The sequence below is a fragment of the Allorhizobium ampelinum S4 genome (genome assembly GCF_000016285.1).
In the GTDB taxonomy this organism is placed as follows: domain Bacteria; phylum Pseudomonadota; class Alphaproteobacteria; order Rhizobiales; family Rhizobiaceae; genus Allorhizobium; species Allorhizobium ampelinum.
Window position 1 is genome coordinate 922,146 of the sequence record NC_011989.1, and the last position, 458,515, is coordinate 1,380,660.

General features: G+C 58.1%; 422 protein-coding genes, 3 tRNA genes, 2 pseudogenes and 1 riboswitch (1 of these 428 running past the window's edge). Of the genes and pseudogenes, 208 read left to right on the plus strand and 219 right to left on the minus strand.

The window, feature by feature from the left end:
* The 6 genes from AVI_RS04355 to mhpT form a co-directional block, all read left to right on the plus strand.
* A protein-coding gene (locus AVI_RS04355) for a DUF721 domain-containing protein (RefSeq protein WP_015915202.1) crosses the window boundary here: on the plus strand, window positions 1-395 show its 3' portion. 154 nt of this gene lie to the left of the window's left edge; only the last 395 of its 549 coding nucleotides appear in the window; its start codon lies off the left edge, out of view; it ends in the stop codon at window positions 393-395.
* A gap of 198 nt (window positions 396-593) precedes the next feature.
* Entirely contained in the window at window positions 594-1,277 is a 684-nt protein-coding gene (locus AVI_RS04360; protein WP_015915204.1) for a DsbA family protein, read from the plus strand.
* Between the two features lie 333 nt (window positions 1,278-1,610).
* Window positions 1,611-5,072: an AAA family ATPase gene (locus tag AVI_RS04365; RefSeq protein WP_015915205.1), complete on the plus strand. Its 3,462-nt coding sequence runs from the start codon at window positions 1,611-1,613 to the stop codon at window positions 5,070-5,072.
* 66 nt (window positions 5,073-5,138) lie between these two features.
* Window positions 5,139-5,435 (plus strand): hypothetical protein, encoded by a 297-nt coding sequence (locus AVI_RS04370; RefSeq protein WP_234895239.1) that lies wholly within the window; start codon window positions 5,139-5,141, stop codon window positions 5,433-5,435.
* Window positions 5,436-5,522: 87 nt separating this feature from the next.
* Entirely contained in the window at window positions 5,523-5,939 is a 417-nt protein-coding gene (locus AVI_RS04375; RefSeq protein ID WP_015915207.1) for an Ivy family c-type lysozyme inhibitor, read from the plus strand.
* A 286-nt stretch (window positions 5,940-6,225) separates the two neighbouring features.
* Entirely contained in the window at window positions 6,226-7,476 is a 1,251-nt protein-coding gene (gene mhpT, locus AVI_RS04380) for a 3-(3-hydroxy-phenyl)propionate transporter MhpT (protein WP_139192420.1), read from the plus strand.
* A 51-nt stretch (window positions 7,477-7,527) separates the two neighbouring features.
* On the opposite strand, the gene AVI_RS04385 is transcribed toward mhpT, so the two are convergent.
* Window positions 7,528-8,085, minus strand: a complete 558-nt coding sequence (locus AVI_RS04385) for an SH3 domain-containing protein (RefSeq protein WP_041697624.1) — start codon at window positions 8,083-8,085, stop codon at window positions 7,528-7,530.
* Between the two features lie 179 nt (window positions 8,086-8,264).
* Window positions 8,265-8,768 (minus strand): invasion associated locus B family protein, encoded by a 504-nt coding sequence (locus tag AVI_RS04390; protein WP_015915210.1) that lies wholly within the window; start codon window positions 8,766-8,768, stop codon window positions 8,265-8,267.
* 534 nt (window positions 8,769-9,302) lie between these two features.
* On the opposite strand from AVI_RS04390, the gene ppdK reads away from it, so the two are divergent.
* From ppdK to AVI_RS28965, 3 genes are all read left to right on the plus strand, one after another.
* Window positions 9,303-11,987, plus strand: coding sequence for a pyruvate, phosphate dikinase (ppdK, locus tag AVI_RS04395; RefSeq protein WP_015915211.1), 2,685 nt, complete (start codon window positions 9,303-9,305; stop codon window positions 11,985-11,987).
* 165 nt (window positions 11,988-12,152) lie between these two features.
* Window positions 12,153-13,604: a pilus assembly protein TadG-related protein gene (locus AVI_RS04400; protein ID WP_015915212.1), complete on the plus strand. Its 1,452-nt coding sequence runs from the start codon at window positions 12,153-12,155 to the stop codon at window positions 13,602-13,604.
* A gap of 97 nt (window positions 13,605-13,701) precedes the next feature.
* Window positions 13,702-14,745 (plus strand): acetyltransferase domain-containing protein, encoded by a 1,044-nt coding sequence (locus AVI_RS28965; protein WP_015915213.1) that lies wholly within the window; start codon window positions 13,702-13,704, stop codon window positions 14,743-14,745.
* Window positions 14,746-14,751: 6 nt separating this feature from the next.
* Here AVI_RS28965 and AVI_RS04410 read toward each other — a convergent pair whose 3' ends face one another.
* Window positions 14,752-15,702 carry a LysR family transcriptional regulator gene (locus AVI_RS04410; RefSeq protein WP_139192421.1) on the minus strand — a complete coding sequence of 317 codons (951 nt, stop codon included), beginning with the start codon at window positions 15,700-15,702 and terminating at the stop codon, window positions 14,752-14,754.
* A 114-nt stretch (window positions 15,703-15,816) separates the two neighbouring features.
* On the opposite strand from AVI_RS04410, the gene AVI_RS04415 reads away from it, so the two are divergent.
* The 3 genes from AVI_RS04415 to thrH are packed head-to-tail and all read left to right on the plus strand — an operon-like array spanning window position 15,817 to window position 17,933.
* Window positions 15,817-16,575 carry a 2OG-Fe dioxygenase family protein gene (locus AVI_RS04415; RefSeq protein ID WP_015915215.1) on the plus strand — a complete coding sequence of 253 codons (759 nt, stop codon included), beginning with the start codon at window positions 15,817-15,819 and terminating at the stop codon, window positions 16,573-16,575.
* A 60-nt stretch (window positions 16,576-16,635) separates the two neighbouring features.
* Window positions 16,636-17,265, plus strand: coding sequence for a LysE family translocator (locus AVI_RS04420; RefSeq protein WP_015915216.1), 630 nt, complete (start codon window positions 16,636-16,638; stop codon window positions 17,263-17,265).
* On the plus strand, window positions 17,262-17,933 hold the full coding sequence (gene thrH, locus AVI_RS04425; protein WP_015915217.1) for a bifunctional phosphoserine phosphatase/homoserine phosphotransferase ThrH: 672 nt from the start codon (window positions 17,262-17,264) through the stop codon (window positions 17,931-17,933). Before AVI_RS04420 ends, thrH begins: the two co-directional genes overlap by 4 nt.
* Window positions 17,934-18,070: 137 nt before the next feature.
* Here the strand turns inward: thrH and AVI_RS04430 are convergent, their stop codons facing one another.
* The 3 genes from AVI_RS04430 to AVI_RS04440 form a co-directional block, all read right to left on the minus strand.
* Window positions 18,071-19,459, minus strand: a complete 1,389-nt coding sequence (locus AVI_RS04430) for an HlyD family type I secretion periplasmic adaptor subunit (RefSeq protein WP_015915218.1) — start codon at window positions 19,457-19,459, stop codon at window positions 18,071-18,073.
* 10 nt (window positions 19,460-19,469) lie between these two features.
* A complete protein-coding gene (locus tag AVI_RS04435) occupies window positions 19,470-21,266 on the minus strand; it encodes a type I secretion system permease/ATPase (RefSeq protein WP_015915219.1) in 1,797 nt (598 codons plus the stop codon).
* A gap of 422 nt (window positions 21,267-21,688) precedes the next feature.
* Window positions 21,689-21,765: transfer RNA gene (locus AVI_RS04440), tRNA-Pro, on the minus strand.
* 359 nt (window positions 21,766-22,124) lie between these two features.
* Between AVI_RS04440 and AVI_RS04445 the strand changes: the two genes are divergently transcribed.
* From AVI_RS04445 to cysN, 5 genes are all read left to right on the plus strand, one after another.
* Window positions 22,125-22,541, plus strand: coding sequence for a hypothetical protein (locus AVI_RS04445; protein WP_015915220.1), 417 nt, complete (start codon window positions 22,125-22,127; stop codon window positions 22,539-22,541).
* 505 nt (window positions 22,542-23,046) lie between these two features.
* Window positions 23,047-25,020 carry a methyl-accepting chemotaxis protein gene (locus AVI_RS04450; protein ID WP_015915221.1) on the plus strand — a complete coding sequence of 658 codons (1,974 nt, stop codon included), beginning with the start codon at window positions 23,047-23,049 and terminating at the stop codon, window positions 25,018-25,020.
* Between the two features lie 443 nt (window positions 25,021-25,463).
* Window positions 25,464-26,213, plus strand: a complete 750-nt coding sequence (locus AVI_RS04455; protein WP_015915222.1) for a phosphoadenylyl-sulfate reductase — start codon at window positions 25,464-25,466, stop codon at window positions 26,211-26,213.
* A 157-nt stretch (window positions 26,214-26,370) separates the two neighbouring features.
* Window positions 26,371-27,327 carry a sulfate adenylyltransferase subunit CysD gene (gene cysD, locus AVI_RS04460; protein ID WP_041696300.1) on the plus strand — a complete coding sequence of 319 codons (957 nt, stop codon included), beginning with the start codon at window positions 26,371-26,373 and terminating at the stop codon, window positions 27,325-27,327.
* Between the two features lies 1 nt (window position 27,328).
* Window positions 27,329-28,867 (plus strand): sulfate adenylyltransferase subunit CysN, encoded by a 1,539-nt coding sequence (cysN, locus tag AVI_RS04465; RefSeq protein ID WP_015915224.1) that lies wholly within the window; start codon window positions 27,329-27,331, stop codon window positions 28,865-28,867.
* A 172-nt stretch (window positions 28,868-29,039) separates the two neighbouring features.
* Here the strand turns inward: cysN and AVI_RS04470 are convergent, their stop codons facing one another.
* Both AVI_RS04470 and AVI_RS04475 read right to left on the minus strand, forming a co-directional pair.
* The gene (locus tag AVI_RS04470) at window positions 29,040-30,029 is read right to left on the minus strand and encodes a carbon-nitrogen hydrolase family protein (protein ID WP_015915225.1); all 990 of its coding nucleotides are present in this window, start codon (window positions 30,027-30,029) and stop codon (window positions 29,040-29,042) included.
* 365 nt (window positions 30,030-30,394) lie between these two features.
* On the minus strand, window positions 30,395-31,426 hold the full coding sequence (locus AVI_RS04475) for a LacI family DNA-binding transcriptional regulator (protein WP_015915226.1): 1,032 nt from the start codon (window positions 31,424-31,426) through the stop codon (window positions 30,395-30,397).
* Between the two features lie 872 nt (window positions 31,427-32,298).
* Here AVI_RS04475 and AVI_RS04480 point away from each other — a divergent pair.
* Entirely contained in the window at window positions 32,299-33,198 is a 900-nt protein-coding gene (locus tag AVI_RS04480) for a DUF1499 domain-containing protein (protein ID WP_015915227.1), read from the plus strand.
* A 40-nt stretch (window positions 33,199-33,238) separates the two neighbouring features.
* On the opposite strand, the gene AVI_RS04485 is transcribed toward AVI_RS04480, so the two are convergent.
* The 3 genes from AVI_RS04485 to AVI_RS04495 form a co-directional block, all read right to left on the minus strand.
* Window positions 33,239-34,147 (minus strand): MBL fold metallo-hydrolase, encoded by a 909-nt coding sequence (locus AVI_RS04485; protein WP_041697644.1) that lies wholly within the window; start codon window positions 34,145-34,147, stop codon window positions 33,239-33,241.
* Between the two features lie 71 nt (window positions 34,148-34,218).
* Complete coding sequence (locus AVI_RS04490; protein WP_015915229.1) at window positions 34,219-34,515, minus strand: cupin domain-containing protein; 297 nt, start codon at window positions 34,513-34,515, stop codon at window positions 34,219-34,221.
* 141 nt (window positions 34,516-34,656) lie between these two features.
* The gene (locus AVI_RS04495; protein WP_015915230.1) at window positions 34,657-35,217 is read right to left on the minus strand and encodes a type 1 glutamine amidotransferase domain-containing protein; all 561 of its coding nucleotides are present in this window, start codon (window positions 35,215-35,217) and stop codon (window positions 34,657-34,659) included.
* Window positions 35,218-35,421: 204 nt separating this feature from the next.
* Between AVI_RS04495 and AVI_RS04500 the strand changes: the two genes are divergently transcribed.
* Window positions 35,422-35,495, plus strand: a tRNA-Gln gene (locus AVI_RS04500).
* 132 nt (window positions 35,496-35,627) lie between these two features.
* On the opposite strand, the gene AVI_RS31935 is transcribed toward AVI_RS04500, so the two are convergent.
* Window positions 35,628-35,714 carry a small membrane protein YohP gene (locus AVI_RS31935; RefSeq protein ID WP_444875226.1) on the minus strand — a complete coding sequence of 29 codons (87 nt, stop codon included), beginning with the start codon at window positions 35,712-35,714 and terminating at the stop codon, window positions 35,628-35,630.
* Between the two features lie 235 nt (window positions 35,715-35,949).
* On the opposite strand from AVI_RS31935, the gene AVI_RS04505 reads away from it, so the two are divergent.
* A complete protein-coding gene (locus tag AVI_RS04505; RefSeq protein WP_041696302.1) occupies window positions 35,950-36,807 on the plus strand; it encodes an alpha/beta hydrolase in 858 nt (285 codons plus the stop codon).
* 27 nt (window positions 36,808-36,834) lie between these two features.
* Here the strand turns inward: AVI_RS04505 and AVI_RS04510 are convergent, their stop codons facing one another.
* Both AVI_RS04510 and AVI_RS04515 read right to left on the minus strand, forming a co-directional pair.
* The gene (locus AVI_RS04510) at window positions 36,835-37,245 is read right to left on the minus strand and encodes an ester cyclase (RefSeq protein WP_015915232.1); all 411 of its coding nucleotides are present in this window, start codon (window positions 37,243-37,245) and stop codon (window positions 36,835-36,837) included.
* Complete coding sequence (locus AVI_RS04515; RefSeq protein ID WP_015915233.1) at window positions 37,236-38,684, minus strand: voltage-gated chloride channel family protein; 1,449 nt, start codon at window positions 38,682-38,684, stop codon at window positions 37,236-37,238. Before AVI_RS04515 ends, AVI_RS04510 begins: the two co-directional genes overlap by 10 nt.
* A gap of 82 nt (window positions 38,685-38,766) precedes the next feature.
* Window positions 38,767-38,843: riboswitch (Fluoride riboswitch) on the minus strand.
* Between the two features lie 476 nt (window positions 38,844-39,319).
* Between AVI_RS04515 and AVI_RS04520 the strand changes: the two genes are divergently transcribed.
* Window positions 39,320-40,285: a flagellin N-terminal helical domain-containing protein gene (locus AVI_RS04520; protein ID WP_015915234.1), complete on the plus strand. Its 966-nt coding sequence runs from the start codon at window positions 39,320-39,322 to the stop codon at window positions 40,283-40,285.
* A gap of 3 nt (window positions 40,286-40,288) precedes the next feature.
* Here AVI_RS04520 and AVI_RS04525 read toward each other — a convergent pair whose 3' ends face one another.
* Window positions 40,289-41,635 (minus strand): chloride channel protein, encoded by a 1,347-nt coding sequence (locus tag AVI_RS04525; protein WP_041696304.1) that lies wholly within the window; start codon window positions 41,633-41,635, stop codon window positions 40,289-40,291.
* 285 nt (window positions 41,636-41,920) lie between these two features.
* Between AVI_RS04525 and AVI_RS04530 the strand changes: the two genes are divergently transcribed.
* From AVI_RS04530 to AVI_RS04540, 3 genes are all read left to right on the plus strand, one after another.
* On the plus strand, window positions 41,921-43,210 hold the full coding sequence (locus AVI_RS04530) for a phosphatidylglycerol lysyltransferase domain-containing protein (protein ID WP_015915236.1): 1,290 nt from the start codon (window positions 41,921-41,923) through the stop codon (window positions 43,208-43,210).
* Window positions 43,211-43,282: 72 nt separating this feature from the next.
* Window positions 43,283-43,495, plus strand: a complete 213-nt coding sequence (locus AVI_RS04535; protein ID WP_015915237.1) for a ribbon-helix-helix domain-containing protein — start codon at window positions 43,283-43,285, stop codon at window positions 43,493-43,495.
* On the plus strand, window positions 43,489-43,854 hold the full coding sequence (locus AVI_RS04540) for a type II toxin-antitoxin system VapC family toxin (protein WP_015915238.1): 366 nt from the start codon (window positions 43,489-43,491) through the stop codon (window positions 43,852-43,854). The genes AVI_RS04535 and AVI_RS04540 overlap by 7 nt, the downstream gene beginning before the upstream one ends.
* Before the next feature lie 4 nt (window positions 43,855-43,858).
* Here AVI_RS04540 and betA read toward each other — a convergent pair whose 3' ends face one another.
* The 6 genes from betA to betI all read right to left on the minus strand — a co-directional run bounded on the left by betA (window position 43,859) and on the right by betI (window position 50,170).
* Window positions 43,859-45,514 (minus strand): choline dehydrogenase, encoded by a 1,656-nt coding sequence (betA, locus tag AVI_RS04545; protein WP_015915239.1) that lies wholly within the window; start codon window positions 45,512-45,514, stop codon window positions 43,859-43,861.
* 2 nt (window positions 45,515-45,516) lie between these two features.
* Window positions 45,517-45,831 carry a hypothetical protein gene (locus tag AVI_RS04550; protein ID WP_041696305.1) on the minus strand — a complete coding sequence of 105 codons (315 nt, stop codon included), beginning with the start codon at window positions 45,829-45,831 and terminating at the stop codon, window positions 45,517-45,519.
* A gap of 115 nt (window positions 45,832-45,946) precedes the next feature.
* The gene (gene betB, locus AVI_RS04555; RefSeq protein ID WP_041697651.1) at window positions 45,947-47,410 is read right to left on the minus strand and encodes a betaine-aldehyde dehydrogenase; all 1,464 of its coding nucleotides are present in this window, start codon (window positions 47,408-47,410) and stop codon (window positions 45,947-45,949) included.
* Complete coding sequence (locus AVI_RS04560; protein ID WP_015915242.1) at window positions 47,410-48,051, minus strand: glutathione S-transferase family protein; 642 nt, start codon at window positions 48,049-48,051, stop codon at window positions 47,410-47,412. Before AVI_RS04560 ends, betB begins: the two co-directional genes overlap by 1 nt.
* 2 nt (window positions 48,052-48,053) lie before the next feature.
* Window positions 48,054-49,571: a choline-sulfatase gene (gene betC / locus AVI_RS04565; RefSeq protein ID WP_080516958.1), complete on the minus strand. Its 1,518-nt coding sequence runs from the start codon at window positions 49,569-49,571 to the stop codon at window positions 48,054-48,056.
* The gene (gene betI, locus AVI_RS04570) at window positions 49,568-50,170 is read right to left on the minus strand and encodes a transcriptional regulator BetI (RefSeq protein WP_041696306.1); all 603 of its coding nucleotides are present in this window, start codon (window positions 50,168-50,170) and stop codon (window positions 49,568-49,570) included. The genes betC and betI overlap by 4 nt, the downstream gene beginning before the upstream one ends.
* 233 nt (window positions 50,171-50,403) lie before the next feature.
* Between betI and AVI_RS04575 the strand changes: the two genes are divergently transcribed.
* Window positions 50,404-52,215, plus strand: coding sequence for a GGDEF domain-containing protein (locus tag AVI_RS04575; RefSeq protein ID WP_015915245.1), 1,812 nt, complete (start codon window positions 50,404-50,406; stop codon window positions 52,213-52,215).
* A gap of 13 nt (window positions 52,216-52,228) precedes the next feature.
* On the opposite strand, the gene AVI_RS04580 is transcribed toward AVI_RS04575, so the two are convergent.
* Window positions 52,229-53,359: a DUF1963 domain-containing protein gene (locus tag AVI_RS04580; protein WP_041696308.1), complete on the minus strand. Its 1,131-nt coding sequence runs from the start codon at window positions 53,357-53,359 to the stop codon at window positions 52,229-52,231.
* 144 nt (window positions 53,360-53,503) lie between these two features.
* Between AVI_RS04580 and AVI_RS04585 the strand changes: the two genes are divergently transcribed.
* From AVI_RS04585 to AVI_RS04620, 7 genes are all read left to right on the plus strand, one after another.
* Window positions 53,504-54,502 carry an NAD(P)H-quinone oxidoreductase gene (locus AVI_RS04585; RefSeq protein ID WP_041696310.1) on the plus strand — a complete coding sequence of 333 codons (999 nt, stop codon included), beginning with the start codon at window positions 53,504-53,506 and terminating at the stop codon, window positions 54,500-54,502.
* A gap of 123 nt (window positions 54,503-54,625) precedes the next feature.
* Window positions 54,626-55,389 (plus strand): IS5-like element IS869 family transposase gene (locus AVI_RS29500; RefSeq protein WP_139192301.1). Its coding sequence is split into 2 segments (ribosomal slippage): window positions 54,626-54,941 and window positions 54,941-55,389, totalling 765 coding nucleotides; the frame shifts between segments, so codons are not numbered across the junction.
* 221 nt (window positions 55,390-55,610) lie between these two features.
* A complete protein-coding gene (locus tag AVI_RS04600; RefSeq protein WP_015915249.1) occupies window positions 55,611-57,626 on the plus strand; it encodes a methyl-accepting chemotaxis protein in 2,016 nt (671 codons plus the stop codon).
* A 490-nt stretch (window positions 57,627-58,116) separates the two neighbouring features.
* Entirely contained in the window at window positions 58,117-60,054 is a 1,938-nt protein-coding gene (locus AVI_RS28970; protein ID WP_049777139.1) for an O-linked N-acetylglucosamine transferase, SPINDLY family protein, read from the plus strand.
* Window positions 60,041-61,954 (plus strand): O-linked N-acetylglucosamine transferase, SPINDLY family protein, encoded by a 1,914-nt coding sequence (locus tag AVI_RS04610; protein ID WP_015915251.1) that lies wholly within the window; start codon window positions 60,041-60,043, stop codon window positions 61,952-61,954. The genes AVI_RS28970 and AVI_RS04610 overlap by 14 nt, the downstream gene beginning before the upstream one ends.
* 116 nt (window positions 61,955-62,070) lie before the next feature.
* Complete coding sequence (locus AVI_RS04615) at window positions 62,071-63,984, plus strand: O-linked N-acetylglucosamine transferase, SPINDLY family protein (protein WP_049777140.1); 1,914 nt, start codon at window positions 62,071-62,073, stop codon at window positions 63,982-63,984.
* A 104-nt stretch (window positions 63,985-64,088) separates the two neighbouring features.
* Complete coding sequence (locus AVI_RS04620) at window positions 64,089-65,096, plus strand: asparaginase (RefSeq protein WP_015915253.1); 1,008 nt, start codon at window positions 64,089-64,091, stop codon at window positions 65,094-65,096.
* A gap of 30 nt (window positions 65,097-65,126) precedes the next feature.
* Here AVI_RS04620 and AVI_RS04625 read toward each other — a convergent pair whose 3' ends face one another.
* Window positions 65,127-65,882 carry a DeoR/GlpR family DNA-binding transcription regulator gene (locus AVI_RS04625; RefSeq protein ID WP_015915254.1) on the minus strand — a complete coding sequence of 252 codons (756 nt, stop codon included), beginning with the start codon at window positions 65,880-65,882 and terminating at the stop codon, window positions 65,127-65,129.
* 113 nt (window positions 65,883-65,995) lie between these two features.
* Here AVI_RS04625 and AVI_RS04630 point away from each other — a divergent pair, with 113 nt between their 5' ends.
* The gene (locus tag AVI_RS04630) at window positions 65,996-66,355 is read left to right on the plus strand and encodes a hypothetical protein (RefSeq protein WP_041696312.1); all 360 of its coding nucleotides are present in this window, start codon (window positions 65,996-65,998) and stop codon (window positions 66,353-66,355) included.
* 632 nt (window positions 66,356-66,987) lie between these two features.
* On the opposite strand, the gene AVI_RS04640 is transcribed toward AVI_RS04630, so the two are convergent.
* From AVI_RS04640 to AVI_RS04655, 4 genes are all read right to left on the minus strand, one after another.
* Window positions 66,988-67,602, minus strand: a complete 615-nt coding sequence (locus tag AVI_RS04640) for a hypothetical protein (RefSeq protein ID WP_041696316.1) — start codon at window positions 67,600-67,602, stop codon at window positions 66,988-66,990.
* A gap of 126 nt (window positions 67,603-67,728) precedes the next feature.
* Window positions 67,729-69,402 carry a phosphoethanolamine transferase gene (locus AVI_RS04645; RefSeq protein WP_015915257.1) on the minus strand — a complete coding sequence of 558 codons (1,674 nt, stop codon included), beginning with the start codon at window positions 69,400-69,402 and terminating at the stop codon, window positions 67,729-67,731.
* A gap of 203 nt (window positions 69,403-69,605) precedes the next feature.
* Window positions 69,606-70,106, minus strand: a complete 501-nt coding sequence (locus tag AVI_RS04650) for a GNAT family N-acetyltransferase (RefSeq protein ID WP_015915258.1) — start codon at window positions 70,104-70,106, stop codon at window positions 69,606-69,608.
* Window positions 70,107-70,109: 3 nt separating this feature from the next.
* Window positions 70,110-70,763, minus strand: a complete 654-nt coding sequence (locus AVI_RS04655) for a glutathione S-transferase family protein (protein WP_015915259.1) — start codon at window positions 70,761-70,763, stop codon at window positions 70,110-70,112.
* A gap of 360 nt (window positions 70,764-71,123) precedes the next feature.
* On the opposite strand from AVI_RS04655, the gene AVI_RS04660 reads away from it, so the two are divergent.
* Window positions 71,124-71,648 (plus strand): DUF2087 domain-containing protein, encoded by a 525-nt coding sequence (locus tag AVI_RS04660; protein ID WP_015915260.1) that lies wholly within the window; start codon window positions 71,124-71,126, stop codon window positions 71,646-71,648.
* A 138-nt stretch (window positions 71,649-71,786) separates the two neighbouring features.
* Here the strand turns inward: AVI_RS04660 and ggt are convergent, their stop codons facing one another.
* Entirely contained in the window at window positions 71,787-73,475 is a 1,689-nt protein-coding gene (ggt, locus tag AVI_RS04665) for a gamma-glutamyltransferase (protein ID WP_234895325.1), read from the minus strand.
* A gap of 330 nt (window positions 73,476-73,805) precedes the next feature.
* On the minus strand, window positions 73,806-74,375 hold the full coding sequence (locus tag AVI_RS04670) for a MarR family winged helix-turn-helix transcriptional regulator (protein ID WP_139192288.1): 570 nt from the start codon (window positions 74,373-74,375) through the stop codon (window positions 73,806-73,808).
* Window positions 74,376-74,578: 203 nt separating this feature from the next.
* Here AVI_RS04670 and AVI_RS04675 point away from each other — a divergent pair, with 203 nt between their 5' ends.
* Complete coding sequence (locus AVI_RS04675; RefSeq protein ID WP_015915263.1) at window positions 74,579-76,141, plus strand: MDR family MFS transporter; 1,563 nt, start codon at window positions 74,579-74,581, stop codon at window positions 76,139-76,141.
* A 63-nt stretch (window positions 76,142-76,204) separates the two neighbouring features.
* Window positions 76,205-77,230 carry a hypothetical protein gene (locus AVI_RS04680; RefSeq protein WP_041696318.1) on the plus strand — a complete coding sequence of 342 codons (1,026 nt, stop codon included), beginning with the start codon at window positions 76,205-76,207 and terminating at the stop codon, window positions 77,228-77,230.
* Window positions 77,231-77,258: 28 nt separating this feature from the next.
* Here the strand turns inward: AVI_RS04680 and AVI_RS04685 are convergent, their stop codons facing one another.
* The 5 genes from AVI_RS04685 to AVI_RS04705 form a co-directional block, all read right to left on the minus strand.
* Complete coding sequence (locus AVI_RS04685; protein ID WP_015915265.1) at window positions 77,259-77,891, minus strand: NAD(P)H-dependent oxidoreductase; 633 nt, start codon at window positions 77,889-77,891, stop codon at window positions 77,259-77,261.
* A gap of 165 nt (window positions 77,892-78,056) precedes the next feature.
* Window positions 78,057-78,947: a thermonuclease family protein gene (locus AVI_RS04690; RefSeq protein WP_015915266.1), complete on the minus strand. Its 891-nt coding sequence runs from the start codon at window positions 78,945-78,947 to the stop codon at window positions 78,057-78,059.
* A 79-nt stretch (window positions 78,948-79,026) separates the two neighbouring features.
* Window positions 79,027-79,671: a hypothetical protein gene (locus AVI_RS04695; RefSeq protein ID WP_041696319.1), complete on the minus strand. Its 645-nt coding sequence runs from the start codon at window positions 79,669-79,671 to the stop codon at window positions 79,027-79,029.
* Between the two features lie 58 nt (window positions 79,672-79,729).
* Window positions 79,730-80,311 (minus strand): hypothetical protein, encoded by a 582-nt coding sequence (locus AVI_RS04700; RefSeq protein WP_015915267.1) that lies wholly within the window; start codon window positions 80,309-80,311, stop codon window positions 79,730-79,732.
* A gap of 58 nt (window positions 80,312-80,369) precedes the next feature.
* Window positions 80,370-80,924, minus strand: a complete 555-nt coding sequence (locus tag AVI_RS04705; RefSeq protein ID WP_015915268.1) for a hypothetical protein — start codon at window positions 80,922-80,924, stop codon at window positions 80,370-80,372.
* Between the two features lie 209 nt (window positions 80,925-81,133).
* Here AVI_RS04705 and AVI_RS04710 point away from each other — a divergent pair, with 209 nt between their 5' ends.
* Together AVI_RS04710 and AVI_RS04715 are read left to right on the plus strand one after the other, a co-directional pair.
* Complete coding sequence (locus tag AVI_RS04710; protein ID WP_041696320.1) at window positions 81,134-81,967, plus strand: L,D-transpeptidase; 834 nt, start codon at window positions 81,134-81,136, stop codon at window positions 81,965-81,967.
* Between the two features lie 193 nt (window positions 81,968-82,160).
* Complete coding sequence (locus tag AVI_RS04715; RefSeq protein WP_041696321.1) at window positions 82,161-82,874, plus strand: L,D-transpeptidase; 714 nt, start codon at window positions 82,161-82,163, stop codon at window positions 82,872-82,874.
* A 94-nt stretch (window positions 82,875-82,968) separates the two neighbouring features.
* On the opposite strand, the gene AVI_RS04720 is transcribed toward AVI_RS04715, so the two are convergent.
* Window positions 82,969-83,412 carry a MarR family winged helix-turn-helix transcriptional regulator gene (locus tag AVI_RS04720; protein ID WP_139192287.1) on the minus strand — a complete coding sequence of 148 codons (444 nt, stop codon included), beginning with the start codon at window positions 83,410-83,412 and terminating at the stop codon, window positions 82,969-82,971.
* A 184-nt stretch (window positions 83,413-83,596) separates the two neighbouring features.
* Between AVI_RS04720 and AVI_RS04725 the strand changes: the two genes are divergently transcribed.
* Entirely contained in the window at window positions 83,597-84,019 is a 423-nt protein-coding gene (locus tag AVI_RS04725; RefSeq protein WP_015915272.1) for an organic hydroperoxide resistance protein, read from the plus strand.
* A 231-nt stretch (window positions 84,020-84,250) separates the two neighbouring features.
* Here the strand turns inward: AVI_RS04725 and AVI_RS04730 are convergent, their stop codons facing one another.
* Complete coding sequence (locus AVI_RS04730; protein ID WP_041697669.1) at window positions 84,251-85,417, minus strand: MFS transporter; 1,167 nt, start codon at window positions 85,415-85,417, stop codon at window positions 84,251-84,253.
* Window positions 85,418-85,821: 404 nt separating this feature from the next.
* Here AVI_RS04730 and AVI_RS04735 point away from each other — a divergent pair, with 404 nt between their 5' ends.
* On the plus strand, window positions 85,822-86,874 hold the full coding sequence (locus AVI_RS04735; protein ID WP_041696322.1) for a sensor histidine kinase: 1,053 nt from the start codon (window positions 85,822-85,824) through the stop codon (window positions 86,872-86,874).
* Between the two features lie 170 nt (window positions 86,875-87,044).
* Entirely contained in the window at window positions 87,045-87,437 is a 393-nt protein-coding gene (locus AVI_RS04740) for a response regulator (protein WP_015915275.1), read from the plus strand.
* On the opposite strand, the gene AVI_RS04745 is transcribed toward AVI_RS04740, so the two are convergent.
* The 5 genes from AVI_RS04745 to AVI_RS04765 all read right to left on the minus strand — a co-directional run bounded on the left by AVI_RS04745 (window position 87,430) and on the right by AVI_RS04765 (window position 94,038).
* The gene (locus tag AVI_RS04745) at window positions 87,430-87,963 is read right to left on the minus strand and encodes an AAA family ATPase (protein WP_015915276.1); all 534 of its coding nucleotides are present in this window, start codon (window positions 87,961-87,963) and stop codon (window positions 87,430-87,432) included. The genes AVI_RS04740 and AVI_RS04745 overlap by 8 nt on opposite strands.
* A gap of 191 nt (window positions 87,964-88,154) precedes the next feature.
* Entirely contained in the window at window positions 88,155-88,691 is a 537-nt protein-coding gene (pyrE, locus tag AVI_RS04750; RefSeq protein ID WP_015915277.1) for an orotate phosphoribosyltransferase, read from the minus strand.
* Window positions 88,692-88,856: 165 nt separating this feature from the next.
* Entirely contained in the window at window positions 88,857-91,007 is a 2,151-nt protein-coding gene (locus AVI_RS04755) for a methyl-accepting chemotaxis protein (RefSeq protein ID WP_234895323.1), read from the minus strand.
* Window positions 91,008-91,251: 244 nt separating this feature from the next.
* Complete coding sequence (locus tag AVI_RS04760) at window positions 91,252-93,438, minus strand: methyl-accepting chemotaxis protein (RefSeq protein ID WP_015915279.1); 2,187 nt, start codon at window positions 93,436-93,438, stop codon at window positions 91,252-91,254.
* A gap of 210 nt (window positions 93,439-93,648) precedes the next feature.
* Complete coding sequence (locus AVI_RS04765; protein WP_015915280.1) at window positions 93,649-94,038, minus strand: hypothetical protein; 390 nt, start codon at window positions 94,036-94,038, stop codon at window positions 93,649-93,651.
* Window positions 94,039-94,327: 289 nt separating this feature from the next.
* Here AVI_RS04765 and AVI_RS04770 point away from each other — a divergent pair, with 289 nt between their 5' ends.
* The 4 genes from AVI_RS04770 to AVI_RS04785 all read left to right on the plus strand — a co-directional run bounded on the left by AVI_RS04770 (window position 94,328) and on the right by AVI_RS04785 (window position 100,105).
* Window positions 94,328-95,911, plus strand: coding sequence for a helicase HerA-like C-terminal domain-containing protein (locus tag AVI_RS04770; protein ID WP_015915281.1), 1,584 nt, complete (start codon window positions 94,328-94,330; stop codon window positions 95,909-95,911).
* A 547-nt stretch (window positions 95,912-96,458) separates the two neighbouring features.
* Complete coding sequence (locus AVI_RS04775) at window positions 96,459-97,736, plus strand: cation:proton antiporter (RefSeq protein ID WP_015915282.1); 1,278 nt, start codon at window positions 96,459-96,461, stop codon at window positions 97,734-97,736.
* 33 nt (window positions 97,737-97,769) lie between these two features.
* Window positions 97,770-99,173: a pyruvate kinase gene (pyk, locus tag AVI_RS04780; RefSeq protein WP_015915283.1), complete on the plus strand. Its 1,404-nt coding sequence runs from the start codon at window positions 97,770-97,772 to the stop codon at window positions 99,171-99,173.
* Between the two features lie 17 nt (window positions 99,174-99,190).
* The gene (locus AVI_RS04785) at window positions 99,191-100,105 is read left to right on the plus strand and encodes an AEC family transporter (RefSeq protein ID WP_139192286.1); all 915 of its coding nucleotides are present in this window, start codon (window positions 99,191-99,193) and stop codon (window positions 100,103-100,105) included.
* Between the two features lie 25 nt (window positions 100,106-100,130).
* On the opposite strand, the gene AVI_RS04790 is transcribed toward AVI_RS04785, so the two are convergent.
* Window positions 100,131-101,945, minus strand: a complete 1,815-nt coding sequence (locus AVI_RS04790) for a HAMP domain-containing methyl-accepting chemotaxis protein (RefSeq protein WP_015915285.1) — start codon at window positions 101,943-101,945, stop codon at window positions 100,131-100,133.
* A 341-nt stretch (window positions 101,946-102,286) separates the two neighbouring features.
* Here AVI_RS04790 and AVI_RS04795 point away from each other — a divergent pair, with 341 nt between their 5' ends.
* Entirely contained in the window at window positions 102,287-103,159 is an 873-nt protein-coding gene (locus AVI_RS04795; protein ID WP_015915286.1) for an undecaprenyl-diphosphate phosphatase, read from the plus strand.
* A 25-nt stretch (window positions 103,160-103,184) separates the two neighbouring features.
* Here AVI_RS04795 and AVI_RS04800 read toward each other — a convergent pair whose 3' ends face one another.
* The 3 genes from AVI_RS04800 to xylF form a co-directional block, all read right to left on the minus strand.
* Window positions 103,185-103,970, minus strand: coding sequence for an ATP-binding cassette domain-containing protein (locus AVI_RS04800; RefSeq protein WP_015915287.1), 786 nt, complete (start codon window positions 103,968-103,970; stop codon window positions 103,185-103,187).
* A gap of 17 nt (window positions 103,971-103,987) precedes the next feature.
* Window positions 103,988-105,301 carry a sugar ABC transporter permease gene (locus tag AVI_RS04805; protein WP_015915288.1) on the minus strand — a complete coding sequence of 438 codons (1,314 nt, stop codon included), beginning with the start codon at window positions 105,299-105,301 and terminating at the stop codon, window positions 103,988-103,990.
* Between the two features lie 451 nt (window positions 105,302-105,752).
* Window positions 105,753-106,793, minus strand: coding sequence for a D-xylose ABC transporter substrate-binding protein (xylF, locus tag AVI_RS04810; RefSeq protein ID WP_015915289.1), 1,041 nt, complete (start codon window positions 106,791-106,793; stop codon window positions 105,753-105,755).
* Window positions 106,794-107,192: 399 nt separating this feature from the next.
* Between xylF and AVI_RS04815 the strand changes: the two genes are divergently transcribed.
* The gene (locus AVI_RS04815) at window positions 107,193-108,395 is read left to right on the plus strand and encodes an ROK family transcriptional regulator (RefSeq protein WP_015915290.1); all 1,203 of its coding nucleotides are present in this window, start codon (window positions 107,193-107,195) and stop codon (window positions 108,393-108,395) included.
* A gap of 31 nt (window positions 108,396-108,426) precedes the next feature.
* Here AVI_RS04815 and AVI_RS04820 read toward each other — a convergent pair whose 3' ends face one another.
* The 7 genes from AVI_RS04820 to AVI_RS04850 all read right to left on the minus strand — a co-directional run bounded on the left by AVI_RS04820 (window position 108,427) and on the right by AVI_RS04850 (window position 114,242).
* Entirely contained in the window at window positions 108,427-108,855 is a 429-nt protein-coding gene (locus AVI_RS04820; protein ID WP_139192285.1) for a hypothetical protein, read from the minus strand.
* Entirely contained in the window at window positions 108,852-109,106 is a 255-nt protein-coding gene (locus AVI_RS04825; protein ID WP_041696325.1) for a type II toxin-antitoxin system Phd/YefM family antitoxin, read from the minus strand. The genes AVI_RS04820 and AVI_RS04825 overlap by 4 nt, the downstream gene beginning before the upstream one ends.
* Window positions 109,107-109,274: 168 nt before the next feature.
* Window positions 109,275-109,766: a hypothetical protein gene (locus AVI_RS04830; RefSeq protein WP_015915292.1), complete on the minus strand. Its 492-nt coding sequence runs from the start codon at window positions 109,764-109,766 to the stop codon at window positions 109,275-109,277.
* A 193-nt stretch (window positions 109,767-109,959) separates the two neighbouring features.
* Window positions 109,960-110,715 carry an ABC transporter ATP-binding protein gene (locus AVI_RS04835; RefSeq protein ID WP_015915293.1) on the minus strand — a complete coding sequence of 252 codons (756 nt, stop codon included), beginning with the start codon at window positions 110,713-110,715 and terminating at the stop codon, window positions 109,960-109,962.
* Window positions 110,709-111,788 carry a FecCD family ABC transporter permease gene (locus AVI_RS04840; protein WP_041696327.1) on the minus strand — a complete coding sequence of 360 codons (1,080 nt, stop codon included), beginning with the start codon at window positions 111,786-111,788 and terminating at the stop codon, window positions 110,709-110,711. Before AVI_RS04840 ends, AVI_RS04835 begins: the two co-directional genes overlap by 7 nt.
* Window positions 111,788-112,939, minus strand: coding sequence for an ABC transporter substrate-binding protein (locus AVI_RS04845; protein WP_015915295.1), 1,152 nt, complete (start codon window positions 112,937-112,939; stop codon window positions 111,788-111,790). The genes AVI_RS04840 and AVI_RS04845 overlap by 1 nt, the downstream gene beginning before the upstream one ends.
* Before the next feature lie 163 nt (window positions 112,940-113,102).
* Window positions 113,103-114,242, minus strand: coding sequence for an ABC transporter substrate-binding protein (locus tag AVI_RS04850; protein WP_041697671.1), 1,140 nt, complete (start codon window positions 114,240-114,242; stop codon window positions 113,103-113,105).
* A gap of 175 nt (window positions 114,243-114,417) precedes the next feature.
* On the opposite strand from AVI_RS04850, the gene AVI_RS04855 reads away from it, so the two are divergent.
* A complete protein-coding gene (locus tag AVI_RS04855; RefSeq protein WP_015915297.1) occupies window positions 114,418-115,236 on the plus strand; it encodes a class I SAM-dependent methyltransferase in 819 nt (272 codons plus the stop codon).
* A gap of 153 nt (window positions 115,237-115,389) precedes the next feature.
* Complete coding sequence (locus AVI_RS04860) at window positions 115,390-116,304, plus strand: LysR family transcriptional regulator (protein WP_015915298.1); 915 nt, start codon at window positions 115,390-115,392, stop codon at window positions 116,302-116,304.
* Window positions 116,305-116,324: 20 nt separating this feature from the next.
* On the opposite strand, the gene AVI_RS04865 is transcribed toward AVI_RS04860, so the two are convergent.
* Window positions 116,325-117,512 (minus strand): MFS transporter, encoded by a 1,188-nt coding sequence (locus AVI_RS04865; protein WP_041696331.1) that lies wholly within the window; start codon window positions 117,510-117,512, stop codon window positions 116,325-116,327.
* Window positions 117,513-117,561: 49 nt separating this feature from the next.
* Window positions 117,562-118,710 (minus strand): thioester reductase domain-containing protein, encoded by a 1,149-nt coding sequence (locus AVI_RS04870; protein ID WP_015915300.1) that lies wholly within the window; start codon window positions 118,708-118,710, stop codon window positions 117,562-117,564.
* Window positions 118,711-119,153: 443 nt separating this feature from the next.
* Here AVI_RS04870 and AVI_RS04875 point away from each other — a divergent pair, with 443 nt between their 5' ends.
* The 5 genes from AVI_RS04875 to AVI_RS04900 all read left to right on the plus strand — a co-directional run bounded on the left by AVI_RS04875 (window position 119,154) and on the right by AVI_RS04900 (window position 121,878).
* Window positions 119,154-119,642 carry a GNAT family N-acetyltransferase gene (locus AVI_RS04875; RefSeq protein WP_041696333.1) on the plus strand — a complete coding sequence of 163 codons (489 nt, stop codon included), beginning with the start codon at window positions 119,154-119,156 and terminating at the stop codon, window positions 119,640-119,642.
* 101 nt (window positions 119,643-119,743) lie between these two features.
* Window positions 119,744-120,016 (plus strand): hypothetical protein, encoded by a 273-nt coding sequence (locus tag AVI_RS04880; protein WP_234617704.1) that lies wholly within the window; start codon window positions 119,744-119,746, stop codon window positions 120,014-120,016.
* Window positions 120,017-120,220: 204 nt separating this feature from the next.
* Window positions 120,221-120,616 (plus strand): type II toxin-antitoxin system RelE/ParE family toxin, encoded by a 396-nt coding sequence (locus AVI_RS04885; RefSeq protein ID WP_234688955.1) that lies wholly within the window; start codon window positions 120,221-120,223, stop codon window positions 120,614-120,616.
* On the plus strand, window positions 120,588-120,890 hold the full coding sequence (locus AVI_RS04890) for a helix-turn-helix domain-containing protein (RefSeq protein ID WP_015915303.1): 303 nt from the start codon (window positions 120,588-120,590) through the stop codon (window positions 120,888-120,890). The genes AVI_RS04885 and AVI_RS04890 overlap by 29 nt, the downstream gene beginning before the upstream one ends.
* Before the next feature lie 496 nt (window positions 120,891-121,386).
* Complete coding sequence (locus tag AVI_RS04900; protein WP_015915304.1) at window positions 121,387-121,878, plus strand: hypothetical protein; 492 nt, start codon at window positions 121,387-121,389, stop codon at window positions 121,876-121,878.
* Window positions 121,879-121,923: 45 nt separating this feature from the next.
* Here the strand turns inward: AVI_RS04900 and AVI_RS04905 are convergent, their stop codons facing one another.
* Both AVI_RS04905 and AVI_RS04910 read right to left on the minus strand, forming a co-directional pair.
* Window positions 121,924-122,838, minus strand: a complete 915-nt coding sequence (locus tag AVI_RS04905) for a c-type cytochrome (RefSeq protein WP_015915305.1) — start codon at window positions 122,836-122,838, stop codon at window positions 121,924-121,926.
* 70 nt (window positions 122,839-122,908) lie between these two features.
* The gene (locus AVI_RS04910; protein WP_041696339.1) at window positions 122,909-123,358 is read right to left on the minus strand and encodes a c-type cytochrome; all 450 of its coding nucleotides are present in this window, start codon (window positions 123,356-123,358) and stop codon (window positions 122,909-122,911) included.
* Between AVI_RS04910 and AVI_RS30980 the strand changes: the two genes are divergently transcribed.
* The gene (locus tag AVI_RS30980) at window positions 123,330-123,494 is read left to right on the plus strand and encodes a hypothetical protein (protein WP_187152392.1); all 165 of its coding nucleotides are present in this window, start codon (window positions 123,330-123,332) and stop codon (window positions 123,492-123,494) included. The genes AVI_RS04910 and AVI_RS30980 overlap by 29 nt on opposite strands.
* A 61-nt stretch (window positions 123,495-123,555) precedes the next feature.
* Here AVI_RS30980 and AVI_RS04915 read toward each other — a convergent pair whose 3' ends face one another.
* Complete coding sequence (locus tag AVI_RS04915) at window positions 123,556-124,389, minus strand: metallophosphoesterase (protein WP_234617705.1); 834 nt, start codon at window positions 124,387-124,389, stop codon at window positions 123,556-123,558.
* A 131-nt stretch (window positions 124,390-124,520) separates the two neighbouring features.
* Between AVI_RS04915 and AVI_RS04920 the strand changes: the two genes are divergently transcribed.
* The 3 genes from AVI_RS04920 to AVI_RS30460 all read left to right on the plus strand — a co-directional run bounded on the left by AVI_RS04920 (window position 124,521) and on the right by AVI_RS30460 (window position 125,943).
* Window positions 124,521-125,036, plus strand: a complete 516-nt coding sequence (locus AVI_RS04920; RefSeq protein WP_015915308.1) for a GNAT family N-acetyltransferase — start codon at window positions 124,521-124,523, stop codon at window positions 125,034-125,036.
* A 125-nt stretch (window positions 125,037-125,161) separates the two neighbouring features.
* Window positions 125,162-125,557: a hypothetical protein gene (locus AVI_RS04925; RefSeq protein ID WP_139192284.1), complete on the plus strand. Its 396-nt coding sequence runs from the start codon at window positions 125,162-125,164 to the stop codon at window positions 125,555-125,557.
* Between the two features lie 11 nt (window positions 125,558-125,568).
* A complete protein-coding gene (locus AVI_RS30460) occupies window positions 125,569-125,943 on the plus strand; it encodes a hypothetical protein (protein ID WP_139192283.1) in 375 nt (124 codons plus the stop codon).
* Between the two features lie 105 nt (window positions 125,944-126,048).
* Here AVI_RS30460 and AVI_RS04930 read toward each other — a convergent pair whose 3' ends face one another.
* The gene (locus AVI_RS04930; protein ID WP_041697683.1) at window positions 126,049-126,663 is read right to left on the minus strand and encodes an FMN-dependent NADH-azoreductase; all 615 of its coding nucleotides are present in this window, start codon (window positions 126,661-126,663) and stop codon (window positions 126,049-126,051) included.
* A gap of 82 nt (window positions 126,664-126,745) precedes the next feature.
* Between AVI_RS04930 and AVI_RS04935 the strand changes: the two genes are divergently transcribed.
* On the plus strand, window positions 126,746-127,189 hold the full coding sequence (locus AVI_RS04935) for a winged helix-turn-helix transcriptional regulator (RefSeq protein ID WP_411910262.1): 444 nt from the start codon (window positions 126,746-126,748) through the stop codon (window positions 127,187-127,189).
* Here AVI_RS04935 and AVI_RS04940 read toward each other — a convergent pair.
* The 3 genes from AVI_RS04940 to AVI_RS04950 all read right to left on the minus strand — a co-directional run bounded on the left by AVI_RS04940 (window position 127,176) and on the right by AVI_RS04950 (window position 128,960).
* Window positions 127,176-127,646, minus strand: coding sequence for a GNAT family N-acetyltransferase (locus AVI_RS04940; protein ID WP_041696348.1), 471 nt, complete (start codon window positions 127,644-127,646; stop codon window positions 127,176-127,178). The genes AVI_RS04935 and AVI_RS04940 overlap by 14 nt on opposite strands.
* A 94-nt stretch (window positions 127,647-127,740) precedes the next feature.
* Complete coding sequence (locus AVI_RS04945) at window positions 127,741-128,343, minus strand: superoxide dismutase (protein ID WP_015915312.1); 603 nt, start codon at window positions 128,341-128,343, stop codon at window positions 127,741-127,743.
* A 263-nt stretch (window positions 128,344-128,606) separates the two neighbouring features.
* Window positions 128,607-128,960, minus strand: a complete 354-nt coding sequence (locus AVI_RS04950; RefSeq protein ID WP_015915313.1) for a YkgJ family cysteine cluster protein — start codon at window positions 128,958-128,960, stop codon at window positions 128,607-128,609.
* Window positions 128,961-129,201: 241 nt separating this feature from the next.
* Between AVI_RS04950 and AVI_RS04955 the strand changes: the two genes are divergently transcribed.
* Window positions 129,202-129,906: a DUF3592 domain-containing protein gene (locus AVI_RS04955; protein WP_041696354.1), complete on the plus strand. Its 705-nt coding sequence runs from the start codon at window positions 129,202-129,204 to the stop codon at window positions 129,904-129,906.
* Window positions 129,907-130,076: 170 nt separating this feature from the next.
* Window positions 130,077-131,012, plus strand: coding sequence for a GGDEF domain-containing protein (locus AVI_RS04960; RefSeq protein ID WP_015915315.1), 936 nt, complete (start codon window positions 130,077-130,079; stop codon window positions 131,010-131,012).
* A gap of 25 nt (window positions 131,013-131,037) precedes the next feature.
* On the opposite strand, the gene AVI_RS04965 is transcribed toward AVI_RS04960, so the two are convergent.
* Complete coding sequence (locus AVI_RS04965) at window positions 131,038-131,919, minus strand: branched-chain amino acid aminotransferase (protein WP_015915316.1); 882 nt, start codon at window positions 131,917-131,919, stop codon at window positions 131,038-131,040.
* Between the two features lie 295 nt (window positions 131,920-132,214).
* Here AVI_RS04965 and AVI_RS04970 point away from each other — a divergent pair, with 295 nt between their 5' ends.
* From AVI_RS04970 to AVI_RS04980, 3 genes are all read left to right on the plus strand, one after another.
* On the plus strand, window positions 132,215-134,392 hold the full coding sequence (locus AVI_RS04970; protein ID WP_015915317.1) for a multicopper oxidase family protein: 2,178 nt from the start codon (window positions 132,215-132,217) through the stop codon (window positions 134,390-134,392).
* 430 nt (window positions 134,393-134,822) lie between these two features.
* On the plus strand, window positions 134,823-135,137 hold the full coding sequence (locus AVI_RS30985; protein WP_015915318.1) for a VirK family protein: 315 nt from the start codon (window positions 134,823-134,825) through the stop codon (window positions 135,135-135,137).
* Window positions 135,138-135,345: 208 nt separating this feature from the next.
* Complete coding sequence (locus AVI_RS04980; protein WP_015915319.1) at window positions 135,346-135,819, plus strand: fascin domain-containing protein; 474 nt, start codon at window positions 135,346-135,348, stop codon at window positions 135,817-135,819.
* Between the two features lie 106 nt (window positions 135,820-135,925).
* On the opposite strand, the gene AVI_RS04985 is transcribed toward AVI_RS04980, so the two are convergent.
* On the minus strand, window positions 135,926-138,088 hold the full coding sequence (locus AVI_RS04985; RefSeq protein WP_049777142.1) for a S9 family peptidase: 2,163 nt from the start codon (window positions 138,086-138,088) through the stop codon (window positions 135,926-135,928).
* A 189-nt stretch (window positions 138,089-138,277) separates the two neighbouring features.
* On the opposite strand from AVI_RS04985, the gene AVI_RS04990 reads away from it, so the two are divergent.
* Window positions 138,278-138,667: a DUF930 domain-containing protein gene (locus AVI_RS04990; RefSeq protein ID WP_015915321.1), complete on the plus strand. Its 390-nt coding sequence runs from the start codon at window positions 138,278-138,280 to the stop codon at window positions 138,665-138,667.
* Between the two features lie 45 nt (window positions 138,668-138,712).
* Here AVI_RS04990 and AVI_RS04995 read toward each other — a convergent pair whose 3' ends face one another.
* Window positions 138,713-139,813, minus strand: a complete 1,101-nt coding sequence (locus tag AVI_RS04995) for an AI-2E family transporter (RefSeq protein ID WP_015915322.1) — start codon at window positions 139,811-139,813, stop codon at window positions 138,713-138,715.
* Window positions 139,814-140,475: 662 nt separating this feature from the next.
* Here AVI_RS04995 and AVI_RS05005 point away from each other — a divergent pair.
* Both AVI_RS05005 and AVI_RS05010 read left to right on the plus strand, forming a co-directional pair.
* Window positions 140,476-142,248, plus strand: coding sequence for an FAD-dependent oxidoreductase (locus AVI_RS05005; protein WP_187152377.1), 1,773 nt, complete (start codon window positions 140,476-140,478; stop codon window positions 142,246-142,248).
* Window positions 142,249-142,411: 163 nt separating this feature from the next.
* Entirely contained in the window at window positions 142,412-143,191 is a 780-nt protein-coding gene (locus tag AVI_RS05010) for a polysaccharide deacetylase family protein (protein ID WP_015915324.1), read from the plus strand.
* Between the two features lie 3 nt (window positions 143,192-143,194).
* Here AVI_RS05010 and AVI_RS05015 read toward each other — a convergent pair whose 3' ends face one another.
* The gene (locus AVI_RS05015; protein ID WP_015915325.1) at window positions 143,195-144,079 is read right to left on the minus strand and encodes a VOC family protein; all 885 of its coding nucleotides are present in this window, start codon (window positions 144,077-144,079) and stop codon (window positions 143,195-143,197) included.
* A gap of 256 nt (window positions 144,080-144,335) precedes the next feature.
* Between AVI_RS05015 and AVI_RS05020 the strand changes: the two genes are divergently transcribed.
* Together AVI_RS05020 and AVI_RS05025 are read left to right on the plus strand one after the other, a co-directional pair.
* Window positions 144,336-144,746, plus strand: coding sequence for a universal stress protein (locus tag AVI_RS05020; RefSeq protein WP_015915326.1), 411 nt, complete (start codon window positions 144,336-144,338; stop codon window positions 144,744-144,746).
* Between the two features lie 40 nt (window positions 144,747-144,786).
* Window positions 144,787-145,104 carry a TraR/DksA family transcriptional regulator gene (locus tag AVI_RS05025; protein ID WP_015915327.1) on the plus strand — a complete coding sequence of 106 codons (318 nt, stop codon included), beginning with the start codon at window positions 144,787-144,789 and terminating at the stop codon, window positions 145,102-145,104.
* A 27-nt stretch (window positions 145,105-145,131) separates the two neighbouring features.
* Here the strand turns inward: AVI_RS05025 and AVI_RS05030 are convergent, their stop codons facing one another.
* Complete coding sequence (locus AVI_RS05030) at window positions 145,132-145,509, minus strand: MAPEG family protein (RefSeq protein ID WP_015915328.1); 378 nt, start codon at window positions 145,507-145,509, stop codon at window positions 145,132-145,134.
* Between the two features lie 371 nt (window positions 145,510-145,880).
* Between AVI_RS05030 and trhA the strand changes: the two genes are divergently transcribed.
* Window positions 145,881-146,531: a PAQR family membrane homeostasis protein TrhA gene (trhA, locus tag AVI_RS05035; RefSeq protein ID WP_015915329.1), complete on the plus strand. Its 651-nt coding sequence runs from the start codon at window positions 145,881-145,883 to the stop codon at window positions 146,529-146,531.
* Between the two features lie 100 nt (window positions 146,532-146,631).
* On the opposite strand, the gene AVI_RS05040 is transcribed toward trhA, so the two are convergent.
* Window positions 146,632-147,363 carry a Crp/Fnr family transcriptional regulator gene (locus AVI_RS05040; RefSeq protein ID WP_015915330.1) on the minus strand — a complete coding sequence of 244 codons (732 nt, stop codon included), beginning with the start codon at window positions 147,361-147,363 and terminating at the stop codon, window positions 146,632-146,634.
* 575 nt (window positions 147,364-147,938) lie between these two features.
* Between AVI_RS05040 and AVI_RS05045 the strand changes: the two genes are divergently transcribed.
* Window positions 147,939-148,445, plus strand: a complete 507-nt coding sequence (locus tag AVI_RS05045; RefSeq protein WP_015915331.1) for a GNAT family N-acetyltransferase — start codon at window positions 147,939-147,941, stop codon at window positions 148,443-148,445.
* On the opposite strand, the gene AVI_RS05050 is transcribed toward AVI_RS05045, so the two are convergent.
* Window positions 148,446-149,183, minus strand: coding sequence for a hypothetical protein (locus AVI_RS05050; protein ID WP_015915332.1), 738 nt, complete (start codon window positions 149,181-149,183; stop codon window positions 148,446-148,448). It lies immediately after the preceding gene.
* Between the two features lie 90 nt (window positions 149,184-149,273).
* On the opposite strand from AVI_RS05050, the gene AVI_RS05055 reads away from it, so the two are divergent.
* A complete protein-coding gene (locus AVI_RS05055; protein ID WP_015915333.1) occupies window positions 149,274-150,416 on the plus strand; it encodes an AraC family transcriptional regulator in 1,143 nt (380 codons plus the stop codon).
* 242 nt (window positions 150,417-150,658) lie between these two features.
* Here AVI_RS05055 and AVI_RS05060 read toward each other — a convergent pair whose 3' ends face one another.
* From AVI_RS05060 to AVI_RS05095, 8 genes are all read right to left on the minus strand, one after another.
* Window positions 150,659-151,090 carry a Ros/MucR family transcriptional regulator gene (locus tag AVI_RS05060; RefSeq protein ID WP_015915334.1) on the minus strand — a complete coding sequence of 144 codons (432 nt, stop codon included), beginning with the start codon at window positions 151,088-151,090 and terminating at the stop codon, window positions 150,659-150,661.
* Window positions 151,091-151,503: 413 nt separating this feature from the next.
* The gene (gene mnhG, locus AVI_RS05065) at window positions 151,504-151,869 is read right to left on the minus strand and encodes a monovalent cation/H(+) antiporter subunit G (RefSeq protein ID WP_015915335.1); all 366 of its coding nucleotides are present in this window, start codon (window positions 151,867-151,869) and stop codon (window positions 151,504-151,506) included.
* A complete protein-coding gene (locus AVI_RS05070) occupies window positions 151,869-152,297 on the minus strand; it encodes a cation:proton antiporter (RefSeq protein WP_234895302.1) in 429 nt (142 codons plus the stop codon). Before AVI_RS05070 ends, mnhG begins: the two co-directional genes overlap by 1 nt.
* Window positions 152,294-152,767 carry a Na+/H+ antiporter subunit E gene (locus tag AVI_RS05075; protein WP_015915337.1) on the minus strand — a complete coding sequence of 158 codons (474 nt, stop codon included), beginning with the start codon at window positions 152,765-152,767 and terminating at the stop codon, window positions 152,294-152,296. Before AVI_RS05075 ends, AVI_RS05070 begins: the two co-directional genes overlap by 4 nt.
* Window positions 152,764-154,368 carry a Na+/H+ antiporter subunit D gene (locus AVI_RS05080; protein WP_015915338.1) on the minus strand — a complete coding sequence of 535 codons (1,605 nt, stop codon included), beginning with the start codon at window positions 154,366-154,368 and terminating at the stop codon, window positions 152,764-152,766. The genes AVI_RS05075 and AVI_RS05080 overlap by 4 nt, the downstream gene beginning before the upstream one ends.
* Window positions 154,369-154,418: 50 nt before the next feature.
* Window positions 154,419-154,796 carry a Na+/H+ antiporter subunit C gene (locus AVI_RS05085; protein ID WP_015915339.1) on the minus strand — a complete coding sequence of 126 codons (378 nt, stop codon included), beginning with the start codon at window positions 154,794-154,796 and terminating at the stop codon, window positions 154,419-154,421.
* Window positions 154,796-155,215 carry a Na+/H+ antiporter subunit B gene (locus AVI_RS05090; RefSeq protein WP_015915340.1) on the minus strand — a complete coding sequence of 140 codons (420 nt, stop codon included), beginning with the start codon at window positions 155,213-155,215 and terminating at the stop codon, window positions 154,796-154,798. The genes AVI_RS05085 and AVI_RS05090 overlap by 1 nt, the downstream gene beginning before the upstream one ends.
* A complete protein-coding gene (locus AVI_RS05095) occupies window positions 155,212-157,590 on the minus strand; it encodes a putative monovalent cation/H+ antiporter subunit A (protein ID WP_015915341.1) in 2,379 nt (792 codons plus the stop codon). Before AVI_RS05095 ends, AVI_RS05090 begins: the two co-directional genes overlap by 4 nt.
* A gap of 425 nt (window positions 157,591-158,015) precedes the next feature.
* Here AVI_RS05095 and msrB point away from each other — a divergent pair, with 425 nt between their 5' ends.
* The 3 genes from msrB (at window position 158,016) to AVI_RS05110 (ending at window position 159,964) form a co-directional block, all read left to right on the plus strand.
* The gene (gene msrB, locus AVI_RS05100) at window positions 158,016-158,441 is read left to right on the plus strand and encodes a peptide-methionine (R)-S-oxide reductase MsrB (protein WP_015915342.1); all 426 of its coding nucleotides are present in this window, start codon (window positions 158,016-158,018) and stop codon (window positions 158,439-158,441) included.
* A gap of 322 nt (window positions 158,442-158,763) precedes the next feature.
* Window positions 158,764-159,129: a helix-turn-helix domain-containing protein gene (locus AVI_RS28975; RefSeq protein WP_015915343.1), complete on the plus strand. Its 366-nt coding sequence runs from the start codon at window positions 158,764-158,766 to the stop codon at window positions 159,127-159,129.
* Entirely contained in the window at window positions 159,122-159,964 is an 843-nt protein-coding gene (locus AVI_RS05110) for a DUF6456 domain-containing protein (RefSeq protein ID WP_041697707.1), read from the plus strand. Before AVI_RS28975 ends, AVI_RS05110 begins: the two co-directional genes overlap by 8 nt.
* Window positions 159,965-160,048: 84 nt before the next feature.
* On the opposite strand, the gene AVI_RS05115 is transcribed toward AVI_RS05110, so the two are convergent.
* The gene (locus tag AVI_RS05115) at window positions 160,049-160,711 is read right to left on the minus strand and encodes a hypothetical protein (RefSeq protein WP_015915345.1); all 663 of its coding nucleotides are present in this window, start codon (window positions 160,709-160,711) and stop codon (window positions 160,049-160,051) included.
* Window positions 160,712-161,501: 790 nt separating this feature from the next.
* On the opposite strand from AVI_RS05115, the gene AVI_RS05125 reads away from it, so the two are divergent.
* Window positions 161,502-162,719, plus strand: a complete 1,218-nt coding sequence (locus AVI_RS05125) for an efflux RND transporter periplasmic adaptor subunit (protein WP_015915346.1) — start codon at window positions 161,502-161,504, stop codon at window positions 162,717-162,719.
* Window positions 162,720-162,722: 3 nt separating this feature from the next.
* Window positions 162,723-164,666 (plus strand): MacB family efflux pump subunit, encoded by a 1,944-nt coding sequence (locus AVI_RS05130; RefSeq protein ID WP_015915347.1) that lies wholly within the window; start codon window positions 162,723-162,725, stop codon window positions 164,664-164,666.
* 100 nt (window positions 164,667-164,766) lie between these two features.
* On the opposite strand, the gene AVI_RS05135 is transcribed toward AVI_RS05130, so the two are convergent.
* A complete protein-coding gene (locus AVI_RS05135; RefSeq protein WP_049777144.1) occupies window positions 164,767-166,479 on the minus strand; it encodes a CocE/NonD family hydrolase in 1,713 nt (570 codons plus the stop codon).
* Between the two features lie 288 nt (window positions 166,480-166,767).
* On the opposite strand from AVI_RS05135, the gene AVI_RS05140 reads away from it, so the two are divergent.
* Entirely contained in the window at window positions 166,768-167,469 is a 702-nt protein-coding gene (locus AVI_RS05140; protein ID WP_187152378.1) for a TetR/AcrR family transcriptional regulator, read from the plus strand.
* Between the two features lie 483 nt (window positions 167,470-167,952).
* Here the strand turns inward: AVI_RS05140 and AVI_RS05145 are convergent, their stop codons facing one another.
* Complete coding sequence (locus AVI_RS05145; protein ID WP_015915350.1) at window positions 167,953-169,461, minus strand: jacalin-like lectin; 1,509 nt, start codon at window positions 169,459-169,461, stop codon at window positions 167,953-167,955.
* Between the two features lie 212 nt (window positions 169,462-169,673).
* Here AVI_RS05145 and AVI_RS30465 point away from each other — a divergent pair, with 212 nt between their 5' ends.
* Window positions 169,674-169,898: a hypothetical protein gene (locus AVI_RS30465; RefSeq protein WP_139192281.1), complete on the plus strand. Its 225-nt coding sequence runs from the start codon at window positions 169,674-169,676 to the stop codon at window positions 169,896-169,898.
* Window positions 169,899-169,943: 45 nt separating this feature from the next.
* Here the strand turns inward: AVI_RS30465 and AVI_RS05150 are convergent, their stop codons facing one another.
* Window positions 169,944-170,363: a SufE family protein gene (locus AVI_RS05150; RefSeq protein WP_015915351.1), complete on the minus strand. Its 420-nt coding sequence runs from the start codon at window positions 170,361-170,363 to the stop codon at window positions 169,944-169,946.
* A 124-nt stretch (window positions 170,364-170,487) separates the two neighbouring features.
* Window positions 170,488-170,952, minus strand: coding sequence for a DUF5330 domain-containing protein (locus AVI_RS05155; protein WP_015915352.1), 465 nt, complete (start codon window positions 170,950-170,952; stop codon window positions 170,488-170,490).
* Between the two features lie 470 nt (window positions 170,953-171,422).
* Here AVI_RS05155 and AVI_RS05160 point away from each other — a divergent pair, with 470 nt between their 5' ends.
* Together AVI_RS05160 and AVI_RS05165 are read left to right on the plus strand one after the other, a co-directional pair.
* Complete coding sequence (locus tag AVI_RS05160) at window positions 171,423-173,183, plus strand: ATP-binding protein (RefSeq protein WP_139192280.1); 1,761 nt, start codon at window positions 171,423-171,425, stop codon at window positions 173,181-173,183.
* Between the two features lie 37 nt (window positions 173,184-173,220).
* Complete coding sequence (locus AVI_RS05165) at window positions 173,221-174,279, plus strand: peptidoglycan-binding domain-containing protein (protein WP_234688936.1); 1,059 nt, start codon at window positions 173,221-173,223, stop codon at window positions 174,277-174,279.
* A gap of 66 nt (window positions 174,280-174,345) precedes the next feature.
* On the opposite strand, the gene AVI_RS05170 is transcribed toward AVI_RS05165, so the two are convergent.
* From AVI_RS05170 to AVI_RS05185, 4 genes are read right to left on the minus strand one after another with little or no spacing between them, the layout of a single operon-like run.
* A complete protein-coding gene (locus tag AVI_RS05170) occupies window positions 174,346-175,677 on the minus strand; it encodes an alpha/beta hydrolase (protein ID WP_015915355.1) in 1,332 nt (443 codons plus the stop codon).
* A 1-nt stretch (window position 175,678) separates the two neighbouring features.
* Window positions 175,679-178,789: an efflux RND transporter permease subunit gene (locus tag AVI_RS05175; protein ID WP_015915356.1), complete on the minus strand. Its 3,111-nt coding sequence runs from the start codon at window positions 178,787-178,789 to the stop codon at window positions 175,679-175,681.
* The gene (locus tag AVI_RS05180; RefSeq protein ID WP_015915357.1) at window positions 178,786-179,880 is read right to left on the minus strand and encodes an efflux RND transporter periplasmic adaptor subunit; all 1,095 of its coding nucleotides are present in this window, start codon (window positions 179,878-179,880) and stop codon (window positions 178,786-178,788) included. The genes AVI_RS05175 and AVI_RS05180 overlap by 4 nt, the downstream gene beginning before the upstream one ends.
* Before the next feature lies 1 nt (window position 179,881).
* Window positions 179,882-180,955, minus strand: a complete 1,074-nt coding sequence (locus tag AVI_RS05185; protein ID WP_015915358.1) for an efflux RND transporter periplasmic adaptor subunit — start codon at window positions 180,953-180,955, stop codon at window positions 179,882-179,884.
* A gap of 179 nt (window positions 180,956-181,134) precedes the next feature.
* On the opposite strand from AVI_RS05185, the gene AVI_RS05190 reads away from it, so the two are divergent.
* Both AVI_RS05190 and AVI_RS05195 read left to right on the plus strand, forming a co-directional pair.
* Window positions 181,135-181,770 (plus strand): TetR/AcrR family transcriptional regulator, encoded by a 636-nt coding sequence (locus tag AVI_RS05190; protein WP_041696364.1) that lies wholly within the window; start codon window positions 181,135-181,137, stop codon window positions 181,768-181,770.
* Between the two features lie 58 nt (window positions 181,771-181,828).
* On the plus strand, window positions 181,829-182,185 hold the full coding sequence (locus AVI_RS05195) for a DUF1491 family protein (protein WP_015915360.1): 357 nt from the start codon (window positions 181,829-181,831) through the stop codon (window positions 182,183-182,185).
* 71 nt (window positions 182,186-182,256) lie between these two features.
* On the opposite strand, the gene AVI_RS05200 is transcribed toward AVI_RS05195, so the two are convergent.
* Window positions 182,257-183,366, minus strand: coding sequence for a DUF2336 domain-containing protein (locus AVI_RS05200; RefSeq protein ID WP_080516960.1), 1,110 nt, complete (start codon window positions 183,364-183,366; stop codon window positions 182,257-182,259).
* Window positions 183,367-183,728: 362 nt separating this feature from the next.
* Here AVI_RS05200 and AVI_RS30470 point away from each other — a divergent pair, with 362 nt between their 5' ends.
* Entirely contained in the window at window positions 183,729-183,917 is a 189-nt protein-coding gene (locus AVI_RS30470; protein WP_071203930.1) for a hypothetical protein, read from the plus strand.
* 641 nt (window positions 183,918-184,558) lie between these two features.
* A complete protein-coding gene (locus tag AVI_RS28980; RefSeq protein WP_015915363.1) occupies window positions 184,559-184,984 on the plus strand; it encodes an exopolysaccharide production repressor protein in 426 nt (141 codons plus the stop codon).
* Between the two features lie 141 nt (window positions 184,985-185,125).
* On the opposite strand, the gene AVI_RS05215 is transcribed toward AVI_RS28980, so the two are convergent.
* From AVI_RS05215 to AVI_RS05230, 4 genes are all read right to left on the minus strand, one after another.
* Window positions 185,126-186,223: a helix-turn-helix transcriptional regulator gene (locus tag AVI_RS05215; protein WP_015915364.1), complete on the minus strand. Its 1,098-nt coding sequence runs from the start codon at window positions 186,221-186,223 to the stop codon at window positions 185,126-185,128.
* A gap of 227 nt (window positions 186,224-186,450) precedes the next feature.
* Window positions 186,451-187,002 (minus strand): DUF1254 domain-containing protein, encoded by a 552-nt coding sequence (locus AVI_RS05220; RefSeq protein WP_015915365.1) that lies wholly within the window; start codon window positions 187,000-187,002, stop codon window positions 186,451-186,453.
* A complete protein-coding gene (locus tag AVI_RS05225; RefSeq protein WP_041696366.1) occupies window positions 186,995-187,585 on the minus strand; it encodes a DUF1214 domain-containing protein in 591 nt (196 codons plus the stop codon). The genes AVI_RS05220 and AVI_RS05225 overlap by 8 nt, the downstream gene beginning before the upstream one ends.
* A 106-nt stretch (window positions 187,586-187,691) precedes the next feature.
* The gene (locus tag AVI_RS05230) at window positions 187,692-189,815 is read right to left on the minus strand and encodes a transglycosylase domain-containing protein (RefSeq protein ID WP_015915367.1); all 2,124 of its coding nucleotides are present in this window, start codon (window positions 189,813-189,815) and stop codon (window positions 187,692-187,694) included.
* Between the two features lie 241 nt (window positions 189,816-190,056).
* Here AVI_RS05230 and AVI_RS05235 point away from each other — a divergent pair, with 241 nt between their 5' ends.
* Entirely contained in the window at window positions 190,057-190,536 is a 480-nt protein-coding gene (locus tag AVI_RS05235) for a YcgN family cysteine cluster protein (RefSeq protein WP_015915368.1), read from the plus strand.
* Window positions 190,537-190,774: 238 nt separating this feature from the next.
* On the opposite strand, the gene AVI_RS05240 is transcribed toward AVI_RS05235, so the two are convergent.
* The gene (locus AVI_RS05240; RefSeq protein WP_015915369.1) at window positions 190,775-191,872 is read right to left on the minus strand and encodes a hypothetical protein; all 1,098 of its coding nucleotides are present in this window, start codon (window positions 191,870-191,872) and stop codon (window positions 190,775-190,777) included.
* A gap of 231 nt (window positions 191,873-192,103) precedes the next feature.
* Here AVI_RS05240 and AVI_RS31940 point away from each other — a divergent pair.
* The 5 genes and pseudogenes from AVI_RS31940 to AVI_RS05260 form a co-directional block, all read left to right on the plus strand.
* Window positions 192,104-192,274 (plus strand): annotated as a pseudogene (locus AVI_RS31940) (YcgN family cysteine cluster protein); the annotation flags it as partial.
* A 96-nt stretch (window positions 192,275-192,370) separates the two neighbouring features.
* Complete coding sequence (locus tag AVI_RS05245; RefSeq protein WP_015915370.1) at window positions 192,371-193,423, plus strand: hypothetical protein; 1,053 nt, start codon at window positions 192,371-192,373, stop codon at window positions 193,421-193,423.
* A 415-nt stretch (window positions 193,424-193,838) separates the two neighbouring features.
* The gene (gene cueR / locus AVI_RS05250) at window positions 193,839-194,267 is read left to right on the plus strand and encodes a Cu(I)-responsive transcriptional regulator (protein ID WP_015915371.1); all 429 of its coding nucleotides are present in this window, start codon (window positions 193,839-193,841) and stop codon (window positions 194,265-194,267) included.
* Window positions 194,268-194,934: 667 nt separating this feature from the next.
* Window positions 194,935-195,477, plus strand: coding sequence for a hypothetical protein (locus tag AVI_RS28985; RefSeq protein ID WP_015915372.1), 543 nt, complete (start codon window positions 194,935-194,937; stop codon window positions 195,475-195,477).
* A 243-nt stretch (window positions 195,478-195,720) separates the two neighbouring features.
* Window positions 195,721-196,968 (plus strand): DNA-packaging protein, encoded by a 1,248-nt coding sequence (locus AVI_RS05260; RefSeq protein ID WP_041697733.1) that lies wholly within the window; start codon window positions 195,721-195,723, stop codon window positions 196,966-196,968.
* On the opposite strand, the gene AVI_RS30990 is transcribed toward AVI_RS05260, so the two are convergent.
* Window positions 196,969-197,112, minus strand: a complete 144-nt coding sequence (locus tag AVI_RS30990; RefSeq protein WP_174089652.1) for a hypothetical protein — start codon at window positions 197,110-197,112, stop codon at window positions 196,969-196,971.
* A gap of 239 nt (window positions 197,113-197,351) precedes the next feature.
* Here AVI_RS30990 and AVI_RS05265 point away from each other — a divergent pair, with 239 nt between their 5' ends.
* The 9 genes from AVI_RS05265 (at window position 197,352) to AVI_RS05300 (ending at window position 203,440) form a co-directional block, all read left to right on the plus strand.
* Complete coding sequence (locus AVI_RS05265; RefSeq protein WP_015915374.1) at window positions 197,352-197,960, plus strand: glycoside hydrolase family 19 protein; 609 nt, start codon at window positions 197,352-197,354, stop codon at window positions 197,958-197,960.
* A 314-nt stretch (window positions 197,961-198,274) separates the two neighbouring features.
* Entirely contained in the window at window positions 198,275-199,477 is a 1,203-nt protein-coding gene (locus AVI_RS05270) for a phage portal protein (RefSeq protein WP_015915375.1), read from the plus strand.
* 189 nt (window positions 199,478-199,666) lie between these two features.
* On the plus strand, window positions 199,667-199,984 hold the full coding sequence (locus AVI_RS05275; RefSeq protein WP_015915376.1) for a DUF6107 family protein: 318 nt from the start codon (window positions 199,667-199,669) through the stop codon (window positions 199,982-199,984).
* 48 nt (window positions 199,985-200,032) lie between these two features.
* Window positions 200,033-200,602: an HK97 family phage prohead protease gene (locus AVI_RS05280; RefSeq protein ID WP_015915377.1), complete on the plus strand. Its 570-nt coding sequence runs from the start codon at window positions 200,033-200,035 to the stop codon at window positions 200,600-200,602.
* Between the two features lie 11 nt (window positions 200,603-200,613).
* Window positions 200,614-201,876 carry a phage major capsid protein gene (locus AVI_RS05285; protein WP_015915378.1) on the plus strand — a complete coding sequence of 421 codons (1,263 nt, stop codon included), beginning with the start codon at window positions 200,614-200,616 and terminating at the stop codon, window positions 201,874-201,876.
* Window positions 201,877-201,980: 104 nt separating this feature from the next.
* Window positions 201,981-202,550 (plus strand): head-tail connector protein, encoded by a 570-nt coding sequence (locus AVI_RS05290; RefSeq protein ID WP_015915379.1) that lies wholly within the window; start codon window positions 201,981-201,983, stop codon window positions 202,548-202,550.
* On the plus strand, window positions 202,550-202,888 hold the full coding sequence (locus AVI_RS05295) for a phage head closure protein (RefSeq protein ID WP_234617712.1): 339 nt from the start codon (window positions 202,550-202,552) through the stop codon (window positions 202,886-202,888). The genes AVI_RS05290 and AVI_RS05295 overlap by 1 nt, the downstream gene beginning before the upstream one ends.
* Entirely contained in the window at window positions 202,885-203,061 is a 177-nt protein-coding gene (locus tag AVI_RS30995) for a hypothetical protein (RefSeq protein WP_156597767.1), read from the plus strand. The genes AVI_RS05295 and AVI_RS30995 overlap by 4 nt, the downstream gene beginning before the upstream one ends.
* On the plus strand, window positions 203,042-203,440 hold the full coding sequence (locus AVI_RS05300) for a DUF3168 domain-containing protein (protein ID WP_015915381.1): 399 nt from the start codon (window positions 203,042-203,044) through the stop codon (window positions 203,438-203,440). Before AVI_RS30995 ends, AVI_RS05300 begins: the two co-directional genes overlap by 20 nt.
* Here the strand turns inward: AVI_RS05300 and AVI_RS05305 are convergent.
* The gene (locus tag AVI_RS05305) at window positions 203,430-204,674 is read right to left on the minus strand and encodes an MFS transporter (RefSeq protein ID WP_015915382.1); all 1,245 of its coding nucleotides are present in this window, start codon (window positions 204,672-204,674) and stop codon (window positions 203,430-203,432) included. The genes AVI_RS05300 and AVI_RS05305 overlap by 11 nt on opposite strands.
* A 352-nt stretch (window positions 204,675-205,026) precedes the next feature.
* On the opposite strand from AVI_RS05305, the gene AVI_RS05310 reads away from it, so the two are divergent.
* From AVI_RS05310 to AVI_RS05390, 17 genes and pseudogenes are all read left to right on the plus strand, one after another.
* Window positions 205,027-205,437 (plus strand): phage major tail protein, TP901-1 family, encoded by a 411-nt coding sequence (locus tag AVI_RS05310; RefSeq protein ID WP_015915383.1) that lies wholly within the window; start codon window positions 205,027-205,029, stop codon window positions 205,435-205,437.
* Complete coding sequence (locus tag AVI_RS05315) at window positions 205,434-205,853, plus strand: gene transfer agent family protein (protein ID WP_015915384.1); 420 nt, start codon at window positions 205,434-205,436, stop codon at window positions 205,851-205,853. Before AVI_RS05310 ends, AVI_RS05315 begins: the two co-directional genes overlap by 4 nt.
* Window positions 205,850-206,101 carry a rcc01693 family protein gene (locus AVI_RS05320; RefSeq protein ID WP_080516961.1) on the plus strand — a complete coding sequence of 84 codons (252 nt, stop codon included), beginning with the start codon at window positions 205,850-205,852 and terminating at the stop codon, window positions 206,099-206,101. Before AVI_RS05315 ends, AVI_RS05320 begins: the two co-directional genes overlap by 4 nt.
* A gap of 10 nt (window positions 206,102-206,111) precedes the next feature.
* Entirely contained in the window at window positions 206,112-206,711 is a 600-nt protein-coding gene (locus AVI_RS05325; RefSeq protein WP_015915386.1) for a phage tail tape measure protein, read from the plus strand.
* Between the two features lie 9 nt (window positions 206,712-206,720).
* On the plus strand, window positions 206,721-207,356 hold the full coding sequence (locus tag AVI_RS05330) for a DUF2460 domain-containing protein (RefSeq protein ID WP_015915387.1): 636 nt from the start codon (window positions 206,721-206,723) through the stop codon (window positions 207,354-207,356).
* Window positions 207,353-208,243, plus strand: coding sequence for a DUF2163 domain-containing protein (locus tag AVI_RS05335; protein WP_015915388.1), 891 nt, complete (start codon window positions 207,353-207,355; stop codon window positions 208,241-208,243). Before AVI_RS05330 ends, AVI_RS05335 begins: the two co-directional genes overlap by 4 nt.
* A gap of 10 nt (window positions 208,244-208,253) precedes the next feature.
* Window positions 208,254-208,688, plus strand: a pseudogene (locus AVI_RS05340) (NlpC/P60 family protein).
* A gap of 3 nt (window positions 208,689-208,691) precedes the next feature.
* Window positions 208,692-212,549, plus strand: a complete 3,858-nt coding sequence (locus AVI_RS05345; protein ID WP_041696369.1) for a baseplate multidomain protein megatron — start codon at window positions 208,692-208,694, stop codon at window positions 212,547-212,549.
* A gap of 43 nt (window positions 212,550-212,592) precedes the next feature.
* The gene (locus AVI_RS05350) at window positions 212,593-212,832 is read left to right on the plus strand and encodes a hypothetical protein (RefSeq protein ID WP_015915391.1); all 240 of its coding nucleotides are present in this window, start codon (window positions 212,593-212,595) and stop codon (window positions 212,830-212,832) included.
* 179 nt (window positions 212,833-213,011) lie between these two features.
* Window positions 213,012-213,380, plus strand: a complete 369-nt coding sequence (locus tag AVI_RS05355; RefSeq protein ID WP_015915392.1) for a hypothetical protein — start codon at window positions 213,012-213,014, stop codon at window positions 213,378-213,380.
* A gap of 133 nt (window positions 213,381-213,513) precedes the next feature.
* A complete protein-coding gene (locus AVI_RS05360; protein WP_015915393.1) occupies window positions 213,514-214,188 on the plus strand; it encodes a response regulator transcription factor in 675 nt (224 codons plus the stop codon).
* Complete coding sequence (locus AVI_RS05365; protein WP_015915394.1) at window positions 214,189-215,604, plus strand: sensor histidine kinase; 1,416 nt, start codon at window positions 214,189-214,191, stop codon at window positions 215,602-215,604.
* A 231-nt stretch (window positions 215,605-215,835) separates the two neighbouring features.
* Window positions 215,836-216,255 carry a lipoic acid synthetase gene (locus AVI_RS05370; protein WP_015915395.1) on the plus strand — a complete coding sequence of 140 codons (420 nt, stop codon included), beginning with the start codon at window positions 215,836-215,838 and terminating at the stop codon, window positions 216,253-216,255.
* Between the two features lie 237 nt (window positions 216,256-216,492).
* Window positions 216,493-217,641 carry a c-type cytochrome biogenesis protein CcmI gene (ccmI, locus tag AVI_RS05375; protein WP_015915396.1) on the plus strand — a complete coding sequence of 383 codons (1,149 nt, stop codon included), beginning with the start codon at window positions 216,493-216,495 and terminating at the stop codon, window positions 217,639-217,641.
* A complete protein-coding gene (gene ccmE / locus AVI_RS05380) occupies window positions 217,638-218,087 on the plus strand; it encodes a cytochrome c maturation protein CcmE (RefSeq protein WP_015915397.1) in 450 nt (149 codons plus the stop codon). The genes ccmI and ccmE overlap by 4 nt, the downstream gene beginning before the upstream one ends.
* Window positions 218,084-220,087, plus strand: coding sequence for a heme lyase CcmF/NrfE family subunit (locus AVI_RS05385; RefSeq protein ID WP_015915398.1), 2,004 nt, complete (start codon window positions 218,084-218,086; stop codon window positions 220,085-220,087). Before ccmE ends, AVI_RS05385 begins: the two co-directional genes overlap by 4 nt.
* Entirely contained in the window at window positions 220,084-220,542 is a 459-nt protein-coding gene (locus tag AVI_RS05390) for a cytochrome c-type biogenesis protein (RefSeq protein ID WP_015915399.1), read from the plus strand. Before AVI_RS05385 ends, AVI_RS05390 begins: the two co-directional genes overlap by 4 nt.
* Before the next feature lie 58 nt (window positions 220,543-220,600).
* Here the strand turns inward: AVI_RS05390 and AVI_RS30475 are convergent, their stop codons facing one another.
* The gene (locus AVI_RS30475) at window positions 220,601-220,891 is read right to left on the minus strand and encodes a hypothetical protein (RefSeq protein ID WP_071207991.1); all 291 of its coding nucleotides are present in this window, start codon (window positions 220,889-220,891) and stop codon (window positions 220,601-220,603) included.
* Between the two features lie 240 nt (window positions 220,892-221,131).
* On the opposite strand from AVI_RS30475, the gene AVI_RS05395 reads away from it, so the two are divergent.
* The 4 genes from AVI_RS05395 to AVI_RS05410 all read left to right on the plus strand — a co-directional run bounded on the left by AVI_RS05395 (window position 221,132) and on the right by AVI_RS05410 (window position 228,025).
* Complete coding sequence (locus tag AVI_RS05395; RefSeq protein WP_041696372.1) at window positions 221,132-222,682, plus strand: Do family serine endopeptidase; 1,551 nt, start codon at window positions 221,132-221,134, stop codon at window positions 222,680-222,682.
* Between the two features lie 113 nt (window positions 222,683-222,795).
* A complete protein-coding gene (locus AVI_RS05400; protein ID WP_085946615.1) occupies window positions 222,796-223,530 on the plus strand; it encodes a response regulator transcription factor in 735 nt (244 codons plus the stop codon).
* A gap of 9 nt (window positions 223,531-223,539) precedes the next feature.
* Complete coding sequence (locus AVI_RS05405; protein WP_015915402.1) at window positions 223,540-224,946, plus strand: sensor histidine kinase; 1,407 nt, start codon at window positions 223,540-223,542, stop codon at window positions 224,944-224,946.
* Between the two features lie 67 nt (window positions 224,947-225,013).
* Window positions 225,014-228,025, plus strand: a complete 3,012-nt coding sequence (locus AVI_RS05410) for a bifunctional [glutamine synthetase] adenylyltransferase/[glutamine synthetase]-adenylyl-L-tyrosine phosphorylase (RefSeq protein ID WP_015915403.1) — start codon at window positions 225,014-225,016, stop codon at window positions 228,023-228,025.
* On the opposite strand, the gene AVI_RS05415 is transcribed toward AVI_RS05410, so the two are convergent.
* From AVI_RS05415 to AVI_RS05425, 3 genes are all read right to left on the minus strand, one after another.
* Window positions 227,998-230,370, minus strand: a complete 2,373-nt coding sequence (locus tag AVI_RS05415; RefSeq protein ID WP_015915404.1) for a PAS domain-containing sensor histidine kinase — start codon at window positions 230,368-230,370, stop codon at window positions 227,998-228,000. The two genes, AVI_RS05410 and AVI_RS05415, sit on opposite strands and share 28 nt — an antisense overlap.
* Window positions 230,371-230,655: 285 nt before the next feature.
* Window positions 230,656-233,334 (minus strand): aminopeptidase N, encoded by a 2,679-nt coding sequence (pepN, locus tag AVI_RS05420; RefSeq protein WP_015915405.1) that lies wholly within the window; start codon window positions 233,332-233,334, stop codon window positions 230,656-230,658.
* A 324-nt stretch (window positions 233,335-233,658) separates the two neighbouring features.
* Entirely contained in the window at window positions 233,659-234,771 is a 1,113-nt protein-coding gene (locus AVI_RS05425; protein WP_015915406.1) for a methyl-accepting chemotaxis protein, read from the minus strand.
* 424 nt (window positions 234,772-235,195) lie between these two features.
* Between AVI_RS05425 and AVI_RS05430 the strand changes: the two genes are divergently transcribed.
* Window positions 235,196-236,149 carry a DMT family transporter gene (locus AVI_RS05430; RefSeq protein WP_015915407.1) on the plus strand — a complete coding sequence of 318 codons (954 nt, stop codon included), beginning with the start codon at window positions 235,196-235,198 and terminating at the stop codon, window positions 236,147-236,149.
* Window positions 236,150-236,160: 11 nt separating this feature from the next.
* Here the strand turns inward: AVI_RS05430 and AVI_RS05435 are convergent, their stop codons facing one another.
* Window positions 236,161-237,393, minus strand: a complete 1,233-nt coding sequence (locus AVI_RS05435) for an MFS transporter (RefSeq protein WP_015915408.1) — start codon at window positions 237,391-237,393, stop codon at window positions 236,161-236,163.
* A 638-nt stretch (window positions 237,394-238,031) separates the two neighbouring features.
* Between AVI_RS05435 and AVI_RS05440 the strand changes: the two genes are divergently transcribed.
* Window positions 238,032-238,961, plus strand: coding sequence for a hypothetical protein (locus AVI_RS05440; protein WP_015915409.1), 930 nt, complete (start codon window positions 238,032-238,034; stop codon window positions 238,959-238,961).
* Window positions 238,962-239,042: 81 nt separating this feature from the next.
* On the opposite strand, the gene AVI_RS31000 is transcribed toward AVI_RS05440, so the two are convergent.
* The 8 genes from AVI_RS31000 to AVI_RS05470 form a co-directional block, all read right to left on the minus strand.
* Entirely contained in the window at window positions 239,043-239,204 is a 162-nt protein-coding gene (locus AVI_RS31000) for a hypothetical protein (RefSeq protein WP_156582633.1), read from the minus strand.
* Window positions 239,201-239,365 (minus strand): hypothetical protein, encoded by a 165-nt coding sequence (locus AVI_RS31005; RefSeq protein WP_156535192.1) that lies wholly within the window; start codon window positions 239,363-239,365, stop codon window positions 239,201-239,203. Before AVI_RS31005 ends, AVI_RS31000 begins: the two co-directional genes overlap by 4 nt.
* Window positions 239,366-239,562: 197 nt before the next feature.
* A complete protein-coding gene (locus AVI_RS05445; RefSeq protein WP_015915410.1) occupies window positions 239,563-240,471 on the minus strand; it encodes a uracil-DNA glycosylase in 909 nt (302 codons plus the stop codon).
* Window positions 240,472-240,529: 58 nt separating this feature from the next.
* Entirely contained in the window at window positions 240,530-241,822 is a 1,293-nt protein-coding gene (locus AVI_RS05450) for an Hsp70 family protein (protein ID WP_015915411.1), read from the minus strand.
* A gap of 234 nt (window positions 241,823-242,056) precedes the next feature.
* The gene (locus AVI_RS05455) at window positions 242,057-242,260 is read right to left on the minus strand and encodes a hypothetical protein (protein ID WP_015915412.1); all 204 of its coding nucleotides are present in this window, start codon (window positions 242,258-242,260) and stop codon (window positions 242,057-242,059) included.
* A gap of 14 nt (window positions 242,261-242,274) precedes the next feature.
* Window positions 242,275-245,406, minus strand: coding sequence for an efflux RND transporter permease subunit (locus tag AVI_RS05460; protein WP_015915413.1), 3,132 nt, complete (start codon window positions 245,404-245,406; stop codon window positions 242,275-242,277).
* On the minus strand, window positions 245,403-246,710 hold the full coding sequence (locus AVI_RS05465; RefSeq protein ID WP_015915414.1) for an efflux RND transporter periplasmic adaptor subunit: 1,308 nt from the start codon (window positions 246,708-246,710) through the stop codon (window positions 245,403-245,405). Before AVI_RS05465 ends, AVI_RS05460 begins: the two co-directional genes overlap by 4 nt.
* Window positions 246,711-246,900: 190 nt before the next feature.
* A complete protein-coding gene (locus tag AVI_RS05470) occupies window positions 246,901-247,686 on the minus strand; it encodes an SDR family oxidoreductase (RefSeq protein ID WP_015915415.1) in 786 nt (261 codons plus the stop codon).
* A 283-nt stretch (window positions 247,687-247,969) separates the two neighbouring features.
* Between AVI_RS05470 and AVI_RS05475 the strand changes: the two genes are divergently transcribed.
* The 3 genes from AVI_RS05475 to AVI_RS05485 all read left to right on the plus strand — a co-directional run bounded on the left by AVI_RS05475 (window position 247,970) and on the right by AVI_RS05485 (window position 252,795).
* Complete coding sequence (locus AVI_RS05475; protein WP_015915416.1) at window positions 247,970-249,631, plus strand: electron transfer flavoprotein-ubiquinone oxidoreductase; 1,662 nt, start codon at window positions 247,970-247,972, stop codon at window positions 249,629-249,631.
* Between the two features lie 470 nt (window positions 249,632-250,101).
* Window positions 250,102-251,205 carry a branched-chain amino acid aminotransferase gene (locus AVI_RS05480; protein WP_015915417.1) on the plus strand — a complete coding sequence of 368 codons (1,104 nt, stop codon included), beginning with the start codon at window positions 250,102-250,104 and terminating at the stop codon, window positions 251,203-251,205.
* 297 nt (window positions 251,206-251,502) lie between these two features.
* Window positions 251,503-252,795 (plus strand): SAM-dependent methyltransferase, encoded by a 1,293-nt coding sequence (locus AVI_RS05485; RefSeq protein WP_015915418.1) that lies wholly within the window; start codon window positions 251,503-251,505, stop codon window positions 252,793-252,795.
* Between the two features lie 12 nt (window positions 252,796-252,807).
* Here AVI_RS05485 and AVI_RS05490 read toward each other — a convergent pair whose 3' ends face one another.
* From AVI_RS05490 to AVI_RS31010, 5 genes are all read right to left on the minus strand, one after another.
* Window positions 252,808-253,128 carry a contact-dependent growth inhibition system immunity protein gene (locus AVI_RS05490; RefSeq protein ID WP_041696375.1) on the minus strand — a complete coding sequence of 107 codons (321 nt, stop codon included), beginning with the start codon at window positions 253,126-253,128 and terminating at the stop codon, window positions 252,808-252,810.
* Between the two features lie 24 nt (window positions 253,129-253,152).
* Window positions 253,153-254,022 (minus strand): RNase A-like domain-containing protein, encoded by an 870-nt coding sequence (locus AVI_RS05495; protein ID WP_015915420.1) that lies wholly within the window; start codon window positions 254,020-254,022, stop codon window positions 253,153-253,155.
* 341 nt (window positions 254,023-254,363) lie between these two features.
* Entirely contained in the window at window positions 254,364-255,740 is a 1,377-nt protein-coding gene (gene mgtE / locus AVI_RS05500; protein ID WP_015915421.1) for a magnesium transporter, read from the minus strand.
* 499 nt (window positions 255,741-256,239) lie between these two features.
* The gene (locus tag AVI_RS05505) at window positions 256,240-257,469 is read right to left on the minus strand and encodes an MFS transporter (protein WP_080516962.1); all 1,230 of its coding nucleotides are present in this window, start codon (window positions 257,467-257,469) and stop codon (window positions 256,240-256,242) included.
* 203 nt (window positions 257,470-257,672) lie between these two features.
* Window positions 257,673-257,870, minus strand: a complete 198-nt coding sequence (locus AVI_RS31010; protein ID WP_143245059.1) for a hypothetical protein — start codon at window positions 257,868-257,870, stop codon at window positions 257,673-257,675.
* Between AVI_RS31010 and AVI_RS05510 the strand changes: the two genes are divergently transcribed.
* Window positions 257,860-258,768 (plus strand): diacylglycerol/lipid kinase family protein, encoded by a 909-nt coding sequence (locus AVI_RS05510; RefSeq protein WP_041696377.1) that lies wholly within the window; start codon window positions 257,860-257,862, stop codon window positions 258,766-258,768. The genes AVI_RS31010 and AVI_RS05510 overlap by 11 nt on opposite strands.
* A 63-nt stretch (window positions 258,769-258,831) precedes the next feature.
* Here AVI_RS05510 and AVI_RS05515 read toward each other — a convergent pair whose 3' ends face one another.
* The 5 genes from AVI_RS05515 to AVI_RS05535 all read right to left on the minus strand — a co-directional run bounded on the left by AVI_RS05515 (window position 258,832) and on the right by AVI_RS05535 (window position 265,798).
* Window positions 258,832-260,436 carry an ABC transporter ATP-binding protein gene (locus AVI_RS05515; protein WP_015915424.1) on the minus strand — a complete coding sequence of 535 codons (1,605 nt, stop codon included), beginning with the start codon at window positions 260,434-260,436 and terminating at the stop codon, window positions 258,832-258,834.
* 2 nt (window positions 260,437-260,438) lie between these two features.
* On the minus strand, window positions 260,439-261,560 hold the full coding sequence (locus AVI_RS05520; protein ID WP_015915425.1) for an ABC transporter permease: 1,122 nt from the start codon (window positions 261,558-261,560) through the stop codon (window positions 260,439-260,441).
* Window positions 261,553-262,476, minus strand: a complete 924-nt coding sequence (gene oppB, locus AVI_RS05525) for an oligopeptide ABC transporter permease OppB (protein ID WP_015915426.1) — start codon at window positions 262,474-262,476, stop codon at window positions 261,553-261,555. Before oppB ends, AVI_RS05520 begins: the two co-directional genes overlap by 8 nt.
* Window positions 262,477-262,539: 63 nt before the next feature.
* Window positions 262,540-264,138 carry a peptide ABC transporter substrate-binding protein gene (locus tag AVI_RS05530; protein WP_015915427.1) on the minus strand — a complete coding sequence of 533 codons (1,599 nt, stop codon included), beginning with the start codon at window positions 264,136-264,138 and terminating at the stop codon, window positions 262,540-262,542.
* Window positions 264,139-264,442: 304 nt separating this feature from the next.
* A complete protein-coding gene (locus AVI_RS05535) occupies window positions 264,443-265,798 on the minus strand; it encodes a glutamine synthetase family protein (protein ID WP_015915428.1) in 1,356 nt (451 codons plus the stop codon).
* A 125-nt stretch (window positions 265,799-265,923) separates the two neighbouring features.
* Here AVI_RS05535 and AVI_RS05540 point away from each other — a divergent pair, with 125 nt between their 5' ends.
* Window positions 265,924-267,294: an aspartate aminotransferase family protein gene (locus AVI_RS05540; protein WP_015915429.1), complete on the plus strand. Its 1,371-nt coding sequence runs from the start codon at window positions 265,924-265,926 to the stop codon at window positions 267,292-267,294.
* A gap of 7 nt (window positions 267,295-267,301) precedes the next feature.
* On the opposite strand, the gene AVI_RS05545 is transcribed toward AVI_RS05540, so the two are convergent.
* The 4 genes from AVI_RS05545 to AVI_RS05560 form a co-directional block, all read right to left on the minus strand.
* Window positions 267,302-267,589 (minus strand): DUF2218 domain-containing protein, encoded by a 288-nt coding sequence (locus AVI_RS05545; protein WP_015915430.1) that lies wholly within the window; start codon window positions 267,587-267,589, stop codon window positions 267,302-267,304.
* Window positions 267,590-267,591: 2 nt separating this feature from the next.
* Window positions 267,592-268,206 carry a PadR family transcriptional regulator gene (locus tag AVI_RS05550; RefSeq protein ID WP_015915431.1) on the minus strand — a complete coding sequence of 205 codons (615 nt, stop codon included), beginning with the start codon at window positions 268,204-268,206 and terminating at the stop codon, window positions 267,592-267,594.
* A gap of 92 nt (window positions 268,207-268,298) precedes the next feature.
* On the minus strand, window positions 268,299-269,825 hold the full coding sequence (locus AVI_RS05555; RefSeq protein WP_015915432.1) for a glycosyltransferase family 39 protein: 1,527 nt from the start codon (window positions 269,823-269,825) through the stop codon (window positions 268,299-268,301).
* Window position 269,826: 1 nt separating this feature from the next.
* Entirely contained in the window at window positions 269,827-270,789 is a 963-nt protein-coding gene (locus AVI_RS05560; protein WP_417883604.1) for a glycosyltransferase family 2 protein, read from the minus strand.
* Window positions 270,790-270,938: 149 nt separating this feature from the next.
* On the opposite strand from AVI_RS05560, the gene AVI_RS05565 reads away from it, so the two are divergent.
* A complete protein-coding gene (locus AVI_RS05565; protein ID WP_015915434.1) occupies window positions 270,939-271,910 on the plus strand; it encodes a lysylphosphatidylglycerol synthase domain-containing protein in 972 nt (323 codons plus the stop codon).
* A gap of 23 nt (window positions 271,911-271,933) precedes the next feature.
* On the opposite strand, the gene AVI_RS05570 is transcribed toward AVI_RS05565, so the two are convergent.
* Together AVI_RS05570 and AVI_RS05575 are read right to left on the minus strand one after the other, a co-directional pair.
* Complete coding sequence (locus tag AVI_RS05570) at window positions 271,934-273,448, minus strand: AMP nucleosidase (RefSeq protein ID WP_015915435.1); 1,515 nt, start codon at window positions 273,446-273,448, stop codon at window positions 271,934-271,936.
* A 59-nt stretch (window positions 273,449-273,507) separates the two neighbouring features.
* Entirely contained in the window at window positions 273,508-273,702 is a 195-nt protein-coding gene (locus AVI_RS05575; protein ID WP_041696379.1) for a hypothetical protein, read from the minus strand.
* Window positions 273,703-273,862: 160 nt separating this feature from the next.
* Between AVI_RS05575 and AVI_RS05580 the strand changes: the two genes are divergently transcribed.
* The gene (locus AVI_RS05580; protein ID WP_015915436.1) at window positions 273,863-274,555 is read left to right on the plus strand and encodes a glutathione S-transferase family protein; all 693 of its coding nucleotides are present in this window, start codon (window positions 273,863-273,865) and stop codon (window positions 274,553-274,555) included.
* Window positions 274,556-274,612: 57 nt separating this feature from the next.
* Here the strand turns inward: AVI_RS05580 and AVI_RS05585 are convergent, their stop codons facing one another.
* Window positions 274,613-274,951, minus strand: a complete 339-nt coding sequence (locus AVI_RS05585) for a DUF2147 domain-containing protein (RefSeq protein ID WP_015915437.1) — start codon at window positions 274,949-274,951, stop codon at window positions 274,613-274,615.
* Between the two features lie 529 nt (window positions 274,952-275,480).
* Between AVI_RS05585 and AVI_RS05590 the strand changes: the two genes are divergently transcribed.
* Entirely contained in the window at window positions 275,481-275,747 is a 267-nt protein-coding gene (locus tag AVI_RS05590; protein WP_015915438.1) for an SEL1-like repeat protein, read from the plus strand.
* 115 nt (window positions 275,748-275,862) lie between these two features.
* Here AVI_RS05590 and AVI_RS05595 read toward each other — a convergent pair whose 3' ends face one another.
* The 3 genes from AVI_RS05595 to AVI_RS05605 all read right to left on the minus strand — a co-directional run bounded on the left by AVI_RS05595 (window position 275,863) and on the right by AVI_RS05605 (window position 278,070).
* Window positions 275,863-276,975, minus strand: coding sequence for a pyridoxal phosphate-dependent aminotransferase (locus tag AVI_RS05595; protein WP_041696381.1), 1,113 nt, complete (start codon window positions 276,973-276,975; stop codon window positions 275,863-275,865).
* 157 nt (window positions 276,976-277,132) lie between these two features.
* On the minus strand, window positions 277,133-277,546 hold the full coding sequence (locus tag AVI_RS05600; RefSeq protein WP_015915440.1) for a PilZ domain-containing protein: 414 nt from the start codon (window positions 277,544-277,546) through the stop codon (window positions 277,133-277,135).
* 170 nt (window positions 277,547-277,716) lie between these two features.
* Window positions 277,717-278,070 carry a hypothetical protein gene (locus AVI_RS05605; protein ID WP_015915441.1) on the minus strand — a complete coding sequence of 118 codons (354 nt, stop codon included), beginning with the start codon at window positions 278,068-278,070 and terminating at the stop codon, window positions 277,717-277,719.
* Between the two features lie 287 nt (window positions 278,071-278,357).
* Between AVI_RS05605 and AVI_RS05610 the strand changes: the two genes are divergently transcribed.
* On the plus strand, window positions 278,358-279,575 hold the full coding sequence (locus AVI_RS05610; protein ID WP_015915442.1) for an NAD(P)/FAD-dependent oxidoreductase: 1,218 nt from the start codon (window positions 278,358-278,360) through the stop codon (window positions 279,573-279,575).
* A gap of 395 nt (window positions 279,576-279,970) precedes the next feature.
* Here the strand turns inward: AVI_RS05610 and AVI_RS05615 are convergent, their stop codons facing one another.
* Together AVI_RS05615 and AVI_RS05620 are read right to left on the minus strand one after the other, a co-directional pair.
* Complete coding sequence (locus AVI_RS05615; protein ID WP_015915443.1) at window positions 279,971-281,005, minus strand: porin; 1,035 nt, start codon at window positions 281,003-281,005, stop codon at window positions 279,971-279,973.
* Window positions 281,006-281,141: 136 nt separating this feature from the next.
* Complete coding sequence (locus AVI_RS05620; protein WP_015915444.1) at window positions 281,142-282,188, minus strand: porin; 1,047 nt, start codon at window positions 282,186-282,188, stop codon at window positions 281,142-281,144.
* Between the two features lie 775 nt (window positions 282,189-282,963).
* Between AVI_RS05620 and AVI_RS05625 the strand changes: the two genes are divergently transcribed.
* A tRNA-Ser gene (locus tag AVI_RS05625) sits at window positions 282,964-283,053 on the plus strand.
* 73 nt (window positions 283,054-283,126) lie between these two features.
* Here the strand turns inward: AVI_RS05625 and AVI_RS05630 are convergent.
* Together AVI_RS05630 and AVI_RS05635 are read right to left on the minus strand one after the other, a co-directional pair.
* Entirely contained in the window at window positions 283,127-284,014 is an 888-nt protein-coding gene (locus AVI_RS05630) for an alpha/beta fold hydrolase (protein ID WP_015915445.1), read from the minus strand.
* A 42-nt stretch (window positions 284,015-284,056) separates the two neighbouring features.
* Window positions 284,057-286,150 carry a lytic transglycosylase domain-containing protein gene (locus AVI_RS05635; RefSeq protein WP_041697759.1) on the minus strand — a complete coding sequence of 698 codons (2,094 nt, stop codon included), beginning with the start codon at window positions 286,148-286,150 and terminating at the stop codon, window positions 284,057-284,059.
* 223 nt (window positions 286,151-286,373) lie between these two features.
* Here AVI_RS05635 and dapA point away from each other — a divergent pair, with 223 nt between their 5' ends.
* Together dapA and smpB are read left to right on the plus strand one after the other, a co-directional pair.
* Window positions 286,374-287,258 carry a 4-hydroxy-tetrahydrodipicolinate synthase gene (gene dapA / locus AVI_RS05640; RefSeq protein WP_015915447.1) on the plus strand — a complete coding sequence of 295 codons (885 nt, stop codon included), beginning with the start codon at window positions 286,374-286,376 and terminating at the stop codon, window positions 287,256-287,258.
* A 152-nt stretch (window positions 287,259-287,410) separates the two neighbouring features.
* Window positions 287,411-287,887 carry an SsrA-binding protein SmpB gene (gene smpB, locus AVI_RS05645; protein WP_015915448.1) on the plus strand — a complete coding sequence of 159 codons (477 nt, stop codon included), beginning with the start codon at window positions 287,411-287,413 and terminating at the stop codon, window positions 287,885-287,887.
* Window positions 287,888-288,049: 162 nt separating this feature from the next.
* On the opposite strand, the gene AVI_RS05650 is transcribed toward smpB, so the two are convergent.
* The 4 genes from AVI_RS05650 to AVI_RS05665 form a co-directional block, all read right to left on the minus strand.
* Entirely contained in the window at window positions 288,050-288,328 is a 279-nt protein-coding gene (locus AVI_RS05650; protein WP_041696383.1) for a hypothetical protein, read from the minus strand.
* 232 nt (window positions 288,329-288,560) lie between these two features.
* Window positions 288,561-289,634, minus strand: a complete 1,074-nt coding sequence (locus tag AVI_RS05655; protein ID WP_015915449.1) for a bifunctional transcriptional activator/DNA repair enzyme AdaA — start codon at window positions 289,632-289,634, stop codon at window positions 288,561-288,563.
* Window positions 289,635-289,744: 110 nt separating this feature from the next.
* Complete coding sequence (locus AVI_RS05660) at window positions 289,745-291,259, minus strand: methyl-accepting chemotaxis protein (protein ID WP_015915450.1); 1,515 nt, start codon at window positions 291,257-291,259, stop codon at window positions 289,745-289,747.
* 652 nt (window positions 291,260-291,911) lie between these two features.
* Window positions 291,912-292,490 (minus strand): LabA-like NYN domain-containing protein, encoded by a 579-nt coding sequence (locus AVI_RS05665; RefSeq protein ID WP_015915451.1) that lies wholly within the window; start codon window positions 292,488-292,490, stop codon window positions 291,912-291,914.
* A 311-nt stretch (window positions 292,491-292,801) separates the two neighbouring features.
* Here AVI_RS05665 and rpoZ point away from each other — a divergent pair, with 311 nt between their 5' ends.
* From rpoZ to era, 6 genes are all read left to right on the plus strand, one after another.
* Window positions 292,802-293,200, plus strand: a complete 399-nt coding sequence (rpoZ, locus tag AVI_RS05670; RefSeq protein WP_015915452.1) for a DNA-directed RNA polymerase subunit omega — start codon at window positions 292,802-292,804, stop codon at window positions 293,198-293,200.
* 158 nt (window positions 293,201-293,358) lie between these two features.
* Window positions 293,359-295,599: a RelA/SpoT family protein gene (locus tag AVI_RS05675; RefSeq protein WP_015915453.1), complete on the plus strand. Its 2,241-nt coding sequence runs from the start codon at window positions 293,359-293,361 to the stop codon at window positions 295,597-295,599.
* A 301-nt stretch (window positions 295,600-295,900) separates the two neighbouring features.
* Window positions 295,901-296,053: a DUF3563 family protein gene (locus tag AVI_RS29510; RefSeq protein ID WP_015915454.1), complete on the plus strand. Its 153-nt coding sequence runs from the start codon at window positions 295,901-295,903 to the stop codon at window positions 296,051-296,053.
* Between the two features lie 535 nt (window positions 296,054-296,588).
* Window positions 296,589-297,332, plus strand: coding sequence for a signal peptidase I (lepB, locus tag AVI_RS05680; protein ID WP_015915455.1), 744 nt, complete (start codon window positions 296,589-296,591; stop codon window positions 297,330-297,332).
* Window positions 297,329-298,048 (plus strand): ribonuclease III, encoded by a 720-nt coding sequence (rnc, locus tag AVI_RS05685; protein ID WP_015915456.1) that lies wholly within the window; start codon window positions 297,329-297,331, stop codon window positions 298,046-298,048. The genes lepB and rnc overlap by 4 nt, the downstream gene beginning before the upstream one ends.
* Before the next feature lie 10 nt (window positions 298,049-298,058).
* Window positions 298,059-299,042 carry a GTPase Era gene (gene era, locus AVI_RS05690; protein WP_015915457.1) on the plus strand — a complete coding sequence of 328 codons (984 nt, stop codon included), beginning with the start codon at window positions 298,059-298,061 and terminating at the stop codon, window positions 299,040-299,042.
* Window positions 299,043-299,054: 12 nt separating this feature from the next.
* Here era and AVI_RS05695 read toward each other — a convergent pair whose 3' ends face one another.
* A complete protein-coding gene (locus tag AVI_RS05695; protein WP_244427785.1) occupies window positions 299,055-300,155 on the minus strand; it encodes an AbrB family transcriptional regulator in 1,101 nt (366 codons plus the stop codon).
* A gap of 246 nt (window positions 300,156-300,401) precedes the next feature.
* Between AVI_RS05695 and recO the strand changes: the two genes are divergently transcribed.
* Window positions 300,402-301,196 (plus strand): DNA repair protein RecO, encoded by a 795-nt coding sequence (recO, locus tag AVI_RS05700; protein ID WP_015915459.1) that lies wholly within the window; start codon window positions 300,402-300,404, stop codon window positions 301,194-301,196.
* Here the strand turns inward: recO and AVI_RS29515 are convergent.
* The 3 genes from AVI_RS29515 to AVI_RS05715 all read right to left on the minus strand — a co-directional run bounded on the left by AVI_RS29515 (window position 301,115) and on the right by AVI_RS05715 (window position 303,409).
* Window positions 301,115-301,378, minus strand: a complete 264-nt coding sequence (locus tag AVI_RS29515) for a hypothetical protein (RefSeq protein WP_070167428.1) — start codon at window positions 301,376-301,378, stop codon at window positions 301,115-301,117. The genes recO and AVI_RS29515 overlap by 82 nt on opposite strands.
* A 530-nt stretch (window positions 301,379-301,908) precedes the next feature.
* On the minus strand, window positions 301,909-302,760 hold the full coding sequence (locus AVI_RS05710; RefSeq protein ID WP_015915461.1) for an MOSC domain-containing protein: 852 nt from the start codon (window positions 302,758-302,760) through the stop codon (window positions 301,909-301,911).
* A 4-nt stretch (window positions 302,761-302,764) separates the two neighbouring features.
* A complete protein-coding gene (locus AVI_RS05715; RefSeq protein WP_041697764.1) occupies window positions 302,765-303,409 on the minus strand; it encodes an HD domain-containing protein in 645 nt (214 codons plus the stop codon).
* 360 nt (window positions 303,410-303,769) lie between these two features.
* On the opposite strand from AVI_RS05715, the gene AVI_RS05720 reads away from it, so the two are divergent.
* Window positions 303,770-304,390, plus strand: a complete 621-nt coding sequence (locus AVI_RS05720) for an EF-hand domain-containing protein (protein WP_015915463.1) — start codon at window positions 303,770-303,772, stop codon at window positions 304,388-304,390.
* 215 nt (window positions 304,391-304,605) lie between these two features.
* On the opposite strand, the gene AVI_RS05725 is transcribed toward AVI_RS05720, so the two are convergent.
* From AVI_RS05725 to AVI_RS05755, 7 genes are all read right to left on the minus strand, one after another.
* On the minus strand, window positions 304,606-305,142 hold the full coding sequence (locus AVI_RS05725) for a tyrosine phosphatase family protein (protein WP_015915464.1): 537 nt from the start codon (window positions 305,140-305,142) through the stop codon (window positions 304,606-304,608).
* The gene (locus tag AVI_RS05730; protein ID WP_015915465.1) at window positions 305,139-305,786 is read right to left on the minus strand and encodes a YfbR-like 5'-deoxynucleotidase; all 648 of its coding nucleotides are present in this window, start codon (window positions 305,784-305,786) and stop codon (window positions 305,139-305,141) included. The genes AVI_RS05725 and AVI_RS05730 overlap by 4 nt, the downstream gene beginning before the upstream one ends.
* A 1-nt stretch (window position 305,787) precedes the next feature.
* Window positions 305,788-306,627 (minus strand): CAF17-like 4Fe-4S cluster assembly/insertion protein YgfZ, encoded by an 840-nt coding sequence (ygfZ, locus tag AVI_RS05735; protein ID WP_015915466.1) that lies wholly within the window; start codon window positions 306,625-306,627, stop codon window positions 305,788-305,790.
* Window positions 306,628-306,804: 177 nt separating this feature from the next.
* A complete protein-coding gene (locus tag AVI_RS05740; RefSeq protein WP_015915467.1) occupies window positions 306,805-307,581 on the minus strand; it encodes a hypothetical protein in 777 nt (258 codons plus the stop codon).
* 17 nt (window positions 307,582-307,598) lie between these two features.
* Window positions 307,599-307,856 carry a hypothetical protein gene (locus AVI_RS05745; RefSeq protein ID WP_015915468.1) on the minus strand — a complete coding sequence of 86 codons (258 nt, stop codon included), beginning with the start codon at window positions 307,854-307,856 and terminating at the stop codon, window positions 307,599-307,601.
* A 99-nt stretch (window positions 307,857-307,955) separates the two neighbouring features.
* Window positions 307,956-308,390 (minus strand): TIGR02301 family protein, encoded by a 435-nt coding sequence (locus tag AVI_RS05750; RefSeq protein WP_071204353.1) that lies wholly within the window; start codon window positions 308,388-308,390, stop codon window positions 307,956-307,958.
* Between the two features lie 69 nt (window positions 308,391-308,459).
* Window positions 308,460-308,900: an NUDIX hydrolase gene (locus AVI_RS05755; RefSeq protein ID WP_015915470.1), complete on the minus strand. Its 441-nt coding sequence runs from the start codon at window positions 308,898-308,900 to the stop codon at window positions 308,460-308,462.
* 90 nt (window positions 308,901-308,990) lie between these two features.
* On the opposite strand from AVI_RS05755, the gene AVI_RS05760 reads away from it, so the two are divergent.
* Complete coding sequence (locus AVI_RS05760) at window positions 308,991-309,746, plus strand: SOS response-associated peptidase (protein WP_015915471.1); 756 nt, start codon at window positions 308,991-308,993, stop codon at window positions 309,744-309,746.
* Between the two features lie 23 nt (window positions 309,747-309,769).
* On the opposite strand, the gene AVI_RS31015 is transcribed toward AVI_RS05760, so the two are convergent.
* The 5 genes from AVI_RS31015 to AVI_RS05780 all read right to left on the minus strand — a co-directional run bounded on the left by AVI_RS31015 (window position 309,770) and on the right by AVI_RS05780 (window position 316,009).
* Window positions 309,770-309,928: a hypothetical protein gene (locus tag AVI_RS31015; RefSeq protein ID WP_174089654.1), complete on the minus strand. Its 159-nt coding sequence runs from the start codon at window positions 309,926-309,928 to the stop codon at window positions 309,770-309,772.
* A 258-nt stretch (window positions 309,929-310,186) separates the two neighbouring features.
* A complete protein-coding gene (locus AVI_RS05765; protein ID WP_015915473.1) occupies window positions 310,187-311,095 on the minus strand; it encodes a CDP-alcohol phosphatidyltransferase family protein in 909 nt (302 codons plus the stop codon).
* 37 nt (window positions 311,096-311,132) lie between these two features.
* The gene (locus tag AVI_RS05770; protein WP_015915474.1) at window positions 311,133-311,831 is read right to left on the minus strand and encodes a phosphatidylserine decarboxylase; all 699 of its coding nucleotides are present in this window, start codon (window positions 311,829-311,831) and stop codon (window positions 311,133-311,135) included.
* Window positions 311,832-311,952: 121 nt separating this feature from the next.
* Window positions 311,953-313,839 (minus strand): ABCB family ABC transporter ATP-binding protein/permease, encoded by a 1,887-nt coding sequence (locus AVI_RS05775; RefSeq protein WP_015915475.1) that lies wholly within the window; start codon window positions 313,837-313,839, stop codon window positions 311,953-311,955.
* A gap of 178 nt (window positions 313,840-314,017) precedes the next feature.
* Window positions 314,018-316,009, minus strand: coding sequence for an Ig-like domain-containing protein (locus AVI_RS05780; RefSeq protein ID WP_015915476.1), 1,992 nt, complete (start codon window positions 316,007-316,009; stop codon window positions 314,018-314,020).
* A gap of 348 nt (window positions 316,010-316,357) precedes the next feature.
* Here AVI_RS05780 and AVI_RS05790 point away from each other — a divergent pair, with 348 nt between their 5' ends.
* Entirely contained in the window at window positions 316,358-316,978 is a 621-nt protein-coding gene (locus AVI_RS05790) for an LOG family protein (RefSeq protein ID WP_015915477.1), read from the plus strand.
* Here the strand turns inward: AVI_RS05790 and rarD are convergent.
* The 10 genes from rarD to cysS form a co-directional block, all read right to left on the minus strand.
* Window positions 316,967-317,890, minus strand: a complete 924-nt coding sequence (gene rarD / locus AVI_RS05795; RefSeq protein WP_015915478.1) for an EamA family transporter RarD — start codon at window positions 317,888-317,890, stop codon at window positions 316,967-316,969. The genes AVI_RS05790 and rarD overlap by 12 nt on opposite strands.
* Window positions 317,891-318,036: 146 nt before the next feature.
* Window positions 318,037-319,653 (minus strand): citramalate synthase, encoded by a 1,617-nt coding sequence (gene cimA / locus AVI_RS05800; RefSeq protein WP_015915479.1) that lies wholly within the window; start codon window positions 319,651-319,653, stop codon window positions 318,037-318,039.
* Between the two features lie 23 nt (window positions 319,654-319,676).
* The gene (gene pip, locus AVI_RS05805; RefSeq protein WP_015915480.1) at window positions 319,677-320,642 is read right to left on the minus strand and encodes a prolyl aminopeptidase; all 966 of its coding nucleotides are present in this window, start codon (window positions 320,640-320,642) and stop codon (window positions 319,677-319,679) included.
* A complete protein-coding gene (locus AVI_RS05810) occupies window positions 320,635-321,129 on the minus strand; it encodes a GFA family protein (RefSeq protein WP_015915481.1) in 495 nt (164 codons plus the stop codon). Before AVI_RS05810 ends, pip begins: the two co-directional genes overlap by 8 nt.
* Window positions 321,126-321,593: a GFA family protein gene (locus AVI_RS05815; protein WP_015915482.1), complete on the minus strand. Its 468-nt coding sequence runs from the start codon at window positions 321,591-321,593 to the stop codon at window positions 321,126-321,128. Before AVI_RS05815 ends, AVI_RS05810 begins: the two co-directional genes overlap by 4 nt.
* Entirely contained in the window at window positions 321,590-322,078 is a 489-nt protein-coding gene (locus AVI_RS05820) for a GFA family protein (protein ID WP_015915483.1), read from the minus strand. The genes AVI_RS05815 and AVI_RS05820 overlap by 4 nt, the downstream gene beginning before the upstream one ends.
* Before the next feature lie 3 nt (window positions 322,079-322,081).
* The gene (locus AVI_RS05825) at window positions 322,082-322,507 is read right to left on the minus strand and encodes a type II toxin-antitoxin system VapC family toxin (RefSeq protein WP_015915484.1); all 426 of its coding nucleotides are present in this window, start codon (window positions 322,505-322,507) and stop codon (window positions 322,082-322,084) included.
* Window positions 322,504-322,755, minus strand: a complete 252-nt coding sequence (locus AVI_RS05830; RefSeq protein ID WP_322790773.1) for an antitoxin — start codon at window positions 322,753-322,755, stop codon at window positions 322,504-322,506. Before AVI_RS05830 ends, AVI_RS05825 begins: the two co-directional genes overlap by 4 nt.
* An 84-nt stretch (window positions 322,756-322,839) precedes the next feature.
* Entirely contained in the window at window positions 322,840-323,229 is a 390-nt protein-coding gene (locus AVI_RS05835) for a VOC family protein (RefSeq protein ID WP_015915486.1), read from the minus strand.
* Window positions 323,230-323,358: 129 nt separating this feature from the next.
* On the minus strand, window positions 323,359-324,999 hold the full coding sequence (cysS, locus tag AVI_RS05840) for a cysteine--tRNA ligase (protein WP_041696391.1): 1,641 nt from the start codon (window positions 324,997-324,999) through the stop codon (window positions 323,359-323,361).
* Between the two features lie 345 nt (window positions 325,000-325,344).
* Here cysS and AVI_RS05845 point away from each other — a divergent pair, with 345 nt between their 5' ends.
* The 7 genes from AVI_RS05845 to AVI_RS05875 all read left to right on the plus strand — a co-directional run bounded on the left by AVI_RS05845 (window position 325,345) and on the right by AVI_RS05875 (window position 333,940).
* Window positions 325,345-326,979 carry a glycoside hydrolase family 28 protein gene (locus AVI_RS05845; protein WP_015915488.1) on the plus strand — a complete coding sequence of 545 codons (1,635 nt, stop codon included), beginning with the start codon at window positions 325,345-325,347 and terminating at the stop codon, window positions 326,977-326,979.
* A gap of 183 nt (window positions 326,980-327,162) precedes the next feature.
* The gene (gene rfbC / locus AVI_RS05850) at window positions 327,163-327,726 is read left to right on the plus strand and encodes a dTDP-4-dehydrorhamnose 3,5-epimerase (protein ID WP_015915489.1); all 564 of its coding nucleotides are present in this window, start codon (window positions 327,163-327,165) and stop codon (window positions 327,724-327,726) included.
* Window positions 327,727-327,780: 54 nt separating this feature from the next.
* Window positions 327,781-328,839 (plus strand): dTDP-glucose 4,6-dehydratase, encoded by a 1,059-nt coding sequence (gene rfbB, locus AVI_RS05855; protein WP_015915490.1) that lies wholly within the window; start codon window positions 327,781-327,783, stop codon window positions 328,837-328,839.
* The gene (gene rfbD, locus AVI_RS05860; RefSeq protein ID WP_015915491.1) at window positions 328,836-329,741 is read left to right on the plus strand and encodes a dTDP-4-dehydrorhamnose reductase; all 906 of its coding nucleotides are present in this window, start codon (window positions 328,836-328,838) and stop codon (window positions 329,739-329,741) included. Before rfbB ends, rfbD begins: the two co-directional genes overlap by 4 nt.
* 77 nt (window positions 329,742-329,818) lie before the next feature.
* Complete coding sequence (gene rfbA / locus AVI_RS05865) at window positions 329,819-330,682, plus strand: glucose-1-phosphate thymidylyltransferase RfbA (protein WP_015915492.1); 864 nt, start codon at window positions 329,819-329,821, stop codon at window positions 330,680-330,682.
* Between the two features lie 253 nt (window positions 330,683-330,935).
* Complete coding sequence (locus AVI_RS28990; protein ID WP_049777148.1) at window positions 330,936-332,861, plus strand: glycosyltransferase family 2 protein; 1,926 nt, start codon at window positions 330,936-330,938, stop codon at window positions 332,859-332,861.
* Window positions 332,858-333,940 carry a glycosyltransferase family protein gene (locus AVI_RS05875; RefSeq protein ID WP_015915494.1) on the plus strand — a complete coding sequence of 361 codons (1,083 nt, stop codon included), beginning with the start codon at window positions 332,858-332,860 and terminating at the stop codon, window positions 333,938-333,940. The genes AVI_RS28990 and AVI_RS05875 overlap by 4 nt, the downstream gene beginning before the upstream one ends.
* A gap of 56 nt (window positions 333,941-333,996) precedes the next feature.
* Here the strand turns inward: AVI_RS05875 and AVI_RS05880 are convergent, their stop codons facing one another.
* The 8 genes from AVI_RS05880 to alr form a co-directional block, all read right to left on the minus strand.
* Window positions 333,997-334,737, minus strand: coding sequence for an SDR family NAD(P)-dependent oxidoreductase (locus tag AVI_RS05880; RefSeq protein WP_015915495.1), 741 nt, complete (start codon window positions 334,735-334,737; stop codon window positions 333,997-333,999).
* Between the two features lie 44 nt (window positions 334,738-334,781).
* Window positions 334,782-336,275, minus strand: a complete 1,494-nt coding sequence (gene purF, locus AVI_RS05885) for an amidophosphoribosyltransferase (protein ID WP_041696393.1) — start codon at window positions 336,273-336,275, stop codon at window positions 334,782-334,784.
* A 216-nt stretch (window positions 336,276-336,491) separates the two neighbouring features.
* A complete protein-coding gene (locus AVI_RS05890) occupies window positions 336,492-337,091 on the minus strand; it encodes a CvpA family protein (protein ID WP_015915497.1) in 600 nt (199 codons plus the stop codon).
* 190 nt (window positions 337,092-337,281) lie between these two features.
* A complete protein-coding gene (locus AVI_RS05895; protein WP_015915498.1) occupies window positions 337,282-338,598 on the minus strand; it encodes a UDP-glucose dehydrogenase family protein in 1,317 nt (438 codons plus the stop codon).
* Between the two features lie 112 nt (window positions 338,599-338,710).
* Window positions 338,711-339,685 (minus strand): UDP-glucose 4-epimerase GalE, encoded by a 975-nt coding sequence (gene galE, locus AVI_RS05900; RefSeq protein WP_015915499.1) that lies wholly within the window; start codon window positions 339,683-339,685, stop codon window positions 338,711-338,713.
* A complete protein-coding gene (locus AVI_RS05905) occupies window positions 339,682-340,677 on the minus strand; it encodes a UDP-glucuronic acid decarboxylase family protein (protein WP_015915500.1) in 996 nt (331 codons plus the stop codon). Before AVI_RS05905 ends, galE begins: the two co-directional genes overlap by 4 nt.
* Before the next feature lie 137 nt (window positions 340,678-340,814).
* Window positions 340,815-342,215 carry a DNA repair protein RadA gene (gene radA / locus AVI_RS05910; protein WP_015915501.1) on the minus strand — a complete coding sequence of 467 codons (1,401 nt, stop codon included), beginning with the start codon at window positions 342,213-342,215 and terminating at the stop codon, window positions 340,815-340,817.
* A gap of 127 nt (window positions 342,216-342,342) precedes the next feature.
* Window positions 342,343-343,506, minus strand: coding sequence for an alanine racemase (alr, locus tag AVI_RS05915; protein ID WP_015915502.1), 1,164 nt, complete (start codon window positions 343,504-343,506; stop codon window positions 342,343-342,345).
* Window positions 343,507-343,592: 86 nt separating this feature from the next.
* Here alr and AVI_RS05920 point away from each other — a divergent pair, with 86 nt between their 5' ends.
* Complete coding sequence (locus AVI_RS05920; protein WP_015915503.1) at window positions 343,593-344,447, plus strand: AraC family transcriptional regulator; 855 nt, start codon at window positions 343,593-343,595, stop codon at window positions 344,445-344,447.
* A gap of 10 nt (window positions 344,448-344,457) precedes the next feature.
* Here AVI_RS05920 and AVI_RS05925 read toward each other — a convergent pair whose 3' ends face one another.
* From AVI_RS05925 to AVI_RS05980, 12 genes are all read right to left on the minus strand, one after another.
* Window positions 344,458-345,117: an amino acid ABC transporter permease gene (locus AVI_RS05925; protein ID WP_015915504.1), complete on the minus strand. Its 660-nt coding sequence runs from the start codon at window positions 345,115-345,117 to the stop codon at window positions 344,458-344,460.
* Entirely contained in the window at window positions 345,114-345,785 is a 672-nt protein-coding gene (locus tag AVI_RS05930; protein WP_015915505.1) for an amino acid ABC transporter permease, read from the minus strand. Before AVI_RS05930 ends, AVI_RS05925 begins: the two co-directional genes overlap by 4 nt.
* A gap of 120 nt (window positions 345,786-345,905) precedes the next feature.
* Complete coding sequence (locus tag AVI_RS05935) at window positions 345,906-346,688, minus strand: transporter substrate-binding domain-containing protein (RefSeq protein ID WP_015915506.1); 783 nt, start codon at window positions 346,686-346,688, stop codon at window positions 345,906-345,908.
* Window positions 346,689-346,836: 148 nt separating this feature from the next.
* Window positions 346,837-348,333 carry a replicative DNA helicase gene (locus tag AVI_RS05940; protein ID WP_015915507.1) on the minus strand — a complete coding sequence of 499 codons (1,497 nt, stop codon included), beginning with the start codon at window positions 348,331-348,333 and terminating at the stop codon, window positions 346,837-346,839.
* Between the two features lie 253 nt (window positions 348,334-348,586).
* Entirely contained in the window at window positions 348,587-349,162 is a 576-nt protein-coding gene (gene rplI, locus AVI_RS05945; protein WP_015915508.1) for a 50S ribosomal protein L9, read from the minus strand.
* Window positions 349,163-349,221: 59 nt separating this feature from the next.
* Window positions 349,222-350,223 (minus strand): DUF2232 domain-containing protein, encoded by a 1,002-nt coding sequence (locus tag AVI_RS05950; protein ID WP_015915509.1) that lies wholly within the window; start codon window positions 350,221-350,223, stop codon window positions 349,222-349,224.
* Window positions 350,224-350,368: 145 nt separating this feature from the next.
* Window positions 350,369-350,617 (minus strand): 30S ribosomal protein S18, encoded by a 249-nt coding sequence (gene rpsR, locus AVI_RS05955; protein ID WP_015915510.1) that lies wholly within the window; start codon window positions 350,615-350,617, stop codon window positions 350,369-350,371.
* 12 nt (window positions 350,618-350,629) lie between these two features.
* Window positions 350,630-351,091: a 30S ribosomal protein S6 gene (rpsF, locus tag AVI_RS05960; protein WP_015915511.1), complete on the minus strand. Its 462-nt coding sequence runs from the start codon at window positions 351,089-351,091 to the stop codon at window positions 350,630-350,632.
* A 305-nt stretch (window positions 351,092-351,396) separates the two neighbouring features.
* Window positions 351,397-351,681, minus strand: coding sequence for a protealysin inhibitor emfourin (locus AVI_RS05965; protein WP_041696395.1), 285 nt, complete (start codon window positions 351,679-351,681; stop codon window positions 351,397-351,399).
* 54 nt (window positions 351,682-351,735) lie between these two features.
* On the minus strand, window positions 351,736-352,779 hold the full coding sequence (locus AVI_RS05970) for a M4 family metallopeptidase (RefSeq protein WP_041697781.1): 1,044 nt from the start codon (window positions 352,777-352,779) through the stop codon (window positions 351,736-351,738).
* Window positions 352,780-352,933: 154 nt separating this feature from the next.
* The gene (locus tag AVI_RS05975; protein WP_015915513.1) at window positions 352,934-353,839 is read right to left on the minus strand and encodes a hypothetical protein; all 906 of its coding nucleotides are present in this window, start codon (window positions 353,837-353,839) and stop codon (window positions 352,934-352,936) included.
* 168 nt (window positions 353,840-354,007) lie between these two features.
* Window positions 354,008-355,051 carry an aldo/keto reductase gene (locus tag AVI_RS05980; protein ID WP_015915514.1) on the minus strand — a complete coding sequence of 348 codons (1,044 nt, stop codon included), beginning with the start codon at window positions 355,049-355,051 and terminating at the stop codon, window positions 354,008-354,010.
* 206 nt (window positions 355,052-355,257) lie between these two features.
* Between AVI_RS05980 and fabD the strand changes: the two genes are divergently transcribed.
* The 8 genes from fabD to AVI_RS06020 all read left to right on the plus strand — a co-directional run bounded on the left by fabD (window position 355,258) and on the right by AVI_RS06020 (window position 363,048).
* Window positions 355,258-356,202, plus strand: coding sequence for an ACP S-malonyltransferase (gene fabD, locus AVI_RS05985; protein WP_015915515.1), 945 nt, complete (start codon window positions 355,258-355,260; stop codon window positions 356,200-356,202).
* Between the two features lie 131 nt (window positions 356,203-356,333).
* On the plus strand, window positions 356,334-357,071 hold the full coding sequence (gene fabG / locus AVI_RS05990; protein WP_015915516.1) for a 3-oxoacyl-[acyl-carrier-protein] reductase: 738 nt from the start codon (window positions 356,334-356,336) through the stop codon (window positions 357,069-357,071).
* Between the two features lie 295 nt (window positions 357,072-357,366).
* Entirely contained in the window at window positions 357,367-357,603 is a 237-nt protein-coding gene (locus AVI_RS05995) for an acyl carrier protein (protein WP_015915517.1), read from the plus strand.
* Window positions 357,604-357,846: 243 nt separating this feature from the next.
* Window positions 357,847-359,109 carry a beta-ketoacyl-ACP synthase II gene (gene fabF / locus AVI_RS06000; RefSeq protein WP_015915518.1) on the plus strand — a complete coding sequence of 421 codons (1,263 nt, stop codon included), beginning with the start codon at window positions 357,847-357,849 and terminating at the stop codon, window positions 359,107-359,109.
* A 333-nt stretch (window positions 359,110-359,442) separates the two neighbouring features.
* Window positions 359,443-360,687: an endolytic transglycosylase MltG gene (mltG, locus tag AVI_RS06005; RefSeq protein ID WP_015915519.1), complete on the plus strand. Its 1,245-nt coding sequence runs from the start codon at window positions 359,443-359,445 to the stop codon at window positions 360,685-360,687.
* A gap of 55 nt (window positions 360,688-360,742) precedes the next feature.
* On the plus strand, window positions 360,743-361,633 hold the full coding sequence (locus AVI_RS06010) for a YicC/YloC family endoribonuclease (protein ID WP_015915520.1): 891 nt from the start codon (window positions 360,743-360,745) through the stop codon (window positions 361,631-361,633).
* A 3-nt stretch (window positions 361,634-361,636) separates the two neighbouring features.
* Window positions 361,637-362,299, plus strand: a complete 663-nt coding sequence (gene gmk / locus AVI_RS06015) for a guanylate kinase (protein ID WP_015915521.1) — start codon at window positions 361,637-361,639, stop codon at window positions 362,297-362,299.
* A gap of 68 nt (window positions 362,300-362,367) precedes the next feature.
* On the plus strand, window positions 362,368-363,048 hold the full coding sequence (locus AVI_RS06020) for a class I SAM-dependent methyltransferase (protein WP_041696398.1): 681 nt from the start codon (window positions 362,368-362,370) through the stop codon (window positions 363,046-363,048).
* A gap of 28 nt (window positions 363,049-363,076) precedes the next feature.
* Here the strand turns inward: AVI_RS06020 and rsmA are convergent, their stop codons facing one another.
* From rsmA to AVI_RS06035, 3 genes are read right to left on the minus strand one after another with little or no spacing between them, the layout of a single operon-like run.
* The gene (gene rsmA / locus AVI_RS06025) at window positions 363,077-363,904 is read right to left on the minus strand and encodes a 16S rRNA (adenine(1518)-N(6)/adenine(1519)-N(6))-dimethyltransferase RsmA (RefSeq protein ID WP_015915523.1); all 828 of its coding nucleotides are present in this window, start codon (window positions 363,902-363,904) and stop codon (window positions 363,077-363,079) included.
* A complete protein-coding gene (gene pdxA, locus AVI_RS06030; protein WP_015915524.1) occupies window positions 363,904-364,944 on the minus strand; it encodes a 4-hydroxythreonine-4-phosphate dehydrogenase PdxA in 1,041 nt (346 codons plus the stop codon). Before pdxA ends, rsmA begins: the two co-directional genes overlap by 1 nt.
* A gap of 8 nt (window positions 364,945-364,952) precedes the next feature.
* Window positions 364,953-365,900 (minus strand): SurA N-terminal domain-containing protein, encoded by a 948-nt coding sequence (locus tag AVI_RS06035; RefSeq protein WP_015915525.1) that lies wholly within the window; start codon window positions 365,898-365,900, stop codon window positions 364,953-364,955.
* 149 nt (window positions 365,901-366,049) lie between these two features.
* Between AVI_RS06035 and AVI_RS31020 the strand changes: the two genes are divergently transcribed.
* Entirely contained in the window at window positions 366,050-366,220 is a 171-nt protein-coding gene (locus AVI_RS31020; RefSeq protein ID WP_156538201.1) for a hypothetical protein, read from the plus strand.
* 232 nt (window positions 366,221-366,452) lie between these two features.
* Here AVI_RS31020 and AVI_RS06040 read toward each other — a convergent pair whose 3' ends face one another.
* The 4 genes from AVI_RS06040 to AVI_RS06055 form a co-directional block, all read right to left on the minus strand.
* Window positions 366,453-368,786 (minus strand): LPS-assembly protein LptD, encoded by a 2,334-nt coding sequence (locus AVI_RS06040; RefSeq protein WP_015915526.1) that lies wholly within the window; start codon window positions 368,784-368,786, stop codon window positions 366,453-366,455.
* Window positions 368,786-369,874 carry an LPS export ABC transporter permease LptG gene (gene lptG, locus AVI_RS06045; RefSeq protein WP_015915527.1) on the minus strand — a complete coding sequence of 363 codons (1,089 nt, stop codon included), beginning with the start codon at window positions 369,872-369,874 and terminating at the stop codon, window positions 368,786-368,788. The genes AVI_RS06040 and lptG overlap by 1 nt, the downstream gene beginning before the upstream one ends.
* A complete protein-coding gene (gene lptF / locus AVI_RS06050) occupies window positions 369,871-371,055 on the minus strand; it encodes an LPS export ABC transporter permease LptF (protein WP_041696400.1) in 1,185 nt (394 codons plus the stop codon). The genes lptG and lptF overlap by 4 nt, the downstream gene beginning before the upstream one ends.
* 126 nt (window positions 371,056-371,181) lie before the next feature.
* Window positions 371,182-371,988, minus strand: a complete 807-nt coding sequence (locus AVI_RS06055) for a phosphatase PAP2 family protein (RefSeq protein WP_049777150.1) — start codon at window positions 371,986-371,988, stop codon at window positions 371,182-371,184.
* Window positions 371,989-372,357: 369 nt separating this feature from the next.
* On the opposite strand from AVI_RS06055, the gene AVI_RS06060 reads away from it, so the two are divergent.
* Together AVI_RS06060 and AVI_RS06065 are read left to right on the plus strand one after the other, a co-directional pair.
* Window positions 372,358-373,851 carry a leucyl aminopeptidase gene (locus tag AVI_RS06060; protein ID WP_015915530.1) on the plus strand — a complete coding sequence of 498 codons (1,494 nt, stop codon included), beginning with the start codon at window positions 372,358-372,360 and terminating at the stop codon, window positions 373,849-373,851.
* A 14-nt stretch (window positions 373,852-373,865) separates the two neighbouring features.
* Window positions 373,866-374,315: a DNA polymerase III subunit chi gene (locus AVI_RS06065; protein WP_015915531.1), complete on the plus strand. Its 450-nt coding sequence runs from the start codon at window positions 373,866-373,868 to the stop codon at window positions 374,313-374,315.
* Between the two features lie 145 nt (window positions 374,316-374,460).
* Here AVI_RS06065 and AVI_RS06070 read toward each other — a convergent pair whose 3' ends face one another.
* Together AVI_RS06070 and AVI_RS06075 are read right to left on the minus strand one after the other, a co-directional pair.
* Window positions 374,461-376,368, minus strand: coding sequence for a HAMP domain-containing methyl-accepting chemotaxis protein (locus AVI_RS06070; RefSeq protein ID WP_015915532.1), 1,908 nt, complete (start codon window positions 376,366-376,368; stop codon window positions 374,461-374,463).
* A 613-nt stretch (window positions 376,369-376,981) separates the two neighbouring features.
* Window positions 376,982-378,865, minus strand: coding sequence for an ABC-F family ATP-binding cassette domain-containing protein (locus AVI_RS06075; RefSeq protein ID WP_041696402.1), 1,884 nt, complete (start codon window positions 378,863-378,865; stop codon window positions 376,982-376,984).
* Window positions 378,866-379,024: 159 nt separating this feature from the next.
* Between AVI_RS06075 and AVI_RS06080 the strand changes: the two genes are divergently transcribed.
* Window positions 379,025-379,705, plus strand: a complete 681-nt coding sequence (locus tag AVI_RS06080; RefSeq protein WP_015915534.1) for a glutathione S-transferase family protein — start codon at window positions 379,025-379,027, stop codon at window positions 379,703-379,705.
* 106 nt (window positions 379,706-379,811) lie between these two features.
* On the plus strand, window positions 379,812-380,234 hold the full coding sequence (ndk, locus tag AVI_RS06085; RefSeq protein WP_041696404.1) for a nucleoside-diphosphate kinase: 423 nt from the start codon (window positions 379,812-379,814) through the stop codon (window positions 380,232-380,234).
* A gap of 167 nt (window positions 380,235-380,401) precedes the next feature.
* On the opposite strand, the gene AVI_RS06090 is transcribed toward ndk, so the two are convergent.
* From AVI_RS06090 to AVI_RS06110, 5 genes are all read right to left on the minus strand, one after another.
* Complete coding sequence (locus AVI_RS06090) at window positions 380,402-380,860, minus strand: molybdenum cofactor biosynthesis protein MoaE (RefSeq protein ID WP_015915536.1); 459 nt, start codon at window positions 380,858-380,860, stop codon at window positions 380,402-380,404.
* 4 nt (window positions 380,861-380,864) lie between these two features.
* Window positions 380,865-381,122: a molybdopterin converting factor subunit 1 gene (moaD, locus tag AVI_RS06095; RefSeq protein ID WP_015915537.1), complete on the minus strand. Its 258-nt coding sequence runs from the start codon at window positions 381,120-381,122 to the stop codon at window positions 380,865-380,867.
* On the minus strand, window positions 381,119-381,709 hold the full coding sequence (gene pgsA / locus AVI_RS06100) for a CDP-diacylglycerol--glycerol-3-phosphate 3-phosphatidyltransferase (protein ID WP_015915538.1): 591 nt from the start codon (window positions 381,707-381,709) through the stop codon (window positions 381,119-381,121). The genes moaD and pgsA overlap by 4 nt, the downstream gene beginning before the upstream one ends.
* A gap of 112 nt (window positions 381,710-381,821) precedes the next feature.
* Window positions 381,822-383,894: an excinuclease ABC subunit UvrC gene (gene uvrC, locus AVI_RS06105; RefSeq protein WP_015915539.1), complete on the minus strand. Its 2,073-nt coding sequence runs from the start codon at window positions 383,892-383,894 to the stop codon at window positions 381,822-381,824.
* Complete coding sequence (locus AVI_RS06110; protein ID WP_015915540.1) at window positions 383,891-384,670, minus strand: SDR family oxidoreductase; 780 nt, start codon at window positions 384,668-384,670, stop codon at window positions 383,891-383,893. The genes uvrC and AVI_RS06110 overlap by 4 nt, the downstream gene beginning before the upstream one ends.
* Window positions 384,671-385,082: 412 nt before the next feature.
* On the opposite strand from AVI_RS06110, the gene AVI_RS06115 reads away from it, so the two are divergent.
* A complete protein-coding gene (locus tag AVI_RS06115) occupies window positions 385,083-385,721 on the plus strand; it encodes an outer membrane protein (RefSeq protein ID WP_015915541.1) in 639 nt (212 codons plus the stop codon).
* Between the two features lie 87 nt (window positions 385,722-385,808).
* Here the strand turns inward: AVI_RS06115 and AVI_RS06120 are convergent, their stop codons facing one another.
* Complete coding sequence (locus tag AVI_RS06120) at window positions 385,809-386,405, minus strand: glutathione S-transferase family protein (protein ID WP_015915542.1); 597 nt, start codon at window positions 386,403-386,405, stop codon at window positions 385,809-385,811.
* A 32-nt stretch (window positions 386,406-386,437) separates the two neighbouring features.
* Window positions 386,438-387,289, minus strand: a complete 852-nt coding sequence (locus AVI_RS06125) for a 23S rRNA (adenine(2030)-N(6))-methyltransferase RlmJ (protein ID WP_015915543.1) — start codon at window positions 387,287-387,289, stop codon at window positions 386,438-386,440.
* A 75-nt stretch (window positions 387,290-387,364) separates the two neighbouring features.
* On the opposite strand from AVI_RS06125, the gene AVI_RS06130 reads away from it, so the two are divergent.
* The 7 genes from AVI_RS06130 to AVI_RS06160 all read left to right on the plus strand — a co-directional run bounded on the left by AVI_RS06130 (window position 387,365) and on the right by AVI_RS06160 (window position 393,447).
* Complete coding sequence (locus AVI_RS06130; protein WP_015915544.1) at window positions 387,365-389,479, plus strand: molybdopterin-containing oxidoreductase family protein; 2,115 nt, start codon at window positions 387,365-387,367, stop codon at window positions 389,477-389,479.
* Window positions 389,476-390,060, plus strand: coding sequence for an NUDIX domain-containing protein (locus tag AVI_RS06135; RefSeq protein ID WP_015915545.1), 585 nt, complete (start codon window positions 389,476-389,478; stop codon window positions 390,058-390,060). The genes AVI_RS06130 and AVI_RS06135 overlap by 4 nt, the downstream gene beginning before the upstream one ends.
* A 148-nt stretch (window positions 390,061-390,208) precedes the next feature.
* Complete coding sequence (gene blh / locus AVI_RS06140; RefSeq protein ID WP_041696407.1) at window positions 390,209-391,495, plus strand: bifunctional sulfur transferase/dioxygenase Blh; 1,287 nt, start codon at window positions 390,209-390,211, stop codon at window positions 391,493-391,495.
* Window positions 391,489-391,833 carry a sulfite-sensing transcriptional repressor BigR gene (gene bigR / locus AVI_RS06145; RefSeq protein WP_015915547.1) on the plus strand — a complete coding sequence of 115 codons (345 nt, stop codon included), beginning with the start codon at window positions 391,489-391,491 and terminating at the stop codon, window positions 391,831-391,833. The genes blh and bigR overlap by 7 nt, the downstream gene beginning before the upstream one ends.
* Window positions 391,833-392,240, plus strand: a complete 408-nt coding sequence (locus AVI_RS06150) for a YeeE/YedE family protein (RefSeq protein ID WP_041697793.1) — start codon at window positions 391,833-391,835, stop codon at window positions 392,238-392,240. The genes bigR and AVI_RS06150 overlap by 1 nt, the downstream gene beginning before the upstream one ends.
* Window positions 392,237-392,671, plus strand: coding sequence for a YeeE/YedE family protein (locus AVI_RS06155; RefSeq protein WP_015915549.1), 435 nt, complete (start codon window positions 392,237-392,239; stop codon window positions 392,669-392,671). The genes AVI_RS06150 and AVI_RS06155 overlap by 4 nt, the downstream gene beginning before the upstream one ends.
* Complete coding sequence (locus AVI_RS06160; RefSeq protein WP_015915550.1) at window positions 392,668-393,447, plus strand: sulfite exporter TauE/SafE family protein; 780 nt, start codon at window positions 392,668-392,670, stop codon at window positions 393,445-393,447. The genes AVI_RS06155 and AVI_RS06160 overlap by 4 nt, the downstream gene beginning before the upstream one ends.
* Here AVI_RS06160 and purN read toward each other — a convergent pair.
* Together purN and purM are read right to left on the minus strand one after the other, a co-directional pair.
* The gene (gene purN / locus AVI_RS06165; protein WP_015915551.1) at window positions 393,437-394,126 is read right to left on the minus strand and encodes a phosphoribosylglycinamide formyltransferase; all 690 of its coding nucleotides are present in this window, start codon (window positions 394,124-394,126) and stop codon (window positions 393,437-393,439) included. The two genes, AVI_RS06160 and purN, sit on opposite strands and share 11 nt — an antisense overlap.
* Window positions 394,123-395,196, minus strand: coding sequence for a phosphoribosylformylglycinamidine cyclo-ligase (purM, locus tag AVI_RS06170; protein ID WP_015915552.1), 1,074 nt, complete (start codon window positions 395,194-395,196; stop codon window positions 394,123-394,125). Before purM ends, purN begins: the two co-directional genes overlap by 4 nt.
* Before the next feature lie 270 nt (window positions 395,197-395,466).
* Here purM and AVI_RS06175 point away from each other — a divergent pair, with 270 nt between their 5' ends.
* The 4 genes from AVI_RS06175 (at window position 395,467) to ppx (ending at window position 401,395) form a co-directional block, all read left to right on the plus strand.
* Complete coding sequence (locus tag AVI_RS06175; RefSeq protein ID WP_015915553.1) at window positions 395,467-396,606, plus strand: AI-2E family transporter; 1,140 nt, start codon at window positions 395,467-395,469, stop codon at window positions 396,604-396,606.
* Window positions 396,607-397,329, plus strand: a complete 723-nt coding sequence (gene hdaA / locus AVI_RS06180; protein WP_015915554.1) for a DnaA regulatory inactivator HdaA — start codon at window positions 396,607-396,609, stop codon at window positions 397,327-397,329.
* A 164-nt stretch (window positions 397,330-397,493) separates the two neighbouring features.
* Window positions 397,494-399,698: an RNA degradosome polyphosphate kinase gene (locus AVI_RS06185; RefSeq protein ID WP_041696409.1), complete on the plus strand. Its 2,205-nt coding sequence runs from the start codon at window positions 397,494-397,496 to the stop codon at window positions 399,696-399,698.
* A gap of 176 nt (window positions 399,699-399,874) precedes the next feature.
* Window positions 399,875-401,395 (plus strand): exopolyphosphatase, encoded by a 1,521-nt coding sequence (gene ppx / locus AVI_RS06190; protein WP_015915556.1) that lies wholly within the window; start codon window positions 399,875-399,877, stop codon window positions 401,393-401,395.
* Between the two features lie 20 nt (window positions 401,396-401,415).
* Here ppx and mntR read toward each other — a convergent pair whose 3' ends face one another.
* Window positions 401,416-401,949: a manganese-binding transcriptional regulator MntR gene (gene mntR / locus AVI_RS06195; RefSeq protein WP_080516964.1), complete on the minus strand. Its 534-nt coding sequence runs from the start codon at window positions 401,947-401,949 to the stop codon at window positions 401,416-401,418.
* A gap of 235 nt (window positions 401,950-402,184) precedes the next feature.
* Between mntR and AVI_RS06200 the strand changes: the two genes are divergently transcribed.
* Window positions 402,185-403,546: an Nramp family divalent metal transporter gene (locus AVI_RS06200; protein ID WP_015915558.1), complete on the plus strand. Its 1,362-nt coding sequence runs from the start codon at window positions 402,185-402,187 to the stop codon at window positions 403,544-403,546.
* Here AVI_RS06200 and AVI_RS06205 read toward each other — a convergent pair.
* The 6 genes from AVI_RS06205 to AVI_RS06230 form a co-directional block, all read right to left on the minus strand.
* The gene (locus AVI_RS06205; protein ID WP_015915559.1) at window positions 403,530-404,549 is read right to left on the minus strand and encodes a DUF2891 domain-containing protein; all 1,020 of its coding nucleotides are present in this window, start codon (window positions 404,547-404,549) and stop codon (window positions 403,530-403,532) included. The two genes, AVI_RS06200 and AVI_RS06205, sit on opposite strands and share 17 nt — an antisense overlap.
* The gene (locus AVI_RS06210; protein ID WP_015915560.1) at window positions 404,549-405,526 is read right to left on the minus strand and encodes a small ribosomal subunit Rsm22 family protein; all 978 of its coding nucleotides are present in this window, start codon (window positions 405,524-405,526) and stop codon (window positions 404,549-404,551) included. Before AVI_RS06210 ends, AVI_RS06205 begins: the two co-directional genes overlap by 1 nt.
* A gap of 55 nt (window positions 405,527-405,581) precedes the next feature.
* Window positions 405,582-406,034 carry a GNAT family N-acetyltransferase gene (locus AVI_RS06215; protein ID WP_015915561.1) on the minus strand — a complete coding sequence of 151 codons (453 nt, stop codon included), beginning with the start codon at window positions 406,032-406,034 and terminating at the stop codon, window positions 405,582-405,584.
* A gap of 41 nt (window positions 406,035-406,075) precedes the next feature.
* Window positions 406,076-407,230 (minus strand): ribonuclease D, encoded by a 1,155-nt coding sequence (rnd, locus tag AVI_RS06220; RefSeq protein ID WP_015915562.1) that lies wholly within the window; start codon window positions 407,228-407,230, stop codon window positions 406,076-406,078.
* A gap of 235 nt (window positions 407,231-407,465) precedes the next feature.
* Window positions 407,466-408,878, minus strand: a complete 1,413-nt coding sequence (locus AVI_RS06225; protein ID WP_015915563.1) for a multicopper oxidase family protein — start codon at window positions 408,876-408,878, stop codon at window positions 407,466-407,468.
* 87 nt (window positions 408,879-408,965) lie between these two features.
* The gene (locus AVI_RS06230; RefSeq protein ID WP_015915564.1) at window positions 408,966-410,201 is read right to left on the minus strand and encodes an MFS transporter; all 1,236 of its coding nucleotides are present in this window, start codon (window positions 410,199-410,201) and stop codon (window positions 408,966-408,968) included.
* A gap of 219 nt (window positions 410,202-410,420) precedes the next feature.
* Between AVI_RS06230 and aspS the strand changes: the two genes are divergently transcribed.
* Entirely contained in the window at window positions 410,421-412,226 is a 1,806-nt protein-coding gene (aspS, locus tag AVI_RS06235; protein WP_015915565.1) for an aspartate--tRNA ligase, read from the plus strand.
* Between the two features lie 4 nt (window positions 412,227-412,230).
* Window positions 412,231-412,761 (plus strand): FUSC family protein, encoded by a 531-nt coding sequence (locus tag AVI_RS06240; protein ID WP_015915566.1) that lies wholly within the window; start codon window positions 412,231-412,233, stop codon window positions 412,759-412,761.
* Between the two features lie 80 nt (window positions 412,762-412,841).
* Here AVI_RS06240 and AVI_RS06245 read toward each other — a convergent pair whose 3' ends face one another.
* The gene (locus tag AVI_RS06245; protein ID WP_015915567.1) at window positions 412,842-414,065 is read right to left on the minus strand and encodes an AsmA family protein; all 1,224 of its coding nucleotides are present in this window, start codon (window positions 414,063-414,065) and stop codon (window positions 412,842-412,844) included.
* Between the two features lie 199 nt (window positions 414,066-414,264).
* Between AVI_RS06245 and parC the strand changes: the two genes are divergently transcribed.
* Complete coding sequence (gene parC / locus AVI_RS06250; protein ID WP_015915568.1) at window positions 414,265-416,541, plus strand: DNA topoisomerase IV subunit A; 2,277 nt, start codon at window positions 414,265-414,267, stop codon at window positions 416,539-416,541.
* Window positions 416,542-416,751: 210 nt separating this feature from the next.
* Here the strand turns inward: parC and AVI_RS06255 are convergent, their stop codons facing one another.
* Entirely contained in the window at window positions 416,752-418,776 is a 2,025-nt protein-coding gene (locus AVI_RS06255; protein WP_015915569.1) for a putative bifunctional diguanylate cyclase/phosphodiesterase, read from the minus strand.
* Between the two features lie 310 nt (window positions 418,777-419,086).
* Between AVI_RS06255 and AVI_RS06260 the strand changes: the two genes are divergently transcribed.
* Together AVI_RS06260 and AVI_RS06265 are read left to right on the plus strand one after the other, a co-directional pair.
* Window positions 419,087-420,133 (plus strand): class I SAM-dependent methyltransferase, encoded by a 1,047-nt coding sequence (locus AVI_RS06260; RefSeq protein ID WP_015915570.1) that lies wholly within the window; start codon window positions 419,087-419,089, stop codon window positions 420,131-420,133.
* 469 nt (window positions 420,134-420,602) lie between these two features.
* Window positions 420,603-422,387, plus strand: coding sequence for a sensor domain-containing phosphodiesterase (locus AVI_RS06265; protein ID WP_015915571.1), 1,785 nt, complete (start codon window positions 420,603-420,605; stop codon window positions 422,385-422,387).
* 83 nt (window positions 422,388-422,470) lie between these two features.
* Here the strand turns inward: AVI_RS06265 and AVI_RS06270 are convergent, their stop codons facing one another.
* The 3 genes from AVI_RS06270 to hemB form a co-directional block, all read right to left on the minus strand.
* Window positions 422,471-423,232 carry an arginyltransferase gene (locus tag AVI_RS06270; RefSeq protein ID WP_015915572.1) on the minus strand — a complete coding sequence of 254 codons (762 nt, stop codon included), beginning with the start codon at window positions 423,230-423,232 and terminating at the stop codon, window positions 422,471-422,473.
* A 335-nt stretch (window positions 423,233-423,567) separates the two neighbouring features.
* Window positions 423,568-424,026, minus strand: a complete 459-nt coding sequence (locus AVI_RS06275) for an RDD family protein (protein WP_015915573.1) — start codon at window positions 424,024-424,026, stop codon at window positions 423,568-423,570.
* 122 nt (window positions 424,027-424,148) lie between these two features.
* Window positions 424,149-425,162: a porphobilinogen synthase gene (hemB, locus tag AVI_RS06280; RefSeq protein WP_015915574.1), complete on the minus strand. Its 1,014-nt coding sequence runs from the start codon at window positions 425,160-425,162 to the stop codon at window positions 424,149-424,151.
* A gap of 200 nt (window positions 425,163-425,362) precedes the next feature.
* Here hemB and AVI_RS06285 point away from each other — a divergent pair, with 200 nt between their 5' ends.
* From AVI_RS06285 to AVI_RS06315, 7 genes are all read left to right on the plus strand, one after another.
* Window positions 425,363-425,782: a DUF6163 family protein gene (locus AVI_RS06285; protein WP_041696413.1), complete on the plus strand. Its 420-nt coding sequence runs from the start codon at window positions 425,363-425,365 to the stop codon at window positions 425,780-425,782.
* 148 nt (window positions 425,783-425,930) lie between these two features.
* A complete protein-coding gene (gene ldtR / locus AVI_RS06290) occupies window positions 425,931-426,443 on the plus strand; it encodes a transcriptional regulator LdtR (RefSeq protein ID WP_015915576.1) in 513 nt (170 codons plus the stop codon).
* A gap of 414 nt (window positions 426,444-426,857) precedes the next feature.
* Complete coding sequence (locus AVI_RS06295) at window positions 426,858-428,183, plus strand: L,D-transpeptidase family protein (RefSeq protein WP_041696415.1); 1,326 nt, start codon at window positions 426,858-426,860, stop codon at window positions 428,181-428,183.
* A gap of 202 nt (window positions 428,184-428,385) precedes the next feature.
* Window positions 428,386-429,675 (plus strand): serine hydroxymethyltransferase, encoded by a 1,290-nt coding sequence (gene glyA, locus AVI_RS06300; protein WP_015915578.1) that lies wholly within the window; start codon window positions 428,386-428,388, stop codon window positions 429,673-429,675.
* Between the two features lie 9 nt (window positions 429,676-429,684).
* Window positions 429,685-430,161, plus strand: a complete 477-nt coding sequence (gene nrdR / locus AVI_RS06305; protein WP_015915579.1) for a transcriptional regulator NrdR — start codon at window positions 429,685-429,687, stop codon at window positions 430,159-430,161.
* Between the two features lie 2 nt (window positions 430,162-430,163).
* Complete coding sequence (gene ribD, locus AVI_RS06310) at window positions 430,164-431,264, plus strand: bifunctional diaminohydroxyphosphoribosylaminopyrimidine deaminase/5-amino-6-(5-phosphoribosylamino)uracil reductase RibD (protein ID WP_015915580.1); 1,101 nt, start codon at window positions 430,164-430,166, stop codon at window positions 431,262-431,264.
* The gene (locus tag AVI_RS06315) at window positions 431,264-431,875 is read left to right on the plus strand and encodes a riboflavin synthase (RefSeq protein WP_041696417.1); all 612 of its coding nucleotides are present in this window, start codon (window positions 431,264-431,266) and stop codon (window positions 431,873-431,875) included. The genes ribD and AVI_RS06315 overlap by 1 nt, the downstream gene beginning before the upstream one ends.
* A 61-nt stretch (window positions 431,876-431,936) precedes the next feature.
* Here AVI_RS06315 and AVI_RS06320 read toward each other — a convergent pair whose 3' ends face one another.
* A complete protein-coding gene (locus AVI_RS06320; RefSeq protein ID WP_015915582.1) occupies window positions 431,937-432,314 on the minus strand; it encodes a hypothetical protein in 378 nt (125 codons plus the stop codon).
* Window positions 432,315-432,844: 530 nt separating this feature from the next.
* Between AVI_RS06320 and ribH the strand changes: the two genes are divergently transcribed.
* The 4 genes from ribH to AVI_RS06340 all read left to right on the plus strand — a co-directional run bounded on the left by ribH (window position 432,845) and on the right by AVI_RS06340 (window position 437,520).
* A complete protein-coding gene (gene ribH, locus AVI_RS06325) occupies window positions 432,845-433,303 on the plus strand; it encodes a 6,7-dimethyl-8-ribityllumazine synthase (protein ID WP_015915583.1) in 459 nt (152 codons plus the stop codon).
* Between the two features lie 4 nt (window positions 433,304-433,307).
* The gene (gene nusB, locus AVI_RS06330) at window positions 433,308-433,790 is read left to right on the plus strand and encodes a transcription antitermination factor NusB (RefSeq protein WP_015915584.1); all 483 of its coding nucleotides are present in this window, start codon (window positions 433,308-433,310) and stop codon (window positions 433,788-433,790) included.
* 26 nt (window positions 433,791-433,816) lie between these two features.
* A complete protein-coding gene (locus AVI_RS06335) occupies window positions 433,817-435,043 on the plus strand; it encodes an MFS transporter (RefSeq protein ID WP_015915585.1) in 1,227 nt (408 codons plus the stop codon).
* A gap of 338 nt (window positions 435,044-435,381) precedes the next feature.
* Window positions 435,382-437,520 carry a sodium-translocating pyrophosphatase gene (locus AVI_RS06340; protein ID WP_015915586.1) on the plus strand — a complete coding sequence of 713 codons (2,139 nt, stop codon included), beginning with the start codon at window positions 435,382-435,384 and terminating at the stop codon, window positions 437,518-437,520.
* A 78-nt stretch (window positions 437,521-437,598) separates the two neighbouring features.
* Here AVI_RS06340 and AVI_RS06345 read toward each other — a convergent pair whose 3' ends face one another.
* Entirely contained in the window at window positions 437,599-438,108 is a 510-nt protein-coding gene (locus tag AVI_RS06345) for an outer membrane protein assembly factor BamE (RefSeq protein ID WP_234626767.1), read from the minus strand.
* 331 nt (window positions 438,109-438,439) lie between these two features.
* On the opposite strand from AVI_RS06345, the gene AVI_RS06350 reads away from it, so the two are divergent.
* From AVI_RS06350 to AVI_RS06375, 6 genes are all read left to right on the plus strand, one after another.
* Entirely contained in the window at window positions 438,440-438,994 is a 555-nt protein-coding gene (locus tag AVI_RS06350) for a ubiquinol-cytochrome C chaperone family protein (RefSeq protein WP_015915588.1), read from the plus strand.
* A complete protein-coding gene (locus AVI_RS06355; RefSeq protein WP_015915589.1) occupies window positions 438,991-439,554 on the plus strand; it encodes a YceD family protein in 564 nt (187 codons plus the stop codon). The genes AVI_RS06350 and AVI_RS06355 overlap by 4 nt, the downstream gene beginning before the upstream one ends.
* A gap of 110 nt (window positions 439,555-439,664) precedes the next feature.
* Window positions 439,665-440,732 carry a phosphate acyltransferase PlsX gene (gene plsX, locus AVI_RS06360; protein ID WP_041696419.1) on the plus strand — a complete coding sequence of 356 codons (1,068 nt, stop codon included), beginning with the start codon at window positions 439,665-439,667 and terminating at the stop codon, window positions 440,730-440,732.
* A 19-nt stretch (window positions 440,733-440,751) separates the two neighbouring features.
* Entirely contained in the window at window positions 440,752-441,723 is a 972-nt protein-coding gene (locus tag AVI_RS06365; protein ID WP_015915591.1) for a beta-ketoacyl-ACP synthase III, read from the plus strand.
* Window positions 441,724-441,820: 97 nt separating this feature from the next.
* Window positions 441,821-442,159 carry an integration host factor subunit alpha gene (locus AVI_RS06370; RefSeq protein WP_015915592.1) on the plus strand — a complete coding sequence of 113 codons (339 nt, stop codon included), beginning with the start codon at window positions 441,821-441,823 and terminating at the stop codon, window positions 442,157-442,159.
* A 193-nt stretch (window positions 442,160-442,352) separates the two neighbouring features.
* On the plus strand, window positions 442,353-442,898 hold the full coding sequence (locus AVI_RS06375) for a MerR family transcriptional regulator (protein ID WP_015915593.1): 546 nt from the start codon (window positions 442,353-442,355) through the stop codon (window positions 442,896-442,898).
* A 112-nt stretch (window positions 442,899-443,010) separates the two neighbouring features.
* Here AVI_RS06375 and AVI_RS06380 read toward each other — a convergent pair whose 3' ends face one another.
* Window positions 443,011-443,274 (minus strand): DUF982 domain-containing protein, encoded by a 264-nt coding sequence (locus AVI_RS06380; protein ID WP_041696421.1) that lies wholly within the window; start codon window positions 443,272-443,274, stop codon window positions 443,011-443,013.
* A 298-nt stretch (window positions 443,275-443,572) separates the two neighbouring features.
* Between AVI_RS06380 and AVI_RS06385 the strand changes: the two genes are divergently transcribed.
* Together AVI_RS06385 and AVI_RS06390 are read left to right on the plus strand one after the other, a co-directional pair.
* A complete protein-coding gene (locus AVI_RS06385; RefSeq protein WP_015915595.1) occupies window positions 443,573-444,364 on the plus strand; it encodes a PRC-barrel domain-containing protein in 792 nt (263 codons plus the stop codon).
* A gap of 232 nt (window positions 444,365-444,596) precedes the next feature.
* Window positions 444,597-445,973, plus strand: coding sequence for a sensor histidine kinase (locus AVI_RS06390; protein WP_041696422.1), 1,377 nt, complete (start codon window positions 444,597-444,599; stop codon window positions 445,971-445,973).
* 153 nt (window positions 445,974-446,126) lie between these two features.
* Here AVI_RS06390 and AVI_RS06395 read toward each other — a convergent pair whose 3' ends face one another.
* From AVI_RS06395 to AVI_RS06420, 6 genes are all read right to left on the minus strand, one after another.
* Window positions 446,127-446,792 carry a site-specific integrase gene (locus AVI_RS06395; RefSeq protein WP_049777151.1) on the minus strand — a complete coding sequence of 222 codons (666 nt, stop codon included), beginning with the start codon at window positions 446,790-446,792 and terminating at the stop codon, window positions 446,127-446,129.
* Window positions 446,793-446,864: 72 nt separating this feature from the next.
* Entirely contained in the window at window positions 446,865-447,659 is a 795-nt protein-coding gene (gene istB / locus AVI_RS06400; RefSeq protein ID WP_015915598.1) for an IS21-like element helper ATPase IstB, read from the minus strand.
* The gene (istA, locus tag AVI_RS06405) at window positions 447,649-449,166 is read right to left on the minus strand and encodes an IS21 family transposase (protein WP_015914912.1); all 1,518 of its coding nucleotides are present in this window, start codon (window positions 449,164-449,166) and stop codon (window positions 447,649-447,651) included. The genes istB and istA overlap by 11 nt, the downstream gene beginning before the upstream one ends.
* Before the next feature lie 55 nt (window positions 449,167-449,221).
* Window positions 449,222-450,934, minus strand: coding sequence for a S8 family serine peptidase (locus tag AVI_RS28995; protein ID WP_015915599.1), 1,713 nt, complete (start codon window positions 450,932-450,934; stop codon window positions 449,222-449,224).
* A gap of 12 nt (window positions 450,935-450,946) precedes the next feature.
* On the minus strand, window positions 450,947-451,873 hold the full coding sequence (locus AVI_RS06415; RefSeq protein WP_015915600.1) for an AAA family ATPase: 927 nt from the start codon (window positions 451,871-451,873) through the stop codon (window positions 450,947-450,949).
* Window positions 451,874-452,447: 574 nt separating this feature from the next.
* On the minus strand, window positions 452,448-453,110 hold the full coding sequence (locus AVI_RS06420) for a DJ-1/PfpI family protein (protein WP_015915601.1): 663 nt from the start codon (window positions 453,108-453,110) through the stop codon (window positions 452,448-452,450).
* An 87-nt stretch (window positions 453,111-453,197) separates the two neighbouring features.
* Between AVI_RS06420 and AVI_RS06425 the strand changes: the two genes are divergently transcribed.
* From AVI_RS06425 to AVI_RS06445, 5 genes are all read left to right on the plus strand, one after another.
* Window positions 453,198-454,181 carry a GlxA family transcriptional regulator gene (locus tag AVI_RS06425; RefSeq protein ID WP_015915602.1) on the plus strand — a complete coding sequence of 328 codons (984 nt, stop codon included), beginning with the start codon at window positions 453,198-453,200 and terminating at the stop codon, window positions 454,179-454,181.
* Window positions 454,182-454,550: 369 nt separating this feature from the next.
* Window positions 454,551-456,953, plus strand: coding sequence for a type VI secretion system tip protein TssI/VgrG (gene tssI, locus AVI_RS06430; protein ID WP_015915603.1), 2,403 nt, complete (start codon window positions 454,551-454,553; stop codon window positions 456,951-456,953).
* A gap of 3 nt (window positions 456,954-456,956) precedes the next feature.
* Window positions 456,957-457,688 carry a DUF4123 domain-containing protein gene (locus tag AVI_RS06435; protein ID WP_015915604.1) on the plus strand — a complete coding sequence of 244 codons (732 nt, stop codon included), beginning with the start codon at window positions 456,957-456,959 and terminating at the stop codon, window positions 457,686-457,688.
* Between the two features lie 29 nt (window positions 457,689-457,717).
* Window positions 457,718-457,960, plus strand: a complete 243-nt coding sequence (locus AVI_RS06440; protein ID WP_041696424.1) for a hypothetical protein — start codon at window positions 457,718-457,720, stop codon at window positions 457,958-457,960.
* Window positions 457,960-458,508, plus strand: coding sequence for a hypothetical protein (locus AVI_RS06445; RefSeq protein ID WP_041696426.1), 549 nt, complete (start codon window positions 457,960-457,962; stop codon window positions 458,506-458,508). The genes AVI_RS06440 and AVI_RS06445 overlap by 1 nt, the downstream gene beginning before the upstream one ends.
* The last annotated feature ends 7 nt before the right edge of the window (window positions 458,509-458,515 follow it).

The following is a 458,515-nucleotide window of genomic DNA, read 5'->3' on the forward strand; positions in this document are numbered from 1 at the left end:
AAAAGATCGTCTGGCCGAGGCGCGACTATGCCGGACAGGATTCGGGCCAGAAATCCGGCCCGAAGTCGAGTGCGCCTGCCGGTCAATCCGGCAGCTATAAGGCGGGCGTCCTGACCATTGCCTGCGAAGGGGCGCGGGCGCTGTTTCTCAACCATGCGCAGGGCGAGTTGATTGCCCGCATCAACGGGTTTTTCGGCTATCCGGCCATCGGGCAGATTCGCATCGTGCAAAAACCGGTGTCGAATACCGCCAAGCACCGGCGCGGGCCGGGCCGTCTGGACGCGGTGCAGGCGAAAAAGCTCTCGGAAATGACTGAGGGGATTGAGAGCGACAAGCTCAAAAAAGCAGTCGAGCGGCTGGGCCGGGCGGTATTGTCGCAAAAAAAGCCGAAATGACAGCTTTGTAATTTGAATTGGCAGGCCAAAACCCTCACATACAGTCTAATCCGTGCTGTGGGGCGGTGGTGTGCCTGTATCGCGACAACTCAGTCTTGCGAGCGATGTCTTGCCAGATGATGTATTGTCAGGGTGTGTGAGACAGGTATAACCGGGCGCAGGTTTACAGCACGATCGTTACTCTATGCGGGTGAAATAATGTCGAATTCAGAACTGACCCTGACCAAGCGCCATCTCCTGGCCGGTATCGCCACGGCGGCCACAGGCCTCGCCGTCTCCGGTATGGTGAGCCCGGCCTTTGCCGCCGCCGAAATGCCCAAGCCCGACAATGATGTCGATATGGCAGAGGTGATGAAACCCGGCCCGCTGCCGGACATGGCACTCGGCAAGCCCGACGCGCCAGTCAAGATCGTTGAATATTTCTCGATGACTTGCCCGCATTGCGCCCATTTCCACGCCACGACCTTCGATACGATCAAGGAAAAATACATCGATACCGGCAAGGTCTATTTCGTGTTCCGCGAGTTTCCTTTCGATCCCGCCGCCACCGCCGCCTTCATGCTGGCGCGTTGTGCCCCGAAGGATCAATATTATCCCTTCATCACCATGTTCCTGAAGCAGCAGCGCTCCTGGGCCGCGCCTGACAACGGCGATGTGCGTGGTGCTATGCTGCAAATGTCGAAAATGGCCGGTTTCACACAGGAAAGCTTCCAGGCTTGCTTGACGAACACCAAGCTTGCCGGTGATGTAACCGCAATGCGGGACCTTGGCGCCAAGCAATTCGGCGTCAACGCAACCCCGACCTTCCTGATCAACGGCAAAAGCTATTCTGGAGATATGTCGGTTGAATCCATGTCGGCGCTCATCGACAGTCTTCTCTGACACTGCGCATCCGATCAAGACGGGCGGTGGCGAAAGCCATGCGCCCGTTTTTTTGTGGTCGGTTTTAGATTTTTGGCGTGATGAGCGTGGGGTCTACCCCCCTCTGTCCTGCCGGACATCTCCCCCTCGCGGGGGGAGATCGGCAAGAGACGCTGCCGTCGTTCCCAGCTATTGTCCGCCCGGATCTGCGCAAGCCCGCCGAAATGAGGGAGCGAGACCCATCATCACCCGATCTCCCCCCTTGAGGGGGAGATGGCTGGCAAGCCAGAGGGGGGTATCCTTGGCCGAAGCGTTTCCTGCATCTCATCAGACCCGTCCCCAAGAGGCCCGCCCATGAAGTTCACCAAGCTTCGGGTCGTCGGCTTCAAATCCTTCGTTGAGCCCACCGAATTCATCATCGAGCGCGGATTAACCGGCGTGGTCGGGCCGAACGGCTGCGGCAAGTCCAATCTGGTCGAGGCGCTGCGCTGGGTGATGGGGGAAAACTCATATAAGAACATGCGCGCTTCCGGCATGGATGACGTGATTTTTTCCGGCTCCGGCAATCGCCCCGCCCGCAATTCGGCGGAGGTTGGGCTTTATCTCGACAATTCCGACCGCACCGCGCCTGCTGCCTTTAACGACAGCGACGAAATTCAGGTCAGCCGCCGTATCGAGCGGGAAAACGGCTCGGTCTATCGCATCAATGGCAAGGAAGCCCGCGCCAAGGATGTGCAATTGCTGTTTGCCGATGCCTCGACTGGGGCGCGCTCGCCGTCGATGGTCGGCCAGGGGCGGATTGGCGAACTCATCCAGGCCAAACCGCAGGCACGCCGACAATTGCTGGAAGAGGCCGCTGGCATTTCCGGACTGCATTCGCGCCGCCATGAGGCGGAACTGCGGTTGCGCGCCGCCGAAACCAATCTGGAGCGGCTGGAGGATATTGTCGCCCAGCTGGAAAGCCAGATCGAGAGCCTGAAGCGCCAGGCCCGGCAGGCCAATCGCTTCAAGATGCTGTCCGCTGATATCCGCGCCCGCGATGCCATGCTGCTGCATATCCGCTGGACGGAAGCGCGGCAGGCCGAGGCTGAGGCGGAAGCCTCGCTCAACGAAACGACCTCGCTGGTGGCCGAACGGGCGCAGGCGCAGATGGAAGCGGCCAAGGCCCAAGCCATTGCCAGCCTGCAATTGCCTGCGTTGCGTGACGAAGAGGTCAAGGCCGCAGCCAGCCTGCAACGCTTGCAGATTGCCCGCAGCCAGCTGGAGGAAGATGCCGGACGGCTGTTCAAGCGCCGCGACGAACTGACCCGCCGGCTGTTGCAGCTTGAAGAGGACATTGCCCGCGAGCAACGGCTGGTCGATGACAATGCCGAAATTCTCGAGCGGCTCGCTGCCGAGGAAGCCGAACTGGAAGACGTGCTGACGGAAAGCGGTCAGGAGGCCGACGATCTGCGCATTGCTTTCGAGGAAGCATCGGCAACCCTTGCTGACAGCGAAGCCCGCTTTTCCGCCGCCACTGCTGACCGCGCCGAGGCGGCAGCCGGGCGCAACCAGCTGGAACGGGCGCTGCGCGACCTCGCCGACAAGCGGCTGCGGCTGGAGCGTCAGGCCGACGAGGCAGGCCGTGAACTGGATGCCGTGGCCGAAAAGCTCTCTGCCCTGCCGGACCCGGAGGAAAAGCGCGAGGCGGTGGAAGCCGGTGAATATGCGGTGGAAGAGGCCGAAAGCACGGTTGCGCAAGCGGAAGAGGCTTTAAGCGCCGCGCGCCTGGCCGAGGCACTGGCCCGTGGCCCGGTGGAAGCCGCCCGCTCTGCATTGGCGGCGCTGGAAACCGAGGCAAAAACCATTGCCAAAATGCTGGCCTCTTCGGCCAGCGCCGGAGAATTTTCGCCGGTGGCCGATGCACTGACGGTGGAGCGCGGTTTTGAAACCGCGCTGGGTGCCGCCCTTGGCGACGATCTGGAAAGCCCGCTCGACGCACAGGCTCCCGCCCATTGGGCCATGCCCGGGCCGGATGGTGATGATCCCGCTTTGCCCGCTGGCATCGTGGCGCTTGCAGCCCATGTTTCCGCGCCGCAAGCGTTGTCCCGTCGCCTGAAACAGATCGGCATCACCGATGCGGATACCGCGCAACGCCTGCAACCGGATCTGAAAACCGGCCAGCGGCTGGTGACGCGCGAAGGGGCCGTCTATCGCTGGGATGGCCATGTCACCGGCTCCGAAGCGCCGAGTGCGGCGGCCCTTCGTCTTGCCCAGAAGAACCGTCTGAAGGCGCTGGAGGAAGAGGTTGACGAGGCCCGCATCGGGCTGGAAGACGCTGAAGAACAATTGACGGCAGCGCGTGAGGCGGTGATGTCGAGCGAAGCGCGTCTTGGCGAAGGGCGTGAGCGCCAAAGGTTGATCCTGCGTCAGCTGTCGGAAGCCCGCGAGGCGTTAAGCGCTGCCGAGCGGGCCAGCGGCGATCTGCTACGCCGCCGCGCTGTGGTGGAAGAGGCGGTCAACGGTCTTCGCGCCCAGATCGAAGAGGCTGAAAGCCTGGCCGAAGAAGCGCAGATTGCCCTTGCCGATCAGGCCGACCTGACGGCGCTGGACGAACAATTGCGGCAATTACAGATGGAGGTTGCCACCGGTCGCGGATTGGTGGCCGAAGCCCGCGCCCGCCATGAAGGGTTTGCCCGTGAAAACGACCAGCGCCAGCGCCGGATCATGGCGATCCGTCAGGAGCGGCAAAGCTGGGCGCAGCGTGCTGCAAGTGCTGCCCAACATATCGCCACGCTGAGGGAGCGCGAGGCGGAAGCCCGCGACGAAATGGCCGAGCTGGACGCTGCCCCCGACGAATTCGACGAAAAGCGCCGCCTGCTGATGAGCGAGCTGGACAAGGCCGAGAGCGCCCGCCGCGCCGCAGCAGACCGGTTGGTGGAAGCCGAAGCTCGCCAGCGTCAGGCCGATCAGGTCGCCGCGAGCGCCTTGTCGGCGCTGGCCGAAGCCCGCGAGCGCCGGGGCCGGGCGGAAGAACGGTTGCTGTCTGGACGCGAGCGGCGCAAGGATGCCGAGGCCCGTATTCAGGAAGCGCTCAATGTTGGCCCGCATGAGGCCTTCCGCCTGACCGGGCTGAAAACCGATGACGCGATCCCTGATCTGCGCGAGGTCGAGCGCGATCTGGACCGCCTGAAAATCGAGCGCGAACGGCTGGGTGCCGTCAACCTGCGCGCCGATGAAGAGCAGAAGGAATTGTCCGACAAGCTCGCCGCCCTGATCAAGGAGCGCGACGACGTGATCGACGCGATCCGCAAGCTGCGGGGCGCGATCCAGAGCCTGAACCGCGAGGGCCGGGAACGGCTGGTGGCGGCTTTCGACGTGGTCAATGCGCAATTCCAGCGGCTGTTCACCCACTTGTTTAACGGCGGCACGGCGGAATTGCAGCTGATCGAAAGCGACGATCCGCTGGATGCCGGCCTCGAAATCCTCGCCCGTCCGCCTGGCAAGAAGCCGCAGACCATGACACTGCTATCGGGCGGCGAGCAGGCTTTGACGGCGATGGCGCTGATTTTCGCGGTCTTCCTCACCAATCCGGCTCCGATCTGCGTGCTTGACGAAGTGGACGCCCCGCTCGACGACCACAATGTCGAGCGCTATTGCAACCTGATGGACGAAATGGCCGCCTCGACCCAGACCCGTTTCGTGATCATCACCCACAACCCGATCACTATGGCCCGCATGAACCGGCTGTTCGGCGTCACCATGGCCGAACAGGGCGTCTCCCAGCTGGTGTCCGTGGACTTGCAGACGGCGGAGCAATTGCGCGAGGCTGTGTGAGGGTTCACAAGGCCGATTGGAATGCTCTACGGGAGCAAGTCCGGCCTAGATACAGAGGAAAGCGTAGTGTACAATTTCAATCAGCTTGAGCGGCGTGCCAAGGACCTCATCAAAGCGGGCCGGAGCGCGGATGCGATCAAGATCTATCTGTTCATGGCCGATGGCGATCAGTCTCTCGATGGTGGATATCTTGGGGAGCGACTCGGGATCTGTTACGAGGCAATCGGCGATCTGCATGCCGCCAAATACTGGTACGGACGAGCGGTCGAAGAAAATCCGGACGTAAGGCTGGCATCTGCTGAAGCTCGTGTGCGGCTTGGCGAGGTCAGCATCCATGACATCGTCGATTTGGCAGGCAAATAGAGCATTGGTCCGAAAGGAACACCGAGGAAGGGACAGTCTGGCTGGTTCACCGTGAACCTGTCGGGCAGGCATAAACAGGAGATTTGCATGCCCCGTTGGATACTGCTGCTGACCGCTCTTGCCTGCCTTTTTGCGATTCCGGCAGCAGCTGAAAATCTTTCCGGCAATTTCCTTGCGCAGACCGTGAAAACCTCCAAGCCGCATCGCGATGCGCTGACGGGGCTGGTGCGCGGGCGGCAGGGCATTCCGCTCTGGGTGCTGAACATGGTCCGCAAGGATGATTATATCGGGCTGGCTTCGGTCGAAATGCCTGTTGACGCCAAGCCCATGCAATTATTCTACGCCTGCCAACCAAAACGATGCGAGCAAAGCGCCGTTCGTGTGCTGTTTTCCGCCGATGGCAAGCATGCGGTGATGCGTATTCAGGACCAGGCGGAAGGCGAGATCTTCCTCGGTACGCCAAGCGAGGCGGAAAAGACTGCATTGGCGCGCGCTCCCGGCTGATACTCTGAGAAATAGCGATTTTAAATCATGCTGCCTGCAACGGATGAAAAATCGCAATCCTTTGTATTGAAATAGAAAATAGAGGTTTTCCTTTTTGCGGAGGTATTTTCTCCTCGCTGGCAAGCCACGATTGCTAAATGCCAATTCCAATAGTATGCTCAACATACTTTACAGCATCTTGCCGCGCCTATGGCGTGGTCATGATCGCTGTAGGATTATCCAAAAGGTCTGACCGTAAGCGAGGAGGCGAGCGGTTGAGCCGTTATCGGCATCAATGGGAGGCATTATGCTGTCGACAACATCGCGACCGGGCTCGTCCCGGATCATTTTTCTGGTTTTTCTGGCGGCGATGATTGAAGGTTTCGACCTTCAGGCTGCGGGCGTGGCGGCGCCGAAATTGGCGCCGGTCTTCGGGCTGACACCCGCCCAGATGGGGCTGTTCTTTTCTTCTGCCACCTTCGGCCTGATCTTTGGCGCCGTTTCCGGCGGCATGATCTCCGACCGGTTCGGACGCCGCTTGGGTCTTAGCCTGGCGCTTTTCATCTTCGGGATCTTCTCGCTCGCCACGGCAGCAGTCACATCCGTGGAAGGGCTGATCGCCATGCGTTTCCTCACCGGCGTCGGCCTGGGCGGGGCGTTGCCGAACCTGGTGGCCATAGCTGTCGAATCGACCACGCCGGAGCGCCGCGGCCGGGCGGTGTCAATCATGTATGCTGGTATTCCGTTTGGTGGGGCGATTGCCAGCGTGGTGGCCATGGCTGGCCTGCATGACGACTGGCGCACCATTTTCATTGCCGGCGGTATCATGCCGATGCTGCTCGTGCTGCCGCTGTTTATGATGCTGCCGCAGCTCAAGGTCGAAAAGTCAGAAAAGACCAAGAAGGAGGGTGCTTGGCGTCAGGTGTTCTCCCCCGATACGGCGCTGCGCAGCATCCTGCTCTGGACGGGTTTCTTCTTTGGCATCATGGTGCTCTATCTGCTTCTCAACTGGTTGCCGACCCTTCTGGTGACGCGCGGGCTGGATCGCCAGCAGGCCGGTCTCATCCAGGTGATCTTCAATATCGCCGGGGCCGTGGGTGGCTTGACGGGTGGATGGTTCCTTGATGGGAAGCGCAAGGTTCTCAACGGTTCGCTCTGCTTCCTTCTTTTGGTGGTCTCTCTTGTGCTGCTGGGACTGGCACCGGCCAATTTTGCCGCCAATGCCATTGCCGGTGCGTTGATCGGGGTGAGCGTCATGGCGGCCCAGTCACTGCTCTACGGCATTGCGCCGCAATGCTACGCGCCCGATGTTCGTGGCACCGGCGTGGGACTTGCCGTCGCGGTCGGACGCTTCGGTTCGGTGGTCGGGCCGCTGTTTGCCGGTGGTTTGATTGCTGCTGGACGCTCGCCGACCGAGGTGTTGATGGCGATCGTGCCGGTGGCTGTTATCGCTGGTATCGCAACCGTTCTGCTGTTGTCACGGCTGCGCGACCTGCCGCAGGATAGCACTGCGAAGGGTGTGCCAGGCCATGCAACGCCCTCCATGGTCAAGCCTTGACCGTCTGCGGATCTTGCTTGGGAAGCCGTCCGGCATTCTGGTTGTAAAACCTCAATTGCCGATGGTTTCTCCGGGATAAACGCCCCAGACCAGGCCCTGCCGGACAAAGCCGGAAGGGCCACCTCGTTCTACCGAGACGGAACACCAATGCCCATCGCAGCCGCCGATTTTCAGCCGTACCCGTGGCTGGAGTTGGGCGGTGATGGCAGCCGTGGCAAGGGGGCGGGTGCGCAGCATGACGAGATCGCCTTTTGAGCCGCGCCAGGGGGCGACAAGGCCGGTGCGCGCGCCGCTGAGCATGACAGCCGACATCCAGCCGCTGGTGCCGTCGCTGTCGCGAACCTGCCGCCAATTGTCATATTCCTCGATGATTTCCACCGGTAGCCCCCGTGCCTCGTAGATAAAGCGGACCGGGTAATCGGTGGAAGGGCCAGCCCGCATCCGCACCCTGTCGGCCTTCAACGAGGCAAATCGCGGTAGCGGATAGCCGGTGACGCGACCCGTCTGCCGCAGCATCGGCATGGCCGCAGCCGTGCCGGGCGCAAGCAGGCTTGCCGCCCCGATCAACGGGGTCAGCAACAGGGTGGCCAGCAGGGCGCGGCGGTTCACACGGGGAGCCACTGAACATGACGGACCGTATTCCCTTTTCAAATGTCTCAAGGCCTCGATACATTTGAGATCGTCGAAATCTGTTGAAAACGAGAATGCGTCGTCATCTTGGAGCCTGTATGTGAAACCGCCTTTGGCAGTCAGGGGGCGTTTCTCAGGCATTGTCGGTTTTGGACATGTCAGCGGCAGGCCTGGGCCTGTTTCAGCGCCGCCGAAACGCCCTGGAGCGAATAGGTATAGGTGGTGTGGGTGCCGCGCTTCGAGGTGGTTTTCACGGTCATCCGGCGACCTTGCTTCATGGCGGCAATCACCTTGGCGTCCTCTGCTTCCAGCCGGGTCCAGCCGACATTGGCTTTCGGCACCATCTGGAACGTCTTGTCATCGACGTTCACATCGATGGTCGAGCCCTGAGCGACGTTGTAGCCCATGACGGCCTGGGGGTAATAATTGACGCCGCCGGTCTTTTTCGGGGCGATCAGGAAGAAATTCTTGCCATGGTCGATGCCCACAGGATCTTCCTTTGAAGGCACGGACAGCACATAGCAAACGGTCTTGCCGCCATCCTTGTAGGAAAACAGCCCCCAGTGATCGAACTGCTTGACCATCCGAGGGGCTGCCGATGCAAAGCTCGCCGAAAACCCAAGAATGGCAAGCATTAATGCAACGGTTTGTAGTGATGACATATCTGGCAATCTCCTTTGGTTGAGTGGGTCGCGGTTCGTTCTCTACCCCAATCCGCCAGCCATGAGGTTACCGAGACGTTAATTTCTCTTCACAATTGGTTGAGCCAATTTGCGACATTCCGTCGCAAATTCGTGAAATATCAATGGATTGACCAAGAAAATTACCATCGAAACAGATGTAGGCCGCGTTCCGGTATCAGCCATCGCTCAATACCGCGTCGAGCCTCGACACACGGATCTTTCGCGCGGGATGCCGCAATTATGCTGCAATGCGGGATACGATTGATATTATGAGATTTTCAACGGATCACGAATGCGCTAAGTCTTTTGAGGGATACAAGCATCGGACCGAAAAGTGGAAACCGGTTTTCGGATCATCCGATGCGGAGATAAAAAGCATCGGACCGAAAAGTGGAAACCGGTTTTCGGATCATCCGATGCGGAGATAAAAAGCATCGGACCGAAAAGTGGAAACCGGTTTTCGGATCATCCGATGCGAAAACAAGAACAGTCGGGCGGAGAAAGAAAACGACCATGGGGAAGTGGGTCTACAGCTTCGGCGGCGGCAAGGCTGAGGGCGGTGCTGGCGATGTTGAACATTTGGGTGGTAAAGGTGCCAATCTCGCTGAAATGGCGGGCCTTGGCCTGCCCGTGCCGCCGGGTCTGACGATTGTCACGGATGCGTGCACGCATTTCTACGCCCATGGTCGCAGTCTGGCCGACGACATGAAGGCAGAGGTGCTGGCCGGTATCGACCTGATCGAAGCCGAGACCGGACGCACGTTCGGCAACGCCAAAAATCCCCTGCTTCTGTCGGTGCGCTCGGGTGCGCGCACCTCCATGCCGGGCATGATGGATACGGTGCTCAATCTCGGCCTGAACGATGAGACGGTGGTCGGTCTTGCCCATCGCGCCGGAGACGCTCGCTTTGCCTGGGACAGTTACCGCCGCTTCATTCAGATGTATGGCGATGTCGTTCTGGGGCTGGATCATGAAGTGTTCGAGGAAATCCTTGAGCATGAGAAGGGCCGGTTTGGCCATGAACTCGACACCGAACTGAGCGCCGATGAATGGCAGCATGTGACTGACCTCTACAAGCAATTGATCGAGGATGAGCTGGGCGAACCCTTTCCGCAGGACCCTGAGGTTCAGCTCTGGGGGGCGGTGGCCGCGGTGTTTGCCAGCTGGATGAACGCCCGCGCCATCACCTATCGGCAGTTGCACAATATTCCCGGCCATTGGGGCACGGCGGTCAATATCCAGGCCATGGTGTTTGGCAATCTCGGCTCCAGTTCGGCCACAGGGGTGGCATTTACCCGCAACCCGTCGACGGGCGAAAACCAGCTTTACGGCGAGTTTCTGGTCAATGCCCAGGGTGAGGACGTGGTAGCGGGTATCCGCACCCCGCAATCCCTGAGTGAGCGGGCGCGGCTGGAAAGCGGTTCCGACAAGCCGTCGATGGAAAAGCTGATGCCCAAGGCCTTTGCCGAGTTTACGGCGGTCTGCGCGCAGCTTGAAACCCATTACCGCGACATGCAGGATGTGGAATTCACCATTGAGCGCGGCAAGCTGTGGATGTTGCAGACCCGCTCCGGCAAGCGCACCACCAAGGCGGCCATGAAGATCGCTGTCGATATGGTGGCGGAAGGGCTGATCGATGAGGACGAGGCGGTGTCGCGCATCGAGCCGGCGTCGCTGGACCAGCTTTTGCATCCCACCATCGATCCGCGCGTGGCGCGGGATGTGATCGGCTCCGGCCTGCCAGCGTCTCCGGGCGCGGCTACCGGCGAGATCGTCTTTACCGCCGAAGACGCGGTCAGTGCCAAGGAAGAAGGCCGCAAGGTTATTCTGGTGCGCATGGAAACCAGCCCGGAAGACATTCACGGCATGCATGCCGCCGAAGCCATCCTGACCACCCGTGGTGGCATGACCAGCCATGCGGCGGTGGTGGCGCGCGGCATGGGCATTCCCTGCGTGGCCGGTGCCGGCAGCATGCGGGTCGATATCCGCAATGGCGTGCTGCTGGGCGTCGGCGTCAAGCTGAAGAAGGGTGATATCATCACCATAGATGGTTCATCCGGCCAGGTTTTGCAGGGTGCCGTGCCGATGCTGCAACCGGAATTGTCGGGGGATTTTGCCCAGCTGATGCAATGGGCGGACCGCACGCGTCGCATGACGGTGCGCACCAATGCCGACACGCCGGGCGATGCGCGGGCCGCCCGCTCTTTCGGCGCTGAGGGTATCGGACTTTGCCGCACCGAACATATGTTTTTCGAAGGTGAGCGCATCCATGTGATGCGCGAAATGATTCTCGCTGAAAACGAAGCGGGTCGCCGGGCTGCCCTCGACAAGCTGTTGCCAATGCAGCGCTCGGACTTTACCGAGCTGTTCACCATCATGCATGGCCTGCCGGTGACGATCCGCCTGCTCGATCCGCCGCTGCACGAATTCCTGCCGAAGACGGCCAAGGAAATTACCGAGGTGGCCGTGGCGATGGGCATGGAGCCGCGCGCTCTGGCGCAGCGAGTCGAGGCTTTGCACGAGTTCAACCCCATGCTCGGCCATCGCGGCTGCCGGTTGGCGATTTCCTATCCTGAAATTGCCGAGATGCAGGCGCGGGCGATTTTCGAAGCCGCCGTTGCCGCAGGCCTTGAGACCGGTGCACCGGTCGTACCTGAGATCATGGTGCCGCTGGTCGGGCTGCGCTCCGAGCTGGATTATGTGAAGGGCGTGATCGACCGGATTGCCTCTGAAGTGATGCGGGAAGGCAAGCTGGAAATCTCCTATCTGGTCGGCACGATGATCGAGCTGCCGCGTGCCGCCATCCGCGCCCATGTGATTGCCGAGGCCGCCGAATTTTTCTCCTTCGGCACCAACGACCTGACCCAGACGACGTTCGGCATGTCACGCGACGACGCAGCCGCCTTCCTTCCGACCTATCAGCGCAAGGGGATTATCGAGCGCGATCCATTCATCTCGCTGGATTTCGACGGGGTCGGCGAGTTGATCCGCATGGCCGCCGAGCGCGGTCGCCAGACCCGTCCCGATATGAAGCTCGGTATTTGCGGCGAACATGGCGGCGACCCGGCCTCGATCCATTTCTGCGAGGATGTCGGGCTGGATTATGTCTCCTGCTCACCCTTCCGGGTGCCGATTGCCCGGCTGTCCGCCGCCCAGGCAAGTATCAAGCAAAGGCGCCTCATGGCGAAGGAAGTTTGAAGCCACCTAATGTTTATTCGCCGTTTCGGCACAAAATGCCCTGTTCAGTTGCATTTTATCAATTGAATTTCGGCTTTGTTTCAAATGGTTTTATAAAACAGCAACCCAACAAGGATTGAAGAACAGGACTGGTGTCCCGGACGCTTCAGCACATGGTTGGGTAAAATGCGCTTTAAAGACCTGCTTTCAAAATTCATCGCTGATGACAATGGCAATTTTGCCATCATGTCGGCCATTCTGCTGATGCCGTTGCTTTTGGCCGTCGGTGCGGCGGTGGACTACAGTTCAGCGCGGGATCATCGCAACGATATTCAGGTAACCGCCGATTCGGCTATCCTGGCTGCGGCGTCGAGCTATTCCTCGTCTTCCGGCGTTGATTCCCTGGCAGCTGGGATCGACAGCTATCTTGATTCCAAATTGACGGATCAGGGTTCCAATGACGTCGATACCGCCGCAGTGCCCAAGCGGTTAAGTGGGCCGACCTTGTCGGCGGATGGCAAGGAAATCTGCATTGTCGTTGGCGAAGGCGTTCCGACCAGTTTCATGCAACTGGCCGGGGTCAAGACCGTAGACGTCTCCGCCAAATCCTGTGCAGCGCTGCCGGGCAATATTGATCTCGAAGTGTCCCTGGTGCTCGACGTCTCCAGCTCGATGATCGAGGAAGGTCGTTTTGTGCCGATGCAGACGGCAGTGAAGAGCTTTTTGACCTCTTTTGCCAATGATGCCACGGTTGCCAAACGCAGCAAGATTGCCATCGCGCCGTTTTCCAGCCGTTTCAACATTGGCCTCACCCATAAGGACTGGTTGAAGGCTTATGGTGGCAATGATGCCGTTCCTAGCCGTTGGACCGATCCCAAGTCCTATTATAAGGACTCGAAATATAGTTTCAGCCAGTGGATCGATAATGTCACGACGCTGGCCTATACCTCCAGTAATTATTACTGGATTGGCTGCGTCGAGCCGCGCGCCGACGTGGAAATGAAGGATAATGGTGCCATCGGTACCTACGGCCTGAGCGATGCGCCACCCAGCACCGAGGCTTTCGTGGCGCAGGATTACAACACCGGCTCTTCCACCAGCTTCTGCCCGCCGCCCATCGTTCCCCTGACATCGAGCTTTAGTACGTTGCAAAGCGCTATCGCGGACATGACATCAGAAGGCTCCACCCGGCTCGATGCCGGGATGCTGGCGGGCTGGTATACGCTGTCGCCCAAATGGCGTTCGGCATGGGGTGGTGGGACCGCGCCCGCCGACTATTCCGAGAAGGTCAAGAAGGTCATTGTTTTCATGACCGATGGTGAGATGAATGTGAAATTTGGTTCCACGGACCCTGCCAAGAGCAGTACCGAAAAGCTGGACTGGATTTGTGATAAAAACCGCACAAAATCCTGCAATGACACTGCCACCAATGCGCTTCTGACAACTTGCGACTCGATCAAATCCAACAATATCGAGATTTACGCGATTTCCTATAGTTCGGAAGCCGATGTCCAGAATTTGCAGACCTGTTCCAGCGGCACCAAATATTACTTCAGCGCCTCCACCACCAATATCAAGGATGTCTATACGGCGATCTCCAAGAACATTATCGGCAGTACGGTGCGGCTGACGCAGTGAACAGGACGGCGACAGACGGGATGAATAGCAGTACGGGTGACAAATTGCCTTGATTATGAGATAGGCCGGGTCGTCACACTCGCAAAGGCCAGGCTCGATGAACGACACGCACCGGACATCCTCCACGGCGCCCACCTCCCGCAAACGCCGTCAGAAGGGCCGCGACACCCCGCCGCCCGGCTTACAATCTGGCAAGCAGCAGCGCGAGGGGCAGGGCAAGGCCGTTCCTGCGGCTGCGTCCGGTAATGACAAATGGGCGCAGGCCCGCCGCGTTATGAAGACGGATCGTTTTCGCGCCAGTGCGCTTCTGGCCGGTTTCGGCCTGTTTCTGTTGGCCGTGTCGCAAAGCCTGCCGCATGATTATGGTTTCACCGAGCTTGGCGCGCTGTTCACCTTCTCGGTGTATGACCTGGTTCTGGCCATGCTAGGCATCGCGGTCGCCTGTGCGATGATGCCCAGCGCCCGACAATTCGCCATTACCATCGGCGTGTTTCTCGGCGTCTTATCGGTCATGCTGCTATTTTTCGACCCGATTTTCGTCGCCATCCGCGAAAGCGCGCTGGGGCAGGTGCTTTACCTGATCGCGCCGCTGGCCGTCGCCATCACCGGTGCCAGTCTCTGGCTTTCGGGGCGCTGGCGGGATCGGGCCATGCTGGCATCCGCTGCTGTTGTCGGTTTTTCCTTCTCGTTGTTTCTTGGCCTGGACGATTTCGGCGTCGGCATTCCGTCTTTTGCGATTGCCTCTGTGCTTTCGGCCCTGTGGATCATTCTCACCCCGGCCTTTCTGCTACGCTGCTTCAAGGGCCCCTGGCTGAACATTCCCTCGCGTATCCTCGGCAGCTGGCTACTGGTCATTGCCATTATCGTCACCGTCTCGCTCTATGTGCCGCTGCCAATCAAGACCCAGCCGCCCGTCGATCTCGGCCAGCCGGACCTGTCAATCGATGGCGAGGACCCCGGTACAGCTCCGACCGACCCCTCTGCCTTGCAGGACCCCTCTGCCTTGCAAGATAAGGGCGCCTACGGCTCGATGAATTCCAACGGCACGCAGGTGCCTGATTTCCTGGAAGAGGAGCCAAAGCCCGACCCCAATGCCCCCTCCGTGTTCGAGGGGTTGAAAACGCCAAAGATTGGTGGATGAGAATGCTTATGGCAGATGCCTTGTTTCTGCGGTCGGGCGCGCAGTGGATGCCTGCGCCAGATGGGCTCGCATGCGTTGCGACAGCCAGTCGGTGAATACCAGCCGTCGTTCATCGGCGGCAAAATCGCTATTGGAGACGGCGAGATAATGGGTGCCATCCTGATGAAACGCACCGAGTGCGGCCAGTCGTCCGGCTGCCATATCCGTCGTCACCATATGGATCGATGCCAGCGCGACACCCTGGCCAGCCATCGCCGCCTCGAGGGCCAGATAGAAATGCTCGTAAAAAATGTCCGAGTTGAACTTGCGGGTTCCCGGCTGGGTCTTGCGCCAGTTCAGCCAGGCATCGGGACGCGAGCGGGTATGCAGGGCCGGTACGCTGGGGCGAGGTACGTTGTTGAGATCAGCCGCCACCTGCGGCGTGCAAACCATTCCCATCGCTTCCGGCGCCAGTTCCCTCACATGCAGGCGGGGGTCGATGGCAAAATCGTTGCGCCGCACGGCAAGGTCGACGTGATCGCGGCGAAAATCGATTTTCCCGCCTGCGGCGAGAACCTTGACATCCAGACCGGTCCTTTCTTTCAGATCACCAAGGTTTGGTATGAGGAATTTCAGGCAGAGCGTCGGTTCGCAGGAGACGATCAGGGGTTGCGCATAGGCATTGCTGCGAAAATCCGTTACGACATTTTCCAGATCCTGGAACACGGAGGCAAGCCTGGCCGCCAGTTGACGACCGCGCTCCGTCAGGAAGACCGCCCGGTTGCGACGCAGGAACAGCGGCTCGCCCAGACTTTCCTCCAGATTTTTGACCTGCTTGCTGATCGCCCCGTGTGTGACGTGCAATTCCTGGGCCGCCAACACAAAACTTTCATACCGTGCTGCCACCGAAAAGGCCTTCAAAGCCCCCAATTGTGGCAGGCGCGCCATCCTGGATCGGAATTCGGAACTGTCGGTCATATGTGTGAATTTACCTCACGCTTTTGCTCGAAAATATATCGGTTTTCACGAAACACAACATATGATTGATAATCGGTGTCGGCGGGTTACGCCGATTAAATCGGAGCCATTTTAATGCAAGGCAATATTTCAGTTTTAAAGCACAGCGATCCGGCCAATGTGACCAATATCGATGTCTGCCAACAGTTGCATGACTTCGATTTTGTGTTTCTTGAAGGCAACAATTTTCTCGATGTCATTCATCAAAGCCATTTTAGCAGCCAGGACATTGCTGATTTTCAGGCGTCCTGGGATGATCTTAAGCCGGATACCTATATGGCCGACGGTGGCAAATATCGCCTTCGCCGGCACGCAACCCTGACGGGCGCGCCCAAGGGCGGGCCCGTCACTCTCGAAAAGCATCAGCCGCATTTCCAGACGACATCCTACAACCCTCTGAATGGCGGCATTGAGCGCCATTTCGAGCCGGTATTGGCATCGACCATTGAAAATCCGGTGATGCAGGCGATTTTCTCTTTTGCATCCAGCACATTTGGCGCTCTTTCGCCGTTTTCGACCTGGCACATGGAGTTGCATCAGTTCCGCATTGAGGCTGTGCAGACCGGTGGAAAGCCAACACCTGAAGGCGTTCACCGCGACGGTGTGGATTTCGTGCTGATGGTTCTCATCAATCGGCAGAATATTGTTGGTGGCGAAACCTCCATCCTGGATCGGGACGGCGTCAAGCTGGCGGAATTTACGCTGACGGACCCCTTCGATGCTGCAATTGTCAATGATGAACGCGTTGCCCATGGCGTAACGCCGATCACCAAGCTCGATCCCGACCAGCAGGGCCTGCGCGATGTTCTGGTCCTGACCTTCCGCCGCAAATAAATGCAGATGTCAGCCGCGCGGAACCGCGCGGCTGTTGTCGGATCCGGAGCCCACATATTTATGGAACAAATACTTCTGATTGCTTCGATAACCTGGCTGGCCGTTCTCAGCCCCGGCGCGGATTTTGCCATGGTGTCGCGCAATAGTTTTCTCTATGGCCGCAAATCCGGGCTGGCGGCCTCGATGGGCATTGCCATCGCCTGCTGGTTTCATGTGATCTATGCCATGTTCGGCATTGCGATCATCCAGCATATTTTCCCCAATATTCTGGATATCATCAAATTCGTCGGCGCGGCCTATCTGGTCTATGCGGGCCTGGCCACGGCCTTCAGCAAGATACGCGATGTCGAAGGCAGTCTGGTTCCCAGCGACAGATCCATGGGCCGGGAAATGATGACGGGTATTCTGACCAATGGTCTCAATCCGAAGACGTCGATTTTCGTGATCAGTCTCTACACGCAATTCATCGGCAAGGACACGCCGCTGTCCCACCAATTGCTTTGGGGCCTGTTCATCTCCCTGTCGCATTTGCTGTGGTTCGCATCCGTTTCGACCTTTCTGTCCAACCCGGCCATTCGAACCGTTGTGCTGCGTCGCCAGCGCCTGTTCAATATCCTGATCGGGGTCGTGCTCGCCTCGCTGGGGGCCATTCTGTTCACCGCGGGCACTTTGGGGAGTGGCGCGCAATGACCGCATCCATCTGTTCCTTCATCGATCTCGAAGGCGTTCTCGTTCCGGAAATGTGGCCGCATATCGCCAAGTCGTTCGGAATTCCCGAACTCCAGGCGACCACGCGGGAAATTCCCGATTACCGTCAATTGCTGGATCAGCGGATAAAACACCTGTCCGATCACCACGTTACCCTGGCCGAAATCTGCGCCAGTGTCGCGGAACTCGATCTGTTCAATGGGGCGGTGGAATTCCTCGCAGCGCTCAAGCTGCGTGGGCGTGTGGTGATCGTCTCGGATTCCTTCAGCCCGATGAACCGGCATTTTATCGAGCAGATCGCTGCTGATCAGGTCCTCTGTCACAGTTTTCAGACCAATGACGAGGATATCGTCACCGGCTTCGACTTCTGGAATGGGCTGGCTGGAAAACATCTCTGTTTCGACGCCGTCGATACCGAGGGCTGCGCCCATTTTGCAATGGGCGACGCGTTGAACGACATTTCAATGATCCGTGCGGCGACCTATGGCGTGCTGTTTCAGCCCTCGATGGCGACGCTGCTGGCCGCGCCGGATCTGCGGGCTACATCATCCTATAGTGAAGTCCTCGATATCCTCGATGAAGCCATTTATATCAATAGCAGATCGGCCTCAAAGAGGGCCACGACTTTCCTGGGGAGCGCTTTCGGCTGACAGCATATACGACCACGTATCATGCTAGAGTTTCCTTACAGCACCGTGCGTTTTATAAAACGCACGGTGCTGTAACGTTTTAAATCTGCTGCATAATTCCTTAAATCGACTCCGATTTAAGGAATTATGCATCAGCGTCACCGCTCCCGGAATGCCTTGTTGAAATAACTGGCCAGCGGTTTTGTGAGATAGGTGAAGGGTGAGCGTTCCGTGGTCTGGATAAAGGTTTCAACCGGCATCCCCGGCAGGACCTGGACATCGCCCAGCCGGGCAATTTCCTGTTCATCGGGCTTTATCTTCGCCTTATAGAAGCTGTTTCCAGTCTTTTCATCATTGAACACGTCGGCGGAGACCTCAATCACCGTGCCGTGGATATCCGGCGTCTGGCGGCGGTCGAAAGCGGCAAACACCAGATCGGCCTTCTGGCCGACATGCACCTGATCGATTTCATTGGGCGGCAAATTGGTGGTGATCACCAGCCCGACATTCTGCGGTATGATATAGAGGATCGGTTCTGCCGCTTTGACCACGGTGCGCAACGCATGCACGGTCAGGCCGAACACCACGCCGCCGGTTGGCGCGGTCACTTCGGTGCGGCCAAGGGTTTCCAGGGAGGAGACCCGTTTCTGACGCAATTCGGCAATCTGCGCTTCGGCATTGCGCAGATCGGTGATCGATTGTTCACGCAGTTCGCCACTAACATTCAGAATAGCGATTTCGATCTCGGCGATTTTGGCGCGACTTTCGGCAATGCTGGCCATGGACGAGGCGATCTCGCCGTCTGCCTCGACCTCGGACCGTTGCAGCGTCATGACCTTACTGGTCTGGGTCAGGCCGTCGCGCAGCAATTTCTGCTGCACGGCCAGTTCCTCGCTGATCAACTGCCTTTGCTGGCGCAGCGCATTGAGCTTGGCGTTTAGGCCCTCGATTTGCTGGGCGGTCTGGTGCTTGCGCTCCTGCAATTGCCCGACCTGTTTGTCACGGTTTTCCTGTCGCGCCTGCAACAGGTTGCGCTGGCCCTCGATAATCTCGCGCACATGGCTGTCGGTCTTTGCCCGTTCGACAAGTTCGGGGTCGAAGCTGATCTCGCTCTTGCCATCCTGTTCGGCGGTCAGCCGCCCGGCATTGCCGAGCAGCGAAAACAACTGGTTTTCAATAATCGTCAGCTCGGATTGGTCGAGCTTTTCATCCATTCTGAGCAGAACCTGGCCGGGCTGGACGACATCGCCCTCCTTGACCAGCAAGTCCTGCACGATGCCACCGGCCTGGTGCTGGACCACCTGACGGTTGGTTTCCACCTCCACCGTGCCGCTGCCGACCACGGCGCCCTGGATGGTGGTCAGTGCGCTCCAGGCACCCAGCCCCAACACTAAGACCGCCAGCGCGCCATAGCCGAGTGCCGTGTGACCTTGGGCCTGCCAGACGTGGCTTTCAGGGGTGGACGACACCCGGTTTGGCACAGGGGATGCGGGCAGGCTTGCCGGGGAAGAGGAGGCTGACGCCGATGTCTGGGAAAACAGGCTCATCGTCTCTCTCCTATGGCTTGCGCGGGGCGCCGGGTACGAAACCGGTCATGGTGGTTTCCTGTTTGGCATTCCCCCATGACGTATTTGTCTTCGTACCCACCACTTGCTGGGCATTGCGCAGATGGGCGCGCAGCACCTCGTCGCGCGGGCCAAAAGCGGTGCGGGCGCCATGGTCCATGATCAGCACCAGGTCGCATTCCTCAATCGCCGCCGGGCGATGCGCCATGATCACGGCAGCGCCGCCACTGGCCTTGAGGGCGCGGATGGCCATGTTCAGCGCCACGGAGCCTTCGGCATCCAGATTGGAATTCGGCTCGTCCAGAATGAGCAGGACCGGATCGCCGTAGAGCGCGCGGGCAAGGCCGATGCGCTGCTTCTGCCCACCGGAAAGCCGCTGGCCGGTGGCGGGCAGGGGGGTGTCGTAACCCTGTGGCAGTTTCAGGATCATCTCATGGGCCGCAGCCTTGCGGGCGGCGGCAATCACCTTGTCCGGGTCGGGATCGGCGGTGAGGCGGGCGATGTTTTCGGCAATCGTCCCTTCAAACAGCACCACGTCCTGCGGCAGATAGCCGACATGGTCGGCCAGCCCGTCTGGGCCGTATTGGTCCAGAGCGGCGCCGTCCAGCCGGATCTTGCCCGCCATCGGCTGCCAGACACCGGTCAGCAGCCGGGCAAGGGTCGATTTGCCGGAACCACTGGGGCCGATCACGCCCAGCGCATGGCCAGGGCCAAGCTCGAAACTCATCATCCGCAGCGTCGCCACGCTTTCGCCGGGCGGTACGGCGGTAACCTGCTGAACCTGCAAAATGGCACGGGGCCTCGGCAGGGTGGTGCGGCTGTCTTCCTCGGGAATCTGCTCCAGCAGGGTTGAGAGATTGCGCCAGCCTTCCTGCGCCCGCTGCATTAGTCCCCATTGGGAAATGGCCGTCTCAATCGGTGCCAGCGCCCGGCCGATCAGGATTGATCCGGCAATCATCGCGCCAGCCTTGATTTCGCCGCGCAGCACCAGCCAGGCACCCAGCGCCAGAATGGCCGATTGCAGGAAGATCCGGAAGGTTTTGGACACGGCTGTGTAAAAGCCATTGGCATCCGAATAGGCAATGCTGGCGGCGAGCGCCGTGTGGCGCGTCGCCTGCCAGCGGGTCGCCGCACTCTTGCGCATGCCCAAGGCCTTGACCGTTTCGGCGTCACGAGCCAGCGCCATGGTCATCTCGTCGCTGATCCGGCTGGCATCCGCAGCTTTTGCCTGGATGCGCTTGGTGCCGCGCTGGTTCAGCAGTGTCAGCGCGATCAGCACCAGCCCACCCGCCAGCGCCAGATAGCCCATCCAGGGATGGAAAACGAAGATCACGAACAGGAAAACCGGCGTCCATGGAATGTCAAAAACCGCAAAAATCGCCGAGGACGCCAGCATTTTTTGCAGGGCGTCCAGATCGCGCATGCCGCGTGGACCGGCAACGCCCTTCGATGCCAGTGCGGATCGATCGAGCAGGGCACGAAACACCCTGATGTCGAATTCGCTCTGGAGCCGTGCCCCGATCCGGGCGGCGATGCGTGACCGGACGTGGTCGAGAATGCCCATGATCGCATAGAGCAGAATGACCAGCAGAAACAGGACCAGAAGCGTCGCCTCAGAGCGCGCCGCCAGCACCCGGTCATAGACCTGAAGCATGAACAAGGGTCCGGTCAGGACCAGAAGGTTGACGAAGAAACTGAACAGGGCAATGGACAGGAAGCCCGCCTTGCTGCGCGCCAGGGCTGCCTGTAACTCCTCGACGCCGCCGCGCGTGGTCTTACTCCGGCTCATGAATAGTTCTTGATCATTGAAAACCCCTGAATCGGAGCCCGACAGAATAGCCACCCCTGGCTGAGACCTGTCCGGCCTCTTTACCGACCCCCTTAAATGGGAGTGGTTTTAGAAATAATGCAGAAAAAACATATTATTATGACGACAGTTGGTAACCCTTCTGAGGTCACGGTCTGCAACTCAGCCTTTTAGGTCTTTATGGCAATCTTCTCGTTAAGGTACAATTCCCTCCACCATGCAGGATTTAAAAAAATCCTGCATATTACAATTTTTTCGGCCAGTCCCGGATACAGGAACTTCGGGCCCTTGACTGCGCAGCCAGTTAAAAACGGTCATGAAATAACATCGTATAGGATGATACCACGAGAAGCAGGGGCTTTAAATATTGAGGAGGAAACAGCCTTCGGGAAAAGCCTTTGACCTGGTCGGAGTGGAGTGATTCGAACACTCGACCCCCACGTCCCGAACGTGGTGCGCTACCAGACTGCGCTACACTCCGTGACCAGTGGCGCTCGTATAAACCAGGGTTTCACAATAGACAAGCGGGCGGCTTCAAAAAAATCATGGCTTTTCAACAGGGGCAAGAATGCCGCAAGCAGAGGGTGCCGCGTGCCTTGAATGGCTGCAGTAAGATTGAGTTAATACATTGTATTTAAATAATAATATTATCTTGTGTCAATTTCGGCTCGTGGTGTTTCAATGTTGCCGTTTTGAAACAAGTTGACGTGAGCGAGAAACTTGGTGATTTCCAATTTCAGGTTTTGGGGATAAAGGCGAAAGACAAAGTGGCACAGGGATGGCCGGGGCAGGGCTCTGCCCGGCCGGGCCGCTTGAAGCGGGTTACCAAGGGACAGAATTATGAATTTTCGGATCATGCTGACGGCTGGCTTGGCGCTGGCGCTGGCTGGATGTACCACGACATCGGGTGTCATGCCTGTACAGAAGAAAAACCTGGTGGAAGAGCGCTGGGTCGGCCAACCGGCGGGCGCCTTCTTTGCCAAGTTCGGACCACCGATCAACGACGAACAGGCTGGCGGTGCCACCGTCTATAGCTGGCGCGGCGGCTTCAGAACCCGCACGGTCGCTCCGACCTATGCACAAACGCCCGATGGCAAGCGCGGCAAGGTCACCAAGGCCGGGCGCACCGAGTATCTGCGCTGTGAAGTGCGCGTCACGGTCTCTCCGGATTATGTCATCCGTGCGATCAAGCCTGTTATCGACAGGCCTGTCGAAAGCGGCAAGACCTGGTGCGAAGAGTTTCTGGGCGGCGCATAATGCGGTGATCCACGTGATGAGGGGCCGCGCAAACGTCAGTTGACGGTGCTCGGTTTTCGAAACCGTGTCTTCTAAAGCGCACGAAGATGGATGAAGGCGAGGTTGTCAGGCGACCTCGCCTTTTTTGGTGGGGGCGGCGTGTAGAGATTCGTGTTTTCACGCACAGACCTGCTCAAAATGGGTTTCTTTGGAAATCTGGCCTTGCGCCGGCGGCAAAACTGCGTCCCAGCGACCGGTTTTCAATACCTGTTAGTCGAATATTTCCACGGTCTGGGTGAGGCGGGATTTTTCGTTGCGGGTATGACTTCGACCTTTCGAATTTACCCAACCTATTTTAGGGAAATATTAAATCTTAATTGTGCTATATGAAATCTATCGTTAAAACACCCATGATGGGTGGCCTGTCGCACTCTTGCCAAGCCAAGAAAGCAGCGTCAGGTTCGTGAGAGCTTGCCTCTCCCTCTGTTCCTTCCCCACCCCCATCAGTTTTAAGAGGCGAGGCATAATGTCTTTTTTAGCCAATGCGAGCATTCGCACGAAAATTCTGTCGCTCATTGTCCCGGCCTGCATGATCGGCGTCGGCGGGCTGGGCTACGCGGCCAGTAGTTATAAGTCCACGGATACCGAATATTCTGATTTCATCGCAACCGACAGTATCGCGGCAAGCCAGATGTATCGGACAACGACCTCTCTGCTGGCGATGGGATACGGCGCCTATCAGCTTATCGCATACGACGTTGGTTCACTCGATGTGGCTACCGTCAAGGCAGCCTATGCAGATGCGGTTTCGACCGTATTCAAGCGTCTGGATGCTGCCAAGGCGCTTGTGCCCGAGCTGTCAGGTGATATCGACCAGTTTGCCAGCCGCGCCCGCGATATTCAGGCCCTGACCGACAAGGCGGTTCAATTGGTTGCCGATGGAAAGCGCGATGAAGCCAGAGCTCTTCTCGTCAAGGCGGATCCATTGATTGCCAAATGGCGTGACGATCTTCGCGACTGGAATAACACCAATACGACGGCCCTCCTGAAAAAAAGTGATGCACTGACCGACCAGACGAATTCAACCATCCTGACGTCATTGACCATTGTCGGCAGCGTTATGCTTATGGCCATCATCCTGGCTCTGTTCGTCACCTCGCGTGGCATTATCGGTCCGATCGATAAGCTTCGCAGCCGGATGATAGCGCTGGCAAACGGTGAAACGCAGCAGGAAATACCAGGCCTGGCGCGCAAGGATGAGGTTGGTCAGATGGCTGCCGCTGTCGGCGTGTTCCGCGACAATGCCGTCGAGCGCGCCCGTCTGGAGCAGGAAACCGCGGCCAATCGCAGCCTCTCGGAAAAAGAGCGTCTGGAGCGCGAGGAGCAAAAGGCCAGGGAAGCGGCGGATATCCAATTTGCGGTCGACAATCTGGCAAACGGGCTTTCGCATCTGTCCGATGGCGACGTCTCCTATCGGATCGGCCAGCCTTTCGTCGCCCATCTGGATGGCGTGCGCGCCAGCTTCAACAGCTCGGCTGAAAAATTGCAGGAAGCGCTGACCCATGTCGCCCAGAATGCTAGCGCTATCGATGCGGGTGCCAATGAAATAAAGTCGGCAGCTGATGATCTGGCCAAGCGGACTGAACAGCAGGCAGCTTCCGTCGAGGAAACGGCCGCAGCCCTGGAACAAATCACCACCACGGTGAAGGATTCGACCCGTCGTGCCCAGGAAGCGGGAACCCTGGTTTCGCGCACCAAGGCCGGCGCAGAGCAATCCGGTGAAGTGGTGCGCCGTGCCGTGATCGCCATGGAACAGATCGAAAAGTCATCGGCTGAGATTTCCAACATCATCAGCGTCATCGATGAAATCGCCTTCCAGACCAATCTTCTGGCGCTGAATGCCGGTGTCGAGGCAGCGCGTGCCGGTGAAGCTGGCAAGGGCTTCGCAGTCGTTGCCCAGGAAGTGCGCGAGCTTGCCCAGCGTTCCGCCAATGCGGCAAAGGACATCAAGGCGCTGATCACCACCTCCAACAGCCAGGTCCAGTCCGGTGTGCAGCTGGTGGGTGAAACTGGTACCGCACTGCAAACCATGGTGGCCGAAGTGCAGGAAATTAACCGGCATGTCAGCGCTATCGTCGAGGCGGCCCACGAACAGTCTTCCGGTCTCCAGCAGATCAATACCGCTGTGAACCAGATGGACCAGGATACCCAGAAGAACGCGGCAATGGTGGAGGAATCCACGGCTGCAAGCCACGGCCTGGCAAGAGAAGTCGCCTCGCTGAACCAGTTGCTGTCGCAATTCAAGCTGTCTGGCGGCGGGCAAAGTGGGTTTAATTCTGGATCGGCCTATGCCGCCCCGGTTCGTCCCGCCCCCATTCATCCCGCACAGGCTCCGGTGGCTTCACCCGCCCGTGCGCTTGGCCGCAAGATCGCCAGTGCCTTTTCCGGCAAATCGTCAGCGACGGCTGCTGCTTCCGATCAGTCCTGGGAAGAGTTCTGAGGCTATGGTTTGCCAGACTGCTGAGCAGTTGCAGGCGCAGTAACTGCAACGCTTAAAGGGGAGATTCCCTTGTTATCAAGGATATTACGCCGGGAAGCCTTGCTTTCCGGCGTTTTAGTTTGGCCGACATTTTAGTTTGGAATGAGCCGGAGCGGCAGCCACAAAGGCAAGAGAGGAACGGGGCAGGGGTACAATGAAGAGGCGGCAGGAATTGCGCCATATCTTTGGCTTTGAGTGATATTTGCTCCGCATTGGCGGCAGCATAAAAGGCAATTCCTGTCTTTTAGCGATAAAAACATCGATACTTGGCCAAATGACAGGCTTATGCCGGGTGCAGCCAGGATATGCCAAGCGCAGCCGTTGGGAGTGGGCCTTGGTCGGACATTCAGTAGGCCCGCTAGGAAATTACCCTCTGGGAAATCGCCCTCTAGGAATTAGAACGAATGACATCGCAATCCAATCCTCAGGCCGTTGCCACCCTGGACGCGGCTCTCGCTGATCTTGATCTCACCGCCCGTCTGCGTCTTGTTCAGGAGCTTGGTGGCCGGTCGGTGTTCACCACGAGCCTCGGTCTTGAGGATCAGGTGATTACGGCGGCAATCGGCCTTGCCGGTCTTTCCATTGAGGTTGCAACCTTGCAGACCGGTCGCCTGTTCAAGGAAACCCTTGATCTGATCGCCGAGACTGAAGAGCGTTTCGGCCTTTCCATCACGCAATATGCGCCCGATCAGGACGATATTGACGCGTATGCGGCAAAATATGGCTTGAACGGCTTTTACGAAAGCGTCGAAGCGCGTCATGCCTGCTGTCATGTGCGCAAGCTTGTTCCTCTGGCGCGGGCGCTGCAAGGTGCTTCTGTCTGGGTTACGGGCCTGCGCCGCAGCCAGTCCGGCAATCGCGCCACCACGCCGTTCGCCGAATATGATGCGGAGCGCAACCTGATCAAGATCAACCCGCTGGCCGATTGGTCGCTGGACGATATCAACGCCTATGTGGAAAAGCAGGTCGTGCCGATCAATCCGCTGCATGCGCGTGGCTATCCCTCGATTGGCTGTGAACCCTGCACCCGTGCGATCAAGCCGGGCGAGCCCGAGCGGGCCGGCCGCTGGTGGTGGGAAAACGACGAGAAGCGCGAATGCGGCCTGCATGTGCCGGACGCTGCCATCCCATCGCTGAATTCCAGTTCCCTTTAACAGCCGCTTTCTGGGTTTTTGGCGAGGTTTTTCCCGTTCAAGGCTAGCCAAGACCAGTCATCGGCAACTAGGAATATGTTTTATGTCCGTACAGAGCCTGCCCCCGCAGCCGTCCTCGCAGCCCGCATCTGGGCCGCACGCATCTGGAAATCAAGTCATGCATCTGCACCAGTCCGAGTTTGATCCGCATTCCAAGGAGGTCGTGGCGCGTGCGCCGCTCGATCCGCATTTGAAGGCGCTGGAAAACGAGGCGATCCATATTTTCCGCGAAGTGGCCGGCGAGTTCGACAATCCGGTGATGCTCTATTCGATCGGCAAGGATTCCTCCGTGCTGCTGCACTTGGCGCGCAAGGCCTTCTATCCGGGCCGGGTGCCGTTTCCGCTGCTGCATATCGATACTGGCTGGAAGTTCAAGGAAATGATCGCCTTCCGCGACGAGATGGCGAAGCGCTATGATCTGGATCTGGTCGTCCATACCAATCCGCGTGGCAAGACCGAAGGTGTCACACCCTTTTCCCATGGTTCGGCGCTCTATACCGACATCATGAAGACCGAGGCGCTGCGCCAGGCGCTGGACGCCGGTAAATATGACGCTGCCTTCGGTGGTGCACGTCGCGATGAGGAAGCCTCGCGGGCCAAGGAGCGGATCTATTCCTTCCGCACGCCTGACCATAAATGGGACCCGCGCAATCAGCGTCCGGAACTGTGGAATGTCTATAATGGCATGATCCGCCGGGGTGAAAGCGTGCGGGCCTTCCCGCTGTCCAACTGGACGGAAGTCGATATCTGGCGCTATATTCAGGCGGAAAACATTCCGCTGGTGCCGCTGTATTTCGCCGAAAAGCGGCCCTTCATTGAGCGCGATGGCATGATGATCCTGGCCGAAGACGAGCGGCTGGAACTGCTGCCGGGCGAAAAGGTGCAGCATGGATCGATCCGCTTCCGCACGCTCGGCTGCTTCCCGCTGACCGGCGCGCTCCGATCCGAGGCCCGGACCTTGGATGACGTGATTGCCGAACTGGAAATTGCGACCGTCTCCGAGCGTCAGGGTCGCGCTATCGACCGTGACCAGTCCGGATCGATGGAAAAGAAGAAACGCGAAGGATATTTCTGAGATGACCGCAAGCGCAACCGCACTCGCCGCCAATCTGGCGTCCACATCGGATTTTTCCTCCAAAGAATCGTCGCAGGGGCTTTCCTTGGCAAATGCTGTTCCTCAGTCCGAAGCGGCCTATACCGGTCGTGATTCCCGGCCCTTGCGCTTGATCACCTGTGGTTCGGTCGATGACGGCAAATCGACGCTGATCGGTCGGTTGCTGTGGGATACCAAGGCGGTCAAGGAAGACCAGGCGGCAACGCTGCGACGCGATAGCGGCAAGCAGAACGATCTTGGCCTGCCGGATTTCGCATTGCTGCTCGACGGTCTTCAGGCGGAACGCGAACAGGGCATCACCATCGATGTCGCCTATCGTTATTTCGCCACCGACAAGCGCTCCTTCATCGTCGCCGACACGCCCGGCCATGAGCAATATACCCGCAATATGGCAACCGGTGCCTCGACTGCCGATCTCGCCGTGCTGCTGGTCGATGCCCGCGCCGGTATTCTGGAGCAGACCCGTCGCCATGCGACGATTGCATCCTTGATGGGCATCAAGCAATTCGTGCTGGCCGTCAACAAGATCGACCTGACCAATTACGACAAGGCTGGTTTCGACGCCATCGTCCAGGAATTCAAGGACATCGCCTTGACGCTCGGCGTGCGCCAGACCACCGCCATTCCGATGTCGGCGCTGAAGGGCGAAAATGTCGTCTATTCCGGCCAGGAGCCAATGCCCTGGTATGACGGCCCGACGCTGGTGGAAGCGCTGGAACGCGCCACCTCGCGCTCGGCACAATCGACAGGCTTCCGCCTGCCGGTGCAGCGTGTTTCGCGTCCGGGTGAAAGCTTTCGCGGCTATCAGGGGACGGTGGCCGGTGGCGCGGTCAAGCCGGGCGATAGCGTCGCCATCCTGCCTTCGGGTGCCATTGCCAATGTCAAGCAGATCGTCACCTTCGATCTGGTGCGCAACGCGGCTGTGGCTGGCGATGCCATTACCCTGGTGCTCGACCGGCAGGTGGATGTGTCGCGCGGTGACATGATCGTCTCGCTCGATGCCGAGCCACAGGTTGGCCTCGCCTTCGATGCGCAATTGGTGGCTTTGCAGCCGGACGGCATCCTGCCCAACAAGCGCTACTGGCTGAAAAGCGGCTCGCGCCGCCAGCGCGTCCAGGTCAAGCCAGTTCAGCAACTGGATCTGAAAAACGGCAAATGGGGTCCGGCGGAAAGCCTGGCCATGAACGCCATCGGCAAGGTGCATCTGGCCTTCGACGAAAAGGCGGTGTTTGACCCCTATGAGCAGAACCGCTCGACCGGCGCCTTCATCCTGATCGACCCAGACACCAACAACACGGTGGCTGGTGGTATGATCACCGCCAAGCGCTCGGATGTCGATGGCCTGAACTCCGGCGAAGCCCGCGTGCTGCTGTCGCTGCCCGCCGACCTCGCCGACCAACTCATGGCCACCGAACTGCTGGCCGCCCGCCGCGACGAAGTGGAACTGCGCCGCGTGACGACCGCCAAGGCGCGGGACTTGCTGGACGGGATTGAAGGGTAATTCTCATCGGCTGTGATTGGCTGGTGACCCGATGAATTGAAGCCGTCATGCGTTTCAACGCATGACGGCTTTTGTTTTTGGTTCGAGACTTTCATCGACCGTGACGTAAAATCATGATTTCGCGATACGAATATGTGATCGGGGCCGAAGGCCGGCCCCGATCATTCATTCCCTAAAATAGGTTTCTACTATCACTTCTCGGGTCACCTTCTATGTGAAGAGGTGTGTAAAGGCCGCTGCGAGCCTTTCTTCGCCACGGCCGTGCAAGACTTTCTGGATTCGTTTTGATGTCCGCGATAGCGATAGCGGGTAAACCGTTTGTCGCGCACTGCACGATCCACTCCCCGTCCGGCGCCGCTATACCTGAGGGAACAGCGGTGCTCTGAGGCGCAAGGGTAGAATAGCTGACCCAATAAGTATTGCTTGCGGAATGCCCCAAAACTTCGGCGCCAAATGCCGGAGCACCAGATGGGCTGTCTCCTGCCGTCGAGAACAGGACGCAATCAACATCGAGCTTCTCGTATTCTATGAATATCTCGGGATAGTGCGCTTCCATGCCGACCGCGCAGCCGAAACGGAGACCATCCACTTCGAAAGTCACGGCGAGCTTTCCCGGAGAGTACATAAACGAGATTTTGGTATTCGATAGCAGACGCTCATCGTAGCGCGTCACCAGTTCACCGTGATCGGAGACGACATAAAGGCTGTTATGTGGCCGGTGCGGTAACGTCAGTTGATGCACGGAACCGAAAACCGTCCAAAGTTTTAGCTGTTTCGCACATCTTTGAATCGCTTCCAGTTCTTGTCGCAAAACGCCCCATTCGAAGCGGGTCCAATCGGAAGGGCCGATTTCTTTCGGTCCGATTTCGGACATGATTCGCTTGTTAGGCCAGCAAGTGGCGCCTTCCGGGAAGTGTATCAGGCGAGCACCTGCTTTATGGGCCTCCCCCATGAGGCCGCGTATTTCTACCCCTCTGGCATGAAGGGCCGAAATGTCACGCGGATCGCTGCACAATGATGTTTGCGCTACAGCAAGCCGCACTGACCGGATAATGGATTCGTTCGGTGACTGGCGGACATGTTGAAGAGCTGCGGTGTAGGATTCGCCGGTTTTGGCTGCGCGAGCACGTACACGGCGTTTAAAATTTCCGTTTTGCGTCATTGGTCAGGCCTTTCACGTCGCGGACGCAGCTCCCCAGCAACCCGCCCGAAACGGATCGGACCAAGACAACGGCCTGAGACAGAAGTCCCTTTGCCTCCGTTTAAGACCACGCTGGGGAAGGTCTGAGAGGTTAGGCGCAGGCCACGCCAAAGCAAGACTGCCGACCATGTGTCGATTCGTCAAGCTGTGGCAAATTTTCCAATTGAAAACCAAAGGAACGGCCACGTGATCTCGTGGCAGCAGCGTGACGTCAATCGGCCGCCCGACCCCGTTCTATAGATAACGGCGGTCGCGTTCGGGGTCTGTCTACAGGTTTTGGGCTGATATTCAAGCCCCGGTTGGTGGCTGGTGAGCCACCGTATGGTTCATGGTTTGGGACGGCGGGTGGAGCCTCGGGCGATCAGCTCGAAACCGAGATCCGTCGTGTGTTTCTGGCGGCTCTTGTCCTGGCTGCGGATGATCATGTCGGTGGCGCGGTAGCCGAGCTGATAGAGCGGGGTGCGCACCGTCGTCAGGCCAGGCACGGTGTGGGCGCAATAATCGAGGTCGGTGAAACTGCACAGTCCGAGTCGGTCGGGAATACTGATGCCGCGCCGCTGGCATTCGAACAGCAGGCCAAGCGCCAGGTCGTCGTGACAACATAGGACGGCATCGACCTCGGGATCGGCGGCAAACAATGTGTCGAGGGTCTTGCCCGCTGATCCGAAGCAATCGTTCGCGTCCACATTGACTTCGAGATCAGGATTGTAAAGCCCTGCTTCCCTCAGTCTGTTGCGATAGCTCTCCAGCCGCATCCGCACCGGAATATCGGTACCGGTCGAGCAGAATGCGATCCGGTGATAGCCCACATCCAGCAGATGCCGGATGGCGACATCGGCGGCGGCGGCATTGTTGATGCCGATGGCCATATCGACCGGCGGATAGCTGATATCGATAAACTGTACGACAGGGCAGGGCGCATCATGCAGCATTTCCGTCACCCGCGGATCGACCTGCACGCCACCAATGATGATGCCTGTCGGCTTCTGCGCGAAAAACTGTCTGAGCTGGTAAAGCTCTTCATCGGGATCGTAGCGCGTATTGACATATTGGATGCGCAGGCCCGTGCCCCGGGCCCGATCCTCGATGCCTTTCATGACCCTGGGGAAAATATTGGTACCCAGCAACGAGGACAGGACGCCGATCGTATTGCTGTTTCTGCTCGCCAAGGCCCTTGCGGCGTAGTCGGGCACATAGCCGAGTTCCTCGACGATTTTCAGAATCGTTTCGCGCAGTCCTGGAGAGACTTTTTCCGGCTTGTTCAGCGCCCTTGAAATGGTAATCGGGCTAACGCCGACTTTCTCCGCAACTTCGTTCAATGTCAGGCGATTGCCCGACGCCCTGATTTTTTTCCCCACTCTGCCCCCGGTCTTTGCTTGCGCATTCATTTGCTGGCACTGCGGATATTCACCTGGATAAACGATCCGCCTATCGGGATCGGCAAAGATCATGCATGCCGTTATCGCCGATTGTGTCCTCCGCTTTTGATTTCCTGTCGGAAATCATTGAAAACGAGCCATGTTCGTTACTTTGAAGATATCTGAAGCCATTGATTCTGATGGGATTTTAAATCCTCTGAAATCTGCCGAATGTCTGGATACCTTTAAGCAAAAGGCTTTTATGTCGGTTCATGTCATGCACCCCTCCCAAGGCTCCCACCCACCGGTTTTTTCCAAGAAATAGACCGGATAAATATTGACACATTCTAATAAGCACTTCAGAACAAGACAACCTGAACTTAAGAGTAAAGCAACTAAAAATTGCTGAATTCCTCGTCCTTTACATTAAAGGCGTGGACACGGCAGTCAGAAAAGATCGGTAAGCTAGCTTGGCCGTACTGTGTTTCCATGAGAGTGTTGCTCGGTTCCGGTTGGCGCTACGGATGAAATTATACAACAGAAATAAGCTATTATAGCGAATATTCATACAACATATATGCAGCAAGTCCTCGCAAAGCGCCTTGCGTTTTATCAAGTGCGCGAAGGATGTTTTGCGGCAACTTTCCTGAAATCGATTCCGACCGGAGAATTTATGCGGTATGGGGTGAGAGAGACTACGGTTTCCAGCTGCAAGGCTGTACATGCATTGAAAACTGACACTGCCAGGTCATCGACCGGGGTTTTTGATGCCTTTGAGATCGTGGAAATTTTGATACCTGCTGCACAATTTCAGAACTCGCCATTGGTTTCAGACATTGTTCAGCAGAAGATCTGGAGACGGCGCATTCCGCATGACCATCCGTTTCATTCGTCCCGTTTCAATCGCCGCCCGCTGGGCCTGGCGGCTGGCGTTTTTGTCCCTGCTGTTGCTGGTGGTGGCCTGGCTTGGGTTCCGTTTCGGCCCGCTGTCCATGCCGAGCTTCGTGCTTGTGGTTCTGCTCTGTGGCGGGTTGGCGGCGCTTTCGGTGCCGTTTGCTCTGTGGGGCCTGTGGCGGCTCTGGTCGATCGGCGCAAAGGGCGGCTTGGCTGCCAGCCGGGCGTTGGTCATTGCGGCTCTGCCGCTTTCGGTGCTGGGGCTGGCCGCTGAGCGCTACCAGACCCGGCCGGAGCTTTATGAAGTGGTCAGCGACCTCACCGATCCGCCCGGCTGGATCTTGTCCCCAGCGTCGAAATCCAGCTGGCTGCCGCGCCCACTGAGCGATGCCGTTGTTCAAGCTCGTCTACAGGCCGAGGCCTATCCAACCCTGACCGTGCGCCGCTATGACGGGGCGTTGGACCGGGTCTATCAGGCGGTGCGCAAAGTGGCGTCCGACCAGCGCTGGAGCGTAACGGCGACGCGCGGGGCCGCTTATGCCCGCCCGGATTTTCAGGCCCCGGCAACAGTCTCCGGGACACAAACCGGGCCTGCACCCGTGCCGGTGCCAACCCCGCGTCCACAGCCGCAGGCCCAGGATCTTATTCCCGATAACGAGCCGCCCGGGGTGATCCGCATCCAGGCCACCACCCGCAATTTCATTCTTGGCTTCCCCTTCGATATTCTCATTCGGCTGCGGGAAGAAGAGGAAACGGTACTCGTCGATATCAGGGTTTCCAGCCGCTATGGTCCCCACGATCTCGGTTTTGCCGCCGCCATCGCCAATGGCTACCTGACCGCGCTGGATGGCGAATTGCTGGGTATCGCCAGCCAGTGATCGCTGATCGGACCGGTGATATCTTCAGCTCTTGTGCTGATCAAGCCGGGTGAAACCGGCTGTCGGCCAAGGCTGGCCCTTCGCATTGGACAGCGCCCCTTGCCACCAGATCTTCCAGATGCGCCAGAATAGACAAGGCAGCGGGCTTATAGAGATCGGGACTGATATTGTGGTAAATGGCGGCCAACATCTCGTCTATCGTCCTGTCTCCGGCCTGAACGCGGCCAAGAATGGTCTCTTCGCGGTTCAGTCGATGGCCTTTCAGCCGGGAGACGTGGTCGAGGGGAGACAGAACCGGCCCGCCATGCCCGGGCAAATAGGCAAGGTCGTCGCGCGCCAGCAGAACATCCAGCGAGGCCATGTAATCGCGCATCGATCCGTCGGGTGGCGCAATCACCGTTGACGCCCAGGCCATGACATGATCGCCGGAAAACAGGATGCCGGTTCCAGCAAGCGCGAAGGCGGCATGGTTGGCGGCATGGCCGGGGGTCAGCACGGTTTCCAGTGTCCAGCCGTCTCCCTCCAGCCGCTCGGTGTCGCCAAGGGTGAGGTCGGGGGTGAAATCGCGGTCGCCGCTTTCGGTAAAGGCTGCCGCCTCACCGGGGTGCAAGGGGCGCGCCAGCCGGTGTCGGCCCTCCGCCACCAGCTTTGCGCCGGTCAGGTCTTGCAGCCGCAGGGCAAGGCCGGAATGGTCGCGATGGGTATGGGTGACGATGATGTGGCTAACCTCACGACCGCGCAGCGCCAATTGCAAAGCATGGAAATGCGCAGGGTTATCGGGGCCGGGATCGATCACACAAACTGATTTTTCGCCGATGATATAGGTGTTCGTGCCCATATAGGTCATGGCGGAAGGATTATTGGCGGTAACCCGTTCGACGCCATTGATAATGGGCACGCGGCGTCCATGGTCGGCACGATAATCGGTGCTTATTTGTGGCTGGCTGATATGGGGCTGGCTTGTCATGATCTATCAAAACTCAAGGGCGAACGGTGCCAGGAACAGACATGGCAGGCCCCTCATTTATATTCGATTTCAATAAAGCTCATCGGCCGCGTGCCGCCATTGACGACATTGTGCTCCACGCCCGCCTCGCGCCGGTAAGCCTCGCCAGCCCGGCTGGTGACGCGTCGTTCGCCGGCTGTGTCCTCGATCAGGAAGTCGCAATCCGTCATTGGCACCACGACATAGCCAAGTCCATGGACATGATGGCCGGTGGCGGCCCCCGGCTCGAAATCCCAGCGCGTCACCCGCACCACGGCATCATCGATCAAAAGCGTGGAAATGGCAGGCGGGCGAGCGGAATATCCGGGCATGTCGAAATCCTTGTCACACAAGCGTGTCTCGAAAAAATCCTATGATAAGCATGCTGGTTGCGGAGTAAAGCTGTTGACGCGCCAAAAGAAAGCACCCCGTTCCAGGGAAGGGGTGCTCCATTTTTCAGATGGGAAAAGAGATCAGGCGGCGCGCCGCTCATGACGGCCTTCTTCGACTTCCTCGACGATTTTCGCGACGAACGCATCGAGATCGCCTGGATTTCGCGAGGTGATAATGCCCTGATCGGCAACCACGGTCTGGTCAACCCAGCGGGCACCGGCATTTTTCACATCGGTGCGGATCGATGCATAGGACGTTGCCTGACGGCCGCGCAATGCATCAGCTTCAACCAGCAGCCAAGGCCCATGGCAGACAGCAGCGACGACTTTGCCGGAGGCGACGAAATCGCGCACCAGTTGGACGGCCTTGGCATCGGCCCGCAGGATATCCGGATTGATCTGGCCACCGGGAATAACCAGCGCATCGTAATTGCTGGCAGAAGCCTCTTCGACAGTGAGGTCGACATCGACCGTGTCACCCCAGTTCTTGTCGTCCCAGCTTTTGATCGGCTGCTTTTTCAAGGAGGCGATGGTCACGGACGCGCCCTTGGCCTTCAACTGATCCAGCGGAACCCGCAATTCCGAACGCTCATAGCCATCAGTGGCAAGAATAAGGATCTTTGCTTCATTAATCTTTGTCATCTCTAAGTCCTTTTCTGTTTCGTGGTGGTTCATCATCACAACAGATGGGGCGGGGGATCGTTCCGAAATTTATTAACCTTTGAAAGACGATACTCCTCGACGCTTTCCACGAAAAATATCAAATCAGCGATTGCAGCCCGTGCGCGCTTTTGCTAATGACCGGCATGCCAAACGCGCGGCATCATTGATCCGCGTGCATTGTGATGGGGCGTAGCCAAGCGGTAAGGCAGTGGTTTTTGGTACCGCCATCCCTGGTTCGAATCCAGGCGCCCCAGCCACTCCTCCGATGCCACATCGTTGAAATCGACGTCAGAAGGCTGATGGTCGAAAACAAACGTGGATTGCCTTCGAAAACGGGTGAGACTTTTGCTGGACGAACGCCTGAAACGGGCTTTTGAAAGCCCGCCCTCTCAAAAAATAAGCTTGAGCAGCAAGACAACGACGATCAGACCGATCAGGAAAATGGCCCCGATCGTGCCACCAATGAATTTCAGCATTTTTCTACTCCTTCGATTGTCAGCAGCCGATAGAAGATGCGATCCGCGACTGACTGTTTCAGGTCTTTCAACGATCTAGGCTGACTTGAGTTCCAATCCCGACCAGGCGATGACGTTTCTGGACCATTGCCGCTGCCTGGTAAATTCAATGAGAGATCGCTGTTTCATGGTTTGCCAATGCATGCCAGATCGATTACCTATGCCGCCGAAAAGCATACTTTGAAGGTTGTGGGCCGTGAATGTAGATTTTCAGGATAGTGTCGGGCATGGCATATCCTTCAAATATTCCCCGACATCGTTATCTGCCCTGACGCTGGATGAGCTGCGGCATCTCATTTCCGAACTCAATATGTTTTCCGAACAGTTGGGCTGCGTGGTCTTCGAGGGAGACGGATCGAGCAAGACCGATCTGGTGATCTTCGGCGGAAATCTTGAGCGGTTTTCGATGCTGTCGGTGGCCCGTAGTCTGGGGTCGAGGGTTTTTTATTTCCAAGATACGGTCAGCTGGTGGTATGGCGGGTCGAACTTGCTGCCGGATATCGATGGCATTGCGTCCTTTTTACGTCGCTATATCGGGCGCCAATTTATCGGGAGCCGGCCCTGTCTGGTGTTTGGCCAGTCTTCCGGCGGCTATGCGGCGCTTGCGCTTGGTGCCATGTGCCCCCATTACGACGTGCTTGCCTGTTCACCGCAAACCTTTGCCGATGCGGAGTTGAAGCGCCGTTTGCAAATATCACCCTCGCTGGCGGTGCAGCATACGCCAGATTACCTGCTCGATATCGAGGATTTGTATAGGGTTTCCACCCGGACGGGCATGGCCGCAGCAATTTTTTCAGCCTCGGAATTTACCAATCCGTATTATAATCATTTCTGGATGGACCATTTGCACATGGCTAAGATCGCGCATGTGGCATCGATTGACGTATTTCTGGCTGCCTCGTCCAACCACTCGATTGTCTTTCAAAGAGCGCGGCTGTTTTCGGAGTTCCTGAAAGAGCTTCTGGAAGCGGGAGGAAAGAAGGCCCGCGTCAAGCAAGAGATCGTCCAAAGACTGGTACATGCCATCCAGCCCTCGGACGCGCCGGACGAGTAAGATCATACTCTGTCGAAAATAGCCTGTTCAAGGCTTGGTGCCAGATGGCGACCGAAGTTGAGCCTCGATGGCGACCTTGTCTATGACCGACCAGACATTGGCGATTTTCGATCCGTTGAAGTCATAGAAGACGTTTTCGGTAAAAGCCACCCGGCGCCCATTGACGGGCACTCCCAGAAGCAGGCTTTTGGGAGAGCAATCGAAGGAGAGGCGCGCGGCAATCTGCGGTGGTTCGCAGACGATCCGTTGAATGTCGAACCGCAGGTCCGGTATATCGATAAAGTCTTGAACCAACATGTCGCGGTAGCCATGAAGCTTGAGCAAGCGGTCGTTGTGGCGAACCTCGGCATCGACAAAGAGGCCCAATTCGTCCCAGGCCTGACGGTTGAGGCAATCGATATAGGCACGGTACTGGTCCACAAGCTGTTTTACCGGCATTTTGGCTCTCCTTTTTGGTGATCATCGGAACATGCCTGACCCAGGGATTTGCTGCTGCGGCTTTTGTCGTTGTCTTCCTGGCTTGGCGCAGACCTCGTTACGCGCAGATGGCGCACTGCGATACCTGCGGGGATGTGACCGGCGGCATGCTTTGGCACGCCGATGCGCTGCGAAAGGTAGATGCTGGAATGGCCGCTGGTGAGATAGGCGGTGAAACAGGCGACAGCGAGATAGACGGCATGGGTGGCGCCGAACAGCTCAAGGCCCATGATCATGCAGGCAAGCGGTGTATTGGTGGCCCCGGCAAACACGGCGACGAAGCCGAGGCCGGCAAACAGGTCTGTCGGCGCGCCGGTCAGGCCCGCCAATGCATTGCCAAGTCCCGCCCCGATGAAGAACAGTGGCGTGACTTCACCGCCCTTGAAACCGGCACTGAGGGTAACGACGGTAAACAGCGCCTTCCAGGCCCAGCTCCATGCATCCACATGATCCGGGCGGAAAAAGCTGAGAATGGTGACATCGCCCGGATGGGGTGACCAGACGCCCAGCCCCAGATAATCGCGGGTGCCGAGCAGCCAGACCAAGGCAAGCAGAATGGCGCTGGCCAGCACCGGACGCAGGGGTGCAGAGGGAAGCAAGGCTTTGTAAGCAGCACCTGCCAGATGCGAAATCTCGGCAAAACCATGCGCCGCCAGCCCAAATACGGCTCCGGCAAACACCACCTTGAGCATGATCAGTGCATCGAGGTGAAACCCGCCGCTATCCGGCATGTTCTTGAGATAGGCGATGACGTAATGCGTATGGCTCGCCCCCCAGGCCTGGCAGGTCCAGTCGGCCACCACGGCAGCCAGGAGAGCCGGGAGCAGGGCCTCATATTGCATCCGGCCAATGGTCAGCACTTCCAGGGCAAACACCGCGCCAGCAATCGGCGTGCCGAACACGGCGCCGAAGCCTGCGGCAATCCCGGCCATCAGCAGGATGCGGACATCGCCTTGTGCCAGCCGGAAGAGCTTTGCAAAGGCGCTGGCAAGGCTACCGCCGAGCTGCACCGCCGTGCCTTCCCGTCCGGCCGAGCCGCCGACCAGATGGGTCAGCACCGTGCTGACCAGAATGAATGGTGCCATGCGCAACGGCACGCCGCCGCCCGGCTCGTGGATCTGCTCAACGATCAGGTTATTGCCGCCTTCTGCCGCTTTACCAAAGCGCTGATAGGCCCAGACCATGGCAAACCCGGCAATTGGCATGGCATAGATCAGATCGGGATAGGCAAACCGCAGCCGCGTTGCCTCATCCAGGCTCCACAGAAACAGGGCGACGAGTGAGCCAACCATGGCGGCCATCGGCACCGTGACGGCGATCCATTTTGTCAGGCTGCGGATCTGGTGCAAACGAAAACCAATAAATAAACGAAGGTCAGGAAATGCTGGGATCGTCCTCATTTTGACGCTCCCGAAACGGTAAATTCAATTGGAAAAAACACCATGGAAATTCTGGACATGACTCTACTCCTTCGCCTTGGCGTGTTGAGTAGGAGTCATCGGCTTCATCAAGGAAGCGGTTCGGCGTCGTGCCCGGCAGAATCCATTGCCGTTACCGTGGAATATCTATTCACACCCATGAAAGTCAATGGGGGCAGGACGGAGGGCGCGGTTTTTTCATCGTTGATAGCATCGTTCTGTTTCGGTTTTGCCGCACGATGCTCTCGTCGCAGCGGTGTCTGCAACCAAGGGCAAAATCCAGAAAGTTAATCGCAAAAGCGCGTTGTTTATCCTCCGTTCACCATCTTCCTTGGGCAGGACTTAACCTTAACGGCCCTATAAATCATCCATCCGCTTTTACGAAATTCGGTCTTTTGGGAACGTCTGGCGGGGGCGTCTGTTTGGGGAAATTCTGACTTTGGAGCCGTTGAACGTGGTTGCCTGCGCATCCACGAACCGTTTCCTGTTGTCGTCGGGTGACTGGATGTTTGCAGCCCTCGCGACAGCGAGGTGACATGCTGTCCAGTATTGCGGACGGCTTGTGTTTCGCCTGTTTTGTATTGAGCCCGTTTTGTACTGAGTATGTGAGTGAGCGTATGACGAGTAAAAACACCAATGTTGCGGCGTATACCGCGCTTCAAAGCCTGCGCCATACAGTGTCCAGCCGCGATGATAGTCAGGCGCGGGTCACGACCGGTTACCGGGTCGCCACCGCGGCTGATGATGCCGCCTATTGGTCGATTGCCACGACGATGCGCTCCGACAATCGATCCTTGTCTGCCGTGCAGGACGCCTTGTCCATGGCCGCTGGCGTGCTGGACACGGCTGAAAGTGGCATGAGTACATCGACCGATCTGATGATGGATGTGAAGGCGCGTCTGGTGCTGGCGCGTGAAGGCGGCACCTCACGCGACAAGATCAATACCGAACTGGACGAGATCCGCGATCAATTCCGCTCCATCGCCGAATCCTCCTCCTTTTCCAAGGAAAACTGGCTATTGCGCTCTTCCACGAGCGACAAGGACAATCGCAATCTGGTCGGCTCCTTCGTGCGTGATGGCGAAGGCCGGATCAGCATCAACACGATTGATTATAATGTCGGCGGCGATCCGGGCACGTCCGAGGTCAATTACCTGATCGACGATCTGGATGGGGAAGGGGGTATTCTCACCGGGTCCGGCTTTGCGACGGAGCTTGGCACGGCCAAGACCTGGGTGATGTTCAATGGCTCCAAGGCCTCTACGACCCATGACGAGATCAGGCTGGAAGACAGCACCACGAATGCCGATATCGATGACATGATCAAGGTGGTCGATGCGATGGCCGAACGGATGAATGGCGTGGCGAGTACGCTGGGTGCGATGAGCAACCGGGTGGAGATGCAGTATGAATTTTCCAAGGACCTGCAAGGCTCGATCAGCAAGGGCGTCGGCAATATGGTCGATACCGACATGAACCTGGAATCGAGCCGCCTGAAAGCCCTCCAGGCCAAGGAGCAACTCGGCATCAAATCCCTGTCTATCGTCAATACCAGTGTGCAATCCCTCTCGCAGTTGTTGTAACGGTCAGCTTTGGCTGCGCTCCGCCGCCCGGCTGGCGCGGATCGCTTCGGCGAGGAATGGGCGCGACAGGCCGTGATAGAGCGGTTCGCGTGACAGAAGCCGCGACGTCGCATAGCCCAGCATGGCTGCGGTCATGATGGCGATGGCGCTATCATGGCTGGCGGTCATTTCCATGATGATCACGAAGGCGGTCATTGGCGCCTGCACCACACCAGCGAAATAGCCGGCCATGCCGAGAATGGCGCCAAGCGCAATGCTGGAGCCGGTCAGGCTGGCGGCGGTGCTGCCGAGCCCCGCCCCCACTGACAGGGAAGGCGCGAAAATTCCACCCGGAATGCCGGAAATCATCGTCAGGAACGAGGCCGCCAGCTTTTGCGCAAAAAACAGCAGCGGCAGGGCCTGGCCCTCCACCGCGCCGCGCGCCTGTTCATAGCCGGTGCCGTAGGTGGCGCCTCCAGTCAGGATGCCGATCAGCGCCACGCCCAGTCCGCAAACGGCGGCGAGCAGCACGGCGCGCCGCAATGGCATGGCCGATAGCTGGGTCCAGCGGCGTATCCGGCGCATCAAGGTCAGCGCCCCCGCACTGAACAGCGCGCCGAAGGCGCCGCCGCCAATGCCGCACAGGCCGACCAGCATCCAATCGCGCAAGCCGGAGACGGTGGGATTGGCGGTGCCGAAATAGGTATAGCTGCCAACGAGACCGAGGGCTGCAAGGCCGGAAACGATCACCGCGATCAGAACCAGGCTGTTGACGCGGGAGTGATAGGTCTTGCTCATTTCCTCGATGGCAAAGACGATCCCGGCCAGCGGCGTATTGAACGCAGCGGCAATGCCCGCCGCCGATCCGGCCAGGATCAGCCCATCTGCCCGCGCCATCCCGCCAATGCGGGCGCAAAACAGCATGATCGAAGCCCCGACCTGCACGGTCGGTCCCTCGCGCCCGATCGATCCGCCGCAGAGCAGACCGATTGCGGTCAAAAGCACCTTGCCGATAGCGATCCGCATTGACAGCAACCGGCTGCGCCCAGCCGGATCATCGATATGACGGGCGGCAATCGCCTGGGGAATGCCGGAGCCTTGTGATGCGGGAAAAACCTTGGCCGCCAGAAGCGCGCAAAGCGCAAAGCCTGCCGGCGTCAACAGAAGCGGAAGGAGAAAGGTCCATTGCGTGGCGTGGGTGATCGTGTGAAACAGCCCTTGGGCGCGGTCTGCCAGCCAGGCAAAGCCGACGCTAACGACGCCGATGGCACCAGCACCGGCCCAGAAGACCAGCCGCATTTTCCACATCCGCCAGGAACCGCTGAGCGCGCGCGAGCGCCGCAGCATTTTCGAGGGCGTGGAACGCGGCATGAGGCAACTCCCAGATGGCTACTGCATCACTCCTTAAATCGAAATCGATGAAATCCCAAGAGATTTAGAAGGTTGGGGATTTAGCGATTTGGGACCAACATTGGCGACAGGTTTTCAAAAATCGTTACTTGACCATAAGGGCGGCAATGGCCTTTGCGCCTGCACGGGTCTGGTATTTTACCGATTGTTCATGTATCCGCTTCACGACATGTTTACCGGGCGCTGCCATAAGCATGGCGGAGTGAATAATCCCTAATATTTCTCGGGCGAAGGACGTCGGGGCTGATGGTGAATGCATTGGAAACCGACGTTTCAATCAAGCCCGGACGATTTTTCCTGGTTGCCGGGATAGGTCTTGGCTGGCATGCGGCCAGCAAGCTCTTGCGCCTTGTGTTGGCGCTTGGCCTTGCGGCTTTGTCGCTGCTGTCGATTGAATTCCTGCTGGAGCCCCTGGCGGAGCTTGGCCTCGTTTACAAACTGCATCAGGATATTGGCGGCGCGAGCTTAGCGACGCTGTCATTGCTGGGTGCCATCGCGGCTGGCCGTGTTGTTCAGCAGCAGATCAGGCCGGTTCGGGCGGGTGCATCACCTGCTCATACACAATTGGCTGGGCGCATCGTGCGGGAAAATTCCCGGGCGGCGGCAGGCCTGGTGGCGCTCGGCGATAAGCAGGTGCTGTTTTCCAATGAGGGTGATGCTTTCCTGATGTATGCACGCCGCGGTCGTCGGTTCGTCGTGCTGTTCGACCCGGTCGGACCACGGGCTGCCTGGCCGCAGCTGGTGACGAAATTGCTGAAAGAGGCAAAGGCTTGCGGCTGCCGCGTTGCCTTCTACCAGGTCTCCCCGGACTTTCTGCCTGTTGCGGCGGATGCGGGCCTGCGGCTGTTCAAGCTGGGCGATCAGGCGATTGTCGATCTGCACCGTTTCGACCTGAAGGGTGGCGACTGGCTGAAACTGCGCCGCTCGATCAACCGCGCCGAGCGCGACGGACTGGAATTTGCCATTGTGCCGCCAGCCGAAGTAGCGGGATTGCTGGATGAACTGGCTTACGTTTCGGATGTCTGGCTGGCCCATCACAAGGCCGGAGAAAAGGGCTTTTCGCTCGGCACCTTCCAGCGCTGTTATCTCTGCGCCCATCCGGTTGCCATCATTCGCCTTGAAGGCCGGATTGTCGCCTTTGCCAATATTCTGACCACCGAGACAAAACAGGACGCCTTCATCGACCTGATGCGGCATCTGCCCGGCACGCATCGCGGCATGATGGACCTGCTGTTCGTGAAGATCATGCTGCATCTGAAAGCGGAAGGCTATCGCCAGCTTGACATGGGCATGGCGCCGCTGTCCGGCCTGTCGGACCGAGCGTCCGCCCCGCTTTGGCACCGCCTTGGCCGTCTTGTCTATGAGAATGGCGAGCGGCTCTATAATTTCAAAGGCGTCCACGCCTTCAAGGCTAAGTTCGATCCCGACTGGCAACCCCGCTACCTCGCCGTCAGCGACCGGCGTCAAGCATTGCCCGCCGTGGTCGATACCGCGCTGCTGATCAGCGGCGGGATCAAAAAACTGGTGCGGCGATAGCGGTGTCTCGCGCCTGCTTGATCGTAACCATGGGTCGATGTATATCATATAGCGATATATGATAGGTGCGCTATGAGAACATTGATCGACCTTGATGACGATGCCGTGGTGAAACTGGACCGGATTGCCCGCCAGGAAAAAATTTCCCGGGCAGCGTTGATCCGGCAGGCCGTGGCATCGTTGCTGGAAGAACGGCAGAAGCCTGATTTGGATCACGGCTTTGGTCTCTGGAAAAACCAACCGGATGGCCTTGCCTATCAGCAGGCCCTGCGCGACGAATGGTAAAAGCGCTGTTCGATACCAATATCCTGATCGATTTTCTGAACGGCAAGGAACCAGCCAGGCAGGAGCTTTCGCTTTACGAGGAAAAGGCGATCAGCATGGTGACCTGGATGGAGGTCATGGTTGGCGCATCCGATGAGAACGGGCAAGCGACCGCTGCTTTTCTTCGCAGTTTTCGCTGCATTGCTATCGATCAGACCGTGGCCGAGCGTGCAGTTGCGTTGAGGCGTGCGCATCGGCTGAAACTGCCTGACGCGATTGTCTGGGCAAGTGCTCTGGCCCATGACATGCTGCTGGTAACCCGGGATACCAAGGATTTGCCGGGCAATCATCCCGGCATCCGCATTCCCTATCGGCTGTGACGTCTTACCGATCACTTAACTGCCAATCTGGATTAATCCAGGGCTCCTGATTGCTGCGGGGCAATGGATCACGACCAAGAATATGATCGGACGCTTTTTCGCCGGTCATGATCGAGGGGCCGTTGAGATTGCCATAGGTGACATGCGGGAAAATCGATGAATCCGCCACCCGTAGGCCTTCGACGCCAATCACCTTGCAAGTGGGATCGACCACGGCCATTGGATCATCTTTACTGCCCATTTTGGCTGTGCCGCAGGGGTGATAGGCGCCTTCCAGATGTTCGCGCAGGAAGGCGTCGATCTCGTCATTGGTTTGCACTTTCGATCCCGGTGCGATTTCGGATTCCCGATAGGGATCAAAGGCTTTTTGCGCGAAAATATCGCGGGTGATCCGCACGGCATGGCGGAATTTCACCCAGTCTTCCGCATCGCTCATATAGTTGAAGCGCAATACGGGAGCGTCTTTGACATCCGGTGAGCGCAAGGTCACAGAGCCACGCGATTTCGACATGTTATAGCCGACATGGGCCTGAAAACCATGGCCCTCCACTGACGATTTGCCATCATAGGACACGGCAATCGGCAGGAAGTGGTATTGCAGGTCGGGCCATTTTACGCCCGCGCTTGAGCGGATAAAGGCGGCGGCCTCGAACTGGTTGGAGGTGCCAAGGCCTTTCTTGAACAACAGCCATTGCGCGCCGACCACGCCTTTCCAGAACCAGTTGTTTTTGGAATGCAGGGTGATGGGCAGTTTCGATTTGAACTGGTGGTAATATTCCAGATGATCTTGCAGGTTCTGGCCAACACCGGGCCGATCCGCCACCACATCAATGCCCATCTCGCGCAAATGTGCCGCCGGGCCAATGCCAGACAGCAGCAGCAGTTTGGGCGAGTTAAAGGCGGAGGCGGCAACAATCACCTCGCGGTTGGCGCGGATCACCTCGATCTTGCCGCCAATCTCCACTTCCACGCCCACAGCGCGGCGGCCGTCCAGCACAATCTTGCGGGCAAAACAGCGGATCAGGCGGCAATTGTCGCGCTTCAGCGCCGGTTTCAGATAGGCATTGGCGGTGGACCAGCGGCGGCCTTGCCAGCTGGTCTGTTCCATCAGGCCAAAGCCTTCCTGTTGGCGGCCATTGTAATCTTCAGTGACGGGGAATCCGGCCTGCTGACCTGCATCAATAAAAGCCTGATACAGCGGATTTTTCACCTCGCCCCGGCGTACATGCAGGGGACCATCGGTGCCGCGCCAGCCCTCTTCACCGCCATGAGAATGCTCCATGCGCTTGAAGTAAGGCAGCACATCGGCATAGGACCAACCAGTCGCTCCGAGCTCGTCCCAACGGTTAAAATCCTCCGCATGGCCGCGCACATAGACCATGCCGTTGATGGAGGATGAGCCACCCACCACCTTGCCACGCGGCGCAATCATGCGGCGATTGTTGAGGTGTGGTTCCGGCTCGGTGACATAGCCCCAATTGTAGCGGTCCATATTCATCGGAAAGGCGAGGGCGGCAGGCATTTGCACAAAGGGGCCAATGTCTGATCCGCCAAATTCCAGCACGATCACTGTATGCTTGCCATCCTCCGACAGGCGGTAAGCCATGGCCGCGCCTGCCGAGCCGGAACCGATGATGATGAAATCTGCCTGGTTTTCCATTTTTAATCCTGCAAAAGACCGGAGCGCCGGTTATTGAAGTCTTGACTGACTGACGCTATAAATTTGCCGAAAAGGGTGGGGTGATGGGCGATCAACAAACACGGGAGACCCGGTCTCCACCGGATGACAAAAAGCATTCGCTTGAGCGCGATTGCCGTGATTGCTACGGCGAAAACAACAAGTCCAAGCGCAAAGCCATTCCTCTTTTCAAAGCTCGCTCCAATCGACGTGGCCGTCACGCTGCCAAGGTTGCCATCGTCTCTCTCCTTGATGATGACTCCGTCGATGAAATGAACAAACTTGCGATCGCTGAGCATTTTGCATTGCATCCTCAGAAAAGGAAAAGTTCAGACAGGCCCTTGTTAGAGTTCTTTAATCATCAGCGCGTACGGCAGTCATGGCGATCGACGCGGAACAAAGACTAAATTCACCTCAATACGGCGCTTCACACTTGCCCATGCCCACATAAACCGTCTTCAACTCCGAATAATGCTCCAGCGCCGCCAGCGAATTCTCGCGGCCAAAACCGGATTGTTTGGAGCCACCAAACGGCATTTCCACCGGGCAGAGATTATAAGTGTTGATCCACAGCGTTCCGGCTTCCAACTGATCCACCACGCGGTGGGCGCGGGTGATGTCGGCGGTAAACACGCCGCCCGCGAGGCCAAATTCGGATGCATTGGCGCGGGCAATCACGTCAGCCTCGTCGTCAAAATCCAGCACGCACATCACGGGGCCAAAAATCTCTTCGCGGGCGATGGTCATGCTATCAGTCACATCGGCAAACACCGTGGGCTGAATAAACGCACCAGTGCCCGACGCGCTGTTGGGAATGCCGCCGCCCGTGATCAGTGTCGCGCCCTCGGCCTTGCCCTTGTCGATATAGGACAGCACTTTTTCCCGCTGCGCCATCGACACCAAAGGCCCCATCTGGGTGGCCTCATCTTGCGGATCACCAATCACAATCGCTTCCGTGCGGGCCTTCAAGCGCTCAAGGAAGACCTGCTTGATGGCTGTGTGAACAAACACCCGCGTGCCGTTGGAGCAAACCTGTCCCGTGGAGTAAAAATTCGCCAGCATCGCCCCGGAAATGGCGCTGTCCACATCCGCATCATCAAACACGATCAGAGGCGATTTGCCGCCAAGTTCCATGGTGACGTGCTTCAAATGCCCTGCCGCCGCCGCCGCAACTTTCCGCCCCGTTGGCACTGAGCCAGTCAAAGACACCTTGGCCACATCGGGATGATTGACCAGCAATGGCCCTGTCTCCCGATCGCCCTGAATGACGTTGAACACGCCCTTGGGCGCACCTGCCTCGATCAAAATCTCGGCAATCTTCAAAGCCCCCAGCGGCGTCATTTCTGATGGCTTGAACACCATGGCATTGCCAGCGGCAAGCGCCGGGGCCGATTTCCAGCAGGCGATCTGCTGCGGATAGTTCCACGCGCCAATGCCAACACAGACGCCAAGGGGAACCCGTTTGGTATAGGCAAAATCATTGCCCAGCGGAATGTGGCTGCCGTTGAGTCCAGCGGCGGCAATTCCGCCAAAAAACTCAAAACTATCCGCGCCCGATGTTGGGTCCGCCACAATGGTTTCTTGAATCGGTTTGCCCGTGTCCATCGTTTCCAGTTCCGACAGTTCGCGGTTGCGCTCCCGCATGATCTCGGCGGCCTTTTTCAGCACCCGGCCACGGGCAGTGGGGCTAAGAGCTGCCCATTCCTTCTGCGCCCGCTTGGCCGCTGCAATGGCCCGCTCCACAATCGCAGGCGTTGCGGCGTGCAGCCGGGCAATCACCTCGCCCGTTGCGGGGTAGATGCTGTCAATCACGGTGCCGCTTGCGTCTTCAACGTATTCGCCATCAATGAAGTGGGAGGCTTTGGGTTGGGCTTTCATCATAGAACTCGCAATTCTTCGTAAGACACCATCACATGCTCGCGAAATGCGGGGCGCGTGGTCAGGTTTTGATAATAGCGGTGAAGGGCGGAGCGCTCTGGGCGCGTGATGTCGATATCGAAATAGCGAAACAGCACATGGCCGAATTGAATATCGGCCAAGGTTAGCGCATCACCCGCCAGATAGGCGTGCTTTGCCAGTCGTTGTTCTGCAATATCCAGCTTTGCGCCCAGCACACCCATGGCTTTTGCAATGGCGGCGGGATCACGATCTTTTGGCGCAGTGCGCACCACGCGCCAGAATATGGGATAGGTAAACTCTTGCGCAATATTGATTTTCGACCATTCAGCCCACATGTCCACACGGGTGCGACCCGCCAGATCATCTGGCCAGAATAGGGACGATGCATAACGGCTGGCGAGATAGCGAAGGATCGCTCCCGTCTCAAACAGAGGCTCACCATTACCGTCTTGCAAAACCGGCACGGTGCCATTCGGGTTCATGGCCAGAAATTCAGGCGTGTCATTGCCACCATAGCGATGGCCAACATCATGGCGCACATAATCAAGACCAAGTTCGCCAACGCACCACATCAGCGCCTGCACATTCGAGGAGGATTTTCGGCCCCAGATCGTCAGCATCGTCACTCTCCCCTCGGATAGCGTTTGCTTTCTTCCAGCACATTCAGGTCCATATGGTTGCGCATGTAGCGCTCCGATGCCTTTTGCAGCGGTTGGTGGTCCCATGGGTAATAGGAGCCGTTGCGAAGCGCCTCATAGACCACCCAGCGGCGGGCTTGGCTTTCGCGCACCGCCGCATCAAAGCGGGCCATGTCCCAGCGGGCCTCGCGCTTGGCGGTGAAATCGGCCAGAACATCGGCATAAGCCGGATCAGCGGCCAGATTGGTCAGCTCTTGCGGATCGTTTTCAAGGTCAAACAATTGGTCGGGATCGAGCGCACAATGCACATATTTCCACTGGCCTTCACGGATACACACCATCGGCGCATAGGAGCCTTCGGCGGCATATTCCATCAGCACAGGTGCTGCGCGGGCCTCGCCACCGATCATGCCCTTGAGGCTCATGCCATCGGTCCAGGGCATGATCTCATCCATGGAAATTCCGGCCAGATCACACAGCGTTGGCGTCACATCCAGATTGGAGGTTGGGGCCAGATGCAGACCGGGGGCAATGCCGGGGCCAGCCACCATCAGCGGCACACGGGCAGAGCCTTCAAAGAAATTCATCTTGAACCACAGACCACGCTCGCCCAGCATATCGCCGTGGTCGGAGCAGAACAGGATGGTGGTGTTGTCCAGCATTCTTGTGCGGGTCAGCGTGTCGATCAACTCGCCCACCTTGTCATCAATATAGGAAATATTGGCAAAATAGGCGCGGCGCGAGCGGCGGATGTCTTCTTCGGTCACATTGAAATTGTCATAATCACAAGCATGGATCAGCCGTTTGGAATGCGGGTCTTGATCCGCCAGCGCACCCACGTCTGGCAGAAGATGATTGCTGTCCTCATACAGATCCCAGTATTGTTTGCGGGCCACGTAAGGGTCATGCGGGTGGGTGAAGGACACCGTCAGGCACCACGGGCGACGAGCCGCATCATCGTTTTCGCGGCTCAGATGATAGAGCTTCTGATTGGCCAGAAAGGCCACTTCATCATCATATTCCATCTGGTTGGTAATTTCGGCCACGCCAGCCCCGGTCACCGAGCCGAGATTGTGATACCACCAGTCAATCCGCTCTCCGGGTTTGCGATAATCCGGCGTCCAGCCGAAATCGGCGGGGTATATGTCGGTGGTCAGCCGTTCTTCAAAGCCGTGCAATTGATCCGGCCCCACGAAATGCATCTTGCCCGAAAGCGCCGTGTAATAGCCTGCGCGGCGTAGATGATGCGCATAGGTGGGAATGGACGACACATATTCCGCCGCATTGTCATAGACCTGCGTGCGGCTGGGAAGTTGACCGGCCATGAAAGAGGCGCGGGCCGGGGCACAGAGCGGCGAAGATGTGTAGTTGTTTTGAAAGCGGGCGGAACGGGCTGCCAGCGCTTTCAAATGCGGCGCATGCACCCAGTCTGCCGGGCCATCGGGAAACAGCGTGCCGTTGAGCTGATCGACCATGATGATGAGAATATTGGCTCTGGTCACGGTCTGGGCTCTCCAAGGTTGATGGCATGTAACTGGCCGCTGACATAGTCCTCCACCAGTGTGACAGAGGCATCAATGGACAGCGGCGCTGCCCGCAGGCTTTGGCGAATGTAAAGCCCGTCGATCATTGCTGCCGTGCCTTCGGCAATACGCTCGGCGTCGGACCGGCTGGCCAGAGGCAATAGGGCGTTGACCAGATTGGAGCGCAACCGCCGGGCATAGATCACCAGCAGGCGGCGGGTCGCTTCCGAGCGTTGCGCTTCGGAATAGAAGGCAAGCCAGGCCGCCACGGTATCGGGCGCAAACTGGTCGGCCTGGAAGCTGATACGGATCACGGCGCTAATCCGTTGGCGCGGGGTGGTTGCCGCGGTCAGCGCGCTGGCGGCATCGGCTTGCAATTGTCTCAACAGCGAGCGGATCGTTTCGATCAGCAATTGCTGTTTGGAGCCGAAATAATGATGGGCCAAAGCGGGAGAAACCCCGGCGGTACGGGCAATTTCAGACATGGTGACAGCCAGCGAGCCATGCGTGCCGATGGCTTTCAAAGCTGCATCGACAAGGGCTTTTCGTCTGACCGGCTCCATTCCCAGTTTTGGCATGGCCTATCCTTTCTGATGATCATCAATCTATTCTTGATTGACTGATCAATCAATAAAAATCAGCCAGCGGGATGGCGGTCCGAGGTCCAGATGATTGTCGAGCGTGGGCTGACACCCGACTGACTTAGCCATTCCGGGGCTGTCACAAAACTTTCATCCCCGGTAAAGATTTCCTTCAGGCTTTGCCGTCACCGTGCCGTAAACTTAAACAATTTGGGCGCAGGGATATTTCAATGGTGGCGATTGCGACGGAACGCGGAGTATTACGCCGCTATGCCAGCGATCAATTGCTGACGCTGGCGAAAGTCGTAATGGAAAATGCCATGCAGCCGATTGTCGAGGTTCAGACCGGGGCGGTCTTCGGCTATGAAACGTTGATGCGCGGTCAGGAACGGATCGGTTTCGAGACCCCGCTGGATATTCTCGATCAGGCCCATGAGACGGGGCAGTTGCTGGCGCTGGAGCAGATGGTGGCAAGCAGGGCGCTGGCCAAATTTGCCAGCCTGCCCGATCATGCGGCCTATACGCTGTTTCTCAATCTCGATGTGCGGCTGATTGCACAAGGAGAGACAATTATCGACGGGCTTTTGGCGCATCTGCGCGCCGCCGGGATTGCGCCGTCGTCCGTGTGTTTTGAATTATCGGAGCGGTTCAACAATACCGAAGTGCCGGAATTTGCCGGTCTTATGCTGCGGCTGCGCAGCGCCGGCTTCAAGATTGCCATTGACGATTTCGGCGTTGGCCATGCCGAGATGAAGCTACTCTGTGATTTTCCCATCGACTATCTGAAAATCGACCGGCATTTCATCTCCGGCCTGGACGGTCATTCGCGCAAACGCCATCTGGTGAAAAACATCGTCCAGACCGCCCATGTGCTTGGTGTGCGGGTCATTGCCGAGGGTATCGAGACGGAAGGTGAGTTCATCGCCTGTCGCGAGCTTGGCGTGGATCTCGTCCAGGGCTGGTATATTGCGAGGCCTACCACCCATCTGGCCGAGCTGAAATCCCACTATCGGCATCTGAAGGATATCGGTCAGTCACGGCGCTCCAGCCAGTCACTGGATGAAATCCTGATCCGCAAGCAGATCGAGCGCCTGCCGACGGTCTATGAAAATGACAGTGTGGATAGCGTGTTCGACCTGTTTCGCCGCAATCCGCGCCAGTCGTTCTTTCCGGTTCTGAACGCCAATGGCGAGCCGCGTGGCATCATCCACGAAGTGCATTTGAAGGAATATATCTATCAGCCCTTCGGGCGCGATCTTCTGAAGAACAAGGTCTATGAGCGGACCATCTCGCAATTCGTCGATCACGCTCCAGTCGTGGGGCTCGATGCCGATGCCGACCGGCTGATGGCGATCTTCTCCAATACCGAGGGCAGCGATTGCGTGCTGCTGACCGAAAATCTGCGCTATGCGGGCGTGGTCTCGGCGGCGTCGCTGGTACGCATCATCAATGAAAAACAGTTGAAGACCGCCCAGGAACAGAACCCACTGACCGGCCTGCCGGGCAATCGCGCCATTCGTGATTTCATGCAGGACAGCGGTCGTGATAGCGATGACCTGCGCCATTTCTGCTATTGTGATTTCGACAGTTTCAAACCCTTCAACGATCACTACGGCTTTCACCTGGGCGACCACGCCATTTCGCTGTTTGCCGCGCTGATGCGCCGTTATTTCTTCGCCGATGGCGTGTTTCTCGGCCATGTCGGCGGCGACGATTTCTTCATCGGCCTGATCGGTTGGACGGGCGAGGAAGTCGTCGAGATTCTCGACCGGCTGCTCTCGGATTTCCACGGCGATGTCGCCGCTCTCTATTCACCGGAAGACCGGGCGCAAGGCCGTATTCGTGGCACGGACCGTCATGGTATCGACCGCGATTTTCCGCTGATGCGCTGCTCCATCGGCGTTCTGGAATTACCGCAGGGGCTGGTTGTCGATGATGTCAGCCGCCTGTCGTCGGAAATCGCCAGCGTCAAGAAAAGCGCCAAGGATAGCGATAGCGGCCTTTTTGTCTCCGGCATCCGTTCGCCGCAGCCGATCGGGTGAGGTGGGTTTCGGCTCAATCGGTCTGATAAACAATGACCGCCTTTGAAAAATCCTTGTTGCGCAGATCCGTGCGGCGGATCATGACATAATAACCGCCGTTGAAATCGACGCCGTCGCTGGCATAGCCGGTGATCGTCAGCAGGGGAATCCAGTTTTCGATGGGGCCCGCAAGACCCCTTATGGTGCGGATGTAATCGTCATTGCGCGGCAGATCGAATTTCACGTCTTCGGCACCGAGATCGATGGCGGGGTCGGATTGAACGAAGTTCGGCCAACCGTAGAGTTGGCAACCGTCGCCGGGGCCGCTGGTCAGCGCATCCAGCCAGGCCCGATGCGGCGGCTCCTGCGGATGGGGATAGCGGGTCAGCATCGGATAGGACCCATCGCCTGGCAGAGTATAGGAAAATGTCGGATCGATCCGGGCGGATGGCAATCGCATCGCCTGTTCGTCGGTGTCTCCCTCATGTCGCTCGCCCCAAAGCGCCATGCCGAGATCAGGGACGGGACGGCGTTTCAACTCGCTCTGCGCGGCGGGAAGATAGAGAAGGGAAAAGGATTTTTCCGCCTGCTGCTCGCCAAACCAGGGCAGCAGCACGAGGTCGAAAAACACCAGAAGCCGGCCGTCGGTGGGAATATCGGGATCGAGCGGGCCGGTTGCGGCGGCAGCGGCAAGATCGAATTGCAGGACGAAGGCAAGCGGAGCATCCCGGTTGGCGAGCGGTTGCTTGGTTTCAATCATCTGCTGGTAATAGGGGGTGGGGTTCTCGCCATTCAGCTTGCGCAGGACATCGACGTCCCGCTTGCCGCTTGAGGACGGCTTGCGCATCGGCCAGTCCGTGTTCTCAGGCATGTCCGGCGCGCCGCCGATCTTACTTGCGCCGACAGGAATGTCCTTATCGTCCAGCGCTATCGAACTGAGAATGGTCGTTGGCCGAGCCTGTTTCAGCAGGCTGCTTCGATCCCAGGACCCCACGCCGAAGGTCTTCAACGACTGGTCGAGTTCGTCTTTTGTCTTGAAATAAGGGCCAGCCTTGCGCTGCTGCGCAAAGGTGCCTGTGGCGTTACCGAAAGCCAGGAGGCCAGCCGCCCCGGTAAGAACGCTGCGACGGGTGAAGAGATGCGGGGCAAGGGGCTTTTTGTGCATTCAAATGGTCCTGAACTATCGGGATTCTGGGTCATTCGTTCGGTATTAGAAGGACTTATGCCGCCCCGCGTCGATCCGTCTTCTTTTCTTTTCGTCTCTCGGTCTCTAGATAAGGTCGAGGTACACTTAGTCCAGAGGCAAAAGATGACGCTTCCCACGCACATGCGCTATGTCGATACCCCATCCTTCGGCGGGCCTGAGGTCATGACAATTGCCCATGGTCCGCTGCCAGCTCCAGCAGCCGGTGAAATTCTGGTGAAGGTCGAAGCGGCAGGCGTCAATCGGCCGGATGTGGCGCAGCGCCAGGGCAGTTATCCGCCGCCGAAGGGCGCAAGCCCTGTTCTCGGCCTGGAAGTGGCTGGCACGGTGGTGGCGCTGGGCGAAGGGGTGAGCGACTTTGCCATTGGCGACAAGGTCTGCGGGCTGGCCAATGGCGGCGGTTATGCCGAGTTCTGCATTCTTCCGGAAGGCCAAAGCCTGCCCTGGCCCAGGGGATTCGATGCGGTGAAAGCGGCGGCGGTACCGGAAACCTTCTTCACCGTCTGGGCCAACCTGTTCCAGATGGCGGGGCTGACCGAGGGCGAAACCGTGCTGATCCACGGTGGCTCCTCGGGTATTGGCACCACGGCCATCCAGCTTGCCCGTGCTTTCGGTGCCGACGTGCTGACCACGGTTGGTTCGGCTGAAAAGGCCGAGGCCTGCCTGAAGCTCGGCGCCCGCCGGGCCATCAATTACCGGAGTGAGGATTTCGCCGAGGTGGTGAAGGCCGAGACGGATGGTAAGGGGGTCGATATCATCCTCGACATGATCGGCGCGTCCTATTTTGAAAAGAATATTGCATCACTGGCCAAGGACGGCTGCCTGTCGATCATTGCTTTTCTCGGCGGTGCCGTGGCCGAAAAGGTCAATCTCGGCCCGATCATGGTCAAGCGCCTGACGGTGACAGGATCAACGATGCGCCCGCGCACCGCGGAAGAAAAACGCGCCATCCGTGATGACCTTTTGGCCAGCGCCTGGCCGCTTCTGGAGCAGGGCACCGTCGCGCCAGTCATTCATACCGTTCTGCCGTTCGACAAGGTGGCGGATGCGCATCGGCTGATGGAAGACAGCACGCATATCGGCAAGATTGTGCTGACGCTTTGAAAGATGTTTCCGCTCGCGTCCGGGCAGGTGGTTAAAAATGCCTCTTTAGGCCGCACACTCATAAACCGGGTTTGCAAATCGGCCTGATTTTGATTCACTGAGGCCTTGATTTGGAGGCCTCTCATGACCCGTCGCCGGTTTGATCTCACCGATTTCGAATGGACTGTCATCCAGCCCTTGTTGCCCAACAAGCCGCGTGGGGTGCCACGGGTTGACGACCGGCGGGTGATCAACGGCATCTTGTGGCGGTTTCGGACAGGTTCACCCTGGGCAGACGTTCCTGATCGATATGGTCCATATACAACCTGCTACAACCGGTTCGTGCGATGGCGAAAGGCGGGTGTCTGGGATCATGTTTTGGGCGAGATTTCCAAGGCTTTCGACGGCGATATCGTTATGATCGACAGCTCCTGTGTCCGTGTTCATCAACATGCGGCCACGGGAAAAAGGGGGATCAACACGATGGCTGCATGGGACGTTCCCGTGGCGGCTTGACCACCAAAATCCACGCCGTTGTCGATGCCGATGGCCGACCGATCCGTCTCGCACTCACAGCCGGTCAAGCCCATGATGGTCGCATGGCAGAACCATTGTTACAGACAATCTCCAAGGGTGCGATCCTGCTGGCGGACAAGGCCTACGATACCAACGCGATCAGAGCATTTGCAAAGCAAAGGCAGGCATGGGCCAATATTCCTGCCAAGAGCAATCGGAAGGGAAGCTTCCCTTTCAGCCAATGGGTTTACCGACAGCGCAATCTCGTTGAGCGTTTCTTCAGCAAACTCAAACAGTTCAGAGGCATCGCAACCCGTTACGACAAAGACCCATTGAACTTTCTCGCCGCTGTCAAATTGGCAGCAGCAAGAATTTGGATCAGATCGTTATGAGTCTACGGCCTAGATTGTGGTTTGGCAGCGATTAATTCGGATGAGGCTGTCACAAAACATTCGCAATAGCGCCGCATATGATTGTTTTTTAAGTGCTTATTAAAAGTATCAATGCATAATAATTTCGATTTGCTTTCGCGGTTTTCTATTTCAGCAAATGATTTGCCCAGTCCGCCTTGAAGAAAGCATGACAACTCTTTTATTTGTCAGGGTGAATCTTCATGGCGTTTGGAATTACACGTATAGGAAGCAAACTCTCGGTCATGTCCGGTGCAGGCATTGTCCTTGTCCTCATCATCTCGGTCGCCGGATGGGTTTTGTCGCGAGCGGTCGACAGGGCTGTCACCCAGGGCCAGGTCCAGTCCGGGATCGCCCGCAATATCATCGATATGAAAGCGTCTTTGCGCGGCATGGATATCGGCGTGGGCGAACTGCGCCTGGCAACGTCCCAGCAGCAGCAACAGGCCGCAGTCGAGTATTTCCAGCAACGGCACAGTTCCGCCGAGAAATATCTAAACCTCGCCAGGGCCGATATGCGATTGCCCGCCAATCAGGAGCGGGCTCGCCGCATTGGCGAACTGCTGACCAATTACAGCGCGGCCATCACCCAATTGGCAACCGTCATCGGTCGTTCTTCGGCAGATGTCTCCGCCAGCCTGCCGCCTCTGAAAAAAATGAACGACGAACTGGCCGCCCTTGTTGATGAGACGGTGATTGCTGTCAAGCAGAAGGTCGAGGAGACCAACGAAGAGCGCCTTCATCTGCAAAATACCGCCTCGGCGATTACCCTTTGTCTCTCGGTTTTGCTGGTGACGCTGATGATCGGCTCGGCGCTCTTCGGACGCCGGGCGATTGCGGCGCCCATCCAGCGGATCACCGATTGCATGGCAGACCTGGCCAAGGGCGATTTGTCCAAAACCATCCCCTATGCAAGTAACAAGGATGAGATCGGCGACATGGCCCGCGCCGTGCTGGTCTTCAAACAGAATGCGGAAAAGGTTCGTGATCTCAATGCGCAGGAAGTCGCGCTCCAGGCTCAGAATGCGGATTTGCAGAGCAATATTTCCCACGTCGTGTCATCGGCGGTTGCGGGCGATTTTTCCGCTCGCATTCAAAAGCGCTATGACAACGAAGACCTGAATCGCTTCGCTGCCAGCGTCAACCAGTTGGTGACCTCTGTCGATCTGGGTGTAGCTGAAACCAATCGCGTGGTCGCGGCTCTGGCCGAAGGCGATCTGACCGAAGCCATGCGCGGCGAGTTCAAGGGCGTGTTCCTCAATTTGCAGACAAACATGAACGCGACCATGGAGAGCCTGCGGGTGGTGATGACGGAAGTCCGCGGCGCTATCGACATGATCAAGAGTGGCGCGGGCGAACTGCGCCATGCCTCCTCCGATCTGTCCAAGCGTTCGGAGCAGCAGGCGGCCTCTTTGGAGGAAACCGCAGCAGCACTCGAGGAGATAACATCCGCCGTGAAGAGTTCCACTGACCGTTCGGGTGAGGCCGCCGAGATGGTTGCCCAGGCGCGTCAAAGCACCGAACAGTCCCGCGACGTGGTCAGAAATACGGTTGCCGCCATGGAGCGCATCGAGCAGGCCTCCAACGAGATCGGCAACATCATCAATGTCATCGACGAAATCGCTTTCCAGACCAATCTTTTGGCGCTGAATGCTGGCGTTGAAGCCGCCCGTGCGGGTGAGGCTGGCAAGGGCTTTGCCGTGGTTGCCCAGGAAGTGCGCGAACTGGCACAACGCTCGGCGGGCGCCGCCAAGGACATCAAGACGCTGATCACCCGCTCTCGCAACGAGGTGGCCGACGGCGTGGCCCTGGTGACGGAGACGGGTGACGTGCTGGGCACCATCGGCAGCCATGTCGTGAAGATCAATGAACATGTCCATTCCATCGCCCAGGCCGCCAGGGAGCAATCGACCGGTCTGAGCGAGATCAATACTGCCATCAACCAGATGGACCAGACGACACAGCAGAATGCGGCCATGGTCGAGGAATCGACCGCCGCCACCAATAAACTGGCCGACGAGGCGAGTAATCTCTCCACGCTGGTGGCGCGTTTCAAAGTACACACCGGTACGCAGGCGTCGGCCCCATCCCGCCCAGTCTCGTCCCACTCGGCGCCCTCCCATTCCGCAATGGCCTCTGCCCCTGCGGGGCGGCGACCCGTGTCCTCCAGCCGAGGTAATACCGCCCTGGCGATCGAAAAGGATTGGGAGGAGTTCTGAGCCGCACTGTAACGCTGGCCCAGCCCGTTGGACCTTTGTTCCATTTCTACCTTTTGGAAGACGGCGCTTGAAATTCCGCAAAATCGGGCCTACCTTCTTATCAACGTCAACAGAAAGAAAGGAAGGTGATCCAATGTCTAATGAGATTTCGGTCTGCGTAGAGGGCTTTGGAATGGTGATGGTCGGAAAGGGGCAGCCCTCGATCTGATCCCATCTTCCTTCGGCGGCAGCTGTGCCGCCGGGTCTTCAGTCAGGCCAAACTCATGCAAAATTCATGGCCGCAAGGCCAGGAGGAAAGGGTCGCGAAAGCGGCCCTTTTTGCTGTTCCGTTGATCGTTCCTCTTCATCCCATGATGTCTCTCCAGCCCCGCGCAAACTCTTGTTTTTATGGATGAGAGGGCCGGGCCATCTGTATCCGGCGTTGGAACCCGGTGTTGCCTTGTGAATTCGATAATTCCGGTGACGCGGGTGTTTGTTGTTGGAGCATCGCGTGGCCACCCTGGAACTGGTACTTTCGGCTTATCAAAGCGGCGATCTGGACCAGGCGCTGGCGCTGGCCGATGCGACCGATGAAACGGACCCGGATCGGATCGCTGATCTGGATTTCCTCACCGGCGGCATCCGGTTGAAGCAAGCCGACAGGGCCGGGGCGGCCAAGGCTTTTCTGAAGGTGGCACACAGTGCATCGGCCAAGGCGAATGATTGTCTGGTGCTGGCCATTGATCTGATGTTTTCCGAGAGCCAGTTCGAGCCGCTTGCCGGGCTTGTCGATCTCGTGGCAAAACGGCTTGCCGATCATCAGACAGCGGTGTTCAAGGTTGTGACTGCCTTGTCCACGCTTGGACGGCTCGGCGAGGCCCATGCGATTATCGGCGCACTGGATTGTGAAAAACGTCCGCATCTCAATCTTCTCATTGCTTTCATTGCGACCTCGAGGGACAGGGACGGGCTCTATGCCGTTCTGCTGGCCAATGCTGTGCGCTACCCCAACAATGCTTTCCTGCTTGCCGCTCTGGCGCTACGCGCCCATGAGCGCTGCGATTTCGCTGTGACGGATCATTTTGCGGCCAGGTTGCGGGAACCGGGTTTTGGGGAGCGTCTGGCAGCTTTTGAGCTGGGTTTGGCAAGGATCATCCGCACCGATGATGAGCGTGAGGCGGCAAAGCCGTTTTTCGGAGCGCTCGAAGTCATGCGTCACCGTGCGCAAGGGGCAGAACCTCTCGCGCGCCGGGCGATCCGCCCGCAGGGCCGACTTCGCATCGCCTATTTTTCCAGCGATCTTCGCCTTCATCCGATGATGACGTTGATCTATGACGCCCTGTTGCAGCATGACCGTTCGCGGTTCGATATTATCCTGCTGTGCCATTCTCCCGTCGGTTGCGAGGCTTATCAATCGACGTGGCCGGAGCAATTGCGCGGCGAAGTCGTCCGGGTTCGCGACCTGTCCAGCGCCGCCATCATCGAATGGATACGCCAAAATGAGGTGGATATCCTGGTGGATCTGAATGGGCATACGGCGCGGGCAAGGCTTGATGTCGTTGACCTTTGCGACGCGCCGATCAAAGTTACCTATATGGGATTTCCCGGTGCGGTGATGGGGGTCGATCTGGACTATGCGATCACCGATCCGATCATCACGCCCGATAGCAGCAAGCCCTATTATCAGGAAAAGCTCTGCCGCTTGCCGGAAACCTATATGGCCAACAGCGTGTCTAGCCGGACTTGGCAGCAGAGGGCAAGCCGCGAGTCGGTTGGGTTGCCATCTGGTCGGTTTGTGTTCGGCTCGTTCAACGGGTCGCAGAAGATCGACCGTCAGGCGATCCGTATCTGGGCGCAGATTCTGAAGCGTGTGCCTGAGGCCATCCTTTCCATAAGCTGCGCGCGCGTTGCGGTGGCGGATAATCTGCGCGTCGCCTTCGCGCAGCAGGGCATCGATGCCGGGCGATTGATCTTCTTCGATAATTGCCCGAGTGCGGAGTTTCTGGCCCGGATGTCGGCAACCGATCTGGTGCTCGACACCTTTATTTACAACGGCCACACCACCACATCCGATGCGCTGTGGGCAGGGGTTCCTGTCCTGACGAAGAAAGGCAAGGCGTTCGCTGGTCGTGTTTCCGAAAGCCTGCTAAAGGCCGTCGGCCTGCCGGAACTGGTGGCGCAGGATGCGGATGATTTTATCGCCCGCGCCGTTGATCTTGCCGAGCATCCAGACCGGTTGGAAGACCTTCGAGCACGGCTGCGCACCCAGATTTTAACCGCGCCGCTGTTTGATGCCGAGCGCTTCACACGCCATCTGGAGCGTGGCTACGAGATGATGGCGGAGCGGGCGCGGGCGGGCCTTGCGCCCGATCATCTCGATGTTCCGGCCTTGCCTGCGCGCAAGGAGCCGTTTTTTACGCCGCAAGAGGTAGGCCATGGCAACGTTTGATACGGCGGTCAAGGCTTATCAGGCCGGGGATTTCGATGCGGCGCTGGGTGCGGCGCACGCCGTGATTGCCAAAAAAGCGCCCAATCATGCGATGGCGAAGGCCTTAATCGGCAATATCCTGCTGAAACGCGGCGATAAGCCAGCCGCCGCCAGCGCCTTTGCCCAGGCGGCAAGCGCCAATCGCGCCGAGGCACCTGCCTTTCTGAAACTGGCGGCGACGCTGTTTCTCCAGACCGGACAGACGGATGATGTTCGCCGGATCGGGCTAGAGGCGGGTCTGCTCAATCGCAACGATCCGGCCTTTGTGCTTGTTATGGCTCAGACCCTACTGGCAGCTTGGGACGACCCGGCCCGCCAGGCCGTGACGCAACTGATCCCTTATCTTGACCGAGCGAGCGGCCCGGCAATGTTTTTTGCCGCCAGTTTCTACCGCGCCAATTGGCAGCTGCCTGAACTGAAAGCGCTGCTGGATGAGGCCCGTGAAACCGTGCCTGATGATGTCGCCATCGAAGACCTGCGCTTTGCCAGCGCCCATGATCTGGTCGATCTCGCCACCATTGCCCGCCATCAGGCATTGATGGCCGCCCCGGACGAGCCTTACGCCCGTGCTGTGTTGCAGGTCGAGCAGGCGCTGTCGCGCTTGCTGTGGTGCGAAGACCAGAGTGTGCAGGCCAAGCCCGTGCGCGAGCATCTGGCGCTGGCGCAAAGCTTCGCCGCCCGCCCGCCGCGGCGGAAAATCGGCCGCCGGATAATGGAAAAGAGCGAACAACCCCTGCATATCGGCTATCTCTCCAGCGACTTTCACGCCCATGCAACAATGACGCTGTTTCTCGACAGCCTGCTAGCCCATGACCGCAGTCGGTTCAGGATCACGCTATTTTGCTATACCGCAAAGACCTACAGCGCCGATCAGCAGGCCATGCCGGAGCAGCTACGCCGCGAACTTGTCAGTCTGCGCGATCTTTCCGACGAGGAGGCGGCTGGCGAAATTGACCGTCGGAAAGTCGATATTCTGGTCGATCTGAAAGGCCATACGCCGGGTGCCAGGCTCGGCATCGTCAATCTGTCGTCGGCGCCAGTTAAAGCAACCTATCTCGGCTTCCCCGGCCCGGTGTCCGGCGTCGATCTGGATTATGCTATCACCGATCCGGTGGTGACGCCTGACAGTGCCGAGGCTTTTTACCAGGAAAAATTCTGCCGCCTGCCGGAGTGCTATCAGGCCAACAGCGCTGCCAGCCGTCCGCAACCAAGGCCGTCGCGGCGTGCCGATCATGGGGTGCCGGAGCATGCCTTCGTTTTTGCGTCCTTCAACGGCGTCCATAAGATCACGCCGCAGACCATGTCCCTGTGGGCTAGAGTATTGCGGGCCGCACCCGATAGCCTGTTGTGGATGCTTTGCCCGGATGCCATTGCAAGAACCAACCTGGAGGCGGCCTTTGTGGCGGAAGGCATCGATCCGGCCCGCATCCTGTTTGCCGCCAAGCAAGATTATGGCGACCACGTCCACCGGCTGCCGCTGGCCGATCTGGCGCTCGATACCTTCCCCTGCAACGGCCATACGACGACCTCCGATATGCTTTGGGGCGGGCTGCCGGTCTTGACCAAACGTGGGCATTGTTTTGCCGGGCGGGTGTCGGAAAGCCTGTTGAAGGCTGTCGGCCTCGATCAACTGGTGGCTGATGATGAGGAGGCGTTCGTCAGTCTGGCCGCAGAGCTGGCCCGGCAACCGGACAAGATTGCCGCGTTGAAAAACCACCTTGCCACCAGCCGCCATGCCGCGCCGCTGTTCGATACGCTTCGCTTCACCCAACATCTGGAACGAGCCTATGAGATGATGGCGGAGCGCGCCCGCGCGGGCCTCGCGCCCGCCCGGATCGATGTTCCGGCCCTGCCGGGGTAAGTGTCACGCCGCTGCCGCCGGGCAAGCCTCGGGCAATGGTTTTCCTCTATCCGAGATGATGCTGCGGCATGTTCCTGCCGTCGCATGGATTGAACATGCAGGTGGCTTGACGGATCATGGCTCAGGATATGGATTTGGCGCTCAATGCCTACCGGCAGGGCGCGTTCGAAAAGGCTCTCGGTCATGCGCAGGCGGCAGTCAAGCAATTGGCGCGGGCCGGAAAAGCCGGGCAGGCCGAAATGCTGGCCGCCAATATCTATCTGAAGCTCGGCCAGAAGATTGAGGCCGCGCAAGCCTTTGCCCGGTCGGCAGCGGCTTTGCCGGAAAAGCGCGCCGAATTCCTGAAATTCGCCGCCAAGCTTTATCTGGCCGAGCGGCGCGTCGATCTTCTGGAGGGCATTGCTGTTGCCGCAGCGCGCGCCAATGCTGATGATGCGGGTTTTGTCGGCGAGATCGCCAATATGCTGCTGGGGGCGGGCATGCATCCGCCACTGGATGAATTGGTGCCGCTTCTCGATATGACCAATAACTGGCATTTGCAGATCGTCATCAACCATTACCAATTGACACGCAAACCGGACAAGCTGAAGCCGATCATCGAAAAGCGCTATGCGGAAAGCCCCGGGGACAGTTTTGTCGCGGTGAATTATTTCATGTTCTGCCGCTCCAGCCTGTTCTTTCCGGTGGCAAGACAATGGCTGGACATGATGAAAACGCCTGAAGATCCGTTGACGGCGGAGATCCTTTATCGTGACCAGCCTCTATCGCGCTGCTACTGGAGCGACGATCAGGCGGTGATCAACGGTCCTTGCGGCGGCACCGACATGCTTCAGCGCAATGTGGGCACTGTCATGCCACGGCGCGCGGTTCGCCCTTTGGGCGAAAAACTCAAGATCGGTTATCTCTCTTCGGATCTGACCATCCACGCCACCATGTATCTTCTTTACGATGTCTTTCTGGCCCATGACCGCAGCCGTTTCGACGTTACCTTTTTTTGCCATACGCCGCCTGGTCAGGCCGCCATACAAAAGACCTGGGATCCGGTGCTACAATCGGAAATTATCGCTGTCGGCCAGATGGATAATGACGGGATCGCCCAGGAAATCAGCCGGCGCGGCATCGATATTCTCATCGATCTGAAGGGACACACGGCGGGCAACCGGCTTGCCGCTGTCGCTCTTTCGGATGCGCCGGTCAAGGCCAGCTGGATCGGTTATCCCGGCTCGGTGCGTGGCGCGGGGCTCGATTATCACATGACCGACCCCATCGTCACACCCGACGATGCCAAGCTGTGGTTTGAGGAAAAGCTCTGCCGCCTGCCGGAAACCTATCAGGGCAATTGCAGCCTGACCAAGCCGCGCCCCAAACCGTTGAAGCGGGCCGATCACGGGCTGCCGGAAGAGGTCTTTGTGTTTGCCTCTTTCAATTCTCCCGCCAAGATCAGTCCGCAAAGCATCACCCTGTGGGCCTCGATCATGAACGCCGTGCCGGACAGCCTATTGTGGATATTGTGCAGTGGTGCGCAATTGCAGGCGAATTTCGCTGAGGAATTCGCTCGCCTCGGCATTGGCCGCGACCGTATCGTCTTTGCCCAAGGGGTCGATTATCCTGATCATCTCAGCCGGGTGGGTCTTGCCGATCTGGCGCTCGACACGTTCCCCTATAACGGCCATACCACGACCTCGGATCTGCTCTGGGGCGGCCTGCCGGTCCTGACGAAAAAGGGTCGTAGCTTTGCTGCGAGGGTGTCAGAAAGCCTGCTGACGGCTATCGGCCTGCCCGAACTGGTGGCGCGGGACGGTGAAGAGTTTGTCGAAAGGGCGGTAGAGTTCGCCGCTCACCCGGAAAAGATCGTCGCCCTGAAACAAAAGCTCGAAGCCAACCGCCTCAGGGAGCCTTTGTTCGACACTGAGCGCTTCACCCGGCATCTGGAACGCGCCTATGAGATGATGGCGGCGCGGGCCAGGGCAGGGCTTGCGCCCGACCATATCGACGTGCCAGCCCTGCCGATCCGGTCAATGTCTTTCTAGGTGTGCACAGCACTGTAAGACTCTTGCCAGCTTGTTTAGGGATGCGCCCTGTCGCATTCTGCGTTAAGCAAACAGGGTCCCCAAACACGTAAGGCCTCGCCATCATGACCAATCCCATTACCGTTGAAGTCACCCGTGGAAACCGCGTCGAAAGCCGCCATCATGGCGTGGCCGTGGTGGTGGATGGTGATGGCCAGGTGGTGTTTTCCGCCGGAGATATCGAGGCGGGCGTGTTTCCGCGCTCAGCCTGCAAGGCCATGCAGGCCCTGCCTTTGGTGGAAAGCGGTGCTGCGGATGCTTATGGGTTCGGCGACAAGGAACTGGCGCTGGCCTGTTCCTCCCACTCCGGCGAGGACGAGCATGTGGTGCTGGCGGCGCTGATGCTGGCCAGGGCCGGGCTGGATGTGGATGCGCTGGAATGCGGCGCTCATTGGTCTTTCGACCAGAAAACCCTGATCCATCAGGCCCGCACATTGGAAAAGCCGCAGGCGCTGCATAACAATTGCTCCGGTAAACATGCCGGTTTCGTCTGCGCCTGCGTACATGCTGGCTATCAGGTCGAAGGCTATGTGGAATACGACCACCCCCTGCAACGCGATATCCGGGCGACCATGGAAAGCCTGACGGGCGCCGTGCTGGACCGCGACCATTGCGGCACCGACGGATGCTCCATTCCAAGCTATGCGGTGCCGTTGAAGGCGCTGGCCCATGGTTTTGCCAGGATGGCAACGGGGCAGGGGCTGGAGCCGCTGCGCGCCAAGGCCTCCAGACGGCTGATCGACGCCTGCATGGCGGAACCCTATTACGTGGCGGGGACCGCCCGCGCCTGCACGAAGATGATGCAGGTCGCTCCGGGAAAGATCTTCGCCAAGACGGGTGCCGAAGGGGTGTTTTGCGCCGTTCTGCCGCAGCAGGGCCTGTCGATTGCGGTCAAGGCGGATGACGGCACGACCCGCGCCGCCGAGGCGATGGTAACGGCGCTGCTGGCTCGCTATTTCGAAAAGGACAGTCCCGAGCGGCTGGCGCTGCTGGCCATGGCCAATAAGCCGATGCACAATTGGACAGGCCGCCATGTCGGTGATGTCAGGGTGACCGACGTGCTGTTTTCCTGATCTCTCGCGATTTCATATCCTGACGACGGCTCATGCCTGGAAAAGCGCGATCCCTGTCGCCTGATAGGGGGTAAGACGCTCCGCCTCCACACTGGGCCCGACGATCAATCCCGCCAGGGCTGGCAGTGGCAGAATCTGGCAGGGCGACAGTGTATCCAGCTTTTCCGAGGTCAGGCAGAGATAGGTTTCCGCACTGACCGAGGCGATTATCCGTTTGATCGCCGCTTCCTCAGCATCGCCAGTGGTGACGCCATGCTGGGGGTGGACGGATGTCGCACCCAGGAAGAACAGGTGCGGGCGCAGCCTTGCAATCGCTTCCGCCGCCACTGCACCCACCGCCACCATCGAATGCCGGTAGAGCCGCCCGCCGATCAGGATGACCTCGATATCGCTGCGTCGTTCCAGCTCGACGGCAATGGTCGGGCTGTGGGTCATCACCGTCAGGCCGAGATTTTGCGGCAGCAGCCGGGCAATTTCGGCATTGGTGGTGCCGCCATCCAGAAAGATCATCTGCCCCGGCTGAACCAGCGCTACGGCACGGGTTGCCAAAGCCTGTTTCTCGCTGCCCGCCCGGCTTTTTCGGGTCGAGAAATCCGGCAGATCCGGTGAAAGCGGCAGCGCACCGCCATGCACGCGCGCCAGCAATCCCGCTGCCGCCATGTCGCGCATGTCACGGCGAACGGTGTCCTCCGACAGGTCGAGTTCAGCGGCGAAATCCTTGGCGATCACCCGTCCGTCGCGTTGCAAACGGGAGAGAATGAGAGCCTTGCGTTGATGAGTCAGCATTGCACGAAAATACCTGAAATTTCACATAACTACATATATTGACGATTTTGACTCGACTATCAAGAGAAATCATGCAGATTTATGGATATTCGTGCAGTTTAATGGAGAGAGAAATGCTGATTTTGATTGCAGGCCCTTATCGCTCGGGCACCGGTGACGACCCGGTGAAGATGGCGGCCAATCTGAAGGCACTGGAAGCGCCGTCCTATGCGCTGTTTCAGGCGGGGCATGTGCCAATGATCGGGGAATGGGTGGCGCTGCCGATCTGGCATGCGGCCGGTGGCACGTATGTCGGCGACGCGCTCTATGAGGAGATTTTCCACCCGGTCGCGGGTCGGCTGCTGGCGCTTTGCGATGGTGTCTTGCGCTTGCCAGGTGCTTCCAAAGGCGCCGACAACGATGTGCGGATTGCCAATGAGCGGGGCATTCCCGTCTGGACCCGGCTGGAGGATGTGCCCGATGTGGTCGTGTAATATGAGGAGGCGCGATAGCGAACCTTCGTAGAACAGACGAACCGAAGCCGGGCATTTGCCCGGTTTTGGCCGGTGATCATAAAGGAGGCGCGGTTGCAAATCCAATAGAACACATGAGCTAATGGATTCCCTCTATCTCCCATGCCACTGGATGACCCGGCATTACCCCGCAGGATTGCGGCGGTGACCGGCAGGAGCGATCAAATCGCAGTTTCTGCCAGGATTGTGGAGAGAATAGGGGACAGATGTTGATGAGAAGAGTTTTGCATGGGCTTTTTAGTCTGGTGGTTTTGTCAGGTCTGGCCTCATGCCAGACACCTCAGGAATCTGCCAGCAACGCGGAAATGACCTGTAGCGCGCAAGGTTTGAAGCCCGGAACGGCGCGTTATCGGAAATGTGTCGGGGCGACCTATCAAAGCAATCGCATGCAGGCCAAGCAGGCTGAAAGCAATGTGGCTGCCGGCGCAGCAATCGGCGTCCTCGGAGGGGCTGTTCTTGGTGCCAGCCTGGACAACCGGCACCATTACTATCGTCGCTGCGGACCTTGGGGCTGCTATTATTAAAGCTTGCCCTCGCCAAAGTACGTAAGCTCTGGCCACCGGAAATCTGCCGAGAGCCAGAGCTTAGTAGCATCACATCGGCGGCACGACGCCCTTGGTGCCGACCACCACGCGGCTTGAGGCGATTGTGCCGTCCTCGGCTTTTTCGGCATTGACGAATACGGTGGCACCGCTCTTCAGGTCGGCTTCGACGGCAGGGGCGAAGGTGACGATGGGCGTGCCTTCGGGAATGGAGATGGTCTTTTCACCGCCCTTATAGGTCAGGGTCAGCGTCGGGCCATCGACAGCTTTAACGGCGTTGGCCACGGTGGCATTGGTCATCGTGCTGCCGGGCTGAAGATCCCAGGGGCGGCTGCCTTCGCCGGTGCCTTTCATGGCTGCGGGAAAGATCACCACTTCCAGCGCATTGTTGCCGCCATCCGATTTGGGAGCCGAGGCAATACCAACGAAATCGCCGGGCTTGATCGCATCTGCTGAGGCCTTGGCGACGCTGGAGATTTTCCAGCCGTCCTTCAGGGCAATCTTCGCGGTTTCCCCCTCGCGGGTCTTGACCGTCAGCACCTTGCCCTCAAAGCTTTCGACCGTGCCGCGAATGCGCAACGCTTCCGCCGCCTCAGCGCTCATGCCAATACCCAGCGCCAGAAAGCCGCCTGCGAGAAGAGAGAGGGTTGTTTTCGATCGTACCATTGTCGTTCGTAGCATGGTGCTGCTCTTTCTGTTGAACCTGTCGCCATATCCTAACAGATCTGACCGCTACCGCTGCTCTTTCAAGGCGCGGACACGAATAGTTGAGAGCGCAGGCATTGGTGGCTGTTACTTGACCGGCTCAGCCGCCGCCACCGTTCCCGGCGCACGGCGGCAGCCGGAAAACACATCGAGGGCGGGATTGTACACTTTGGTCGACACATCCATCAGGCCCAGCACGCTGTGGAACAGATTGTCATGGGAGCGCGGTTCGGCTGTGGTTTTTGCCAGGCAGCCCCGGTCGTATCCGGCATCCTTGGCCAGATCGTCGGCCAGCCAGAACAGCAGCGGCACATGGGTCTGTTCGGTTGGCGCCACCATATAGGGCATGCCATGCAGGTAGATACCGTTTTCGCCGAGCGACTCGCCATGGTCGGACAGATAGACGACGGCGCCAGCCAACGTGCCCGACCGTTGTTTCAGCGTGTCGATCACCTGCGCAACGATATGGTCTGTGTAGAGAATAGTGTTGTCATAGGCGTTGCGGATTTCCTGCGGGCTGCATTTGCCAAAATCATTGGCGCGGCAATCCGGCTGGAACCTGCGAAATTCCTCGGGATAGCGGGCATAATAGGCAGGGCCGTGGCTGCCCAGCTGATGCAGCACCAGCACGCTATCGCCCTTGATGCCGTCAAGCCAGCCATTCAGCTTGTCGGTCAGGATCCCATCCAGACACTCGCCATCTTTGCAAAAGCGCGGATCGGCTGACGGCGGCAGAAACGTATACGGCACCCGGTCGGCGACATTGTAATGGCCGGTGTCATTGTCCAGCCATGTCACGGAGACCTTGGCATAGCCCAGCACATCCAGCAGGTTTTGCCGTTCGGCAGCCTTGCGGTGGCTATAGCTTGCCCGTGTCAGGTCGGAGAACATGCAGGGGATGGAGACGGCGGTTGCCGTGCCGCAGCTGGTCGTGTTGCTGAAATAGGTCACGCCCCGGGCTTTTAGCTGTGGATTGGTGTCGCGCTGATAGCCGCCCAGCGAGAAATTCGCGGCCCGTGCGGTTTCCCCGGCAACGATGACAGTGACGCGCGGCTTGGTGAGGGCGGCGGTATTGATCCGGTGGGCGTCGGTGCCGATCGGTTGGGCGACGATATTCCGGTCCCGGTTGGCGTCGATTGTATAGCGCACGGCATTGGCAATCGGCAGGAACGGGTTCAGCCGGTCGAGAATATCATTATGGGCGCGCCCGACGCCTGCAAAGGTTCGGTAATCGCTGAAGGCGGCGGCGGCAAACACCGCGACACAGGCGATGATGATGCCAGCATTATGGGCAAACTTGCTGAGGAAGGGTCGGTGGCGAACCCGCAACCAGACGATCAGCAGCGAGGGCAAAAGACCGGTCAGAACCACATGCATCATAAAACGGGGCGTCAGCAGATGGGCCGTCTCCGCTCCGGTCGAAACCGCGGCATTGCGGATCATTTCCCGGTCGATGATCGTGCCGAACTGGTCGGTAAACCATGACGATAGCGAGGCGGTGATCACCAGGAAGATCAGCACCGGCTTTACCAGGTATTTTGCTGAGAACAGCGTGAGGATCGCCAGGCACATGGCGGAAATGCCGAGCGCAAACAGGCCGAAGGCCAATGGTGAGGTATCGGCCAGATAGCTATGCGCCTTGATCCAGAACGTGGTGTTGGTGACCGCCAGCAAATAGGCCGTGGTAACGACGCACAGCGTCACGCTGCCGATCTGCGGTCTGGACCTGAAGAGGCTGGCTTTTCCGGCACGATAACTCAAGCAATATCCTCCACATGACCGTTTTATGTCGGTCGCATGGCACGCAGTCCTGACAGTAAGCTGAACATTGGAAAATACTAAATAACGATTTCAGGCGCTAGAAGCTAACCTTTCCACAGAATGTATTGGCGGAAAAAGCAATTTCAGGTTGTTTTTAGGGGTAGAGGCTGGCACCACCTGCTGGCGAGCCACTATCGGACCTGTCAGAGCTCCAGCCGCATCAGGATCTGCGGTCCGGCCTTGCCGCCCAGATAGGTTTGGCCGGTATCCTGCCAGCCGCCTTTTGTGTAAAGGCTGATCGCCGCCGGATTGCGCAGGTTGACGGTGAGGAAACAGTGTCTGGCCGGATAATGGCGGGCGAGATAGGTGGGCAGGGCGGCCATGGCTGCCGTGCCATAGCCTTTTCCCTGAAATTGGCTGCCGACGATCAGTGCCCGCAGGCCGAGATCGCCGGGCTGGAAACCTTGCTCCGCCAAGTCAAAACCGGTAAGCCGGGTATTATAGTCCCTGTCGATCTTGAAGAAGCAGACAGGGTCATCGCTGACACTGCCGATGTGAAAATCCACCGTTTGATCGCCGTCGTCGATAACGTTTTCGATAGGCCCGGCAAACATCTGCTGCTCCGGTGGCAAAGCCAGATGCAGCACGCGGGCGCGGTCGTCGCGCGCCAGCGGTGCCAGGATCAAGGGAGGAGTGGGATGCATCGATTACTCCGCAGCCCGCCTTTCCCACATGGCCTTGAAGGCCGGGCGGCTCTGGCAGCGGTCAAGCCAGGCACTGACGCTCGGATGGGCGTCCATCACCGGCGTATAAGGCTGGGCGTAGCGAACGATTTCGGCGAGATTGATGTCAGCCACCGTGAAACGGTCGGAAACGGCGAATTCCTTGGCCGAGAAATGCTTTTCCAGCACAGACAGTGGCCGCTTCAACAGCCGGGCGGCTGCTGCTGCTTCCGATTGACCGGCCTCGCTGTCCAGCCGGCCATCCATGGCAATCCGGGATATTTTCAGCGCATTGCCTTCGATTTCGGTGGCAGCAAACAGCGACCACTGCATCATCAGCGCATCTTCCTCCAGATCCCTCGGACCGATCTCGCCGCCATATTGCTTGGCAAGGTAGAGGGTGATGGCAAGCGATTCGAACAGAACCAACCCGTCATCTTCAATGGCCGGAATGGCCCCGAACGGATTGATCGCCAGGAAGGCTGGCGACTGGGTGTTGATCGGCGCATCCGGTGCCAGCGGATTGTCCAGCTTCACCGCCTGCAACACCGGGATATGATCGAAGGCCAGTTCCAGCTCTTCCGCAAGCCATATGACGCGCGTGGCGCGGGATTTATAGCAGCCATAGACTTTCAACATCGGTGTCTCCCAAGGGTGATTTGGAGGTGAGGCTATCCTTGAAATGCAGCCTTGGGAAGCACGGGATTGACACTGAAAACAATTTGCTTCTATCACTCTTAACAGGGTCCGCAGTTCACCCAGACATCACCGCTCCTGCAAAGGAGAGCTAAACCTGCATCATCCTACTGCATAATTTTCTCTTTAAACCGGAATCGGTTTAAAGAGAAAATTATGCAGTAGGTATGAAAGAGTTACAGCGAACCTTTGTGCGCCATATATGGCGCACAGCGCTGTATATCCACGGCACGCTTTATTGCGCCCGCTGGCAGGACGGTGGTTACCGGCATGGCATGGGCGCATCTATCGAAGGATAAAGCGATGTCGCGTCTGACTTACTCTTATGAAATTGCAGATATTTCCGATCTTGCCCGCCGTCTTGGCCGCGAACTTCAAAAGCATGAGGGAGCGCCTGGCCATGTCGAGCTTCTCAATATGCTCGCCCGCGCCTCAGGCCACGCCAACTTCCAGCACTGGAAAGCGTCGCGTGCGGCCCAGGCAAGGCTGGCTCTGCCAAAGGCCGCCGATCCGCCGGTCGATTATCGGCTTGTTGAGGCAGTGGCGCGCTGTTTTGACGACAAGGGCGTGCTGATCCGGTGGCCATCGAAAACCAGCCATCAGCGGTTGAGCCTGTGGAAGCTTTGGGCGGCCTTTTCCGCCGATAGGGATCTGCCGGAAGCGGAGGTCAATGCGTTGCTCAAAAGCCTGAACGGCTTTGGCGACCATGTCCTGCTGCGTCGGGAAATGGTCAACAACAGGCTGTTGTCGCGCACGCCCGATTGCCGCCTCTACCGGCGGGTGGAAAGGCGTCCGCCGCCGGACGCCCTGGCCTTGATCGGCCTGTGACGGCGGCCTAGAGTCTGTCAGGTTCAGATTGAACCAGACAGACTCTAGATTCTCTTGTTTTCGTTTGTCTTTTCGGGAAAACCGGATTCCACTTTTCCCTGACAAACTCTAAGCCACCGTCTTTGTCGGCAAGCTGCGTCAATAACCCTTGGCGGAACCGGCGACGGCCCGGGTGTCGATGGCCCCGAAATAGCCGGATGCCTTGTCTGCGGCCTTGGCAATGTTGGCCACGCTCTTGCCGCCGACCAGAATGCCAGCGGCCTGGCCCCAGACCGGGCCGTCATTGCCGCCATCCAGCGTATAGCCCATATCCTTCAGCTTCTGGAGCGTATCGGGCGACAGGGCATAAGGCTCGTAATAGATCTTGTCCGGCTGCCATTGATGGTGAATGCGCGGCGCGTTGACGGCGGCAGAAATATCCATGCCGAAATCCACCACATTGAGGATCGCTTCCAGCGTGATGGTGATGATGCGCGAGCCGCCGGGGCTGCCAATGACCATGAAAGGTTTGCCATCCTTGGTGACGATGGTCGGGCTCATCGAGGACAGCGGCGTTTTCTTCGGGGCAATCGCATTGGCCTCGCCCTGCACCAACCCGTAGAGATTGGCCACACCGGGCTTGGAGGTGAAATCGTCCATCTCGTTGTTGAGCAGAATACCGGTGCCGGGGGCGACCACGCCCGCCCCGAACGAACCGTTCAGCGTATAGGTGACGGACACCGCATTGCCCTGACCGTCGATGATTGAATATTGCGTGGTCTCGGTGCTTTCCTTGCCCCCGAACGGCTTCAGGTTGGCGGATTGACCCGCTTTGCCGGGGGTGATCTTAGCGCGGATCTCGGCGGCATAGGCCTTGTCCAGCATTTTTGGCAGCGGATTGTTGACAAAGTCCGGATCGCCCAGCGCCGCATTGCGATCAACATAGGCGTAGCGCATCGCCTCGACCATCTGGTGCACGGTAGAGGCCGCGCCATAGCCTTGCTCGGCCAGCGGATAGGCCTCGAGAATATTGAGGATTTCGCAGATGATCACCCCGCCCGACGATGGCGGCGGCGAGGAGATGATGTGGTAGCCGCGATAGTCGCACTCGACCGGCTTTAGCTCGCGCACCGCATAGGTTTCGAAATCGGCGGCGGTCAAAATGCCCTTGCCATCGGCGCTGGCCTTGGCAATCGCCTGGGCGGGCATGCCTTTATAGAAGGCATCGGGGCCTTTTTCGGCAATGCTGGCCAGCACATTGGCCAGATCGGGCTGTTTCAGCACCTCGCCCACACCATAGGGCGCGCCATCGGCCTTCAGGAAGATCTTTGCCGCTGCGGGGTCTTTTGCCAACCGCTTGGCACCACTGGCCAGAATGGCGGCATCGCCCTGGTTGAGCGTGAACCCGTCACGGGCCAGCGCAATCGCCGGGGCAAGCAGGGTGGCGCGGTCCTTGGCGCCGTATTTTTCCCGCGCCAGTTCCAGGCCCTTGACGGTACCGGGCACGCCGACGGCCAGATAGCCATCCAGGCTGGCACGCGGCACGATCTCGCCCTTGTCATCGAGATACATGTCCTTCTTGGCGGCCAGCGGCGCCTTTTCACGGAAATCGATGAAATCGGTGCTGCCATCTTTCAGCCGAATGGTCATGAAACCGCCACCGCCGATATTGCCAGCGGTGGGATAAGTCACTGCCAGCGCATAGCCGACAGCCACGGCGGCATCGACCGCATTGCCGCCGGATTTCAGCACCGCAACGCCGATATCGGTCGCCAGATGCTGGGCCGTCACCACCATGCCGTTGCGGCCTTCAACCGGGGCAGGCGAGGCGGCATGAAGCGATGTCATCGGCGCAAGCACCAGTACCAGCGCTGTCAACAGGCCCGATGATGGGAACAACCAAGATCTGGAGCGGAACATAATCATGAAAACGACCTCTGGAGCACAACAGGTTTTCGTTTGTCTTTTCGGAAAAATCGGATTTCCCTTTTCCGGGACAATCATTGGCCGAAGGAGAATACAGTCATCCGGCGAGGTCGAAAGGTATCACCCATAACGGATCTTGCAACCACGGCAGCGGCAAGATCAGACCGATTTTCCGGTCCATGGTTTCATGCGCACCCGATGTCATGCAAAACCGGCGGCAATCTGAGGTATGACTGGAAGGCGCCCTTCGTATTAAATCTTATCTCCGGCCTCTTTGGCCAGCAAGGTTCCCCGGCATTCCAGTCCGCGGATGAAGCGGTCGAACAGGGTTTCGAACTGGATAATATCATCGGCGCTCCAGTCTTCCACCGTCTGGCCGATCACCTCGCGGCGAACGGCCTCAAAATGGTACAGCAGTTCCTCGCCGACTGGCGTCAGGGTGACGATGGTGCGTCGGGCATCGGCCTGAGAGGCCTCACGCCGCAGGGCACCACGCCGGACGAGATCGGCCACAACGCGGCTTGCCCGCGATGGATCGATGCGCATCTGCTCGGCAATCACCCCAACAGTCACTTCCTGGCCACGCGAGGCATGGGAAACCACCTTCACCACGTCGAAATGCGAAAGCTCCATGCCGTGGCCCTCGCTCATCCGGCTGAGGGCTATGCGCGACATGAAGCGCCGGCCCATCATCATCCGCAGCCGGGCCATGGTCTGCGAAATGCCGTCCAAGGCATTTTCGACGCCCGCAGGGGCTTGGTCACCAACAAGATCGGCGCCCAGGGCGGTTGCGTGTTCGGCGCGGTCTTGAGGTTGGGTCATGCGCAAGCCAGTGCAGATCGGAGTTCACGAAAATATGTGCTTTTATCATATATGTGCACATTGACAATAAAATACAATATATGCTTTTATCACATATATGACAAGGGCAATGAACGTCGTGTCCATCGCTCTTCCAAACCATCGATCCCCGACCATTGAGTTATTACCAACTCCTTCAGCCTTGCAACCAAAGAGATTTCCGCATGGATACCGCCTTGTCCGATCCGGCCGCCGCTCCCAAGACGGTGGCGCCGCCGCCGTTTCAGTCGCTGGTCCCGGACCCGCGCCTGCGGATGATGCTGTTTCTGTTTCTGATGACGGCGCTGTTCATGGCGACGCTGGACAATCAGATCGTTTCCACGGCATTGCCGACCATCGTTGGCGAGTTCGGGCAGTTGGAGCGGTTCGGGTGGGTGGGGTCCGCCTATCTTCTGGCCACCAGCGCGGTCATGCCGCTCTATGGCAAACTGGGGGATCTATTTGGCCGTAAATATGTGATGATGACGGCCATCGCGATTTTTACCGTTGGCTCGCTGATTTGCGGCTCGGCCGTTTCGATGAACACGTTGATTGCTGCACGGGTGCTGCAAGGGCTTGGCGGTGGCGGCATCATGGTGTCGATCTTTTCCGTCAATGCCGACCTGTTCGAGCCACGGGTGCGGGCCCGTTATCAGAGCTATTCCAGCCTGGTGCTGATGGCATCAGGCGCGGTCGGCCCCACATTGGGCGGCACGATGAGCGACCTGTTCGGCTGGCGGTCAATCTTTCTCGTCAACCTGCCGATTGGCATTCTGGTGCTGGTCGGTCTTGGCCTTTATCTGCCCTATCGCAAGCCGCATCGCCGTCCGAAGATCGATTATGCCGGTGCGCTGCTGCTGGCCTGCGCCGTGACCAGCGTGGTGTTCTGGGCCGATAGCGGCCAGATTTTCGGTTCACTGGTGGCACCGGGAAGCCTCGGCGTCGTTGCCTTCGGCTTGGTCTGTGCTGTGCTGTTCGTGCAGGTGGAAAAGCGGGCCGCAGAACCCATGGTGCCGATCAGCCTGATGCGCAATTCCACCGCCCGGCTGTTGTGGATCATATCACTGGCCAGCGGTGCTGTCGGCATCGGTTCGGTCAATTACGTTGCGCTCTATCTGCAAACCACCACCGGGCTGTCGCCGACGCTGGCTGGTCTGTTGTTCATTGCGGTCACCGGTGGCATCGCCATCGGTTCGCTTAGCAGCGGACGGCTGATTTCCTCGACAGGTCGCTACAAGATTTTCGGTATCATCGGCGGCGCGGGCAGCTGCATTGCCTTTATCCTGTTCAGTCAATTGCCGGTTGGCACGCCGATCGCGGTGATTGGCGTGCTGATGCTGATGCATGGCATCAGCGTCGGTATCGGCCAGCAGATCCCGGTGATTGGCGTGCAGAATGCCGTGGCCCAGAAGGATGTCGGGGCGGCGACCGGCACGGTGACGCTGACCCGCATGGGCGGTGCCTCCATCGCCATTTCCATCTATGGTGCGGTGCTATCGGCCTTCATGACTGGCGGTGCAGCAATCCCTGGCGTCAGTAATATCGAAAGCCTGACACCGGCGGCCATTGCGGCGCTGGACCCGGCAGCCCGCGCAGCGGTCTCGGCCACCTATGCTCATGCGTTCGGGCCGGTATTCATCAGCATGGCGCTGATCATTGGCTGCGGCTTCATCGCGTCCTGCTGCCTGAAGAATGTCCGGTTGCCGACCGGCGGGGCCCCGAAACCGGTGGAGGCCGTGGCGGAGTGATTTGCCCGGTATAAGGGTGCTATGCTACCACAGAGCAAAGCACTCTTTGGTAGCATAGCGAGCATGGCCCCGGTACACCGCATAATTTTCGCCCTTGCGGCGGCTGTTTTGCTGGCCCTCTCCCTTACCGTCTCCACGTTGGCGGAGGAGCCTTTTACCGCCCGTGATCCGGGCTTTCTGGGCGATGAGGATGCGGCGCGGATCGTCGAAAAAGTCGGCGATCTGGAAAAGGCGCTGGGGGATGAAGCGGTTCTGGCCGAGCATTTCGCCGGTCTGGTCTCCCCGCCGGAAGAAACGGCCATCCTGCACCAGTTGACGGGCAATGTCCCGGGTCTGGCCTATATCCTGCCGGTCATTCATGGTGAGGTGCGCGGCACGCTGATCGACATGCGTTTTACGGACAAGGCGGCAGCGGATGGTTTTCGCCAAAAGCTTGCCCAGGCTTTTGGTCCGTCTGATCCGGCCTGTAGCGATGATACCCATGCTTACTGGGCACCACACCCTGACCACTCGCTGGCCTTGCGGGTTGATGTCTATAAGACGGAAACCATCGCGCAATTGACGCTGCTTGCGTCTGCCCCATCGGATGCCAATTGCAAAGTCAATTCAGCGCCGCCCAATGCGCTGGTGGACAAAGCGGCTTTGACGGCATTGTTTACGCGGCTGAAGAGTGAGCCGCCGCCATGGACCAACGCGGACGCCATGGCGGCCTGGCTGAAGCCCTATGGTGAAAGCGCCATTGAAAGGCCGGACAATTGCGCGGCGCAACTGGATATCGCCAGACCACAGCAGCAGCTTGGCGGCATCGGCACGTTTTCAGCCAGCCTGCGCCCTTGCCTCGTCTCCAGGTTTGGCAAACCGTCCAGCCTGTTTTTGTACGCTGGTGAAAACGACCTGTTCGGCTTTCGCACGACGGAAGAAGCGCTGGACGCCGCCCTCGGCCCCCGTCATGCACAATGCAGCGGCGAGGGCAGGGAAGTCTGGTTCGTTACTCCTGAGGTGACGGCGGTTCTCAGCCGGCTCTATCCCTCTTTCGGGGTGCTGATCGTCAATGCGCCGGTCACAGCACTGGCCGATTGCCGGGAATAGGCAAGCCCATCCCGGCAGACCGTCAGCCTCACTTCACCTCGATGACAAAATCTTCACGGGCGCGGCGGACTTTTTTCAGGTTGACCAGCCAGTCGCCATCCGGCTGACGATAGCCCAGCGGCAGGATGGCGACGGAGCGCAGGCCCTTGGCGCGTAGGTCGAGGATTTCGTCCAGCGCTGCCGGGTCAAAGCCTTCCATCGGGGTTGAATCGACCTCTTCGAAGGCAGCAGCCGTCAGTGCCAGCCCCAATGCGATATAGGCCTGGCGGGCGGCATGTTCGAAATTCACTTCGGCGTCGCGTGGTGGATAGGTATCCAGCAGCATCTTGCGATAGTTTTCCCAGCCTTCATTGGTAAAATTGCGCTCGGCATTGGTGAGATCAAACATCGTGTTGATCCGCTCTGCGGTGTAATTGTCCCAGGCGGCAAACACCAGCAGATGCGAGCAATCGGTAATCTGGCCCTGGTTCCAGGCGATCGGCTTGATCCGCTCGCGGATCTCCTTGTTGGTTACGACAAGCACGGAAAACGGCTGCAAGCCGCTGGAGGTCGGTGCCAGCCGGGCCGCCTCGACAATACGCTCGACCTTGTCTTCAGCAACAGTCTTCGACGGGTCCATTTTCTTGGCGGCATAACGCCAGTTCAATTTATCAAGCAGCACGATACTATCCTTATGCGAAGGCTCGAAGATGCTCACGCATCCTCGCCTGGAAGAAAAATTGCCTGCCCGATGTAGGCGGGCAGGCGGTCATCCGCAACGGGCAGGATGATGAATACAGCGTTCACCCCGCATGGATGACTGGGTATTTTCCATGGCATAGCGAAGCTACTTTTCGACAAATACCGCTTGCGTCAGGTCGGCATCGAAACGGTAGCGGTCGTTTTCCCGGCGCAGCAATTGCGAGAGCGGCACTTCGGTGCGGTTGTCGATAATCACCTTGTCGTTTTCGCTTTCCGTCTTGCGCAGCCACTCGACCAGATCGGTCTCACCGGATTTGAGAAAATCGCAGCCACGGCGGAAGAGTTTCGGGAAGATCAATTGGGCCTTGCCGGTGCCGTCTTCCTCTTTCTCGCCCGGATTGCTGCCGCTCGCCCAGCCAAGATCGGTGAGGTCGGTGAGGGCAAAGCGTTCCGTCTTATCCACCGCCCAGACGCCAAGGCCCGCGTCCCGCGCAGCCCGTGCCGCCTCAGAAATCGTCTGGCGCTGGTCCACCGGCGCGGAACTATAGAGCATGGGATAGGCCATGCCGCTGGAGATCAGCCGGTAATTGGCGCTGGCCTCCAGGGTTTTGGTTGAAATCGCGCCGGTCTCGCCGGAGGAAAACGGATTGCCGTCAAAGGTCAGATAGCAGATCGGCCGCCCGTGAACATCGGCGGAGGCCGTCAGAATACCGGCCTGGATGGTTTGCGGCTCGGCGGCAGTGACGGTTTCTTTCGACAGCGAAAAGGAGGAAAAGCCGATCAGATCGCGCAGCAGATAACCCCGCGCCACCCCGCCGCGCGGCTGCGCCTTGCTCTCGTAATGGGTTTCGGGCGTATCGATCCCTTCCAGCCGCAGTTGATGGCTGCCGTCCTTGGCGGGGCGCAGTAGATGAGCGCGGTAGATATCGGCAAGCAGGCTTTCATCATCCGGGCGAAACCGCACCGAATCGCCATCCGGCTGCTTGCCGATGATGATGATCGTGCCGGGAACGTAGCGATAATTCTGCAAGGCCATGGGCGATCCTCCGTTACCATCAATGGTTGGGCATCAGCAAACCGCAGATCTGTGTCATGGGTGAGACAGAGAAGGCCGATCAGACGGCTGCGGCCAGACCCTGCACCGCCAACAACTCGCTGGTCGTCGCCGCGGTGGTGGCCGGAGACGGCGCGGCCTCTGCGCCTTGATCCGTGGCCGTATCTTCATCCGTCTCGGCCAAATCGTCCTGAATATTTTCACCTGTATCGGTTAGAAACATGCGGTTGACCAGGGCATCGCTGCTGAACATCCTGCTCATCAGCTCGGTCTTAAGACTCTTGTCACCGCTTTCGAAATCGTCTGCGGTGAGCTTGCCGCTATATTCCGCGATGATGGCAGCGGTGCGTTCTTCCGGCGTGTCGAGATTGTCCCAGTCGATACTGTTTCTAAACTGCTGCATGGCATCGGCACTTCCTTCTCCTTGCTCATAAGGAGTAAACATCCAGGCACCCTCATTGTAGATGGTAACTGTTCCAATGCTGATTTCCATCTTTGAATAGATTGTTGCCGGCTTGCTCTCGGCTTCAATCTTGGCCTGCTCCGCCGCAGCCTCCGCCCACATCTGTTCCATCTCAACCTGCAAGGCGGTCTTGGGCTGGCTATCGTCAGGCAAACTCGCCATAAACTCGGTATCGGCCTGCGCAGCCTTGGTCGAGGAATAGCCATAGGCATACGCTATGCCGGGTGTAACTGTTGTGCTCATGTGACCCCTCCTGTGAGCATGGACATGAAAAACCCCGATGCCGCAATGCGGCACTCGATCAGGCGGATGTGGATTGTACTTGCGGTGTGCTGGTGGCTGATGTGGCCGAGGCACTCGCTTGCGCCCCATTCGCGTCTTCGTCTGAGGGCAGCAAGCCCTCTTGCAGGCTTTCGCCGGAACTGGTCATCAACATCCGATCCACCAGCGCATCGCTGCTGAACATCTTGCTCATCAGTTCGCTGGTCAGGCTCTTGCTCCCGCTTTCGACAGAGCTTGTGGTAAGTTTGCCGCCGTATTTTGACATGATGGCCTCGGCGATCTCTTCCGGCGTATCGAGGTTGTCCCAGTCGAGATCGAAGCCTTTGCCTTCTCCGAGGAAGTTTTCGGCTTCCGGATTGACCGAGTATGCAACCCCACCGGATGCGCCGGTTCTCACCGTTTGGCCGCCAATATGTAATACCCCCCAGAGGTTAGCATCGAAGTCCTCCGATGTTTCAGTCTCCGTGCTTGCTTCTGCGGGAAGATCTTCCAGCGTTGTGTATTCGGTTTCGTAAAAATCGTCTGGCAGCTTCGGCGTCTGCTTCGTTTGATAAACGGTGCTGGATGATGTCGTGGTGGTGGATGAAATCGTCGTGCTCATGTGACCCCTCCTATGAGCATGGAAATGAAAAACCCCGACGCCGCAATGCGGCGCTCGATCAGGCGGCTGTGGATTGTACTTGCGGTGTGCTGGCGGCGGACGTGGTCGAGGCACTCGCTTGCGCCCCATTCGCCTCTTCGTCTGAGGACAGCAAGCCCTCTTGCAGACTTTCACCGGAGCTGGTCATCAACATCCGATCCACCAGCGCATCGCTACTGAACATCTTGCTCATCAGTTCGCTGGTCAGACTCTTGTCGCCGCTTTCGACAGCGCTTGCGGTGAGTTTGCCGCCGTGTTTTTCCATGATGGCGGCGGCGCGTTCTTCCGGGGTATCAAGTGTTTCCCAATCTATACCCCGATCCCATTCCGTAAGGTCGGTTCCCTGTTCGTATGCGGTGTATATTGAGCCGCCTTCATTATAGAGCGTTACAGTTCCTGTGCTGAGATGCAACACGCCCCATACGGTGGCTGGCGGACTGCTGGTATCCTCCGCCAAATATTCGTCCAGTGTTTTATATTTCGTCTCGGAAAAGTCGTCGGGCAACTGCGGGGTTTGTTTCGATTGATAAACGTTGGTGGACGATGTCGTGGTGGATGAAATTGTTGTGCTCAACTCGACCTCCGGCTTTAATTTTTAATCGAATTATCAATCAAGGCTTGCGTGTAACTTTCTATCTTTGATTGTATTCCGGTGTTTCTCTAAGGTGATTGGCGCGGCGGCCCCATCGTTTTTGTTTCTGTTAAAAGCTCACCCCTTCACCAGCTTCGCGCCAGCCGCGTCTGCCATTCTCGTGGCAATCTTGAACCAGGCCAGGTTGCGCAATGTCGTCCACTGTTTTTGTCCGCCCGTTTTCCCGTGTCGCTCGCGCCCTGTTGGCAGGGTTTGGCTGCCTGTCGCTGTCTATGCTTGGCGGTTGCTATTTCGTGACGGATACGCAACGGATGAATACGGAAGTGTTTGCCGCCCAGACCGCGCCGACCTGGAACCAGCCGATGGCCGCACCGCCGACGGAAAAGCCCAATAAATTCCTCGGCCTGTTCAAGACGCCTTTCCACCAGACCTATGGCATGCCAGCAGCCGAGCCCTATGTTTCGCCCTTTGCTACGCCGATGCAGAAGGCGATTTACGGGCAGATGAGCGATGACGGTCATACACTGACTGCTATTCCGCTCGACCGGGTGGACAAGCGCTTCCTGCGGCAGGAGGTTGATTATCCGACCACGGAACGGCCCGGCACCATCGTGGTCGATACCAAGGCGCATTATCTCTATCTGGTTGAGGCCAATGGCCGGGCGATGCGCTATGGCGTTGGCCTCGGCAAGCAGGGGTTTGCCTGGCAGGGCCGGGGCGTTCTCCAGTTCAAGAAGACCTGGCCGCGCTGGACCCCAAGCGACGACATGGTCGAGCGCCAGCCCGACATGCGCCAGTTTGCCGCCGCGCAAGGCGGGCTGGAGCCGGGCCTGCGCAATCCGCTTGGCGCGCGGGCGCTGTATATCTTCCAGAATGGCCGCGACACCCTCTATCGCATCCATGGCACGCCCGATTGGCAATCCGTCGGCAAGGCCGTGTCGTCAGGTTGCGTGCGCATGTTCAATCAGGATGTGATTGATCTTTATTCCCGTGTGCGGGACAAGGCCGAGATCGTGGTGATGTAAGGCTATAGACTGCCACGGTTGAGGCTCTGCCTATCGGCCTGTTGCCGGAACGACACGCAATGGCGCAAATGTGAACGTGTGTGTGCGCTATTGGCGGTGAAATTCGGGTAAATCGCTGTAGATAGGATCTAGCGGAACAAAACCGCGTAGCGTGCGTTTGTGCGCTGCTGACCAGCAGGATGTACCACCGTATATGACAAGCCCCGATTTTTCCCGCCGTGCCTTTCTCTCTTTTTCCGGCCTTGGAGCGGCAGCGCTTCTGTCCAGTTGCGCCTCGTCCTATCGCCCTCCGGTGTATGAACAGGGGTCGCTGGGCGGCATGGTGCAGCCCACGGGCCCCATGGCCCCATCCACGCCGGAACTGGACGCCATGTATGGCGAAGTGGTCGATGGCGGCTTCGTCATTCCGGCCATTCCCTACCAGCAGATCCCGCCGCGCTACTATCGCCAGCGGGTCAGCGACCCGACCGGCTATCCGGCAGGCTCCATCGTTGTCGATACGCCCAACCGCTTCCTCTATCTGGTGGAACAGGGCGGCACCGCCATGCGCTACGGCGTTGGCATCGGCCGTGAGGGCTTTGCCTGGCAGGGCGAAGGCGTGATCCAATGGCGGCAGAAATGGCCAAAATGGACGCCGCCGGATGAAATGGTCGCCCGCCAACCGCAACTGGCCAAATATTCCTCCGCCAATGGCGGCATGGCGCCGGGCCTGATGAACCCGCTGGGCGCGCGCGCGCTCTACATCTTCCAGAACGGCCAGGACACGCTTTACCGCCTGCATGGTTCGCCGGAGTGGAACTCGATCGGCAAGGCGATGTCGTCGGGCTGTGTGCGGTTGATGAACCAGGACATTATCGACCTCTATGACCGTGTGCCGAACAAGGCGCGGATCATCGTCCTGCAATAGGGATAACGAGAGTCTGTCGGGTTCAGATTGAGCCGGACAGACTCTCAATTTCCTTGTTTTCCTTTGTCTTTTCGGGAAAACCAAGTTCCACTTTTTACTGACAAACACCCGCATTCAGCTTGCCGCGCAAATCCTGCAATTGATCGCGTAGCGCCGCGATTTCTTCCAGGCTACAGCCAGTCGCCGAGCCGATGGCCGCCATCACGCCGAGAGCCTTATCCTGTAGGGCAGCGCCTGTGGCGGTGAGCGAAACGGTCACCTGTCGCTCATCCTGGCTTTGGCGTTGGCGGGTGACGTAGCCCGTCTGTTCCAGCCGCTTCAACAGCGGCGACAGCGTGCCGCTGTCCAGCCCCAACCGCTCCCCCAGCGCCTTGACCGCCAAATGGTCGGTTTCCCACAGCACCATCATCACAAGATATTGCGGATAGGTCAGGCCAAGCGGCTCCAGCAGCGGCTTATAGGTGCGCGTCAGTGCCAGCGATGCGCCGTAAAGCGCAAAGCACAGCTGCTTGTCCAGCACCAGATCCGTCTTGTCCATTTCACCTGTCCTTTGGGCATTGCAAGCTGCCATTCTCCCAGCCTTGTCATAAAAATGCAATGTACAAAAAACAATTGCGTACAATTAAATTGCGTGATACCAAGAGTGCAGACGCAGCGGCTGGCGCGGATGTTCCGGCCTTCAACCAACCAAAACGACCAGTTTTCAAAAAGGAGAGACTCTCATGGCTATTCTCTACACAACCAAGGCATCTGCAACCGGTGGTCGTGAAGGCCGCGCCGTCAGCGAAAATGGCGTTCTGGATGTAACGCTGACGACGCCGAAGGAATTGGGCGGCAATGGCGCCACCGGCACCAATCCCGAGCAGCTGTTTGCCGCTGGCTATTCCGCCTGCTTCCTCGGCGCGCTGAAGTTTGCCGCTGGCCAGCAGAAGGTGAAGGTACCAGAAGACGCCAAGGTCACCGCCACGGTTGGTATCGGCCCGCGCGAAGACGGCACCGGCTTTGGCATCGAAGTTTCCATCAGCGTTGACCTGCCAGGCATCGACCGCGAAACCGGCGAAAAACTCGTCGCCGCCGCCCACATCGTCTGCCCCTACAGCCACGCCATGCGCACGGCAACAGAAGTATCCGCTACGCTGGCCTAAGGCTGGGGTTAAGGATATGCGAAAGGCCGGTCTGGCGGGACCGGCCTTTCGTCGTTTGGGGGAGGGGTAAGCGTGTCACTCTCTTGAGGCCCGCTTTGCGCCAAGAGCAGTCATCGCGTTGCCACCGAAAGTAAATATCCTGAGAAGGTTCAGTCATCGTTGATCTTATCGACAACACCGCTGTTCGGGGCTGCATTGCTCACTGATGGTCGCCCTGTACCGCTTTGATTCTTATCGCGAGTGCTTACGAAACATTGACGTGAAAAGGAGAATAGCGGCGAAAGCAGCGACAACCGAGGCCACCTGGATAACTGCTCGGAAATCGTAGGCTTGCGCTATGAGGCCGGTCGCGGGGCCCGCAAGAATGCCACTGACACTCAGAACATTCCAGTAAAGCGCGGTGGCCTGCGCCGGGCGATCACCGGAGAAAGATTGCACGAAACTGATGCCGATGCTGGCATAGAGGCCGTAATACAGGCCCTCCAAGGCCGCGCCTGCCAACATCTGTGGATAGGTCTGCACATAGGAGAGCAGCAGGATCGTTACGGTAGCCAGCAGCGCCACTGCGACAAGTGGCCCTTTCAGGCCAAAGCGGGAGATGATCATTGGCGTGGTGAAGATAGCGAGGACCTCCACGAAGGTCTTCATGCTGAAGGCCGTGCCTGGCGCATAACCCGGTAGCCCGACTTCCCGCACGTAGAACAATGGCAGTGCGCTAAATGTCAGAGAATGCGCTGAGGACAGGCAGAACACGAACGCGGCCGCCAACCACAGGCCGACGTCCTTGTTGGAAGAATGTGCGTGTACTGATCCTGACTTGGGACGAAGTGTCATATCGCGCGGGATAATTATCCACCACATCAACGCCCAGCAGCATGCCAGGGCAAAAGCGAGCTTGAAGACGGCAGCTTCGCCGAAGCGCTCTGCGAACAGGAAGGCGACCGCCGGCCCTATCATCCAGGCGGTTGATGTCGTGGCGCGCAGGAATGCATTGGACCGGCCACGCGTAATCTTGCCGCGTTCTGCTACGACCGCCCCGAGGCTGAACATGGTGGATACCGCACTGCTGCTCAGACCAAATCCGAGCACGCCGAATGTCAAAACGATCCAGAAAGACGGTGAAATTGACAAGGCACTCGTGGCAAGAAGATAACCCGCCAGTGCTACACCGATCAGTGGAAAAGGAGCAATTCCCGCATCCAGCCAGCGACCAAAGGTGCGGGTGCAGATTATGCCGAGCACGGTAACGCCCGCCGCATAGAGACTGATTGTCCACGGCGCGCGCCCCAAACCCTCCACAATGTAGTAAGCCATGAACGGCCCGATCATGGAGCTGCAGGTCGTGCCTATAAACAACACAAGCAAGAAGGGATAGAGCGAGAGCGAACGGCTGCTCATCGTCGCACTCATAGAAATGCCTTTCGAGATACTGTCGTGGATATTTCCGCAACGTGCAAATTCAGGCCAATAGGCAGGAACTATGACAGCCGTATAACAGGCTAGTTGTGATATGAAGAAATGGACGGTTGGTTCGTCCGCTTCGGGCCAATGACTGACACACGATCCCACCACGCCCGGAGCAGCCCGGCTCCTATCAACGGACCAGCCAGTGTCGTATCACCGAAAAGCGCGCTTATCCCTAACCCTTTGGCAGTGTTGCGCTCACGCTGGGCGATTTGATGCAACAGCCCCGCGTCTGGCGTGCTACAGTGACAGCGTTGGACTTGACCTCATCGATTTTCCGACGCTGCCTGCCGAGTCATGGCTTGCTCCGCAAGTCTTCGGCCCTAGAGGGCCTTTTCATGCCAAAGATACCGACACTCCATCTTGAAGCGGCGAGCACGCTTGCCGTGGTGGTGTCTTCCAACGAACCGTTGTTGTTTCTGTCGGACGACCTTAGAATTATTGCGGCAAGCACATCGTTCTGTCGGGCGTTCGAAATCGACCCCACGTCCACCTCCGGTAAACGCCTCGGCGACCTTGGTAGCGGCGAATGGGCGATGCCCAGGCTTCAGTCGCTGCTGATGGCGACTGCTACCGGCAGCGTAAACGTGGATGCCTACGAGATCGATCTGAAGCGACCAAACCATAAAACGCGGCGTTTGGTCGTCAATGCACGAACGCTCGATGACGGCGACCTCAACCATATTCGTCTGCTTCTCGCCATAACCGACGTGACCGACATGCGCGCCGAAGCGCGCCTGAAAGACGATCTGGTGCGCGACAAAGCCATCCTGTTGCAGGAGGTCCAGCATAGGGTCGCCAACAGTTTGCAGATCATCGCCAGCGTCCTGATGCAGAGCGCACGTCGCGTTCAGTCGGAGGAGGCACGCGGACATCTGCACGATGCCCGTCAACGCATCATGTCTATCGCCGCGCTGCAACGGCAGCTTTCCGCATCCCCCGGCGGCAGTGTTGAACTCAGTGCCTACTTCACGCAACTGTGCCAAAGCCTCGGCGCATCAATGATCGCCGACCCCGAGAGGCTATCGATCCAGGTGACGGTTGACGATAGTACCGTGGATGCAGACGCATCCGTAAGTCTGGGGCTCGTCGTAACCGAACTGGTGATCAATGCCCTCAAACATGCCTTTCCAGACGGGCGAGCCGGGATGATCGCCATCGACTATCGATCGGCGGGCAAGGATTGGGCGCTTACCATTACCGACAACGGTATAGGAATGCCGGTGGGCAACGATGCACCCAAGGCGGGATTGGGGACGGGTATTGTGGAAGCACTCGTGAAGAATATGAACGGTGAGATTACGTTGAGCAGCGCGGAGCCAGGTACGGTGGTTACAATCAGTCATCGGGAAGCGTCGGACCGTCAGCCTGACTTTTCGCCAGCGGCATAAGGAACAAAACGGCTTCCCAAAACGCTAAAGGTGTTGTGCAGAAAAACGGCATTGTAGGACGCATAAAATTTTGTTTTCGCATCGTATTTTTCGAAAACTGCTTTCCACTTTTCCGAAAACAAACTCTAAAGGCCGCAGCATTGTGGCTAGCCTCATAGATCGAGTGAACAATGAAGAACGGCAGACCGGTTATCCTGGTCGTGGAAGATAGCCCGTTGATCCGAATGGGTGCCATCGATCTTGTCATATCGGCGGGCTACGAAGCGCTGGAGGCTGGCGACGCTGACGAGGCAATCCGCATCCTCGAATCGCGAGACGACATTGACCTTGTGTTCACCGATGTTCAGATGCCGGGGACGATGGACGGTATCAAATTGTCCCACTACATCCGTGATCGATGGCCGCCGGTAAAGCTGATCGTCGCATCCGGTGCTGCCATTCTCGAGGAGAGCATGCTGCCTGGTGGAAGTCGCTTCTTCTCGAAGCCCTACGACGAACTCACCATTACCGAGGCAATGGCACAGCTGCTTTTGAGCGAGGATCCACACGCCACTATCACCTGAAGCCTTCCTCTATCCCCAGCAAAATCGCCTCGACAACCGCCTCAACCGGCACCGTTGCATCAATAACCATTGCATTCCCGGGAATATCTTCCTTCGTTGCGTGCAGTCGCATAATCAGATCCCGCTCTTCTGGCTTTCCGCCGAACTCGTCTTCGGGTCTGCTGACCAGCCGGTTTTTAAGGGTGTGCTGATCGACGTCGAGAACGAACACTCCGTCAAACAGCTCGATAAACCGGTGGAAATTGCGGGAGCCGCCGCAGAAGAAGGAGATCGGGTGGCTGTGGTCGGTAATCAGCGCTTTGACCTTGTCGATATTCCACAGGTGGTGCCTGTGCCCGAAGGTTACATGCAGAATACCCTGCGCCAGTGCGGAGGCGTCCAGCGGTTCGCCGGTTGCGGGGTCGCCCTGGTAGGCCAGTTCCCGGTCGCCGTGGATGACGTGGTAGCCGCGCCGTTGCAGTTCGGTAGCGACGGAGGTCTTGCCGGTTCCTGAAACGCCTTCGATCAGAATATTGCGCTGACCCATGCTTGCATCCCTTCGTTCATCTCTGCGGCGGTGACTGTTTTGAAACATCACCCGGCTGCTGCTTCGGTTCAGTTTCATACAAGCCAGAACTGGCACATCAGGTTGTGCAATTTATTGGCTCCTCCATGACAGCAAAGCGGAGAGGGTCAGTCTTGGCCTGGATCGGGCCTTGACCGGTCCAAGGTCCTGGATCACTTCTCCAGATCTGCCGCAGTGAAAACCGGAAATACCGGAAGGTCAGGCGCGTTTGCGACGTGAGGATTGCCGTTGCCGCGCCAGATTGCGCAAACGACGGCAAGAATGTCTGCTTGTTGCGCCAAGGCCAATCGATGAGCATCGGCGACGGCGCCGCCTGTGGTGATCACGTCCTCTATGAAGGTGATCCGGCGGCCTCTGACGTCCTGTCCTTCGATGGCGCGGCAGGTTCCATAGGTTTTTGCCTCCTTCCGGATAAAGGCGGCGGGAAGTCCTGTTTCCAACGAAATCGCGGTGACAAGCGGAATGCCGCCGAGTTCCAGACCAGCAAGGATTTCGGTTGTGGGGGGAAGAAGGGAGGCCATGGCCTTTGCCAGTTCTCTCAAGAGAACCGGGTTTCCCTCGAAGCGATATTTATCGAAATAACGGTTGGAGACCTGGCCGGAGCGCAACACGAATTCGCCCTCAAGGGTCGCCGTGGCTGCTATTTGTCTGGCGAGTTCCGCCAATGGGGAGGGCGCATTTCCGGTCATTTTCGGCCTCTCTGAACCTGTCGCAAATGCCGGATGGCTACACCGATTATGCGCATGCAACAAGCGCAAGTTGAGAGATTTGCGCCCCCTTTATCACTTCAATATTCTGTGCGTGGCAAAGAGGGCAGGGGGCAGCGCAGCCACCCCCTTACTTCATTCCTCACCTCAAGACGCCATCGCGTATCGTTGCTGCTGGCCATAGCTTCCGGCATTGGTGCGGAAGCGCTGGACCATCTGGGCGAGATGTTCGGTTTCCTGGGTCAGGCTCTGGGCTGCTGCGGTGGTTTGCTCCACCATGGCGGCGTTCTGCTGGGTGACCTTGTCCATCTGGTCGCCAGCGGCGGTGACTTCGCGTAGCGAGGTCGCCTGTTCGCGGGCGGCGTTGGCGATGTCGGTGATGGTGGTGCTCATCTCGACCACCTGCTCGACGATTTCCTTCAGCGAAGTGCCTGATGCGGTGACGAGGCCGACGCCGGTCTCGACTTGTGCGCTTGAGGTGGAGATCAGTGCCTTGATCTCCTTGGCGGCATTGGCCGAACGCTGGGCGAGTTCGCGCACTTCCTGGGCAACCACCGCAAAGCCCTTACCGGCTTCACCAGCGCGGGCGGCTTCCACACCGGCATTCAGGGCCAGAAGATTGGTCTGGAAGGCAATCTCATCGATGACGCCGATGATGTTGCCGATCTTTTCCGATGAGCCCTGGATGGCCGTCATCGCTTCCACGGCCCGGGCGACGATGTCGCCGCCCTTGGCGGCATTGTCGCGGGCGGCGGTGACGGCATGTTGCGCGCGGCCCGCGCCTTCGGCGGTGCCGTTGACGCCGCGCGATACATCGCCCAGTGCAGCAATGGTTTCTTCCAGCGAGGCGGCCTGCTGTTCGGTGCGGCGTGCCAGATCGTTGGAGGCGGCTGATATTTCGCCAAGGCCGGAGCGGATGGTGCTGACGGTGGAGACCACCGAGCCCATCGCGTCCTCAAGCGCTGCGACTGAGGTGTTGAAATTCTGGCGGATCGCCTCGAATTCCGGTGCAACATGGGTGTTCATCCGCACGGTCAGGTCGCCTGCGGCCAGCGCGTCGAAGCCTGCCTGCACCTGCTGGACGAAATGGCGCAGATCTTCCGCCTTGGCCAGTTCCAGCGCCGTCTGGCGCTCGCGGTCGCTCTCGACGCTGGCCCTGAGCTTTTCCTGTTCCGACTGCACGGACCGGCCATTGGCGAGATCAAGACGGAAGCTGTCGAGGGCCGAGGCCAGCATGCCGAATTCGTCGCTGCGGGTCTTGCCGGTCACTTCCGTCTGGTAATCGCCACCGCCCATGCGGCGCACGGCGGCCACCACGTCGCCCAGCGGGCGGCGCACGATCAGGATGGAAACGCCGTAGATCATCACCAGAGCAATGACCAGCAGGATCAACCCGCTGATGGCCGTGGAGGTCACCTGCGCAACGACCGGTTCGGAAAAGGTTTTGGCGGGAACATCGAGAACAGCGGCCCAGGTCTTGTTCATGCCCGGCGCCGTGAAAGGAAAGACCAGCCGCGTCGCACCGTCAGGCAGGCCGTGAATGATGCGCATCCTGCCATCGGCAAGGGCGGCCTTGACATCGGAGGCACCCGTATCGCCATAGGGCTTCATCAGCGTGTCCTTGTCGGGATGCACCAGCCAATTGCCATTATCGGCCACCAGCATCACCCGGCCGCCGTCAAATGGTGTCATGGCGCTGATCGAGGCAGAAAGATCGCCCAGTTGGACGTCAACGCCAGCAAGACCGATGATCTTGCCCTTGACGACGACGGGGGTTGAAACCGAGGTTAAAAGCTTGCCGGTGGTGGAGATATAGGGCTGGGTAATAAGCCCTTTGCCTGTGGTCAGAGGCTCAGCATACCACTGATCGGTGGTGGTCGTGACCCAGGTGGAAAATTCCAGGTTACCGCTATCATCCTTGGTCCAGTAAGCGGCGAAAATCCCGACCTTGTTGCTGCCCTCGGTGCCTTGCAGTTTCAGTTCCTGCGGGGCTTCCGGCACTTCGGTCATCCAGGCGCCGAACATGGTTTTGTAATGGGTCGGTACGCCTTTCAACAGCGCAATCACGTCGGTGCGGTTGCGTGAGCCATTTTCGATCAGACCGGACAGGCTGCCGGCCACACTGGTTCCGGCGGAGACGACATCGGTGATCTGCACGGCCACCTGATTGGCGACCGATGCCGCCTTTTCGGAGGCAAGTGCCACCACCTGGTCATTGACGCGCTTGCTGGTTTCCCAGCCGCTAAATGCCGTATAGGACGCAATCAGCGCCGCCATCGCGGCACCTGCCGCCAGCATAAGTTTTCCTGAAACAGTCCTTACCTGCATACTCATCGCAACCAACCCCCTCGGTTTGCCGAATTTAGGCTAAGGTTGCATAGAGATTCTAACGAAAGTCTAAGGCCGGACCTGCATTGCTGCACCGCACCCACCTTTTTTGTGAAAAAATTATTCCACTCGCGAAACCGCGAAAGCGAAATGCCGCCGAGTCATCCGGCGGCATCTATTTGCTTACCTTAGGGACGAATACCTGATGCCAATCTCACGACGCCTTGGCGTAGCGCTGGGGCTGGCTGGAATTGGCGGAATTGGTCCGGAAACGCCGGACCATATGAGCAAGATTTTCGGTTTCCTGGGCAAGGTTCTGGGCTGCGGCGGTGGTTTCTTCCACCATGGCGGCATTCTGCTGGGTGACCTTGTCCATGACATCGCCCGCATTCGTCACTTCGCGCAGCGATGTAGCCTGTTCGCGGGCTGAATTGGCAATGTCTGTGATTGTCGAACTCATATTGGCGACCTGGTCGACAATCTGTTGCAACGAGGTCCCCGAGGCGCTGACGAGATGGACCCCGGTTTCAACCTGGGCGCTGGAGGTGGAGATCAGCGTCTTGATTTCGCGGGCCGCATTGGCGGAGCGCTGGGCGAGTTCGCGCACTTCCTGCGCCACCACGGCAAAACCCTTGCCGGATTCCCCGGCGCGGGCCGCTTCCACCCCTGCATTCAGGGCCAGAAGATTGGTCTGGAAGGCAATTTCGTCGATGACGCCGATGATATTGCCGATCTTTTCGGATGAGCCCTGGATGGCGGTCATCGCCTCGATGGCGCGGGAGACAATATCTCCGCCCTTGGCGGCATTGTCGCGAGTGGCGGTGACGACCGTCTGCGCCCGGCCAGCCCCGTCGGCTGTGCCGTCGATGGCGCGTGACACATCGCCGAGTGCTGCAATGGTTTCTTCCAGCGATGCGGCCTGCTGTTCGGTGCGCCGCGCCAGATCGTTGGAGGCGGCCGAGATTTCGCCAAGACCGGACCGGATCGTGCCAATTGCGTGAACAACGGCGCCGATCGCTTCTTCAAGGCTTGCCACCGAGGTGTTGAAATTCTGGCGGATGGATTCGAATTCCGGTGCGACATTGTCCTGCATGCGCACGGTCAGATCGCCTGCTGCCAGGGCATTGAAGCCAGCCTGGACCTGCTGGACAAATTGCAGCAAATCCGCAGCCTTGGCCTTTTCCAGCGCGCTCTGGCGTTCCCGGTCCTGTTCCACGCTTTTGCGCAGGGAATCCTGCTCCTGCTGCACGCGCAGGCCATTGGAGAGTTCTCGGCGGAACTGGTCGAGTGCTGTCGCCAAGGTGCCAAATTCGTCGTGACGCTCCGTTCCGGCAATCGGTTTATTGTAATCGCCACCGGCCATCACACGCACACCTGCCACCACATTTGCCAATGGGCGGCGTACAATCAACGTCGAGACAAAATAAATCAGGCAAAGACCGATCGTCAGCATGATCAGGCAACTGGAGGATATGGCGATGATCTGTTCCTTGATCGGGCCTGTGAAGGTCTTTTCCGGAATGTCCAGCACCGTGGCCCAGGTCTTGTTCATGCCGGGGCTGGTAAAGGGAAAGACAATGCGTGTCGCGCCATCCGGCAGACCATGGATGACGCGCGTCTTGCCATCGGCAAGCGCCGCCTTGACCTCGGCAGCCCCGGTATCGGCATAGTCCTTCATCATCAGGGACTTGTCGGCATTCACAAGCCATTTGCCGTTATCGGCCAGCAGCATGATGCGGCCATCTTCGAAGGGCCGCAAAGCGCTGATTGTCGCGGCAAGATCGTCCAGCTTCACGTCGACGCCCGCCAGGCCGACAATCTTGCCATTCACCCTTACCGGCAAGGATACCGATGTCAGCAACTGACCGGTGGTCGAGATATAAGGCTGGGTGATCAAGCTCTTGCCGGTTGCCAGAGGTTCGGCATACCATTGATCGGTGGTTTTGATCTCCCAGGTGGAAAATCCCAGCTTGCCGCTGTCGTCCTTGGTCCAATAGGCTGTGAACCGACCCTGTTTGTTGGTGCCCTCAGCGCCTTGCAGTTTGAGGTCCGCCGGGACATCAGGCAATTCGGTCATCCAAGCGCCGAACATGCTTGGATATTGGGGCGGAATGTTTTTCAGCGAGGCGATGACATCGGCGCGGCTGCCTGCGCCGTTTTCAATCAATCCCGACAGGCTTGCCGCGACGCTGGTCGCTGAGGAAACCACATTGGTAATATCTGCGGTTACCTGCCTGGAGGCAAGCTCGGCCTTTTGCGTTGCCACAGCGACGATATTGTCACTCAGTTGGGTTTTGGTAGCAAATATGCCGACAATTGAGAAGCCGCCCAGAGAGATCGTTATCACGACCCCTGCCGCCAGCAGAAGCTTTGCTGAAACCGATTGCACTGGCATTTTCATCAAAAGACTCCGATTGGTTTCAAGGCCTACGGAACCGTATCTGTGATTTTCTAAATAAATGCTAATATTCGGTGTTCAAATCCAAATAGCCTGCCGAAATAGCGTCACGGATGGCAAGGATGCACCTGCGCCCAGCTTTGAAGGATTTGCAAATATCTCAAACGCATCGGGTGCTTGAGATATTTGCAAGGAGAGCATGACAGGTCCGTTTTAGACGAACTGGCTAAGGCCCGGGACGGATGCCACGACCTTGTCCACGACTTCGTCACCGGCATGTTCGCGGGCAATGGCCATGGTTTCCTTGGCAAGTGCCGAAATTTCTCCCATGCCAAGCCCGAGGCTCATCAATTGCTGGCCGAGACCCATGATGCCGCCACCGCCGATGGCGCTCATCAGGCCACCCAGCAGGCCGCCGCTCTTGCCTTCGCCATTGTGCATGGCCACCAGTTCAGGCGCGCCGGGCATGGCTTCGATCATCCGGGCAACCGCGCCGTCATCGGCTTCGCGCTGCAAAAAGCCCAGCATCATGCCAAGCGCCTTTTCCGCCGTGTCCGGGGCGATGCCGACATTGTCGGAAATGCGGGTGACCAATTCGCTCATGGGATGCTCCTCAAAGGTTTTTTGACGTTCACGTCAACGTAATTTACTCAGGCCGCAAACTCAAGCGGCAAGCGCCTTCAATCTGCTCAAAGCCGTGTGAAACCGCTGACGGAGTTGAGGATGTTCCATATTCTGCTAAGAACAACAAGTGCAGGACCGAAGGGGCATTCGGCGATTGTACACGTCCTTCAGTCGAAACCGGTTGAAGGAGAAGACCATGCAGCGCTTATGTGTTTGATAAGACGCGCCGTGCTGGCTTTGTGGAAGCGTGTCGAGGGGATGTGACGCGATGCTTGAAGATGGAAAATTGTTTCTCGGTGCCAGCCGCAAGCCGGATGATGCGTTCAACGCACCGGAATATCTGGATCTGAAACTTGCCAACCGCCACGGCCTCATCACCGGCGCCACCGGCACCGGCAAGACCGTGACGCTGCAAATCCTGGCCGAAGGGTTCGCCAGTGCGGGTGTTCCGGTGTTCTGCGCCGACATCAAGGGCGATCTGTCGGGCATCGCCGCGCCGGGGGAGGCCAAGGATTTCCTGATCAAGCGCGCTGAGGAGATCGGGCTTTCGCCCTATCCCTTCGAGGAATTTCCGGTCACCTTCTGGGATCTCTACGGCGAAAAGGGCCATAGGGTCCGCACAACCATCGCCGAAATGGGACCGCTTCTGCTGGCCCGGCTGATGGAGGCCTCGGAAGCCCAGGAAGGTGTGCTGAACATTGCCTTCAAAATCGCCGATGAGGGTGGACTGGCGCTGCTGGACCTCAAGGATCTGCAGGCGCTGCTGAGCTATATGGCGGAAAATTCCAGTGAATTATCGGGTCGGTTCGGGCTGATCTCCAAATCCTCGGTTGGCTCGCTGCAACGGGCGCTGCTGCTACTGGAAAGCCAGGGTGCCGACCAGTTTTTCGGTGAACCGGCGCTGTCCATCCAGGATATCATGCGGGTTGCGCCGGATGGGCGAGGGACGATTTCGGTGCTGGCCGCCGACCGACTGATGATGAACCCACGGCTTTATGCCACGTTCCTGCTCTGGCTGTTGTCGGAACTGTTCGAGGAACTGCCTGAAGTTGGCGATATGGCTCAGCCCAAACTGGTATTTTTCTTTGATGAGGCGCATCTCTTGTTTCGCGATGCGCCGAAAGTTCTTGTCGAGCGGGTGGAGCAGGTGGTGCGGCTGATCCGATCCAAGGGCGTCGGGGTCTATTTCGTCACGCAAAATCCGCTGGATGTGCCCGAAACCATTCTGGCGCAATTGGGCAACCGGGTGCAGCACGCACTGCGCGCCTATACGCCCCGCGAACAGAAGGCGGTGAAGACTGCCGCTGAAACCTTCCGGCCCAATCCGGCCTTTTCCTGCGAAGAGGCGATTACGGCACTTGGCACCGGTGAGGCCCTGGTCTCGACCCTTCAGGGCAAGGGTGTGCCCTCCATGGTCGAACGCACCCTGATCCGCCCGCCCTCCGCCCGCATTGGCCCGCTGACCGACAACGAGCGGACGGCAATCATCGGCGCCAGCCCGATGGCGAACCTCTACGATCGAACCATCGACCGGCACTCGGCCTTCGAAATCCTCGCGGAACGGGCCGAAAAAGCCACTGGGCGCAGCGGGGCCGACGGTAGGACCGATGACGGTGCCGAAGGCACCAGCGCCGCCAGTCGCTGGAAATTGCCGGGCTTTGGCGATGAAGCACCAGAGCAAAAAACCACCACCACCCGCCAAGCGCCTGACCGCACTGCACCCCCCGGCCGCCAACGCCAAACGGTGATCGAAGCCGCAATGAAAAGCGCCGCCCGCTCCCTGGCCAGCCAGGTCGCCAACCAGCTCGGCCGGGCGCTGGTCCGGGGGATTCTTGGGAGTTTGAAACGGTAGGATATGCTCGCCAAAGGGGGGTGTCATTGGGTGTCATTGGGTGTCAGGGGGGGGGCTGGCTGGCAGGGACGGCTTCCCAGGAAAACGGAACCGGTTTCGGCAATCGGCGATACACGACAGCGCCGTTCGCCAGATATGGCGCACAGAGGTTCGCTGCAGAAAATTATGCAGTCACAAAAAGACAGAGTTTGTCCTGAACGATCGATGTCGTTGGTTTCGCTCCAAATGACAGGATTTTCATCGCCCGATGAATAAGCCACCGGTCTCTAACCGGGGGCGTATATTTATGAACATTATCTAATGCAATCTATTGTAGAAAATTAAGTTAATCAATCGCTATTTGGTGGAATTATTGCCTGTTTCGGGTGGAAATTTTAGCATGAAACAGCTTCATTTTTAATGACCAATATCGATATATTTTGTCATGAAACTGTCACAATTGAAGATCCATCAAGATAATTGACTGCGAAAAGATAGGCCATGAAAATAAAATGGCCCGCGTAGATTCATATATAAGGGGTTCTTTTTATTTAATATAGGAATATCAATGTATATTTCGAACTTTGAATCAATTATATATTGTTCTTTGATTTTGATTCTGTCATTTTTTTCGTTTATATTATTCAATAAAAAATTATTTAATACAAAAATACCAAAAATTATATTATATATTATATTCGGTATTTTTCTTGGGCCGTATTCCCTCAATATTGAAGGTTGGTTTGAGCTTCATCGGGTGGGTGGGCGGATTGGTGAGGTTTATGCCCTCAGTAACGTCGCTCTCGGTTTTTTGATTGTTACGTCCTTCTCGAATATCCGGAGTGCGGAAAAGCAAGTCGATCTAAAATCGTTGGCCTCTTACATGACGGGTACGTTCGCGGCCCTTCTTCTGGCACTCTCGACGTCCCACATTGTTTTGCGCATTGCGCCGGGATTGACGTTTCCGTCTCAAACGGTCGGTGAGGAAAGAGCAACGATCCTTGTGCTTGCTCTGGCGGTCATCGTTACGTCTGTACCCTTTTTGACGAAAATCTTCATCGATCTCAAAATGATCGGGACCACCTTTTCATCGACGGTTCTCGTGTCGGCCTGTTTGCTGGATATTCTGATTTGGGCGGTGTTTCCCATCTCCGACGTGCTGCGAACGCAATCACAATTCGACCTTCTGCCGGTTTTGACAAGCTTGGTCATGACGTTGACTGCGGCTGGCGCCCTGTTTCTGGTAACCTTCTCCCTAGTCAAACTCTATGACAGATGGGCGCAACAGCATGAGAGCGGGCAAATCGGCATTGCTTTCATCATCGCTGTCTCCCTGGCCGCCGCTCTGACGTCTGCCTCCTTGGGTGCAGGTCTCTTGCTGGGGATGCTGATTGCAGGATTGTGTCTGGGGAGAGCAAAGTCTATCGCCGAGCGCAGTATGCCGTTCCTCGCCAAGCTGGCGCAATGGGTTTTCATTCCAGCGTATTTCATCCTTGTTGGGCGAGGCCTGGTTTTTGATAATGCCATATCGATCTACGATATTGCCGTCTTCCTGCTCTGGTCATCCGCACTGAAGATAGCATCGGTGACCATCGCCCACGTCCTGATGTCGAAAAATGCCCGGCAGTCCTTCCTCAATGGGGTCGTGTTCAACACGCGGGGCGGTCCGGGTCTCGTGCTCGCCACCGTCGCCTATTCGATGAACCTCATCAATGTAAACGCCTTCTCGGCATTCGTTGTCGCGTCTATCCTCACGGCCCCTGTGACAGAGCTTGTTCTCCGCTACCGGACTGACCACGCAAAGACCTCCACCGTTGGCGATGCCGCGCTGGAAGGAACCCTTTGAACTTCACATAACCGCTTCATTCGGAGACCTCTCATGGCGTCTATAGGTATTATCGCAACCATTGGTCCGGTTTCGGCCAATTTCACCACTCTGCAAGCGCTGAGAGAGGCCGGAATGACCGTGGCACGGTTGAATGGCTCTCATGGCAATCTCGATTGGCACAGGCAAACCATTCGCCTGATCCGTGAAGCCGTTCCCGGTGTTCCGGTCTTGCTCGACATTCCGGGGCGCAAGATCAGAACGATCCAGCTCGCCCACGAGCCAAGCTTCAAGGAAGGCGAAACCTTGATCCTGACGACAGATATCAGCCATGACGGCACTGAAAAAGTACCGGTGAATTTCGATGGCCTGCATGAGCAATTGGCTCCCGGCATACGGCTCTATGCTGACGACGGAACATTGTCCTTCCAGGTTGAGAGAATTGACGGGAGAGACATTCATGTGCGTGCCGGTGGCGATGGTACATTGCGGAGCCGGAAGGGCATTAACGTGCCTGACGTCTCTCTCGGACGGGAACTGGTTACATCGAACGACCGCACGATGGTCGATTTCGCCAGAGACAATAGGGTCGATTATCTCGGTATCAGCTTTGTCGAAAGCGCCGAACATGTCGATGCCATCCGTGGGCTGATCGGCGGTCGGGCGCCTCGCATCGTTGCAAAGGTCGAGAATCAGGGTGGTCTTGATAACTTGGAGGCCATTGTCGGCGCTGCTGACGTTATCATGATCGACCGTGGCGACCTTTCCGTCGAAACCAATGTCGATAGCGTTTCCGTGTTTCAGAAGCGGATTATCACAACCGCGAATGCGCATGGCAAGCCTGTGATTGTCGCGACGGAATTGCTGCATTCGATGATTGATAACCCCTATCCGACAAAGGCGGAAATCGGAGATATCACCAACGCCGTCATCGATGGTGCCAGCCTGTTGATGCTATCAGGCGAAACGGCAGTCGGGCGCTATCCGGTCGAGGCCGTCGGGCGGTTGAAGAATATCGCTGCCATTTCCCAAACCTATCTCTCCACATCCGCACCGCAGAGTGGTCCGAAACACGAGATCGCACGCGCTGTGAAGGCCCTCATCTCCACCCTGCCGGTGGACAAGATCGTTGTCGTCTCGCGCAGCGGCTACGCTGTGGGGCTGGTCGCGTCGGCGTCCGTTCAGCAGCAGGTCATTGCCGTCCATGACGACCCTTGGGTGGCAAGGACGCTGAACCTGGTGCCTGGCGTCTCCGGCATTCATCTTTCCAAGGTTGACTGGCAGGTGCCGTCTTCTGCGCTGCACGATTTGAAAGAGGTCAATGACGGCACATTGCTGCGTCCCGAAGACGTCGTGCTGATCGTCGGGGCAAACCAGGGCGATGACCGCGACTATTTCAACAGTTTCCAAACCCTGCGTGTCGGCGGAGCAAACCAGCCCGCCTTGCAGCCGAATTGATGCCGGAGTTTATTCGCGTGCTGACAATACTCACGGCCTTGATCCCCATCTTCACCTTGATTTTGATGGGGTTCATTCTCCATCGCCGCACTCTTCTGGCGTCCGAATTCTGGATGCCGTGCGAGCGATTGAACTACTTCTATCTCTTTCCAGCCTTGATGTTCAGCCAGATCGTGACGGCTGACCTTGCCGGTATTTCTTTGCGCCTTGTCACCATCGCTCTGCTGGGCGGCATTGTGCTGGGCGGCAGCATCGTCTTTCTGCTGCAAGCGCTGTTTCCGAGACCGGGGCCTGTTTTTTCCTCGGTTCTGCAAGGGGCTCTACGCCCCAACACCTATGTTGCCGTTGCCGCCGCGACCGCCCTTTATGGTCAGCCAGGATTAATGGTGACGGCTGTGGCCATCGCCATCACCATTCCGGTGCTGAATGTCGGATCGATCTTCATTCTGATGATCCATGGGGATAACGGCCCTGTCGGTAAAAGGCATATGGTGAAAACCATTGTTACCAATCCCGTCATTTTATCCGTGGTGCTTGGTGGCGTGGTCAATCTTGCCGGCATACCAATGCCGGATTTCGTGACAGCCATTCTCAAAATTTTGGGAAGCGCTTCCCTGCCACTTGGACTGTTAAGCGTCGGGGCCGGAATAGATTTTGCCGCTGTTCGCGCCTCGCGTGGCATGATTTGGTTGTCTTCGGCCATCAAGCTCGCTGTGCTGCCGGTTGCCACCTATGGGATCGGCACGTCGCTTGGCTTGACTGGCACATCTCTGGCAACGATCATCTTGTTCAATTCACTTCCGTGTACACCTTCCACCTATATCATGGCCCGGCTGTTCGGAGGAGATTATCGGATCGCGGCCAGCATTATCAGCATCCAGACGGCAATAGCGGCTGTGACGATACCTTTGGTGCTGGCCGCTTTGGTTTAGTGCCTCTCCAAGAAAGTGAAAACGCTTACGCCGCCCGGCGTCTCTGATTGCTGGTGGTATTGGGGAGTGTGAAGTCCGAGACAAGCTGCTGCAAACGCACGCTTTCTTGCGCAAGGTTGGCGCTGGCGGCGCTGGTTTCTTCTACCATGGCGGCATTCTGCTGGGTGACTTGGTCCATCTGGTTGACGGCGGTATTGACCTCCGACAGGCCGACCGATTGTTCACGCGAGGAGGTGGCGATTGCGTCCATCAGGCCGTTGATTGTCGTGACGTGATGTTCGATGGCCTTCAGCACGTCGCCGGTTTCCTGCACCTGACGCACGCCGTTTTCCACTTCCTGGGTGGATTTGTTGATTAGTTCCTTGATTTCGCGCGCGGCCTTGGCCGAGCGTTGCGCCAGTTCGCGCACTTCGGTGGCAACCACGGCAAAGCCACGGCCCGCTTCGCCGGCGCGGGCGGCTTCAACGCCGGCATTCAGCGCCAGGAGATTGGTCTGGAAGGCAATCTCGTCGATCACGGTGATGATGTTGGAGATCTGGTTGGAGGAGTGCTCGATACGCTGCATGGCGTTGATGGCTTCACTCACCACCTGGCCGGATCGGACCGCGCTGCTGTTGGCTTCCTTGGCCACGCCACGTGCTTCTTCGACACGCCGTGAGGAATTGCTGACATTGACGGTGATCTGGTCGAGTGCGGCAGCGGTCTCTTCCAGAGATGCGGCCTGCTGTTCGGTGCGTTTGGAAAGGTCGTCCGCGCTCTGGCTGACTTCGCGTGAGCCGTCGCTGATAGCGTTAGCAGAGGTGGCAACGGTGGAAATCGTGCTGCCCAATTGGGCGACAGCGGTATTCAGGTCGAGGCGCAGAGCGTCAAATTCCGGGGCAAACGGTTCGTTCAGTTCAAACCCGAGGTCGCCTGCGGCCAAGCGTTTCAGGCCGGATGCCAGACCTGCGGTGGCTTCCTGCAATTTCTTCTGTGCGGCGGCTTCGGCTTCCTGCTGAAGGCGCAGCTTTTCGGATTCTGCCTTTTCGCGGGCGCTGGCGGCTTCGGCTTCCAGGGCGCGGTTGCGCAATATTCCGTCTTTAAACACCTGAAGGGCTGCGGCCATGGCGCCGATTTCGTCCTTGCGGCTCATGTAAGGCACGCTGCCGCTGGTATCGCCGGAAGACAGGGTCCGCATAGTGTCCGTCATGTGCTTCAAGGGACGCACGACCCGCAGGCTGCTGATCAGCGCCGCGCCGATGCCGATGCTGAACGCCAGAGCAAGAGCGATATAGGTCACGGTCGTGGCCAGGGAAATTTGCTCGGCGTTGGCTGCACCTTCGTCTTTGGCATTTTCGGCCAGATCATCAACGGCGGCCTGGATATCGTCGCCGGCCTTGCCATAGGCAGCCAGTGACTCTCCCAGAAATATCTGTTTTGCCTCATCCGCACTGCCGTTGTCCGTCAAGGTCTTGACCTTCTGCCACAATTGCTCGGCCTTGGCCCAATCCTTGGAGAAGGTGTCGTAAAGCTCTTGGTCTTCTTTGTCGACGATCAGCGGCTCATACTGCTTTCTAGACTGTGCGAGTGCGTCATAGGCCTTGTTCAGCGATCCCAGAAAGATGGCTCGTTGCTCAGGTGTGGCGGCGCTGCGATAATTGCTCTGCGCAACGCGGATATCGCCCAGATCGGCATTGATCTGCCCCATGAGGATGAAGGACGGAACCCGCTTATCAACGATCTGATTGGTCCCAACCGATATGGTGTTCAGCGAAGTCACCGCATAAATGCCCTGGCCGACCACGACCAGAAGAATGACTGCGAACAGTGATATGAGAAGTTGGCCAAGAGAGATGCGCATTATTTAAATCTCCGGAGCCGCACGGCCCGCTTTCTTGCAAAGTTACCATTGGGATATTGCCAGCCGCGATTGTTATGGCAAATAGGTTTAAATATTAATAATGTTGAATAATGTCAAAAACCCCAGCCAACGCTTTGATTTTCCCGTAAAAATAGAAGGGTAAAATACGCTCTCGTCTTGAGAGGCTAAAGCCAACGCAAATCGCGTACTTGCAGTACTGTTTTCGGTATTCTGTCACGATCCCGCGATATACTGTCTTGCTTATGCCATGGTCACGGTTTCAAACCACCTGACGTTTGATGCCAGAACGGGCAATGAGCGGGCAAGGCAAGGGGTACGAGATGGCGGATGCATGCGTGGTGGGTTCGGCAACGGGCTTTGTCGATCTGAGTTTTGTCCAGACCGCGTTTCTAGGCGTGGTGCAGGGGGTGACGGAACTGGTGCCGGTGTCGTCCTCGGCCCATATGCGGGTGGTGCCAGCGCTGCTGGGCTGGCCCGATCCGGGCGCTGCCTTTTCAGCCGCCATGCAGATGGCGGCGCTGGTCGGGGTGATCAGCTATTTCTGGCGCGATATTTACGGACTGGCCAGCGGTTCGATCAGCGCTGTCAAACGCCGCGACTTCGAGAATTTCGATTTCCAGCTGGTGTTGTGGATTCTGATCGCCACGCTGCCGATCATCGTCGCCGGGCTGGCGCTGTCGCATACGCTGAACAGCTGCGGTTCGCCGCTGCGTAGCCTCTGGGCTGTGGGGCTGGCCTGTCTGGTCATGGGCGGGCTGTTGGCCGCCACCGAGCTTCTGGCCAAACATCGCCGCGACCTGCCCAGCATCCGCCCGCTGGATATTCTTCTCGTCGGCATCGCCCAGGTCGGCGCGCTGATCCCCGGTGTGTCGCGTTCCGGCGCGACGATGACGGCGGCGCTGGCGCTGGGCTTCAAGCGTGAGGAAGCAGCGCGCTTTTCCTTCCTGCTCGGCCTGCCAGCCATTCTTCTGGCTGGTCTCAAGGAGGTCTGGGAATTGCACAAGCTGGCGCTGGACAGCCATGGCTGGGCGCTGCTGGGTGTCGGCCTGGTGGCCGGTGGCATCTCCTCGCTCATCGCGATCTGGGGTCTGATGCGCTTTCTGGAGCGTTTCTCCACCTGGCCATTCGTGATCTACCGGATCATTCTGGGCGTGGTCCTGCTGGCGGCGGCCGCCTCCGGCATGGCGTCCTAAACCTGGGCCTCGTAATCCGGGGCCTTCAAACCACCTGCATCGCGCCGGGGCCAGGCACGGCACCCGGCGGCACTTTGCCCATGATGATCATGCCCAGCACCTCGTCCTTGGTAACATCCCCTGTGCGGGCATGGCCGACCACCTTGCCGTTTTTCATCACAAACACCCGGTCGGCGAGATCGAAGACATCGTGAATGTCGTGGCTGATCAGGAAAATGCCGATGCCTTCCTTTTTCAGTTGCAGGATCAGCTCGCCCACCTGGGCGGTTTCCTGAGGACCGAGCGCTGCGGTCGGCTCATCCATGATCAGGATGCGGGCATCAAACAGGATGGCGCGGGCAATGGCCACCGATTGCCTCTGGCCGCCTGACAAGGCTTTCACCGGCTCCTTGAAGCGCTGGAAATTCGGGTTGAGCCGGCCCATCACCTCGCGGGCCTTCGCCTCCATCGCCACATCATCCAGCGTGCCCCAGGGGGTGCGCAGCTCGCGGCCGAGATAGAGATTGGCGGCGGCATCGACATTGTCGGCGACGGCCAGCGTCTGGTAGATCGTCTCGATGCCGTAGCGCTTGGCATCGCGCGGATTGTTGATCTCGGCCGGTTCGCCATTGATCAGGATTTCGCCACCATCGCGCTTGTAGGCGCCCGACAGGATCTTGATCAGCGTCGATTTGCCCGCACCGTTATGGCCGAGCAGGGCGACCACCTCACCGGCATGAAGATCCACCGAGGCATCATCGACGGCATGAATACCGCCGAAGGAGATGGAAATATTCTTCATTTCCACAAGAGGCGTGTTCTGTTGTGTCATAACGTTTCTCCTGCTTTTTATCGGGTGCGGGCGCGGTAAACCGTATCCAGCCAGACCGCGACGACCAGCACCATGCCGATGACAATGCTTTGCAGCGGCGTATCCATGCCCAGCAGCACCATGCCAGAATTCAGCGATTGCATGACGATGGCACCCAGTACCGCACCGGCAATGGTGCCGGCCCCACCGGCCAGCGATGTGCCGCCAATCACGGCTGCGGCAATGGTGTAAAGCTCGTCCAGCGTGCCCTGCGCATTGGTGGCGGCATTGAGACGGGCGGTGGAAATCGCCGCGGCAATGGCGCAAAGCGCGCCCATCAGCGCAAAGATCCGCACTGTCACCCAGCGGGTCTTGATGCCCGCCAGCACGGCAGCTTCCGGATTGCCGCCAATGGCAAACACATAGCGGCCAAACCTTGTGCGGTTGGTGATGAAGTTCATGACCATGGCAATGCCAAGCGCGATCAACACCGGAATGGCAATACCCAGCGAAATGTCCAGCCCGCTGTCCGGCCAGGCGATATTGTTGGCCTCGGCATATTTGCGGGCCAGATTGACGGGCATGTAATAGCTGTTGAGCACGCTGACGGAGCCAAGCACCGCACCGCAGCCGATCAGTCCCATGAAATATTCAGCCCAGATCGGCTTTAGCGGAAAGCCGAACCGCTTGCGCTGACGGCGGGAATGCAGGATCGACAACACGATGAACACGCAGGCGATGATCCCGACCACCCAGCTGGCGGTGGCCCCAATCGAGCCATCCGCACCGCCGCCCATCAGGCGAAAACGGGTATCCATCGGCGCGACGGTCGCACCGCTCGTGACCATCCAGGCGCAGCCGCGCCAGACCAGCAGACCGCCCAGCGTGACGATGAAGGACGGCACGTTGAGAAAGGCGATGATCACGCCCTGAAACGCCCCGATGGCAGCGCCGATGACAATGCCGAGCGAGAGCGCCAGCACCCACATCAGCGGATGGTCGTAGCCGAGCAGCTGCGGCAGAAACTTGGTTTGGGTGACGGCCATCATCATGCCGACAAAGCCCAGGATCGATCCGACGGACAGATCGATATTGCGGGTGACGATAACCAGCACCATGCCCGTGGCCATGACCGAGACCGACGCCGCCTGGACCGATAGGTTCCACAGATTGCGCGGGGTCAGAAACAGACCATCCGACAGAATATGGAAGCCGAACCAGATGAGCAGCAGCGCGACCACCATGCCCATCAACCGGGTGTCGATTTCGGTAGCGTTCAGAAACCGCCGCCAGGGACTGACCGTTGACGGACGCGCACTGCTGGATGCTGCGCCAAGTGTGTGATCCACCATGGATCGGGTACTCCTCTATGGTCTTCCGGCAGATGTATCGCCGCACAACTGGGAGCGGCGGAATGGAATTGGGTGAGAGCGTTCCGGTGAAGGATCACTTAGAAATCACTGTCGACGCGGACTCGTTGTCTTTTGCGAAATCTGTTTCAAGCCAGCGGACGCATTGCTCGGCTTCGCCGCCCCCTCATCCGGCTGCCGCCACCTTCTCCCCGCTGGGGAGAAGAGATATGTGGCGCCGTTTTGCTCGCCATCTGGCGAGGGAGAAGGCAGATTCCCTCCTTTTTCCTGGCGTCAGAAAGAGGCTCGTGGCTATCGCCTTGGTCTCTTCTCCCCAGCGGGGAGAAGTCCCCGGCAGGGGGATGAGGGGGTGCGAAGCCAATAAACGAGACGCATCGCTCAATGTTACAGGCCGCAGCGCAATCTCTCACGCCACGGCCCATATCGTCAGAACTTACTTGCACACCTCAACCGCGCCAGCTTTCACACCCTGGCACAGCGTCTTCTTGTCGATCCACTTGGCATCCAGAACAACGTTGAGATTGTCCTTGGTGATGGCCTGCGGCATCAGGAATTGCGATTCCATTTCCACGCCCTTGGTGCCGCCCTTGAATTTGGCAGTGCCGGGGATTTCGCTCATCTTCTTGCCACTGGCCAGCGCCACGGCCACGTCACCGGCTTTCTTGCCCAGCAAGCGGCTGTCTTTCCAGACGGAGACGGTCTGGGTGCCGAGTGCGACGCGGTTCAACGCTGCCTTGTCGCCATCCTGGCCGGAAACGGGCACGGAACCGGCAAGCCCCTGTGCTTCCAGCGCTGCGACAACGCCGCCCGCCATGCCGTCATTGGACGAGACGACCGCATCGACCTTGTTGTTGTTGGCGGTCAAAAACTGCTCCATGTTCTTCTGGGCAATTTCCGGCTTCCAGCCATCGGTATAGGCTTCGCCAACATTCTTGATCTTGCCGCTGGCCATGGCATCCTTCAGCACTTCCATCTGGCCGGAAAACACGAAATCGGCGTTCGGGTCGGTCGAGCCACCCTTGATGAACACGTAATTGCCTGTGGGCTTGACCTTCATCACTTCCTTGGCCTGCAAGCGGCCGACTTCCTTGTTGTCGAACGTGATGTAATAGGTGTTGGGGTTCTCAATCAGGCGGTCGTAGCCGATGACAGGAATGCCTTCCGCCGCAGCCTTTTCGATGGCCGGGCCAATGGCGCTCGAATCCTGCGCCAGCACGATCAGCGCATTGGCACCCTGCGCGATCAGGCTTTCGATATCGGTCAACTGCTTGGCGGCGGATGTCTGGGCGTCGGCGGAAATATACTTTGCACCATGCGCCTTCAGTGCTTCCTTGATGGCGGCCTCATCGGTCTTCCAGCGCTCTTCCTGGAAGTTGGACCAGGACACGCCAACCACCAGATCCTTGGCATGAACAGGACCATAGGCGGACGTCATGACGGCAGCCACTGCCATCAGTTTCAAAACGGATTTCATTGTAAACCTCCCCAGGTGAAGGCAGCGCGGGCAGACCTCCTCGTCCGCCGCCACGCTGCCAGAAAACTGCCTCTGTTCCCCAATCATCAGGCTCTTTCAAGCCAGACGATTGTTTTTCTCGACAGTCGAGAAAATAACTGGCAGAAGAAATTCACCCTGTCAATACGCCTGTTGTGAGCATAAACGGGTGCATGGGGCGGGACCTGCAACACCTGTGAGTTTGCCCAGAGGGAAAGGAACAGCGCTTTTCCCAAAATGACAAATGGGTCATAGAAAAATCAGACCCTGCTGGTTCAGGATGACCCAGAAGGATATGGGCGTTGCAGTGAAACAGATGCTTTGGGAGGGGCATGTGGTTCAGGCCGAGATGACAGAAAACAGGAACAGGTCGGCGCATCGATGCTGATGAAATCCAGCACCGAACAGATCCGCCGCCAGAATTCGGCCCTGGTTCTCGCCGCCTTGCGGGTGGAGCAGGCCATGTCCCATACCCAGATCGCCGCCGTGACCGGTCTTGCCTCGGCAACGGTGACCGCCATTACCAGTGAGCTGGAACAGGCCGGTGTGATCGAGCGGCATGAGCAGCAGATTGCTGGCGCACGGGGCAGACCGCGTGTCGCCCTGTCGCGCCGCAGGGATTTCGCCTATGTGATGTCGGTCAGGATTTCCTCCGACCGGCTGAATTACACCCTGTCGGATTTTCGCGGCAAGCTGATGGACCGTTTCGAGGAACCGCGCCCGCTTGATGTGTCTGCGGCAGGCTTTATTGAAGGGCTAGGCCGCAACCTTGCCCGTCTGGCCAGCCGGTCGAAACTGGAGCCGGAAAAGGTCGCCGTTCTCTCTGTCAGTTCCAAAGGCATTGTCGATGCGGGCGGCGCAAGACTGTTGTGGACACCGGTATTCGGCCAGCAACCGCTCGACCTCAAGGCGGCCCTTGGTGATTTCGAAAAGGCTATGGCTCTGCTCAGCAACGAGACCCTGCTGGTGGCTCACGGTCTCAGCCGCCGCATGGATGCCCAGGATGGCACGTTTCGCGGCCTGATCGCGCTGTCGCTTGGCCACAGCATTGGTCTCGGTATTGCAAGGCCGATGCCGGATGGCACGGTGGCGGTCAGCGCCCCGAATTTCGGCCATATGCTCAATACCGCCGACAGCAAGTTGTGCCGCTGCGGCGCACGCGGCTGTATCGAGGCCTCCGCCGGCTTCTACGGCATTCTGCGCATGGCGTTTGAAGTGCGGCCCGATACCATTCCCGCCAAGTTTGTGCCGATTACCGAGATGGACAAAATCGCGCTCTCGGCGCGCCAGGGCAATCGCATGGCCCAATATGCCTTCCGCCAGGCAGGGCTGGCACTCGGCCAGGGCCTGTCACGGGTGTTCAGCCTCCACGAAACGCTCCCCGTCACCATCACCGGCCCTGGCACCCGCTACTATGACCTGCTGGCGCAGGGGCTAGAGGAGGGCCTTGCCCAATCCCTGCAAGTCCGCCTCGACGGCGCCCCACCGATCAGCCTTGTTGGCGACGAGGCCGATCTGGTGCAGGAGGGGCATGTGGATCATGCGCTGCGGGCGATTGATGAGCGGTTGTTTGGGGGTGGGTGAGGCGTAGCAGCCTCCCAAATGCCCAGCAGGTTCAGCCCCGCTTGGTCACACTGACCATTTGCTTTTCAACCATATCGATGATGCGTGCCAGCACCTCTTCAAAAAACGCTTTCGGTAGCATTCCGTAATCCACTCTGGACGGGGCGGATGGAAGGTTACGCAGATGGATTCCAGGCCATAAAAATCGATTGGTCTCACCGAGACGAATGTAATTCCCGCTATCGTCAAGGCCACATTGCCTGCAAATATCGGAGGGGATTTCGATGGATAGATGTTCTTCTCCCGATTCGGGAGGAGAGTGCGTGATCGGGATAACCGTCACCAAGCCAGTTTTCTTGGACGACAAGATTATAGCGCAAGGTCGATCCTTGTCACCAATCGTAAATCCGCTCAACTCGTCTTTGCGCCAGAGGTAATTGTAACGAACGACAAGACCAGGAATAGGGTCCGGATAGGTCACTTAGAGATGACGCCCCATTCGGTGTCCCGAAGCTCCGCAAGCATGTCCTCGTCGAATTCGCTGAAGGTGACGACCTGCCGTTCCATTTTTTTCAAATGCCGATAATGTTCCAGCTCACGGGCGCTGAGATAACCGCCGATCACCCGTTCATGGGAGGTGATCTCGATCACCCCGGCAGCATGGGCCTCATCCTGATACTGGGCAAAATGACGGGAAAATTGGGTCGCGGATACCCGCATTGCATCTGCCATGGCCCGTCTCCTTTAATAAAGGTGTAAAATACGTAATTTGCGCAAAATGTCAATGAGAGTCGATAGAACTTCGGTCGATCAGCCAGCCGCAACTCGATCATCGGCTTATTTAACGTGACTGTGTTCCAGAGAACCTACAGTGCGGCACACTCTTTCGGCGCAAAGGATTTACCGAATTTCAAAGCCAGTGACGGGAGGGGTGGTCTCTCTGTTCGCCACCGCATGTTGCGTGTAACTGAATGAGGTAAACTGGACGCTGAATTCCTGGCTGAGGCCATCGGATAAACGGCGCGGCACCAGCAAAAAGCCATGCGACAGCCGGTCATTGTTGGAGAAGAACTCATCATACCATATTTCCGTGGGATGCTCATGCAGGGCCTCGACCAGGATCTCCCGTCCCATGATTGTCGCATGGGTGTATTGGATTTCCGTCCGCCAATAACCAATTTGAAGATCTCCGGTCAGGAGAACCAGCTTGAGCCTCTTCGAAGCCTGCTCGAAAACGGCATGTTCAATAATCGCATCATTCAAACTGACCGATGTCGCGAATGTGTAAACGGCGCTGTCTTTGTCCAGGGTGCTCAGAAACTGGCTGTATTCTGCGACCGGATCGCCGTCATCCTGATCGCCTGTCGCCCATTCTAACGTGAAAAACTGCATTTCCGCTCCTACCTCGGCTCTTGGGGGAGGGCGGTCAAAGTCTCAGCCTCGATATTGCCACTCAAAAAGATCGATAACAGACGTCGCAGGCATGCACGAGCGCTGGGTTACCACCAGCGAATGAACGCGTGACAGCCCTCATTCGCTGTCGCGCTTTATATCTGCTCTATAATTCCACCCGATGGTTGAATTGTCACACCAAAGCCCCATCGACAATCACCTGCAAGCGCCCCTGGCTGCATGCCTCGATGCGGGCATCGACGCGGTAGACGTCACGCAGCAGTGTAGGGGTGATGACGTCTTCGGTGGGGCCTGAGGCGATCAGCTTGCCGCCGCCGATGACGAGAGTGCGGCTGCAATAGCGAAGCGCATGGTTTAGGTCGTGCAGCGCGATCAGCACGGCAATGCCTTCGCGGGTGGCGATTTTGCGCATGAATTCCAGCACTTCGATTTGCCGGAACAGATCGAGCGCCGAGGTCGGCTCGTCCATCAGCAGCACTTCCGGTTTGCGCACCAGCGCCTGGGCAATTGCCACCAATTGCCGCTGGCCGCCCGACAGCGCGCCGAGGTCGCGGAAGGCGAGATCGGAGATGCGCAGTGCGGCCAGAATCCGGTCGATATCGTTGAGTTCACCATCGGCCACCCGCCAGCCGCCGCCCTGCTTGGCGGCCAGCAGCACGCTTTCATAGACGGTCAGCACCGCATTGGCGCCGGTATCCTGTGGCATGTAACAGATCGGGCGGTAGCCTTCGCGCACATCTTCCACGGCAACCACGCCGGGGCCGGAAATCAGCCCGGCAATGCGCTTGAACAGGGTGGATTTGCCCGCCGCATTCGGGCCGATCAGCGCGGTCATTTCGCCGCCGGTCAGCCAATCGGTGCTGATGTCTTCAAACACCTGGGCGCGGCCATAGCGGGCTCCGACGCGGTCGAGCTTCAGGCTTACCATGCGCGCCTCCTGTTGGTGAAAATCAGCGAGAAGAAGAAGGGAACGCCGACCAGCGCGGTGATCACCCCGATGGGGAGAATGGCGCCGGGGATCAGCATTTTCGACACGACCGAAGTGACGGACAGCAGCAAGGCCCCGCAGATGACAGAGCCGGGCAGGAAGAACCGCTGGTCTTCACCAACCAGCATGCGGGCGATATGCGGCCCGACCAGACCGACAAAACCGATGGTGCCGACAAAGGACACCGGAATGGCGGCCAGCAGGCTGACCAGCATCATGGTTTCCAGCCGGAGCGCCCGGACATTGACGCCAAGGCTCGCCGCCTTGTCATCACCCAGCCGCAGCGCTGTCAGCGCCCAGGCGCGGCGCGCAAACAGCGGCACCGAGATAACCAGCACGGCCAGCGTCACGCCAACCTTCATCCAGGTCGCCTTGGTCAGGCTGCCCATGGTCCAGAACACCACGGCGGCCAGCGCCTGTTCCGAGGCCAGATATTCGAGCAGCGACAACAGCGCGTTGAAGGTGAAGACCAGCGCAATGCCCAGCAGCACGATGGTTTCCACCGTTACGCCGCGCATGGTCGAGACGCCGTAGATGAACAGCGAAGCGAGCATGGCCATCAGGAAGGCATTGATCGGCACCATGAACTCGATGGCGGCCGGAAACACCGCGATGCCGCCCACCAGCGCCAGCGCTGCGCCAAAACCGGCGGCCGCCGAAATGCCGAGGGTAAACGGGCTTGCCAGCGGATTGGCCAGAATGGTCTGCATCTGCGCTCCCGCCAGCGACAGACAGGCGCCGACGGTCACCGCCATCAGCGCAATCGGCATGCGGATATCCCAGATCACCACCCGGATCTGGTTGGAGACGCTATCGGGGATGAAAATGGCCGACAGCACCTGGGACAGCGTGTAGCGGGCCGGTCCGAGCGCCATATCAACGGCAACGCTTGTGGCCAGAGCCGCCAGCAGGCACAGGAGAATGGTGACGCGCCGGGCGGTCAGCGCGCGATATTGGCTGCGCCCCTTTCCTTCACCCTGCACCTCAGCGGCGCTCTCAATGGCAACAGTCATCAGTTTGATCCTTTTTCGTCGTCCGACGGGTTCATTGAGACGAAATAGCCCGGCTTATAGGCGACTGGCAGGAATTTCTGGTGAAATTCCCGGAAGGTCCGGTCAGGGTCAAGATCGGCGAACAGCTCCGGGTGGAACCATTTGGCAAATTGCTGGATAGGAACAAATTCATAGGGTACGCCGTAGAACTGATGCCACGCGGCATGAACCTGGCGATTGCGCACGGCGGCAAGTCCGTCAAAGCCGGTGCGCTCGATCAGGGTTTGCAGCTTGGCGCGGGCCTTTTCGGGATCGGCACCCCGCCCGACATGCACGAAACGGTTGGTCTTGGATTCCGCCAGCCAGTTGGAGCCGGTGACGATGATCTGGGCCGGATCGGAGGCGATCAGCTGTTCGATGCTGATTTCGCCAAAGGTGGTGGAGATGATGTCGGAGGCGATATTATGCCCACCGGCGATATCGATCATCTGGCCGAAATTGGCCGGGCCGAAGGTGCGGCAGCAGCCGCCTTCCGCATCATTGCCCGGCGCGCGTTCCATGAAGACGTTGGGTCGTTTCAGGTCCTTCACAGCGGCCAGCCGGTCGGTGACAATTGCAATCTGCTGGCGGCGATAGGCGATCAGCTCTTTCGCCTTGTCTTCTGCGCCAAAAATCTGGCCGAGGATTTCAATGGATTTCTCGGTATTCTTGTCAGGATCGAGGCGGAAATCGACATAGACGACCTGAATGCCCGCCGCTGCCGCTTTTTCCTCCAGCCCGCTTTCACGCGCCGCCTGTAACACTTCCAGATTAAGCGTCATCACATCGGGATGCAGGGCAATCGCTGCTTCCAGGCTGAAACCGCCCTGCGGCAGATAGCCGAATTGCGGCAGCTTGGCGATCTCAGGGAAGCGCTCGACATAGGCGGCGTAGCTGTCTGGGTCCTTTTTCACCATGTCATCACGCCAGCCGACAATAGTGTCGAAGGTCTTGTCCCCGGCCAGCGCCGCGATGGTGTGGATCTGCCTGGCCTCGCCGACCAGAACCCGCTTTGCAGGCAGGTCGAGCGTCACCGTGCGGCCAGCGACATCGGTAATCTCGGCGGCGAGAGCAGGTGCGGCCATAAACGGCAAAACGGCGACGAGCGCCCGCATGATCATTCTGAAAGTCATCAACAAACCTCTTGATATAAATTCCGGCGGCAAGTGCCAGCCGCCGGAAGCCTTTGAAAGTATTAGAGTCTGTCAGGTTCAGATTGAACCAGACAGTCTCTAAACTTCTTTGTTTTCGTTTGTCTTTTCGGGAAAACCGGGTTCCACTTTTCCCTGACAAACTCTAGAGACCCGTGTTCAGCGAGACGAAATAGCCGGAACGGTAAGCAACCGGCAGGAAGCGCTCATGCAATTCCTTGAAAGTCGCTTCCGGGTCCAGATCTCCAAACAGCTCTGGATGCAGCCATTTGGCGATCTGCTGCACGGCGACGAACTGGTAGGGATTGTTGTAGAACTGGTGCCAGATGGCGTGGACATTGCCATCCTTCACCGCCTTGATATCGGTAAAGGCGGGGCGTTTCATCAGGTCAGCCAGCTTCTTTTGGGCCAGTGCCTTGTCGGCGCCGGGGCCAACGCCAACCCATTTGCCGCCGGGGACATACAGTTCCCAATTGGCACCTGTGACGATCACCTGATCGGGGTTGGAGGCAATGATCTGCTCTGGATTGACGGTGCCGAACGTGCCGGGAATGATGGTTCCGGCCATGTTGACGCCACCGGCGAGCTGCACCATCTTCCCGAAATTCTCGTTGCCGAACGACATGCAGCAATCGTCGCTATAGCCACCGGCGCGTTCCATGAACACGACAGGCTTTTTCAGGTCTTTGGCGTTGGCCAGCGTCTCGGTGACGCGCTTGATCTGCGCATCGTGGAACTCAACGAACTCTTCGGCGCGCTTTTCCTTGCCATAGAGCTTGCCGATCAGCCGCATCGACGGATCGGTGTTTTCCATGGCCTTTTCGCGGAAATCGACATAAACGAGGGGAATGCCGACCTTGGCAAGCTTTTCGATATAACCGCTTTCCTCGGTCGCCGATTTGGCGTCGATATTCATGATGATCACGTCAGGCTTCAGCGTCACGGCCTGTTCGATATCGAATGTGCCGTCCTTCATGCCGCCGAAGGTCGGGATTTTTGCCATGTCCGGGAATTTTTCCAGATAGGCATTGTAGCCGTCCAGATCGGCCTTCTGAAAATCGTCGCGCCAGCCAACGATGCGCTTGAACGGTGTTTCAGTATCGAGAGCGGCGGTGAAATAGATCTGCCGGCCTTCGCCAAGGATCACCCGCTCGACCGGCACGCTGACCTCGACCTCACGACCGGTAATATCCTTGATCTTCACCAGATCTCCGGCGTTTGCGACGCCGGAGATCAGCGCGAGCGAAAGTGCGGCGGCGCAAGCCACCCCATGAACGTTGAACACGGTTGCCTCCAAATATAATTTGCTTTGAGCAGACACGATTGCAGAATGGCGTCCCCACCAGATCTCTGTTTCAATGCCCACACAGTGTTTCGCCGTGGATTTATGATTTTATGAGTTTGACAGTCAAGAAATATCTTTTAGAAGAATTCCAGAGATATTGAGGGGTTTTGCGGGCATGACGCAGACGGCAATGCAACAGAATTACCACCTGAAAGACGAGATCAAGGCCTATTGGTCGGCCCGCGCCGAAACCTTTGATAGCCAGCCGGGCCATGAGATCTTCTCAGACGAGGAGCGCGCCGCCTGGCATGCGCTGATCCGCAAACATTTGGGGGTGGGCAACGTCGGCGCTGGCGAGGGTCGCAAGGTGCTGGATCTGGCGTCAGGCACTGGCGTCGTCTCGCATCTGCTTGATGATCTCGGGTTTTCAGTGACCGGCATGGACTGGGCCGAACCGATGCTGGAACGCGCCCGCGCCAAGGCTAAATCCCGTGGCCGCAATATCCGCTTCCTGATCGGCGACGCGGAAAACACCATGGAGGCGGAGGCAAGCTACGACGCCATCACCAATCGTCATCTGGTCTGGACGCTGATCGATCCGCTCACGGCTTTCAAGGAATGGCACCGCGTGCTGAAACCCGGCGGCAAGCTGCTGATCGTCGATGGCGATTTCGTCAATCCCAGCCCGCTTGCCAAACTGACCGGCCTGCTGGCCAGGCTGGCGTCACGCCTTGGCATCGGCAAAGCCGTCGCCCATCACGGCCCGGCATCGTCGCTGGTGGAAACCCACCGGAGCATTCTCTCACGGGTGTATTTTTCTGATGGCGCCAGGGCGGATGCCGTTGTGGCCCTGTTGAAGGAGGCTGGTTTTTCCTCCGTGACGGTTGATACAGACTTGCGCGCCATCAACCGGGCGCAACGCGCTAATTTCGGATTTTTGAAGGGGCTAGAGCGGGCAACCCAGCACAGGTATGCGATTTGCGCGGTGCGGTGATCAGTGGGCCGTCTGCACCCTTGTCTTTATCCTTGTTTTGTTAAATAACCTTCGGTTGAGATCGTGTTGTAATCTGCATCACCCCGTCGTCTGCAGGGGCATGAGGGTATCATCACGTCCAATGGTGCAAGCCTTAGCCTCCAGGTTGCAGAAATGGACACTGTTAATTACACACACCATCTTTCCACTTTTGTTGATGTCGTGCGCGCAGGTTCATTTTCGGCGGTGGCAAGACGTCAAGGCATGAAGCCTTCTTCTATTGCCCGTAAGATTGACATGCTTGAGGACTATTTTGGTGCCGCACTTTTTGTGCGGTCCACACGGGCGCTGATGCTGACAGATGTTGGCGAAGTGCTGGTGGCGCGGGCAGAGGTTATTCTCAACGAGCTGAACGCCATGCGCGTCGAGATCAAATCCATCAAGGACAATCTTGATGGGCCGCTTCGTATCAGTTGCCTTCCCACATTTGGCAAGCTGCATATTTTGCCTTGGTTGCCAAAACTGCGTGAGAATTTTCCCCGCATGACGGTGGAGCTGGATTTGACCGAGAGGATTGCCAATCCGTCGATTGAACGGCTTGATGCCGTTTTGCGCATTGGTCCTTTGAACGACAGCGGGCTTTATGCAAAGACCATTGGCGTTCAGCGTTGGCTTGTGTGCGCAAGCCCCGCCTATGTTGGCCGCTCTGGAAAACCAGCAGGCTGGAGCCAGCTTGCTGGGCATGCAATTGTTGATAAATTGCATGATCCGGCTGGAATTTGCTGGCATGGAGCGCTTGATCCGCAGCAGTATTCGGCCATGTCCATAGGCTTTCGCTGCAATGATTTTGATGGGTTGCGACAGGCAGCGCTTGGTGGGCTAGGCTTGGCTTATCTGCCGGATTGGGTGGCGTTGCCAGATATCACGGCGGGGAGGCTGGTGAAGCTTTTCGACGATAGCAAACGCGGTGACGAGCCTATCTCTCTGTTGCGGGCGTCTTCCAAGCCTTCGGCCAGACTCCAGATTTTTCATGACGCGCTCCTTGATCACTTGCGCAAATTTTCTGAAACTGGGTATGGCGTAGAGTGACATGTTTTATAAGGACAGGATCATTGCTGATCCTGCCTCTGGGCTGGGCTGAGCGCGCTCTTGGGGCGACTGACGAAGTTCAGTCCGATCACGCTGAAAGATGCGAACAAGCCTAAACCGGCAATGCCGAACCAGCCATAGTGCGCGCCAACACTGGCACCCAAATTGGTCCCCACAGCGCCGCCAAGGAAATAAATTGACATGAAAACGGTATTCAGGCGGCTGCGCGCGCGCGGGTCCAGTGAAAGTGCGCGGATTTGGTTTCCGACCAGACCCGCTCTGCCGCCGAGATCAAGAATAATCATTCCGATGATCAGGAAGAACAGTTGATGCGTGGTGAAAGCAATCAACATGAACGCCAGCATATTGAGGCTCGCGCCGGATAAAACAACGCGGCGTGCGCCAATTTTATCCGCTAATTTGCCGATAAAAGGGGCTGAAAGGGTTCCTATCAACCCAGCAAATCCGAATGCCCCGATCTGGGCGCTGTTTAAATGGTATGGGGCTTGGCCCGCCAGAAGGGCAAGGCTTCCCCAAAGCGCACTGAAGGAGCCAAACATCAAAGCGCCGCTGAGGGCGGGGAGGTGCAACTCCGGTTGCTTGGCCAAATGCCACAGGGATTTCATGAATGTAGCATAGGGCTCTTTGACGTCTGGGACATTTTTCGGAATGATCGTCATAGCGAAAGGCACGAGCGCCAGATTGATCACGGTTGCGACGACATACATTTCGCGCCAACCTTCATATTCGCCAATGATGCCCGACAGCGCACGGGCAATCAGCACACCAGCCAGCAAGCCGCTTGTGACAATGCCCATCGCATGGCCACGCCGGTTTTCGCGTGCATAGAGAGAAACGGCGGGAATAATAATCTGCCCACCAACAGAGGTCATGCCAATCACGATGTTCGACACGCCTAAAGCAAAAAGGCTTGTCGCACATGCTGCGCAAAGTGACCCCAGTGCGTTCAACGTAATAAGCCCCACAAGCAGACCGCGCCGCGAGAGCCGATCACCCAGAGGCACAAAGACCACCAGACCGGCCGCATAAGAGAGTTGGACGATGGTGGCTATGACACTTACTGAGCCTGCCTCTCCGCCAAATTCTTGGGCAATAAGCCCCAACATAGGCTGACTGTAGTAGATATTTGCGACGCAAAAGGCGCAGATTGTTGCCAGAAAAAAGAGATTCCTATTTGAATCAAGCATGGCGAGAGGCCTTAAAGTAATCAATGGGTTGGTCCGACTGGAAATTCGACTATGCCGCACATGATTCCATCATGGTTGGTGCTGGTAAGAATTCCTGACTCTGCAAGTAGCTCAAATACGTATCTAGTAACTCAAACTTGAGTCGGGGGGGCCAGACATCATTTTCGATCGTTGCAGCGCAGACATTGTCGTAGCGGTATTTGTGAATTTCTCGTCCAAAACGTAGGATTTTTTCGTGAGCGTTGTCGCTGCCGTAAAGTGGTAGAAGACGATAAAGTGGATTACTTTCACCATCAGACAAAAGTAACTTCTGCCATTCATAGAAAGGAATTATCGATATTTCATATCCTCGTGCATTTAGCCACTGAACGACATTTTTCCACTCGATCAAACCTGTAAAATTGAATAGATTTAAAACGTGTCCACCCTCAATAGTATACTTTGGAGAATTCATAATTTTTACTGTGTAATCAACGGGTGTGAAGTTGATTGTTCTATCTAGCTCTGGCGCATGGCCGAGTTGAATGCAGCTTTTTACGAAAAGCATAAACTGGTTGTTTTCAAATAAAGAAACTCCAGACGTACTGTGTCCGGATATATAACCGAGGCGAAACAGGTTTGTTTTACCCCCTTCGGCTATGAATTTTGCTTGTAGTTTTTCTCCTTCCCATTTTGAAAGCAGATATCCCATATCAGATTCTAGGGCTGTGTTGTCTGGAAAGTCCTCTAGATAATTACCAATGCTATCCCGCGTAACTGCGGAGCCTAACGTTGATACGAAATTCACGATTTTCTGCTTCCCACGGGAAGCCATGATAATGGCATCTGCCATGCTATCTACATTGGGTTTCTTGAGCAATTCATAAGGCTGAATGTGATTCACCCGCGCGGCGACATGATGGATAAGATCGGCTTCCTGACATATCATTTCGTAGGTGGAGTCAGACAGTCCAAAACGGGGCATTGTTATGTCACCTTCCACGACTTGGATCTGGTCGGTAAATAAATAAGCCCTATCCATCTCTATGGAGAATTTCTTGAATGAAAGTAGAATTCTATCCCTATCATTTTGCGGATCGAACCTGCGGCACAAAGTATAAATTTTCCCGATATGAGAACTTTTGAGCATTTCGGTAAGAAGGTATGCGCCTATGAAACCAGTTGCACCTGTAAGAAAAACGTTTTTCTTTTCGCTCATATCAATGCCCTTTATATTGAGAGACCTGAACTCCAAGGTTGAGGGCATGTCACATCATTGTGCGGAGCAACAAAAGAACCGTGCGCTGCAAAACAGCTTCCAATTTTTCACGCAAATGGTTTGAAGGAATGCGCACAATGGTTGTTTTCTTTATAAATTACCACTATAAGGTTTATATCGGAACGCCGACTTCATGTGGTGAAACGGTGCTGCTGCGTGCTGGCTGTGCCGGATGGCAAGCCACAATGACCACTTGACTTTTCCTCTATAAGGAGGGATCTATTCAATCATGATCGACACGCGCACAACCATTTCCTGCACGTATTTTTGGGCCTACCGGTAGCCGGCGGCCTGACAGATCACCATGTCAACAGGCCGCCGTCAGGCGGCCTTGTTGTTTGAACGAGCTTCCCTGACGGCGGTATTTCAAGAGGGAAGCAGCCATGACTGAAGATAGCGACATTACCCTGCCAAGACCTGCAATGGTCAGCATTCGCAATGCCCAGCCCGGCGACCTGCCGGAGTTGAACGAGATGATCGCGGCCTTGGCCGCCCATCACGGCGATGCCTCCGACATGACCCCGCAAACGCTGAAACGCGACCTGTTCGGCCCCATGCCGTGGATCACAGCACTTGTGGCCGATGGTGGTGAACAGCTTATAGGCTACGCCATCCTGATGCCGCTTTACAGGGCCAATGAGGGAAAGCGCGGCATGGAAATGCTGCATCTCTATGTGCGTGATGGCCAGCGGGGCAATGGCATCGGCCATCACCTGATTGCCCGCGCCCGTGACGTGGCGCGCCAGTCCGGCTGCGATTATCTTTCGGTTTCCGCCGCCACTGGCAATTTCGCCGCCCATCGCTTCTACGAGCAGATGGAGTTCTCCGCCCGTCCGGTGACCGGCATGCGTTATATTCAGGCGCTGGCCTGACATCCGTTACCCGACATTCATAGGCCGGAAACGGCATGCCTGGGGCAAGCCTGGCCTTCTATATTAGACCTTCTTGAAGAAGGTGAAAGTGACGATATCGCATGACTTCGGCAATGCTCAAGAAAACCGACCAAACGAGGGCTGAGACACTCGCCATGGAAAACCGGCGGATAGAAAGCGCCATCCGCAGCCTGCTGGATCGGTATTCCGACCCGGCCCTACATCGCTGGGTGCGCGAAACCGTGAGGGCATTTGAGGCGCGGCTTGCCGGTATCGTCGATCCGTCCGAGCGCGACCAGGCCCGCCATGCGGCGCTGGTGCTGATCAGAACGACATTGCAGGAATGGTCGAGAAACCCGGTTTCGCAGCATTGACAGAGGCGATGTCGGGCGCGTCCTGATATGCTTGCAGCGCCGACCCTTTATCACTCCACCCTCACTTTGCCTCATGGGGAGGGAGATCGAGAATGATCGCAGTCACTCCCTCTTCAAGGCTGTGACAGCTATCCGCTGGGGCAGCAAGGAATTTTGAGATAACCAGATTGATGTCTGTATTACGGAGTGATATATTCATTGCTAGTGAGAGTTTTGAAGGATGTGGAATTTCACAACTGGGCCATCGAATACGGCATAACAGATTCGATGCTTTGCGTGGCCGCAAAAGAAATCGAGGACGGGCTTGTTGATGCCCGGCTCGGTGGCTTTCTCCTGAAGAAGCGGGTTGCTGCTCCTGGTCGAGGAAAATCAGGAAGCTACCGGACTATCGTTGGCTATCGACAAGCCGACAGGCTTATTTTTGTGCATGGTTTCGCTAAGAACGAGGCTGACAACATCAATAAGAGCGAAAAGAAAGCCCTTCGGAAATTATGCGACATCTACATGGGCGCTGATGACAAGAAGCTTGTCGAGATGATTTCTAAGAACACGATACTGGAGATTAAATGCAATGAGCCGGATACTGAAGAACGTTCATAAGTCTGCGGAGAGGCTGCACGGCGCGGGTTTCGTTGACGAAGTGACGATGAGAGAGTTTGACGCGCTCTGCCTCCCTCCTTTGCGTGATTATTCCCCCGATGAGATCAAGAAGATCAGAGCGGGGACGAAGGCAAGTCAAGCTGTATTTGCCAGCTTCATCAACGTGAAGAAAATTACGGTTGCGGCATGGGAGCAGGGGACCAAAAAGCCAAACAGCACGGCTATTAAGATTCTTGATCTGATTGAGCGCAAAGGGCTGGATGTCCTTCGCTAGAGCATCTGACCGAAAATAGAAATCGGTCCGATGCTCTAGGATGCCGGTAAATTTCTCGATTCTAATGCCCGCTCTTTGCGGATATTTTTGTAAATGCTCAATCTCCATTTTTGTGGCACTCGCTCCATAAAGCCGCCAATTTTCCTTCCCGCAAAAACCACCAATCCCCTCTTTTCCTCGTCACCCGTTATGCGCTAAGACAAGGGTGAGATCGGTTGTAACGAACCGGTCTTGGGGCTTAGAAAACCTCTCAAACAGCGGCCAGTGTCGGTCGTTAAATGACACCCCTCAGCCATAGGTTTGTGGCTGAGGCGGTGGGTCATGTCTATATGATCCCACTCTCCACCATCTCTATGGTCGGGGAGGTCTCGGCGTATGTCCAGAGCTTCGGCTTAAAGGTCGAGGCGGTCGTCTGTTTGCGACTTTTCTACTCCCCGATCACCAGAGTTTGCAAACTCTGGTGATCGCTCGTTTTCCGGCGTGGGAGGAATGGACAATGGCGGATTACAATGTCTGGGCTGATCTTTTCGATACATGGCAATCGACATCCGATTGGGTGAAAGCCCTTGTTATCGTCGTGCCACCGGTTTTCGCGGCGACTGTGCTGGCGCTTTTGCTGCGCTACAGGCAGAAGACTGCGGACATTCCAGTCCATTCCGGGAGCGCTTCTCTTTCGGCAGTATCACGCTTGCAGCCGGAACCGGCGGATATGCCCGAACCCGGCGACACGATAGACCTTATGCTGCTCGATGCTGCCACCAATCTTCAGCACCGGCTGGAAGACGCCCGCCGTTTGCTCAATCCGCAAGAGAGTTCCGTTGCCACTTGGGCAGACCTGGGCAGAAGCGACATCCGGCAACAGATCACCCAGATCATCCTGGAGGATTATCACCGTGGGTCTGAGCCGGAGGTTGCCCTTCGGCGGGCCCGGCAATTCCTAGCCGATCAGCGAAACACACACGGTACCAATCCTGACGCGACAGAATAGCCCAGCGAGGCAAAAGAGGTCATGGTTATCAGGAAAAACGGCTTCTTACTTTGCCGGAATGGCCTTGAGATAGGCGGCAATCGCTGCGCGGTCTTCGGCGGGCAGTTCGGCCAGATTTTTCTGCACCTCGACCATCGAGCCGCCGACACTGTCGAAATCGGGGGTGAAGCCGGTTTCCAGATAGCTGGCGATTTCGTCTTTTGACCATTTACCCATGCTGTCGGAGCTGGGGGTGATATCGGGGATGCGGCCTTCGTCTTCCGGGTTCGGTCCGCCGGCCAGCCATTGATCTACCTTCAGCCCGCCGATCACGTTGCGGGGCGTATGACATTCGCCACAATGGCCGGGGCCTTCGACCAGATATTGGCCGCGCTGGATCTGCGCATCCGCAGACGCCAGAGTGACGCGCGGTTTATCGTTTAGAAACAGCAGTTTCCAGCCGGTCAGCGCAAGACGCTGATTGAAGGGAAAGCCCAGCTCATGCGGGGGCGCGACATTGCCGCTGACGGGCAAGGTTTTCAGATAGCCATAGAGATCGGCCACATCCTGCGGCTTCATCCGCGCATAGGATGTATAGGGAAAGGCCGGATAAAGATTTTCGCCGGAAGGGCCGATCCCACGGGTGACGGCATCGCCGAATTCGGCCAGCGTCCATTGACCGATCCCGGCCTTCGGGTCCGGCGAAATATTGGGAACGTGAAAGGTGCCGAACTGGGTTTTCAGCGCCACGCCGCCAGTCAGCAGCAGGCGCGCATCGCCGGTTGCACCGGGTGCCGCATGGCAGCTGGAACAGCCGCCAGCAAAAAACATCCGTTTGCCATTGGTAAGGTCGGGTGCCGTGGTCGCGGCCCAGACGGTGGCGGGCTGGCGATGCGGTGCCACGGCAAACACATAGGCGCCGACCAATGCCACGCCTGCGACGAGCGCTGCCGCGATGCCGAATTTTGCCGTTCCAGCCATGCTCATCCCCAATTTCTTTATATATCAAACCCGCCCGGGTGGCCCGGACGGGTCTCTACATGGGATGCAATTATTTCTTCAGCCTGAACGTCTGGTGGCAATCGCCACAGGTGCCGCCAATGCTCTTCATTGCCGCGCCAACGCCAGCCTGATCGGCGGGCAGGGTGGCGAGCTGCGTTGCAGCGGCGGTTTCAAGCGCCTTGGCCTTGGTCTTGAAGGTGGCCGGGTCTTCCCAGATCTTCGGGCTGGCTTCCGTGTTGAGGCCGGTCTCGGAGCCCTTGGGGAACTGTTCCGGGAAGGCCTTGGCAACCTCTTCCATCGTGGTCAGCGAAGCCTTGACCACGGCTGCGTCATAGGGCTTTTCGCCCTTGGCGATAGCGGCCAGCTGGCCCATAGCACCGCCGACTTTCTTCATCATTCCAGCGCGCACCACCTGCGGCTCATCAGCGGCGCTGACCGCGCTGCTGAGGCCGGCGCCAAGACAGAGGCCAATGGCGGCCATTGTTGCAAGCTTCCTCATGCCAAGCCCTGATATCATCGTCATTCTCCTGTTGATGGCCGAACCTGCGGCGTTTTTCACACGTGATATTCTCTTCAATTTCGGTCACCGCATTTTGATGGTAAATCAAAATGCAAATAAAGTCACAAGAGAGTGATGTTTGCGATGGTTAAATATCTGATATAACAATCATATCAGCAACCCTTTCAATCGCCGTGTCACCTGATCGGCAAGAGCCTGTCTTCTTCGCGGCCAAAGCCTTGAAGCCCAAGCGCGTCTGTCGCAAGGGTCAGAATTGAAAAGGCGGTGTCCTCTTCGCCATCCACCATGCCTTTCAGAGTGATGAAATGGGTATCGCCGATCAAGCCATAGCCGCCACGATGGTCATGGCCGTTGATATAGGCGATGGCAGCGGGTGCGGCGGCGATCACGTCGGCCACCTCCTGCGCATTCCAAAGGGCGTGGTCGGTGAAGGGATGGAGCGGATAATGGCCGAAGACGATGGCCTTTTCCCCTGCGGCATGCGCTAGCGTCAGGCGGCTTTCCAGCCAGTCGAGTTGCGGCTGGCTGATGGCGGCGTTCCAGTCCTGGGCATTGGCCGCGCCCTTTGCCTTCAGCGCCAGAAGCTGGCGCACCGCCACTTCCCTGGCTGGGTCGTCGCGCGCCACCGAGAAGGTGGAGATTTCACAGCCATCGGTGAAGATCAGCCTGATACCTTTGATCACCCGGTCGAAGTGAGGGGCGGGCATGCCCAGCGCGTCGCGCACCATCGGTTTTTGCGCGTCGGAGACCGCGAAATCGTGATTGCCGGGCAGGGTGATCAGCGGATGGCGCAGACCTTCCAGTACTTTCAAGGCCGGGGCAAAATTGCGGAAATCCCGGTCGATCAGGTCGCCCAGCAGCAGCACGGCATCCAGCGTCTGTTCGTTGAACACGTCGATGGCCGCCTGCATCTTGGCGAGGCTCAGGGCATAATAGCGGTTGGCGGTCAGGTTGGGCGGCAGATCGGCATATTGCGGATCGGCGATCAGCCCGAGACGAAGTTTGGGCATGGGAGTGCGCATCGCGGTCGGTTTCATTTATCGTCGAATTATGCCCCGGCTATAACAGCAGCATGACGGCGGCGGGCTTGCACTGTGGATGACGGGAGAATACATCGGCGCACTTTCATTGGAGTGCTCTCATGTCATCGACCACACTCTCCCGCATCTGCCGCGCCGACGGGGCGGATCTGGTGGCGGCCAATCTGGCCAGCCGCGATTACCATGCGCCCTGGGCGGCACCCTTCACCGATCTCGATGGTTTCGAGGCCTATCTCAGCCTGACGATCAGCGGTGCCAATATTGGTTTGATTGCCCGAGAGTCAGACAGTCACGGTGTGGTCGGGGTCTTTACCCTGAGTCAGATCGTGCTGGGCAACTTCAGAAGCTGCTATCTCGGCTATTACGGCATGGCTGCCTTTGCCGGGCGCGGATTGATGACGGACGCGCTGAACGCGGTTATTGCCCATGCCTTCACGGAGGTGGGCTTGAACCGGGTCGAGGCCAATATCCAGCCGGAAAACCTGCGCTCGATTGCACTTGTCGCGCGCTGCGGCTTTGAGAAGGAAGGTTTTTCCAGGCGCTACCTGAAAATCGGCGGGGAATGGCGCGATCATGAGCGCTGGGCCAAGGTGGTGTTTCCGTCACGAAGCGGTTGAAGAAACCGAGTTTTGGGGGCGTCTGGTGGTAACGGAATTGAAATCTCTTTCGGCGATTGATGAAATGTGACGCATATATCTATGGTTGATTTGGAAAGAGCGGCCAACAAGGAGGCTTAGTGCCATTGAGACCAATCTATCCAAGTGCGAGTAACACTTGGATGCGGTGGTTAATAATTAAAATTGCTCGCTTCGGCTACATGCGTAATCGGCGTGTATTTGTACAGCGTGAGGTTCATGTCTTGTTTAAAAAATTAATGCGTTTTTGCAAAATATTGGTATTTGGCGTACCTGCATTTATTCTTCTTCCAGATGATTGGAAAGAGACGTTAGAAAAAATGAAAACGTGTAAGTTTGAGCACGATTTCGGTCTTCCTTCATGTCCAGGATTGTTGGCGCAAAAGCCCGCCTTGACCTTGCTGAACCAAGGTTTGCTTAAAAAATGTCTCAAACAAGGCGCAGATCAGGACAAATATGATCTGGAGAGCACGAGAGAAACCTGCGAGTTTTTAGCGCGTTAAAGGGTGCTGATGTGCGTACAGGTCCTATTATCCTTATATTTTTAATGCCTTTTTTTTTGACGGAATGCACCAATGTTCCACCTGCAAGGGGATGGCATAATGGACATGAATATATTCGGGGAGCGGATGGCGTATATGTGCAGTCAGGGCGCTATACCTCGGCAAACTCACGGATTACTCTTCCCGGGACTGATGCGGTCGAGCTGCAGGATAGCGCTGTTAATATGCAGAATTCTTCTGCGTGTTCGATTTTTTGGGATGCTTCAAAATACTGCCGAAAATACGCGGCGCCACTTTTAGATAAAGATGATCAAAATGAAATTTTTGATGATTGTTTAAAAAACAAAGTTAATTCAGACGCGATAAAACTTTGCAGAGTAAAATAATATTTTTATAAATCATTGATTTTATTGAGTATTTTTCTATTTAAGAAAAAAGGCCAAAGGAATATGTAAAGTACCTTTGGCCTATTTATCATAAAGCAGCTTTTATCAAGCGGCCTTCAGGGTCGCGATCGAATCCTTGGCGCCCTTGACGGCAGCGGCCTTGGCTTCTTCGCCCATGTTGACGCCTTCGGCGACAACGAATTCCAGATCGGTGATGCCGAGGAAGGTGAAGACGCCCTTCAGATAGGTTTCGGCATGTTCAAGCGGAGCCGCAGGGCCCTGGCTGTAGATGCCGCCGCGCGAGATGGCAACGATCACCCGCTTGCCGCCGCACAGGCCTTCAGGACCGGTAGCGCCGTATTTGAAGGTCTTGCCGGCAACGCTGATGCGATCGATCCAGGCCTTGAGCTGGCTCGGAATGCCGAAATTGTAGAAGCCGACGCCGATAACGACCACGTCGGAGGTGAGGAACTGTTCCAGCACTTCGCCGCCCAGCGCCAGATCGGCCTTGGTGGCTTCGTCATTGCTGGCATCGTAATTGCCCATGGCAGCCGCCAGCGTCAGGCCGGAGAGATGCGGAAGCGGATTGGCGGCCAGATCGCGGTAGGTGACGTCGAGGCCAGCGGTCTTTTCGCTGAGTGTCTTCACAATCGACGCCGACAGGTCGCGGCTGACGGAATAGGGGCCAAGCACGCTGGAATCGAGATGCAGAAGTTTCATGGTCATCGACCTTTCCTTGTGGTATCAAATCAATACTGGCACACTTATGGTAACTGCCAATCGGGCGCAAGGAGGCACAGACTTGGAACTCGGGCACATCAATGTAACCACATCCGAACCGACAGCCGCGCCGGAGGTTTCCATGGCAGCGGTCAACCAGCGCAGCAGCTGCGAGGCGGTCAACAGCGTGTTGACCCGCATCGGCGACAAATGGAGCGTGTTGATCGTGATGATGCTGGCCAATGGCCCACAGCGTTTCAATGAGTTGAAGCGGCGGATCGGCAGCATTTCCCAGCGCATGCTGACATTGACCCTGCGTGGACTGGAGCGCGATGGGCTGGTGAAGCGCACCGTGTTTCCCACCATTCCGCCCCGGGTGGATTACGAATTGACCGATCTCGGCCAATCGCTGCGCCAGCCGATCGAGGCGCTTGGCCACTGGGCCTTCGACAATTATGCTTGTATTGCCAAGGCCCGCGACAGTTTCGACAAGGCGGCAAAGAAGCAAGGCGTCAGGAAGCCCTGATCTGCTTTGCCATGTTGACGCCGGTGACACGAAAGCCACCATATTCATAGATATGCCGGGCGCGGTCGTTGTCGGCAGCGACCCGCAGCTTGATTTCGCGGTATCCTTCCTCTGCCAGCAAGGTTTCCAGGGCGGCAAGGGCTTGTTTGCCCTGGCCTTTGCCGCGATGGGTCGGAAAGACATAGAAATCAAGGATGAACACGGATTTCGTCGTTTCATCGAAGCGATACCAGAGATAGCCGATCGCCTGCTGCTGCTTGTCAACAATGTTAAGCAATGCATGACCCGGTGTTTTCGGGCCGTGCGGCAGGCTTTGAGCGATCTCGTGTTCTGCCCGTTTTAACGCCTCGCCCTCGGCGAGGTTATAATTGAGGGCGATTTCGGCAGCGTAATCCGCAATGAAATAATTGAGGTAGCGACTGTAGTCCTCCTCGGACATCCCTTTGAATTCAATCATTTTTTCCTGCACGGCTTGAGGGTCTGCTCCATGAAAAAGGCCCGGCGCATCAAGCTGCCGGGCCTTATTATCGTCGGTAGTCTGTTATTGCCGATTACTTGGTGGCGGCTTCGTAAAGCTCGGCCACGTAATCCCAGTTGATCAGGCTATCCACGAAGGCTTCCAGATATTTCGGGCGGGCGTTGCGGTAGTCGATATAGTAGGAATGTTCCCAGACATCGACGCCGAGGATGGGCGATGCGCCATGGATCAGCGGGTTTTCGCCATTCGGGGTCTTGGAAATTTCCAGCTTGCCGTCCTTGACGGAGAGCCAGGCCCAGCCGGAGCCGAACTGGGTGGTGCCAGCGGCGATGAAATCGGCCTTGAACTTGTCGTAGCCACCGAGATCGGAAGCAATCGCTGCTTCCAGCTTGCCAGGCAGCTTGGTGCCGCCGCCGTCTTTCTTCAACCAGTTCCAGAAATGCACGTGGTTGTAGTGCTGGCCGGCATTGTTGAACAGGCCGGCATTCTTGCCATAGGACTGCTTGACGACTTCCTCCAGCGAAAGCCCTTCAAGGCCCGAATCCTTCAGCAGATTATTGCCGTTGGTGACATAGGCCTGATGATGCTTGTCGTGGTGGAATTCCAGCGTTTCGGCCGACATGAATGGGCCGAGTGCATCGTAAGCGTAGGGAAGTGCGGGAAGTTCGAAAGCCATGATAAAATCTCCTCTTGGCATCGAGTATGGAAATCGTGAGCGAGCGGACCATAGGATTGCGGGGCACAAGAGGCAACCTGCGAAATGGTAAATTCGCTCCCCCTAGGGAAGTTTCCTTCCTCGGTTAATCCCTTGGATGGTATAATGTTCCAGTGTTGTCTGGAGCTTCCCCGAGAGCCTCGATTCTTGCCCGTTACCGATGGTAATGGCACCAGCTTTAACCGCTACCGAAACACAATAAAGCAAACAGGCGAAGCCTGTTATCAGTCATAGACGTCCGGCTCGGGCAGGTCATCGACGGGGAAGCCGAGCGCTTTGCGGGCAATCTTGCATTCGGGATCGCCGGGCATGCAATCACGACAGACCTGCGGACGGACGTCGTAAACCCCGCAGCCGACATGCTTGCCAAGTTCGCCGGTCAGCGCCGCGCAGCGGCCTTTGCCAGCCGCATCGACCTCGAATTTCATGCCGCTCAGATCCGCCGCCACGAATTTCTCGGGGATTTTCGCCAGCTGCTCGTCGCTTTCCAGCGAAAAGCGCGGCCAATCCGCCTGATAGGCGCAACAGGCGCCGCAGGTCTGGCAATCGAAAATTTCGGGCGGGGAGGTTTCCAGCATCACTGGTTTAAACCAGATGCAAAGGGTGAGGGCAAATTGAAATTTGGTGATACGCTGCCAGACGATAGCAAGGCTCGAGGATATTGAACCATAGTCGCCTTGAAGGCATCGCAATATCTCAAATACCCATGACGGTTCCTAGAAGGTGCGCAGAAATTTCTGTGCGGCTCGTGGTCTGAATTTCCAGCCGCCCTATCTCGTTTCCATAATGCCGGTGCTTTTTGCGAGGGGAGATTTCAGCGTGAACAAGATTATTAAACTTGTTGGGGCTTTTCTTTTTGTGTTCGGACTTGCCTTTGTCGCAACTGGCGCTGGCATAGCCTATTTTGACCGCCAGTTTTATGCCAGCGGGTCAAAAGCGAAAGGAGTGGTGGTTGATCTTGCGCGCAAAAGCGACAATGACCATGATGGAACAACCTATGCGGCCATTGTCCGTTTTACCGATGCCCGTGGCCAGCAACAGGAAATGGCCGATCACGTGAGCTCCAATCCGCCGCGTTTTTCACGCGGCGACACGGTCGATGTGTATTACGATCCACAATCGCCATCCAATGCGCGGATTGACGATGCCTTTGGGCGATATTTTTTACCTGGAATGTTTGCAGGCATGGGTACCCTGTTCGCCGTGATTGGCGGCGCCATCATTGTTGTCGTGTTCTTGCAAAAACGTCGCAACACCTGGCTGATGCGGTTCGGTCGGCCGGTCGACGCTGACTTTCTGCATGTGTTTCTCGATCAAGGCATTGAGATCAACGGAGCTAACCCGTTCCGGGTCGTCGCGCAAGGGCCAGATCCCGTCAACGGTACGTTGAGGCGATACCAGAGCGGTCCAATCTGGGTTGATCCATCCGCACAGCTTCAGGGCCGAAAGCTGCGGGTGCTGGTTGATCCGAGCAAGCCCGAACGTCATATGATTGACCTTGCGGGTGTGGTCAACGATCCCTGATAAATGAAGCCCCTGATTGTAGGGGGTTTCATATCTTGAGCCGTCGAACAGGGCTCAGATGAGGCCACTGGCCTCATAAATCCAGTCTTTCAGCACTCTTTCCTTTCCTAAAACAACCAAAGGTTAGTGTTTGCGCGATAGACATCAGTTGCATATCACGAGGGGAAACGATGCAGGATGCGCTTGACTGGCAGGTCGACGATAGGGAACGTTTTGAGGCCATGGGGCTGGCCATGGATCACATGGGCATCTGTGTCAGCCTTCTGCGTCTGGATGGTAGCCCGCTTTATTTCAACCGGGCATTCCTGGCTCTGCATGATCACTCTGTGCTCCGTTCAGCCAATGCTGATTTCGATGCCCTGGTCGCGTCCGGGGACCTGTCCCACTGGAATACCGATCCAGCCGAACATTTTGGCACCTTGCTGGATCGTCTGCGCAATAATAACGGTGTCTCTCGAACCCAGCTGGAAATTGGTGATCGCATCATCGCGGTGGAAGACCGGCTGATTGAGGACAGGTTCATTCTATCGGTGCAACAGGACATTACCGAGGAAATCCTGGCGGCGCGCAAGATTGCCTATCTTGCCAGCCATGACATGCTGACCGGTCTTGCCAATCGCGCCACCGCCGAAATGCAGATCGGCCAGCTTGCCAAGCTGAAGCTTGAACGTGGCGGCCGGTTTGCCTTGCTGGTTGCTGATCTCGATCTGTTTAAAGGGATCAATGACAGCCATGGTCATGCCGCCGGTGATGCTGTGCTTAAGGAAATGGCCAGCCGCTTTCGCTCGGTGCTTGGCCGTAACGATTTTGCGGCCCGACTGGGTGGCGACGAATTTCTTTTCCTCTGCGACGATGACCTGGCCCCGGAAACAAGCGGTGCAAAGCTGGCTGAGCGACTGATTGCGTGCACGCAGAACCCGATCGCCTTCGAGGGCCAACCGCTTTATGTTGGTGTCAGCCTTGGCTACTCGCTGTTTCCCGAGCATGGGACAGAGATAACACACCTGGTGCGGGCCGCTGACAATGCTCTCTACCGTGCCAAAAGCCGTGGCCGGGGACAATCGCTGCGGTTTGACGATCCCCCGACACTGGAACGGCGGCTTTAAAGCCCATCCGGTCTCTTGCAGTCTGTTAAAGATCGCTGCCCGACCGCGCCCAGTCCATATACAGATCCAGTGCCTTGCGGGTCACGGGGCCTTCCTGGTAATCGCGGCCGTCAAGCCTCGAAACCGGGGCGATCTTCGAATAATTGCCGCTGGTGAATACTTCATCGGCACCGAGGAAATCGGTGACGCTGAGCGTGACTTCCTGCACATCGAAGCCTGCCTGGCGCAGCAGGGTGATGACGCGCGACCGGGTGATGCCCGCCAGAAAGGTGCGGTTGGGGATCGGGGTGAACACCACGCCGTCCTTGACCATGAAGATATTGGAAGAGGCGGTTTCCGCCACATTGCCATTCATGTCCAGCGCCAGCGCATTATCAAAACCACGGGCGCGCGCCTCAAGAATCATCCGGCCGGAATTGGGATAGAGGCTGCCGGCCTTGGCATCGGTCATCGCGCATTCCGGCGAGGGGCGACGGAAGGGAGACACGGTCAGCGTGTGCGGCGTGGCGGTGTGCATCGGCGCTTCGAACAGGCAGAGCGCAAAGCGGGTGGAGGCGGCATCGGGTGCCACGACCGAGCCCGGCGCGCCATGTTCAGCCCAATACATCGGCTTGATATAGATCGCCGTCTTGCCATCGAACCTGGTCACGCCTTCACGCGCCAGCCGCTCGATTTCCTCGGCACTCATGGTCGGTTGCATATGCATGGCCAAAGCCGAACGGTTGATCCGCTGGCAATGCAGGTCGAGGTCAGGCGCGATCCCGTCGAACCAGCGCGCCCCGTCAAACACCGTCGAGCCCAGCCACATGGCATGTGATGTCGGCCCGATCAGTGGCGGGTTGCCCGACAGCCATTCGCCATCGACATAGGTCCAGGTGGGGGTACGCGGGGTGGTATCGACGGTCATTCTCAGTCTCCAGATCGGGTGTCGCGGCAAAAGAACCGCTGCATTGCGCAACGTCAAGGAGAAAATACAAAGGGCATGCAGCACTTGCCCCCAAAAATGGCCGGTCGGTCAACCGGGTCTCGGACGGACGGCGCGTCTTGCGAAATGTCTTTATAAATACAATGGGATGACGATCAGTCGTTGCAGAGTTCATCGATGGCTTTGGTGTTCTGTCATCAAAGTTGTGTTTGCTTTTTTTGCTACTTAAAGAAAGTGTAGCTTTTCGCGATTCCCTTGTTTTTCTTAAGGAGATTTCATGCAAAGTGCTCGATGGCGTTGCCTTTTGGCCGCCGCCTTCATTAGCCCGATAGGCCCAGCCCTGGCGCAGGATGCCCCGCAGGGTGCAAGCCCCCCTGCCGCAGAAGAAGCATTCGGCAATCCGCCCGTGCTGGGGCAATCGACTGTTGCGCCGAAGGGTACGCTTTACCGGGTGCCACCATCCACGGTGCCGCTGCCCCATGCCGGGCGCGAACAGGTGCTCGACCTCAAGGTCGTCTATACGGAAGGCACGATCCGCAAACCGGGTGGGCCGCCGGATAACCCTTTCGATCGCGTGCGCTTGCGCAGTTACCAAGGCACCAATGTCGATCGTGACCATCCCTTTGTCGCTCCCACCATCGAGGCCATGCCGGGCGACACCATTCGGGTAAGGCTGGACAACCAGCTGCCGGCCGACCCGTCCTGCACATCCAGCGATACATCGGTGGATACACCCCATTGCTTCAACGGCACCAATCTTCACAGCCACGGCCTGTGGGTCAGCCCGACCGGCAATAGCGACAATGTGCTGCTGTCGATCAATCCGGGCATGAAGTTTGAATATGAATACAATATTCCAGCTGATCATCCGGCGGGCACATTCTGGTATCACCCGCATCGCCATGGCTCCACCGCCTTGCAGGTCGGCAGCGGCATGGCGGGCGCACTGATCATTCGCGGCGACCGCCCACCAACAGACAAGACCAATGGCGACCTCGACACCTTGGTCAAACCGTTTCCTGAACGGCTGCTGGTGTTCGAGCAGATCCCCTATGCCTGCCTGAAGGATGGCAAGCTGAAACAGACATTTGTCCCGGATTCCAAAGACCCGACGAAGGGAAAATATGTCATCGACTGGAGCTGCAAGAAGGACGAAGTGGGCGAGGTGATTTCCTACGACCAGTTCACGCCTTCGAGCTGGGATGATTCCGGTCGCTTCACGACGGTTAATGGCCGGGTGCGGCCCGTGTTCGCCAATGCTGAAACTGGCAAGACCGAGCGCTGGCGGCTGGTGCATGCGGGCGTGCGCAACACGATCCAGGTCCAGTTCCGCAAAATGAACACCACGGATTTCTTCAAGCGGGAGCGCAGCACCGATGCGGATGGGGAAGACCGGTTCGCCACTGACCTGTGCACCGGACAGCCGGTGCCGTATGTCGTTGCGGCTTCCGACGGGCTCACCATGCAGCAAGGTCAGGTGCGCAAGGATGTTACCCTGCAACCCGGCTATCGCAACGACCTGCTGGTGAATTTCCCGGAAGACGGTCTTTACTGCATCGTCAACCCGCCAACCGACGCTGCCAATTCCGTCACGCGCACGCAGCAGGCCCGCTCGGTTCTCGGCTTCGTCCGGGTCAAAGGGGGCAAGGGCGCGCCCGCAGCGGGTGATCCGATTGCTGACATTAAACGCCAGCTGATCGCCAACGCCAAGGCCTTCTACACGCCTGATGTCGCCAAGACGGTGGTCGCTGATCTGAACGATGAGCTGAAGCTGACGAAATTCATTCCCCATCCGACAGTTACCGACGAAGAAGTTGCCAGCCAACCAAAGCAGGATCTGGTGTTCTTCATCAATCTCGGCGCGGGCGGCAACGGGCCTAACGGCTTCCAGGTCGGCAATAATTTCAATGTCGTGCAAAACGATGTCGGCGTCTATGTGCCAGACGGTGCCAAGGCTTACGATCCGAATGTGGTTGATCGCAAGCTGGTGTTGGGGACAGCGCAGGAATGGGAGTTACGCTCCTATTTCGTCAGTCATCCCTTTCATATCCATGTCAATCCCTTCCAGATCGTCCGCATTCTCGATCCTGCTGGCAACGATGTCAGCGGGCCGGTCACAGACGGAAAGGAGAATTCGGATTCGCAATATGCTGGACTGAAAGGTGTGTGGAAGGATACGCTCTGGATCAAAAGCAATGTCAACAACCCGCTGACAGCGGTTGATGCCGCCTGGCTGAACGGCGATCTCAGCAGCAAGTCGATCCCCGATGCTCCCGAGGCCGCCAAGCCGCAAGGCGTCTACCGCATCTTCATCCGCACCCGTTATGAACGCTATATCGGCGAATTCGTCCTGCATTGCCACATCCTCGACCATGAAGACCAGGGCATGATGCAAAATGTCTCCATCGGCTTGCCCGACGGTGCCGGAGGATTGGCAAACGCCCATCATCATTGAGGGGTTTGCCCGCAAGGGTGGGATCGAAGGCTGTGCCGGGGCATGGGAGTAGATTTGCCCTGTCCCGAAGCCCCGAGACTGAAAATAGCGGGTGGCAGACCGCCGCCCGCCGATTACCCCGACCTGCGCGAACTGCTGACCGCCGCCGTTAAGTCCGGCCACGCGCACGCGATTTTGACGCGCGGGCAGGCAGGGTGGCTGCCGTGCGCCTGCGGGCTTTCTAATTGATTTAGCGCTTTGTTTCCCGCCGACGTTCGTTGATTGCGACCTGCCTGGAGATCACTATTGGCTGGGCTGGTTTTTATATCATTTCGGGTGGATACGATATGCGCTACTCCATTGCACCTGCTATTCGACTGAGTTTGTTTATGATGCCGATTGCCGGCCAGGCCGCCATGGCGCTGCCAACCGCAAGTGCGGTTTAACGGTACTGACATCGGGAGAGACCGTCAATGTCGTGCTCGATTTCACCAAATGCACCTCGACCGACGATCAGAAAAAGCCGGGTATGATGAGAGGTGACCTCCGTATCTCCGCCTTCCTCATTCGTCCCGACAATTCGATCAGCTTTTCGGACGAGCATTTTACCATCACGACGATGGATAAAGAGCCGATCTACCAGTTCCTTCGCTATTCGCTGAAGCCGGACGAGACCGCAAGCTTTACGATGACCACGCTGTCCATGCCCGAGAAGGCGCACAAGGGCGAGGTGATTGCCTATAATTGCAAATTCGCGACGGCATGAGCTTCTTCACTCCCTGAATATTTCCCTGTCAAAAGCCGGGGCGTGAATGCCTGCGCGATGCATGTGCTTTAAAGCGCGGCAATCATTGTGGGGATTGACTAATTTTGGTTGTATATATATTTAATATCCCTCTTAGGTAGAAAAAACAGAATGCTTCCGCTATTGATGGGCCGCGCAAGTTTTGGCGCGGCCCATTTTGGAGGATATTATGGGAATTAAGAATATTCGTTCTGCGGCATTTCAGAATGTGTTTTTACGCCTGGATGGAGCAGGAGATGTGTCGCCAGCGCCTAGTGGAGAGGGCACGGTCAATTGCCAATTCGGCGCAGGTCCTTATGAAGCCTTCCAGTTCGATGTAACTGAGGACGGCAGCGTGACGATCCGCTCAAACGAGTTTCCGTTGGTCTATTTGCGCCTTGACGGCAATGGTGTGAGCTATGGGAATGCGGACGGCGGCGGCGTTGTAAATGGCCAGGTGAACCCCCCGGGTCCTTACGAGCATTTCCTCCTGGTGCCGCAAGCCGATGGTACGGCTGCAATCCAGTCCAAGGCATTTCCGGGTCTTTATCTACGTGTTGACGGAAGCTCGGTCACGAAATTCGAGGGCGCCGGTTCCGGCATTGTCAATGCCCAGATCGGGGTTGGGCCCTGGGAGAAATTCCATATCGTTGATGCAGCTTAACGAGCCAAGTTGCATTTGCCGCTCCCTGTCTTGGCAGGGGGCGGTTCTTATCCGGATCTGGTTCAAATAGAGCCGCAACGTTACGCTGATGTCCAGGCAGCCTCCCTCACATCTTCCCCGCCATCTTCACCGCAAAGGCATATTCAAACGCCACCTCTTCCAACCGCTGAAACCGCCCGGATTTGCCGCCGTGGCCGGCGGACATGTTGGTTTTCAGCAGATATGGCCCGGCATCGGGTGCATTTTCGCGCAGTTTGGCCACCCATTTGGTGGGTTCCCAATAGGTGACGCGGGGGTCGGTGAGGCCGGATAGGGCGAGAATGGGCGGATAGGATTTTTTGCCTACGTTGTCATAGGGGCTATAGGCGGCGATCCAGCGGTATTCTTCTTCTGACTCGATGGGGTTGCCCCATTCCGGCCATTCGGGCGGGGTCAGCGGCAGGGTATCATCCAACATGGTGTTGAGCACGTCCACAAAGGGAACGGCGGCGATGATGCCGGCAAATTTGTCGGGTGCCATATTGGCGACGGCGCCCATCAACATGCCGCCAGCCGAGCCGCCTTCGGCGATGATCTTGTCATAGGCGGTGAAGCCTTCTTTCACCAGATGATCGGCGGCGGAGATGAAGTCCTTGAAGGTATTGACCTTATTCTCCATCTTGCCGTCTTCGTACCATTGGAAGCCCTTGTCCTTGCCGCCGCGGATATGGGCGATGGCATAGACGAAACCCCGGTCGGCCAGCGACAGGCAATTGGTGTTGAAACCAGCCGGAATGGTCACACCGTAAGCGCCGTAGCCGTAAAGCAGGCAGGGGGCGGACCCATCAAGGGCCGTGTCCTTGCGATAAAGCAGCGTGACCGGCACATCGACGCCATCATGCGCCTTGGCGAATACCCGGCGGGTCACATAATCCTCGGCCTTATGGCCCGATGGCACTTCCTGGGTTTTCAGCAGCACCCGCTCGCGCGTCACCATGTTATAGTCATAGAGCTGGCTGGGCGTCGTCATCGACGAATAGGAGAAACGGATGACGGTGGCATCATATTCGGCAGCGCCTGACAGGCCAAGCGAATAGGCTTCCTCGGCAAAATCGATAGCGTGTTCTTCGCCGGTCTTGCGGTCGCGGATCATGATGCGCGGCAGGCCATCGCGGCGTTCCAGCCACAGCAGATGTCCGGCAAAGGCCATATGCGACAGGATAAGACGGCCCGGCACATGGGGAACGAGGTCTTTCCAGTTCTCCTTGCCCGGCGCGCCAACCGGCGCTTCCATGATTTTGAAATCCTGGGCACCGTCGGCATTGGTCAGGATGTAGAACACATCGCCGCCCTCGGTCATCGAATATTCGACGCCTTCCTCGCGCTCAGCCACCAGCTTAGGTTCTGCCGTCAGATCTTTGGTGGACAGCAGCCGGTATTCCGAGGTCTCGTGATCGTGGATGTCGATATAGATAAAGTCATCGAGCAGCGACCCGCCGACCCCCATGAAGAAGCCGGGGTCCTTTTCCTCATAGACCAGCCGGTCGGAGGATTGCGGCTCGCCGATAATATGGTGGAAGACTTTGGACGGGCGGTGGTTTTCATCCTGAAGCGTATAGAAAAAGCTCTTGCCATCGGGTGCCCAGACGCCGCCGCCAGCGGTATTGTCCAGCACATCGGCCAGATCTTCGCCGGTTTTGAGATCGCGGATGCGTAGCGTGTAATATTCCGACCCCTTGTCATCATAGCCCCAGATGCCACGGGCATGATCATTGCTATGGTCGATGCCGGACAGGCGGAAATAATCCTTGCCCGCCGCTTCCTTGTCGCCATCCAGCAGCAATTCGCGCAGGCTCTCGTCTTTTGGGTCGCCGTCGCGTGGAATGCGGAAATAGCGCGGCTGCTCGCCACCGGTCACGAAAGCCGAACCGTAAGCATAAGGACCATCCTTCATCGGTATGGAGCTGTCATCCTCCTTGATCCGGCCTTTCATCTCGGCAAACAGCTGCTGTTGCAGTGGCTTGGTATCGGCCATGGCCGCGTCCATATAGGTGTTTTCGGCCTCCAGAACTGCGCGGATCTCCGGATCAAGGATCGAGGTGTCCTTGAACATCTGCTGCCAGTTATCGGCCCGCAGCCACGCGTAGTCGTCAATGCGGGTGATGCCGTGGCGGGTGTCGCTCAGCGGTTTCTTCTGGACCGTGGGGGCGGTGGGCAGGTTGGCAAACAGGGACTTTGAGGGTGAAGACAAGAGCAATCTCGCTTTTTTCGCATAGGCGGGGTTTGGCATAAGGCCGGTGTTGCATGAGAGATAGGCGTCAGCCCGGCACCGATCAAGCATAAATCCATGGATTGGCCATGGCCGGGAGCAGCGACATGCTGCCCCGATCACAAATGCGGGATGCACGTTTTGAGTGCTGGCTTCGCGAGAAACCAGGCAATACATTCCGCCGAATCGGTATCTGTTAGGAAATTCTATATGCGATTGATGATTTTAGGGGGTGGTTTGGCGATGGTTTTTGCGCAATCGGCCTTTGCGCTTGACGCCGCTGCCACCCGCCAGCTCAAGTCGCTGTCGCCGGCCGAGCGGCTGGAACAGCGCTGCGACATGGAGGCGATGAGCCGGATTGGCAAGGATAGCAAAACCTATTCGCCCGACAAGGTGATCGCCTATACGTTCGCCCAGACCAAGGCCGATGGCAACCGGCTGAAGGCGCCGGGCGCGGTGTTTCGCAGCAAGGGCCACTGGTATCGGCTGAAATACCAGTGCGAGACCGGCAACCAACGCCTGGACGTGAAGAATTTCAGCTATCAGGTGGGCGCCGAGGTGCCCAAGGAAAGCTGGAGCAAATATTACTTGTATAATTGACGAGCAACAAGCCGTGGGGTGACGCCTGTCACCCTTTTCACCCTGTCACCCTGGCAGTTTTGGCTTCGGTGCCGCATGGGGCGCCAGTTCGGTGAAGATCGCCTTGCCGATCAATGCCAGAGGCACGGCCAGCATGGCACCCGCCGCGCCCCAGACCCAGGTCCAGAAGATGATGGCGACGAACACGCCAAAGGCGTTGATCTCCATACGCCGTCCCATCACGGCTGGCGTCACCAGATTTTCGACCAGCGCATGGACAGTGAAGAAAGCGATGGCGGGAAGCAAGCCGAATAGCAGGCTGCTATGGGTCAGCATTCCGGCCACGGCCAGCGCAAAGGTCATGGCGGTGACGCCGAGAAAAGGCACGAAGCTGGAGAGAAAGGCGAAAAAGCCCCAGAGTACCGGCAGCGTCAGCCCGCCAACCCAGGCAATCAGCAGGGCGCAGCAGCCGACGCCCGCGTAGATTACCGAAGCGGTGGCAAAGTAGAAGCCCAGCGCCGTTTCAATCGCATTGATGCTGCGGATGGCCGAGAGCCGGCGAGCGCGGTCGCGGAAAGAGACGATCAGAGTTTTGCGGATCGACACCCTCCCGGCCAGAAATAGCACCAATGCGGCAAAGAAAATCAATGTCTGGACGATGGCGGGCGTCACCTGGCTTGCCACTGTCGAGAGAATGCCGCCGCCATTTTCCAGCATCTTGTCGAGGTTGATAGGGCCGTTGCCGCTGGCAAGCCTGTCCAGATGCAGCCAGTGAAAGCGTTGAAAATAGGGTGTGAACCGATCCATCATGGTCTGGCCAATGCTGGGGATGTCCTGCGCCAGTTCCATCAGCGGTCCTGCCAGCGTGTTGGCAATGATCGTCACCAGCGTGAAAAGCGCCGTGGTGAGCAGTACGGCGCTCATCATCGGCGGCACACCCAGTGCCTCCAGCCGGTCTGCTGCCAGACCCAGGATAAGGCCGACCACAACCGCAAGCGTCAGGGGCATCAGTATGGTGCCTGCGTAGTGCAGCGCGGCAATTGCCACAATCAGGAAGAGCCCAATCACCGCCCAGGCCTGCGCCAGTTCCAGCGCTGTCTTGCGGTGCCGGCCCAGCCGCGTTTCCGCCGGCTGCAAAATCCGCCGCTTCACCGTGTCATCCATCATGTCCGTTTACGTTCCCATCGGTGCCATCATTGTCTACGGCGATGCTGGCACCAGAAGGTGCAAAGCCGCAACATGTTATATTTACTACATAATCTTTTCAGATTGCCAACAGCTCGACCTTCGCATCGCCATTTGGCGCTATGGCTCGACGCTCTCCCAGAGAGCGCCGCTGAGGGGCGTCTTGACAAGCAATCCGTAATTAACGCGCAGAACGGGCAGTGGTTCCGCCCAGATTTTGCCTTGCTTGCGCCACTTTGGTGCGAATTGCGGGATTCAAGGGTTGTATCAATTTGGAGCAGGCGATCGGAACAGGTCGGGTCTCTGCACGATATACGCGCTAAATCACGGGTTGCAGCCGTGAGCGTCAGCCTCCTTTCGTAAAATCCACTATTATTACAGGGGTCTACGAAAAATCGGCATTTTGAGTCTGCATCCATGGAGATATGGAGGTTTTTGTAACTATCCGAAACAAAAAACCCCTGACACTGGCAGGTAACTGCTCCAAAAAAATAGAGATGCACCCAATAAAAGTGTCTGAAAAGTGTAAAAACCAAGATTTGTATTAGGGTTGGAAAAACAAAAAATGCAACTGAAAATATGTGTTTTTTGGCGCGGTTTCCAATACATTGATAGAGTAAATAATATGTACAAGGCGGATGACTATGCGTTTCATTATGGGTCGTCGAGTGTTTGTTGCTGGAGCGGCTAGTCTTTTTGCGTTGAGACCAAGTTTTGCACAGCAAGCGACCTATGATGTTATTGTCTATGGAATGACCAGCGGCGGGATTACCGCTGCCATACAGGCAAAAGTCATGGGAAGAACCGTGGCAATTGTTGGCGGCTGGCGTGAACGTCATCCCGGTGGGATGATGTCGGGCGGGCTTGGCGGCACCGATGTCGAGGCCGGCAGCGCCTTCGGCGGTCTGGCGCGCCATGTGATTTCCAGGATCAATCAAGAGGCCCAGGTGGCCGACGACCGGTTCGCCTTCGAGCCCCGGTTTGCCCAGACCGTGTTTGAAAAACTGCTGCGCGAATATGATATTCCGGTGTTTAAAAGCCGTGGTGTGCTGCGGGTCGCCAAGACCGGACCCCGGATCGATGCGATGGAAACGGTTGACCGCCAGGTGTTTAATGGCCGTGTCTTCATCGACGCCAGCTATGAAGGCGACCTGATGGCCGCGTCAGGCGTTTCCTGGACCGTTGGTCGCGAGCCGCAGGACGGCGACAATGTGCTGAACGGGTTTCGCGGAACCCGGACGGATTCCTGGGGAGAAAATCATAATTTCCAGCTGCATCGCCGTTTCGAGCGGGTGATCGGTCAGGTCGGCGTCGATCCTTTCGTCACTGAGGGCGTGGCCGCCAGCGGGCTTTTGCCAGGCATCCGTAATTATCCTTCCCCGGAAGTTGGCGCGGGCGACCGGGCTGTGCAGGCCTATAATTTCCGCATGACCATGACGCGCGATCCGGCCCGCCGGGTGGATCTGCCCTCGACACCCCCGCCGGGCTTCGATCCGACCCGTTACGAATTGCTGTTCCGCTGGATCAAGGCGCTTGGCGAACGCGGCCAGCTCGCGGACGCGGAAAACGCCGTCAAGATGCAGTTTCTTCTGCATAACGATCTTGGCAACGGCATTTTCGACATCAACAATCGCGGTGCGGTCTCTACCGATTACATCGGCGGCTCCTGGGGCTATCCGCAGGCCGATTACGGCATGCGTGAAAAGATCTGGAAAGCCCATGAGCGCTGGACGCGGGGCCTGTTCTACGCGCTGCAACATCACAAGGACGCGCGCATGCCGGGCGCTCTGCGTGATGTGTTCCTTGATTATGGACTGGACGGCCAGCATTATCAGGACCCGCATGAAAACGACGAGGCGCATTGGCCCTATCAGCTCTATGTGCGGGAAGCCCGTCGCATGGTGTCCGACCATCAGATGACCGGCCACGACGTGACCGCTGCCGACGACCAGGAATTGCGCGACAACAACACGATTTCCACTGGTTCCTACAAGCGTGATAGCCACCATACCCAGCGCATCGTCCGTACCACGGTCAACATGCTGGGTACGCCGACGCTCAGTGTCTGGAACGAGGGCAATTTCGAGGCTGAGGCTGGCGGCGCTGACCGCATCTTCACCATTCCGCTGTCGGCCATCGTGCCGCGCCGGGCGGAATGCACCAATCTGATGTCGATCTTCGCGCTCAGCGCGACCCATGAGGCCTTCGGGGCGATCCGCATGGAAATGAGCCTGATGCAAACAGGACAGTCGGCAGGTGCCGCTGCCGCGCTCGTCGCTGTCAGCCGGGCCGATATTCAGGACGTGTCCTATGATGAGCTGATTTCCAGCCTCTACGTCCCACCGGGCGCCAAGCCCTCGGTTCTGCCGCGCGATCCCAACAGCCAGGCGCTGGCTTTCAACCTTCAGAGGTCGTGAGGAAGGCCAGCGAGCCGCTCCATCGATAAAATTCTCTTGACGGCAGCACGATAGAAGCGTTTTTCCCGAAACGCTTTCTTCAAGGCAGGATGCAGCATCCCAGACCTTGGTATGAGGGCCTTGGTATCACGGCCATCTGGCTGGCAGGCGCGAGAAGAGTGTCATGGTTGTTTTGGATGTCCGCCGGATCGGTATTTACCTGTCATCACTGCTATTGGGGTCGATGCTGCTCAATGGGGCAGCAAAGCCTGCTCTTGCCGCTGCGGATGGTTTGATCGAGCCGAAACTGCATATTCATGCCGCCCCGAAAGGGTTGGTGCAGGTGGCGGTGACGCTGGATGCCTGCATGGGCAAGACCGATATGCGTATTCTCTCCACCCTGTTGGATGACAATATCAAGGCGACGATTTTCGTTACCGGTCGTTGGATACGGTCCAATCCGCAGGCCGTTGCCGTGCTGAAATCCAGACCGGACCTGTTCGAGGTGGAAAACCACGGCGAAAACCACATCCCGGCGGTGGATTATCCGACCACCGTCTATGGCATCGCTGCCGCCGGATCGCCGGAAGCTGTTGCCGAGGAAGTGACCGGCGGCGCGGACGCCATGCGGGCCGCAGGATTTTCTCCTCCGCGCTGGTACCGGGATGCCACGGCCAAATATTCCCCCTCCGCCATCGCTGAGATCAAGGCGATGGGCTACCAGATCGGCGGCTTTTCGATCAATGGCGATTCCGGTTCGCTGCTGGGCGCCAAACAGACCGAACAGCAATTTGCCCACGCCAAAAACGGTGACGTGCTGATCGCCCATATCAACCAGCCCACCCACGCGGCTGGTGAAGGTGTGGTTGCCGGTTTAAAGGCACTGAAGGCAAGGGGCGTGGTGTTTGTGCATCTGAGCGAGGCAGGCCCTGTGGAAACGGTCAAAGGCCCGCCAGTCAACTGACATTTATCCGGATATGGACGGCACCGAATTCAAAGTCAGACCAATTCCCCAGGGATCGGTCAGTCGGTGGCCTTCGGTGCCCAGGGTCACCGGAATTTCCAGCACATCCAGCGTCGCCAGGGCCTTTTGCAGCGCTTCTCCATCGTTAAACGTTAGGGAGTAATCGGCAAGCCCGGTCATTGCCGCAAGGCGAGGGCCTGCGCCCCGGCTGTTCCAGATATTGGCGGCAACATGGTGGTGGTACTGGCCGGAACCGAAGAAGCTGGCACCGGGATAGGTGGCCATTTTCTTCAAGCCCAGCACACCTTCATAAAACCGGTCTGCCTCCGGCACATTGCCGACCTGCAAATGCATATGGCCGATGCTGGAGCCTTCGGGCAGGCCGTTCCATGCCTCATCCGTGGCGCTGTCGTAAAGCTCTTGCAGGTTAAGGGGCAGGGTGGCCATGCCGACCGTACCATCGGATTGATAGGTCCATTCCTGCGGGTCGCGGTCGCGGTAGATCTCGATGCCATTGCCTTCCGGGTCGGACAGGTAGATCGCCTCACTGACCAGATGGTCGGAAGCACCGTCCAACTGAACGCCGGAATGGGCGGCATGGCGCAGCCATTGCGCCAGCGCCTGTCGGCTCGGCAAAAGAAAAGCGGTGTGGAACAGCCCGGCTGCCGTGGGCGGCGCCATGGCCGCATCGCTCCGGGTGGTCAGCGTCAGCAGCGGCGTCGTGCCCACCCCCAACACCATGCCGCTGGCTGCGCTCTCCAGCACGGCGAGGCCAATGATCTGTCGGTAGAAGCTGGAGACCATGGCCAGATCGCCAACCACCAGATGCGCCCGTCCGATATGGATCGGGCGGGTCAGGGCAAAGCTTGGGGAATGATGGGCATCCATGACGGCAGGTCCGATAGGTTGGCGCGAGGGCGCTGGGAACGTCTTGCTTCCTAGATAGAGCCTGCCTTTCGTTTCATGTACAGCGCATATACGCGAAAGATCGTTCGATAATGCTGAACAGTGGCGTTGCCATCGTTCAATCCTGACGGATTTCCAAGTTTGATCGGAATCAATGCAAGGGGGGCACAGCGCGCGCAGGTTGTTGTCGGCAAAGCGGTTCAAGACCGAAGACGCTGGCAATAGGAGGATAGAGGTCATGTACAGAAAGATCATTGTTCCCGTGGACATCGCGCAATGGGAAAAAGGCGACAAGATCCTGCGAAAAGCCCAGAGCCTGCTGGATGCTGGCGGCGAGATCGTGTTGTTGACCGTGGTCGAGCACCTGCCATCCTATCTCGCCATCGATATTCCGCATGACATCCTCGATGGAGCGGTGGAGGAGGGGCGCACGAAACTCGCCGCGCTGGCGGCTTCGGTTGGGCCTGGCGTGACGACGCAATTGCGGGTCGGTTCGCCCGCCCATGAGATTCTGGCGGTCGCGGCGGAGCAAAAGGCCGACTTGATCATTATCGCTTCGCATATCCCGGATTTTTCCAACTACCTGATCGGGGCGACTGCCGACCGCGTCGTGCGCCACGCCCGATGCGCGGTACTTGTCGACCGGTAATCGTATCCGGGAGGCGTTTCACATCTTGAGGAGATAAATCATGGACATGGATGGATATAGGCAGACGCTGCTCGGACGGCGGCTGGAACTCTCCAGCCGGTTAGGAAAAATTTCCGGTGACCTTTCGGAGCAGCGCAGCGCCGAAAGCGCCGAGCGTGCTATCGAATCGGAAAATGACGAAGTGTTGGAAAGCCTTGGGCAGGCGGGCGAAAACGAGCTGCGCGGCATCGAGGCGGCATTGGCCCGCATGGAGGCCGGTTCCTATGGACGCTGCGTGACCTGCGATGCGGCAATTGCACCCGAGCGGCTCGCCCTTTTGCCCGCCACGCCCTTTTGCCAGGACTGCGCCCCAGCCTGAACAGACGTGCAGACAGGCGCGGCTCGGCTATTGCAGCAGTGCTGCCACCGTGCCGCCCATCAGCAGCAGAAAGGCAATGACCCAGGAAATCAGCGCGCCGGGACCGCGCTTTTTGGCATCCGCATAATATTCAGCGGCATAGAGCACCCGTGCGCCTGTCCAGCACAGGCCCAGCAACCCGGCCAACTGGTCGGAAAGGTAAAAGCCGAAGAGCCAGAGCGATGGCAGGAAGAACACCAATTGCTCGGCGGTGTTCTGTTGAACCCGGTAAATCCGCTCGAAATTCTCATCGCCTGTCATCTTCGGTGCCTTGACCCCAAATTGCTGGCGCGCCCGGGCGACCTTGATGAAGAACCAGTTATAGGCGATCAGCGCCATGAACGTGGCAAGGACTGTAAAGCGCATGGATGCTTCCTGTCAGGGTGGGAGGACGGCAGTTTCACGACCGGAGCCGGGAACGGTCCGACAGCTTTATCCGCAAACGGTTTAAGCCCGGTTGATGACCGCTCCGGCCTGGGTGTTCGGCGCAGATAGTCCAGGCATCGAAACTGCAATGGTCGATCGAAGAGCGGCAATGGGCGGTCTTGCCAACACGATAGAGTTGACGCATCATGATCACTCCAGGTTGCGGCGTGTGGCCGTCATAGACATAAAATTGACCGGATCGTCAGGCTGATCAGGCTTATATGAAGACGATGAGACAGGCGACATTATCTGGCAATCATTCTCGATTATGCTGTCGGCAGATATTTTAATTTCTTGGGTTGATCATCACGATGGAAGAGTTCCGCTTCGGGCGACACTATGATTTTCACGAATTGCTGGCCGATGGCATTGTGCATGGTGTCGGCGTGGTGTTTGCGCTGGTTGGTGTCACGGCGCTGATTTTCTATGCCACGGTGTTTACCAGCTTTGGCGAGATTGCCGCCAGCTGGATCTATGGCCTTGGCCTGGTATTGGCGCTGGGCTGTTCCTTCACCTACAATATGTGGCCGCGCTCGACCTTCAAGACCTATCTGCGGCGGCTGGATCATTCGGCGATTTTCGTGCTGATCGCCGCAACCTATACACCCTTTCTGGAACGCGGCGCCGATGAACCGGCCATTCTTTGTCTGTTGATCGGCATCTGGCTGACGGCGATAACAGGTATCTTCCTGAAATGCCGCTATCCTGGCCGCTACGACCGATTGGCCATCCTGCTGTATCTGGCCATGGGATGGAGCGGTGTGCTGGCGCTGGAGCCGATTTCTGAGCGGCTGCCACCTGTCACCATGGTGCTGATCTTCATCGGCGGCATTCTTTATTCCGCAGGGGTGATCTTTCACGTCTGGGAGAGACTGCGGTTTCAAAATGCCATCTGGCACGGTTTCGTGGTGGCGGCGGCTGCCGTGCATTATTCCGCCGTGGTCACCGCCATCGGGTCTTGAGGCGGCGCGGCTGTATAGCCGAGAAAGTCAGAGTTGGCGATATCATGTTGGCCTCTCGGAGATCAGCCCTTTCGTCGCGCTTCGGCAATGCGCCAGTCCCTCAGGCGATACCTGAAAAGTCGATCAGTTTCTTCATGCTTATCTCGAGCTTCCTCGGCCCCTTTCGCTGGACGAGGCCGTTTTTTTCCAGCAGCGCAAAAGTGCGTGACACTGCTTCTACCGAGGTCCCAAGATAGTCCGCAATATCGTAGCGCAACATCGGAAGCGATAAGGTCGAGCTTTCACTGTCGAAATAGCGATCGTGTTCCGAACAATCTACTAGAAACGCAGCTAAGCGCTGTGGCAGCTCCAATTGTCCGATTGTGATGGTGTGTCGTTGTGCGGTACGAATTTCGTGGACCGCCTTGACGAAGAAACCCTGCTGAATCCTCGGATGTTCCAGAAGGAATTTCTCCAGCTTGCGGAACGGAAAGCGGTATACGGAGCAGGGTGTTACCGCCTCTGACGAGTTAACGTACAGTCCCTTTTCCGCCAGACCAAAGATATCGCCTGGCCAGTAAAACGCCACTATCTGCCGTTGACCATCCTTCAGCGAGTGACAGGCCTGAACGACTCCCTCGATAAGCAAATAGAGGAAATCTGCGGGTTCACTTTGCGACAATATCTCTAATTTCGCCGTGCGATACTCTATGATTTCTCCCAGTCGCCCAAGTTCGTACTGTTCATCTGGGCTTAGGACGATATGTTCCGCGTTCTCATCTCGCTGCGGCGACCATACAGGCGTTGCTCTGATCTGGAGTGGCGGTCGGCTAGCGGGCGAAGAAAGGCTCATGTGTTACATTCTTGCAAGGAGGAAAATTAGAACTGATTTTTATCACTGTTTAGGAACGTCTAAAGAATAATTTTCGCTGGTACGGCGCTGCATGATCGAACGATTCATTGTGGAAGCCAACACTAACCATTTCCGAAAAAACAATTCCAAAGAGAATAACGCGGGTAGTTTCTTGACGTTTCTTTACATTTTCGGAAGAAGAGCGAAAATTTGCAAAATTCGATACCACATTGCGGAAAATCTCGACGCAAGATCGACCTTTCACTGTGATATCAGCCTTTATCCGAGCTCAGATCCTTTACAACAGCGTCCGCCCATATCGCAAGGACGATGTTTACTCCGCAAAAGCTACATCAAGGCTTGGGCTATTGTTTTTGGTTCAGTCAAATGACTGTCATATGCCAAAGGTTGAATTTGATCCGTTCTTCCATTTCGAGTTGGGGTATTGACCCGTTGTGGAAAGGCCCTTGTCGGGAGCGCCATACGAGGGGTCATTGAAGACGACAAATCCTATTTCCGTGCATGGTTTTCTGCGTTAGGACTGTGCGTATCCTATGTAAGTTTCAGGGCTTCTCATGACCACACAGCACGTCATCCGCGACGCAACCGAAGCGGACCTTGCCGCCATTGTCGAGATTTACAACCACGCCGTCGAGCATACGACCGCCATCTGGAACGAGGCGCTGATTGATGTCGACAATCGCCGTGCCTGGCTGGAACTGCGCCGGGCCAGAGGCTTTCCGGTCCTTGTCGCTGAGGTGGATGGTCGTGTTGCGGGCTATGCGTCCTATGGCGATTGGCGGTCCTTCGATGGCTATCGCCATACGGTTGAGCACTCTGTCTATATCGACAAGGACCATCGTGGCGCAGGGCTTGGCAAGGCGCTGATGCTGGCGTTGATCGAGCGCGCCAAGGCCGGAAATGTGCATGTGATGATCGCCGCCATCGAGGCCGGAAACGCGGCCTCGATTGCCCTGCACGAAAAGCTCGGCTTCCATCTGGTCGGCATACACCGCGAGGTCGGCACCAAATTCGGCCGCTGGCTGGATCTGGCGGCGATGGAACTGATGATTGCGCGTTGACTACTCGATCCTGGCCCGTACCATCTCACCGCGAATGGTAATGGCGGGGTGGGCGCCCGGCGTATTGGGCAGGGCGCTGTCGATATAGGAGGCGGTGGCCTCGACCAGATAGCTGATCGATGTGGGGGTGAGGAAGCGCAGGGTGGCGTCCATCATCCGGCCAGACAGCAGGATGGTTTCGTCCTTGCTGATGGTCTTGAAGAACGCCTGCACCCGCAGCGCCGCGCCTGAAACATCCAGCGTACTGGCATGGCCGTCCAGGGTGAAATCCCCAGCATCGGCCCGCACATTGACGGTGGAAAAATCGCCATCAAGGCCGATGCGGGCGGCCTTCTGGCGGATCAGCACGGCAGATTGAGGGCGCAGATTGGCCTTGAGCTTTATGGTGCAATCCGACCAATCGAAATAGCGCGACATGTCGGCGACATCGACAACCAGTGTATCGTTGTCGATATGCATCCGGCCACTGTCGGAGCAGTCGCGGGCATGCCAGCCAGATTGCCAGAGCGAGCCCCAGCCGTCACGCTCGCCTGTCAGGGTGGCCGTCAGCGGCCTTTCTGGATCGGTGGTTACGGAAATCAGGCTGGCGGCGCCATCGACGCGCAGTTTGGAGATGGCGGACAGGTCAAGTGGCATACCAATCGGCACATCGTGCCGCCATAGCGCCATGGCCCGATCCATGGCGGCGATGCAAACAAGTCCTGCGGCAATGCCAAGTACGATCACACGTTTTTTCATGGGTCTTCACTCCAATGGGTTGCGATGCGCCAATCTTTGCCAAAGGAGGTCGTGCTGCGACCTGAAACACGTTTCGGGTCGTCGCCGATCATGATCGGGGGTATAAGTGCCACTGAAACTCATTACGCACTCGCTCAAAAATCCTTGTTCCATGGTCTTCGCCCCATGATCTTCCTGCCGATTTCCTTTTTCGTCGCCCTGCTGCTTGTGACCCTGTTGATCCGTATGCTGCGGCAGGAGGACGCCCCGGCCTCCGCGAGGCCTTTCCTGCTGCTGCTGGCGGTGATGGCGGTCCAATCGGTTCTGGTCGGCTTGCGCTGGGGCTATGGCATGATGCTGGTCATGCCGGCCATGTCGGTTCTCGGAACGGTCATCCCGCCTTTGAGCTTTCTGGCCTTTCGCAGCCTGACCTCGAGCCGTGCGGATCGGCAGGATCGTGGTTTCTCGCATATTGATTGGCTGCATGCCCTGCCGGCTGTCATCGTGCTGGTGCTGAACGGCGTCGGCGGTGGGCCAATCGATGCCATCATCATCCTCACCTTCCTGGCCTATGGACTGGCGCTGCTCTGGCTGGCGCGGCTGGGGCCGGATGGGCTGACGGCCTCGCGTCTGGACGGGGCGCTTCGGTCCTACCGTGCCCTGCAATGCATGGCAGCCTCGCTGCTGGCCTCGGCGGTTGCCGATGTCGTCATCAGCCTCGATTTTGCCTTTGGCGGTGGCCGTCATGCGGCAACTATTGTTTCGGCTTTCATGACCATGATCCTTCTGGCACTTGGCTTTGCTGCATCACTGGCCGAAAGTGGCGCTTCTTCAGATGAGGAAGACCCTTCAGTTGACAATGGGCGCGAAGAGGAGCGGGCTGGCGACAAGCCGGTGCCGAGACCCGCGAGCGAGGAGGACGCGCGGATTGCCAGCGCGCTGGCGGCGATGATGGTGGAAAAACAGCTCTACAAGGATGTGGACCTTAACCTTGGCCGGCTGGCGCGTCGCCTGGGCCTTCCCGCCAGATCCGTGTCGAATGCCGTCAACCGGGTGCATGGCATGAGTGTTTCGCAGTATGTCAATAATCACCGCGTAACAGAGGCCTGCCAACTGCTGCGACAGAGCGATGAGCCGATTACCAGCATCGTCTTTGAGGCCGGTTTTATGACCAAGTCCAATTTCAATCGAGAGTTTCTGCGGGTCACGGGACAAAGTCCCAGTGCCTGGCGACGGCAGGAGACGATTGCATAAGAGTGTGTATAGTCGCGCTAGAGTTTGTCAGGGAAAAGTGGAAACCGGTTTTCTCGACAAGACAAACGAAAACAAAAGCCTCTAGGCAAAGCCAACCAAAGGCTATTCGCCGGGATCGGGCTGATATCAGCAATCACAAAGCAAAATTCCGCAAGCCTTATGAGGCCCACGGAATTGAGGTCTGACTATCGAATGGCATGAATACCAATTCGAAGATGCTCACGCATCTTCGAGACTTGGTATTACTTGGCGCGGCGGCGGCGCTGCCCCAGGCCCATTTCCTTGGCGAGGCGCGAGCGGGCTTCCGCATAGGCGGGCGCAACCATCGGGTAATCGACGGGAAGATCCCACTTTTCGCGATACTCTTCCGGGCTCAATGTGTGATGGGTCATCAAGTGACGCTTCAGCGACTTGAACGAGCCACCACATTCCAGGCAGATGATCTGATCGCCCTGAATCGACTTGCGAACGGCGACGGCAGGCTTCTGCTTTTCGACCACGGATACCACTGGCACCGGTGAGGATGTATTGGACAATGCAGTATGCACATCCGAAATCAGGTGGCTGATGTCCCCGATTGGTACAACATGGTTGCTGACATACGCTGCAACGATATCTGCCGTCAGTTCGACCAGAAGATCGTTTCCTGACGATCCAAATGCCGTTTCACTCATTTTTTTCTCCTGTCATATGTCTGCCTGACGGTTCGTTTGCCACCCACCGCCGACACTGAATTCAAACCAGTTCGACTGGTTTGCGTGATACCCCCACATAAAATCCACTGCCAGCCAGCCAGGATGGCAGTGTTATATTAGATATTTACGCCATTAACCCAAAACTAGTCTCCAAATTCATTGTCCGCCTTTGGTCTACAACCCGGGCGGTTGTATCGGCTAAATACATGCTGCTTTTGAACTAGATCGAAATTGAAAACGGTTCAGTGATCCAAATAGTCCTTTTAATGAATTATCAACATCGGGAAAAATGTCCAGTTCCTATTTATCCTAATTCTTGTGCGTGAAAGAATGTAGATCAGATCAAATATGAATGGCACTCTGCTCTTATGATACTTTTAGAACGGTCTCATTCATAATTTGTTAACTAAGTCCTTCTTGCCGTTGCCAATACCGTTGCTCATTTCATCGAGTACGGTCGCCTGGGCCAGAGGGTATCCGACATGCCGCGCAGCTTTTGCCAGCAGATGGGCAGAGACCGGCGCTGTCAGTACAAAGAAGAAAAACCCGCAAAAGGCCCGTGCAAAAACCGACAAATCTGCGGAATTGACGCCAATTGCCAGTAACAGCAGGCCCGATCCCACCGTTCCGGCCTTGGAGGCTGCATGCATGCGGGTGAACAGGTCCGGCAAGCGGTTAAGACCGATTGCAGCAATCACCGCAAAAAAAGAACCGCCCAGAATCAATACAGATGTTAAAATCGCAGCCGCCATTTCCATTAATCTGTTTCCTTTTGGGACATGTGCTTATTTGTACCACTCCGCTTGCGCCTGCGCTCCATTCGAGACTTTTCCACAGCTAATTGTTCGGCTGCCGCCCGAATTGCCGGCTCGGTTTCCGGTGTTTCGCCAATCACGCCCCGCACAAGGATGAATCGCGCAAAGGCAATGGTTGTCAGAAACCCGACCAGGCCGAGTGAAATAGCGATATCCATGTAGAGCACATAGCCCGACTTGATCGCGAAGACGGCAATAAAGCCGATGACGATGCCGACCAGCATGTCCAGCGCGATCACCCGGTCGGGCAGGGTCGGGCCACGCATCACCCGGTAGACGGTCAGGAGAAAGGCGATGGCCAGCAACAGCAGCCCGCCATTGCAGGCATGGTGGACGAGGAGTTGCGCGGCTGTCATGTCTGAAGGTGTCATTGGAACGCCTCGCGGATCTTGCGCTCGAATCCCTCGGCAATGTCGCGCCGGGCCGCATCCGGATCGCTGCAATCGAGCGCATGGACATAGAGGATCTTTCGGTCCTCAGATACATCCACCGACAGGGTGCCGGGCGTCAGCGTGATGAGATTGGCCAGCAGGGTGATTTCGAAATCGCGCTCGACGCTGAGCGGAAAGGCAAAAATGCCGGGCTTGATATCGAGCCCTGGCGAAAGCACCATGATCGTTACCTTCCAGGCGGATTTGGCCAGTTCGCTGAGAAACAGCAGCAGCAGGGACAGGATGCGCCACGTTCTGTTGAGATAGGAGACGCCACCGATCTGCTCCCGCAGCAACCCGACCACCGCCAGCGACAGCACGAAGCCAAACAGAAGATTATGCAGGCTGGCGCTGCCGGTGACCGCCACCCAGATGATGGCCATCAGCAGGTTGAGGATCAACAGCCTCATGGGCGCGCCTCCGTGGGAAAGACCGAGGTGATATAGGCCGATGGATCGACAAGCCCGACTGCGGCGTCCTGCGAGAGTGCAATCAGCTTTTCAGGAAACAGCCCGAACCAGACGATGAAACCGGCCAGCAGCACGATCGGGGCAAGGGCTGAGAGCGTTGGCGCGGTAAGGATCTCTGGTCCGGCCTGGTTGGTGTTCCCCTCTGATTCGCCCTTGGCTGGCTGGGTGCGCCAGAAGGCCAGCAGGAAGACCCGGGCCAGCGCAATCGTGGTCAGGAAGCCGGACAACAGGATTGCGCCAGCCATCCACCAGGCGCCGATATCCAGTGCCGCCTTCAGCAGCATGACCTTTGGCCAGAATCCGGAAAACGGCGGCAGGCCACTTGCAGCGAAAAACAGCGCCAGCGCCAGAAAGGAAAAGCCCGGTGCTGCTTTATAGAGACCGGACATGTCTTGTAATGCAAAACTACCAGTCATCCGCCCGGCCTGGCCTACCACCAGATACAACGCCGCCATCAGCATGATTGAGTGCATGGCATAGAAGATCGTTGCGCTGATGCCCTGTACGGCGCCAATGGCGATACCGGCCAGCATGATGCCGATGCCGGAAATGACGATAAAGCCCATCAGCCGGCGGATGTCAGACTGGCCGAGGGCACCTACGGCACCCAGAATCATGGTGGCGGCGGCAATCACCCCCAGCACCAGGCTCAGCGCCTCGCGCTCAATCGGAAACAGCATCACCACGACCCGCAGCAGGCTGTAAATGCCGACCTTGGTCAGCAGGGCGGCAAACAGCGCCGACACCACGATGCGTGGCGTGTGATAGGAGGCAGGCAACCAGAAATTCAGCGGAAAGGCAGCGGCTTTCATGGCAAAGGCCAGGGCAAACAGCGTGGTCAGCGTCATCAGCGGGGCGGTATCGCGCAAACCATCGGCCTTGCGGGCGATATCGGCCATGTTGAGCGTGCCGAAACTGGCATAGAGAAAACCGATGGTGATCAGAAACAGCGTGGTGGCGATCAGGTTGAGCACCGCATATTTCAGTGCCCCGTCGATCTGTTCGCGCTCGGAGCCGAGGATCAGCATGCCGAAAGACGAGATCAGCAGCACTTCGAACCAGACATAGAGGTTGAAGATATCGCCTGTCAGAAAGGCGCCGGACACCCCGGCCATCAGCACCAGAAGAAACGGATAGAAACCATAGCGGCGACCGGAGGTATTGACATCCGTCAGTCCATAGACGCCGCAGGCCAAGGCGACGATGGCAGACGCCAGGGCAAACAGCGCCCCGACGATATCGACAGTGAAGGCAATGCCGAAGGGCGGCATCCAGCGGCCCATCATCACCGTCAGCGGGCCATTCTGCACCACCTGAACCAGCAGTGCCAGATCGATCAGTACCAGCAGCACCAGGGTGGGAAGGGCAATCATCGGCTGAAGGCGGGTGCGATCACGCAGCATCAAGGCCACGGCCCCACCGGCGAGACACAGGGCCACCGGCAGGATCGGCAGCCACTGCGCAGGCGTGGTCGGCGCCTGCACATAAGCGGCGGCCAGGGCGGCATTTAGAGCCTCGGCATTGGTGGTTGAAACGGCCATGCGGTTGTTTTGGTCTTTCGGTTTAAAGCATTGGTGTTGCTGGGAAATCCTCAGTACTCAAGCGGCGGCAAGGGCGGATTTGTCGGTTCGGCCAACCGCATGTCGTCGGTATCGTCGGTATCGAGGTCCTGGTAGGCGCGGTAGGACAGCACCAGCAGGAAGGCGAAGAACGAGAAGGAAATCACGATGGCCGTCAGGATCAATGCCTGCGGTAGCGGATTGGCGGCGGCCATGCTCAGGACCTCCTCACCCTTCATCATGATTGGCGGCACTTCGCGGGTCAGGCGTCCGGCGGTAAACAGGCCGAGATTGACGGCATTGCCGAGCAATACGATGCCGAGCAGCACCCGCACGATATGGCGTGACATGATCAGGTAAAAGGCGGTCGTGGCAAACAGGCCGACCAGCAGGGAAAAAATTGCTTCCATCAGTCATTCTCCCTTTCGCCCAGCGCCAGCGCAATCGAGGTGATCGCCCCGACCACCACCAGATAGACGCCTATATCGAAGCTGGTGACGGTGGCGACCGGCACATCGACGCCGAAGATATGCGGGGTGATCCACAGCCCGGTCATGAACGGCACACCGACAAAGGCCGAGACAAAGCCGGACAGGCAGGCCATCAGCAGGCCGAAGCCCGCCACCGACAGCGGATGGACATAAAGGGCGCGGCGCACGGCCTGCACGCCGAAGGCCATGGCGTAGATGGCAAAGCCGGAGGCGGCAATCAACCCGCCGATAAAGCCGCCGCCCGGCTCGTTATGACCGCGCAGCAATACGAAAACCGAAAACAGCAGCATCAGCGCAGTAACGACGGGAGCAACGGTGCGAAAGATCAAGCTGTTCATGAGCGCTCTCCCACCTCATGGCTTTCATGCCCCACCCCGGACGGCGAAGCCGTTGGCTTGGGCGCGCGCAGCCGGATCAGCGCCAGAATGGCAAGCCCGGTGATCATCACCACGGCAATTTCGCCCATGGTATCGACGCCGCGGAAGTCGACGATGATAACGTTCACCACATTGGCCCCATGGGCGATGACCTTGGAATAGCTGTTGAAGAATTCCGTCAGGGTCGGGTCGAAGGGGATTTGCGTCACCTTCAGCAGCATCAGCGTCAGGCCGGTCCCGGCGGCAAGCGCCACCGTGCCGTCCAGCAGGATCTGGGGTAGGGGCCGATGATCGGCGGGATGCAGTTTCAGCCGCGTCATCACCAGCGCCAGGATCACCACCGAAAGCGTCTCGATCATGAACTGAGTAAAGGACAGGTCCGGCGCGCCAAACAGCAGGAAGATCACCGAGATCGCAAAGCCCTGGATGCCGAGCGCGACGATGGCATCCAGCCGGTTGGCAGCCCGCAATACGCCGTAAAGACCGGCCACCGCGATCAGCAGGAAAGCAGCTTCATGCAACTCGATCCGCTCCGGCAGCACCGGCCAGGACGGCGCCTCGCCAAACAGCATCATCGGCACCAGGAAAGCTGCGGCAATGGCGATCAGCGTCACCGTGACATAGACATCCAGCCGCCCGCCATGCAGCACATTGGTGATGCGGAAGCAGAGCCGCACCAATCCGGCCATCAGGTGGTCGAAGCCCTGATCGGGGCCGGGACCGAGCGTCTCCAACAGGCTCGCCACCAGATTGCGCAGCCTGTCGAGCAGCATGAACAGCACCAGGCCGATGGCGATGGTCAAAAGCGACAGGGCAAGCGGCACGCCGATATGCGGGATAAGGCCGATGGAGACCGTCACCGTTCTGCCGGTGACAGCGCTAACCATTGGCGATGAAATCGCCTGGTGAAACAGTCCGGAAAACACCGCAGCCCCCAGTCCGGTCAAGGCCAGCCCCAACGGCCCCAGCCACAGCAAAGCGGGGCCGTCATGGGCGGGTTTCTGGCTGGTCGCCACGCGCCCCAGAAACGGTTTGAAGGCCAGCGCCAACCCGACGACCATCATCAGCGCATTGCCGATCACGGCGATGGCGGTAAACAGCAGGGCGCGAAGATTGCCCCCTGCCAGCGCCTCATAGATTTCTTCCTTGGCGAGAAAGCCGAACAGCGGCGGCAGTCCGGCCATGGACAGCCCGGCCAGCAGCGCTGTGGCAAAAGTAATAGGCATGGCCCGCGCCAACCCGCCAAGTCTGGTCAGGTCGCGGCTGCCCGCTTCGTGGTCGAGAACACCGGCCACCATGAACAGCGCGCCTTTAAATAGCGAATGGGCGACCAGATAAAGCACGGCTGCCGACAGCGCGTGCGGTGAGCCGAAGCCGGTCAGCATCACCATCAACCCGAGCGAGGCGACTGTGGTATAGGCCAGCATCAGCTTCAGATCGGTCTGGCGCACGGCGACGACGGAACCGACGATCAGCGTGACGCCGCCAAAAAACGGCAGCAATATTTCCCAGGCCGGTGTGGAGCCCAGCACCGGCTGCAAGCGCATCAGCAGGTAGACCCCGGCTTTGACCATGGTGGCCGAGTGCAGATAGGCCGAGACGGGTGTCGGCGCTTCCATGGCGTTGGGCAGCCAGACATGGAAGGGAAATTGCGCCGATTTGGTAAACGCCCCACCCAGAACCAGCAGCAGGATCGCCAGGTAGAAGGGGCTGGCGGTGACCATATTGTTGCTATGCATCAGCATCGACAATTGCGTGACGCCCGACACGTTCCACAGCAGGATCAAACCGGCCAGCAGCAAAAGGCCGCCGCCGCCGGTGATCACCAGCGCTTGCAGCGCGGCACGGCGCGCAGCCGGGCGTTCATGGTTGAAACCGATCAGCAGGAAGGAGGTGATTGAGGTCAGTTCCCAATAGATGAACAGCATCAGGAAACTGTCTGACATCACCACGCCCAGCATGGCGCCCATGAACAACAGCAGGAAGGACAGAAACCGGCCCTGCTGCGGATGACCCTTCATATAGCCGCCGGCATAGAGCACGATCAGCGTGCCGATGCCGGTAATCAGCAGCGCGAAAGTGAGGGACAATCCGTCGAGAAACCAGGAAAAGCTGACATTGTAGCTCGGCACCCAGGCATAGCCGCCCGTCACTTCCTCGCCATTGGCGATTTCCGGCAGGAAGCCGAGGAAATGCACGAAGGATAATAGCGGCAGAAGCGCCAGAACCCAGGCCGCCCGGCTTCCAAGCCGCCGTACCAGCCAGGGCGCCAGACAGGCACCCAGAAATGGCAGGACCAAAGCCAGCAGCGTCATACCGGCGGCATCAGCGATCATCTTGTCTCCTGTTGTCTGCGACCGACGAGCAGCCTCCCGGTTTGTGCGGCGCTGATTCTGTCCTGATTTGGCCCGTTTCTGCCTGATTTGGCGGTTGCCTGGCGAATATAAGGATTTCAACCGGAACGACCACCCCAAATCGGCGTCGTCAGTCTTCTACCCGATCTGGAAGGTGCTCACGCATTCATGGCGTGAGGACCTTGCAAAACGTTCCCATTCAATTGAGGCTCGAGATATTCACAAATACGACAGGATGAACCATCGTTGGAAAAGCTGGCGACACGTACTGTGGTTTGGCTCGCCCTTGTCTGATTGTCGCCTGTCTGATCGTCGCCTGTCTGACTTGGTCGTCCGACTTGCAGCACCGGGACAAAACACTATCTATAGGGTCAACTCCGAACAGGATAGCGAAACGAGGAGGTCTCATGAGCGAGGACAGCATCGACAGCCGTGAAAAGCCCGCAGCAGCGCGCAGCGAGGCCGAGTGGCGTGAACAATTGACGCCGGACCAATATCGGATCCTGCGCGAACACGGCACGGAGCGGGCCTTTACCGGTCCTTACTGGGATAATTTCGAGCCGGGCCTTTACCGCTGCGCCGGGTGCGACACGCCGCTATTTTACTCCGATACCAAATTCGATGCAGGTTGCGGCTGGCCGAGCTATTTCGAGCCAGTCAAGCCTGACGCCGTCACCGAACATCGCGATACGGCTTATGGCATGGTGCGCACCGAAATCCGCTGCGCCACTTGCGGTGGTCACCTTGGCCATGTGTTTCCCGATGGTCCCAAGCCGACCGGCCTGCGCTATTGCATCAATGGTCATTCCATGGTGTTCGAGCAAAAGCCCTGAGACAATTCGTTGCGAGATGAATGTCATGTCGCATAAGCGCATTGCGTTCGAGCAAAAGCGCCTATGCAAGATACCGATGTTTGATCGTGCCGCGTATCAACAGTATGCGCGGCACGTGTGCATATTGGACTTGTTTCCATAAAATCCCCCTGAATTAGCTGGGGCAAACTCACAGTGGCGTGGAAAATAATCCTGAATGTTCCTGTGGGTTTCAATAAAAATACCAATTAAAACAATCAATCGAATTTTTGGAGTGTGAAAGAACGTTCACAGTGATTGCAGATGTTGATATGAATAAAATCCTATCAAGGGAGACGTTATCATGTCAGCAATGCCGCTTGAACATCCTGTCCCGGTCAAAGCCTCCAGCCGGGTTCTGTGCCATTCCGTTGCCAGGGTTACGGAGGAAATATTTGTGGTTTTTCAGAGCCCGGGTCTCATAAATGCCGGGCGCCGCCGTCAGCGCTGCCATATCCGCCAGATCGCCATGTATCTCTGCCATGTGGTGCTGAGCCTGCCACAGCAGGAAATCGCCCGCGCTTTCGGCTATGACCGAAGCACGGTATCCCATGCCTGCCATGTCATTGAGGATCGGCGCGAAAATGCCGCCCTCGACCAGTTTCTCGGCGTTTTGGAACGGGTCGTCGCGGTGCTGTCGACGGTGGCCAAGGATGGGCGCGATGCGTAAGCCCACAGCTCATTCGCCGCAAAATCCGGCATCCGCCATCAAGCCGCTGCTGCGGCTGTTGCGGCTGGCAAGCCGCGGTGTGTTGTTGGAGCCAGCCGGTCCCGGCGAAACCGCGCTGCTGCGGCCCCAGGATGGCGTACTGCTGGGCCGCGTACCCGATGCGCTGTTGCACAAGGCGCTGGCGGATGGTCTGGTTCGGCGCAAAGGCAATGCGCTCGCCGCGACCGGCGAGGCGGAAAGCTTCCTCAAACGAGCCATGGCCGAGCGTGAAGACGAGATCTTTGCAGGCCAGCATGGGGAGAGGGCGACCGAGACCCTGGTGGAGTCGGATGGCAGCCGCTCCACCGTCCGGCGCAATCTTGATGACCAGCCTTTTTCGACGGTGGCCCGGCTGCGGGACCGGACTGGCAAGCCCTATCTGCCACCGGAAGCGGTTGCCGCCGGGGAGCGGCTGGCAGCGGATTTCGAGCGCGGTCATTTACAGCCACGCATCACCGCATCCTTTGAGCCGCGCCTGGCGCAAAAGCACAAAGGCGCCCGGCCATCCGGGCCGGATCTGACCGACAGCGCGCTTGCCGCACGGCTGCGGGTCGGTGAGGCACTGACGGCTTTAGGGCCGGAGTTGTCAGGCGTCGCTCTTGATATCTGCTGTTTTGCCAAGGGTCTTGAAGCCGTAGAGCGAGAGCGCCAATGGCCGGCCCGCTCGGCCAAACTGATGTTGCGGACAGCACTTCTGGCGCTGGCCCGTCACTATACACCACCACCGGCAAGGACAGCGTCCGGCCTTCGCCATTGGGGGCAAAGCGATTATCGTCCGCCTATCTCAAGGCCTTAAACACTTGAGATAGCCGGAATTTGTTCAAAGCCAGGATGCCTCAACATCTCCATGGCTTATCAAGCGGCTCCGCCACCGGGCTTATTAAGCGGCTCCGCCGCCGGGCAGATCGAGTTGATTGATGAACTGATCAGCGAAGTAGCTGAGGTTGCCATCATAGTTCTTCAACTGGGCCAGCAGGTCTTCATCCGACATGTCGGTATCGCTGTCATCGCTGCTGTCGGTGGATGACGATGCGGTGGCGCTATCGGTGTCCTCTGTCGAGGAGGTCGACGACGTGGAGGTCTGCGTCGAGCTAGCGCCCGTCGAAGCGCCGGCGGACGGCACTGCGAACACCTGCGACAGGAGATCGTCTTCAACAGTGGCGGCATCCGTGCCCGATGCGCTGGCTGTGGTCGATTGCGACTCAGTGCTTGTCGATGTCGATGAACCGGCGGTGACCTCTTCGTCTTTTTCCTCGTCCGAGCTGGTGCTGCTGGCAGCTGTTGCCGAGGTCAGCTGGGACAGCCAAGCCTCGAACGACGCGGACGGATCGGTCGACACGCTGCCGCTTGTGTCGCTCTCATCCGTCTCCTCGGTGCTATCGCTACCGAAGAGCGCGTTGAGCAGTGTATCATCGCTACTGCTGCCGCTGCTGCTGCCGCCCGACAGAGAATCGAACAGACCACCGCTGCCGCTGCTGGATTTTTGCTTTGATGAACTCGATGTATAGGTAGATTGCGATGCATTGCTGCTAGAAACTTGCATGGACCTCTCTCCGTGTGCGACCGTGCCATTCTGCGTCTGTCCTGAAACCGGGTCTGGTCGATGGCCGGTTACGCAACCACTGAAAATGCGACCGCCTCACTTTGGCCGGAGATAATTGCCGGCGCTGGGCGCATGATCGGTGAAGATATGATCAGTCAAGACTGGAAACGCCTGCTGCAAAAAGCCGTATCCTGGACCGGTGGCATTCCAAAATGCAGCGCAGCGGGCGTTAGCCCCGTCGCATTCATGACGGCGTCATGCCGTGCAAGTGAATAGCTATAACTTATAACCTGTTGCCTTGCGCCAAGCTGATCATTCGCATCTCTGCGTTGAGAAAATCTGCCCTGATTTAGAGCTTTTCTTAGGAGGAGCGGAAGCCGATTTTCGATGACATACAATCGAAAACAAGAATAGCTAGAGTCTGTCTGGTTCAATATGAACCTGACAGACTCTAGCGTCGCGCGTTGGGCACCCTCTCACCCCGCCTCCGCTTTGCTTAGGAGCGACCTTTTCCTTCCGGGCTTCGTCGCTCTGGCGCGACCGACCCTTGATACGGGCCCTGTCCGACATGTTTGAGTTCGCCATTTGTTGCCGAAGTTTAATCCTTGCGCTGATTGACACCCTTCGATCCCTCAGATTATCGGTACTTAAGAGCACTTATAAATTTGCCGTCGCCCAGAACCGGATTTACATTTTTTAACGTTTTGGAAGAATTGGATAAAATCAGGTTGATGCGTTTTGGCCGGAGACAGAAATTCCAGCGGTTCACACTGCTGAAGGAAGGATCATAGTGTCGCGTAAACTGTTCGCAGTCGTTGTCATCGTCGTTCTGGTGCTTGCCGCCGTTGGCTTCACTCTGTTCAAGCGTTCCGAGGCCAATCCGACCGATGGGCTGCTGCTGGCGGCGGTCAAACGGGGAGATGTGGAGGAAACGGTGCTTGCCACGGGCATCTTCAAGCCGTCCCGGCTGGTTGCTGTCGGTGCCCAGGTGTCCGGCCGTATCACGGCCCTGCATGTGAAAGTTGGCGACACGATCAAGAAGGACAGCCTGGTCGCCGAGATCGACTCGGTCACCCAGGTCAACGACCTGCGTACCTCGAAAGCCTCGCTGGCCGATATCAAGGCCCAGAAGGAAGAGGCCGAGGCGACCCTGGTCAGCGCCGAACTGGCATTGGTGCGCCAGCAGAATTTGCGGGCCAGCAATTCCGGCACCCAGGCCGATCTTGAAAGCGCGGTTGCCACCCGCGACAAGACCAAGGCGCAGATCGACAGCCTTCAGGCGCAGATCGTCAAGGCTGAAGTCGCCGTGGAAACCTCCGAGGCCGATCTCGGCTATACCCGCATCACCGCGCCCATGGATGGCACGGTTCTGGCCGTGGTCAACCAGCAGGGCCAGACCGTCAATGCCACGCAATCGGCACCCACCATCGTTATCCTGGGCGATCTGAACCAGATGATCGTGCGGGCGGAAATCTCCGAGGCCGATGTGGTCAATGTCAGGCCGGGGCAGGCGGTCTATTTCAACATTCTCGGCCAGCCTTCCGTCCGCCATGAGTCGGTGCTGAAATCCATCGAGCCCGCGCCGGAATCGATCACCAGTGATAGCAGCGTCTCGACTTCGTCCAGTTCCAGCTCGTCCAGCAGTTCCTCCAGCACATCATCTTCGGCCATCTATTATAACGGCATCCTGGACGTCGATAATTCTGATGGGCGGTTTCGCACCTATATGACGGCGGAAGTGCATGTCGTGCTTGGCGCGGCGAAGAATGTGCTGACGGTGCCGGCCTCGGCACTCGGCTCCGGCGTCAAGACCGGCAAGGCCAGTCTGCGGGTCGTGGGCGCCGATAATACGATTGTCACTCGACCGGTGGAAATCGGCCTGAATGACGGGGTCAATGCCGAGGTGAAATCGGGCTTGAGCGAAGGGGAGAAGATCGTTATCGGCCAAGCCGATCCTTCCGCCAGATCGGCACCTGGGGGCTTTGGGCCGCCGCCCGGGGGGATGTGATTCATGGCCCTGCTTGAGCTGAAGAATCTCACCCGTATCTATCGCTCCGGGGAGCAGGATGTCGCCGTCCTCAAGAGTGTCAATCTCAGCATCAATCGCGGCGAAATGGTCTCGATCATCGGGCCATCAGGGTCGGGAAAATCGACGCTGATGAATATTCTCGGCCTGCTCGACCGGCCGAGTAGCGGCACGTATGAGATCGATGGCAAGCGTACCGACCAGTTGGACAGCGACGCGCTGTCGGCGCTTCGGCGTGAGCATTTCGGCTTCATCTTCCAGCGCTATAACCTGCTCTCGGATCTGACGGCGCTTGGCAATGTGGAAGTGCCAGCGATCTATGCCGGGATTTCGCCTTCGGACCGCCGCAGCCGGGCGACCAAAATCCTGCAAAGGCTGGGCATGGGCGAACGGCTGCGTCACCGGCCGGGGCAATTGTCCGGCGGTCAGCAGCAGCGTGTGTCCATCGCCCGCGCGCTGATCAATGGCGGCGAGGTGATCCTGGCCGATGAACCGACCGGCGCGCTCGACAAGCATAGCGGCGAGGAAGTGCTGCGCATTCTCGACGAATTGCACGCTGAGGGCCGCACCATCATCATCGTCACCCACGATCCGGGCGTTGCTGCGCGCGCGGAACGGGTGATCGAGATTGCCGATGGCGAGATCATCGCCGACCGCCGCCAGGATAAGCCGGTGCTGGTGCGTGAAAACACCCTGCCATCCACGGCCAAGCCGCATCGTTTCCCCGGTCTCGACCGGCTGGGCGAAGCCTTCATGATGGCGGTCAGGGCGCTTGCCTCGCATCGGCTGCGCACTTTCCTGACCATGCTGGGGATTATCATCGGCATCGCCTCGGTGGTGTCAGTGGTGGCGCTCGGGGCTGGCACCCAGCAGAAAGTGCTCTCCAACATCAACGGGCTCGGCACCAATACGCTGGAGATTTTCCCCGGCAAAGGATTTGGAGATACCCGTTCAGGAAAGATCACCACGCTGAAGGTCGGCGATGCCGATGCGCTGGCCCGGCTCTCCTATGTTTCTGCCGTAACCCCGACCGTTTCTACCTCAGGCACGGTGCGCTATGGCGCCACTGTCGCCAATGTGCTGGTCAACGGCGTCGGCGATCAGTATTTCACCGCCAAGGGTTCCAAGCTGCTGGCCGGGCGGCTGTTCGACCATGCAAGTGTCGTTGCCATGACCCAGGAGGCGGTGATCGACCAGAATGCCGCAAAGGCGCTGTTTGGCGACGATTCGGCCAGGGCGCTTGGCCATACGGTGTTCCTGACCGACGTGCCGGTGCGGATCGTTGGCGTCATCGAGGCCCAGCAAGGCGGCTTCGGTTCGAACTCCAATCTACAGGCCTATCTGCCCTATAGCAGTGTCCAGGCCCGATTCCTTGGCGATCTGTCGCTGCGCAGCATCACCGTCAGGTTGGACGACAGCGTCGATAGTTCCGTGGCCGAAAGCGCCGTTACCACCTTTCTCGCTGGCCGCCACGGCGAACAAGACTTCTTCATCCTCAACACCGACGACATCCGCAAGACCATTGTCAGCACTGCTCAGACCCTGACGTTGCTGGTGGCGGCGATTGCAGTGATCTCGCTGATCGTCGGCGGCATTGGGGTGATGAATATCATGCTGGTTTCGGTGTCCGAACGGGTCAGCGAGATCGGCGTGCGCATGGCGGTCGGGGCGCGCCGCCAGGATATTCTCCAGCAATTCCTGATCGAGGCGGTATTGGTCTGCCTGATCGGCGGCGGCCTCGGCCTTGGTTTTGCGCTGTCGATCGGCTTTCTCTTTAGCCTGCTGGTCAAGGATTTCCAGCTGGTCTATTCCACCACCTCCATGGTGGCAGCCTTCAGCTGCTCGTGCCTGATCGGCCTCGTTTTCGGCTTCATGCCCGCCCGCAATGCGTCAAGGCTCGATCCGGTGGCGGCACTGTCAAAGGATTGAGAAGGCGGGGCAAAAGAGAAGCCCCGCCTTCTTGCCGGACCGGCTGGCGGGCCGTCCTGCTACTCTTCTTCCTTACGCTCCCGGCCTTACGCTCTGGGCCTCACGCTCCGGGAATGTAGGGAACGAGCAGTTTCGAGCCGTATTCCCCACCGAAGTGGATGATATGGCGGCCCTTGTTGAGGGTCGGAATGGGCGGTAATTGCGGGAATTCCGGCCTGATCAGCAGATCGGTTCCGGTCATCACCAGTTCCAGTGTTTCGCCCGGCTGCCAGCGGATGCCGTAAGGCCAGAAGCCGATTTCGACGGGCACAATCTCCCCCGCCTTCAGCTTGGCCGGACTGTCAAATGGCAGGAAGGGCTCAAGTGCGGTCGAACGTTCGGGGTCCATGGCCCGCAGCGAGACGCGCAGGCGGCCATTGGGGCCGACATGGGTGCGGTCCGTCACCACGTGGCATCCCTGCACCTTTCCGTTGCTGTCGCGCTTTCTGACGAAGGCAAACAGGTCCATGTCGTCATGGCCCTCGGCTTCCACCCAGAGCTTCAGGTTGAAGAAACCGGTGAGCTCGGTCAGTTCGTCGAAGGTGATGGAGAAGGCCACGCCTTCCTTGTCCGCGACATCGTAGGAAAGGCTGCCGGGCTCCCTCTGGCTTTCGTGGGTCAAAACAGGTTTGCCGTCCTTCAGCCCAAGGTGAAGCGCTTTGGTGACCTGACGTTTGAGCGGGAAGGCGACCTCGCTGCGATTGACGGTATCGCGGTTGCCGGGGTCCATCACAGACAGGCGGACGCGCGGCGTGGCCTCCCAGCCATTATCGATATCTTTCAGGTAGCGATCAAAGAAGCGGCGCAGATCATCGACATTCTCAGGGTTGAAATAATCGGTCCATTCATGGGTATTGTTGACCCGCAACCATTTTTCCGTCGATGAAATGGATGACCAGCCGCGAAATGTGCCGCCCGTATGCAGAAGATTGGTCCAGGAAGCCACCACATAGGCGGGAACATCAATGTTTTCGAGGCCAGAGATCTTGGTTTTCCAATAGTCGTCGAGGAGCGGATGGGTGGCCGTCATGGCGGGAATGTCTTCCACCAGACCGTGACCGCACAGCCGTCCGAATATGCCTTCCGAGAAGATGAATTCCGGAATCCCGCCACGGCAGGCCGTATCGCGGTAGATATCGGATGCCCCCTCCCAGGGGGCAATGGCGGCCAGATGCGGTGGGCGCAGGGCGGCGACAAACCATTGCGACATCGCCAGCATGGAATTGCCTGTCAGGCCGATCTTACCGTTGGACCAGGCTTGCTGCCCAGCCCATTCGATCAGGTCGTATTCGTCCTCCGGCTCCTGGCGGCCCCAGGCATGGATGTCGCCCTCGGAATTGCCAGCGCCGCGGCTGTCCGGCGCGATGATCACATAACCATGCGCCACCCAATAGGCCGGTGTCGGGGCTTCGAACTTGTTGAGCCCATCCTCCCATTCAACGGGCACATCCATGCGTGTTGGATGCCCGAAGAGATCGTTGTTAAGGGCGCCGCCGCGTTTGCCATAAGGACTCCAGCCGATAATGGCCGGATACTGGCCTTCTTCGACCGGGCGATATAGATCCGCCCGGATCGTCACGCCGTCGCGCAGCGTCACGGCCACATCCCGCTCCACCAGCACATCCGATTGCAGGGGCATGCCGCCTTCGCGGTGGGTACTGCCCTTTTTGAGAATGAAGCTGCGCTCATCCACCCGATAATTGGCGGAGTTCTCATCGACCACCGCTTTTCTGAAGATAACGTCGATGCCGTCTAAATTTTTGATAATATTCATAATTTTCCTCCATATGGTGCCGGTCTTCCTGCTGCTGGCCCCCATTGCTGGCCCGATTTTCGGGCAATGAAAAGCCATGGATTCAGGGTCCGGCCTCCTCCCACTGACCGCCATGTCATGTCCTGCATCGTGTTCATTTGCTCACGACAGGAAACACCCCGACGTTACGCCATTTGCATAAAAATGCAACGTATGTTTAATTTTTTTATTGGCTGCCGTCATTGACGCTCTGTTCGGTCACGGGGCAAAAGATCAACCAACGGCCTCATCGATAAAGCAGAGATGACCATGAGCGACGAACAACCCGCCAAGATAAAGCCGACCCGCGTCGGTAGGCCCCGGTTGGGAGCGGAGGTTGGCCGCGAGGCAATTCTCTCCAAAGCCATTCATGCTTTTGGCCGCCAGGGCTTTGACGGGGTCAATCTGCGGGAACTGGCAAGGCAGGTCGGAGTCAATATTGCGCTGGCAAATTATCACTTCGGCTCAAAAGCCGCCCTATGGGAGGCATGCCTCGAACGCATGAACCTGCGCGCGGCGCCCTGCATCAACGCTTTGCAGGCCATTTCGGCGGCCCCTTTGGCTTATTCTCAGAGAATGGCGGATTTCTATGCCGCCTTCATCCGCTTCAATGCCGACCTGCCGGATTATGGCCTGTTCATTCTCCAGGAGATGGTTCAGGAAGGCCCGCGCCAGGAACAGGTGAAAGCCTCGCTGATCGATCCTTTTCACGATGTGACGGTGCCGCTGCTCTTGGAAGGAATGGACCTGGGACTGGTCCACCGGCAGGATGCATCCCTGCTGTTTTTCACCCATTCCATCACCATTTCGCACGTTCTGGCAGGCCAAGGCGCCATGGCGTTTTTTCTAGAGGAAGAAGATCGTCGGGAGCAAACATTGAAGGATATTCTGGCAATGATCATCCGCTCCGCAGTCGGCGTGCTGACGGAGGAATTTGAGCAGGCGATGGCATTGGCCACCAAAGTCGCATAATCATTTTAATGGTGGCAGGCGGCTTAAATACTCTTTCTGGCGGTTTGCCCCTCAGGCCCGCGCCATAGCCTCGCCCCTGATCCACCACCTCTATGGTGGCAGCTTTCAGTTGCTCCTGCCTGATCGGTCTGGTCGTCGGCTTCATGCCGGCCCGCAATGCGTCAAGGCTGGGCCTGGTAGCGGCGCTGTCAAAGCATTGACAGGCTATTTGCCTTATACGGAGATTCATTGAAAATGACTCTTCGTATTCCCATTGAATATATCAGGTCTATGATGCATTTGGGATGTTTTTAATTCGAGGATGCGTCAGCATCGTCGAGACTTGGTGTGAGTGAAAAATATCGTATATATTTAATTCATTCGAAATAACAAAAAGGCGAAGCATCTTTTTGAAGCTTCGCCTCGCTATTGCTGTTAGATATTACGCAGAAATTCCGCTATGGCGGTATTGCGGCAATAATACAGCTCTCTGCAGCCAATTTTTCAGATAATCCAGCTCGCAGGTTTGAATTTCCCGTAATAAACCTGAAGGCGGTCGACTTCATTACCGGAGCGACCTGAGAAGCCCATGACAAAGCTGCCGCTCGGGGGTGACCAATCAAATGCGCTGCCGCCGCCGCCGCCGCCGCCAATGCCGCGACCGTCGCTGATCTGGAACTGAACTTGGTCGAGCCGGTTGCCTGATCGTCCCGATATCCGCGTTATGAACTGCCCCTCAAGGATCTGAAGGGTTCCGCGGTCGCTGCCACCACCGCCGCCATGGGTCTTCGTGGAAAATTGTCCGGTGTCGTCGATATAGGACGTGCGCAGTTGGTCCGTGCGGTTGCCTGTGCGCAGGCCGATTGCGCTCACTCGGGTTTTCCGCGAAATATAGGTGCTAATGTCGATATCATCGAACGGGCTGCCGCCGTCGCCGCCCCAATAACTGCTGGTTTGTACATTGAATTTGAGCGTCGGTGTGCCATTCTTGAGTGAGGGGAGGTTTAGAGCAGGAAAGTTTCCAGCCGCCGCCGTCCCGAAAGCGCTCATCTGCGTTTTGATGGCATTGATATCGCTGGTAGCGGTACTCGTATTCGTGATCAATGTCTGATCGCTAAAGCCGCCGTAAAAATTGTAAATATTTGAGATCCAGTTCATCTGGTTCAAAGCTTGTGTAATCGTCGTGAGGCTACCGGTCAGGCCTGAATCAATGCTCCCGCCCGTAAAGTAGTTGCGATTGGCGCTCACCTTATCGAAGGCGTTCCCAGCGTTGGGCACGGCTTCATATCCGGTACTGGAAATAGATGTCACCACCGGCGCATCGATGGGAATGGATGGGAATTTGACGGCAAAGGCTACGAAATCGCTGGGCAGTGGCAGTGCTGGATTGAGCAACCCAGTGACCTTCTGGCGGAAGGCATAGTTAACCGTTGTGACTTTGAGGAAGTTGGTCATAGCGGTTTGCAGGCTGCCGCCAACCGAAACGCCATCGAAGATACCGTTTGCCTTCAGGCTGGTGACGAGTGAGGCCTGCTCTTCCCGGGTTTGAGAGTAGAAAGTGTAAACCGCCATGTATTCACCGCCGGTTTGGACACTCGACACGAAGGAATCGCCATACGCGCGGACAAATTGGTTTGCCGAAGCATCGTCTGTCGGAATGCTGATACCTTGTTCGAAGGACACGTCGGTGAAGCTGGTCCCGCCAGTTCCGTGCCGAGCATAGACGGTGACCGATACGCTGTAGGTGGTCACCTTGAGTGACGCCATGAACTCCATTTTTTCGTCGGCACCGCCCACCGGACCAAAGCCCACTGAAAGTGACTGATCAATCGACAGCGATTTTGCCAATTCTTCGATTGTGGTGCTGACCGAGCAGATGACTTCGCTGCTGGCACCGGTTGTGGCCGATTTGCCTTGAACAGCCGTGGAAAGGCCTTGCCCGAGGACACTGTTATATCCCTGAAACAGTGTCGTGGGCGCAGTGGCTTTGACGCTGGAAACTTCAATATTCATTAATAATTCCTCTCTCGTTCAAATTTGATGAACGATTGAATATTCTTTAGGTTGTAAATTCGGTCAATACAATCTAAAGGCCTTTTTTGGGTGTACTTCCTTGGCGTGGACATCAATCAATTTTGCTGGTTTGCGGCTCGACACCAAGCGTCATTGGTTCGCCCCTAGAGCATCGATCCAAACGGAGGCTTCAGCCGAGTTTGGAAAAATCGATGCATAAACAAAAAATTAGTGCACGAAAGCATGAACGAAGTGAATGCGTCAGTGCACTAGAGCGCCGCGCAGAAAAAAGTCACGGAAAATGGCTCAGTCCGGTGACAACGCCTGACTTTGACTTAGACATCATGCTGGGCCTTGTGGCGTGCAGCGAATACAAAGGCTCAAAGATGCTGACGCATCCTCGCCTGACGAAAGTTTCAAACATCTCAAGCCCTTGATGGATTTGAGATACTCGAAGTCTCTTCAAAGCGAGTACGTGCCCATCAGCCCCCAAGTCGCGCCACAGCCTCGCCCCTGATCCGCTCCACCATTGAGCGCAGGCCGTTGGCGCGTTGGGCGGAGAGGTGTTCGATCAGGCCGAGCTTGCCGAACAGGTCGAGGGCGTTAAAGCCTGCGACTTCTGAGGCGGTCTTGCCGGAATAGGCTGATAGCACGATGGCGACCAGGCCCTTGACGATATGGGCATCGGAATCGCCTTCGAACGTCAGGATCGGGTCAGAACCTTCGCCCGCCTTCGTCACCAGCCAGACCTGGCTGGCGCAGCCCTTGACCTTGTTTTCAGCGATACGCTGTTCTTCCGGCAGGTCCGGCAGGGCCTTGCCCAGTTCGATCACGTAGCGGTAGCGGTCTTCCCAATCGTCGAGATAGGCGAAGTCGTCGATAATCTGGTCGATGGGCGTCATGGGAGGGTCATCCAGGCGGTTTTTCGGGTGTTTTGAGTGGCCTCCGCTGATGGCTTTGGAAGCGCTTGAGGCGATATAGGCCTTTCCCATGCGGAAATGAACCGGCTGCGCCGTTAAAAATCACTCAACCTGCGGGTTTCGGTCTTGGTCTCGGAACGGTGATGGTCAGCGGCACGCCATTGCCAGCAGCAGAGACCGTACCGGTGACCATATGGTCTTCGCTGGCAGCAGCAGGGGTGGCGATAGCCGCTTCCTTGACGCTGCCATGGGCCGGCGCCGCCTCGACGCTGATGGCCTGATGATCCTCTCCGGTGCCGAACTGACGGTTAAGCAATTGATAAGCGACCAGCGCGCCTTCACGCGCCCGGATTCCGATGGCCTGAAGTGTCTGGCCACCCTTTATGCAGACATCGGGCTTTTCGCCGCAGAGGCCGGAAACGTAATCATAGGCGCCGGATGCGGCCGAAACGGCGTTTGCCAGCTCGAATTGCGGTGCAGATGCCGAACCGTCACGCGGCGCGCCGCCCAGATAGGACAGGGCGACCAATACCAGCGTAAACCAGAATGCTCCCTTGATCAGAAACCACATGACCGCTTATCCGTCTCGTTCTGCGACATTTTTTCGTCTGTCGCGTCGGTTGCGCCGGTCGAATGGCCGGGCTGCTGCGAAACAGACTATGATTCGCGCGGAAATATCGCTTTGCAAAACATAATCGGATTTTCTGCGTATTTTCATAAAATGCGATCTTTCCGCATTTGAACCACATTCTAGTCAAAGTTTAACGACTGAGGTTAAGCATAATTGCGGCAGAACCCTTCTGTTCCCGGGCTTTTTCATTCCACCTGATGCCACAGATATTAACGTGATGCGGAAAAACATGCAAAATCCGTTGCTTACGCCACGTTAACCATGTTTTCGAAAGCTTCTGACCCCTGTCCCTTTCCGAGACGGAAACACCGGTTTAGGCGGGTTTTGCAGCTTTCCCTTTATCTTTTCCTTAAGGCGGCGACCTCTATTGTTTGGTCAGTAAAGAGGACCGCAAGTCGCGGAAATTTGGCGTGTTGGTATTGAGTAAAATCGCTGATCGGGCAAAGACCCTTCTCGACGAAGCCGTGACCCTGGTGGTGACGCGCATCGGCGCGGAAGCCTCGCCGTCTCGCGCCGAAGTTGCGGCGGCACGTTGCGTGGTCCTGGCCTGCTTGCCCGCTCTGGTCCTCGTGCCGCTCACCCTGTCCTTCTTTCAAGGTGTCGCCGTGGCCCTGCCGCTTGGCGTTGCCATTGTTGCCGGCCTGTTTCTGATCGCCGTGGTCGCCGCCCTGTGGCTGGCGCGCCTGTCTTCTCGCCAGCCGGCTATCCGCCATTCCCTCGACACGAGTGCTTCCATCGATCTGTCGCTGTTTCCCGGCATGGTTTTCACCCTGGATGCCCAGGCGCGGGTAGAAACCGTCGGCGGGCGCGATGCCCGCGACTTCCTGCCTTTCCTGCGCAATCCGCTCGGCCGTCCCTTCATCGATCAGGTGCATGTTACCGACCGTATCGCCTTTGTGCGTGCCTTTGACGCCCTGCGCCAGGGCGAGGATATCGGTCGTGTGAAGCTGCGGCTTGCCCGCCCCACCAATGCCCATTCTGAAGGCTCTAACGGCGAAAACCTGCATGGCGAAATCACGAGCGACGAGGCTGCCGATGGCACGCTGATGGCGGTTGGGCTTGACATGGCCGTGCGCCGCGACGAGCGCGGTGGCATTGCCGGGATTTTCGTGCAGATGCTGGATTGCCGCGAGCAACAGCAGATGGCGCAGCGGCTGGTCAAGCTCGATGCCGATTTGCAGACGGCCAATGAAGCCAAATCTCGCTTTCTCGCTGCCGTCAGCCATGAATTGCGCACGCCGCTGAATGCCATACTCGGTTTTTCCGATATTCTGATGGGCGATTATTTCGGCCGGATGGAAGATGAACGTCACCGGGAATATGTGCGGTTGATCCGCCAATCCGGCGGCCATCTTCTGTCGGTCGTCAATACCATGCTCGATATGTGCCGCATCGAGGCCGGGCGCTACGAATTGCTGGTGGAGCCGTTCTCGCTTTCGCAGGCCATTCACGATTGTGAAAACATGCTGGCCTTGCAGGCGCAGGAAAAAGGCGTGAAGCTCACCAGCCGCATTGGCCGCGATGTGAGCGAGCTGACCGCCGATCCGCGCGCCGTGCGTCAGATCCTGATCAATCTTGTTGGTAACGCCATTAAATTCACCGAGCCGGGTGGTGTTGTCACCGTGGATGCGGCACGTTTCGGCAAGGATCTGGTGATCTCTGTCAGCGATACGGGTATCGGTATCGCCCAGGATCGCATCCTTCTGCTTGGCCAGCCTTTCGTTCAGGTCGACAGTGATTATAACAGGAAATTCGACGGCGTCGGCCTGGGCCTGTCGCTGGTCAAGGGGCTGGTTGCCCTGCATGGTGGCACATTCCTGTTGACGAGCCGTGAGGGGGAGGGGACGGTGGTTTCCATCACCCTGCCAATCGACGGATCGGGCATTGCCCGGGTTCAATCCACAGGCGAAAGCCGTCAGATCGAATTTCCGCCACGCTTGCCCGTCAGTGAAAGGCAGCCTGGTCGCGAGAGGCTCGATGGCTCAAAAAGCGAGATCTTGGGGAGCGACAGGGCGGGGCTTGCCCAATCGTCGCGGCAGCACCAGATGGATGAGGTCTGTTTTGAAGAGGGTGCGGGACAAACGCATGAGCAGCAGGGTAGCGGGCAGCCGGGCCAAAGGATGGGCCAGCAAAAGGATGTGAATGACGACGCGAAAGCGAAAATCGCCTGATAAAAGAAAACCGGCCCGCAAGGAGCCGGGTTTTCTGATGATGGCCGCTCGAGCGTCCATGCGCCTCTGTGCGCGCAATCCAGCCCGGTTCACCAGCACGGTCGGCTTTGTCGTGGTCATGGGTTTCGTTGCGGCCAATGCGTTCTGGTATCAGCCGGGACGGCATCCGTCTCCCTTCCTGCGCACCCGCGATCCGCATGATTTCACCGCCATGCTGGGATTGAACAGCAACCATTCCCTGAAACCCGACCCTGATGATGTCACCACGTTCCGTATCCAGCGCCAGACGGCGGAAAACACCCCTGTCAGCCCAGCGCTCGGCACCGGTGGTTCAGCAACAGGTGTGGTGCCGGCCTCGGATACCGGTACCGATCCCCTGACTGCCAGCATTCAGGCGCAGCTCATTCGGCTGGGGCTTTACGATGGCGCCGCCGATGGCAAACGTGGACCCCGAACCGATGCGGCAATCAGCGCTTATCAGCGGCGGATCGGCATGTCCGTTACCGGCGCGCCCAGCGATGACCTGCTGGCGGCGATGAGCGTCGATCAGAAATCACCCGCCAGTGCTGACCCCAAAGGGAGTGCTGACCCCAAGGGGAATGCGCCCCTAGTGCGCCCTATGGAACGGCCAGTTCAAGTCACGGCGACAGCGGATGATGCCATCGATCCCGTGGCCGCAGCCATTCGCAATGCGGAAAAGACCGTCACCACCGCGCAGTCCGCGCCTGTGCGGCCCGCGCCCGCCCGGTTGCCCACGGCAACCCCCGTGTCGACCGCCGCCGTTTCTTCCGGCAAACCCCAGTCCGGCACAAGGGCAAATGCGCCGGTGCCGCAAGCGCCCGTTGCCGCCACCAGCCTTGCCTCGACCGGTGGCGATGATGCCATCGCGACCGGTGCAAGCGGGGAAGCAAGCCTGATCATGGATATCCAGCGCGGCCTTATCAATATCGCTTATACCGATATCAGCGTCGATGGGGTGGCTGGCGACAAGACCAAGGCTGCCATTCGCCACTTCGAGCGCCATTACAGGCTGCCGGAAACCGGTGAGCCGAATATGGCGGTGCTGAAAAAGCTGAAATCCATCGGCGCTTTGTAAGCGGCTTTCTCCAGCTTTTCCGTATGCCCCAACGCAAAACCTGTTTCCACTTTCCAAAAGTAAGCTCTAATAGGCGATTTTCCCGTTGATCAGCGGTTTCTGCCCCGACGAAAATTCTTGCTTGAGCGATTGACGCGCATCGCTGCTGATCACCGCCATGGGAGCCGTGACAACGGTACGGGCCGCCGAACCGGCCAGATTGGCTGTGCCGATCGCCACCAGCCCGACCCGATCGCCCAAAGTGGTTTGGCCGCCTTCCATGGATTGGCCAGCGATGTTCTTGCCCAGATTGCGGATGATCTCCGGACTGTCGGCAAAGGCCGTGTGGCCGAGCGGGTCATGGCTATCGACGCTGCTGGTGTCGATGGCGGTGATGCCGAGCACTTTCATGTCGGCGGCCAGCGGTTGTAGATCGGCCTGGCTCATGCCGCCGACCCGGCTGACGCCGCCCGACAGCCACCGCGACACGAACAGCGCCTTGTCCTTGTTGGAGGTGAAGATGGTGAAATGCGGCCGCTTCGTGCCCATTTCGATTAACTGGCGACGAAACACATCGACATCGATATCCGGCGAGGCCAGGATGACGTTGTTGACCTTGGTTGGAACCCCACCAGTGCGCATCGCCACGCCGCGCAACGCTTCCATGGTCAACCATGCGCCCATGGAATGGGAAATAATCGTCACATCGCCGACATTAGGGTTCTTCGCGGCTTGCAGGATCAGGTCTTCCAGCGCCCGCCGGGAATAGGTGGTGCTTTCCTTGTCGTAGAGATAGTCGAACACACTGCCGCGTGACGGCCATGTGAACAGGATCGGGGATGCGTCCGTGCCGGAATCATGGATGATCTGGGCAAAGCGGAAAACCGCATCCGAATACGTATTGTTAAAGCCATGCACGAAGATCACGGCCTGGCGTTTCTTGTTCCGGGTCGCGTTGAACCAATGCAAAGCCTCGGATTCCGTTGGGACTTTATCGGCCTTCAGCACCGCGAAATCATGTTCCGGGTTGGGGGGCACACGGGAAGGCCACTGCACTTCACCCACCTTGCGATTGCGCTCCGGGGGGATGGAAACGACCACATTATTCACTGAGATCGCTGTGCCGCGATCGCCGGAATAGAGGATACCGGGATCATCCGCCGCTTGGCGGGTGGTAAACACCAGCATATTGACCTGGCTGGCATCGCTGGCCACGGGAACGGGCTTCAGCACGCTTTCTGGCCGGCCCGCGCAGCCACCCAGCACGAGAACAATGAGTAAGGGGAACGCGGCGGCAAAAGCAGGACTGGACCTTGCCGGCCTGCATGCCGATGGCGAAGGCGCGAGGGCATATCCACGGTTCAAGGGAGAGCGGGCGTGTTCCCGCTTCCCGTTCCTGCGCCAGCCGAGGGTCGGCATCCTATTTCTCAGCTCCGATAGCATTGTTATCGGGAGCATGGGCATCGGGGACGTGCTTGTCGTGCGTCGGGTTTTTCTCCGGTTTGATCCGGAACCAGGTGATGTACAGCGCGGGCAGGAACAGCAGGGTCAGCACCGTTCCGACGACGATGCCGCCCATCATGGCAAAGGCCATCGGTCCCCAGAAGATCTGCCGCGAGATCGGGATCAGCGCCAGCGTGGCAGCGGCGGCAGTCAGCATGATCGGGCGCATTCGGTGTTCGGTGGCCTCGACCACCGCCGCAAAGGCCGCAACGCCCGATTTTCGCAGATCCTCGATCTGCACCACCAGGATGACAGAGTTTCGGATCAGGATGCCGATCAGCGCGAGCACGCCGAGCAGCGCCACGAAGCCAAGAGGCGCGTTGCTGGTGAGAAGCGCGATCACCACGCCGACCAGCGCCAGCGGCGCGACGGAAAACACCAGGAACAGCCGGTGGAAGCTCTGCAACTGGATCATCAGCAGCGTTGCCATGATGAACAGCATCAGGGGTGCGACCTGGACGATCGGCCCTTGCGACTTGCTGCTCTCCTCGACGGCGCCGCCGATATTGACGGCATAGCCTGCCGGAAGCGTCTTGGCGAACTCGGTGACCTTGCCGCTCAGCGCGTTGACGATGGTCGCGGGCTGGGTGGGGCCGTTGACGGCGGCTTCGATGGTGATTGTAGGCATGCGGTCGCGCCGCCAGATGGTCGGCTGCTCCAGTTCGTAATGGAAGGTGGCGACCGACGACAGCGGGATAGACTGACCGTTGCTGCTTGGCAATTGCAGGTCGACCAAGGTTTCGACGGAACCGCGATCCTTCTTTTCGGCACGGCTGACGACATCAATCAGGTAGATGTCGTCCCTGACCTTGGTGACCGTCGATCCTTCGACCACTCTGTTGAGGGTCTGGGCGATGTCTTCGGAGGTGACACCCAGTTGGCGGGCCTTGTCCTGCAACACATCTACCTTCAGCACGCGGGCCGGCTCATACCAGTTGAAGGCGATATTGGTGAGTAGCGGGTGGGTGCCGACAATGGCGGCCAGTTTGCCAGCATAATCGCGCACCTTCTGGATGTCGGGACCGGATACGCGGTATTGCACCGGCTTGCCGACCGGAGGTCCGATATCCAGCAGCTTCACATAGGCATCGGTGCCGGGGAAGGTTTGGCTGAGATAGGCCTGGAACTCTTGGCGCAGCTTGTCGCGCACGTCCAGCCCTTTGGTGACGATGATCATCTGGCCGAAGGTGATATCATCAGGCTGCACATCGAACGACAGGATGAAGCGCGGTGCACCGCGACCGACATAGGTCGACCAATGGTCGATATCAGGGTTGTTGGCCAATTGCTCCTGTTCAAACTTGGCCATCTGCCGGTTGGTTTCGTCGATGGAGCTGTTTTGCGGCAGGTTCCAGTCGACGATCAGTTCCGGGCGGTCGGAGCTGGGGAAGAATTGCTGCTGCACATGGGTCATGCCATAGAGCGACAGGGCGAAGGCGCCGATCGTTGCAACGATGGTCAGCCAGCGCCAGCGCAGGCAAAAGTGGAGCATGCTGGCAAACAGCCGGGCAAACCAGCCCTTGTGGTCGGCATGCTTCTTCATGGTCTTCGGCAGCATGGTGACGCCCAGAAGTGGCGTGAACAGCACAGCCACCACCCAGGACACCACCAGTGACACGGCGATAACGACGAACAGCGAGAAGGTGAATTCGCCCGCATTGCTGTTGTTCAACCCGACCGGGATGAAGCTGGCGACGGTGACGAGCGTTCCCGTCAGCATTGGAAAGGCGGTCGAGGTATAGACATGGGTGGCGGCCTTGCGCAGGCTGTCGCCCACTTCCAGCCGTGCCACCATCATTTCCACGGCAATCATCGCATCGTCGACCAGAAGCCCGAGCGCGATGATCAAGGCGCCGAGCGAGATGCGTTGCAGCGATATGCCGGCATATTGCATGAACAGGAAGGTGATCGCCAAAACCAGCGGGATCGAGATCGCCACCACCAGTCCGGCGCGCAGGCCAAGGCTGATGAAGCTGATGGCCAGCACGATGACGATTGCCTCGAACAGCGCATGGGTGAAGCTGGAAACCGCTTCCTCCACCACCGCCGGCTGATCGGCGACCCGATCGACGGACACGCCGACCGGCAGGTCCTGGATGACGCCGGCCATGGTCTTGTCCAGCGCCTTGCCGAAATTCACCAGATTGGCACCAGCCTTCATGCCGATCGCAAGACCGATTGCCGGCTTGCCATTGACCCGGAACATGCTGGTCGGTGGATCGGCATAGCCACGGCTAATGGTGGCGACATCGGTCAGCGGAAAGAACCGGTCGTTGACCTTGAGATTGATCGACCGCAGGCTGTCTTCCGAAATAAAGCGCCCGCCGACGCGAAGCGCGATCCGCTCCGGCCCGGCATCGATGAAGCCTGACTGGGTGACGGCATTCTGGGCCTGAAGCGTGGCGATGATCGCCGATTGGTCGATGCCGAGGGCAGCAATCTTGCGGGTGGAAAATTCGAGGTAGATCGCCTCGTCCTGCGTGCCGACAATGTCGACCTTGCCGATATTGGGAACGGTCAGCAGCTTGGTGCGGGCGCTCTCGACCAGGTCGCGCAATTGCCGATGGGTCAGGCCATCGCTGGTGAAGGCGTAGATATTGCCGTAAACGTCGCCGAAACGGTCGTTGTAAAACGGCCCGACGACGCCGGAGGGAAAGTCCCCCTGGACATCCTGGACCATGTTGCGCACGCGCAGCCATGTGGCGGGCACGTCGCGGGCCTTGGTGGTATCCAGCAGGTTGACGAAGACGATGGTCTGGCCCGCCGTGGTGATCGACCTAGTATAGTCGAGCGATTCCAGTTCCTGCAGCTTCTTCTCGATCCGGTCGGTGATCTGCTGGGTGACCTCCTGGGCGGAGGCGCCGGGCCATTGGGCCTGAATCACCATGGTCTTGATGGTGAAGGACGGGTCTTCCTCACGCCCAAGGCCGATATAAGCGAGCACGCCGGCCAGCGAAAACACCATCATGAAATACCAGACGAGGGAACGATGTTCGAGCGCCCAGTCCGACAGGTTAAATTTCTTCACGGGCGCGGCTCCTCATCGGTCTTGATCTTTTGTCCCTCGGCAAGCTGATTGGCGCCGGCGACGGCAACCTGCTCGCCTTCCTTCAAGCCGGACAGGACCTTCACCCGGTTGCCATCGGTGGTGGCGTCATCAAGGACAACCTTGCGCAGGGCGACCGAGGCATTGGCCCGATCGATCACCCAGACACCGGTTGCGCCGTCTTTTTTGAGGATGGCGGTCAACGGCAGCAGGATGACGCCGTCCTCTTCATCACGGCTTGCGGTCGCGGTCACCACGGCGCCGAGACGAAAGACCTCGGGGGCGTCGTTGATGGCGATCTTCAGCCGGTGGGTGCGGGTTTCCGCATCGGCTTCGGGGCCGATTTCGCGCAGCGTGCCGATGGCCTGCTTGGTGGGATCGAGCTGTAGCGCCACGTTGAACTTCGTGCCTTCCTTCAGCGCGCCGATCCGTCCTTCCGGGACATCGACGATCACGTCACGCTGGTCCAGCCGCGCGACTTTCATCACCGTCTGCCCGGCGGTCACTGTCTGGCCGACTTCGACGGACACTGACGTGACGACGCCGTCGAATTCCGCCTGAAGCCGCGCATACCCCAATTGCTCGCGGGCCTTGTCCAGCTTGGCATTTGCCTGGTCGAGACTTGCCTGGGCCGATTTCAGGCCCTGTTCGGCCACTTCGAAATCGGCGACGCTGCCGGCATTGATGGTGGCGAGTGTGCGCCGGCGCTTTTCGGTAATCTGCGCATTCTCAAAGGCCGCCTGGGCATTGCGCAGGTCGGCCTCGGCGCTGTTGACGGCAAATTGCAGCGCCAGCGGATCGATTTCGGCAACCACGTCGCCCTTGTGGACGAGATCGCCGACTTCGGCCTTGCGCAGGATCACTCGGCCGAGCGTGCGGAAGGCAAGATCGGTTTCGACCCGCGCCTGGACGACACCGGCAAAGCTGACCCCCGACAGGCGCTCGGCCTTGACGGTCATCGAGCGGACAGGACGTGGCCCGGCGGCCTGCTGGTCGTCCTCCTGGCTGCAACCGGCGGCAAGCGCCAGGGCAAGCAGAAAGGGAAGGGTGATGATTGGACGGTAGAGGCGCATGTCACTTTTCCTTAAAGGCTACGACCTGGCCGTCCGTCAGAAACTTGCCGCCGTCGGTGACGATGATGTCCCCGGGCGCGACGCCGGATGCCACCACGAAATCGCCGACGCGGTAGCGGGCAATGTCGATTTTGCGCAGCCTGACGGAGCTGTCGGCGGTGTTGACCGCCCAGACGGCGGGCTGGCCATTGGCCGAGGCCATGGCGCTCCAGGGGAGCACGATGCCCTGTTGCGGCTGGGCGCGGAACCGTCCGACGACAGTCGTGCCGAGCGACCATTGCGTGTCCGCGGGCAGGGCGACCTTGATACGGATGGTGCCGGCGCTGGTGTCGATGGCCGGAGAGACTTCGCGGATCTTGCCGTCCTGGGGATTGGCGCGGCCGCCGATCGGCGAGACCTCGACGGTATCGGACGGCGCACCTTCCAGGAAAAACGCTTCGAACATATCGAATACGGCATCGCGCGGTCCGTCATGGGCAAGCGTCAGGGCCGCCTGCGCCGCCGAAACCACCTGTCCCACCTCGATGCTGCGCGAGGTAATGATGCCATCGGCATCGGCCTTCAACTCCGTATAGGTCATCGCATCCTGGGCGGTGGCCAGATTGGCCTGCGCGGTTTGCAGCGAGCCTTGAGCCGTGGCGAGATCCTCTCGGGCCTGGTCGAAGGTGGATTGGGCAATGGTGTTGGTCTGGATCAGTACCTTGTAGCGGTCGAAGGCCAATTTCTTTTGGCGCATCGTTGCCTGGGCCGATTCCAGCCCGGCCTGGGCAACGGCGATATCAGCCTTCTGCTCGGTATTGTCGAGGAGTGCCAGAACGTCGCCCGCCTTGACCCGGTCGCCGACATCGACATGCCTCTCGATCACCCGGCCTGCGGTACGGAACGACAGGTCGGACTGCACCCGCGCTTTCACCGATCCGGAGATTTCCACCGAGGGCTGGTATTGCGCGGTTTGGGCCTTGGTCACCGTGACACTGCGCGGTGAAGACTGGCTCTCGGTCTTTTCATTGCAGCCTGCCAGACACAAAGCGAGCAGGACGCAAGCCAGTCCGGATAAAGTCGTTTGTAACCGCACTGTGAGGTCCCCACCATTGCATTCACGGGTCGTTTCGAGTAGATATCAATGACTGTACGGTTAGTCAATATAGTTGCCGGAGCGATAGTTACCGGTATAGGAATTGAAAGCGTAATGCGGGTGCTTTCGCTCCGTCGCCTCACGCAAGTCCGCTCGCTCAAACCTCAAGGAAAATGGTCATGGCAAAGCGATTGAAAACGATCAGCCGGGCCGAGCAGAAAGCGAGGCGCCCGCAGGAAATATTGGAAGCTGCATTTGAAGAGTTTCTGGACAAAGGTTTTTCTGCGACGCGTGTGGAAGATGTAGCTCTGCGGCTCGGCATTACAAAGGGCACGGTTTATCTTTATTTTCCGTCAAAGGAGGTGTTGTTCGAGGAGAGCATCCGGCAGATGTCGCTGCCGTTGTCCCAATTGCGTGCTTCTGCTGAAACATTGGAGGGCAGCTATGCCGAACGATTGAAGCAGATGATCGGCATGGCCTATGAGATGATCGCTGGTGATTGCAAGTGTAGCGAACTCCTGCGTCTGACGGTGAGCGAGGGGACCCGCTTTCCCCATATTGTAGACAGGCATTACGACGAATTCGTTGCGCCTCTGTTGAAAACGGTCTGCATGCTGGTGGAGGGGGGCGTCGCCGCCGGCGAATTTTTGCCAGGCCCGGCCGTTTCCGCTCCCGATGTTCTGATTGGGCCGGTCATCCACTTCAATCTCTGGTCAATTCTGTTTGCGCAACGCAGACCACTTGACCAAAAGGCCTACATGGAAGCCCATATCGATATGGTGATGCAGACCCTGATGCGCGGCAAGGGCGAATAATCCCGACTGCCCCGATGAATGCCTTTCTTTCCGTCAATCCTGTCTATAGAAAAGCGGGATGCGCCTTCGCTCCGATATTTTCGTCGCCGCCATCCTACGTCGCGTGTTTTTCGCCGGCGGCTTTGCCGCTGTGGAGCATAAGGGCATGGACCAAGCCGGCGCCATCTTCCTGCGCCAGCGGTTTCGCGATGGCCTGGAAAGTCTTTATGCTCCAGCCCCGCAAAGCCTGATTGAAGACGATGATGCCGAAATGTCAGGCGACCGTCGTTTCGAGCGCCGCCTGGACAGGGTCGATGCCCGCGAGGTCGAATCCCTGATGGAACGCGAGCGCCGTTTTGACCCGGATCTATGGCTGGTGGAAATCGAGATTGACCAGTTGGATGGTCTTTTGTCGCTGGTTGGCGAAGGAAGCTGAAGGGCGGCCACGCTTATTGCTGCCCTCTGTCTTTTCAGGACAATCGGGTTCCATTTTTCACGGACATAGTCTCAACGCGAAGCCGACACCGCCACTGGTTGGACGTCGCTCTGACTGCTTTGATAGGTATAGCGGTCGGCTCTCAGCCAGGCATCGATGCGCTTTTCGCAGTCTCTGCCGTCGAGCGCCGCGATCAGTCTGGCGACGCGCGGTTCGCCCTGCTGCAATTGGCTGAGATGCGGATAGAGGCGGGTCAGTATGAAAATCATGTCGGGAATGGCCATGGCAAGGCCGGTCAGCGTCGTGGCCAGCTGCTGGCCGGAGGTGTCGAGCAGGATACGTTCGGCCAGCCATCGGCTTGAAGACAGCGCATCGGCCAAGGCCGTGGCAAAACTGCCTGCTTCGTTTTCACGGGCAAACCGCACCAGCAGGGCCGCCTGCACGGAGCTGAGAGTGCGCCGACCCAGGCGATCACGGTCCTGGCGATGAAGGTGACGATCCAGCGCCTTCAAGGTCTGGCGCAAGGCTTCCTCGCGTTGTGCCCTTGTAGGATTGTATGTCGGATCCTGTTCCTGCTTCTCTACGGAAAGCTGATCTGGCTCCTGCGCCACCGTCTGTTCTTCCGGCACTTTCTCAGGGGCGATAGCGGGCATGTTTTCGGGCTCGGCACCCGCGTCGGACCTCAGGCGAATGGCGCGGGGCGGTGCTTCCATCATGTCCTGGACAATATCATCGTTGTCCACGTGCTGGGCGTGCTCGGGCAGGGGGTCGATGAAGCGCAGGCCTGCCAGTGCATCGATGACGGCGGGCGACAAAGCCTCGCGGCGCACGATGGTGCGGGCGTGGTGTATGCCCTGGGTGCGGGCGATGGTGATGAGCAATTCATCCGACAGGCAGGGCGATGCGATCAGGAATGGCGCGGCAATGGCGAGCGGCTGACTGGCGATGAAAAATGCCACAGCTTCCGGCACATTGGGCGATTGCGATAGCGCCGCCACGGCGTCGCGCCTCGCCTCTTCGGAGGAGTATTGAAACAAGGGCTGGAACAGCAGGGCAAACTGCCGGAGATCGGCCTTGCGGGGATGTTCGAGGCTTTCGAAACTGGAAACGGTGGCCATTAAAACCACGTCCTTCTTGCGGCCGATCCTCGGATTTTCCAACGCCCGAAATTGATGATCCACGACATTACCCGTCCCAACGCAATACCAATTCGGTCAAAATAGACGGTAATCGTTAGCAAGCTGTTAACCATCGACAGTGTTTAATAAGGAAACTTTGATAAAGCAGCATATCCTTGCGTGAGCGTTGCAGCGGCATCGCTTTTACTCGGAAATGTTAGCAAGGGTTCCCGGAAAACGGGAAGCTCTTCAGTATAAAAGCAACTTTTCATGAGGATGGCTGTTTACCCCTCATGTCTGGAGAAAAGCGCAGAATGCCTGTCTTTGCTGCCCAAAACAGCAAGGCTGGATGTGCTGGCCCCTTTGCCGGGGCAGGATGAAATCGATCTCTTCATCCGTCTCATCTACCCCAAATGGAGACGAGCATGGCTGACATCGTGAGACTGAAAGACCGGCTGGATCAGAAGCCCGTCAACCGCACCCCCGCACCGACACAGGCCCGTATCCTGCTGTTTACCGGCGTGCGCTATACCCGCACCGAACCTCTGCTGATCGGCGCCGCCTCGCTCACCGGCAAGCGGCCAGTGCAGGACATGCATCCTTACGAGGGGTAATACGAGGATTCGCTGGAAATGACTCTTCGTATTCCCTGTGAAAATATCTCAAGCCTCTGATGCATTTGAGATATTTTCAAATCTAGGATGCGTGAGCCTCTTCGAGGCTTGGTATAAGACCTGTGTTACCGTGATGCGGCTCTTCCACTGCGTGGAGTGAGATCAATTGGCCGTTGGCTATTGCGACCAGTGAGGCAATCACATGGATTGAATGTCATTGGCTGAGCCCGGTTGCTTTTCTATGAAGCACTCAGGGCAATCAGGAAATCCGGGCCGTTTTTCCAGGCATTTCCCGGAACGCTCTATGGCATCCTTCACGTTATCCACTGTGCAGAAGACGCGCTAATACCGCCAATTCTGTTGGGTAAGTTTGTTTTTTGGAACGGACGCGCTTTAAGAGAATACGCAATAGTTGTACAACCATAGTTTCCCAGAGATGCCTATGTCTGCTTTGTTTAAGAATGGCCCAAAAATTTAAAATATGTATTTTATTTTGTAATTCTACCAAAGATTGTTTTGTATACGATCGTGATATTTGAGTAATAATTCCGCCTACCCCATTTGGGGGATGTTTAAAGCACCCAAAAATGGTTGATAAACGTTGTTGGAAATAAACAACATTATTTCAAGTGGGGCATTTGATGCATAAAGATACAGAGTCTGCGCTTGGATATAGTCACGCGGAACAATTGGACCAGAAGAAGACAGAATTGTCTCGAAACAATCGACGGGAAGCCTACGACGAGGATTTGGCGGGCACGCCCGATCGTGACAGCATGATGTATGCACCACGGGTGTTCGCAGGAATGGGTGTCGTCTTGCTGGGTTTTGCCATCTATAATTACCAATCGACAGGGCTCATCGCGGCCACAATCATCAGGACGGTTGTTGCGGCAATTATTCTTCAAAGCGTCTATTTCATCGCGATTGTCTACCTTGTCATGCGTCGGGTGAAGGCGCGCCTTGCCACGCTTCAAAACAGTCAAGCCTCCCGTGATGGTCGTACACAAAATGACCAGTGTGCAGGTCGCGACCTGACGCTTGCCGAGAGGGCGGACAATGCCTGAGCCTGGTCTATGCCTGTGAGGTGTGCAGGTATGAAGGGGCTTTTCCGGGCATTGGTGATGCGGAATCAGAATGACAAAGTGCCGACGTCCTTTTAAAGCGGTTTCCAGTGTCGAAGCCGCACAAAGGAGGATGTAAGACCCTCAATCCGCTTCCAGTGAATGAAGCGAAGTCAGAGCGGCAATAAGGTCGGTTTGCCGGGCCATATCGGTTTTGGCCAGTACGGTTTTTATCTGGCTTCTGGCGGTTTCCAGCTGAATCCCAAGGGCCTGGGCGGCATCGCGCAGAGGCTCTCCATCCAGAAGCAGTTTCGTCAAACGCGCCTCGGCGCGCGTTAAATTCATCAGGGATTGGATCATCTCCGAGGTCAGGCCATTGCTACGGCTGAGGGGGACCAGAATGATGAAAAAGCTGACCGGGCTGAACAATCCGACATTCAACCGGGCGGCGGGAATGAGATAGACGACCGCCGGCGGCAGGCCCGGCTGGCCGGGGCAGGCGAATTGAGCGCCCTGCATCTCATCCCGGCTGGCGCCAGCTGCCATACCCGCGGCAAGACTGGCTTCAAAACTTGCCTGTGCTGCGGGATGGAGAAAGCGCAACTGGTCGAAGGCCGAAATGGCGTATCTTGGATTGCCTGCTTCAAACACCGTATTGCACCCCAGAATCTTGCCTTTGGCGGTCAGTGCGGCGGTGGGCAGCCGCGCCAGCTGCAATGCCCGCAGACTGTTGTCGACCGCCTTGAATTCAAGCTGGGAGGCAAGGATCAGGCTGCGACGCAGGTCCCGGCCAACGCTGTTGAGAAGATCAAGATGTTTTTCTTCGATGGGACCGCTATCACGCTTTCGTTCAATCGAGATGGCAATGATTTTCTCCTGCGGAAGATCGAAGCTGACGCCAGCCGCAAAGCCAAAGCCGCGCGGCCAGAGAAAATCCCGGTAAAGTGGCTCATCGCGCATCTGCTCATGCGAAAACTGATCGACATCGCTGATGAATTTCGACTTGCTGGAGCTCAGCAGCGCTTTGGTGCGAATATTGTCGGCAGTCCAGCCCTGTTTGAAAAAATCAGAATAAAGCTCGCGCACACCTGGCGTCGTGATCAAGGGCATGAGCTCGTCGGAGATATTGACAAGCAGGGCGCCTTCCGCACCGACAAGATGCGCCAAGCGGTCCAGCGCATTTTCCCAGGCCGCCGGTTCAGCGGCCGCTTCGTAAATGCAATCTATGATAGTTTCCGGCATAGCAATCTCACATATTAATATTGCTATGTTTAGCAAACATGTCTTTCTGAAGCAATGCCAGTCAATTTACTGAATAACATTATCAGATTTTAAGTCGAAAAACAAAATAATTGAATATTTTAATTTTTTGTCGCTTGGAAAGAAGAAAATTTTAGATTTAATTGAATGTTATAAAGAAAACATGCGCGCCAAAATGTTGTCGCTCTTTGTTCGATTGCGAAAATACTTTATGGATCTATAGCCGTCTGATCGCAACCGGCGTTTGTAAGAAAAGCCTGCGCATCGGGCGCGAAGCTGGCTTGAGGCACAAGGGTGCGCAACACGGCATAGCCCTGGGTTTCCGGCATTTCCACCAGTATGGTCTGGGCAAGCGCATCGGGTGCCGTGGCGCGCAGCCGGGCGAGTTGGGCCGGGGTGGCAACAATAATGTCAAGCTTGCCCTCGACGGATGTAGCGTCGTTCATACTGTAGACTTCATTGGAATCGCGGTCGAAAATACCCACCGACCAAAAGGGAACGCTGCCCTCTGCTGTCAGATGCACCGGCGCCTCGCTGACATCGAAAGCGCAGGCGGCGAGTTTGAGGAAGGGATCACCATTGGCAAGCCCCGCCCGGTCCGCCCGGCTGTCGAGACTATAGTATTTGAACAGCGGGCCTTCCATCGTCACGCGGGTATAGGCGTCCTTGCCGGTGAAATGCGGCAGCGCCAGGATGATGACGATATGCAGAACCACAGCCCCGACCAGGCCGACAAGAATGGCGTAGATCAGCTTACGCATTGCCGCATCCGATCTGTTCGACATGCGGCATGGCCAGTGTCACCAGACCTGAATTGCCCGCGACCGGCGTGTCCAGCAGAGTGAGGCTGAGCATCAGGTCTTCGCTTCCTGCGGGAATGGCCAGCCAATTGCCGGGCGCTGCTTGCGAACCGATGGTGATCTCCATGCTGGCATCACGATTTTTCAGTGTCGTAACCGAATTCAGCGCCCCCGGCAGGTCGGGTGAGACGGGCAGGAGCGTTCCATCCGGGCGGCTGGCTGAGAGCGTCCAGTAGCGGGCCATCGGCACCGTGCCCGCCAGCCGGTAGCGGCAGCGTGTATTCAGCTTGCGCCCGTTCGTATCGGTCGTGGCAATAAAACTCAGCCCTTCGGCGCTGCCCAGCAGCAAGCGCCCGGCCTTGGCCCGGTGCGACCGCGCATAAGGATCGGCATCGGCGGTCTGCGCCTGCGGAAACGCCCGCCAGCCATCAATCTCGATCTCGCCAAAGCCCACCGTGGCATTCAGCGCCATCAGCGTGGACTGGATGCCAAGCCCGAAAGCAATGGCAAGCGCAATAGCGACAAGAAATGGAACCCTGAGCACGCGATGATTCGAACCCTGTTGATTGTTGGAGAAGCGGTAACACTCAATTCGGGGCAGGGAAATGGCACCGCGCGCGCTTCGCTCGCTCCCATGGCAAACCCTTTGTTCAATCCAGCGCCGCCCGCAGCGCTGGCGCCAGCGGCTGTGCCTCGGTCAGCATCGTGCCGATCTGGCGCAGCAGGGCGGTGGTTTCGACAGAGAGTGTCCGGGGGCGGACGAATTCGGGTGGGGTGGGGGCGGGTGCGGTGCCCTTTGGTTCGCCCTTGGCCGGTGCTGGGGCCTTTACGGCTACGGTCGCCGGTTCCAGTACGCCAGGGATTGGCCGCACTGCGACGCCCTGATGGGCGTAGTCCATGATGGTCTTGAAGGTCATGGCGGGGAGCGAGCCGCCGGTCATGTTGTTGGTGGAGGTGTAATCGTCATTGCCGAACCAGACAGCGGTTGTGAAATTGCCGGTATAGCCGACGAACCAGGCATCGCGATAGGCTTGCGTCGTGCCGCTCTTGCCAGCGGTGAGAATGCCATCGAGAGCGGCTTTTCGGCCGGTGCCGATATAGGGGACCTTGGTCAGCATCTGGTTCATGTAGTTATCGGCCTGCTCGGTCAGTACCCGGCGCGGGGCTGGTTCGTCACGGTCGAAATCGTAGAGCACATGGCCGCGATAGTCTCTGACATCGACAATGCCATGGCGGCGTGATTGCAGGCCCCCGGATGGCAGCACGGCATAGGCCGTCGCCTGGTCCATGACCGTGACTTCCGAGGTGCCGAGCGGAATGGTGACATCCTTGCGGATCGGCGTTTCCACGCCCATGGCTTTCGCCATGCGGATGACGGAATCAACGCCCAGCCGGTCCTTGACCAGCCTCACTGGTACGGTGTTGATCGATTTGGCCAGCGCGGTCGTCAGGGTAATGCGCCCGGCATAGCTGTTGCCGTAATTATGCGGGCTCCAATTGCCCCAATTGACCGGACCATCGACAATGGTGGTCTCCGGGGTCAGGCCCGCTTCCATCGCCACCGCATAGGTGTAGATCTTGAAGGAGGAACCGGGTTGGCGCAGGCCGCGCGTGGCGCGGTTGAACTGGCTTTCTCCGTAATCGCGTCCGCCGACCATGGCGCGCACCGCACCGCCGTTTTCCAGCGTCACGAGGGCCGCCTGCTTGACATTATATTGTTCGCCATATTCGCGCAACGTATTGCTGACAGCGGTTTCGGCGACTTTTTGCAGGCCGGGATCGATGGTGGTGCGCACGATCAGCGAATGTTCGGGGAAGCGGGAGGCGATGCGCTGAACTTCGTCAAACGCCCAGTCGAGGAAGAAGTCCGGAGCCTCGCGCTCGGCCCGATCAACCACGGTGGCCGGATTGCGCCGGGCGGCGATGACCTGGCCCTCGCTCATGAAGCCGCTTTGCACCAGATTGCTCAACACTTCATTGGCGCGGCCACGGGCAGCGGGCAGGTTGACATGCGGGGCATATTTGGCCGGTGCCTTGAACAGGCCCGCCAGCATGGCGGCCTCGGCCAGATTGACGTCGCGCACGCTCTTGCCGAAGTAGAATTGCGAGGCCGCCGCCGCGCCGAATGTGCCGCCGCCCATATAGGCGCGGTCGAGATAGAGCGACAGGATTTCCTGTTTCGTGAGGTTTGCCTCCAGCCATAGAGACAGGAAGGCCTCCTTGATCTTGCGCTCGATGGAGCGCTCATTGGTGAGAAACAGGTTCTTGGCGAGCTGCTGGGTCAGCGTCGAGCCGCCTTGGACCACGCCGCCAGCTCTGGCATTTTCGCTGAGCGCCCGGCCAAGGCCGATGAAATCGATGCCGAAATGGTCGAAAAACCGCCGGTCTTCGGTGGCCAGCACCGCTTTGATCAGATTGTCGGGCAGGTCTTCGAACGGCACGGAATTTTCATGGATAATGCCGCGATGGCCGATGACATTGCCGTAGCGATCCAGAAAGGTGACGGCGAAATCGCCGCGATTGCGCCAATCCTTGACCGTTTCCTGAAAGGCGGGCATGGCCAGCGCCAGCATGACGACAGCACCGGCGGTTCCCAGCGTCATCGCTTCGCCCAGGGCCTCGAACAGCCATTTCTTCCAACCGCGCATCCGAAACCGGCGAAAGAAGATCGTGGTTTCTTCCCAGAATTCGGCGGCCTGGAAGCCGGTATTCCATAAGGTGGAATCCAGCCAGGCGTCGAGTTTGAGAAAGATATGCCGCTTTTTCTTCTGCATGGCGGTTCCGGGGCCGAGCCTTAAGATGATCTGCTACAATATCATAGGCGTAGAGTGCCGGGGATGCTGTAGGCATATGCAACGCTTCACATGCAACGCTTGACAGGCGCCAAGCTTGCGCCCATGTCTGCGTTGATCGCGATATATCCCAGCCAATGGATCATATGCGACTTAACTTTTAACGAATCTATAAGATTGCCGCGGATTGGGTGCTCGCATCCGGCCGATGGCCAAGGGCATGATGACCAGCGAACCCTATTGGAAGACCAAGCGCCTTGATGAGATGAACACTGTGGAGTGGGAAGCCCTCTGCGACGGCTGTGGCCTGTGCTGTCTCAACAAGCTGGAGGACTGGGAAAGCGGTGAGGTGGTCTTCACCTCCGTTGCCTGTCGTCTGCTGGATGGGGAAAGCTGTCGGTGCAAGGACTATCCCAACCGGCAGGCCACCGTGCCCGATTGTATCCAACTGACGCCAGATCAGGTCGAGGACATCGCTTGGCTGCCGCCCAGCTGCGGCTACCGGCTGGTGCATGAGGGGCGCGACCTTTACTGGTGGCATCCGCTGGTTTCGGGCGACCCTGAAACCGTCCATCAGGCCGGGATTTCCGCCCGGGGCCGCACGGTCAGCGAAGAGCATGTTTCTGTCGAGGATTTCGAGGATTATCTCTGTGACTGGCCTATGACGGTGCTTTTGCAGGCCGAAGAATCTGGCGACCAATAGGGGCATGAAATGACGACAGAAGCAGACGGACTTTTTTCCAAACTCGGCTGAAGCCTTCGTTTGGATCGATGCACTCTTAGTATGATTTTGACATTTGCTACCGTTCGCAGCACCCTCGAAAGCAAATGTCGGAATCTTCAGGACCACGAGCAAGTCACTGTTTCTAGTGGAATTTAAGAATTTGACATTTGATCCTCGAGGGTGCGGCAAGGGGGTATCAAATGTCAAATTCATTCCACTAGACTGCCGTCTTGGTTGCCACCGGTCCGGTCAGAAGTGTCAGGTCGCCATTGACGGCATAGCGGTCGAAAATGGCCATGGCCTGCCGACGAATATTTTCCGGCACTTCGGCTCCGCGGCCCGCGATGCCCTGATTGATCCGCTTGCGTTCACCGTCACGCTTGTCGGCCAGCGCCTCGGTGATTTTCTGAGCCGCCTGGCTGTCCGCTCCGGTGAAGGTGGCGATCCGATCAGCCAGAACCGCCTTGTCACCGAGGAAATCCGTTTCATAGGAAACCCATAGCGGCTTGACCAGATTGAGCATTTCGCATCGCTGCCAACTCAGCAGAAACTGCGCATACCAGATCGCTTGAGCCGCAACCAGCATCTCAAGCCGCTCCTCGAAGGGCAAGTGGTGGTAATTGCTTGGCAGGCCGTCATCAAAAAAAATGGTGTCGACCGGACGATTGGAAGCGCGCCAGGATTGGAACATATCATCGAGGCTGATCAGCGTGTCGAAGAAATTACGGACAGTGACGATAGGGCGGATGTTGTAAAGCGTCATCTGGCGGGCCAGATAGGGCGTGCATCGAATGTGATGCTGGGCGACATAGCCACGGCCGTTCAATCCATGCCGCATAAGTGCAAGCTCATCGGTCTCCTGCGAGCGCAGATTGCCTCCCAGTGCAGAGCCGCTGCCGGGTGTGAAGCTGGGAAGTGCCAGGTTGGCCAGGGGGATATCCAGTGCCTGCACCAACGCCATCGAAATGAAAGTCGAGGCCGATTTGGGCGCACAGGCCACCAGAACATTCGGCTGTCTGGCCCGGCTTGCCGTCAATCTCGCCCGAAATGTCAATTCGGCAAGTTGGGAAGTCGACAGCTTCAGACCCTGGGCGTCGCCATCGCTTACCGCGGGCAGAAAGAACGGATTGGCATGGCAAAGGGCCGCGGCGACTTCCAGAGCCCGGTTTGGCGGTACGGAGGACAGATAATCCATTCCCAGGCTTAGTGCTTCGCGCGGCGCCAGGGTGGAGATGTCTGCTAGCGTCTGGCCCAGCGTGTCTTCCAGGTTCGAACCTGCCTTGTCATTCGTCCGGATGCCGACCGCATGTTCCATGCTGCAACCTGTCCTTATCCTGTTGCGTCTATCCAAACGGAGGCTTTGGCCGAATTGGATATATCGACGCATAAACAAAAGCTTGGTGCATGAGAGCATGACTGAAGTGAATGCGTCGGTGCACCGGGATGTGTCTGTACCAAAGGGTTATTCGCAAGGGGCGAAAACGTTATGGTGTGAAGCTGACTGAGAAAGCTTGCGCCAGGCAGGAGCTTATAACCTCGTCCACGAGGGCCGGACCTCTACTGGTGGCATCCGCTGGTTTCGGGCGACCCTGAAACCGTCCATCAGGCCGGGATTTCCGCCCGGGGCCGCACGGTCAGCGAAGAGCATGTTTCTGTCGAGGATTTCGAGGATTATCTCTGCGATTGGCCTTTGACAGTGGCCGGGGATGCGCCTTGACCGTTATCTGAGGATCTATCCTTAGAGTAAGTCTCGTACAAGTTTTACACTATAATTTCATCTCGATTGAAACCGTTTCGGTGCATTGGAGAGCCTATGTCGAGACTGGACTGGTCCCTTGTCAAAAGCTTTGTTCGCGAAGCGGCCCCGGTGCCCGACGCGGAATGGGTATCGCGGAAATTCGATGAGTTCCTCCGGCGGACCGATCCCGCCGATGCTTTTGCGATTTCGGGTGTGTTCTCGCTGGCGCATCCTTTCTATGTGCCAAAGATGAGCGATGCCGCAGCCGACAGTCTGGCGATTTCCGTGCCGGAACTCGGCGAGGCTCTGATGCGGGCACGGCTGACGGCCTCGCGGGCGCATCAGCCGAATGTTCTGGTGGCGTGTCTGCCAAAATCGGCTTCCACCTTCATCGGTCAGAGCCTGATGAAAGTATTGAATGTGCCGATGGCGGTGCTGATGTCGTCCGCCTTGTCGCCGCAAACGCCTTTTTCCATGGGTATTACCCTGCGTGAGCAGGAAACGGACGAGTTGGCGTTGATCCAATACGGCAATAATGGCCTTGGCTATGTGGCGCAGCATCATTTGCGATGCACGCCCTATCTTTGCCAGCAGCTTGAGCTTTATAATATCCGCCCGATCGTCACCTACCGCAATGTCTATGACAGTCTGGTCAGTCTGGATGACATGATGCGCAAGCAGCAGCAGGAATGGGCGGCGACCCGTGATAAGGATGCGATCTATTTCAGCGACGGCTTGCCATCCAATTATTGTGAGCTGGACGACGAGACGCGCTATCTGATCCTGGTGGATCGCCAATGTGCCTGGTATCTACAATTCTTCATGAGCTGGAAACGCTGCGAAGCGCTTGGTCTGGTCAAGCCGCTCTGGGTCTCCTACGAGGAGGATTTTCTCGGCAACAAGCAGCGTCTGGCCGAGAGGATCGCCGCCTTTGTCGGGTCGGAATTCCTCGATTCCGCAAAGCTGTCCGAGGTGTTTTCCGAGACGATCCAGACGGGTCATGCCCGGTTCAACAAGGGTGTCAGCGGTCGGGGCAGCCAATTGCCTCAGCGTGTCAAGGATCGGATCAGGGCGAGTTTCGATCTCTATCGCGATGATTTCGATTTCTCTGAAATATTGCCGGATTGACGCCTTGCTTCTGCTGGCCCTTCAGCTTCGGCACGCCCGCTGGATTTTTGCACCATCGCCTCGGTTGAGGATTGCACCTTAGGTTGTGATTGGTTATATAGCGGTTCCGCAGACTGCGGGCTGTACTATCGTCATCTTATATTTGCTGATCTATTTCCTGTATCGTTCCGGCACGCGAATGTATCGGACCGCGATACGCTTTCGGTGAAATTGCAGGCATGAGGAGTGTTTGGCAATTCGAGCCGCAGACGCCGGGCTCTTGCTGTCATTCACGTAAAAATGTGTGAGTTCGATGTAACTTTTTTTGGTTATTTACTTCTGCCGATATTGATAGTTAAAGGCTAGAATGCAATTTTGAAAACGTCGCGAGCTGGATATTTTACTATTTCTGCTTGCAACCAGGAAGGACAAGCTCATGAATATCGGAGAAGCCGCCGCAGCCTCCGGCGTTTCTGCGAAGATGATCCGCTACTATGAGGAAATCGGGCTGGTTTTGCCGGCGCGGCGCACCTCAAGCAATTATCGGGTCTATGGCGAAAATGAAGTCCACCGTCTGCGCTTTGTGCGGCGGGCGCGGACCCTCGGGTTTTCCCTGGAGGAAACGGAGCGGTTGCTGGCGCTGTGGAGCGACTCTGGCCGCAAAAACGACGATGTGCGCCAGGTGGCCATGAACCATCTGCGCGAACTCGAAGACAAGATGGAAGCCATGCAGGCCATGGTCGACACGTTGAAAAACCTGGTTGATCACTGCGAGCAGGGCGACCGCCCGGATTGCCCGATCCTGGAAAAGCTGGGTGGTTCTTCCACGCACAATAGCCGCAAGGTGGAAATGGAAGAGGCCTGAGCCTCGGCATAACGGGTTAGGCGAAAGCCTTATCCGCTGTGGTTGTCTGCTTTATATCTGCCGCAATGTGCTTGACTGGCGGCAGAATAAATACGGGTGACAAGACCCGTTGTCGGACGCACCTGAACCCTGGGGGCGGGGGAATGGGGCGGGCGGCCGGTCGCAAGACCGGCCGTCAATCAAGACCTCAGTCGGCTGTATGCTGAACCAGACAGACCCGTGCGTCTCTGTTGTGCGGTTTGTGGTGTCTTCACGAGGGGCGGATTCAACAGCCTGAGCCTATAAACACAGCAGTTCTAAAGAGTTACAGCGTCCTTTGGCATTTTACAAAATGCACCGCGCTAGAACCGGCAATTGTGAAATTGAACCGGATGGGGTCTCACCACTCTTCTCTCGTAGGCTTATTGGGCGTTAAGTGAGCCTCCGATTGTGGAAGACGGATGTCTTCGTCACAATTAAAAATAAGAAAAAAAACCTAAATAGGAAAATAAGCATTGACGCCGTGACGGTGTTCTGTTAGGTTTTGTTTACGGTCGGAAATCTGCGGCTTCGGTCCTTCCGGTTCGATTTTTACGTTCTCTTTCATACATTTACAGCGTTTTAACTCTGGTTGTGGCGGTTTCCCTTCATTGTGATGGGAGCCTCGCCTGCCGGGAGGATATTCATCATGGATGATTTCGATATATCGCTTTACGGCTGCTGGCCTTTACCGGCGCTGTCCTTTGCCTGCGACCGGCATGGGTTAACCCTCAGCGACGGGCTGGAAATCAAGGCTGCTGATCTTACTGCCTTGAGCGATCATTATGCCGGGCTGCTCAATGAGCTGACGCGGGAAATGTCGGCGCAATTCGAGCAGTTCCGGTTGTTGCGCGAAGGGGCGGCGGCGCTGATGGAGGGCGGCGACGAGGCGGCGGCAAAGCTCGCCCGTGCTGATCTGAAGGCGGCGACCGAAGCGATGTCGGTGATTGTCCGCACGCTGGAAAAAATCGATGCGCTGCAACGGCAATTGGTCCGTGACCGCGAAGCCGAGGAGGAGCGGGCGGGTGAGGCCGAGACGCTGGATGTCGCCCAGGCCCGGCTATTGGCGCTGGTGGAAACTCAGGCGGAGGCCAAGGCGGCGCTGCTGTTTGAGCGGTGGAAAGCGGAAAGTCTTGCTGCAACTGGCCCTCCGGGCGCGACAAGCGAGCAGCCAATTCAGACAACAGCGTGAGGGTCGCGGGTGACAGGACGTTTGGATCGGCTGTCGGCGGGCATATCGGTTGCGGCTCTTCTGGCGGCATCGCAGACCGAAAACAATGGTTTATCCGCCCTGCGCCGGGAGATGCAACACCTGCGCGACACGGTTTCGGCGCTGGGCGATGAGGGATCGCTGCTGGCGCAGACGATCATCGCGCGGCAGGGCCATAATTCTCCGGTTCTGGCTGGTCAGGCGGATGGAAATAACGGCGTTGATATGATGCAGGGGCTGGAGCTTGCGGCCTTGCAACGGCTGGCGCGCAGCTGGGCCTTGCTGCGACACCCGTTGCAAGCGCCGCCCGAGGGGGCGTGGCGCAATTGGTTGTTGATGGGCGGCCGCGGTTCCGGCAAGACCCGGGCCGGGGCCGAATGGGTGCATGAGATCGCCTCGGCTGGTGAAAAATCCGCTGTGCGGATTGCACTGGTGGGCGAAACCCTGGGCGATGCCCGCGAGGTGATGGTGGATGGTCTGTCGGGCATCGCCCGTATAGCCCGCCACAAACGCCCGGAAGTGGAAATTTCCCGGCGCAGGCTGGTCTGGCCGAATGGCGCGATGGCGCAGATGTTTTCCGCTGAAGACCCGGAGAGCCTGCGCGGCCCGCAGTTTCACTATGCCTGGTGCGATGAGATTGCCAAGTGGAAGCATGCCGAGGAAACCTTCGATATGCTGCAATTTTCCCTGCGGTTGGGGGATGATCCCCGCCAGGTGATTACCACCACGCCGCGTCCGGTGCCGATCCTGAAACGGTTGCTGGCGGACCCCGGCACGCGGCTGACCCGGCTTTCCACCTTCGGGAATGCTTGCAATCTCGCGCCCGGCTTTATCGAGGCCTTGCAGGCCCGTTACGGTGGCACGCGGCTTGGCCGTCAGGAATTGGATGGTGAACTGATAGAGGACCGGGAGGATGCGCTGTGGCGGCGCGACCGGCTGGAGCAGTTGACGGTCAGGCTCAGTGAGCCGCTGCACCGCATTGTCGTCGGCGTCGATCCACCCTCCGGGGCGGGTGCGCAATCGGTCTGCGGCATAATTGTTGCCGGTCTCGACCGGCTGGGCCGGGCAGTGGTGCTGGCTGATTGTTCGGTGACGGGGGAAAGCCCGGCCAGTTGGGCGACCGCCGTGGTGCGGGCGTTTCGCCGGTTTGAAGCGGACCGGGTGGTGGCGGAGGTCAATCAGGGCGGGGAAATGGTTGGCGCGCTGCTGAAAAGCGTCGATGCCAACCTGCCGGTGCGCATGGTGCGGGCGACGCGTGGCAAGTTTTTGCGGGCCGAGCCTGTGGCGGCTCTCTATGAACAGGGCCGCGTTTTTCACGCAGCCCGTTTTGCCGATCTGGAAGATCAAATGTGTGATTTCGGCCCTGAGGGCCTGTCGAATGGCCAGTCGCCGGATAGGCTTGATGCGCTGGTCTGGGCTTTGACCGCGCTGCTTCTGGAATGCGCGGGCGAGCCGCGCATTCGCACGCTATAATTATTTGGTCGCAGGCGCTGACGGTGCCGAAGGTTGACGCATCTGGCGCCATTCGGATTCAAGGCGTTCAACGATATGGGCAGGAATGGTCCGGCTGGCCTCTGCAATCGTCTTGCTGATCTGGCTGCTGCTCTTGGCGTCCATCACATGTCTCCTGTGTTAACCGCCCGGCGCCCGTCATGGCGCGGCAGGGCTTGTTGCTCTGTGCCGCTCATAACCAGCGGTGGAGCGGAAAGTTCCACAAGCTTAAATCTTTGTAAATATCTCGTGACATGGCCTGAACCGATTGAATTTTGTTTAACCGATTTAAATCCCAGCATTTTTTGGGTTCAATCTCGCCGCGTTCGGCTGAGCCCTGCTATTTTAAGGGGAATTGGCAGTTTATGAACACCACAGCTTTGCAATCGCTCTTCAACCGGATCCGCGGTGAATTGTGTGGCGGGCGGCTCGGCACGGCTCAGGTGCAGGGCATCAACGCCATTCTGGCGGGCTGCGCGCGCCATGGTCTGACCGACCACCGCCATATCGCCTATCTGCTGGCCACAGCCTTTCATGAAACGGCGGGTCGCTTCCAGCCCCTGCGGGAAACGCTGGCGAAAACCGATGCCGAGGCCATTGACCGGTTGGAGCGCGCCTATGCAGCGGGCCGCTTGCCCCAGGTAAGCGCGCCTTACTGGCGGCCGGACGAGGCGGGACGGAGCTGGTTTGGCCGGGGCTTTGTGCAGATCACCCATAAGCGCAATTATCAGGCGATGTCGGTGGCGCTGGGCGTCGATCTTGTCGCCGAGCCGGCCCGCGCCCTGGATAGGGCGACGGCGGCTGATATTCTGGTTGTCGGCATGAGCGACGGGTTGTTTTCGGGCGTTAGGCTTGGCGATGTCTTCACCGCCACGGCAAGCGACTGGACCGGTGCGCGGCGTATTGTCAACGGGCAGGACCGGGCGGAATTGGTGGCCGGGTATGGGCGGGTGATCTTTGCGGGGTTGGGGTAAGGTTTGCTGAAAGCGTGGATGAAAGCGCCATGGGTTTTGTAAGGCTACATAGTACCCGTCACTTTTAGCTTTGCGTGCTGGGTTCCCCCTCACCCCGCCTCCGCTACGCTCAGCGGACCTCTCCCCGCTGGGGAGAGGAAACCATAAATGCTGCGGCTCTTTCCTTCTTCTCCCCGCCGATTTTCCCCAGAGGCCAATTTTCCCCAGAGGATGGGTAGAAGCGGCAAGAGCCGCATGTGTCGTGCCTTTCTCTCTGTTGATCGGCAAATCTGCGCCAATACCCGACGGGACACTTTCAACTTCAGGAGAACATTATGCTGTCTTCCTTTCGCCTGCCGTTTCGGCGGGCCAATCGTGCTGCTGTGTCGTCGGCGACGCCAACACAGACAAAAGCGGGGATACGACCCCGTGCAGGATTGGAAATGCTGCTCTCCACCGGTGCCGGGCGCGGCACGGGGCGGTCTTATGCAGCCTTGTCACGCGCTGGCTTTCTCGGCAATCCGGTGGCGCATCGGGCGGTGCGGCTGGTGGCGGAGGCAGCGGCCGCTGTGCCGCTTCTGCTTTATCAGGGCCTGCCGCAGGAAGGGGCGGGCGAGTTGAGCGAGCATCCGGCGCTGGCGCTTCTGGCCCGGCCCAATGGGCGGGCGACGGGGGCGGATTTTTTCGAAATGCTCTATGGCCATCTGCTGCTGTCGGGCAATGCCTATCTGGAGCCGCTCTGGCTTGGCGGGCGGCTGATGGAACTGCATCTGCTGCGCCCCGATCGGGTCAGCGTCGTCGAGGGTCCCGATGGCTGGCCGGTGGCTTATGATTATCGTGCCGCCGGGGTGACGCGCCGGGTTGCTGCCGAGGGCGAGCCGCAGCCGATCCTGCATTTCAAGCTGTTTCACCCGCTCGACGATATCAGCGGTTATGCGCCGCTCGCTTCGGCCCATAACGCGCTGGATCTGCACAATGCCGCCGCCACCTGGAACAAGGCGCTGCTCGACAATTCCGCCCGTCCCTCCGGGGCGCTGGTCTATCAGCCCAAGGAGGGTGGTAACCTGCCACCGGAACAATATCAGCGGCTGAAGGACGAGCTGGAACAGGGCTATTCCGGGCCAATGCAGGCGGGCCGCCCGATGCTGCTGGAGGGCGGGCTGGACTGGAAGGCGATGAGCTTGACCCCCCGCGACATGGATTTTACCGATGCCCGCAATGGCGCGGCCCGCGATATTGCCTTGTCGCTCGGCGTACCGCCGATGCTGCTAGGCATTCCCGGCGACAATACCTACGCCAATTATCAGGAGGCCAACCGCGCCTTCTACCGGCTGACGGTGCTGCCGCTGATCCGCCGCACCGCCGCCAGCCTGTCGGGCTTTCTGTCCGATGGGTTTGGCGAGGTCTTGTGCCTGAAGCCTGATCTCGATCAGGTCGAGGGCCTGTCCAGCGAGCGTGACGCGCTGTGGTCGCGGGTAGGCTTTGCCAGCTTCCTCACCGACGAGGAAAAGCGGCAGGCGGTTGGATATGACGCTTAAAGCCTCAAAGTTTCAAGAGGTTGATGTCTGATCCGGACTCTGTTCCGCAGGAGGGTGATTCAGAGTGTGAACATCTGCACCCTGCTTCTGAGCAGGCGCGCATAAGCGATTCTAAAGATTAGAATTTCCGGATGAACTGCGGCGGATTTGCGCCTGTATCCACAATCATAAGACGAAAAGATTAACAAAATGACCGATTTTACACCCGACACGCCCTTATGGGGTGCGCGGCTGGCGGGCGCATTGGCGGGGTCCGCCATCTCGCTGGTCTATCTTCTGCCGAGGGGGCGACGCGAGGCGGCCAGCCGGTTTTTCACCGGGCTGGCCATCGGGCTGATCTTCGGTGGCGCCACCGGCCAATGGCTGGCCCGCAAGCTGGATATTCTGCAAAGCCTGTCCGGTGCCGAAATCATGCTGGCGGGGGCGACACTTGCCAGCCTTTCGGCCTGGTGGGCGCTGGGTGCTTTGGCGCGGTTTGCAGGCCGCTACGGGCGCAAGGACGGCTGAGGCCGTCAATCTCATTCCAGTTTAAAGGCCAGATTAAAGGAGAAATTCATGCACGCTTATCGCGGGCCAGGAAAGCTGGTGCGCAAATTTGCCGATCTGACCCTGTCGGATCTCAGCGGTGACGGCACGTTCAGCGGCTATGCCAGCGTGTTCGGCGAGGTGGATCTGGGGCGCGACGTGATCGAGCCGGGGGCCTTTCGCACCAGCTTGCAGGGGCGCGGCGCAGGCGGCATCCGCATGCTCTACCAGCACGACCCCAACCAGCCGATTGGCAGCTGGACGCTGCTCAAGGAGGATGCGCGGGGCCTTTATGTCGAGGGACGGCTTTCCCCCGGCGTCAAGCGTGCCGAGGAGGTGCGCGCCCTGATGAAATCAGGCGCGCTGGACGGGCTGTCGATTGGTTTCCAGACGGTCAAATCCCGCCAAGACGCCAAGACCGGCATTCGCCGCATTCTGGAGGCCGATCTCTGGGAAATTTCCGTCGTCACCTTTCCCATGGCGCCTTCGGCCAGGGTTTCCAATGTCAAGCATCAGCGGTTTTTCCGCGACAAGGATACCGAGCTGATCCGGGCGATGCGCCGGGCAGCCCGGACGATGGCCAACAGCAATTTCAAATAAAGGATGGATTTATGAGCGATCATCAGATGACTGCCCCCGAAATCAAGGCGATCCCGGAAACCATGGCCGCCGCCTTCGACGACTTTATGGAAGCCTTCGAAGGCTTCAAGCAGGCCAATGACCAGCGGCTCGGCGAAATCGAGCAGAAACTGACCGCCGATGTCGTCACCCGCGACAAGGTGGAGCGGATCAACAAGGCGATGGACGAACAGTCCCGGCTGCTGGACCAGCTGGCGCTGAAAAAGCTGCGCCCGGCGCTGGGATCGAACGGCAATCGTGGCGGTTCCGGCAGCCTGGAGGCGACAGAGCGCAAGGCGGCCTTCGAGGCCTATATCCGGCGCGGCGATGAAACGGCGCTGCGCGATCTCGATGCCAAATCCATGGCGATTGGTTCGGATGCGGATGGCGGATATCTGGTGACGGATGAGACCGATAGTGAGATTGGCCGCAGGCTCGCCTCCATCTCGCCGATCCGGCAATTGGCCAGCGTCCGGCAGGTGTCGGGCGCGGTGCTGAAAAAGCCGTTTGCCCCAAGCGGCATGGCCTCCGGCTGGGTGGCGGAAACCGCGGCCCGCACCCAGACCGATACGCCGCAGCTGACGGAACTTTCCTTTCCGACCATGGAGATTTACGCCATGCCCGCCGCCACCCAGTCGCTGCTGGATGATGCTGCTGTTGATGTCGAAGCCTGGATTGCCGGAGAGGTGGATATTGCCTTTGCCGAGCAGGAAGGGGCAGCCTTTGTGGCGGGCGATGGTGTTAACAAGCCGAAGGGCTTCCTCGCCTATGAGACGGTGGCCGACACCGCCTGGGCCTGGGGCAAGATCGGCTTCAAGGCGACCGGCGCTGCCGGTGGCTTTGCCGCAAGCGGGCCATCCGACGTATTGCTCGACACCATCTACGCGCTGAAGGCCGGGCATCGCCAGAACGGCACGTTTGTGATGAACCGCAAGACCCAGGGCGAAATCCGCAAGTTCAAGGATGCCGACGGCAATTATCTCTGGCTGCCGCCCGCAGGCCCTGGCCTTGAAGCCTCGTTGATGGGCTTTCCGATTGCCGAGGCTGAGGACATGCCCGATATCGCCGCCAACGCCTTTTCCATCGCCTTTGGCGATTTCAAGGCCGGGTATCTGGTGGTTGACCGCATGGGTGTGCGGGTGCTGCGCGATCCCTATTCGGCCAAGCCCTATGTGCTGTTCTACACCACCAAACGGGTTGGTGGTGGAATGCAGAACTTTGAAGCGCTCAAGCTGATCAAGTTTGCTGCCAGTTAATTTGGTTCGGTAAAGCCCCGCTTTACCGTGAGATGCCCCCCTCTGTCCGGCAAGGCAGAGGGGGTAGATCCTTGCTCCAACATTCTCCCGGAGACCCCCAATCCATGACCATCACCACCCTCACTCCGCCGCAGGCGGAGCCGCTGACCCTTGTCGATGTGAAGGCGCAATTGAAGATCGATACCGATGATGAAGACGATCTTCTCTCCGGTCTGATCACCGCTGCCCGCCTGCATCTGGAGGCCGAGACCGGGCTTTGCCTGATGCGCCAATCGCTGCGGCTCTATCTGGATGACTGGCCTGACAGCGAGGTGATTCAGCTTCCCAAAGGCCCGGTGCAAACCATTGATGCCGTGACGGTTTTTGATGAAAATGGCGATGAACTTCATGTTTTACTGAAAGATCATCTGCTGGATGGACAGGCGCGGCCAGCTCGGCTGTGGCTGCGGGAACGGCCCTTGCCGGGACGGCCGATCAACGGCATCGAGATCGACTTTACCGCAGGCTTCGGCACGGCGGCCACCGATGTGCCGGATACGCTGCGCCGGGCGATGAGCCTGCATGTTGCGGCCATGTATGCGTTTCGGGGTGTAGTGGCGCTGGCCGATCAGCCTGCTGCCCTGCCGGTCGGCTATGAACGGCTGATCGCGCCCTTCTGCCGAAAGGGCCTTTGATGGGTGCCTTCACCATGCCCGATCCGGGCCGGATGACGGCGCGCCTCACGCTTGAGCAACCGGTCAATGAGCCTGACGGTCAGGGCGGGGTGAGCCAGGGTTGGCAGGCGGTTGCCACGCTTTGGGCGCTGATCGAGCCGCAATCCTTCACCCGTGAAGAGCGCGGCGAAGCGGAAATCGCCACCATAGATCAGGCCGTCACCATCCGCTTTCGCACCGATGTGGCGCGCGGCCATCGGCTGGTGAAGGGCACGCGCATTCTCGCGGTCCGGGCGCTGCGCGACCCGGATGAGACCAAGCGGTTTCTGCTGCTGGATTGTGAGGAGGAGGTCAGATGAGCCTGCAATTTTCAGCACATGGGCAGCAGGGCGCCGTGACGGACTTTACAGCTGCGCTGCGGCGCAGGTTGGAAGAGGCCGCCAGCCGGGCGGCTGCCAAAAGGCAAAGCGCGAGCGAAGAGCCGAAGGGTGAGCGTATCGGGGAGGTGGCTGATGACCAGTCCGGTCAATGATCTGCTGACCGCAATGACGGCGGCGGCGCTTGCCGATGCCAGCATTGCGGCGATCATCGGTGCTGATGGCGTCAAGGATCGGCGGTTGCTGCGCTCCGCCCAGCCTTACCTGATGGTGGGTGAGGTGACGGTGACGGATATCTCCACCGATGATGACGGGTTGATCGAAGCGCTGGTCAGCTTGCAGTCCTGGTCGTCGCTCAGCCGCCGCGAGGCGGAAAGCCTGGCGGCGATGGTGCGTGCCGTGTTGCAGGATGCGGCGCTGTCGCTGGCCCATGCCCGCCTGATCGCCTTGCGCCATATCAAGACCGTCAGCCGCCGCGAGGCAAAGACCGGCCTGTTCCTGGCCGAGCTGCAATTTCGCGCTGTCATCGAATGATTTTGGTCCCGCGCGCCAGCATGGCCAGAAAGACCAGTGCTGCCAGCACCAGAGCGCTGACGGCGAGGGTGAAGGTCAGAAGCAGCGGCAGGCCGCCGCGATCCAGCAGACCAGCGATCACCACCGGCGACAGCGCCTGGGAGATATTACCGGGCAGCGCCAGTTTGGCTGAGATCCCGGCGTAGCGGCTGGCGGAAAAGAAGCCGAGCGGCAGCACGGTGCGCGAAATGGCCGACAGGCCGGAGCCGATGCCATAGGCACCGATAAACAGGCCGAGCATCCATACGGAGCCATGGCCGAATGCGAGTGCCAGGAAGCCGATGACGATCAGTCCGGTTGCCACAAGGCCTGATGTGACGGGCGAGGCGCGTTTTCCGGCAAGGGTATCGGCAGCGCGGGCGGAAATGCCGAGCACCGAGCGAAGCGACCCCAGTTGCAGCGCTAGCGCCGGTGTGGCGCCAGCCTGCGTCAGCATTTCAATCAACGAAGACGAGACGCCGAAGGTGACGCTGCTGAAGCCGATGCTGATGATGGCAAGCGCGATCATCGCCCGCTTTTGTTGGAGTGCTGTCAGCGGCATCGGTTCGCGGTCGGCTGCGGCTTGCGCCGTTTGCGACCGGGCTTTGATGGGCGGCAGGGCGAAGCGATGCAGGGGAACCAGCACCAGAAGATGGCAGGCCGCTGCAATAAGCAAGGTATCGCGCCAGCCCAGCAGGCCAGTCAGCCAACTGAGCAGCGGCCAGAAAATCGCTGTAGAAAGGCCGGTGAAAATCATCAGCAGGCCGATCACGCTTTTCGCCGACGAGCCTTCTCGCTCGACGACTGCCGTATAGCAGGCCACGCTGAGCGCCAAGGTGCCAGCAATGCCGATGGTGAACCAGGCGGCGAAATAGGAAGCCATGCCTTGGGCTTGCGAGAGCAGTGCGAGGCCGAAGGCAAACACAACCGAGCCCGCAGCCATGACCTTGGCGGCCCCGTGCCTTTCCAGCAGGCGGCCGCTGGCCGGTCCGGCAAAACCCATGATCAGCAGCATCACCGTGGCACCGAGAAAGCCGGTCTCGTTGCTGATGCCGATATCGGCGGCGATGGTGCGGCCGAGAACGCCGAACAGGTCGAAACTCGTGCCCCAGCCGACAATCTGGCTGATGGACAGCACGCTCAGCAGCCGCAAGCGTGCCAGCGATGCGGCATTTTGGGGAACGGGACTGGGAGAATCGGCGGGGAGAGCGGACATGCAAGCAACCTAATCGGCAGATCAGCATAGTGCGGCATCTGTGTAAGTTTCAAGACACGGCTGTGTCTGGTCCAGACATTTACATCTGTTTGCAGCATCGGTGCGGACAACCTTTACTGTCTTTTTACGCGAGTTTTCGCGGTCACACCAGTTTTGGTGCTTCCCCTGCGGGCCTCTTGGTCTCCTTACCTTCGTCCTGGGTTTTCTCTCTGAAAAAGGGACGGGCGGTCGTGCCGGTTTGGCTGGGTCCGCGCGTGGGAGAGACCCCTGAAAACGGGGAGGGGGTGGATGTCGCCCTGGCGTGGTTGGCGGCCGGTTTGCGGATTTCTAGTTATTTTCAAGGAGATTTTTTATGGTGGCCCAGAGGGGTAAGGACCTGCTGCTGAAGATTATCAGCGGCAGCGATTATATAACCGTTGCAGGACTGCGTTCGCGCAAACTGGCTTTCAATGCCGAAACCGTCGATGTGACCGATGCCGACAGCGCCGGGCGCTGGCGTGAGCTTTTGGCCGGTGCCGGTGCCAAACGCGCCTCGCTATCGGGGGCCGGGTTGTTCAAGGACCAGTCCTCCGATGAACTGGTCCGGGCGGCGTTTTTTGCCGGTTCGGTGTTGAGCTGGCAGGTGGTGATCCCGGCTTTTGGCACGGTGACTGGCCTGTTTCAGGTGACAGCGCTGGACTATTCCGGCGAGCATGACGGCGAGTTGAAATTCGACATCGCGCTGGAATCGGCAGGGGCGATTGCCTTTGAGGTGACGTCATGAACGGGGGGACGGGGAATGTTAGTATGGGCGTGCGCGCCAACCGCAGGCGCGGCGAAGTGGAAGCGGTGATTGATGGCGAGCGGCGGATTTTATGCCTGACGCTGGGCGCGCTGGCCGAACTGGAAACCGCCTTTGCCGCCGACAGTCTGGCGGATCTTGCCCTGCGGTTTTCCAGTGGCAAGCTTTCCAGCCGCGACCTGATCCGCATTCTGGCGGTCGGTTTGCGGGGCGGCGGCAATTGTTGCGCCGATGAGGATGTCGCCGACATGTGCGTCGAGGGTGGGCTTGCGGCCTGCGTCGCCATTGTCCGCGAATTGCTGCTCGTTACGTTTGGAACTGCTGATCAGGCGGCTTCGACCGGCCACACCTCGACCGGCCACGCCCCGGCCATGGAGGGCGATCCCGCCCGCCCTTGAGTGCCGCAGCGGGTCGATCCGACACGGCAAAGCCGCCTCCCTTTCCCTGGGAGGCGGTGATGCATGCCGGATTTCACCTGCTGCGGCTGACCCCGCAGGCCTTCTGGGCGCTGACCCCGCGTGAATTCGCTGCCATGAGCGGGGCGTTTCGCCCCGTCGCCACCGCTCGCGCTGAGCTTGCCCGTGCCGACCTGGAGGCGCTGATGGCCCGCTATCCTGACCGTGCCTTCCTGACCGCAACATATTAAGAGGTAGACCATGGCCGATGACGATACCCTGTCCTTCGGGATCGATCTCGATGCTTCCGGGGCGACCAAGACCCTCGACGATCTGGAAAGCCGCTCGAAAAGCTTTGGCAGCGCGCTGACATCGGCGCTGAAAAGCGCCACGAGCGGTGGCGGCGATCTGGAAGACACGCTGAAATCGCTGGCGAGCCAATTGTCCAACATCACCCTATCGTCCGGGCTGCAACCGTTGCAAAGCAGTCTGTCGTCGCTGGCCTCCAGTGCCACCTCCAGCCTGTCATCGGGGATCAGCTCGCTGTTTGCCTTTGAGAAGGGCGGCGTGCCTGGCTCGATCACGCCTTTTGCCTCTGGTGGGGTGGTGTCCAGCCCCACCTATTTCGGCATGGATGGCGGCAATACCGGGCTGATGGGCGAGGCAGGCAGCGAGGCGATCCTGCCGCTGAAACGCGGCTCGGACGGATCGCTGGGGGTTGCCACCCAGGGCGGCGGCTCCTCCGGCACGCAGGTCAATGTCAACGTCACCACCCAGGATGCGTCGAGCTTCACCAAGAGCCAGTCGCAGATTTCCAGCCTGCTGGCGCGTTCCGTCAAGCGCGGTCAGCGCAATTTGTGAGGTGAAACCATGGCAACCGCCTTTCACGAGGTGCGCTTTCCGCTGCGCGTGTCGCTCTCGACCAGCGGCGGGCCGGTGCGGCGCACGGATATTGTCAACCTGTCGAATGGCCGCGAAGTGCGCAACCAGCGCTGGGCCAATTCGCGCCGCAGCTATGATGCCGGGTCGGGGGTGAAATCGCTTGCCGATCTCTACACGGTGCTGGAGTTTTTCGAGGCGCGTGGCGGCCAGATGGCCGGGTTCCGGTTTCGAGATCCGCTGGATTCCAATTCCGCCGGGCCGGGGCGGGCCGTGAGTGCTGAAGACCAAAAGATCGGCACCGGCGATGGCGTGACCGCCAGCTTTCAACTGGTCAAGACCTATGGCGATGCCGGTGGCGGCTGGAGCCGCAGCATTGCCAAGCCAGTTGATGGCACCGTGCTGATTTCGGTGGATGGCGTGCCGGTCAACGGTTTCAACTGCGATAGCACCACCGGGCTAGTGTCCTTCAATCAGGATTTTATTCCTGCCTCCGGTGCCGTCATCCGGGCGGGCTTTCAATTCGATGTGCCGGTGCGTTTCGATACCGACCGGATCGAAATCAATCTCGAAGCCTTCAATGCTGGCAGCATTCCTTCGATTTCGCTGACGGAGATCATTCCATGAGGACAATTGATGCCGCTTTGGCGCGTCATCTGGCGGGCGACGCCACGACGCTGTGCACCTGCTGGCGCGTCACCCGCAGCGATGGGCTGGTTTTGGGCTTTACCGATCATGATCGGGACCTGACCCTGCGCGGTACACTGTTTCATGCCGCCAGCGGCTTTTCCGCCAGCGATGGTGAGGCAGAAAACAGCCTATCGGCGCCGACCTCCGAAGTTGCCGGTGGTTTTTCCAGCGAGGTGATTACCGAGGCCGATCTGATTGCCGGGCGCTATGACGGTGCGCGCATTGAGGTCTATCGTGTCAACTGGCAGGTGCCGGACCAGCATGTCCTACTCAAGGTGCAGGATGTTGGCGAGGTCAAGCGCCAGACGGGGCAGTTTACCGCCGAATTGCGCAGCTTTGCCGCCAAGCTCTCCCAGGATCAGGGCCGCACGCTTGGTCGCCGCTGCGATGCCAGCCTGGGCGATAGCCGCTGCGGTATCGACTTGAGCATTGAGGGCCGCACCGTCAGCGCTGTTCTGGTGGCGATGGCAGCGTCCGACCGGCTCACGGTTTCGGGGCTGGATGCCTATGGTGAAGACCATTTCCGCTATGGCCGAATCACCGTCACATCAGGGGCCGAGACCGGCCTGACCGCCGAGATTGAAACCAGCCGCCCTGGAGAAGACGGCACGGAGCTGACACTGTGGCTGCCCTTGGAGGTGACATTGTCACCGGGCGATGCACTGAGCATCAGCATCGGCTGCGACAAACGCTTCGCCACCTGCCGCGACAGCTTCGCCAACGCCGCCAACTTCCGCGGTTTCCCGCATATGCCGGGCAGCGATTTCGCCTATTCCTATGTCAGCGGCCAGACGACCCATGACGGGTCGGTGCTGTTTGAGTGAGGGGGATTGCATGCCCTCCATCAACACCCGAGTCCTCACCCTCGCCGAGGGTTGGATTGGTACGCCCTATCGCCATCAGGCCTCCACCAAGGGTGTCGGCTGCGATTGTCTTGGTCTGATCCGGGGCATCTGGCGGGAGCTTTATGGGCAGGAGCCTGAAGTCACGCCTGCCTATGCGCCTGACTGGGCCGAGCGGTCGGGAGAGGACCGGTTGATCGAGGCGGCGCGGCGGCATTTCATCCTGATCAACAGTCTTGGCGAGGCTTTGCCCGGTGATCTCCTGGTCTTCCGGTTTCGCGCCCATTACGCCGCCAAGCATCTGGGGCTTTTGGCGGCGGACTAGCAGTTTATTCACGCCTATGAGCAGGCGGCTGTGGTTCGCTCCGCTCTGGTGCCCGCCTGGCGGCGGCGTGTCGCGGGCGTCTATCGTTTTCCGGAGAAGTGATCGATGGCAACTCTTGTTTTCCAGGCAGCCGGTGCGGCCATCGGCAGCATATTCGGGCCTGTTGGTACCATGCTGGGCCGCGCCGTAGGGTCGCTGGCCGGCAATATGGTCGATCAGGCGCTGATCAACGGCAGCTCCACCACGACAGGCTCGCATCTGTCGTCGGCGCGGATCGGCGGGGCCAGCGAAGGCACGGCGCTGAACCGGGCCTATGGCACGGTGCGCATCGGCGGCACGTTGATCTGGGCGACGCGGTTTGAGGAAAAGACCACCACCGAGACCTCCGGCAGTAAATCCACCGGCACCAAGACCAAGAGTTACGATTATTACGGCAATCTGGCGCTGGCTTTGTGCGAAGGACCGGTGGCAGCCATCCGCCGGGTCTGGGCCGATGGCGAGGAAGTGGATCTGACCGAGGTTGAGATGCGCTTTTATCCGGGCAGTGAGGATCAGGGCGTCGATCCGCTGATTGCCGCCAAACAAGGCGAGGGCAATGCGCCCGCCTATCGCGGCGTCGCCTATGTGGTGTTCGAGCGCCTGCCGCTCGACGATTACGGCAACCGTCTCCCCGTGCTGCAATTTGAGGTGATCCGTCCGCTGGGCAGGCTGGAAAGCCAGGTCAGGGCCGTCACCATCATTCCCGGTGCCACCGAGCATGGTTATGCCACGACAGCCATTACCGAGGAAACCGGCGATGGCGAAGAGCGGATCATCAACCGCAATACGCTGGTGGCCGCCACTGACTGGCAAGCCTCTCTGGATGAATTGCAGGCGGTGTGTCCCAATCTCGTCCGTGCTGCGCTTGTTGTCAGCTGGTTCGGCACCGATCTGCGGGCCGATCAATGCGCTATCGTGCCAGGGGTCGAAGTGGCGAGGCGTGACGAGGAGAGCCGCGCCTGGAATGTTGCGGGCATCGGGCGCTCACAGGCCCGGCTGGTCAGCCAGAGCGGCGGCGGCCCGGCCTATGGCGGCACGCCCAGTGATAAAAGCGTCATCGAGGCGATCAAGGATCTGAACAGCCGGGGCATTGCCACCTGCCTCTATCCTTTTGTGATGATGGATATTCCCTCCGGCAACGGACTGACTGATCCTTATGGCGGGACAGAACAGGCGGCCTATCCCTGGCGTGGTCGCATCACCTGTTCGCCGGCCCCTGATCTTGCCGGCTCGCCTGATGGGACGGACGCGGTGGACGCCATCATCGAGGCCTTCATGGGCAAGACCACGGTCGATGATTTCTTCTTGCTCGGCACCACGATCCTTTATACCGGCAACAAGAATGGCCGTGATAGTGGCTATCGGCGTCTGGTGCTGCATTCTGCGCTGCTGGCTAAAGCCGCAGGCGGGGTGGACAGTTTCGTGATCGGCTCGGAACTGAAGGGCCTGACCACCCTGCGCGGTGCGGATAACAGCTTTCCCTTCGTCACCGCCTTGATGCAATTGGCTGAGGATGTGCGCGCCATTCTGGGGAGCGGAACCAAGCTGACCTACGGGGCCGATTGGAGCGAGTATTTCGGCTATCATCCTGATGACGGGTCCGGTGATGTGTTCTTCCATCTCGATCCGCTCTGGGCCTGCGCGGCCATCGACGCTGTCGGCATCGACAATTACATGCCGCTTTCGGACTGGAACGACGCGGATTTTACTGCCGATAATCCGGATGGGTTTATCATTGCCGATGACCGTGCCGCCATGCAGGCGCAGATCGCTGCCGGGGAGGGCTATGACTGGTATTACCCAAGCCTTGCCGCCCGCAAGAAACGCGAGCGGGCCGCCATTACCGACGGGCTGGCGGGCAAGCCCTGGGTCTATCGCTATAAGGACATCCAGTCCTGGTGGGAAAACCACCATTACAACAGGGTCGGCGGTGTTGAGCTTTCCGCGCCAAGCGCCTGGATGCCGAAGCAGAAACCGATCTGGTTTACCGAATTGGGCTGCCCGGCGGTGGAGCGTGGTGCCAACCAGCCGAACGTGTTTCCCGATCCGAAATCCTCGGAAAATGCGCTTCCCTATTTCTCTTCCGGCATGCGCTCGGATGCCATGCAGCGGCGGTTTCTTGAAGCGCATCTGGGGTATTGGCAGGGAGAGGCGGCACCCGCTGGCATGGTCGATGCCGACCACATCTTTCTCTGGACCTGGGACAGCCGGCCCTTTCCGGCCTTTCCCTATGATACCGATCTGTTTGCTGATGGCGACAATTGGCGCAGCGGCCATTGGCTGAACGGCAGGCTGGGCGGCGGCACGCTGGCCGAGGTGATTGCCGCGATATTGGAAGATTGCGGCTTTACCGATTACGATGTGTCCGCCGTGACCGGTGATCTCTCTGGCTATGTGCAGGGCGATGTCTCCTCGGCCCGCAGCCTGATCGAGCCGCTGACCGAGGCTTTCCTGATCGACGTGATCGAGGATGGCGCTGTGCTGCGGTTCCGCTCACGCCAGGCGGCCAGTTTGAAGGCGGTCGAGACCCGGGTTTTCGTCGATACCGAAGACGAACCGTTCTGGACCGAGACCCGGGGTGATAGCACCGATTATGCCGGTCAGGCCGTATTGGATTTTTACGATCCCGCTAATGATTACGAGGATGCCAGCGTCCGCTCGCGCCGCGTGGTGGGGACATCCGCCAAGCTTCTGTCCAGTGATCTGCCTGCGGTGCTGGATGAGGCGAGCGCTTTGGCCGTGGTTGAAACGCAATTGCGCGATCACCGGATCGGGCGGCGCAGCCTGACCCTGTCGCTATCGCCCTCGCAGCTGGCGCTTCAGCCCGGTGACGTGCTGACCTTGCCGGACGGGCCATCCGGCCGGTTCCTGATCACCCGGATCGAAGACAGCAGCACGCTGTCGTTGGAATTGACCGAAGTGGCAGCGCCGGTGTCCAGCGCGATTACGGTTGCCAGCAGCGGGCGGGTGCAGAGCGGGCGGGCTTCGGACGGGTTTGCGCCGCTGTGGCGGCTGATGGACCTGCCACGCCTTGATGATGGCGAGGACGGCAGTTTTGCGCGCGCGGCGGCCTATGCCAGTCCCTGGCGCAAGATCGTGCTGTCGTCATCCGCCGAGACCGAGAACTATGCGACCCGCGCCGTGGTGGAAGGGCCTGCGACACTCGGCACCCTGTCATCGGCATTGGCTGCGGGTGTGTCGGGCCGGTTCGATAGGGCCAATCGTCTGAGTGTCACCCTGTCCTATGGCAGTTTTTCCTCCGGCTCGCGGCTGTCGGTGTTGAACGGCGACAATCGGCTGGTGGTCAAGGCGGCCAACGATATCTGGGAGGTGATCGGTTTCCAGACGGCGGACGAGGTGGAAAGTGGCGTCTGGCAATTGTCCGGCCTGTTGCGCGGCCTCTATGGCACGGAGGACGCCATGGCCGCAGGCGCGGTCTCCGGCGCGCAGGTGGTTCTGCTCAACAGTGCGGTGACTGCGCTTGACCTTGCCGATAGCGAAATCGGCCTGACGCTGAACTGGATCGCCGAGGCCGCAGGCACCAGCCTTGCGGCCAAGGGACCGGTCAGCTTTTCCGGTGGCGTGCGGGCGCTGACCCCGCTTTCCCCGGTGCATCTGCGCGCCAGCCGCGCGCCCAGCGGCGATATTGCGCTGAGCTGGGTCCGGCGCGGCCGCACCGATGCGGATAATTGGACGCCATCCGATATTCCGCTCGATGAGGAAAGCGAACGCTACCAACTCGATATTCTCGACGCTGGAAAGGCGGTGCTGCTCAGCGTCACCCTGACATCTGCGGCCTACACCTACAGCGCCGAGTTGCAGGCCACAGACTTTGGCGTGGCACCCTCGACGCTTGCCATCCGGGTCCGCCAGATTGGCCGTCATGCCAGCGGCATAGCGGCTGAAGCACAGTTCACTTTCTGATCTTCAACCCAAAAACCTCCACCGAAAAACAAGGGAAATTGACATGAATGACGGCAAACCGTGGTATCTGTCCAAGACTGTCTGGGGTGCGCTGGTCGCTATCCTGGCGTCCGGCCTGCAACTTGGCGGGTTCGAGCTTGGTGTTCTGGAACAGGGTCAGTTGACCGATGGACTGGTGGCGCTGGCCGGATCGGTGGGCGGGCTGGTGGCGCTCTATGGTCGGCTGGTGGCAAGCCACGCCATCGTCCCCCAGGCGAACCGGCCGCCCCCGGAAAAACCCTGAACGGCAATGGATATCGCTCCTAATCTGCCAATAATCTCATAAATTGAAATGCTTGGCCTGTCGCAGATCTGTCATGCAGATCGTGCCACAGGCCAAGATTACCATGCATTCATTTGCCATTCAGCCGCTCTTCGGTAACACTGACACCACGATAACCGAATGCGGCAGAGTGGCAGTTGATGGCATCCAAATCGATCATAGGCAGTATCGCAGCCGGGCTTATTGCCTGGACGGTACCGGCGACCACAACGCCGGTCCCCGATGCCGTGCCTATGTCGCAGATGTTGTCTGGCCCCAGTGGGTCGTCTGCACCTGTCATCGTCCAGGCGCAGAACCAGAATCAGAACAACGACAATTCCGACAGTAACGACAGCAAATCCAATGGCAGGGTCGATTGCCGTTCGGCGGCGCTCAGGGCCGTTGAGCAGGCGGGTGGGCAATTGCTCTCGGTGCGGCTGTCGGGCGGCCAATGCGTGATTACCATCCTCGTGCCGGGCACCGGCGACAATGCTCGGCCTCGCAAGATGACGGTCCAGGTGTCCCGCTGAGGCTGGTTTTGAGCCAAGGGGTAGTGTAAGGCTTTCTATCTGTTGGTTATTTTTTCTCATGCGGTCTGGTTTTCGGGACCTGCCCGCGGGATCGCCCGGCTGGCGCCAGCATGGCAAAACGGAGAAGTGAAGAATGCGCATTCTCGTCGTCGAGGACGATGTCAACCTGAACCGCCAGCTGGTCGAGGCGCTTCAGGAGGCAGGCTATGTGGTCGACCAGGCTATGGATGGCGAGGAAGGTCATTATCTCGGTGATACCGAGCCCTATGACGCCGTGATCCTCGATATCGGTCTGCCGACCATGGACGGCATTACGGTTCTGGAAAAATGGCGCTCTGCCGGACGTGCCATGCCGGTGCTGATCCTGACCGCCCGCGACCGCTGGAGCGACAAGGTATCCGGTATCGACGCTGGTGCCGACGACTATGTCACTAAGCCTTTCCACGTCGAAGAGGTGCTGGCGCGCATCCGGGCGCTGATTCGCCGCGCCGCCGGCCATGCCTCGTCGGAAATCGCCTGCGGGCCGGTGCGGCTCGACACCAAGAGTTCCAAGGTCACCGTTTCGGGCAAGGCGCTGAAACTCACTTCCCATGAATTCCGGCTGCTGTCTTATCTCATGCATCACATGGGGGAGGTCGTGTCGCGCACCGAACTGGTCGAGCATATGTATGACCAGGATTTCGACCGCGATTCCAACACGATCGAAGTGTTTGTCGGGCGGCTGCGCAAGAAGATCGGGCTGGACATGATCGAGACCGTGCGCGGTCTAGGCTACCGGATCAAAGCGCCTGACAGCGTCGAGGGCTAGGTGTTCCGGGTCAACTCTCTCACCCTTCGCGTCCTGCTGTCAGCCACTCTCTGGTATATCATCGCGCTGGTCACCATGGCTGTGGTGATTTCGGCGCTCTATCGGCAGGGGGCAGAGCGCTCCTTCAACGATCTGTTGCGCGCCCAGCTCTATAATGTCGTCAATTCCGTCACGGTGGGCGATGGTGAAAGCCTGTCTGGCAGTCCGGCGCTCGGTGATCTCAGGTTTTCGCAACCCGGAACCGGCTGGTACTGGCTGGTTGAGCCGCTCGGCTCCTTCAATGCCGCGCCGCTGGCCTCCACCTCATTGGGGTTGACCAATCTGCCGGTGCCAAGCTTTGAGGAAAGCCCCTTCGACCAGAATTACGAGCGGTTTTACGGCATGACAGACAGTTTCGGCAACCGGCTGCGGATCGCCGAGACCGAGGTTATCCTGGATGAATCTGGCCGTGCGGCGCGGTTCCGGGTATCGGGCAATCTGAAAGTGGTGGAAGACGAAATTACCGGATTTTCCCACCGGCTTTACGCCGTTCTGGCGATGTTCGGGGTCGGCGGCCTGCTGGTCAATGCCGTTACTATTATCTTCGGCCTGAAGCCGCTGGATCGGGCGCGTCGGGCGCTGGAGCGCATCAGGGGCGGCGAGGCTGAGCGGATCGAGGGAGAGTTCCCCCGCGAAATCGAGCCATTGGCCAATGAGATCAACGCCTTGATCGATAGCAACCACCGCATTGTCGAGCGCGCCCGCATGCAGGTCGGCAATCTCGCCCATTCGTTGAAAACTCCTATTGCCGTGCTGCTCAACGAGGCGCGGGTGCTTGATCCGCCGCATGGCGAGGTCATCAAGGCCCAGGCGTCTGCCATGCAGAGCCAGGTCGGCACCTATCTCAACCGCGCCCGCATCGCTGCCCAGCGCGAATCGGTGCTATCACGGGCTGAAGTGGAACCGGTTCTGGAGCGTCTGGTACGGGTGATGCGCAAGCTGAACCCGGACAAGCAGTTCGAGGTTCACCTGGAGAGCCAAGCCTCGGGGCAAGGCCTGGTTCTGGCGATGGAAAGCCAGGATCTCGAGGAAATCCTTGGCAATCTCCTGGAAAATGCTGCCCGGCACTCAGAAACCACTGTTACCGTGACGGCCCGGATCGCGCCGACCGGCGAGGTTGGGCTCGATCCGGGTCGTAGGGCCTGGCTGGAAATCATCGTCGAGGATGACGGCCCGGGCCTTGACCCGGACCAGATCGGCGAGGCGCTGAAGCGCGGTCGCCGGCTGGACGAAAGCAAGCCCGGGACCGGGCTAGGCCTGTCGATTGTCAAGGAAATAACCTCGGAATACCAGGGCAAGCTTGGCCTATCGCGCGGCGTCAACGGGGGGCTGCTGGCCAGGCTGGTTTTACCGGCCCTGTCGCGGGACGGGGCGTGAGGTGGCTTTGGCGCCAGATGATGTCTGCCAGCGGATGTCGGATTGAAAAGCCGAATTGGGATTTTTCCTGACACGCTCCAGTTTAACAAATGTCAAGTTGGCAAACTCTATGGCAGGGATCGAAATGGCGGCTTGCAAAGTCGTGCGGTGTCGGGCTTATCATAAGAGACTACAGCAACGTGTGGTTTGACCACAAAATGTCATGAAAAACAGAATTTGGAATTGCAGGCTATGAGGAAGATCAGCACCGGTTTTGCATTTGCCCTGCTGGGCTGCGCCCTGGCACTGACCTCCTGCAAGACGACCGGTGGCAGCACCGGCTTGCTTGGCAAATCCACCACTTCAAGCTCGCTCTATCTCAACGCGCTGCAGGGCGGCATTGTGTCGCGGACCGGTGCGGAACTGGACAACAGCCAGAAACAGCGGGCATTGGCGGCCGAATATCAGGCGCTGGAAGTCGCCCCCGGCGGCCAGACGGTGACCTGGCGCGATGACGATGTTTCCGGCGAAGTGGTGGCCGCAGCCCCTTATCAGGTGGGCAATCAGAACTGCCGCCAATATCGCCACAAGGTAACGGTCGATGGCAAGACGGTGGAGGCACGCGGCGTCGCCTGCCGCAATGAAGACGGGACATGGACACCTCTGACCTGAATCACATCATCGCGGGTCGATGCAGCTTCCCCTTGACTTAAGTCAAGGCTGATGGAAGGTCGGTTGTTTAAAACGTCATCAGTTGCACGATAGTATGGACGGCGTTCCAAAACGTCATAGAACCCTTCGGGTTCGGAGCATTTCCAGGAAAAGTGTAAAACGGTTTTCCGTCCGGAAATGCGTACAAAAAAGAGATAGAGTTTTTCAGCGTTTCGCTGAAAAACTCTAGGGAGCCTTATGCTGTTCTGGGTTGAAATTGCTGTTCTGACCTTTGCCGTTGCTGCGGCCTTTTTATTGCCGCTGACACGGGCGCAGCAGCGTGGCGAGCGTGAGACCCGCGATGGTGCGATGGCCGTCTATCGTGATCAATTGCAGGAACTGGAGCGTGACCGGGCGGGCGGGTTGATTTCCGCCGAGCAGGTGGATTATGCCCGAGCTGAGATTGCCCGCCGCCTTCTGGCCGCCGATAAGGGTGATGAAACTCAGGCGGTCAAAAGTGCGCCTCGCAAAACCTCGCGCAATGGTCTGGCGCAGGCCTTCGTTGTTCTGCTGGTACCAGCAGTCGGCCTTGGGCTTTATCTTGCCCTCGGCAGTCCCGGCCTGCCATCACAACCCTTGCAGGCCCGGTTGGAAAATCCCGGCAATGACATGAGCCTGTTGATTGCCCAGGCCGAGCGCCATCTGATGCAAAAGCCTGATGATGGTGCAGGCTGGGATGTGCTGGCTCCCATCTATCTGCAACAAAACCGCATGGGCGAGGCGGAACTGGCCTTTCGCAACGCCATCCGGTTGAAGGGCGCCAGCCCCGAGCGGCTCAACGGGCTTGGCGAAGCGCTGATTGCTCAGAGCGACGGCGTGGTGACCGATGCCGCCCGTGATCTGTTTTCGCAATCCGTGGCGCTGAATCGCGACAATCCGCGTGCCGCCTATTATCTGGCGCTGGCGCTGGAGCAATCCGGCAAACGCGACGAGGCGCTGGCCGCTTTCAAGGCGATTGCGGCTCAATCACCGCCCAATGCGCCGTGGCTGCCGCTGGTCGCCCGCCATATCGCCCGTAATGGTGCGGATGCTGCTGCAATGCCTGCACCCCTTGGAAATCCGGATGCTGCCACCGTGGCCGCAGCCCAGGGCTTGCCGGACGGCGACCGTCAGGCGATGATAAAGGGCATGGTTGAAAGCCTGGATGCCAAGCTGAAAGCCGATCCGAATAATTTTGAAGGCTGGGTGCGGCTGGTGCGCTCCTATACGGTGTTGAAGGACAACCAGCGGGCGCTCGAAGCCTTGAAAGCCGGATTGAAGACCTTCCCGGCCGAGGGGGAGCAAGGCAAGCAGCTGATCGCCATGGCGCAGCAATTGGGATTGCCGGTCGAGGAGGCGCTGAAATGACCCGAAAGCAGAAACGTCTGGCCGTCATCGCCGGGGGCGTCGGTTTCATCATGGTGGCCGTGTTGCTGGTTCTGTTCGCTTTCGGCCAGTCTATCGCCTATTTTTACATGCCATCGGATCTCGCCAAGACGCCGGTTGGTCCTGGCACCCGCATCCGGCTGGGCGGACTGGTGGCTGAAGGCTCGGTCAAGCGCGACACCGGCTCCACTGTCAGTTTTGCCGTGACCGATGGCACGGCCACGGTGCCGGTGACCTATACCGGCATTCTGCCGGATCTGTTTCGTGAAGGGCAGGGCGTGGTGACGGAAGGTGTGTTTGGCGCTGGCGGCACGCTGTTTGATGCCGATACGGTTCTGGCCAAGCACGACGAGAATTACATGCCGAAGGAAGTTGCCGACCGGATGAAGAAGGACGGCGTCTGGAAGGGTGAGGGAGAGGCGAAATGATCATTGAGATCGGCCATTATGCGCTGGTGCTGGCGCTGGCCGCCGCACTCCTGCTTTCGGTCCTGCCGATGCTGGGGGCGCGCAGGGGCGATACAGCCATGATGCAGACGGCAGTGACCGGCACCTATGCGCTGTTTGCGCTGGTGCTGTTTGCCTTTGGTGTGCTGGCTTACGCCTATCTGGTCTCGGATTTCTCGCTGCTGAATGCCTATCAAAATTCCCACTCACTGATGCCCGCCATCTATCGCTTCTCGGCGGTCTGGGGTAATCACGAGGGATCGATGATGCTGTGGCTGTTGATCCTGACGCTGTTTTCGGCGCTGGTGGCGCTGTTCGGCAGCAATCTGCCCGACCGGCTGAAAGCCAATGTGCTCGGCGTTCAGGCCTGGATTTCCACGGCCTTCATTCTGTTCATCCTGATCACCTCCAATCCCTTCATCCGCCTCAATCCGGCGCCTGCCGAGGGGCAGGATCTCAATCCGGTTTTGCAGGACCCCGGCCTCGCCATTCATCCGCCGCTGCTGTATCTCGGTTATGTCGGCTTTTCCGTCTGTTTTTCCTTTGCCATTGCCGCCCTGATCGACGGGCGGATTGATGCCGCTTGGGCGCGCTGGGTTCGGCCCTGGACGCTGGCGGCCTGGACCTTCCTGACGGCGGGCATCGCCATGGGCTCCTACTGGGCCTATTACGAGCTGGGCTGGGGCGGCTGGTGGTTCTGGGACCCGGTCGAAAACGCCTCCTTCATGCCCTGGCTGGCAGGTACTGCGCTGTTGCATTCGGCGCTGGTGATGGAAAAGCGTGATGCCCTGAAAATCTGGACGGTGCTGCTCGCCATCCTCACTTTCTCGCTGTCGCTGCTTGGCACATTCCTGGTGCGCTCCGGCGTGCTGACCTCGGTGCATGCCTTTGCCACCGATCCAAGCCGGGGGATTTTCATTCTCGCCATCCTCATCCTGTTCATCGGCGGTGCATTGTTTTTGTTCATGCTGCGCGCGCCGCATTTGAAGGCGGGCGGGCTGTTCCAGCCGATTTCGCGCGAAGGCGCACTCGTGTTGAATAACCTGATCCTGACGGTGTCGACCGCGACGGTGCTGATCGGCACGCTCTATCCGCTGCTGCTGGAAACCCTGACCGGTGAGAAGATCTCGGTTGGCGCACCCTTCTTTAACCTGACCTTCGGCCTGTTGATGATCCCGCTCCTCGTCGCCGTTCCGTTCGGGCCGATGCTGGCTTGGAAGCGCGGCGATCTGCTGGGGGCGCTGCAACGGCTCTATCTGGTGGCGGTGTTGGCCTTTCTGGTTGGGCTTGTGTTCTATTATCTCCAGAATGGCGGCCCGGTTCTGTCCGTGCTGGGGCTGGCCGCAGGCTTTTTCCTGATGTTCGGGGCGCTGGCCGATCTTGCTTATCGCTCGGCTTTCGGCAAGCAGACGGCAAGCGTCGCCTTCCGCCGGTTGATCGGCCTGCCGCGCTCGGCTTTCGGCACGGCGCTCGCGCATTTTGGCCTCGGCGTTACTGTGCTGGGCATTGTTGCTGTCACCACGTTTGAGAGTGAAATGGTGGTGGAGATGAAGCCCGGTCAGACCGTGGAGGCCGGGGGCTTTTCCCTGACCTATGACGGGCTGCGTTCTGCCAAGGGACCGAATTATACCGAGGATCGTGGTCATTTCACCATCCGGCGCGGCGGGGTCTCCGAGGGGGATGTGTGGTCGTCGAAGCGGCTTTATACGGCAAGGCGCATGCCGACCACCGAGGCGGGTATCCGCAGTTTCGGCTTCAGCCAGCTCTATGTTTCGCTTGGCGATGCCATGGCCGACGGCGGCATGGTGGTGCGTATTTGGTGGAAGCCTTGGATTCTCTGCATCTGGGGCGGGGCGCTGGTGATGATGATCGGCGGCTTCGTCTCGCTCTCCGACCGGCGTTTGCGCGTCGGTGCTCCAAACCGCAAGGCAAAGGCAGTGGCGGCCAATGGTGCCGTCAAGGGCCTGGAGGCGGCGGAATGAGGGGGCTTTTTGCCATCTTCCTCGGCTTCTGGCTGTTGCTGGTCCAGCCCGCCTTTGCCGTCAATCCCGATGAAATGCTGAAAGACCCGGCCTTGGAGGCACGCGCCCGGCAGCTGTCGGGGCAACTCCGCTGCATGGTCTGCCAGAACCAATCCATCGATGACAGCAATGCCGAACTCGCCCGCGATCTGCGGCTTCTGGTGCGCGAACGCATCGTCATGGGCGATAGCGATGACGATGTCATCCGCTATCTGGTGTCGCGTTACGGTGAATTCGTGCTGCTGAAGCCGCGATTGACGTCAGAGACCTTGCTGCTATGGGGCGCGCCCGGCCTGTTGCTTGTTGTCGGCGTGGGCGCAGCCTTCGCCTACAGCCGCCGTCGTAGGAGCGTGGCTGCGGCGGAGCCGTTGAGTGCGGATGAAGAGGCTCGGCTGAAGCGGCTCCTGGAGGAGTAGGGGCGGCTCCCACGAAAACCAGCAGGGTTCAGCCGCAGGACGCGGGGATATGTCCCCATCAGAAAAGCGGGATCTCGATCGTTGTGGGGTGATCGCTCGCCACGCCACTCACGCCTTGACGATAGACACGGTTGGGAAGCGGGTGAGGCACGCGCTTGGCGAAAGTTGTGCGCATGAAAAGCATGACACGACGATCGGTTATCGCGTTACCGGTCGATTTTTCCATATAGATTTTTGCAGGGCGTCCTTGGGCGTCGGTTATCAAACGAATGGCGCCGATCTCCTTGTGCGGGGCGGCTGCGCAGCCGGTCAGTATTGCCGCGAATAAACAGAGTGGAATACGATGCATAGAAATCCCCGGATCGGCTCAGGATGCGTAAAGGTCGTCCAAACTTTATCAAGCGACCGGCGTCGAACCTATTGAAAAACCTTTCCGGCGCGTAAATTTCCGCATTACCAACTTTTCATGTTCCGGACAGTTCGTTGTAACGTGATCCATCCTATATCTTTGTCATCCACCGCCTGAAGCCGGGTCGTTCCGGTCTTCGCACGATACGATGCCAACCAGAACAAGATAAGGTAGAGATCCATGTCGAAATCCTTCCATAATCGCTCCGTTACCTCCAGGCTGCGGGCAGGCACCGCGGCAGGGCTGGCGGCCCTGATGCTGGCGGGTGCCGTGACGGTAACGCCTGCGCTGGCCGCGCCCGTCGAGGTTCAGGCGCCGCAGGTGCCAAGCTTTGCCGATCTGGTCAGTGCCGTTTCGCCCGCCGTCGTCTCCATCCGCGTCAAATCGGATGTGCAGCAGGCCTCCGAGGATGGCAGCAATTTCTCCTTCAATGGTCGTGACTTCGACCAGCTTCCCGATCCTCTGAAGCGCTTCTTCAAGGAATGGGGCATGCCAGGCCCCGGCGGTCCAGGTGGTCCAGGAGGCCCCAAGGGTGGACCGCATGCCGAGCGTCATGGCAAGCTGCGTCCGATTGCCCAAGGGTCGGGCTTCTTCATCTCCGAGGACGGCTATGTTGTGACCAACAATCACGTAGTTTCCGATGGCCAGGCCTATACAGTGGTGATGAATGACGGCACCGAATACGATGCCAAGCTGGTCGGTAAGGACCCGCGCACTGACCTCGCCGTTTTGAAGGTCGATCAGCCGACCAAGAAATTCACCTATGTCGAATGGGCGCAGGACGAGAAGATCCGCGTTGGTGACTGGGTCGTGGCCGTCGGCAATCCTTTCGGTCTCGGCGGAACCGTGACGTCGGGTATCGTTTCGGCTTTTGGCCGTGATATCGGCTCCGGCCCTTATGACGATTACATCCAGATCGATGCACCGGTAAACCGGGGCAATTCGGGTGGGCCGGACTTCAACCTCAGCGGCAAGGTGGTCGGGATCAACACGGCGATCTTCTCGCCATCGGGCGGTAGCGTCGGCATCGCCTTCGCTATTCCGGCGGCGACTGCCAAGGATGTCGTTGCTGAATTGATCAAGCATGGCTCGGTGCAGCGCGGCTGGCTTGGCGTGCAGATCCAGCCTGTCACCAAGGATATTGCCGAATCGCTCGGTCTGGCCGATGCCAAGGGCGCACTGGTGGCTGAGCCGCAAACCGGTTCTCCCGGTGAAAAGGCCGGTATCAAGCAGGGCGACGTGATTACCGCCGTGAATGGCGATCCGGTCAAGGACCCGCGTGACCTCGCCAAGCGCATTGCTGCCTTCCCGCCCAATACCAAGGTCGATATTTCTATCTGGCGCAATGGCAAGCCGACTGCCGTCAAGGTCGATCTCGGCACCTTGCCTGCTGAAAAGGATACGGCCAGCAGTGATGAGGATCAGGGCGCGCCCGAGCAGAACGCACCGGCCACCGAGCAGGCGCTTGCCAATCTCGGAGTCACTGTCCAGCGTGCCGATGACGGCAAAGGCCTGACGATCACCAATGTCGATCCGGATTCCGACGCTGCCGACAAGGGGCTGAAGACCGGCCAGAAGATCACGTCCGTTAACAACCAGCAGGTCTCCAGCGCCGCCGAGGTCAAGAAGATCCTTGATCAGGCCAAGAAGGACGGTCGCACCAAGGCGCTCTTCCAGGTGGAAACCGACAATGGCAGCCGCTTCATCGCCCTGCCGATCAACCAGGGCTGATGATCAGGCCTCTGGCGGCGGCTGGACCATTTCAGTCGCCGCCAAATCTTCCGGCAGGATGTGTTTTCGTGAACGAAGAGGCGCAGATCATGGCATTCGGGACGGGACAAAGCATGGAAACCGGTAAAACAGGCTGTGCATCGGGCAATGCGGGCACTAATGTCGCACGCATGAAAATACTTGTGATCGAAGACGATCTTGAAGCCGCCGCTTACATGACCAAGGCCTTCCGCGAGGCGGGGATCATGGCCGACCACGCCAGCGATGGCGAGGCGGGCCTGTTCATGGGTTGCGAAAATACCTATGATGTGATGATCATCGACCGGATGCTGCCGCGCCGCGATGGCTTGTCGGTGATATCAGAATTGCGCAAGCGCAGTATCAATACGCCGGTGCTGATCCTGTCGGCGCTTGGCCAGGTGGATGACCGGGTGACCGGCCTTCGCGCTGGTGGCGACGATTACCTGCCCAAGCCCTATGCTTTTTCCGAGCTTCTGGCCCGGGTCGAAGTGCTGGGGCGACGCAAGGGGACGCCGGAACAGGACATGATTTACCGGGTCGGTGATCTGGAGCTGGACCGCCTGTCCCACGAAGTGCGCCGGGCGGGCAAGGAAATCCTGCTCCAGCCCCGCGAATTCCGCCTGCTGGAATATCTGATGAAGAATGCCGGGCAGGTGGTGACACGCACCATGCTACTGGAACATGTCTGGGACTATCATTTCGATCCGCAGACCAATGTCATCGACGTGCATGTGTCGCGGCTGCGCTCCAAGATCGAAAAGGATTTCGACCGGCCGCTGCTGAAGACGGTGCGCGGTGCCGGCTATATGATCAAAGACGAAAGCTGACGAACCCTGATGTCGCGTGCCGGATTTCTGTTCAAGTCTACCGCCGTCAGGCTTTCGGCGCTTTACATCATTCTTTTCGCGCTTTGCGCCGCTCTTCTGGTGATCTATGTCACGGCGCTTTCGGAACGGCTGCTCAATCAGCAGACGCGAGAGAGCCTGCAACAGGAAGTGACCGAAATCGAGCGCGCTTATGAAAAAGGTGGCGTCGAAAATCTGCTGCGGCTGATGGAACGGCGCATGCGCCAGCCCGGTGCCAATCTCTATGTCATTGCCGGGCCAAATGGCGAGTTTCTGGCGGGCAATGTCAGCTCCGTCGAGCCGGGCGTGCTGGATCGCGAGGGCTGGACGAATTTTCCCTTCGCTTATAACCGCTATGCCGAAACAGGGCCTGCCCGCCCGCATCTGGCGATTGCCAATGTGCTGGCGCTGGACAATGGGCTGCGCATTCTGGTCGGGCGGGATCTGGGTGAGCCGACCAAATTCCGCATTCTGGTGCGCAAGGCGCTGATGGTGGCGCTGGCGATCATGGGGGCAGGGGCTTTGGTGATCTGGTTTGCCATTGGCCGCAATGCCCTAAAGCGCATCGATCGGGTCTCTGCCGCCAGCAAGAAGATCATGGCGGGCGATCTTGGCCAGCGTCTGCCGGTCTCCGGTTCCGGCGATGAATTCGACCGGCTGTCGCGCTCACTGAACGACATGCTGGAGCGGATTGAAAAGCTCAATGAGGGCCTTCGCCAAGTCTCCGACAATATAGCGCATGATCTGAAGACGCCGCTGACCCGGCTGCGCAACAAGGCCGCCGATGCGCTGGCCGAGGATGATGACCTGCTGCGCCGTCAGGCGCTGGAAGGGATTATCGGCGAATCGGATCAGTTGATCCGCACGTTCAACGCGCTGTTGATGATTTCTCGCGTTGAGGCAGGCTCGATTGCCGCCGAGCTTTCCGATCTTGATGCCTCCGGCATTGCCGCTGATACCGCCGAGCTTTACGAGCCGGTGGCCGAGGAGGCGGGCTATGTGCTGGCAAGCGCTATTGTCCCCGGCATCACTGTGCGGGGCAATCGCGAACTGATCGGCCAGGCGATTTTCAACCTGCTCGACAATGCCATCAAATATGCGGGTGAAGGCGGCAGCGAAATCCGCGTCGAACTGGTGAAGGCGGCGAACGGCGAGGCCCGACTCAGCGTCTGCGACCATGGCCCCGGCATCGCGGCGGAGCGCCGGGAAGATGTCGTCAAGCGTTTCGTGCGGCTGGATGAAAGCCGCAGCAAACCGGGCACCGGTCTTGGCCTGTCGCTGGTCGAGGCGGTGATGGCGCTGCATGGCGGCAGACTGGAACTGAGCGACACCAATTCTACCAATTCCGAGTGTCCCGGACTGACGGCCACCATGGTCTTTCCGCGTGTAACCGCATAAACTTCTCCCAACCCGCTATGGCCGCTTTGTAAAAGGCAGGACCGAATGAAAACAGGCGGGATGGAGGATGTGCATGCCCAAGGACCAGCCCGTTTCGCCGGAAACCGTGTTTCTGCGCGATGTCGCCGAAGACGTCGTCAAACCGCTGAACAAAGTGGAGACCAAGGCTGTCCTTGCTGTGCTGAAGGAGCTTGGCAGGGACACGCCTGAGATCGCAGCCTTGCTTTCGGATGAGACGCCGCTCAAATCCTTCATTATCGCCGCCCTGACGCTTTCGCCTTATCTGCGTGAGACGGCGGCGCTGCGTCCTGATTTGCTTGTGCGCGCGCTGCATGCCCCTTTGGAGGCGAGCCTGAACGGGTTGGTGGAGCATGCGCGCTATGCCTGGCGACCGGAGCAGGGAAGAGTGCCGCCAACCGAGGCCATGGTGATGAGCCGGTTGCGTCAGGCCAAGCGGGGCCTGTCTTTTTTGCTGGCACTGGCCGATCTGGGCCGATTGTTTCATCCCCGCCAGACGACGCTATGGCTGTCGCGAATGGCGGATGCGGCAATCGCCTGCGCCATCGACCATCTTCTGCTGGCGGGTCATGAGGCGGGCAAGTTGCGGCTTGCCGACCGCGACGCGCCATCGAAACACAGCGGCCTGATCGTGCTGGGCATGGGCAAGCTTGGCGCGTTTGAGCTGAACTATTCGTCGGACATCGATCTCGTGGTGTTTTTCGAGCCGGATGCGGCAATCCTGGTTGCGCCCGAGGAAGCAACCGAAACCTATGGCCGGATGATGCGCCGGTTGATCCGCATTCTGCAGGAGCGCACCGGTGATGGCTATGTGTTCCGCACCGATTTGAGGCTGAGGCCCGATCCGGGGGCCACACCGCTTGCCATGCCGGTTGAGGCAGCGCTGATTTATTATGAGGGACGTGGGCAAAACTGGGAGCGGGCCGCCTTTATCAAGGCCCGGGCGCTGGCAGGGGATCTTGCCGCCGGTCAGGCCTTTCTCAAGGAATTGGCACCTTTCGTGTTTCGAAAATATCTCGATTATGCGGCGATTGCCGATATTCACTCGATCAAGCGGCAGATCCATAGCCACCGGGGCCACGGTGCGATTGCGGTCAAGGGCCACAATATCAAGCTTGGGCGCGGCGGCATTCGCGAGATCGAATTTTTCGCCCAGACACAGCAATTGATCGCTGGTGGACGGATGCCGGATCTGCGGGTGCGCGGCACCGAGGCAGCGCTGGCGGCGTTGGAACAGGCCCGCTGGATCGATGCGACTACCCGCGATGAGCTAACGGAGGCCTATTGGTTTCTGCGTGATGTCGAGCATCGCATTCAGATGGTGCATGACGAGCAGAACCACACGCTGCCGACCACGGAGGCCGAGTTGAAGCGCATCGCGCTGATGTGCGGTTTCGACACACCGGCAGGCTTTTCGCAAGCCCTGGAAAAACGGCTGCGGCTGGTGGAGCGGCGTTACGGTCAGTTGTTTGAACAGGAAGATGATCTTTCTGTGGGCGGCAATTTGGTGTTTACCGGTCAGAAGGATGATCCCGATACGCTGAAGACCCTGGAAAAGCTCGGTTTTCAGCGACCTGAAGACATTTCGCGAGTGATCCGCACCTGGCATTACGGACGCTACCGGGCCACGCAGTCGGTGGAGGCGCGTGAACGGTTGACGGAACTGACCCCGCGTCTCCTTAAGGCATTTGGCGAAAGCCGTCGCGCCGATGAGGCGCTGTTGCGGTTCGATGCATTCCTGTCGGGCCTTCCCGCCGGCATCCAGCTGTTTTCGCTGCTTGGCAACAACCCGGCCCTGCTGGAACTGATCGTTACCATCATGGCCGCCGCGCCCCGGCTTGCCGCCACCATTGCCAGCCGCCCGCATGTTTTTGATGGCATGCTCGACCCCGGTCTGATGGCCGATCTGCCGACACGCGATTATCTCGCCATGCGGCTCGATGCTTTTATTGGCGGTGTTTCGAACCACGAGGAATTGCTGGACCGCCTGCGGATCTTTGCCGCCGAGCAGCGTTTCCTGATCGGCATTCGCCTGATGACCGGGGCAATTTCCGGAACGGTGGCAGGTCATGCGTTTACCGATCTCGCCGATCTGGTGATCGAGCAGGCCTTTCACGCAGTGTGCCGCGAAATGGAACGGGTCCATGGCCGGATCAAAGGTGGCCAACTGGCACTGGTGGGCATGGGCAAGCTCGGCTCGGGTGAGCTGACGGCAGGCTCTGACGTCGATCTGATCGTGCTTTATGAGTATGACGAGGATGCAGGAGACAGTGGCAGGGAGGGCGATGGCGTAAAGCCACTCGATCCCGTGCGCTATTATACCCGCCTGACCCAGCGGTTGATTGCCGCGTTATCCGCGCCAACCGCCGAAGGTGTGCTCTATGAAGTGGATATGCGGCTGCGTCCTTCCGGCAATAAGGGGCCAGTGGCAACGCGGCTTCGAGCGTTCGAGCGCTATCAGCGTGAGGAGGCCTGGACCTGGGAGCATATGGCACTGACTCGCGCCCGGCTGATCACCGGCGATGGCCCACTGGTTGCAAGGGCTGAAACCATCATTGCCGATGTTCTGGCACTGAAACGCGACCGCGCTGCGATTGCTGCCGACGTCAGCGAGATGCGCGGCATGATCGATAGCGAAAAACCGCCGAAGGACGGATGGGACTTGAAGCTCATGCCGGGCGGATTGGTGGATCTGGAGTTTCTCGCCCAATATCTTGCCCTGGTGGCTCCGAACGATAGATTGAAAGCGCTGGCCGGGCCGGGATTTTCACAGACGGATATCACCACTGTCCAGCGTTTGAAACAGGGCGGGGGGCGGGTGATGGAGGCCGGTGATCTCGATCTCTGCCTTGCGGCCCTCACGCTCTACACAGAACTGTCGCAGGCAATCAGGGCTTGTGTCGAGGGAGGATTCAGGCCGCAGGATGCACCGGCGGGCCTGATCGATGTCGTCCTGCGGGTTGCCGATTGCCCGGACCTGAAAGTGCTGGAGGCCGAGTTGAAACGCCTGTCCAAGGCGGTTCGGCGGATTTTTCAGACGGTTGTCAGCACCCGGCCCTGAGCGGCGGATTTGCGGCAGGGGGGAAGTGGCGAGGGGCTATCCGGCACGTTGATCGAAACGACCGTCCCCTTGCCCTCGCGTGAGCGAATCCGCAGGCTGCCGCCATGCAGCATGATCAGCGAGCGGGAAATCGCCAGACCCAGGCCCGATCCGCCCTTGCTCTTGGCATATTGGCTCTGCACCTGCTCGAAGGGCTGGCCGATCTTGCTGATGGCCTGTTTGGGGATGCCGATGCCGGTATCCGACACCAGAAGCCGCACGGCACCATCGATCTTGTGGGCGCGCACGGAAATCCGTCCGCCTTCATTGGTGAATTTCACTGCGTTCGACAGGATGTTGAGCAGGATTTGCTTCAGGGCGCGCCGGTCGGCGGTCATGGCCAGGCCCGAAGCGATGCGTTGTTCGATAGCGATATTCTTGTCCTTGGCGGAAATCGTCGTCAGCCGCAGGGTCTCATCAATCAGCGAGGCGAAATCGACATTTTCGCATTTCAGCAGCATATGGCCTGCCTCAATCTTCGACATGTCGAGAATGTCGTTGATGACGTTGAGAAGGTGCTTGCCGCTATCGTGGATATCGCGCGCATATTCACCGTATTTCGGCGAGCCGATCGGCCCGAACATGCCGGTGGAGAGGATTTCGGAAAAGCCGAGGATAGCGTTGAGCGGCGTGCGCAACTCATGCGACATATTGGCGAGAAATTCCGACTTGGCCTTGTTGGCCGCTTCGGCGCGTTGCTTTTCGGCCAGATATTTCTCGTTGGCTTCCGACAGTTCCGCCTTTTGCCGTTCCAGCTTTTTCTGCGACGAAGACAGGTCGCCAATGGTCGCCATCAGCCGGCGCTCTTGCTCGCGCAGCCGCTCCTGATGGCGCTTCAGCAGGGTAATATCGGTACCGACAGAGACCAGGCCACCATCGCGGGTGCGCCGCTCGTTGATTTGCAGCCAACGCTCGTCGGCCAGTTGTAGCTCGGTAGTCCGCGAGCTTCCCTTGGCCGAGGGATCGGCAATGCGCCGTTGAATGATGGGTCGGGCAGCCGCCGCATCGACCACGGCGCGCTCGACACCTGGCACCAGCACGCTATCGGGCAGGCCGTAGACATGCTGGAAATGGGCATTGCACATCACCAGCCGGTCGTTTTTGTCCCAGAGCACGAAGGCTTCCGAGGTGCATTCGATGGCATCGGCCAGCCGCTGGTCGGCCTCGGCATAGCGCTGTGCCAGCCGGTGCTGCTCCGTCACGTCCATCGCGATGCCGATCACATGCGGGCTGCCGGAACTGGTGCGGATCACCTGGGCGCGGGCGCGCAGCCAGACATAATGGCCATTGGCGTGACGCATGCGAAACACCTGGTCGATATGGCGGTCGCCATCCCGGCCAATGGTGCGGGCCAGCGCATAAAGATTGCCGTCATCGGGGTGCATCAGCCGGGCAGCGTCGGCAAAGCCGAGCGGTTCGTTGGACGGCGGTAGGCCGAGAATGTCAAACATCGAGCGCGACCAGACCAGTTTTCGGCTGGCGAGGTCGAAATCCCACAATCCGCAGCGACCACGCGACAAAGCGGTTTCGACCCGGCGGTTGGAATCGACAAACACGTCAGAGGTTTCCCGCGCCCGTTTTGCCTGGGCGAAATAGGCATAGAGAATGCCCATCAGGATCAGCGAGATGGCCGAAAACAGTGTGACGTTGAGAGCGAGTTCCGCCCGCCAGTAATCGGCGGCGGATTTCAGCGAATGGGCGGCCAATACCAGTGCGCCGTCCGTGCCGGTTGGTGTCAGCACGGCGATATGGCGGAAGCCGTTGATGTCGGTTTCCACCGCGCCCGTCTGGTCTCCGAAATTACGGAGCACCGCGACTTGCGGAAACAGCGCCATGATCTGCATGCCGACAAAGCTGCTGCCATTGCCGGAACTGGCGACCACCCTGCCTTCAGGATCGAGCAAGAGAACGAAGCTTTCGTCATCAAGAAGATTGGGTGGCAAGAAGCGCTTGATCAGCGCTTCGGCCTTATCCCTGCCAAGTTCTGCCGGAAGCTCGGGGCCGGATGATAAGGCGGCCGCCGCCGCAGAGGCCATCATCGCGGTGGAATGACGGATGGCGCTTTCCATTCGCGCATATTCCGAGACAAGCCCCATGCCGCGTGCCATGGCGATGACGATCAGAAAAGCAACCACCAGAATAGGAATGACTTGGCGAAGAGCCGCATCAGTATTGGAAATCGAAAGGCTTCGGACGACGTATGCAACGCCTCCGTGGTTCTTGACCGCATCCAGAAATGACAGATATCCGGGAAATTCCGGTCGCAACCGATCATCGGCTGCGGTCGCCCGCTGCACGTTTGCCATTGTCCCTGCCTTGATCCCTCGTCCTGATTCGGCGCGCCGCTCGCTCCAAATCTAACCTAATGAATCATCAGGGATTCTTCCTGTCCAGTCGAAAAAACTAACCGCTTGTTAACCTCTTGCGAAGAATCAGCTTTTCATGATCGCGTGACTGTTGCAGCCGCACATATCAGGCCTCGAATCAGGCCTGCGCTGCCAGCACATGAGCATTCACTCCAGGCTTGCGCAGAAAAAAGGGGCGGACGCATGTGCGACCGCCCCTTTGGGAAGACCAAAAACGGGAGGCATTCAGCCTTTCAGCATCCGCTCAACAATATCTCGGACATCGTTGGAAAGGCCGTTTGAGCTTTCGATAAGGGCAAGGGCCGCCCTGGCCTTGGCTGCACGAACGGGCTCAAGCTTTTGCCAGGTGCGCATCGAGGTCAGCAGCCGGGCGGCAAGCTGCGGATTGCGCTTGTCGATGGCCAGAATTTCCTCGGCAAGAAAGTTATAGGCCTTGCCATCGGCGCGGTGGAAGCCGGTCGGGTTGGAAAAGGCAAAGCTGCCGATCAGCGCGCGAACGCGGTTCGGATTGCTGGCGTTGAACAGCGGATTTTGCATGAGTGCTTCAATCCGTTCCAGCGCACCGTGTCCCGGAATGGTGGCCTGGATGGAAAACCACTTGTCCAGTACCAATGCGTTCTGGGCAAACCGTGTCTGGAAATTGGCCAGTGCAGCCTGCGCCTCTTCCGTATCGCCGAAGTGATAGGCGAGAACGCCGAGCGCATGCGACAGGTCGGTCATATTGTCGGCTTTGCCATAGGCCTCGGCGGCCTTGGCCGGCTCGCCTTTAGCCTGAACGAGATAGCCAAGCGCGGCATTTTTCAGCGCTCTTTTGCCTGCGGCAGTAGCATCCGGACTGTAGGGGGTCTCAGTCGCCATGTTATCGTAAAGGCGGGCAAATAGATCCGCGCCCTCAATGGCGATATCAGCCAGCACCGCCTGGCGTGCCTGATGGATGGCGTCCGGGTCGATGTCACTGCCCAGTTCGCGGGCGATATCGGCTTCGCTCGGTAGCGCCAGCGCCTGGGCACGGAAGGCAGGCTCAAGCGCATCGTCGGCAATGATGGCAAGCAGGCTTTGTTTCAGGGCATCGCTTGCCGCGATGGATGCTTTATCGGTTGCGCTCTTGGCTGTGCCGCTCTTGGTGGAGAGTTGGCGCGCGTTGTCGCATAGAACCGGCAAGGCGAGGTCGGTCAGCGCCTGCCAGCGGGAGAACAGGTCGCTATCGTGGCGGGCGATCAGCGCCAGATCCGCACTTGCCTGGCTGAAATGCAGGATGACGGGTGCCGAAAAGCCCCGGTTGAGCGACAGGACCGGACGTTCCTTCACGCCTGAAAATTGGAATACCTGCCGACGTTCGGTCAGATGCAGCACGTCGCCGCTGATTTCACCACCGTCCACGGTTGCTGTATCGAGTGGTGTGCCATCTGCCGCCAGAAGCCCAAAGCGCAGCGGAATATGCATCGGCTGCTTGTTGGGTTGGCCGGGTGTCGGCGGGATCACTTGTTCCAACTCGACAGTAAACAGGCTCGTGCCAGCATCGTAGTCGCAGGATACCGTCACATTCGGCGTACCGGCCTGATTATACCAGAGAGAGAACTGGGTAAGGTCGCGCCCGGAGACCTCCGCAAAACAGGCAACGAAATCCTCGACCGTTGCCGCATCGCCGTCATGACGCTCGAAGTAGAGATCCATCCCAGCCTTGAACAGGTCCGGCCCGAGGATGGTGGCGATCATCCCGGTGACTTCAGAGCCTTTTTCATAGACGGTGGTTGTGTAGAAGTTATTGATTTCCTTGTAGGTATTCGGGCGTACCGGATGCGCGAGCGGTCCGGAATCCTCCACAAACTGTTCGGCGCGCAAATGCCGGACTTCGGCGATGCGCTTGACGGCGCGTGAGCGCTGATCGGCGGAAAACTGGTGATCGCGATAGACTGTCAGCCCTTCCTTCAGGCAGAGTTGGAACCAGTCGCGGCAAGTGATGCGGTTGCCGGTCCAGTTATGGAAATATTCGTGGGCAATGATCGCTTCGATATTGGCATAGTCGGCATCGGTGGCGGTTTGCGGGTCGGCCAGCACATATTTGTCGTTGAAGACATTCAGGCCCTTGTTTTCCATGGCCCCCATGTTGAAATCCGACACGGCGACGATCATGAAAATATCCAGATCGTATTCGCGCCCGAATACATCCTCATCCCATTTCATCGAGCGCTTCAGCGCATCCATGGCGTAGGCGGCGCGTGGTTCCTTGCCGTGCTCCACATAGATTTTCAACGCGACCTCGCGGCCCGACACCGTGGTGAACGTGTCCTCGATCAGGCCGAGATCGCCTGCCACCAGTGCAAACAGGTAGCTGGGCTTGGGATGGGGATCAAACCATGCGGCAAAATGCTTGCCCTCGCCATAGCCCGCGCCACCCAGGAAATTGCCGTTCGACAACAGCAGCGGATTGGCTTGCTTGTCAGCGATGATATTGACGGTATAGACCGACAGCACGTCCGGTCGATCCGGGAAATAGGTGATGCGGCGGAAGCCCTCGGCCTCGCACTGGGTGCAATAGATGCCGTTCGAGCGGTAAAGCCCCATCAACTGGGTATTGGCCTCAGGATTGATCAGCGTGGTAATGGTGATCTCAAAGGGTTCGGCAGCAGGAAGGTCGCGGATCGTCAATGAGCGCGCGGTGGCGCTGTAGCGCTCCGGCTCCAGTTCGATCTGGTCGAACAGCACGCTGGAGAGAACCAGATCGTCGCCGTCCAGCACCAGCGGTGCGGCGACATCGGCACCTTCACGACGATGGAAGATCAGGCGGGCCTCGACCTTTGTGTCTGTTGGATCAAGCTCGAAAGTCAGGTCCACTCGCTCCAGGACAAACTCGGTCGGGCGATAATCCGCCAGGCTGACAACCTGGCCCGTTTCTGTACGCATCAATATATCCTGATCGTCCTATTGCAAATCGACTATACGCAAGCGTTTCGATGGAACGGGCCAGCGCAATTCATGGGTATGATGACATCAATTTCTGAACGATTGCTAAAATCCGATCTATTATTGTCTATTCTTGATGGCACCAGATCATTTCCTTGTCTCACGAAAACAGAAAAATGAGCTATCTCATTGTTTTCAAAGATTTCCGTTTGCCAAAGCCGCATTGTACTTTTGTTGGAAATGCTCGAGAAATATCCTGGGCCGAGGTCTGGCTTTGGGTGTGCCGGCAGGTCTCAGCTGGAACCACCGGGGTATTGCCCTGGGTCACAGACCGATATCAAGCTTTGCGCGAATATCCTTATCCGCCTCGGTTTGTTGAATAATCACGCCGTACCAACCAAGACCGTCATAGTCTTCATAACCAAGAGTTTTGGCAAAGGCGATGATGTTTCCGCTGTCATCATAGTAACTGCCTTTTTGGTTTGCTTGGCTATTGTGCAGCGGGAAATGGGTGTAGATCCGGCTCGGATGGGAGCTGGCAATCACCCTCATCGAACCATCGAGCAGCATGACCTGGGTCTTGTCGACGAGATGCGGCGGCAGATTGGCTTCTTTTTCGACAATGGCTTGACCCTGGGCCTGCCAGTCGAAATAGACGCCAAGCATTCCCAGCAGTTCGCCGTCCGAACGGCCTCCCGCCCGAATGCCGGTTGCATAGACCAGCGTGTCTCGGTTGTCATGCAGAGGGCTTTTTTTGACCTCGTCAACGATATAGTCGTCGCCGCTTTTCGTTTGACCGGCTGCCTTGACCCATGTTTCCTGGGCAAAATTCTTGTTTTGAAGATTGTTTCGGTAGCGCGGATTGGCAGAGGCGACGACACGGCCACTGGCATCCGTCATCACGAGGTCGAGATAGACCGTGTAGAACCGATTGATGACGCCCAGCCTTTCCGAGGCATGGTTGAAGTTTTCGATGTTTGGATTTTGCAACGCCGACCACAGGGCGGTGTCTGTCGCCCACCAACGGACATCGGCGGTGCGTTCGAACAGATTGCGGACGATGAACTGCACCAGCGTCAGGCAGAGATCGGTCAGCCGCACACCTTCCATTTCTTGAACCAAACCATCGGCCATGGCCCTGCCAAGCTTTATGCGGCTCAGGACATTGTCCTCGAACTGTTTGGCGATGTCGGCTGCACTTTGAGCCAGGCGCTGAACTTCATTGGCCACGACCGCGAAGCCTTTGCCCGTGTCACCGGCGCGCGCGGCTTCAATCAGGGCATTGATCGCCAGCAGGCGGATCTGCTTGACCACCAATGTATTGTTCATGCTGAATGTTTCGAGATCACCGCCAATGCTTTCGGTGATCAGCCGCATGGAGCGAGGCGTTGCGTTCACGACCCGGTTCTGGCGGAGGGGTGCTGGCGAATTTGACATGGCGATAAATCCTGAAGCCAGGGGCGCGATGACCCAAAGTGGGAAGAAAAATAATATATTGCTTTGCAACAAAGTAACGCATGACTTGGTTAAGTAAGAATAAATTAAAATCTATTGTTTTTGGGTGCGATTTGTTGTCGAGGATAGATTAATGATTTTTGTCGATTTGAGTTAAGTGTATGATTTATAAAACATAATTTTGTAATTTTTTATTCATGGTTGCGACAGTATTCTTGGTTGTCCAACAACAGTGCGCTTCGCATGTTTGCGAGGCGGTAATGTTCGTGAATGCTGACCTTGTTCTTGCGCGGTTGGTCCGAATCGGCAATGGTCGAGTTATCTGACGTGCTGGCTGATACCCCATGGCCGGTCGTCTCCCTGATGTCATGGCCCGCATATCAGCCGGCCTTGTGAGTCCAGCGTCATGAACAGTGAAGTATCGGCGGGTCCGATCAGAGGCCCGATCAGAGGCATTGTGTTCAAGGTCGCTTCTGTTACGGTCTTTGTTGCCATGCAGACAGCGATTAAACTGGCAGGTGATGACGTGCCCGCAGGACAGATCACTTTCTATCGCTCCGCCTTCGCGCTCATCCCCATCCTGGCCTATCTTGCCTACCTGGGACAGATCAGGACCGGCTTGAGGACGGCTAATGTGTTCGGGCATGTGAAGCGCGGGCTGATTGGCATCGCCGCCATGGCCTGCGGCTTTTACGGCCTCGTGCATCTGCCGATGCCGGATGCTATTGCCATCGGTTATGCCATGCCGCTGATCGCCGTGGTGTTTGCTGCGGTTTTCCTGGGCGAGACCGTCAGGCTCTATCGCTGGTCGGCGGTTGCCATCGGCCTTGTCGGTGTGGTGATTATTTCCTGGCCGAAGCTGACCCTGTTGCAGGACGGGTTTTATGGTTCCGAGGTTGGCATGGGGACGCTTGCCGTGCTCGCCTCCGCTACGCTTGGAGCCGCAGCGATGTTGCAGGTCCGCCAACTCGTTCGTGAAGAAAAAACGGCCACGATCGTGTTGTATTTCTCGATCATTGCGGCGCTGATATCGCTTGTCAGTCTGCCATTCGGCTGGAACGATCTTTCTGCCCGCCAGCTAGGTCTCCTGGCCTTTGCGGGGATCTGCGGCGGCCTCGCCCAGATTTTGCTGACGGAAAGCTACCGCCATGCCGATATTTCGACAATTGCGCCGTTCGAATACAGCTCCATCCTGTTTGGCTCGTTGATTGGCTATCTGCTGTTTGACGACCTTCCGAGCATTCACACCCTGGTCGGCACGCTGATCGTGGCGGGTGCGGGAATTTTCATCATCCTGCGCGAGCATCAATTGGGGCTGGAGCGCCGTGCGGCGCGCAAGGCATCCACCCCTGGTGTCTGAGTCGCATTGGGTTAGAGATCGGTGATCTTGCTGGAGACGGCTTCCGTGCCCTGGAGCGGGATGGAGGAGGCCTGAAACTCGGTCTTGCCGGGCTGGTCAGGGACGGCGCTGCGCTGTCGCATCCGCCATGCTGCATAGCCTGCGTAGAGAAGAAAGCTGATGGCGAGGCTGAATAGCAGTCCGTTGGGACCGACGCCCTGCATGATTGCGCCTGTCACCAGCGGACCGGTGACGGTGCCGAAGCCGTAGAGAATCATGATGGCACTGGAAATCGTCACATATTCATCGGGGTCGGCCATATCATTGGCATGAGCGACATTGAGTGAATAGACCGGATAAAGCACGGTGCCGACAAAGAAGCCGCAGATATAGAGTGCCAATGGCGAAATTCCGCCCAGCACGATCATCACCGCGCAGCAAAACACCCCGAACAAGCCAGCGCCAACCATAACGCGGCGGCGGTCCATGCGATCGGACAGCCGCCCGAGCGGCATCTGCGCGATGGCGCCTCCGGCCAGCACGGCTGCCAGGAATGTCGCGCCTTCCGCCGTCGAAAGACCGACCCGTTGGCTGTAAACCGCGCCGAGACTGCTCCAGGTTCCCGATAGAGCGCCTGACAGCAGTGAACCGACAAAGGCAATGGGCGAGCGGATATAGAGCTTCTTCAGGTCGAACCGTGCCTGGGCCAGAGGTGCGGGCGATTGGGCGGTGGAGAGAGCGGTGGGAAACAGGGCTGCGGAAAAAATCAGCCCGCAGACGACGAACAGTGTCACCTGGCTTGGATCGCCAAGCGGCACGATATACTGGCCACCAATCGAGCCAACCAGGCAGGAAATCATATAGATGGAAAACAATCCGCCACGGTTTTCATTGTTGCTGCGCTCATTCAGCCAGCTTTCGATGATCAGGTAGCTGCCGGCAATGGCAAAGCCAGCAATGCCTCGGAACAAGGTCCAGGCCCGCCAGTCGACAACGATGGCGCAGAGTAGGACAGACATGGTCAGGAGAGTGATTAAGGCGGAAAAAACCCGGACATGTCCCACCTTCTGCACCAGGCGAGGCGTGACGACGCAGGATGTGGTAAAGCCAAATGTATAACCGGTAGCGATGATTGAAATGGTGAATGTCGACCACCCCTCGGCAATCGCCCGGATTGGCAGCATATAATTCATCAGCCCGAATCCAGCCATCATCAGCAGGGTTGAGAGCATGAGGGCGCCGATGGAGGCGAGACTGGCAATCATGGCATGGTCCGAACAGGAATGGGGCTGCGACTGGGAAGCGACTCTAACTGGGACCCACTTACGGCGAAGATTATGCCGCAGATATGACAGGCAACAGCATGTTTTATAGAACAAGGCATCGAAGACGCTGACGCATCCTCGCCTTGTATGAATTTTGAATCCCTCAAACGCACCGAAGGCTTAAGATACGCAAAAGTGGAATACGAAGAGCCATTTTCAGTGGTTTTCCGTGTTACGCGTCGTGGAAAGGTCCTTGCTCGGAACGCTGGGATACGTGCGATAGGGAGCCATAAAGGACGCTGTAGTGAAAAGATGCTCCAAAGTCGACTGTGACATGGTATAATATCGCCTCTCTACGACGGACACGCGCCGTTTGGATGAGGATGACGTAGCTTGGATAATGTTGGTTTTGTAAAAATGACACTATTTCAAATGGCATGACCGTATCAATCATTTTTAGGTTAAGCATCTCCTTGTATTCCTGGCAATTGTGATGGGTCTCACAAGAATTGATTGGTAATAGGGCGGGTTTTGTTGTTATGATCAATAAAAAATTAATGATGTAGGTGGCGATGGCTCGCTGGGTGTAGGCTTTTGCTGCTTTCCTTATTCATGTATTGCTGAACTTGGGATTGTCCATGGCGCTTTCTGTTGCAACGCTTGCATCCTCCTGGCGCTTCGCCGAGGCGATAGCTGTCATGGCGGCACAGTTCGGCGATCAGTTCGATGAGACGCCACGATTGGCGCGTGCGCTTGTTTCGCACCAGCGCTGGATGATGACCCAAGCCGCCTTTGCGCTCTATGCGGATCACCTGGCGGGACGCAGTAGCGGTCCTGGAATGACGGCCAGCGGCTTGGTGGACTGGATTTGCCAGACCGAAATTGCCAGCCGCAATACGGTTCTGACCTATGTCGATCAATTGCTATCCTATCGCTTCATCCGCCTTCACCCCGCCAGCGCCAAGCGCCCGCGCAGTTTTGAGGCAAGCGAGGCCAGCATTGACGCCATGCAGCGATGGCTTGGCGTTAATCTCGCCGTGCTCGATCATGTCGATGGTGGTGAGCGATTGCAGCACTTTCGGCAGCGTCCAGAATTGCTTTTCCTGGTTCAGCCGGAATTTGCACGCCTGTGCCTTGATGATCGGCAATGGCGTGAGCCAGGTGAGCGTATCGGCCTGTTTCTTTGGACGGAAAGTGGTGCTCTGGTGATGGATAGGTTCATATCCCTCACACCCAATGCAATCCTTGAGGATGATTTCTACGATTTGGGGACAATTGACATCCCGGCCATGGCAGAACGTTTCGTGATGTCACGCACCCATCTGCAAAGAGCCTTGAGAAAGGCCGAACAGCACGGTTGCATTCGCCGTAACGGATCGGGCCGGGCCAGCCACATCTGGCTGGCGGCAGACTTCTATCAGGAATATCGCGATTGGCTGGCGCGCAAATCAGCTATTCTCGATGCGGTCTTTGAAAAAGAGGTGATGCTGGCCGCAGGAGTGGAACAAGCACATCCGCAAAACGAACCTATTGCGGCAGCGCGTTCGGTATCAAGCAGAGGATGCTGAACGAGACGCCGCAACCAAGGATGTTTCAGTCAAAATCCATTCCAGATGAAAACCGCCGTCCCGCTTTCAAGCGGGATCACTTTAAAATGGAATGGCTGCCTGCAGCACGGTGTCACCCCCGTCGGTGCGGGCGGAACGGCTGAAATCGCGCGATGCGCTGACCGCCGCGTGGATCTGTTGAATAGCCCGCATCGGGCGGATTGCGAGGCGTCTGGCCTTTGTCCCGTCGAAACTGTGGGTCATCGAATGTCTCTTTCCAATCGTATCCAGGCCGTAGAGGCCAATTGTTCGCAGGCGACATAGCCCATGCGGTAATAGCTATGCAGGCCCTTAAGCGAACGGATTTGCCCGCGCACTGTTTCGAACTTGCTATGGATTGGCCGTGTAATGCGTTTCCGGTTCATCGTCCTGGTTCCTGTAAAGGGTCCTCCCAAGACTGTGCGGCGATTGCCGACCATTCATGTCCGACAAACACCTGCAACAGTGGATATATTGCACTGCAATATCGAAAATTCAATGGCTCTAAAATGATGACTGCCATGCGGTTTGCGCATGGGTTCGTTGAGAAAGCGAACAACCGGCAATCGTAGCAAGCTGTGTGTCAAGCCAATCGCTGCCGGAAGGCGAGAAGATCTCGCCAGGCTAGTGCCTTGGTGGCCGGGGCTTGCAGCAATTCCTGCGGATGAAAGGTTGCCATGGCCGCAACGCCGTGACCGCCTGCGGCCACGTCACGCCACTCGCCGCGCATTGAATGGATTGTCGCCGTTCCACCGAAGAAGAATCGGGCGGTGAAATTGCCGAGCAGGAGAACGGCCTTCGGTTCAGCCAGTGCGATTTGTCTCTCTATGAAGGGTCGGCAGATGGCGGCTTCAGCCGGGGTTGGCATGCGGTCACCAGGGCCGCGCCAGGGAATGGCGGTGGTCAATAGCAGCGCGTCGCGACGAAGGCCAATGGCAGCAAGCATCCGGTCGAGAAGCGCGCCAGTCCGGCCGGAAAAGGCCAGACCTTCGCGATCGTCATCGGCTGACGGAATGGGGCCGATCACCATGATGCCTGCCTCAGCGGGGCCTTCTGCAAAGATGGTGGAGCGGGCACTGGTCTTCAGATTGCAGCTGGAAAATCCTTCCAAAGCCGCTTTCAACTCAGCCAGCGAACGAGCGCTCTCGGCGGCAAACCGGGCGTCGTTGATTGCCGTTTCATCGGGAATGGCAAGCGGTGTCGATGCAGCAGGCCGAGGCGCCGGGCGGTCGCGGTTGAGGGCAGGGCCATTCTGCGAACCGACAGGGGCGGTCGCCATCCGCTGATCTGAGGTCCGTTGGTCCCGGGCCTGAACTGGGGCCTGAACTGGGGCCTGTTGTGGCGCAGCCCTGGTCCGTGCCTCCCGTTCTGTTGCAAATTGTGCGATCCGGTCAACAGGCGCATCTTCCACAAGCCAATCCACCCCGGCTTCGGCGTGAAAAGCCAGAAGGGCGGCAAGTTCGGCGGCAGTCATGTCCTGAGCAGCAATCATTGGTCTGTTCTAGACAAGCAATTGGCAGAAAGGAACAGAAAACCGTATTTTCTCCCGGTTATGCGGTCCAAAGAGCAATATCGTCGCGGTCGCCAATCAGCGCCAGTCCATGGGCAATCGATACCATTTCGCCGCCGCTCTCGATTCGGTCCTGGCTGAAGCGCTCGGTGAAGATCCGTCGAACTGCCGGAACGAAGGATGTGCCGCCGGTCAGAAACACCTTATCCACGGCGCCTGCCTCGGTGTTTGTCCGGGTGAGAACATCATCGAGTGCCGATTCGATGCGTGTGAGATCGTCGGCAATCCAGCTCTCGAAATCCTGGCGCTTGACGGTCTTGCGGCCAGCCGCGCCAAGTGGCGAGAAGTTGAATTCCGCTTCATCCGCCGCAGACAGCGCCATTTTGGTGGAGGATACCGCCTGGTAGAGCGGATAGCCTTCGTCATGCTCGACCAGGTCGATAAACAGCTCCAGTTTGTCGGGGGCGAGGCTTTGGCGTACCAATTGTTTCAGATCGGCGAATTCCTTTGAGGACTTGAACACCGACAGCTGGTTCCAGCGCGAAAAGCTGGTGTAATAATTGCTTGGAATATCCAGGATCTTGTCGAAACTCTTGAACTGGCTGCCCTTGCCAATTTCAGGTGCCACCAGATGCTCGATGATCCGCGCATCAAACTGGTCACCGGCCAATCCGACGCCGGAATAGCCGACTGGTACTGCCGACAGCACGCCTGCCTTGCGCTCGAACCGGATCAGCGAATAGTCGGTGGTGCCGCCGCCGAAGTCGGCGACCAGCACGGTGGCATCTGTCGTCAGGTGCTGGGCGAAATAGAAGGCCGCGGCCACCGGCTCATAGACATAATGGATTTCCGGAAAGCCGAGCCGGGTGAGTGCTTCGTTATAGCGGCGCATGGCAAGCTCGGGATCGGGGGAGGCGCCAGCGAAATGCACGGGCCGGCCCGCGACGATGCGGCTGGCAGTCGCAGGCCAACCATCGCCAGCATAGGTTTCCAGCCGTTTCAGGAACACTTCCATCAGGTCTTCGAACTGAAACCGCCGTGCATGGACCAGCGTACCCTGAAACAGTGCCGAGGCGGCAAAGGTCTTGATCGATTGCAGGAAACGGCAATCGCCGGGATTGTCGATGAACTGGCGAATGGCGGCTTGCCCGGCCTCCACCTTCAGGGCACGCGCGCCAAGCTGGGCATCCTTCATGAAGGACAGCGCCGTGCGCATGCTGTCGGTGGTTCCGGCCATGGAGGTGAATTGCACCGAATGGGTGGTGGTCTCGTCGATGCTCTGTGCCAGGACCGTGTTGGTCGTGCCGAAATCAAGCCCAAGCGCGTTTGCCATGGCTGCTGCTCCCTGATGCCTGTCTATTGGCGTGAATGATTGGACGGTTGCGGGCGCGCCTCTGCCTGAGAGGGGCTTTGCTTAACGAGCGGGCCTGATGACACAGGCTGGGGCAGGATGCAAGGATCGATTTCCAGAAAGAGCCGCTGTCAGCGCGCCTACGACTTGACAGATGAAAGCGCCGCGTTCGGTCAAACGCGGCGCTTTGAAGCGGCAATTATGAACTGCGTGAGGTTATCGCAAAATCCGGCCCGACCCCCAGGTCAGGACAAGGCCGAACAGGGCCAGCAAGCCCCCCCAGATGATCCAGGGGCTTTGGTTGATCATGAAGCTGGATTGTGGGTAGGGGAAAATCCCGGCACCCTGCGCCATCCACAGAATGCCCATGGCGATGGCCAGCAAGCCGACAATTGTTAAAGCCCAACGCACGACAATCATTTGACTTGCTCCCGCTATTCAGCCGCCATGGCTGGTTTGGATGGCCCATCTTCGCTGTTTGCCGCGTGGTGACCCTTGTCGCGGCGAACGAGCCGGGTCAGGAATTTGCCGAACCGGTCCATTTCCACGAAGATGACAGGTGTGATGAACAGTGTGAGCAATTGTGAGACGATCAGGCCGCCGACAACGGCGATCCCGAGCGGCTGGCGGAGTTCGGAACTGGCGCCATGGCCAAGCGCAATGGGCAGTGCTCCGAGAAGCGCGCAGAAGGTGGTCATCATGATCGGCCGGAAACGCCGCACACAGGCCTCGTGAATGGCCTTTGCCGGTGTCTCGCCATGCTCGCGGATCAATTCCACCGCCACGTCGATCATCATGATCGCATTTTTCTTGACGATGCCGATCAGCATCAGCAGGCCGATCAGTGCGATGACCGACATGTCGAAATTCAGCAGTTTCAAGGCCAGAAGCGCCCCGAAAGCCGCCGCTGGCAGGCCGGAGAGAATGGTGAGCGGATGGATGAAGCTCTCATACAACACGCCCAGCACCACATAGATCGTCAGCACGGCAGCCAGGATCAGCAGGCCGGTATTGCTTTGCGACTGCTGGAAAATCGCCGCCGTACCGCCATAGGAGGTGAAGACGTCATTGGGCACGCCAATCTCGGTCTTGATCTGATCGATCCGGGCGGTAGCGTCGCTCAGCGATATGCCGTCGGGCAGGTTAAACGACACTGTGGTCGAGACCAGCTGGCCGGTCTGGTTGACAGTGACAGGCGCGTTATGACGCTTGACGGTGGCGAAGTTTGACAGCGGCACCAGCGTTCCCGTGGAAGAAGACCGCACCAGGATATCGCGCAGGAACTCGTCGTCCCATGGCTTGTTCCTGTCGAACTCGACGATGACATCGTAGCTGTCGCCGGTCGACTGAATCTGGGCAGCATTATAACCGCTGAACGCCATTTCCAGGGTCTTGCGAAGCTGGTCGTTGGTAATGCCGAAAGCAGCGGCCTTGCCATTGTCGATGTTGATATCGGCAGCAATGGCATTGTTCTGCGCATCGCTGGTCACATCGGTAAACAACGGATCCTGGCGCATAGCGGCCTGGATCTTCGATGACCATTCATCGGTTGCTGTCGTGCTCAGTGCCTGGACGACGAGCTGATACTGGCTGGCGGTGCTGCGGCCACCGAAACGCAGATTCTGCTGTGGTGTGATATAGCTACGGATACCGGCGATCTTGGACAGCTTCTGTCGCATCTCGTTGAGGGTTTGAGCGAGAGGCGGACGGTCGTCCTTCGGTTTCAGCTGGACGAAGATCGTACCGTTGTTGAGCGGGCTGCGGCTTGAGCCACCGACGATGGAGGTGACATGATCGACAGCCGGATTGGTCTTTAATTCGTCGGCGACCTTTTGCTGAAGATCGCGCATGGCCGCATAGGAAATATCCTCACGGGCCTGGGTGCTGACCGTCAGCCGGCCAATATCTTCCTGTGGGAAGAAGCTGGATGGCAGCGTGTGGAACAGCCAGCCGGAGCCTGCGATGGAGGCCACAAAGACCATCATCACCACAAAACGGTGGTTGAGACACCAGCGGACAGACTTGTCATAGCCGCTCTGCGTCTTGGCAAAACCGGCGTCGAACCAGCGCACGATCAGCGGTGGGCGGCTGCTGTGGGAGGAAATGCGGGCTGCCAGCATTGGCGTGACCGTCAGGGACACCAGGGCGGAAGACAGAATGGCCATGGTGACGACCATGCCGAACTCATTGAACAAGCGTCCGACAACACCACCCATCAACAGGATAGGAATGAATACCGCCACCAGTGAGATCGACATGGAAATAATCGTGTAGCTGACCTCGCCGGCGCCTTTAAGGGCGGCCTGAAGCGGCGGCATGCCTTCTTCGACATGGCGCAGGATATTTTCCAGCATGACGATGGCGTCATCCACCACCAGACCCACCGCCAGCGTCAGGCCGAGCAGTGAGATATTGTCAATACTGTAGCCAAGCACGTACATGCCGCCAAAGGTTGCAATCAGCGAAAGCGGCACGGCAAGACCGGGAATAAGGGTCGCGGTCAGATGGCCGGTGAACAGATAGATGACCAGGATGACAAGGGCGATGGTGAGGAACAACGTGAACTGAACGTCATGGATCGCCTCGCGGATCGAGTTTGACGAATCGTTCATCACATTGATCTTCAACGAAGGCGGCAGCTGCTTTTGCAGGGCAGGCAGCTTTGCCATGATCTCGTCGACCACTTCGACGGTATTGGCGTCCGGCTGTCGCTGAATGGCGAGGATGATCGCCTGTTTGCCATCGAACCAACTGCCCGCGTCGAGATTGTCGACACTGTCGCGCACATTGGCGACATCGGAAAGGTGGATTGGGGCGCCATTGCTGGTGGAGATCACCAGTGACTTGAATTCCTCGGCATTGGTGCGCTGAGTATTGGCATTGATGGTCAGCGACTGATTTGCCATCTGCAAGGTGCCGATTGGCACCTGGCTATTGGCATCGGCAATCGCCGAGGTCAGCGTGTCGACGCCAAGCCCGCGCGCTTGCAGCTTGGCGGGATCGACACCGATCCGCACCGCGTAGGTCTGCGAACCATAGATACTGACCTGCGCCACGCCGTTCAGTGTCGACAGCAGCGGGGAAATGATATTTTCCGCAATCGAATCCACCTGACTGCGCGGCATCTCATCGCTGTTGATGGCCAGGAGCAGCACCGGCGAGTCGGCTGGATTGGTCTTGCGATAGCTCGGATCCGACGTCATGTTGCTGGGCAACTGACGGCTGGCGCGGGAAATTGCCGCCTGAACGTCAGCGGCGGCGGCATCGATATCACGGTTCAGGTCGAACTGGAGAACGACGGAGGAATTGCCCAGCGAGTTGGTCGCGCTGATTTCGCTGATCCCAGGGATGGTCTCGAACTGCTTGATCAGCGGGGTGGAAACCGACGTCGCCATGGTTTCCGGCGAGGCGCCTGACAGGGTCGCCGTCACGTTGATGGTGGGAAAGTCCACCTTGGGCAGAGCGGCCACCGGCAAAAGCCGATAACCGGCCAATCCAGCCAGGACCAGGCCGATGGCAAGCAGAATGGTGGCAACAGGCCGATTGATGCAAAAAGCAGGGATCATCGGGTGATATCCTTCGGCTCGTTTTCAGCCACTTTCTGGCCGGCAAACTGTTCCAGAACAGTCTGGCCGTCGGCAAGCTGCACCTGGCCTTCGACCACGACGTGATCGCCTTCCTTGAGACCCGAGGCAATCGCCGTCATGTCGCCATTGGCACGCAGGACGGAAACCTTGGTCGCCTTGACCTTGCTATCGCCATTGACCGTATAGACAAAGAAGCCTTCAGCGCCGGGGCGAACCGCGACAGTTGGCACGAGGATGTTACGGTCTTCGGTCTGGAAGCGAACAGTAACATTGGCGCTCTGTCCGGGCCAAAGAATGCCCTTGTCGTTTTGAAACTCTGCCTTGACGAGAATAGTCCCCGAGGAGGTGTCCACGCTATTGTCGAAGAAGGACAGCTTGCCTTGAACCGGCACGCCGCCGGTCGAGGCTGGATCGACATCGACCACAACATCCTTGCCGGCAAACGCCTGATGCAATTGCGGCAGGTAGCGTTCCGCCATCTGGAACTTCACATAGATCGGGTTGTAACGGGTGATGCTGACGATAGCGGTTCCGGCGCTGACATAGGCGCCGATGCTGAGCTGGATACTTCCGAGCCGGCCATCGAAGGGTGCCCGGATTTTCATATGCTCCAGGTCGACCATATCGGAGGCCAGCGTGGCCTTATCGGCATCAACCTTGGCGGCTGCCGAATCTCGCGACGCCTTTGCCTGTTCGTAGGCCTGCTGTGATTGCGCATTTTGCTTGAGCAAGCTTTCCGCACGCGTCAAGGCAGCCTCGTATTCGGCCAGGCTGGCCTGGTCGGAAACGATATTGGCCTGGTCCTTGTCCACTGTCGCCTTTGCGATCCGGTCATCCAGCCGGGCAATCAGATCTCCGGCCTTTACTTCCTGTCCGTCCTTGGCGATCACGTCCTGAAGCAGACCGCTCTTGAGGGCCGCCAGTGTCGTGGTATCCTCGGCTTCGGCCCAGCCAGTCGCCGTGGCATCCATTGGCAGATTGCCCATGCTGACCGCAACGGTCTTGACCGATGCTGGCCCGCCATTGCGCCGGCCACCACTCTTTCCGTTCCCCTGGCCGCTCCCTTGGCCACTTCCCTGGCCAGCCGGTTTGCCGGCTTCCTGTCCTGCTGGCTGCCCATTGGCTTGGGCCGTTGCCTGTTCGGTACCCGGTTTGTGGCCCGCCGTCTGGCTGGCTTGGCTCAGAAACGGAACCTTGTCGAGATAAGGAATTTGGTCGCGATATATCCACCCGCCGACGGCAAGGATTGCGATGATGCTGGAGGCGGTCCAGAATTTTTTCATGTGTCAGGGCCTGATAAAGCTTGAGCTGGTCGTTCATCCTATCATTATTGAATTAATGCACCGCGAAAATAACAGTGAAGCACACTATCGATCAACTCGCGGTGAGTTATCCTTAAATTCTTGTAATAAACTTGTATTTAGTGACAGTAACATTCGTTCGTCACTAAATACGGCGGTTGGGCTACTGTGTTCAAAGAGATTTGGCGGCGCCGCCATCGACCCGCAGCATTGTGCCGGTGATGTATGCGGCAGGGACCGAGCAGAGAAAAGCACCTGCGGCGGCAAATTCTTCCACCTTGCCAAGCCGTCCTATCGGGATGGTTTTGATCGAGCTTTCGCGAACCTCTTCCAGCGTTTTACCTTGGCGTTTGGCATTGGCGCCGTCCAGTTCATCAATCCGGTCGGTATGGATCCTTCCGGGCAGGAGAAGATTGGCGGTGATGCCGAAGGAGGCTATTTCGGAAGACAGCGTCTTGTTCCAGCCGACCAACGCGCCGCGCAACGTGTTGGAGAGTGCCAGATTGGCGATTGGCTCAATCACGCCAGACGAAGCAACGGTGAGAATCCGTCCGAAGCCCTGCGCCTTCATCTGGGGAACCAGCGCGTTGGTCAGCGTAATGATCCGCACCACCATGGACTGAAAAAAGGTGTGGAGCTTTTCATCGTCCATGTCTTCCACGGTGCCGGGTGTCGGCCCGCCGGTATTGTTGACGAGGATATCGATGCCGCCAAGTTTTGTGGCGATGGCTTCAACGAGCGTGGCGACAAAGTTAGTATCCGAGAGATCCGCCACTACATAATCCGCCTTGCCGCCAGCCTTGACGATGTCAGCGCAATTGGCCTCGAGCTTGTCTTTTGTGCGTCCGCAGATCAGCACATGCGCGCCTTCGGCGGCCAGTGCATTGGCGATGCCTTGCCCAAGTCCGCGGGATGCGGCGAGAACAACCGCCCGCTTGCCGGAAATGCCAAGATCCATTGTGACTTCCTTTTTGTGAATGACGATGCGATTTTCACGCGAACCTAACAAGCGGGGATGCAAAATCAAAGGCGTAGAAAGCGATAAGCTTCGGTGATCAAGGATGTCACACATTTCCTGCTCTCCCAGTAATTGACGTGCACGTAAACGGAAGATATTCTTGCGCCTCATAGCACCCAGCAGGGATTTCACGCCTTGCCCTGTCGCAACCTGGCTCGACAAGCCCGGTTTGATTTGACAAGGAAGAGGTCCATCTGGGGAAAAAGCCGAGCGGAGAACAACGATGAGCGAACAAGAGCTGCCCGAGCGCGAGAGCATGGAATTTGACGTGGTGATTGTTGGGGCAGGGCCTGCGGGCCTATCGGCTGCCATTCGCCTCAAGCAGGTCAATCCCGATCTGACGGTTGTCGTGCTGGAAAAGGGTGCGGAAGTCGGCGCCCATATCCTCTCCGGGGCTGTGGTCGATCCGGTTGGCGTCGATAAGCTTCTCCCGGATTGGCGCAAGGAAGCCGATCATCCGTTCAAGACCGAAGTCACCGCCGACCATTTCCTGTTTCTCGGTCCCGCAGGCTCCATTCGCCTGCCCAACGCCCTGATGCCGCCGCTGATGAACAATCACGGCAATTACATCGTCTCGCTCGGCAATGTCTGTCGGTGGCTGGCGGGCCATGCCGAGGCGCTGGGCGTCGAGATCTACCCGGGCTTTGCCGCCACTGAACTGCTTTATAATCAGGCTGGCGCGGTGATTGGTGTTGCCACCGGTGATATGGGCATCGAGAAGAACGGCGAACCCGGTTCCAGTTACACGCGCGGCATGGAATTGTTGGGCAAATATGTGCTGATCGGCGAAGGCGTGCGTGGCTCGCTTGCCAAGCAGTTAATCGCCAAATTCGATCTGTCACGCGAGAGCGATGTGCAGAAATTCGGCCTCGGCATCAAGGAACTGTGGCAGGTCAAGCCTGAGCACCATAAGCCCGGCCTGGTCCAGCACTCATTCGGCTGGCCACTGGACATGAAAACCGGTGGCGGCTCCTTCCTCTATCATCTCGAGGATAATCAGGTCGCGGTCGGCTTTGTCGTGCATCTGAACTACAAGAACCCCTATCTCTATCCCTTCGAGGAGTTCCAGCGCTTCAAGACCCATCCGGCGATCCGTGAAACCTTTGAGGGTGCTAAACGGATTTCCTATGGAGCGCGGGCGATTACCGAAGGCGGCTATCAGTCGGTGCCGAAATTGTCCTTCCCCGGTGGGGCGCTGCTGGGCTGTTCGGCGGGCATGGTCAACGTGCCGCGCATCAAGGGCAGCCATAATGCCGTTTTGTCGGGGATGATGGCGGCGGAAAAGATTGCCGAGGCAATTGCGGCGGGTCGCGCCAATGATGAGCCGGTCGAGATCGAAAACAGCTGGCGCGGCATTGAAATCGGCACGGATTTGCGGCGGGTGCGAAACGTCAAGCCGCTGTGGTCGAAACTCGGCACGGTGCTGGGCGTGGCGCTGGGTGGGCTGGATATGTGGACCAACCAGCTTCTCGGCTTTTCTGTCTTCGGCACGCTGAAACATGGCAAGACCGATGCTGAGAGCCTTGAACCTGCTGCAAAGCATAAGAAGATCGACTATCCCAAGCCGGATGGCGTGCTGACCTTCGACCGCCTGTCCTCGGTGTTTCTGTCCAACACCAATCACGAGGAAGACCAGCCGGTGCATCTGAAGGTCAAGGACATGGCGCTGCAAAAGTCCTCCGAGCTTGGCGTCTATGCCGGTCCGTCCAGCCGCTACTGTCCCGCCGGGGTTTATGAATGGGTGGAGAAGGAGGGCGAGCCGAGTTTCGTCATCAACGCCCAGAACTGCGTCCACTGCAAGACCTGCGACATCAAGGACCCGAACCAGAACATCACCTGGGTGCCGCCACAAGGAGGCGAAGGACCGGTTTACCCGAACATGTAATGTTCGGGTAGGGCGGTCCGCACGGACCTCCGTCAAGGGGAGCGGCGAAGGACCGGTTTATCCGAACATGTAATGTTCGGGTAAGGCGGTCCGCACGGACCTCCGTCAAGGGGAGCGGCGAAGGACCGGTTTATCCGAACATGTAATGTTCGGGTAGGGCGGTCCGCACGGACCTCCGTCAAGGGGAGCGGCGAAGGGCCGGTTTATCCGAACATGTAATGTTCGGGTAGGGCGGTCCGCACGGACCTCCGTCAAGGGGAGCGGCGAAGGGCCGGTTTATCCGAACATGGAATGTTCGGGTGAGGTGGTTCGCACGTCCTTACTGCCTGCATAAGGCCGTTGGTTGGATATTTTTGTCAACCGTACCGGTTTGCACTTGAAATGCCTTGCGAAAGCTGGTGATCGTCTATACGAAACATCAATAGGTCAGCAATATTGACCTATTGACTGATTTGAGGAGATCACCTGTCATGTCTGCCGCAACTGCAAAGCCGGAATTCATCGTCAAGCCGAACGCAAACCCTATGCCGGAAGCAGAGCGCCTTGAGGCGTTCCAGAGCCTGGGCTTTGGTACGCTGTTCAGCGACCATATGGCGGTGATTCAGTGGAATGTGGTGAAGGGCTGGCATTCGGCGGAGATTACCGCGCGCGGGCCATTTGCCATCGATCCGGCAGCCGCGGTGCTGCATTACGCCCAGGAAATTTTTGAGGGCATGAAGGCGTATCGGACGGCGGAAGGTCGTGTCGTGCTGTTTCGCCCGGACGAAAATGCCCGCCGTTTCAACGAGTCTGCACGGCGCATGGCGATGCCGGAAATTCCTGAGGAGCTGTTTCTCGAAGCCATCGATAAATTGGTCAAGGCCGATGCGAAGTGGATTCCAGACGGTGAGGGCAGCCTCTACCTGCGGCCTTTCATGTTTGCCAGCGAAGCTTTTCTGGGTGTGCGCCCGGCGCGCGATTATATTTTCTGCGTCATCGCCTCGCCGGTCGGCCCCTATTTCAAGGGCGGCGCCAAGGCGGTGAAGATCTGGGTTTCGGAAAACTACACCCGCGCAGCCCCCGGCGGCACGGGTGCCGCCAAATGCGGCGGCAATTATGCGGCAAGCCTGATTGCCCAGCAGGAAGCGGTTGAGCATGGCTGCGATCAGGTGGCCTTCCTGGATGCCGCCGAGCATAAATGGCTGGAAGAGCTGGGCGGCATGAACGTGTTTTTCGTCATGGACGATGGTTCGCTGGTGACGCCGCCTCTAGGCGGCACCATCCTGCCGGGCATTACCCGTAATTCGTTGATCTCGCTCATCAAAGACCAAGGCATGAAAGTGCATGAACGCCCGTATTCTTTCGAGGAATGGCAGGCGGATGCCAAAAGCGGCAAGCTGAAAGAAGCCTTCGCCTGCGGCACGGCCGCTGTGGTGGCTGGCATCGGCGAGGTCAAATTCACCGATGGTGGCTTTGTGATCGGCAATGGCGAAACCGGGCCAGCCACCCTGAAAATCCGCGAGCAACTGGTCAATATCCAGCGCGGCAAGAGCAATGACCCGCATGGCTGGGTCCGCCGGATCGAAGGCGTCTGATACAAAAGGCCGGTAGTGATCCCGGCCTTTTTAATTATATTCTCAATAGTAAATATGATTTTCTTTTCTATGTCTCGGCGTGATTTACTGCCTGACGTGTAATATAAAAAACTACGCATTCTACGGTTGTCTGAGAATTTTCACATTTTGCGCATAATTTGTTCTTACATATCACCTGGTTAGGTATGCAGGTTTCCCTTGCAAGCCAAGCAAACTCACACTTCCTTTGTTCTCGTTCGTCTTTCGGGAAAATCGCATTAACTTTTCCCCGACAGACTGTAAGGGCTGTTGAAGATCATGGCAGTGCGTCCCGGAAATGCAGACCGCTTGAAACAACCACCAAGATTCATTTTGAACGCCATTTCGGATTGGGCCTTGGCCTCGGCGTTGTCGCGCATCGTCACCATCGGGTGTCTGGACATTGTCACTGCCAGCGGCAAGACGCTGTCATTTGGTGACCGCACGGGTGCCCCTGTCACGGTTCGCTTCGCCGATACGCGCGCGCAATGGGCTTTTCTGATCGATGCCGATATGCGGCTGGGCGAACTTTATATGGATGAACGGTTCTTTGTCGATCAGGGAACCATGTTCGATTTTGTGTCCATGGTCCTGCGGGAGGCGCAAAACGCCACCCATCCACTGATCGCCCGGATCATCGACGATGTGAGGACCCGGTTCAGGATCTTTCGCCATCGCAATCTTCCCGCCAGATCCAAACAGAACGTCGCGCACCATTACGATCTGGATGCACGGCTTTACGAACTGTTTCTGGATGAAGACCGACAGTATTCCTGCGCTTATTTCGAGCACGATGATCAGAGTCTGGATGACGCACAGCGCGCCAAGAAAGACCATCTTGCCGCCAAGCTGCGCCTCAAGTCGGGAAACCGTGTGCTGGATATTGGCTGCGGCTGGGGCGGTCTCGCCCTTCATCTGGCCAATAGGGCTGTCGGCGGAGAGGTGGTTGGCGTCACCTTGTCTGAAGAGCAGCTAGCCTACGCGCTCAAGCGGCCCCGCAAGCCTGCGACTGAGGCGGCCAATGTCGATTTCCGGTTGATGGATTATCGCAGTCTGGACGGCAAATTCGACCGCATCGTCTCGGTCGGCATGTTCGAGCATGTCGGTCTTGCAGCTTATAGGACGTTTTTCAACAAATGCAGCACGCTGCTGGCCGATGATGGCGTGATGGTGCTGCACACGATCGGCTGTTCCGCAACGCCGGGCTTCACCACGCCATGGCTCGACAAATATATCTTCCCTGGCGGCTATATTCCGGCGCTCTCGGAAATCGTTCCTGAAATCGAGAAGGCTGGCCTGACGATCACGGATGTCGAGGTGCTACGCATCCACTATGCCAAGACCTTGCGCCACTGGCGTGATCGCTTCACCGCCCGCTGGGCAGAGGCGGCTGCCCTCTATGACGAGCGCTTTTGCCGGATGTGGGACTATTATCTTTCAACCGCCGAAGCCGCCTTCTATCACGAGGATCTCGTGGTCTTCCAGATCCAGATAACCAAGAAAAACAATGTTCTGCCGCTGACGCGGGATTATATTCTGACGGATCACGAAAAGCAGGCCGCCGCCGTATAAGGCGCACGGTGATCAGTTTGTCGGCAAAAATCGGTGATAGCTATCGGGGTCGGTGACGATGTCGCGCACCATATCAAAGAATTCGGGAACTGTCTGGCCCAGTGTCTGGGGTGAAAAATCAAACCAGTACCGTTTGGAAAATTCGCCTTCGACATCATTGTGGTAACGGTGCAAGAACTCGTGCATTTCCTGCACTAATTGTTGCTTTCTGATGTCCTCGGTCAATCGGGCATAGCCAGCAATCGCCTCAGGTACGCTTTGATATTCCAGATCCATATCCTGATGAAGATAGCTGCCAATCAGGCCTGAAAGTGCGTCGAAATCGTCAGTCATTGATTGCATGGTCAATCGTTACTCTTACGGAACGGGATAGGAGGTGAGAATATAATGGGTCATGCCATTATAAGTCTCTTTCTTTAAAATAATTCGGAGCCTCGTCATTTGTTGAACCTGCCCTGATGCTCGGACCACACCTTGTCCGATCACCCGTCCTGCATCGAACACAATGGGTGGTTCCAGCTTGGAGCCAATGGCGGCATTCTGTGACCATTGCATGATCCGTGCCTGGTTCAACCTCAATGCTCTGGAAATTTGATCTTCAGCGATGCGCAGACTGCTGAAGGACGAGATAACGGGAGGGGGCGCGCGATTGGTTGCTGTTTGTGCGATCCGTTGGCGTAGGAATGCCTCATCCTTGGCAATATGCCTCTCTATCGTATGGCCGCCAAGCCGGCTTCCTGCCTGCGCTTCATGTTGCATCAAAGAGATACGGCCGGATCTGATGGCGGCTGCGCGAACTGCGCCAGCCATTGCAGCCCCGCCGATTGGCACCACAAAGTCCATCGCCATGCCGATGTTGTCTGCCGCCTGGGGCGATGCGCCAAGAGATTTCGCGAGGGACGACGTACCTTTCTCCGTCCAGGAGCGTTCGTTTTGCCCGGTCCATAATTGTCGTCCGCCCGTGGTGCATTGGTCTGCGGCATGAAGCGCCAAAGCTCCTCCACCGACCTTGGTCAACATTGTCGGTTCTGGTGTGGCAAGAAGTGCTCCGGCCGTCAGGCCTTCCGCAGCGCAGCCGAGCAAGCGTAATCCACCTATGACCCTGTTGCCCAGCGTTCCGCCTTGTTCGACCGTTTCCCCTTCAAGGACCGCCGCCAACTGAACGGCAGATACTGCGATAACCAATCCCCCGTCTATCGGAGCATTGCTTTCATTTTCTGTTGGCATGGATAATCTCCCAAACGTTCCGGCTTTGGGAAGGTTTCATTTTTCGTGGAATTTTACAACCCTCGCAAGGGATAAACCAGAAGGTTGCCGGAGACCCTATGCTGAAACATGGAACTCATGTTCCGTTCAATCGCAACAGAGCCATGTCCACTGTAATACCAAAGCTCGAAGATGCTGAAACATCCTCACTTTAAAGAGATTTCGAATATCTCAAATGCATGAAGGGCTTGAGATATTCGAAAACGGAATGCGAAGAGTCATTGAAAATGACTCTTCGCATAAGACATAGCAGTGTAAGCGACGAGTGCGCCATTCAAGCCGCCACTCACTCGATGCCAAGTTTACAACAGCGTCCCGCTCAAAATCACCAGCGCAACCGTAAAATAGATCACCAGCCCTGACACATCCACCAGCGTCGCCACGGCAGGAGCCGAGGCGCTGGCGGGGTCGAGCCGCAAGCGTTGCAGCAGGAAGGGCAGCATCGAGCCCGCCATCGAGCCGAAGGTGACGATGCCGATCAGGGCTGAAAACACGGTGAAGCCGACCAGCAGCCAGTGATCGCCGTAATTGTAGAGACCCATATGCTGCCACAGCGCAATGCGAACGAAACCAACCAAGCCGAGAATGGCCCCCAGCGTCATGCCCGTGGGCAATTCACGGATGGCTACCCGCCACCAGTCGGAAAGCTTTAATTCGCCGACTGCCAGCGCCCGGATGATCAGCGAGGTTGCCTGCGAGCCGGAATTGCCGCCCGAGCTCATGATCAGCGGGATGAACAGGGTCAGCACCACGGCCTTTTCCAGCTCGCCTTCAAAATATTGCATGGCGCTAGCGGTCAGCATTTCGCCGAGGAACAGGGCGGCGAGCCAGCCGGCCCGCTTCTTGATCATGCCGGCAAAGCCGATCTGCATATAGGGCTTGCCCAACGCTTCCATGCCGCCGAATTTCTGGGCGTCTTCAGTCGTGTCGGCAATCATTGTGTCGATCACGTCATCGACCGTGACAATGCCTAGCATCTGACCGGTATCGTTGGTGACGGGCAGGGCGAGCAGATTGTTGCGGCGGATCAGACGAGCCACTTCTTCCTGTGTCATCAACGGGCTTGCATGCACGACGCCATGACATTGGGCGACTGACAGGATGGACGCCTCCGGCTCTACGGTGATCAGCCGCCGCAGCGTGACCACGGCAATAAGCGTCCGGGTGATACGGTCCAGCACATAAATCGCATAGACGGTCTCGCTGGCGTTTTCCACCATCCGCACATGGGCCAGTGTTTCGGCCACGGTGAAATCATCGGGAACGCTGACGAATTCTGTCGTCATGATCGATCCGGCGGTGCGCTGCGGATAGGCCATCAGGTGTTCGACGGCATGGGCCGTGGCCGCATCGAGCCGCGAAAAAATCACCATCCGGCAGCGGTCGTCCATCGCCTGAAAAATGTCGGCGACCCGATCATGGGCGGTGGCTTTCAGCAGGCGCACGGCTGTATCGACCGGAAGAGCCGCGATGATGTCGGCAGCATGCACCAGTTCGGGGCGGGCAATGACGCGCAGCGCCTTTGGCTGCGGCAGGCTTGCCAGCATGGCGGCGGCCTCGGAGGTGTCCAGCGCATTTAGCTGTTCGATCCGGTCCGTAACGGTAACGACATTGAGGCTGTCGTTGAGAAGGTGGCGGGCAGCATGACCGGCCCGCAGAGGAAGGCGTTGGATGTTCATTGTGCTTGCCTTTCCGTCGATCCGCCGTAGCGCAACCGACCGGCAAGCTGACAGAACCGTCAGAGCAGGGCGACCGCGTACGGCATGGACAATCGACTGCTACTGTCGCTTGGCATCTTATCGATGACTCCGTTGATATCCGTGCGGAAATCTCCCGCCCGTTCATATTAGCTGCGCCTCTGCCTGCGCAAAGTCAAGAGGGGGATGGTGGCTCAAACCAGGGCGAAAGCGTGCGGCGCACTACACAAATCGGTGATTGCCGGCTCTGTATGGATATAGGCGTCATCTCGATGGTTATTTTGCTATCCCGTTGTCCGGCGCGCGCAGAAATTTCCGAGAGTATGCAAGGACTTGCTCAATAAACTCCACAGCCGCTTTCTCGGTCGGAAAGGTGGCAAAACGGCGGGCGCAGCACTCACGGTCGGTTAACCATGCATACAAAACACACTCAACGCTTAATGCTGGCGCGGGTCGGTCGCGCGCTTGCTCAAGGGGCCGGTCATGATGCTGATCGGCGCTGAAGCGCTACCGAAATCAAGAAAACGATAAGGCCAAGCAGGGAAAGAACCGCGCCGACATAGCCCGTTGCGCCATAGCCATAGCCGGCGGAAATCACCATGCCGCCCAGCCAGGCACCGAGCGCATTGGCAATGTTGAAGGCTGAATGATTGGAAGCGGCAGCCAGCGTCTGGGCGTCGGCTGCGACATCCATCAGTCTCGTCTGCACGGCGGGACAGGCGGCGAAACCGCAGCCGGTCAGAAAGACGCAGATGCACAGCATGACCGGATTGGCGGCAGTCAGCGAAAAGATCGTCATCAGCACAACGTTGAAGGCCAGCATGCCGCCGATGGTGCCGTTCAGCGAGTAATCGGCCATGCGTGAGCCAACGACATTGCCGACATTCATGCCGATGCCGAACAGCGCCAGCACCACGGCAATCATCGAAGCGGGAAGCCCGGCGGTGTCGGTGGTGGTCTTGGCGATATAGCTGAAGATTGAGAACATGCCGCCAAAGCCAACCGCTGCCACGGCAAGCGCCAACCACACTTGTAACCGGCCGAAAGCGCCGAGTTCGCGGCGAATGCTGGCACCTTCTGCTACCGTGTCCTTACGCAGGTTGAACGCGATCAGCACTGCCGTCAGCGCTGCAATTGCCCCGACCAGCATGAAAGCGGCCCGCCAGCTCATCATCTGGCCAAGGAAGGTGGCAAATGGCGTGCCGATCAGCGTGGCAATGGTCAGACCCAGCATGACGCGGCCAACGGCGCGCGCCCGCTTGTGCGGCTCGACCATCGATGCGGCCACCAAGGCGGCGACCCCGAAATAGGCGCCATGTGGCAGACCGGTGATGAAACGCAGGACGGTGAAACTCAGAAAGCCTGGGGCCATGGCACTGGTGATGTTGCCAAGAGCAAACAGACCCATCAGCATCAGCAGCAATGTTTTTCGTGGCAGCTTTGCCGCAAGCGCGGCAATGATCGGTGCTCCGACGACCACGCCCAAAGCATAGGCGCTGATAACCCGGCCCGCTTCGGGTACGCTGACGGAATAGGTCTGCGCCACCTCCGGCAACAGGCCCATGATGGCGAATTCTCCGGTGCCGATACCAAACCCACCGACGGCCAGCGCAAATTCAATCAACAGGACGGTGCGCGGCGACAGGGCGGCTTCGGTCCTGTCTGAACTGGGTCTGACGGGCGAGGGTGCGAAGCGGATCGTATCGTTCATAAAATCATCCCGGCACCGGAGCAAGGCTGGTGCTGTTCAATAGAAAATGCAGCAGGGAAAACTGCTCGACGCAGCTGAATCGCGAAATAACCCATTTGGCGCATCCACAATGCCGCCGCTAACCTTGTGCTGTCATGCGCAAGGCAAGACAGTCAAAGTCGCAAACCTGCGGACGGGGATGGTCAAACGTGATGCCGTTACCCTTAGCATGCATGTGTGCGTTGCGGTAGAATGATAATGATGATCTTGATCTTTTCGGCTGCAAACCCGATTTGCAGCAGACGCATGCAACATAATCGGTGGTGGATCGTTAAAATGCGTTGTCGTGCGGTTTCAACGTAAGGCACACCAGCCTGGAGCTGGGCGGCGGTCAAAAGGAGCAGCGCGGGAATGAAAATCATGGCCGTTTTCAACCGAGAGGGCGGGACCTTTCGCACCACCGACATGGATGCCTATTGCGCGCGTGCCGAGCAAATCTTCCACGATGCTGGCCATGAGATCGAAACTATGGCTGTTGATGGCCGTGATATCGTCAAGACACTCGAGGGCGCTGCAAAGCAAGGATATGACGCGCTGATCGCCGGTGGTGGCGACGGGACCATATCGACAGCCGCCGGCATTGCCTGGAAAGCCGGTCTGCCGCTCGGCGTTGTGCCCGCCGGAACAATGAACCTGTTTGCACGCTCACTGAAACTGCCGCTCGATATCTGGCAGGTTCTGGAGGTGCTGGCATCGGCGGAGGTCCAGTCCGTCGACATCGCCACCGCCAATGGGCAGCCTTATGTCCACCAGTTCTCCGCTGGTCTGCACGCCCGCATGGTCCGCCTGCGCAACCGGATGGACTATGCGTCGCGCTTCGGCAAGATGCGGGCCAGCACCAGCGCTGCGATCAGCGTGATGTTCAATCCGCCCCGCTTTGACGTCGTTTTCGATATCGACGCCGATGGACGGCAGGATAGCAAGGAAGTGTCAGCCGTTTCGGTCTGCAACAACCCGGTTGGAACCAACCCGTTGTTTTATGCCGATGATATTACCACCGGCCAACTCGGGATCTATCTTGCAGCTCCACTCGATTCTGTCGGATTGGTGGGGTTGGCGATTGATATTCTGCGCGGCAAGCTCACGGAAAACCAGGCCGTCACGTCGGCCACCTCACAAATCGTTAAACTGCATTTCCCAAAACATCGCCACGGTGTTGCCTGCGTGATTGATGGAGAACTGCTGCGGATGCCCCGCGATGTAGAGATCAAAATCCATCCAGGCGAATTAAAAGTCTTGGCGCCCGCCCTTTCGGCATAGAGCATGTCATGAAAACGCCCGGACGAGCCGGGCGTTTAAACTGTGACATTTTTCCGAACAGCTTCAATGCGTAAACGCAGCCGCAATCAGGGCCTTGGTATAGTCCTCGGCGGGGCTTTCGAAAATGTCTTCCGTCGGCCCTTCTTCAACGATCTTTCCGTTCTTCATCACGATCACATGGTCGGAAATCGCCTTGATCACCGACAGATCGTGGCTGATGAACACGTAGGACAGGTCGTGTTTCTGTTGCAGGTCGCGTAGCAACTCGATCACCTGCCGCTGCACCGAACGGTCCAGGGCCGAGGTCGGTTCATCAAGGATTACCACTTTCGGCTTGAGGATCATCGAGCGGGCGATGGCGATACGCTGACGCTGGCCGCCGGAAAACTCATGCGGATAGCGATTGCGCGAGGCGGGATCGAGGCCGACTTCCTTCAAGGCGGCAATGGCACGCTTGTCGCGTTCCGCCTTGCTAAGATCAGGCTCATGCACGTAAAGCCCTTCGGTGATGATCTCGCCGACCGTCTGGCGGGGCGAGAGCGAGCCGTAGGGATCCTGAAACACCAGCTGCAATTGACGACGGAAGGGACGCATCCCGGCGCGGTCAAGGCCGGAAATATCCGTGGTCTCGAAGCTGAACCGGCCATCGGCGGAGAGCAACTTTAGCAGCGCCCGTCCCAGCGTGGATTTGCCCGAACCGGATTCGCCGACAATGCCAATGGTTTGGCCCTGGCGAAGCTTCAGATTGACATGATCGACGGCCCGGAATTTTCGATTGCCCTTGAACAGGATGCCGGAGCTGATGTTGAAATCCACCACGACATTGCGGCCTTCGAGAATGACCGGCGCATCGGAGGGCGGTGCGGCCTTGGAGCCTGATGGTTCGGCGGCCAGCAGCATCTTGGTGTAATCGGCCTGCGGGCGGTCGAAAATATCGTCCCGGCTGCCCTGTTCGACAATTTCGCCGCGCCGCATGACCGCCACTCGGTCGGCAACATGCTTGACCACACCGAGGTCGTGGGTGATCAACACGATGGCCATGCCGAAGCGCTTTTGCAAATCGGCGAGAAGATCGAGGATCTGCGCCTGGATCGTTACGTCCAGCGCCGTGGTCGGCTCGTCGGCAATCAGCAGGTCCGGCTCATTGGCGAGCGCCATGGCGATCATCACGCGCTGGCGCTGGCCGCCGGACAATTCATGGGGGTAGCTGTCGATCCGACGCTCCGGTTCCGGGATGCCGACCAGCTTGAGCAATTCCAGCACGCGGGCGCGCGCCTTCGACCGGCTCATGCGGCGATGAAAAATCAACGGCTCGGAAATCTGCTTGCCGACCGTGTAGAGCGGATCGAGTGAGGTCATTGGCTCTTGAAAGATCATGGTGATCTTCGAGCCGCGCACGTCGTTCAGCGTCGAGATACTGGCACCTGCCAGTTCGGTTTCGCCGTAGCGAGCCGAGCCTGCCACCTGTCCATTCGAGGCCAGAAGCCCCATAATGCCCATCATCGTCTGGCTTTTGCCGGAGCCGGATTCACCGACGATGGCCAGCGTTTCACCTTTCTTGACATCGAAGGAAATGCCCTTGACGGCATTCACCTCGCCATCGGGCGTGGTGAATGTGACCTTCAGGTCCTTGACGGTCAGCACCGTCTGGTTTTCGGTCTTGTCCATGCTTATCGGTCCTTGGGATCAAGCGCATCGCGCAGCCCGTCGCCCACGAAATTGAGCGAAAACAGGGTCAGCACGAAGAAAAAGGCGGGGAAGATCAGCAGCCACGGAGCGTTCTGCATGTTTTTCGCACCTTCGGAAATCAGAGTTCCCCAACTGGCCAGCGGAGCCTGAACGCCAAGGCCGAGGAAGGAGAGGAAGCTTTCGGTGAGGATGACCTGCGGCACCACGACGGTGACGAAGACGATGACCGGGCCGATGGTGTTGGGAATGATATGACGGCGGATGATCTGCCAGTCGTTCAGCCCCAGTGCTTCCGCCGCACCGACGAATTCACGGCGCTTCAGGGACAAGGTCTGACCGCGGACGATCCGGGCCATTTCTAGCCATTGCACAGCGCCGATGACGATGAAGATCAGCCAGATGGAGCGGCCGAAAAATACCACCATGACGACGACTAGAAACACGAAGGGCAGCGAATAGAGGATTTCGACGATGCGCATCATCACATTGTCAACCCGCCCGCCCAGATAGCCGGAGGTGGCCCCGTAGATCACGCCGATTCCGAGTGATACGAGACTGGCGGCAAGGCCGACCGCAATCGAAATCTGACCGCCCAGCATGACACGCACCAGAAGATCGCGGCCATTGCTATCGGTTCCGAACGGAAAATATTCCTGAGAAACGCGACCGGTCAATACCATGCTGAGCTGGTCTGGGGTGGTCTGGGCGACCCGCGTTTCCTTGAACTCATTGACCCGGTCGAAATAGCGCACGGTGCGTGGGTCGATCGGTTTGTCTGACGTGATCGTGGCAGTGAAGCTGCCGTTTTCCACAGCGAATGCGCTGATCTTCAGCCGCGCTCGATTGGCCGCGCCCTCGGCAACCTGTTGAAGTGAGGCCGGATCCGGGAAGGGCTTGAGGCTCGGCGGTACCGAAACATAGGATGGAAATACCTGATCGTAGTTATGCGGCACGAAAAGCGGGCCTGCGAAAGCAAAGAGGGTGATGAGCAGCAAAACGAAGCAGCCGCCCATGGCCGCTCTGTTCCGGCGAAAGCGCAGGAGGGCCAGCTGGCCAAGGCTGCGGCCTTCGACCGCCGGAGAGGTAATGGAAATATCAGTCATGGCGAACCCTCGGGTCGAGCAGGCCGTAGGCGATGTCGACGATCAGGTTGAAAACGATCACGAATACCGCAACGAGAACCACGGTGGCCATGACCAAGGGATAGTCCCGGTTCAGCGCACCGATGACGAAGAAGCGGCCGACGCCCGGAATGGTGAAAATGCTTTCGACCACAGCCGAGCCGGTCAGGAGGGCGGCTGCTGCGGGCGCTAGATAGGACACGACCGGCAGCATGGCGCCACGCAAGGCATGGGTGATGACGATGGTGCGCGACGGCAGGCCATAGGCGCGGGCCGTGCGGATATGGTCTGTATGCAGTGCCTCGATCATCGAGCCGCGCGTCAGCCGCGCGATGATGGCGATTTGCGGCAGGGCCAGAACGGTGATCGGCAGGGCGAGATAATAGGGCGAGCCGTCACCCCATCCGCCCGCAGGTAGAAGGGATAGCATCAGGGCAAAAATCAGCGTCAGCACTGGTCCCATGACGAAATTCGGAATTGTGACGCCCACTGTCGCGAAGGTCATCACGACGAAATCGATCAGGCCATTCTGACGCAACGCGGCGATAGTCCCGAGGATGACGCCGCCGATCAGCGCGATCAGCAGGGCGGTAGCACCAAGCTGAACCGAATAGGGCAGGGCCTGGGCAATCAACTGGGCAACGGTATTGTCTTTGTAGATGAAACTTGGACCGAAATCACCGCGCAGGGCATTGCCGAGATAGGTGATATATTGCTGCCAGATCGGCTGGTCCAACTGATAGGTCTTCATCAGGTTGGCCATGATATCAGGCGGCAACGGGCGCTCGAGGTCGAACGGCCCGCCCGGCGCAAAGCGCATCAGGAAGAAGGATATGGTGATGACGACGAACACCGTTGGCACGGCGCTCATCAGTCGGCGCAGGACGAAATTGATCATGGTCAAATAGCCGACGCGCGACGGACCGGATTGGCCCATCGCGCGTCATTCTCCTGTTCGACGTTACTTGGATACGCTGAGATACTTGGAATAATGCTCGTTGACGGCATTGTCGCCCCAACCGGAAACCTTGCTGGACACCAGCCAAAGATTGGCCGTGTTCATCAGCGGAGCCACTGGCTGCTGATCCACCAGGATCTGTTCAGCCTTATGCATCAGGTCCATCCGCACCTTCTGGTCCTTTTCGTCATAGGACTTCTTCATCAGCGCGTCGAATTCCGGATTGTTCCAGTGGCTGTAGTTGAAGGTCGTGTTGGTGCTGATCGTCAGCGCCAGGAAGTTTTCCGGGTCGGCATAATCTGCCCCCCAGCCAGCACGGGCGACGCTGTATTTGCCGCCTTCCTTGAGGTAAGAATAGTGCGAGGCCACGTCTAGATTGACGAGCGATACTTTGGCACCGAAGGTGGTCTTCCACATATCGGCAATGGCGGTCGCCACGCGCTCGTGGTTGGTATTGGTGTTGTAGCGGATTTCGAGGTTGAGCGGCTTGCCGCCTTGGCCGTAACCGGCCTCCTTCATCAATTCCACGGCCTTGTCTTCGCGGTCGATTTGCGACAGCGAGGCAAAATCGGGCGCGGCCGGCTTTTCATAGCCTTCCATGCCCGGAGGCACCATGGAATAGAGCGGCAATTGCGCACCGGAATAGATTTCGCTCGACAGGAAATCTCGGTCTACGGCCATAGACAGAGCTTTGCGAACGCGCACGTCGCTCATAGGCTCCTGGCGCATGTCAAATGTGTAATAATAGGTTGCCAGACCCGGATCGACATGGACCTGGCTGTTATAGGCAGCGCGCAACCGCTTCAACTGGTCGGCGGAGAAATTGTAGACGACATCAAGTTCACCAGCTTCGTAACGGCGAACGGCGGCGGCGTCATCTTCAATTGGGTAGAATATCACCTTGTCGAGTTTGACATTCTTGGCATCCCAATATTGGTCGTTCTTGGCGACAACCAGCTTGTCGTTCGGCACATGCGATTCCAGCTTGAAGGCGCCGTTATTGACCATATTGCCGGGCTTGACGAACTGGTCGCCGAATTTTTCGTAATTGGCCTTGCTGATTGGCAAGGACGTATAATGGGCCATCAGTTGCAGAAAATAGGGCGTTGAGCGCTCCAGGGTGATTTCCAGCGTCTTGGCGTCGACGATCTTGATGCCGAGCTGATCGACGGGCGCCTTGCCTGTGTTTACGGCTTCCGCATTCTTGATCGGATAGAGCAGGTTGGCATATTCGGCGGCGGTCTTTGGGTCTTCCAGGCGGCGCATGGCGAACTGGAAGTCTTCCGCGGTTACCGGCGAACCATCCGACCATTTGGCATTATCGCGGATCTTAAAGGTGTAGACAGTGCCATCGTCGGAGACTTTCCAGCTTTCGGCGGCGCCAGGCACGATCTTACCATTTGCGTCATGCGTCGTCAGGCCTTCGAACATGTCGTGAATGACAAAGCCTTCGATGTCGATCGAGATATGCGCCGGATCGAGCGATTTCGGTTCGCCTGCATTGCCGCGGTTCAACACCGCTTCCGCCAATGCACTGCTTGCACCAAACAGCAGGGAACCTGCCAGCACTGCCGTTGCCAATCTGATTTTCATCTGGGTCATTCTTGTTGTCTCCGCGCCCGTGGGGAATTCGTTCGGTTGTTGACCAAATGGTAAAATTGCCCAAAAAACAAGCCCTGCCTTCAAAAAAACATTGTCGGTTTCTGACCAGAGGCACTTTGTGCTCAAAAGGCAAAATGTTTTCCACAGTCTGGCCCGGCCTCCCCATGATTTCAGGGGAAGTTGGTGCTCCATTCTGTTTGGTGGCGCTATTTTAGTATTTTATTGTTCAGATTGCGATCGGCATGGGATCACATTCCGCTGAACGGTTTTCATGGTCCGGCATTTCTGGACATGGCAGGCGCGTTTACAAGCGCGGCAGATAGGTCCGATAATCGAAATCCGACACGGTGCGCAGATAGGTGATCGCTTCCTTGCGCTTGGTATCACCGTAGAGTTGGCGATATTGTTTTCCGAAAACATCGGCGATGAAATCAGACGTGCGGAAGGCATCGACGGCGGTCAGGAAGTCATGGGTTAGCAAGTCCGGGCTGGTGGCTGGCGCATCAGGCGTCGTCACCGGGCCGGGATCGAGATCGGCCTCCAGCCCCTTCAACATGCCGCCGAGAATGGCGGCGAGCAGCAGATGCGGATTGGCGTCGGCACCCGCCACCCGGTGCTCGATCCGTGCTGCCGGGCCGTCCTTGTCTGGAATACGAATAGCGGTGCCGCGATGGCCGAAACCCCAGTCGATCCGGTCGGGTGCAAAGGAGCCGGGCTGGAAACGGCGATAGGAATTGGCAAAGGGCGCAAAAATCAGCTGCGCTTCCCGCATGGTCTGTAACAGGCCCGCCGTTACCGATTTCAGCTTGACCGGTTCACCGCCCTTGGCATCGAGAATATTGCGGCCCTCAGCATCGATAATGCTGACATGCACATGCAGGCCGGAGCCTGCCTGGTCGCCATAGGGCTTGGCCATGCAGGTGGATTTCAGCCCGTGGCGGCGGGCGGCAAATTCTGCGACGCGCTTCAGGTAGATGCAGTCATCCGCCGCTGCCATAGCGTCGGGCCGGTGCAGAAGATTGACCTCGAACTGGCCGGGGCCGAATTCCGCCGTCGTCGCATCGGCGGGCAGGCCCATGGCATCGGCATAGGCGCGCACGGTGGCGAGGTAATCCTCCATTGCTCCGGTTGCCCGCATGTCATACAGCTGAAAGCCGTTCGGCTCGCCGCGATAGGTCAGCGCCTTGGGCGGCATGGGGCGACCAGTTTCGCGCCAATCATCCTCCATCACGTAAAATTCTAGCTCGGTTGCCACGACAGGTGTCAGACCCAAGGCCGAAAACCGCTCCAGCACCCGGGCCAAAATGGCGCGCGGGCAAACGAAATGCGGCTGGCCCTCAAGTGTATGCATAGTGGCAAGCACCTGCTTCGAGCCTGATGGTGCCCAGGGCATGGAGCTAAGCGAACGCTTGTCGGGAATGCACAGGCCATCTGGATCGCCCAAGGTCAGCGAAATGCCGGTCAGGTCGTCATTGTCATCACCCCAGATATCCAGCGACTGGGTGGAGGCGGGCAGGCGGACGCTGTTTTTCCAGACCTTGTCCTCGGCACTAAGCGGGATCATCTTGCCGCGCAGATCGCCATTCATGCCGACCAGCAGGATTTCGATCCGGGCCTGCGGGTCGGGAGCGGTGCTGGTGGAGGCGTCGATCTGGGTCATGGCGGGCTTTCGAAAGAGGTCTGCCAGTCCTTGGCGGTTCTTGCCAAAGCTGGTGCATATCGTCATGGTCGTAGCGGATAAATTGCCGCCTTTCAATGCGACACCGCCGCCTGAGGATGCCTACCATGAACGAGAAACCTGCCGCCCTTTCCAATCTTGCCACCATCGATGCCGCCCATCATCTGCACCCGTTCAATGACACCAAAAAGCTGAATGAGGCAGGTGTCCGCATTATTGAGCGGGCCGAAGGCGTCCATATCTGGGATGCGACGGGCAAGAAATACCTGGATGCGTTTGGCGGGCTATGGTGCGTCAATGTCGGCTATGGTCGCAAGTCGATTGCCGATGCGGCCTATGCGCAAATGCAGGAACTACCCTACTACAACACGTTTTTCGGCTCCACCACGCCACCAGCGACACTCTTGGCCCAGAAGGTTACCAGCCTGGCCGGGCCGCAGATGAACCATGTGTTCTTCACCAATTCGGGTTCCGAGGCCACCGATACATGGTTTCGCCTGGCGCGGGTCTATTGGAAGGCACTCGGGCACCCCACCAAGACCCAGGTGATTGCTCGCAAGAACGGCTATCATGGCTCGACCGTTGCGGGCGCTTCGCTGGGCGGCATGAAATACATGCATGAACAGGGCAATCTGCCGATTGAGGGTATTCACCACATCAATCAGCCCTATTGGTATGGCGAGGGCGGCACCCTGTCACCTGACGAGTTTGGCTTGAAGGCCGCGCAGGAGCTGGAAGCGAAAATTCTGGAATTGGGTGCGGAAAACGTTGCGGCTTTCGTGGCTGAACCCGTGCAAGGGGCGGGCGGCGTAATTATTCCGCCGGATAGCTATTGGCCGGAGATCGTCCGGATCTGCAAGCACTATGACGTTCTGCTGGTCTCGGACGAAGTGATCTGCGGATTTGGCCGGTTGGGCAGCTGGTTCGGCTATCAGCATTTCGGGTTCGAGCCGGATCTGGCCCCGATTGCCAAGGGCTTGTCCTCCGGCTATCTGCCGGTCGGTGGCGTGCTGGTCTCGGATCGGGTGGTCGAGGTGCTGATCAACGAGGTCGGCGATTTCAATCACGGCTATACCTATTCCGGCCATCCGGTCTGTGCGGCGGCGGCATTGGAAAATATCCGTATCCTCGAAGAGGAAAAACTGGTGGAGCGGGTGCGCGACGATATCGGCCCCTATTTCGCCACGGCGCTGGCGTCGCTTGCCGATCATCCGTGCGTGGGCGAAGTGGTCAGCCTTGGCCTGATCGGCGCGGTGCAGTTGACGGCGGACAAGGCGTCACGCCGTCGTTTCGCCAAGCCCGATGATGTTGGCGCGCAGGTGCGTAATCAATGCGTTGCGGGTGGCGTGATTGTCCGCGCCACCGGCGACCGCATGCTGTTTTCGCCGCCGTTTATTATTTCCCGCGCCGAGGTCGATCAGGCGGTGGAGGTTTTGGGCAAGGCGCTGGACTGGCTGCGCGACACTTATCGCGAATAAGTCCGGTTCAGGCAGGCTTCCAATCAAAGGGCAGCGGCGCTTCGCGGAAGGCGAAACGGTCGAGATGGCTGGAGACCACACCTTTGAAGCGCTCCAGCAGGTCCTCGCTTTCGGCTTCGATGGTGACGGTCAGTCCTGCTTCGTCGCAAGTCATCACGGCGATGGCATTGTCGAATTTGACGGTACCTTTTTGGTCGCCGAGATCGACCTCAAGTTTATGGCTCCAGTGCTTGCAGAGCTGCTGGACATATTTCCAACCGTGTTCGGTTGGGACGGTGGCAATGGTTTTGGTCATGATCAAAGCCTTTCAATCTTGCTGGCTGCTTCATCGAGAATGCGCGCGACGTCCAATTGTGTCTCGCGCGATACGTCGTCCTGGGCGAGCCGATCATGGATCACGGCCCGCAGATTATGGATTGCCCGGCGCACTGGCCCGGCATCGGTGCGTTCGGTCAATTTGGCAAGGGCGGTCAGCCGGGCGATGGCAATCTCTACCGCTTCGGCATTGTCGTCGAGGTGGATTTTTCCAGCCTCGGTAATACCCAGCAATTTGCGGGCGCCCTCGGTCTGTTGTTCCTCGGCCAGGCCCATATCCAGCAACAGGGTCATGGTCGGATAGATCACGCCGGGGCTTGGTGCATAGGCACCGCCTGAGAGCCGCTCGATTTCGCGGATCAGGTCATAGCCATGGCGCGGCAGGTCCGAAATCAGCTTCAGCAGCACCAGCCGCAATTCGCCGGTCTCAAACATCCGGCGGCGTTCGCCATCGCGTCCGTGCTTGCCGCCTGGTCCCTTGTGTCCAAAGGGACCACCGCGCATCGCGTGCATCAGGTCGGCAAGTGGATGGCCCCCTCGACCGCCATGTCTGCCACCATGTTCCCCTTGGTATTCGTGTGAATGAGAAAACCGCATTGTGTGTCTCCGATAAGTTTTTATAGGTCTAAGATATATCTTAGATAAAATCTATCAAGAGGCATTGCGATTTTTTTTGCCAAATCGAAATGTCAGGGTGTGGTGGAATAATAGAGGGCGTAGCCGAAGGAATAGAGCGAATGCGGCCGTCCATGCAGGAAGGGCAGGGCGATTTCGCCGACCGATTGCGCCTGAAGGCCGGGATAGGTGGCGATCCAGTCCTTCATTGCCTTCGGCATTTCCGGATTGGGCCTGCCGAAATTGCGCCAAATCACCAGCAGCGGATGCTGCGCATCGAAACGTGCTGGTACAGGTACGCCGCTGGTCGGGGGAACGGTGACAGCAATATCGGGTGCATGCAGGCGAATGTTGCCAGCCATCTGCTGATCGCTGGTCAGCACCAGAACCGGGCGGCTTGGCGCAGAGGCCAGCGCCGTGGCAACGGCCTGGCCATAGGGTACATTCTGCTTCTGATAATGGCCGATAATGCCGGCACCAACCACGCGGCCATAGAGGATGACAGGCACCAGCACCATGATGGTCAGCGCTACCACCAGAAAGCGGCGCAACTGGCCATCTTCGCCCAGGCCAGCCGCTTCGACTTTCAGGCAGAGATAGAGCGGCAGCATCAGAAAACAGGGCGCAAGCCAGCGGTCTTTGATGGCGCTGACCCCGCCGAAGATCACCATCAACGCCAGAACCGTGACCACCAGCAGCATCATCCGACCCAGCAACCGGGTCCATTCATTGCTGGCGGACAAAACGGAAGCGGCTGGACGCGGCAGATGCGGGAAGGGCAAGGTCCGAGCGAAGGGTATCAATAGCAGCGCCATGGTGGGCGCGGCACTGGCCAGAACGGCGGTGCTGAGCGATGTCAGACCCTTGAAGATCTGCTGTGGCAGGCTGGTAATATTGTCATCGGTCATTTTACCCAGCGTATTGCGCGTCGCTTCCTGCATATGCTGGAAAAACCACAGGGCATGCGGTAGCACGATGGCCAGCGCCACGGCAGCCGTCAGCAGGATGCGCCAATCCAGCACACGCCGGCGAAACTTCGGCTCCGCCAGGATGGCGAGGAAGGCGGCGCTGACCAGTAGGACGAAGTTGTATTTGGAAATAAACCCGCAGCCGATGGCAGCCCCGGTCAGGGCATAGCTCCAGAGACTGGGAGATTTCAGGGTCCGCAAAATCCCGAACAGCAGCAGCGCGGTACAGAAAATCAGCGCGACGGTATGGGTCAGGTCTCGCTGTGCCTCAAAGCTGATCTGCGGCATGGTCAACAGGCTAAGGCAGGCGATGATGACGAGATCCCGGCTTTTCAGCACCTGCGCTGCGGCCAGCGCAATCAGTGCGTAGCTGGCAAACAGTATCAGGTTTTTCAATAGCGCCAGCGCCAACCGGTTGGGGCCGAGTAGCTCCACCACGCCATACTGGATCCAGTTGTAGAACGGCGGCTGGCTGTCGTAGCCGATTGACAGCCATTGCGCATAATAGAGCTGCTGGCCTTCGTCCAGTTCCAGCGACGCGGGTAAGGCCAGACGCACCAGCACCTGAACGATGAAATAAACGCCCAGGAGAAGGAAGAGCGAAGCGGGCTTCTGCCGGAGCGTCGAAATCATCTCAGATATCCTTGGTATCCGGTGCCTGGTCGTAGGTTTTGCGGATCACATAGGCACGCGGTGTATCGTAGGAACGGGTCAGCATTTCCGCGACAATACCAGTGGTGATCATCTGGATCGATGCCAGGAACAGCATGACGCCAACCAGCAGCAGCGGCCGCGTGCCGATATCCTCGCCCATCAGCTTGATGACGAACAGATAGAACAGGATCAGCGCGCTGATCGTGCCGATGAAAAATCCGATCATCCCGAAGAAATGGCCGGGCCTCTGCCGAAACCGCATGAAGAACAGCACGGCCAGCAGATCGAGCACGACGCGGGCGGTGCGGGAAATACCGTATTTCGAGGTGCCGAACTGGCGGGCATGGTGATTGACCACAGTTTCGCCGATCCGCGACGATGGAATGACGCTGGCGACCCAGGCCGGGATGAAGCGGTGCATGCCGCCCATGATGCTGATCTGTTTGATGATATGGGCGCGGTACAGCTTCAGCCCGCAGCCATAATCATGGATGCGCACGCCGGTGACCTTGCCGATCAGCCGGTTGGCGCACCAGGAGGGGATCTTGCGCAGCACAAGCGCATCCTGCCTGGCCTTGCGCCAGCCGCAGAGCAGGTCCAGATCGCGGCTTTCCAACTCTACGATCATGCCGGGGATATCGTGCGGGTCGTTTTGCAGGTCGCCGTCCAGCGACGCGATCAGCCGTCCGCGTGCGGCGTCGAAACCGGCCTGAAGGCCCGCTGCCTGGCCGAAATTGCGCTGAAATTCGATGATTTTCAGGTCCAGGCCCTCCCGACCGATATAGGCCTGCGCCCGGCTCAATGTCCGGTCGGTGGAGCCGTCATCGATGACGATCAGTTCCCAGGGCTTGCCGAAATCCTTCAGCGCTTCCATCACCCGCTCGATCATGCGACCAATATTGTCTTCTTCGTTCATGAATGGCACGACGACCGACAGTTCAATCGCGGATGCGGCATTATCAGAGGAAGCAGGGCCGGTCACGGCGGCGAAACGGTCTGTCGGCAAGGGAGGAACTCCGAAAATTGCTGGCCTTTATAAGTCCGGGTGTTATAGGAACCGGCGCGGCCACGCAATTCGGAACTGTCAGGGCAATGACCTCAATCGATCAAAGTCACCGCAAATCGTGGATAAAGCGCCATGGTGTTTCACTCATCGCCTTTATCGCCATTGCCGCTTATGTGGTTTTTGTCGAAGCCGTCTGGGGCTGGTCCATGGTGCTGCAAGAGTGGCAGGCACTGGGCCTTTCAACAGTGCTACTGGCGCTGGGCCTGTTGGTGTCCACCTCTCTGGTGCGGGCATGGCGGATCTACGATTATTTCCCACGCCAAACCTCGGGCCGATTCACCGCGCTGTTTCATCTGGCACAGGTCCATAATCTCCTCAATATTCTTTTGCCGTTTCGAAGTGGTGAGACCAGCTTTCCGCTGCTGATGCGCTCGGAGTTTTCCGTGCCGCTATTGTCAGGCACTTCGGCGCTGCTGGTCATGCGGCTCTTGGATCTGCATGCGCTTCTGGCTGCCGCCGGTCTCGGACTGGTGCTGGGAAGGCCGCAGCCGCAAGTGTGGGGAATGGCTTGGCTGCTGTTTCTGGTCCTGCCGCTGATCGGTTTTGCCTTGAAACGCCCGGCAATCCTGTTTGCCAAGACGCGATTTTCCGGCAGGTTGCTGAAGATGGTCGAAGGCGTGGAGGCAGGACTGCCTGCGCATAAAGGGGCGTTTTTCCGGGCCTGGGCCATGACCATCGTCACTTGGGGGACCAAGGTTCTGGTGTTTGCCTGGGTGTTGAGCCTGATGCAGGTAACGCCGCTATCGGCGGCTTTTGGCGGAGCACTGGGCGGAGAGCTTTCCTCCGTCCTGCCCTTTCATGCGCCCGCTGGTGTCGGTACCTACCCGGCTGGCATCGTCGCCGGTGCAGCCGCTCTGGGAGCGGCTGTGCAGGACATGGACGGATTGGCCAAGTCCGCCGTCAATCTACATCTGATCGTCATTGTCTCGGCTTTGCTCAGTGCAGCGCTCTCGCTGGCGCTGCACGCGGTTTTCCCGTCGCCTGTGCGAAAGCCCTGAAACGACAAGGCATCAAAGATGCCTTACTGGAAGGCCGTCTCGAAAAAGCTTCTCAGCTTGCGTGAATGCAGCTTTTCTGTCGGCATCGCACCGAGCTTCTGCAATGCACGGATGCCGATCTGCAAATGCTGGCTGACCTGGGTCTTGTAGAAAGCCGTCGCCATGCCCGGCAGTTTCAATTCGCCATGCAGCGGCTTGTCGGACACGCAGAGCAAAGTGCCATAGGGAACGCGGAAGCGGAAGCCATTGGCGGCAATCGTTGCCGATTCCATGTCGAGCGCAATGGCGCGCGATTGTGACAGGCGCTTCACCGGGCCGCGCTGGTCGCGCAGTTCCCAATTGCGATTATCAATGGTGGCTACCGTGCCAGTGCGCATAATCCGCTTCAGCTCGAAGCCCTCATAACCGGTGATTTCCTCTACCGCATCTTCCAGTGCCAGCTGCACTTCGGCCAGCGCCGGGATCGGTACCCAGACCGGAAGGTCGTCGTCCAGCACGTGGTCTTCGCGCATATAGGCATGGGCCAACACATAATCACCCAGCCGCTGGCTGTTGCGCAGACCGGCGCAGTGGCCAAGCATCAGCCAGGCATGTGGGCGCAGCACGGCCACGTGGTCGGTGATTGTCTTGGCGTTGGACGGGCCAACGCCGATATTGACCATGGTAATGCCAGCATGACCCTTCATTTTCAGGTGATAGGCTGGCATTTGTGGCAGGCGGCCAAGCGGCGCGCCGGAGGAGGGCGCATTTTCACCGGCCAGAGTAGTGATATTGCCCGGCTCGACAAAGGCCGTATAGCCTTCGCCGCCATTGGCCATCAGGGTGCGGGCATAGGCGCAGAATTCATCGACGTAAAACTGGTAGTTGGTGAACAGCACGAAGTTCTGAAAATGCTTGGCGCTGGTCGCGGTATAATGCGACAGCCGCGCCAGCGAATAATCGATCCGCTGCGCCGTGAAAGGCGCCAGTGGAAACGGTTCACCGGCTGGCGGCTCATATTCGCCATTGGCGATTTCATCGTCTGTGGTCGACAGATCAGGCGTGTCGAAAATATCGCGCAACTGGATATCGGAAAAGCCGGTAGCCGAGGCCTCGACATGGGCGCCTTCGCCGAAGGCAAAATGCAACGGGATCGGCGTTGTCGATTCACTGACCTTGACCGGAACCTGATGATTGCGCATCAGCAGGGACAGCTGTTCCTTCAGGTAATGGCGAAACAATTTCGGATTGGTCAGCGTCGTCGTATAGATGCCCGGCGAGGTGACATGGCCATAGGAAAGTCGGGTATCCAGATGGCCGAAACTATTGGTCTCGATACTGACCTGCGGATAGAAGGCCCGATAACGGCCCTCTATCGGTGCGCCATTGGCAAGGGCTGTAAACGCATCGATGAGAAACGCCGTATTGCGCTCATAAATCTCTGTAATCGCATCAACGGCCTCGCGGGCGTCGGCAAACAGCCTTGCCTCGTAAGCGGGTGGGCTGATGATGGTGACAGGGATAGGCCCAGGGATGGAATTGACGATTCTATTGCTCATGAGACGTTATATATCGGTCTGAATAACAAGCAAACGACAGCCATGCATTTCCGCTGAATTTATCCCCTGCGCGCCGCGATGCTTTGGATGGTCGGCGCCGACCCGTTTTGCAGCGAATAGAGCCGCTCTCCCGTCAGGCCCGTGCGCAGGTTTTGCGGTATCCGGGTAGAATTGATGACCAGTATGGAAAACAGTGCCGCGAACACCGCCATGATAACCGTCACTGCCGTCAGCCGTAGTGTAATGTCTCTCATGATATCCCCCGATAGCTTGATGGTTTTGATATGAAACGATCAAGCTATCGCGAGGCTGGAATTCTGGCTGACGCTTTTGCGTTTGTCCCTTGAACTTGGCGCCATGATCTTTACCTCAGGGGCAGGCAGACATTGCGTGATGCTTCAAAGGAGAGAGCCCATGACAGCGCCTATCGAGCTTTATTACTGGCCCACGCCGAACGGCTGGAAGATTTCCATTCTCTTGGAAGAACTCGGCCTGCCCTATGAGGTGACCTACATCAATATCGGCAAGGGCGAGCAATTCGCGCCGGATTTCCTGAAAATTTCCCCCAATAACCGTATGCCAGCGATCATCGATCCGGACGGTCCGGGCGGAGCGCCGATATCCGTGTTCGAATCTGGCGCCATTCTGCAATATCTCGGGCGCAAGACCGGCAAATTTTACCCGATGGACGAGCGCGCCCGAGTCGAGGTGGATCAGTGGCTGTTCTGGCAGATGGGCGGCCTTGGCCCGATGGCCGGACAAGCGCATCATTTCCGCCAATATGCGCCGGAAAAGATCGAATACGGCATCAACCGCTATACCAATGAAGTCAATCGGCTCTATGGCGTGATGAACAAGCGGCTGGCGGATCGGGAATTTCTGGCGGGCGATTATTCCATTGCCGACATGGCCTGCATCGGCTGGGTCGTACCCCATGCCAATCAGGGACAGGACCTCAACGATTTCCCTCATCTGAAGCGCTGGTTTGAGGCGATGATGGAACGCCCGGCGGTCAAGGCCGGTATTGCTGTTGGCGCCGAGCGGCGCAGCAATGTCGCCACCGATGAGGAAGCCAAGAAAGTCCTGTTTGGCCAAAAGGCGCGATAAGCGGGCGTCTTCAAAAATGGTCAATACCGCGCCGGTATGATCCGGCGCGGCGAAATATTACAGTCTGGTCCAGGTCTGGCTCTTGCACAGTACGGCCAGCACGCAGCCCTTCAAATTGAGGGATTTGCCCTGGACATTTGCCGAGCCGGAATAGGTCTTGTCATTATCCGGATCGGTGACTTCGCCGGTATAGCTGGCACTTGCGCCACTCAGCTTGCCGATTTGCTTGCCTGCATGCTTGCCCGTCTTCAGGGTGATGCAAAAGGCTGTGCCACAGCTGGCGATCTCGGCAGTTTCACCGCTCGCCGTCTTCCATTTGCCTTCGATCGGCTCTGCCGCGCTGACGCTTGTCAGGCTCAAGGCCAGTAGTCCGGCTGCGAGTAGAATAGTTTTCATCCGTTCCTCCACGATCCTCCGCCCCCGATATGGTTTCGGGTAGCAAGACCATCAAATTAAATGACGCGCACGTAAACGTAAATAGGGCTCGGATGCGATGTGAAGGGCGCCATGACGAGGCTGACATTTCGAAACATTTCTGCGCCTCTCTTGATCATGGTGAACAAAGAGTAAAATCACAACTGTAAAAGATCGGTAAAATTAACCTCTATTTGCCGGTAAACCAGCCCCTGTAATGCTTAACGGAAAGACAAGTTGACAAAGGGTTTCGAGCCCGTTTGCCACACGTTAAGCAAGCATTTTAAGCGCATTTTGAAACCCGTCCGACATAATGAACCCATCAAACGAGCAGGGAAAACCTGCCGCACCGCAAGCACCGAAAAGCGACGCAAGATCGCCAAGATGTTGACGGTTCAGACATGAAAACAGGGACTTAGCCTGGTGGGGTATTCCGGCGCAATGATAAGCCGGAACCCGCCATGACACTGAAAAAAGACCAACCGAAGCCAAATTGGACAGGAACTAGACCATGGCACGTTTCGATATGCAGGCAGACGATATGGCCACGATTGGTGGTCAGCCACAGGCTGATATCTTTCGGATCATGGGCCTGATGTATGCCACCGGTCGTGGCTGCGAGCAGGATCTGGTGTCTGCCCATAAATGGCTGAATATCGCCGCGATCAAAGGCTGTGACCGCTCCGTCGGCCTCCGCTCCGATCTGGCCTCGACCATGACCAAAAGCCAGCTGGCCGAAGCGTTGCGTGACGCCCGTGAATGGATGACCTCCCACTGATCCACCGCCATCCAAACAGGGCATCAACGAAACAGGGTAATACCAAACTATTCAACCGCGACCAGCAGGAACAAGGCTGGCGCGGTTTTTGTTTTCAAACGGTATTGTCGCCGTGTTAGCCGATATCGCGCAGCACGATTGGCAGCGCCTGTTCCAGCAAATCGAGATCCTCCGGCAAGCCAGCGCTGATGCGGATACAGCGATTGAGCGGCGCCACGCCCGGCATGCGGATAAACACGCCATGCTGCATCAATCCATCGACAATAGAGCGGGCATAAGCCGGGTCGCGGCCGCAATCCACCGCCACGAAATTGGTCGCTGAGGCCAATGGTTGCAGGCCATTCTGGCGGGCAATCGACGAAATTCTCTCCCGCGCCGCGATGATCCGCGCGACGGTTGCGGTCAGATAATCCTGGTCGGCGAGGGCGGCCAGAGCTGCGGCGACGGATGTTCGCACCATGCCGAAATGATTGCGGATCTTGTCGAAGGCAGACACCGTTCCAGGCGTGCCGATCGCATAGCCGATCCGTGCCCCGGCCAGGCCGTAAGCCTTGGAAAATGTCCGCATCCGCAGCACATTCGGTAGATCGATCAGCGCATCGACAGCAGGGATGCTGCCTGCCGGGGCAGTTTCGCTGTAGGCTTCGTCCAAAATGAGCAGACATGTCTCCGGCAAGGCGCGGGCAAAGGCGACGACGTCGTGGCTTTCATGCCAGCTTCCCATCGGATTGTCGGGATTGGCGAGGTAGGCCAGCGGCGCATTTTCGCGGCGCACCGCCTCCAGCAAACCGTCGAGATCCTCGCGGTCCTGCCGATAGGGCACCGTCACCAGTTGCCCGCCAAAGCCATTGACGTGAAAATTGAAGGTCGGATAACCGCCAAGCGAAGTGACGACCGGCAAACCCTGTTCGATCACCAGCCGCACGGTCAGGCCTAGAAGATCATCGACGCCTTCGCCAACCGCAAAATTATCGGCGGCAAGGCCATAATGTGCGGCCAAGGCGGCCTTCAGATCGAAATTTTCAGGATCGGCATATTTCCAAATGTCGGATGAGGCAGCCTGCAACGCCAAGTGAACTTTGGGCGAGGGGCCGAAGCCGCTTTCATTGGCACCGATCCTGGCCTTGACCGGCAGATTACGCTGGCGCTCGATAGCCTCGGGGCCGACAAAGGGAACGGTCGCGGGCAGGCGGGAGATAAGCGGTGTAAACCGCGAAAAGGATGACATGAACGCTATTCCTGGCGAATCGGTGTCGCTCAGAATAGAAAGGCTGCAAGGAGCCGCCAAGGGGCATTAGATCAAACAACAGCGGCTAGCCATCTTTATTGCAGCCGACGGCAGTTGATTGAAAATAAATGGTGCGCAACGAGGTTTGAGCACCTGCTCACCTGGCAAGTCTGCCTGTTCCTGGCTCAACGGTCTTTCCCGCATTGTCCTTGGTGCGGTCGGCGCTCATGACGAAGTCGGTACGGATAATCCGTTGCAACAAGACTTCTGAAATCGGCATCAGGAATTTGACACCAGCCCTTGTGCCGTTGCGAAAAGCTTCGGCACAGCCAATGCGCGTAGCAATCCCTAGCACCTCCAGATAGTAATGGCTGCCAAGGCCGATACCCGTATCCAATTCGAGACCGGCGCCACCGCGAGAAATATCCAGCACCGTGGCGCTGCGCATGGTCACGCCGCTCAAACCTGCACGGACCGCCATGATACGAGCCGGCCGACGAACCTGGTAACGGTCCCAGCGCCGCTCATACATTTCTGAAGTGACGGACGCTAGATGGGTTCCTTGCAGCATGATCTCTCCTCGGTTGTGCTCGTTGTCAGGAGAAGTTTGCCGCAATGGCATTTCAGAGCGTTGAATCTATTCCATCAAATTTGAGCGATTGGACTAATTTTAAAACCAAAACGAGAGTTTTTAAAGAAACGCAACTCAATCTCAAGTCCAACCTGTGTTAGTCTGTGCCATTACGGCCCAAATTCGAATGAGAGCTTTACGACATGATGAAGGAATTCGGGATCGATCAGCATGTTGAAGCTCACCACTGCCGTCTCTTGTTCGCGGCGCATCAAGGTACAGCCGATCTCGTCGCGAATGCCTAGAATTTCGAGAAAGAAGTTTTTCGGCACGGGTAGCATGCGGCTGACTTCGAGTTCCGCACCTTGCAGAGAGATTTTGCGGATCAGGCAGCGTACCGTGGTTTTGGTGCTGAGATGATGGCCCACAAAGATGATTTTGCCAGGTCGGTCAATGCCGAACTTCTTATAGACAAGGTCCCGCGGAATGTCCTTTTTTGCATCGAGAATGTTCTGCAGGGGCATGACACCGGTCCTTCTTCTCCTTCTTGATATCCCAGTTTAACGCAGTTTTCCTAATTGTTTGCCTCATCTTATCGGTAAAATTGTCGAGCCTGACGAACTGCGAACTCTCTTCTGATCCGTCTAAGGTGAGGATATGGCCGAACTTCTGAATCCGGCATTATTACATCCAGGCGTGGCAACCGAACTTGACGGGTTGGCATCCGGTATTTACCCGTTGATGAGAATGGTTATCGCGCTGACCGCCGCATTTTCCGGCAAAGAATTCGCGATTTTTCTGGAGGGATGGCGTGGAAAATTCATTGGTGATTGTCGGCGCAGGGCAGGCCGGTTTTTCTGTTGCGTCAAAACTACGGGCACTGAACGACCAACGACCGATTACCATGATTTGCCTTGCGCCGGAATTACCCTATCAGCGCCCACCGCTTTCAAAAAAATATCTGATCGGTGAAATGAGTTTTGATCGACTGCTGTTGCGGCCCGCCCAATGGTACGATGAAAACGCGATCACAATGCGCCTTTCCAGTTGGGTGGAGGAAATTGATCGACCGAAAAAGCTGCTTCGGCTTCAGGACGGTTCATCACTTTCCTATGACACGCTCGTGCTTGCCACCGGTTCGACGCCGCGCGGATTGCCGCAGGAAATTGGCGGCAATCTGGCTGGTGTCTACACGATCCGCAACAAGGCCGATGCTGACCGCCTGGCTGAGGTGATGAAACCAGGGCGGCGGCTGTTGATCATAGGGGGCGGCTATATTGGCCTGGAGGCTGCTGCCGTGGCGCGCCATCTCGGCCTTGAGGTCACTGTGATCGAAATGGCCGACCGCATTCTTGCGCGTGTTGCTGCAAAGGAGACTGCCGATTTCATACGTGCCGTTCACCAGGGCCATGGCGTGATGATTCGCGAAAACATGGGCTTGAAACGCCTGCTGGGTAAGAATGATATCGTGACCGCAGCCGAGCTTTCAGATGGCAGCAGGCTTGATGTCGATCTGGTGATCGTCGGTATCGGCGCTACCGCCAATGACGGATTGGCACGCAACGCCGGACTGAATGTACAGAATGGCATTATTGTCGACAGCTATGCCCGGACATCCGATCCTAACATATTCGCCGCAGGCGATTGCGCGCTGCTTCCTTGGGGTGAGGGGGCTGTCCGGCTGGAATCAGTTCAGAATGCCGTCGATCAAGGGGAAGCCATCGCCATGGTACTCGCAGGTGGGACAACGCCCTACACGCCAAAACCATGGTTCTGGTCGGATCAATACGATCTGAAACTGCAAATCGCCGGGCTTAACTTGGGCTATGACGAGACGATTATAAGACCGGGCATGCGCGAGGGTAGCCTGTCCGTCTGGTATTATCGCCAGGACCGTTTCCTTGCGGTCGATGCCATCAATGATGCCAAGGCCTATGTCACGGCCAAAAAGCTTCTGGAAGCCGGCGGGTCCGCCGATAAGGCAATCATTGGTAATCCGCAGGAAGATTTAAAGCAGTTGCTGGCCTGATCCAGCGCTGACGAAATAGCTCTCGGGGCCATTTTAAAGCACCTCAGGCCCTTGAGGCGTGGAAGCATCTGCATCTCGTTCAAAGCGACAATGCGTGAGTATTCGCGCCTTGATATAAGGCCAGCCAAATTCTCTCAGGAAGAGTGAAACCGGTTTTCCCGAAAAGACAAACGACAACACAAGACGGGAGAGTTTGTATGGTTCAGCCGAAAGACCCCAGACAATTCTAGAACCCAATCCTTCGAACCCAGTCCTATAAGAGAGGATTATGGGCAATAAGCGCAATCGAGCTTTATATCCAACACTTCTTGCGAGATTGCGCCTCGCATCAAGGCAATAAAAAACCTCCGGGCGTAAACCCGGAGGCAATTGTCAACTGAAGATCAACAATCAGATCAGAACTTGCGTTCCAGACGAACAAAGCCCGTCCAAACGTCGTCGTTGCCATCCCAATCGTGGTCCTGGTACTGAGCCGAAACCTTAGTGGTCAGGCCTTCAGCCAGCTTGTAGTCAACCGTCAGACCAGCTCTCCAGATGTCGCGACCGAAGTAATCGCCATCGGTGTCAACCTGAGTTTCGCCCCAGTACTGAACGCCAGGAGTCAGGCTCAACTTGTCAGTGATCTTTGCAGCGTACTGAGCAGCAACAGTCCACTTGCTGAGGTCGTAATAGGTGCTTGCGCCGGTCGAGTAGATCGCAGCGATACCGAATTCGCCAGGACCAACTTCAGCTGTTGCCAAGCCGCGGACTGCACCATTGCTGGTTGCGAAGTCCCAAGAACCGAGCAGGTTTGCGGTAACCGGACCGTAGGTCGTGCCGATCTGAGCTTCAAGACCAACGCGGTTGTTCTTGCTGTACGGATCCGAGCCAGCAGCCGGAGTACGGCTGTAGTAACCCGTCAGTTCGTCAACCGAACCGTATACGAAGAAATTGTCAGCCTTGTACTTGTAAGCAATCGAGTTCAGACGGTTCGAACCGATATCGTCGGTTTCGCCGGACAGATCGCTATCCCAAGGATTGTAGAAGGAACCAACCTGGAAGCCAGCAACAGTGATGAAGGCTTCGTCGAGTTCGAGGCTGCCGCCGTTTTCATCAGCCCAGGTGCGGACCGTGATGGTGGAGCCGATTGTGCCGAGTTCGGAATCGTTCTTGGCATCAAAAGTAACGAGGCCACGCGTACGAGCGTTCCAGTTACGATCATCGCCCAGGCTGTTGTTGCTTGCGCCCTGAACTTCAAAACGAACGTAGCCGCTCATCTTCAAGCAGGTTTCAGTGCCGGGGATGTAGAAGTAGCCAGTGCCGAAAGCATCGCAAACGCGGACGTATTCAGCAGGTTCAGGGGCAGCGGCAACAATGGCGTCAGCAGCCTGTGCGCCAGATACTGCTGCGAGAGCCGCAGCGGAGCCGAGAAGAAGGCCCTTAATATTCATTTTTGATCTCCAGTTTGTCGTTTAGGAAATAGAGATATGCTCTCTATGAACCGCTCTTGTTGTTTGCCCCCCGGCATACTGACTAGGCCCCGAATTCCAACGGGGCCTAGTCTTAGTCTTATCTCCTAAGAGATAATTAGAACGAACGCTGCAAGCGAACGAAGCCAGACCATACGTCGTCGCTGTTGCTCCAGGCATGATCCTGGTACTGAGCGGAAACCTTGGTTGTCAAGCCTTCAGCCAGCTTATAGTCCAGCGTCAAGCCACCCTTCCAGATGTCACGGCCGGTGTAATCGCCGCTGCCGTCAACCTGGGTGTTAGCGAAGTACTGAACGCCAGGAGTCAGGGTCAGCTTGTCGGTGATCTTTGCTGCGTATTCGGCAGCAACAGTCCACTCAGCCTTGTCGTAGTAAGCGGAAACGCCGGTCGAGTACAGGCCAGCGACGCCGAGGACGCCAGGACCGAGGTTTGCGGTTGCGAGCAGACGAACAGCGCCGTCGTTAGCAACTGCGTCCCAGCCACCCAGCAGGGTTGCTGTTACTGGACCGAAAGAACCGCCAACCTGGCCTTCAATGCCAACGCGCTTGTTCTGGCCGTAAGCATCAGCCTGGCTGAGGTCACGCGAACGGCTGTAGTAGCCGGTCAGTTCGTCGACAGCGATGCCAGCGAAGAAGGTGTCGGACTTGTAGTTGTAAGCGATCGAGTTCAGACGGTTCGAGCCGAGGTCGTCGGTTTCGCCGGAGAGACCCGTATCGAAGTAGTTGTAGAATTCACCGATCTGGAAGCCAGCAACAGTGATGAAGGCTTCGTCCAGCTCGAGGCTGCCGCCGTTTTCATCAGCCCAGGTGCGGACAGTGATGGTGGAACCGATCGTGCCGATTTCAGAGTCGTTCTTGGCGTCGAAAGTGACGAGGCCACGAGTACGAGCGTTCCAGTCGCGGTTACCCGACCAGGACGAGTCGCCGTCGTTGCTGTTGCCCTGAACTTCGAAACGGACATAGCCCTTAACGCGAAGGCAGGTTTCGGTGCCGGGGATGTAGAAGTAGCCAGTGCCGAAGGCGTCGCAAACGCGGACGTATTCAGCTGGTTCCGGAGCAGCAGCAACGATAGCGTCTGCTGCCTGGGCGCCGGATACTGCTGCGAGAGCCGCAGCGGAGCCGAGAAGAAGGCTCTTGATGTTCATAATGACCTCCAGTCAAGTTTCATTAGGGTCTGGGCTTGTTTGGCTGAAGGACAGCATTTCCTGCCCCCATTCCCGTTAACGTATGAAACGGACGATCCACCGCCTCGCTTCTGGATTTGAAAATACAAAACGCTGCCGCGCTTGCAATCGACAAACGGCAAACGGGGCGGTTTCGCCATAGCCTTCCCCGTTTGATGTTGCTGAAAGGACACAAAGCTATGGCTGAACCGGGGCATTTGTTTACTCTTTGTTAAGAAACGCTTTGAAAAACAAAGGCTAACGCCAACCGCCTGAAAACTGGCTTGAATTCCGACCTCATCCGAAATGCGGCAAATTCGGGCGATTCGATGCCTACGGGTGCTATTTCAAGCCGATCTGCAGCAGAGTCGCTTCAAGGTGAGGCGATGTTTTCAACAGCCTCTCCGGCAGGCAGTGTAGCAAAATCGGACTGAGGACAGCCAGAATCGGTAGCGATTCTATTTTAGAGCCTAGCGATTCTCTCAACCAATCGCGGTGTCGCTCTTTACCTGACGAGGTTCGCGCATGAGTCCACTTCTTACAGGGAGAGTATGCCCGTCTTCTTATAAGGGCAATTAAAGGCGATCAAAACGAGACAGAGCAGCGTGGCCGCACGAGACGAGCATGCCGGAATTGTCCAGGCAGGCACAGTGGTGCGCGGTTTGCTTTGTTTGTCATGAGGAAATGGCGCCTTTATCGTGGAAGTTGGCGAAAAGCGCTTGCAATCGAATCTACGACGACATAATCAGACCGCACCGGAGAGGTGGCCGAGTGGTCGAAGGCGCTCCCCTGCTAAGGGAGTATACCAGAGATGGTATCGTGGGTTCGAATCCCATCCTCTCCGCCATCAAACAAACTTCCATTCAGTCATGTCATAACAATCGCAACGGCGCGCTGTTGTCGTTGAACGCGTGATCGTTTTACCTGCCGCTCAGGAACCGCTCGATCTCGTCTGCAAGCGGCATGAGGTGCAGCAAGGGCGCGTGGCCCTGGCCCTTGGCGATGACCAGGCTGGCCGATGGATGGCGAGCGATCATTGATTCGCTTGCCTGCTTCGATAGCAGTTGCGAATGCTCACCGCGAATGATCAGCAGGGGGAAGGGGGCCAGCGCCTCGTATTGCACCCATAGATCCGGGATGGGCTTGCTGAAATCGATGCTGGAGATTTGCGCGGCAATCGCGGGATCGTAGTCGGCGACGGGAATGCCGTTTTCGTCCCGGTAGAGTGCTTGCGCCATGTCTTCCCAGTCCTGCTGTTCCAGCACCGGAAACGTCAAGCCATGCACGGATTTGAGATAGGCGGGGCAATCGGCCCAGGTCCTTGGTCCGCCACCACTGCCCAAGTAATCACGGATGGCGATCAGGCCCTCTTTTTCGAGAACCGGTCCCACATCGTTGAGAATCACGCGGCGAGTACGGCTTGAATGCATGACGGCCAGGAAGTGCAGCAGAAGCCCGCCTCTGGATGTGCCGATAAAATCCGCCTGAGCGATGGCCAGCTCATCCAGCGCTGCGACCACATCGGCCATTTCCGTCAAAAGATTGTAGTTCTTCGGGTCCGGATCTCGCCCAGAGCCGCCACGGCCGCGCGAATCGATGCAGATCACCCGTCTTCCGCCCGCAGCAAGCCGTTGCGCCAGGGGCGTGAAATCACGGTGATTGCGGGTCAGGCCGGGCAGGCAGACGACCGGGGGCAGGGAGGCCAGATGAGTATCGCTGCTGGCTTGGTAATCGCGCACGAACAGTTGGATACCGTCGGCGGCTGTAACCGTCCGGTCTTGAAAGGTCCCATTCTCCAGGTGTTGCATGCCGTGAACTCCTGTTGTCGTCACCTTATCCACTATCAGCCGTCAGCGGCCATAGCGAAGATCGTGCTCGATATCTGCGGTCTGCCCCAGCCGGGTCTTGTAGATCTGGTAGTTTTCCATGACGCGCTGCACATAGCCGCGCGTTTCTGGGAAGGGGATGCGCTCGATCCAGTCGACCACGTCATCAATTGGCATGCCACGGGGATCGCCATAGCGGTTGATCCATTCCGGCACCCGCTTCGGTCCGGCATTATAGGCAATGAACGTCAATATATAGGAGCCGCCGAAAGCATCGATCTGCTCGCCCAGATAATGGGCGCCGAGCGTGGCGTTATAAGCGGCGTCCTGGGTCAACCGGTCCGGTGAAAATGCCATGTCATGACGCTTGGCGACGGCCTTTGCCGTGGCGGGCATCAGTTGCAGCAGGCCCTTGGCATTGGCGGCGGACACGGCTGCCGGGTTGAATGCGCTTTCCTGGCGCGCAATGGCATAGGCCAGGGCCTTGCCGGAGCCGGCGATATTGGCGGAAGCCGGAATGACGCCGATGGGAAAGGCCAGGGCAGGCACGTTTATGCCGCGGCCATAGGCGGTCTTGCCCACTTGCAACGACAATTGGTGATTGCCGGCGCGTTCGGCTTTAGAGGCGAGAAGCGCCAGTTCTCCAGGGCTTTGCAATTGTTCGGCCAAGGCCCGGTAAAGGCTTGCGCCGCGCCATTCGTGACCGGCGGCCTTGTAGCGATCGATAGCGATAATGGCTTCCCGGTTGGCGAAGCGACGGCGGTCTTCCTCCGTTGGTGTCGGATAGCGAATGTCGAGCCGTGTCTGCTTCAGGCGGGCGCCTGCCAATTGTCCATAGAATGTGCCGGGATAATCGGCTGCCCGGACGAAATCCTGCCTCGCTGCGGTCGGATTGCCCTGCGCTTCATCGGCACGCCCCAGCCAATAATAGGCGCGCGAGGCCGACAAAGGCCGGTTCGACGCCTCGACAATCCGGCGAAAATGCTGGGCTGCGGTCTTTGGATCATTGAGGCCGCGCAGGGCATACCAGCCCGCATGAAACTCGGCATCGACGATATCGACCGGGTCGGTGGCGGTATAGCCAGCGGCAACCTGATAGGCCAGCCGGTATTTGCCGTCATCGGCAAGGCCGCGCGCCACGATGCGCCGTTCTTTCCACCATTCGCCTGGATCGACCAATCGCGACGCATCTCTGGGAACAAGTGCCAAAAGCTTTGCCGCGTCCTGGTAATTGTCCTGGCGGCGCTGATACTCGATCTTGACGAAAAGCAATGCGGAGTCATTGCCAAAACGCGCGCTGGCGGCCTGGATCAATGCCACGGCCTTGGGCGAACGGCTGTTGACCGCCATCCATGCGGCATAAAGAGACTGAGCATCGCCAAGCGACGCGAATCGCTTGGCCTGGGCGGTGCGGCCGCGATACATCAGATAATCCATCCGCAGCTTGTGATCGGCGCGGGTCAACAAACCGCCGAATTCGCTCAGGATGCGGTCTTCGGTGGCGATCTCCAGCGGCTGGCTGCGCCACAGGTCTTTCAGGATGAAAACGGCGCGGCTGCGATTGCCGCTTGCCACCAGGGCTCGGGTCAGGATGATCGCGCCTTCTGCCGTTTCCGGTTTGGTCTCTCCGAAGGCTGCCAATACATCCGGGGCTGGTGGGTTTTCGCGCAACAGCGCTTTTTCCGAATTGGCGCGGAACGCGGAAAGCCCCGGCCATCCTTTCAGCTCACGTTGGGCATTGGCAATTTCCGAGGAAGGAATACCGGCAAGGCCCGACATGGCAATCGACCATGTCAGCATATGCCGGTCCAGCCCTTGAGGCATGGCATCGCGAATCGACAGCGCCAGCGCTCCGTTGCGGTCCGACAGCGCGTCGAGGCCGGATTTCAGTGGCGACCGTTCTACCGGCATGGGCGCGACAACCGGTATAGAGCCGGTAATGTCGCCAGAAACAGAGGATGCGGAAGAGGCCGAAGAGGCCGAAAGCGCTGCCGGGCGGTTGGCGGGTGCTGGTACATCCCCGCCACCCAGGATCGGCTGGGACCATGACACACCGGCAGGGGCCAGCGCCGTCACACCTATGGACAGGGCAAGCTTGAGCAAAATGGTCCGTTTCATCGGCAAACTCGTCCGGAAAATGCGCATAGCTCCCATTAACTCTGACCCCGATTAATGAATGCTTAATGAAATGGCGTCAATGCGACGAAAATTCCGCATTGAAAAACTGTCATAAAACCGGCCGAACCGTGCTTGTACCGGTGCGGGCCTAGCAGTAATGTGCCCCCGTTTGATTGCACATTTACGGCTGACCAGGGATTGGCGGCTGTTGGGAGTTCTATGCATGTTCCAGGGTTCCATGCCCGCGCTTGTCACGCCGTTCACCGAAACCGGGGCGATTGACGAGAAAGCCTTTGCCGCTCATGTCGAATGGCAGATCGCCGAAGGCAGTTCCGGCCTGGTGCCGGTCGGCACCACAGGCGAATCGCCAACCCTGACCCATGCCGAGCACAAACGGGTGGTGGAGCTGTGCATCGAAGTGGCCGCCAAGCGGGTTCCGGTGATTGCCGGCGCTGGCTCCAATAATACGATGGAAGCCATCGATCTCGCCCAGCATGCTGAAAAGGCCGGGGCGGATGCCGTGCTTGTCGTGACGCCCTATTATAACAAGCCGACTCAAAAGGGGCTGATCGCACATTTCTCGGCGATTGCGCAGGCGGTCTCCCTGCCGATCATCATCTACAATATTCCGCCGCGCTCGGTGATCGACATGAGCCCGGAAACCATGGGCAAGCTGGCCCAGGCCCATAAAACCATTGTCGGCGTCAAGGACGCCACCGGCAAGCTGGAGCGGGTTTCCGAACAGCGGATCACCTGCGGGCGCGATTTCATCCAGCTGTCCGGCGAGGATGCGACCGCGCTGGGTTTCAACGCCCATGGTGGGGTTGGCTGCATTTCGGTGACGGCCAATGTCGCGCCGCGCCTGTGCGCCGAGTTCCAGGCAGCGACGCTGGCCGGGGATTTCGCCAAGGCGCTTGATTACCAGGACCGGCTGATGCCGCTGCATAAGGCAATTTTCCTGGAGCCAGGTCTTTGCGGGGCGAAATATGCCCTGTCTCAGCTCGGCCGGATGGGCCGGACCGCCCGGCTGCCGCTGCTGTCGACACTGGAAGCCTCTACCGAAGCCGCAATCGACGCGGCCCTTCAGCATGCGGGACTTATGAACTGAGATCATCAATTGAGGGCTGGGCCGGAGTACACATTGGCTCCGGCTTCTTCCATTACGGGTACTGCTGTATTACATAAGGCCTGACAGTCCGGAGCAGTAACCCGCCGGCGGTAAGAAAAAGCAAAAAGCATAGGTCGGATTGGACAGAGTTCATGGCACCCAGAGGCAGCCAGCGCACCGTAAACAAGATCGTCGCGGAAAACCGCAAGGCGCGGTTTAACTATGAGATCATCGATACCTACGAGGCTGGCATCATGCTGACCGGCACGGAGGTCAAGTCTCTGCGTGAAGGCAAGGCCAATATTGCCGAATCCTATGCTTCGGACGAGGGTGAGGAAATCTGGCTGATCAATTCGCATCTGCCGGAATATCTTCAGGCCAACCGTTTCAACCATGAACCGCGCCGTCGCCGCAAATTGCTGCTCAACAAGCGCGAGATCAACCGGCTGCGCGTTGCCATCAATCGCGAAGGCATGACGCTGGTGCCGTTGAAAATCTATTTCAACGAAAAAGGCCGCGCCAAGCTGGAACTGGCCTTGGCCAAGGGCAAGAAATTGCATGACAAGCGCGAGACCGAGAAGGAACGCGACTGGAACCGGCAGAAAAGCCGGTTGCTGAAGACGGGCTGAGATGCGTGTAAGTTGTCAAAGCGCCGCATAGAGTTTGCCAGGGAAAAGTGGAACCCGATTTTCCCGAAAAGACAAACGAAAACAAGAGCATCGAGAGTCTGTCTGGTTCAATTTGAACCTGACAGACTCTCGTACGGCGTTTTGGCAGGCATGGCATAAGTTTTACCGCCCGTGCATCCCGATCAGGAAGGCATAGGCCGCCAGCCGGGCGTGCCGCTCCTGTTCCTGCCGGGACGAGATGTCCCTTTCGTCGAGGCCGATATCGCGCAATTGATGCGCATTCAACTCACTTATGTGGTTGCTCGGCTTTCCATTGCCCCGGCGTAAGGCACGGCGCGCCAGTCCCGAAGCGATCCAGCGATAGGCCATCGCAAAGCGACGGGTGAAACCGCCTCTGGGGGCCAGGACAACACTGTTTTTCGTCGGTTCTGTCGTGCGCATGATCTTTTCCTTTCAAGCAGGCACGAGGACAGGAGCCTACGTCTCGACGACGCAGACAAGCGATGGGTGAGGGGTGAAAAGGTGGCAGGCCGAGAACCTTGTTATCCATCATGGAAATAGGGAGGTTTTCCCTTTTCCTGGAAATACTCTGGCTGCCAGTGGACGCGCGAAAAATGACCGAGATGCGTCAAATCGTCCAGCGAATGTTTTGAATGACAACGATCAGCAACGCTTATGGGTTGTGTTTTATGCGCCGTTCGTGATTGAGCAACCACTGTTTGCGCCACAGCCCTCCGCCATAGCCGGTGAGGCTGCCATCCGCGCCAATGACGCGGTGGCATGGTATGACGATAGCGATCTGGTTTGCTCCATTTGCCCGCGCCACAGCCCGCACGGCGCTTGGACGACCAAGGGATGTCGCCAGCTTTGAATAGCTACAGGTCTCCCCCACCGGAATGTGCCGCAGCGCTTGCCACACATCGCGCTCGAATGGCGTTCCATGTCCGGCAAGCCGGGTTTGGAATCCCCGGCTTTCGAATCCACTGGGATCGCCGCTGAAATAGCGTGCCAGTTCTGCCGCAATCTGTTCAGTCACGGCGGTTCGCCCAATTGTTACTCCGCAGCCTTGACGTTCCTTCAGACGGTTCAGTTCCGTGGGCAGGGCGGGCCGGTCGGCAAATTCGAGCAGATGCAGCGCATGATCGTCAGCGATCGCCAGCATCGGCCCGATCGGTGTGTCGATCCAGTCAGCCTTGAGCAGGTTGAGGTCCTTCATCCTTGCCGGAGCATTGCCGAGCAATTGGGTGATGGCGGCACGAAAGCCGCTGCCAGATTCATATCCAGCCTCCATCCGCGCTTCGATCACAGTCTCGCCAGCGGCGAGGACTTCGGTGCCAAGACTGATCCGGCGCAATCGCGCCATTTCGATAAAGCTGATCCCAAACCGACGCTTGAACGCGCGCCGGACCGTGGATGGATCATGACCGAGTGCAACGACGTCGGCTTCTTGCCAGCGACGACCGGGATCGGCGTCCAGAAGATCTAGCAGGGTTTTCACCAGTGGATCGGCGTGGCCATAGGCAAGAAGCGGGCGGCAGCGCTTGCAAGGGCGAAAGCCGCCTTCAAGGCAGGCGGCGATGGTCTCTGTGAACCGGCAATTTTCCGGTTTGGGTTTGCGCGCCGTACAGGTGAAACGGCAGAAAATCCGTGTCGAGGTGACGCAGACATAGGCGAAGCCGTCATAGGACGCATCTTTGGCGACCAGTGCGGCGTAGAGGGTATCGTCGGAAGGTTGTTTGAACAGCATGAGCAGGTTTTACGTCATTCCACCGGACTCCGCCGCCGAAAAACGGGCATGGATATGCCCGTTTTCAAAAATGTTCTGGCTGAATAACTCGGTTCATTTTTATCCGTTCATCAGGCCGCGTAGCGCTGGTGATAGGCCCCGGACCGCGGCGTATGCGCCTTCGTCCCTTGCGTCTGGAAACGGGCCAGCAGTGATGCCAGATGGTCGGATACGCCTTGCAGCGTATGGGTTGAGGCGTTGGTTTCCTCCACCATCGAGGCATTCTGCTGGGTCAACTGATCCATGCTCGAGATAGCAGCATTGATTTCATTCATGCCGGATGCCTGTTCCTGGGCGGCCTGGGCTATGGCGGCAATATGTCCGTCCACTTCACGAACCTGATCGCTGATGGTGCGCAAGACGTCGCCGGTCTGGTTGACCAGGGCCACGCCATTGGCGACGTCTTTCGACGAGCGGTCGATCAGCGTCTTGATTTCCTTGGCGGCATTGGCGGAGCGCTGTGCCAGTTCACGCACTTCCTGGGCCACGACTGCGAAACCCTTGCCTGCCTCGCCCGCCCGCGCGGCTTCCACCCCGGCATTCAGCGCCAGCAGGTTGGTCTGGAAGGAAATTTCGTCGATGACGCTGATAATCGAGGAAATCTTCGTCGAGCTGTCCTCGATAGCGCTCATGGCCGCGACCGCATTGCCGATGATCTCGCCGGATTTGCCGGCGGCCTCTGCGGCATGGCTGGCCACCGTCTGGGCTTCCCGGCTGCGCTGCGCCGATTGCTTGGCAATCACGCTGATTTCCTCCAGCGCCGCAGCCGTCTCTTCAAGGGCGGCGGCCTGCTGTTCGGTGCGCTTTGCCATGTCGTCGGTTGCCCGGGTCAGTTCCCGGGTATTGGCATTGACCTGGCCTGCCTCGTGGCTGATTTCGTCGAAAGCGCCCGCCAGGGTGGCGACGGCCTTGTTGAAATTGCCGCGCAAGGCCTCGTATTGTGGCGCAAGCGGCGTGGTGATCTGTGCTGTCAAATTGCCGTTGCTGAGCGCTGCCAATGCATTGTCCAGGGCGCTCAGAGCCTGTTGCTGTTCTTCTTCGATTCTGGCGCGCTCCGCGGCAATTTTGCTGCGCTCCTCGCTCAATGCTTCACCATAGGTGGAAATGGCGAAATCCATATCCAGCATCGTGGCGCGGATCAGCGCGGAGATCTTCGGAATGGCGCCTTTCAATCGGCTGCCGAACAGGGTTCCGCGCATCTCTGCTTCCAGCACGCCGGTGACCAGGCCTGAGAGAATCAGGCCATAGCCGTCGATATACCAGCGCGGGTCAAGGCCCAGCTTTGCATGGGTGCGGCCAATCGTGGTTGCCGAGGCAACATAAGCGCCATCCAGATGGCCGGAAAGCAGATGGCTCCAATGCTTGATCTGTTTCTGTTTGGCATGTTCGATATGGCTGTCGCTGGAAAAGAACTTCGCCGCTTCCGGATGCTGTTTGGCGGTTTGATAGAATACGTCCAGCGTCGGACCGATGGAATGGGCAATGATCGGCTGCAAGCCGGCGACGACCTGCAGATCGCTTGCCGTCAGCTTGAGGAAAGCCATTCGCTTGTGAAGTTCGCCATTGTCATCGGTTGCATTAGTCATGAAACACCCTGGTCCACTTATCCTGTTTTAAAAATGCACGATCATCAGCCATTCAACACGGAGATCGGCACTGCGCTTTGCCATAACGCGAGGTCTTCGCTACATCCCATTTTATCCATGGTGTTGAAGACAGGATGCAAGAGGTGGCACCTCGAGCCTTCTGTCGCTATCCGAGGAAAAATACTCAGCCTAGAGACGCGCTATGGTTGTGTTGTCGGTCATCATTCTTCCGGGTGTGGATCTGTTGGGATCTCACCTCGCATGGAAATGTTAACGCCCAGAAATTTAACAATAGGATAATAAGGCGGTCGCCAGGGTCTATCCGCAGGAGCGGGTAAACCAAGATATTATCGCAAAAACCCTTAAAATACGCAGAGCTTACGTTGCCGAATATCCAATAGATACAGTCGTGTCGCGATCCGCTATGCGTGTGTCGCGTCTTATTTGAGCCGGAATATTTTTATCAAGAAAGCAAACGGCAGGGCGGTTGCGTGGCAACCATCAGTTCATGTCCCTGAATAATGCAGGAAAAGACAGGTGACCGACCGTGGTTGAGGGGACCCTGGCTGACCCAGGGTCGTCTCATTGTGCAACAAATAAAAGCGCTACAGCGAAGCTGAGTGCGCCATATTTGGCACGGCGCTATCGGCGATCAGATCTGCGGCTCTGCTAGCATGGGTTCGACCTGGCGCATCGGCCGTTCGCTTGGATCGCGACCGATTTCAGCCTTCAACGATACGAGATCGATGAAATGATCTGCCTGGCGGCGAAGGTCGTCGGCAATCATCGGCGGCTGGGTCGACATAGTCGAAACCACGGAAACCTTGCGGCCCTTGCGCTGAAGGGCTTCGACCAGCGTGGTAAAATCGCCGTCGCCGGAGAAGATCACCAGATGATCCACAGTTTCGGACTGTTCCATCGCATCAATGGCCAGTTCGATATCCATGTTGCCCTTGACCTTGCGGCGGCCCATGGAATCGGTGAATTCCTTGGCCGGCTTGGTAATGACCTTGTAGCCGTTATAGTCCAGCCAATCGATCAGCGGACGGATCGACGAATATTCCTGGTCTTCGATCAACGCGGTGTAATAGTAAGCGCGCAGCAGATAGCCACGCTTCTGAAATGCTTTGAGCAGCTTGCGGTAATCGATATCGAAACCAAGGCTTTTGGAAGCCGCATATAAATTTGCGCCATCTATGAAAAGCGCTATTTTTTCTCTCGGATCAAACATCCTTCAACATCCTTTGTTATATACATTAGCGCGGCATCATGTATGGCCAGCCTCGGGTTCCAACCCGACTCAATGTATTATGATTTAATCATATATGAATTATGTATCCAGCGATAGAGCATATTCCAACCGCCTGTTGATTGAATCTTTATGAGTTTCCAATTTTTTTTACAATTTCTAGGTTGAGTCTGGCTGAAACGACGCTCAGGAAAAACTTGAACTCCGGCGATAATACATGTATCCGGTCTGTCAATCCCTCAGGAATAAATATTAAAAGCCCCAGGACTAAATAGTAAAAAGAAGGACAGACCATGGCACGCGTCACCGTGGAAGATTGCATCGACAAGGTCGATAACCGTTTCGAACTGGTTCTGCTGGCAAGCCATCGCGCCCGTCAGATCTCCCAGGGCGCTCAGATCACCATCGACCGCGACAATGACAAGAATCCTGTCGTTGCCCTGCGCGAAATTGCTGACGAGACCCTGTCGCCTGATGATCTGAAAGAAGATCTGATCCATTCTCTGCAAAAGCATGTCGAAGTGGACGAGCCGGAACAAGATGCTGCCTCCATTGCCGAAGGCCAGCTGACCAGCGGCTCGCAAGACGAGGACGAAATGCCGGAAACCGTAGCCTTCGACCAGATGTCGGAAGAAGAGCTGCTGGCCGGCATCGAGGGCCTTGTCCCGCCGGAAAAGAGCGACGATTACTGATTGCCGAAGTCTCAAGATCGGCGTACCGGTCTTGAGGTGGTCCGATCTTTCAAACTCTCTGTGCGTCAATCGGAAGGTTGGCGCGCTTTTTCTTTTGAGAGTGCGTCTTCGACCAGCGTTGTTGTGGCCTGATTTTCGATTGATGGAGTAGCCTTGGCATGATGCGGCAGTATGAGCTCGTGGAGCGGGTACAGAAGTACAAGCCCGATGCCAACGAAGCATTGCTCAACAAGGCCTATGTCTACGCCATGCAGAAACATGGCCAGCAGAAGCGAGCCAGCGGCGATCCCTATATTTCCCATCCGCTGGAAGTGGCCGCCATCCTCACCGAAATGCATCTGGACGAGTCGACTATCGCGGTTGCCCTCCTGCATGACACGATCGAGGATACCACGGCGACCAGGGCCGAAATCGACGAATTGTTCGGCGAGGATATCGGCCGGCTCGTCGAAGGCCTGACCAAGCTCAAGAAACTCGACCTCGTTACCAAGAAAGCCAAGCAGGCCGAAAACCTGCGCAAGCTGCTGCTGGCGATTTCCGACGATGTGCGGGTTCTGCTGGTCAAGCTGGCTGACCGCCTGCACAATATGCGCACATTGGAGCATATGCGCCCCGACAAGCGCGCCCGGATTTCCGAGGAAACCATGGAAATCTATGCGCCGCTGGCCGGTCGCATGGGCATGCAGGACATGCGCGACGAGCTGGAGGATCTGTCCTTCCGCTATATCAATCCCGAAGCTTACGAGACTGTTACAAAGCGGCTGGAAGAGCTTTCCCGGCGCAACGAAGGGCTGATCAAGAAGATCGAAGACGAATTGAGCGAACTGTTGGTCGCCAATGGCCTGCTCCAGGCCTCGGTGAAGGGGCGCCAGAAGAAACCCTATTCGGTGTTTCGCAAGATGCAGTCCAAATCGCTGTCCTTCGAGCAGCTTTCGGATGTCTACGGCTTTCGCATTCTGGTCGATGGCGTTGCGGCCTGCTATCGGGCGCTCGGCATTGTCCATACCCGCTGGCGGGTGGTGCCTGGCCGGTTCAAGGACTATATCTCGACGCCGAAGCAGAATGATTACCGGTCGCTGCACACCACCATCGTCGGCCCGTCGCGCCAGCGTATCGAGTTGCAGATCCGCACCCACCGCATGCATGAAATCGCCGAGTACGGCATCGCCGCCCACGCGCTCTACAAGGATGGCGAGGGGGGGGGCGAAGGCGAGCTGCTGTCGCGCGAAAGCAATGCTTATTCCTGGCTGCGTCATACCATCGAGGCTCTGGCGGAAGCCAACAATCCGGAAGAGTTTCTTGAGCACACCAAGCTGGAACTGTTCCAGGACCAGGTCTTCTGTTTCACTCCGAAGGGCAAGTTGATCGCCCTGCCGCGCGGCGCCACGCCGATCGACTTTGCCTATGCCGTTCATACCAATATCGGCGATACCACCGTCGGCGCCAAGATCAATGGCCGGATCATGCCGCTGGTCACCCGTCTGGCCAATGGCGACGAGGTGGAGATCATTCGCTCCGGCGTGCAGGTGCCGCCGGCGGCCTGGGAAGAGATCGTCGTCACGGGCAAGGCCCGCGCCGCCATCCGCCGGGCCACCCGCATGGCGATCCGCAAGCAATATTCCGGCCTCGGCTACCGAATCCTCGAGCGCACGTTCGAGCGTGCCGCTAAGACCTTTTCCCGCGAGATCCTGAAACCCGTTCTGCACCGACTGGGCCATAAGGATGTCGAGGACGCCATCGCGGCAGTCGGTCGCGGCGAAGTGTCTTCGCTTGATGTGCTGCGCGCCGTATTCCCTGATTACCAGGACGAGCGTGTTACGGTAAAGCCTGCCATGGACGATGGCTGGTTCAATATGCGCTCGGCCAGCGGCATGATGTTCAAGCTGCCGCAAGGCAAGAAGGCAACTGACGCCGCAAAGCCTGCCGATGGCAGTCTTGCGGAGGAGTTGGATCCACTGCCGATCCGAGGGCTCGCTGGTAATCTCGAAGTGCATTTCTCCGCAGCCGGTGCCGTTCCCGGCGACCGGATTGTCGGCATCATGGAAGACGGCAAGGGGATCATCATCTATCCGATCCAGGCGTCTGCCTTGCAGAAATACGATGATGAGCCGGAACGCTGGATCGACGTCCGCTGGGATCTGGATGAGGCCAACAAATCGCGCTTCCATTCCCGCATCCTTATCAATGCCATCAACGAGCCGGGTACGCTGGCCAAGGTGGCGCAACTGATTGCCGGGCTGGACATCAATATCCGGCTTCTGTCCATGATGCGCGTCGCTGCCGATTTCACCGAAATGGCCTTCGATCTGGATGTCTGGGATCTGCGACAGCTCAACCAGCTTTTGTCGCAGCTGAAGGAGCTGGATTGCGTGGCAACCGCCAAGCGGGTCTATGACTGAGGCTTGGATTGCCAACTTCGATTGAAATTATGCTGCCGATACAAAGCGGTACAGCGTCATCGCTGCGTTTTATAACACGCACGGCGCTGTAAATGCTCACTGTCCGCTTCGTCGGTGCTGCCAATGTTTTGACATCGGAGCCTTGTTTCTGATCAAATTTCGTGCAGATTCTGGCTAAATTCCGCGGTTTTTAACGATGCCATGCATTATGCGCATGGCTGGCAACGCGCCTTGTCTCTGGTTCTTTGTGCAGTGCACTCGTATATTGAGGTCATCGAAACAAACACAGAGAGATAAGACGATGTTTGGTCCTATTCGCAAATTTGCCCGCGCCCTGCGCGTCCCGACTGCCCAGGAACGTGAAATGGCTTACCTGAACGCTGCCCATGACCGCCTCGACCTGGAATATCGCCAGCGCGAAATCGATGGTGGCCTGTTCCGTCGCATCCGTTAATCGCTATACGCCGGGCGCATGGCTGACCTGTGAAATCAGCTATGCCGGGTGAAGCGGAATTGGATGATGAAAAAGATGGTCGCGGTCTTGCCGGGGCTTGTGAATGAAAGACGAGGCAAATCCAGCCACGTCGAGTTTCCTGATACGGGACCATCATCTTTGGGTGGTCTCGCCGACGAACGAGATGCGTTCGGGTGCTGCTTGATATCAAATCAGCTCATATCAAATTTTTATTCCTGATGTTTTTCCGGGAATAAGCTCGCCTCCGTAACCGTTATATATCTTGGCCAGGTGTTTAACTTGGATTGCTTGGTTTATCGGCTGCGCATCGGCAGCACTGTGATGAAGACCGACGACCCCGACCTATGCCGCCTTTTTCTCGTAAGCCTCGTTTCTCAATGATAATTGTCTGATCCGTGTGCGCTCCTGTCGTGTTATCGGGACGCAAGCGCGTGATGCAACGGTTTTGCCGTTGCCGGTTCGGCCTGAAACGACTAGAGAAACGTCAGACTGACGAATTATGAAAGAGACCGGCGTGACGGATAAAGTCGAAAAGAAGCAGAATGCCCTTTGGGAGAACATCAAGGTCATCATTCAGGCGCTGGTGCTTGCCATGGTGATCCGCACCGTGCTGTTCCAGCCTTTCACCATTCCGTCCGGCTCGATGATGCCGACGTTGCTGGTGGGTGATTATATCTTCGTCAACAAGTTCTCCTACGGCTATTCGAAATATTCGCTGCCTTTTTCCCTCGATCTGTTCTCCGGCCGTATTCTGGCGAGTGAGCCCAAGCGCGGCGATGTCGTTGTCTTCCGCTTTCCGCCCAATCCTGACATCGATTATATCAAGCGCCTTGTCGGCCTGCCGGGCGACCGTATCCAGGTGACCGATGGCGTGTTGCTGGTAAACGGCAAGCCGATACCGAAAGTGCCGGACGGAACCTTCACCTCCGATTACCGGATGGATGCCGGGCGCGACGTGCCGGTCTTCCGCGAAACGCTGGATAATGGCGTCAATTACGACACGCTGGATGAAATCCAGAATTCGGCTGGCGATAATACGCGTGAATTCACCGTTCCCGCCGGTCATTACTTCATGATGGGCGACAACCGCGACAATTCCGCTGATAGTCGCTTCGACGTGGGCATGGTTCCAGCTGAAAACCTGGTCGGCCGTGCCTCGGTGATCTTCTTCTCGCTTGGCAACAATACGTCCTTCCGTGAAATTTGGAAATGGCCGTCCAATATGCGGTGGGACCGTTTGTTCAAGGTTGTTCAATGAAGGCTCCCAAGGCCCTGACTGCTGAAGAACGCGAAAAAGTGGAGGCCGTGATCGGCTACCACTTTATTGGCAAGGAACGGCTGGATAAGGCGCTGACCCATTCCAGTGCGAGGCCCGCCAAGGGTAGCGATTATGAGCGCCTGGAATTCCTGGGCGACCGGGTGCTTGGCCTTTGCGTGGCCGAGCATTTGTTCAAGGTGTTTCGCGCTGCCACCGAAGGTGAGTTGTCGGTGCGGCTGAACCAATTGGTCAGCGCGGAGACCTGTGCGGCGGTGGCCGATGAAATTCAGCTGCATCGCTATATCCGCACCGGTGCCGACGTCAAAAAGCTGACAGACAAGAATATGCTGAATGTGCGGGCCGATGTGGTGGAAAGCCTGATTGCCGCCATTTATCTTGATGCCGGGCTGGAAGCGGCGCGTGCCTTCGTGTTGAAGTTCTGGGCTGAGCGTGCCTCCCGGCAGGATGCCGGTCGGCGTGACGCAAAGACCGAGCTACAGGAATGGGCACACGCGAAATTTGCCGTGACACCTGTCTATCGGGTTGCGGACCGCTCTGGACCGGATCATGATCCCAGCTTCACGGTCACGGTTGAAATCGGCAAGCTGGAGCCGGAAACCGGAATTGACCGGTCGAAGCGCGCCGCAGAACAGGCGGCGGCGACCCGGTTGCTGGAAAGAGAAGGCGTGTGGACGAGATCCACCGCCTCAGATTGATTGGATGACAATGACCGAGCATGAAAACCAACCGACTGGCGATGGCCAGATCGCAGACACCGTCGCTGGCACCGTGGCTGAAGATGCGGCTGTGGTTCGGCCGACCCATTCTGGCTTCGTTGCCTTGATCGGTCCCACCAATGCCGGCAAGTCGACCCTGGTGAACCGGTTTGTTGGTGCCAAGGTGTCGATCGTCAGCCACAAAGTGCAGACGACGCGCGCCGTCATGCGCGGCATTGCGATCCATAACAATGCACAGATCGTCTTCATGGACACGCCCGGCATTTTCAAGCCACGCCGCAAGCTGGACCGCGCCATGGTGACATCCGCCTGGGGCGGGGCCAAGGATGCTGACGTGATCCTGTTGCTGATCGACAGTGAACGCGGATTGCGCGGCGATGGCGAAGCCATTCTGGAAGCATTGAAAGATGTGCATCAGCCGAAAATCCTCGTGCTGAACAAAATCGACCAGGTGCGTCACGAGGATCTGCTGAAACTGGCCTCGACGGCCAACGAGGCAGTGAAGTTCGAGCGCACCTTCATGATCTCCGCCACCAACGGTTCCGGCTGCCAGGACGTGATGGATTATCTGGCCGATTACCTGCCCGAAGGCCCCTGGTATTATCCTGAGGATCAGATTTCCGACCTGCCGATGCGTCAACTGGCGGCGGAAATCACCCGCGAAAAACTCTTCCTGCGCCTGCATCAGGAATTGCCCTATTCTTCTCATGTCGAAACCGAGAAATGGGAAGAACGCAAGGATGGCTCGGTCAGGATCGAGCAGGTGATCTATGTCGAGCGCGACAGCCAGAAGAAGATCGTGCTTGGCAAGAATGGCGATGCCATCAAGTCGATCTCCACCAGTTCGCGCAAGGAAATGTCGGAAATTCTCGAACAGACGGTTCACCTGTTCCTATTCGTGAAAGTCCGTGAAAACTGGGGCAACGATCCCGAACGATTCCGCGAAATGGGCCTGGAATTTCCGAGGGACTAACCGCTTTTCGGGTTATTGCTTGATCCGGTTGGCGATGAACTTTGAAATCGACGGGCCGAGCGCCAGGATCATCAGGAAGCGTGCCGTTTGCAGGGCCAGCACGAAGGGCAGGTCCACATGGGTGGTGGCGGCAATGATCGCCACCGAATCCAGCCCGCCCGGGCTGGTGGCGAGATAGGCGGTCAGCGGATCGACACCGAGAAGATACCACAGCAGAAAAGCCAGACAGCCGCCAAAGGAAATCAGGATCAGGATCGATAGGGCAACCTGTGGTGCAGCCTTAGCGGCATGCAGCAAAAGTCGGCGGCTGAAGGCCAACCCGATGCGCCATCCGACCATGGCATAGGCCACGGCGAGCAGCCAGAGCGGCAGTTCGATCTTCACCAGTCCGAAAGAATTCAGCACGGCCATGACCAGCATGGGCACCAGCATCGTGCCTGCGGGGATTTTCAGATAGTGACCAGCGGCAGTGGCCGCAGCGGTAATCGCCAGCGTCAAGGCCAGCGCTTGCCAATCAGTTTCAGGAAAAAACACCAGGGGCGGCGGCTCCGCTCCGGCGATATTGAAGACGAAGGCGGCCATGGCCGCAGCCGCCGAGGCCACGCAGACCACCCGCAGATATTGCATGAAGGCAACCAGCCTTGGGTCGGCGCCGTAAGCCTCCGCCATCAGCACCATAGCTGAGGCCGCTCCGGCGGAACTGCCCCAAACCGCTGTGGTCCCCGGCAGAACCTGGCGCTTCGCCATGATGTAGCCGAGCAGCGAACTGAGGGCGATCACCGACAGGGTCGCGCCGATAAACAGCGGCCAATCCTGCAAGAACCGCCGCAGGATATCGCCATTCAGCGATTCGGCGATCATGCAGCCCACCAGCGCCTGGGCGGCGATATAGGGTGGGCGCGGCAGGGAAAGTCTTGCGCCATTGGTGGCAAACACGATAGCGGCGATCATCGGCCCAAGCAGAAGCGCTGCCGGGAAACGGACATATTCCAAAGCCCCGGCGACCAGCAGCGACAAGAGCAGTAGCAGTATCCATTTGAGCGCGGATGGAAGCGCTGTCAGCCGACCATCGCCCAAGGCGGGTTCGGTGTTTTTCGTGTCCATTGGGGTCATGTCATGCCGTCTTGCGGGATCTGAACCAGGGATACGGCGCTGAAGTGAAGCATGCCGCAGGTTAAAAAGGGCGGGTTTTGTATAGGGCGATCTTCTTCTCAACGCCATGTTAAATTCTGGCACGAAGACTATCGCATGGCTGCCATGCTTCCATCGGCCATAAGAATAGCGGGCTTGGAACCAGATCAAGGGGAATATCCCGATTTTTTACGGGCGAACATCATCGCTCTGGTATAAAAACAATCTATGGAATGGACCGATCAGGCAATTGTGTTGGGTGCGCGCAGGCATGGCGAAACCAGCGTCATTGCCGAAATGATGACATTGGCGCGGGGCCGCCATCTCGGTCTGGTGCGGGGCGGGCGATCACGCACCATGCAGCCGGTGTTGCAGCCGGGCAATGTCGTGGAAGTCACCTGGCGGGCGCGGCTGGAAGAACATCTGGGCGATTTCCGCGTCGAGCCATTGCAGTTGCGAGCCGGTCATCTGATGAGTTCGGCCACGGCGGTCTATGGCGTGCAGGCGCTTGCGTCTCTGCTGCGGCTGCTGCCGGAGCGCGAGCCGCATGGGCATCTGTATGAGGCGATGAATATTATTCTCGATCACCTGCATGAACCCGCGTCGGCAGGCGAATTGTTCATCCGCTTTGAACTGGCAATCCTGAACGATCTTGGTTTCGGCTTGGACTTGACAGCCTGCGCAGCCACCGGTGGGCGTCAAGATCTGGTTTTCGTCTCGCCGAAAACGGGAAGAGCGGTTTCCCACGCCGCCGGTCTGCCCTATGCGGATCGCCTTCTTACTCTTCCGGTTTTCCTGCAACCGGAGCCATTAGTCGGTAAAGACAAACAGGCGGATGCGCAGGCCCTGCAACAGGCCTTCCGGCTGACCGGTTATTTTCTACAAAGACATGTGTATGAACCGCGCGGGCTCACGGCTGGAGCCGCGCGCGATGGTTTCTGTCAGGCGGCGCTGAAAGCCTTGGAGACGCCGGATGAGATTGCGCTCGGTGGAGCTGCCCCGAAACCGGTGAGGGTGCCATAGGCATTCTCGTCAGACTTTTTCATATGCGTGCGGATGGCGCGTTGCAGTTCGGTGACATTGCTATAAACGCCTCCATCCAGATCAATGACTGGAAATTTCACGGCGATAAATTTGACCCGGTTGCCTTCCGGGACGCTGATTCCAACCGGCACACCGGCATATTCGATAACTTGTTTTTCCATAGTCATATCCCCGCCCGCTTTGATACGCAGGCCAATAGTCGATCAATTGTGGTGTCTTGTTTTAAGAACGCGTCACATTCGACAGCAAATGAAAGACATCATCATAACGCCTCTCACGCCAAGCGGGCATAGATGCGAGGAGCGCGCCGCATGGTGCGATAGTCTGCGCATATGCTTTACCTCCTTGCCAGGGAGCCGGTTATGGAACCGGCTCTAGATTGAACACGTGTCGATGGATGTCCTGTCCGATTGACAGATCCTGGTAGCGTGTATCACCACCTTGCCGACAGCGTTGAAGGTAAGATCAATGGGTCGATCCGTCAATGGCGCTCCAATCAAAAACAAAATATATTTTTGTGATCGATTGAATATGAAGGTTTCATGGCAAAATGAATCCCACATGCCCCATTTCGGAAAATAGCGTTCGCATTGCGGCAAAATCTGCGCAGTCGCAAAAAGTCAGAAAAAATTCCCGCTAAAATTGAAATATTGGATTTTTATGCAAAATATCTGTCGGTTAAGAGAACCGTTTACCGGCGTTTCCTAAGTTCGATGCCTTCCGGTCGCCTTTCCAGCACCTCGACAGTATCGCCAAGGCGCAGTGTGCCGATGGCGCGGGGAACAGCGTTCCAGCCGAACAGCGGACCGGGAACGCGCTTATCGCCTGACATTCGAAGCCGTCCCATGGCAGCAAGCGGCGAGGGGCCGGAGCGCGACCCAGTCTTTTGATCTTGTGTTGTCATGATACAGCGGGCGCAGGGCTTGACGAGATCGAAGCGTAATCCGCCGATGGCGATGCTGGCCCATTGGTCTTCCTCCCAGGGCAGTGCGCCGTCGATGACGATATTGGGCCGGAAGCGGTCCATGGCAACCATGCCTTCCCCATGGGATTCCATATCGGCATTCAGCGCGTCGAGCGAGGCTATCGTGGTGATCAACACCTGATAGCCATCGGCAAAGGTGACGGGCGTGTCTGGTCCGGCCCAGTCTGCATTGGCCAGGCGCGAGGCCCGTTCATCGAACAGAACTAGTTCGAGCGGCCTGCCGAACCATTGCGACAAGGTGTCGTTGACGGTGGGATCAGCCAAGGCCGAATCAACCAATGACCGCCAGACCGTGACCGGCTTGCGGGTGCTAAAATTTTCCAGGGGCATGCTGATGTTGCTGCTATCATCGAGTCGCAGGTGTAAAAATGTGTCATCCAGCTGAACGTCCAACTGCGCCAGTTTCGGCAGCTCTCGTTGGGTGACGAAATGCCCTGAGGGCTCCACCAGCATCAATTGGCGGTCGCGGCTAAGCCCCTCGGGACGAATGTCGGCTTGGCCCAGGGCGATGCCCCGCGCGCTTTTTAAAGGATAGATGCAAAGGTCTGAGAGAAACATCGAATCAGATCTCCTCAAGAAAATCGCTGAAAATTGCCTGGAGGCGGGCATGGCGCTCATGCGCCATCTGTTGCCCGGTCGGGGTCTGGAAGCCATCCGCCAGCTTGAAAAGCTTGGTCTGAAAATGGTCGATGGCAAAGCGCTTGTCGTCCAGCGGGCGTTGTAAGGCCTTCGGATCGGCTGGATCGTAAAGGCCGGAGCCGAGCCGCCCGGCAATGTAGAAACAGCGCGCCGCCCCGACCACCCCGATGGCATCCAGCCGGTCGGCGTCTTGCAGAATTTTTGCTTCCAGCGTTTCGGGGGCAAGATTGGCCGAAAAACTATGGGTGAGGATTGCGTGGGAGACTGCTTGGATGCTGCTCGCTGGCCATTGTCTGTCGTCAGCCAGGATTGCTTCAGCTTTCTTTGCGGCAAGGCGGGACGCATCCGCACGGTTGGGTGCGTTCTTTTCCATGGAGACGCAATCATGCAGCAGCACGGCAGCGGCAAGAACCTGACTGTCGCCGCCTTCGATCGCGTGAATGCGCATGGCGTTTTTGAACACGCGCAAAATATGGGCAGCGTCATGCGAGCCGTCATTGCCCTCAGTGGCATGCGGCAGGAGCCATTTGGCAAGATCGTCATGAGGGGCGAAGGCTGTGGTGATCATCGGGGCATCTTCTCGGAGGGAATCACTCGGTTCTGCTGTATCATTGCCCAAATCCATTGAGATTGAAGGATAAATCCACCCTCAAATCGCATGATTTTGCGATGGTGTTAGCGGTGGGCAAAGTCGTACAAAAATAAGCAATTTTTCGTGATTCTGTGTCACCGTATCTGAGCTCTTTTTAACTCAACCTCTAGAAAACCCAAGATTTTCAGGGTAATTATTCGGCCCATACAAATTATCACCTATAACAATTGCCTTTTGACTAAGATCCCCAAATCACGATAGTCATCGCGCAGCGCCGTCCTGTCTCGCGTTTAAATGGCGCTATAAAAATAGAAACAACCTAGACAGGGGTTTTCAATGACGAGCGTTTCTTCAGCGTCTCTTTCGTCGGTGTCGTCTTACAACGTCGGCTCGACATCAAGCCTGGACACCAATAGTGATGGTGTCGTTTCTGCGGAAGAACAATCCGCGGGATCTACCCGGACCCAGGATCCAACCGTTTTGAGCGATAGTGCCGCCAACAGCACATCCTCGCAGCTTTCCAGTGATATGATGGCCATGGTTCTGGCCCGTGGCGACAGCTCTTCTACCGACCAGAATTCAACCAAGTCCATCGACACTGATAGCGATGGAAAAGTAACCAAGGAAGAATTTGTCAACGCACGTCCAGAGGGTGCGTCGGAAGAAGATTCGACCAAGATGTTCGAGGCCATCGACTCGGATGATGCTGGCTATGTGACCGAAGACCAGCTGCAGTCCGAGACTAAAATGCCTCCTCCGATGATGATGGGCGGTATGGGTGGTATGGGCGACATGCAGAGCCTTAGCAGTATGATGTCCGGTGACAGCAGTGGCAGTGAAGACAGCATGTCCATGGATGATGTGTTCAGCCAGATGAGCTCGGTTATCAATGCCTATCGTTCCGCTGGCGGCACTGCCGACGAAACCGATACGACCGGACAAACCGCCGCTGCCTGACGGGCTGCTACGGCACCCGGCCATCCCGGTGCAGGACTTTGGAGCTCATCGTTCTAGTACTGAGACTGGGAGAACATTATATCAGCCATGAGGCTGAATGCTGCCCTGAAGGGCCGCTACTTGCAAACAAACGGCATGGAGACATGATGCCTATGCCGATTGAACCCATTCGGGCTTTATCAATCTATCCCTTCTTTATTCCCCGCAACGCTGATTTATAGATCTCTCGGATCGGCTGCGAGAACCGGCAGCACAAACGGCGCATTGCCATCGGCGTCCTGGCCACGGCCTAGTTTTTTCATCGCCGCAACGAAGCGCCCCCCGCGTGAAAGCAAGGTATCGGCAATCTCCACCATCCGGATATTGGGCGTCGCAAAAGGCGACGCGGCCCGCAAGCCTAGCGCCAGGACTTCCTCGTCCTGTTCGGGATGCAACGCGAGACTGGCAATCAAGGCCGCAGCTGGAGAGCGTGATACCCCCATCCAGCAATGGATCAGCAGCGGCGCAGTCCGGTCCCAATCCTTCACAAAATGAATGATCTGTTCCACATGCACATCTTGCGGGGCGATGAGATCGCCTTTACCGGCAAAGGTAATATCGTTCAGCGCAAGCGTCAGGTGGCGGTCCGGTGAAATCACTGCGGGGCGATGAAAATCCTGCCCCTTGGCCAGCAGGCTGATCATCTCTTTCGCCTTGTGGCGCACCGCCATCTCAGCAAGGCGGGCCAGCGGGCTGACGACGAAATAGCTCATGGCGCACCCGTACCGGATTTTTTGTGATTTTCCGCCTCACGCAGCCGCTCGATGGCGTCAAAACGATCCGCGAATTGCCGCTGCGCTTCAATGGCTGGCATAGGGCTGAGCGGCAGCATGTCGGCGGTTATATGGCGCGGCTGGCCGAAGATCCGCACGGCTTCCGCGCTGGTAAATCCGGCAAGCTCGGTGGCCTCGAAATAGGCGGCGATGCTATCGGCTTTCTTGATCAGGCTTTTCAGGCTGGCCGTGGGATGCGAGGGCAACCCAAACCGCAGATGGATGGCCGCCTCCAGCCGCTTTTCGACCAGCTTATAGCCGCCGCCCACCACCGCCTTGAAGGGCGAGATCATGTCGCCGATCACATATTCCGGGGCATCGTGCAGCAAGGCCATTTGCAGGTCGTTGGCATTGTATTTGCTATTGCAGCGGCGAAAAATCTCTTCAACCACAAGGCTGTGCTGGGCCACGGAAAAGGCATGGTCGCCAACCGTCTGGCCATTCCAGCGGGCGACGCGGGCCAGGCCATGGGCAATATCGGAAAGCTCGACATCAAGCGGTGATGGATCGAGAAGATCGAGGCGACGGCCCGACAGCATCCGCTGCCAAGCCCGCGCCGATATCGGAGGAGGGGCGGCGGGCATGTCAGTCCTCGTCTGACGCGGCAGGAAAATCCAGGCCGGTCCAGGCGGGCAGGTGCAGACGCACGGCTTGATCACCGGCCAGAATAGGTGTGCCGTTTGCCATCGCATCGCCAGTGCGGTCAATGCGCAGGATCGCCAATCCGATGGTGTCCAAAACCGTGCCGAGTGTGCCAAGCGGCTTACCATCGGCACGAAGCTCGGTGCCGGTTGCGGGCAGGGCTGTGTCAGCAGAAACGATGGCGATCCGGCGGCGGGCCATCTTGCGGTGATGCATACGTGACACCACTTCCTGGCCTACATAGCAGCCCTTCTTAAACGAAACGCCGCCATTGAGATCAAGCAGCACGTCGTGCGGATAGGCATCCTGAAGCGGATAGTCGAGCCCCGCTTCGGCCACCCCGGCCTTGATTCGCAGCGCTGTATAAAGCCTGATATCATCCCCAGCCGAGTTGACGCGACCCGGCACGCGCCAGACCGTTTCACCGGCAGCAGCGAAACGACGATCCTGAAAAGCTCCGGTCGGCACGTTGTCCCAGATCACCGTGACTCCGGAAAATTCAGCGGGGGTTAGGGTCACGGCGGCGCGCAGCTTGTAGAGCGTCAGGCGGCGCAGCAGGGCCTCCTGCTCGTCAGATGCCACCTCCAGCAGATAACCATCGGCCAGCGGATAGACCAGCATGTCAAACAGGATCTTGCCCTGGGGGGTCAGCAATGCTGATGGGGCGGCTTGCCCAGGTTCGATAAGGCCGAGATCCGCTGTCAGCAAATTGTTGAGAAAATGCGCGGCCTCTGCTCCAGCGACCTTTAGAAAAGCCCGGTTTTCAAGAAAAACGGCTGGCATGAGACGATCCAATCACATCTTACGAAACCACGGCGGCATTGGGCGAAGCCGTGGATTGCACATTTTTCTCGTCAGCAAAATCGATTGCCGCGAGGTGAGATACCTTGACGCCGTTTGCCTTGTCGGGAAAAGCGGGTTGGGCTTTTCCCTGACAACTTTAAGGCAAACATTCGGCCATCAATCGCCTGCCGTGAAGAATTTCCATTTGCCGTCGGGTGCAATGCCGATGCGGAAGAAATTGTAATTGCCAACTTCCAGCATGTTTTCAAAATCGCCCGCTGTCACCAGCCGCAGCAATTCCACCTTTTCCGGTGGGGTCAGCGTTGTCAGCGGCTTTTCGGCGAAATAGGGCCAGACATAGGCTTCCTCCGGGGTGCCGGCATTGACATGGACGAAGCCGGTCGACAGCACGTCCAGCATGATGGCCAAGACTTCAAGCCCGTCGGGGTCGCCTGAAACGCTCTTGATCGTCTGGATCGGGTCGCCATTGTCATTGCCAAGTGCCAGCGCCGTCGGATCGTTGCCGCCCGCCAGAAGCGCGCGCAACCGTTCCGGATCGCCGGAGGCTGCGGCTTCCACCAGCTTTTCGCGCAGTTTGCGCACCGGTTCAGGCGCTTTGCTGATATCGTAGATCACCTCAACAGGTGTGTGCGGGGCCGCTTCGGCAGCCGCACCCTTCGCCTTGTCGGCGGGTGTTGCCTGCTGTGGTTCGGCGCTGGGCGCGCTCTTCGGATCGGAGGTGCTGTCGGTTGGCAGGCCCGGCTGCTGGCCGGTTTGCGGTTGCTGCCCCTGCTGCGCCGCATCCTTGGCGCCGCCCTGCAATTCCGACAGAGCGAAACTGCTGCCCGGCAGAGCGATAACGGCAATGCTTGCCATCCAGCCGCAGACCAACATTGTTTTTACATTGTTCTTGAGACCGGTCGCCTTTGCTCCGGTCTGGCATGCCTTGCGCATCTTATTGCCTCTGAAACTTACTGAACACTTCGCTTGGGAGAAAACTCACCGGCCAGCATGCGGGCACGCAAAGACTCCAACATGGCTTCCGCACCATCTTCACCATGAATGCGGATGGTTTCGCGCATGGCCAGTGCAATGGCCGCATCGGCAATGATTTCCGGTTCGATACCGTCAGCCATGCCATCGGCCCATGCCTCGTTCTGATATTCGAGGGCAGCCTGCATCTTTTCATGAACGATCATGTCGTCAATCTCGTTGCGGCGTGGTTCCATTCTGCATGTCCTCGAAGCGGTACTTACTCAGTTGTTAACGACTCTATCAGTGTTTTATCAAAACGACACGGGCGAATGCTAAATCGGATGAATTATTGGTTAATTTCCAAAGCGCGCCGTCATTTCCCGAACAAGTGTTGCGCCTTCAGCACGATACTGGCTTTCTGCCACCCGAGCGGCGGAAGTGCAAGAGGGATGGACTGCGGCAAAGGCCCGATAACCACGGTTATAGGCCGCTGTCAGCATCTGCTTGCGGACCGGTTCAGTGCCTGCATCGAGTGCGATGAGCTTTTCGGCGACAGCCCGCCATTGCTGCTCCGGCTGGCCCGCGCAGAGATTGCGCAGATAGGTCACGGTTCCCAGGATTTCCGAGAGCCGGTTCAACTGTCCGTCATAGGGCGTTGCCTGTTGCGCAGGCGTTGCAGCCTCGCCGGGCAGCTTTGCTGGAGGTGCGACATTTGCCGCTGCCGCAAGTCCCGCCATAAGGACGGACACGGTACAGAGGGCAGGAAAAAGCAGGATTGGTCGGGTCATGCATATCCGTGGCATATGTGGCGGGGTCGCCGGGATTAACGTCAACGTTATCACGATTCCCGCCTTCGTTTACGCTGCTTTACCGCAAGCCACCAGCTTTTCCACGCAGTCACGCACGCTGGGTGGCGCGGGCAGATCCAGGATTTCTGCCAGGCTATACCAGCCCAGCGCAGCGGCGTCGCTTTGGGCGACCGCTGCCGCCGCCGGATCGTCCAGGGTGACGAGGAAAACGGAAAGCCGGAAGTGATGGTGACTGGGGCCGCCCGGGTCCGGGTAGAGGTCGTAGCTGGCAAACAGACTGGGTGCATGGGCCGATAGCCCGGTCTCCTCTTTCAGTTCGCGCAAGGCGGTCTCTTCCGGTGTTTCGCCGGGTTCGCCACGCCCGCCAGGAAAAGCGTAGAGATCGGCGGCGGGTGGTTTCGACCGCTTGACCAGCAGCAGCTTGCCCTGCCGGATCACGATGGCGGAGGAGGCGGGGGCGAAAAAAACCGGGACGGGTTGCTCGGTCATGCGGTGCTCGTTCTGTTTGCTGACCCGATGCCTCAGGCCGTCGTTGTAAGGTCGCTTGACGATAGGCTCTGTGACTGCGAAGACAAGACCATGTGTGGACGTTTTGCCCTGACCGTGACACCGGACGAGATCGTGGAGGCCTTTGGTCTGCACGAACTTGAAGCCTTTCCGCCCCGGTTCAATATTGCTCCGACCCAGCCGATTCTGACGGTTGGCAATGGGGAGGTGCCGATGGTGGGTAGCAACTTGCCGAGCAGGCGGGCGCTGCTGGTGCGCTGGGGTTTTCTGCCCGGCTGGGTGAAAGACCCGAGTGATTTTCCACTGCTGATCAATGCGCGCTCTGAAACGGCGCAAACGAAGGCGTCGTTTCGCGGTGCCATGCGCCATCGCCGTGTTTTGATCCCGGCCTCCGGCTTTTACGAATGGTATCGGCCAGCAAAGGAAAGCGGTGAAAAACCGAAGGCTTACTGGATCCGCCCCACCCAGGGCGGTATTGTCGCGTTCGGTGGTCTGGTCGAAACCTTTGCCGCCGCTGATGGATCTGAAATCGATACCGGCGCCATCCTGACCACCAGTGCCAATCGCTCCATTCGAGCGATCCATGACCGCATGCCTGTCGTGATCGGCCCGGAGGATTTCGAGCGTTGGCTGGATTGCAAGCGCCAGGAGCCACGCCATGTCGCTGATCTGTTGAAACCGGCAGGCGAGGACATGTTCGAAGCCATTCCGGTTTCCGACAAGGTCAACAAGGTCGCCAATACCGGCCCGGATGTGCAGGTCCGCGTCGAAAACCCGATGCCGAAAGCCGAGACACAATCGCCTTCGGAACAGCTATCGCTGTTTTGAACGGTATTGGAAAAAGGACGTCCTCAAGCGACTTTCTTGATCGGCGCTCGCTTCAACATCAGAGCGGCGGCAATCACCGCTTTCAGACCGATCGGGCGGTAATTGTCGCTCAATTCCGGCTTGGCCGGTTGCGGCGCTTCTTTTGCTTGCAGGAAGGCGGGGGCTTGCAGGGGGGCGGGCATGATGTTCTCCAAAGTGTTTCCATTGCGGCCTGTCAGGTTTGCTTGCAACCTGAGGGACACGCATTTCCCTTGTTTCAGTCTGTCCTTATCGAGAAAATCGGATTGCGTTTTTCCCGTGACAAACTCCCGAACAGTCGTTTTCCTGACTGCTCAGGTTGAGAGATCATGACACTTTCGTGAACAATGCAAATTAATTTAAATCAAAGACTGCTACTTTTCGTGAGTCTGTTTTACAATTTCCAGTTTTAAAGGCCTGTTTCAAAGGCCTCGGTCCATTCCGGCGCCGTGATGGTCGTCGTGGTCTTCCATGACGGTCAAGGTGCCGTATTTCCGCTTCCAGGCACGGGCGCCGAAGGGCAGGGAGAGGAGATAGACAATAACCGTCACCGACAGCACTTCCCAGGTGAAGCTCATCAGCAGGGCGACATAGAGCACCACGGCGATCGTCAGGGGCAGAACCAGATCGCGGCGGACTTTCTTTTCAGATTTGCCGGACCAGACCGGCAAGCGGCTGATCAGCAGGAAGGCGATCAGCATCGTATAGGCTGAGGACGCAAAGGCAAATCCGGGCGTGGCTTCCACACCCAGAAAGCCGAGATAGATCGGCAGCATGACCAGAAGCGCACCAGCCGGTGCCGGAACGCCGACGAAATAGGCGTTTTGCCAAGGGGCCTTGATGGCGCGCTCGTCCATCACGTTGAAGCGGGCAAGCCGCAGGCCTGCTGATATCGCAAAGATCAGCGCAGCGATCCAGCCGAAGGACCGGGCCTGGTCGAGAATATAGACATACAGAACCAGACCGGGCGCCACGCCGAAATTGACGATATCGGCAAGCGAGTCCATCTGTGCGCCGAATTTCGATGTGGCTTTCATCAGGCGGGCGATGCGTCCGTCGATGCCATCGAGAAAAGCGGCGACCAGCACCATGCCGACCGCAAGCTCGAAACGTCCTTCGAAGGCCAGGCGGACGCCGGTCAGACCGGCGCATATGGCCAAAACGGTAATCAGGTTCGGAATCATCAACCGCAGGGGGATTTCCCGCAGCCGAGGCCCGCGTGAAGCCTCGTTGACCTCCTGCTGGCCCGGCTGATTCTCATCCGCCTGAGTTTTCGGTCCCTCATGCTCTTGCGAAGGGTGTGCCTGATGCTGCGGCGTGTCGCTGGTCATGGCTGGCCTGTCTCCGTTATGGCTTGCAAAAATCGTCTCAGCTGCGGCGGCTGATGACCGGGCCCTTTGCCGAACCATATTCCGCGATCACGGTTTCACCGCCAATCGAACGCTGGCCAACCGCGACGCGGGGCTCGGCGCCGGCTGGGAGGTAGACATCCAGTCGCGAACCGAAGCGGATCAGACCGAAACGCTCGCCCACGCCGAGTGCCTGGCCCGGCACCGACCAGCACAGGATGCGGCGGGCTACGAGGCCTGCGATCTGCACCACGCCGATAGCGCCGCGCGGGCCGTCGATGACCAGCGAATTGCGCTCATTGTCGGTGCTGGCCTTGTCCAGTTCGGCATTCAGGAAACTGCCTTCGCGGTAGACAACCTGGCGGATTGCGCCGCGTACCGGGGCGCGATTGATATGGACATCGAAGACATTCATGAAGATCGAGATGCGCAACATCGGGTCGCTCGACAGCTGCAATTCTTCCGGCGGGATGACCATCTGGATCATCGACACGCGGCCATCGGCAGGGCTGACCACCAGATCGTCATCCTGCGGGGTGAGGCGCTCTGGGTCGCGGAAGAAATAGGCGCACCATAGTGTCAGCAGCAGGCCGACCCAGAACAGCGGCTCCCAGATCCATCCGAGCACCAGCGACCCGACGAAGAAAGCGCCGACAAAAATATAGCCTTCCTTATGCACGGGGACGAGGGTATTGCGGATCGTATCGAACAAGGACATCGGTAGGACTTCTCCTGAAAACTCTATTGATGACGTGACTACCGCGAAACGTGTTCAGGGGCAATGCCGGGCCTGATTGAGGCCCCTCACGGGAAAGCCGCCGCACTTTTATACATGCCGATCACACAGCAGGCGGCAGGCGCGTGACCACACCGAGATCGTCGCTTTCGCGCACCTGGCGCAGATGCTCTTCTGCCTGGGTCGCCTCCCGCTGCCGGTTCCACATCGAGGCGTAAAGGCCGTTTTGGGCGAGAAGTTCCGCATGGGTGCCACGCTCGGCGATTTCGCCTGCTTTCAAAACGATGATTTCGTCGGCACCGATCACGGTCGATAGCCGGTGGGCAATAACCAAAGTGGTGCGATTTTGCGATACAATGTCGAGGGCCGCCTGGATATCCTGCTCGGTCGTGGTGTCGAGCGCCGAGGTTGCCTCGTCGAGAATGAGGATTGGCGGTGATTTGAGTACGGTGCGGGCGATGGCGACACGCTGTTTTTCGCCGCCCGACAGTTTCAGGCCCCGCTCACCGACCATGGTTTTGTAGCCCTGCGGCAGTTCACGGATCGAGCGGCTGATCTGGGCAATGTCGGCGGCGGCTTCCATCTCGGCGTCGCTGGCCTCAGGCCTGCCATAACGGATATTATAGGCGATGGTATCGTTAAACAGCACCGTATCCTGCGGCACCATGCCGATGGCAGCGCGCAGCGAGGTCTGCGTGATGTCACGCACATCCTGCCCGTCGATGCGGATCGCGCCCTGCTGCACATCGTAAAACCTGTAGAGCAGCCGCGAAATCGTCGACTTGCCGGCGCCGGATGGGCCGACGACGGCAACCGTCTTGCCCTCCGGCACGGTGAAGGAAATCCCCTTCAGGATCGGCCTTGCCGGGTCATAGGCGAAATGCACGTTTTCGAAGGTGATGGCGCCCTTGGCGATGGCAAGCGGTTTGGCATCGGGCGCGTCACGTACTTCCGGCTCTACCGCCAGAAGGTCGAACATCTGTTCGATATCGGTCAGGCCCTGGCGGATTTCACGGTAGAGCATGCCAATAAAATTTAGCGGGACGGAAAGCTGCAACAGCAGCGCGTTGACGAAGACGAAATCGCCGATGGTCTGCTCGCCGCGCTGTACGGCCAGTGCCGAAAACACCAGCATCACCGTCATGCCCACACCGAAGATCAGCCCCTGGCCGAAGTTCAGCCAGCCGAGAGAGGTCCAGACCTGGGTGGCAGCCTTCTCGTAACGGGCCATGGATGCATCGAAGCGGCGGGCCTCCATGTCTTCATTGCCGAAATATTTGACCGTCTCGAAATTCAACAGCGAGTCGATGGCTTTGACATTGGCATCCGTGTCGCTGTCATTCATGGCGCGGCGAATGGCGATGCGCCAGTCCGAAGCCTTGACCGTGAACCAGACATAGACGGCGACGGTGACGGCGGTGATCGCCAGATAGGAAAACCCGTAGCCCCACCAGAAAATCACCGCTGTCAGGGCAAATTCGATCAGCGTCGGGATGGAGTTGAGAATGGTGAAACGGACGATGGTCTCGATGCCCTTGGTGCCGCGCTCGATGATCCGCGACAGCCCGCCGGTCTTGCGCTCCAGATGGAAGCGTAGCGACAATTGATGCATGTGCAGAAAGGTTATATGGGCCAGCCGCCGCACGGCATATTGGCCGACGCTGGCAAACAGCGCGTCGCGAAACTGGTTGATGCCCATCTGCACGATGCGGGCGAGATTATAGGCAATAACCAGCATGACCGCTGACAGCATGAAGGCAGGCAGCAGGCCGGTCGCATCCATCTTGCCATTCAGCGCGTCGGTGGCCCATTTGAAATAATAGGGCACCAGCATCAGCACGAGCTTGGCGATCACCAGAAACAGGCTTGCCCAGACCACCCGCATTTTCAGATCGAGGCGCTCGGCTGGCCACATATAGGGCCAGAGATTGACGATGGTGCGCCACGGATTACTGCTCTCGGCCGAAACCGTTTTGACTTTCTGATGCATGCTTTATGTCCTGCGCGCGGGCTGGTGGAAGCGCGGTCCGTTCCCGAAGGAGGCGCCCGGAAGAGGCGGCAAAAAAGAGGCGGCCCTGAGGCCGCCTTTGTTATGTGCTGATATAGGCAATGCTGACGAAAGAGGCAAGGACTTGGAAACATTCGTCTGCCCTTGCCGGCATTTCAGCCTATCGCTTGTGCTCCAGCATCCATTTACGATGGATTTTTTCGGCTTCGTCATCCGGCATGGATTGATCGGGCACGGTGAAGGTCTGGCCCGGCTCGATCAGGTCGGGATTGCTGATCTGTTCGGCATTGGCGACATAGATCGTCGTGTAACGCACGCCCTGGCCATAGACTCGCCGGGAAATCTGCCAGAGCGTATCGCCCCGGCGGATGATCACCGCATTCTTGCTTTCGGTCAGCGGCGCCTGGCTCAGCACCGGCGGCGATGTACCATCGGCTGGCGCCAAGGTCGGTGCCGGGTTTTGCGTCGCTGCGGCTTGCGCAGCGGCAATTTTGGCCGGCATGGGTTCCAGCGCCGCATCGACAAGCGACTTGAGGGTCGGCAAGGCATTGGCCATCGCCGTGACCGACGCCGTCGGCACTTGCTTGAGGACCACGAGTGCCTTGTCAGCCTGGTCTGCCATGCGCGCCATGAAGGCGCTGGCGGTCTGGTCCGTGCTGGGGGTCGGGCGGAAATCCGCAACTGCTTTCAGGGCAAATTCCAGCGCCGAACGCGATGCCGCCAGGCTTTCCAGCGTCGGTGTCTTGCCATCGGCAAACAGGTTGCTAAGCAGCGTGAAGGACTTGGCCAGTGTATCGCGCTGCCGATCAAACAGGTTGCTATCGACGGTGGCCGGGCTGACGGTGCTGCCGGCGCCGCCGGGCTGGGCTTCCGGTGCGACAACCGCAACCTGATCGCCTTCCGGCCGGTTGAACGGCACCGACGCGCGCAGTGTGACCCTGCCATTGGCATCCTTCAGATCGACGCTGATGATATGCTGGCCGATGGAAAGCGGCATCTGGCCTTCGACCACGAAATGCCCCTTCTGGTCGACATCCGCCGAGCCGATCTGCTTGCCATCGGCATAGGCGGTCACGGTGCGGCCCTTCTGGGCGTTGCCTGCCACGAAAATCTTGTCGCCTTCAAGCTCGACCGCGGTAATCTGCAAATCGGCAGCGGACAGGGATGGGCTGGACGCAGACCCGGGGGATGTCATCGGTGTAGAAGGCGTGGCTGCGGCGACGCGGCCCTGCTTGTCGACGCCATTGATCTGTTCAGGAGCCTGTGGCTGGCTCTGATCCTTTGGCGAGACTTGATCCTGTTGCGGGCCACTGATCAGCCGGCTGGCTTCGCCGGGCTTGGTCACCATGGCCAGCACGTCACCGGATGGATCGGCCGGGACGGAAACCGTGGCTTGCTCCTCAGACCCGATGGTCTTGCCTTCCTTGGTCGTGGCTTTCAAATCCAGAGAATGATCGCCGGGCGACAGAGGCTTGTCGAGTACGATGGCGAAATCACCGTTTGGAGAGGCGGTGGCGCTGGCAATATTGCTGGAGCCGTCATGGACCTCGACCTTGGCACCCGGTGCCGCGCTGCCGGCGATCACAGTCGAGCCGTCTTTTTCAACGCGCAGCACATCAAAACGCGGCATGTCTGGATCGATAGCCACTTCCGGTTCACCGCGCATGGCCCGACCGATATTGGCGATCATGGCGGCGGCATCCTGCGGGGAGGCGGGCAGTTTGGCGATCAACTGCAAGGCATGGGCAGCCGAGGCCTTTGCCTTGGTGAGGCTGTCTACAAGGCCTGCTTCGATCCCGGCGGGAAGATCGGCATCCGATAGGGCTTTCAGGGCTGTCAATGCAGCAATACGGGCTGTGGCGTAAAGTTCGGGTGCCGGGGTTTTCTGATCGGCAAACAGATTTTCCAAAGCGGCCACCGATTGCTCTGCGGCCTTGGTCAGACGCTGCATCTTGGCGGCGGCCTGGCCATCGGGGGCAGGCGTGGGTGAGGAAGGCCCGGACGCTTCGGGCGCTGCCGCCTGTTCAGCCGGGGCAGCAGGTGTTTCTGCCGTCTTCTTTGTGCCGCCAATTTGCGGAAGCACGAAAAACACCATCAATACTGTCGCAATGGCAAGCACGCCGAGAGCCAGCCAACCGGCACGGTTTTTCATAGTCCAACGTCTCCGGGCGGATTATTCCGCCATATCCCTTGAAACTGATAGAGCGCCATGGCGTATGAATACCCCATGAAGGACGCCCAAAAGTTTTGTCCCCACTGCATGACCCAGCTCAAAACCGCAGACCGCTGCGGTACTACGGACTTGGCATTTCCATCGGATTTTCCAAAAATCGCGTCCCGCATTTTGGTCCGATCTCTTACATCCATAAGGATTTAAGAGTTTATGCAGTAACGTTTCCTTAATCGCCGCACAAGCGATGAACCCGGTTTGTTCATAGGCTTCCTGGAGTTTTCGTTAATTTTATTGACGTCAGCGGGCCGCGATGGCCATTCTAAACGTATGACAGAAAACCATTCTTCGATTCGATCCATCTGCGTTTATTGTGGCTCACGGCCCGGGCGTGATCCCGATTACATGGCTGCGGGCCGCACACTTGGCCACTCGATTGCCGCTCATGGCCTGCGCCTCGTCTATGGCGGCGGCACCAAGGGCATCATGGGTGCCGTTGCCAGCGGCGTGTTGGACGCGGGTGGCCAGGTGACGGGCATCATACCGGAATTCCTGGTCGATATGGAAGCTACACGTCATTCTCTCGGCCAGCTGAACGAATTGCTCATCACGCAGGACATGCATCAGCGCAAGCACAAGATGTTCGAGCGCGCCGATGCCTTCGTCACCTTGCCGGGCGGTATCGGTACGCTAGAGGAAATCGTCGAGATCATGACCTGGGGCCAGCTTGGCCGCCATGAAAAGCCGATGGTCTTTGCCAATGTCAACGGTTTCTGGGACCCGATGCTGGAGCTGATCACCCATATGCGCCAGGAGGGCTTCGTCCATACCGGCCATAAGGTGCAGCCGCTGGTGATTGACGAGATCGAGGCCATCGTGCCGAAAATCGTCGATCGCTGGGAAGAACTCGGTCGCATCTCCGGGGATGCCGAGGTGTTGTCAAAGCTCTGATCGGCGCCGTTTCAGCATCGGTAAGGTATAGATGACCAGTGCCACCCAAATCAGCGGGAAGGCAATGGCCTTGGCGGTGCTGAATTCCTCGCGAAACAGGAAGACGGCGATCAGGAAAATCATCGTCGGGGCGATATATTGCATGATGCCGATGGTGGAGAGACGCAGAAGTTTGGCGCCATTGGCGTAAAGGATCAGCGGCACGGCTGTGACCAACCCGCTTGAGGCCAGCAGCGTGGTATTGTTGAACATGCTGGCATCCGCCGCCCCCAGGAAATGCGACTGTCCGGTCACGCCGAGATAGATCAGGTAGGCCAGGGCAAACGGTGCAAGTAACAGCACTTCCAGCAGAAATCCCTGATTGGGGCCAATCGGCAGCGTCTTGCGGAAAAACGCATAGAAGCCCCAGGAAAAAGTAAGGCTGAGGGCGATCAGCGGCAGGCGTCCGGCATCGACCGTCAGGATGACGACGGCGACCACCACCAGCGCCAGCGCGGCCATTTGCGCCGGCTTCAGTTTTTCCTTGAGCAGCACGGCACCAAGTAGAATGGAAAACAGCGGATTGATGAAATAGCCAAGCGCGGTATCCAGCGCGTGGCCGGCACCGATGGCCCAGACATAAATGCCCCAATTGACGCTGATCAGGCAGGCCGTGATTGCCGCCATGCCAATCATTTTCGGATTGTGCAGTGCTCGCTTCAGGTCATCGGTGCGCCGCAGCACCAGAAGAACGAGACCGGCCACCGGAATGGACCACAGCACCCGATGGGCGATCACTTCCATGGGCGGAATATGCGCGACGGCCTTCATGTAAAGGGGCAGAAATCCCCAGAGCAGATAGGCCGAAAGCGCAAAAAGAAAGCCGCGCAGGCTGTCGCGGTTCTCAGTCACTGGCGCTGCAACCTCGGTCATGATGTTTCCGATCCCATTGCTGTTTTTCCTGCCGATACGCCTTCAGGGCGCAAACGGCAAATTCATTCCATTGAAGGATCGGTGAGTTTGGTGAATGTGACCATGTCAATGTTCGAAAACTTGAAAGCACATCCGGTGATTTTGGCTTATTCCGCAGCGATCCGTCCAGCCAGTTCGCGGTTTTTCATCAGCTTGTAGACGATAGCGTCCATCAGCGCCTGGAACGAGGCATCGATGATGTTTTCGGAGACACCCACCGTCCACCAGCGGGCGCCGCTGGCATCAGTCGATTCTATCAGCACGCGGGTGATGGCCTCGGTGCCACCGTTGAGGATACGGACCTTGAAATCAGCCAGTTCCAGATCCTTTATTTCGCTTTGGAATTTGCCGAGATCCTTGCGAAGGGCAATGTCAAGCGCGTTGACCGGGCCGTCACCTTCGGCGACCGACATCACCGTCTGCCCGTCGATCACCATTTTCACCACCGCTTCTGACACGGTTTTCAAGTTGCCATTGCTGTCGAAGCGGCGTTCGATCATCACCCGGAAGCTTTCGACGGCGAAAAATTCCGGCACGGTGCCGAGGGTGCGATGCGCCAAGAGCTCGAAACTGCCATCGGCGCCTTCATAGGCATAGCCTGTCGCTTCACGCTGCTTGACGATCTCGATCAGCCGGTCCAGCTTCGGATCGTCCTTGGCAACCGTGATGCCGCGGCGTTTCAACTCGTTGATGAAATTGGCCTTGCCGCCCTGATCGGAGACCATGACCTTGCGAAAATTGCCCACAAGGCCCGGCTCTACATGCTCATAGGTTTTCGGGTCCTTCAACAGCGCCGAGGCATGGATACCAGCCTTGGTGGCAAAGGCAGACGCCCCGACATAGGGAGCCTGATGGTTGGGAGAGCGGTTCAACAGCTCATCGAAGGCATGGGAGAGGCGGGTCAATTCCACCAGCTTTTCGAGATCAATGGCAGTCTCGAACCGGTCGGCATAGGTCTTCTTCAGACAGAGCGTCGGGATGATGGTGGTCAGATCGGCATTGCCGCAGCGCTCGCCAATGCCGTTCAGGGTGCCTTGAATCTGGCGCACACCGGCTTCCACGGCGGCCAGCGAATTGGCAACGGCCTGGCCGGTATCGTTATGAGCATGGATGCCAAGCGACGTGCCGGGAACGCCTGCCGCGATCAGGCTGGCAATGATCGTGCGGATTTCCGGCGGCTGGGTGCCGCCATTGGTGTCGCACAGCACCACCCAGCGCGCACCGGCCTCATAGGCGGTTTTGGCGCAGGCCACGGCATAGTCGGGATTGGCCTTGTAGCCATCAAAGAAATGCTCGCAATCCACCAGCGCTTCCTTGCCCGCAGCCACCACGGCCTTGACACTGTCGCGGATGGAGTCGAGGTTTTCCTCATTGGTGCAGCCAAGCGCCACTGTCACATGGTAATCCCAGCTTTTCGCCACAAGACAGATGGCATCGCTTTTCGATTGCAAAAGCTGGCTCAGGCCCGGATCGTTGGAGGCGGAAATTCCGGCGCGTTTGGTCATGCCAAACGCCGTGAAGCGGGCGCGGCTGGTGCGTTTTTTTGAGAAAAATGCCGTGTCGGTCGGATTGGCACCGGGATAGCCGCCTTCGACATAATCCAGCCCGAAATTATCCAGCATGGCGGCAATGGCAATCTTGTCTTCCACGGAAAAATCGATGCCGGGCGTCTGCTGACCATCGCGCAGGGTGGTGTCGAACAGGGTGATTTTTTCGCGGCTCATGAGTGCCTCCCAAAGGCAAATTCTTATGTGTTTTGGATTTTTCCGGCAAAACGGTCAGTGGCACGGATCAATTGGTCGAGAATACCCGGTTCGCTCATGGCATGGCCCGCAGCCTCGACAATGTGCAAATCGGCATCCGGCCAGAGCTTGGACAATTCCCATGCATAGCGCAGCGGGCAGGGCATGTCATAGCGCCCATGCACGATCACGCCCGGAATGCCTTTGAGCTTATGGGCATCGCGCAGCAATTGACCGTCTTCCATCCAGATCCGGTTCATGAAAAAATGGTTTTCCAGACGGGCAAAGGCGATGGCGTAATGGTCCTCGCCGAAATTTTCGATCTGTTGCAAATTGGGGATCAACGAAATCGTCGCGCCTTCCCACTGGCTCCAGGCGCGGGCGCAGGCGAGCTGCACTTCCTTGTCCTCTCCGGTCAGACGGCGATGATAGGCGGAAATCATGTCATGGCGCTCTTCAAGCGGAATGGGCGCGATGAAATGCTCCCAACGATCAGGATACATCTCGGAGACTCCGAACTGATAATACCAGTCCAGCTCCGCCTTGGTCAGCGTGTAGATGCCGCGCAGCACCAGTTCGCTGACCCGCTCGGGATAGGTCTGCGCATAGGCCAGCGCCAGCGTCGAACCCCAGGAGCCGCCAAATACCAGCCATTTTTCGACGCCGATCATGTCACGCAAGCGCTCGATATCGGCGACCAGATGCCAGGTGGTGTTGGCGTCCAGATGGGCATGCGGCGTGGATTTTCCACAGCCGCGTTGATCGAACAGGACTACATCATAAAGAGCGGGGTCGAACACCCGCCTCTGGTTGGGATTGATGCCGCCACCCGGTCCGCCGTGCAGAAACACCGCAGGCTTGGCACCCCTGGTGCCGACCCGCTCCCAATGGATGACGTGGCCATCGCCGACATCGAGAAAGCCGGTCTCGAAAGGTTCGATCTCAGGGTAGAGGGTGCGCAACTCAGTCATGGGGCGATCCCATATGGGTTGGCCACTCGCTCGTGTCATGGTCCGGGTGTTGGTGGGTGGCGCCTGCCACCTTCGCCAGCCAGTCGGCATTGGCTTCGCTGGCCTCGACCGGTAAGGTGTCGAGGGCTGCAAACCACGGCATTTTGCTGTCCAGATTGGCCTGTTCAACGGGCTTGACGCTGGCCGGATCATCCAGCGATCCGAGCGTTATGTTGATGAAATCCGCCTCGGGAATATCGAAAAACAGCGGTGTGCCGCAGGCGGCGCAAAAGCCGCGCCTTACCAGATCAGAGGACTGAAACCACTGCGGGGTGCCGCGTGTCAGCTGAAACAGGTCACGATTGACCGAGCCGAGCGGCAGGAAATAATTGCCCGACGCTTTCTGGCACATGCGACAATGACAGATATGCGGATTGCCAATCGGCGATTTTGCCGTGTAGCGCACCGCGCCACATTGGCAGCCGCCATGCAAGGTTTGACCTTTCATGCCTCATCCTCCACCGGCCAGACTTGGGTGTCGAAATCCGGGTGCTGCCAGGATTCGATGGAGTCGAAGAAGGCTTCGTATTCCGGGCTGGTATAGATCGGCGTTTCAAACAGCGTGTCGATCCATGGCAGGCGCTTGTGGTGATTGACCTGAATGGCAGGCTCAAAGGCGGCGGGATTGTCAAACGCACCGATGGCAATCTCAACTCCGGTGGGGTGTTGGTAGGTCAGCGGTGTGCCGCATTTTTCGCAAAAGCCACGCTTGACCTTGCTCGAAGAGCGAAACAATTTCGGCTGGCCACGTGTCCATGTCAGATGCGCCTGATCAGCGGAGACAAAAGCGCCAAAAAACCCACCGAATTGCTTTTGGCACATGCGGCAATGACAGATGGAAGGCCGCCCCAGCTTGGCCGCCTGAAACCGCACAGCACCACATTGGCAGCCGCCGGAAAAAATCTCGCTCATGGCTTTGCTCCGCTTTCGGTTGGCCAGGTTTCGGTGTCGTGGTCGGGGTGCTGGTAGGAGACGAGGCCGTCTAGGAACGGAAACTCATCAAGGTCTTCTTCTGTCGGATTGCCTGGCAATTCATGCAGGTGATCGACGAAGCCTATTTTCCCTTCTGTCCCGAACTGCTGCACCGGGGGCAGGATGGATGGATCATCGAAAGCGCCTGCCGCAACCGCCATGCCATCCGGGGCCTCATAGGTCAGCGGCGTGCCACAATCGCCACAAAAGCCGCGCGACACGACATTGCTGGAGCGGAACATCTTGCGCGCGCCCCGTGTCCACTGAAAATCGACCCCGCGCACCGAAACCAGCGGCGCATAATAGGCTCCGAACGCCTTCTGGCACATGCGGCAATGGCAGATGGATGAGTCTTTCAGAACGCCTCTGACGCGAAACCGGATGGCTCCGCATTGGCAACCGCCGGTGTGGATTGTCTCTGCCATGGCCTATTGTCCCTCATGTGCGGTTTCGAGCCAGTTTTCCAGTTTCAGCCCGGGTACGCGGGCAAATTCACGGGTATTGTTGGTGACCAGAACCATATCCAGCGACAGCGCGTGGGCGGCGATGAACAGGTCGGTTGCGCCGATAGGTGTTCCCTGTTTTTCCAAGGCGGTGCGAATCTCAGCATAATGACGGCCCGCCAAATCATCATAGGCAATGACAGCGATCCTTTCCAAGACCCCTTCAACCAGACGAGTAAGCCGCTCGGAGCCTTTGCGCTGTATGCCAAACAGGATTTCCGACAGAACAATTGAACTCAGGCAAATATCGTCACGGTTGAGGCCATGCATAACGTCTGCCGCCCTGCCCATAGGATTTCGCACCACATCAGAGATAATATTGGTGTCGAGCATGTAGCGCGCGGTTATCATAGATCGACTGGTCTCGGCGGTGGTTCAATCAGATCAAAATCGGGAAAATCCTCCTCGATAGGCGGCTGACTGCGCAGCCACTCGATCAGATTTTGCTTCTTGTCGTTGACAGGCTCAATAATGATCCGGTCGCCTTCCTTGCGCATGATCACTTCATCGCCCGGAAACTCGAATTCCACGGGGATGCGGACGGCGCGATTGCGACCGTTCTTGAACACCCGCACATGTCTTTCCTGCTCCATACTCATATTTGCCTCCATCGCTGGCATAGGCTTTAGCATATGCCAAGCGGGTGTCCTATGCAAGTCAACGCTTGACCTCTCACATGGTCATCAATCTTGGCTCGCGTGACAAACGGCCTCGATATTGTTGCCATCCAGATCAAACACAAAGGCCCCATAATAGTCTGGATGGTAATGCGGGCGCAGGCCGGGCGGGCCGTTGTCTTTTCCGCCGGCGGCAATTGCGGCGCTGTAAAACGCATCCACTTCCGCCCGGCTATTGGCCGTAAACGCAATGTGCTGATGATAGCCAGCGGGCGGCGTGCCTTCGTGCAGCCAATAGACGGGTCTGTCGCGTCCATAGCCGCCCATTTTCACGCCATTGGAATATTCCGGCGCCACCGTGTAGAGCAGCGACGCGCCAAGCGGAGCAAAGGCCGCGTCATAGAAAGCCTTTGCACGTTCAAAATCGGCAACCTTGATATTCATGTGATCGATCATTGATGTCGCTCCCATACCGTCGCAAAGACATGCCAAAACCGTTTTTGTGGCGTTTTGGCTTCGCCCCCCTCATCCGGCTGCCGCCACCTTCTCCCCGCAGGGGAGAAGAGAGCGAGAGCCGCAAGCCTTCTACCGCTTGACCTCCCACGTGGTCACGCGCTCGCCGGTGTCCTTATCCTTGCCGTCCTTGAGCTGAATGCCCTTTGCCAAAAGATCGTCGCGGATCTTGTCGGCCTCGGCAAAGTTCTTGGTCTTCAGCATTTCAAGGCGCATCTCGACAAGGGCGTCGATAGCGGCAGATAGATCATTGGTCTCGCCATTTTTTAGCTCTAGGCTAATTTCACCGTTTCTTTTAGCGTTGACCTGCACACCCCAAGACTCGATTTCCCCTTTGATTTTTTTCGCTTGCTTTTCGTCACCATTTGTAAGGGCAACGCGAAGCCGTTCAACGCGATCAAGGTCATCATGTCCTAGCAATTGGCCTTTTATGTTCGTGTCATGCAGATACACGCTATCGTAGAGGGCCCATTTTGAGAGGTCCAAAATACCAAGGAATTCCAAGGCCAAGAACATCTTTTCTGCTGCGTTGCTATCGCTTTTTGCGTTCTCTCTCAGCCCAAATAAAATTGAAAGCGCAAGCGGTGTATTAAGGTCGTCGCAGAGGGCTTTAATGAAATCGGCGTCTTGTTCTGTAGCCTTACCTAAAGATCTTTTGGCGTTGATTTGGCTTATGATCAAACCAGCATTGCAACTTGCAATAAAAGAAAAAATCTCATTTCTGGATTGCTGCAATTTGTCGAGTGTCCAGTCTATCGGCTGCCGGTAATGCGTCTTGAGCATGGCAAAACGAAAAACACCACCGTGCCATGGTCGGCCACCGAAGCTATCTGAACGAAGCAGTTGATCTATTGTAAGAAAATTGCCGTCCGACTTGGACATCTTGCGGCCTTCCACCTGCACGAAGCCATTGTGCATCCACACATTGGCCATCACGCTGGTGTCGTTGGCGCAGCAGGATTGGGCAATTTCGTTTTCGTGGTGGGGGAAAATCAGGTCCAGTCCGCCGCCGTGAATGTCGAAAACCTCGCCCAGATAGCGCTTCGACATTGCCGAGCATTCGATATGCCAGCCCGGACGGCCTCGGCCCCAGGGGCTTTCCCAGCCGGGTTCGTTATGGCTTGAGAGCTTCCATAGCACAAAGTCGCCGGGGTGCTTTTTATGGGCCTCGACAGCGATGCGTGCGCCTGCCTGTTGCTCATCCAGATTGCGCTTGGAAAGCTGGCCGTAAGCGGCCATGGACCGCGTGTCAAACAGCACTTCGCCCTCGGCCACATAGGCATGGCCCTTGGCAATCAGCGTCTTGATGATGTCAATCATCTGCTGGATATTGTCGGTGGCGCGCGGCTCGATGGTCGGCGGCAAGTTACCCAGTGCGGCCACATCGGCGTGGAACTGATCCGCCGTCTTTTGCGTCACCTTGGCAATCGCCTCATTCAGCGGCAGATCGGGAAAGTCCCGGAGCGCCCGCGCATTGATCTTGTCATCGACATCGGTGATGTTGCGGGCATAGGTGACGTGGTTTTCGCCATAGATGTGACGCAGCAGCCGGTAGAGCACATCAAACACAATCACGGGCCGGGCGTTGCCGATATGGGCAAAATCATAAACCGTTGGGCCGCAGACATACATGCGCACGTTTTTGGGGTCGATTGGGGTGAAATCAACCTTGCTGCGCGTCAGTGTGTTGTAAAGCTTGAGGCCCTCGGCCATGTCAGTCTCCCAGACGTGTATAAACCCGGCTGGACCGAAGCGTTTGTCATCTAGGACTTTTACAAGAGACGAAAACGGCCGGGCCAGCGAATGCGCTAGCGAATAATGATCCAGCAGATAATGCAGGTGCTCGTTTTCATGGCTGGCTTTATGACCCGGCCCCGGTTTTTGGTCAACGGATTTTTGCGCCTTCTGGTCGGTCTCTGCCGGTTTTTACGCAGTGGTGAAAATTTTTTGCTTTATCCCATCGACAAGCGCACGCTGCGGCCTTGATTTCGGGCCATTCACCCGTTTGAAGATGGGCGCGAACTGTTGTTTTACATGCCGCCGCTGAAGGATAAGCCTATGCCCGGACCTGTTTTTGCCCGCCTGTTTCAACGGTCTGCTTTAGGTCGGATGCTTGGCGCGGTCGCCATTTGCACCCTGTCGCCGGTTACTGTCTGGGCGGCGGAGCCGGCTGTTGCCACCCAATGGGGGTCGATGACCGCGCCGGAGGTTCCCTCAAATCTCTGCGCGACATTGACGGCTGGCCTGACGGCCAAGGACGGCTCCCTCGACCATGCCGATGCCGATGGCAAGGCTCCCCATCCAGACCAGATGCGCTTGCAGGCTGCCATTGACGGCTGCGCGGGCGGTGCCGTCAAGCTCGTCCCGGGGGCTGAGGGGCAGGATGCGTTTTTGAGCGGACCGCTGAACTTGAAGAGCGGCGTCATGCTGTGGATCGACAAGGGCGTGACGCTGTTTGCCTCCCGCGATCCCAAGGATTACGACAGCGGTGCTGGTGATTGCGGTACGGCCAACACCTCATCCGCCAAGACCTGCAAGCCGCTGATTGCGGCCAAGGACACCAACGGCGCTGGCATCGTCGGTGAGGGGCGCATCGATGGACGCGGCGGTTCGCTGCTGTTGTCCGGCGACAATGCCGGTAAGCGATCCTGGTGGGATGTGGCCTGGCAATCCAAGCAGGGGTTGATCCAGCATGTGTTCCGGCTGGTAGAAATTGATGGCGGCGAGAATTTCACCCTGCACCGGATTACGCTGTTGAACAGCCCGAATTTTCATGTGGTGAGCAATGGTGTGACGGGCCTGACCGCCTGGGGGATCAAGATCCTCAGCCCCAGTGCCGTCTATACCCGCCCAAATTACGCTTGCCCGCCGGAGACCACGCCTGACAAACTGACGCCCGCCACCTGTTTCACGCCTGATACGGTCAAAAATACCGATGGTTTCGACCCGGGTCAGTCCTCGAAAGTCGTGCTCGCCTACAGCGCGATCAGCACCGGCGACGATCATGTGGCGATCAAGGCGGGCGGCGACAAACCATCGACGCGCATGACTTTTGCCCATAACCGGTTCTATTACGGCCATGGGATGTCGATTGGCTCCGAGACCGATGCTGGCGTGGACGGTATCCATGTCTATGATCTGGTGATGGATGGCCATGATAGTCCCAACGGCAATGGCCTGCGGATAAAGTCGGACACCTCGCGCGGCGGCAAGGTCACCAATGTGCTGTATGAAGATGTCTGCATGCGCAATGTCGCCTTTCCCTTGGTGTTCGATACCCGCTACTCGGACAAAGCCGGCGATCGTATCCCGGATTTTTCCGGCATCACGGTGCGCAACCTGCGCTACATAGGCAGTACGACCGGCAGCGGCGGCCATGTGGTTCTGCGTGGCATCAAGGATGATGCGCATTACCAGCCGCTCGGCCTTTTCCTTGATACCATTCAGTTCGATGGGCCCCAGCCGCTCCTGGTCGGCTCAGCCGATCCGGCCGCAAAAGATCCGCCGCTCAATGCGCATGTCACGCTGGGGCCTGGTCCGGTCAGCTTTGCCGACCTTCTGAAGGCAGATCCAGCGCGCCGGGTGAAAACTGTCAATCTCGTGGATGCCAGTGAAGAAGATCCGGTTCCGCCGCTCGATTGCTCGTCGGCCTTCGTACCGTTCTCGAGCTTTTTGGATGGGTCGCCGTTTTGAGCGGATGGTGTCGTAAAGAGACATAAATGGCAAACGCTTGCCTGCAATGGTGGCAGCTGGTCACAGGGACTGTCCGAATAACGTCATAATCTTCCGGTTAAGACGGTGGGCACCTAGCATTTTACTTGCTCTGATGGACCGAGATTGTTAACTGCGCGAGGGGCTTAATTCAAAGGGATAAGAATGCAGTTTGAAGAAACGAAGCTGTCGGGTGTTTTCCTGATCACTCCAAAGCGGTTTGGGGACGCGCGGGGCTATTTCATGGAAACCTTCCGTGCCAGCCTGTTTGAAAGCGAAGTGGGATCTTTCACCTTCGTTCAGGACAACAAGTCGTTTTCGGCCGAGGTCGGCACGGTGCGCGGCCTGCATTTCCAGTTGAACCCGAGGGCGCAGGGCAAGCTCGTGTCTTGTGCGGCTGGCGCTTTGCTGGATGTCGCTGTCGATATTCGCCAGGGCTCGCCGACCTACGGCCAGATGGTCAAAGCCGAACTGACTGCCGAAAACGGCTGCCAGCTTTGGGTGCCGCCGGGTTTTGCCCATGGCTTCTGCACATTGCAGCCCAATACCGTGATCAGCTACAAGGTGACGGATTATTACAGCCCGGATCATGACCGGGGCCTGTTGTGGAACGATCCGGCTCTGGCGATCGACTGGCCGGTGACGGAGGACAATGCCATTCTGTCTGAGAAGGACAAGAAGCAGCCGAAACTGAGCGAGCTTGAGACGAATTTCGTCTATCGGCCTTAAGCATCTCTGCTTTTTACCTGTCAGCTCTATGAACGCTAGGGGATATCGAAAATCATGCGCGTACTTGTAACCGGCGGTGCCGGCTTTATCGGATCGGCCGTTGTTCGCCATCTGGTGCTTGAAAAAGGCTATGACGTCCTGAATGTCGATAAGCTGACCTATGCGGGTACCTTGACCTCGCTGAAATCGGTTGAGGCAAATCCGCTTTACCGGTTCCTTCAGGCCGATATCTGCGACGGCCAGGCGATTGCCTCGGCTTTTGCAAGCTTCAAGCCTGATCGTGTCATGCATCTGGCCGCCGAAAGCCATGTGGATCGCTCGATTACCGGTGCCAAGGATTTCGTCGAGACCAATGTGCTCGGCACGTTCACCATGCTGGAATGCGCCCGGGCCTATTGGCAGGGGCTGGAAGGTGCGAGCAAGGACGGTTTCCGCTTCCTGCATGTCTCGACCGACGAAGTCTATGGTTCGCTGGGCGATGAAGGTCTGTTTACCGAAACCACCCCTTATGATCCAAGCTCTCCTTATTCGGCCTCGAAAGCGGCTTCCGACCATCTCGCCAAGGCCTGGGCGCGCACCTACGGCCTGCCGGTGGTGGTGTCGAATTGCTCCAACAATTACGGCCCCTTCCATTTCCCGGAAAAGCTCATTCCGCTGATGATCATCAACGCGATGGAAGGCAAGCCTCTGCCGGTTTACGGTAATGGCGCCAATATCCGTGATTGGCTTTACGTCGAAGACCATGCCAGGGCGCTTGATATCATCGCCGAGCGTGGACAGATTGGCGAAACCTATAATGTCGGCGGACGCAATGAGCGACGCAATATCGACGTCGTCACCCGCGTCTGCGCGCTGATGGATGAATTGCATCCGTCGGGTACACCGCATGAGAAGCTGATCCAATATGTGACCGACCGCCCCGGCCACGACGCCCGTTATGCCATCGACGCGACGCGGCTGGAAACCGAACTCGGCTGGAAGGCTCAGGAAAATTTCGAGACCGGCATCGAGAAAACCGTGAAATGGTATCTCGAAAACCGCTGGTGGTGGGAGCCGTTGCGCCAGGGCTATGACGGTAGCCGTCTTGGCCTGCTGAAAGCCGCGAGCAAATGAGCGGCGTGAAGCGCTATCTGGTGACGGGCCTAGCCGGACAGGTCGTGCAGTCGCTGCTTGAGAAAGCCAGTGATCGCAAGGATATCGACCTTGTCGCCCTGGGTCGGCCACAGCTTGATCTGGCCGATCCCGCGACGATTGAAGCGGCTGTGTTGGCCGCGAAACCCGACCTGATTATTTCGGCTGCCGCTTATACCGCGGTCGACCAGGCCGAAACCGACGAGGCCACGGCCTTTACGGTCAATGGCGAAGGGCCGGGGGAATTGGCGCGGGTTGCCAAGGCGCTGGATATCCCGATCATCCATATCTCGACCGATTATGTCTTCGATGGCAGCAAGGCTTCGCCCTATAACGAGGCCGATCCGGTTGCGCCGCTTGGCGTCTATGGCCGCAGCAAGCTGGAAGGCGAGCGCCGGGTGGCGGCTGAAACCGATAACCACGCGATCCTGCGCACGGCCTGGGTCTATAGCCCGTTCGGCAAGAATTTTCTGCTGACCATGTTGCGGCTGGCTGAAACCCGCGATGAACTGGGCGTGGTGGCCGACCAGATCGGCAATCCGACCTCGGCGCTCGATATTGCCGATGCGGTGTTGAAGGTGGCTGATAACCTGCTGTCGTCCAAGGCCGCCGATCTGCGCGGCACGTTCCATATGACGGGAACGGGAGAGGCGAGCTGGGCGGAGTTTGCAAGGGAGATCTTCAGGCTGTCGGCTGAGCAAAACGACCCTTCGGCCAAAGTCAATCCAATCCCGGCCAGCGCCTACCCGACGCCCGCCAAACGGCCTGCGAATTCCCGGCTGGATTGCGCCAAACTGGCCAGAGTTCATGCTATCGATATCCCCGATTGGCGCGTATCGACGCAACTGGTCATCGACCGGTTACGCCGACCAGCCGCAGTTTAGAGTTTGTCTAGGGAAAACTGGTCGCCGGCTTTCCTCAAAAGACAACGAACACAAATGACGTGTCAGGAGTTTTATAAATGAAGGGTATCATTCTAGCCGGTGGCAGCGGCACCCGCCTGCATCCCATGACGCTAGTCACCTCCAAGCAGCTCATGCCTGTCTATGACAAGCCGATGATCTATTATCCGCTCTCGACGCTGATGCTGGCCGGGATTCGCGATATCCTGATCATTTCGACACCGAAGGATCTGCCGAATTTTCAAAGCCTGCTGGGCGATGGGTCGAAATGGGGGATTTCGTTGACCTATGCCGAGCAGCCGTCACCGGATGGCCTGGCGCAGGCCTATATTATCGGCGCGGATTTCGTCGGCTCTAATCCGTCTTGTTTGATCCTCGGCGACAATATTTTCTATGGCCATGGTGTCAACGACCTGTTCAGAAGTGCTGTGGCACGCAATGACGGGGCAACCGTATTTGCCTATCACGTCAATGATCCAGAACGCTATGGCGTTGTGGAATTCGACAAGGACATGAAGGCGATTTCGATCGAGGAAAAGCCGCCAACGCCGCGGTCGAGCTGGGCCGTGACCGGGCTTTACTTCTACGACAAGGATGTCGTGGATATCGCCGCAAACCTCAAGCCATCGGCGCGTGGCGAGCTGGAAATCACCGACGTCAACCGGGTCTATCTGGAACGCGGCCGGCTTAATGTCGAGAAAATGGGCCGTGGCTATGCGTGGCTGGATACCGGCACCCCCGACAGTCTGCTGGATGCCTCGGAATTCGTTGCCACGCTGGAACGCCGTCAGGGCTTCAAGATTTCCTGCCCGGAAGAGATCGCCTATCGGCTCGGTTTCATCGACGCTCAGCAGTTGGAGGCGCTCGGCCTGCAATATGGCAAGAGCGCTTATGGGCAATATCTGCTGAAAAAAGTGCTCTAACGCTTTTAAACCGGACGCGTATCTGCAATACAGCGCCACGCACCTGAGAGGGTGTGGCGCTGTAACAGTTTATATATGCTGCATAATTTTTTCCTCAAATCGACTTTGATTTAAGGTTTATGCGGTAAAACGCGGGCAGAGGTCTCGTTGCGGTCGGTGTTGGCGTTTCAAAAGTGAGGCCCGGTGAAATATTGTATCGGCTGTGGAGCGCATCCAATGGTCTTATCGGTGGTGTGATGCGTTGAAGACCAGTGTGCGTGATGGACAGGATTCGACCGAGCTGGCGCAGGTATGCGCCGCACAGGGTCCGGCTGCCCGCCGTCTGGCCGATAAGCCGGTGATGATTTCAGTCCATGATCCCGATGGCTGCCTTGGGCCTTCGCCGCGTCTCTTGCTTCATCGTCCCGGTCGGGTTCCAGCCATTCTCAAGCGTTCGCTTATCGTGAAAAACTCTGGCCGCTTCCTGGGATGGATGCCCGACGATCTGGACTCGATTGCCGTCGTCGCGACACCGGCAAAGGACCGGGTCAACGCAGTTCGGCAACCGACCGTCACGATCCGCACGCTGTCCATCGCCGAAGCTGTCCTGCGGGTGCTGATCCGCTGGCCCCATACCGCACGCACCTTGCTCCGCTTGCTGGCGGCGCGAAACGTCAAGGGTGCGACGTTCCGGTTCCTCCGGCATTTCGAGGCCTTATCGTCACCCCGCTATCAGGATTGGCTTCGGCTGCGCGATGAGGTGGACAGGCCACCAGCCATTTCTAGCAGCTCGGCGCCTCTCGTTTTGGTCAGTGTTATGGGAGCGGGTGAGCGGCGGTCCGTCACGCGCAAAAGCCTTGATCGGCAGACTTATCGGCAAGTTGAATTTGTCGATCTGGAAGACCTGGCCGGTGACCTGGCAAGCCGCGCGACAGAGAAGGATCTGTTCTGGCTGCTGGTGCCGGCCGGCGTCACCTTGTCGCCATTGGCGCTGCAATGGATGGCGGATTGCCTGATCTGTCACCCGCAGGCGGCGGGGGTTTATTGCGACGAGGACCAGACTACCCGCAAGGGTGAGCCAGCTGTGCCGTTGTTCAAACCAGCCTGGAACCTGCCCTTGGTGCAAACCGGCTGGCTGCCGATGGACTGCGTTCTCTTGCGTCCTGCCTGCCTACCGCAACCTGTCGATGTCACCAGTTTCGATGCGAACCAACTCGTCATCCAGGCAGCAGCAGCGGGGGACATTCTTCATCTGCCCCGCGTTCTGGCTCACCGATCCTCTCCGCGACCGGCTCTCACGCTATCGCGGCCCTTGCTGCGACCGGGCAGCTCTCGCCCGCCTGTCACCGTGATCATTCCAACCCGGGACCGGGCGGATCTTCTTTCAGCCTGTCTTGATGGCCTGCTGGGTCGCACCGATCATGGCGAATTGGATATTATCGTCATCGACAATGACAGCAAGGAGGATGCGACGCGCATACTTCTCGACAGGATCGAGGCGGAAGGCCATGTGCGGCGCTTGCCGATGCCCGGCACCTTCAATTTTTCCAGAGCCTGCAATCTCGGCGTCGATCAGGCCCGGCATGACCGGATTCTGCTGCTCAACAACGATGTCGAACCGCTGGAGCGCGACTGGCTGGGCGAGATGAATGCCGAGTTGGATGATCCCCAAGTCGGGGCTGTCGGTGCCCTGTTGCTCTATCCCGATGGTTTTGTCCAGCATGCCGGTGTCACGCTGGGGGCGGGGTCCATTGCCCGCCACAGTTTCCATTTTCATGATCCTGACGGTGGCGAGGATCATGGCCTGCTTGCGCAGCGCCGCCATGTTTCCGCCGTCACGGCGGCCTGCCTCTTGACCCGCAAAAGCCATTGGTTACAGGTGGGTGGCATGGACGAAGCGAATTTACCGGTCGCCTTCAACGATGTCGATTACTGCCTGAAGCTGCGCCGCGCTGGTCTCGATATCGTCTGGACGCCTCATGCACGCCTTGTTCATCGTGAATCCGTATCGCGTGGGCGGGACGATACCGTCGAAAAGCGGCTGCGCTTTGCCGGGGAGGAGAAGGTAATGTTCGAACGCTGGTCCGACGTGATCGACAACGATCCCTGCTACAATCCGAACTGCTCGCTGAGCGCTGGTGATTTCGTGCTGGAAGCGGCCCCGCGTGACCTGTCGGCAAGGAGTGGCCGTATCCGATGAAAAAACGGTGGTACTGGCCGGTTCTGGAGCAGGTTTTGCCGCGACCCCGGCTGCGGGACCAAGCGGATGGAAAGCCGCGCCGCCCAGTCAAGTCGGTTCTGGTCTTCGGTCGCGTTCCAAACCCCACGTTCGACTATTATCTGCCCGTCCGGTTGAGTGCAGAGGGCATGCCTCCCTATCAGGTTCACGATATCAGAAAGCTTGACGGGGGCGCACTCGACCCCGACGGCGCATTTGTGGTGATCTGTCGCTATGCGTCACGGCCCTTGCTGCGCTGGATCGAAACCCATGCTGACAAGCTCGCCGGTGTCGGTCTGCTGCTGGATGACGACATCAATGCCGTCATATCCAGCCGTGACGCCGATATCGCCTATAGCCTGTTCCTGTGGTTTAGGGCGCTTTATCCGCTGCGACGCCTGAACCGCCATCTCGACATTCTCTGGCTGTCCACACCGCAATTGTTCCAGGCGATTGGCGAACCGAAGGCCCGTATCCTGCCGCCAGCTCCTCCCATCAGCCTTTGGGAGCGCCGGTTACCTGCCGATGGGAGGGCGGATAGCGCCGCCAACCAGGACAAGGTGGTGGTTGCCTATCACGCCACGGGGGTGCATGTGGCGGAACATCACTTCCTGAAGCCGGTCATCCGGACCGTGCTGGAACAGCGCCCCCAGGCGGTGTTCGAAGTGTTTGCGGGCAAGAAGGCCCGCGCGATATGGAAAGACATGAACCGCGTAACGGTGAAGGCGCCAGTGTCCTGGCCACAATATCTGGTTTACGCGGGAAGGGCGCAGGTCGATATCATGCTGGTGCCTTTGGCGCCGTCTGAGGCCAATGACAGCCGGGCCTGCACCAAATTCATCGATGCCGCCCGGCTCGGTGCGGCAGGGCTGTTCTCAGAAGGCCTGGCCTATGGCGCCGAGGCTGATGATGCACAACCTCGATTGCCCTATGATCAGGCTGCCTGGATCGCAGAAATCATCCGCTTGATCGATAATCCCGCGGAAAGAGCCGAGGGAGCCGAGCGGATTCGTAACAAAGTGGCCCTGATGGGCACGACTTTCGAGCCGCTATTACCGTAAAAATCTATTTCAATATTTTTGAAGATCGCAGCCGTCCAGGCTGTCCGCAATCGCGGTCAGCTGTAGGGCGGATAATCGACGATCTTCTGTTCCCGGACGATAAACAGCTTGCCTGTTTCCGTCTGTTGCGGCCCGACCAGTGGCAACAGGGCTTTGGCGACTTCTGAGGGATGCGGCAATGTATCAGGGTCTTCGCCCGGCATGGCCTGGGCGCGCATCGCCGTGCGGGTGGCACCAGGGTCAATGGAAAGGACGCGGAGCGGTAGGCGCTGGTTTTCGGCAGCCCAGGTGCGGGCTAAGGCTTCAACCGCAGCCTTGGATGCGGAATAGGGGCCCCAGAAAGGCTTGCATTTATGCGGTGCGGCGGAGGACAGGATCAGGGCACGGCCCTGGTCGGATTTGGTGATCAGCGGATCGATCGAGCGGATCAGCCGCCAGGTGGCGGTGACATTGATGGTCATCACCTTTTCGAATACCTTGGCCTCGACATGGGCAACGGGCGAAATCGTCCCGAGCACGCCAGCATTGGCAACCAGAATATCCAGCTTGCCCCAGCGCTCGAAAATCGATCCGCCCAGCGCATCGATGGCGCCCATGTCGGCGAGATCGAACGGCACCAGGGTCGCGCTACCACCTGCCGAGGTAATGGCGTCATCAAGGTCTTCCAGACCCCCGACGGTGCGGGCGCAGGCAATCACATGCGCGCCTGCCTTTGCCAGTTCAAGGGCGGTGAAATAGCCGATGCCGCGTGACGCTCCGGTGACCAGCGCGATCCGTCCCTTGAGATCAACCGTCATGTCCGCTTCCCCCTCATAATCTCATGCAACGCCAAGAACCGGCCTCAGCCGTTGATAGACATAACCGACACCTTGCGGCCGCCCATTTTCTCGCCTTCCTTGTCCAGGAGACGGGTCGGGTAGTCGCCGGTGAAATAGTGATCGGTAAATTGCGGATTGGCGGCATTGCGGGCCTCGCCGCCTACGGCCATGTACAGCCCATCGATGGACAGGAAGGCAAGCGAATCGGCGCCGATAAATTTCGCCATGGCTTCGGCGCCCGCATATTGATTGGCGAGCAGCTTTTCGGCATCCGGCGTGTCGATGCCGTAGAAATCCGGATGGTAGATCATCGGGCTGGCAACACGGATATGCACTTCCTTGGCTCCGGCATCGCGGATCATCTGGACGATCTTCAGCGATGTCGTGCCGCGCACGATGGAATCGTCCACCAGGACAACTCGCTTACCCTCGATCATCGCCCGGTTGGCCGAATGCTTCAGCTTGACGCCGAAGGCGCGGATCTGCTGCGTCGGCTCGATAAAGGTGCGTCCGACATAGTGATTGCGGATGATGCCGTATTCGAACGGAATGCCGCTGGCCTGGGCATAGCCCAGTGCAGCCGGCGTGCCGCCATCTGGAACAGGCACCACGACATCGCCATCGCAAGGGGCTTCCTTCGCCAGGTTCATGCCCATGGCCTTGCGGGTCTGATAGACGTTGCGACCGCTGACGACCGAATCGGGGCGGGCGAAATAGACATATTCGAACAGGCAGGGACGCTCGGCCTGCGGGCGTGCTGGACGGCGGCTGTCGATGGTGATCGAGCCATCCGGCTGGATCTCGCAGATGATCACTTCGCCATTTTCAACATCACGGACGAATTTCGCGCCGATAATGTCGAGTGCGCAGGTTTCCGAACAAAAAATCGGCTTGCCGTCGAGATCGCCCATCACCAGAGGCCGGATGCCGATCGGGTCGCGGGCGGCGATCAGTTTGGTGCGGGTCATCGCCAGCATCGAATAACCACCTTCCATCTGCCTGATGGCATCGATGAAGCGGTCGGCGGTGGAGCTGTGACGGGAGCGGGCGATCAGATGCAGCACGACTTCGGTATCCGAGGTCGATTGACAGATGGCCCCGGTGGCAATGATCTGGCGGCGCAGCGTCAGGCCATTGGTGAAATTGCCGTTATGGGCAATGGCGATGCCGCCTTCCTCCAATTCGGCAAACAGTGGCTGCACATTGCGCAACGCCACTTCGCCAGTGGTGGAATAGCGGGTATGGCCGATGGCGGCGGAACCCGGCAATTTTGCCAGCGTCACTGGATTGGTATAGTGGTCGCCGACAAGGCCCATATGCTTTTCGGTGTGAAACTGCTTGCCGTCAAAGGAAACCAGTCCGGCTGCCTCCTGGCCACGATGCTGAAGCGCATGCAGTCCGAGAGCGGTCAGGGTTGCGGCATCCTGATGGCCCAGAATGCCGAACACGCCGCATTCTTCATGCAGCGTGTCGCCATCGAGGTCTTCAAGGAAAGTCGAGGAAATAGACTGTTTCATTGCAGCAAGCCTTTGCTCGATACATGCGCGCCGATACGGGGCACGGGTGACGAAATGCAGTAAGGAGCGCCGATTTCCATCACGGGTGGCGCTCATTCTTTGTCTCTGCTCAATCCCTGGGCTCAATCCCTGGCAGGGTCTGATGATCTTGAGCAATTCGGACAGGCCAGCTCTATATAAGCGCGCCTGCTATCAACGTCCAGAAGGCGGACGATATCAATTGGCTGGCGCGGGTGTCTGACCTGGTGTCTGGGCTGGCGCATCGTCTGCAGGCGCCTGGCCTTCAGCAGGTGCTGTCTGTTGTTTGCCGAGGATGCGGGCGCGCAGTTGCGGTTCGATATCGTCGGGCAGCACCGCTTCCAGCTTGACTACCAGCGCATCGAGGAACGGTTTCGACTTGGCGTTGTTGACCCAGTCCGGCCGCTGCTTGGCATCGATCAGCCAGTTCCAGAAGGCGACGGCCACAACCAGCAGCAGGATGCCGCGCGCCGCTCCGAACAGAAAGCCGAGGGTACGGTCCAATGCGCCGATCCGGCTGTCGATGATGAAGTCGGCAATGCGCGAGGTGATAAACGAGATCAGGATCAGGGCCAGCAGGAATACCCCGCCTGCAGAGGCGGCAACGGCGATCCGCTGGTCGTTGGTATAATTCTTCACATAGGGAAGAATGAAAGGATAAAGATAATAGGCCGCCGCAATGGCGCCCACCCAACTGGCAATCGACAGGATCTCGCGTGAAAAGCCGCGGATCATCGCCAGCACGGCTGAAAACAGCACGACACCGATGACAATACCGTCGAAAATCGTAATGGGCATTCCGTTCAACTCCAGGACTAGGCCGCGAAGGGGTCGCCAGGTTTCTTGATCTTTCCGGTCCGGCTGTTCCGGCGGCCTCTCCTTACACCACGATGTCACGCAGTGGAAGGATCAATCCTTGCCGAGTTTGTTACACAAATGTGACTTTACGCCAAAAATCCTTCCGAACGGCCTGTTCCTGGGAGCTACCTCACCGTCCCAGCGAGACATAGTGAGAAAATCCATTCTTCTGCGCTTCATTGGCATTGAACATATTGCGAAGATCGACCAGCACAGGAGACGCCATGACACTGGCGATTTCCTTGAAATTATAGGTCTTGAAGACCATCCAGTCGGTCAGGATGACCAGAACATCGGCGCCGGTCGCGGCTTCCTTGGCTGTCTTGGTCATTTCAACACCCGGCAACTGACTTGCCGCGTCATGTGGGCTTGACGGATCGAAAGCAGCAACCTTTGCGCCTTTCGCCTGCAAGGCAGGCAGCATCACCAGGCTGGTGCTTTCGCGCATATCGTCGGTCTGGCCTTTGAAGGTCACGCCCAATACGGCGATTTTCTTGCCCTCGACATCACCGCCCGCGGCCTCAATCACCTTGGTGACCATATCGGCCTTGCGCTGGTTGTTGGCATTGACCGCCGAAGACACGACGAGCGAGTCGATCCCGGCATCGGCAGCGGTTGCCAGCAACGCGCGGGTATCCTTGGGAAAGCAGGAGCCGCCCCAGCCAGGGCCGGTATTGAGAAAGGCCCGGCCGATCCGCTTGTCGAGACCGATGCCATGCGCCACATCCTCAACTGTGGCGCCGACGGCCTCGCATAGATTGGCCATTTCATTGATAAAGCTGATCTTGACCGCGAGAAAGGCATTGGCGGCATATTTGATCAGTTCAGCCGTCTCAATCCCGGTGCTGAAGAAAGGAACATTACCGTTTAGCAGCAGCGGCGCATAAATCCGTTCCATCACCTCGCCAGACTGAGGGGTATCGACGCCGACGACGATCCGGTCCGGCTCCAGAAAATCCTTGATGGCGGCGCCTTCGCGCAGAAATTCGGGATTGGACGCAACCGCGATCCGCACATCCGGGGCGGCATTGGCCTTGGCGATGTCAAACACCTGACGGTTGGTGCCAACCGGCACTGTCGATTTGGTGACGATGACCGTAAAGCCGGTGACGGCCTTGGCAATTTCGGCAGCGGCGGCAAACACATATTTCAGATCGGCCCGGTCCGAGCCCGCCTCGGTTGGTGTGCCGACGGCGATGAACACGGCATCGCGGTCCTTGACGCTTGCGGCAAGGTCGGTGGTGAAGGTGATGCGCCCGGCTGCCACATTGCGCTGAACCAGTTCATCCAAACCCGGCTCATAGATCGGCATCTTGCCTTGATGCAGCATTTCGATCTTGCGCGGGTCCTTATCGACGCAGATGACGTCATGGCCCAGCTCGGCAAAGCATGCACCGCTGACCAGGCCCACATAGCCGGTGCCTACCATGGTAATGCGAACGTTCATGAATTCTGCCGCTTTCCTGTCAAAGGGTGTGGGATGGGCGGGGGTGTGCGATGGGCCGGATTGCCCTGTGGTTCCTGTCAAACCATATCGACGATCTCTGGTTATATCGGCCTTAGTTGCGGTGGGCCTTGAACCAGTCCGCCGCGGTTTTCACGATCAGGTTGATATCGGTATAGCGCGGCGTCCAGCCCAAAAGGCTGCGGGCCTTGTCGCCGGAGGCGTAAAGAGCTGGCGCATCGCCAGCCCGCCTTGGCGCATATTTGATCGGCACCTGCGCGCCGACGGCCTCAGACACTGCTTCCAGCAAGTCCTTGACCGATGTACCCTTGCCGGTCGCAAGATTGAAGGCACCGCTTTCGCCGCCCTTTTGCAGGTAATCGATAGCCAGGACATGGGCATCGGCAAGATCGCAGACATGGATATAGTCGCGGACGGCAGTGCCATCAGGCGTATCGTAATCGGTGCCGAACACGTTGAACTCGGTCTGGCGCATGGCCGCCAGAACCGCCAACGGAATGGCATGGGTTTCCGGATCGTGACGTTCGCCAAGATCGCCTTCCGGATCGAGACCGGCGGCGTTGAAATAGCGCATGGCCACCCATTTCAACCCATAGGCATGGCCGTAATCCTTCAGCGCCTGCTCGATCACCAGCTTGGAAAATCCATAGGGATTGACCGGGCTCTGCGGAGCTTCCTCAACGATTGGCAGGCTTTTCACCTCGCCATAGGTGGCGCAGGTCGAGGAAAACACAATGGTGTCAACGCCATTGCGGCGCATGGCATCCAACAGGCAGACGGACCCATGGATGTTGTTATTGTAATACTTTGCCGGGTCCGTCACCGATTCACCAACAGCGGCGAAGGCTGCGAAATGCATCACGCATTCCGGCTGGTATTGGCTGAGAACGGCATCGAGCCGTGCGCCATCGGCAATGTCACCTTGTTCGAACGGTCCCCATTTGACCGAATCCGCGTGGCCGTGAACCAGGTTGTCATAGACCACAGGTGTGTAACCCGCCTTGGACAAGGCCTTGCAGGCGTGGCTTCCGATATAGCCGGCGCCGCCGACGACAAGGATATTCTTCATGACATGGTATCCAGATTGATGTTGGCAGCACTGGTGTTAATGGTGCGTCCCGTTTCCGCTGCGAAATACGGGATCGACCGCTTCAGTCCTTCGCGTAGCCGCACTTTCGGCTCCCAGCCCAGCAATTGCCCGGCAAGGGTGATGTCGGGGCGCCGCAGCAGCGGATCGTCCTTCGGCAACGGCCTGTCGACGATTACCGACCGGCTTCCGGTCATTTCCAAAATGATGTCAGCCAGTTCACGCACGGTAAATTCGCCGGGATCGCCAATATTGACCGGACCAGTGATCGAGGCATCAGAGCGCATCAGCCGGAAAAATCCCTCAATCAGGTCATCGACATAGCAGAAGGACCGGGTCTGCGTGCCGCCGCCATAAAGCTCAAGCGGCGCCTCTTCCAGGGCGCGAACGATGAAGTTGGAGACCACCCGTCCGTCCTGCGGGTCCATGTTTGGACCATAGGTATTGAAGATCCGCACCACCTTGATTTCAACGCCATGCTGGCGGTGATAATCGAAACACAGGGTTTCGGCGGCGCGCTTGCCTTCGTCATAGCAGGCCCGCGGCCCTATCGTATTGACCGCGCCACGGTAGCTTTCCGTCTGCGGATGAACCTGCGGATCGCCGTAGATCTCGCTGGTCGACGCCTGAAACACCCGTGCGCCGCAGGCGACAGCCAGGTCCAGCACGTTTTTCATGCCAAGCACATTGATCAGCATCGTGCCAACAGGATCGATCTGATATTGCGGCGGCGAGGCGGGGCAGGCGAGATTCCAGATCTCGTCGTAGACGCCTTGCGGCAAGGGATCGCGGACATCGGCTTTAATGAAGGACAGTTTGGGATTGGCCAGCAGAGGTTCGATATTTTTGCGCCGCCCGGTCTGAAGATTGTCCAGGCAGACCACATCGCAGCCTTCGTTAAGCAATCGTGCGCAGACGTGGGAACCGAGAAATCCAGCGCCGCCGGTCACCAATGCCGTCCGTGTCTTTCCCATAGCGTCCTCTTGCAGTCCGTTGCCGTTCATGTAGGGGAAGGGGTCCGGCCCTGTCAATTCCAGGCTACAAGCAATCAACCGTTATGAGCGACAAGGGTCGCAACCTGCCCGTTGCCGATGCCTTTGCGCCCGTTCTGTCAATCCTCATTGCCCTGCTGGCGTGATTTCAGTTTCGATCCGGCAATGCGCGCCACCAGATCCGGCAGGCTTTCAATTTCGCCCCATTTGCCGGTGCGCTTCGGCAGATCGACGGAGGAGGCGGGCAAAACGGCGGAGGAAAAGCCAAGCTTTTCGGCCTCCTTCAACCGCTGCGCCGTATGCGATACCGGTCGCACTGCACCCGAAAGGCTGATTTCGCCAAAATAAACGCAATCGGCAGGCAGGGCGACGCCAGCCAGCGATGAGACCAGCGCTGAGGCAATTGCCATGTCCGCGGCGGGTTCTGTGATTCGGTAGCCGCCTGCCACATTCAGATAGACATCGTGCTGGCCAAGCCTGACGCCGCAATGGGCCTCCAGTACGGCCAGAATCATCGCCAGGCGGCTGGAATCCCAGCCGACCACGGCCCTGCGCGGCGTGCCAAGTGCTGTCGCGGCCACGAGAGCCTGTACTTCGACCAGCACGGGCCGCGTGCCTTCCATGCCAGCAAACACCGCAGCGCCCGGCGCTTTTTCATTGCGCTCGCCCAGAAACAGTTCCGATGGATTGGCGACTTCGCGCAGCCCCCGGTCCGACATTTCGAACACGCCGATTTCGTCGGTGGGTCCGAAACGGTTCTTGACGGTGCGCAGGATGCGGTAATGGTGGCCCCGGTCGCCTTCGAAATACAGCACGGCATCGACCATGTGCTCGACGACGCGGGGACCGGCGATCTGGCCTTCCTTGGTGACGTGGCCGACCAGCACCATGGTGGCGCCAGTCTGCTTGGCGAAACGAATCATCGCCTGCACGCCGGTGCGCACCTGCGTGACCGTGCCGGGGGCCGAATCGGCGGTATCACTCCAGAGAGTCTGGATCGAATCGATGATGACAAGATCGGGCCGTTTGCCTTCGGAAATTGTCGCCAGAATGTCCTCGACATTGGTTTCTGCTGCCAGCAGCACATCGGTATCGGCGGCGTTCAGCCGCTGGGCGCGCAGCCGCACCTGAGCCACTGCTTCTTCGCCCGAGACATAGACGACCCGATGGCCCTGCCGCGACAAGGCGGCGGCGGCCTGCATTAGCAGGGTGGATTTACCGATGCCCGGATCGCCGCCGATCAGCACGGCGGAGCCGCGCACGAAACCGCCGCCGGTCGCCCGGTCCAGTTCCGACAGGCCCGTGGGAATGCGTGGTGCTTCCTCGATTTCGCCCGACAGCGAGGTCAGCGTTACCGCCCGGCCTTTCTTCGGCACCTTGCCGGGACCAGAGCCGATGCCACCCATCGGATCTTCCTCGACAATGGTGTTCCACTGTGCGCAACCATCGCATTTGCCAGCCCAGCGGCTGTGAACCGTGCCGCAGTTCTGGCAGATGAATTGGGTTTTGGCCTTGGCCATGCATTGCCTTTCATGCGAGCATCGTACCATCCCACCCACCACAATATGGATGGAGAAATAAGAACAAAGAGTGAATACGTGCTATCAACTAAGAGAAATGCCGGGCCTATGCAAGAGGGCTAACGACTTATTCAGCCTCCAGATAATGCCGTTCATAGCGCAGGCCGAGGCCGGTCAGCATTTCATAGCCGATCGTACCCGCCGCCCGGGCGACGTCATCGATAGGCATGTTCGGTCCGAACAGCTCGATATAATCGCCAGCGGCAATTGCTTTTTCCGGCACGTCACTGACGTCGAAGATCGTCATGTCCATGGTGATGCGGCCAACAACCGGCACCTGGTATCCGGCGATAGAGCCATAGGCGCCCGGCGATCCCGTATCGCGCAATGCCGTGCCGTGGCCTGAGAGATTGCGTAGGTAGCCATCGGCATAGCCGACGGAGGCAACGGCCAGACGGCTTTCTCTCGTCAACTGGCAGGTGGCACCGTAGCTGACGGTTTCTCCGTTCCTGGCTTGGCGGATCTGGAGAATGCGGGCCTCGGCCTTGACCACTGGGCGCATCGGGTTGGGCAGGCCCGTGACCGCCTCGCCACCGTAAAGCGCGATGCCGGGGCGGGTGAGGTCGAAATGGTAATCAGGGCCGAGTAAAGTTCCAGCAGAGGCTGAAAGGCTTGATTCAATGCCCTCGAAAGCCGCGCTAACCTGATGAAAAGCCTGCAATTGCTTCTGGTTCATCGGCGAGGATGGATCATCTGCGCAGGCGAGATGGCTCAAAATCAACACCGGCGAAAAGCTGGCCGGGCGCGAAACGTCCGTCGCCAGGAACAAGGCATCGTCCATGCTGAGGCCCAGCCGGTTGAAGCCGGTATCGACATGCAGGGCGCATGGATGATCGCCTTGGTCAGCCACGGTCCGCATCCAGAACGCCAGCTGTTCCTCACTGGCAATCACCGGCACCAGATCATGCTCGAAAAACAGCGGTTCCATTCCTTCCCAGATGCCTGACAGCACGAAAATCCGGGCGTCCGGCGCATAGGTGCGCAAGGTCGCGCCTTCCGATGGCAGCGCCACGAAAAAATCCCGCGCACCGGCATTGTAAAGCGTCTGGCCTGAATCCTCGATGCCGATGCCGTAGCCATCGGCTTTTACCACGGCACCCGCCCGCGCCTTGCCGGATCGCTTCGCCATATCGCGCCAATTGTCGGCCAGCGCTTGCAGGTCGATGGTGACGCGCAGCGGTGCGGTCAGGAACTCATCGGAGGGGGGAATGGAAAAGGAAGAAGCAGACATGAAACAGCTTTTCGCAAAGGAACGATGACCGGACCCTATCACTTTTCTTCAAGACTGGAATGATGCGGCGATGGTATTGTCGGGCCATGCACATGCTTTCATCTCGTCCTGCTATTTCATCTCAACCTCTCATTCGTGAGCAGACCCGCTTCTGGCGAGATGCTCGGTTTGGCGGCATGAAATGTATGAGTGCGACCTTTATCACCCATCGGTTTTCCCCGCATGCCCATGAGCATTTTGGCATCGGTGCCATGGAGACGGGGCAGAAAATCGCCACGATCAGGGGATGCAGACAAGTCTGCGGACCGGGCGATCTATACCTGATCAATCCGGAGGAGATCCACGATGGCAGTCCTGCGGGTGGGGTCTATCGATATCGGATGATCTATCCGTCGGTCGCCATGGTGTGCGACGTTCTGCAAGAGACCAGCAAGAGACCGTCGTGGGAAACGCCGTCCTTTCGCCAGCAGATCGTCACGGATCCGGCCTTGGCGCAGGCCTTTAACCGGATGCACAGGCAAATAGAGCAGGCAGATGGAATGCTCGGTGCCGAAGAGGGGATGCTGGACATGCTCACCGCTCTTTTCACCCGCCATGGCGCTGTTGCGCCTGCCTCCTCTGCCGCTCGCCCCGACACGGCGATGGCGAGGGTGCGAGACTATCTCCATGCGAATTTTGCTGAGGATATCGGCCTTGACCATCTGGCGGGGCTGGTCGGATTCAGCCGTGCGCATTTGATCCGCAGCTTTCGCGCCACCTATCATATTACGCCCCACGCCTATCTGACACTTCGGCGTATTCGAGAAGCGGAGTCCATGCTGGCCAAGGACGCTGCGCCTGCCGACGTCGCCTTTGCCTGCGGCTTTGCCGATCAGGCGCATTTTACCCGCAATTTCAAGGCGCGGATGGGCATGACCCCGGCGCAATTTCGCCGGGGATAGGCTGAGGGGATCAATGCCCGACCGGTGCCGCGCCGAACCGGCGTTCCAGATATTTGGAGTAGCGCGACAGTGGGTAGCAGATGGCGAAATAGAACAGCGCGACCAATCCATAAACGGTGAAGGGTTGGAAGGTTGCGTTGGTGACGATGGTTCCGGCCTTCGACAACTCGACAAAGCCGATGATCGAGGTCAGGGCCGTGCCTTTGACCACCTGAACCGAAAAACCGGCGGTCGGGGCAATGGCGATCCGCATGGCCTGCGGCAGGATGATCAGCCGCATCTGCTGGCGATAGGTGAGGGCCAGGCTGGTGCCGGCTTCCCACTGGCCTTTTGGCACGGCTTCGACGCAGCCGCGCCAGATTTCAGTCAGGAAAGCGGCGGTCCAGCAAGTCAGTGCCACACCGGCAGCGAGCCAGGCGGGAACGTCGATGCCGAACAGGCCGAGACCGAAAAACGCGATGAACAACTGCATCAACAGCGGCGTGCCTTGGAAAAACTCGATGAAGCCGCGCGCGAAGATCCGGGACATGCGCTGTTTGGCAATCCGCAGCATCAGCAGCGCCAATCCAAGCGCTCCGCCACAGATGAAGGAAACCAGGGAAAGAACCAGGGTCCAGCGGACTGCCAGCAGCAGATTGCGAGCGATATCCCAGAGGGTGAACTCAATCATCGTGTCGCCCCTTTCGGGAAGATCTGCCTACCGAGCAGCGCCAGCAATTGTCGAAGGCCGATGGCCAGCAACAGATAGAGAGCAGTGGAGATCATGTAGGCTTCAAATGCGCGGAAGGTGCGCGACTGGATGAAATTGGCGGCAAAGGTCAGGTCCTCAGTGGCAATCTGCGACACCACGGCGGAACCGAGCATGACGATGACCAATTGAGACGATAGCGCCGGCCAGATTCGTTGCAGAGCCGGAACCAGAATGATCAGCCGGAAGGTTTGCAGCGGGCGAAGCGCCAGCGCAGTCCCGGCCTCGAACTGGCCTTTTGGGGTTGCCTCGATCCCGGCTCGGATGATCTCGCAGCTATAGGCGCCGAGATTGATGATCATCGCCAGATTGGCGGCTTCCATCTCGGAGAGCTTCAGCCCGGTGGAGGGCAGGCCGAAAAAGATGAAGAACAGCTGGATCAGGAAGGGCGTATTGCGGATCAGTTCCACATAGGCGGCAACTGGTGGCTTGATCCATTTCGGTCCCAAGGCCCGCGCCCAGGCGCAGGCGATGCCGAAGGCAATGCCGACCACGCCACCGACCAGTGTCAGTTCGACCGTCACCCCGACCCCTTTGAGGATGATCGGGTAATATTCGCCAAACCAGCTGAAATCGAAAATATAATGCATGATGAAACCTGCTGGCAAAGCGAACTTATGCGGCTTTGCTGCCGTATCTGGCCTGCACAATCACCTCAGCCACACGGCTGCGGTGATTGTGCTGAAATGGTTATACCGTCCGATCAAAGATTACAGATCGGCAGGAAGCGGTGCGCCCAGCCATTTTTCGGAAATCTTGCTCAGCGAGCCATCGGCCTTGGCCTCGGCGATAATCGCATTGATCTTTTCCGCCAGCGCCGGTTCGTTCTTGTTGAAGCCGATGAAGCAGGGCGAGTTCTTGATCAGGAACTTTGGCTCCGGACGCTTCGGCGGGTTTTTGGCGAGGATCGCAGCAGCGACGACATTGCCGGTGGCAACCGCATCGACCTGACCGGAGAGGAAGGCGGAAATCGTGCCGTTATTGTCCTCGTAGCGCTTGATGACAGCGTCGGACGGCGCAACCTTGGTCAGTTCCAGATCCTCGACCGCGCCACGGGTAACGCCGACCGACTTGCCCGACAGATCGGCGGCGGACTTGATGGCGGTATCTGCGGGCGCAAACACGCCATTATAGAAAGGCGCATAGGCGGTGGAGAAGTCCACGACCTTTTCACGGTCTGGATTCTTGCCGAGGCTTGAAATGACCAGATCAACCTTGTTGGTCTGCAAATAGGGAATGCGGTTGGCGCTGGTGACCGGCACCAGTTCCAGCTTGACGCCCAATTTCTTGGCAATCAGCGCTGCGGTATCGATGTCATATCCGACGGGCTGCATGTCGGTGCCGACGCTGCCGAATGGCGGAAAGTCCTGCGGCACCGCCACTTTCAGCGTACCCCGCTTGGTAATGTCGCCCAGCGCATCGGCATGGGCCGGCAGGACGGCGGCAAAGGTGGCAAGGGAAAGGCCAAGGGCAAGCAGGGTACGACGATGCATAGGATGCTCCGGATTGATATGATGCACAACTTGAAGCAATTGCTATGCCACTATGCAAAAAGCCGCCTGGAAAAGGCGGCCCTTGGTTCTGTCTGGATTGACGGTGTGCATTTGCGCAAAGTTTAAGCAAGCTACGCGCAAAGCATGGTCAGGTCTCCTCGTACGGCGTGAAGCTCGGATCGGCCAGATCGGCAAAGCGGGTAAACTGCGCCTGGAAGGCCAGTTTGACGGTGCCGGTTGGTCCGTGACGCTGCTTGGCGATGATCACGTCCGCCGTGCCGCGCACCTTCTCCATCTGGGCTTCCCATTCGGGATATTTTGGGTCGGCCATATCGCGGGGTTCGAGGTTCTGCACATAATATTCCTCACGGAACACGAACATCACCACGTCGGCGTCCTGCTCGATCGAACCTGATTCACGAAGGTCGGAGAGCTGAGGACGCTTGTCGTCGCGGCTTTCCACCTGACGCGACAGCTGCGACAGCGCGACGATTGGCACGTTCAACTCCTTGCCAAGTGCTTTCAAACCCGTGGTGATCTGGGTGATTTCCTGGACGCGGTTTTCCCCTGACTTGCCCGAGCCAGTCATCAGCTGAATATAGTCCACGACAAGACAATCGAGGCCACGCTGGCGCTTCAGGCGGCGGGCCCGAGCGGAAAGCTGGGCGATGGAAATACCACCGGTCTGGTCGATGAACAGCGGTACTTTCTGCATGGTTTGGGAAAAGCCAACCAGCTTCTCAAAATCCTGCTCGGTAATATCACCACGGCGGATTTTCGAAGACGACACTTCGGTCTGCTCCGACATGATACGGGTGGCGAGCTGCTCGGACGACATTTCGAGCGAATAGAAGCCGACCACGCCGCCATTCTTGGCTTTGAACGAACCGTCCGGCTGCACTTCCGGCTCATAGGATGCGGCGATGTTCCAGGCGATATTGGTGGCAAGCGAGGTCTTACCCATGCCGGGACGTCCGGCCAGCACGATCAAGTCAGAGCGCTGCAAACCGCCCATTTTGCTGTCAAGCGAATGGATGCCGGTGGAAATGCCGGACAAATGACCATCGCGCTCAAACGCGGCACCGGCCATATCGACGGCCTGGGCCACTGCATCGTTGAAGGACTGGAAACCGCCGTCATAGCGACCGTTTTCGGCCAGATCGAACAGACGGCGCTCGGTATCTTCGATCTGCGCCTGCGGCGGCATGTCGAGCGGTGCGTCGAAGGCGATATTGACCATGTCTTCGCCGATGGTGATCAGCGCGCGCCGTAGGGCCAGATCGTAGATCGCCCGGCCATAGTCTTCGGCATTGATGATCGACACGGCTTCCGACGCCAGCCGCGCCAGATATTGGGCAATAGTGAAATCGCCGATCTTCTGGTCTGAGGGGAGGAAGGTCTTGATCGTCACCGGATTGGCGGTCTTGCCCATGCGGATAATGTCGGAGGCGACCTCGTAGATCTTCCGGTGCAGGCCCTCATGAAAATGCGGGGGTTTGAGAAAATCCGAGACACGATAATAGGCATCGTTATTGACCAGAATGGCGCCAAGCAAAGCCTGTTCGGCCTCGATATTGTTCGGGGCTTCCCGGTAATGGGGCTCTGCCGGCTGGGCAGGATTTAACCTGCGCGCAACATCGTTCATGGGCTTTATCCGTTCTCTCTCGCTGGAAGCTGCATTCCTATCGATCCTGTGGGGCGGTTAAAGGGCGGATTGCGATAAACACAGTAGTTCACAGGCCTGATGCGCCAGGGCAGAAAAAAACACGCTGACCCCGCTTTTTCCATTGACTGTGGCATGGCGCGACTCAGTTCTTTAGGTGCCTATTTTAACCCGATCCGCACAAAAAAACGCCCGGAAAATCCGGGCGTCTCTTCAATCGATAATGACGAATATCTTATTCGTCGTCGCCGTCGCGGTCGGCATCCGGATCGAAGAAGTCTTCCGGACGCAGCGCGTCTTCGTCCACGCCGTAGATGGCGTCGGCGGAGGTGAGGCTTTCGCCCTTTGCCTGACGCTCGGCTTCTTCAGCGGAACGGGCAACGTTGATTTCGATAGCGATTTCAACTTCGGCATGCAGGTGCATGGTAACGTTATGCAGGCCGATGGTCTTGATCGGGTTGTTCAGCTCGACCTGATTGCGCGAAACGGTAAAGCCTTCGGCAGCCAGAGCTTCGATGATGTCGCGAGCCGCAACCGAACCGTAGAGCTGGCCGGTTTCGCCAGCCGAACGGACGACGATGAACGACTTGCCGTTCAGAACGTCAGCAACGGTCTGGGCTTCGGACTTGCGCTCCAGGTTGCGGGCTTCGAGCGTGGAACGCTCGGCGTCGAAACGGGCCTTGTTGGCGGCATTGGCGCGCAGCGCCTTGCCGGTTGGCAGCAGGTAGTTACGGGCAAAGCCGTCACGAACCTTGACCACTTCGCCCATCTGGCCAAGCTTGGCGATGCGCTCGAGAAGAATGACTTGCATGCTATTTTCCTTTCAATTCAAGTTGGGCAATTCAAGTTGGACAATTCAAGTTTGTAAGCTCATGTTTCGGGTTTGTTATCGTCATCGGACTTGCTGTCCGTACCGGACTTGCCGTCTACCCTCGGTGGGGTGAGGGCAACGGTCCGCCGTGTGTCGATAAGGCCGAGAATGACGATGAAGAAGGCCGGAAAGGCGAGGAGAGACGCCATATAGGTGAGGATCAGCGCCGGGATGCGCCATTCCTTGCCACGGGTGCGTTGATGCAGCGATGCGAAGCCGCCGAGCAGAAAGCCTGCCCCAAACGTGCCGCAGACCGTTGCGCCGATCAGGGCCGGTACGCCGCCGATAAAGCAGGCGACGATGCCAGCCAGGAAGATGAACGGCGCATTGCGGTTCATGCGCAGCGCCGAGGGAATATCCTCGCGCGGACGCAACGCATTGCCTGATGCCGCCACAATCCGGCTTGCCAGATAGTAAGCGGCAAACAGCATGATGACCCACATGCCGCCCTGCACGATCGGCAAGGTCAGCAGCATGGTGGACTTGATTCCGGCGGTGCTGCCCATGGTGGCGGCAACGGTCGGATCGCGTGCAGCCAATGATTCCATCAGCGCATCGATCATGTTGCTGACCAGTTCAGCATCATAGCCGATCATCACGCCGAGGAAGATGACGCCGATGCAGACCAACCCGCAGAGATGCATGAGGATATCCGACAAGGGATACCAGGCGAGCAGCTTGTCCGGGCCGCCGATTTCAGACGCCGGGCGGGCGAGATTGGCAAGGTGGCTGATCCAGCCGGCAGGCAGCAGGGTAAACACCGCCATGGCGCAGGCAAACAGTGGCGAGACGGCCAGCGCGCCAGCAAAGGCGGCGGTGACGATGGCGACGATGGCAGGGACATTGCCCCAGCGCAGGCCGACAATCATCACGGGCAGGGCGGATGCCGCATAGAAAACAGACGAAAAAGACGGTTGTGCATTGGCCGCCAGCACCAGAAAGATGGCGGTCACGCCGGCGAGAAAGCCGGTCAGCAGCAATTTTCCGTCCAATTGTTTCACGTCGCTGTCCTGCGCCTGGCAGTTAGAGGGCGATACCGTCAAGCGGCCTGCACCTCAACATGGGATTTATCCGTTCCGATCCACGCCCATCGCGGAAGGGAGACGGCTCCCGAAAACGGGAGCCGCAAAGTCACGTCAGCTTAGATTAAGCAACAACGTAAGGCAGCAGGCCGAGGAAGCGGGCGCGCTTGATGGCCTTGGCCAGCTCGCGCTGCTTCTTCTGCGAAACAGCCGTGATCCGCGAAGGAACGATCTTGCCGCGCTCGGAAATGTAGCGCTGCAGCAGACGCACGTCCTTGTAGTCGATCTTCGGAGCGTTGGCGCCGGAGAAGGGGCAGGTCTTGCGACGGCGATGGAACGGACGACGAACCGTGGAAGAGGAAACTTCAGCCATAGTCAAATCTCCTTATGCGCGATCTTCGCGCGGACGGCGCGGACGATCACCAAAGCTTTCACGGCCACCTTCACGGGGACCACGATCACCACGATCACCGCGGTCGCCACGATCCGGACGGTCGCCATCGCGGCGCGGACGGTCGTCGCGGTCGCGCTTCTGCATCATGGCAGACGGGCCTTCTTCGTGGGCTTCAACGGCGATGGTCATGTAACGAAGAACGTCTTCGTTGATGCGCATCTGACGCTCGACTTCGTGCACGGCAGCAGCCGGAGCATCGATGTCCATCAGAGCGTAGTGAGCCTTGCGGTTCTTGTTGATGCGGTAGGTCAGGGACTTCAGGCCCCAGTTTTCTACGCGCCCGACTTTGCCGCCATTTGCTTCGATAACACCCTTGTACTGTTCTACGAGGGCATCAACCTGCTGTGCGGACATATCCTGCCGGGCAAGGAATACATGTTCATAAAGAGCCATGATAGCTTTGCCTTTCTTGCTGTGATCATCACCCGGATTGGCGCTAAGCCTCAACGACTGCTCCTGATCGGGCAAGGCCCGGGGCAAGAAAAGCGTTGTACGAGACGGTCGAGAGCGGAGACACGGGAGGCCGAAACGCTTTTCGTTTCTGACGGCAAAACAAGTCTGCCGGCCCTCCGTTCAGCCACCAGCCAAAAGACCGGGTGTTGCGAACAGCGGGCTTATAGCTGGTTTCAGCCGGAAAGCAAGCAAAAAGCTGGGGAAACGTACCGGTTGTGCGCCGAGGCATTCTTATGTGGGAGACCTTAACGCAGCCGATCCTTGACGGCGGCCTTGATTTCATCCGGCACCAGGCTTTCAGGCACTTCCACGGATTGGTCGCCGAAACGTGACGGCCAGACGATTCGATAGCGAAATCCATCCGCCACGGCTGCTGTTTGAGGCACCGAATGCCGGAAAAACTCTTCGATCAGCTGTTTTTCGGCCGCGCTCAGTTTTTCGACGGCGCAGACTCCATCGCTGCGCAGTGCCGATATTGCTCCGCCGAAGCCAGCAAAGCCGCCCATTTTTTCAAGAATGAGTTCATCCATACGTTCTTGACCTTTACGGCCCTGATCGATGCCGCCGTGATCCTGGCAAACGCATCAGACCGAAGCACTTTGCAGACCCACTTCGCTCCAGGCGGTGTCGAGCACCTCTGCGAGCGATCCATCTCCTGGATAAAGCCTGGCAGCTCCGGCCCGGGTCGCATCGGCAAATTCCGCCATGGTCATGTCCGGGTTGCTGCCATTCTTTGTGAGTGCATCATACCATATCTGTCCGGCCTTGTCCCAGCTTTTGCCGCCGATGCGGGTGGCGGCTAGATAAAAGGCGCGGTTGGCGATGCCGCTGCTCTCATGTGGGTCCATGCCATCGCGGTAATCGCTGAAATGGCTGATCTGCTCGGCCATGCAATGGGATGCTTCAGGATTGGCCATGTCGCGCAGGCAGGTATATTTCTGCCGGGCCGTCGGGCCGAGAATGTCATTGCCGATCAGCCAGTCGGCCTCATCGGCATTCTGATCTTTCGTCCATTGCTTGAACATGCTGCCGAACACATCCGAGAGACTTTCATTCAGCCCACCCGGCTGGTTTTCATAGTCGAGGCCCAGGGTATATTGGGTGATGCCATGGGTCAGTTCATGGCCGACCACATCGGCGCTCTCACAAAACGGGGTGAAAATCTCCCCGTCGCCATCGCCATAGGCCATTTGCGAGCCGTTCCAGAAGGCGTTGTTGTAATCCCTGCCGTAATGCACAGACGACAGGATCGTCATGCCATTGCCGTCGATGGAGTTACGCTTGAAGACGCTGCTGTAGAATTGCTCCACCCCGGTCGTTGTATCGAATGTGGTCTTCACCTGGGCATCCGTTGAAGAGCCGGGATTGGCGATCTGTACGCCGGGAAGGGTCATGCCGTTATTGCAGGTATAGACCGGGATATCAGGTGCCTGGGCCACGGTCACGGAAAACGCCCGGAAAGGCCGTTTGGCGATGGTCAGCTGGCGGGCGCTGTCGCGAAACTGGCGCAGTTGATGGTCGTGATGCATGGTTTCCTGTAACCGCTCGCGCACGGCGGCTGGAAAATCCTGGTCACGGGATAGGGCAATCAGCACTTTTTCGGGAATGATTTGGCAATAGCGGCACATGGCAACCTCCATGATTGATCAGATTTCCACCGAGGGGAGTATAAAGTGTCGTTAAAATTTATTCGTGAAAACGATCAAGGCACCAGCAGGTTCCATGCCTCGCAGACAAAGTTGCATACGAGCCAAGAACATCATGCGGTTTTGGGAGAAGCGATCAGGCTGATTTGATCTGGAGGGTCAGGTGGCCATCCTGATTGGCAAATGCAAAGCTTGGGGTTGAGCCTTTGGCCGCCGCGCCATCAAAGGTCACGGTCATCTTGTCGGACGACCCTGCAAAGGTCAGGATCAGGCTATTGGTGCCAGTGGTGACAGTGATATCGCCCTGCTGAAATCCACCCAGTTGAAGAGAGAGTGGCCCATCCGTGGTGATGGTGTCCTGACCGTCGCCAGCGGCAAAGGCATATTCGGCCACGCTATTGCTGCCGGGTTTTTGGTGGATGGTCACCGTATCATTGCCGGTGCCGCCGGAGGCGAAAATGCGACTGCCTTCGAGATACATCGTATCGTCGCCAGCCCCGCCATCGATATTGGCAAGCGTGTCGCCGGAGGCTTTGATCGTGTCGTTCCCGTCGCCGCCCGTTACCGCCATGATCAGCGATCCGGTTAACTGGATGTCGTCATCACCGGCTCCGCCGTCGATCTCCGAGAGCAGGGCGGCGCTGGCCTTCAAACTGTCCTTGCCGTCGCCAAGCGCAATTCCTGCCATGGCGGCACTTTTGGCCACCAGGCTGTCATCGCCATTGCCGGTCTCGACCTGATAGACGCCACGACCGGTAAAAGTCAGACTGTCATTGCCTTCCGTGCCGGTGACGCTGGTAATATAGCCAAGGCTTTCGCTGACATCGGCCTGGTCCGCGATGCCGCCATCGCCAATGCTGAGAATTTCAATGATGCGGGCCAATGCCCTTTGCCCGGCGCTGTCGGAGACTGTGCCGCGATCAGATTGGTTATGGCCGGTATTTGTCGTTGCTGTGGGTTTGGCCGGGCTGCTGCCGGAAAACAGCTGGCTTGCATAGGCCACGGCATTGGGGTCGCGATAGAAACTGTTGATCGTGCTCATTTGCGCTCTCCGTGCCCGGTGCGAGCCACAAGATAAGAGCACACTTATATATAAAGATACGTAAAGCCACTCCTGCCTGCAAATGCGGTGAGCAAACGGTTAACGAAAAAAGGGGCAGGATATCTCCCACCCCTATGTGTATTCTTGGCTTTGCTCGCCAAAAAACGGTCAGATCGGCATGGGATATTGCCGATAGATCGCGGCAATGCCCTTCATCACCTCGTCGGACAGGGTGACGTCGGCAGCACCGATATTGGTTTTCAGCTGCTCCATGCTGGTCGCGCCAATAATGACCGAGGCCATGAATGGACGGGTCAGGCAGAAGGCCAGCGCCATTTGCGACGGGTCGAGGCCATGCTGTTTCGCCAGTTCCAGATAGGCGCGGGTGGCGGGTTCCTGATGGGCTGTCAGACGGCCACCGATATCGCCGTTGATTGAGCCGCGCGATCCGGCGGGCTTGGCGCCATCAAGATATTTGCCGCTCAGGATGCCGCCAGCCAGCGGCGAATAGGAGAGAAGCCCGACCTGTTCGTGGTGGGACAGTTCTGCCATGTCGAGATCGTGCGGACGGTAAAGCAGGTTATATTCGTTCTGCACGCTGGCAACGCGAGGAAGGCCTTTTTCTTCGGCAATCGATAGAAATTTCTGCGTCCCCCAGGTGGTTTCGTTCGACAGGCCGATGGCGCGGATCTTTCCGGCGGTCACGCAATCCTGCAAGGCTTCGAGCTTTTCGGTGATTTCGGCCAGCACCTGGGCGCGGTTCTGATTGGATGGATCATAGCCCCAGACACCACGGAAATGATAATGACCGCGATTGGGCCAATGAATTTGATAGAGGTCGATATAATCGGTTTTCAGCCGCATCAGGCTGGCATCGACCGCCTCGCGGATCGTGTCGGCAGTGATCGGTGCACCACCGCGGATATAGGGTCGACCCGCGCCTGCAACCTTGGTTGCCAGCACCACATCCTTACGCTTTCCGGTTTTTTCAAACCACAGGCCGATCAGTTTTTCGGTATCCGTATAGGTTTCGGCCGAGAGCGGCGTGGTGGGATAAAGCTCTGCGGTATCGAAGAAATTGACACCCTTATCAAGGGCATAGTCCATTTGTGCGAAGGCGTCTTCCTTGGTGTTCTGGCTTCCCCAGGTCATGGTGCCGAGGCAGATTGAGGAGACGGAGATATCCGTGCGGCCAAGCCTGTTATATTTCATGGTCTATGGTCCAGGTTTTGAAAAGCTCTTTGCGAGCAGGGAGGGATCGAGGCGGAATGTAGAGGGAATTTCCTGATCCGCAAGACCCGCCAATGCACCTCTAAAGCCTGTGACTTCACCGGGGTTGAGGCGTCGATACGGCCTCGAAGGGTTGACTCTCCAGGATAGTTTGTGAATTGGAGAAGGAAATTAGCAGGGAGTACCGCATGGGTGTCGCATTTACATTTCCGGGCCAGGGCAGCCAGGTCGTCGGAATGGGCAAGGATCTGGCTGAGGCTTTTCCGGAAGCCCGCACGGTTTTTGAAGAAGTGGACGATGCACTCGGCGAGAAATTGTCGGACGTGATGTGGAACGGGTCCGTTGAGGATCTGACCCTGACGGCCAATGCCCAGCCGGCGCTGATGGCTGTGTCCATCGCGGTGCTGCGGGTCATGGAAGCGCGTGGTTTTTCGCTGGCGCGCAAAGTGTCCTATGTCGCGGGCCACTCGCTCGGTGAATATTCGGCGCTCTGTGCCGCTGGTACGTTCAGCCTTGCCGACACCGCTCGCCTGTTGCGCATTCGTGGCAATGCCATGCAGGCCGCCGTTCCGGTCGGTGCCGGGGCCATGGCGGCAATCCTGGGTCTTGAGCATGGCGACGTCGAAAAGGTCTGCAAGGCGGCCAGCAGCGACGGCCCGGTGCAGATCGCCAATGACAATGGCGGCGGCCAGCTGGTGATTTCCGGCGCGAAGGCTGCCGTGGAAAAGGCATCAGTGCTTGCGATGGAAAAAGGCGCCAAGCGCGCCATCATGCTGCCAGTCTCGGCGCCATTCCATTCGACGCTGATGGGTCCGGCAGCCGATGCCATGGCTCAGGCTTTGGCGACGGTCGAGATGAAGGCGCCTGTCGTGCCGTTGATCGCCAATGTCGTCGCCGTTCCGGTAAGCGACCCGAACGAGATCCGCCGCCTGTTGGTGGAGCAGGTGACGGGGCAGGTGCGCTGGCGTGAAACGGTAGAATGGTTCAGCCACAATGCCGTCTCGGTTCTCTATGAGATTGGCGCAGGCAAAGTGCTGAGCGGCCTGGTGCGGCGCATCGACAAGAATATCACCGGCACGGCGGTCGGTTCGCCAGCTGATATCGAAGCGGCCCTGACCGCGTTGATGTCTTAAGCCATCTGGTTTGCGGCCTGCCGGGGCTGGTAGCTTATGCCGGTCGCTTATGAATGCACAATGCAGAAGTTTCTAACATGAGGCTGGCGTTTCGCAGGGCGGAACCGGGTTTCAAGCAACGAGGATTGAACATGTTCGATTTGACCGGCCGCAAGGCCCTGGTAACCGGTGCAACCGGCGGCATCGGCGAAGAAATCGCCCGCATGCTGCATGCGCAAGGCGCAATCGTCGGTCTGCATGGCACCCGCGTCGAAAAGCTGGAGGCGCTGGCCGCCGATCTCGGCGAGCGTGTAAAGATTTTTCCCGCCAATCTCGCCGACCGCGATGAAGTGAAGGCACTGGGCGAAAAGGCTGAAGCAGAACTGGAAGGCGTCGACATTCTCGTCAACAATGCCGGCATCACCAAGGACGGCCTGTTCGTGCGCATGTCGGATGCCGATTGGGACAGCGTGCTGGAGGTCAACCTGACCTCGACATTCCGCCTGACGCGGGAACTGACCCATCCGATGATGCGCCGCCGCTATGGCCGGATCATCAACATCACGTCGATTGTCGGCGTGACTGGCAATCCCGGCCAGGCCAATTACTGTGCCTCCAAGGCTGGCATGATCGGCTTTTCCAAGTCGCTGGCCCAGGAAATTGCCGCGCGCAACGTCACGGTCAACTGTATTGCACCGGGCTTTATCGAAAGCGCCATGACCGGCAAGCTGAACGATAAGCAGAAAGACACCATTATGGGGGCAATCCCCATGAAACGCATGGGAACGGGAGCCGAGATTGCGTCTGCCGTTCTCTACCTGGCCTCTTCGGAAGCGAGCTATGTCACCGGCCAGACACTGCATGTGAATGGCGGCATGGCAATGATCTGAAGACAAGCCAAAACCCGGTTAATTGGTCTGGGAACAACCAGAGGGCATCGATTTTCGGGCTTTCCGGCAGACTTAAACCATGTTAATCGGGCGGGGACTGTGAGCAGTCGTCCCGGAAATGGCCAGAAAATGGCCACGAAATGGAAGGTCTTGCGCCTGACCGTGAGCACGGAACGAACGTGTGCAGAGCGGGTTCAACGCAAATGCCGGCGACGTCTTCGGACCCGCGGGCGCAAAACAGGGTGGGAACGTCATCACGGCATTCCCTTTTATATTAGAGGTCGAGGAAACCGACATGAGCGATATCGCAGAACGCGTAAAGAAAATTGTTATTGACCATCTGGGCGTTGAAGCCGACAAGGTCGTTGAAGGCGCAAGCTTCATCGACGATCTCGGTGCAGACTCGCTCGACACGGTCGAACTGGTCATGGCGTTCGAAGAAGAATTCGGCGTCGAGATCCCCGACGATGCAGCTGACTCCATCCTCACGGTTGGCGACGCTGTCAAGTTCATCGAAAAGGCTCAGGCTTGATCCTTGATCTTCCTGAGAGGGGCGGGCGCCTGTCCGCCCCCTTCAAAGGACCTGCAAGCAAATCATGCACCTGCGGTCCTGTTTGTTTTGACGTTGTTTTCAGGTTTCACAGTCGTACCTCATCCTGGATGACGGTCAATCGGGCTGGAAATCTCTAATCCGTTGCATGTTTTCACCTTCAATCGAGGCGGATTGAGGGGGCATGCGTTAGCATTTGATTGTTTGAGTGGGGTGAACGGGCGAATGAGACGTGTCGTTATCACCGGTACCGGCATGGTATCTCCTCTTGGCTGCGGTACGGACGTCACCTGGACGCGGCTTCTTGCCGGCCAGAACGCTGCCCGCAAGGTAACCGAATTCGAGGTCGAGGATCTTCCGGCCAAGATCGCGTGCCGCCTTCCCTTTGGCGACGGTACAGACGGCACATTCAATGCCGATGACTGGATGGAGCCGAAGGAACAGCGCAAGGTCGATCCTTTTATCGTTTATGCGATGGCCGCCGCTGAAATGGCATTGGCCGATGCTGACTGGAAGCCTCAGACCGACGAGGACCAGATTGCTACCGGCGTGCTGATCGGTTCGGGTATTGGTGGCATCGAAGGCATTGTCGAAGCCGGCTATACGCTGCGCGACAAAGGTCCGCGCCGTATTTCCCCCTTCTTCATTCCTGGCCGTCTGATCAACTTGGCCTCCGGTCATGTTTCCATCCGCCACAAGCTGCGCGGTCCGAACCACTCCGTGGTCACCGCCTGTTCGACGGGCGCCCATGCTATCGGCGATGCCAGCCGGTTCATCGCTTTCGGCGATGCCGACGTGATGGTGGCCGGTGGTGCTGAATCGCCGATCAGCCGGATTTCGCTGGCCGGTTTTGCCGCCTGCAAGGCCCTGTCCACCCAGCATAACGACGATCCGCAAAAGGCTTCGCGCCCCTATGACAGAGACCGCGACGGTTTCGTGATGGGCGAGGGCGCCGGGATCGTGGTGCTTGAGGAGTTGGAACATGCCAAGGCGCGTGGTGCGAAGATCTATGCCGAAGTGGTGGGCTATGGCCTGTCCGGCGATGCATTCCATATCACGGCACCTGCGGAAGACGGCGATGGCGCATTCCGGTGCATGACCATGGCGCTGAAGCGCGCTGGGATGACGGCTGCCGATATCGACTATATCAATGCCCATGGCACATCGACCATGGCCGATACGATTGAGCTTGGCGCTGTTGAGCGGCTGGTCGGTGCGTCCGCCTCGAAGATTTCGATGTCGTCGACCAAATCGGCGATCGGGCATCTTCTGGGGGCAGCCGGTGCGGTCGAAGCGATCTTCTCGGCGCTTGCCATTCGGGACGGCATCGTTCCACCGACGCTGAACCTCGATACGCCGGATGTGGACAGTGCCATTGACCTCGTGCCGCATCAGGCCCGAAAGCGCGATGTGCGGGTGGCCCTGTCGAATTCCTTCGGGTTCGGTGGCACCAATGCATCGCTGGTGCTGCGCCGCTTCGAAGGCTAGAGTTTGCCTGAGGAAAAGCGGAGACCGGTTTTCCCGAAAAGACTAACGGCAGCTTCGAGAGCGACGGGCCAAACGCTTGTGCTTCTGTGATTCAGGCCTTGGTCATGCTCTCAATCCCGACCAGTCGGAAAAATAGATCCCCTGCCTTTTCTGAAAGGCAGGGGTAGAGTATGAAGCTCTGCCGGGCCGATGCTGTTTCGTGGTAAGGGCAGAGGATGGGCTTGAAGGTCTGGTTTCAACCCCTGCCGTCGCTACAACGCCGGAAGACATGTCTCCGGAACCCGCTTTTGCCGTAATGCTTGCCCAAAAGCACCATGACCGAACAGAAGAGGAGTGCCGGTGAGCGATCGCGTCGACCAGGAAGCCAACCGTTCCAGCAATGGTGGCGAACAGCAGCCCCAAAATCAAAACCAGGCGGCAAAAGGGCCTTTCATCCCCAAATCGCCCTCGGAAGCCCTGAGGCCGGAGCGGGTGCCGCAACCGCCGCGTCGTTCGCGGCGCGCGCGCAGCCAGTTGGTGGTGTTCCTGAATTTCGTGATGACCTTGCTGGTCTTTGCCTGCATTGCCGCAGTTGCTGCCTTCTATTACGTGGTCTCTGCGTTTCAGGACCCCGGTCCGCTCCCGACCAACGCCAATTTTCTGGTTCGCAACGGCGCGGGCGTCTCCGAGATCTCCACCAGCCTTGAGCGCAATGGCATGATTTCCGATGCGCGGATTTTCCGTTACATGACATCGACCTATCTGCATGACGGCGATACGTTGAAGGCTGGCGAATACGAGATCAAGGCCGGCGCCTCGATGAAGGATATTCTCGAGCTGCTGCGGTCGGGCAAATCCATTCTCTATTCGGTGACGCTGCCGGAGGGTCTGACGGTCAAGCAGATGTTCGACCGGCTGGCCAAGGATGAGACGCTCGAAGGCGATCTGCCCAAGGCGCTGCCGCCTGAGGGAAGCCTGCGCCCGGATACCTATAAATTCACCCGGGGCACCAAGCGGCAGGAGGTCGTCGATCAGATGCTCGACGGACAGAAACGTCTTGTCGATCAGATCTGGGCCAATCGTTCCCCCGACCTGTCCTTGAAGACCAAGGAGCAATTCGTGGTTCTGGCTTCCATTGTCGAAAAGGAAACCGGCAAGGATGATGAGCGGGCCCATGTGGCCTCGGTGTTCCTCAACCGGCTGCAGAAGGGCATGCGGCTGCAATCGGACCCGACCATCGTTTACGGGTTGTTCGGCGGTGACGGCAAACCTGCTGACCGGCCGATCTACCAGTCGGACCTGCAGAAGCAGACGCCCTATAATACCTATGTGATCAAGGGCCTGCCGCCGGGACCGATTGCCAATCCAGGCCGCGCGGCGCTGGAGGCGGTTGCCAATCCCTGGCGCACCTCCGATCTGTATTTCGTCGCAGATGGCACTGGCGGTCACGTCTTTGCATCGACCCTCGATGAGCATAATGCCAATGTCAGACGTTGGCGCAAGCTGGAGGCGGATCGGGGTGCAGATCCGGGTCAAGCTGTCGATGGCCAGCCCGAAGCGGATCCTGATCAGGCTCCAAAGCCGGCGAAGAAAAAATAACGTGACGCGGCTGGCCGGATGACCGGTCAAACGTAGCTGCGATGGAAGACACACGATGACATTGCAATCCATGACCGGGTTCGCCCGCAATGAAGGTCAGATCGGCCGCTATCGTTTTGCCTGGGAGCTGCGTTCGGTCAATGGCAAGGGGCTGGATGTGCGGCTTCGTCTGCCGCCGGGCCTGGAAGACATGGAAACCGACGTCAAGGCGGCGGTCGCCTTGCTGCTGTCTCGCGGCAATGTGCAGGTTGGCCTGAGCCTGACGGCCAGCGACAACCGCATGGAAGCGGTGGTCAACCGCGATGCGCTGGATGCCGTTCTGGAGTTGCGTGCTCAATTGGGGCCGGGCATCGTCTCTGCCGAACCATTGTCGCTCGACACGCTTTTGTCCATCCGTGGCCTTGTCGATCTGCGCGAGGCGCAGGAGGACGGCACACAACTGGCTGCACGGCGGCAAATGCTGCTGGGCGAGCTGCAAACCGCCGTCGCCGCACTTGCTGAGATGCGGTCGCACGAGGGCCTTGCCTTGCAGGCGGTCCTGCTCGCACATATCGATGAAATCGAGCGACTGGCCTTGGTCATCGAGGCTGATCCATCCCGCAGCCCGGACGAGATCGCACGACGGCTGGCCACGCAGATCAGCGCGTTGCTGGCGTCCGCGCCTGTTTTGGACAAGGACAGGCTTTACGCCGAGGCTGCCTTGATGGCAACCAAGGCCGATCTGCGCGAGGAGATCGACCGGTTGAAGGCGCATGTGGCTGCAGCTCGGTCCCTGCTGCGCGCTGGCGGTCCGGTCGGGCGCAAGCTTGATTTTCTGGCGCAGGAATTTAATCGCGAATCGAATACCATCTGCTCCAAATCCAATTCCGCCGCGGTTACGGCGGCCGGGATCGAATTGAAGGTCGTCATCGACCAGTTCCGCGAGCAGGTCCAAAATCTGGAGTGAAACATGTCCATCGCAGCGTCCAAAAACGCCACCATTCCCAGGCGCGGCCTGATGCTGGTGATTTCCTCACCCTCAGGGGCGGGTAAATCGACCATTTCACGCACGCTGATGGATATCGACAAGCAGATCGGCATGTCGGTCAGCGTCACCACGCGCCAGCGCCGTCCGAGCGAAATCGAGGGCGTGCATTACCACTTCATTTCGCAGCGTGAGTTCGAGCGGCTCAAGGCCTCGGATGCGCTGCTGGAATGGGCGGAAGTGCATGGCAATTTCTATGGTACACCACGCGAGCCGGTTGAGGTGGCGATGTCAGAGGGACGCGACATGCTGTTCGACATCGACTGGCAGGGCGCCCAGCAATTGCAAGAGAAGATGGCCGCCGATGTCGTCTCGGTCTTCATCCTGCCGCCGACCATGACCGAGCTGCAATCGCGCCTGCACCGCCGCGCCGAGGATTCCGAAGAGGTGATCCAGACGCGGCTGGCCAATTCCCGCTCCGAGATCGAGCATTGGCGTGAATATGACTATGTCATCGTCAATGACGATCTGAATTCGGCCTTCGATGCTGTGCAGTCAATCGTCAAGGCCGAGCGCCTGCGCCGCGACCGCCGCCCGGGCCTGTTCGATTTCGTCAATAACCTGATTACGGAAGAGCCAAAGCTTTAATATAGGGTCAGGACTGGAGGGTCCGAACCAAATAGCCTATTCCTGGTGGCATGAGGAGAGAGATGCCAATGGCGGAGAATGGTCTCGATAGCAGCTCGGGTGCGGCGATCTATTCGCCGCTGACCCTGAAGCTTTATGATCTCGTCGTGCTCGGTTTTTCCAACCGCTTCGCTTGGACATGCCCGACCCGCAAGGTGCTACTCCCGTTCTTCAAGGCGCATCTCAGTGACAATCATCTCGATGTCGGCGTTGGCACGGGCTATTACCTTGCGGAGGCGGGGATCGGCCCGCATCAGAAGGTCAGCCTGCTCGACCTCAACCCGAACAGCCTGAAGGCGGCGCAGGCGCGCTTGGCCCGGTCTTTGGGCCGAGCGTGTAGCACCTATGTCGGTGACGTGATGCGACCGCAGCCGCTGCCGTCGGATTGCCGTTTTTCGTCAATTTCGCTGTTTTATCTCTATCACTGCCTGCCGGGCAGCATGGCGGAAAAGTCAGCTTCCATCGCCCATCTGTCGCCCTATCTGGAACCCGGCGGGGTGATATACGGGGCGACAATCCTCGGCGAGAGCGCTGGCCATAACCACTATGGCCGACGACTGATGGCGGTCTACAATGCGAAGGGTGTTTTCGGCAATCGCCACGACACGCAGGAGGGCCTTACGGAGACGCTCAGTGCGCATTTTCAGGATGTGGACGTGCGCCGAAATGGCCGGGTCGCCCTGTTTACCCTGCGCGTCCCGAAGGCATGATCGGCGCGTTTGTTTGATTGAGTAGTGGCTACAGCAGATTGGCAATCCGGCAGAATTCCTCGACCGACAGGGTTTCTGCCCGGCGCGATGGATCGATTTCGGCGCGGTTCAGAAGCGCTTCACCACCCAGGGGCTTCAGGCTTGCACGCAGCATCTTGCGCCGCTGGCCAAAAGCGGCCTGGGTCAGTTTTTCCAGCTTGGCGATCTCGCACGGAATGGGGGCAGGGCGCGGCGTGAGATGCACCACTGTGGATGTCACTTTCGGCGGTGGTGTAAAGGCCTGTGGCGACAGGTCGAACGCCATATGGGCCTCAGTCCGCCAGCCGCAGAGTACACCGAGACGGCCATAATGGTCGTCGTCAGCTTCTGCCACAATCCGCTGGCCGACTTCCTTCTGGAACATCAGCGTCAACGAATCCCAGAAGGGTGGCCATTGGCGTGGCATCAGCCAGTTGATCAGCAATTGCGTGCCGACATTATAGGGCAGGTTGGCAACGATTTTCACCGGACCATCCGGGGCCATGGCCTCAAAGTCAGTCTTCAGGGCATCGCCCTCGATCACCTCGAGGCGGCCGGGATAATGGTCGGAAATCTCGGCCAGCGCCGGCAGGCAGCGGCTGTCGCGCTCTATGGCGATAACCTTCTTGGCACCCAGCGCCAGCAAGGCCCGCGTCAGGCCGCCTGGGCCTGGGCCGACCTCGAACACCGTCGCATTCGTCAGGTCACCGGCGGTGCGGGCGACTTTCTGGGTGATATTGAGGTCCAGCAGAAAATTCTGGCCGAGTGCTTTCTTTGCATCCAGCCCATGGCGCTGGATAACGTCGCGCAGCGGCGGCAATCCGTCCAGAGCGGCCATCAGACGGCCAATGCGTGGGTGAGGGCGGCCTTGCGGCTGATATCCACCGCCAGGCGTAGCGCCGCGACCAGGCTGTTTTCACGGGCAATACCCTGGCCGGCGAGGCCGAACGCGGTGCCATGGTCGGGCGAGGTGCGCACGAAGGGCAGGCCGAGCGTGACGTTGACCGAACCGTCGAAATCCAGGGTCTTGACCGGTATCAGCGCCTGATCGTGATACATGCAGACAGCGACATCGTAGCGGCGGCGCGCTTCCTCATGAAACATGGTGTCGGCAGGCAGCGGCCCGAAAGCATCGATTCCCTCTGCGCGCAGGATCTTGAGAGCCGGTGCGATGATCTCTTCGTCTTCGCGGCCCATCGCGCCGCCTTCGCCAGCATGGGGATTGAGCCCGGCAACGGCGAGCCGAGGCTCGGCAATGCCGAATTTGTCGCGCAGGTCGGCATGGGTGATGCGACAGGTGCGAATGATCAGCTCTTCGCTCAGCGCTGGCGCCACCGCGCTTAGCGGCATGTGGATTGTGACCGGAATTGCCCGCAATTGCGCTCCGGCCAGCATCATCACAGGCATGACCGGGTGGCCTGTGGCCTTTTCGGCAAGAGCGGCCAAAAACTCGGTATGACCTGGAAAACCAAATCCGCCCTCATAGAGCACGGATTTGGCGACGGGATTGGTCACGACCGAGCCAGCCTGACCTTTCAGGCAAAAATCAACCGCCATTTCAATGGCTGTTATCGTCGAGCGCGCGGTTGCAACATGCGGCTCGCCAGCCACGACATCGATACCAACAGGGATCGGCAGAACCGGAAACGCGGTTTCGAAAACCTCTGCCGCATCCTCTGCCCCGGTTTCCTTGAAGGGAATGTCCAGCCCCAGCAGTCTGGCACGGCTTTTCAGCACGGCTGGATCGCCCAGAAACAGGAATGGCGGCAGGTCGAGCGCCTTGCGCTTCGTCCATGCCACCAAGGCGATATCCGGGCCGATCCCCGCTGGATCGCCTTGGGTCAAGGCGAGGGGAAGACGCTGGCTGGTATCCGACATGATGATGCTCAACGATTGATGATCTGGGCCTTGGAGCGCAGTTCGGTCAGGTATTTTTCGGAATTCGGATCGCCCTTGGACTTGTCTTCCTTGCCGATATCTTCGGCCTTGAAAACCGCTTCGGCGGCCAGATCGTCGGAGACTTGCTTCTGATTGCAGATCGCCAGATATTCAATTCCGCGTTCGGTGACGCGCGTGCCTGTGGTGGTGCCGTTCGCGCCCTCAATCAAAGGCTTCCAGTCGTCAGGCAATTCAGGCTTCATCACCCGACCGAGGTCGCGGATCGAGACGTCAAGGTAGTTTTTGGCAAAATCCATGGCCTGGTCGCAGCCGGGAAACTTGGCGCGGGACGCTTCGGCCTCTGCCTTGCGCTTGGCGGTCAAGGTGGCGCGTTTGGCGACGGGTACAACGAAAATAACCTGTTTCAGGGTGTATTCTGTCGTCACTGGCTTCTGTTTGTTTTCAAGCAGACGGGTAACCATGTCCTGATTGCTCATCTTCGAGCGGGACGCATAGCGTGCGTTTACCAGTCGTGGCCAGCTCATCTGCACGGCAATATAGGCTTTGAAGTGCTCGACGCCGACACCGGCCTTGTCAAGGATCTGGCCCATCTGCTGCGTCGACAGCTTATTGGAAGCGGCGAACCGCCCAAAAGCCTGGTCGACATCCATGGTGCTGACGGACATTCCGACCCGGGCGATTTCCTGGCGTTTCAGTTGCTCGTCGATCAATTCCTGACGGGCCTTTTTAGCGACGTCACCTGTCTCGTGGCGAAGTTTCAGGAAGGCAATCCGCCGTGCCAAATCGGTATTGGTAATCGCGGTTTTATTGACGACGACAGCCACGCCGGTATCGGCCAGAGCTGGAGTGACCGTTGCTGGCGCAAAGCCTGTCACGCAAACCAAAGCCACCGTTGCAACAACAGCGGCGCGCAAAGTTTTATTGCTCAAGGTCATCACCTGTCCTTTTCCCATGCCGCAGCGATCCAATGGCGCGCGGCACCCTCTGAATGATCGTGTTCAGGGTCTACCGTTCAAAACACGCACGTTTTTTCCCGGTAAACTCTGCTGCATAATTTCTTAAATCGGCAATGATTCAAAGAATTATGCAGCAGGCACAGCATATTGGAGAATTCCCGCTTCAAAGTGAACCGCAGAATGCTCCCTTTTTACTTTCAGGCATTTACACCACAAAGCCGCACCGCACTTTTGCTGAAAATGCTTTATTGCAGGATCGATTGCACAAACCCTGCGGCGAAACAATGGCTTTTCCATAAGAAACGGCGCTTCAACCAACGGTGTGGCAGCGTTTCTTATAAAAACACATCTGTTCTAAGGCATCAGACCGAAAAGCCGGGAACTGGATCTTGAAAAATCCGATGTGAAAATAAAAACCAATAGCATCGTGCCGAATCCAGTCTCCGCCCGGTGCTATTGATATTTTGGATCAATAGGAACGTGGCCCGCCGCTTTCCAGGGAAAACAGCGGGCGTCTAAAGGCGAGACAGATCAATTGAACCCGGTGACGTCGGTATCGCCTACTTTGACATCGCCCAAGGTGCGGAATGTCAGTCGGGCGCCGATGGACCAGTCATTGGCGGATTCGTCATCGTCCTTGTTCTTGTAAACGATGGAGAAGATCGTGCAATCGTCGGCATAGGACACGCCGATGCCATAGCGGTTGATATTGTCCTTCTTCACATCCCAAGTAATCGAACCGAAGACCGACCAGAAATCGCCAATCTTGACCGAGCTGGCGTTCTGTATCTCTTCGCGGTCGTAATCATAGCCGTAATTAGGCTGCGCCGCGATCTGGGTGTAGATGAAATTCGTTTGCAGTTGGTCGTTGTGATAACCGATGGCCGAATCCGTCCGCGCGACCTCAAAGGTCTTTTCATCGAACCGCGCATTGACTGAGGTGGATATGCCGTAAGGCGTATCCAGCCCGACCATGCCGACATAATCGGACACTGCTGTTTCCAGGCCCGATTCGTTGCCGGCATAGACCAGATCCGAGGAGGCAAAGGAGTTTTTGCCGGCCAGTTGGTAGGACTGCCCGAAGATACTGCGCAATGTATAACCGCTGTCGAACGAGCCGGTATAGCGCAGGCCGACATTGGCACGCGTGCCGCCTTCAACCCGGTCATAGCCGGAGAACTTGTCGCGCTCAAACAGGTTGCTGGCATCGAAGACGAAGCTTTGCGCATCCTCATTCGTAAGTCGGCCGGCCTGTTGCTCGTCGGGTCGGACAAAGATCTGGCCAATTGGCTCTATCACATGCGTGCTGCCTGGCGCGCTGAGCAGCCATGGATAGCGAACCTCAAGCCCAGCCGTCACCATCGATCGGGTCACGCCTGTGGTGTCGTTGTAATTGCCGGAATAGCTGGACCCTGGTGCGTCCATGTTATTGCCAAAGGCATCGCCACGCGCGGCAAGGATAGGTGTCAGCAACACGCCCTGCGGTGTATCGAAGGTGCGCTTCCATTCCACTTCACCGGTCAGGCGGGTCGTATTGCCCTTCAATCCGCTGAAGCGTTCGTTGCCATTGTTCAGGTTGAGAATATCGCTGTTATAACGCGTCAGGGCCGTGAAGTTGACGGTTGCCGACAATTCTCCGCCCATGAACGGTTCCGGCGCATAATAGCTATAGTCGATGGTTGGGGTGACAATCGGCTGCTTGCGCTCGGCGACATCCTTGCTGTCGGCATCCTGGATGTCGAAGTAATAGGCGCGCATGTCGAAGGAATTACGATCCCCAAGACCGGTCAGATAGACCTGATTGGTATGGGTTTTCTGGTTGAAACCTTCCAGATCGTAGGTGCGTGCGAAGTTGTTGTCGCTCTCCAGCATCACGTCCCAGCCGAAGCTCCAGCGGGGATTGATATCGAATTTGCCGGTCGAGCCGACCATGCCGCGGAAGTCCTTCTCGGCATCCGTGGTGCCGCTGTCGAACTTGCCTGGGTTTAACTGGTCGATGCCAGCAAAGCGCAGCGTCGCCAATCCATCCTCGAACTGATGGCGCACTTCTGTATCGAGCAACACACCCTGGCTGGTAAACCCACCCAGTTTGATCGTGGCGTCGGTCTGCGGGGAAATGGCCCAGTAATAGGGAACAATAACCCCAAACCCGAGTTTCTGAGTCGTGCTGAATTCGGGAAACAGGAAGCCCGATTTACGCTTGACGGTATTGTCGGGAACCTCGATTGACGGGATCAGCGCAATCGACTTGCCGAACAGCTGGAAGCGCGCGTTTTCCAGGCGGATCGTGTGGGTCTTGCCATTTTGGATGACTCGTTCGGCCTTGATCTGCCAGAAGGGCGCACGGCCCTGTTCCGCGCAAGGCAGACAGGCGGTGTAGACACCTTTGTAGAGGATCATCTGGTCGCCGTTGACGCGTTCGCCCTTCTGGGCGGCGATGCGGGTATTATCCGTCGTCTCCACCCGCAGGCTGTTGACGAAGCCATTGGCGAAGTCGTCGGTGACGTCCATCTTGTCGGCATAGATGCGGTTACCATCAGGCTCTATCAGTTCGATATTGCCATAGGCCATCATCCGACCGGTCTTCTGGTCGTATTCGACGCGCTTGGATACCATCTGGTAGCCGGCGTAATTGATCTGGACGCCGCCGACCGCAGTCACCTTCTGGGCGTCCTTATCATATGTCATTTCATTCGCTGCGAGCATGAGCTTCGCATCGGCGGGAATTTTCGGTGACACCAAACCATTGCTGGAGGCCGTCTGCGCATAGGCAAAAGGCACAGGAACGAGGGTCGCACTAAAGGCGACGCCTGCCAGCAGGGCTGTGAAAAGCCGTTTTATATTTCCGCGGTCAATTGCCGCCACTAACCATCCTCCTGATGAAGCAGGATCGTCGCCCCGAGCGCTGTCGCAACAATGACAGGAACCCAGGTCGCAACGAACGGAGGCACAACGCCACTGCTTCCGAACGCCTTCACGAGCACTGTCGCCACATAAAGCACGAAGCCCGAAATGATTCCACCCAGAATCACGGAACGTGACTGGTTGAACCGGCTGAATTTGAGAGAAACAGTTGCAGCAATCAGAGTCATCGCAACGAAAAGGAAGGGAGTGGAGAGCAGCGTGTGAAACTGCGTTTCCAAATTCTTCGTTGAGACGCCATAGGATTTGGCAACTGCGATTTTCTGAGAAAGTTCATAAAAAGCAACAGTATCCGGCTGTGCGAGACGCTCCTGTACAAATTCCTGTTTCAAATTGGTGCTAACTTGTGCCGATGTCTCCCGCTTGGGTGTTTCGCCAGGCTTGGTCTCTACGACATCCTTAAGCAACCAGTAACCATCTTGCAACTTCGCTGTGCGTGCATCCTGACGGGAGGTGATTCGACCCTGGCCGTCGAAGTGGATAAACACCGCCTGCATCAGCAACGTACCGTCTTCCAGAACCGAGGTCGCGCCGATGATCGTGTCTTCCTTGCCAGTGATCTGGCGCATCCAAGGCACGGAGTTCTTATTGTTGCTGGCCTTGCCGGGGTCGCTGTATTCGGCCTCCAGTGTCGCAGCCTGTTTCTGTCCGAGAGCGGCAAGCGGATTGATCAGCAGGGATGTGGCGCAGCCGAGCATGAAAGCGCCCAGCAGGAAGGGGAACATGAACTGCCAGACGGAAATGCCTGCGGCACGCGCAATCACCAATTCGGAGCGCCTGTTCAGGGTGATCAGGGTCACCATCCCGGAAAACAGTGCGATGAAGGGTACGGTTTGCTGGAGCAGCAGCGGCAGGCGCATCAGCGTCAGCAGGAAGACGCCAAACAGCGAGGATTGTTCGTTGTCGGAGAACCGGCCACTGACCTCGCTGAAGTCGATCAGGAAAATGATCGCTGCGACGCCAATCACGAACCAGAATACGGTGATTGCATAGCGCTTGAGAAAATAGCGGCTGAGCGTGTTGAGCATCATGCGCTGCCTCCATTGTCCTGGCCATTGGCGCTATTGGAGCTAAAACGCCGCTGAAAGGCCAACCGTGTCGTGTCGATCATACGACGCAAGGGTGCTGGCAATTGCGATTTCTTCTGCCGCATCAGCATCAGGGTGGCAATCGCCGCGCTGGCGAGCGGTGTCGCATACATTAACACGATGAAGGCGGCATTCGATTCGGACTTGTTGGCGGCATAGAATGTCAGCCAGCGCAGAACAAGCGCAAGGGTCAATGCCGAGACCATAGGATGCAGCCGTGCCTCTCGGTGGGAGCGCGCATCGCCGGCGATGGCCAGTGAAATCAGCGCGAAAGCAAAGGGCAGGAGCCATTCTGTCATGCGCTTATGCAGTTCCGCCCGATATTCGCCTGGGTGATCCTTGTAATCGTCGTCATTTGTATCCGGATTGAGCAGGAAGCTCAGGCTGCGGTCACTCGGCCGCATCTTTGCCTTGCCACGGGTTTCCGTCAGGTCGGACAGGTCGAAGGCATAGGAATCGAACCGCACGATCGAAACCGTGCCACCCGGTGCTTTGCGCTGGACCTCACCGTCATGCATGATCAGCGCGGTCCCGGTCTCATCCACCGCGCCTTCGCGGGCATAATAGATCAGCGAATAGGCCGGGTCGCGGTAATCGGCGACGAACAGGCCTTTCAGCACGCGTCCCGCCAATCGCTGGGAAATCTGCACATAAAGGCCGTCTTCCACCTTGCGGAAGGTTTTTTCCTCGATCACCGTCGAGAGAAGGTCGGCATAGGCATTGGCAATCATCTGACGCGCCGCCACTTTCACTTTTGGCTGCACTTCGTTGGTGATAACAAGCGTTATCACGCTGATGGCCAGCGCAAACAGCAGGATTGGCCGGAGAATAACCGCACGAGACGCACCGGCGGCGTCGATGACGGCCAGCTCGGAATCGTTGTTCATCGCCGTCAGGCTCTGCGTAATGCCAATAACCAGCGCAAACGGCATGACGATGGGAATGATGGTGGGCAGGATGAGGGTGGCGAGCGTGGCAAAAGAGCCGATCGACTGTCCGGTATCGGTCACGAGATTGATGCGTGCCAGGACCTGTGTTGTCCAGATGATCGCCAGCACGGGCAGAAGTGCCGTCAGGAACATCTGCGCGACACGCCGCAATATATAGGACTCAAGAAGCTTCATGCCGGATCCTGCCAATAGCGCCTATTTGCCCATCGTCAGGGCAAAACACAAGAGCCGATGCTTCAATCATCTGTGCAGGACTTTTTAATGATGCTTCTCGGCAACAGGCAGATTTATGTGCCTGATTTAAAGATTGGGCTGGTTTCTGGCCCGCAAAAGCCCGCAGCCGTTTGCCACGGCAAAGACAATGGCGAAGATCACCGGCGAAGACAGCCAGCCCAGAACCACGTCGGACAGGTAATGTGCCCCAAAGGCCAGCCGCAGCAGGGGCGAGGCAAGCGATGCGAAGACCAGCGGCCAGCCGACGCGCCGACGCCAGGTGGCTGGCAGCAGGGGAACGATGCAGATGATCCAGCCCGCACCTGCGGCTTCGCCGGAAATGAAGGAACAGTTCTGATCGCAGGCACCGGCAAAATTGCCCGCCGGTTCAAACCCATAGGGTCCGCCGAAGAACACGGTCTGATTGGGGCGTGGCCGGCCGGACATGTCCTTCAGAAACACATTGACCAGCAGATAGGGTCCAATGGCCGTTGCCAGCAGCGACAGAACCAGCTTGACGATTTGTTCCTGCTGCCAGGCGGCGCGCGGCTGACACAGCTTGACGATCAGCGCCACCAGCACGCCGACGCCCACCACATGCGGCATGTAGAACAGGATTTGCCTGATCGCCTTCAGGACTGGCTCGCGCGAAATGGGAAAGCCGCCGCAGATCGTGTTTGCCTCATGCGCTGTGCAATTGCCGGCGCGAAAGAACACTTCAGACACCGCGATATCGAAGCCGGGCGCTGAATAGAACACCACCAGCAGCATTACCCAGACGGTGGATAGCAAGGCGGCGGTCGTAAAGGAGGACCGGGTGAGATCGGGAATACGACAGTGCCGTCCAAATATATCCGTGACGGTCAGCTGGGGTTTGCGGGCACTGGTCTTCATCGTCAAACTCTTGAGGCTCGTCACAACTCGGGCTTGCCCCGGTCTTCGTTCGCCCCGGTGCTGATTTGCATCATAGCGAATGCTTATAGATGTTATAAGACAAAGACCAGTTGCAGGCAGGCCACGCATTACAAATCTTTACTGTATTCACGGGTCGGGAACGGCCAAATTAGGGTCTGTTGGGGGATGTGGGTTTGTGATCGATGGCGACAGGGGCGGCGTTGGCAAAGCGCGTCTTTGATCCGGAGTGAGGAGAAGGCATGAGGACAAGGAGGCGAGCCCTGTTGCAATCATGCGCAAAACCGACATGATCGGCGCCCAGAGCAAATCGTGACAATCGCGATCAAACATACAGTGCCGGAGTAAGCCATGTCCATGAAGCTGGAAATTTCCTTTGCCCCATCCGCCTTAATCGAGGCGGGCCTGGTCCTCAGCCTGAAGGAGGCTGAAGCGACGTTGCCAGCCGGGGCGGCCACGGTCGATCCGTCCGGAATTTTCGCGAAGGCCGCAGCAACGGCGAAGTTCAAGGCCAAGGCCATGTCGGTTCTCGACATTCTCGCGCCCACCGGTTCGCAGGCAGATCGGCTGATTGTCATCGGGGCTGGCAAAGCCGCTGATCTTGTCGATCATGACTGGCTGCGGCTGGGCGGTGTGGCGGCGGCAAACCTGAAAGGCTCGGAGGCCGTGACGGTCTTTCTCGATGCTGACGGGTTGACGATAACGGCTGAGGGCGTGCGGGATTTTGCCATCGGCATGCTGCTGCGCGCCTATTCCTTCGATGATTACAAGACGAAGAAGAAAGACGATGACGATAAGGCACCGTCCGCAGTCCAGATCACCCTGGTAACCGCTGTGGCCGACGCTGCGGAACGGTTGTTTGCCGCTGAGGGCAGGGCTGTTGTTGATGGTGTTCTTCTGGCGCGCAACCTCGTCAACCTGCCAGCCAATGTTTTGGGTCCGGTGGAATTTGCCGACCGTGCCAAGGCGCTGGAAGCGCTAGGCGTCGAGGTGGAAATCCTCACCGAAACCGAAATGGCCAGCCTCGGCATGGGCGCGCTTCTGGGTGTGGCCCAGGGCTCGGTCCGCCCGCCACGCCTTGCGGTCATGCAGTGGAAGGGCGGCGCGCCTGAAGGACAGCCGATTGCCTTCATCGGCAAGGGCGTGGTGTTCGATACCGGCGGCATTTCCATCAAGCCTGCTGGCGGCATGGAAGACATGAAGGGCGATATGGGCGGTGCTGCTGCCGTCATCGGCTTGATGCATACGCTGGCGGCCCGCAAGGCCAAGGTCAATGCTATCGGCATTCTCGGCCTTGTCGAAAACATGCCTGATGGTAATGCCCAGCGCCCCGGCGATATCGTCACCTCGATGTCCGGCCAGACCATCGAAGTGATCAATACCGATGCCGAAGGGCGTCTCGTGCTGTGCGACGCGCTCTGGTATTGCAACGACCGTTTCAAGCCTGCCTTTATGATCAATCTGGCGACGCTGACTGGCGCCATCCTGGTGGCGCTTGCCAATCTGCATGCCGGGCTGTTTTCGAATGATGACACGCTGGCCGAAAACCTGCTGAAGGCTGGCCTCTCCACCAATGAGCGCCTGTGGCGCATGCCGCTCGGCAAGGATTACGACAAGCTGATCGATAGCAAATTCGCCGATATGAAAAATACTGGTGGCCGGTATGGTGGTTCGATCACGGCGGCGCAGTTCCTGAAGCGCTTTGTCGGCGACACGCCCTGGGCGCATCTCGACATTGCCGGTACGGCGATGGCTTCTCCGAAGGACGAGATCAACCAGTCCTGGGCGTCGGGCTTTGGTGTGCGCCTGCTCGACCAGCTGGTGCGCGATGCCTATGAAGCGTAAGGGATAGCCCGGCCTTGACCGAGGTATTGTTCTATCACCTGACCGAGACCCGGTTGGAGGATGCGCTTCCGGCGCTTTTGGAAAAAAGCGTCGAGCGCGGCTGGAAGGTTGGCGTAGAAATGCGCGATCCGGAGCGGTGTGACCGGCTGGATCAGCATTTATGGACCTTTCGCGACGACAGTTTTCTGGCGCATGGCATCAGCATCGGCGAGCAGGCGGAGGCGCAACCGATCCTTCTCTGCCTGTCGTCTGACAATCCCAATGGGGCGACGGTGCGCTTTTATATCGACGGTGCTGTGCCGGACCTGCCGCTTGTCTATGACCGGATCGTCTTCGTCTTCGACGGCCATGATCAGGGCGAGCTGGAAACGGCGAGAGGTGAATGGAAGCGGCTGAAGGGTGAGGGCCACGCGCTCACCTATTGGCAACAGAACAACCAAGGCCGATGGGAAAAGAAGGCTTGAGTTTGCCAGATAAAAGTGGGCCCCGGTTTTCCCGATAAGATAAACGAGAATAAGAGGTTCTCGAATGTCTTGTTGACCGCTTGAAACGAGATATTGACGCGGTTTCCCGCGTCAATATGATTGGTGGGACGCAGGCGTTTCCGGCTCAGGCCGCCTGACGTTTCTGTCTTTGTTGAGCGCCGCCAGCTTCCAGCTTGAAATGCGAGATCAGCCGGGCGAGGTTCTGGGCGTCATCGGCCAACTGGTTGGTGCTCGCCGTGGTTTCTTCCACCATGGCGGCATTGCGTTGGGTGACCTGGTCCATCTGGCTGACGGCAGAATTGACCTCTTGCAGCTTGAAGGATTGTTCCTTGGCGGCATTGGCGATCTGATGCACCTGCGCGTTGATATCCACGACATGATCGCGGATCTTGGAGAGTGCATCGCCGGTGGCGGTAACGAGCCGCACGCCTGCATTGACTTCCTCTCCCGATTTGGTGATCAGCGACTTGATGTCCTTGGCAGCACCTGCGGAGCGTTGCGCCAATTCGCGCACTTCCTGAGCAACGACGGCAAAACCCTTGCCGGCTTCACCTGCTCGTGCCGCCTCGACACCTGCATTCAGGGCCAGCAGGTTGGTCTGGAAGGCGATCTCGTCGATGACATTGATGATCTTGCCGATTTCACCGGAGGCTTGCTCAATCCGGCCCATGGCCGAGACGGCGTCATGGACGACCGAGGCGGATTGTTCGGTACTGCGGCGGGCCTCATCCACCATGCGGCTGGTCTGCTGGGCACGATCATTGGAGGAATGCACCGCCGTGGTGATTTCTTCCAATGCGGAGGAGGTTTCCTCAAGGGTGGCGGCCTGTTGCTCGGTGCGCTTGGCCAGATCGTCCGAGGCAAACCGCAATTCGCCGGAGCCGGAATTGATCATGTCGATGGAAGAGCGCACTTCGCCGACAATGCCTCGCAGTGCGGACATCGTCCCGTTGACATTCTGCTGCAACTCGGCAAACGCGCCGTGGAACTGGCCGCGCATCGTATCGGTCAGATCACCATCCGAGAGGGCGGCGACGATGCGGCGGGTCTCGCCAAGGCCGGTATCGATGGACTGCACCAATTTGTTCATGGATGAGGCAAAGGCGTTCAGATCTTCGAAATCGAAATCCCGGGTGATCCGCTGGCTGAAATCGCCGACCACGGCAGCGGCGACCACTTCACCGATACTGTCGCGCAGTTCATCGGATTTTTGCCGCATATGCAGTTCCTGAGCATTCATCGTCTGCACCCGCAGGCCGTTCTGTTTGAACACTTCGAGCGCCCGTGCCATGTCGCCGATTTCGTTGCCGCGTTCCAGATAGAGCACTTGGGTGTTCAGGTCGCCATCGGCGAGACGCCGCATTGCGCGGGTCAACCGCTCAATGGGGTTGGAAACGCCCTTGAACACAAAGATCATCGCCCCGATACCGGCAATGGCACCCAGCGCCAGAACCAGGCCATTCAGCAGCAGCGACAGCTGAAAGGCTGATGCTGCATTTTCATACATGCGGCCAGCCGCATCGACATTGGCATCCCGGAAGATATCGGCTTGTTCGTCCATGGCGTTATAGGCACTGACCATGTCTCCGGTCAGCAAGGCCGCAGCCTTGTCCTTTTCACCTCTGGACGAATAGGCCACCATCTGGTTGTGCAGCGTCACATAAGAAACCATGGCCAGCTTGAAGGCGTCATAGGCCTTGCGCTCTTCAGGCAGCGAGATCAGCGTTTCATAGGTTTTCATCCGCTTGTCCAGCTTCTGCATTTCCGTTTTCAGGGCATCGTCCGCTTCCTGAATGGCCTGTGGCGTTTTGCTGAGGATATGGCGCATTTCGAGGCCGCGCACATTGGCGAGTGAAATGTTGAGGCGGTTGGTAATATCCACCGAGGGAACCGCGTCTTTCGCCAATCCCTCGACATTGTCAAACACGCCGGACATGGACGACAGGGCAAAACAACCCTGGAGGAGAAGAAGCAACATCAGGCCGCTAAACGCGCTGGCCAGCGATGTCTTGAGCGAGAAATTCAGATGCATTGATCTGTTCCAATCGAGCCGACGGCAAATATCATCTTTGTCCGACAGCGTGCTTGCACCATTCCGCACACTTCATTGCGCGGAGGCCTGGAGTTTCATCATGTGACACGTGCTGGAAGAGCACCGTGGAGGAATGGATATATAAAAGCCGGAGAGCGGCTGAACCTGCTGACAGATATGACGCGACAGTCACGCTTGGGGGCGAGCGCTGACAGCCGACGGAGGGACATGGAAACCGGCACGTTTCTTGCTGGCCTGTCCTTGGCGAGGATGATGTTGCTTAATATTTAAAATATCTCTAATAGATAATTAACCCTGCTATTTTAGGGGTTTGCTGGCTTATCCTAAAAGATTCAGGGGTTTAGAGAATTGCTTCGCTGCATTCAGTCGAATGGCTTTTGTTTGCGATGCAAAAATAATAACGGAAAAGAGGACTTCCGGCATTTAAGTCCGACGCAATCTTTAAGTGTCGGAATTATGCATTGCTCAATATAGTCAGTATTTAAAATTTAAAGTTGTTTTTTTTGTTTTGTGCATCTAATTGCGATTTCCATCACAACTATAGAATCGGTGACTTCCAAGCATTCTGATAGATTACAATTGCAAAGACTGTCTAGCCCGCCATCGCCTCTTCATATTCGGCTGAAAGCTCCAGCCATTGCTCCTCGGCAGCGCTCAACTTGGCGGCGGCCTCACCACGCTGCTTAACCTTTTCCGCCGCCTTGGCGGGATGCTTTTCGTAGAGAACCGGATCTGAAAGTTCTGCATCAAGACCTTGAATCACTGTCTCCAGTTTCTTGGTCAATGATTCGATTTCGTTGATCTTTTTCTTCAGTGGTGCCAGCGCGGCCCGCTTTTCGGCATTGGCCTTGCGCTGGTCAGCTTTTTTCCCGGCTTCGACGGTTACGTCAATTTTTTCTTCTTTTTTTTTACCTGAGGAGACAATCAGGTCGCGGTATTCTTCCATGTCCCCTTCGAATGTGGTGACGGTGCCGTTATTGACCAGCCAGAGCCGGTCCACCGTTGCCTCGATCAGGTGGCGATCATGGGAGATCAGGATAACCGCACCGTCATAATCATTCAGCGCTTCGATCAGCGCACGGCGGCTGTCGATGTCGAGATGGTTGGTCGGCTCGTCGAGGATCAGCAGGTTGGGGGCGTGAAAGGCAGCAAGGCCCATCAGCAACCGGGCCTTTTCACCACCGGACAAATCCTTGGCGGCGGTCGCCATCTTTTCGGTGGCCAGACCCATCTGGGCGACGCGGGCGCGCACTTTGGCTTCCGGTGCCTGCGGCATCAACCGGCGCACGTGTTCCACTGGCGTGTCTTCCGGCACCAGATCGTCCAACTGATGCTGGGCGAAGAAGCCGATCTTCAGGCTCGGCGCCAGCCGCAGATCGCCGCTTTCGGGCGGAAGACGACCGGAAATGAATTTGGCGAAGGTGGACTTACCGTTGCCGTTCGATCCCAGCAGCGCGATGCGGTCATCCGCATCGATGCGCAGGTTAAGGTTTTTCAGGATCGGCTTGCCGGGTTCGTAACCCACGGAACCGCCATTGATGGCGATGATCGGCGACGCTGGCTGCTTTTCCGGCTCTGGGAAGGTGATGGGCTGGACGTGATCTTCAATAACCGCGGAGACCGTGCCCATGCGCTCCAGCGCTTTCACACGGCTCTGAGCTTGCTTTGCCTTGGAGGCCTTGGCCTTGAACCGGTCGATGAAGGCTTGAAGATGCTTGCGCGCCGCATCACTCTTGGCCTTCGACTTCATCTGCAATTCGTCGTTCTCGGCCTTCTGGCGCTCAAACTGGTCATAGCCGCCGCGATAGAAGGTCAGCTTTTTCTGGTCGAGATGGACGATGGCATTGACCGCATTGTTGAGAAGGTCGCGGTCATGGCTGATGATGATGACGGTGTGCGGGTAGCGGCGGATATAATCCTCCAGCCAGAGCGTACCTTCAAGGTCGAGATAGTTGGTCGGTTCGTCCAGCAGCAGCAGATCCGGTTCGGCAAACAGCACCGAGGCCAGCGCCACGCGCATCCGCCAGCCACCTGAAAAGGCCGAGGCTGGGCGCAACTGTGCTTCCTGGTTAAATCCGAGACCGGCAAGAATGCTGGAGGCGCGCGCTTCCGCCGAATGGGCATCGATATCCACCAGCCGCATCTGGATGTCGGCGATCCGGTTCGGGTCAGTGGCCGTTTCGGCCTCCGCCATCAGCGCTGTGCGCTCCTTGTCGGCAGCCAGGACGATCTCGATCAGGCTGTCCTCGGTGCCGGGGGCTTCCTGCGCCACCTGACCGATCTTGGCATTCTTGGGAATGGAGACCGAGCCGCTTTCGGCTCCCAGGTCGCCGGTGATCACCCTGAACAGGGTGGATTTTCCCGCACCATTACGGCCGACAAGGCCCGCTTTCGTACCCGTGGGCAGCGAAATGCTGGCGTGGTCAATCAGCAGGCGGCCTGCAATACGGGCGGAGACGTCATTGATGGTAATCATGGCTGGCGTTTTGGCCGATGATGGCCGGGAAGGCAAGGGGGCGGGAGTGGGGAAGGACGTCTGTCTTGAGGTTGATGGCTGATATAAGCATTTTTGATTTGAATAGTTGGGGCAATTGACATCCGATAGCCGGATCGTTTCGACCGGAGGCCACCACCGATGACCCGACTTCTCTACTCACTTGCAGGAACAGACCTCACTCGTCCGTTTTCACCGCATTGCTGGAAGATCATCCTGGCGCTGCGCCACAAGGGGTTGAGCTTTGAGGAAAAGCCGCTGGCCTTTACCGAAATTCCAACAGTGGAGGAGGGGATATCGAAACTGGTGCCGATCCTGCGCGATGGCGATACCGTGGTCGCGGACAGTTTCCAGATCGCGCTTTATCTGGAAGAGGCCTATCCGGACCGTCCCAGCCTGTTTCGCGGCGAGGGCGGCAAGGCTCTGGCACGGTTTGTGGAAGGCTATTCGCAATCCACCATCCATCCGGCCATCAGTTCCATCGCCCTTATGGATATCTACAACATGATCTCTCCCGCCGATCAGGCGCATTTTCGCAAAACCCGCGAAGCGCTGTTCGGCAAGGTGCTGGAAGAGATTTTCCCGGATCGCGACGGTGCAATTGCGGCGTTTCCGGCGAAACTCCAGCCCTTGCGACATATGCTGCGGTCGCAGCCCTTTATCGGCGGGGAAAAGCCGTTGTTTGCCGATTACATCGTGTTTGGCGCATTCCAGTGGTTGAAGATCGTCACAGGCTCGATCTTCTTGCCCGAAGACGATCCGGCAGCGCAATGGTTCGAGCGCTGCGCGGCCCTTGGCTTGGTGCAGGCTGACGCGGCATAAAGGCCTTGTCATGTGACGGTGGCGTGAAATTCGCGTCTCCCCCTTGTTTTCGCGAATCGGGGCAGGTAGAAACCGCCCACTTTCCCTACAAACAAAGGACGAGACGATGGCGATTGAACGCACCTTTTCGATGATCAAGCCGGATGCAACCAAGCGTAACCTGACGGGCGCGATCACCAAGGTTTTTGAAGACAACGGCCTGCGCGTTGTTGCTTCGAAGCGCGTCTGGATGAGCACGCGCGAAGCTGAAGGCTTCTACGCCGTTCACAAAGAACGCCCTTTCTTCGGCGAACTGGTTGAAGGCATGACGTCCGGCCCAACCGTGGTTCAGGTTCTGGAAGGCGAAGGCGCCATCCTCAAGAACCGCGAAATCATGGGTGCAACCAACCCTGCCCAGGCTGCCGAAGGTACGATCCGCAAGCAGTTCGCCCTCTCCATCGGCGAAAATTCCGTTCACGGCTCCGACGCCCCGGAAACTGCCGCTGAAGAAATCGCCTACTGGTTCGCAGCCACCGAAATCGTCGGCTAAAGTTTGTCAGGGAAAAGTGGAACCCGGTTTTCCCGAAAAGACAAACGAAAACAAGAGAATCTAGAGTCTGTCTGGTTCAATCTGAACCTGACAGGCTCTAGGCCTCTTCGAGGCTTTTACTTTGAAGAGCAACTATCAAAAACCGGGGCTGAGAGGCTCCGGTTTTTTTATGTCCACCTGTCGCGGGCCGCGTCGTCGGCGTCGCGGGCGGCGACCCAGGTGCCTGACGTGCCGTCTTTGCCATGTTCCTTCTTCCAGAAGGGGGCGGCGGTTTTCAGGAAATCCATCACAAAATTGGCGCCGTCGAAGGCTGCCTGCCGGTGGCTGGAGGCGGCAATGACCAGCACGATCTGTTCGCCAGCGGCGATCTTGCCATAGCGATGCAGCACGGTCAGCGCCATCAGGTCGAACCGATCGATAGCAAGCGTGGCAATCCGGTTCATCTCGGCCTCTGCCATGCCGGGGTAATGTTCCAGCTCCAGCGCATCGAGCCTGCCCTGTTCATCACGGCAAAGCCCGACGAAGGACACCAGCGCGCCGATATCCGCGCGGCCATCCGTTATGAATGCCGTCTCTACCGCAGCATCGAAATTATCCCGCTGGACCCGGATGACAGGCGACACCATGGCCTCAACCACCGGTCATTGGCGGAAACAGGCCGATTTCGCGCGCACCGGCCAAAAGCTCGTCATGCTCGACATGTTCCTGGTTGACAGCAATACGAATGGCGTTTGGAAATTGCAGGGCCTCGGCGTAATTCTCGCCGCGCTCGGTCAGATAGGCGATCAGGTCGGCACCGGTCTTTACCTGCTCGGGCAGCGCAAGCTCTTCCTCGTCGAGGCCGATCTTTTCACGCACCCAGGCGAAATAAACGAGCTTGACGGTCATTCGTCCACCATATGTTTCACACCGGCTTTGAAATAGTCATAGCCGGTATACATGGTCAGGGCGGCGGCGATCCACAGCAGGCCGATGCCGATCTGGGTGGTGTAGGGCAGAACCTTGTCGCCTGCCGGGCCGGCCAGCAGAAAGGCCAGCGCCACCATCTGCACCGTGGTTTTCCACTTGGCGATTCGCGTCACAGGCACGCTGACCTTCAACTCGGCCAGATATTCCCGCAGGCCGGAGACCAGAATTTCGCGGCAGAGGATGATGATGGCGGCCCAGAGCGACCAGCCGGCAATGGTTTTTTCTGTATCGGCGGCCATCAGCAACAGGCAGGTGGCGACCAGCAGCTTGTCGGCAATCGGGTCCAGCATCCGGCCGATATTGGAGGTCTGGTTCCAGATCCGGGCCAGATAGCCATCGAAGAAATCGGTAATCGAGGCGACAACGAAAATCGCCAGCGCCGCCCAGCGGGCAAAGTCGGTGCTTTGCAGCTTGCCTTCCAGATAGAAGCACAGAACAATCAAAGGCACGGCCAGAATACGGCCATATGTCAACAGGTTGGGGATGCTGTAGGTACGCGAAGCCATGATGCCCTGTCTTTGTTGTGAAGCGCTGGAAGATGGCGCTTGGGAAGATCGATCGTCAAGCCGGTGCTAAGGTTTTTCCGGGGGCGAAACGGCCATTTTATGCCCAATGTAGCTATTCCCGGCTGTTTTCGTGAGAATGACCAGAGTTTTCATGAAAATGATTGTAAATTTGTCGTGCAACGGCTTCCGAAATGCCGTCCACAGCCATCAGATCGTTCATCGCCGCCCGCGAGACCGCCTTGGCCGTGCCGAAATGCTGTAGCAGCGCCCGTTTGCGGGTTGGTCCGATGCCGCCGATCTCATCCAATGGGTTCTTGACCATTTCCTTCTTGCGCCGCGCCCGGTGCGAGCCGATGGCGAATCGATGTGCTTCGTCGCGCAGCCGCTGGATGAAATACAGCACCGGATCGCGCGGCGGCAAGGTGAAGTCCGGCTTGCCCTGCGCAAAGAAACGCTCGCGGCCTGCATCGCGGTCTACGCCCTTGGCGACGCCGATGGCGGTGACGCAATCGGTAATGTCCAGCTCTTTCAGGATTGCCCTGACGGCGGTCATCTGGCCCTGGCCACCATCGATCAGGATCACGTCGGGCCAGGCCGGGAAAACTGCATCCGCACCTTCTTCGGTACCGGTGCTGCGATTTGGGTTGCGGTCCGGCTTGCCTTCTTCCTTCAGCAGACGCGAAAAGCGCCGTGTCATCACTTCGCGCATCATGCCGAAATCGTCGCCGGGGGTGATGTCGGTCGATTTGATGTTGAACTTGCGGTACTGGTTGCGCACGAAGCCTTCCGGCCCGGCCACCACCATGCCGCCCACCGCATTGGTGCCCATGATATGGGAATTGTCGTAGATCTCGATGCGGCGCGGCACGTAGGCGAGTGCGAATGTCTCGGCAAAGCCTTTCAACAGCCGTTCTTGCGAGGCTGTTTCCGCCAGCTTGCGGCCATGCGCTTCGCGGGCATTGCCATGCACATGCTCGACCAGATCCTTCTTCTCGCCGCGCTGCGGCACCAGGATCGTCACCTTGTATCCCGCCTTTTCGGAGAGCGCGAGACTCAACAAATCTTGTTCGTCAATCCCCTCCGACAGCAGCACTTGCCGGGGACAGGGCTTGTCGTCGTAAAACTGTGCCAGAAAGGCGCTCAACACTTCCGCGCCGGTCATCTGCGGATCGGCCTTCGGGAAGTAGGCGCGGTTGCCCCAGTTCTGTCCGGTCCTGAAAAAGAACACCTGGATACAGGTCAGCCCGCCCTCGTGATGGATGGCGAAAATATCGGCTTCCTCAACGCCCGCCGGGTTGATGCCCTGGTGGCTCTGCACATGAGAGAGGCCAGCAAGCCGGTCGCGGAACACGGCGGCGCGTTCGAAATCCAGGGTTTCCGCCGCCTCGTTCATCGTCCGCGCCATGGCTTCCTTGACGTTCTGGCTCTTGCCGGACAGGAAATCCTTGGCTTCCTTCACCAGCACGCCGTAATCGGCGTCGCTGATTTCATGGGTGCAGGGGCCGGAGCAGCGCTTGATCTGGTAAAGAAGACAGGGCCGCGTGCGGCTCTCGAACACGCTGTCGGTGCAGGTACGCAAAAGAAAGGCCCGTTGTAGCGAATTGATGGTGCGCCCGACAGCGCCCGCCGAGGCGAAGGGGCCGAAGTAATCGCCCTTGCGGGCGCGCGCACCGCGATGTTTGTAAATGGCGGGTGCGCGGCCATCGCCGGTAATCAGGATATAGGGAAAGCTCTTGTCGTCGCGCAACAGCACGTTATAGCGCGGCCGCAAACGCTTGATGAGGTTGGCTTCGAGCAGCAGCGCCTCGACCTCGGTGCGGGTCGTGACGAATTCCATATGGGCGGTTTCGCGCACCATGCGGGTCAGGCGGTTGGAATGCAGGCGGCCTTGCGCGTAATTGCTGACGCGCTTCTTCAGGCTGCGGGCCTTGCCGACATAGAGCACGTCGCCGTCGCCATTCATCATCCGGTAGACGCCGGGATTGTTGGGCAGTTTCTTGACGAATTCCGCAATCAGGTCGGCACCGGTCAGGCCGCTGCCATGCAGGGCGCCTTCGTTCCAGTCGATCGGCGGCAGAACGGCAGCGACCGCGGGGTCGATTGCGCCGTCTGTCGCAATGTCATCCTCGTCATCTTCTGTGCCGTCATAGAGAATGCCGCCTTCCGGCTGCTTCCCTGGGGTCATTCCGCAATCTCCGTACCGTTTGCGCCGGGCCAAATCAAATGTTGCCCGCCATCGAGGGCAAACATTTGGCCGGTGATCGATGGCGTGTCAAAAAGAAAGCGGATGGTGCGGCCGAATTCTTCAAGGCCCGCGCCCTGCTTCAGCGGCAGGCTGTCGATCTGCGCCTGAAAATCCTTCTGCTCCTGCCGCTCGCTTTTCAGCGTCGGGCCGGGGCCGATGGCATTGACCCGGATCTGTGGGGCAAAGGCCTGCGCCATGGTTCTCGTCGCCGTCCACAGGGTGGATTTTGACAATGTATAGGAAAAGAACGTTGGTTTGAGGGCCAGCACCCGCTGATCGATGATGTTGACGATCAGGCCCGAGCCATTCTCTGGCACCTGCCGATGAAATTCAGCGGACAGAATGGCAGGCGCACGGACATGAATATCGAAATGCGCGGCGAAATGCTCCGCATCGAACTGGTCTGCCTTGTCGTCCAGAAACACCGAGGCATTGTTGACCAGCAGACCGAGAGGACCAAGCGCCTGCGTCGCCTTTGAAATCAGCGCTTGTGTCTCGCCAATGTCACGAAGGTCCGCTTTCAAGGCCACCGCCTTGCCGCCCTTGGAACTTATCTGCTGCGCCAGAGTTTCAGCTTCGTCAAGAGACGCATGGGTATGGATGGCGACGGCAAAGCCATTGTCTGCCAGATCCTGCGCGATGGCCTGGCCAATCCGTTTGGCGGAAGCGGTGACAAGTGCTGCTTTTGGGGCAGCTTTCGGACGAGGGGCGGGCATGCTCTTCACCTTTTGTTATAATCGGCTTTGTATGGATAGGCCGGACGCTCAAGGCGCACCATTATTGTCGCTCCAGATATATGTCATGGCGCGACTTATTGAAGGTCAGCGATCTTCGTTTTCTTCACCTTGAATCTCTGTATCACTCCGCATTTGCGAAAGTAAAATGCCGTGAGCGCAAAGTAATATCTTGTTGACGATTTATTAGGGTTAACAAATCACCTGTTGCACGAAAGCAACGTCTAAATTTTGCCTAGTGTTTGCCTAAAATATTTCACAATTCGGCTCTTCCAATTCCGCAATTGAGGGCCATTTTCAACACTGAAGCGGGCAGGGACATCCGTGCAAGTATTCGAACCGCAAGAGACGACATGATCGCCATCGGTTCGTTTTATAAATAGGAGAATTTGGTATGCGTACTCTCGTTATGATTTTGCTGGCATCGTCTGCTGGTCTTTCCCTCGTCACCGGCGCTCACGCTGCCGATGCCGTCATGTCGGTGCCGGAAGCACCCGCAGCCGTCGATATGCCGGCTCCGGTCAGCAACTGGGCCGGTGCTTATGTCGGCGGTGCAGGCACCTATACAATGGGTCGTTCGCACGGCAGCAAGTTTAGCGCCCGTGCCTTCGGCGGCCAGGTCTATGGCGGCTACAACATGCAGAACGACAAGATCGTTTACGGTGGTGAAGCTGACATCGGTTATGACGGCAATGGTAGCCGCTCCGGCGCTGGCCTGAATGGCAAGCAGGGCGTAAACGGCTCTATTCGTGGCCGCGTCGGCTACGACCTCAACCCATTCATGGTTTACGGCACAGCCGGTGTGGCTGCGGCTGACACCAAGATTTCCGGTGCTGGCGGTTCTGACAGCAAGGCCGCTCTCGGCTACACGGTCGGTGCAGGCGTTGAAGCCATGGTGACCAACAACATCACCACTCGTGTGGAATACCGCTACACCGATTACCAGAACAAGGACTACAACATCGGTGGTTCCAAGGTATCGCGCGGCTTTGACGACCAGAGCGTCAAGGTTGGTATCGGCATGAAGTTCTGATCAGCCGATTATTGTGATCTGAAAGAAGCCCGGCCTTAGCGCCGGGCTTCTTGATTCTGGGAAGGCTTTTAAAGCCTGGCAACACTTTCAGGCCTGCGGTCGCAGCAACTGATACCCATCGAATTTCTTGGCAAACAGCACCGGCCATTCGGTCAGCGCCACATGACCATTTTCCCATTCGCCGGGAAAGCGCAGCATCAGGTAGCCGAGCAGGCCCGCCATGGAAAAATGGCCGCCGTTCAGCTTCTTGCCCATCTTCGGCATATGGGTTTCGAGATAGTCCAGGCCGCGTGTGACCTTTTCCCATTGCCGGTCGATATAGGGCTGGTGGATCTTTTCCGGCGGATGCAGGCGCTTCTCATAGACGATCGCCAGAAGGCAATCGGTGATGCCATCGCAGAGCGCTTCCAGCACCTCGGCCTCGGTGCGCTTTTCGTCCTTTTTCGGATAGAGGCCACCGTCAGAGATACGGTTCAGGTACTGCATGATGGCGCGGCTATCGTAAATCGACTGGCCTTCATCGGTAATCAGGGTCGGGATCTTGCCCAGCGGATTGTTGTCAATCAATTCAGGCGGGTTGGCATTGGTATCGACCTTGATTTCCTCAAGGGTAATGCCGGTGGCGCGGGCGGCCATCCGGACCTTGGAGGAATAGGGCGAGGCGGGAGCATAAAGCAGCTTCATCGGTTTGGTCCTGTTCGCGTGTCAGGTGGAGTTTACTCTTCGCCGCGCAGCCAGAAGCAGCGCTGCGAAGCGTAGCGGTCTTGCGCCAGCACCCGCTTCAATTCGGGCAGCAGCGCATGCAGTTCATCCTTGAGGGTGAAGGGCGGATTGACGATGATCAGGCCTGAACCAGACAGGCCGGTCAAATCGCGGTCGCTTTTCACCGACAGTTCCGCGCAGAGCATCTTGGGGATGCCCGTCTCTTTCAAGGCCTCGTGAAAAGCGGCAATCGGCGCGCCCTTCTTGATGGGATACCAGAGACAATAGACCCCGGCAGAAAACCGGCGATAGGCCCGCGCCAATCCATCGACCAGCCGCTCATATTCACCGTCCAGCTCGAAGGGCGGATCAACCAGCACGATGCCGCGTTTTTCCTTGGGTGGCAGATGAGCGCCCAGCGCCAGCCAGCCATCCAGTTCGGTGATCCGCGCCTGGTAATCGCCTTCGAACAGCCGGGAAAGTGTGCGGCAATCGTCCGGATGCAGCTCCATCGCCGACAAACGGTCCTGCGGGCGAAACAGGTCGCGCGCCAGCTTCGGCGAGCCGGGATAGCGGGTCAGGCCGCCCTGCGGGTTCAGTGCCCGCACGACATCGAGATAGGGCTTCAGCACATCGGTCGCTGCCGGTGTCAGTTCGGCGTCCAGCAATTTGCCAATTCCGCCTAGCCATTCGCCGGTTTTTTGCGATTCGTCGGAGGATAGGTCGTAAAGACCGATGCCAGCATGGGTATCCAGCACCCGGAATGCCTTGTCCTTCTGCTGGAGATAAATGACCAGCCGCGCCAGCACGGCATGCTTCAGCACGTCCGCGAAATTGCCTGCGTGGTAGATGTGGCGGTAATTCATGCGCTTTTCCGATGGGTCCAGTGATTTTTTGGAATGGGGCTTTTGGGCTTTGCGGGCTTGGCCTATAACTTTGCCATGAACATCATCAGCCCCGTCTTGAAAACTTCCATTGGTCATACGGCCTGTCCGCATGACTGTCCATCCACCTGCGCGCTTGAGGTTGATCTGACCCCGGACGGCAGGATCGGACGGATGCGCGGCGCGCGCGACAATAGCTATACCGCAGGCGTGATCTGCGCCAAGGTGGCGCGCTATACAGAGCGGCTCTATCACCCCGACCGCTTGCTTGTGCCGCAGCGCCGGAAAGGCGCAAAAGGGGCGGGCAGCTGGCAGGAAATATCCTGGGATGCGGCGCTGGACGAGATCGCCGATGCGTTCGTCAAAGCAGAGCAGGTGCATGGCAGCGAGGCCGTCTGGCCCTATTTCTATGCCGGAACGATGGGGCAGGTGCAGCGCGATTCGATAGAGCGGCTGCGCCACGCCAAGAAATATTCCGGCTTTTTCGGCTCGATCTGCACCAATCTGGCCTGGACTGGCTATGTGATGGGCACCGGCACGCTGCGCGGCCCGGACCCGCGCGAAATGGCGGTTGCCGATTGCGTGGTGATCTGGGGCACCAATGCGGTGGCGACGCAGGTCAATGTCATGACCCATGCGGTGGCGGCCCGCAAAAATCGCGGCGCGAAAATCGTCGTTGTCGATATCTATGATAATCCGACCATGAAACAGGCCGATATGGGCCTCATTCTGCGTCCTGGCACCGATGCGGCGCTAGCCTGTGCCGCCATGCATATCGCCTTTCGTGATGGTTATGCCGACCGGGAGTATATGGCTGACTTTGCCGATGATCCCGCCGGGCTGGAAGCGCATCTGAAGGACAAGACCCCGGAATGGGCCGCCAGCGTCACCGGTCTTTCAATTGAAGAGATCGAAGGCTTCGCCAAATTGGTCGGTGAGACCAAAAAGACATTCTTCCGCCTCGGCTATGGTTTTACCCGCAGCCGTAACGGTGCGGTTTCCATGCATGCCGCCCTGTCGCTTTCGACCGTGCTGGGCAGCTGGAAATATGAGGGTGGGGGCGCGTTTCATTCCAACAGCGATATTTTCAAGCTCAACAAAGCCGAGTTGATGGGGACGGCGTTTGTCGATCCTGACATTCGCATGTTGGACCAGTCGCAGGTTGGCCGGGTGCTGACCGGCGACGCAGAATCGCTGCGCCATCGTGGTCCGGTGACGGCGATGCTGATCCAGAACACCAACCCGGTCAATGTTGCGCCGGAACAGCGGCTGGTAAAGCAGGGTTTTCTGCGCGACGATCTGTTTGTTGCCGTGCATGAGCATTTCATGACCGAGACGGCGGAGCTTGCAGATATCGTGCTGCCAGCGACGATGTTTGTTGAGCATGACGATCTCTATCGCGGCGGTGGCCAGAGCCATATGCTGATTGGCCCTAAACTGGTCGAGCCGCCGGAAACGGTGCGCACCAATCTCTTCGTCATTGAGGAACTGGCCAAACGGCTCGGCGTGTCGGATCTTCCGGGGTTCGGCCTTAGCGAGCGCGAGCATATCGACCATATCCTCGCCGCCAGCGGCAAGCCGGATTTTGCCAGTTTCGAGCAGGATAAGTGGCTGGATTGCCAGCCGCCGTTCGAAGACGCTCATTATCTAAAAGGCTTTGCCCATCCCGATGGGAAATTCCGCTTCAGGCCGGATTGGGAAGGCACGCCCGCGCCCAACAAACCGCCACGAGCGCTGGGGTCTCTGGGGCCGGTGGCCGCGCTTCCGGTTTTCCCCGATCAGATGGATGTGATCGAGACAGCCGATAGCGAGCATCCGTTCCGGCTGGCAACGTCACCCGCCCGCAATTTTCTCAACTCGACATTCGCCGAGACCAAGACCTCACGCGATAAGGAAGGCAGGCCGGAGGTGATGGTCAATCCGGCTGACGCGGCAGAGCTAGGTATCGGCCATGGTGATGTGGTGCGGATCGGCAACCGGCGCGGCGCCTTGCGTATCCATGTCAACATCACCGATGCGGTCAAGCCCGGCGTGCTGGTGGCAGAAGGTCTTTGGCCCAACAAGGCACATCTGGACGGCGAGGGCATCAACGTGCTGACCGGTGCCGACGCTCCGGCCCCGCATGGCGGTGCTGCGTTTCACGATAACAAGGTTTGGGTGCGGGTATCATGAGCAAGTTTGACGCGACCAGCATTACCATTGTCGAGGACAAGACGCTGTGGAAGGGCTGGAGCCATCTGCGCAAGATGGTGTTCGATTATGCAAAACCGGATGGCACCACCCAGCGCCTCAGCTGGGAAGTCTTTGATCGCGGCCATGCGGTGGCAATCCTGCTGCATGACCCCTCCAAGAAGACCTTGTTGCTGGTGCGGCAGTTTCGCATTCCCGCCTATATGATGGGTGACAAGCCCTTTCTGCTGGAAGTGCCAGCGGGCATGACCGATGGCGAGGACGCCGAAAAGGCCGTGACCCGCGAGGTCGAGGAGGAGACGGGCTATCACATTGCCGCGCCACGTTTCCTGTTCACCGCCTATATGTCGCCGGGAGCGGTAACGGAAAAGATCCACTTCTTTTACTCGCCCATCGACGAGGCGCAAAAACTGTCGCTCGGCGGCGGGCTGGAAGCCGAACACGAAGATCTGGAACTGGTGGAAGTGCCGCTTAAGGATGCGATTTCGATGATCGAGCGGGGCGACATCGTCGATGGCAAGACCATCATGCTGCTGCAATGGGCGGCGCTCAATCTGGCCTGAGGGGAGCGGTCGGGGATCTGTTCCGACCAAGGCAATTCACTCATCGTTTTGAGGGGCCGGGAGGACGCAAGACCTGCGTCATTCTGGCTCTTGCGCCTCTATCAATATACATTATATGATATTGTATATTGATAGAGGGCAAACCACCATGCCGAACCACATCTCCGATACGTTTACCATTTCCAGCCAACCATCCATGGACGAGATTGCCGCACTGGCGGCCGACGGGTTTACCACGCTCGTCAATCTACGCCCTGATGCCGAGGAGGGGGCTCCCGGCACGAAGGTAGAGCGCGAGGCGGCGCAAAAGGCTGGGCTGGACTATCATTTCATCCCGGTCACGATGGCAGATTTCACCGAGGCTGATGTGGAGGCTTTCCGGGCTGCCAGCCGGGGCGGAGCGAAGGTCTTTGCCCATTGCCGCAGCGGCTTGCGGGCACTGACCCTGCATGTGCTGGGCGCGGTGTTGAATGGTGAGATGAGCGTAGATGACGTCGCGGCTTTCGGTGCAGCCCATGGCATGGATTTGAGCGCCGCCGTCGCCTGGCTCCACCGCCGGGCCGCGCGCCGTCCGCAGGTCAAGGGTTTCTTTGATCCGCGCACCTGGAGTGCGCAATATGTGGTGTCCGACCCCGCAACGAAGGTTTGCGCCATCATCGATCCGGTACTGGATTACGATGAGAAATCCGGCCAGACCTCGACCGGCAATGCCGACCGCATCCTTCGCCATATCGAGGACGAGGGGCTGACGGTCGCCTGGATTCTCGACACCCATCCCCATGCCGATCATTTTTCTGCTGCCGACTATCTGAAGGGCAAGACCGGCGCGCCGACGGCGATTGGCGCGCATGTGACCGATGTACAGAGGCTGTGGAAGGGCATCTACAATTGGCCGGAACTGAAAACCGATGGGTCGCAGTGGGACCGGCTATTCAGCCATGGTGAGAGCTTCAAGCTCGGATCTATCGAGGCGACGGTGATGTTTTCGCCGGGGCATACGCTGGCCTCCGTCACTTATGTCATCGGCGATGCGGCCTTTGTGCATGACACGATGTTCATGCCTGATAGCGGAACGGCGCGGGCCGATTTTCCCGGTGGCGATGCCCATATGCTGTGGCAATCCATGCAGGATATTCTGGCGCTGCCTGACGACACCAGGATTTTCACCGGCCATGACTATCAGCCGGGCGGGCGCAATCCGCGTTGGGAAAGCACTGTTGCAGCGCAGAAGGCCGCCAATCCGCATCTGGCCGCTACGGATGAGGCCGGGTTCGTCGCCCTGCGTCAGGCTCGCGACCGCACCTTGGCGATGCCGAAGCTGATTCTGCATGCCTTGCAGGTCAATGTGCGTGGCGGACGCTTGCCGGAACCGGAAGACAATGGCCGCCGCTACCTGAAAATTCCGCTTGATGTTCTGGAGGGGGCCGCATGGTAGATCCGTTTGCTGAGATCAAGCGCCGCGCCGGCATGACGCCGAAGGCGATGGAAGAACGGGCCGATGAAGTGGCGGGACACTTGAAAACACTCGCCCACCCGGTACGCCTCATGCTGGTCTGCACGCTGGTTGAGGGCGAATGGTCGGTGGGGGAGCTGGAGGAAAAGCTGGATATTCACCAGCCGACCCTGTCGCAGCAGCTTACCGTGCTCCGCGAGGCCGGGATCGTCGAGACCCGGCGTGAGGGCAAGCAGATCTTCTACCGCCTGACGGAGGCGAAGACCCAGCGGTTGATTGCCGCCCTGTTCACGATTTTCTGTGCGGAGGATGAGGCATGATTCAGACCTATCTTCCCTCGCTCGTCGGCGGCGTGATGATTGGCGCTTCCGCCATTCTGTTTCTGGTGATGACAGGCCGCATCGCCGGTATCAGCGGCATTGTCGGACGTCTGGCCCAGGGGGCCAGCACCGCTATCAATGGCGCATTTGTCGTTGGGTTGATGCTTGGCCCCATCCTTTTCCTCGCCCTGTTTGGAGCATGGCCAAAGGTGACGATGACGGCCAGCCTGCCGCTGGCGGTTGTTGCTGGCCTGCTGGTCGGTTTCGGTTCACGCATGGGGTCCGGCTGCACCAGCGGCCATGGCGTTCTGGGCCTGGCGAGACTGTCGCCGCGCTCCTTCGTTGCGGTCGTCACCTTTCTCTTCACCGGCATTGTCACTGTGACAATCATGAGGGGCAGCCTATGAAAACCGCCCCCTTGCAGGCTGCTGCCGCGCTCCTATCCGGTCTTCTCTTCGGTTTCGGCCTGTCCTTGTCCGGCATGCTGGACCCCGCCCGTGTCCAGGGCTTTCTTGATATTTTCGGCGCCTGGGACCTGAGCCTGATCTTCGTGCTGGGCGGGGCCGTGGTGACGGCATTCGCCGGCATGGTGCTGGTGCGCCGTATGGCCCGTCCCGTGCTGGCGGATCGTTTCGCCATGCCGACCGCGACCCACATCGATTTGCCGCTGGTGGCTGGCTCGGCGATTTTCGGGATCGGTTGGGGCCTGGGCGGTTTTTGCCCCGGTCCGGCGCTGGCGGCTTTGCCGCTAGGCTATGGTGAAAGCCTGATCTTCGTCGCTGCCATGGTGATCGGTATGGTCGTGCATGATCGGTTCTTTGCGGGACGCAGCCGATGAACACGCTTTTCGCGGCCGTCGGTTCCGGTGGTCTGGTGGGTTTTACCCTCGGATTACTGGGGGGAGGCGGCTCTATCCTGGCGACGCCGCTGCTGCTCTATGTGGTTGGCGTATCGCAACCGCATGTGGCCATCGGCACCGGCGCCCTGGCGGTCTCGGCCAATGCCCTTATCAATTTTGCCAGCCATGCCCTGAAAGGCAATGTCCGCTGGCGATGCGGCGCGGTGTTTGCGGCTTTGGGCGTCATCGGCGCATTGGCCGGGTCCTCGCTTGGCAAGGCGATGGATGGCACGAGGCTTCTGCTGTTGTTCGGTATTGTCATGGTGGCCGTCGGGGTGTGGATGCTGCGGCCAAGAAAAGCGGTGGCTGCTGCTCCGAGGCCGGTGGATCTGCGCATGTGCCTGACGACGGCGCTTGTGGCGCTGGTATCGGGTGCCGCCTCCGGCTTTTTCGGGATTGGCGGCGGCTTTCTGATCGTTCCGGGGCTGATCCTTGCGACGGGCATGCCAATGATCAATGCAGTCGGCACATCGCTTATGGCGGTGACGGCCTTCGGGCTGGCGACGGCTGTGAATTACGCACTGTCAGGTCTGGTGGACTGGGCTTTGGCGGCGGAGTTCATTCTGGGTGGTCTGCTGGGCGGTATTGTCGGCACTCTGGCGGCAACCCGGCTCGGCGCGCATAAAAACACCCTCAACCGGATGTTTGCGGCGATGGTTTTTCTGGTCGCCTTCTATGTGATCTACAAGAGCTCCGGCGCGATCATTACGCGCTGAGCAGCCGCGCCTCAGCATCCGCGACAAAGCCGGCGCGCTCAATGCGACCGTCTTCCAGCATGGTGACGGTGCCGCCTGCCACCAGCTGCAAGGCGACCGGATAGATGCGATGCTCCACGGTCAGGGTGCGGGTCGCCAGCGCATCAGCGGTATCGGTTGGCAACACGGGTACGGCGGCCTGCGCGACAATTGGACCTTCATCCATACCTTCGGTGACGAAATGCACGGTGCAGCCGGCAATCTTCATCCCGGCATCCAGCGCCCGCTGGTGGGTGTGAAGACCCGGAAACAGCGGCAGAAGTGACGGGTGAATATTAAGAATACGGCCCTGGTAGCGGCGAATGAAATCGCCCGACAGCAGCCGCATATAACCGGCAAGACAGATCAGGTCGGGCTGTACCTGATCCAGCGCCGCCAGAATGGCGGCTTCGTGGTCAGCCTTGCTGGCATGGTCCTTACGGGGAAAGGCGGCAGCGAAAATGCCGAGATCGCGGGCCTTGACCAGACCGCCAGCCTCCGGCTTGTCGGAGAATACCGCAACGATTTCCGCCGGGTAATCCGCCTCTTCGCAGGCCTTGGCCAGCGCCACCATATTGGAGCCGCTGCCGGAAACCAGCACGGCGACACGCTTTTTGGCGTGAGATGGCCTTTCGACCGCCGATGAAGGTGCCGAACTCATAGGCCGAGCGTTCCCTTGTAGACGGTACCGGGCGCGCCTTCCTCACGGGAAATCATCCGGCCGAGACGGGCGACGGTTTCGCCTTCGGCTTCCAGAGCCGCAGCAACCGCATCGGCGTTTTCGGCAGCGACCACGACAATCATGCCGACGCCGCAATTGAAAGTGCGCAGCATTTCATTCTGCGCCACGCCACCGGTTTTCGACAGCCACGAAAACACGGTGGGAACCGTGATCGACGCGAGGTCGATTTCGGCGGCCAGATGCTTTGGCAATACGCGCGGAATATTTTCCGGAAAACCACCGCCGGTAATATGGGCCAGCGCCTTCAAGGCCTTGGTCTCGCGGATCGCCTTCAACAGCGGCTTCACATAGATCCGGGTCGGGGTCAGCAGAGCCGCGCCAAGCGTAGCACCTTCTGCAAACGGTGCCGGTGCGTCCCAGCCAAGGCCGGCAAGCTCGACGATCTTGCGCACCAGCGAAAAGCCGTTGGAATGGACGCCGGATGAGGCAAGACCCAGAATGACATCGCCCTCGGCAATATCGCCAGCGGGCAGAAGCTGTCCGCGCTCGGCGGCACCGACCGCAAAACCGGCCAGATCGTAATCGCCGCCGGAATACATGCCGGGCATTTCAGCGGTCTCGCCGCCGATCAGCGCGCAGCCTGCCTCGCGGCAGCCCGCCGCAATGCCGCCAACAATGGCCGCACCCTGGTTGGGATCGAGCTTGCCGGTGGCGTAATAATCGAGAAACAGCAGGGGTTCGGCACCCTGCACCACGAGATCGTTGACGCACATGGCGACGAGGTCGATGCCGACAGTGTCATGCAGGCCTGCATCAATGGCAATCTTCAGCTTGGTGCCGACGCCGTCATTGGCCGCCACCAAAATCGGATCGGTAAAGCCTGCCGCTTTCAGGTCGAACAATCCGCCGAAGCCGCCAATCTCGCCATCGGCGCCGGGGCGGCGGGTGGAGCGAACCGCAGGCTTGATCTTTTCGACCAGAAGATTGCCCGCATCGATATCGACGCCTGCATCGCTATAGGTCAGACCGTTTTTCCCCGACTTGCTCATCCGTTCGTCTCCGCTGGTTGGCAGGGTTGGCACGTTTCGCCCGCCATGGCATGGGTGGGGCCGCGATGCAAGCGCAAGGGCCGGAAACTCCCGCTTTTTCGTCGTTTTCCAAGGTCTGTGGTGGCTGCATATGCGAATTGCGGTCGCGCCACCTTGACCCTTGACGAAACACCATCCTATCTCATGTTCATCGGCACGATGCTAGGATGGCCTGTTGTGGCCCGCCCTATCCAGTTTGCAAAAGGCAATCCGCCGGGAAGGACATAAATCATGATCAAGCGCGTCAGCGGCCCCGTTTTCTGGCGGCAGGTTCTTTTCGGCATCGGCACGCTGGCGGTGGTCATCGCCTTTTTGCTGACCTTCAGCTCCATTCTGCTGCCGTTTGTGGCTGGCATGGCGCTCGCCTATTTTCTCGATCCGGTCGCCGACCGGCTGGAGCGGCTGGGCCTGTCGCGGATGATGGCGACAGTGTTGATCCTGGTGTCCTTCGTGGTGATTTTCGTCTTGTCGCTGGTGATCATCATTCCGGTCCTCGTTACCCAGCTCAACGACTTCATCACCAATATCCCTGATTATGTCAGCCAGTTGCAGGCGCTGATTGCCAAATCCAACGCCTCCTGGGTACCGAAATGGCTGAATGGCCAGGTGAGCACCCAGATGGCGGCGATCAAGGGCAATTTTTCCCGCTATCTGGCGGAAGGGGCAGGCTTTATCGGCACGCTTCTGTCGCAATTGTGGAATTCCGGCAAGGCGCTGCTTGATATCATCTCCCTGTTGGTGGTGACCCCGGTCGTCGCCTTCTATCTTCTGCTCGACTGGGACCGGATGATGGCCAAGTTGGACAGCCTCATTCCGCGCAATCAGGTTGGCGCCGTGCGGGAAATCGCCCGTGAAATGAACCGGACCATTGCCGGTTTCGTGCGTGGCCAGGGCTCGCTCTGCCTCATCCTCGGCATTTACTACGCGGTCGGCCTGTCGCTGATCGGTTTGAATTTTGGCCTGCTGATCGGCTTTTTCACCGGCATGATCAGCTTCATTCCCTATGTCGGCTCATCCGTTGGGCTGGTTCTGGCGCTGGGCATGGCGGCGGTGCAGTTCTGGCCGGACTATCTCTGGGTGGTCATAACGGGCGTATTCTTCTTCACTGGCCAGTTTCTGGAAGGCAATGTCCTTCAGCCCAAGCTGGTCGGCTCCAGCGTCGGTCTGCATCCCGTCTGGCTGATGTTTGCGATGTTCGCCTTCGGCTCGCTCTTCGGTTTTCTCGGGGTTCTGGTTGCCGTTCCCTGCGCGGCGGCAGTTGGCGTGCTTGTTCGCTTTGCCGTGCGGCGGTATCTTGACAGCGATCTATACTATGGTGAGGAGGCGACCGTGATCAAGGACGTCCGCCCTCCCGTCATTTCAGAGACGTAAATGCGTGACATCGACAAGACAGCGGCCCGACGCCAAGCATATGACGGCAAAACGGGCGAACAATTGCCGCTCGCCTTGGGCCACAGGCCGGCATCGGGCCGTGACGACCTGCTTGTCTCTGGCCGGCTGGCGGCTGCCGTGTCTGTTGTCGATGCCTGGCCCAACTGGCCGTCGCCGGTGGTGATATTGTCGGGGCCGCAAGGCTCCGGTAAATCGCATCTGGCGGAAATCTGGCGGACGCAAAGTGGGGCTGTTGATATTCTGCCTCTTTCGGGAGCGGATGCCTCCATGACCGCATCCAGGGGGGCGGTGCTGTTTGAGGACGCTGACCGGGCGGATTTCGACGAGGTCGAGTTGTTTCATGTTATCAATAGCGTCAAGCAGCATGGGACGAGCCTGCTGATCACTTCGCGCACCTGGCCTTTGTCCTGGCCGGTTAAGCTTGCGGACCTGCGTTCCCGGCTGAAGGCCGCGACACTGGTTGAAATCGGCGAGCCGGACGAGGCCTTGCTGTCGCAGGTGATCGTCAAGCTGTTTGCCGACCGCCAATTGGCGATTGACGAGCGGGTCGTTGATTATATCGTTCAGCGTATGGAACGGTCGCTGGCTGCCGCCCAGGCCGTGGTTGAGCAATTGGACCGGTTGGCACTGGCACGGCGGGCAAAAATTTCGCGTGCGCTGGCGGCAGAGGTTCTGGACGCGGTCGTGGCGCACGATCGCTAAAGCCTGTCACAGGAACGTCGTGTTGCTGGTATAGTTGGGCAAGTCTCTGACTCGGAAACCGTTTCAGGGTGGAGTGTAGTTTATCGGGTGGAAGGGGCTGGTGCATCATGGATGATGCGCCAACCTTTATATGCCGGAAGGCATTGAAAACGAAGGCGGGAACAATGGAATCGGTAACGGAATCGGCGGTATCTCAGGAAACGGTTATCCTGGCGGGAGAAGAGGTCGCGCGCGAGGAATTGCTCTCCAGCCCGCATCGCTTCATCAATCGCGAATTTTCCTGGCTGCAATTCAATCGGCGAGTGCTTGAGGAAACCCTGAACACCGCCCATCCGTTGCTGGAGCGTGTGCGCTTCCTGTCGATTTCCGCCGCCAACCTGGATGAGTTTTTCATGGTGCGCGTCGCCGGGCTGGAAGGCCAGGTGCGCCAGGGTATTGTTATCAAGAGCCCTGATGGACGCACGCCGGTTGAGCAGCTGGAAGATATCCTCAAGGAAATCGACAATCTGCAAATGGAACAGCAGGCGTCGCTGGCCGTCTTGCAGCAATATCTCGCCAAGGAAGACATTCTGATCGTCCGGCCCTCCGCTCTTTCCGAGGAAGACCGAACCTGGCTTGGCACTGAATTCGAGCAGTCGATCTTTCCTGTCCTGACGCCACTGTCCATCGATCCGGCCCATCCGTTCCCCTTCATTCCCAATCTCGGTTTTTCCATGGGCCTGCAACTGGAAAGCCTGCACGGCAAGGAGCCGATGACGGCATTGCTGCGCCTGCCGACCGCGCTGGACCGGTTCATTCGCCTGCCCGACGACAAGAACACCATCCGCTACATCACGCTCGAAGATGTGGTCGGCATGTTCATCCACCGGCTCTATCCCGGTTATGACGTCAAGGGTTACGGCACGTTCCGCATCATCCGCGACAGCGATATCGAGGTCGAGGAAGAGGCCGAGGATCTGGTCCGGTTTTTCGAAACTGCTCTGAAACGACGTCGCCGCGGCAAGGTGATCCGCATCGAGACCGATTCGGAAATGCCAGCGGCGCTGCGCCAGTTCGTGGTGCAGGAGCTGAATGTGCCCGATAACCGCGTTGCGGTTCTGCCGGGCCTGTTGGCGCTGAATACCATATCCGAAATCACCAAGGCACCGCGTGAAGATTTGCGGTTTGAGCCTTACAATGCCCGTTTCCCGGAGCGGGTTCGTGAGCATATGGGCGATTGCCTGGCGGCAATCCGCGAGAAGGACATGGTGGTTCACCACCCTTACGAAAGCTTCGATGTCGTGGTGCAGTTCCTGCTGCAGGCCGCCCGCGATCCCGACGTGCTGGCCATCAAGCAGACGCTTTACCGTACTTCCAACGATAGCCCGATTGTCCGCGCCCTGATCGATGCCGCCGATGCCGGAAAATCGGTGACGGCGCTGGTGGAGTTGAAGGCCCGGTTTGATGAAGAGGCCAATATCCGCTGGGCGCGCGACCTGGAGCGGGCTGGCGTGCAGGTGGTGTTCGGCTTTATCGAGCTGAAGACCCATGCCAAGATGTCGATGGTGGTGCGCCGCGAGGACGGCAAGCTCAGGACCTATTGCCACCTTGGCACCGGTAACTATCACCCGATTACCGCGAAGATCTATACGGACTTGTCGTTCTTCACCTGCAATCCGAAGATTGCGCATGACATGGCCAATGTCTTCAACTTCATCACCGGCTATGGAGAGCCGGAGGAAAACATGAAGCTGGCGGTGTCTCCCTACACGATGCGTTCGCGCATTCTGCGCCATATCGAGGAAGAAACCAGCAATGCCAAGGATGGTAAACCGTCCGGCATCTGGATGAAGATGAACTCGCTGGTCGATCCCGAGATCATCGATGCGCTTTACCGCGCCAGCCGCGCAGGCGTCGAAGTGGATCTGGTCATTCGCGGCATTTGCTGCCTGCGGCCGCAGGTGGCGGGTCTCTCTGAAAATATCCGAGTCAAATCGATCATCGGGCGGTTCCTTGAGCACAGCCGGATTTTCTGCTTCGGCAACGGCCATCGTCTGCCCTCCGAAAAGGCGCTGGTCTATATCGGTTCGGCCGATATGATGCCGCGCAATCTCGACCGGCGCGTTGAAACCTTGGTGCCTTTGGTCAACCCAACCGTGCATGAACAGGTTCTCTCGCAGATCATGCTGGGCAATCTGATTGACAACCAGCAGAGCTACGAGATATTGCCCGATGGAACGTCGAGGCGCATCGATGTGCGTGCAGGCGAGGAACCTTTTAACGCGCAACAGTATTTCATGACCAATCCCAGCCTGTCCGGGCGGGGAGAAGCTTTGAAATCGAGCGCGCCGAAGCTGATCGCCGGGGTTGTTTCCGGTCGAAAAAGCTAGAGTTTGCCTTAGGAAAAGTGGAACCCGGTTTTCCCGAAAAGACAAACGAAAACAAGAGTAGCGAGAGTCTGTCTGGTTCAATATGAAACTGACAGACTCTAAGCAGGATTTCCGAAAGGCGGTGACCGGCTTTCGGAGCGAACCTGCAAAGCAAGTGAACGCCAAACTGGATACGCATGACCCAATCCGAAGCGCAGGGGCGTCTCCCCGGAATTTCCCCTGTTTCCGTCGTCGATATCGGCTCGAATTCCATTCGCCTCGTCATCTACGAGGGCCTGTCTCGGGCGCCTGCCATTCTCTTTAATGAGAAAGTGCTGTGCGGTCTGGGCAAGGGGCTCGCCAAGACCGGCAGGATGGATGAAGAGGGTGTCAGGCGCGCGCTTTTGGCGCTGAAGCGTTTTCACGCCTTGTCGCAGCAGGCCCGTGCGGTCTCCATGCATGTTCTGGCAACGGCGGCTGCGCGAGAGGCGCAGAACGGCCCCGCGTTCATCGCCGAGGCCGAAGCAATCCTCGACCATAAAATCGAGGTTCTGTCCGGCGAGGAAGAGGCGCTTTATTCCGCCTATGGCATCATCAGCGGCTTTCACGACCCCGACGGCATTGCCGGGGATCTGGGCGGTGGCTCTCTCGAGCTGGTCGATGTCAAGGGGCAGGCGATTGGCAAGGGAATTACCCTGCCACTCGGCGGCCTGCGGCTATCGGAACTGTCAGAAGGCTCACTTGAAAAGGCGGCCAGTTTTGCCCGCAAGCAGGTACGCTCGGCCAGCCTGTTGAAAAATGGGCAGGGGCGGACGTTTTATGCGGTCGGTGGCACATGGCGCAATATTGCCAAGCTGCATATGGAAATCCGCAATTATCCCCTGCATATGATGCAGGGCTATGAAGTGTCCACTGCCGAGATGATGCAGTTTCTCGACGAAATCCTGACTGGTGTTAGCGCCCGCGCACCGGCTTGGCAGACTGTTTCCAAGAGCCGCCGCACATTGATTCCTTTTGGCGCGGTTGCGCTTCGCGAAGTGCTGGAGGCCATGCAGCCTGCCCGGGTCTGCTTTTCCGCGCAAGGCGTGCGTGAGGGCTATCTTTATTCGAAGCTGTCGGACGAGATCCGCGCGCTGGACCCATTGCTGGAAGCGGCCGACGAATTGGCAATCCTGCGCGCCCGCTCGCCGGAACATGCGCGTGAGCTTGCAGAGTGGTCCGGCGCGATGATGCCGTTTTTCGATGTCGTGGAGACGGAGGAGGAGGCTCGCTATCGGCAGGCCGCCTGCCTTCTGGCCGATCTGAGCTGGCGCGCCCATCCCGATTATCGCGGCTTGCAGGCGCTGAACCTGATTGCCCACTCCTCCTTTGTCGGCATCAGCCATCCGGGCCGGGCTTTTATCGCGCTCAGCAATTACTACCGGTTCGAAGGCCTGCATGACGATGGGCAGACCGGGCCGCTCGCCACCATTGCCACGCAGAGATTGCTGGACCGGGCAAAGCTCTTGGGTGGACTTCTGCGCGTGGTCTACCTGTTTTCGGCCTCGATGCCGGGCGTGGTAGATCACCTGACCTTCGAGCGCTCGAAGCGGTCGGATCTCGACCTCGAATTCGTGATACCGAAGGAATATCACGATTTTGCCGGGGAGCGCCTGGATGGGCGTTTGCAGCAACTGTCGAAACTGACAGGCAAGCGGCTGGCCTTTCGGTTTGAGTGAGCTGATTGCTGCTGTTGTTGTTATTGGTGATCGTTGATCTCGTCTGCCCGTGATCCGGCGAGTCCCTCAGTCAGCGCTTTACGAAAGGCCGCGAGCGTTTCGGCGCTGACATAGTGCTCGATTCCTTCGGCGTCGATCCGCGCGGTCTTTTCGCAGACGCCGAGCATTTTCAGAAAATCCTCAACAGTCTCGTGCCGCTCCCGGCTTTCCCGAGCCAGTTTTTCTCCGGCCTGGGTCAGGAAGACTCCGCGATAGGGCTTGCGGGAAATCAGACCGCCCTCGGTCAGTCGGGCCAGCATCTTGGCCACGGTCGGTTGGGCGACGCCGAGCCGTTGGGCGATATCGACCTGACGGGCCTCCTGACCTTCGGCGATCAGATCTGCGATCAGTTCGACATAATCCTCCACCAGCGCGCTGCGTTGCGCCTCGCGCGCCTGCCGGAAGCCTTCAGAATGGGCGTCGGCATCCGGCAGGGAAACGGTCCGGGGCTTTGAAGGTGACGTGCGCGCCAAATGCTGGTCCTCGTATTCAGTGGGGTACTCGCCTTGCACCATTTTTGACGCAACCGTGCGCTGTGGCCTGGTCCAGGCGAAACAATGCAGTAGCAAGTCTTGGCCTTGATGACCAGCCTCCGGCGGCTTTCGAAAAACAGCGGGATTGCGGGATGCGGCCCATAGGCAGAACCTTCGAATAAAGCCAATGCAATAGAATATAGCCTATTGCATAATTAAAAAAACCGGCGCAGATTGTTGCGAATTAATCGCAATAAAAACCAGGCTACGGGCACTTATGTCGAAATTGGAAACCAGTCCCGCCCCGAAAGGGGCCTGGGGTTTTGCGCGGCCGGGAGACGACCGCGCCAGTCTGCCGGAAGTGCATGCCTCGGTTCATGTGCCGAAGATCGGCTCCTGGATGCGCAAGCTGATGGCCTTTGCCGGACCGGGCTATATGATCTCGGTCGGCTATATGGACCCAGGTAACTGGGCGACGGATATCGCTGGCGGATCGCAATTTGGCTATACGCTTTTGTCGGTCATCATGATTTCCAACCTGATGGCGATCTTGTTGCAGGCGCTGTCAGCCCGGCTTGGCATTGCTACCGGGCGAGATCTCGCCCAGGCCTGCCGCGATCATTATTCGCCGCCGGTGCGCATCTGTCTGTGGCTGGCCTGCGAAGTGGCGATTATCGCCTGCGATCTGGCCGAAGTGATCGGCACGGCCATCGCGCTGCAATTGCTGTTCGGCATTCCGCTGATCGGCGGCGCGCTGATCACTGCGCTCGATACCTTCCTGCTGCTGCTGTTGATGAACAAGGGTTTTCGTTTCCTGGAAGCCTTCGTGGTCTCGATGCTGACCATTATCGCCCTGTGTTTCCTGGCGCAGATCATCGCCGCCCAACCGCCGGTCGCCGAGATTCTATCGGGCTTCATTCCCTCCGCCGAAGTGATCACCAATCGCGAAATGCTCTATGTCGCCATCGGCATTATCGGCGCGACGGTCATGCCGCATAATCTCTACCTGCATTCTTCCATCGTCCAGACCCGCGCCTATGAGCGCAATGACCGTGGCCGCAAGGATGCGATCAAATGGGCGACACTGGACAGCACGATTGCCCTGATGCTGGCGCTGTTCGTCAATGCCTCGATCCTGATTATCGCCGCCGTGGTGTTTCATGCCAATGGCCGCACCGATGTGGCGGAAATCGAGCAGGCGCATCAATTGCTGTCGCCGCTTCTGGGCTTCGGCCTTGCCTCCACCCTGTTTGCCGTGGCGCTGCTGGCCTCCGGCATCAATTCCACCGTCACGGCAACGCTGGCCGGACAGATCGTCATGGAAGGGTTCCTGCGGCTGACCATCCCCAATTGGGCGCGCCGCCTGCTGACCCGCTGTCTGGCGATCATTCCGGTCGTGATCGTCACCTGGCTTTACGGCAACAAGGGAACGGCGGAACTGCTGGTGCTGAGCCAGGTCATCTTGTCGATGCAATTGCCCTTTGCCGTCGTGCCGTTGGTGCAATTCGTCAGCGATAAGCGCAAGATGGGCTCGTTCGTCATTTCCCGCTGGACGGCTGCCCTGGCCTGGGTGATCGCCGCGATCATCATCGCGCTCAATCTCAAACTGCTCTGGGACGTCTTCAGCGGGGCTGTGTAAGCGCCAGCACGGCAAAACTTGCCAGCCAGTGCTCGCCCATGTATTCGCCCGCGACATGGGCGAGTGCAGCATCCAGATGCCGTTCAGCGGCTTGGGTGAGCGCCAGGCTGGCGGCATCCTGATCCTTCAGCGCCGCTGCCAGCGCATAAAAGCACCAGGCCCGGCTGAGGTTCAGCCCGTCCAGATGGGCGATCTTGCCATCGCTGCGGTCGGAAACATTGGCCGGCTGCATCAGATGCGCAGGCTCGCCCCGGGCGAGATCCGGCAGGAAGCGTGACAGCCAGCCGGAAAATTCCCCACGTGGCAGAAGCCGGCGCATGCATTCGGCCTCGATCAGCGACGAGGACAGGAATTCGTCGCCGGAGGGTTCTCCCCAGGCCGTGCAAGTGTGGTCGTCGCCATACCAGCGCCGTGCCGTTTGCTCAAGAAGTGTCAGGAATGCGGAATTGCCGGATACGTGCCCATAGTCTGCGGCCAGCCGCAGGGCAAAAGCGGTATTGTAATGGGTGCCGACCCGAACCGGATAGGTCGCCAGCGGCAAAAATGCCTCAAAGCGCGCGACGATCCGTTGGGTGAGCGGCAGCAAGGCCCGCGCCCAATCCGGCTTTTCATGCCCCTCAAATTCGGCTGCAAGCGCCAGAAGCCAGCCCCAGCCATAAGGCCTTTCATAGCCACGGGATGACGGCCTGTCGAAATAGCGGCATTCTCCGGCGATGTTTTCCGCTACCAGCATGGTATCGAACAGGTCGCGGATGGCCGGTGCCGATGGCATGCTAGGAAAAAGCCTGAGCAGCCGCGCCAGCATCCAATAGCCATGCACGCAGGAATGCCAGTCGAAACTGCCGTAGAACACCGGATGCAGGGCCGAGGGCGTCACTTCAGTCTCAGCACCATCGAACACATGCATGATGTGATTGGGATATTCCCTGGTAACGTGGCCAAGGGCAATTTCGGCAAAGCCATGTGCCGTCGCGATATCCAGTATCCTCTGTGGCATGGCCATCAATCTTCCTCCTCGGCGATCAGCAAGTCACCCCAATCGGCTCGGCGCGCCGCCTTGAAGAGTGCGCCATCACGGCGGCTGAGAGTGGTCTCCTCTGCCGTTCCATTGCCTTGGCACAGTTTCAGCTTCACCATGCCGCTGGCCAGCCGGGGCGGCAACAGGACCCGCGCACCGGATAAGGTCACAGGCTGGCGCGAGGCGGCGATGAAAATGTATTTCTCGTCTTCCCACGGCACTTCGCCTTGTTTCACCTGCCGATGCAGGCGGGAACGGGCAACGCGCCTTGAAAAGTGACACCAGTCCGGGCTGACGATGGGACAGAGCTGCTGGTGAGGGCAGGGTGCAAGCAGATGGGCGCCCGCATTGAGAAGCGCCTGCCGTGCCGTGACGATCCGCTGCCAGCCTGCCGGCGTGCCGGGCTCGACAATGATGATCGTGCCGGCGGTCAAGGCCCAGAGCTTTGCCGTCATGCTTGCCACCGCATCGATCGGTAACTCATCGAGCACATAAGCAAGCGTCACCAGATCGGCAGGCTCAAGCGGTGGCAGGGTTTTGGTGAGATCGCCCGCCTGCCAGTCGCAGGCAAAGGGCAGGGCTTGCGAGAGGCTTTTACCGATGGCGCGAATGGCAGGGCTGGCCTCGATCAGCGTCGCCTGTTGTAACTGCGGCCAGCAATCGGCGGCGGCCCAAAGCGCGGTGCCGGGGCCGGAGCCGAAATCGCTCAAGGTTCTGGGTGCAAAATCCGCCTGCACCTCGGCCACCATGTCCATCGCCGCCCTGACGGCGGCGAAAGTGGCGGGCAGGCGAGCGGCGAGATAAGCGCGTGCGGCCAGATCGTCGCTGATATGCAACTGCCCGTCGCGTACTTCCTTGCGGTAACGCTGGGACAGGCGTTCGGCGGCTTTCATCAAGGGCGCAAGCGGTTGATGTTCCAGCAGGCGCTCAACGGCGCTTTTCAGGGGTGAGGGGAGTTCCAAGGTAACGGTCCGGCGGGTTGAAGAATTGGGAAACAGTGCTGCGAGGGCGATCTTATCAGCCGGACGTTACGCTGTCCCATTCCGGTTTCAGCAGTGACATCTGCACGAGGTCACCGCGTTGGTCCTGACGATGACCATAGGCCCCGCGCAGCACGCCTTCCTGTTGAAAGCCGAGCTTGCTGTAAAGCGCGTGGGCGCGCCGGTTATTCGGTATGTGGGTTAGCCAGATCCGATAGGCGGAGGTGGTGGTGAATGCCCAATCCAGCGCAAGCCGCATCATCGCCGTGCCGGTTCCCTTTTCGGGAGCGGCAACCACGACGCGCTTGATATAGAGATTATCCTGCGGATCATTGATGTCGCGGAACAACACGAAGCCGAGCGGCTCGCCATCCGGCGACACGGCGATCCGATAGGCCTTCGCCGGATCATTGAGATTGGCAAGGTGTTCCGCCGCGCTGAACCGGCCGACCAGCAGGTCGTAACCGGGCTGGCGCTCCGCTGACATCATGAACCCGATATCGCCTTCTGTGGCCGCGCGCAGCGACACCATCAAGGTTCGATAAATTCGACGGCTTCGATCTTCTTGCCGACGAAGCGGAGGGCAACCCCGCCATTGATCAGCTTCAGCGCCGATTCGCCGAACAGATCACGCCGCCAGCCGCGCATGGCCTGCACATCGGCCTGTTCGCCCTCGACGGCAATCTTTTCCAGGTCGTCGGTATTGGCGATCATCTTGGCGGCGACGCCATGCTGTTCGCAGGTCAGGCGCAGCAGTACCTTGAGCAGTTCCACAGCCGGTGCCGTGCCTTCCGGCACATGGTTCTGGCGTTGGACCTGCGGCCATTCGGCCTTGGGAATTGCCAGGGCGGCATTGACCGCGTCGATGATCGCGCCGCCCGGTGCCGAGCGCTCCCAGCCCTTCGGAATGGTCCGGAGCCGTCCGAGCGCCTCGACATCCCTGGGCTGCTGCTGGGCGATTTCGAAAATAGCGTCGTCCTTGATCACCCGTGAGCGGGGGACGTTGCGGGCGCGGGCCTCACGCTCGCGCCAGGCGGTCACGGCCTTCATCACCATCAGCTCCTGCGGTTTTCTCAGCCGCATCTTCAGCCGTTGCCAGGCATCGTCCGGGTGTAGATCATAGGTGTCGCGGGATTCGAGGATGGCCATTTCCTCGCTCAGCCAGCTGGCGCGGCCTTCACGCTCCAGTTCTGCGTTCAGAGTCAGGTAGACATCGCGCAGATGGGTGACATCGGCGAGCGCGTAATCCAGCTGCTTTTCCGAAAGCGGACGGCGGCTCCAGTCGGTAAAGCGCGAGCTTTTATCGATATGGATATTCTTGATCTTCTGGACCAGCTGGTCATAGGACACGCTGTCGCCAAAGCCGCAGACCATGGCCGCCACCTGGGTGTCGAAGATTGGATGGGGAATGAGATTGCCCAGGTGAAAAATGATTTCAATATCCTGGCGCGCGGCGTGAAACACCTTGATCACATCGCCATTGGCCATCAACTTGAAAAAGGGTGCAAGATCGAGCCCCTCGGCCAGCGGATCGACAATGACCTCTAGATCGGGACTGGCCATCTGGATCAGGCACAGCTCCGGCCAGAAAGTGGTTTCACGCAGGAATTCCGTATCAATGGTGATAAATTCAGATTTGGCCAGTTTTTCGCAAGCGGCTTCTAAATCTTGAGTTGTAGAAATCATTGGGCCCCGGCATATCTCTTCGAATTCATTTCTTTCCTTCCCCCTTGCGTCCTTATTGTCAAGTTGATGACAAGGTTTGAGGCCGTCTATGGCCAAAACTCCCCGGTTTTTAACGGATCGTGACGCCAATGTGACCGAGAGGACACGGTGCCTGTCCAAGGCCCCGGCAGCAGCGGGTTCGGGTCGGTTTTCTACCTGGGCATGAAGCACGAATGCCGAATGAGGATGCCTCCGGTCATGTGACCCTGACATAGCTGGTCATGCCGGTCTTCTGGTGCTCGATGATGTGGCAATGCAAAACCCAGTCGCCGGGATTGTCGGCCACCAAAGCGAGTTGCACCTTTTCATCGGGCATGACCAGGTAGGTGTCGGAGATCAGCGGTACCGCAGGGCGGTTGTTGGAGGCGATCACCTGGAAATTCATGCCGTGCAGATGGATTGGGTGGGCGTGAGGCGTGTCGTTGACGAGGTCGAAGATGTAGCTCTTGCCCAGCTTCAATTCAGCCAGCGGCGCGGTCGGGTCGGGTGTGTCGCCCGGCCATGTCACCTTGTTGATCGCCCAGAAGGAATAGCCGAGCGTGCCGCAGATTGACTCTTTCGCGCCGTTTTCCGCCGTGGCGGAGAGCACCAGCGGAATATGCTGGGCGGATGCGAGATCTGGCTTGTCGAAGGGATTGGGCCGCAGCGGCGGCACGTCCTTCAGATCGCGTTTCAAGGACGCGCCGGTGGCACGGAAGCTGACGACGGTTTTTGGCGTGCTGGGGCGAATATCGGTCAGCCGTGCCTCGCTGCCTTCGCTGTCGGGCATTTTCAGGATGATGTCCATGCGCTGGCCGGGGGCGACGATAGCAAGCTGCATCGGCAGGATCGCTGGCACCGGCTGGCCATCCAGCGCGACAATGACCGCTTCTGCGCCTTCCAGTTTCAGCGTATAGATCCGCGTTACGTCAGTATTGACGATCCGAACCCGAGTAAAGCCGCCGCTGGGCGCATCGTAGCGCGGCTCCACCTGCCAATTGGCAGTGCGCACGGTGCCGAAGGTTCCGGCCCGGGCCGTGTCGCGCGGCTTGAATAGCGCGATGAACTGGCCATCTTCGCCCAGCCGCCAGTCGCGCAGATTGAGATCGATTTCCGCGTCGAAGGCCGGGTCGTCGGGGTCTTCTACCACGATCATTCCGGTCATGCCGGTCGCCATCTGGGTCAGCGTGTTGCAATGTGGGTGATACCAGAACGTGCCGGCATCCGGCGGCGTGAAGGCATAATCGAAGCTGTCGCCCTGATAGACATAGGGCTGGGTCAGGAAGGGCACGCCGTCCATGGCGTTTGGAATCCGCAAGCCATGCCAGTGAATGGTGGTGGCATCATCGATATGGTTTATCAGTTTTGCGGCGAAAGGCTCGCCCCGGCGCATGCGGATGGTGGGTGGCATTGCCGCCGTCTGGCCCGGCAGAGCAAAGCTCATCAGCTTTTTCGTCTCATGGCTGCCGTCGAGGGTGACTGAGGTAAACCGTGCCTCGATTTCCAACGGCTTGGGGGCGGCAAAGGCCATGCGTGCGCCCTGGAAGCGGCTGGCAATGCCGAGGCCCGCGCCATAGGCAGTGGCAACAGCGGAGGCTTTCAACAGGGTGCGGCGGGAGAGAATGGGCATGATGGGCGGTTCCAGCGTCGGACGGGACGTTGGTCTTTTAAAGTTGATTGTGGAAATCAGCAATATCCCAGGCCTATGCCGCCGAGCCTATTTCCGCTTCGTTCGCACAGGTGCAGCGAGCTTGCTGAAAAAGGCGGAGGTGCGTAGCAGCGCCCGGAAGGGATAGCGCCGCTCCTCCGTCGGGACCGCTTCGCGCGCCCGCATCCGCAGCAGGGTGTAGAGGATGAACAGCGCCAGCACGACGACCATATAGGAAAACAGCGCCCTTGGTCCGAAATGGTCGAGCAGGACGGAGGCAAACATCGGCCCGACCACGGCCCCGCAGGACCAGAAGAACAGGGTTCCTGCCGAGACCAGCGCATGCTGGCCGGGGGCGGCATGGTCATTGGCATGGGCTGAGCACAGCGAATAAAGCGGCATGGCAAAGGCGCCGAACAGGAAAATCCCGATAAAATTGAGGATTTCGCTTGTTCCCGCCACGAAGGTCAGGAACAGACCAGCCAGCATGGCACCGCCTGCGGCCACCAGAATGATGGTGCGCCGATCCAGCTTGTCGGAGTAATGGCCGAGCGGATATTGTAGCACGACACCGGCAAAAATCCCGATGCTCATGAAGGTGACGATGGCCGTGACCGACATGCCGATGCCTTCGGCATAGATCGGTCCGAGCGACCGGAAACTGGAATTGGTAAGCCCCACCACAATACAGCCGATGGTCGCCAGCGGCGAAATGCCCCACAGGGCCTTGATGTTAAACTCCACATGCCGCGGTGGGGCAGGGCTGGTGCGGTCGGCAAAGGAAATCGGTACCAGAGACAGAGATAGCGCCATGGCGATCAGCGCAAACAGATCGACACCAGAAATGCCGACCGCCGGAATGATATATTGCGCCACAGTGACCGATCCCAGATCGACGAAGCGATAGATCGACAAGGTGCGCGCCCGTGTCTCGTTGGTGACGCGGGCATTGAGCCAGCTTTCCACCACGGCGAACAGACCGGCAAAACAGACGCCCTGTATCAGCCGCATCGAAAACCATGCGGCAGGGTGAATGAAGATCAGCATGGCGATGGAGGCGGCAGAGGCAATCGCCGCCAGCCCGGCAAAGGCGCGGATATGGCCGATGTCCCGGATCAGCCTCGTCACATAGATGCAGCCGATGGCAAAGCCGATATTATAGCCGGTGCCGACCACGCCGATCATCGTCGTCGAGAACCCTTCTTCAAGGGCACGCAGCGAAATGAACGTGCCCTGCAAGCCATTGCCGCCGATCAGAATACCGGCGGTGACGAGCAGGGGCAAAAGCGGACGTATATCGTTCATGATGGGCCGGATTTTCAAATGCAGGTGAGTCGGGCTATAACAGCATGCGACGTTTACCCCGGCAGGAGATGCCGATATAGCGTAAATCCAAAGCGTAAAAGCCTGTAGCCTTGACAAATCGGGCCGGCCATGCGCTTTTCCGCCCGATTTTCCATGCCAGCCAAGCGCGCATTCCTTGCGTCCGTGCTGACCTTTTACACATGTCCAGGATCGTTCGAAATGCATCGTTATCGCAGCCACACCTGTGCCGCTCTCCGCAAGTCCGATGTTGGTGCCACCGTGCGCCTTTCCGGCTGGGTCCACCGCGTCCGCGACCACGGCGGCGTTCTCTTCATCGACCTTCGTGACCATTATGGTATCACGCAGGTGGTGGCCGATCCCGATAGCCCGGCTTTCAAGCTGGCCGAGACCGTGCGCGGCGAATGGGTGATCCGCATCGATGGCGTGGTCAAGGCCCGCGCCGATGAGACCGTCAACAAGGCCATGCAGACCGGCGAAATCGAGCTGTATGCGCAGGAAATCGAAATTCTCGCCGTGGCCAAGGAATTGCCGCTGCCAGTGTTTGGCGAGCCGGACTATCCGGAAGATGTGCGCCTGAAGTATCGCTTCATCGACCTTCGCCGCGAGACTCTGCACAAGAACATCGTCAAGCGCACCCAGATTATTTCATCCATGCGCAACGGCATGAGTGAGCTTGGCTTTGCCGAATACACCACGCCCATCCTGACCGCCTCTTCGCCCGAAGGTGCGCGCGACTTTTTGGTGCCAAGCCGTATCCACGAAGGCCAGTTCTTCGCCCTGCCGCAGGCTCCGCAGCAGTATAAGCAGCTGTTGATGGTGGCTGGTTTCGACCGCTACTTCCAGATTGCGCCCTGCTTCCGCGATGAAGACCCGCGCGCTGACCGTCTGCCCGGCGAGTTCTACCAGCTCGACGTGGAAATGAGCTTCGTGACCCAGGAAGATGTCTGGACCACGATGGAACCGATGATGACCAAGGTGTTCGAGCAGTTTGCCGAAGGCAAGCCTGTGACGAAGCAATGGCCACGCATTCCCTATGATGAAGCGATCCGCAAATACGGCTCCGATAAGCCCGATCTGCGTAACCCGATTGTTATGCAGGCCGTGACCGAGCATTTCGCTGATTCAGGCTTCAAGATTTTCGCAAGCATGATTGCCGCCAACCCGAAGGTTGAGGTCTGGGCGATCCCGGTCAAGCACACGGAAGCAACCGGCGCGATTGGCCGCGCCGTTTGCGACCGCATGAATGCCTGGGCGCAGTCCACCGGCCAGCCGGGCCTTGGCTATATCTTCTGGAAGGAAGAAGACGGCAAGGTTGCCGGTTCCGGCCCCTTGGCCAAGAACATTGGCGAAGAGCGCACCGCCGCCATTGCCGCCCAGCTCGGCCTTGGCGCTGGCGATGCCTGCTTCTTCGTCGCCGGTGATCCGGCCAAGTTCTATAAGTTCGCTGGCGAAGCCCGCACCCGTGCAGGTGAAGAGCTGAACCTTATTGACCGCGACCGGTTTGAAATGTGCTGGATTGTGGACTTCCCGTTCTACGAATGGAGCGAGGAAGAAAAGAAGATCGACTTCGCCCACAACCCGTTCTCCATGCCGCAGGGCGGGTTGGAAGCCTTCGACAGCCAAGACCCGCTGACACTCAAGGCTTACCAATATGACGCCGTCTGCAACGGCTTTGAAATCGCTTCCGGCTCGATCCGTAACCAGTCGCCAGAACTGATGGTCAAGGCGTTCGAGAAGGTTGGTCTCAGCCAGACGGACGTGGAAGAACGCTTCGGCGGCCTCTACCGCGCCTTCCAATACGGCGCACCGCCGCATGGCGGCTGCGCATTCGGTATCGACCGCGTGGTCATGCTGCTGGTGGGCGCCAAGAACCTGCGCGAAATCTCGCTGTTCCCGATGAACCAGCAGGCGCAGGATCTGTTGATGGGGGCACCGGCTCCGGCAACCCCAACCCAGCTGCGCGAATTGGCGCTGCGGGTGGTGCCAACGCCGAAGAAAGACTGAACCGATGTGGTCCCGGTTTGCGAGCCATATCCGGGATGCCTTCAGCCACGCGACCGCCGCAGCTTTAGCTGCGGCGGTCGCTTTTTATGGTGCCCACTGGCTGTTCGGCCACCAGCAGCCGATTTTTGCCGCCATAGCCGCGATCATCTGTCTGGCTCCGGGCATTCCCAATCACCTGCGCCAAGGCATCAATGTTGTCATTGGCGTGACCATCGGCATCGCGGTCGGCGAGCTGATCTTTCTCCTGCCGATAAGTGTGCTCGGCGTGCAGATTTCGCTCGCCATATTCGCCGCGATGTTTCTGGGCGCGCTGGCCAATCTGGCACCCGTCACGCCTATCCAGGCTGGCGCCTCAGCACTTCTGGTCATCCTGCTTGGCCCTGCGACCGGTGGGCTGGTGCGCTTTCTCGATGTCATCATCGGCGTCTCCACCGGACTTGTCTTCGCGCTCATCCTGTTTCGCAATGCGACGACACTGCATGACACGGCTATCACGCCCAGCAACGATGCAGGGCAGGGGCCGCAGGAAAAATAGCGCAATCTTCAATAACGCATTCCACAAAAAAAGCCGCCAGTCTGGCGGCTTTTATCGTCTATGTTCGAGTTCGATGACCCTTAGTCGTTAGACGTTACCTTTGCGCCCAGAACCTTGGGCAGCGTTTCCGGTGCGCCCATGGCCGCGCCGACGATCATCGGGAAGGGGACCGGGTTTTGCGGTTCCGCGGAGATCGTCAGGCTCTTCGGATTGTCGATATAGGCATTGACGGCTGACGTGACGACATTCTGGAAATCGCCAAGCTTGGCCTGGGCCAGCATCAAAGGCATCATGGCCTTGACCATCTGGCCCATATCCTTGCCCGAGACGCCCTGTTGGCTGCCGCTATAGGCCAGTGCCCGTTCGGTAATGCCGGCATCGTCGAAGCGGATATCGGCGCCCAGGAAGGACATTTGCTGCATCAGGCCGAGAATGGCGATGCCGGAGGCCTGCTGCGCCTGCGGGTCCTTGGCATTGGTTTCCATGGCCCGGGCGGTTTCCTGAAGTTGCTTGACCAGGTCCAGCGTATAACCGGACAGGCCAAGCGCCACCGTCAGCTTACCAACATTCTTGAAATCAAGCGTGTAGTTTTGAACGTCAATCGTTCCCGATTGCAGTTCCCAGCTGCCTTTCATGGTCATGCCGCCATCCAGCATGCTGATTCCGAGCTTTTCGATTGCATCGCGGCTCTTTGGATCATCGACGGTGGACAGATCGAGCTTGAAGCCTTTGACAGTCCCTTCGAAAGCGAGGCTGGCGCCATCGTCCTCGATTGCCGTTGTCGCTTCGGCCTCGGCCATGGACAACACTTCCTTGCCATCCGCCTTGACGCTGATCGGGCCGCTATGGGCCTTTTCGTAAAACAGCATGGAGGCGAGGTCGCCGCCATCGGTCTTGGCCGGAACGGTGACGCCGGACAGGTAGAGATCGGAGGCGGTGACGGTTGAGTTGTTTTCAACCAGATTGAGCGGCTGGAAATCGACCCGGTCGATTTCATAGGAGCCGTCCTGGTTTTCGATGACGCCGCTCATTTTCACGTCGCCGATGGAGACTGGCGCGGCATCCGGGCCGGTATCCGACGCTTTGGCTGGCTTCAGCTTGGTACCCCGCAGCGTTACGACATCGCCGTTGATATCGATAGAACTGGCGGTAATGGCCGCATTGCCCCCGGTATAGGATTTATTGATCTTGGCGAGCAAATCCTGGCCATCCAGCGCAAAAGCTGCTGAGGGAAGCACGAGAATGGCGGCACTGACCGAGAGGATACGGCGCAGGGCAGGCCCGGCGGATTTATGCGTCGTCATAACAATTCCCTCTAAGAACAAAAGGATATGCGCGATTGCGCGGTCATGATCCTTTATAAGACAGTGCGGAAATCCGCCATGCTTTTTGTCGTACTCGTTTGATTTTGTCTCATAGACCCCAAACGCCCTGATCGGATAATCCACAGGTGCATCCCCCGGAATCCTTGCCGTGCAAGGGGTTCTCGGCTACGCAAGGGGCATGGGAAAAAGTCTTATACCGCCTGGCGACGGTGGCGATAACGTCACACCGATCGATCTGAAATATGCGCTGGAAGAGCGCTACCTGGCCTATGCGCTGTCGACCATCATGCACCGGGCGCTGCCTGACGTGCGCGATGGGCTGAAGCCGGTGCATCGGCGCATCATCCATGCGATGAGCGAAATGGGGATCAGGCCCAATTCCGCCTTCAAGAAATGCGCCCGTATCGTCGGCGATGTCATCGGTAAATTTCACCCGCATGGCGACCAGTCGGTCTATGACGCGCTGGTGCGGCTCGCCCAGGATTTTTCGCAGCGCTATCCCGTTGTCGATGGTCAGGGCAATTTCGGCAATATCGACGGCGATTCGGCGGCTGCCTACCGATATACCGAAGCACGGATGACCGACGTTGCTGGGCTTCTGCTCGAGGGTATCGAGCAGGATGCGGTGGATTTTCGCCCGACCTATAACGAGGAAGACGACGAGCCGGTCGTGTTGCCCGGCGCTTTCCCCAATCTGCTCGCCAATGGCGCCTCCGGCATCGCGGTCGGCATGGCAACCTCGATCCCGCCGCACAATGCCCATGAGCTGTGTGATGCGGCGCTTTATCTGATCAAGAACCGTAGCGCTTCTGTCGAAGAGCTGTTTGCCGATCCGGCTCATCCGCAGCGCGGCGGCATCGAGGGACCGGATTTCCCGACCGGTGGCATTGTCATCGAAAGCCGCGAAAGCATGCTGGAAACCTACCGCACCGGACGCGGCGGTTTCCGAGTGCGGGCCAAATGGGAGACGGAAGACCTCGGGCGCGGCGGCTATCAGATCGTCATTACCCAGATCCCGTTCCAGGTGCAGAAATCACGGTTGATCGAAAAGATCGCCGAATTGCTGATCGCCAAGCGCCTGCCGTTGCTGGAAGACATTCGCGATGAGTCAGCCGAAGACGTTCGCGTTGTGCTGGTGCCGAAGAGTCGTACCGTCGATCCGACCATCCTGATGGAATCGCTATTCAAGCTGTCTGAGCTGGAAAGCCGCATTCCCTTGAACATGAACGTCCTCTCCCAAGGTAAAGTACCGAAGGTGATGGCGCTGAACGAGGTGCTGCTGGAATGGCTGGATCACCGCAAGGACGTGTTGGTGCGCCGGTCGCGCTTCCGTCTGGCGGCCATCGACCGGCGGCTGGAAATTCTCGGCGGCTTGCTGATCGCCTATCTCAATCTCGACGAGGTGATCCGCATCATCCGCGAGGAAGACGAGGCCAAGGACGCACTGATTGCCCGCTTCGAGCTGACGGACAACCAGGCCGAAGCCATCTTGAACATGCGGTTGCGCAATTTGCGCAAACTCGAGGAATTCGAGATCCGCAAGGAACATGATGCTCTGTCCAAGGAAAAGGCAGAGATCGAGACATTGCTGGCCTCTGACGACTTGCAATGGGGAACGATTGCCTCGGAAATCGGTGAGGTGAAGAAGAAATATGCCAAGGCGACCGACATTGGCCGCCGCCGCACGCTGTTTGCCAATGCGCCGGATGCCGATGTCGATGCCATTCAGCAGGCGATGATCGAGAAAGAGCCGATCACCGTCGTCATCTCCGAAAAGGGCTGGATACGGGCGCTTAAGGGCCACAGCTATGACAAGGTCAGCCTGACCTTCAAGGAAGGCGATGGTCTGCGCGTGGCCTTCCCCGCCCAGACCACAGATAAGATCCTGCTGGTGACCACCGGTGGCAAGGTCTATACGCTTGGCGGCGACAAGCTGCCCGGCGGGCGCGGCCATGGCGAGCCGATCCGAATCATGGTCGATATGGAAAACGATCAGGATGTGCTGACGGCTTTCGTCCACGATCCAGCCCGCAAGCTGCTGATCGCCTCGACGGGTGGCAATGGCTTCATCGTCGCGGAAAGCGACATCACCGCCAATACCCGCAAGGGCAAACAGGTGATGAATGTCGGCATGCCGGATGAAACCAAGCTGGTCGTGCCGATTTCCGGCGACCATGTGGCTGTGGTCGGCGAAAATCGCAAAATGGTGGTATTCCCGCTGGCACAGGTCCCGGAAATGAGCCGCGGCAAGGGCGTGCGCCTGCAACGCTATAAGGACGGCGGTGTCTCCGACATCAAGTGCTTTACCCTTGCAGACGGGCTTTCCTGGGAAGACAGTGCGGGCCGGAGCTTCACCCGCAGCAAGGACGAACTGTTGGAATGGCTGGGCGATCGGGCCGGGCCTGGACGCACGGTTCCCAAGGGCTTCCCGCGCAGCGGCAAATTCAGCGGCTGATTGCCCGTTTCGTCCTGCGCACCATGTAGTGCGCAGGACCGCCGGTTCCGTTTTGCCAATTGCTCAGGCTGTAGCGTATTTCTGCATTTCCGAGAAACGTTGAATGCACTAGAGCATCGGACCGAAAATAGGAATCGGAACGATGCTCTAGGTTCTTGTTTAGGCATCGGATTCATCCGAAAACCGGTTCCCACTTTTCGGTCCGATGCCCTAGCTGATAAAATGGGTAATCAGCGGCGCGTCTGTGCTTTCCGCCTCAGTTTGGCTAAAATGGTTCAGGGGTTTGGACTTGAAGACATCCAGGGTGGCCGGGCGGCCGATGTAGAATCCCTGTACATGATCAATGTCGAACTGCCGCATCAACTCCAGCTGTTCCTCGGTCTCGATGCCCTCGACAAGAATGCGGTGGCCACGATTGCGGACCAGCGCGATGATGTCGCGCAGCATGGAGCGTCCCTTCGGCGTATCGCTGTCATGAAGGAAGGACCTGTCGATCTTCACGGTGTCGAAATTGAAGAGCCGTAGCCAGGACAGTCCGGCGAAACCGGTGCCGAAATCATCCAGCCAGATGCGGATGCCCATATTTTCAAGGTCCTTGATGCAGCGCAGTATGTCGGATTGACGATCCATATTGATGCCTTCGGTAATCTCGAAGGCGACATGCTGCCCATCAACGCCGGTATCGATCAGGATTTCAGCCACGGCGGCGGCAAAGCCGCGGGTTTTCAACTGAATAGGAGAGACATTGATACTAACGACCGGCGCGTGGCCGGGAACGAGGATTTCGGTGCAGGCCTGGCGTAGCGTCCACAGGCCGAGATCAAGGATGGACCCCGTTCGCTCGGCAATCGGAATGAACACCGAGGGTGTGACAGGCGTCCCATCCAGCAGTTTCAGCCGCATCAGGGCTTCAGCAGCGTCGATCTTGCCGGTCGTGAGGTTGAGGATCGGCTGATAGACGAGGGAAACAAGGTTATTGGCCACAGCCACCCGCAACAAAGCGGCAATGTGTTCGCTATCGTCGCTGCTTTGCGGATCGTTCGGGTCAAACAGCCGCACGCAATTACGACCATTGGCCTTTGCCGAATAGAGCGCCCGGTCCGCCTCGGTAATGATCTTTTCCAGCCGTGGACCGAAATGAGGGCGTGTGAAGGCCGCGCCGACGCTGACCGTAACGACGTTGATGCCATCCTTGCGCTGATCATGGACCAGCGACATTTTTTCCACGGTATTGCGAATCATCTCAGCCAGCAGCCCAACATCGTCACGGCTAGCGGCTGGAGCCAGAACGATAAATTCCTCGCCGCCATAACGGCCAATGGAGGCATTGAAGGGCAGGAGGGCTGTCTTCAGAGCATTGGCGACCAGGACCAGACAGTGGTCGCCAGCCTGATGGCCGTAATAGTCGTTGTATTTCTTGAAAAAATCGACGTCGACCAAAATTGCGGCAAAGCCGGTTCCTGAACTTTGCCATTCAGCCCAATTGTCCCGCAATCGCTGATCGATGGCACGCCGGTTTTCAACGCCGGTCAGATAGTCTGTGTTGGAAAGGCGCAGCAGCGCTTTGCCGCGTTCGATCGCTTCCCGATGCTGCTTGCGTGCCTCCAGCGCGTTGAGGAAAACATTATGTCGCTCCCTGTTCAGCCGTAGATTGACGTAGCTGGTGAAAATGAAACAGGAGACAAAAAACGTCCCAAAAGCAATAACATAGGAGGTTTCTTCCGCGAAATTGGTTGTAAGGCTCCAGAAAAACAGCAGGAGAACCACAGCCGATGTCGCGATGGATAGCAGAAAGTCCAGGCCAAAGAAAAGGTTGGCGCTCATCATGAAAATAGTCCCAAAAACCATGTAGTAACGCAGGTTCTCAGACAATTCAGTCATTGAGGCCACATACAGCCAGACTCCATAGCCGATAATGAGGGCAATGGAGCATGTCAGGTCTATCCACGCGGCCCTGACCTTCAGCCAAATCTGCGTTTCCAGAGAGACAATGGCGAGCACGCCGATGAGCAGCCGGATTTTCATTTCCGTTACGGCAACATCCGGAACGAGTAGGAAATCGGTTATGGAGAATAGGATATAGACAATGCTGGCTGCCCAAAGTCCAAATCTGGCTTTATGGATCCTATCCTGCTCAGTCTCTTCCCGGTAGAGCTTCGCCATTTCTGCGGTTCGCCTTCTATCGGAAACCCCGCTCCTAGTCACGGTATTCGGATCGGGCAGGGTATTCTTCATGCTGAATTCCATCGATAGATCGTCCTCAGAGGGAATCCAAGCCCTACCTTCCAATGTTTCATTGGAGCGCCCGTTGTCATGCCATCTTTTCGGTAAAGTCAGAGCCCTAATTTACAGCATTTATAGAGTATTAACACTCGCTTTTTTACCTGCGTCGATGCAGTGCATGCTTTACCGGCCTGATACAATAGGGGATTTTAGTCGTTAACCTTAATTCAAGAAGACCCCGGCATCCAGTCGCGGAATCAACAATCAGGCTTTATAGTTACAAAGTCATTAACACTCTTGTTTCAATCTTAAGGGTAGCCCCATGCAGCAAATTGAAATTACGCTCGATGGAGAGAGTTTGGTTACGCCGGAGACCATTGCAACTGCGGTTTTTTCTTCGAAAATTAACGATGGAAGAAACAGCGATCTCAAGACCGCTGAGGCAGAACTTGCGATTTTTTTGAATATTGCCCAGCAGAAAGTACAAAAAAAGGCGCCGGTAGAGGAAGTTTTAGCGCTCGTTATTTCTAATCTCCATAAGATTCGTTCGAAATATACGCCGGAGATCTGGAGAAGCCTTATTCCACTTGCGCAGAATCATCCCGTTAGTAAATTTTTTCACGAAGACCCCTTTACCCATTGGTCATTCGTCAAACCACGTGGATATTCCGGCGATGCACATCTTCTCGATTTCATCTATGGACATGAAAGTGTAGCGGAAGAAGTTGCTGGCGCGTCCGAACTTGGCCGCATGCTTTACAGTCACACCAGGGAGTCCGGGGCTCCGGTAGCGGTGCGTGAGCGGCGCGATATCGTCGCCCGCCATGTGGATGAAATTGCCTCGTCACGCGGTCCGGATGCGGAAATCATGACCGTTGCTGCGGGCCATCTGCGGGAAGGCGCCCGTTCCGTTGCCCTTAAGGAAGGCAGGATCAAACGCTGGGTTGCCCTGGATCAGGATCCGCTTAGCATTGGCTCGATCCGGCAGGATTTCGAGGGGACATGTGTTGAAGCTGTCGATGGTTCGGTTCGCAGCCTGCTGACCAATTCTCATCAGCTTGGTACATTCGATTTCATCTATGCTTCCGGCCTTTACGATTACCTCAACGACAAGGTGGCGGTAAAGCTGACGAAGAAATGCCTATCCATGCTGAAGCCGAATGGCGTTTTCATGTTTGCCAATTTCTCGGACGATTTTGACACCGACGGCTATATGGAAACCTTCATGAACTGGGCGCTGCTGCTGCGGAGCGAGCAGGACATGTGGCGCGTTATTCATGCAAGCACACCAGAAGGCGATATCGATGCTCAGGTCCGTTTCGGTGCCAATCGCAATATTGTCTACGGCTTTATCCGCAAGATCGGCTAGGCTTAACTATGGGTTTACTGTATAAGTCCGTGAATATATTATATTTGCGGCTTTATGCAGAATCTATGAGACATTTCACGAGCCTGCGCGTTGCATTTCAGGTGCGTGGCTCGTTAAAGAAAATCGATTTCATTTATTTTGCAGCCAGCATATCTCCCAAATGACTGGTTGTGGTTCCCCAAGCCCAGAATTCTTCTGAATTCTGGGCTTTGTTTTGCATGAAAACAATGATTCATGATGCTATAACCATAGATAAATTCCAGCTTTTTGCAGTTAATATCGTCACTTGGTTTTAATCACTTCTGCGCCATATGGAACAAAGGCCGTGCGCGAGCGTTTTTGATTTCAAACCGTGCTCAATACGCAAGCCGGAAGAGTTTTTTGCCTGGCTGCGCCTTTCGGAACCGCGTTTCTGCGTGGTCGGCTTTCGGCATGATAATCAGATGCTTCGAGCCCTACTAAGAAGGCGATGACCGTGGACCAAGAGCGCGAACTGGCAAGACTGACCAGCCTACGCAACCTGAAAATACTTGATACCCTACCGAGTGAAAGCTTCGACCGGATTACTCGAATCGTATCGGAATTTTTCGGACTGCCAGTCGCGGCCGTGTCGCTGACAGATGTCGATCGCCAGTGGTTCAAGTCGAAAGTGGGAATCGAGCATAACCAGATTCCACGATTCAAGGCGCCCTGTGCTGAAGTCGCGGAGACTTGTCGGCCGCTGATCGTCAACGATTTTCACAATGATGCCTTTTATGTCGATAGTCCCCTCGGTCAGGCTGGCGTGCGGTTCTACGCCGGTGTGCCGCTGATGACGACGGATGGCTATTCCCTGGGCGCGCTCTGCGTTCTTGATAATGAACCTCACACGGTCGGCGACAGGGAAATGGCCGTACTCTCCGATATGGCGGCCATGGTCATGGCGCAGATAGAAATGCAGCATGCCGTTGGCCGTATTGAGGCCGCCAGCGGTCTGCCCAATCGCTTCCAATTGTTGAGCGACCTTGCCGATATTGGCAAGCACGGCGGGGGCAAGGAACGGTTGATCGGCGTTCTCGATCTTGCGCGCACCATGCAGTTCGACCGGTTGTCGCGTGTCATGGGTCCATCGCATCTGGATGGTGTCATCCGCTCCGTGGCGCAGTTCCTGCAGAGGGCGGTAGGTGATCATACCGCCTCCTATCACATTGGCGCGATGCAGTTTGCCTTGATCCCGCCGGAGGACGTCACATCCGAAAGCCTGCTTCCTATGCTGAAAAGCTTGCTGTCCGATGTCGGTGAGGTGGCCAATCTTCGTTTGACGATGACACCCTCGCTTGGGGTGACCTGGTTCAATCCGGGCGCAATGGAGCCGGAAAACGTGCTGCGGTCGCTGCAAAGTGCGGTTCAAGACGCGCGTGACAGCGAAACCGGCATTGCCTTTTTCTCCGACGATCATGACCTGCTGCATCGCCGTAACTTCCGCCTGTTGCAGGATTTTCCTGTCGCTCTGGCGTCGCAGGATCAATTGCATCTGGTTTTCCAGCCGAGGCTGTCTTTGAAGACCGGTCAGGCGGAATGCGCCGAAGCGTTGCTGCGCTGGAACCACCCTGAACTGGGGTCGATTTCACCAGCCGAATTCGTGCCAGTTATCGAAGCCTCCGATCTGGTGCGCGCCATGAGCGCCTGGGTGATCGACAAGGCGCTGTCGCATCTGGCCGTTCTGCGAGGTCAAGGCATCGATATGCGATTGTCGATCAATATTTCGGCTCTCAATCTGAATGAGCCGGAATTTCTGGAACTGCTGAAGGAAAAGCTGGCGAAATACGATGTTCTGCCGGGTCAGATTGAATTTGAACTGACGGAAACGGCGATGATGAGGGAGACCGAAAAGTCACTCGACCTTCTTCACGCGCTGAGCGCCCATGGTATCCGGCTGGCGATCGACGACTTCGGCACTGGCTATAGCAGCCTGGCCTATATGCAGAAATTGCCTGCTGATGTTGTGAAAATCGACCGTTCTTTCGTCGCGGATATGGCAAAAGGCAATCGCGAGCGCGTCTTGGTGCGATCGATGATCAACCTTTCGCACAGTCTAGGCTATGAAGTGGTGGCGGAAGGCGTCGAAACGCTGGAAGCTGCTGATCTCCTGCAAGCGATGGGTTGCGATGAGATTCAGGGCTTCTGGCTGTCGCGTCCCATGGCGGCGGAAGTCCTGCCGGAATGGCTGCGCCATCGGCATGGGGCTGCTGATCAGGCGGCTCAGGTCGCCTGATCCACTCTACCAAATCTCAAAAAAAATGCTGAGGTATCCTCCTTTTGAGGAGGCTGCCAAAGGCATACGAAGAGTAATCTTTATTACTCTTCGACGCCGCTCTCTGGCTCATAACGGGTCCAGCCCTGACTGAGCAGATGTTCTTGCGGCAGGAAGCGGATTTTATATCCCATTTTACGGGAGCCGTTCACCCAATAGCCCAGATAGACATGGGGTAGGCCCATTTCGTTGGCACGGCGGATATGGTCGAGAACCATGAATGTGCCGAGAGACCGTTTTTCCATGGCCGGATTGAAGAAGGAATAGACCATCGACAATCCGTCGCTGAGGATATCGGATAGCGCCACGGCCACCAGTTCGCCGGGGCGGTCGCTGTCCTCGTCCACTTTCGGCAGGCGATATTCGATCACCTTGGTTTTGACATGGCTGTCTTCCACCATGATCGCAAAGTCGAGCGCCGACATGTCCGACATGCCGCCCTGCTGGTGGCGATGATCGAGATAGGTGCGAAACAGTGAGAATTGTTCGGTCGAAGGTTGGGCGGCAAAGACGCTGCTGGTGAGATCTGCATTGACGCCCGCCACACGCCGCATGGTCCGGTTCGGCTGGAATTCCCGGGCGACGATCCGCACGGATATGCAGGCGCGGCAGGTTTCGCAGGCCGGACGGTAGGCGATATTCTGCGATCGGCGAAAGCCGCCCTGTGTCAGAAGATCGTTCATTTCCGGCGCGCGTGGTCCAACAAGGTGCGTGAAGACCTTCCGCTCCATTTCCCCCGCCAAGTAAGGGCAGGGCGCGGGTGCTGTCAGATAAAACTGCGGAGACGTAGCAGCCTGCGTGTTCATGCTTTGTCTATGCGTCCTCTCAGGCACCCGGAAAAGCGCGCTTGCTTCATTGGCCGGGAATGCACATTACACCAAGACATCGAAGGTGCTAACGCATCCTCACCTTGCAGGAATTTCGAATATCTCAAATGCATCAAGTGCTTGAGATATTCGAAAGTGCAATGCCAGAAGTCACTTTCAATGATTCCCGGTATTGCCCATGACCTTCAAGTTCATGTCTAGCATGGCTCAAGATTTCAAAAGGTCAACTCTTTCATTTCACGATTTGGTTGCTCAACGTGAAATTGTAGTCATTTCTAACGCGACTAATAATTTTTAGCGGATGTCGACTTCACTCAGCCAGCGCGAAGCGCAGCCGTACCGAGCAGCAAGTCATGGACCAATCGCGAACGATCAGTAAACAGTCCCGCCAGCAGGATCAGTGGCGTTAACACGGAATTGAGGATCCAGAACAGTGCCAGATGGGCAATGGCCGTGACGAAATCAATCTTGGTGCCATCCAGGCGAATCATGGCAATTCCCATGGCTCGCATGCCAGGCGTCGCCTGAGTGCGACCGGCCAGCGACAGACCGAAATAAAGGCCCGCGACGATGAAAAACAGAATGGGATAAAGGAGCCAGCCGAGGCCAAGTGTGATGACGCCGAGGAAGAACACCACAACGGCGGCGGGAACCCACAGGAGCCCGACCAGGACATAGTCGATAATGAAGGCAAGGACCCGGCGCGACAGCACGCCGCTATAGGCGCGCCAGTCGGTCGGAGCCACGGTGGTCATATTCGGATCGAAGCTCATGATCGTCTCCTTGGTCGATGACGATGATATGGGAAGTCCCGCTCCGAAATACAATTGCCTGACATCTTTACAGTCTAGCCAGGAATCGCTGCTGGCGTGCTGCAAATGGCAGTGCCGAAAACTCAGCTTCTGGCGAGCCGCTTTGCCGCGTCCACGGCGAAATAACTGAGAATGCCATCACATCCGGCCCGTTTGAAGCAGAGCAGTGTTTCCATCATTACCCGCTCTTCATCAATCCAGCCATTCAGACCCGCAGCCTTGATCTGCGCATATTCGCCTGACACCTGATAGGAAAAGACCGGCAGGCTGAAGGCTTCCTTGAGACGCCAGCAGATATCCAGATAGGGCAGGCCGGGCTTGACCATCAGCATATCCGCCCCTTCCTCAACATCCATGGCGGCGTCCCGCACTGCTTCTGTGCCATTGGCCGGGCTGATGTAATAGCTGTTCTTGTCGCCCTTCAGCAGGCCTGCGGTGGAAATCGCCTCGCGGTAGGGTCCGTAATAGCCGGAGGAGAATTTCGTTGCATAGGACATGATGCCAACCGACTGATGACCAGCGGCGTCGAGCCCGCGGCGGATCGCGCCGATTCGCCCGTCCATCATTTCGGACGGCGCGATAATGTCGGAGCCAGCATCGGCTTGCAGGATGGCTGCCTTGACCACCTGATCGACCGTTTCGTCATTGACGATATCGTCGCCGCGCAAAATACCGTCATGCCCATGGCTGGTAAAAGGGTCTAGCGCCACGTCGGTAATCACGCCGATGTTGGCGACGGCTTTCTTGATGGCCGCTGTCGCCTGGTTGAGCAGGTTATTGGCTTCCAGGATATGGGAACCCGTCTGGTCACGCAGGTTCATCTCGATATTCGGAAAGGTGGCAATGGCCGGAATGCCAAGATCGGCGGCTTCCTTCACCGCCTCGACCGCCTTGTCGACACTCATCCTGTTGACTCCCGGCATGGCGGCGATCGGCTCGACGATGCCGCTACCGGGTACGAGGAAGATCGGCCAGATAAGGTCGTCCACCGTCAACCGGCTTTCCTGTACCAGCCTGCGCGTCCAGTCCGCCTTGCGGTTGCGGCGCATGCGCCGGTGGCCGGTAATATCGTCGACGAGGTGGGTCTTGTTGGTCATCGCGGTCTCCAGTCTTCAGGCCTGCTCTCTTATGATGCCGTTTATCATGCACTGGGATGTTTGCCCACTGCGGCAACCTGACCGGCCCCACCTCCGGGCATAGCGATGCTCGAATAAAACTGTCTGCGGATTGTTTGTCTCCCCATAAATTTCACCTGTCGCCGATACCGGTCCGATCAATTATGCGATATCGTCGCACCATGATTGATGATGTCGTCCATACGCCAAAGCCCAGCCTGGTAGACCTGTTGTTTGTGCTCTTCCTGCGCGTTGTTGCGCTTGCCTGCCTTTGGCTGGGCTTGCAATTCTGGGGGCTGCTGGTGGGCTTTGCGGGTGACGGCCTTGGGCGGTTCGACCTGATGAATGTGCCTTGGCGCATTGCCAGTTGCGGGCTTGCCGTGATGCTGCCGGTGGCAGGGGTTGGGTTGTGGATGACGGTCTCCTGGGGGCCTGTCATTTGGGTCATTGCCGCCAGTGGCCAGATCCTGATGCATGCCGTATGGCCGGGCATTTTCGGGCGCGATCCGTTGATCGTCGCATTCCATCTGATTGTCGCCGTCGTTTATCTCGCTTTCCGCCTGGCGATCCTGCTGCAAAAGCGTCGGCGCGCCACGGCATAAGGAATGGTTTACCCTGATACAAGCAGGCTGAATGGTAAGCCTCTGTTAAGCCTGCGTTTTAAATAGAATTTTATCTGCATTCGATATTGTCACTCACAAGGCGGTTGGAAACCAACAAGGCCGCCACCCAAACAGTGAGGCAGACGATATGACCACGACAAAGATCAAACCGCAGGTGTCCGCTATCGATCACGAAGAGCAGACCATCCGTTCTCTCTATCTTGATTCCCTGCATCTGGTGGAGCGCTTGCACCGCCGCCTGCTCGACGTCATCAAGGACGAATTCGACCGCCAGGGCCGCAACGACGTCAATGCTGTTCAGGCTTTGCTGCTGTTTAACATCGGCAATTCCGAGCTGACGGCCGGTGAATTGCGGTCTCGCGGCTACTACCTCGGCTCCAACGTTTCCTATAACGTCAAGAAGCTGGTCGACCTTGGTTTCATCAATCATTCCCGCTCGCGTGTCGACCGTCGTTCGGTCCGTATTTCCCTGACACCGGAAGGCCAGGACATCGCCGAAACCGTCGCCAAGCTCTATGAGCGTCACGTCGGCTCCATCCAGAAAGTCGGCGGCATCGGTCCGGACGAATTCAACCAGATGAACAGGTTGTTGCAGCGTCTCGATCGCTTCTGGAACGACACGATCGCCTATCGCATGTAGGCCAACCGGCTGCGATGTTTGGCTTTGCTGCCTTGATGGACCGGTAACGGTCATTCAATCCCGGCAGGTCGATATCGCCTCGCTTTGTTTTGATGCGCCCATGCTTATTCAACACAGTGTTGTGAGCGCGTCGGGCCTGACAAGCTTTGGCCATATTGATATGGGACCGCCAGACTGTGGAATAAGCTGGTTGTTCGACCCGCGCTGAAGCTTCGCCTTCGCCCGGGTTCAAAAGAAACTCTTTAGGGCAGAGGGCTTTTGGAACAAGCGATAGCGGCAAACGTTTCCCGCGATGAAAACAATGATTGCGGAACGCCTCCGGCTTTATTAAGCACAATGCCTTCATGGGACATGATCATCTCCCATGGGCTAAAGCGTTTCGGGATCGGTGGATCGGTAGGGAAATAGAAGACTATGGCGGACAAGATTAAACTGGTTTCGGTCTCTCGCAGAGCGTTGCTGAGAGGCGCGGCATTGGTGGGAGCATCCACGCTGGCCGGGACCGCCATGGCGCAATCTGCCGTCGACGAGCTGATCAATGCTCGCTCGCGGGGCAATTGGGACGACCAGTTCGATGCCCAAACGTCACGTGCGGTCGCATCGGTGACGTCAAATTCGCCGATGTTGAGCGCCACCAACCTGCCGAACCTGCAATTGGCCATTTCCGCCTATCAGCAGATCGTCGCCCAAGGTGGTTGGCCGCAGGTCAATCCCTCGGTGAAGTTGAAACTCGGCTCTATTGATCCGGTTGTTCAGCAACTGCGCCAGCGCCTGATGATCTCAGGCGATCTTGGCCAAGAAGCGGGCATGTCCAATTCTTTCGATACCTATGTTGACGGTGCCGTGAAGCGTTTTCAGGCTCGTCACGGTCTACCCACAGATGGTGCGCTTGGCGAATATACGCTGAAAGCGATGAATATTTCTGCCGATGTGCGTCTCAACCAGCTCAATACCAATCTGGTGCGCCTGCAGGCAATGTCCGGTGATCTGGGCAACCGGTATGTCATGGTCAACATTCCCTCGATGTCTATCGAGGCTGTCGAAAATGATCGCGTCGCATTGCGCACCAATGCCGTTGTTGGACGTATCGACCGCCCGACCCATTCCATCAATTCCAAAATCTATGAAGTCATCCTGAATCCCTACTGGACTGCGCCGCGCTCGATCGTCGAAAAGGACATCGTGCCGCTGATGCGCAAGGACCCCACTTATCTGACGCGCAACAATATCCGTCTCTTCGATGGCAAAGGCCAGGAAGTGGCCCCGGAGACTGTGGATTGGAACGCGCCAAAGGCACCGAACCTGATGTTCCGTCAGGACCCTGGCAAGATCAACGCCATGGCCTCGACGAAGATCAACTTTCACAATCCGAACAATGAATATCTGCACGATACGCCGCAGCAGGGCCTGTTCAACAAACTGATGCGCTTTGAATCCTCCGGCTGCATGCGCGTCCAGAACGTGCGCGATCTGATCACATGGTTGCTGAGGGATACGCCCGGCTGGAACCGTCAGGAAATCGAGCGGGTCATCTCCACGCGCCAGAACAATGTGATCAAGCTTTCGCAGGAAGTCCCCGTCTATATCGTTTACATCACGGCGTGGTCGGCCAAGGATAATGTCGTGCAGTTCCGTGACGATATCTACAAGCGTGATGGCGATGCCCAGTTGGCGCTGCAAACCAACATTGGCGTGGAGCAAAATCCGGGCCGGATTGAGGACGACAATTTGCCGCAGTAAGTCTTGGCACAAGGCATTTTTATCAAGGGCCGCGCTCAAGTTGCGCGGCCTTTTGTGTTTTTACGCGGGCAGCAGTCCGTGTGATACAAGAACAAGCATCTTCTTCCGCGCATTGGCGCGCAAATGTCGCTCTGTTGTCTTGCTCTTGGGGCGCGAGGACGTTAAGACGCGCACGCATCAACGCTTTCAGGAGACTGCGATCATGGCCAATACCGATGCTTTCTTTTCCCGTCCGCTTGCCGAAACCGACCCGGATATTTTTGGTGCGATTGAAAAGGAGCTCGGTCGTCAACGCCATGAAATCGAGCTGATTGCGTCTGAAAACATCGTCTCGCGCGCCGTGCTGGAAGCGCAAGGCTCGATCATGACCAACAAATATGCCGAGGGCTATCCGGGCAAGCGCTATTACGGTGGCTGTCAGTTCGTGGATATTGCCGAGGAATTGGCGATTGAGCGCGCCAAGAAGCTGTTTGGCGTCAATTTTGCCAATGTTCAGCCCAATTCCGGTTCGCAGATGAACCAGGCCGTGTTCCTGGCACTGTTGCAGCCGGGCGATACCTTCATGGGTCTCGACCTGAATTCCGGGGGCCATCTGACCCACGGTTCGCCGGTCAACATGTCCGGCAAGTGGTTCAACGTCGTCTCCTATGGCGTGCGTCAGGACGATAATCTTCTGGACATGGATGCGGTGGCTGAATCGGCTCGTAAACACAAGCCCAAGCTGATCATCGCCGGTGGCACAGCCTATTCGCGGATCTGGGACTGGAAGCGCTTCCGCGAGATCGCCGACGAAGTCGGCGCCTATCTGATGGTTGACATGGCCCATATCGCCGGTCTGGTTGCCGGTAACCAGCATCCGTCGCCGTTCCCGCATTGCCACGTCGCCACCACCACGACCCACAAGTCGCTGCGTGGCCCGCGTGGCGGCATGATCCTCACCAATGACGAGGATCTGGCCAAGAAATTCAATTCGGCTGTCTTCCCAGGCCTCCAGGGCGGCCCGCTGATGCATGTGATTGCCGCCAAGGCGGTTGCCTTCGGTGAGGCCTTGCAGCCGGAATTCCAGGATTATGCCGCTCAGGTGGTGAAAAACGCCAAGGCCCTGTCCGAAACCCTGGTCAAGGGTGGCCTCGATATCGTCTCCGGCGGTACCGACAATCATTTGATGCTGGTCGACCTGCGCAAGAAGAACGCCACCGGCAAGCGCGCCGAGGCAGCCCTTGGCCGCGCCTATGTCACCTGCAACAAGAACGGCATTCCGTTCGATCCTGAAAAGCCCTTCGTTACTTCTGGTGTTCGCCTTGGCACGCCAGCTGGCACGACCCGTGGCTTCAAGGAGGCTGAATTCATCGAAATCGGCAATCTGATCGTTGAGGTTCTCGACGGTCTGAAGGTTGCCAATTCCGACGAGGGCAATAGCGCCGTCGAGGCAAGCGTGCGCGACAAGGTCATTGGCCTGACGGGCCGTTTCCCGATGTATCCTTACCTGTAAGGCGGCCAGATGCGTTGCCCGTTTTGCGGTTCGGACGATACCCAGGTCAAGGATTCACGCCCGGCGGAGGACAATAGCGCCATCCGCCGGCGTCGGATCTGCCCGGATTGCGGCGGACGCTTCACCACGTTCGAGCGCGTGCAACTGCGCGAGCTGACCGTGTTGAAAAAGACAGGCCGCAAGGCACCTTTTGATCGTAACAAGCTGGTGCGGTCTTTCGAGATCGCCCTTCGCAAACGTCCCGTCGACCGGGACCGGATTGAGCGGGCGGTCTCCGGCATCGTGCGGCGGCTGGAAAGCTCCGGCGAGACGGAAATTTCCTCCGAACAGATCGGCTTGCAGGTGCTGGAAGCGCTGAAAAGCCTCGATGACGTGGCTTTCGTGCGTTACGCCTCGGTCTATCGCGATTTTTCCCATGCCGAGGATTTCGAGCAGGTCATTTCTGAAATTACCGCCAAGATTTCCCAGGATCACGAACCGGGGTAAACATGGTGTGCGAACAGCCTGATGATCAGCGGTTCATGGCAGCGGCGATTAGGCTCGGTCGCAGTCATCTGGGGCAAACCCTGACCAACCCGTCGGTCGGTTGCGTGATCGTTGCCGACGGAACCATTGTCGGCTCCGCTGTCACAGCGATTGGCGGACGCCCGCATGCCGAGCGTCAGGCCATTGCCGTGGCCGGCGAAAAGGCCCGCGGCGCTACGGCCTATGTGACGCTTGAACCCTGTTCCCATCATGGCAAGACCCCGCCTTGTGCTGACGCGCTGGTTGAGGCTGGCGTGGCGCGGGTTGTGGTTGCCGTCACCGACCCGGACCCGCGGGTTTCAGGCCGTGGCCTGTCCATCCTGACGGATGCGGGGATCGAGGTGGTAACCGGCGTGCTGGAGCGTGAAGCGCGCTATGGGCTCGCTGCCTATCTGACCCGCCAGACGAAACAGCGTCCGCATGTGACCCTGAAACTGGCTCTGTCGCGGGATGGTATGATTGGCCGGGCGGGCGAGGGGCAGGTGGCGATTACCGGGCCGCTGGCTCGTACCCAGGTGCAATTGTTGCGGGCCGAAAGCGATGCCATTCTGGTCGGGATCGGCACGGCAAAGGCTGATGATCCAGATCTGACGGTGCGGCTGGCTGGACAAACCCATCTTTCGCCGCTGCGCATCGTGCTCGACCGGCGGCTGGAACTGCCCATTGGTTCGAAACTGGTGCAAACGGCGGGGCACGTGCCGACGGTTTGCGCGTGTGGTGAGCCTTCCACCTTTACCTGCACGGAAAGTTTCGAGGCGAGCCGCACGGCATTGCAGGCTGCGGGCGTTGATGTCTGGCCGGTGGCCGATCTTGACGATCTGCTGCGCCAACTGGCTGTGCAGGGCATGTCTTCCCTGCTGGTGGAAGGGGGGGCCGCTGCGGCAAAGGCCTTCCTGAACGCGGGCTTGGTGGATCGCATCCATCTTTACCAGGGACCAGATGAAATCGGCGGTAGTGGACTTGCATCGCCGCTCACGCCTGCCAATATACCGGAGAATTTTCGTCATCTGCGCAGTGTAAACTTCGGCGCGGATCGTTTCGATGAATATGAGCAGGATTTCTGATGTTTACTGGCATTGTCACCGATATCGGCACCGTGGAAGACATCGTGCCTCTGAAGGAAGGCGTAAAGCTTCGCATCGTCACAGCCTATGATCCTCATACAATCGACATGGGCGCTTCCATCGCGCATTCCGGGACCTGCCTGACAGTCACCGGTCTGCCAGAGGCGGGCAGCAATGCGCGGTGGTTTGAAGTGGAAGCCTGGGAAGAAGCCCTGCGGTTGACCACCATCGGTAGCTGGCAAAAAGGCACGCGCATCAACCTGGAGCGCTCGTTGAAAATCGGCGATGAGCTGGGCGGGCATATCGTCTCGGGCCATGTCGATGGCAAGGCCGAGATCCTGGCGATCAAAGCCGAAGGCGATGCGACCCGCTTCACTCTGCGGGTGCCTGAGAACCTGGCCCGTTTCGTCGCCCCGAAGGGCTCGGTTGCGCTGGATGGAACCTCGCTGACCGTCAATGGTGTCGAGGGTTGCGACTTCGACATCCTGCTGATCCGCCACACGCTGGAAGTGACCACCTGGGGCGACCGGCAGGTCGGCGATTTCGTCAATTTCGAAGTCGATACCATGGCACGCTATGCGGCAAGGCTCGCGGAATTTCCTAAGGCGTAAAAACTTATGCGCTTTGTAAGAAAAGGCGGAAGGGCCGGGCAGCTCCTTCCGCACATATCCATCAAGCCGAGGCGGTAAACACCGAGATGCTGCCGTCATCGACCGTGACCATGCCGACAATGGTGGTGACATCGACGCCCTGGCCATCGAGCTGACGCATCAGTTTCGGATTGGCAATAATGGCGGCCTGCAACTTGCGCGCCTGGGCGGAATGTGGGTCCTGGGCATCCAGCGCCTGGCGCATCGGGTCGGATGTTTGAAGGCCACGCAGCGGCACGACTGTCAGTCGCTTGCCGACAACGGGTTGTACGGATTGGGGGGCTTGTACGGATTGGGGCCGACCATCTTCAGAGGCCATCTCAACGGCGGCCTGGGATACACCACCGAAAGAGATGGCGGCAACGGTGGAAGCACTGAATACATGTCCGATACGGTTCATCGGTAATCTCCTGATCCAAATTATCCCCCGGCTTATCTCGTCTTAAACGCTCGCCGGTGATGAATGATGTGCGTCGCAACAAAGGCGATTTCCAGCCCGCAAACTGCCTTGATGGGTTACAAATCCGTCATCTTGATTTTCATCAAATCGCCATGTTTAGCGCGGGCGAAAGTGTCGCCGTCCACCACTTGCGGCTACCGGTTTTCTGGTCGGGTTTTTCGCAAATTTACTGATATTTATCAGAGGGCTAACGAAGGGCGTCGTTTGTTAAAGCTATATAATTGGTGTGCCATCCAATGACCGAAGAGTCAGTAAAATCTCTCCTATCAGCGCAAAACCGATACTTTGCGGGCTTGATCACAATAATGTGCGATATCGCGGGCGGTGGCGGGCCAAGGGAGCGGTGTTGCCAGGCTTTAGCGGCATTTCGGCGGGTTTTGCGGAAAAACACTTGCCATTCGGGGTAGGGCATGGTTTGACCCCGCATCCAATCATTGCCATTTTCTCCATCCGTTCCGGGGTGACCGCTTATGTCTGACCAATATTCCGCACCGCACCTTCTTATTGTCGAGGCCCGATTCTACGACGACATGGCCGATGCGCTGCTGGACGGCGCCAAGGCGGTGCTGGATGAGGCAGGCGCCAGCTATGACATCGTTACCGTCATGGGCGCGCTCGAAGTCCCCGCGGCCATTTCGATGGCGCTCGACGGCGCCGACAATGGCGGCGTGGTCTATGACGGCTATGTGGCTCTCGGCATGGTTATCAGGGGTGAGACCTATCACTTCGATATCGTCGCCAACGAATCCTCCCGCGCCCTTATGGATCTTTCCGTGTCCGAATCGCTTGCCATCGGCAACGGCATCCTGACGGTAGAGAATGATGAACAGGCCTGGGCCCGCGTCAAGCGGACGGACAAGGACAAGGGTGGCTTTGCCGCTCGCGCCGCCCTGACGATGATTGCCTTGAAGCAGAAATTTGGTGGCTGAACCGATGACGACCGAAAATAACAAACCGCCGGTCAAGACCGCCAACCAGCGCGGTGCCGCGAGGCTTGCCGCCGTGCAGGCCCTCTATCAGATGGATATCGGCGGCACTGGCGTTCTCGAAGTCGTTGCTGAATACGAGACCCATCGTCTCGGTCAGGAAATCGACGGCGAAACCTATCTGAAGGCCGATGCCTCCTGGTTCCGCTCCATCGTGGCCGGTGTGGTCCGCGACCAGACCAAGATCGATCCGCTGATCCGTCAGGCCTTGCAGGACGATTGGTCGCTGGCCCGGGTGGACAGCACGGTGCGGGCCATTCTACGCGCTGGCACGTTCGAATTGCTGGAGCGCAAGGACGTACCCATTGCGGTGATCGTCACGGAATATGTCGAGATTGCCCACGCCTTTTTCCAGGAAGACGAGCCCAAGCTGGTCAATGCGGTGCTGGACCGGATTGCCAAGCAGGTCAGGGTTCCCGCAGTCAAGTAACAGCCCTTCGGGGGAGGGGCAGGGACATGGCAGTGGAAAGCAGCACTGGCCTTGAGCATCAGTTGCGAGGTGCCAAGCGCACCGTTGCTATTCTGACCGCCGCCCAGGCGGTTCTGGGCTCTGTTGCCCCGCTGTCCTTTTCCCTGGGCGGGCTTGCCGGTTACCAAATGCTCGGTGCCGATAAATCGCTGGCGACAGCGCCACTCACCGGCTTCAACATTGGCGTGGCCCTTGGCGCTGTGGCCATTGCCATTGCGTCGCGCCTGTTTGGCCGCAAGGCCGCATTCATCATTGGGGCAGGCTCGGCGGCGATTGGCGGATTGGTCGCCACGCTCGCGCTGTTCAGGATCGATTTCTGGCTGTTTGCCTTCGGCCTGCTGCTGATTGGACTTTCCAGCGGCTTTACCCAGAAGATCCGTTTTGCCGCCGCCGATAGTTCGCCCAGCTATTTCAAGGGCGAGGCCATTTCCTGGATTCTGGCCGGTGGCATTGTTTCGGCGATCCTTGGTCCACAATTGGCAATCTGGCTGAAAGATCTGTTCGAGCCGGTGTTGTTTGCCGGTGCCTTCCTGGCGTTGGCACCGCTGATGCTGCTGGCGATCGGAATTCTCAGCTTCGTTCATCTGGTACAGCCGCTCGGCCACCACGATGACAGCGCCAAGCCCGCACGTCCGCTGCGCGAGATCGTACTGACGCAACGGTTCATCACCGGGATGATTTGCGGCATCTGTACCTATGCGCTGATGACCTTCATGATGACCGGCGCGCCGCTCGCCATGGTGATCGGCTGCGGCTTTACCTCCGATCAGGCAACACTCGGCATTCAATGGCATGTCATCGCCATGTTTGCGCCAAGCTTTTTCACCGGACGGCTGATCCGCAGGTTCGGAGCTGAAAAGATCGTTGCCGCCGGTCTGCTGATCCTGATGGGCTGCGCCGTCGTCGCGCATATGGGCGTCGAGCTGTGGAATTTCTGGGGCGCGCTGGTGTTGCTCGGCATTGGCTGGAATTTCGGTTTCATCGGCGCGACAGCCATTGTTGCCTCCTCCTATCGGCCGCAGGAAGCCGATAAGGTCCAGGGTTTCCACGACATCATACTTTTCAGTACGGTTGCCCTCTCGTCGTTTTCTTCCGGCAAGGTGTTTACCGCCTATGGCTGGTCGGTGATGAACCTGGTGATCTGGCCAGTCACCGTGCTTTGCCTCGTGCTGATTGCGCTGCAATTGCTTGCCGAGCATCGCGCCAAAGCCTGACGGCTCCTGATACCCTCAAACAGGCCCTTCACGGCGGAACATTTCCCGACGGTTGTTGATTGCGTTCAAGCATGGCAGGGCGCTTTGAAATCCGGTTGCATACTCTTGACCTTTGGATCGGGAGAAGCGCACTCTGCCTTACAGTTTGTTCAAGAATTGCTGCTGGCCTGGCGAAAATGGTGATTTTGAGAACCGGAACGGAGCGTACTTAACGTACGTGAGTACCGGAAGCGCAGAAATTGCCATTTGCAGCCGGCCAGCGGCGATTATTGGATAGACTGTTAGAAACAGGCAACGTCCTTGGAGGAGAGGGCGGTGTCCAACAGGGAGGCGTTGGAATGGCAGTTCTGTTAGGCGTAATTCTATGTGGCTTGATTTCCGTGGCCTATGCGGTCTGGGCAACGCAGGCGGTGTTGGCTGCTGACCAGGGCACGCCGCGTATGCAGGAAATCGCGGGCTATATCCGCGAAGGGGCGCAGGCCTATCTGGCTCGGCAATATCTGACCATCGCTATCGTCGGTGCCGTGGTGTTTGCAGGCGTTTGGTACTTGCTGTCGGGAGAGGCTGCCATTGGCTTCCTGATCGGCGCGGTTCTCTCAGGGGCCGCAGGCTTTATCGGCATGCATGTGTCGGTGCGCGCCAATGTCCGCACCGCGCAGGCCTCGGCCCAGAGCTTGGCCGCCGGTCTCGACATTGCCTTCAAATCCGGAGCTATTACCGGCATGTTGGTGGCAGGTCTCGCCCTTCTCGGCGTCTCCGTTTATTATTGCGTTCTGACCTATGGCCTCGGCCATGCCAGCGGCTCGCGCGATGTGATCGATGCGCTGGTGGCACTTGGCTTCGGCGCTTCGTTGATTTCAATTTTTGCACGGCTTGGCGGTGGCATCTTCACCAAGGGTGCCGATGTCGGCGGCGATCTCGTCGGTAAGGTCGAGGCGGGTATTCCAGAAGATGATCCGCGCAACCCGGCCACCATTGCCGACAATGTCGGTGATAATGTCGGCGATTGCGCAGGCATGGCCGCCGACCTGTTTGAGACCTATGCGGTCTCCGTGGTTGCCACCATGGTGCTGGCGGCGATTTTCTTCGCAGGCAGCGCGATACTGGAAAGCGCCATGATCTATCCGCTGGCGATTTGCGGCACTTGCATCCTGACCTCGATTGCCGGTACGTTTTTCGTCAAGCTCGGCGTCAATGGCTCGATCATGGGCGCGCTCTACAAAGGCCTGATCGTTACCGGCCTACTCTCCATCATCGGTCTCGCCGTGGCCACCCAGATCACCATCGGTTGGGGTGCGATTGGCAGCGTTGCGGGCCAAGCGATTACCGGCGTCAACCTGTTCATCTGCGGCATTCTCGGCCTGGTCGTGACCGCGCTGATCGTTGTCATCACCGAATACTATACCGGAACCAACAAACGCCCGGTCAATTCCATCGCCCAGGCGTCGGTGACTGGTCACGGCACCAATGTCATCCAGGGTCTGGCGGTTTCCCTTGAGTCAACCGCGCTGCCAGCGCTGGTGATCATCGGCGGCATCATCTCCACCTATCAGCTGGCCGGTCTGTTCGGCACCGCCATCGCTGTCACCACCATGTTGGGGCTGGCGGGGATGATCGTCGCGCTCGATGCTTTTGGTCCCGTCACCGACAATGCCGGTGGCATCGCCGAAATGGCCCATCTGCCGCCGGAGGTGCGCAAGGTTACCGACGCGCTGGATGCAGTCGGCAATACGACCAAGGCCGTCACCAAGGGCTATGCCATCGGCTCAGCCGGGCTGGGCGCGCTGGTGCTGTTTGCCGCCTATTCCAACGACCTGCAATATTTCGCGGCCAATGGTGATCAATATCCCTATTTTGCCGGGATCGGCGACATTTCCTTCAGCCTCTCCAATCCTTATGTGGTGGCCGGGCTGATCTTCGGCGGTCTCATTCCCTATCTTTTTGGCGGTATCGCCATGACGGCGGTGGGCCGGGCCGCTGGCTCCATCGTTGAGGAAGTGCGTCGCCAGTTCCGTGACAAGCCCGGCATCATGCAGGGCACCGAGAAACCGGATTATGGCCGCGCCGTGGATATTCTCACCAAGGCGGCAATCCGGGAGATGATCGTGCCGTCGTTATTGCCGGTGCTGGCGCCCATTGTCGTCTATTTCGGCGTGCTGCTGGTCTCCGGTTCCAAGGCCTCGGCCTTTGCAGCCCTGGGTGCATCCTTGCTGGGCGTGATCGTCAACGGATTGTTCGTGGCAATTTCCATGACATCGGGCGGTGGCGCCTGGGATAATGCCAAGAAGAGCTTTGAGGACGGTTTTGTTGACAAGGATGGGACAACGCATCTGAAAGGGTCAGACGCCCATAAGGCGTCCGTCACAGGCGATACGGTTGGTGATCCCTACAAGGATACGGCAGGCCCGGCCGTCAATCCGGCCATCAAGATCACCAATATCGTCGCCCTGTTGCTGCTGGCTATTCTTGCCGGTTGAGGGTGTCTGATCCAACATAGACATAGAAAAACCCGCGACCGTGAGGCCGCGGGTTTTTGTTTGATATCGAGGCTCTGCTTATTGGAAGCCGAGCATGTTCTTGACGCTGTTAGCAGCGCCGTTGCCGCCCGACAGAATCTGTTGCAGGAAGCTGAGGTCCTTGCCGCCGGTTGGCGTGGTGCGCGAGACCATATCGAAGACCTTGCCGTCCTTCATGCTGTAGTTGGCGCGCTGTACGACTGTGCCGTTCTTGTCGAAGTAAATCGCCAAGACCTGCTGATCGACCAGTTGCTGCTTCATGAAGGCCACGGGGCGCTTGCGGGTCTGGGAGATATAATAGAATACCTCGCCATCGAAGGTCGCCGTGGTCGATGGCGTGCCGAGCGATAGCAGGACCTGTTCGCGGCTGGCACCGACCGGCACCAGATCGAGCGCTTTCGGGTCCACAATATAGCCGTTATGGAACACTTCGCCGGTCGTGCAGCCGGTCAAGCCGCCGGTTGCGATCAGCAAAGTCATCGCGGCCAGGCCGATAGCCCTGGCGTCGGGCCGGAAATACCGTCTCTTCAATGATGCATCTCCCATCATGCTCTCTTCTGCCCGCCTGCAGGCCAGGTTCGTTCTTGCGCCAGCCATTTCTTGCGCCAGTCGCTTCTTGTGCTTATCCGCTTGCGTCTTGCCCATATCATTGTGGCCTTTCCGGGGAAACCGAAAAGACGGAGCAACGATATGTTTCAAGCTCCAACCCGCTTTGCCCGACGCGATTGCCATCGGCAGGGCCGGTCCGGTAAAACGGCATTGCAATTCATGACTGCTTCGGTAAACCAGCTTTAGCCATCATGCAACATCGGTCGGGCCGTCGCGCCTCTTTCTCCAGGGATCGGACGAATAGCCGGCAACACGTAAAATAGGCGCTGCGATGATTTTTACCCTGTTCAAGACCCGCCGGAACAACCGCCAGATTATCGACCGCCAATATGCCGTGCTGATGGAAGCCGCCCGTATACCGCTGTTTTACGAGGCGCTCGATGTGCCGGATACCGTGATGGGCCGCTTTGAAATGCTGTCGCTGGTGCTGATTCTCTATCTGCGCCGCACGGCGAAATCTGAGCGCAGCGGCCAGGAAGTGGCGCAGGAAATCATCGACGCGTTTTTTCAGGATGTCGATCATTCCATCCGGGAATTGGGGGTTGGCGACCAGACCGTACCCAAACGGATGAAAAAATTGGCGGGAATGTTCTATGGCCGCCTTGAAACCTACGGCAAGGCACTCGATTTGAAGGATGAAAGTGCGCTTGCCGCCGGCTTTCGGCGCAATATCCATCCAGACGTGCCGGAAGCCGCTCGTCCGGCCATGACGGACCTGGCCCATTGGGCCATCACAGCAGAAACATATCTTTTACAAACGATGGAAGAGGCCGTGATCACCGGATCGCTGGCATTTCCTCTTCCAGAGCAGCAGGTTCATCGATGAAATCGCAAGGCCAGACCCCGGCAAACACGCCTTTTTCCTATCACGTCAAGGTCGGACATGTCTCCGCCAATGCCGTGCGGGTGCGCCTTGAGGCCGATGACGCCGAGCGTCAAGGCCTGGCGCAATTGTGGAAAGTGCTGGCTGTCCGTTCTCTGAAGGCTGAACTTCAGATCAGCCGTTGGAAGCGCGACGGTGTGCGCATCAAGGGCGTGGTGGAAGGCGAGATCGAGCAGGCCTGCGTCGTGACGCTGGAGCCGGTGCTGACGCAGATTAGCGAACAGGTGGAGCAGGTTTTCGTGCCTGAGGGTTCCAAGCTTGCCCGCATCGTGCTGGACGGGCAGGGCGAAATGGTGTTGGACCCGGACGGACCGGACGCGCCGGAACCCTTTGTCGGTGACACGATCGATGCGGGCGCGCTGGTTGCAGAGTTTGCCGCTATGGCAATCGATCCCTATCCGCGCAAGCCGGGCGTTGAATTTTCAGGCCATAACGAGGATACAGGCGCGCAGATTATTCGCCCATCGCCCTTTGCCGCCCTTAAAGACTGGAAAAAGGACTAGATTGACAGTCGGGCCTTGACGATGAACCACAAATAAGTTGTACGCCAGACCAAAACCGGTATTTTGGCCGAAAATTTCACCTGGGGGTGAAAAAGAAGGGATTAAGACGCGTGGTCAAAATTTCTCTCGACGTCATGGGGGGCGATTTCGGTCCCGAAGTCGTTATTCCGGGCGCCGCCCGGGCGCTGGAGCGCCATCCGGAGATTACATTCATCCTGTTTGGCCAGCGGGAAAAGTGCGAGCCTTTTCTTGCCAAATATCCAAAATTGAAAGCAAAATCCGTCTTCCACGATTGCGAAGTGGCAATCGCCATGGACGAAAAGCCAAGCCAGGCGCTGCGGCGTGGTCGCTATGTCTCCAGCATGTGGCGCTCGATTGAGGCCGTCAAAACAGGCGAGGCGGATGTCGTCGTGTCTGCCGGTAATACCGGCGCACTGATGGCGATGTCCAAGTTCTGCCTGCGCACCATGGCCAATGTGGAGCGCCCGGCGATTGCCGGGATCTGGCCGACCCTGAAGGGGGAAAGCATTGTGCTTGATATCGGCGCCACCATTGGTGCCGATGCGCAACAATTGCTGGATTTCGCCGTCATGGGCGGCGCTATGGCCCGGGCTTTATTCCAGATTGATCGTCCTTCGATTGGCTTGTTGAATGTCGGCGTCGAGGAAATCAAGGGTCAGGAAGAAGTGCGCGAAGCGGGCCGCATGTTGCGTGAGGCAGGTCTGGACACCCTAAACTATGCCGGTTTCGTCGAGGGAGACGATCTCGGCAAGGGCACCGTCGATGTCGTCGTCACGGAAGGCTTCACTGGCAATATCGCCTTGAAGGCTGCCGAGGGCACGGCGCGCCAGATTGCCACCTATCTGAGGGCGGCGATGTCGCGCAGCCTGATGTCGAAGATCGGCTATTTCTTCGCCAAGGGGGCCTTTGATGCGCTCAAGGACAAGATGGACCCGCGCAAGGTGAATGGCGGCGTCTTTCTCGGTCTGAACGGCATTGTCATCAAGAGCCATGGCGGTACGGACGCGGAAGGTTTCGGTTCAGCCATCGAGGTTGGCTATGACATGGCGCGCAATGGTTTGACCCAGAAAATTGAAAATGATTTGAAACTTTATCACACTCGCTTTCCATCGACGTCCAGGGCTGGTTCCTCCAGCGCCGGGCCGGAAGCAGCGTGAAGGACAGGATAAATATAAAATGATTCGTTCAGTTGTTCGCGGTGTTGGCTCGGCTTTGCCCAAGCGGCTATTGAGTAACCGCGAAATGGAAACGCTTGTCGACACGTCGGACGACTGGATCGTTCAACGCACCGGCATCAAGCAGCGCTATATTGCCGGCGAGGGGGAGACCACCGCTTCGCTTGGCGCTGAGGCTGCCTTGAAGGCGCTTGAGGCAGCTGGCCTCGCGCCCGCCGATATCGACATGATCATCTGCGCCACATCGACGCCCGACAACACTTTTCCGTCGGCTGCTGTGAATATCCAGAACCGGCTTGGCATGACCCATGGGTTTGCCTTTGACGTTCAGGCCGTCTGCACCGGGTTCGTCTATGCGATGACGACGGCGGATGCTTATATTCGTGGCGGACTGGCAAAGCGGGTGCTGGTGATCGGTGCCGAGACCTTTTCGCGTATTCTCGACTGGCAGGACCGTACCACCTGTGTGCTGTTCGGCGACGGCGCTGGCGCCCTGGTGCTGGAAGCGGTCGAAGGGCAGGGAACGATTGCCGATCGCGGTGTGCTGACGGCGCATCTGCGCTCGGACGGCTCGCACAAGGACAAGCTTTATGTGGATGGCGGCCCTTCCACGACAGGCACAGTCGGCCATTTGCGCATGGAAGGCCGTGAAGTCTTCAAACATGCCGTCGGCATGATCGCCGATGTGATCGAGCAGTCCTTCGCGGCGTCGGGCCTGACAGCCGAGGATGTTGATTGGCTTGTGCCGCATCAGGCCAATCGCCGCATTATCGACGGTGCGGCGAAAAAACTGGATATTCCCCTGGAAAAAGTTGTGATCACCGTCGATCAGCACGGCAATACATCTGCCGCCTCGATTCCGTTGGCGATTTCGGTTGCGGTCGCCGATGGCCGGATCAAGCAAGGCGACCTGGTGCTGTTGGAAGCCATGGGCGGCGGATTTACCTGGGGCGCGCTGCTGCTACGCTGGTAGTTGCCGCAAAAACAAGTTGTTAACGGCGCTTGACCGATTGCGTTCATATCAATAGTCTCTGAGTATAACGATCAGAACTGATGATGGACGGGGTGCTATGGCTGGCAAAACGGTAACACGCGCGGATTTGGCTGAGTCGGTCTTCCGCAAGGTTGGTCTCTCCCGGACAGAATCCGCCGAGCTTGTCGAAACTGTTATCGATGAGATTTGCAATGCCATCGTGCGTGGCGAAATGGTCAAGCTTTCCTCTTTCGCCACCTTTCAGGTGCGCGCCAAGAATGAGCGGATCGGCCGCAACCCGAAGACCGGCGAAGAAGTGCCGATTTCGCCCCGCAAGGTGATGACGTTCAAAGCCTCCAACGTGTTGAAACAGCGTATCCTGCGCTCGCATCTGGCCCGCAAAGCCAAGCAGAAACCGGCCAATCCGGCTGCTTAACAGCCTTGCGACCAAGGTTGCGCTTCCGGCAAGGTAATGCAGTTGTTTGTGTCGGTATTTATTGTTTGCGAGCGACGTTTTCGAGTGGCCATCTGGATGGATGGCTCACTGCCGAGTCTTCAGAGCACTGGCCGAAAGACAAGATGATACAGCTTCCGTTTCCGATGAGAGACATGCTGTCGTTGAGAGTGACATGATGGAGCCCGTCTTGGATAAGAGCCCTGATGCCTTCCGTACGATCAGCGAAGTGGCGGACGATCTCGATTTACCGCAGCATGTGCTGCGATTCTGGGAGACCAGGTTTCCGCAGATCAAGCCGTTGAAGCGCGGCGGCGGACGGCGCTACTACCGTCCTGACGATATCGAATTGCTGAAGGGCATTCGCCATCTGCTCTATGATCATGGCTATACGATCAAAGGCGTGCAGAAGCTTCTGAAAACCAATGGCAATAAATTCGTCATGGCTGTCGCTTCCGGCGATCTGGCGACCATGGAAGCCCTGGTTGCCGCTGGTCAATCCAGCAATGACGATCCCAAACTTGGCAGCGACGACGATCAGGTCGTCGGTCATGCAAAGTCGCGCACCAGCAGCCGATTCTTTAACTTCGGCGGTGGCGACGACAGCGCTCTCGACATTTCCGCTGGTCGCGGTTCCGTCGGCAAAGAAGATCGGGCGCTGCTTCAGGAAACCCTGTTTGATCTGTTGGAATGTAAGCGGCTATTGGATCAGGTCCGCTAGAGCATCGTACAGAAAATCGGAACCAGAACGATGCTCTAAGTTTTTGTTTGCGCATCGGATTTATCCGAAAACCGGTTCCCACTTTTCGGTCCGATGCGCTAAAACACCACCCTCACGCCGCCTGAGTTTGCTCAGGCGCAATCGCCACATTGGCGCGATGCGCGGCAATGATCAGCGCGCGCCGCGCATAGGTGGCGGAACGCCGTCCTTCCAGGGCGGCTGCGCAGGCCGACAAGGCCTTGCGAAAATATTCGCAGGAAAAATCCGGCCATTGATCGGCGAGCAGCCATGCTGCTTCACGAATTGATCTGACCATGTGGGTGGTTCCCGCAATGACCAAGGCGACCGGCCGCTGAAAGTCTCTGTCTAATGTCATGTCATGTTCTCCGCGGCTCATAACGCCACGGTTAACCATTGGTTCCGCAGAAAAAATCCGATGTGAATAATAAATTTTGGCCGTATATCGTGGGCTGTGGAATCGACGGTAAGACGTGTCTGGCGTGTGTTTCGGCAATAAGAAAAGAATAGCAAAAAGGAATATTTTCTTAAATTTGGAACAAATCAGGATGGCGTGCGTTATGATTGGTGAAGAATAGCGTCATGCGGTGCGCCTCCTTCCGATCAGTGTGCTGGGCAACACGAAGTCATAGCAAAACCCGCCGATCGGACTAGGAATGACGTTTATGAAATCAGCCGCGGCTGGAGCGCTTCTGCTTGCGTTTTGTGGCACGCCAGCGCTCGCCGCCTGCAATATTTCCGATGCAAGGCTTGAAGAAGCCATTCTGGAAAAGCCTGAATTTCGGGATCCTCAAAACCGCTATCTCGTCCATGACCTGCGTAAATTGCGCGATGCGGCCTTTCTTCTTTGGAATTACGGGCTGGAAAAAGATTGCGAGCGGTTGCTGGGCAATATTCGTGAATTGATCGCATCCCCTTTTATGGCGCGGTTGGGTACCAATGACGAAGACGCGACCGACCAGCAATTGGCCGCTGGCGAGCCGCAATGGCATAGGCTGGGCCAGGTCAAGGGAAGCCGTGGCACTGCCAATGAGGCGGCTTTGATCAGCATCAACGATCTCGATCCTGGCTTGCTGGTCAATGAAATTGTCGGGGCCGAAGTTCGGACTGCCGATGACAAAATTGTTGGCGAAGTTCGCAATGTGGTCATCGGCACCAGGGACCGGCAGGACTACGCCATTGTTGCGGCTGGCGGGTTTTTCGTCCCGGGCAAGGATAGTCTCGTTGTTCCGCTTCGCTACCTGCTTGTCGATCGGGAAAGGAAGAGCTTCTTTCTGCGGATTTCAAATGCGCAGGTAAAGGCTGTTCCTTTGATGCCGGACCAGGATTATCAATGGTTGACCGATGAGACATGGCGCAAGACAAACGATGCAATTTTCGAGAGTCTGATTGCAGGTCCCGGGCATGATCAACCCACGAAAACATCGAGAGACAGCGCCACCAAATAAGCGGCCAGCCAAGATTGCCCTGATGGCTTACCATAAGGCACGGGTTGCCATGCATACCGATTCAATCGGCCAACACGAACATTTATTAAAAACGATGTTTGTTATTCCACTTGTCTATAGCTCAAGCCACTGATGCATTGGTATCCTTGGACCGTGGCATAGCTCACCTATTTCACGCGCGGCCTAGCCGCACCTGGAAACAGCCTATCTCATCTTAGAAAAGCGACACCCCTTGACCAATCTTCCGCTCAACGCAATCCTGCCTCAGGACATCATCGATACCTCCCGTGACGCAGTGCTGATTCTGAGCCACGATCTAACTGTGCTTGCCGCCAATCAAGCCTTTTACGCGAACTTCCAGATTGCTTCGGAACAGACACTGGGGCGGCAACTCTACGATCTGAAGGGTGGCCATTGGAATATTCCCGGGCTTCGATTGCTTTTGGAGCAGCTCGTTCCGCAGGACACCGTCGTCAATGCTCATGAAGTTGACGTGGTTTTCCCGGATCTGGGCCATCGAATCATGCTGGTCAATGTGCGTCGGGTTCAAAGCGCGCGTGATTCAGCGAGCCTTTTTTTGATGTCAATTGATGACGTCACCGAAGCGCGTCTTGCCAGCGCGGAGGCTGAGCGGAGCTGGATTCTTGCGCAGAATATTGTCGATACGGTCCGTGATCCACAGCTGGTGCTGGAGCACGACATGAGCGTTGTGTTTGCCAGCCGTTCTTTCCTGAAACTTTTCGGCGTTCAATCCACGGAGGTTGTCGGCCAGCAGTTGAAAACGCTGGGGGACGGCCAGTGGAATGTGGCGGCGCTCAACGATCTTCTGGAACGCGTTCTGCCACGCGACGAGCATGTCGATGGCTTGCTGCTGGAGGACGACTTTCCCGGTCTGGGCCGGCGTGTGTTCAAGATCAATGCCAGGAAAATATTTCGGCCCGGCAATCATGTCACTCGGATGCTCGTCGTGTTCGAGGACGCAACGGAGGCCGTGCTGCTCGACAGGCACAGGGATATATTGGCAGCGGAACTGGCCCATCGTATCAAGAACAGCCTGCAAATCATCTCCTCTTTTGTGTCCCATGAGATTCGCCGCGCCGCAGAGCCTTGTGCCGAAGGATATAAGGCGATGCAGGCGCGGATCAGGGCCGTCGCCGAACTGTATGACGTCATTGCTCAATCCAGCGCGTTTGGTCCAGTCAATATGGAAACCTATCTGAGAGGCATCAACAACACGATCCGCAAGAGCCTTCTAAGCCCGAATTCAAACATCACGATCAGCACGAAGACCGAGCCGTTAAGCATTCTCCCTGATCATGCCGTATCGATCGGCTTGATCGTCAATGAACTTGCCACCAATGCCGTAAAATATGCCTTTCCATCGGGGCAGGGCGAGGTTGTTCTCGGCTTTCAGCGCCGGGAGGGTGAGGTTGCACTGACCGTCAGCGATAACGGGATCGGCCTCAGTGGCAAATCGGAGGGATCAGGACTTGGCACCCAGTTCGTCAAAGCTTTCGTCAAGCAACTCGGCGGTTCCCTGGCCAGCGCGACAAGCTCCAGTGGCACGACGTATACCGTCAGGCTTCCACCGTCGATCTTGGCGGAATGAGCTTTGAGGTGTGTTTTGCCCGTTTTTGATCTGTTCGGGCAAAATTCCGCTTGCGCCCGAAAGAAAGTCAAAAACTCTAAGTGAACCTTGCTCTTAGAGCGGGTCGGGGCGTAGCGCAGCCCGGTAGCGCCCTTGACTGGGGGAAATAGCGCCTCAGTCAATAATCTGCAAATTTTTCAGATCGTTATCATCTGATGTGGCTGTCGCCTTGGGCTTTGCCGTCGCGGAATTGAGGGCGGCTCTGATGTCGTCGTCCATGGCGTGGGCGTACTTTGTGGTCGTCGCAATGTCCTGATGTCCAAGTAGCTTTTGGGCAACGCGGAGGTTTGACGCGCGCAGCACACGGGTCGCCGCTGTGTAGCGCGTGTCGTGGAAACGGAAGTTTTCCACGCCCGCATTTGGCACCGCCCGGCGCATGGCGGTTTTTAAACCGGCCTCGGTCATCGGGTATCGTTTGCCGCGCTCCAGGCACAGATCCTTGCGGGCTTTGAGGGCCTGATAGGTGAACACCTTTGTAGGGTGGTGGTCTTTGAGCGACCACAGCAAATCATAGATCGCGTCGGACATTGGGATGGTGCGGGATTTGTCGCCCTTGCCGGTCACGACAAAGCGGCGGGAAAAGAAATCGACATGCGGCCACTCCAGCCCCAAGATCTCCATGCGGCGGCATCCTGTCATGAACGCAAATTTTACAGCAGCGTCATAGCCGCGTTGCAGCTCCGATAGTATGGCCGATTCTTCTGCTGCCGATGCCTCGCACACGCGCTCTTGCGGTTCCTTCAGCATGTGTTTGCCAAAGTCGATCTCGCCAACGGCCACTGTTGGTTTCCACGCGGAACTGAGCCGGTTTTTCCACCGAGAAGTGAGCCACCTCTGAGTATGGTTTTCTGCTCAGGCTTTAGTCAAGGTGCTGGTCTTTTCTCCTCTCTTCTGTGCTGCTGCGGCCGAACTGGCCTTGAAGCGGAAGCTGTCGTTTCCTGTTTCCAGGATATGGCAACGGTGGGTCAGGCGGTCGAGCAACGCGGTCGTCATTTTGGCGTCGCCGAAGACGGTCGCCCATTCGCTGAAGCTGAGGTTGGTGGTGATGATGACGCTGGTGCGCTCATAAAGCTTGCTCAACAGGTGGAACAGCAGCGCTCCACCTGAGGCGCTGAACGGAAGGTATCCGAGTTCATCGAGGATCAGCAGATCGAGGCGAACCAAGGTCTCGGCGATCTGACCTGCCTTGCCCTTTGCTTTCTCCTGCTCAAGCGCATTGACCAGTTCGATGGTCGAGAAGAAGCGGACCTTTCGGCGGTGATGTTCGATGGCCTGGACACCAAGCGCGGTCGCGACGTGTGTTTTGCCTGTGCCCGGCCCGCCAACGAGGACAATGTTCTGTGCTCCGTCCATGAAGTCGCATCGGTGCAGTTGGCGCACCGTCGCCTCAACGATTTCGCTGGTGGCGAAGTCGAAGCCGGAGAGGTCCTTGTAGGCAGGAAAGCGGGCGACCTTCATATGATAGGCGATGGAGCGGATCTCACGCTCGGCCACCTCGGCTTTCAGTAACTGGGACAGGATCGGCACGGCAGCGTCGAAAGCCGGAGCACCTTGCTCGATCAGGTCCGTGACGGCCTGGGCCATGCCATACATCTTCAGACTACGCAGCATGATGACGACGGCAGCACTGGCAGGATCATGACGCATGGCGACCTCCCACGATGCGGACACGTAAACCGTCATAGCGTTCGACATTGGCCTTGGGTTCACGCAACAAGGTTAGCGCCTGTGGCGTGTCGATATCGGGACCATCGGTGGTCTTGCCGTCAATCAACCGATGCAGCAGGTTCATTACATGCGTCTTGGTCGCCACGCCCGCATCCAGAGCCAACTCCACAGCACGGAGTACGGCCTGTTCGTCGTGATGAAGGACAAGGGCAAGGATATCGGCCATCTCACGATCACCGCCAGGACGACGAAGCATCTGCTCCTGTAGTTGTCGAAAGGCAGACGGTAATTCTAAAAACGGTGCGCCATTGCGTAGGGCTCCGGGCTTGCGTTGGATGACGGCAAGGTAATGCCGCCAGTCGTAGATCGTTCGCGGTAGCTTGTGGCTGCGCTCAATAATCCGCGCGTGTTCACACAGAATGTTTCCCTCGGCCGCAACAACCAGTCGGTCTGGGTATATCCGCAGGCTGACGGGCCGGTTCGCAAATGATGCTGGCACGCTGTAACGATTACGCTCGAAGGTGATCAGGCATGTTGGTGAGACGCGCTTGCTCTGCTCGACGAAGCCGTCAAACATGGCAGGGAGCGCCATCAATGCTGCCCGCTCATCGGCCCAAACATCCGCGATCGTGCCTGACAAGGTGCCATGCAGCGTCTCCCGCCACAGCTCCTGGCAATGTTGCTCCAGCCAGTCATTCAACGCCATCAGATTTGGAAAGTCTGGCATCTGTTGCCACAAGCGTGGTCGGGCATCCTGGACGTTCTTCTCGACCTGACCCTTTTCCCAACCGGCCGCTGGATTGCAGAATTCGGGCGCAAAGACGTAGTGGTTCGTCATCGCCAGGAAACGGATATTGACCTGCCGCTCCTTGCCACGGCCGACCCGATCAACGGCTGTGCGCATATTGTCATAAATCCCTCGCGCAGGCACACCGCCGAAGACCCGGAAGCCGTGCCAGTGAGCATCGAAGAGCATCTCGTGCGTTTGCAGCAGGTAAGCCCTGACCAGAAAGGCCCGACTGTGCGATAGCTTGATATGTGCGACCTGAAGCTTCACACGCTCGCCAGCGATCACGGCATAATCTTCACTCCAATCGAATTGGAATGCTTCACCTGGGCGGAATGATAACGGTACGAATATGCCGCGGCCCGCCGTCTGCTGCTCAGCCTGCCACTCACGGGCGAACGCGGCGACCCGGCCATAAGAGCCGGTAAAGCCGAGAGCCACAAGATCGGCATGAAGCTGCTTCAGCGTTCGGCGCTGCTTGCGCGACCGCCCTGCCTCGGTCTTCAGCCAGCCAGAAAGTTTGTCGGCGAAAGGATCAAGCTTGCTCGGTCGCTCCGGTACCGTAAACGTCGGCTCGATCGTGCCAGCGTTCAAATACTTTGCGATCGTGTTACGTGACAGCCCAGTACGCCGGCTGATCTCGCGGATCGACTGCTTCTCACGCAGCGCCATCCGACGGATGATGTTTAAAAGTCCCATGTGGATCACTCCGTTGCCCCCGTCGCTCACCGCGTTGGGGGAAGGTTCACATGGCTCAATTCTCAATGGAAATTATCCGCCTAACCGGCTCAGTTCTGCGTGGAAACCAACACGCAGCCGCTTTATAGGCTGCAATGGGAGCAGCAAAGGAAGTTCCGTGACGATAAACCATCAGGCTTTGTAAATAATTCGGGTTGAGCGTGAGAATGCCACAGCTGTCGCGATCAGCCGACAAGGTGGATGAAAATCCCTGCCATACGGCAGTGCCACCATATTCGACCAAATCTGGCTTGATGCTCTTGGCAAAGCCGGGACCGCCTCGGCTGAAGGGTGATGGATGATGTGTGGCGGTCAAAGCCACAATGTCTGCATCAAACTCTTCTCCCGGCATGAGGCCATTGGAGTGAGCTAAGGATCCAATGACAAGCGAGTTCATTGAGCTGGCCGGCTCATAGAGTCTGTGCTCTTCTTCAAGCAAATACTCAGGATAAATGCCAACACCTTCCTCCGCGATGCGATGGCTTATGCTCAGGATATTGCCTGCTGAAACGGTAATGACGATGCCAAGCTCGCGTACCAGATTATCGAGTGTCATCGCCCAGTTCGATGGGCGGCTTCCAACGATGTGTTCGATATCGGCGAGTGATATGTTGATCACCCGGCAACTATATTCTGCATTAAGCCGCCGGATTGCTTCCTCAACAAGATCGGCGACTGTGCGTTCTTCGTCAAAACGGCCATTCGCATTGACAACCTTGGCGCTGGCAATACGGAATCGAGGTGCCAAAATGTTCTGGGAAATCTGTCCGGCAATTGATCCGTAGCTCGCAAGAGCTGCTACAGATGTGCCATGGCGTATTTCGTCATCACTCCCGAGCCGATTAGGTACACCGAATGCGCCAGCGATGACGCCGTCGAGCATTGGATGAGCCGCTGTAATTCCGGAATCGATAATCCCAATACAAACAGCATTCGGTGATGGCGGGCTTATTGGTGGAAGTTCGGTCGTCGTCAGATTCGCTCCCGGGTCGGGGGCAAAGTCAGGCACTGGAGGCAGGTCGATCCAGGCAACTTCAGTCATTGCCAGCAGTTCTTTCAACCCGGCTCCCGGAACTCGCACCCGCGCGATAAAGAGCCCTGCACCGCGATAACGGCTGAGGAGCTCGCCGCCGAACTCATCGGCCTTTCGGGCGACACGATCAACATAAAGGTCACGTAGCAAATCTTCGTTGACGTCCCAGAGCTCGACATCGATCAGAAAGACATCGCCTTCCGGAATCATCTCTACCGTTGCAAAACCATGCCTAGCCAAGGCACTGCCAATTTTGTCGTTAGCAGACAGCTCGGCAAAGCTGTCTATGGCTCCGAAGAGGCCAGCATGTCTAGCTCCGACCTGGGTTACGGGAATGGGCCCTGCATATTGCTGTGATCTTTCCCGCAGAACAGTTAGGTTTGGATCTTTTGATAGGGCCACGGTAACGTCATCCGAGCGCTGTTCGAGGATTTGCAGCCCGACACCGGTCAGGGCATCTTCGCTGATATATCCATCCGTATTGATTTTCAGAATGACCGTGGGATCGGCAACATGTTCATCGACGCGTTGAGCATCGCGCTCTGCGTTCCGCTCAACGATCCGTGCGAGCTGAAGACGCAGTTCGCCACCATGCAAGACATGATTTCTTGGTGGCGCGTTACCGAAGCCAGGTTTCTTGCGTCGTTCGAGTTGGCCTTCAAGGCGGCGAAGTGTCAGGTGAGGTCGGCGTGCCACGAAAATCCCCTGTCAAATAGAGGAGCTCACCTTACTCTGAATATCTTTGCGACGTCGATCTGAATTTATCGCGTAATCGAAGTCTAGTCGAGATATCTTCTTGCGACTCTGCATGATGGCGTGTCGCATTGCGGTATAACAGATGCGTTCAACGTCAGCGTGACTTCTTCCGACAAATTGCTTTGCATCGACAGCAATATCGAATTCAAGGCCAAAATTTCGTGTCTTGAACTTGATCAGCCGACGGATGTCTGACGCGTTCGGACGCCCGAATAGAACGACTTCATCAAATCGTCGTATAATCGCAGGGTCAACCGTAGACTCAAGGTTGGTTGCCGCAACGATAAAACCACGACCTTTAAATCGTTCTATCATCAGCAAGAGATTATTCACGACCCTGCGCATTTCATTATGCTCGGTTGGATCGGATCTGGTCCTGGCCAAGGCGTCAAATTCGTCGATGAACAGAATGGAAGTCTGACGTTCAGCGGCATCAAACAGGCGGCGTAGATTCGATGCTGTCTCCCCAAGCATGGAGCCAATCAATGCATCGAGCTTGGCTACCATGAATGGGAGCCCGAGCTCCTTGGCGAGCACCTCGGCGGTGAGCGATTTACCGCAGCCGGGCGGGCCGCAAAACAGTAGCCGCGACCGCAGCGGCAGGCCATGGCTTCGAATGGCCTCGCTGTGACGATATTCATCTGCAATATCGTACAGCGTCCGCGAAACCTCGGTCGAGAGCACCAGTTCCCTAACGTCGCGTTGCGGCTCAACGAATTCCATGAACTCAGCGGCACGTCCAGAAAGATTTCCTGTCGGAGAAAACGCCTGTCTAGGGAGAGTATCGCCGCCGGCGATACGAGATTTGGAGCCCAAAAGCGGCTTTAAGGTAGAAGCCTTTTCCGACCCCGCAGATGGTTTTGATCCTGATCGCGACATGATTGCCCCTTATGCCAATATCCTACAATGGGCAAGTCGGTTTCTCAACTCCCTTAACCACATCGGCTTTACAATCATCCCATCATAACGGGAAATAATGGCATTCGTGGACATTTCGTGTGAATAAGCCAATGTTAATACCACTGCCACGCTGGGCCATGTTGTCGTCCGACAGTCCCGCTCGACAACTAGGTGCTAAGCCCCGGCAATGATGGTAGCCTTACCTTCGCCGCGCTCTTGCCTAGATGCCGTCACAGCGGCCCCGCTTTACGACCGGTATGCGACCGCTATGCCGCCGATGACTCCTAGAACCTGCCATTCCGCTTCCGGCCCCATAACAGCCGGAGGGTAACGCGCCTTCCAGTCACTCATGCGCGTTGCGTTAAGCGTTTCACACTAACGGATATCTCAAGCGGGTATCCAAGCGCCAAACGACAACTCCAATCTAGGCGCTCGAATCGTTCGCTCTGCGGCGTCTTATTCGGGGAGGGGCCAAAGAAATTCCGATGCGTGTTTGTCTCGGGCGCCATGGCGAAGGAAAAGTTTGTCCTAGCTACTTTTAGTTTGCCTTGGATCAAGGCGAAATCAGCGCCTCTCGCTCTTGCCTGGACCGAACCATGCGTTGGCGGGCCGCCGCAAGAATTTCCGGGCGCGCCCGCGCCGGCAATCCGGCATCAAAGGGCGGAGCAGGGGCGTATTCCAGCGAGAGCTGGATCGTCTCCGCCTCGTCCTGTCCCATTAACTCCGCGATGACCGACAGGCCGAAATCGATCCCGGATGTGACGCCACCGGCGGTGATCAGATTGCCGTCGCGAACCACGCGCGCCTCGACTGCGGTCGCCCCGAACCGTGGGAGAAAATCCATTGCGTTCCAATGCGTCGCCGCGCGCTTTCCAGCGAGCAAGCCGGCTTGGCCCAGGACCAACGCTCCGGTGCAGACAGAGGTGACGAAGCGCGCCGTCTTCGCTTGCGCCCGCACGAAGTCGAGCGTTTCTTCGTCTGTCAGAAGCGCGTTCACGCCGCCGCCGCCCGGCACGCAGATGACATCGAACGCAGGCGCCTCTTCAAAGGCCAGGTCGGGCCTGAGCCACAAGCCCGTCGAAGCCCGAACAGGCGCCGTGTTTTTCCAGACCAGATCGACCCGCGCATCGCGTGCAGAGCCGAAAACCTCGTAGGGGCCAGTCAGATCGAGTTGCTGAACATTGGGAAAGCAAAGAATACCGAAGCGGATGGACACTATTTTTTCTCCTGTCTTGACCCCGGGACTATGACAGGAAATGATTTGGCGTGATTGCCAATTACCCCTCGTTTCATGCCAAACGCCATGCTGATGCCAACCACTATTTTGCGTCGGATTGAAATCCTTGTCTTTCCGGATGCCCAGGTGCTCGACGTGACAGGTCCCGCACAGGTCTTCGCGTCGGCCAATGAGATGGCGCGCAGAAGCGCCCACTCCGAAAAGGGACCCCTCTACGATATCGCCTTGGTCGCGGAAATGGCGGAGGTGACCTGCAATTCCGGGATTGCGCTGCGGTGTGCTCTCCTTTCGGAAGACCGACCGGCACCTGATACCGCCATCGCTGTCGGCGGCAGCGGGGTTAATGTCGCATGCAGCCGTCCGGTCTTGATCGACTGGGTTCGTGACCGCGCGATCCATGCCCGGCGTATGGCGTCGGTTTGCAGCGGTGCGTTTCTACTGGCGGAGGCCGGCTTGCTGGATGGTCGCCGCGCCGTAACACATTGGCATCGCTATGACGAATTCGCTGGGCGGTTTCCGCAGGTTCGCCTCGAACGCGACCCGATCTTTTTGCGAGATGGTAAGATCTGGACCTCGGCGGGCGTGACGGCCGGGATAGACCTCGCTTTGGCGATGGTTGAAGAGGATCACGGCCGCGCACTTGCGCTCGCCGTCGCCCGCGAATTGGTGGTTTTTCTCAAGCGGCCTGGTGGCCAGTCGCAATTCAGCGCGCCGCTGAGACTCCAGACCTCGGACGACAGGTTCGCCGATCTTCACGCTTGGATCTCGGCCAATCTGACCCATTCGCTGACGCTACATACGCTGGCGGATCGGGCGGGAATGAGCCTTCGATCTTTCGCCCGCCATTACCGGCAACGGACGGGCCGTACACCCGCCGACGCGGTTGAGATCATCCGGCTGGAACGGGCGCAAGGGCTACTGGAGACCGGATTTTCCGTTGAAGCCGCCGCTCGCAAATGCGGTTTCGGCTCCCCGGAGACCATGCGGCGGGTGTTTCTGCGCAGGTTAGGCGTCGGGCCCAAGGACTGGCAGGAGCGGTTTCAAGAGTGATAATACCCACGGCGATATCGCTGCATCTGTCACTCACTTCCGCGCCCTCGGGTTCCTGCCGTTCCACGTCGTGTCTCCTCTTGAATGTCGGCTTCAAACACGTTGTGCGCAAAACTTGACCGTCAGCTCTCGGCCTCAAAACAGCCTGACGGCGACGCCGTCGATTCGGTCGCGCGGCCTATGTGCGTTAGCGGTGCAAACGCATCATTTCTAACGCCTCTGGCGCGCCGGTCTTCGAAAACACAACCACTACCTTGACCTTTTGGAATACCCGTCTAATTTCGTCATTGCGATGGCGTGATTGAGACAGGCTTAATTCGCCCTCGAATTGTTTTGTTGATTTTCGATGACGCGATGTGGGGGCAATCCATGGACGACGTTCTGTCGCCGACCGATTTCATCCAGGCTAGCCGTGTGCTGAAACTATCGTCGCCGTTGGGCGAGGATCAGTTGCTTCCAGAGCGGATGATGGTGGACGAGGGCGTCAATCGCCTGTTCGAGATCACGCTTTCAGTGCGCGCCAAGCGCGAGGCGGTCAAGCCCGAAGAGCTGATCGGCAAGCTGGTCGATGTGTCCCTGGAAATCCGCCAGGGCGAACTGGATGGGGATGGTGTGCGCCGGCCGTTTAATGGACTGGTGACCAATCTGTCCGAGGGACCGCCGGTGACGCGCGGATTGCGGTCCTATACCCTGACCATCCGCCCCCAACTGTGGCTGTTGTCACGCCGCTCCGATTGCCGGATCTGGCAGAACATGACGGCAATCCAGGTGATGGAAACGCTGTTTTCCGAGCATGGTATTCCGGCACCCGCATATGCCCCTCTGCACAAGACACCGCCGTCGCGGGAATATTCAACACAATGGAACGAGACCGATCTTGACTATCTGCTGCGCCGTTTCGAGCAAGAAGGATTGTTCTTCTGGTTCGAACATGAGACCGGCGTTCATCGCCTGAAGGTCAGCGACAGCAAGGTGGCCTGGGGCTCACCATCTGCATCGGCAGAAGGCGAGCAGAATGTGCGTCTTGCGCAAGGCTCCTCGGATCGCAACCACATCAACGAATGGATGCGGCAGTTTTCCTACATCCCCGGCCAGCGCGCCGGTGCGGATTGGAATTTCGAGACGCCCAGCACTGTGCCGCTGAATGTCACGCCGTCGCTGATCCAGATGCCAGGGGCCAAACAGCGCGAGCTGTACGAATATCCGACCCGCATCTCTGATGTCAAAGAGGCCGAGGTGGCCGAGACGTTCCGTATGCAGGCCGTGGAGGCCGATCATGAGCGGGTGACGGGCCAGTCCAATGTGCGCTTCCTGGAAGCCGGACGGCGGTTCACACCATATGAGGAACCGCATCCAGAGCATAAATACGAAGAGCATGTGATTACCCGGATTACCCATTGGGTCGTTGACCGCTCCTATGAGACAACTGAGAATGAGCCGGAATATCGCAATGCATTCGAGGCAATCCCGTCGCGAGTTCCGCTGACGCCGCACCGCGAGACCAAGCGCCCGCGCATCGAGGGGACACAGGTGGCGATTGTCGCCGGACCATCGGGCGAGGAGATCCACACGGATCAATACGGGCGATTAAAATTATGGTTCCCCTGGGATAGAAAAGCACAGAAGGACGGCAGTGATACCTGCTGGGTGCGCGTCGCCCAGGCCTGGGGTGGTGGCACCTGGGGCGCTCAGGTCATTCCGCGCATCGGCATGGAAGTGATGGTGTCCTTCGTGGATGGCGATCCGGACCGGCCACTGGTTATTGGCGTGGTGCCGAACCCGAAAAACCCGGTGCCTTATGAACTGCCCGCCAACAAGACCCGCATGGTGCTTCGGTCAAATACCCACAAGGGCAGCGGCTTCAACGAAATGACCTTCGAGGATGAGAGTGGCAAGGAGAATATGTTCTTCCACGCCCAGAAGGATCAGACAACGCGAGTGCTGAACGACCGCACCAAGCGCATCGACCGCCATGAGGTGGCCTCCATTGGCGGCAACCGGGCGGTGGAAGTTTCGGGCAATCAGAAGCACGAGATCGGCGGCTCGGTAAACACGGTGGTCGGCGGCACGGGGCCGATGGCGATGCTGGCCATGGCAGGCGTTCAGGCACTGTCCGGCCAGACGGCGGGGTTGCTGTCGCAAGCGGGTCAGATAGCGGGTGGTGGCGGACCGGGTCTTGCCAACTTTGCCACCACCCTTGCATCCTCAGCACTCGGATTCCTTGGTGCTGGCGGAATGATGGCTCGCGAAGGCGTTGTCGCTGGTTCCAGCCCAAGGGCCGACGCAGGCACGGCGCTGGCTGGTTCCGGCACGGGTGTCGGCACGGACGCCTCAGGCCTGTTCCCGATGCCCGGCATTATGAATACCATCGTCAGCAGCTTCAAATCCGACAGCGTCGGGATTGCTAGAGCCGAGCAGATCGGTGTCAGTAAGGTGACGAATGTCGGGCAGACCTATGTGACAAATGTCGGCAAGGAGCAGCGCACCACTGTCGGCAAGACGATCAATGTTGAGGTTGGAAAGCTCTACAACGTCGTTTCCGGCGAAAAATATCACGGGGAAGCCAAGGTCTGGGAGATCTATGCGAACGATACCATCCTGCTTTCCACTAAGGGTGGCTACATCGAGCTGAATAACAGCGGCATCCGTATTCACGGCCTGAAGATCGACATCGAGGGCAACCAGATCAACTTCAAGAAGGGCGGGCCTGGAGAAGGTGCGTCATGTCTCAGGAACATGTCCCAATCCTCAACGCCTTTCGTGAGGGGGTAAGCCATGGCCGATAATGCCGGTTTGAAGCAGATTATTCTCCAGGCTGAACGGGCGGTCTTTGCTGTTCTAGACGGGGCACAGTTTGATGATCTTCCCAAGAGTTTATTCGACGGCGATTTCGCGCATAATCCGCTTTATGTGGATCGGGGAAACGGAACAGCGGATCAATTGAGAACGGCTCCGCAACTCGTTTGGCTGGACCGGGGCTGGCACGACGCGGACAAGGACAACACCGGCCAGCCGCGCCCCACCAGCGAAACCATGCTGGATCGTTTGCTCGATCTTGTGAGTGAGCGCCACGCGGCTGTGTTCTGGTTAAGCGACGCCGGTGGCGACGTGCTGTTTCGCCATCTGAGAACCATCAACATGATCCTGCTGCCAACCTCTGTGGCTATGGATCGCGGCAAGAGCTATGAACGAGATCCGCTTGCCACACCGTCCGGACAGGCGGTGGACGGTGACCACGAAATGGTGCTGTTCCGCCATGCCGATTCCAATGTCATGGCGCAGGTGCTTCCAAGTCTGACATACGCTCATTTGGCGCGCGTGCTTGGCCCTGCCCAACAGATTCTCTATTCCGCCGATCCCGATTGGAGCGAGAAGCCCATGCGGGTGACCCGCGCAGACGACATGCCGACACCGGCAGCCGGGCCACTTAAGCTCACAGTAGACGAGTTGGCAGAGATCGAGAAAAACGAGAATCTCGCTCTAGGCGAAAAATTGCCACCTATCTGAGAAAAGTTGCACCTGAACAAACGACCGGCATGAGTGAGGATGAACTCAACAAATTTGTTTACGAAGAAGAGCAAAAAGTTAAAGCGTTTGGGGTCCGCCGTGAAGACATGATAGGTCGCTGGGCTTTTATGCAAATTACCAGCAAAACCGATTTGAGCCATGACAAAAATGTGCGGACGGCGATGACCAATCCATCGCTTCCTGAAACACCGGATGAACGCATCAAAATCCTGTTTGATCTGCGCCTCCGCATGTTGCGGGAGAGCGCGTGATGCCGCTACTTTTGGGCATACCATTAGTTGAATGGCTTCTTGGTGGCACGGCGCTGGGTGCAGCAGGGTGGCTATATTACCGACCGGGCGGCACAAAAGACCAGCTAGTCGATGCACTTAGTAAACCTTCAGCAGTGCAAATGAGCGAACAGGCTGATGAGGCTGCCAGCACAGATCTTGATCAAACTTCTGCTACAGATGCATGCTCTACATGCGTCCCGCCCGAATGCCGAAATCTGATCGAAAAGATGCGGAACAAAAGGGACGCATTTATTAAAGAAATGCGGAAATACGATCCCGACGCTGATGCAATTGGTGGCCACACTTTTATGGCAGGGGGTGTATTAAAAACGACGAAACCCGGCGGCCATTATATAGAAATCCGTGATCTTCAAAGAGGACTGAAGAACGATCTCGAAGCGTACAATCGGAACAAGTGCTACGATAGAAATCCTACCGATGGAGATAAATCCATTCGGAAACAGGCCGAGCAGATAAGGTCTGAGGACGTTAAGCCGCCGCCGGGCATGGACGTCATACCTCTTTGAAAAGGCA

Bases quoted from the DNA above. Each gene is read 5' to 3' on its own strand.
- AVI_RS04360 (WP_015915204.1), top strand. From the start codon at position 594: ATGTCGAATTCAGAACTGACCCTGACCAAGCGCCATCTCCTGGCCGGT.
- AVI_RS04365 (WP_015915205.1), top strand. From the start codon at position 1,611: ATGAAGTTCACCAAGCTTCGGGTCGTCGGCTTCAAATCCTTCGTTGAG.
- AVI_RS04375 (WP_015915207.1), top strand. From the start codon at position 5,523: ATGCCCCGTTGGATACTGCTGCTGACCGCTCTTGCCTGCCTTTTTGCG.
- mhpT (WP_139192420.1), top strand. From the start codon at position 6,226: ATGCTGTCGACAACATCGCGACCGGGCTCGTCCCGGATCATTTTTCTG.
- AVI_RS04390 (WP_015915210.1), bottom strand. From the start codon at position 8,768: ATGTCATCACTACAAACCGTTGCATTAATGCTTGCCATTCTTGGGTTT.
- ppdK (WP_015915211.1), top strand. From the start codon at position 9,303: ATGGGGAAGTGGGTCTACAGCTTCGGCGGCGGCAAGGCTGAGGGCGGT.
- AVI_RS04400 (WP_015915212.1), top strand. From the start codon at position 12,153: ATGCGCTTTAAAGACCTGCTTTCAAAATTCATCGCTGATGACAATGGC.
- AVI_RS28965 (WP_015915213.1), top strand. From the start codon at position 13,702: ATGAACGACACGCACCGGACATCCTCCACGGCGCCCACCTCCCGCAAA.
- AVI_RS04410 (WP_139192421.1), bottom strand. From the start codon at position 15,702: ATGACCGACAGTTCCGAATTCCGATCCAGGATGGCGCGCCTGCCACAA.
- AVI_RS04415 (WP_015915215.1), top strand. From the start codon at position 15,817: ATGCAAGGCAATATTTCAGTTTTAAAGCACAGCGATCCGGCCAATGTG.
- AVI_RS04420 (WP_015915216.1), top strand. From the start codon at position 16,636: ATGGAACAAATACTTCTGATTGCTTCGATAACCTGGCTGGCCGTTCTC.
- thrH (WP_015915217.1), top strand. From the start codon at position 17,262: ATGACCGCATCCATCTGTTCCTTCATCGATCTCGAAGGCGTTCTCGTT.
- AVI_RS04430 (WP_015915218.1), bottom strand. From the start codon at position 19,459: ATGAGCCTGTTTTCCCAGACATCGGCGTCAGCCTCCTCTTCCCCGGCA.
- AVI_RS04435 (WP_015915219.1), bottom strand. From the start codon at position 21,266: ATGAGCCGGAGTAAGACCACGCGCGGCGGCGTCGAGGAGTTACAGGCA.
- AVI_RS04445 (WP_015915220.1), top strand. From the start codon at position 22,125: ATGAATTTTCGGATCATGCTGACGGCTGGCTTGGCGCTGGCGCTGGCT.
- AVI_RS04450 (WP_015915221.1), top strand. From the start codon at position 23,047: ATGTCTTTTTTAGCCAATGCGAGCATTCGCACGAAAATTCTGTCGCTC.
- AVI_RS04455 (WP_015915222.1), top strand. From the start codon at position 25,464: ATGACATCGCAATCCAATCCTCAGGCCGTTGCCACCCTGGACGCGGCT.
- cysD (WP_041696300.1), top strand. From the start codon at position 26,371: ATGCATCTGCACCAGTCCGAGTTTGATCCGCATTCCAAGGAGGTCGTG.
- cysN (WP_015915224.1), top strand. From the start codon at position 27,329: ATGACCGCAAGCGCAACCGCACTCGCCGCCAATCTGGCGTCCACATCG.
- AVI_RS04470 (WP_015915225.1), bottom strand. From the start codon at position 30,029: ATGACGCAAAACGGAAATTTTAAACGCCGTGTACGTGCTCGCGCAGCC.
- AVI_RS04480 (WP_015915227.1), top strand. From the start codon at position 32,299: ATGACCATCCGTTTCATTCGTCCCGTTTCAATCGCCGCCCGCTGGGCC.
- AVI_RS04490 (WP_015915229.1), bottom strand. From the start codon at position 34,515: ATGCCCGGATATTCCGCTCGCCCGCCTGCCATTTCCACGCTTTTGATC.
- AVI_RS04495 (WP_015915230.1), bottom strand. From the start codon at position 35,217: ATGACAAAGATTAATGAAGCAAAGATCCTTATTCTTGCCACTGATGGC.
- AVI_RS31935 (WP_444875226.1), bottom strand. From the start codon at position 35,714: ATGCTGAAATTCATTGGTGGCACGATCGGGGCCATTTTCCTGATCGGT.
- AVI_RS04510 (WP_015915232.1), bottom strand. From the start codon at position 37,245: ATGCCGGTAAAACAGCTTGTGGACCAGTACCGTGCCTATATCGATTGC.
- AVI_RS04515 (WP_015915233.1), bottom strand. From the start codon at position 38,684: ATGAGGACGATCCCAGCATTTCCTGACCTTCGTTTATTTATTGGTTTT.
- AVI_RS04520 (WP_015915234.1), top strand. From the start codon at position 39,320: ATGACGAGTAAAAACACCAATGTTGCGGCGTATACCGCGCTTCAAAGC.
- AVI_RS04525 (WP_041696304.1), bottom strand. From the start codon at position 41,635: ATGCCGCGTTCCACGCCCTCGAAAATGCTGCGGCGCTCGCGCGCGCTC.
- AVI_RS04530 (WP_015915236.1), top strand. From the start codon at position 41,921: ATGGTGAATGCATTGGAAACCGACGTTTCAATCAAGCCCGGACGATTT.
- AVI_RS04535 (WP_015915237.1), top strand. From the start codon at position 43,283: ATGAGAACATTGATCGACCTTGATGACGATGCCGTGGTGAAACTGGAC.
- AVI_RS04540 (WP_015915238.1), top strand. From the start codon at position 43,489: ATGGTAAAAGCGCTGTTCGATACCAATATCCTGATCGATTTTCTGAAC.
- betA (WP_015915239.1), bottom strand. From the start codon at position 45,514: ATGGAAAACCAGGCAGATTTCATCATCATCGGTTCCGGCTCGGCAGGC.
- AVI_RS04550 (WP_041696305.1), bottom strand. From the start codon at position 45,831: ATGCTCAGCGATCGCAAGTTTGTTCATTTCATCGACGGAGTCATCATC.
- betB (WP_041697651.1), bottom strand. From the start codon at position 47,410: ATGAAAGCCCAACCCAAAGCCTCCCACTTCATTGATGGCGAATACGTT.
- AVI_RS04560 (WP_015915242.1), bottom strand. From the start codon at position 48,051: ATGCTGACGATCTGGGGCCGAAAATCCTCCTCGAATGTGCAGGCGCTG.
- betI (WP_041696306.1), bottom strand. From the start codon at position 50,170: ATGCCAAAACTGGGAATGGAGCCGGTCAGACGAAAAGCCCTTGTCGAT.
- AVI_RS04575 (WP_015915245.1), top strand. From the start codon at position 50,404: ATGGTGGCGATTGCGACGGAACGCGGAGTATTACGCCGCTATGCCAGC.
- AVI_RS04580 (WP_041696308.1), bottom strand. From the start codon at position 53,359: ATGCACAAAAAGCCCCTTGCCCCGCATCTCTTCACCCGTCGCAGCGTT.
- AVI_RS04585 (WP_041696310.1), top strand. From the start codon at position 53,504: ATGACGCTTCCCACGCACATGCGCTATGTCGATACCCCATCCTTCGGC.
- AVI_RS04600 (WP_015915249.1), top strand. From the start codon at position 55,611: ATGGCGTTTGGAATTACACGTATAGGAAGCAAACTCTCGGTCATGTCC.
- AVI_RS04610 (WP_015915251.1), top strand. From the start codon at position 60,041: ATGGCAACGTTTGATACGGCGGTCAAGGCTTATCAGGCCGGGGATTTC.
- AVI_RS04615 (WP_049777140.1), top strand. From the start codon at position 62,071: ATGGCTCAGGATATGGATTTGGCGCTCAATGCCTACCGGCAGGGCGCG.
- AVI_RS04620 (WP_015915253.1), top strand. From the start codon at position 64,089: ATGACCAATCCCATTACCGTTGAAGTCACCCGTGGAAACCGCGTCGAA.
- AVI_RS04625 (WP_015915254.1), bottom strand. From the start codon at position 65,882: ATGCTGACTCATCAACGCAAGGCTCTCATTCTCTCCCGTTTGCAACGC.
- AVI_RS04630 (WP_041696312.1), top strand. From the start codon at position 65,996: ATGCTGATTTTGATTGCAGGCCCTTATCGCTCGGGCACCGGTGACGAC.
- AVI_RS04640 (WP_041696316.1), bottom strand. From the start codon at position 67,602: ATGGTACGATCGAAAACAACCCTCTCTCTTCTCGCAGGCGGCTTTCTG.
- AVI_RS04650 (WP_015915258.1), bottom strand. From the start codon at position 70,106: ATGCATCCCACTCCTCCCTTGATCCTGGCACCGCTGGCGCGCGACGAC.
- AVI_RS04655 (WP_015915259.1), bottom strand. From the start codon at position 70,763: ATGTTGAAAGTCTATGGCTGCTATAAATCCCGCGCCACGCGCGTCATA.
- AVI_RS04660 (WP_015915260.1), top strand. From the start codon at position 71,124: ATGTCGCGTCTGACTTACTCTTATGAAATTGCAGATATTTCCGATCTT.
- ggt (WP_234895325.1), bottom strand. From the start codon at position 73,475: ATGACATCGCTTCATGCCGCCTCGCCTGCCCCGGTTGAAGGCCGCAAC.
- AVI_RS04670 (WP_139192288.1), bottom strand. From the start codon at position 74,375: ATGACCCAACCTCAAGACCGCGCCGAACACGCAACCGCCCTGGGCGCC.
- AVI_RS04675 (WP_015915263.1), top strand. From the start codon at position 74,579: ATGGATACCGCCTTGTCCGATCCGGCCGCCGCTCCCAAGACGGTGGCG.
- AVI_RS04680 (WP_041696318.1), top strand. From the start codon at position 76,205: ATGGCCCCGGTACACCGCATAATTTTCGCCCTTGCGGCGGCTGTTTTG.
- AVI_RS04690 (WP_015915266.1), bottom strand. From the start codon at position 78,947: ATGGCCTTGCAGAATTATCGCTACGTTCCCGGCACGATCATCATCATC.
- AVI_RS04695 (WP_041696319.1), bottom strand. From the start codon at position 79,671: ATGAGCACAACAGTTACACCCGGCATAGCGTATGCCTATGGCTATTCC.
- AVI_RS04700 (WP_015915267.1), bottom strand. From the start codon at position 80,311: ATGAGCACGACGATTTCATCCACCACCACGACATCATCCAGCACCGTT.
- AVI_RS04710 (WP_041696320.1), top strand. From the start codon at position 81,134: ATGTCGTCCACTGTTTTTGTCCGCCCGTTTTCCCGTGTCGCTCGCGCC.
- AVI_RS04715 (WP_041696321.1), top strand. From the start codon at position 82,161: ATGACAAGCCCCGATTTTTCCCGCCGTGCCTTTCTCTCTTTTTCCGGC.
- AVI_RS04720 (WP_139192287.1), bottom strand. From the start codon at position 83,412: ATGGACAAGACGGATCTGGTGCTGGACAAGCAGCTGTGCTTTGCGCTT.
- AVI_RS04725 (WP_015915272.1), top strand. From the start codon at position 83,597: ATGGCTATTCTCTACACAACCAAGGCATCTGCAACCGGTGGTCGTGAA.
- AVI_RS04730 (WP_041697669.1), bottom strand. From the start codon at position 85,417: ATGAGCAGCCGTTCGCTCTCGCTCTATCCCTTCTTGCTTGTGTTGTTT.
- AVI_RS04735 (WP_041696322.1), top strand. From the start codon at position 85,822: ATGCCAAAGATACCGACACTCCATCTTGAAGCGGCGAGCACGCTTGCC.
- AVI_RS04740 (WP_015915275.1), top strand. From the start codon at position 87,045: ATGAAGAACGGCAGACCGGTTATCCTGGTCGTGGAAGATAGCCCGTTG.
- AVI_RS04745 (WP_015915276.1), bottom strand. From the start codon at position 87,963: ATGGGTCAGCGCAATATTCTGATCGAAGGCGTTTCAGGAACCGGCAAG.
- pyrE (WP_015915277.1), bottom strand. From the start codon at position 88,691: ATGACCGGAAATGCGCCCTCCCCATTGGCGGAACTCGCCAGACAAATA.
- AVI_RS04755 (WP_234895323.1), bottom strand. From the start codon at position 91,007: ATGCTGGCGGCAGGTGCCGCGATGGCGGCGCTGATTGCGTCCTATACG.
- AVI_RS04760 (WP_015915279.1), bottom strand. From the start codon at position 93,438: ATGAAAATGCCAGTGCAATCGGTTTCAGCAAAGCTTCTGCTGGCGGCA.
- AVI_RS04765 (WP_015915280.1), bottom strand. From the start codon at position 94,038: ATGAGCGAATTGGTCACCCGCATTTCCGACAATGTCGGCATCGCCCCG.
- AVI_RS04770 (WP_015915281.1), top strand. From the start codon at position 94,328: ATGCTTGAAGATGGAAAATTGTTTCTCGGTGCCAGCCGCAAGCCGGAT.
- AVI_RS04775 (WP_015915282.1), top strand. From the start codon at position 96,459: ATGTATATTTCGAACTTTGAATCAATTATATATTGTTCTTTGATTTTG.
- pyk (WP_015915283.1), top strand. From the start codon at position 97,770: ATGGCGTCTATAGGTATTATCGCAACCATTGGTCCGGTTTCGGCCAAT.
- AVI_RS04790 (WP_015915285.1), bottom strand. From the start codon at position 101,945: ATGCGCATCTCTCTTGGCCAACTTCTCATATCACTGTTCGCAGTCATT.
- AVI_RS04795 (WP_015915286.1), top strand. From the start codon at position 102,287: ATGGCGGATGCATGCGTGGTGGGTTCGGCAACGGGCTTTGTCGATCTG.
- AVI_RS04800 (WP_015915287.1), bottom strand. From the start codon at position 103,970: ATGACACAACAGAACACGCCTCTTGTGGAAATGAAGAATATTTCCATC.
- AVI_RS04805 (WP_015915288.1), bottom strand. From the start codon at position 105,301: ATGGTGGATCACACACTTGGCGCAGCATCCAGCAGTGCGCGTCCGTCA.
- xylF (WP_015915289.1), bottom strand. From the start codon at position 106,793: ATGAAATCCGTTTTGAAACTGATGGCAGTGGCTGCCGTCATGACGTCC.
- AVI_RS04815 (WP_015915290.1), top strand. From the start codon at position 107,193: ATGCTGATGAAATCCAGCACCGAACAGATCCGCCGCCAGAATTCGGCC.
- AVI_RS04825 (WP_041696325.1), bottom strand. From the start codon at position 109,106: ATGGCAGATGCAATGCGGGTATCCGCGACCCAATTTTCCCGTCATTTT.
- AVI_RS04830 (WP_015915292.1), bottom strand. From the start codon at position 109,766: ATGCAGTTTTTCACGTTAGAATGGGCGACAGGCGATCAGGATGACGGC.
- AVI_RS04835 (WP_015915293.1), bottom strand. From the start codon at position 110,715: ATGGTAAGCCTGAAGCTCGACCGCGTCGGAGCCCGCTATGGCCGCGCC.
- AVI_RS04840 (WP_041696327.1), bottom strand. From the start codon at position 111,788: ATGACTGTTGCCATTGAGAGCGCCGCTGAGGTGCAGGGTGAAGGAAAG.
- AVI_RS04845 (WP_015915295.1), bottom strand. From the start codon at position 112,939: ATGACTTTCAGAATGATCATGCGGGCGCTCGTCGCCGTTTTGCCGTTT.
- AVI_RS04855 (WP_015915297.1), top strand. From the start codon at position 114,418: ATGACGCAGACGGCAATGCAACAGAATTACCACCTGAAAGACGAGATC.
- AVI_RS04860 (WP_015915298.1), top strand. From the start codon at position 115,390: ATGGACACTGTTAATTACACACACCATCTTTCCACTTTTGTTGATGTC.
- AVI_RS04865 (WP_041696331.1), bottom strand. From the start codon at position 117,512: ATGCTTGATTCAAATAGGAATCTCTTTTTTCTGGCAACAATCTGCGCC.
- AVI_RS04870 (WP_015915300.1), bottom strand. From the start codon at position 118,710: ATGAGCGAAAAGAAAAACGTTTTTCTTACAGGTGCAACTGGTTTCATA.
- AVI_RS04875 (WP_041696333.1), top strand. From the start codon at position 119,154: ATGACTGAAGATAGCGACATTACCCTGCCAAGACCTGCAATGGTCAGC.
- AVI_RS04880 (WP_234617704.1), top strand. From the start codon at position 119,744: ATGACTTCGGCAATGCTCAAGAAAACCGACCAAACGAGGGCTGAGACA.
- AVI_RS04890 (WP_015915303.1), top strand. From the start codon at position 120,588: ATGAGCCGGATACTGAAGAACGTTCATAAGTCTGCGGAGAGGCTGCAC.
- AVI_RS04900 (WP_015915304.1), top strand. From the start codon at position 121,387: ATGGCGGATTACAATGTCTGGGCTGATCTTTTCGATACATGGCAATCG.
- AVI_RS04905 (WP_015915305.1), bottom strand. From the start codon at position 122,838: ATGGCTGGAACGGCAAAATTCGGCATCGCGGCAGCGCTCGTCGCAGGC.
- AVI_RS30980 (WP_187152392.1), top strand. From the start codon at position 123,330: ATGGCGGCCATTGTTGCAAGCTTCCTCATGCCAAGCCCTGATATCATC.
- AVI_RS04910 (WP_041696339.1), bottom strand. From the start codon at position 123,358: ATGAGGAAGCTTGCAACAATGGCCGCCATTGGCCTCTGTCTTGGCGCC.
- AVI_RS04915 (WP_234617705.1), bottom strand. From the start codon at position 124,389: ATGCCCAAACTTCGTCTCGGGCTGATCGCCGATCCGCAATATGCCGAT.
- AVI_RS04920 (WP_015915308.1), top strand. From the start codon at position 124,521: ATGTCATCGACCACACTCTCCCGCATCTGCCGCGCCGACGGGGCGGAT.
- AVI_RS04930 (WP_041697683.1), bottom strand. From the start codon at position 126,663: ATGAAACTTCTGCATCTCGATTCCAGCGTGCTTGGCCCCTATTCCGTC.
- AVI_RS04940 (WP_041696348.1), bottom strand. From the start codon at position 127,646: ATGATTGAATTCAAAGGGATGTCCGAGGAGGACTACAGTCGCTACCTC.
- AVI_RS04945 (WP_015915312.1), bottom strand. From the start codon at position 128,343: ATGGCTTTCGAACTTCCCGCACTTCCCTACGCTTACGATGCACTCGGC.
- AVI_RS04950 (WP_015915313.1), bottom strand. From the start codon at position 128,960: ATGCTGGAAACCTCCCCGCCCGAAATTTTCGATTGCCAGACCTGCGGC.
- AVI_RS04960 (WP_015915315.1), top strand. From the start codon at position 130,077: ATGCAGGATGCGCTTGACTGGCAGGTCGACGATAGGGAACGTTTTGAG.
- AVI_RS04965 (WP_015915316.1), bottom strand. From the start codon at position 131,919: ATGACCGTCGATACCACCCCGCGTACCCCCACCTGGACCTATGTCGAT.
- AVI_RS04970 (WP_015915317.1), top strand. From the start codon at position 132,215: ATGCAAAGTGCTCGATGGCGTTGCCTTTTGGCCGCCGCCTTCATTAGC.
- AVI_RS04980 (WP_015915319.1), top strand. From the start codon at position 135,346: ATGGGAATTAAGAATATTCGTTCTGCGGCATTTCAGAATGTGTTTTTA.
- AVI_RS04985 (WP_049777142.1), bottom strand. From the start codon at position 138,088: ATGCCAAACCCCGCCTATGCGAAAAAAGCGAGATTGCTCTTGTCTTCA.
- AVI_RS04990 (WP_015915321.1), top strand. From the start codon at position 138,278: ATGCGATTGATGATTTTAGGGGGTGGTTTGGCGATGGTTTTTGCGCAA.
- AVI_RS04995 (WP_015915322.1), bottom strand. From the start codon at position 139,813: ATGATGGATGACACGGTGAAGCGGCGGATTTTGCAGCCGGCGGAAACG.
- AVI_RS05005 (WP_187152377.1), top strand. From the start codon at position 140,476: ATGCGTTTCATTATGGGTCGTCGAGTGTTTGTTGCTGGAGCGGCTAGT.
- AVI_RS05010 (WP_015915324.1), top strand. From the start codon at position 142,412: ATGGTTGTTTTGGATGTCCGCCGGATCGGTATTTACCTGTCATCACTG.
- AVI_RS05015 (WP_015915325.1), bottom strand. From the start codon at position 144,079: ATGGATGCCCATCATTCCCCAAGCTTTGCCCTGACCCGCCCGATCCAT.
- AVI_RS05020 (WP_015915326.1), top strand. From the start codon at position 144,336: ATGTACAGAAAGATCATTGTTCCCGTGGACATCGCGCAATGGGAAAAA.
- AVI_RS05025 (WP_015915327.1), top strand. From the start codon at position 144,787: ATGGACATGGATGGATATAGGCAGACGCTGCTCGGACGGCGGCTGGAA.
- AVI_RS05030 (WP_015915328.1), bottom strand. From the start codon at position 145,509: ATGCGCTTTACAGTCCTTGCCACGTTCATGGCGCTGATCGCCTATAAC.
- trhA (WP_015915329.1), top strand. From the start codon at position 145,881: ATGGAAGAGTTCCGCTTCGGGCGACACTATGATTTTCACGAATTGCTG.
- AVI_RS05040 (WP_015915330.1), bottom strand. From the start codon at position 147,363: ATGAGCCTTTCTTCGCCCGCTAGCCGACCGCCACTCCAGATCAGAGCA.
- AVI_RS05045 (WP_015915331.1), top strand. From the start codon at position 147,939: ATGACCACACAGCACGTCATCCGCGACGCAACCGAAGCGGACCTTGCC.
- AVI_RS05050 (WP_015915332.1), bottom strand. From the start codon at position 149,183: ATGAAAAAACGTGTGATCGTACTTGGCATTGCCGCAGGACTTGTTTGC.
- AVI_RS05055 (WP_015915333.1), top strand. From the start codon at position 149,274: ATGATCGGGGGTATAAGTGCCACTGAAACTCATTACGCACTCGCTCAA.
- AVI_RS05060 (WP_015915334.1), bottom strand. From the start codon at position 151,090: ATGAGTGAAACGGCATTTGGATCGTCAGGAAACGATCTTCTGGTCGAA.
- mnhG (WP_015915335.1), bottom strand. From the start codon at position 151,869: ATGGAAATGGCGGCTGCGATTTTAACATCTGTATTGATTCTGGGCGGT.
- AVI_RS05070 (WP_234895302.1), bottom strand. From the start codon at position 152,297: ATGACACCTTCAGACATGACAGCCGCGCAACTCCTCGTCCACCATGCC.
- AVI_RS05075 (WP_015915337.1), bottom strand. From the start codon at position 152,767: ATGAGGCTGTTGATCCTCAACCTGCTGATGGCCATCATCTGGGTGGCG.
- AVI_RS05080 (WP_015915338.1), bottom strand. From the start codon at position 154,368: ATGGCCGTTTCAACCACCAATGCCGAGGCTCTAAATGCCGCCCTGGCC.
- AVI_RS05085 (WP_015915339.1), bottom strand. From the start codon at position 154,796: ATGGAAGCAATTTTTTCCCTGCTGGTCGGCCTGTTTGCCACGACCGCC.
- AVI_RS05090 (WP_015915340.1), bottom strand. From the start codon at position 155,215: ATGAACAGCTTGATCTTTCGCACCGTTGCTCCCGTCGTTACTGCGCTG.
- AVI_RS05095 (WP_015915341.1), bottom strand. From the start codon at position 157,590: ATGATCGCTGATGCCGCCGGTATGACGCTGCTGGCTTTGGTCCTGCCA.
- msrB (WP_015915342.1), top strand. From the start codon at position 158,016: ATGAGCGAGGACAGCATCGACAGCCGTGAAAAGCCCGCAGCAGCGCGC.
- AVI_RS28975 (WP_015915343.1), top strand. From the start codon at position 158,764: ATGTCAGCAATGCCGCTTGAACATCCTGTCCCGGTCAAAGCCTCCAGC.
- AVI_RS05110 (WP_041697707.1), top strand. From the start codon at position 159,122: ATGCGTAAGCCCACAGCTCATTCGCCGCAAAATCCGGCATCCGCCATC.
- AVI_RS05115 (WP_015915345.1), bottom strand. From the start codon at position 160,711: ATGCAAGTTTCTAGCAGCAATGCATCGCAATCTACCTATACATCGAGT.
- AVI_RS05130 (WP_015915347.1), top strand. From the start codon at position 162,723: ATGGCCCTGCTTGAGCTGAAGAATCTCACCCGTATCTATCGCTCCGGG.
- AVI_RS05135 (WP_049777144.1), bottom strand. From the start codon at position 166,479: ATGAATATTATCAAAAATTTAGACGGCATCGACGTTATCTTCAGAAAA.
- AVI_RS05140 (WP_187152378.1), top strand. From the start codon at position 166,768: ATGAGCGACGAACAACCCGCCAAGATAAAGCCGACCCGCGTCGGTAGG.
- AVI_RS05145 (WP_015915350.1), bottom strand. From the start codon at position 169,461: ATGAATATTGAAGTTTCCAGCGTCAAAGCCACTGCGCCCACGACACTG.
- AVI_RS30465 (WP_139192281.1), top strand. From the start codon at position 169,674: ATGCATAAACAAAAAATTAGTGCACGAAAGCATGAACGAAGTGAATGC.
- AVI_RS05150 (WP_015915351.1), bottom strand. From the start codon at position 170,363: ATGACGCCCATCGACCAGATTATCGACGACTTCGCCTATCTCGACGAT.
- AVI_RS05155 (WP_015915352.1), bottom strand. From the start codon at position 170,952: ATGTGGTTTCTGATCAAGGGAGCATTCTGGTTTACGCTGGTATTGGTC.
- AVI_RS05165 (WP_234688936.1), top strand. From the start codon at position 173,221: ATGATGGCCGCTCGAGCGTCCATGCGCCTCTGTGCGCGCAATCCAGCC.
- AVI_RS05170 (WP_015915355.1), bottom strand. From the start codon at position 175,677: ATGCCGACCCTCGGCTGGCGCAGGAACGGGAAGCGGGAACACGCCCGC.
- AVI_RS05180 (WP_015915357.1), bottom strand. From the start codon at position 179,880: ATGCGCCTCTACCGTCCAATCATCACCCTTCCCTTTCTGCTTGCCCTG.
- AVI_RS05190 (WP_041696364.1), top strand. From the start codon at position 181,135: ATGGCAAAGCGATTGAAAACGATCAGCCGGGCCGAGCAGAAAGCGAGG.
- AVI_RS05195 (WP_015915360.1), top strand. From the start codon at position 181,829: ATGCGCCTTCGCTCCGATATTTTCGTCGCCGCCATCCTACGTCGCGTG.
- AVI_RS30470 (WP_071203930.1), top strand. From the start codon at position 183,729: ATGGCTGACATCGTGAGACTGAAAGACCGGCTGGATCAGAAGCCCGTC.
- AVI_RS28980 (WP_015915363.1), top strand. From the start codon at position 184,559: ATGCATAAAGATACAGAGTCTGCGCTTGGATATAGTCACGCGGAACAA.
- AVI_RS05215 (WP_015915364.1), bottom strand. From the start codon at position 186,223: ATGCCGGAAACTATCATAGATTGCATTTACGAAGCGGCCGCTGAACCG.
- AVI_RS05220 (WP_015915365.1), bottom strand. From the start codon at position 187,002: ATGCGTAAGCTGATCTACGCCATTCTTGTCGGCCTGGTCGGGGCTGTG.
- AVI_RS05230 (WP_015915367.1), bottom strand. From the start codon at position 189,815: ATGCAGAAGAAAAAGCGGCATATCTTTCTCAAACTCGACGCCTGGCTG.
- AVI_RS05235 (WP_015915368.1), top strand. From the start codon at position 190,057: ATGACCAGCGAACCCTATTGGAAGACCAAGCGCCTTGATGAGATGAAC.
- AVI_RS05240 (WP_015915369.1), bottom strand. From the start codon at position 191,872: ATGGAACATGCGGTCGGCATCCGGACGAATGACAAGGCAGGTTCGAAC.
- AVI_RS05245 (WP_015915370.1), top strand. From the start codon at position 192,371: ATGTCGAGACTGGACTGGTCCCTTGTCAAAAGCTTTGTTCGCGAAGCG.
- cueR (WP_015915371.1), top strand. From the start codon at position 193,839: ATGAATATCGGAGAAGCCGCCGCAGCCTCCGGCGTTTCTGCGAAGATG.
- AVI_RS28985 (WP_015915372.1), top strand. From the start codon at position 194,935: ATGGATGATTTCGATATATCGCTTTACGGCTGCTGGCCTTTACCGGCG.
- AVI_RS05260 (WP_041697733.1), top strand. From the start codon at position 195,721: ATGATGCAGGGGCTGGAGCTTGCGGCCTTGCAACGGCTGGCGCGCAGC.
- AVI_RS30990 (WP_174089652.1), bottom strand. From the start codon at position 197,112: ATGGACGCCAAGAGCAGCAGCCAGATCAGCAAGACGATTGCAGAGGCC.
- AVI_RS05265 (WP_015915374.1), top strand. From the start codon at position 197,352: ATGAACACCACAGCTTTGCAATCGCTCTTCAACCGGATCCGCGGTGAA.
- AVI_RS05270 (WP_015915375.1), top strand. From the start codon at position 198,275: ATGCTGTCTTCCTTTCGCCTGCCGTTTCGGCGGGCCAATCGTGCTGCT.
- AVI_RS05275 (WP_015915376.1), top strand. From the start codon at position 199,667: ATGACCGATTTTACACCCGACACGCCCTTATGGGGTGCGCGGCTGGCG.
- AVI_RS05280 (WP_015915377.1), top strand. From the start codon at position 200,033: ATGCACGCTTATCGCGGGCCAGGAAAGCTGGTGCGCAAATTTGCCGAT.
- AVI_RS05285 (WP_015915378.1), top strand. From the start codon at position 200,614: ATGAGCGATCATCAGATGACTGCCCCCGAAATCAAGGCGATCCCGGAA.
- AVI_RS05290 (WP_015915379.1), top strand. From the start codon at position 201,981: ATGACCATCACCACCCTCACTCCGCCGCAGGCGGAGCCGCTGACCCTT.
- AVI_RS05295 (WP_234617712.1), top strand. From the start codon at position 202,550: ATGGGTGCCTTCACCATGCCCGATCCGGGCCGGATGACGGCGCGCCTC.
- AVI_RS30995 (WP_156597767.1), top strand. From the start codon at position 202,885: ATGAGCCTGCAATTTTCAGCACATGGGCAGCAGGGCGCCGTGACGGAC.
- AVI_RS05300 (WP_015915381.1), top strand. From the start codon at position 203,042: ATGACCAGTCCGGTCAATGATCTGCTGACCGCAATGACGGCGGCGGCG.
- AVI_RS05305 (WP_015915382.1), bottom strand. From the start codon at position 204,674: ATGTCCGCTCTCCCCGCCGATTCTCCCAGTCCCGTTCCCCAAAATGCC.
- AVI_RS05310 (WP_015915383.1), top strand. From the start codon at position 205,027: ATGGTGGCCCAGAGGGGTAAGGACCTGCTGCTGAAGATTATCAGCGGC.
- AVI_RS05315 (WP_015915384.1), top strand. From the start codon at position 205,434: ATGAACGGGGGGACGGGGAATGTTAGTATGGGCGTGCGCGCCAACCGC.
- AVI_RS05325 (WP_015915386.1), top strand. From the start codon at position 206,112: ATGGCCGATGACGATACCCTGTCCTTCGGGATCGATCTCGATGCTTCC.
- AVI_RS05330 (WP_015915387.1), top strand. From the start codon at position 206,721: ATGGCAACCGCCTTTCACGAGGTGCGCTTTCCGCTGCGCGTGTCGCTC.
- AVI_RS05335 (WP_015915388.1), top strand. From the start codon at position 207,353: ATGAGGACAATTGATGCCGCTTTGGCGCGTCATCTGGCGGGCGACGCC.
- AVI_RS05345 (WP_041696369.1), top strand. From the start codon at position 208,692: ATGGCAACTCTTGTTTTCCAGGCAGCCGGTGCGGCCATCGGCAGCATA.
- AVI_RS05350 (WP_015915391.1), top strand. From the start codon at position 212,593: ATGAATGACGGCAAACCGTGGTATCTGTCCAAGACTGTCTGGGGTGCG.
- AVI_RS05355 (WP_015915392.1), top strand. From the start codon at position 213,012: ATGGCATCCAAATCGATCATAGGCAGTATCGCAGCCGGGCTTATTGCC.
- AVI_RS05360 (WP_015915393.1), top strand. From the start codon at position 213,514: ATGCGCATTCTCGTCGTCGAGGACGATGTCAACCTGAACCGCCAGCTG.
- AVI_RS05370 (WP_015915395.1), top strand. From the start codon at position 215,836: ATGAGGAAGATCAGCACCGGTTTTGCATTTGCCCTGCTGGGCTGCGCC.
- ccmI (WP_015915396.1), top strand. From the start codon at position 216,493: ATGCTGTTCTGGGTTGAAATTGCTGTTCTGACCTTTGCCGTTGCTGCG.
- ccmE (WP_015915397.1), top strand. From the start codon at position 217,638: ATGACCCGAAAGCAGAAACGTCTGGCCGTCATCGCCGGGGGCGTCGGT.
- AVI_RS05385 (WP_015915398.1), top strand. From the start codon at position 218,084: ATGATCATTGAGATCGGCCATTATGCGCTGGTGCTGGCGCTGGCCGCC.
- AVI_RS05390 (WP_015915399.1), top strand. From the start codon at position 220,084: ATGAGGGGGCTTTTTGCCATCTTCCTCGGCTTCTGGCTGTTGCTGGTC.
- AVI_RS30475 (WP_071207991.1), bottom strand. From the start codon at position 220,891: ATGCATCGTATTCCACTCTGTTTATTCGCGGCAATACTGACCGGCTGC.
- AVI_RS05395 (WP_041696372.1), top strand. From the start codon at position 221,132: ATGTCGAAATCCTTCCATAATCGCTCCGTTACCTCCAGGCTGCGGGCA.
- AVI_RS05400 (WP_085946615.1), top strand. From the start codon at position 222,796: ATGGAAACCGGTAAAACAGGCTGTGCATCGGGCAATGCGGGCACTAAT.
- AVI_RS05405 (WP_015915402.1), top strand. From the start codon at position 223,540: ATGTCGCGTGCCGGATTTCTGTTCAAGTCTACCGCCGTCAGGCTTTCG.
- AVI_RS05410 (WP_015915403.1), top strand. From the start codon at position 225,014: ATGTGCATGCCCAAGGACCAGCCCGTTTCGCCGGAAACCGTGTTTCTG.
- AVI_RS05415 (WP_015915404.1), bottom strand. From the start codon at position 230,370: ATGGCAAACGTGCAGCGGGCGACCGCAGCCGATGATCGGTTGCGACCG.
- pepN (WP_015915405.1), bottom strand. From the start codon at position 233,334: ATGCGTACAGAAACGGGCCAGGTTGTCAGCCTGGCGGATTATCGCCCG.
- AVI_RS05425 (WP_015915406.1), bottom strand. From the start codon at position 234,771: ATGTCAAATTCGCCAGCACCCCTCCGCCAGAACCGGGTCGTGAACGCA.
- AVI_RS05430 (WP_015915407.1), top strand. From the start codon at position 235,196: ATGAACAGTGAAGTATCGGCGGGTCCGATCAGAGGCCCGATCAGAGGC.
- AVI_RS05435 (WP_015915408.1), bottom strand. From the start codon at position 237,393: ATGATTGCCAGTCTCGCCTCCATCGGCGCCCTCATGCTCTCAACCCTG.
- AVI_RS05440 (WP_015915409.1), top strand. From the start codon at position 238,032: ATGGCGCTTTCTGTTGCAACGCTTGCATCCTCCTGGCGCTTCGCCGAG.
- AVI_RS31000 (WP_156582633.1), bottom strand. From the start codon at position 239,204: ATGACCCACAGTTTCGACGGGACAAAGGCCAGACGCCTCGCAATCCGC.
- AVI_RS31005 (WP_156535192.1), bottom strand. From the start codon at position 239,365: ATGAACCGGAAACGCATTACACGGCCAATCCATAGCAAGTTCGAAACA.
- AVI_RS05445 (WP_015915410.1), bottom strand. From the start codon at position 240,471: ATGATTGCTGCTCAGGACATGACTGCCGCCGAACTTGCCGCCCTTCTG.
- AVI_RS05450 (WP_015915411.1), bottom strand. From the start codon at position 241,822: ATGGCAAACGCGCTTGGGCTTGATTTCGGCACGACCAACACGGTCCTG.
- AVI_RS05455 (WP_015915412.1), bottom strand. From the start codon at position 242,260: ATGATTGTCGTGCGTTGGGCTTTAACAATTGTCGGCTTGCTGGCCATC.
- AVI_RS05460 (WP_015915413.1), bottom strand. From the start codon at position 245,406: ATGATCCCTGCTTTTTGCATCAATCGGCCTGTTGCCACCATTCTGCTT.
- AVI_RS05465 (WP_015915414.1), bottom strand. From the start codon at position 246,710: ATGAAAAAATTCTGGACCGCCTCCAGCATCATCGCAATCCTTGCCGTC.
- AVI_RS05470 (WP_015915415.1), bottom strand. From the start codon at position 247,686: ATGGATCTTGGCATTTCCGGCAAGCGGGCGGTTGTTCTCGCCGCATCC.
- AVI_RS05475 (WP_015915416.1), top strand. From the start codon at position 247,970: ATGAGCGAACAAGAGCTGCCCGAGCGCGAGAGCATGGAATTTGACGTG.
- AVI_RS05480 (WP_015915417.1), top strand. From the start codon at position 250,102: ATGTCTGCCGCAACTGCAAAGCCGGAATTCATCGTCAAGCCGAACGCA.
- AVI_RS05485 (WP_015915418.1), top strand. From the start codon at position 251,503: ATGGCAGTGCGTCCCGGAAATGCAGACCGCTTGAAACAACCACCAAGA.
- AVI_RS05490 (WP_041696375.1), bottom strand. From the start codon at position 253,128: ATGACTGACGATTTCGACGCACTTTCAGGCCTGATTGGCAGCTATCTT.
- AVI_RS05495 (WP_015915420.1), bottom strand. From the start codon at position 254,022: ATGCCAACAGAAAATGAAAGCAATGCTCCGATAGACGGGGGATTGGTT.
- mgtE (WP_015915421.1), bottom strand. From the start codon at position 255,740: ATGAACATCCAACGCCTTCCTCTGCGGGCCGGTCATGCTGCCCGCCAC.
- AVI_RS05505 (WP_080516962.1), bottom strand. From the start codon at position 257,469: ATGAACGATACGATCCGCTTCGCACCCTCGCCCGTCAGACCCAGTTCA.
- AVI_RS05510 (WP_041696377.1), top strand. From the start codon at position 257,860: ATGAAAATCATGGCCGTTTTCAACCGAGAGGGCGGGACCTTTCGCACC.
- AVI_RS31010 (WP_143245059.1), bottom strand. From the start codon at position 257,870: ATGATTTTCATTCCCGCGCTGCTCCTTTTGACCGCCGCCCAGCTCCAG.
- AVI_RS05515 (WP_015915424.1), bottom strand. From the start codon at position 260,436: ATGGACAAGACCGAAAACCAGACGGTGCTGACCGTCAAGGACCTGAAG.
- AVI_RS05520 (WP_015915425.1), bottom strand. From the start codon at position 261,560: ATGACTGATATTTCCATTACCTCTCCGGCGGTCGAAGGCCGCAGCCTT.
- oppB (WP_015915426.1), bottom strand. From the start codon at position 262,476: ATGATCAATTTCGTCCTGCGCCGACTGATGAGCGCCGTGCCAACGGTG.
- AVI_RS05530 (WP_015915427.1), bottom strand. From the start codon at position 264,138: ATGACCCAGATGAAAATCAGATTGGCAACGGCAGTGCTGGCAGGTTCC.
- AVI_RS05535 (WP_015915428.1), bottom strand. From the start codon at position 265,798: ATGACCCAGATCGACGCCTCCACCAGCACCGCTCCCGACCCGCAGGCC.
- AVI_RS05540 (WP_015915429.1), top strand. From the start codon at position 265,924: ATGAACGAGAAACCTGCCGCCCTTTCCAATCTTGCCACCATCGATGCC.
- AVI_RS05545 (WP_015915430.1), bottom strand. From the start codon at position 267,589: ATGACCAAAACCATTGCCACCGTCCCAACCGAACACGGTTGGAAATAT.
- AVI_RS05550 (WP_015915431.1), bottom strand. From the start codon at position 268,206: ATGCGGTTTTCTCATTCACACGAATACCAAGGGGAACATGGTGGCAGA.
- AVI_RS05555 (WP_015915432.1), bottom strand. From the start codon at position 269,825: ATGATTTCGACGCTCCGGCAGAAGCCCGCTTCGCTCTTCCTTCTCCTG.
- AVI_RS05565 (WP_015915434.1), top strand. From the start codon at position 270,939: ATGACCTCAATCGATCAAAGTCACCGCAAATCGTGGATAAAGCGCCAT.
- AVI_RS05570 (WP_015915435.1), bottom strand. From the start codon at position 273,448: ATGAGCAATAGAATCGTCAATTCCATCCCTGGGCCTATCCCTGTCACC.
- AVI_RS05575 (WP_041696379.1), bottom strand. From the start codon at position 273,702: ATGAGAGACATTACACTACGGCTGACGGCAGTGACGGTTATCATGGCG.
- AVI_RS05580 (WP_015915436.1), top strand. From the start codon at position 273,863: ATGACAGCGCCTATCGAGCTTTATTACTGGCCCACGCCGAACGGCTGG.
- AVI_RS05585 (WP_015915437.1), bottom strand. From the start codon at position 274,951: ATGAAAACTATTCTACTCGCAGCCGGACTACTGGCCTTGAGCCTGACA.
- AVI_RS05590 (WP_015915438.1), top strand. From the start codon at position 275,481: ATGGCACGTTTCGATATGCAGGCAGACGATATGGCCACGATTGGTGGT.
- AVI_RS05595 (WP_041696381.1), bottom strand. From the start codon at position 276,975: ATGTCATCCTTTTCGCGGTTTACACCGCTTATCTCCCGCCTGCCCGCG.
- AVI_RS05600 (WP_015915440.1), bottom strand. From the start codon at position 277,546: ATGCTGCAAGGAACCCATCTAGCGTCCGTCACTTCAGAAATGTATGAG.
- AVI_RS05605 (WP_015915441.1), bottom strand. From the start codon at position 278,070: ATGCCCCTGCAGAACATTCTCGATGCAAAAAAGGACATTCCGCGGGAC.
- AVI_RS05615 (WP_015915443.1), bottom strand. From the start codon at position 281,005: ATGAATATTAAGGGCCTTCTTCTCGGCTCCGCTGCGGCTCTCGCAGCA.
- AVI_RS05620 (WP_015915444.1), bottom strand. From the start codon at position 282,188: ATGAACATCAAGAGCCTTCTTCTCGGCTCCGCTGCGGCTCTCGCAGCA.
- AVI_RS05630 (WP_015915445.1), bottom strand. From the start codon at position 284,014: ATGCAACACCTGGAGAATGGGACCTTTCAAGACCGGACGGTTACAGCC.
- AVI_RS05635 (WP_041697759.1), bottom strand. From the start codon at position 286,150: ATGAAACGGACCATTTTGCTCAAGCTTGCCCTGTCCATAGGTGTGACG.
- dapA (WP_015915447.1), top strand. From the start codon at position 286,374: ATGTTCCAGGGTTCCATGCCCGCGCTTGTCACGCCGTTCACCGAAACC.
- smpB (WP_015915448.1), top strand. From the start codon at position 287,411: ATGGCACCCAGAGGCAGCCAGCGCACCGTAAACAAGATCGTCGCGGAA.
- AVI_RS05650 (WP_041696383.1), bottom strand. From the start codon at position 288,328: ATGCGCACGACAGAACCGACGAAAAACAGTGTTGTCCTGGCCCCCAGA.
- AVI_RS05655 (WP_015915449.1), bottom strand. From the start codon at position 289,634: ATGCTGTTCAAACAACCTTCCGACGATACCCTCTACGCCGCACTGGTC.
- AVI_RS05660 (WP_015915450.1), bottom strand. From the start codon at position 291,259: ATGACTAATGCAACCGATGACAATGGCGAACTTCACAAGCGAATGGCT.
- AVI_RS05665 (WP_015915451.1), bottom strand. From the start codon at position 292,490: ATGTTTGATCCGAGAGAAAAAATAGCGCTTTTCATAGATGGCGCAAAT.
- rpoZ (WP_015915452.1), top strand. From the start codon at position 292,802: ATGGCACGCGTCACCGTGGAAGATTGCATCGACAAGGTCGATAACCGT.
- AVI_RS05675 (WP_015915453.1), top strand. From the start codon at position 293,359: ATGATGCGGCAGTATGAGCTCGTGGAGCGGGTACAGAAGTACAAGCCC.
- AVI_RS29510 (WP_015915454.1), top strand. From the start codon at position 295,901: ATGTTTGGTCCTATTCGCAAATTTGCCCGCGCCCTGCGCGTCCCGACT.
- rnc (WP_015915456.1), top strand. From the start codon at position 297,329: ATGAAGGCTCCCAAGGCCCTGACTGCTGAAGAACGCGAAAAAGTGGAG.
- era (WP_015915457.1), top strand. From the start codon at position 298,059: ATGACCGAGCATGAAAACCAACCGACTGGCGATGGCCAGATCGCAGAC.
- AVI_RS05695 (WP_244427785.1), bottom strand. From the start codon at position 300,155: ATGACCCCAATGGACACGAAAAACACCGAACCCGCCTTGGGCGATGGT.
- recO (WP_015915459.1), top strand. From the start codon at position 300,402: ATGGAATGGACCGATCAGGCAATTGTGTTGGGTGCGCGCAGGCATGGC.
- AVI_RS29515 (WP_070167428.1), bottom strand. From the start codon at position 301,378: ATGGAAAAACAAGTTATCGAATATGCCGGTGTGCCGGTTGGAATCAGC.
- AVI_RS05710 (WP_015915461.1), bottom strand. From the start codon at position 302,760: ATGTTTCTCTCAGACCTTTGCATCTATCCTTTAAAAAGCGCGCGGGGC.
- AVI_RS05715 (WP_041697764.1), bottom strand. From the start codon at position 303,409: ATGATCACCACAGCCTTCGCCCCTCATGACGATCTTGCCAAATGGCTC.
- AVI_RS05720 (WP_015915463.1), top strand. From the start codon at position 303,770: ATGACGAGCGTTTCTTCAGCGTCTCTTTCGTCGGTGTCGTCTTACAAC.
- AVI_RS05725 (WP_015915464.1), bottom strand. From the start codon at position 305,142: ATGAGCTATTTCGTCGTCAGCCCGCTGGCCCGCCTTGCTGAGATGGCG.
- AVI_RS05730 (WP_015915465.1), bottom strand. From the start codon at position 305,786: ATGCCCGCCGCCCCTCCTCCGATATCGGCGCGGGCTTGGCAGCGGATG.
- ygfZ (WP_015915466.1), bottom strand. From the start codon at position 306,627: ATGCCAGCCGTTTTTCTTGAAAACCGGGCTTTTCTAAAGGTCGCTGGA.
- AVI_RS05740 (WP_015915467.1), bottom strand. From the start codon at position 307,581: ATGCGCAAGGCATGCCAGACCGGAGCAAAGGCGACCGGTCTCAAGAAC.
- AVI_RS05745 (WP_015915468.1), bottom strand. From the start codon at position 307,856: ATGGAACCACGCCGCAACGAGATTGACGACATGATCGTTCATGAAAAG.
- AVI_RS05750 (WP_071204353.1), bottom strand. From the start codon at position 308,390: ATGACCCGACCAATCCTGCTTTTTCCTGCCCTCTGTACCGTGTCCGTC.
- AVI_RS05755 (WP_015915470.1), bottom strand. From the start codon at position 308,900: ATGACCGAGCAACCCGTCCCGGTTTTTTTCGCCCCCGCCTCCTCCGCC.
- AVI_RS05760 (WP_015915471.1), top strand. From the start codon at position 308,991: ATGTGTGGACGTTTTGCCCTGACCGTGACACCGGACGAGATCGTGGAG.
- AVI_RS31015 (WP_174089654.1), bottom strand. From the start codon at position 309,928: ATGCCCGCCCCCCTGCAAGCCCCCGCCTTCCTGCAAGCAAAAGAAGCG.
- AVI_RS05765 (WP_015915473.1), bottom strand. From the start codon at position 311,095: ATGACCAGCGACACGCCGCAGCATCAGGCACACCCTTCGCAAGAGCAT.
- AVI_RS05770 (WP_015915474.1), bottom strand. From the start codon at position 311,831: ATGTCCTTGTTCGATACGATCCGCAATACCCTCGTCCCCGTGCATAAG.
- AVI_RS05775 (WP_015915475.1), bottom strand. From the start codon at position 313,839: ATGCATCAGAAAGTCAAAACGGTTTCGGCCGAGAGCAGTAATCCGTGG.
- AVI_RS05780 (WP_015915476.1), bottom strand. From the start codon at position 316,009: ATGAAAAACCGTGCCGGTTGGCTGGCTCTCGGCGTGCTTGCCATTGCG.
- AVI_RS05790 (WP_015915477.1), top strand. From the start codon at position 316,358: ATGACAGAAAACCATTCTTCGATTCGATCCATCTGCGTTTATTGTGGC.
- rarD (WP_015915478.1), bottom strand. From the start codon at position 317,890: ATGACCGAGGTTGCAGCGCCAGTGACTGAGAACCGCGACAGCCTGCGC.
- cimA (WP_015915479.1), bottom strand. From the start codon at position 319,653: ATGAGCCGCGAAAAAATCACCCTGTTCGACACCACCCTGCGCGATGGT.
- pip (WP_015915480.1), bottom strand. From the start codon at position 320,642: ATGACTGAGTTGCGCACCCTCTACCCTGAGATCGAACCTTTCGAGACC.
- AVI_RS05810 (WP_015915481.1), bottom strand. From the start codon at position 321,129: ATGAAAGGTCAAACCTTGCATGGCGGCTGCCAATGTGGCGCGGTGCGC.
- AVI_RS05815 (WP_015915482.1), bottom strand. From the start codon at position 321,593: ATGAGCGAGATTTTTTCCGGCGGCTGCCAATGTGGTGCTGTGCGGTTT.
- AVI_RS05820 (WP_015915483.1), bottom strand. From the start codon at position 322,078: ATGGCAGAGACAATCCACACCGGCGGTTGCCAATGCGGAGCCATCCGG.
- AVI_RS05825 (WP_015915484.1), bottom strand. From the start codon at position 322,507: ATGATAACCGCGCGCTACATGCTCGACACCAATATTATCTCTGATGTG.
- AVI_RS05830 (WP_322790773.1), bottom strand. From the start codon at position 322,755: ATGAGTATGGAGCAGGAAAGACATGTGCGGGTGTTCAAGAACGGTCGC.
- AVI_RS05835 (WP_015915486.1), bottom strand. From the start codon at position 323,229: ATGATCGATCACATGAATATCAAGGTTGCCGATTTTGAACGTGCAAAG.
- cysS (WP_041696391.1), bottom strand. From the start codon at position 324,999: ATGGCCGAGGGCCTCAAGCTTTACAACACACTGACGCGCAGCAAGGTT.
- AVI_RS05845 (WP_015915488.1), top strand. From the start codon at position 325,345: ATGCCCGGACCTGTTTTTGCCCGCCTGTTTCAACGGTCTGCTTTAGGT.
- rfbC (WP_015915489.1), top strand. From the start codon at position 327,163: ATGCAGTTTGAAGAAACGAAGCTGTCGGGTGTTTTCCTGATCACTCCA.
- rfbB (WP_015915490.1), top strand. From the start codon at position 327,781: ATGCGCGTACTTGTAACCGGCGGTGCCGGCTTTATCGGATCGGCCGTT.
- rfbD (WP_015915491.1), top strand. From the start codon at position 328,836: ATGAGCGGCGTGAAGCGCTATCTGGTGACGGGCCTAGCCGGACAGGTC.
- rfbA (WP_015915492.1), top strand. From the start codon at position 329,819: ATGAAGGGTATCATTCTAGCCGGTGGCAGCGGCACCCGCCTGCATCCC.
- AVI_RS05875 (WP_015915494.1), top strand. From the start codon at position 332,858: ATGAAAAAACGGTGGTACTGGCCGGTTCTGGAGCAGGTTTTGCCGCGA.
- AVI_RS05880 (WP_015915495.1), bottom strand. From the start codon at position 334,737: ATGACGGTTGATCTCAAGGGACGGATCGCGCTGGTCACCGGAGCGTCA.
- purF (WP_041696393.1), bottom strand. From the start codon at position 336,275: ATGAAACAGTCTATTTCCTCGACTTTCCTTGAAGACCTCGATGGCGAC.
- AVI_RS05890 (WP_015915497.1), bottom strand. From the start codon at position 337,091: ATGCCCATTACGATTTTCGACGGTATTGTCATCGGTGTCGTGCTGTTT.
- AVI_RS05895 (WP_015915498.1), bottom strand. From the start codon at position 338,598: ATGAACGTTCGCATTACCATGGTAGGCACCGGCTATGTGGGCCTGGTC.
- galE (WP_015915499.1), bottom strand. From the start codon at position 339,685: ATGAAGAATATCCTTGTCGTCGGCGGCGCCGGCTATATCGGAAGCCAC.
- AVI_RS05905 (WP_015915500.1), bottom strand. From the start codon at position 340,677: ATGGGAAAGACACGGACGGCATTGGTGACCGGCGGCGCTGGATTTCTC.
- radA (WP_015915501.1), bottom strand. From the start codon at position 342,215: ATGGCCAAGGCCAAAACCCAATTCATCTGCCAGAACTGCGGCACGGTT.
- alr (WP_015915502.1), bottom strand. From the start codon at position 343,506: ATGTCTGCTTCTTCCTTTTCCATTCCCCCCTCCGATGAGTTCCTGACC.
- AVI_RS05920 (WP_015915503.1), top strand. From the start codon at position 343,593: ATGCACATGCTTTCATCTCGTCCTGCTATTTCATCTCAACCTCTCATT.
- AVI_RS05925 (WP_015915504.1), bottom strand. From the start codon at position 345,117: ATGATTGAGTTCACCCTCTGGGATATCGCTCGCAATCTGCTGCTGGCA.
- AVI_RS05930 (WP_015915505.1), bottom strand. From the start codon at position 345,785: ATGCATTATATTTTCGATTTCAGCTGGTTTGGCGAATATTACCCGATC.
- AVI_RS05935 (WP_015915506.1), bottom strand. From the start codon at position 346,688: ATGCATCGTCGTACCCTGCTTGCCCTTGGCCTTTCCCTTGCCACCTTT.
- AVI_RS05940 (WP_015915507.1), bottom strand. From the start codon at position 348,333: ATGAACGATGTTGCGCGCAGGTTAAATCCTGCCCAGCCGGCAGAGCCC.
- rplI (WP_015915508.1), bottom strand. From the start codon at position 349,162: ATGCAAGTCATTCTTCTCGAGCGCATCGCCAAGCTTGGCCAGATGGGC.
- rpsR (WP_015915510.1), bottom strand. From the start codon at position 350,617: ATGGCTGAAGTTTCCTCTTCCACGGTTCGTCGTCCGTTCCATCGCCGT.
- rpsF (WP_015915511.1), bottom strand. From the start codon at position 351,091: ATGGCTCTTTATGAACATGTATTCCTTGCCCGGCAGGATATGTCCGCA.
- AVI_RS05965 (WP_041696395.1), bottom strand. From the start codon at position 351,681: ATGGATGAACTCATTCTTGAAAAAATGGGCGGCTTTGCTGGCTTCGGC.
- AVI_RS05970 (WP_041697781.1), bottom strand. From the start codon at position 352,779: ATGTGCCGCTATTGCCAAATCATTCCCGAAAAAGTGCTGATTGCCCTA.
- AVI_RS05975 (WP_015915513.1), bottom strand. From the start codon at position 353,839: ATGAGCACGATCAACAGTTTCTATCGCGACCCCAATGCCGTGGCCTAT.
- AVI_RS05980 (WP_015915514.1), bottom strand. From the start codon at position 355,051: ATGAAATATAACAGGCTTGGCCGCACGGATATCTCCGTCTCCTCAATC.
- fabD (WP_015915515.1), top strand. From the start codon at position 355,258: ATGGGTGTCGCATTTACATTTCCGGGCCAGGGCAGCCAGGTCGTCGGA.
- fabG (WP_015915516.1), top strand. From the start codon at position 356,334: ATGTTCGATTTGACCGGCCGCAAGGCCCTGGTAACCGGTGCAACCGGC.
- AVI_RS05995 (WP_015915517.1), top strand. From the start codon at position 357,367: ATGAGCGATATCGCAGAACGCGTAAAGAAAATTGTTATTGACCATCTG.
- fabF (WP_015915518.1), top strand. From the start codon at position 357,847: ATGAGACGTGTCGTTATCACCGGTACCGGCATGGTATCTCCTCTTGGC.
- AVI_RS06010 (WP_015915520.1), top strand. From the start codon at position 360,743: ATGACATTGCAATCCATGACCGGGTTCGCCCGCAATGAAGGTCAGATC.
- gmk (WP_015915521.1), top strand. From the start codon at position 361,637: ATGTCCATCGCAGCGTCCAAAAACGCCACCATTCCCAGGCGCGGCCTG.
- AVI_RS06020 (WP_041696398.1), top strand. From the start codon at position 362,368: ATGGCGGAGAATGGTCTCGATAGCAGCTCGGGTGCGGCGATCTATTCG.
- rsmA (WP_015915523.1), bottom strand. From the start codon at position 363,904: ATGGCCGCTCTGGACGGATTGCCGCCGCTGCGCGACGTTATCCAGCGC.
- pdxA (WP_015915524.1), bottom strand. From the start codon at position 364,944: ATGTCGGATACCAGCCAGCGTCTTCCCCTCGCCTTGACCCAAGGCGAT.
- AVI_RS06035 (WP_015915525.1), bottom strand. From the start codon at position 365,900: ATGACCTTGAGCAATAAAACTTTGCGCGCCGCTGTTGTTGCAACGGTG.
- AVI_RS31020 (WP_156538201.1), top strand. From the start codon at position 366,050: ATGCAGCAGGCACAGCATATTGGAGAATTCCCGCTTCAAAGTGAACCG.
- lptG (WP_015915527.1), bottom strand. From the start codon at position 369,874: ATGATGCTCAACACGCTCAGCCGCTATTTTCTCAAGCGCTATGCAATC.
- lptF (WP_041696400.1), bottom strand. From the start codon at position 371,055: ATGAAGCTTCTTGAGTCCTATATATTGCGGCGTGTCGCGCAGATGTTC.
- AVI_RS06055 (WP_049777150.1), bottom strand. From the start codon at position 371,988: ATGAAGACCAGTGCCCGCAAACCCCAGCTGACCGTCACGGATATATTT.
- AVI_RS06060 (WP_015915530.1), top strand. From the start codon at position 372,358: ATGTCCATGAAGCTGGAAATTTCCTTTGCCCCATCCGCCTTAATCGAG.
- AVI_RS06070 (WP_015915532.1), bottom strand. From the start codon at position 376,368: ATGCATCTGAATTTCTCGCTCAAGACATCGCTGGCCAGCGCGTTTAGC.
- AVI_RS06075 (WP_041696402.1), bottom strand. From the start codon at position 378,865: ATGATTACCATCAATGACGTCTCCGCCCGTATTGCAGGCCGCCTGCTG.
- AVI_RS06080 (WP_015915534.1), top strand. From the start codon at position 379,025: ATGACCCGACTTCTCTACTCACTTGCAGGAACAGACCTCACTCGTCCG.
- ndk (WP_041696404.1), top strand. From the start codon at position 379,812: ATGGCGATTGAACGCACCTTTTCGATGATCAAGCCGGATGCAACCAAG.
- AVI_RS06090 (WP_015915536.1), bottom strand. From the start codon at position 380,860: ATGGTGTCGCCTGTCATCCGGGTCCAGCGGGATAATTTCGATGCTGCG.
- moaD (WP_015915537.1), bottom strand. From the start codon at position 381,122: ATGACCGTCAAGCTCGTTTATTTCGCCTGGGTGCGTGAAAAGATCGGC.
- pgsA (WP_015915538.1), bottom strand. From the start codon at position 381,709: ATGGCTTCGCGTACCTACAGCATCCCCAACCTGTTGACATATGGCCGT.
- uvrC (WP_015915539.1), bottom strand. From the start codon at position 383,894: ATGACCCCAGGGAAGCAGCCGGAAGGCGGCATTCTCTATGACGGCACA.
- AVI_RS06110 (WP_015915540.1), bottom strand. From the start codon at position 384,670: ATGCCCGCCCCTCGTCCGAAAGCTGCCCCAAAAGCAGCACTTGTCACC.
- AVI_RS06115 (WP_015915541.1), top strand. From the start codon at position 385,083: ATGCGTACTCTCGTTATGATTTTGCTGGCATCGTCTGCTGGTCTTTCC.
- AVI_RS06120 (WP_015915542.1), bottom strand. From the start codon at position 386,405: ATGAAGCTGCTTTATGCTCCCGCCTCGCCCTATTCCTCCAAGGTCCGG.
- AVI_RS06125 (WP_015915543.1), bottom strand. From the start codon at position 387,289: ATGAATTACCGCCACATCTACCACGCAGGCAATTTCGCGGACGTGCTG.
- AVI_RS06130 (WP_015915544.1), top strand. From the start codon at position 387,365: ATGAACATCATCAGCCCCGTCTTGAAAACTTCCATTGGTCATACGGCC.
- AVI_RS06135 (WP_015915545.1), top strand. From the start codon at position 389,476: ATGAGCAAGTTTGACGCGACCAGCATTACCATTGTCGAGGACAAGACG.
- blh (WP_041696407.1), top strand. From the start codon at position 390,209: ATGCCGAACCACATCTCCGATACGTTTACCATTTCCAGCCAACCATCC.
- bigR (WP_015915547.1), top strand. From the start codon at position 391,489: ATGGTAGATCCGTTTGCTGAGATCAAGCGCCGCGCCGGCATGACGCCG.
- AVI_RS06155 (WP_015915549.1), top strand. From the start codon at position 392,237: ATGAAAACCGCCCCCTTGCAGGCTGCTGCCGCGCTCCTATCCGGTCTT.
- AVI_RS06160 (WP_015915550.1), top strand. From the start codon at position 392,668: ATGAACACGCTTTTCGCGGCCGTCGGTTCCGGTGGTCTGGTGGGTTTT.
- purN (WP_015915551.1), bottom strand. From the start codon at position 394,126: ATGAGTTCGGCACCTTCATCGGCGGTCGAAAGGCCATCTCACGCCAAA.
- purM (WP_015915552.1), bottom strand. From the start codon at position 395,196: ATGAGCAAGTCGGGGAAAAACGGTCTGACCTATAGCGATGCAGGCGTC.
- AVI_RS06175 (WP_015915553.1), top strand. From the start codon at position 395,467: ATGATCAAGCGCGTCAGCGGCCCCGTTTTCTGGCGGCAGGTTCTTTTC.
- hdaA (WP_015915554.1), top strand. From the start codon at position 396,607: ATGCGTGACATCGACAAGACAGCGGCCCGACGCCAAGCATATGACGGC.
- AVI_RS06185 (WP_041696409.1), top strand. From the start codon at position 397,494: ATGGAATCGGTAACGGAATCGGCGGTATCTCAGGAAACGGTTATCCTG.
- ppx (WP_015915556.1), top strand. From the start codon at position 399,875: ATGACCCAATCCGAAGCGCAGGGGCGTCTCCCCGGAATTTCCCCTGTT.
- mntR (WP_080516964.1), bottom strand. From the start codon at position 401,949: ATGGTGCAAGGCGAGTACCCCACTGAATACGAGGACCAGCATTTGGCG.
- AVI_RS06200 (WP_015915558.1), top strand. From the start codon at position 402,185: ATGTCGAAATTGGAAACCAGTCCCGCCCCGAAAGGGGCCTGGGGTTTT.
- AVI_RS06205 (WP_015915559.1), bottom strand. From the start codon at position 404,549: ATGGCCATGCCACAGAGGATACTGGATATCGCGACGGCACATGGCTTT.
- AVI_RS06215 (WP_015915561.1), bottom strand. From the start codon at position 406,034: ATGATGTCAGCGGAGCGCCAGCCCGGTTACGACCTGCTGGTCGGCCGG.
- rnd (WP_015915562.1), bottom strand. From the start codon at position 407,230: ATGATTTCTACAACTCAAGATTTAGAAGCCGCTTGCGAAAAACTGGCC.
- AVI_RS06225 (WP_015915563.1), bottom strand. From the start codon at position 408,878: ATGCCCATTCTCTCCCGCCGCACCCTGTTGAAAGCCTCCGCTGTTGCC.
- AVI_RS06230 (WP_015915564.1), bottom strand. From the start codon at position 410,201: ATGAACGATATACGTCCGCTTTTGCCCCTGCTCGTCACCGCCGGTATT.
- aspS (WP_015915565.1), top strand. From the start codon at position 410,421: ATGCATCGTTATCGCAGCCACACCTGTGCCGCTCTCCGCAAGTCCGAT.
- AVI_RS06240 (WP_015915566.1), top strand. From the start codon at position 412,231: ATGTGGTCCCGGTTTGCGAGCCATATCCGGGATGCCTTCAGCCACGCG.
- AVI_RS06245 (WP_015915567.1), bottom strand. From the start codon at position 414,065: ATGACGACGCATAAATCCGCCGGGCCTGCCCTGCGCCGTATCCTCTCG.
- parC (WP_015915568.1), top strand. From the start codon at position 414,265: ATGGGAAAAAGTCTTATACCGCCTGGCGACGGTGGCGATAACGTCACA.
- AVI_RS06255 (WP_015915569.1), bottom strand. From the start codon at position 418,776: ATGAAGAATACCCTGCCCGATCCGAATACCGTGACTAGGAGCGGGGTT.
- AVI_RS06260 (WP_015915570.1), top strand. From the start codon at position 419,087: ATGCAGCAAATTGAAATTACGCTCGATGGAGAGAGTTTGGTTACGCCG.
- AVI_RS06265 (WP_015915571.1), top strand. From the start codon at position 420,603: ATGACCGTGGACCAAGAGCGCGAACTGGCAAGACTGACCAGCCTACGC.
- AVI_RS06270 (WP_015915572.1), bottom strand. From the start codon at position 423,232: ATGAACACGCAGGCTGCTACGTCTCCGCAGTTTTATCTGACAGCACCC.
- AVI_RS06275 (WP_015915573.1), bottom strand. From the start codon at position 424,026: ATGAGCTTCGATCCGAATATGACCACCGTGGCTCCGACCGACTGGCGC.
- hemB (WP_015915574.1), bottom strand. From the start codon at position 425,162: ATGACCAACAAGACCCACCTCGTCGACGATATTACCGGCCACCGGCGC.
- AVI_RS06285 (WP_041696413.1), top strand. From the start codon at position 425,363: ATGATTGATGATGTCGTCCATACGCCAAAGCCCAGCCTGGTAGACCTG.
- ldtR (WP_015915576.1), top strand. From the start codon at position 425,931: ATGACCACGACAAAGATCAAACCGCAGGTGTCCGCTATCGATCACGAA.
- AVI_RS06295 (WP_041696415.1), top strand. From the start codon at position 426,858: ATGGCGGACAAGATTAAACTGGTTTCGGTCTCTCGCAGAGCGTTGCTG.
- glyA (WP_015915578.1), top strand. From the start codon at position 428,386: ATGGCCAATACCGATGCTTTCTTTTCCCGTCCGCTTGCCGAAACCGAC.
- nrdR (WP_015915579.1), top strand. From the start codon at position 429,685: ATGCGTTGCCCGTTTTGCGGTTCGGACGATACCCAGGTCAAGGATTCA.
- ribD (WP_015915580.1), top strand. From the start codon at position 430,164: ATGGTGTGCGAACAGCCTGATGATCAGCGGTTCATGGCAGCGGCGATT.
- AVI_RS06315 (WP_041696417.1), top strand. From the start codon at position 431,264: ATGTTTACTGGCATTGTCACCGATATCGGCACCGTGGAAGACATCGTG.
- AVI_RS06320 (WP_015915582.1), bottom strand. From the start codon at position 432,314: ATGAACCGTATCGGACATGTATTCAGTGCTTCCACCGTTGCCGCCATC.
- ribH (WP_015915583.1), top strand. From the start codon at position 432,845: ATGTCTGACCAATATTCCGCACCGCACCTTCTTATTGTCGAGGCCCGA.
- nusB (WP_015915584.1), top strand. From the start codon at position 433,308: ATGACGACCGAAAATAACAAACCGCCGGTCAAGACCGCCAACCAGCGC.
- AVI_RS06335 (WP_015915585.1), top strand. From the start codon at position 433,817: ATGGCAGTGGAAAGCAGCACTGGCCTTGAGCATCAGTTGCGAGGTGCC.
- AVI_RS06340 (WP_015915586.1), top strand. From the start codon at position 435,382: ATGGCAGTTCTGTTAGGCGTAATTCTATGTGGCTTGATTTCCGTGGCC.
- AVI_RS06345 (WP_234626767.1), bottom strand. From the start codon at position 438,108: ATGATGGGAGATGCATCATTGAAGAGACGGTATTTCCGGCCCGACGCC.
- AVI_RS06350 (WP_015915588.1), top strand. From the start codon at position 438,440: ATGATTTTTACCCTGTTCAAGACCCGCCGGAACAACCGCCAGATTATC.
- AVI_RS06355 (WP_015915589.1), top strand. From the start codon at position 438,991: ATGAAATCGCAAGGCCAGACCCCGGCAAACACGCCTTTTTCCTATCAC.
- AVI_RS06365 (WP_015915591.1), top strand. From the start codon at position 440,752: ATGATTCGTTCAGTTGTTCGCGGTGTTGGCTCGGCTTTGCCCAAGCGG.
- AVI_RS06370 (WP_015915592.1), top strand. From the start codon at position 441,821: ATGGCTGGCAAAACGGTAACACGCGCGGATTTGGCTGAGTCGGTCTTC.
- AVI_RS06375 (WP_015915593.1), top strand. From the start codon at position 442,353: ATGATGGAGCCCGTCTTGGATAAGAGCCCTGATGCCTTCCGTACGATC.
- AVI_RS06380 (WP_041696421.1), bottom strand. From the start codon at position 443,274: ATGACATTAGACAGAGACTTTCAGCGGCCGGTCGCCTTGGTCATTGCG.
- AVI_RS06385 (WP_015915595.1), top strand. From the start codon at position 443,573: ATGACGTTTATGAAATCAGCCGCGGCTGGAGCGCTTCTGCTTGCGTTT.
- istB (WP_015915598.1), bottom strand. From the start codon at position 447,659: ATGCGTCATGATCCTGCCAGTGCTGCCGTCGTCATCATGCTGCGTAGT.
- istA (WP_015914912.1), bottom strand. From the start codon at position 449,166: ATGGGACTTTTAAACATCATCCGTCGGATGGCGCTGCGTGAGAAGCAG.
- AVI_RS06415 (WP_015915600.1), bottom strand. From the start codon at position 451,873: ATGTCGCGATCAGGATCAAAACCATCTGCGGGGTCGGAAAAGGCTTCT.
- AVI_RS06425 (WP_015915602.1), top strand. From the start codon at position 453,198: ATGCTGATGCCAACCACTATTTTGCGTCGGATTGAAATCCTTGTCTTT.
- tssI (WP_015915603.1), top strand. From the start codon at position 454,551: ATGGACGACGTTCTGTCGCCGACCGATTTCATCCAGGCTAGCCGTGTG.
- AVI_RS06435 (WP_015915604.1), top strand. From the start codon at position 456,957: ATGGCCGATAATGCCGGTTTGAAGCAGATTATTCTCCAGGCTGAACGG.
- AVI_RS06440 (WP_041696424.1), top strand. From the start codon at position 457,718: ATGAGTGAGGATGAACTCAACAAATTTGTTTACGAAGAAGAGCAAAAA.
- AVI_RS06445 (WP_041696426.1), top strand. From the start codon at position 457,960: ATGCCGCTACTTTTGGGCATACCATTAGTTGAATGGCTTCTTGGTGGC.